This window comes from Colwellia meonggei (genome assembly GCF_057537295.1).
The window spans coordinates 57,672-519,044 of the sequence record NZ_BAAJLZ010000003.1 but is presented as its reverse complement, the minus strand read 5'-3'; the positions used below and the strand labels follow the sequence as shown (position 1 = coordinate 519,044).

416 protein-coding genes, 1 tRNA gene and 1 pseudogene (1 of these 418 cut by a window edge) are annotated in these 461,373 nt (G+C 37.9%); 175 read left to right on the top strand and 243 right to left on the bottom strand.

Annotation, left to right across the window (positions count from 1 at the left end):
- Window positions 1–130: 130 nt before the first annotated feature.
- The 3 genes from AC27E9_RS10830 (at window position 131) to AC27E9_RS10820 (ending at window position 2,870) form a co-directional block, all read left to right on the top strand.
- Window positions 131–859: an ABC transporter permease gene (locus tag AC27E9_RS10830; protein ID WP_487130020.1), complete on the top strand. Its 729-nt coding sequence runs from the start codon at window positions 131–133 to the stop codon at window positions 857–859.
- A gap of 246 nt (window positions 860–1,105) precedes the next feature.
- Complete coding sequence (locus AC27E9_RS10825; protein WP_487130018.1) at window positions 1,106–1,471, top strand: hypothetical protein; 366 nt, start codon at window positions 1,106–1,108, stop codon at window positions 1,469–1,471.
- Window positions 1,472–1,487: 16 nt separating this feature from the next.
- On the top strand, window positions 1,488–2,870 hold the full coding sequence (locus AC27E9_RS10820; RefSeq protein WP_487130016.1) for a class II fumarate hydratase: 1,383 nt from the start codon (window positions 1,488–1,490) through the stop codon (window positions 2,868–2,870).
- 159 nt (window positions 2,871–3,029) lie between these two features.
- On the opposite strand, the gene AC27E9_RS10815 is transcribed toward AC27E9_RS10820, so the two are convergent.
- From AC27E9_RS10815 to AC27E9_RS10775, 9 genes are all read right to left on the bottom strand, one after another.
- Complete coding sequence (locus AC27E9_RS10815) at window positions 3,030–3,416, bottom strand: DUF6746 family protein (RefSeq protein ID WP_487130014.1); 387 nt, start codon at window positions 3,414–3,416, stop codon at window positions 3,030–3,032.
- Window positions 3,417–3,493: 77 nt separating this feature from the next.
- Complete coding sequence (locus AC27E9_RS10810; RefSeq protein ID WP_487130012.1) at window positions 3,494–3,736, bottom strand: hypothetical protein; 243 nt, start codon at window positions 3,734–3,736, stop codon at window positions 3,494–3,496.
- Window positions 3,737–5,410, bottom strand: coding sequence for a PepSY-associated TM helix domain-containing protein (locus AC27E9_RS10805; RefSeq protein ID WP_487130010.1), 1,674 nt, complete (start codon window positions 5,408–5,410; stop codon window positions 3,737–3,739).
- A 4-nt stretch (window positions 5,411–5,414) separates the two neighbouring features.
- Window positions 5,415–5,711 (bottom strand): hypothetical protein, encoded by a 297-nt coding sequence (locus tag AC27E9_RS10800; RefSeq protein WP_487130008.1) that lies wholly within the window; start codon window positions 5,709–5,711, stop codon window positions 5,415–5,417.
- Window positions 5,712–5,842: 131 nt separating this feature from the next.
- On the bottom strand, window positions 5,843–6,394 hold the full coding sequence (locus AC27E9_RS10795) for a hypothetical protein (RefSeq protein WP_487130006.1): 552 nt from the start codon (window positions 6,392–6,394) through the stop codon (window positions 5,843–5,845).
- Between the two features lie 71 nt (window positions 6,395–6,465).
- Window positions 6,466–8,460 (bottom strand): TonB-dependent receptor domain-containing protein, encoded by a 1,995-nt coding sequence (locus AC27E9_RS10790; RefSeq protein WP_487130004.1) that lies wholly within the window; start codon window positions 8,458–8,460, stop codon window positions 6,466–6,468.
- 311 nt (window positions 8,461–8,771) lie between these two features.
- Window positions 8,772–10,109 (bottom strand): histidine kinase sensor domain-containing protein, encoded by a 1,338-nt coding sequence (locus AC27E9_RS10785; RefSeq protein ID WP_487130002.1) that lies wholly within the window; start codon window positions 10,107–10,109, stop codon window positions 8,772–8,774.
- Entirely contained in the window at window positions 10,106–10,795 is a 690-nt protein-coding gene (locus tag AC27E9_RS10780) for a response regulator transcription factor (protein ID WP_487130001.1), read from the bottom strand. Before AC27E9_RS10780 ends, AC27E9_RS10785 begins: the two co-directional genes overlap by 4 nt.
- Before the next feature lie 527 nt (window positions 10,796–11,322).
- Window positions 11,323–12,213, bottom strand: a complete 891-nt coding sequence (locus AC27E9_RS10775; RefSeq protein WP_487129999.1) for a radical SAM protein — start codon at window positions 12,211–12,213, stop codon at window positions 11,323–11,325.
- Window positions 12,214–12,534: 321 nt separating this feature from the next.
- On the opposite strand from AC27E9_RS10775, the gene AC27E9_RS10770 reads away from it, so the two are divergent.
- Together AC27E9_RS10770 and AC27E9_RS10765 are read left to right on the top strand one after the other, a co-directional pair.
- Window positions 12,535–13,563 (top strand): GGDEF domain-containing protein, encoded by a 1,029-nt coding sequence (locus tag AC27E9_RS10770; protein ID WP_487129997.1) that lies wholly within the window; start codon window positions 12,535–12,537, stop codon window positions 13,561–13,563.
- A 2-nt stretch (window positions 13,564–13,565) separates the two neighbouring features.
- Window positions 13,566–14,429, top strand: a complete 864-nt coding sequence (locus AC27E9_RS10765) for a hypothetical protein (RefSeq protein WP_487129995.1) — start codon at window positions 13,566–13,568, stop codon at window positions 14,427–14,429.
- Between the two features lie 265 nt (window positions 14,430–14,694).
- Here AC27E9_RS10765 and AC27E9_RS10760 read toward each other — a convergent pair whose 3' ends face one another.
- From AC27E9_RS10760 to AC27E9_RS10730, 7 genes are all read right to left on the bottom strand, one after another.
- Entirely contained in the window at window positions 14,695–14,853 is a 159-nt protein-coding gene (locus AC27E9_RS10760; protein WP_487129993.1) for a DUF3012 domain-containing protein, read from the bottom strand.
- A 52-nt stretch (window positions 14,854–14,905) separates the two neighbouring features.
- Window positions 14,906–15,232: a TM2 domain-containing protein gene (locus AC27E9_RS10755; protein WP_487129992.1), complete on the bottom strand. Its 327-nt coding sequence runs from the start codon at window positions 15,230–15,232 to the stop codon at window positions 14,906–14,908.
- Between the two features lie 377 nt (window positions 15,233–15,609).
- On the bottom strand, window positions 15,610–15,936 hold the full coding sequence (locus tag AC27E9_RS10750; protein ID WP_487129990.1) for a cupin domain-containing protein: 327 nt from the start codon (window positions 15,934–15,936) through the stop codon (window positions 15,610–15,612).
- Window positions 15,937–15,966: 30 nt separating this feature from the next.
- On the bottom strand, window positions 15,967–16,347 hold the full coding sequence (locus tag AC27E9_RS10745; protein WP_487129988.1) for a hypothetical protein: 381 nt from the start codon (window positions 16,345–16,347) through the stop codon (window positions 15,967–15,969).
- Between the two features lie 83 nt (window positions 16,348–16,430).
- The gene (locus AC27E9_RS10740; RefSeq protein WP_487129986.1) at window positions 16,431–16,985 is read right to left on the bottom strand and encodes a hypothetical protein; all 555 of its coding nucleotides are present in this window, start codon (window positions 16,983–16,985) and stop codon (window positions 16,431–16,433) included.
- Between the two features lie 141 nt (window positions 16,986–17,126).
- Window positions 17,127–17,576, bottom strand: a complete 450-nt coding sequence (locus AC27E9_RS10735) for a GyrI-like domain-containing protein (protein WP_487129984.1) — start codon at window positions 17,574–17,576, stop codon at window positions 17,127–17,129.
- Window positions 17,577–17,746: 170 nt separating this feature from the next.
- A complete protein-coding gene (locus AC27E9_RS10730) occupies window positions 17,747–18,961 on the bottom strand; it encodes a CaiB/BaiF CoA transferase family protein (RefSeq protein WP_487129982.1) in 1,215 nt (404 codons plus the stop codon).
- A gap of 184 nt (window positions 18,962–19,145) precedes the next feature.
- On the opposite strand from AC27E9_RS10730, the gene AC27E9_RS10725 reads away from it, so the two are divergent.
- Window positions 19,146–20,603 carry an NAD-dependent succinate-semialdehyde dehydrogenase gene (locus AC27E9_RS10725; RefSeq protein WP_487129980.1) on the top strand — a complete coding sequence of 486 codons (1,458 nt, stop codon included), beginning with the start codon at window positions 19,146–19,148 and terminating at the stop codon, window positions 20,601–20,603.
- 72 nt (window positions 20,604–20,675) lie between these two features.
- On the opposite strand, the gene AC27E9_RS10720 is transcribed toward AC27E9_RS10725, so the two are convergent.
- Window positions 20,676–21,911 carry a bifunctional alpha/beta hydrolase/OsmC family protein gene (locus AC27E9_RS10720; RefSeq protein ID WP_487129978.1) on the bottom strand — a complete coding sequence of 412 codons (1,236 nt, stop codon included), beginning with the start codon at window positions 21,909–21,911 and terminating at the stop codon, window positions 20,676–20,678.
- 181 nt (window positions 21,912–22,092) lie between these two features.
- Here AC27E9_RS10720 and AC27E9_RS10715 point away from each other — a divergent pair, with 181 nt between their 5' ends.
- The 4 genes from AC27E9_RS10715 (at window position 22,093) to AC27E9_RS10700 (ending at window position 24,807) form a co-directional block, all read left to right on the top strand.
- On the top strand, window positions 22,093–23,313 hold the full coding sequence (locus tag AC27E9_RS10715) for a M24 family metallopeptidase (RefSeq protein ID WP_487129976.1): 1,221 nt from the start codon (window positions 22,093–22,095) through the stop codon (window positions 23,311–23,313).
- Between the two features lie 164 nt (window positions 23,314–23,477).
- Window positions 23,478–24,029, top strand: a complete 552-nt coding sequence (locus tag AC27E9_RS10710; protein WP_487129974.1) for a septation protein A — start codon at window positions 23,478–23,480, stop codon at window positions 24,027–24,029.
- A 50-nt stretch (window positions 24,030–24,079) separates the two neighbouring features.
- Window positions 24,080–24,382, top strand: coding sequence for a YciI family protein (locus AC27E9_RS10705; protein ID WP_487129972.1), 303 nt, complete (start codon window positions 24,080–24,082; stop codon window positions 24,380–24,382).
- A gap of 20 nt (window positions 24,383–24,402) precedes the next feature.
- Window positions 24,403–24,807, top strand: a complete 405-nt coding sequence (locus AC27E9_RS10700) for a lysozyme inhibitor LprI family protein (protein ID WP_487129970.1) — start codon at window positions 24,403–24,405, stop codon at window positions 24,805–24,807.
- A gap of 9 nt (window positions 24,808–24,816) precedes the next feature.
- Here AC27E9_RS10700 and AC27E9_RS10695 read toward each other — a convergent pair whose 3' ends face one another.
- Both AC27E9_RS10695 and AC27E9_RS10690 read right to left on the bottom strand, forming a co-directional pair.
- Window positions 24,817–25,590 (bottom strand): lipoprotein intramolecular transacylase Lit, encoded by a 774-nt coding sequence (locus tag AC27E9_RS10695; RefSeq protein WP_487129968.1) that lies wholly within the window; start codon window positions 25,588–25,590, stop codon window positions 24,817–24,819.
- Between the two features lie 261 nt (window positions 25,591–25,851).
- Window positions 25,852–26,043, bottom strand: coding sequence for a hypothetical protein (locus AC27E9_RS10690; RefSeq protein ID WP_487129966.1), 192 nt, complete (start codon window positions 26,041–26,043; stop codon window positions 25,852–25,854).
- A 136-nt stretch (window positions 26,044–26,179) separates the two neighbouring features.
- Here AC27E9_RS10690 and AC27E9_RS10685 point away from each other — a divergent pair, with 136 nt between their 5' ends.
- Both AC27E9_RS10685 and AC27E9_RS10680 read left to right on the top strand, forming a co-directional pair.
- Entirely contained in the window at window positions 26,180–26,650 is a 471-nt protein-coding gene (locus tag AC27E9_RS10685; RefSeq protein ID WP_487129964.1) for a hypothetical protein, read from the top strand.
- 136 nt (window positions 26,651–26,786) lie between these two features.
- The gene (locus tag AC27E9_RS10680) at window positions 26,787–27,275 is read left to right on the top strand and encodes a YchJ family protein (RefSeq protein ID WP_487129962.1); all 489 of its coding nucleotides are present in this window, start codon (window positions 26,787–26,789) and stop codon (window positions 27,273–27,275) included.
- On the opposite strand, the gene AC27E9_RS10675 is transcribed toward AC27E9_RS10680, so the two are convergent.
- The 3 genes from AC27E9_RS10675 to AC27E9_RS10665 form a co-directional block, all read right to left on the bottom strand.
- Window positions 27,272–27,814, bottom strand: a complete 543-nt coding sequence (locus tag AC27E9_RS10675) for a VC2046/SO_2500 family protein (protein WP_487129960.1) — start codon at window positions 27,812–27,814, stop codon at window positions 27,272–27,274. The genes AC27E9_RS10680 and AC27E9_RS10675 overlap by 4 nt on opposite strands.
- 123 nt (window positions 27,815–27,937) lie before the next feature.
- Entirely contained in the window at window positions 27,938–29,230 is a 1,293-nt protein-coding gene (locus AC27E9_RS10670) for an ATP-binding protein (protein WP_487129958.1), read from the bottom strand.
- Between the two features lie 76 nt (window positions 29,231–29,306).
- Window positions 29,307–30,023 carry a response regulator gene (locus AC27E9_RS10665; protein ID WP_487129956.1) on the bottom strand — a complete coding sequence of 239 codons (717 nt, stop codon included), beginning with the start codon at window positions 30,021–30,023 and terminating at the stop codon, window positions 29,307–29,309.
- Window positions 30,024–30,400: 377 nt separating this feature from the next.
- Between AC27E9_RS10665 and AC27E9_RS10660 the strand changes: the two genes are divergently transcribed.
- Window positions 30,401–31,660 (top strand): MFS transporter, encoded by a 1,260-nt coding sequence (locus tag AC27E9_RS10660; protein ID WP_487129954.1) that lies wholly within the window; start codon window positions 30,401–30,403, stop codon window positions 31,658–31,660.
- Window positions 31,661–31,697: 37 nt separating this feature from the next.
- Here the strand turns inward: AC27E9_RS10660 and AC27E9_RS10655 are convergent, their stop codons facing one another.
- The 8 genes from AC27E9_RS10655 to AC27E9_RS10620 all read right to left on the bottom strand — a co-directional run bounded on the left by AC27E9_RS10655 (window position 31,698) and on the right by AC27E9_RS10620 (window position 44,164).
- Complete coding sequence (locus tag AC27E9_RS10655; protein WP_487129952.1) at window positions 31,698–33,923, bottom strand: hypothetical protein; 2,226 nt, start codon at window positions 33,921–33,923, stop codon at window positions 31,698–31,700.
- Window positions 33,920–36,520, bottom strand: a complete 2,601-nt coding sequence (locus AC27E9_RS10650; RefSeq protein ID WP_487129950.1) for a hypothetical protein — start codon at window positions 36,518–36,520, stop codon at window positions 33,920–33,922. Before AC27E9_RS10650 ends, AC27E9_RS10655 begins: the two co-directional genes overlap by 4 nt.
- On the bottom strand, window positions 36,521–38,239 hold the full coding sequence (locus AC27E9_RS10645; protein WP_487129948.1) for a BatA domain-containing protein: 1,719 nt from the start codon (window positions 38,237–38,239) through the stop codon (window positions 36,521–36,523).
- Complete coding sequence (locus tag AC27E9_RS10640) at window positions 38,239–39,201, bottom strand: DUF58 domain-containing protein (protein ID WP_487129946.1); 963 nt, start codon at window positions 39,199–39,201, stop codon at window positions 38,239–38,241. Before AC27E9_RS10640 ends, AC27E9_RS10645 begins: the two co-directional genes overlap by 1 nt.
- A gap of 19 nt (window positions 39,202–39,220) precedes the next feature.
- Entirely contained in the window at window positions 39,221–40,249 is a 1,029-nt protein-coding gene (locus tag AC27E9_RS10635; protein ID WP_487129944.1) for an AAA family ATPase, read from the bottom strand.
- 36 nt (window positions 40,250–40,285) lie between these two features.
- On the bottom strand, window positions 40,286–40,954 hold the full coding sequence (locus AC27E9_RS10630) for a DUF4159 domain-containing protein (protein ID WP_487130066.1): 669 nt from the start codon (window positions 40,952–40,954) through the stop codon (window positions 40,286–40,288).
- A 163-nt stretch (window positions 40,955–41,117) separates the two neighbouring features.
- A complete protein-coding gene (locus tag AC27E9_RS10625) occupies window positions 41,118–42,485 on the bottom strand; it encodes a TldD/PmbA family protein (protein ID WP_487129942.1) in 1,368 nt (455 codons plus the stop codon).
- Between the two features lie 50 nt (window positions 42,486–42,535).
- Window positions 42,536–44,164, bottom strand: a complete 1,629-nt coding sequence (locus AC27E9_RS10620) for a TldD/PmbA family protein (RefSeq protein WP_487129940.1) — start codon at window positions 44,162–44,164, stop codon at window positions 42,536–42,538.
- 320 nt (window positions 44,165–44,484) lie between these two features.
- On the opposite strand from AC27E9_RS10620, the gene xthA reads away from it, so the two are divergent.
- Both xthA and rlmA read left to right on the top strand, forming a co-directional pair.
- Window positions 44,485–45,294: an exodeoxyribonuclease III gene (gene xthA, locus AC27E9_RS10615; protein ID WP_487129938.1), complete on the top strand. Its 810-nt coding sequence runs from the start codon at window positions 44,485–44,487 to the stop codon at window positions 45,292–45,294.
- 75 nt (window positions 45,295–45,369) lie between these two features.
- On the top strand, window positions 45,370–46,188 hold the full coding sequence (rlmA, locus tag AC27E9_RS10610; RefSeq protein WP_487129936.1) for a 23S rRNA (guanine(745)-N(1))-methyltransferase: 819 nt from the start codon (window positions 45,370–45,372) through the stop codon (window positions 46,186–46,188).
- Between the two features lie 121 nt (window positions 46,189–46,309).
- On the opposite strand, the gene yfbV is transcribed toward rlmA, so the two are convergent.
- Window positions 46,310–46,741, bottom strand: coding sequence for a terminus macrodomain insulation protein YfbV (gene yfbV, locus AC27E9_RS10605; protein WP_487129934.1), 432 nt, complete (start codon window positions 46,739–46,741; stop codon window positions 46,310–46,312).
- A gap of 170 nt (window positions 46,742–46,911) precedes the next feature.
- Here yfbV and AC27E9_RS10600 point away from each other — a divergent pair, with 170 nt between their 5' ends.
- The 6 genes from AC27E9_RS10600 (at window position 46,912) to AC27E9_RS10575 (ending at window position 53,294) form a co-directional block, all read left to right on the top strand.
- Window positions 46,912–48,114: an acetate/propionate family kinase gene (locus tag AC27E9_RS10600; protein ID WP_487129932.1), complete on the top strand. Its 1,203-nt coding sequence runs from the start codon at window positions 46,912–46,914 to the stop codon at window positions 48,112–48,114.
- Between the two features lie 2 nt (window positions 48,115–48,116).
- A complete protein-coding gene (gene pta, locus AC27E9_RS10595; protein WP_487129930.1) occupies window positions 48,117–50,225 on the top strand; it encodes a phosphate acetyltransferase in 2,109 nt (702 codons plus the stop codon).
- 465 nt (window positions 50,226–50,690) lie between these two features.
- Entirely contained in the window at window positions 50,691–51,071 is a 381-nt protein-coding gene (locus AC27E9_RS10590) for an ACT domain-containing protein (RefSeq protein ID WP_487129929.1), read from the top strand.
- A gap of 13 nt (window positions 51,072–51,084) precedes the next feature.
- The gene (locus tag AC27E9_RS10585; RefSeq protein WP_487129927.1) at window positions 51,085–51,429 is read left to right on the top strand and encodes an arsenate reductase; all 345 of its coding nucleotides are present in this window, start codon (window positions 51,085–51,087) and stop codon (window positions 51,427–51,429) included.
- Between the two features lie 33 nt (window positions 51,430–51,462).
- Window positions 51,463–52,611, top strand: coding sequence for a succinyl-diaminopimelate desuccinylase (gene dapE, locus AC27E9_RS10580; RefSeq protein ID WP_487129925.1), 1,149 nt, complete (start codon window positions 51,463–51,465; stop codon window positions 52,609–52,611).
- Window positions 52,611–53,294, top strand: coding sequence for a M15 family metallopeptidase (locus tag AC27E9_RS10575; RefSeq protein ID WP_487129923.1), 684 nt, complete (start codon window positions 52,611–52,613; stop codon window positions 53,292–53,294). The genes dapE and AC27E9_RS10575 overlap by 1 nt, the downstream gene beginning before the upstream one ends.
- 358 nt (window positions 53,295–53,652) lie before the next feature.
- On the opposite strand, the gene bamC is transcribed toward AC27E9_RS10575, so the two are convergent.
- Complete coding sequence (gene bamC / locus AC27E9_RS10570) at window positions 53,653–54,738, bottom strand: NlpB/DapX family lipoprotein (protein WP_487129922.1); 1,086 nt, start codon at window positions 54,736–54,738, stop codon at window positions 53,653–53,655.
- 347 nt (window positions 54,739–55,085) lie between these two features.
- On the opposite strand from bamC, the gene AC27E9_RS10565 reads away from it, so the two are divergent.
- Together AC27E9_RS10565 and bcp are read left to right on the top strand one after the other, a co-directional pair.
- Window positions 55,086–55,613, top strand: a complete 528-nt coding sequence (locus AC27E9_RS10565; RefSeq protein WP_487129921.1) for a glycine cleavage system transcriptional repressor — start codon at window positions 55,086–55,088, stop codon at window positions 55,611–55,613.
- A gap of 9 nt (window positions 55,614–55,622) precedes the next feature.
- Window positions 55,623–56,099 carry a thioredoxin-dependent thiol peroxidase gene (gene bcp, locus AC27E9_RS10560; protein WP_487129919.1) on the top strand — a complete coding sequence of 159 codons (477 nt, stop codon included), beginning with the start codon at window positions 55,623–55,625 and terminating at the stop codon, window positions 56,097–56,099.
- A gap of 107 nt (window positions 56,100–56,206) precedes the next feature.
- On the opposite strand, the gene AC27E9_RS10555 is transcribed toward bcp, so the two are convergent.
- The 11 genes from AC27E9_RS10555 to AC27E9_RS10505 all read right to left on the bottom strand — a co-directional run bounded on the left by AC27E9_RS10555 (window position 56,207) and on the right by AC27E9_RS10505 (window position 65,763).
- Window positions 56,207–57,814 carry a cytochrome D1 domain-containing protein gene (locus tag AC27E9_RS10555; protein ID WP_487129917.1) on the bottom strand — a complete coding sequence of 536 codons (1,608 nt, stop codon included), beginning with the start codon at window positions 57,812–57,814 and terminating at the stop codon, window positions 56,207–56,209.
- A gap of 52 nt (window positions 57,815–57,866) precedes the next feature.
- Window positions 57,867–58,754: a uroporphyrinogen-III C-methyltransferase gene (cobA, locus tag AC27E9_RS10550; RefSeq protein ID WP_487129915.1), complete on the bottom strand. Its 888-nt coding sequence runs from the start codon at window positions 58,752–58,754 to the stop codon at window positions 57,867–57,869.
- A 151-nt stretch (window positions 58,755–58,905) separates the two neighbouring features.
- Window positions 58,906–60,102: a heme d1 biosynthesis radical SAM protein NirJ gene (nirJ, locus tag AC27E9_RS10545; protein WP_487129913.1), complete on the bottom strand. Its 1,197-nt coding sequence runs from the start codon at window positions 60,100–60,102 to the stop codon at window positions 58,906–58,908.
- 74 nt (window positions 60,103–60,176) lie between these two features.
- Window positions 60,177–60,719, bottom strand: coding sequence for a siroheme decarboxylase subunit beta (gene ahbB / locus AC27E9_RS10540; protein ID WP_487129911.1), 543 nt, complete (start codon window positions 60,717–60,719; stop codon window positions 60,177–60,179).
- Window positions 60,694–61,179 (bottom strand): Lrp/AsnC family transcriptional regulator, encoded by a 486-nt coding sequence (locus AC27E9_RS10535; protein WP_487129910.1) that lies wholly within the window; start codon window positions 61,177–61,179, stop codon window positions 60,694–60,696. Before AC27E9_RS10535 ends, ahbB (AC27E9_RS10540) begins: the two co-directional genes overlap by 26 nt.
- Window positions 61,172–61,750: a siroheme decarboxylase subunit beta gene (gene ahbB / locus AC27E9_RS10530; RefSeq protein ID WP_487129909.1), complete on the bottom strand. Its 579-nt coding sequence runs from the start codon at window positions 61,748–61,750 to the stop codon at window positions 61,172–61,174. The genes AC27E9_RS10535 and ahbB (AC27E9_RS10530) overlap by 8 nt, the downstream gene beginning before the upstream one ends.
- Window position 61,751: 1 nt before the next feature.
- Window positions 61,752–62,234 carry an Lrp/AsnC family transcriptional regulator gene (locus AC27E9_RS10525; protein WP_487129908.1) on the bottom strand — a complete coding sequence of 161 codons (483 nt, stop codon included), beginning with the start codon at window positions 62,232–62,234 and terminating at the stop codon, window positions 61,752–61,754.
- Window positions 62,235–62,236: 2 nt separating this feature from the next.
- On the bottom strand, window positions 62,237–63,481 hold the full coding sequence (locus AC27E9_RS10520; RefSeq protein WP_487129906.1) for a cytochrome D1 domain-containing protein: 1,245 nt from the start codon (window positions 63,479–63,481) through the stop codon (window positions 62,237–62,239).
- A complete protein-coding gene (locus AC27E9_RS10515) occupies window positions 63,465–63,818 on the bottom strand; it encodes a c-type cytochrome (RefSeq protein WP_487129904.1) in 354 nt (117 codons plus the stop codon). Before AC27E9_RS10515 ends, AC27E9_RS10520 begins: the two co-directional genes overlap by 17 nt.
- A 641-nt stretch (window positions 63,819–64,459) precedes the next feature.
- On the bottom strand, window positions 64,460–65,533 hold the full coding sequence (locus AC27E9_RS10510) for an AI-2E family transporter (RefSeq protein ID WP_487129902.1): 1,074 nt from the start codon (window positions 65,531–65,533) through the stop codon (window positions 64,460–64,462).
- Between the two features lie 5 nt (window positions 65,534–65,538).
- Window positions 65,539–65,763 carry a sulfurtransferase TusA family protein gene (locus AC27E9_RS10505; RefSeq protein WP_487129901.1) on the bottom strand — a complete coding sequence of 75 codons (225 nt, stop codon included), beginning with the start codon at window positions 65,761–65,763 and terminating at the stop codon, window positions 65,539–65,541.
- 124 nt (window positions 65,764–65,887) lie between these two features.
- Between AC27E9_RS10505 and AC27E9_RS10500 the strand changes: the two genes are divergently transcribed.
- From AC27E9_RS10500 to AC27E9_RS10480, 5 genes are all read left to right on the top strand, one after another.
- Entirely contained in the window at window positions 65,888–66,496 is a 609-nt protein-coding gene (locus AC27E9_RS10500) for a hypothetical protein (RefSeq protein ID WP_487129899.1), read from the top strand.
- 28 nt (window positions 66,497–66,524) lie between these two features.
- Window positions 66,525–67,982 carry a beta-barrel assembly-enhancing protease gene (gene bepA, locus AC27E9_RS10495; protein ID WP_487129897.1) on the top strand — a complete coding sequence of 486 codons (1,458 nt, stop codon included), beginning with the start codon at window positions 66,525–66,527 and terminating at the stop codon, window positions 67,980–67,982.
- Window positions 67,983–68,038: 56 nt separating this feature from the next.
- Entirely contained in the window at window positions 68,039–68,389 is a 351-nt protein-coding gene (gene arsC / locus AC27E9_RS10490) for an arsenate reductase (glutaredoxin) (RefSeq protein ID WP_487129895.1), read from the top strand.
- A gap of 5 nt (window positions 68,390–68,394) precedes the next feature.
- A complete protein-coding gene (locus tag AC27E9_RS10485; RefSeq protein WP_487129893.1) occupies window positions 68,395–68,787 on the top strand; it encodes a DUF2069 domain-containing protein in 393 nt (130 codons plus the stop codon).
- 283 nt (window positions 68,788–69,070) lie between these two features.
- The gene (locus AC27E9_RS10480; RefSeq protein WP_487129891.1) at window positions 69,071–71,011 is read left to right on the top strand and encodes a hypothetical protein; all 1,941 of its coding nucleotides are present in this window, start codon (window positions 69,071–69,073) and stop codon (window positions 71,009–71,011) included.
- 6 nt (window positions 71,012–71,017) lie between these two features.
- Here the strand turns inward: AC27E9_RS10480 and hda are convergent, their stop codons facing one another.
- Together hda and AC27E9_RS10470 are read right to left on the bottom strand one after the other, a co-directional pair.
- Window positions 71,018–71,731 carry a DnaA regulatory inactivator Hda gene (gene hda, locus AC27E9_RS10475; RefSeq protein ID WP_487129889.1) on the bottom strand — a complete coding sequence of 238 codons (714 nt, stop codon included), beginning with the start codon at window positions 71,729–71,731 and terminating at the stop codon, window positions 71,018–71,020.
- On the bottom strand, window positions 71,728–72,822 hold the full coding sequence (locus AC27E9_RS10470; protein ID WP_487129887.1) for a DUF2066 domain-containing protein: 1,095 nt from the start codon (window positions 72,820–72,822) through the stop codon (window positions 71,728–71,730). The genes hda and AC27E9_RS10470 overlap by 4 nt, the downstream gene beginning before the upstream one ends.
- A gap of 169 nt (window positions 72,823–72,991) precedes the next feature.
- Between AC27E9_RS10470 and purM the strand changes: the two genes are divergently transcribed.
- From purM to AC27E9_RS10455, 3 genes are read left to right on the top strand one after another with little or no spacing between them, the layout of a single operon-like run.
- A complete protein-coding gene (gene purM / locus AC27E9_RS10465) occupies window positions 72,992–74,038 on the top strand; it encodes a phosphoribosylformylglycinamidine cyclo-ligase (RefSeq protein ID WP_487129885.1) in 1,047 nt (348 codons plus the stop codon).
- Window positions 74,039–74,044: 6 nt separating this feature from the next.
- Entirely contained in the window at window positions 74,045–74,689 is a 645-nt protein-coding gene (purN, locus tag AC27E9_RS10460; RefSeq protein WP_487129883.1) for a phosphoribosylglycinamide formyltransferase, read from the top strand.
- Between the two features lie 23 nt (window positions 74,690–74,712).
- Window positions 74,713–75,459, top strand: a complete 747-nt coding sequence (locus AC27E9_RS10455) for a DUF3108 domain-containing protein (protein ID WP_487129881.1) — start codon at window positions 74,713–74,715, stop codon at window positions 75,457–75,459.
- 121 nt (window positions 75,460–75,580) lie between these two features.
- Here AC27E9_RS10455 and AC27E9_RS10450 read toward each other — a convergent pair whose 3' ends face one another.
- Window positions 75,581–76,366 (bottom strand): class II glutamine amidotransferase, encoded by a 786-nt coding sequence (locus AC27E9_RS10450; RefSeq protein ID WP_487129879.1) that lies wholly within the window; start codon window positions 76,364–76,366, stop codon window positions 75,581–75,583.
- Between the two features lie 163 nt (window positions 76,367–76,529).
- Here AC27E9_RS10450 and fadE point away from each other — a divergent pair, with 163 nt between their 5' ends.
- The 4 genes from fadE (at window position 76,530) to AC27E9_RS10430 (ending at window position 82,440) form a co-directional block, all read left to right on the top strand.
- Window positions 76,530–78,947, top strand: coding sequence for an acyl-CoA dehydrogenase FadE (gene fadE, locus AC27E9_RS10445; protein WP_487129877.1), 2,418 nt, complete (start codon window positions 76,530–76,532; stop codon window positions 78,945–78,947).
- Between the two features lie 281 nt (window positions 78,948–79,228).
- Window positions 79,229–79,894 carry a TetR/AcrR family transcriptional regulator gene (locus tag AC27E9_RS10440; protein WP_487129875.1) on the top strand — a complete coding sequence of 222 codons (666 nt, stop codon included), beginning with the start codon at window positions 79,229–79,231 and terminating at the stop codon, window positions 79,892–79,894.
- A 75-nt stretch (window positions 79,895–79,969) separates the two neighbouring features.
- On the top strand, window positions 79,970–81,337 hold the full coding sequence (locus AC27E9_RS10435; protein ID WP_487129873.1) for an aldehyde dehydrogenase family protein: 1,368 nt from the start codon (window positions 79,970–79,972) through the stop codon (window positions 81,335–81,337).
- A gap of 50 nt (window positions 81,338–81,387) precedes the next feature.
- Window positions 81,388–82,440, top strand: coding sequence for an aldo/keto reductase (locus AC27E9_RS10430; RefSeq protein WP_487129871.1), 1,053 nt, complete (start codon window positions 81,388–81,390; stop codon window positions 82,438–82,440).
- A gap of 98 nt (window positions 82,441–82,538) precedes the next feature.
- Here the strand turns inward: AC27E9_RS10430 and AC27E9_RS10425 are convergent, their stop codons facing one another.
- From AC27E9_RS10425 to AC27E9_RS10400, 6 genes are all read right to left on the bottom strand, one after another.
- Window positions 82,539–82,886, bottom strand: a complete 348-nt coding sequence (locus AC27E9_RS10425) for a nuclear transport factor 2 family protein (RefSeq protein WP_487129870.1) — start codon at window positions 82,884–82,886, stop codon at window positions 82,539–82,541.
- Between the two features lie 107 nt (window positions 82,887–82,993).
- On the bottom strand, window positions 82,994–84,814 hold the full coding sequence (locus AC27E9_RS10420) for an acyl-CoA dehydrogenase C-terminal domain-containing protein (protein ID WP_487129868.1): 1,821 nt from the start codon (window positions 84,812–84,814) through the stop codon (window positions 82,994–82,996).
- Between the two features lie 345 nt (window positions 84,815–85,159).
- Window positions 85,160–85,612, bottom strand: a complete 453-nt coding sequence (locus tag AC27E9_RS10415; protein WP_487129866.1) for a helix-turn-helix domain-containing protein — start codon at window positions 85,610–85,612, stop codon at window positions 85,160–85,162.
- 132 nt (window positions 85,613–85,744) lie between these two features.
- Window positions 85,745–86,164, bottom strand: coding sequence for a hypothetical protein (locus AC27E9_RS10410; protein WP_487129864.1), 420 nt, complete (start codon window positions 86,162–86,164; stop codon window positions 85,745–85,747).
- Between the two features lie 59 nt (window positions 86,165–86,223).
- Window positions 86,224–86,349, bottom strand: a complete 126-nt coding sequence (locus AC27E9_RS10405; protein ID WP_487129862.1) for a hypothetical protein — start codon at window positions 86,347–86,349, stop codon at window positions 86,224–86,226.
- A gap of 187 nt (window positions 86,350–86,536) precedes the next feature.
- Window positions 86,537–86,968, bottom strand: a complete 432-nt coding sequence (locus AC27E9_RS10400; RefSeq protein WP_487129860.1) for a hypothetical protein — start codon at window positions 86,966–86,968, stop codon at window positions 86,537–86,539.
- Window positions 86,969–87,329: 361 nt separating this feature from the next.
- Here AC27E9_RS10400 and AC27E9_RS10395 point away from each other — a divergent pair, with 361 nt between their 5' ends.
- Entirely contained in the window at window positions 87,330–88,061 is a 732-nt protein-coding gene (locus AC27E9_RS10395; protein ID WP_487129858.1) for a hypothetical protein, read from the top strand.
- 21 nt (window positions 88,062–88,082) lie between these two features.
- Here the strand turns inward: AC27E9_RS10395 and AC27E9_RS10390 are convergent, their stop codons facing one another.
- From AC27E9_RS10390 to AC27E9_RS10350, 9 genes are all read right to left on the bottom strand, one after another.
- Window positions 88,083–88,523, bottom strand: a complete 441-nt coding sequence (locus AC27E9_RS10390; RefSeq protein ID WP_487129856.1) for an SRPBCC family protein — start codon at window positions 88,521–88,523, stop codon at window positions 88,083–88,085.
- 68 nt (window positions 88,524–88,591) lie between these two features.
- A complete protein-coding gene (locus AC27E9_RS10385; protein WP_487129854.1) occupies window positions 88,592–89,575 on the bottom strand; it encodes an MBL fold metallo-hydrolase in 984 nt (327 codons plus the stop codon).
- 27 nt (window positions 89,576–89,602) lie between these two features.
- Complete coding sequence (locus AC27E9_RS10380) at window positions 89,603–90,172, bottom strand: GNAT family N-acetyltransferase (RefSeq protein ID WP_487129852.1); 570 nt, start codon at window positions 90,170–90,172, stop codon at window positions 89,603–89,605.
- Window positions 90,173–90,212: 40 nt separating this feature from the next.
- Window positions 90,213–91,559, bottom strand: a complete 1,347-nt coding sequence (locus AC27E9_RS10375; protein WP_487129850.1) for a M20/M25/M40 family metallo-hydrolase — start codon at window positions 91,557–91,559, stop codon at window positions 90,213–90,215.
- Window positions 91,560–91,720: 161 nt separating this feature from the next.
- The gene (locus tag AC27E9_RS10370) at window positions 91,721–92,158 is read right to left on the bottom strand and encodes a hypothetical protein (protein WP_487129848.1); all 438 of its coding nucleotides are present in this window, start codon (window positions 92,156–92,158) and stop codon (window positions 91,721–91,723) included.
- Entirely contained in the window at window positions 92,159–92,473 is a 315-nt protein-coding gene (locus AC27E9_RS10365) for a hypothetical protein (RefSeq protein WP_487129846.1), read from the bottom strand.
- A 152-nt stretch (window positions 92,474–92,625) separates the two neighbouring features.
- Window positions 92,626–92,802 carry a DUF3545 family protein gene (locus tag AC27E9_RS10360; protein ID WP_487129844.1) on the bottom strand — a complete coding sequence of 59 codons (177 nt, stop codon included), beginning with the start codon at window positions 92,800–92,802 and terminating at the stop codon, window positions 92,626–92,628.
- A 184-nt stretch (window positions 92,803–92,986) separates the two neighbouring features.
- Window positions 92,987–93,880, bottom strand: coding sequence for a cation diffusion facilitator family transporter (locus AC27E9_RS10355; RefSeq protein WP_487129842.1), 894 nt, complete (start codon window positions 93,878–93,880; stop codon window positions 92,987–92,989).
- Window positions 93,881–93,931: 51 nt separating this feature from the next.
- Window positions 93,932–95,236 (bottom strand): inosine/guanosine kinase, encoded by a 1,305-nt coding sequence (locus AC27E9_RS10350; RefSeq protein WP_487129840.1) that lies wholly within the window; start codon window positions 95,234–95,236, stop codon window positions 93,932–93,934.
- Between the two features lie 371 nt (window positions 95,237–95,607).
- Here AC27E9_RS10350 and AC27E9_RS10345 point away from each other — a divergent pair, with 371 nt between their 5' ends.
- On the top strand, window positions 95,608–97,665 hold the full coding sequence (locus AC27E9_RS10345) for a sensor domain-containing protein (RefSeq protein WP_487129838.1): 2,058 nt from the start codon (window positions 95,608–95,610) through the stop codon (window positions 97,663–97,665).
- A gap of 177 nt (window positions 97,666–97,842) precedes the next feature.
- Window positions 97,843–98,430: a DUF5610 domain-containing protein gene (locus AC27E9_RS10340; RefSeq protein WP_487129836.1), complete on the top strand. Its 588-nt coding sequence runs from the start codon at window positions 97,843–97,845 to the stop codon at window positions 98,428–98,430.
- A gap of 157 nt (window positions 98,431–98,587) precedes the next feature.
- On the opposite strand, the gene AC27E9_RS10335 is transcribed toward AC27E9_RS10340, so the two are convergent.
- Window positions 98,588–99,304: an outer membrane beta-barrel protein gene (locus AC27E9_RS10335; RefSeq protein WP_487129835.1), complete on the bottom strand. Its 717-nt coding sequence runs from the start codon at window positions 99,302–99,304 to the stop codon at window positions 98,588–98,590.
- Between the two features lie 293 nt (window positions 99,305–99,597).
- Here AC27E9_RS10335 and AC27E9_RS10330 point away from each other — a divergent pair, with 293 nt between their 5' ends.
- Window positions 99,598–99,978, top strand: a complete 381-nt coding sequence (locus AC27E9_RS10330) for a hypothetical protein (RefSeq protein ID WP_487129833.1) — start codon at window positions 99,598–99,600, stop codon at window positions 99,976–99,978.
- 60 nt (window positions 99,979–100,038) lie between these two features.
- Here AC27E9_RS10330 and AC27E9_RS10325 read toward each other — a convergent pair whose 3' ends face one another.
- Window positions 100,039–101,079, bottom strand: coding sequence for a serine hydrolase domain-containing protein (locus AC27E9_RS10325; protein WP_487129831.1), 1,041 nt, complete (start codon window positions 101,077–101,079; stop codon window positions 100,039–100,041).
- Window positions 101,080–101,225: 146 nt separating this feature from the next.
- Here AC27E9_RS10325 and AC27E9_RS10320 point away from each other — a divergent pair, with 146 nt between their 5' ends.
- Window positions 101,226–102,248 carry a serine hydrolase domain-containing protein gene (locus AC27E9_RS10320; RefSeq protein ID WP_487129829.1) on the top strand — a complete coding sequence of 341 codons (1,023 nt, stop codon included), beginning with the start codon at window positions 101,226–101,228 and terminating at the stop codon, window positions 102,246–102,248.
- 175 nt (window positions 102,249–102,423) lie between these two features.
- Here AC27E9_RS10320 and AC27E9_RS10315 read toward each other — a convergent pair whose 3' ends face one another.
- Window positions 102,424–103,206: a substrate-binding periplasmic protein gene (locus tag AC27E9_RS10315; RefSeq protein WP_487129827.1), complete on the bottom strand. Its 783-nt coding sequence runs from the start codon at window positions 103,204–103,206 to the stop codon at window positions 102,424–102,426.
- Window positions 103,207–103,881: 675 nt separating this feature from the next.
- Between AC27E9_RS10315 and AC27E9_RS10310 the strand changes: the two genes are divergently transcribed.
- Window positions 103,882–105,201, top strand: coding sequence for a S41 family peptidase (locus AC27E9_RS10310; protein WP_487129825.1), 1,320 nt, complete (start codon window positions 103,882–103,884; stop codon window positions 105,199–105,201).
- Between the two features lie 880 nt (window positions 105,202–106,081).
- Entirely contained in the window at window positions 106,082–106,660 is a 579-nt protein-coding gene (locus AC27E9_RS10305) for a hypothetical protein (RefSeq protein ID WP_487129823.1), read from the top strand.
- Window positions 106,661–106,665: 5 nt separating this feature from the next.
- Here the strand turns inward: AC27E9_RS10305 and AC27E9_RS10300 are convergent, their stop codons facing one another.
- The 9 genes from AC27E9_RS10300 to sdhC all read right to left on the bottom strand — a co-directional run bounded on the left by AC27E9_RS10300 (window position 106,666) and on the right by sdhC (window position 117,317).
- A complete protein-coding gene (locus AC27E9_RS10300; protein ID WP_487129821.1) occupies window positions 106,666–107,358 on the bottom strand; it encodes a S1 family serine peptidase in 693 nt (230 codons plus the stop codon).
- Window positions 107,359–107,456: 98 nt separating this feature from the next.
- The gene (gene sucD, locus AC27E9_RS10295; RefSeq protein WP_487081104.1) at window positions 107,457–108,329 is read right to left on the bottom strand and encodes a succinate--CoA ligase subunit alpha; all 873 of its coding nucleotides are present in this window, start codon (window positions 108,327–108,329) and stop codon (window positions 107,457–107,459) included.
- A complete protein-coding gene (gene sucC, locus AC27E9_RS10290) occupies window positions 108,329–109,495 on the bottom strand; it encodes an ADP-forming succinate--CoA ligase subunit beta (protein WP_487129819.1) in 1,167 nt (388 codons plus the stop codon). The genes sucD and sucC overlap by 1 nt, the downstream gene beginning before the upstream one ends.
- A gap of 177 nt (window positions 109,496–109,672) precedes the next feature.
- Window positions 109,673–111,154 carry a 2-oxoglutarate dehydrogenase complex dihydrolipoyllysine-residue succinyltransferase gene (gene odhB, locus AC27E9_RS10285; protein ID WP_487129817.1) on the bottom strand — a complete coding sequence of 494 codons (1,482 nt, stop codon included), beginning with the start codon at window positions 111,152–111,154 and terminating at the stop codon, window positions 109,673–109,675.
- A 51-nt stretch (window positions 111,155–111,205) separates the two neighbouring features.
- A complete protein-coding gene (locus AC27E9_RS10280) occupies window positions 111,206–114,010 on the bottom strand; it encodes a 2-oxoglutarate dehydrogenase E1 component (protein WP_487129815.1) in 2,805 nt (934 codons plus the stop codon).
- 97 nt (window positions 114,011–114,107) lie between these two features.
- Window positions 114,108–114,818 (bottom strand): succinate dehydrogenase iron-sulfur subunit, encoded by a 711-nt coding sequence (locus tag AC27E9_RS10275; protein WP_487129813.1) that lies wholly within the window; start codon window positions 114,816–114,818, stop codon window positions 114,108–114,110.
- Window positions 114,819–114,828: 10 nt separating this feature from the next.
- Window positions 114,829–116,601, bottom strand: a complete 1,773-nt coding sequence (sdhA, locus tag AC27E9_RS10270; protein ID WP_487129811.1) for a succinate dehydrogenase flavoprotein subunit — start codon at window positions 116,599–116,601, stop codon at window positions 114,829–114,831.
- On the bottom strand, window positions 116,602–116,949 hold the full coding sequence (gene sdhD / locus AC27E9_RS10265; protein ID WP_487081098.1) for a succinate dehydrogenase, hydrophobic membrane anchor protein: 348 nt from the start codon (window positions 116,947–116,949) through the stop codon (window positions 116,602–116,604).
- On the bottom strand, window positions 116,943–117,317 hold the full coding sequence (gene sdhC, locus AC27E9_RS10260) for a succinate dehydrogenase, cytochrome b556 subunit (RefSeq protein WP_487115874.1): 375 nt from the start codon (window positions 117,315–117,317) through the stop codon (window positions 116,943–116,945). Before sdhC ends, sdhD begins: the two co-directional genes overlap by 7 nt.
- A 402-nt stretch (window positions 117,318–117,719) precedes the next feature.
- Here sdhC and AC27E9_RS10255 point away from each other — a divergent pair, with 402 nt between their 5' ends.
- Together AC27E9_RS10255 and AC27E9_RS10250 are read left to right on the top strand one after the other, a co-directional pair.
- Window positions 117,720–119,006, top strand: a complete 1,287-nt coding sequence (locus tag AC27E9_RS10255) for a citrate synthase (protein WP_487129809.1) — start codon at window positions 117,720–117,722, stop codon at window positions 119,004–119,006.
- A 159-nt stretch (window positions 119,007–119,165) separates the two neighbouring features.
- A complete protein-coding gene (locus AC27E9_RS10250) occupies window positions 119,166–120,680 on the top strand; it encodes a hybrid sensor histidine kinase/response regulator (protein WP_487129807.1) in 1,515 nt (504 codons plus the stop codon).
- Between the two features lie 33 nt (window positions 120,681–120,713).
- Here AC27E9_RS10250 and AC27E9_RS10245 read toward each other — a convergent pair whose 3' ends face one another.
- Window positions 120,714–121,700 carry a GlxA family transcriptional regulator gene (locus AC27E9_RS10245; RefSeq protein WP_487129805.1) on the bottom strand — a complete coding sequence of 329 codons (987 nt, stop codon included), beginning with the start codon at window positions 121,698–121,700 and terminating at the stop codon, window positions 120,714–120,716.
- Window positions 121,701–122,160: 460 nt separating this feature from the next.
- Between AC27E9_RS10245 and tcdA the strand changes: the two genes are divergently transcribed.
- Window positions 122,161–122,949: a tRNA cyclic N6-threonylcarbamoyladenosine(37) synthase TcdA gene (gene tcdA, locus AC27E9_RS10240; protein WP_487129803.1), complete on the top strand. Its 789-nt coding sequence runs from the start codon at window positions 122,161–122,163 to the stop codon at window positions 122,947–122,949.
- Window positions 122,950–123,021: 72 nt separating this feature from the next.
- Here tcdA and AC27E9_RS10235 read toward each other — a convergent pair whose 3' ends face one another.
- Window positions 123,022–124,722, bottom strand: a complete 1,701-nt coding sequence (locus AC27E9_RS10235; protein ID WP_487129801.1) for a SufS family cysteine desulfurase — start codon at window positions 124,720–124,722, stop codon at window positions 123,022–123,024.
- Window positions 124,723–124,912: 190 nt separating this feature from the next.
- Between AC27E9_RS10235 and AC27E9_RS10230 the strand changes: the two genes are divergently transcribed.
- Window positions 124,913–125,152 carry a hypothetical protein gene (locus AC27E9_RS10230; protein WP_487129799.1) on the top strand — a complete coding sequence of 80 codons (240 nt, stop codon included), beginning with the start codon at window positions 124,913–124,915 and terminating at the stop codon, window positions 125,150–125,152.
- Between the two features lie 85 nt (window positions 125,153–125,237).
- Here AC27E9_RS10230 and AC27E9_RS10225 read toward each other — a convergent pair whose 3' ends face one another.
- The 12 genes from AC27E9_RS10225 to rimP all read right to left on the bottom strand — a co-directional run bounded on the left by AC27E9_RS10225 (window position 125,238) and on the right by rimP (window position 139,093).
- Window positions 125,238–126,599, bottom strand: coding sequence for a tetratricopeptide repeat protein (locus AC27E9_RS10225; protein ID WP_487129797.1), 1,362 nt, complete (start codon window positions 126,597–126,599; stop codon window positions 125,238–125,240).
- A gap of 65 nt (window positions 126,600–126,664) precedes the next feature.
- Window positions 126,665–127,621 (bottom strand): lipoprotein NlpI, encoded by a 957-nt coding sequence (nlpI, locus tag AC27E9_RS10220; protein ID WP_487129795.1) that lies wholly within the window; start codon window positions 127,619–127,621, stop codon window positions 126,665–126,667.
- Between the two features lie 134 nt (window positions 127,622–127,755).
- Window positions 127,756–129,879: a polyribonucleotide nucleotidyltransferase gene (gene pnp, locus AC27E9_RS10215; RefSeq protein WP_487129793.1), complete on the bottom strand. Its 2,124-nt coding sequence runs from the start codon at window positions 129,877–129,879 to the stop codon at window positions 127,756–127,758.
- Window positions 129,880–130,184: 305 nt separating this feature from the next.
- Window positions 130,185–131,501, bottom strand: coding sequence for a hypothetical protein (locus AC27E9_RS10210; RefSeq protein ID WP_487129791.1), 1,317 nt, complete (start codon window positions 131,499–131,501; stop codon window positions 130,185–130,187).
- Window positions 131,498–131,776, bottom strand: coding sequence for a DUF2249 domain-containing protein (locus AC27E9_RS10205; RefSeq protein WP_487129789.1), 279 nt, complete (start codon window positions 131,774–131,776; stop codon window positions 131,498–131,500). The genes AC27E9_RS10210 and AC27E9_RS10205 overlap by 4 nt, the downstream gene beginning before the upstream one ends.
- Window positions 131,777–131,785: 9 nt before the next feature.
- Window positions 131,786–132,238, bottom strand: coding sequence for a hemerythrin domain-containing protein (locus AC27E9_RS10200; protein ID WP_487129787.1), 453 nt, complete (start codon window positions 132,236–132,238; stop codon window positions 131,786–131,788).
- Window positions 132,239–132,467: 229 nt separating this feature from the next.
- On the bottom strand, window positions 132,468–132,737 hold the full coding sequence (gene rpsO / locus AC27E9_RS10195) for a 30S ribosomal protein S15 (protein ID WP_085285070.1): 270 nt from the start codon (window positions 132,735–132,737) through the stop codon (window positions 132,468–132,470).
- Between the two features lie 139 nt (window positions 132,738–132,876).
- Window positions 132,877–133,821: a tRNA pseudouridine(55) synthase TruB gene (gene truB / locus AC27E9_RS10190; protein WP_487129785.1), complete on the bottom strand. Its 945-nt coding sequence runs from the start codon at window positions 133,819–133,821 to the stop codon at window positions 132,877–132,879.
- Window positions 133,822–133,823: 2 nt separating this feature from the next.
- The gene (gene rbfA, locus AC27E9_RS10185; RefSeq protein WP_487129783.1) at window positions 133,824–134,225 is read right to left on the bottom strand and encodes a 30S ribosome-binding factor RbfA; all 402 of its coding nucleotides are present in this window, start codon (window positions 134,223–134,225) and stop codon (window positions 133,824–133,826) included.
- A 171-nt stretch (window positions 134,226–134,396) separates the two neighbouring features.
- Window positions 134,397–137,084 (bottom strand): translation initiation factor IF-2, encoded by a 2,688-nt coding sequence (infB, locus tag AC27E9_RS10180; RefSeq protein WP_487129781.1) that lies wholly within the window; start codon window positions 137,082–137,084, stop codon window positions 134,397–134,399.
- A gap of 21 nt (window positions 137,085–137,105) precedes the next feature.
- A complete protein-coding gene (nusA, locus tag AC27E9_RS10175) occupies window positions 137,106–138,602 on the bottom strand; it encodes a transcription termination factor NusA (protein ID WP_487129779.1) in 1,497 nt (498 codons plus the stop codon).
- 29 nt (window positions 138,603–138,631) lie between these two features.
- Window positions 138,632–139,093, bottom strand: a complete 462-nt coding sequence (rimP, locus tag AC27E9_RS10170; RefSeq protein ID WP_487129777.1) for a ribosome maturation factor RimP — start codon at window positions 139,091–139,093, stop codon at window positions 138,632–138,634.
- A 494-nt stretch (window positions 139,094–139,587) separates the two neighbouring features.
- Between rimP and AC27E9_RS10165 the strand changes: the two genes are divergently transcribed.
- The 8 genes from AC27E9_RS10165 (at window position 139,588) to nth (ending at window position 148,357) form a co-directional block, all read left to right on the top strand.
- The gene (locus AC27E9_RS10165; RefSeq protein WP_487129775.1) at window positions 139,588–141,474 is read left to right on the top strand and encodes an EAL domain-containing protein; all 1,887 of its coding nucleotides are present in this window, start codon (window positions 139,588–139,590) and stop codon (window positions 141,472–141,474) included.
- A 225-nt stretch (window positions 141,475–141,699) separates the two neighbouring features.
- The gene (rsxA, locus tag AC27E9_RS10160; protein WP_487129773.1) at window positions 141,700–142,281 is read left to right on the top strand and encodes an electron transport complex subunit RsxA; all 582 of its coding nucleotides are present in this window, start codon (window positions 141,700–141,702) and stop codon (window positions 142,279–142,281) included.
- A complete protein-coding gene (rsxB, locus tag AC27E9_RS10155) occupies window positions 142,281–142,835 on the top strand; it encodes an electron transport complex subunit RsxB (protein ID WP_487129771.1) in 555 nt (184 codons plus the stop codon). Before rsxA ends, rsxB begins: the two co-directional genes overlap by 1 nt.
- Window positions 142,836–142,845: 10 nt before the next feature.
- Window positions 142,846–145,236, top strand: a complete 2,391-nt coding sequence (gene rsxC / locus AC27E9_RS10150) for an electron transport complex subunit RsxC (RefSeq protein ID WP_487129769.1) — start codon at window positions 142,846–142,848, stop codon at window positions 145,234–145,236.
- A gap of 9 nt (window positions 145,237–145,245) precedes the next feature.
- Window positions 145,246–146,310, top strand: coding sequence for an electron transport complex subunit RsxD (gene rsxD / locus AC27E9_RS10145; protein WP_487129767.1), 1,065 nt, complete (start codon window positions 145,246–145,248; stop codon window positions 146,308–146,310).
- A complete protein-coding gene (rsxG, locus tag AC27E9_RS10140) occupies window positions 146,310–146,948 on the top strand; it encodes an electron transport complex subunit RsxG (protein WP_487129766.1) in 639 nt (212 codons plus the stop codon). Before rsxD ends, rsxG begins: the two co-directional genes overlap by 1 nt.
- A 5-nt stretch (window positions 146,949–146,953) precedes the next feature.
- On the top strand, window positions 146,954–147,652 hold the full coding sequence (locus AC27E9_RS10135) for an electron transport complex subunit E (protein ID WP_487130064.1): 699 nt from the start codon (window positions 146,954–146,956) through the stop codon (window positions 147,650–147,652).
- Between the two features lie 72 nt (window positions 147,653–147,724).
- On the top strand, window positions 147,725–148,357 hold the full coding sequence (nth, locus tag AC27E9_RS10130) for an endonuclease III (RefSeq protein WP_487129764.1): 633 nt from the start codon (window positions 147,725–147,727) through the stop codon (window positions 148,355–148,357).
- A gap of 65 nt (window positions 148,358–148,422) precedes the next feature.
- Here nth and AC27E9_RS10125 read toward each other — a convergent pair whose 3' ends face one another.
- The 3 genes from AC27E9_RS10125 to AC27E9_RS10115 form a co-directional block, all read right to left on the bottom strand.
- Window positions 148,423–148,863 (bottom strand): hypothetical protein, encoded by a 441-nt coding sequence (locus AC27E9_RS10125; RefSeq protein WP_487129762.1) that lies wholly within the window; start codon window positions 148,861–148,863, stop codon window positions 148,423–148,425.
- Window positions 148,864–148,907: 44 nt separating this feature from the next.
- Window positions 148,908–149,636, bottom strand: coding sequence for a methyltransferase family protein (locus tag AC27E9_RS10120; protein ID WP_487129760.1), 729 nt, complete (start codon window positions 149,634–149,636; stop codon window positions 148,908–148,910).
- Window positions 149,637–149,864: 228 nt separating this feature from the next.
- Window positions 149,865–150,725 carry a LysR family transcriptional regulator gene (locus AC27E9_RS10115; RefSeq protein ID WP_487129758.1) on the bottom strand — a complete coding sequence of 287 codons (861 nt, stop codon included), beginning with the start codon at window positions 150,723–150,725 and terminating at the stop codon, window positions 149,865–149,867.
- A 153-nt stretch (window positions 150,726–150,878) separates the two neighbouring features.
- Between AC27E9_RS10115 and AC27E9_RS10110 the strand changes: the two are divergent.
- Together AC27E9_RS10110 and AC27E9_RS10105 are read left to right on the top strand one after the other, a co-directional pair.
- A pseudogene (locus AC27E9_RS10110) lies at window positions 150,879–151,111 on the top strand (hypothetical protein); the annotation flags it as partial.
- A gap of 132 nt (window positions 151,112–151,243) precedes the next feature.
- Window positions 151,244–152,164 carry an alpha/beta fold hydrolase gene (locus AC27E9_RS10105; RefSeq protein WP_487129756.1) on the top strand — a complete coding sequence of 307 codons (921 nt, stop codon included), beginning with the start codon at window positions 151,244–151,246 and terminating at the stop codon, window positions 152,162–152,164.
- A 238-nt stretch (window positions 152,165–152,402) separates the two neighbouring features.
- Here the strand turns inward: AC27E9_RS10105 and AC27E9_RS10100 are convergent, their stop codons facing one another.
- From AC27E9_RS10100 to AC27E9_RS10085, 4 genes are all read right to left on the bottom strand, one after another.
- Window positions 152,403–153,605 carry an alpha/beta hydrolase gene (locus tag AC27E9_RS10100; protein WP_487129754.1) on the bottom strand — a complete coding sequence of 401 codons (1,203 nt, stop codon included), beginning with the start codon at window positions 153,603–153,605 and terminating at the stop codon, window positions 152,403–152,405.
- Between the two features lie 285 nt (window positions 153,606–153,890).
- Complete coding sequence (locus AC27E9_RS10095; protein ID WP_487130062.1) at window positions 153,891–155,252, bottom strand: M20/M25/M40 family metallo-hydrolase; 1,362 nt, start codon at window positions 155,250–155,252, stop codon at window positions 153,891–153,893.
- Between the two features lie 169 nt (window positions 155,253–155,421).
- Entirely contained in the window at window positions 155,422–156,417 is a 996-nt protein-coding gene (locus AC27E9_RS10090; RefSeq protein ID WP_487129753.1) for a YncE family protein, read from the bottom strand.
- A 128-nt stretch (window positions 156,418–156,545) separates the two neighbouring features.
- Window positions 156,546–157,379 (bottom strand): DUF2306 domain-containing protein, encoded by an 834-nt coding sequence (locus AC27E9_RS10085; protein WP_487129752.1) that lies wholly within the window; start codon window positions 157,377–157,379, stop codon window positions 156,546–156,548.
- A 197-nt stretch (window positions 157,380–157,576) separates the two neighbouring features.
- Between AC27E9_RS10085 and AC27E9_RS10080 the strand changes: the two genes are divergently transcribed.
- Both AC27E9_RS10080 and AC27E9_RS10075 read left to right on the top strand, forming a co-directional pair.
- The gene (locus tag AC27E9_RS10080) at window positions 157,577–158,644 is read left to right on the top strand and encodes a helix-turn-helix domain-containing protein (RefSeq protein WP_487129750.1); all 1,068 of its coding nucleotides are present in this window, start codon (window positions 157,577–157,579) and stop codon (window positions 158,642–158,644) included.
- A gap of 93 nt (window positions 158,645–158,737) precedes the next feature.
- Complete coding sequence (locus AC27E9_RS10075) at window positions 158,738–159,157, top strand: lactoylglutathione lyase (protein WP_487129748.1); 420 nt, start codon at window positions 158,738–158,740, stop codon at window positions 159,155–159,157.
- Window positions 159,158–159,286: 129 nt separating this feature from the next.
- Here AC27E9_RS10075 and AC27E9_RS10070 read toward each other — a convergent pair whose 3' ends face one another.
- The 3 genes from AC27E9_RS10070 to AC27E9_RS10060 form a co-directional block, all read right to left on the bottom strand.
- Window positions 159,287–161,326, bottom strand: coding sequence for a fused MFS/spermidine synthase (locus AC27E9_RS10070; protein WP_487129746.1), 2,040 nt, complete (start codon window positions 161,324–161,326; stop codon window positions 159,287–159,289).
- A 94-nt stretch (window positions 161,327–161,420) separates the two neighbouring features.
- Complete coding sequence (locus AC27E9_RS10065) at window positions 161,421–162,101, bottom strand: hypothetical protein (RefSeq protein WP_487129744.1); 681 nt, start codon at window positions 162,099–162,101, stop codon at window positions 161,421–161,423.
- Window positions 162,102–162,432: 331 nt separating this feature from the next.
- Window positions 162,433–163,560 (bottom strand): pyridoxal-phosphate-dependent aminotransferase family protein, encoded by a 1,128-nt coding sequence (locus AC27E9_RS10060; RefSeq protein WP_487129742.1) that lies wholly within the window; start codon window positions 163,558–163,560, stop codon window positions 162,433–162,435.
- 180 nt (window positions 163,561–163,740) lie between these two features.
- On the opposite strand from AC27E9_RS10060, the gene AC27E9_RS10055 reads away from it, so the two are divergent.
- Entirely contained in the window at window positions 163,741–164,274 is a 534-nt protein-coding gene (locus tag AC27E9_RS10055) for a YaeQ family protein (RefSeq protein ID WP_487130060.1), read from the top strand.
- Between the two features lie 99 nt (window positions 164,275–164,373).
- Window positions 164,374–165,732, top strand: coding sequence for a M28 family metallopeptidase (locus AC27E9_RS10050; protein WP_487129740.1), 1,359 nt, complete (start codon window positions 164,374–164,376; stop codon window positions 165,730–165,732).
- A 134-nt stretch (window positions 165,733–165,866) separates the two neighbouring features.
- Here AC27E9_RS10050 and AC27E9_RS10045 read toward each other — a convergent pair whose 3' ends face one another.
- Window positions 165,867–166,322, bottom strand: a complete 456-nt coding sequence (locus AC27E9_RS10045) for a GNAT family N-acetyltransferase (protein WP_487129738.1) — start codon at window positions 166,320–166,322, stop codon at window positions 165,867–165,869.
- A 224-nt stretch (window positions 166,323–166,546) separates the two neighbouring features.
- Between AC27E9_RS10045 and AC27E9_RS10040 the strand changes: the two genes are divergently transcribed.
- A complete protein-coding gene (locus AC27E9_RS10040; RefSeq protein ID WP_487130058.1) occupies window positions 166,547–168,400 on the top strand; it encodes a DUF885 domain-containing protein in 1,854 nt (617 codons plus the stop codon).
- A 94-nt stretch (window positions 168,401–168,494) separates the two neighbouring features.
- Here AC27E9_RS10040 and AC27E9_RS10035 read toward each other — a convergent pair whose 3' ends face one another.
- Complete coding sequence (locus AC27E9_RS10035; protein ID WP_487129736.1) at window positions 168,495–169,376, bottom strand: DMT family transporter; 882 nt, start codon at window positions 169,374–169,376, stop codon at window positions 168,495–168,497.
- Between the two features lie 584 nt (window positions 169,377–169,960).
- Between AC27E9_RS10035 and AC27E9_RS10030 the strand changes: the two genes are divergently transcribed.
- The gene (locus AC27E9_RS10030) at window positions 169,961–171,718 is read left to right on the top strand and encodes an endonuclease (protein WP_487129734.1); all 1,758 of its coding nucleotides are present in this window, start codon (window positions 169,961–169,963) and stop codon (window positions 171,716–171,718) included.
- Window positions 171,719–171,908: 190 nt separating this feature from the next.
- On the top strand, window positions 171,909–172,361 hold the full coding sequence (locus AC27E9_RS10025; protein ID WP_487129732.1) for a methyltransferase family protein: 453 nt from the start codon (window positions 171,909–171,911) through the stop codon (window positions 172,359–172,361).
- An 84-nt stretch (window positions 172,362–172,445) separates the two neighbouring features.
- Here AC27E9_RS10025 and AC27E9_RS10020 read toward each other — a convergent pair whose 3' ends face one another.
- From AC27E9_RS10020 to rpsB, 20 genes are all read right to left on the bottom strand, one after another.
- Entirely contained in the window at window positions 172,446–173,015 is a 570-nt protein-coding gene (locus tag AC27E9_RS10020) for a PhnA domain-containing protein (protein WP_487129730.1), read from the bottom strand.
- 139 nt (window positions 173,016–173,154) lie between these two features.
- Window positions 173,155–174,336, bottom strand: coding sequence for a dicarboxylate/amino acid:cation symporter (locus tag AC27E9_RS10015; protein WP_487129728.1), 1,182 nt, complete (start codon window positions 174,334–174,336; stop codon window positions 173,155–173,157).
- Window positions 174,337–174,416: 80 nt separating this feature from the next.
- Window positions 174,417–175,799 (bottom strand): tRNA lysidine(34) synthetase TilS, encoded by a 1,383-nt coding sequence (gene tilS, locus AC27E9_RS10010; protein WP_487129726.1) that lies wholly within the window; start codon window positions 175,797–175,799, stop codon window positions 174,417–174,419.
- A 72-nt stretch (window positions 175,800–175,871) separates the two neighbouring features.
- Window positions 175,872–176,828 (bottom strand): acetyl-CoA carboxylase carboxyl transferase subunit alpha, encoded by a 957-nt coding sequence (accA, locus tag AC27E9_RS10005; protein WP_487129724.1) that lies wholly within the window; start codon window positions 176,826–176,828, stop codon window positions 175,872–175,874.
- Window positions 176,829–176,880: 52 nt separating this feature from the next.
- Window positions 176,881–180,435, bottom strand: coding sequence for a DNA polymerase III subunit alpha (gene dnaE, locus AC27E9_RS10000; RefSeq protein ID WP_487129722.1), 3,555 nt, complete (start codon window positions 180,433–180,435; stop codon window positions 176,881–176,883).
- Between the two features lie 20 nt (window positions 180,436–180,455).
- On the bottom strand, window positions 180,456–181,094 hold the full coding sequence (rnhB, locus tag AC27E9_RS09995; protein ID WP_487129720.1) for a ribonuclease HII: 639 nt from the start codon (window positions 181,092–181,094) through the stop codon (window positions 180,456–180,458).
- Between the two features lie 18 nt (window positions 181,095–181,112).
- Window positions 181,113–182,306 (bottom strand): lipid-A-disaccharide synthase, encoded by a 1,194-nt coding sequence (gene lpxB / locus AC27E9_RS09990; protein ID WP_487129718.1) that lies wholly within the window; start codon window positions 182,304–182,306, stop codon window positions 181,113–181,115.
- Between the two features lie 3 nt (window positions 182,307–182,309).
- Window positions 182,310–183,080: an acyl-ACP--UDP-N-acetylglucosamine O-acyltransferase gene (gene lpxA, locus AC27E9_RS09985; protein WP_487130056.1), complete on the bottom strand. Its 771-nt coding sequence runs from the start codon at window positions 183,078–183,080 to the stop codon at window positions 182,310–182,312.
- Window positions 183,081–183,093: 13 nt separating this feature from the next.
- Window positions 183,094–183,546 (bottom strand): 3-hydroxyacyl-ACP dehydratase FabZ, encoded by a 453-nt coding sequence (gene fabZ / locus AC27E9_RS09980; protein WP_487129717.1) that lies wholly within the window; start codon window positions 183,544–183,546, stop codon window positions 183,094–183,096.
- A gap of 37 nt (window positions 183,547–183,583) precedes the next feature.
- Window positions 183,584–184,609, bottom strand: a complete 1,026-nt coding sequence (lpxD, locus tag AC27E9_RS09975) for a UDP-3-O-(3-hydroxymyristoyl)glucosamine N-acyltransferase (protein WP_487129715.1) — start codon at window positions 184,607–184,609, stop codon at window positions 183,584–183,586.
- 167 nt (window positions 184,610–184,776) lie between these two features.
- Window positions 184,777–185,295 (bottom strand): OmpH/Skp family outer membrane protein, encoded by a 519-nt coding sequence (locus tag AC27E9_RS09970; protein WP_487129713.1) that lies wholly within the window; start codon window positions 185,293–185,295, stop codon window positions 184,777–184,779.
- A gap of 150 nt (window positions 185,296–185,445) precedes the next feature.
- Window positions 185,446–187,920: an outer membrane protein assembly factor BamA gene (gene bamA / locus AC27E9_RS09965; protein WP_487129711.1), complete on the bottom strand. Its 2,475-nt coding sequence runs from the start codon at window positions 187,918–187,920 to the stop codon at window positions 185,446–185,448.
- Between the two features lie 28 nt (window positions 187,921–187,948).
- The gene (gene rseP / locus AC27E9_RS09960; protein WP_487129710.1) at window positions 187,949–189,304 is read right to left on the bottom strand and encodes a sigma E protease regulator RseP; all 1,356 of its coding nucleotides are present in this window, start codon (window positions 189,302–189,304) and stop codon (window positions 187,949–187,951) included.
- Between the two features lie 9 nt (window positions 189,305–189,313).
- A complete protein-coding gene (ispC, locus tag AC27E9_RS09955; protein WP_487130054.1) occupies window positions 189,314–190,525 on the bottom strand; it encodes a 1-deoxy-D-xylulose-5-phosphate reductoisomerase in 1,212 nt (403 codons plus the stop codon).
- A gap of 11 nt (window positions 190,526–190,536) precedes the next feature.
- On the bottom strand, window positions 190,537–191,403 hold the full coding sequence (locus tag AC27E9_RS09950) for a phosphatidate cytidylyltransferase (protein ID WP_487129708.1): 867 nt from the start codon (window positions 191,401–191,403) through the stop codon (window positions 190,537–190,539).
- A gap of 32 nt (window positions 191,404–191,435) precedes the next feature.
- Window positions 191,436–192,200 carry an undecaprenyl pyrophosphate synthase gene (uppS, locus tag AC27E9_RS09945; RefSeq protein ID WP_487129706.1) on the bottom strand — a complete coding sequence of 255 codons (765 nt, stop codon included), beginning with the start codon at window positions 192,198–192,200 and terminating at the stop codon, window positions 191,436–191,438.
- A 105-nt stretch (window positions 192,201–192,305) separates the two neighbouring features.
- Window positions 192,306–192,863, bottom strand: coding sequence for a ribosome recycling factor (gene frr, locus AC27E9_RS09940; protein WP_487129704.1), 558 nt, complete (start codon window positions 192,861–192,863; stop codon window positions 192,306–192,308).
- A 20-nt stretch (window positions 192,864–192,883) separates the two neighbouring features.
- On the bottom strand, window positions 192,884–193,624 hold the full coding sequence (gene pyrH / locus AC27E9_RS09935; protein ID WP_487129703.1) for a UMP kinase: 741 nt from the start codon (window positions 193,622–193,624) through the stop codon (window positions 192,884–192,886).
- Between the two features lie 271 nt (window positions 193,625–193,895).
- Complete coding sequence (gene tsf, locus AC27E9_RS09930) at window positions 193,896–194,732, bottom strand: translation elongation factor Ts (protein ID WP_487129701.1); 837 nt, start codon at window positions 194,730–194,732, stop codon at window positions 193,896–193,898.
- Window positions 194,733–194,823: 91 nt separating this feature from the next.
- Window positions 194,824–195,552, bottom strand: coding sequence for a 30S ribosomal protein S2 (gene rpsB / locus AC27E9_RS09925; protein WP_487129699.1), 729 nt, complete (start codon window positions 195,550–195,552; stop codon window positions 194,824–194,826).
- A gap of 362 nt (window positions 195,553–195,914) precedes the next feature.
- Here rpsB and AC27E9_RS09920 point away from each other — a divergent pair, with 362 nt between their 5' ends.
- The 5 genes from AC27E9_RS09920 to AC27E9_RS09900 all read left to right on the top strand — a co-directional run bounded on the left by AC27E9_RS09920 (window position 195,915) and on the right by AC27E9_RS09900 (window position 201,912).
- Window positions 195,915–196,541 (top strand): hypothetical protein, encoded by a 627-nt coding sequence (locus AC27E9_RS09920; RefSeq protein WP_487129697.1) that lies wholly within the window; start codon window positions 195,915–195,917, stop codon window positions 196,539–196,541.
- A gap of 338 nt (window positions 196,542–196,879) precedes the next feature.
- Window positions 196,880–197,668, top strand: coding sequence for a type I methionyl aminopeptidase (gene map, locus AC27E9_RS09915; RefSeq protein ID WP_487129695.1), 789 nt, complete (start codon window positions 196,880–196,882; stop codon window positions 197,666–197,668).
- A 94-nt stretch (window positions 197,669–197,762) separates the two neighbouring features.
- Window positions 197,763–200,387, top strand: coding sequence for a [protein-PII] uridylyltransferase (gene glnD, locus AC27E9_RS09910; RefSeq protein WP_487129693.1), 2,625 nt, complete (start codon window positions 197,763–197,765; stop codon window positions 200,385–200,387).
- Window positions 200,388–200,416: 29 nt separating this feature from the next.
- A complete protein-coding gene (dapD, locus tag AC27E9_RS09905) occupies window positions 200,417–201,247 on the top strand; it encodes a 2,3,4,5-tetrahydropyridine-2,6-dicarboxylate N-succinyltransferase (protein WP_487129691.1) in 831 nt (276 codons plus the stop codon).
- Window positions 201,248–201,570: 323 nt separating this feature from the next.
- Window positions 201,571–201,912 (top strand): hypothetical protein, encoded by a 342-nt coding sequence (locus AC27E9_RS09900; RefSeq protein WP_487129689.1) that lies wholly within the window; start codon window positions 201,571–201,573, stop codon window positions 201,910–201,912.
- Window positions 201,913–201,923: 11 nt separating this feature from the next.
- On the opposite strand, the gene truC is transcribed toward AC27E9_RS09900, so the two are convergent.
- Window positions 201,924–202,685 carry a tRNA pseudouridine(65) synthase TruC gene (gene truC, locus AC27E9_RS09895; RefSeq protein WP_487129688.1) on the bottom strand — a complete coding sequence of 254 codons (762 nt, stop codon included), beginning with the start codon at window positions 202,683–202,685 and terminating at the stop codon, window positions 201,924–201,926.
- A 1-nt stretch (window position 202,686) separates the two neighbouring features.
- Window positions 202,687–203,058: a YqcC family protein gene (locus tag AC27E9_RS09890; protein WP_487129686.1), complete on the bottom strand. Its 372-nt coding sequence runs from the start codon at window positions 203,056–203,058 to the stop codon at window positions 202,687–202,689.
- Between the two features lie 109 nt (window positions 203,059–203,167).
- On the opposite strand from AC27E9_RS09890, the gene AC27E9_RS09885 reads away from it, so the two are divergent.
- From AC27E9_RS09885 to AC27E9_RS09855, 7 genes are all read left to right on the top strand, one after another.
- Window positions 203,168–204,208, top strand: a complete 1,041-nt coding sequence (locus AC27E9_RS09885) for a DUF3549 family protein (protein WP_487129684.1) — start codon at window positions 203,168–203,170, stop codon at window positions 204,206–204,208.
- Window positions 204,209–204,216: 8 nt separating this feature from the next.
- On the top strand, window positions 204,217–204,519 hold the full coding sequence (locus AC27E9_RS09880) for a DUF3301 domain-containing protein (protein ID WP_487129682.1): 303 nt from the start codon (window positions 204,217–204,219) through the stop codon (window positions 204,517–204,519).
- A 725-nt stretch (window positions 204,520–205,244) separates the two neighbouring features.
- A complete protein-coding gene (locus AC27E9_RS09875) occupies window positions 205,245–206,375 on the top strand; it encodes a hypothetical protein (RefSeq protein ID WP_487129680.1) in 1,131 nt (376 codons plus the stop codon).
- Window positions 206,376–207,191: 816 nt separating this feature from the next.
- Window positions 207,192–208,295, top strand: coding sequence for an efflux RND transporter periplasmic adaptor subunit (locus tag AC27E9_RS09870; protein ID WP_487129678.1), 1,104 nt, complete (start codon window positions 207,192–207,194; stop codon window positions 208,293–208,295).
- Between the two features lie 20 nt (window positions 208,296–208,315).
- Window positions 208,316–211,393, top strand: a complete 3,078-nt coding sequence (locus AC27E9_RS09865; protein ID WP_487130052.1) for an efflux RND transporter permease subunit — start codon at window positions 208,316–208,318, stop codon at window positions 211,391–211,393.
- Window positions 211,390–212,067 (top strand): response regulator transcription factor, encoded by a 678-nt coding sequence (locus tag AC27E9_RS09860; protein ID WP_487129676.1) that lies wholly within the window; start codon window positions 211,390–211,392, stop codon window positions 212,065–212,067. Before AC27E9_RS09865 ends, AC27E9_RS09860 begins: the two co-directional genes overlap by 4 nt.
- Window positions 212,060–213,436, top strand: coding sequence for a sensor histidine kinase (locus AC27E9_RS09855; protein ID WP_487129674.1), 1,377 nt, complete (start codon window positions 212,060–212,062; stop codon window positions 213,434–213,436). The genes AC27E9_RS09860 and AC27E9_RS09855 overlap by 8 nt, the downstream gene beginning before the upstream one ends.
- A gap of 55 nt (window positions 213,437–213,491) precedes the next feature.
- On the opposite strand, the gene AC27E9_RS09850 is transcribed toward AC27E9_RS09855, so the two are convergent.
- A complete protein-coding gene (locus tag AC27E9_RS09850; RefSeq protein WP_487129672.1) occupies window positions 213,492–214,151 on the bottom strand; it encodes a GNAT family N-acetyltransferase in 660 nt (219 codons plus the stop codon).
- A gap of 213 nt (window positions 214,152–214,364) precedes the next feature.
- Entirely contained in the window at window positions 214,365–215,177 is an 813-nt protein-coding gene (locus tag AC27E9_RS09845; RefSeq protein WP_487129671.1) for a choice-of-anchor H family protein, read from the bottom strand.
- A 228-nt stretch (window positions 215,178–215,405) separates the two neighbouring features.
- Here AC27E9_RS09845 and AC27E9_RS09840 point away from each other — a divergent pair, with 228 nt between their 5' ends.
- From AC27E9_RS09840 to AC27E9_RS09825, 4 genes are all read left to right on the top strand, one after another.
- Entirely contained in the window at window positions 215,406–215,717 is a 312-nt protein-coding gene (locus tag AC27E9_RS09840; protein WP_487129669.1) for a PepSY domain-containing protein, read from the top strand.
- Window positions 215,718–215,720: 3 nt separating this feature from the next.
- A complete protein-coding gene (locus tag AC27E9_RS09835; RefSeq protein ID WP_487129667.1) occupies window positions 215,721–216,401 on the top strand; it encodes a response regulator transcription factor in 681 nt (226 codons plus the stop codon).
- A gap of 104 nt (window positions 216,402–216,505) precedes the next feature.
- The gene (locus AC27E9_RS09830; protein WP_487129665.1) at window positions 216,506–217,804 is read left to right on the top strand and encodes an ATP-binding protein; all 1,299 of its coding nucleotides are present in this window, start codon (window positions 216,506–216,508) and stop codon (window positions 217,802–217,804) included.
- 387 nt (window positions 217,805–218,191) lie between these two features.
- On the top strand, window positions 218,192–219,646 hold the full coding sequence (locus AC27E9_RS09825) for a DUF3300 domain-containing protein (protein WP_487129663.1): 1,455 nt from the start codon (window positions 218,192–218,194) through the stop codon (window positions 219,644–219,646).
- 115 nt (window positions 219,647–219,761) lie between these two features.
- On the opposite strand, the gene AC27E9_RS09820 is transcribed toward AC27E9_RS09825, so the two are convergent.
- Window positions 219,762–220,118 carry a DUF3192 domain-containing protein gene (locus tag AC27E9_RS09820; protein WP_487129661.1) on the bottom strand — a complete coding sequence of 119 codons (357 nt, stop codon included), beginning with the start codon at window positions 220,116–220,118 and terminating at the stop codon, window positions 219,762–219,764.
- A gap of 174 nt (window positions 220,119–220,292) precedes the next feature.
- Here AC27E9_RS09820 and AC27E9_RS09815 point away from each other — a divergent pair, with 174 nt between their 5' ends.
- The gene (locus AC27E9_RS09815) at window positions 220,293–220,607 is read left to right on the top strand and encodes a hypothetical protein (protein ID WP_487129659.1); all 315 of its coding nucleotides are present in this window, start codon (window positions 220,293–220,295) and stop codon (window positions 220,605–220,607) included.
- 82 nt (window positions 220,608–220,689) lie between these two features.
- Here the strand turns inward: AC27E9_RS09815 and syd are convergent, their stop codons facing one another.
- Window positions 220,690–221,268, bottom strand: coding sequence for a SecY-interacting protein (gene syd, locus AC27E9_RS09810; RefSeq protein WP_487129657.1), 579 nt, complete (start codon window positions 221,266–221,268; stop codon window positions 220,690–220,692).
- A 75-nt stretch (window positions 221,269–221,343) separates the two neighbouring features.
- Here syd and queF point away from each other — a divergent pair, with 75 nt between their 5' ends.
- The 7 genes from queF to AC27E9_RS09775 all read left to right on the top strand — a co-directional run bounded on the left by queF (window position 221,344) and on the right by AC27E9_RS09775 (window position 229,131).
- Window positions 221,344–222,195: an NADPH-dependent 7-cyano-7-deazaguanine reductase QueF gene (queF, locus tag AC27E9_RS09805; RefSeq protein ID WP_487129655.1), complete on the top strand. Its 852-nt coding sequence runs from the start codon at window positions 221,344–221,346 to the stop codon at window positions 222,193–222,195.
- A 186-nt stretch (window positions 222,196–222,381) separates the two neighbouring features.
- A complete protein-coding gene (locus AC27E9_RS09800) occupies window positions 222,382–224,016 on the top strand; it encodes a GGDEF domain-containing protein (RefSeq protein ID WP_487129653.1) in 1,635 nt (544 codons plus the stop codon).
- 25 nt (window positions 224,017–224,041) lie between these two features.
- Complete coding sequence (ppnN, locus tag AC27E9_RS09795) at window positions 224,042–225,388, top strand: nucleotide 5'-monophosphate nucleosidase PpnN (RefSeq protein ID WP_487129651.1); 1,347 nt, start codon at window positions 224,042–224,044, stop codon at window positions 225,386–225,388.
- Window positions 225,389–225,392: 4 nt separating this feature from the next.
- On the top strand, window positions 225,393–226,217 hold the full coding sequence (gene xni, locus AC27E9_RS09790; RefSeq protein WP_487129649.1) for a flap endonuclease Xni: 825 nt from the start codon (window positions 225,393–225,395) through the stop codon (window positions 226,215–226,217).
- Between the two features lie 146 nt (window positions 226,218–226,363).
- Complete coding sequence (locus AC27E9_RS09785) at window positions 226,364–226,741, top strand: DUF3192 domain-containing protein (RefSeq protein WP_487129647.1); 378 nt, start codon at window positions 226,364–226,366, stop codon at window positions 226,739–226,741.
- Between the two features lie 326 nt (window positions 226,742–227,067).
- Complete coding sequence (locus AC27E9_RS09780; RefSeq protein ID WP_487129645.1) at window positions 227,068–228,075, top strand: isocitrate dehydrogenase; 1,008 nt, start codon at window positions 227,068–227,070, stop codon at window positions 228,073–228,075.
- Window positions 228,076–228,345: 270 nt separating this feature from the next.
- Window positions 228,346–229,131, top strand: coding sequence for a hypothetical protein (locus tag AC27E9_RS09775; RefSeq protein WP_487129643.1), 786 nt, complete (start codon window positions 228,346–228,348; stop codon window positions 229,129–229,131).
- 61 nt (window positions 229,132–229,192) lie between these two features.
- On the opposite strand, the gene rlmM is transcribed toward AC27E9_RS09775, so the two are convergent.
- The 4 genes from rlmM to AC27E9_RS09755 are packed head-to-tail and all read right to left on the bottom strand — an operon-like array spanning window position 229,193 to window position 232,269.
- A complete protein-coding gene (rlmM, locus tag AC27E9_RS09770) occupies window positions 229,193–230,275 on the bottom strand; it encodes a 23S rRNA (cytidine(2498)-2'-O)-methyltransferase RlmM (protein WP_487129641.1) in 1,083 nt (360 codons plus the stop codon).
- 5 nt (window positions 230,276–230,280) lie between these two features.
- Entirely contained in the window at window positions 230,281–230,682 is a 402-nt protein-coding gene (locus AC27E9_RS09765) for a DUF423 domain-containing protein (RefSeq protein WP_487129639.1), read from the bottom strand.
- Window positions 230,669–231,352, bottom strand: a complete 684-nt coding sequence (locus tag AC27E9_RS09760; RefSeq protein ID WP_487129637.1) for an alpha/beta family hydrolase — start codon at window positions 231,350–231,352, stop codon at window positions 230,669–230,671. Before AC27E9_RS09760 ends, AC27E9_RS09765 begins: the two co-directional genes overlap by 14 nt.
- On the bottom strand, window positions 231,352–232,269 hold the full coding sequence (locus tag AC27E9_RS09755) for a transcriptional regulator GcvA (RefSeq protein ID WP_487129635.1): 918 nt from the start codon (window positions 232,267–232,269) through the stop codon (window positions 231,352–231,354). The genes AC27E9_RS09760 and AC27E9_RS09755 overlap by 1 nt, the downstream gene beginning before the upstream one ends.
- 281 nt (window positions 232,270–232,550) lie before the next feature.
- Between AC27E9_RS09755 and AC27E9_RS09750 the strand changes: the two genes are divergently transcribed.
- Complete coding sequence (locus AC27E9_RS09750) at window positions 232,551–232,817, top strand: hypothetical protein (protein ID WP_487129633.1); 267 nt, start codon at window positions 232,551–232,553, stop codon at window positions 232,815–232,817.
- A 92-nt stretch (window positions 232,818–232,909) separates the two neighbouring features.
- On the opposite strand, the gene AC27E9_RS09745 is transcribed toward AC27E9_RS09750, so the two are convergent.
- The 3 genes from AC27E9_RS09745 to AC27E9_RS09735 all read right to left on the bottom strand — a co-directional run bounded on the left by AC27E9_RS09745 (window position 232,910) and on the right by AC27E9_RS09735 (window position 237,303).
- Window positions 232,910–233,563: a thiopurine S-methyltransferase gene (locus AC27E9_RS09745; protein ID WP_487129631.1), complete on the bottom strand. Its 654-nt coding sequence runs from the start codon at window positions 233,561–233,563 to the stop codon at window positions 232,910–232,912.
- Between the two features lie 56 nt (window positions 233,564–233,619).
- Complete coding sequence (sohB, locus tag AC27E9_RS09740) at window positions 233,620–234,675, bottom strand: protease SohB (protein WP_487129629.1); 1,056 nt, start codon at window positions 234,673–234,675, stop codon at window positions 233,620–233,622.
- Window positions 234,676–234,897: 222 nt separating this feature from the next.
- Window positions 234,898–237,303, bottom strand: coding sequence for a VolA/Pla-1 family phospholipase (locus AC27E9_RS09735; RefSeq protein WP_487129628.1), 2,406 nt, complete (start codon window positions 237,301–237,303; stop codon window positions 234,898–234,900).
- Between the two features lie 281 nt (window positions 237,304–237,584).
- Between AC27E9_RS09735 and AC27E9_RS09730 the strand changes: the two genes are divergently transcribed.
- On the top strand, window positions 237,585–238,322 hold the full coding sequence (locus tag AC27E9_RS09730) for a YciK family oxidoreductase (protein WP_487129626.1): 738 nt from the start codon (window positions 237,585–237,587) through the stop codon (window positions 238,320–238,322).
- Between the two features lie 88 nt (window positions 238,323–238,410).
- Here the strand turns inward: AC27E9_RS09730 and fadD are convergent, their stop codons facing one another.
- The 7 genes from fadD to AC27E9_RS09695 form a co-directional block, all read right to left on the bottom strand.
- The gene (gene fadD / locus AC27E9_RS09725) at window positions 238,411–240,066 is read right to left on the bottom strand and encodes a long-chain-fatty-acid--CoA ligase FadD (protein WP_487129624.1); all 1,656 of its coding nucleotides are present in this window, start codon (window positions 240,064–240,066) and stop codon (window positions 238,411–238,413) included.
- A gap of 161 nt (window positions 240,067–240,227) precedes the next feature.
- On the bottom strand, window positions 240,228–241,085 hold the full coding sequence (locus AC27E9_RS09720; RefSeq protein WP_487129622.1) for an alpha/beta fold hydrolase: 858 nt from the start codon (window positions 241,083–241,085) through the stop codon (window positions 240,228–240,230).
- 34 nt (window positions 241,086–241,119) lie between these two features.
- Window positions 241,120–241,812 (bottom strand): M50 family metallopeptidase, encoded by a 693-nt coding sequence (locus AC27E9_RS09715; RefSeq protein WP_487129620.1) that lies wholly within the window; start codon window positions 241,810–241,812, stop codon window positions 241,120–241,122.
- On the bottom strand, window positions 241,805–242,179 hold the full coding sequence (locus AC27E9_RS09710; RefSeq protein WP_487129618.1) for a hypothetical protein: 375 nt from the start codon (window positions 242,177–242,179) through the stop codon (window positions 241,805–241,807). Before AC27E9_RS09710 ends, AC27E9_RS09715 begins: the two co-directional genes overlap by 8 nt.
- A 77-nt stretch (window positions 242,180–242,256) precedes the next feature.
- Complete coding sequence (gene tsaB, locus AC27E9_RS09705; protein ID WP_487129616.1) at window positions 242,257–242,946, bottom strand: tRNA (adenosine(37)-N6)-threonylcarbamoyltransferase complex dimerization subunit type 1 TsaB; 690 nt, start codon at window positions 242,944–242,946, stop codon at window positions 242,257–242,259.
- A 109-nt stretch (window positions 242,947–243,055) separates the two neighbouring features.
- Window positions 243,056–245,014 carry a DNA repair helicase YoaA gene (yoaA, locus tag AC27E9_RS09700; RefSeq protein ID WP_487129614.1) on the bottom strand — a complete coding sequence of 653 codons (1,959 nt, stop codon included), beginning with the start codon at window positions 245,012–245,014 and terminating at the stop codon, window positions 243,056–243,058.
- Window positions 245,015–245,099: 85 nt separating this feature from the next.
- Complete coding sequence (locus AC27E9_RS09695) at window positions 245,100–245,438, bottom strand: hypothetical protein (RefSeq protein ID WP_487129612.1); 339 nt, start codon at window positions 245,436–245,438, stop codon at window positions 245,100–245,102.
- A 592-nt stretch (window positions 245,439–246,030) separates the two neighbouring features.
- On the opposite strand from AC27E9_RS09695, the gene hisG reads away from it, so the two are divergent.
- The 10 genes from hisG to AC27E9_RS09645 all read left to right on the top strand — a co-directional run bounded on the left by hisG (window position 246,031) and on the right by AC27E9_RS09645 (window position 254,489).
- Window positions 246,031–246,930, top strand: coding sequence for an ATP phosphoribosyltransferase (hisG, locus tag AC27E9_RS09690; RefSeq protein ID WP_487129610.1), 900 nt, complete (start codon window positions 246,031–246,033; stop codon window positions 246,928–246,930).
- An 86-nt stretch (window positions 246,931–247,016) separates the two neighbouring features.
- A complete protein-coding gene (gene hisD / locus AC27E9_RS09685; RefSeq protein ID WP_487129608.1) occupies window positions 247,017–248,360 on the top strand; it encodes a histidinol dehydrogenase in 1,344 nt (447 codons plus the stop codon).
- Window positions 248,357–249,484 (top strand): histidinol-phosphate transaminase, encoded by a 1,128-nt coding sequence (gene hisC, locus AC27E9_RS09680; protein ID WP_487130050.1) that lies wholly within the window; start codon window positions 248,357–248,359, stop codon window positions 249,482–249,484. Before hisD ends, hisC begins: the two co-directional genes overlap by 4 nt.
- Window positions 249,481–250,551, top strand: coding sequence for a bifunctional histidinol-phosphatase/imidazoleglycerol-phosphate dehydratase HisB (gene hisB, locus AC27E9_RS09675; RefSeq protein ID WP_487129606.1), 1,071 nt, complete (start codon window positions 249,481–249,483; stop codon window positions 250,549–250,551). Before hisC ends, hisB begins: the two co-directional genes overlap by 4 nt.
- Window position 250,552: 1 nt before the next feature.
- Entirely contained in the window at window positions 250,553–251,206 is a 654-nt protein-coding gene (hisH, locus tag AC27E9_RS09670; protein WP_487129604.1) for an imidazole glycerol phosphate synthase subunit HisH, read from the top strand.
- Window positions 251,207–251,209: 3 nt separating this feature from the next.
- Window positions 251,210–251,947, top strand: coding sequence for a 1-(5-phosphoribosyl)-5-[(5-phosphoribosylamino)methylideneamino]imidazole-4-carboxamide isomerase (gene hisA, locus AC27E9_RS09665; RefSeq protein ID WP_487129602.1), 738 nt, complete (start codon window positions 251,210–251,212; stop codon window positions 251,945–251,947).
- Window positions 251,929–252,717: an imidazole glycerol phosphate synthase subunit HisF gene (gene hisF, locus AC27E9_RS09660; RefSeq protein WP_487129601.1), complete on the top strand. Its 789-nt coding sequence runs from the start codon at window positions 251,929–251,931 to the stop codon at window positions 252,715–252,717. The genes hisA and hisF overlap by 19 nt, the downstream gene beginning before the upstream one ends.
- Entirely contained in the window at window positions 252,711–253,334 is a 624-nt protein-coding gene (gene hisIE / locus AC27E9_RS09655; RefSeq protein WP_487129599.1) for a bifunctional phosphoribosyl-AMP cyclohydrolase/phosphoribosyl-ATP diphosphatase HisIE, read from the top strand. The genes hisF and hisIE overlap by 7 nt, the downstream gene beginning before the upstream one ends.
- 310 nt (window positions 253,335–253,644) lie before the next feature.
- A complete protein-coding gene (locus tag AC27E9_RS09650; RefSeq protein ID WP_487129598.1) occupies window positions 253,645–253,938 on the top strand; it encodes a DUF6559 family protein in 294 nt (97 codons plus the stop codon).
- Between the two features lie 71 nt (window positions 253,939–254,009).
- Window positions 254,010–254,489 carry a GNAT family N-acetyltransferase gene (locus AC27E9_RS09645; RefSeq protein WP_487129596.1) on the top strand — a complete coding sequence of 160 codons (480 nt, stop codon included), beginning with the start codon at window positions 254,010–254,012 and terminating at the stop codon, window positions 254,487–254,489.
- Window positions 254,490–254,562: 73 nt separating this feature from the next.
- Here AC27E9_RS09645 and AC27E9_RS09640 read toward each other — a convergent pair whose 3' ends face one another.
- The 3 genes from AC27E9_RS09640 to htpG all read right to left on the bottom strand — a co-directional run bounded on the left by AC27E9_RS09640 (window position 254,563) and on the right by htpG (window position 258,101).
- Window positions 254,563–254,958 (bottom strand): MAPEG family protein, encoded by a 396-nt coding sequence (locus tag AC27E9_RS09640; RefSeq protein WP_487129594.1) that lies wholly within the window; start codon window positions 254,956–254,958, stop codon window positions 254,563–254,565.
- Between the two features lie 377 nt (window positions 254,959–255,335).
- Entirely contained in the window at window positions 255,336–255,980 is a 645-nt protein-coding gene (adk, locus tag AC27E9_RS09635; protein ID WP_487129592.1) for an adenylate kinase, read from the bottom strand.
- A gap of 162 nt (window positions 255,981–256,142) precedes the next feature.
- Window positions 256,143–258,101 carry a molecular chaperone HtpG gene (gene htpG / locus AC27E9_RS09630; protein ID WP_487129590.1) on the bottom strand — a complete coding sequence of 653 codons (1,959 nt, stop codon included), beginning with the start codon at window positions 258,099–258,101 and terminating at the stop codon, window positions 256,143–256,145.
- A 287-nt stretch (window positions 258,102–258,388) separates the two neighbouring features.
- Here htpG and AC27E9_RS09625 point away from each other — a divergent pair, with 287 nt between their 5' ends.
- A complete protein-coding gene (locus AC27E9_RS09625; RefSeq protein WP_487129588.1) occupies window positions 258,389–259,579 on the top strand; it encodes a YbfB/YjiJ family MFS transporter in 1,191 nt (396 codons plus the stop codon).
- A gap of 41 nt (window positions 259,580–259,620) precedes the next feature.
- Window positions 259,621–259,980, top strand: a complete 360-nt coding sequence (locus tag AC27E9_RS09620; protein ID WP_487129586.1) for a cupin domain-containing protein — start codon at window positions 259,621–259,623, stop codon at window positions 259,978–259,980.
- A 29-nt stretch (window positions 259,981–260,009) separates the two neighbouring features.
- On the opposite strand, the gene AC27E9_RS09615 is transcribed toward AC27E9_RS09620, so the two are convergent.
- The 3 genes from AC27E9_RS09615 to recR form a co-directional block, all read right to left on the bottom strand.
- Window positions 260,010–261,371 carry a sensor histidine kinase gene (locus AC27E9_RS09615; RefSeq protein ID WP_487129584.1) on the bottom strand — a complete coding sequence of 454 codons (1,362 nt, stop codon included), beginning with the start codon at window positions 261,369–261,371 and terminating at the stop codon, window positions 260,010–260,012.
- A gap of 270 nt (window positions 261,372–261,641) precedes the next feature.
- Window positions 261,642–262,736, bottom strand: a complete 1,095-nt coding sequence (locus AC27E9_RS09610) for an MBL fold metallo-hydrolase (protein ID WP_487129582.1) — start codon at window positions 262,734–262,736, stop codon at window positions 261,642–261,644.
- A gap of 101 nt (window positions 262,737–262,837) precedes the next feature.
- The gene (gene recR, locus AC27E9_RS09605; RefSeq protein WP_487129580.1) at window positions 262,838–263,443 is read right to left on the bottom strand and encodes a recombination mediator RecR; all 606 of its coding nucleotides are present in this window, start codon (window positions 263,441–263,443) and stop codon (window positions 262,838–262,840) included.
- A 269-nt stretch (window positions 263,444–263,712) separates the two neighbouring features.
- Between recR and AC27E9_RS09600 the strand changes: the two genes are divergently transcribed.
- The 9 genes from AC27E9_RS09600 (at window position 263,713) to AC27E9_RS09560 (ending at window position 270,442) form a co-directional block, all read left to right on the top strand.
- Window positions 263,713–264,999, top strand: a complete 1,287-nt coding sequence (locus tag AC27E9_RS09600; protein WP_487129578.1) for an MFS transporter — start codon at window positions 263,713–263,715, stop codon at window positions 264,997–264,999.
- Window positions 264,996–265,529: a peptide deformylase gene (def, locus tag AC27E9_RS09595; protein ID WP_487129576.1), complete on the top strand. Its 534-nt coding sequence runs from the start codon at window positions 264,996–264,998 to the stop codon at window positions 265,527–265,529. Before AC27E9_RS09600 ends, def begins: the two co-directional genes overlap by 4 nt.
- Window positions 265,530–265,714: 185 nt before the next feature.
- A complete protein-coding gene (locus tag AC27E9_RS09590; RefSeq protein WP_487129574.1) occupies window positions 265,715–267,205 on the top strand; it encodes an MFS transporter in 1,491 nt (496 codons plus the stop codon).
- 210 nt (window positions 267,206–267,415) lie between these two features.
- Entirely contained in the window at window positions 267,416–267,937 is a 522-nt protein-coding gene (locus tag AC27E9_RS09585; protein WP_487129572.1) for a type II secretion system protein, read from the top strand.
- 43 nt (window positions 267,938–267,980) lie between these two features.
- Window positions 267,981–268,388 (top strand): GFA family protein, encoded by a 408-nt coding sequence (locus AC27E9_RS09580; RefSeq protein WP_487129570.1) that lies wholly within the window; start codon window positions 267,981–267,983, stop codon window positions 268,386–268,388.
- Window positions 268,389–268,488: 100 nt separating this feature from the next.
- Complete coding sequence (locus tag AC27E9_RS09575; RefSeq protein WP_487129568.1) at window positions 268,489–269,046, top strand: porin family protein; 558 nt, start codon at window positions 268,489–268,491, stop codon at window positions 269,044–269,046.
- Between the two features lie 76 nt (window positions 269,047–269,122).
- Entirely contained in the window at window positions 269,123–269,545 is a 423-nt protein-coding gene (locus AC27E9_RS09570) for a GNAT family N-acetyltransferase (protein WP_487129566.1), read from the top strand.
- 51 nt (window positions 269,546–269,596) lie between these two features.
- On the top strand, window positions 269,597–269,827 hold the full coding sequence (locus AC27E9_RS09565; protein ID WP_487129564.1) for a DUF3565 domain-containing protein: 231 nt from the start codon (window positions 269,597–269,599) through the stop codon (window positions 269,825–269,827).
- 21 nt (window positions 269,828–269,848) lie between these two features.
- Complete coding sequence (locus AC27E9_RS09560) at window positions 269,849–270,442, top strand: LysE family translocator (protein WP_487129562.1); 594 nt, start codon at window positions 269,849–269,851, stop codon at window positions 270,440–270,442.
- Window positions 270,443–270,527: 85 nt separating this feature from the next.
- On the opposite strand, the gene AC27E9_RS09555 is transcribed toward AC27E9_RS09560, so the two are convergent.
- Window positions 270,528–271,550, bottom strand: a complete 1,023-nt coding sequence (locus AC27E9_RS09555) for a LacI family DNA-binding transcriptional regulator (protein ID WP_487129560.1) — start codon at window positions 271,548–271,550, stop codon at window positions 270,528–270,530.
- A 511-nt stretch (window positions 271,551–272,061) separates the two neighbouring features.
- Between AC27E9_RS09555 and AC27E9_RS09550 the strand changes: the two genes are divergently transcribed.
- The 7 genes from AC27E9_RS09550 (at window position 272,062) to AC27E9_RS09520 (ending at window position 286,438) form a co-directional block, all read left to right on the top strand.
- Window positions 272,062–274,575 (top strand): glycogen/starch/alpha-glucan phosphorylase, encoded by a 2,514-nt coding sequence (locus AC27E9_RS09550; RefSeq protein WP_487129558.1) that lies wholly within the window; start codon window positions 272,062–272,064, stop codon window positions 274,573–274,575.
- 60 nt (window positions 274,576–274,635) lie between these two features.
- Entirely contained in the window at window positions 274,636–276,894 is a 2,259-nt protein-coding gene (glgB, locus tag AC27E9_RS09545) for a 1,4-alpha-glucan branching protein GlgB (protein ID WP_487129556.1), read from the top strand.
- 4 nt (window positions 276,895–276,898) lie between these two features.
- Window positions 276,899–279,172 (top strand): glycogen debranching protein GlgX, encoded by a 2,274-nt coding sequence (gene glgX / locus AC27E9_RS09540; protein WP_487129554.1) that lies wholly within the window; start codon window positions 276,899–276,901, stop codon window positions 279,170–279,172.
- Window position 279,173: 1 nt separating this feature from the next.
- Window positions 279,174–281,339, top strand: coding sequence for a 4-alpha-glucanotransferase (gene malQ, locus AC27E9_RS09535; protein ID WP_487129552.1), 2,166 nt, complete (start codon window positions 279,174–279,176; stop codon window positions 281,337–281,339).
- A 23-nt stretch (window positions 281,340–281,362) separates the two neighbouring features.
- Complete coding sequence (locus AC27E9_RS09530; RefSeq protein ID WP_487129550.1) at window positions 281,363–283,195, top strand: alpha-amylase family glycosyl hydrolase; 1,833 nt, start codon at window positions 281,363–281,365, stop codon at window positions 283,193–283,195.
- A gap of 315 nt (window positions 283,196–283,510) precedes the next feature.
- The gene (locus AC27E9_RS09525; protein ID WP_487129548.1) at window positions 283,511–285,784 is read left to right on the top strand and encodes a collagenase; all 2,274 of its coding nucleotides are present in this window, start codon (window positions 283,511–283,513) and stop codon (window positions 285,782–285,784) included.
- 132 nt (window positions 285,785–285,916) lie between these two features.
- On the top strand, window positions 285,917–286,438 hold the full coding sequence (locus tag AC27E9_RS09520; RefSeq protein ID WP_487129546.1) for a GNAT family N-acetyltransferase: 522 nt from the start codon (window positions 285,917–285,919) through the stop codon (window positions 286,436–286,438).
- Between the two features lie 40 nt (window positions 286,439–286,478).
- Here AC27E9_RS09520 and AC27E9_RS09515 read toward each other — a convergent pair whose 3' ends face one another.
- Window positions 286,479–287,165, bottom strand: a complete 687-nt coding sequence (locus tag AC27E9_RS09515) for a glutathione S-transferase (RefSeq protein ID WP_487129545.1) — start codon at window positions 287,163–287,165, stop codon at window positions 286,479–286,481.
- Between the two features lie 116 nt (window positions 287,166–287,281).
- Between AC27E9_RS09515 and AC27E9_RS09510 the strand changes: the two genes are divergently transcribed.
- Window positions 287,282–289,579, top strand: a complete 2,298-nt coding sequence (locus AC27E9_RS09510) for a peptidase U32 family protein (RefSeq protein ID WP_487129543.1) — start codon at window positions 287,282–287,284, stop codon at window positions 289,577–289,579.
- A gap of 89 nt (window positions 289,580–289,668) precedes the next feature.
- On the opposite strand, the gene AC27E9_RS09505 is transcribed toward AC27E9_RS09510, so the two are convergent.
- From AC27E9_RS09505 to AC27E9_RS09445, 13 genes are all read right to left on the bottom strand, one after another.
- Complete coding sequence (locus AC27E9_RS09505; protein WP_487130048.1) at window positions 289,669–290,010, bottom strand: VOC family protein; 342 nt, start codon at window positions 290,008–290,010, stop codon at window positions 289,669–289,671.
- A 113-nt stretch (window positions 290,011–290,123) separates the two neighbouring features.
- A complete protein-coding gene (locus tag AC27E9_RS09500; protein WP_487129541.1) occupies window positions 290,124–290,429 on the bottom strand; it encodes a hypothetical protein in 306 nt (101 codons plus the stop codon).
- A 193-nt stretch (window positions 290,430–290,622) separates the two neighbouring features.
- Window positions 290,623–291,477 carry an alpha/beta hydrolase gene (locus tag AC27E9_RS09495; RefSeq protein ID WP_487129539.1) on the bottom strand — a complete coding sequence of 285 codons (855 nt, stop codon included), beginning with the start codon at window positions 291,475–291,477 and terminating at the stop codon, window positions 290,623–290,625.
- 220 nt (window positions 291,478–291,697) lie between these two features.
- Window positions 291,698–292,330, bottom strand: a complete 633-nt coding sequence (locus tag AC27E9_RS09490; protein WP_487129537.1) for a hypothetical protein — start codon at window positions 292,328–292,330, stop codon at window positions 291,698–291,700.
- A 1-nt stretch (window position 292,331) separates the two neighbouring features.
- Complete coding sequence (locus AC27E9_RS09485) at window positions 292,332–292,544, bottom strand: helix-turn-helix domain-containing protein (RefSeq protein WP_487129535.1); 213 nt, start codon at window positions 292,542–292,544, stop codon at window positions 292,332–292,334.
- Window positions 292,544–293,116, bottom strand: a complete 573-nt coding sequence (locus AC27E9_RS09480) for a DUF2975 domain-containing protein (RefSeq protein WP_487129533.1) — start codon at window positions 293,114–293,116, stop codon at window positions 292,544–292,546. Before AC27E9_RS09480 ends, AC27E9_RS09485 begins: the two co-directional genes overlap by 1 nt.
- A gap of 121 nt (window positions 293,117–293,237) precedes the next feature.
- Window positions 293,238–294,158 (bottom strand): aldo/keto reductase, encoded by a 921-nt coding sequence (locus AC27E9_RS09475; RefSeq protein WP_487129531.1) that lies wholly within the window; start codon window positions 294,156–294,158, stop codon window positions 293,238–293,240.
- Between the two features lie 110 nt (window positions 294,159–294,268).
- Window positions 294,269–295,759, bottom strand: coding sequence for a tryptophan halogenase family protein (locus AC27E9_RS09470; RefSeq protein ID WP_487129529.1), 1,491 nt, complete (start codon window positions 295,757–295,759; stop codon window positions 294,269–294,271).
- 117 nt (window positions 295,760–295,876) lie between these two features.
- Window positions 295,877–298,705, bottom strand: a complete 2,829-nt coding sequence (locus AC27E9_RS09465) for a TonB-dependent receptor (RefSeq protein WP_487129527.1) — start codon at window positions 298,703–298,705, stop codon at window positions 295,877–295,879.
- A gap of 549 nt (window positions 298,706–299,254) precedes the next feature.
- Window positions 299,255–303,532, bottom strand: a complete 4,278-nt coding sequence (pulA, locus tag AC27E9_RS09460; protein WP_487129525.1) for a pullulanase-type alpha-1,6-glucosidase — start codon at window positions 303,530–303,532, stop codon at window positions 299,255–299,257.
- Between the two features lie 25 nt (window positions 303,533–303,557).
- Window positions 303,558–306,470: a TonB-dependent receptor gene (locus AC27E9_RS09455; RefSeq protein ID WP_487129523.1), complete on the bottom strand. Its 2,913-nt coding sequence runs from the start codon at window positions 306,468–306,470 to the stop codon at window positions 303,558–303,560.
- A 320-nt stretch (window positions 306,471–306,790) separates the two neighbouring features.
- The gene (locus AC27E9_RS09450; RefSeq protein WP_487129521.1) at window positions 306,791–307,255 is read right to left on the bottom strand and encodes a hypothetical protein; all 465 of its coding nucleotides are present in this window, start codon (window positions 307,253–307,255) and stop codon (window positions 306,791–306,793) included.
- Between the two features lie 306 nt (window positions 307,256–307,561).
- Window positions 307,562–308,617, bottom strand: a complete 1,056-nt coding sequence (locus AC27E9_RS09445) for a M35 family metalloendopeptidase (RefSeq protein WP_487129519.1) — start codon at window positions 308,615–308,617, stop codon at window positions 307,562–307,564.
- 374 nt (window positions 308,618–308,991) lie between these two features.
- Here AC27E9_RS09445 and AC27E9_RS09440 point away from each other — a divergent pair, with 374 nt between their 5' ends.
- The 5 genes from AC27E9_RS09440 to AC27E9_RS09420 all read left to right on the top strand — a co-directional run bounded on the left by AC27E9_RS09440 (window position 308,992) and on the right by AC27E9_RS09420 (window position 315,475).
- The gene (locus tag AC27E9_RS09440) at window positions 308,992–309,825 is read left to right on the top strand and encodes a substrate-binding periplasmic protein (protein WP_487129518.1); all 834 of its coding nucleotides are present in this window, start codon (window positions 308,992–308,994) and stop codon (window positions 309,823–309,825) included.
- 228 nt (window positions 309,826–310,053) lie between these two features.
- A complete protein-coding gene (locus tag AC27E9_RS09435; RefSeq protein ID WP_487130046.1) occupies window positions 310,054–312,045 on the top strand; it encodes a glycoside hydrolase family 97 protein in 1,992 nt (663 codons plus the stop codon).
- A 369-nt stretch (window positions 312,046–312,414) separates the two neighbouring features.
- Window positions 312,415–313,203, top strand: coding sequence for a prolipoprotein diacylglyceryl transferase (gene lgt / locus AC27E9_RS09430; RefSeq protein WP_487129517.1), 789 nt, complete (start codon window positions 312,415–312,417; stop codon window positions 313,201–313,203).
- Window positions 313,204–313,232: 29 nt separating this feature from the next.
- A complete protein-coding gene (locus tag AC27E9_RS09425) occupies window positions 313,233–314,015 on the top strand; it encodes a ribonuclease H family protein (RefSeq protein ID WP_487129516.1) in 783 nt (260 codons plus the stop codon).
- A 323-nt stretch (window positions 314,016–314,338) separates the two neighbouring features.
- Window positions 314,339–315,475, top strand: coding sequence for an HD domain-containing phosphohydrolase (locus tag AC27E9_RS09420; RefSeq protein WP_487129514.1), 1,137 nt, complete (start codon window positions 314,339–314,341; stop codon window positions 315,473–315,475).
- Window positions 315,476–315,609: 134 nt separating this feature from the next.
- Here AC27E9_RS09420 and AC27E9_RS09415 read toward each other — a convergent pair whose 3' ends face one another.
- Complete coding sequence (locus AC27E9_RS09415; RefSeq protein ID WP_487129512.1) at window positions 315,610–316,359, bottom strand: peroxiredoxin-like family protein; 750 nt, start codon at window positions 316,357–316,359, stop codon at window positions 315,610–315,612.
- Window positions 316,360–316,503: 144 nt separating this feature from the next.
- On the opposite strand from AC27E9_RS09415, the gene yegD reads away from it, so the two are divergent.
- The 4 genes from yegD (at window position 316,504) to AC27E9_RS09395 (ending at window position 320,208) form a co-directional block, all read left to right on the top strand.
- Window positions 316,504–317,862, top strand: a complete 1,359-nt coding sequence (gene yegD, locus AC27E9_RS09410) for a molecular chaperone (protein WP_487129510.1) — start codon at window positions 316,504–316,506, stop codon at window positions 317,860–317,862.
- A 117-nt stretch (window positions 317,863–317,979) separates the two neighbouring features.
- Window positions 317,980–318,492, top strand: a complete 513-nt coding sequence (locus tag AC27E9_RS09405) for a type II secretion system protein (protein WP_487129508.1) — start codon at window positions 317,980–317,982, stop codon at window positions 318,490–318,492.
- Window positions 318,493–318,517: 25 nt separating this feature from the next.
- Entirely contained in the window at window positions 318,518–319,483 is a 966-nt protein-coding gene (locus tag AC27E9_RS09400; protein WP_487129506.1) for a hypothetical protein, read from the top strand.
- Between the two features lie 8 nt (window positions 319,484–319,491).
- Entirely contained in the window at window positions 319,492–320,208 is a 717-nt protein-coding gene (locus tag AC27E9_RS09395) for an NAD(P)H-binding protein (protein WP_487129504.1), read from the top strand.
- Here the strand turns inward: AC27E9_RS09395 and AC27E9_RS09390 are convergent.
- Window positions 320,177–320,668, bottom strand: coding sequence for a GNAT family N-acetyltransferase (locus AC27E9_RS09390; RefSeq protein WP_487129502.1), 492 nt, complete (start codon window positions 320,666–320,668; stop codon window positions 320,177–320,179). The genes AC27E9_RS09395 and AC27E9_RS09390 overlap by 32 nt on opposite strands.
- A gap of 41 nt (window positions 320,669–320,709) precedes the next feature.
- The gene (locus AC27E9_RS09385) at window positions 320,710–321,603 is read right to left on the bottom strand and encodes a LysR family transcriptional regulator ArgP (protein WP_487129500.1); all 894 of its coding nucleotides are present in this window, start codon (window positions 321,601–321,603) and stop codon (window positions 320,710–320,712) included.
- A gap of 149 nt (window positions 321,604–321,752) precedes the next feature.
- Here AC27E9_RS09385 and AC27E9_RS09380 point away from each other — a divergent pair, with 149 nt between their 5' ends.
- Complete coding sequence (locus tag AC27E9_RS09380; protein ID WP_487129498.1) at window positions 321,753–322,367, top strand: LysE/ArgO family amino acid transporter; 615 nt, start codon at window positions 321,753–321,755, stop codon at window positions 322,365–322,367.
- A 37-nt stretch (window positions 322,368–322,404) separates the two neighbouring features.
- On the opposite strand, the gene AC27E9_RS09375 is transcribed toward AC27E9_RS09380, so the two are convergent.
- The 3 genes from AC27E9_RS09375 to AC27E9_RS09365 all read right to left on the bottom strand — a co-directional run bounded on the left by AC27E9_RS09375 (window position 322,405) and on the right by AC27E9_RS09365 (window position 325,078).
- Entirely contained in the window at window positions 322,405–322,776 is a 372-nt protein-coding gene (locus tag AC27E9_RS09375; RefSeq protein ID WP_487129496.1) for a Fis family transcriptional regulator, read from the bottom strand.
- Window positions 322,773–324,569, bottom strand: a complete 1,797-nt coding sequence (locus AC27E9_RS09370; protein ID WP_487129494.1) for a tetratricopeptide repeat-containing diguanylate cyclase — start codon at window positions 324,567–324,569, stop codon at window positions 322,773–322,775. The genes AC27E9_RS09375 and AC27E9_RS09370 overlap by 4 nt, the downstream gene beginning before the upstream one ends.
- A 203-nt stretch (window positions 324,570–324,772) precedes the next feature.
- Window positions 324,773–325,078: a putative signal transducing protein gene (locus tag AC27E9_RS09365; RefSeq protein ID WP_487129492.1), complete on the bottom strand. Its 306-nt coding sequence runs from the start codon at window positions 325,076–325,078 to the stop codon at window positions 324,773–324,775.
- A 286-nt stretch (window positions 325,079–325,364) separates the two neighbouring features.
- Here AC27E9_RS09365 and AC27E9_RS09360 point away from each other — a divergent pair, with 286 nt between their 5' ends.
- On the top strand, window positions 325,365–326,738 hold the full coding sequence (locus AC27E9_RS09360; RefSeq protein WP_487129490.1) for a hypothetical protein: 1,374 nt from the start codon (window positions 325,365–325,367) through the stop codon (window positions 326,736–326,738).
- A 117-nt stretch (window positions 326,739–326,855) separates the two neighbouring features.
- On the opposite strand, the gene AC27E9_RS09355 is transcribed toward AC27E9_RS09360, so the two are convergent.
- Window positions 326,856–327,743 (bottom strand): alpha/beta fold hydrolase, encoded by an 888-nt coding sequence (locus AC27E9_RS09355; RefSeq protein WP_487129488.1) that lies wholly within the window; start codon window positions 327,741–327,743, stop codon window positions 326,856–326,858.
- Window positions 327,744–327,906: 163 nt separating this feature from the next.
- A complete protein-coding gene (locus tag AC27E9_RS09350; protein WP_487129487.1) occupies window positions 327,907–328,743 on the bottom strand; it encodes an MBL fold metallo-hydrolase in 837 nt (278 codons plus the stop codon).
- A gap of 264 nt (window positions 328,744–329,007) precedes the next feature.
- Between AC27E9_RS09350 and AC27E9_RS09345 the strand changes: the two genes are divergently transcribed.
- The 3 genes from AC27E9_RS09345 (at window position 329,008) to AC27E9_RS09335 (ending at window position 331,621) form a co-directional block, all read left to right on the top strand.
- On the top strand, window positions 329,008–329,271 hold the full coding sequence (locus AC27E9_RS09345) for a CBU_0592 family membrane protein (protein ID WP_487129485.1): 264 nt from the start codon (window positions 329,008–329,010) through the stop codon (window positions 329,269–329,271).
- A gap of 207 nt (window positions 329,272–329,478) precedes the next feature.
- Window positions 329,479–330,648, top strand: a complete 1,170-nt coding sequence (locus AC27E9_RS09340) for a hypothetical protein (protein WP_487129484.1) — start codon at window positions 329,479–329,481, stop codon at window positions 330,646–330,648.
- A gap of 277 nt (window positions 330,649–330,925) precedes the next feature.
- The gene (locus AC27E9_RS09335; protein WP_487129482.1) at window positions 330,926–331,621 is read left to right on the top strand and encodes a 2OG-Fe(II) oxygenase family protein; all 696 of its coding nucleotides are present in this window, start codon (window positions 330,926–330,928) and stop codon (window positions 331,619–331,621) included.
- 14 nt (window positions 331,622–331,635) lie between these two features.
- Here AC27E9_RS09335 and AC27E9_RS09330 read toward each other — a convergent pair whose 3' ends face one another.
- Window positions 331,636–331,869: a hypothetical protein gene (locus tag AC27E9_RS09330; RefSeq protein ID WP_487129480.1), complete on the bottom strand. Its 234-nt coding sequence runs from the start codon at window positions 331,867–331,869 to the stop codon at window positions 331,636–331,638.
- Window positions 331,870–332,064: 195 nt separating this feature from the next.
- On the opposite strand from AC27E9_RS09330, the gene AC27E9_RS09325 reads away from it, so the two are divergent.
- Together AC27E9_RS09325 and AC27E9_RS09320 are read left to right on the top strand one after the other, a co-directional pair.
- Window positions 332,065–333,900 (top strand): GNAT family N-acetyltransferase, encoded by a 1,836-nt coding sequence (locus AC27E9_RS09325; RefSeq protein ID WP_487129478.1) that lies wholly within the window; start codon window positions 332,065–332,067, stop codon window positions 333,898–333,900.
- Between the two features lie 49 nt (window positions 333,901–333,949).
- On the top strand, window positions 333,950–334,873 hold the full coding sequence (locus tag AC27E9_RS09320) for a histone deacetylase family protein (protein WP_487129476.1): 924 nt from the start codon (window positions 333,950–333,952) through the stop codon (window positions 334,871–334,873).
- A 204-nt stretch (window positions 334,874–335,077) separates the two neighbouring features.
- Here the strand turns inward: AC27E9_RS09320 and AC27E9_RS09315 are convergent, their stop codons facing one another.
- The 5 genes from AC27E9_RS09315 to AC27E9_RS09295 all read right to left on the bottom strand — a co-directional run bounded on the left by AC27E9_RS09315 (window position 335,078) and on the right by AC27E9_RS09295 (window position 338,419).
- On the bottom strand, window positions 335,078–335,368 hold the full coding sequence (locus AC27E9_RS09315) for a DUF6172 family protein (RefSeq protein WP_487129474.1): 291 nt from the start codon (window positions 335,366–335,368) through the stop codon (window positions 335,078–335,080).
- 234 nt (window positions 335,369–335,602) lie between these two features.
- Complete coding sequence (gene hpf / locus AC27E9_RS09310; RefSeq protein ID WP_487129471.1) at window positions 335,603–335,938, bottom strand: ribosome hibernation-promoting factor, HPF/YfiA family; 336 nt, start codon at window positions 335,936–335,938, stop codon at window positions 335,603–335,605.
- 135 nt (window positions 335,939–336,073) lie between these two features.
- Window positions 336,074–337,024, bottom strand: a complete 951-nt coding sequence (locus tag AC27E9_RS09305) for a DUF808 domain-containing protein (RefSeq protein WP_487129469.1) — start codon at window positions 337,022–337,024, stop codon at window positions 336,074–336,076.
- Window positions 337,025–337,077: 53 nt separating this feature from the next.
- Window positions 337,078–337,422: a YajD family HNH nuclease gene (locus AC27E9_RS09300; protein ID WP_487129467.1), complete on the bottom strand. Its 345-nt coding sequence runs from the start codon at window positions 337,420–337,422 to the stop codon at window positions 337,078–337,080.
- Window positions 337,423–337,510: 88 nt separating this feature from the next.
- Window positions 337,511–338,419 (bottom strand): LysR family transcriptional regulator, encoded by a 909-nt coding sequence (locus tag AC27E9_RS09295; protein ID WP_487129465.1) that lies wholly within the window; start codon window positions 338,417–338,419, stop codon window positions 337,511–337,513.
- A gap of 123 nt (window positions 338,420–338,542) precedes the next feature.
- Between AC27E9_RS09295 and AC27E9_RS09290 the strand changes: the two genes are divergently transcribed.
- Both AC27E9_RS09290 and AC27E9_RS09285 read left to right on the top strand, forming a co-directional pair.
- A complete protein-coding gene (locus AC27E9_RS09290) occupies window positions 338,543–339,262 on the top strand; it encodes an SDR family oxidoreductase (protein ID WP_487129464.1) in 720 nt (239 codons plus the stop codon).
- A gap of 188 nt (window positions 339,263–339,450) precedes the next feature.
- Window positions 339,451–339,978 (top strand): Mpo1 family 2-hydroxy fatty acid dioxygenase, encoded by a 528-nt coding sequence (locus AC27E9_RS09285; protein WP_487129462.1) that lies wholly within the window; start codon window positions 339,451–339,453, stop codon window positions 339,976–339,978.
- An 84-nt stretch (window positions 339,979–340,062) separates the two neighbouring features.
- Here AC27E9_RS09285 and AC27E9_RS09280 read toward each other — a convergent pair whose 3' ends face one another.
- The 5 genes from AC27E9_RS09280 to AC27E9_RS09260 form a co-directional block, all read right to left on the bottom strand.
- Window positions 340,063–342,264: a bifunctional diguanylate cyclase/phosphodiesterase gene (locus AC27E9_RS09280; RefSeq protein ID WP_487129460.1), complete on the bottom strand. Its 2,202-nt coding sequence runs from the start codon at window positions 342,262–342,264 to the stop codon at window positions 340,063–340,065.
- A gap of 83 nt (window positions 342,265–342,347) precedes the next feature.
- Window positions 342,348–344,327, bottom strand: coding sequence for a methyl-accepting chemotaxis protein (locus AC27E9_RS09275; RefSeq protein WP_487129458.1), 1,980 nt, complete (start codon window positions 344,325–344,327; stop codon window positions 342,348–342,350).
- Between the two features lie 372 nt (window positions 344,328–344,699).
- Entirely contained in the window at window positions 344,700–346,148 is a 1,449-nt protein-coding gene (locus AC27E9_RS09270; RefSeq protein ID WP_487129456.1) for an alanine/glycine:cation symporter family protein, read from the bottom strand.
- 318 nt (window positions 346,149–346,466) lie between these two features.
- Window positions 346,467–348,998, bottom strand: a complete 2,532-nt coding sequence (locus AC27E9_RS09265) for a glycoside hydrolase family 31 protein (protein ID WP_487129455.1) — start codon at window positions 348,996–348,998, stop codon at window positions 346,467–346,469.
- Entirely contained in the window at window positions 348,998–350,977 is a 1,980-nt protein-coding gene (locus AC27E9_RS09260) for an alpha-amylase family glycosyl hydrolase (RefSeq protein WP_487129453.1), read from the bottom strand. The genes AC27E9_RS09265 and AC27E9_RS09260 overlap by 1 nt, the downstream gene beginning before the upstream one ends.
- A gap of 306 nt (window positions 350,978–351,283) precedes the next feature.
- On the opposite strand from AC27E9_RS09260, the gene AC27E9_RS09255 reads away from it, so the two are divergent.
- The gene (locus tag AC27E9_RS09255) at window positions 351,284–352,120 is read left to right on the top strand and encodes a DUF417 family protein (RefSeq protein ID WP_487129451.1); all 837 of its coding nucleotides are present in this window, start codon (window positions 351,284–351,286) and stop codon (window positions 352,118–352,120) included.
- 49 nt (window positions 352,121–352,169) lie between these two features.
- Here AC27E9_RS09255 and AC27E9_RS09250 read toward each other — a convergent pair whose 3' ends face one another.
- The 4 genes from AC27E9_RS09250 to AC27E9_RS09235 all read right to left on the bottom strand — a co-directional run bounded on the left by AC27E9_RS09250 (window position 352,170) and on the right by AC27E9_RS09235 (window position 357,117).
- Window positions 352,170–353,318: a lipocalin-like domain-containing protein gene (locus AC27E9_RS09250; RefSeq protein ID WP_487129450.1), complete on the bottom strand. Its 1,149-nt coding sequence runs from the start codon at window positions 353,316–353,318 to the stop codon at window positions 352,170–352,172.
- Window positions 353,315–355,720 carry an FtsX-like permease family protein gene (locus AC27E9_RS09245; protein WP_487129448.1) on the bottom strand — a complete coding sequence of 802 codons (2,406 nt, stop codon included), beginning with the start codon at window positions 355,718–355,720 and terminating at the stop codon, window positions 353,315–353,317. Before AC27E9_RS09245 ends, AC27E9_RS09250 begins: the two co-directional genes overlap by 4 nt.
- Before the next feature lie 43 nt (window positions 355,721–355,763).
- Window positions 355,764–356,435 carry an ABC transporter ATP-binding protein gene (locus AC27E9_RS09240; protein WP_487129446.1) on the bottom strand — a complete coding sequence of 224 codons (672 nt, stop codon included), beginning with the start codon at window positions 356,433–356,435 and terminating at the stop codon, window positions 355,764–355,766.
- Window positions 356,436–356,535: 100 nt separating this feature from the next.
- Complete coding sequence (locus AC27E9_RS09235; RefSeq protein ID WP_487129444.1) at window positions 356,536–357,117, bottom strand: TetR/AcrR family transcriptional regulator; 582 nt, start codon at window positions 357,115–357,117, stop codon at window positions 356,536–356,538.
- A 128-nt stretch (window positions 357,118–357,245) separates the two neighbouring features.
- On the opposite strand from AC27E9_RS09235, the gene AC27E9_RS09230 reads away from it, so the two are divergent.
- Window positions 357,246–358,289 (top strand): alkene reductase, encoded by a 1,044-nt coding sequence (locus tag AC27E9_RS09230; RefSeq protein WP_487130044.1) that lies wholly within the window; start codon window positions 357,246–357,248, stop codon window positions 358,287–358,289.
- A 91-nt stretch (window positions 358,290–358,380) separates the two neighbouring features.
- On the opposite strand, the gene AC27E9_RS09225 is transcribed toward AC27E9_RS09230, so the two are convergent.
- Complete coding sequence (locus tag AC27E9_RS09225) at window positions 358,381–358,530, bottom strand: hypothetical protein (RefSeq protein WP_487129442.1); 150 nt, start codon at window positions 358,528–358,530, stop codon at window positions 358,381–358,383.
- A 275-nt stretch (window positions 358,531–358,805) separates the two neighbouring features.
- On the opposite strand from AC27E9_RS09225, the gene AC27E9_RS09220 reads away from it, so the two are divergent.
- A complete protein-coding gene (locus AC27E9_RS09220; protein ID WP_487129440.1) occupies window positions 358,806–359,321 on the top strand; it encodes an NUDIX hydrolase in 516 nt (171 codons plus the stop codon).
- A 355-nt stretch (window positions 359,322–359,676) separates the two neighbouring features.
- Window positions 359,677–360,408: an EAL domain-containing protein gene (locus tag AC27E9_RS09215; RefSeq protein WP_487129438.1), complete on the top strand. Its 732-nt coding sequence runs from the start codon at window positions 359,677–359,679 to the stop codon at window positions 360,406–360,408.
- A gap of 63 nt (window positions 360,409–360,471) precedes the next feature.
- Here AC27E9_RS09215 and efpL read toward each other — a convergent pair whose 3' ends face one another.
- Window positions 360,472–361,044 (bottom strand): elongation factor P-like protein EfpL, encoded by a 573-nt coding sequence (gene efpL, locus AC27E9_RS09210; protein WP_487129436.1) that lies wholly within the window; start codon window positions 361,042–361,044, stop codon window positions 360,472–360,474.
- A gap of 195 nt (window positions 361,045–361,239) precedes the next feature.
- Here efpL and AC27E9_RS09205 point away from each other — a divergent pair, with 195 nt between their 5' ends.
- Window positions 361,240–361,809, top strand: a complete 570-nt coding sequence (locus AC27E9_RS09205) for a hypothetical protein (RefSeq protein WP_487129435.1) — start codon at window positions 361,240–361,242, stop codon at window positions 361,807–361,809.
- 138 nt (window positions 361,810–361,947) lie between these two features.
- Here AC27E9_RS09205 and AC27E9_RS09200 read toward each other — a convergent pair whose 3' ends face one another.
- Entirely contained in the window at window positions 361,948–362,865 is a 918-nt protein-coding gene (locus tag AC27E9_RS09200) for a M14 family metallopeptidase (protein WP_487129433.1), read from the bottom strand.
- A gap of 321 nt (window positions 362,866–363,186) precedes the next feature.
- Here AC27E9_RS09200 and AC27E9_RS09195 point away from each other — a divergent pair, with 321 nt between their 5' ends.
- Both AC27E9_RS09195 and AC27E9_RS09190 read left to right on the top strand, forming a co-directional pair.
- The gene (locus tag AC27E9_RS09195; RefSeq protein ID WP_487129431.1) at window positions 363,187–364,275 is read left to right on the top strand and encodes an OmpA family protein; all 1,089 of its coding nucleotides are present in this window, start codon (window positions 363,187–363,189) and stop codon (window positions 364,273–364,275) included.
- A 133-nt stretch (window positions 364,276–364,408) separates the two neighbouring features.
- Window positions 364,409–365,008 (top strand): uracil-DNA glycosylase family protein, encoded by a 600-nt coding sequence (locus AC27E9_RS09190; RefSeq protein ID WP_487129429.1) that lies wholly within the window; start codon window positions 364,409–364,411, stop codon window positions 365,006–365,008.
- Window positions 365,009–365,029: 21 nt separating this feature from the next.
- Here the strand turns inward: AC27E9_RS09190 and AC27E9_RS09185 are convergent, their stop codons facing one another.
- Window positions 365,030–365,509 (bottom strand): acyl-CoA thioesterase, encoded by a 480-nt coding sequence (locus AC27E9_RS09185; protein ID WP_487129427.1) that lies wholly within the window; start codon window positions 365,507–365,509, stop codon window positions 365,030–365,032.
- A gap of 204 nt (window positions 365,510–365,713) precedes the next feature.
- Here AC27E9_RS09185 and AC27E9_RS09180 point away from each other — a divergent pair, with 204 nt between their 5' ends.
- From AC27E9_RS09180 to ybaK, 4 genes are read left to right on the top strand one after another with little or no spacing between them, the layout of a single operon-like run.
- The gene (locus tag AC27E9_RS09180; RefSeq protein ID WP_487129425.1) at window positions 365,714–366,898 is read left to right on the top strand and encodes a PqiA/YebS family transporter subunit; all 1,185 of its coding nucleotides are present in this window, start codon (window positions 365,714–365,716) and stop codon (window positions 366,896–366,898) included.
- Window positions 366,888–368,549, top strand: coding sequence for an intermembrane transport protein PqiB (gene pqiB, locus AC27E9_RS09175; protein WP_487129423.1), 1,662 nt, complete (start codon window positions 366,888–366,890; stop codon window positions 368,547–368,549). Before AC27E9_RS09180 ends, pqiB begins: the two co-directional genes overlap by 11 nt.
- Complete coding sequence (locus AC27E9_RS09170; protein ID WP_487129421.1) at window positions 368,546–369,154, top strand: PqiC family protein; 609 nt, start codon at window positions 368,546–368,548, stop codon at window positions 369,152–369,154. The genes pqiB and AC27E9_RS09170 overlap by 4 nt, the downstream gene beginning before the upstream one ends.
- An 8-nt stretch (window positions 369,155–369,162) precedes the next feature.
- Window positions 369,163–369,633 carry a Cys-tRNA(Pro) deacylase gene (ybaK, locus tag AC27E9_RS09165; protein ID WP_487129419.1) on the top strand — a complete coding sequence of 157 codons (471 nt, stop codon included), beginning with the start codon at window positions 369,163–369,165 and terminating at the stop codon, window positions 369,631–369,633.
- A gap of 331 nt (window positions 369,634–369,964) precedes the next feature.
- Here the strand turns inward: ybaK and AC27E9_RS09160 are convergent, their stop codons facing one another.
- Window positions 369,965–371,014, bottom strand: coding sequence for a zinc-binding dehydrogenase (locus AC27E9_RS09160; protein WP_487129417.1), 1,050 nt, complete (start codon window positions 371,012–371,014; stop codon window positions 369,965–369,967).
- Between the two features lie 387 nt (window positions 371,015–371,401).
- On the opposite strand from AC27E9_RS09160, the gene AC27E9_RS09155 reads away from it, so the two are divergent.
- On the top strand, window positions 371,402–371,797 hold the full coding sequence (locus AC27E9_RS09155) for a hypothetical protein (RefSeq protein WP_487129415.1): 396 nt from the start codon (window positions 371,402–371,404) through the stop codon (window positions 371,795–371,797).
- A gap of 86 nt (window positions 371,798–371,883) precedes the next feature.
- On the opposite strand, the gene fdhF is transcribed toward AC27E9_RS09155, so the two are convergent.
- Genes fdhF through fdhD form a run of 3 tightly spaced genes read right to left on the bottom strand, consistent with a single transcriptional unit; the run spans window position 371,884 to window position 377,193 of the window.
- Window positions 371,884–374,628 (bottom strand): formate dehydrogenase subunit alpha, encoded by a 2,745-nt coding sequence (fdhF, locus tag AC27E9_RS09150; RefSeq protein ID WP_487129413.1) that lies wholly within the window; start codon window positions 374,626–374,628, stop codon window positions 371,884–371,886.
- Window positions 374,621–376,288, bottom strand: coding sequence for an NADH-ubiquinone oxidoreductase-F iron-sulfur binding region domain-containing protein (locus AC27E9_RS09145; protein ID WP_487129411.1), 1,668 nt, complete (start codon window positions 376,286–376,288; stop codon window positions 374,621–374,623). Before AC27E9_RS09145 ends, fdhF begins: the two co-directional genes overlap by 8 nt.
- The gene (gene fdhD, locus AC27E9_RS09140; protein ID WP_487129409.1) at window positions 376,273–377,193 is read right to left on the bottom strand and encodes a formate dehydrogenase accessory sulfurtransferase FdhD; all 921 of its coding nucleotides are present in this window, start codon (window positions 377,191–377,193) and stop codon (window positions 376,273–376,275) included. Before fdhD ends, AC27E9_RS09145 begins: the two co-directional genes overlap by 16 nt.
- A gap of 388 nt (window positions 377,194–377,581) precedes the next feature.
- Between fdhD and AC27E9_RS09135 the strand changes: the two genes are divergently transcribed.
- Window positions 377,582–379,246 (top strand): formate--tetrahydrofolate ligase, encoded by a 1,665-nt coding sequence (locus tag AC27E9_RS09135; protein ID WP_487129407.1) that lies wholly within the window; start codon window positions 377,582–377,584, stop codon window positions 379,244–379,246.
- A gap of 74 nt (window positions 379,247–379,320) precedes the next feature.
- Here AC27E9_RS09135 and AC27E9_RS09130 read toward each other — a convergent pair whose 3' ends face one another.
- The gene (locus AC27E9_RS09130) at window positions 379,321–379,944 is read right to left on the bottom strand and encodes a 3'-5' exonuclease (RefSeq protein WP_487129405.1); all 624 of its coding nucleotides are present in this window, start codon (window positions 379,942–379,944) and stop codon (window positions 379,321–379,323) included.
- A 254-nt stretch (window positions 379,945–380,198) separates the two neighbouring features.
- On the opposite strand from AC27E9_RS09130, the gene AC27E9_RS09125 reads away from it, so the two are divergent.
- Window positions 380,199–380,708, top strand: a complete 510-nt coding sequence (locus AC27E9_RS09125) for a DUF922 domain-containing protein (RefSeq protein WP_487130042.1) — start codon at window positions 380,199–380,201, stop codon at window positions 380,706–380,708.
- A 62-nt stretch (window positions 380,709–380,770) separates the two neighbouring features.
- Here AC27E9_RS09125 and AC27E9_RS09120 read toward each other — a convergent pair whose 3' ends face one another.
- The 9 genes from AC27E9_RS09120 to AC27E9_RS09080 form a co-directional block, all read right to left on the bottom strand.
- Window positions 380,771–381,238: an outer membrane lipoprotein gene (locus AC27E9_RS09120; protein ID WP_487130040.1), complete on the bottom strand. Its 468-nt coding sequence runs from the start codon at window positions 381,236–381,238 to the stop codon at window positions 380,771–380,773.
- A gap of 91 nt (window positions 381,239–381,329) precedes the next feature.
- On the bottom strand, window positions 381,330–381,932 hold the full coding sequence (gene lpoB / locus AC27E9_RS09115) for a penicillin-binding protein activator LpoB (protein WP_487129403.1): 603 nt from the start codon (window positions 381,930–381,932) through the stop codon (window positions 381,330–381,332).
- An 18-nt stretch (window positions 381,933–381,950) separates the two neighbouring features.
- Window positions 381,951–382,427, bottom strand: a complete 477-nt coding sequence (locus AC27E9_RS09110; protein WP_487129401.1) for a YcfL family putative periplasmic lipoprotein — start codon at window positions 382,425–382,427, stop codon at window positions 381,951–381,953.
- Window positions 382,428–382,475: 48 nt separating this feature from the next.
- Entirely contained in the window at window positions 382,476–383,897 is a 1,422-nt protein-coding gene (locus AC27E9_RS09105; RefSeq protein WP_487129399.1) for a COG3014 family protein, read from the bottom strand.
- A 243-nt stretch (window positions 383,898–384,140) separates the two neighbouring features.
- Window positions 384,141–384,932 (bottom strand): HvfC/BufC family peptide modification chaperone, encoded by a 792-nt coding sequence (locus tag AC27E9_RS09100; RefSeq protein ID WP_487129397.1) that lies wholly within the window; start codon window positions 384,930–384,932, stop codon window positions 384,141–384,143.
- Between the two features lie 66 nt (window positions 384,933–384,998).
- A complete protein-coding gene (bufB, locus tag AC27E9_RS09095) occupies window positions 384,999–385,835 on the bottom strand; it encodes an MNIO family bufferin maturase (protein WP_487130038.1) in 837 nt (278 codons plus the stop codon).
- Between the two features lie 49 nt (window positions 385,836–385,884).
- On the bottom strand, window positions 385,885–386,355 hold the full coding sequence (bufA2, locus tag AC27E9_RS09090) for a BufA2 family periplasmic bufferin-type metallophore (RefSeq protein WP_487129395.1): 471 nt from the start codon (window positions 386,353–386,355) through the stop codon (window positions 385,885–385,887).
- A gap of 45 nt (window positions 386,356–386,400) precedes the next feature.
- Entirely contained in the window at window positions 386,401–387,003 is a 603-nt protein-coding gene (locus tag AC27E9_RS09085) for an HvfX family Cu-binding RiPP maturation protein (RefSeq protein WP_487129393.1), read from the bottom strand.
- A gap of 575 nt (window positions 387,004–387,578) precedes the next feature.
- Window positions 387,579–387,935 carry a DUF2750 domain-containing protein gene (locus tag AC27E9_RS09080; protein WP_487129391.1) on the bottom strand — a complete coding sequence of 119 codons (357 nt, stop codon included), beginning with the start codon at window positions 387,933–387,935 and terminating at the stop codon, window positions 387,579–387,581.
- A gap of 275 nt (window positions 387,936–388,210) precedes the next feature.
- Between AC27E9_RS09080 and AC27E9_RS09075 the strand changes: the two genes are divergently transcribed.
- From AC27E9_RS09075 to AC27E9_RS09060, 4 genes are all read left to right on the top strand, one after another.
- The gene (locus AC27E9_RS09075) at window positions 388,211–390,859 is read left to right on the top strand and encodes a TonB-dependent receptor (protein WP_487129389.1); all 2,649 of its coding nucleotides are present in this window, start codon (window positions 388,211–388,213) and stop codon (window positions 390,857–390,859) included.
- A 343-nt stretch (window positions 390,860–391,202) separates the two neighbouring features.
- Window positions 391,203–391,862: a PEP-CTERM sorting domain-containing protein gene (locus AC27E9_RS09070; protein WP_487129387.1), complete on the top strand. Its 660-nt coding sequence runs from the start codon at window positions 391,203–391,205 to the stop codon at window positions 391,860–391,862.
- A 194-nt stretch (window positions 391,863–392,056) separates the two neighbouring features.
- Window positions 392,057–393,211: a GNAT family N-acetyltransferase gene (locus tag AC27E9_RS09065; protein ID WP_487129385.1), complete on the top strand. Its 1,155-nt coding sequence runs from the start codon at window positions 392,057–392,059 to the stop codon at window positions 393,209–393,211.
- A gap of 37 nt (window positions 393,212–393,248) precedes the next feature.
- The gene (locus AC27E9_RS09060) at window positions 393,249–393,851 is read left to right on the top strand and encodes a DUF938 domain-containing protein (RefSeq protein WP_487129383.1); all 603 of its coding nucleotides are present in this window, start codon (window positions 393,249–393,251) and stop codon (window positions 393,849–393,851) included.
- Between the two features lie 73 nt (window positions 393,852–393,924).
- On the opposite strand, the gene AC27E9_RS09055 is transcribed toward AC27E9_RS09060, so the two are convergent.
- Together AC27E9_RS09055 and AC27E9_RS09050 are read right to left on the bottom strand one after the other, a co-directional pair.
- Window positions 393,925–394,098, bottom strand: a complete 174-nt coding sequence (locus AC27E9_RS09055) for a hypothetical protein (RefSeq protein WP_487129381.1) — start codon at window positions 394,096–394,098, stop codon at window positions 393,925–393,927.
- A 30-nt stretch (window positions 394,099–394,128) separates the two neighbouring features.
- Window positions 394,129–394,806, bottom strand: coding sequence for an alpha/beta hydrolase (locus AC27E9_RS09050; protein ID WP_487129380.1), 678 nt, complete (start codon window positions 394,804–394,806; stop codon window positions 394,129–394,131).
- 247 nt (window positions 394,807–395,053) lie between these two features.
- On the opposite strand from AC27E9_RS09050, the gene AC27E9_RS09045 reads away from it, so the two are divergent.
- The 4 genes from AC27E9_RS09045 to AC27E9_RS09030 all read left to right on the top strand — a co-directional run bounded on the left by AC27E9_RS09045 (window position 395,054) and on the right by AC27E9_RS09030 (window position 399,370).
- Window positions 395,054–396,172, top strand: coding sequence for a c-type cytochrome (locus AC27E9_RS09045; RefSeq protein WP_487129378.1), 1,119 nt, complete (start codon window positions 395,054–395,056; stop codon window positions 396,170–396,172).
- Window positions 396,173–396,250: 78 nt separating this feature from the next.
- Complete coding sequence (locus AC27E9_RS09040; RefSeq protein WP_487129376.1) at window positions 396,251–398,827, top strand: intermembrane phospholipid transport protein YdbH family protein; 2,577 nt, start codon at window positions 396,251–396,253, stop codon at window positions 398,825–398,827.
- A gap of 9 nt (window positions 398,828–398,836) precedes the next feature.
- A complete protein-coding gene (locus tag AC27E9_RS09035) occupies window positions 398,837–399,019 on the top strand; it encodes a YnbE family lipoprotein (RefSeq protein WP_487129374.1) in 183 nt (60 codons plus the stop codon).
- A gap of 9 nt (window positions 399,020–399,028) precedes the next feature.
- Complete coding sequence (locus AC27E9_RS09030) at window positions 399,029–399,370, top strand: YdbL family probable chaperone protein (RefSeq protein ID WP_487129372.1); 342 nt, start codon at window positions 399,029–399,031, stop codon at window positions 399,368–399,370.
- A gap of 59 nt (window positions 399,371–399,429) precedes the next feature.
- Here AC27E9_RS09030 and sigX read toward each other — a convergent pair whose 3' ends face one another.
- From sigX to AC27E9_RS09015, 3 genes are read right to left on the bottom strand one after another with little or no spacing between them, the layout of a single operon-like run.
- Window positions 399,430–399,966, bottom strand: a complete 537-nt coding sequence (gene sigX, locus AC27E9_RS09025) for an RNA polymerase sigma factor SigX (RefSeq protein WP_487129370.1) — start codon at window positions 399,964–399,966, stop codon at window positions 399,430–399,432.
- Between the two features lie 16 nt (window positions 399,967–399,982).
- The gene (locus AC27E9_RS09020) at window positions 399,983–400,807 is read right to left on the bottom strand and encodes a mechanosensitive ion channel family protein (protein WP_487129368.1); all 825 of its coding nucleotides are present in this window, start codon (window positions 400,805–400,807) and stop codon (window positions 399,983–399,985) included.
- The gene (locus AC27E9_RS09015) at window positions 400,807–401,040 is read right to left on the bottom strand and encodes a hypothetical protein (protein WP_487129366.1); all 234 of its coding nucleotides are present in this window, start codon (window positions 401,038–401,040) and stop codon (window positions 400,807–400,809) included. Before AC27E9_RS09015 ends, AC27E9_RS09020 begins: the two co-directional genes overlap by 1 nt.
- 313 nt (window positions 401,041–401,353) lie before the next feature.
- On the opposite strand from AC27E9_RS09015, the gene AC27E9_RS09010 reads away from it, so the two are divergent.
- Window positions 401,354–402,412 (top strand): OmpA family protein, encoded by a 1,059-nt coding sequence (locus AC27E9_RS09010; protein ID WP_487129364.1) that lies wholly within the window; start codon window positions 401,354–401,356, stop codon window positions 402,410–402,412.
- A gap of 462 nt (window positions 402,413–402,874) precedes the next feature.
- Here AC27E9_RS09010 and AC27E9_RS09005 read toward each other — a convergent pair.
- The 7 genes from AC27E9_RS09005 to rlmE form a co-directional block, all read right to left on the bottom strand.
- Window positions 402,875–402,959: transfer RNA gene (locus AC27E9_RS09005), tRNA-Leu, on the bottom strand.
- 11 nt (window positions 402,960–402,970) lie between these two features.
- On the bottom strand, window positions 402,971–403,366 hold the full coding sequence (gene secG, locus AC27E9_RS09000) for a preprotein translocase subunit SecG (RefSeq protein ID WP_487129362.1): 396 nt from the start codon (window positions 403,364–403,366) through the stop codon (window positions 402,971–402,973).
- Between the two features lie 4 nt (window positions 403,367–403,370).
- Window positions 403,371–404,138, bottom strand: coding sequence for a triose-phosphate isomerase (tpiA, locus tag AC27E9_RS08995; RefSeq protein WP_487129360.1), 768 nt, complete (start codon window positions 404,136–404,138; stop codon window positions 403,371–403,373).
- Between the two features lie 127 nt (window positions 404,139–404,265).
- Complete coding sequence (glmM, locus tag AC27E9_RS08990; protein WP_487129358.1) at window positions 404,266–405,603, bottom strand: phosphoglucosamine mutase; 1,338 nt, start codon at window positions 405,601–405,603, stop codon at window positions 404,266–404,268.
- A 76-nt stretch (window positions 405,604–405,679) separates the two neighbouring features.
- Window positions 405,680–406,459 (bottom strand): dihydropteroate synthase, encoded by a 780-nt coding sequence (folP, locus tag AC27E9_RS08985; RefSeq protein ID WP_487130036.1) that lies wholly within the window; start codon window positions 406,457–406,459, stop codon window positions 405,680–405,682.
- Window positions 406,460–406,677: 218 nt separating this feature from the next.
- The gene (gene ftsH / locus AC27E9_RS08980; RefSeq protein WP_487129356.1) at window positions 406,678–408,624 is read right to left on the bottom strand and encodes an ATP-dependent zinc metalloprotease FtsH; all 1,947 of its coding nucleotides are present in this window, start codon (window positions 408,622–408,624) and stop codon (window positions 406,678–406,680) included.
- Window positions 408,625–408,691: 67 nt separating this feature from the next.
- Complete coding sequence (gene rlmE / locus AC27E9_RS08975; protein WP_487129354.1) at window positions 408,692–409,321, bottom strand: 23S rRNA (uridine(2552)-2'-O)-methyltransferase RlmE; 630 nt, start codon at window positions 409,319–409,321, stop codon at window positions 408,692–408,694.
- Window positions 409,322–409,527: 206 nt separating this feature from the next.
- Here rlmE and yhbY point away from each other — a divergent pair, with 206 nt between their 5' ends.
- Together yhbY and AC27E9_RS08965 are read left to right on the top strand one after the other, a co-directional pair.
- On the top strand, window positions 409,528–409,824 hold the full coding sequence (gene yhbY / locus AC27E9_RS08970) for a ribosome assembly RNA-binding protein YhbY (protein ID WP_487080844.1): 297 nt from the start codon (window positions 409,528–409,530) through the stop codon (window positions 409,822–409,824).
- A gap of 167 nt (window positions 409,825–409,991) precedes the next feature.
- Window positions 409,992–410,336: a rhodanese-like domain-containing protein gene (locus AC27E9_RS08965; RefSeq protein ID WP_487129353.1), complete on the top strand. Its 345-nt coding sequence runs from the start codon at window positions 409,992–409,994 to the stop codon at window positions 410,334–410,336.
- Between the two features lie 96 nt (window positions 410,337–410,432).
- On the opposite strand, the gene greA is transcribed toward AC27E9_RS08965, so the two are convergent.
- The 6 genes from greA to bamJ form a co-directional block, all read right to left on the bottom strand.
- On the bottom strand, window positions 410,433–410,909 hold the full coding sequence (gene greA / locus AC27E9_RS08960) for a transcription elongation factor GreA (RefSeq protein ID WP_487129351.1): 477 nt from the start codon (window positions 410,907–410,909) through the stop codon (window positions 410,433–410,435).
- A 111-nt stretch (window positions 410,910–411,020) separates the two neighbouring features.
- Complete coding sequence (gene carB / locus AC27E9_RS08955) at window positions 411,021–414,236, bottom strand: carbamoyl-phosphate synthase large subunit (protein WP_487129349.1); 3,216 nt, start codon at window positions 414,234–414,236, stop codon at window positions 411,021–411,023.
- Between the two features lie 29 nt (window positions 414,237–414,265).
- Window positions 414,266–415,399: a glutamine-hydrolyzing carbamoyl-phosphate synthase small subunit gene (carA, locus tag AC27E9_RS08950; protein WP_487129347.1), complete on the bottom strand. Its 1,134-nt coding sequence runs from the start codon at window positions 415,397–415,399 to the stop codon at window positions 414,266–414,268.
- Window positions 415,400–415,694: 295 nt separating this feature from the next.
- Entirely contained in the window at window positions 415,695–416,501 is an 807-nt protein-coding gene (gene dapB, locus AC27E9_RS08945; RefSeq protein WP_487129345.1) for a 4-hydroxy-tetrahydrodipicolinate reductase, read from the bottom strand.
- Between the two features lie 8 nt (window positions 416,502–416,509).
- Window positions 416,510–416,956, bottom strand: coding sequence for a hypothetical protein (locus AC27E9_RS08940; protein WP_487129343.1), 447 nt, complete (start codon window positions 416,954–416,956; stop codon window positions 416,510–416,512).
- A gap of 88 nt (window positions 416,957–417,044) precedes the next feature.
- The gene (gene bamJ / locus AC27E9_RS08935) at window positions 417,045–417,668 is read right to left on the bottom strand and encodes a BamJ family beta-barrel-assembly machinery protein (RefSeq protein ID WP_487129342.1); all 624 of its coding nucleotides are present in this window, start codon (window positions 417,666–417,668) and stop codon (window positions 417,045–417,047) included.
- A 228-nt stretch (window positions 417,669–417,896) separates the two neighbouring features.
- Here bamJ and AC27E9_RS08930 point away from each other — a divergent pair, with 228 nt between their 5' ends.
- Window positions 417,897–418,271, top strand: a complete 375-nt coding sequence (locus AC27E9_RS08930; RefSeq protein ID WP_487129340.1) for a hypothetical protein — start codon at window positions 417,897–417,899, stop codon at window positions 418,269–418,271.
- A 122-nt stretch (window positions 418,272–418,393) separates the two neighbouring features.
- Here the strand turns inward: AC27E9_RS08930 and AC27E9_RS08925 are convergent, their stop codons facing one another.
- On the bottom strand, window positions 418,394–419,368 hold the full coding sequence (locus tag AC27E9_RS08925) for a ketopantoate reductase family protein (protein WP_487129338.1): 975 nt from the start codon (window positions 419,366–419,368) through the stop codon (window positions 418,394–418,396).
- 104 nt (window positions 419,369–419,472) lie between these two features.
- The gene (locus AC27E9_RS08920) at window positions 419,473–419,868 is read right to left on the bottom strand and encodes a universal stress protein (RefSeq protein WP_487129336.1); all 396 of its coding nucleotides are present in this window, start codon (window positions 419,866–419,868) and stop codon (window positions 419,473–419,475) included.
- 115 nt (window positions 419,869–419,983) lie between these two features.
- Between AC27E9_RS08920 and AC27E9_RS08915 the strand changes: the two genes are divergently transcribed.
- Window positions 419,984–420,175: a hypothetical protein gene (locus tag AC27E9_RS08915; protein WP_487129334.1), complete on the top strand. Its 192-nt coding sequence runs from the start codon at window positions 419,984–419,986 to the stop codon at window positions 420,173–420,175.
- A 148-nt stretch (window positions 420,176–420,323) separates the two neighbouring features.
- On the opposite strand, the gene AC27E9_RS08910 is transcribed toward AC27E9_RS08915, so the two are convergent.
- A complete protein-coding gene (locus tag AC27E9_RS08910) occupies window positions 420,324–420,974 on the bottom strand; it encodes a DsbA family protein (RefSeq protein WP_487129332.1) in 651 nt (216 codons plus the stop codon).
- A gap of 7 nt (window positions 420,975–420,981) precedes the next feature.
- Window positions 420,982–421,416, bottom strand: coding sequence for a disulfide bond formation protein B (locus tag AC27E9_RS08905; protein ID WP_487129330.1), 435 nt, complete (start codon window positions 421,414–421,416; stop codon window positions 420,982–420,984).
- 340 nt (window positions 421,417–421,756) lie between these two features.
- Here AC27E9_RS08905 and AC27E9_RS08900 point away from each other — a divergent pair, with 340 nt between their 5' ends.
- Window positions 421,757–423,094, top strand: a complete 1,338-nt coding sequence (locus tag AC27E9_RS08900) for a Na+/H+ antiporter NhaC family protein (RefSeq protein ID WP_487129328.1) — start codon at window positions 421,757–421,759, stop codon at window positions 423,092–423,094.
- Window positions 423,095–423,156: 62 nt separating this feature from the next.
- Here AC27E9_RS08900 and AC27E9_RS08895 read toward each other — a convergent pair whose 3' ends face one another.
- The 10 genes from AC27E9_RS08895 to smc form a co-directional block, all read right to left on the bottom strand.
- Window positions 423,157–423,951, bottom strand: a complete 795-nt coding sequence (locus AC27E9_RS08895) for a M48 family metallopeptidase (RefSeq protein WP_487129326.1) — start codon at window positions 423,949–423,951, stop codon at window positions 423,157–423,159.
- A 101-nt stretch (window positions 423,952–424,052) separates the two neighbouring features.
- Window positions 424,053–425,534: a sensor histidine kinase gene (locus AC27E9_RS08890; protein ID WP_487129324.1), complete on the bottom strand. Its 1,482-nt coding sequence runs from the start codon at window positions 425,532–425,534 to the stop codon at window positions 424,053–424,055.
- A complete protein-coding gene (locus AC27E9_RS08885; protein ID WP_487129322.1) occupies window positions 425,531–426,256 on the bottom strand; it encodes a response regulator in 726 nt (241 codons plus the stop codon). Before AC27E9_RS08885 ends, AC27E9_RS08890 begins: the two co-directional genes overlap by 4 nt.
- Before the next feature lie 207 nt (window positions 426,257–426,463).
- Entirely contained in the window at window positions 426,464–427,306 is an 843-nt protein-coding gene (locus AC27E9_RS08880) for a spondin domain-containing protein (protein WP_487129320.1), read from the bottom strand.
- Window positions 427,307–427,323: 17 nt separating this feature from the next.
- The gene (locus tag AC27E9_RS08875; RefSeq protein ID WP_487129318.1) at window positions 427,324–428,154 is read right to left on the bottom strand and encodes a spondin domain-containing protein; all 831 of its coding nucleotides are present in this window, start codon (window positions 428,152–428,154) and stop codon (window positions 427,324–427,326) included.
- 115 nt (window positions 428,155–428,269) lie between these two features.
- A complete protein-coding gene (locus AC27E9_RS08870) occupies window positions 428,270–428,917 on the bottom strand; it encodes a hypothetical protein (protein WP_487129316.1) in 648 nt (215 codons plus the stop codon).
- 672 nt (window positions 428,918–429,589) lie between these two features.
- Entirely contained in the window at window positions 429,590–429,913 is a 324-nt protein-coding gene (locus AC27E9_RS08865) for a DUF3392 domain-containing protein (protein ID WP_487129314.1), read from the bottom strand.
- A 49-nt stretch (window positions 429,914–429,962) separates the two neighbouring features.
- A complete protein-coding gene (ligA, locus tag AC27E9_RS08860) occupies window positions 429,963–432,008 on the bottom strand; it encodes an NAD-dependent DNA ligase LigA (RefSeq protein ID WP_487129312.1) in 2,046 nt (681 codons plus the stop codon).
- A gap of 94 nt (window positions 432,009–432,102) precedes the next feature.
- Window positions 432,103–433,233, bottom strand: coding sequence for a cell division protein ZipA (zipA, locus tag AC27E9_RS08855; RefSeq protein WP_487129310.1), 1,131 nt, complete (start codon window positions 433,231–433,233; stop codon window positions 432,103–432,105).
- Between the two features lie 25 nt (window positions 433,234–433,258).
- Entirely contained in the window at window positions 433,259–436,798 is a 3,540-nt protein-coding gene (gene smc, locus AC27E9_RS08850; protein WP_487129308.1) for a chromosome segregation protein SMC, read from the bottom strand.
- Between the two features lie 217 nt (window positions 436,799–437,015).
- Here smc and cysZ point away from each other — a divergent pair, with 217 nt between their 5' ends.
- Window positions 437,016–437,771, top strand: coding sequence for a sulfate transporter CysZ (cysZ, locus tag AC27E9_RS08845; RefSeq protein WP_487129306.1), 756 nt, complete (start codon window positions 437,016–437,018; stop codon window positions 437,769–437,771).
- Between the two features lie 198 nt (window positions 437,772–437,969).
- The gene (locus AC27E9_RS08840) at window positions 437,970–438,365 is read left to right on the top strand and encodes a hypothetical protein (protein ID WP_487129304.1); all 396 of its coding nucleotides are present in this window, start codon (window positions 437,970–437,972) and stop codon (window positions 438,363–438,365) included.
- 75 nt (window positions 438,366–438,440) lie between these two features.
- Here AC27E9_RS08840 and AC27E9_RS08835 read toward each other — a convergent pair whose 3' ends face one another.
- Together AC27E9_RS08835 and AC27E9_RS08830 are read right to left on the bottom strand one after the other, a co-directional pair.
- Window positions 438,441–440,300: a M1 family metallopeptidase gene (locus AC27E9_RS08835; protein WP_487129302.1), complete on the bottom strand. Its 1,860-nt coding sequence runs from the start codon at window positions 440,298–440,300 to the stop codon at window positions 438,441–438,443.
- A gap of 79 nt (window positions 440,301–440,379) precedes the next feature.
- Window positions 440,380–441,246: an OmpA family protein gene (locus tag AC27E9_RS08830; RefSeq protein ID WP_487129301.1), complete on the bottom strand. Its 867-nt coding sequence runs from the start codon at window positions 441,244–441,246 to the stop codon at window positions 440,380–440,382.
- A gap of 195 nt (window positions 441,247–441,441) precedes the next feature.
- On the opposite strand from AC27E9_RS08830, the gene rnt reads away from it, so the two are divergent.
- Window positions 441,442–442,131: a ribonuclease T gene (rnt, locus tag AC27E9_RS08825; protein ID WP_487129299.1), complete on the top strand. Its 690-nt coding sequence runs from the start codon at window positions 441,442–441,444 to the stop codon at window positions 442,129–442,131.
- Window positions 442,132–442,153: 22 nt separating this feature from the next.
- Here rnt and AC27E9_RS08820 read toward each other — a convergent pair whose 3' ends face one another.
- The 3 genes from AC27E9_RS08820 to AC27E9_RS08810 all read right to left on the bottom strand — a co-directional run bounded on the left by AC27E9_RS08820 (window position 442,154) and on the right by AC27E9_RS08810 (window position 443,794).
- The gene (locus AC27E9_RS08820) at window positions 442,154–442,531 is read right to left on the bottom strand and encodes a hypothetical protein (RefSeq protein WP_487129297.1); all 378 of its coding nucleotides are present in this window, start codon (window positions 442,529–442,531) and stop codon (window positions 442,154–442,156) included.
- A gap of 230 nt (window positions 442,532–442,761) precedes the next feature.
- Window positions 442,762–443,367 carry a peroxiredoxin gene (locus AC27E9_RS08815; RefSeq protein WP_487129295.1) on the bottom strand — a complete coding sequence of 202 codons (606 nt, stop codon included), beginning with the start codon at window positions 443,365–443,367 and terminating at the stop codon, window positions 442,762–442,764.
- Window positions 443,368–443,452: 85 nt separating this feature from the next.
- On the bottom strand, window positions 443,453–443,794 hold the full coding sequence (locus AC27E9_RS08810) for a Grx4 family monothiol glutaredoxin (protein WP_487080812.1): 342 nt from the start codon (window positions 443,792–443,794) through the stop codon (window positions 443,453–443,455).
- A 263-nt stretch (window positions 443,795–444,057) separates the two neighbouring features.
- On the opposite strand from AC27E9_RS08810, the gene sodB reads away from it, so the two are divergent.
- From sodB to AC27E9_RS08790, 4 genes are all read left to right on the top strand, one after another.
- Entirely contained in the window at window positions 444,058–444,639 is a 582-nt protein-coding gene (gene sodB / locus AC27E9_RS08805) for a superoxide dismutase [Fe] (protein ID WP_487129293.1), read from the top strand.
- A gap of 299 nt (window positions 444,640–444,938) precedes the next feature.
- Entirely contained in the window at window positions 444,939–446,873 is a 1,935-nt protein-coding gene (locus AC27E9_RS08800) for a PrkA family serine protein kinase (RefSeq protein ID WP_487129291.1), read from the top strand.
- 41 nt (window positions 446,874–446,914) lie between these two features.
- On the top strand, window positions 446,915–448,192 hold the full coding sequence (locus AC27E9_RS08795) for a YeaH/YhbH family protein (RefSeq protein WP_487129290.1): 1,278 nt from the start codon (window positions 446,915–446,917) through the stop codon (window positions 448,190–448,192).
- A 19-nt stretch (window positions 448,193–448,211) separates the two neighbouring features.
- The gene (locus AC27E9_RS08790; protein WP_487129288.1) at window positions 448,212–449,738 is read left to right on the top strand and encodes a SpoVR family protein; all 1,527 of its coding nucleotides are present in this window, start codon (window positions 448,212–448,214) and stop codon (window positions 449,736–449,738) included.
- Window positions 449,739–449,848: 110 nt separating this feature from the next.
- Here AC27E9_RS08790 and fadR read toward each other — a convergent pair whose 3' ends face one another.
- Window positions 449,849–450,559 carry a fatty acid metabolism transcriptional regulator FadR gene (gene fadR / locus AC27E9_RS08785; protein WP_487129286.1) on the bottom strand — a complete coding sequence of 237 codons (711 nt, stop codon included), beginning with the start codon at window positions 450,557–450,559 and terminating at the stop codon, window positions 449,849–449,851.
- A 357-nt stretch (window positions 450,560–450,916) separates the two neighbouring features.
- Between fadR and nhaB the strand changes: the two genes are divergently transcribed.
- The 3 genes from nhaB (at window position 450,917) to AC27E9_RS08770 (ending at window position 455,103) form a co-directional block, all read left to right on the top strand.
- Window positions 450,917–452,506, top strand: a complete 1,590-nt coding sequence (gene nhaB / locus AC27E9_RS08780) for a sodium/proton antiporter NhaB (protein WP_487129285.1) — start codon at window positions 450,917–450,919, stop codon at window positions 452,504–452,506.
- 118 nt (window positions 452,507–452,624) lie between these two features.
- The gene (gene dsbB, locus AC27E9_RS08775) at window positions 452,625–453,143 is read left to right on the top strand and encodes a disulfide bond formation protein DsbB (RefSeq protein WP_487129283.1); all 519 of its coding nucleotides are present in this window, start codon (window positions 452,625–452,627) and stop codon (window positions 453,141–453,143) included.
- A 244-nt stretch (window positions 453,144–453,387) separates the two neighbouring features.
- The gene (locus tag AC27E9_RS08770; protein ID WP_487129282.1) at window positions 453,388–455,103 is read left to right on the top strand and encodes an MFS transporter; all 1,716 of its coding nucleotides are present in this window, start codon (window positions 453,388–453,390) and stop codon (window positions 455,101–455,103) included.
- 94 nt (window positions 455,104–455,197) lie between these two features.
- On the opposite strand, the gene AC27E9_RS08765 is transcribed toward AC27E9_RS08770, so the two are convergent.
- The 3 genes from AC27E9_RS08765 to psrA form a co-directional block, all read right to left on the bottom strand.
- Window positions 455,198–456,574 (bottom strand): SLC13 family permease, encoded by a 1,377-nt coding sequence (locus AC27E9_RS08765; RefSeq protein ID WP_487129280.1) that lies wholly within the window; start codon window positions 456,572–456,574, stop codon window positions 455,198–455,200.
- A 44-nt stretch (window positions 456,575–456,618) separates the two neighbouring features.
- Entirely contained in the window at window positions 456,619–457,635 is a 1,017-nt protein-coding gene (nagZ, locus tag AC27E9_RS08760; RefSeq protein ID WP_487129278.1) for a beta-N-acetylhexosaminidase, read from the bottom strand.
- A gap of 96 nt (window positions 457,636–457,731) precedes the next feature.
- Window positions 457,732–458,361: a TetR family transcriptional repressor PsrA gene (gene psrA / locus AC27E9_RS08755; protein WP_487129277.1), complete on the bottom strand. Its 630-nt coding sequence runs from the start codon at window positions 458,359–458,361 to the stop codon at window positions 457,732–457,734.
- A 944-nt stretch (window positions 458,362–459,305) separates the two neighbouring features.
- Between psrA and AC27E9_RS08750 the strand changes: the two genes are divergently transcribed.
- Window positions 459,306–461,150 (top strand): M2 family metallopeptidase, encoded by a 1,845-nt coding sequence (locus tag AC27E9_RS08750; RefSeq protein ID WP_487129275.1) that lies wholly within the window; start codon window positions 459,306–459,308, stop codon window positions 461,148–461,150.
- 108 nt (window positions 461,151–461,258) lie between these two features.
- Here AC27E9_RS08750 and AC27E9_RS08745 read toward each other — a convergent pair whose 3' ends face one another.
- On the bottom strand, window positions 461,259–461,373 hold the 3' end of the coding sequence (locus AC27E9_RS08745) for a hypothetical protein (protein WP_487129273.1). Its footprint extends 1,334 nt past the window's final position; the window shows 115 of its 1,449 coding nt (coding positions 1,335–1,449); its start codon lies off the right edge, out of view; it ends in the stop codon at window positions 461,259–461,261.

The window sequence follows — 461,373 nt, the reverse complement described above, 5'->3', positions numbered from 1 at the left end:
AACTAGGATTTAATTGCGTAATTACAAAAAGTTACAAACATGAAACCTGTAATCGCTAATGATTTTGTCTATACCGAATGCAAGAAATGTTTGATAATATTGCTTTATTAACTACCCAAAGTACTAATTTATGAGCAATACCTTACAAATAATAACATTGGCGGATCTCGCAATAGCCTTTGTTCCCGTTATTATTGCCGTTGCTTTTCTATACTTTTGGTCGTTAGAGGTTAAGCAAGCTGGTTATGCACTTGCACGCATGCTAGTTCAGTTATTATTAATAGGTTATGTGCTTAGCTATATTTTCTTTTCAGACAGCCCTTGGTTAATCACAGGCATCCTGCTGATGATGATCAGTATTTCATGCTGGATTGCGCTGCGCACACTCAGTCAATACCGTCGTTTGCTGTTTAAATATGGTTTTATGGCAATATTTTTCGGCGGTGGCTTTACTTTATTACTTATTAGCCAAGGTGCTTTGTCGATAACACCTTGGTACCAACCACAAGTCATTATTCCATTAGCAGGTATGATTTTTGCCAATGCCATGAACAGTATAAGCCTTTGCGCTGAACGCTTATTCTCAGAAATCAACAACAAAACCGCATATAAGTTAGCTCGTAAACAGGCCTTAAATGCCGCTACAATCCCCGTGATTAACTCTTTGTTTGCTGTAGGTTTAGTATCATTACCCGGCATGATGACCGGACAAATATTATCTGGCGTATCTCCACTAATTGCTGCCCGTTATCAAATAATCGTTATGTGTATGATTTTCGCATCAGCAATACTCTCTGCGGCTATGTTTTTATTGTTATCACAGCGCAGCATAAAAAATATCATTATCAGCCAGCAGTAATCCATAAATTAACACAATAATTTATAAGCCACGTTGCCATTCTTGTCGTAAAGGTATTTGTTGTGGTTGAGTGATGGCGGTATTCACTTTGTCTAGCAATTGCTGCATATCTTTACCTAAATAAATTAACCTATAAGCATCACTATCCGTATTTTTTATATAAATTTACTCAAAACCCAATTGCAAATAATTATCATTTGCAATAGCATGGCGTTTAACAAATTTTAAATATCGTTTCAGTTTACTATGCAAACTTCACACTTTTCATACCGTGCTATACCTATAAAACAACTAGAGCAAAAAATTCGTTCAGGTATAGAACCCGACAATTTAATGTTGATTAAATTATGGCTAAATCTTGGTCAAAGCGATGATTTACCAACAATAAACTTACGTGAGCGATATACAGCACAATTTTACTTGTTGTTGGAAACTGTATTAGACGATTTAGTCCCAATACATTGGCGACGCACATGCTTAGACAACATTTATCTTCCTTTAAGTTCACTTAAAAAAGTGGCAAGTGATGATAAATCTGAACAGCATCTACAGCACCTTTTTCATGAACTAGCAGTTTCTACACGTTATGTAGAAAAAAGCTTATCATCTTAATAACTATGGAGTAACAATGGATCAATATCGTATTGAGAAAGACAGTATGGGCGAATTACAAGTTCCTCAAAACGCACTTTATGCGGCGCAAACACAACGTGCAATTAATAACTTCCCCATAAGTGGTCAGAAAATGCCAAAGGCTTTTGTTAAAGCACTATTGCTCGCAAAATATTCAGCAGCAAAAGCAAACAGTGAGCTAGCACAGATTTCAACATCAATGGGGAATGCTATTTGCCAAGCAATTGATACCTTATTAAATAACGACTTTATGCCGCACTTCCCTGTTGATGTATTTCAAACTGGCTCAGGCACCAGTTCAAATATGAATGCCAATGAAGTACTCGCTACTCTAGCGACAGAAAATTTGGGTGAAAAAGTTAGCGCTAATGACCATATTAATTATGGTCAAAGTAGTAATGATATTATTCCAACCACTATTCACATTAGTGCCGCGATAGAAGTAAATAATAAACTGTTACCCGCACTTAGGTACTTAAGGGACGCCATTAATAATAAAGCTGAAGAAGTCAGCCACTTTATAAAAACAGGCCGCACTCATTTAATGGATGCCATGCCAATAAGCATGGCACAATCACTTCATGCATGGGCAGATCAATTACAGCAAAACATTAACTTTATTGAAGGTGTTTTACCTAGCTTAAAAACCTTAGCACAAGGGGGCACAGCAGTAGGAACCGGTATCAATGCACACCCAGAATTTTCGTCAGCTTTTAGTAAAGCATTATCTAAGAAAACAGCTATCGATTTTAACCCTGCCAATAACTTTTTTACTCATATTAGCTCGCAAGATATTGCTGTTACACTCTCAGGACAACTAAAATCGACAGCGGTAACTATAATGAAAATAGCGAATGATTTACGTTGGATGAACTCCGGGCCATTAGCAGGGTTAGGTGAAATAGCATTAGAAGCATTACAACCGGGCTCCTCTATCATGCCAGGCAAAGTAAACCCTGTAATTCCAGAAGCGGCAACTATGGTATCGGCGCAAGTAATTGGCAATGATTCAACGATAACCATAGCTGGCCAATCTGGCAATTTTGAACTGAATGTTATGTTGCCACTTGTAGCAAAAAACTTATTAGAAAGTATCGAATTACTTAGCAATATTAGTCACTTAATAGCTGACAAAGCGATTACCACATTTACCGTAAATGAAAACAAGCTTTCAGAAACACTGGCGCGAAACCCTATTTTAGTTACCGCTTTAAATCCTATTATTGGCTATTTAAAAGCAGCCGAAATAGCTAAAATAGCCTACAAAGAAGGAAGAGCCATCGTAGATGTTGCCACCGAGAACACAGAACTTAGTCGTGAAGAATTAACCATACTGCTAGATCCCGCTAATTTAATAAAAGGCGGAGTTCAAGGTTAACTGTTTAACCATTTTTTATTGCTTTATCTGCATTTCCATCCTGAGATATGTAACATATTTCAGGATGGAACAACTATTAAAATAAACCGACTTGAAAACATCAAATAATTATAAATACTCTATTTTCAATTAAGCTCTACATAACAACCGTATTGCTAGTTATTTACACATGCTTTTAGCTAAAATTAGCTGCGTTGCAGCTAAGTACTTATCTCCAGAGCCTTTAATGACTTTTTGGTCTAAATGCTCTGATGCTTTATGTACTTTCTCAAGATCTACCGCAATAGTTTCGAGGTTTTTTTGCAGTTTAATAACCGCATTTTCGAGTGTATAGGTTAGTTCGTGAACTTTAACCATATCTTCAGGCGATAATTCTTTCTTGTTAACTATCGCTTGTAACTTTTGATTATACGCCGCTAAATTGCAAAGAGCCGCACTCGTCGTTGGCGCTTGTAATGATGGAAAGTGGCTATATTTTTCGTCGGCGTGCGCAACACTAGTAGTAAAAAAAATAAGGCCAGCGATTGTTAATAAATGTGTTTTCATCTTAGTTCCTATAGGAGTTTTCTGTAGCAATGCCAACCTAAAATAAACTTGATTGGCATCAATTCAAGTTATGTTAATTACATTTGTTTATTGTTTTGTAGACGGTATAAAAACAAGGTTAATATCGTACCCAGCACACTAACTAAGCCAATAAAAACAAACACGCCTCGCAAGGTGCCGTATTCAAAGCTAAGTACGATACAAGCCATCACAAACAAAATGAACGACGATATTTTCTTCAACAAATTTTGCGCAAGCACGCCGTTATCTTGCATTAAGTAAACGGCAATTAAAGACAGAACAATGGCAGCAATAATCATTTACACGCCCTCCTGTATAATCGTACCTGTAGCATTTGTCGTTGTAGGATCTAGTTTGGCCTGCCTTAATTGTTCGAATTGCTTTAATACCTTAAATAAATAAAGCCCCATAGCAAAACAAGCTACATCGATACCTAAACTAACTTGCTGACCATAAGTAAAGTTGCTCATCATTTCTCTACCAGAAATCACAAGGTCAATCGGTAAGATCGCCATTAAAATAACAGCGGTAAGCACAGTTAACAGCTTGGCAAAGTGTTTTTCACATCTGGCAATAAACGCCCATAATGTAATGAAAAACCAACTGCCAAAGAAAGGCCACCAAATCGCAGGGCCAACATTATCAACAACTAATATATATTTGAGGAAAACATTGGCAGGAAAAAGTAAGAATGTCGCCACAACAATTCCGCCACAGCCACCAACAATTAAACGGTTAAATCGTTGGTAAGTTTTCATACTGTATTTAGGGTTAGCTGCATTTACGCCGCGCTCTAACCACAGCATTAAACCGGTTAATGGCAGCAATGCCGTACCTAAGCCTAAAACAGCCCAAATAACTTTGACAAAAATGCCGCCAAAATTACCAAAATGAAGTGGGAACATAACGTCTAATATAGCGCCAGAATAACCATCTAAGCGACCAAAGTTTCCATAGATTTCTTTAAACTCACCATCACCATGATAAACGGCAGTTTGCGAAGCCATACTGCTGCCACTGGTTACATTTAAATACATCATAGCACTTTCATCACCATAACCTTTTATCGTCATGGTACTAACTTTTGCACCATCATCAATGGTAAAGGCATGGTCAAAAGCGCTAGCTATTGACGTAGGCTGGGCAATATTTTGAATGATAGGATCAGGTACGGCAGTAAAGGTTTCAATAAGCTTGTCTTGATCACCACCAAAGCTAACAAACGCTGCTGCAGGTACTAAAACCACAATGGCTAACCCTAAAAATGCGCCCGTAAATGCAATTGCTGAATTAAACAATAAGCCCCACACACCTATAGCTTTATGACCGTCATTAAGCATTAAACTGTAACTCTTACGCGGTCTAAAAGTGAAAAGTTGCGCAAGGATTTTTCGATGAATAAATACCCCAGTCACAATAGACAACATCATTGTGAGGCCTAATATACCTGTGGTTAATAAGCCAATGGGACGTCCCATATGCAAATCAGCATGGAAACCAACAATGAATTCCGACATATCGTACTGGCTGTTCGCAAACAGCTCTTCAACCAAGCCAGTTTTTTCATTAACAAGTTCGTAAGTAACAGGGTCGAATTCAAAAATTGTCGCAACCGGTGGGTTATGCTTAGGTTTTTCGCCTTCGACTAATTCAGTGTCTTTTTGAGGCTCACCATGATGAGACTCAAACATAATAAACAGACGTGTTGAAGATCGAACCGCGGGCAAAAATATCAAAACTTCTTCTTTATAATGCTCAGGTACTTTAGTCGCGTAATCGTTAACAAGTTGTTCTATTTTCACTGTATCAATTGGCGCTAAAGCACGTATTTCAGGGTTAGCCCATAGCTTAATTTCTGGACGACCAAATACAGATACTGCACCAGTAAATGCAATAACGAACAACAATATACCGGTAATAATGCCTACCCAACTGTGCAGCGTGTAGAGCTTTTTAATTGTTTTGCTTTTCATGTAACTACCCTGTCAGTGCAATATAAGAAAGAATGCCGTGGCTTAAAGACAATGTGATCATTAGTGCCCATGGCTGCCAAGCCTTTTCAGCTAAATAGCTGTAAACACACAAAGCTGTCCATATAAAAGGAAACAGCAGTATTGGCACAGCAATTTGGTCTGCAGCACTAAAAGGAAGATAAGTTGTCATACCGGGAATTAGCATGACACAGGTAATAAATGCCATTAGCACACCTGCAACATTGCGGCTTTTAATAGCAGTAAAAACACTTACCCTAGTATTTTTATTTATGTCAGTCATCAGACCTACGCTCTTTTTTGATTATTATTTAGTTAATTATTTTCACGTAATAATTATTTATATTTTAAAGACAACCAATACTGATTACAAATAATAACGATTAACATTTGCAATTAGTATTCATAGCTTAGTTAAATAAAGCCAACAAGTAAAACCAAACCACCAGCAGCGATACTCAGCAATGACGCTTTCTTCAACTGTGGCAGCTGTAAGGTGATCACCACGCCACTAATAACACTAAATGCCAAACTTAAGCCGAACATAATTGAAAATACTTTAAAAAATATACCGGCAAAACCTTTGTGAACAATCAATAGTTGCATTAAGAAGTCATGCTCTTTAATGTGAATTTCAACAACGCCTTCGTCGTCGGTGGGCTTAAATAGAACTTCTCTTTCGCGACCATACCAGTCATGCTTCCCTTCCCACAGATAATAGTCCTCTGGTAACTCAACAAACCTGTCGCCTTGTAAATAATCAATAACAATTTTCTTGGCAACGTCTTTATCTTCTGGCCACGCTTGCTTTATGGGAAAAAGATACTCCACTTCAGACTTTACCTCGCCCTTTATGTCAAAAAAATAAAGCATGCCTGTGGTGATATAAACTAACGTTATCGGTAAAAAGAAACAGGCAAAATAGGCGTGTAACTTCATCCACAACATTCTTGTTTTTGCTTTCATGATGAACTCCTAAAAATAACAAAAGCGATTTACATACAAAATGTAAATCGCTTTTAATTTATGCTTACTTATTAGAAGTTATACGAAACCGCTAACCGAATATCACGACCTGCTTCATTTATCCCTGACACCCCGACAAAACCAGGGATGCTGTTATAATCCCCAACACTTGAATGGTCGATATAAGTTTCATCAAGCAAGTTTTGGATGCTTAGGTTAAAGGTTAATGTTTCATTAGGTTGCCATTGCACATAAATATCGTGCACGTTGTAACCATCTTTATCAATTGTTGTAGTGGTTGGAGCCCAGCCAATATCAACCAATCTGTGGAATACTTCAATGTTGTTTAAGTCTTCTACGTAGGCAAAGTTCCAGCCCATTTCAATAGTATCTGAAAATATATAGTTAACATTTAAGCCCCAAGTATCGCCGCGAACATTTGCCAAGCCTATGTATTCGTAACCTTCAACCTTGTTGCCATTTAACTCAGCATCATTATTGCTATAGTTAGCAACAATTTGAACATCATCAAACCAATAACCCACTTTTAGTTCAAAGCCATCAGTTTCTAGCTGACCAACATTCTCGTAGTAGGTGCCTTTACCCAGCTGATCTAAAATAACATTATCAATATCACTTTGATAAACAGAGGCAACAATATTCCAGTTTTCATCATGGTAAGTTAAGCCAATTTCAGTATTTTCGACCTCTTCAGCTTTTAGTTTCGGGTCAACCGATACATCTCCAGCTTCAATCGTAAACGTGTCGCCTACTTCTTTGCCACGCATGGCTTGCGCATAACCTAGGTTTAACTTCCAGTTATCGTTAAAGTCATATTGAATACCAACATTAGGGCTTATGCCGTCACTGTCAGCTTCACCATTGTATGTTACAAGGTCTAACTCATATTCATCGTAACGAACCCCGAAGCTTACTAATAGTTCATCAGTTGCTTGCCAGTGATCTTGCAAGTACACGCCACTTACAGTGCCCTTTTCTTTCGCGCCGCTATCGCCCGGTGCGCCAGCATTAACTTCATCTTTTCGATATTCAATACCGTAAGTCAGGTTGTGATCACCTAAACTACTTGAGTTACGAATATCAAAACCAAAAGACTTCACTTCACCTTTGTAAATGCCCCACTTGTCATAAATATTTTGCTCAACGGTTGCCTCTGTACTGTAAATGCTCGTTTCTAAATTTATTAACGTATTCAAGGAAAGTGTATGGTTAAACACAAGCGTATCGCGTTTAACCGACAAAGGGTAAAGCGGGTTCCAGCTAGATTCAGGCCAGTTAGGGCGTTGCACGAACTCACCATCTTCATCTCGGCTTTCATAACTTAAGCTCAAAGTTTGACCGTCGCCAATATTGCCGCTTATTTTTATAAACGCTAGTTTTTGCTCAGGATCTGTGCCCGAAATTTCATTACCATCGCCATCTTCCATGTTGTCGCGATCAGTATGTACGTATGATGCCAATATCCCCCAGTCATCATTAATACGACCGTAAAGTGTGGCATTAACCTTATAACCCGCATTACTGAAATAGCCAGCTTTTAAGCTACCACCAAAGCGTTGACCGTCATCTAAAATATCGCTTACGTCTTTAGTTTTAAAGCGAATAGCACCACCAATAGCGCCAGCACCAGCTGTTGCTTCACCAGCACCGGCTTGCACTTCAACTTCTTTTAATAAATCAGGGTCAATTGAAAGTCGCCCGATATGATGAAATAGCGTACTTGTTTGTGGAGCGCCATCAACAGTCACGTTAAGTAAAGTGTCTTCCATGCCCCGAATATAAACTTTTTGGGCAATGCCAAGTGAGCCACCAACAGAAACTGAAGGCACTAACCGAAAGATGTCAGCTAAATCATTTGCTTGATATTTTTCTAATTCATCTGGCGTAATAACGGTATTTGTTGTTTTACCAACAACCACAATAGTTTCAAACTCATCTTTATTTTCTGATGTGTTCTCTTCAGCAATTACGTGTTGTCCACTGAGTGCGAAAAGTATTGCTAATGACAAAGGTTTAATACCTTTGTTAAATTGATGTGCTTTCATACGGGGCCTTTACTGTTTTTATAGAAATATGACATTTAAATTTACGAATGCGAATTATTATCATTTATAAGACTTAATAACAGTAAATTTACAAACTTTACATTTGGCACCTACGACAAATAAGTTATATACCCAAGACACTTCAAAATGTAGGATTCAGCTGGAATTAGAAACGCATTTAGGTGAGGCATTGATTGAAGAGAATAGTTACTCCCTTCTCAAGTTCAATAACGAAGCATAAAGCGTTTATAAACCAGCCCTGCGGGGATGCCTGAAACTCGTATTTCGAGGTATTTTGGATATAACCATAACTACAGTTTTGGTATGGTTATGTTCATGGCAAGCCCGCCGCCCTTTCGATTAGTGGCGGTAACTGAACCTCGAATTGCTGCAAGTTGCCTTTTAGCTAGGGCAAGGCCTAAGCCAAAACTATTCCCTGCACGTTCACGTGACTTATCAACACGGAAAAACGGTTTAAATATTGTCGTTAGTAGTGCTTCAGGCACACCTGGTCCATTATCTAAAATGCTAATTTGATAACACTCGTCGTTATCCTGTAAACTAACCTCAACTGACTGTTCAACAGGGGTGTAGCGCAACGCATTACGTAGAATGTTCTCAATTGCCTGCCCTGCTGCTCTATGACTAGAGTTGGCTATAATTGCGCTGTCAGGCAGTTGAGTGACAATATTTCTATCTGGAAATTCATACTTGGCGTCATCAATTAGCACATCAAGTAAGTCAACTAAGTCGACTGACTCTTGCTGTAATTCTGGCTTTTCATTGTCTAACCACGCTAAGGTTAGCGTGTCGTCTACTAGTCTTCTTATGTGCCTAGATTCACGCTCAATGCGTTCTATATTATCAGATTTGTGCTCTTCATTAACTGTGGTTACAGCGATATCTAGCCGGGTTAGCGGCGTTCTCAATTCATGAGAAAGATCTGCAATCAGCTGCCGCTGGCTAATAATTTGTTCGCCGATACGACACGCCATATCATCAAACGTCGCCGCTAAATCTGAAAATTCATCGTTCCTGTTTCCCATCAATTGACGTGCTCTAATATCAAAATTTCCGGCACTGAAGTGCTGGGTAGCAGACTGCAATTGCAACAGTGGTTTCATAATGTAGCGATAAAGCAAATAAGCCAGTAGTGCCAATAAAATAATTGGAATAATAATTTGCATTGCTATGCGTATATAACTCCAATAAGCACCGGGTCGCATTCGATCTGGCAGTTGTATAAGAAAGCTTGCTTTAATATCAGTAAACGACACTTCCATCACAGGATTGTAATCAAGGTATAAATGTATTTTCCAATCAACACTGCGCCCAAAAGTTTGCTCGCCTTTGTATACTAGTGATAAGTCATCACCCGCTTCTTCTTGATAATCAAAACTGATAACAGCTACCCAAGTTTTCTCTTGTACTTTTAACTTGCTAATAAAGCGGTTTAAACCCTCTTTATTTTCAGCTTTATATAGCGTTTCAGCAACCCGTCCCCATTGCGTAATTTCTTGGCGATGCTCCTGCGCCAGCATGCTCATTCCTTCTTCAGTGTTCGAGGTTAATTGATTAATAAAATAAAATAAGCCAACAACACCCGTGGCAAAAATTAGGCACATTTTCCAGAAAAGCTGTCGACTCATACGAAGCAATACCCTTTACCGTGACTGGTTTTTAGTCGTTCGCCTAAACCATTTGCCGCATTAAGTTTTTTACGAACTTTACTCAGGTGCATATCCAAACTACGATCGTATGCGCCAATGCTTCGATTAAGTACTCGCTGGTATAAATAGGCTTTACTTAGCACTTCTCCTTTATGTAAAAAAAGCTGCCAAAGTAACTTAAATTCAATCGGTGTAAAGTCTAACGCTTGGTCTGCAACCATCACTGAATGCGACTTTGAATCAAGTGTCAGGTTATCTATCGACAGCACCTTGATCTTATCATCAAAAATATTTGGTGAACTGCGCCTTAATAGCGCCTCTATTCTTAATAATAACTCTGAGGTATTGAACGGCTTCGCAACATAGTCATCAGCACCTTGGCTAAACCCCTCTATTTTCTCTTGCTCTGCCCCTTTCGCTGTCACCATGATAACCGGCGTTTGTTGAGACTTTCGCAGCATCTTTAATAAAGAAAAGCCATCCCGAATTGGCAACATTACGTCAAGTAAAATAAGCTGATGCTGATTACTACTTGCGCGTACAAAGCCGGTTTCACCATCAAAGCACTGTTCAACTTCATACCCTTTGGCTTGCAAGCACTCGGTTAATTGGTGACTTAACTCTTTATCGTCTTCTACAAGAAGAATTTTGACAATATTTTGCATGTTTATCCAAATGATAGATTAATTTTTCGGCTAGATGTACGGACAGAATAACCAGCCCTGATAATTGTTTTCTGCTGGACCGTAGGTTGATTTTTTGCTTAGCGATATTTTATTTTCTCGACCTTAGAGCTACCTTATGTTGTTAATTAACTATTAAACGTATAAAGTTTTTCGTAGTGCACTCTTTAGTAAAGGTAGCGGAAAAGATCAACAGCACATAAATGATAACGATTTGCATTTGTATTGCAAATAAAATTTTCACATGTTGATATATTTAAAAACGAACGGAAAATATTGACAAATAAATGAATATATTAGTCTGTTTTCTATGACGCCAAGCTAACTTAAAATAAAATCTTATTTATGATAAAAGAAAAATGGGTTGATAGGCTTGTATGTTATCGAAACATTATCGCTATTTTCTTATGGCTAGTTATTCGAAACAGCAGACATTTTTGCTTCGCTACTCAAAAAATAAATGTGCTGAACGCTTGTTCTCAGAAATCAACAACAAAACCGCATATAATTTATAAGCCACGTTGCCATTCTTGTCGTAAAGGTATTTGTTGTGGTTGGGTGATGGCGGTATTCACTTTGTCTAGTAATTGCTGCTTATCCTTACCTAGCACACCTTTGAGTACCAAATAATTTGAAGCATGATCAGAGCGAAATATGGTTTTGTCTAGCTCTAAGGCTTGTAACAAGGTCGACATTTCTTGGAACAACTCTTGTTGATTTAACTGTCGAAATCGACCATTAAAGTTTTTAGCAAAGCGCTCTTCGCCCAATGGAAATGAAACCACTAACGTTGAAAGAAAATCTGGCTGCGCTTCATTCATCAGTTTCGCAGAATTCAATGCATGCTGTTTTGACAACTCTGGGCCACCTAAACCATTAAGGATCATAACTGATGATTTCATGCCTGCTTGCTTTATTTTGGTTAACGCCGTTAATGACGATTGATAGCTTTCACCTTTTTCAATGAGTTCTAACACTTCGTTATCGCCACTTTCGCAACCAATGTACATTAACGTTAAGCCTAACTCTTTCAATTCAGTTAATTGCTCAACTGATTTATTGCCCAAATTTCTTGGTAAACAATAGCTTGAAACACGTGTCACTTGTGGAAGGTGTTTTTTAATTAACAATAATATTGCTTTCAAGCGATTAAATGGCAGCATCATGGCATCGCCATCAGCTAAGAATACCCGACCAACAGGCAGGTTGGATTCAACAATATTCACCAGCTCTTGCTCAATTTGTTCAGGCTTTTTAGGTTTGAATTTTTTACTCTCGCTTGTATACATGTCGCAAAAAGTACATTTATTCCACGAGCAACCATTGGTCACTTGCAAAATGAGACTTTTCCACTCACTTGGTGGCCTAAAAACCGGTTCAACATAACTTAACGGATACATAACGGTTGAATTCCAATAAAAAAAGCTTAATTAAGTGCATTATATTAAGGTAGTCACGCTATGCCAACAATATTGTAAAGGGGCTGTTAATGAGGCATAGAAGTAGAGGTAATAGATAATAGTTCAGATCTTGATAGCTATATGGGTGAAAATTAAGATTTTTCAGCTAAGCTAATTATTGATAGCAGTATTTCTAAATGAAAGGTAAGTTGAATTAAACTCATAAGTAAATCCTTTTTTCAAATTTACATAGAGGAAATTTCGCCCTTTATGATTACTATTTTAAATTGTCTCACTCGATAACATTAATTGGTAGTTAGCTTGATAAAAAAAGCAAAAAAACAAAATCAGATGATACGTTCAAAAGAAGAGTTACCTTTTCTTTTCATGGGGAATAAAAAGCCTCTTTATTATATTGCTTACCTCAGTTCAATCTCTACATTGATATTTTCTCTATATAACATACAACTAGGCAATACCATGTTGTTTTTGGCACTTTTGCTTTTTGCTGTTATGTCCTTTTTTGAAACCATAATATTTCAAAAAAAGGGCTATTTAATCGTTAATGTTTATCTTATAGTGGCGAGCTTGTTGCTGGCATATATAGTGGCAATAATAGAATTAGGTGTTGTTGCTGCCTACTGGATTTTTCCATTTGCAATTGCGCAAACATTCATACTTCCAAGAAAAATTTATCTTTTTTACAATTGCATTTTATTTATTTTTGTCATTAGTTATAGCTTACTAAATGTTGACTTTGCTATTACCGTAAGGCTGTCCTTTTCATTAGGCCTAACAATGTTTTTTAGTTATTTGGTTTCATCTCATATTCAAAAACTTCACAAAGATCTAATATATAAATCTATTAGAGATCCAATGACAGGAGCTTTCAATAGGTCACAGCTAACGTCAAATTTACAAAAAGCCTTAGCTGATAAGAAAAGAAATAATGTAGGGAGTACTATTTTAATGATAGATATCGACAATTTTAAAATGATTAATGATAAACACGGTCATGACATTGGAGATTCAGTTATCAAACGAATAGTAAAAATAATAAAATCTAGCGGAAGAGAAATTGATTTACTGTTTAGAATTGGAGGAGAAGAGTTTATTCTACTAATGCACAACATAGGTATTGAAAACTCAGAAAAATTCGCTGAAACGCTTAGACAAAACATTCAGAGCGAATCAATAATTCTAGATCAGAATGTCACTGTGAGTATAGGTGTATGTGCTGCTATGGCTGAAATTGACTCAAAACTATGGATGAAGTACGCTGATAATGCACTGTACCAAGCAAAAAAAAATGGCCGGAACCAAGTTGTACTTTTCAAATGGTGTAAATAAGTATGCTCAAATACATTTTAATTACTCTACTTTTATCACCCATTAGCATCGCACAAGAGCTTAAAAACATAGAAAAAATTCCCTTTACTTTTTATAGTTTAGGCAGTGCTACTAACTATGCAACTAAAATAGAAAAAAGTACTGAAGATATTATCTTCAAGATGCTTTTTAAGCAATTGCCCGAATACGAGTTATCGTTTAAAAAAACAAATTACGAAACAGCATTTAATAATATTGTAAAGTCGAATAATAGTTGTTTAAGAAATATTATTAAAACCTCCGAACGTGAAAAAACATTTCTGTTCTCAAAACCACAAACGCTATTCATGGGATTACGCTTATATTACAGCCCTCACTTACTTCCATCCAAAATACGAGAAATTAGAGATCTCCCCTTACATAAAGTGTTCGACATCGATAATAAATTAACAATAGGAATAGAAGAAGGCCGAGCATATGGAAAAAATCTAACTAAGCAATTAAACAACCTTCCCCGCACCAATAAATTTATTAGAACAAGCAGTGATGGACAAAATTTAATGATTTACATGCTGCTAAAGGGTCGGTTTGATTTGATGTTTGAATACCCAGAAGTCATGAATTACAAAAGAAAACAAATGTCGTCCAATGAACTATTATATAGCGCCTCACTACCTAATATGGAACCCCTTATTTTTGGACGAATTGCCTGTAGCAAGTCAGAATTATCAAAAAAATTGCTTAGTAAAATAGATCATCTTTTAACGAACATATATAAATCAGAGGCGTATAAAGATGCTCATTTAGAATTGGTTAAGGATAAAAACCAAATAATCTTTAATGAACTTTATACTGATTTTATAAGTGAGCTTGAAAATATCAAGTAATTCAATACTAGATAATACAGGACTATTTTCAAATATTTATATAAAAGATTCGGGCTAAGCAATAATAATTAGCAAAGGGGGTTGAATAACGAGATAAAACATTGCAGTAATTATTAGTGCAACTCCACAACCTCTTTTAGTCTTATTTAAGCCTACAATATCGAGACAATGTATAATTCCAACAACACTGCCAAGATTATCTATTAAACAGACAAAAAACCGACATATTATACAACATATCGGCTTTTCAAAGATGATTTACAATTTAAAAAATACAATGCTTGGTGAAATCTTTGGCTTCAGTTGCTGTCCAATCGCCTTTTGGCTTTTCTTTTAACTGCTCACACCACTCTTCACTGCCAACTTCTGGCGCACACGCCGTTGTTAGTAACATTATTGAAATGATTAATGATAATTTTTTCATTACTTTTCCTTTTTCACAGTTTATATACTGCTTAATTATTGATTTTATTAAATTAAAAAATTGGACTTAGAATATTACCGTTTGCGTCTTCAAAGCGTCCAGCAAGAATGGAAATCAAATCTGCCAACCACCATATGCCAACACCACCTAAAGTGAACAACATGAAAAAGCCGCTGCGCTTGCGACCATATACAAAGCGATGAACTCCAAATACGCCAAGCAATAGGCAATAGATAAAAGCGAAAATACCTTGAGCATTTTTACTTGCCACGCCACCGAAAGCACTAGGTAAGTTTTGCCCAGAGCCACAGTGTTCGCATTCAATTGCACTTTCACTGATATGATCGCCGCAATAACGACAAAAAACCGTTGAATTCATACTTAATCCTTGTTTAAAACACTTTGTTTATATGTATTGCCCAATTGCATATAACGACGACACAAAAAGCAAGAAAGATAAACAAAATAATATAAATTTTGCTCGTTTGCTACTCAACTTAGTAAAATAAGAAAACTGTAAACAAAAACCGCTATACAGTAACAATTCACCTAAGAGTTTAACGACAACAATAGTATTTGCATAAGCAATAGTATATTGAAATTTAAAGATAAACGAAAATGCTAAATACCAAGCAGCTTGATAACTAATAATCGACAAAATGAAAACAGCCAATACTTGTCTGTTATATTTGGCGGCAAAAAATTCAAACGCAAAAAAATATTTATTAAAATATTTCGTCATCAAGCTCTATAGGGTTACTGACATTCATTATTGGTTTCATGAAACCAAATCTCTATTTCATCAGTTTCTTGTTCAAATTTAGCACTATGCGTTACATTCGCCGGCACATGATACCACTGCCCGACACTAATTCGGGTTGTCTTACCTGCCATGGTCAATATTAATTCACCACGTGTAATGACGCCATGGTTATCAGTATCATGACAATGCTCCGAAATTTCGGTACCTGCTGGATATGAGGCAAATAAGACATCACTATTATTTGCCTCTAATTTATAAGCATCAAAGCGACCATCATATAATGGCAGCTGCTTTATTTTATTAGGATATTGGCCGGGCATTTAACGTCCTTATGCATTCTATAATGCCATTTACTCAAATACTTTCGCACAACCACTATATTGGTTAAATTTATCATCCCAACGCCTAACATCATTGGCACGGCGCCAGCGTGAATGAAAAAACTCCATCAAACAAATACCTGAGTCGAGCTCGACTAAAAAGGTATCATGCTCTTTTACTTGGCTATACTTTGGATATTCTCGACTTTGCGACCAAGTTAAACCACCATTATTATCAGTAAAGTCACGCCAAAATTGCTCTGGTGTTAACCATTTATTTTGTTCATTATGCCAAACCTGATCACTACCATTTTTGTTAAAACTACCATGTTCAGGTGCCTGAGCACTTAAGGTAATACCACTTACCAATAATGGCACCATAGCTAAACTGAGCTTAATTATATTTTTCATGAAATTCACTCTCGTTTGTTTTATTGCCAAAGCCTATCTATAAAGCAATCAAGTTACATTAAGGAAGGCTCGCTAATGTTCAACTATTCACTAATGCAATAATCACTAGATTTAGCGAACATTTTTTTACGATAATGCTTTGAGATAAATAAAATAGCACCAATAAGTAAAATAATGAACAGCGCAATTAAATTACTTACTTGCAGCATAAATTGAATAAAACCAGAGCAATCCGCTTTATTATATTGAAATATAAATGCTAGTATCGGTGGAAAAAGCAATATTAACATTTGGCTATAAAAGCGCAATTGACGTCGCCAAAAGGCTTCGCGCTCACTTGCCGCACAATTATTCCACATTGGAACGCCATTAAATTGCTCTTTTAATTCTGTACCGCAGAACAGTGATGCTTGGGCAATACAAGCATTATGATGTGTGATCATTAAACATCCGGCTAACGCAAATAAGGCAACTAGGACCACAACGCCATCAGGTACAACACCTTTGACAATAAAACCAAGTAAAACACCAGATGCGGCGAGATAAAAAGCGATGGTTTGGCTGCGAATACGCAGACGGACATTTATTTCACTGCGTGCAGCTTCATATGATGCTCTAATCAAATCGGTGTTTGACATAGTAGATCCCTCTTAGCTATGGCCAAAATTGGCTAACAATTAATATAGCGTAATATTAAAAAGTAGCATTTGCGTTTGTGAAGTGATAACAGTTGTTTGAGTTTAAGTGAGTACGCTTTAATATATTGTAAGAGCACCGTATTATACTTTCTTAATCGAAATATAGATATCAACCGAGGAATGACTCTTATAGTGTTCAAAATCGGTGGTGTAAATACGCTCATAAGGGGATTCTGTATTACTGAAGTACTCCCAAATATGTCCCCAAAGGTCAATAACTACATGAGGGACTTCACCCTGAGCCGAAAAAACTAAATAATCTCCCGACTTAATAGTCAGTGCCTTTAATGTTTCATCATTATCTAGAGTGTCTGTGGCAGCATAAACATCATATGGACCGCTAAAGTCAGACTCATAATTAGTATATACGCCGTAAACATTAGACGCCTCAGTTAATTTACTACCATGCTGGCTATAAAATTCAGCCCATAAATCACCAATTTTAGCCGTTGACGGTAATAGTTCATTTTGGTTGGAAGTTCGAACAGAGATTCCTGAAAGTGCAATACTTGTTATTTCTTTTAAATCCATTAAATCGTCCTTGTTAAATGCACTTAATATTAGAAGTTTGTTTCGACTGCTGCCTTATTATAATTTTTATTAAAATATACACGTTTCATGTATTCAACACTTGGCGATAGTCTAAAAAATACACCGATTAATATAGCGAGCAACATCACTAACCGCAATAGAAATTTAACCTAGTCAATAATACCTGCTTGCATCAATTTTCTAGTTTTATCTTTGTCGTAATGTAAAAAATTCTCTAACACTTGCTGGCTATGCTCGCCAATGTTTGGCGCCGCATGTTTATATTGCAATGGCGTATCTGAGAGATTAATGGGAGACGCGACAGTGTCGATCATATTACCATCTTGATCTGGAACTTGTTTCAACAGTTGTCGATGTTGAATTTGTGGATGATTAAAAACTTGCTTTAATGTATTAACAGGTCCACATGGAACCGCAATAGCCTCTAAGGTATTAACCCAATAGCTTGTGGTTTTTTTAGCAATAACCTGCGCTAAAATAGGAATTAAATTTGCTCGATTTTTCACTCGCTCGGCATTAGTAGCATAATATGGATCTATGGCCAGCGCTTCACAATTTGCTGCATGGCAAAACTTTTCAAACTGCTGATCATTCCCTATCGCGAGAATTAAACTACCATCGTTGGTCGCAAATGTTTGGTACGGAACAATATTAGGATGACCATTACCTAAACGCGTTGGGTTTTCATTAGTTGCTAAATAGTTCATTCCTTGGTTTGCTAACGTTGCTACTTGTACATCAAGTAAAGCGATATCAATGTGCTGGCCCTGACTTGTGTGCCCTCTAGCAAATAATGCAGCAAGAATTGCGTTGGCACTATATAAGCCAGTCATAATATCCACTACTGCAACGCCTACTTTCATTGGATCCCCTTCTGGCTCACCCGTTAAGCTCATTAAGCCACCTTCTCCTTGGATCATCGCATCGTAGCCCGCCTTATGAGCATATGGACCTTGTTGACCAAAACCTGTAATTGAGCAATAGACCAACTTAGGGTTAATTAGCTGTGCTTCTTGGTAACTTAAACCGTATTTTTTAAGGCCACCAACCTTATAATTTTCAATAAGTACGTCGGCTTTGGCGATCATATCTTTAATCACCTCTTGCCCTTCTACTGTAGTGATATCAATTGCTATCGATTTTTTATTGCGATTAGCACTGTGATAATACGCAGCCTGTGCGGGTTCGTTATTTTTTGCCGATTTAATAAATGGGGGGCCCCAGTGGCGCGTGTCATCGCCTTTTTTAGGTCGTTCTACTTTAATCACTTCAGCTCCCATATCGGCAAGCATTTGTGATGCCCATGGTCCAGCTAAAATACGACTAAGATCAACAACTTTAATACCTGTTAGTGCTTGAGACATTGAAAAACCTTAGATTTTATATTGTATACCATATAGATAAAAATTATGATGGAAGCGCTCGAAATATGATAATTTATCACAAGCCAATATAACAGTGCTTAACGGCTTTATTACTGCCAGCTATCAGTTGTATCGCCATGCATAGCTTTTTAAAATGATCGCTAATTAGACTTAGGAAAAAATTTTGCAAGATATTAAAGACAACAACTTAATTAGAAACGCTTCATATATTGAAGGTAAATGGCTCAGTAGTGATCAAAAGTTTAATGTTACCAATCCTGCTACGGGTGAGGTATTAATAAGAGTTTGTGATGCTAGCATCAAAGAAGCAAATTTAGCAGTTAAAGCGGCGCATAAAGCATTTAAACCATGGGCATCAATACCAGCACAACAAAGAGCGATATTACTGCGTAATTGGTTTAATCTAATGATGGAACATCAGGATGATCTTGCTCGTATTCTCACCCTTGAACAAGGAAAACCACTAGCCGAAGCAAAAGCTGAAATAGCATACGGTGCCGGTTTTATTGAATGGTTTGCCGAAGAAGGGAAACGAATATACGGCGATACCATTCCCAGTTTATCTAGCAATCAAAAGGTTATTGTTGTTAAACAAGCCGTTGGGGTTGTTGCAGCGATTACCCCTTGGAATTTTCCAAACGCGATGATCACGCGAAAAGCAGCAGCAGCATTAGCTGCAGGATGCACTTTTATTGTACGTCCAGCTACACAAACACCACTTTCAGCACTTGCCATTGCTGAGCTTGCGGAGAGAGCGGGCATTCCTGCTGGCGTTTTTAATGTCATTATTGGAGAAGACGCTGTCGGTATCGGCAAAGTACTAACTACCCACCCTGATATTGCCAAGTTTACCTTTACTGGCTCTACAAAGGTTGGAAAACTGTTAATTAAACAATGCGCCTCAACAGTGAAAAAAGTTTCTATGGAACTTGGCGGCAATGCCCCTTTTATTGTTTTTAATGATGCTGATATCAATGAGGCAGTAAAAGGTGCGATCATTTCCAAATACAGAAATGCCGGACAAACCTGTGTTTGTACTAACCGCATTTTTGTGCAAAAAGATGTGCTTGAACGTTTTACAGAGCAGTTCAGCAAAGCCGTTAATGCATTAACTGTCGGAAATGGTATTGAAAATAGCACTGAAATTGGCCCGATGATTTCTAGCGAAGCTGTTGATGGCGTTGCGCAGTTGGTTGATGATTCAGTAAAACAAGGTGCCGTTATTAATACCGGAGGTCATCGTCACTCAGCTGGAAATAACTTCTTTCAACCTACAATTTTGACCAACGTAACACCTGATATGCCAATTGCACATAACGAAATATTTGGCCCCGTATCACCCATTATTGCTTTTGATAATGAAGCCGAAGTTATTGCCATGGCCAACGACACGGATTACGGCTTAGCCGCATATTTTTATGCTCGTGATATTGGTCGAGTTTGGCGGGTATCTGAAGCACTTGATTACGGTATGATAGGCATAAATGAGAGCATTATTTCAAATGTTGCCGCGCCGTTTGGTGGTGTTAAACAGTCAGGTAGTGGCCGTGAAGGCTCAAAATATGGCTTAGATGACTACTTAGAAATTAAGTATTTATGTATGGGTGGTATCAATAATTAACGATTGATAATGTTGATAAAGCTGCCGTAACCGAATATTACTCGGCAGCATTTATTCCTTGTAACTCATTCATTATGATTTAAGCAATTTGCTCACTACAGCAACATTATTGTGTAAGGTTTTATGTACCGGGCATTTATCAGCAATTTCTAAAAAGCGTGCCTCTTGAGTGGCATCTAATACACCGATATAGCTAATGCTACGAACAATTGCTTCAATACCATCATTTTTATTCTCACATTGCTGACAATCTTGTTGATAGTTTCGGCTATGAGTTAATTCAACCTTTATATGCTTAATTGGCAAATTCTTTCGCACCGCATACATTCTGAGTGTCATCGCTGTACACGCCCCTAAACCTGCTAAGAGGTGCTCATAGGGATCAGGCCCCATGTTATTACCACCAACATTTTCAGGCTCATCCGCTAGCCAATAATGGCTATTGGTGCTTACATGTTGAGTAAATTTATGATTTTTCTCTTCAACGACTACGTAACCTTTCTCTGTAGTATTTTTTTCTAGGCTAGCTTGTTGTAGAAACGTTTGCTGGTTTGGGTTATTACCAATGTAGCGCCTTGCCCATGCTGTAATAACATCAGCTGCATATTCAGCGTCAAGTTTATTTGTTAATAAGTGATCAGCATTATCTAAACTAACAAAGCTCTTAGGATGTAATGCCGCTTGATAAATTTTTTCTGCTTCAGTGATATTAACGGTACTATCAATTGGCGAGTGCATCACCAACAGTGCTTTTCTTAACTGGCCAATATGCTCAGTACCATAACGCTTAATATCATCCAAAAACTGCTTTTCAATAGTGAAAACTCGACCCGCTAAATTAACCTCGGCTTTGCCTTGCTGTTCAATATCGTCAATTTGTAGGGCAAAGTTGTGTGCAACATGAGCAGCATCAGATGGAGCGCCAATAGTTACTACAGCCATAGCTTCCTCTACAAACTGTGCAACATTAAGTACAGCTGCTCCACCTAAACTGTGACCTATTAAAAGCCTTGGTGCTTGAAATTCATCTCGAAGAAAATCAGCTGCAGCGATTAAATCTCTAATATTAGAAGAGAAATTACTGTTTGAAAAATCACCATCACTATTGCCTAAGCCAGTAAAGTCAAACCTTAAAACGGCTATACCTTTGGCAACCAGTGCCCTACTTATACGCGATGCTGCAGCTATGTCTTTACCACAAGTAAAGCAATGAGCAAACAGTGCGTAAAACTGTACATCAGAATCTGGTCGCTCAAGTAAACCGCTAAGTTTGTGCTTTCCGCTGATAAACTCGACTTTTTGGCGCATATTAACTCCTGTTATCAATTTAGAAAATGGTGACAATCATAAAAATGACCGTAATGTGTTTAAATAAATTTCTGCTGAGGCAAACTTAAATAATTTACGCTTAGTCAATTTAATACATTACTTCTCTTTATTTTCTGTATAAAATATACAAACTAAAACTGAAATTGATAAAGGTATCATTATGACTATAGGTGTTGGCGGCTCTTCTGCACAGGTTGAACTAGAAAAATTAACAAATATGACCTCCGCAGTTCAGCCAATCACAGAACCTGAATTGAATCAGCGCATTGCTAAAGCCCAAGCTATAATGGCAAAAAACAATATTGCTGCGACCTATATTAATGCCGGTACTAATCTATATTACTTTACCGGTACTCGTTGGTACGCAAGTGAACGTATGGTTGGTGCTATCATTCCGCAGCAAGGTGAAATTAAGTACATTACGCCTTTTTTTGAGGTTAATACTTTAAATCAATACATGACTATTAAAGGCGAAATAAAGGGTTGGCAAGAACATGAAAGCCCATATGAATTATTCAAACAAACCCTAACAGAGTTAAATATAAAAGATGGCCAAATTGCCATTGATGAGTCAACCGCTTTCTTTATTGCTGATGGCATAAAAAAAGTTGCACCTGAATTTACGCTTATTGACGCGAAATGTGTAACTGCCGGTTGTCGTGCGGAAAAGTCAGCACATGAAATTGCCCTACTTCAACAGGCAAAAGATATGACAATGGCGGTACATAAAGCTGTAGCACGTATTTTACATGTGGGTATTACAACACAAGAAGTAACTAATTTTATTGATCAAGCACACCGTAAAGTTGGCGCCACTGCAGGCTCATATTTCTGTATTGTACTTTTTGGTGAAGATTCATCTTACCCTCATGGTGTTAAAACTCCAAAAACACTTGAGGAAAATGATATTGTGCTAATCGATACAGGCTGTCAAGTTGAAGGATATAATTCAGATATTACCCGTACTTATGTATTTGGTGAGCCAAATCAACGTCAGCGAGAGATGTGGCTAGTAGAAAAAATGGCGCAAAAAGCAGCATTTGACGCGGCTAACATTGGTGTTGCTTGTGGCGATGTTGATGTTGCTGCCCGTGATTACTTAGCCAGCCAAAACATGGGGCCTGATTATCAAACACCTGGCTGCCCTCATCGCACCGGACATGGAATCGGCTTAGATATACACGAGTGGCCTTACTTAGTGCGTAGTGATAGAACGCCACTAGCTAAAGGCATGTGTTTCTCAAATGAACCAATGTTAGTACTGCCTGGAGAATTTGGCGTTCGATTAGAAGATCACTTTTATATGACAGATACCGGTGCGAAATGGTTTACTGAACCTTCTTACTCTATTGACGACCCTTTTGGCTATCAAGAAGAATAGTCATCAGCTCCGTCACCTATCTGCAAAAATAGTTAACTGCCAGCGTTTAAATATTATTTAACGCTGGCTTATTAGAAACTATTACACTTTTCATCATTAAATTGTTTGGCGTATTGCCTCGCTTTGGATAGAATCCAACTACTATAATTTTTGACATAAACGCTATGCACGCAATTTTAGAATATATTCCGCTCGTTATTTTTTTCGTTTTTTATAAATTTGGCGATATTTATTGGGCAACAGGTTCATTAATCGTTACATCTGCAATTCAAATTGCCTACTATTTAATACAAAAAAAGCCAGTACCAAAACGTAATTTAATTTTCTTTGGCTTAATTGCTGTATTTGGCGGTTTAACTATTTTCTTGCATGACGACGCTTTCCTAAAATGGAAAGTAACAATAATTAATGGCATTTTTGCTATTGCGTTAATTATTAGCCAAAAGGTATTTAACAAAAATATTATTAAGCAATTTTTAGGTGAAGCACTAACCTTACCTGAAGAGATTTGGAATAAATTGAATTTTTCTTGGGCAATGTTTTTTGCCAGCTGTGGCATTCTCAATTGGTATGTTGCCTTTAACTTTAGCCTTGAAACTTGGGTTAACTTTAAAGTATTTGGTTTAACAGGTTTAACCTTTGTATTCGCCATAGGATCAGTAATGTCTTTATATAAATACATGCCCGACGATCAAGAAGAAGAAAACAAAAAATAACTTTCCCAATTGTATTACAGGCTAAAACTAACAAAATTTTTAGGAATAAAATGCTTTATTTAATATACAGTGAAGATGTTGAAAACAGTTTACCTCTACGTATAAGTGTGCGAGAAAAACACTTAGCAAGATTACGTAGTTTACAAGACCAAGGAAGATTAATTGTTGCGGGCCCGTGTCCAGCAATCGACAGCGAAAACCCTGGTGACGCCGGTTTTACTGGCTCATTAGTAATTGCTCAATTTGATAACTTAGCAGAGGCACAACAATGGGCAGATCAAGACCCTTATATTGCCGCTGGTGTTTATCAAAAAGTTACAGTTAAACCCTATAAAAAAGTATTACCTGCGTAAGTTGGATATAAGCATTCTCCATGATTAAAAATATATCAAAAAAACACCTCATTCTGTGCTCTTTAGTACTTTCCTATTCAACACTTGCAAAAAGCACGGTAGAAACATGTGAAAAGGAAATGACAACAACTCAAGAATTTTCTATGTGCTTGGATGGCGTTAAACAGAAAAAAGAACGTGAATTACAAACTTGGGTTAATAACCAATCATTTACTTTAGATGAATTAGTTGCAGCAACTGGTCGTAAAGCCGCGTTAAATATGTTTAAACGTTCACAACGTAACTTTATTACCTATCGAGAAAACAACTGTCGTTGGCAGTATTTAGCGGTATCTCCAGGCACAGGTGCTGCAGCTGCATATAAAAAGTGTTATATCATCTTAACGCAAGACCGAATAAACGAATTAACCGCGCTGAGCAAGTAACAACAAAGCTTATCTTCGTTGAACACGGCTAACAATGGCATCAAGTCCACCTGCAACTACTATTGCAACCAGTATCAGCTGCGTTGCAATCGCAGCAAAAATATCAGGGGCCTTCATGAGTGTAGCCATTAAAGAATCTTTATAATAAAAGAACCATTGATGATCCTCTGGAAACACAACTGTGTGTAAATAGTAGAAAATATCAGTAAAGCCCCAAACACCAAATGCAACCACAACTACACAAATTAACACCAGCAGTGACAATAGTTTTTGTTTTACATTTGGCAACTTAAGGACTGAAGTATCCGGAAGTTTTTGCTGCTTATACACCAACTGTAAAGTGCCTTTTCTGCCATAAAGAAATATAAAAAGCACTAAAACCACCACATTTGCCCACCAGAATCGACTGACATTATCGAGTAAATTCGCTACATCTTGTAGGTGACGCACTTCACTTTGGGTCAGCAAGGTATTTTTTAAGCCTTGATTGTTAACGTAAGAAATATCACTTAACCCTTCACCATGTTGATGAATTGCGAAAACAATATCAGCGAACTTTTGATGATGTAAGGCAACATCATGCTGAGGAAATTCTCGCTTACCTTGCGTATTTTTCGGCACATTTCTTTTAATTACGTCGTTAATTTCAAGTGTTTGATACCAAACACCATAAAAAAAGTTGGCTGATTTACTCAACTGCCAACTGACACCAAGCGCAAAAATGAGTAATGTTAATGCGAAAGTACACCATAAAAGTTGTCGATAAAGAATAGTTTTAAACATTGTATTTAATTAGCGTAGCTGGTTATTCATAGAAATAACTCGAAGAATGTATTTGCTGCCAATATCTTTACACTTCAACACCATAATGACAAGCACTGGCATTTTAGCAAATCAAAACAATCACTACTTTCAGGAAGATATTCAAAGATTATCGGAAGTAAACAACTTTTCATTTACATTGCTAAAGGACATTTATTACGGTAAATGTACCCACCGCAAAGTTTAGAGTATTAAATTAGATGACTAATTTTGAATATAAAATTAACGAGTAGGATTTTTTATTTGCATAACATTACTTAGCAAATTTACTTCTTCATTAATATCCGCTAGAGCACTGCGTAACTTTCGAAGGGAATCATGAGAGCAAGATTCATTTGCCACAATAAGCTGTAAATCATCTAAAGACATTTTCACTTCATCTACACTTAACCCTATTACTCCCTGCGACTTCATTACGTGATCCTTTTTTTATACGTGATTTTAAAATATAGACCAAGCTAGGTTAATTACAAAATTAATGCAGAAAATGCTTGAAATAACATCAAAATCGATATACTGTACATTCATACAGTATATTGAGGTGACAGCTATGTTGAATATAAACAAACTAAATTTACATATAGATAACAACAACTTAATTGCCATAACTTTAGTTAAACCAACAACAAAACCAACTAAAAACACCCAATGGTGCAATGTTGTTAACGTTTCAAGCACTTACGATATATCTAAGAATTACCAATCAATTTGCCAAAACTACCATGCCGATCACAAGTGGATTTTAATGGTTAATCCTGACGAAAAACCACTAGAGCAGCTTTCTGCCAGCGGAAAAATCAACCCTGAAAGAATTTTAAAAGTGAATGCAAATAAGGTGAATATAAATTTTCTTCATATTAAGAGCACTTTATTAAAAGGCACTTGCTCAGCAATTATTTTGACTAAAGCAGTGTTCACACAGGCAGAGTTAAACGAATTAAGCCAATGTGCAGAGCAAGGAAAAACTCAATGTATATTGCTGCAACATAGTAATACCGAACAGCAAAATAAATTACATTAATCATTGCAGTAGAGCCTGGGGTAATTATTAAAGATAAAATTTCTAAACGTTACTTCTAATGCGACGTAACAGATTTACTAAGCAGTAGTAATCTGTTGTGATAAACTGCCTTTTTTTGTTAGAAAGTAGATTTTTTATGTTATGCCCTTGCGGCTCAGAACGAGCTTTTACCTCCTGCTGTCAGCAATATATTATAGGCGACAGCACGGCAAGAACTCCTGAACAACTTATGCGTTCACGATACTCGGCCTATGCGAGTATGCATGCCAACTATATCTACAACACTTATGCTGCTAGCAGTAGAATTTCACAATCAGTTGCGGATATTGAACAATGGGCTGCAGAAACTAAGTGGTTAAAGTTAGTCATTCATATGTGCAGTGATTTTAGTGCTCAGTTATCTGTTACAGAGCCAGCACAAGTTGAGTTTTCAGCTTACTACTTACATCAAGGACAAATTTGGCAAATGCGAGAATGTTCAAACTTTCTATATGAAGATGGACGTTGGTATTATCTTGACGGTAATGTCTCGGATAGCGACACAATTGATAAGCCAAAACGAAATGACAGCTGTTTTTGTGGCAGTAGTAAAAAGTTTAAACAGTGTTGTGCAAAAAGCTTTTAAGCTTGCATCTTCATTAAGGGTGATTTAACGATAGTGGTTTGTACTGCTGCCAACCACGCTTTGGCATTAAAGTCAGCTCTTTGCTGCAGCGTATTTTCTGAAGATTGAGCAAGTTGGCTATGTTTTTGTTGGCAATACAAACTAGTATTAGCCATAACATCATGAGCAATATGGTTAACATTATCACGAAATGCTAACGGTTTAGGTTGTAATGCATTTGATAAATGTAGTTGCTCAAGTTGTTTTTCTTCAACTAAGCTTGCTTGATTAAATGCCGGTAACTCGTCCATATCAGCAAGCGCCAAAGGTGCTTCATTAGGTAGTTGAAACTCTTTACGTAATTGCGCTGTTGAAGTTATTTTTTCCGGTGCTTCTTCTCGAGGAAGTTTAAACTGGCTATGGGCTCTAACATCATCTGCTAGCATAGCGAGTAATAATGAGAAATCTGAACGACGTGCACTATGAACACTATCATTAAGCTGTTCGCCTAATTGCAGTTCATGGGTCAATATCTCACTTGATAAAGCGTCTACAGCCAAAATTTTCTACTTATTTATTCTCGATAGTATATCTATCGGCACAAGTAGCATTTACTTTAGGAGATTTAGTAAAATAATTTAACTTTCTTCATATTTTACAATGAGCTGGTGAATTAATAGACATTATTCAGATAGTTGTTTTATTGGCCATGATAAAATAAAGCAAGCACCACCATTTTTACCATCTACAACCGATGCACTGCCGCCGTGCCATTCCATAATTCGGCACACTATTGCTAACCCTAATCCAAAGCCGCCAGTTTCACGGTTTCTCGATAAATCACCACGAGAAAAAGCATCGAAAATTGTGCATTTAAAATCATCACACACGCCATCACCATTATCTGTGACACGAATTTGGCAAATTTCATCGTTTTGTTCGACAGCAATATCAATTTCACCTTTACCATATTTTATGGCATTAGAAATATAGTTGTTTAATGCACGGCTAATAAAATGTCGGTCGACATCAACCTTAGTATCTATAAGCTTACTGCTAATATTAAATTTTTGTTCAAACTGCTGATAATTACTAACTTGCTGTTTAACTATGTCGACAATTGATTCTTGAGTAAAATTAAGTTCAGGTTTGTCATTATCAAAGCTCGCATATATCAGCATTTCACTGATCAGTTGCTCAAGTTCACAAATGTCTTGGCTAATAGCCGTGCGATACTTCTCCTGCTTTGCCTTGTCATCAGTGCAGGCTAGCATTTGCAAAGCAAACTTTGACCTTGCTAATGGCGTTCTCAATTCATGGGCAACAGCAGTTGAAAGTTCTTTATGAGCATCTATCAATCGTTTAATTCTCCCCGCCATAGAATTAAACGCTGTGAACATAGGAGCTGTCATCGTTGATCTGGCTTTAGGAACGGCAATGTCGAAACTGCCTTGACCAAACTCAACAGCACTTTTTCTTAATTGATCTAAATCTCTTGATAATGGCCGTAACCAAAAAAATAATAAGCATGCTAAGCTCGCCAGCAATACTACTCTTACTAAAGCTTCAGCTCTTGGTCTAGTTGGCATTTTTGCTGGACCGAGAACAATAACAGAATCTGAGTTCTCAAGACGATGATGAATTTCTACAGCATCATTGTCATAATAAATATGAGTATTTTCTTGGCTTATAAGATCGTGTTCATGGTAGCTTATCTTTTCGACATCTTGCTTGGACAATAATTTTAACGGCATTTGCCATTGTTCAGCCGCACCGGCAATGATCTCCTGCCATTCTTCTTGCGGGTGTTTTTCCAAATAATTAGAAAGTGCAAACAACATGCTTTTATAGCCAGTATAGGACTCTATATCTTGCTCAAGATAAGAACTCCACACTTCATCAAGCATCCAGGAGAATACGATAAAGATGGATATTATCAAAAAATATAAGCTAAAAAAGGAACGACCGAGTTTCATTGAAATGCCTAAGAAAAGAAAATTTTAGCAGGCAAAGATAATATTCCTATTGCCTGCTTGTGTAACAACCTAACAGTTAATTCCAGGCATCTGGAACAAATAAATAGCCTTGTCCCCAAATGGTTTTAATTCTAAATGGCGTTTCATTACTGTCATGTAGCTTTTTGCGTAAACGAGAAATACGAACATCAACACTTCTGTCCATACCATCATATTCCCGACCTACAACAGCTTTGTATATATAGTCTCGATTTTGTACTTCACCAGCACGACTGGCAAGTAGCCACAATAAATCAAACTCTTGGCTGGTTAAGTCAATATTTTCCCCATGCAAAGATACTTGTCTTGAACCACGACTAATATGCAATTGTCCACAGTCAATTTCTGCATTTTCTTTACCATCTGAAGGTAATTGACCTCGACGTAATAGCGCATTTACACGAGCTAATAAAACGCGTGGCTCTACGGGTTTAATAACATAATCGTCCGCACCTATTTCCAAGCCTAATACTTGGTCAAAATCGGTACCCTTCGCCGTCAACATTAGAATAGGACCTTTAAACTCAGGACGTAAATCTTTACAAACAGCAAAGCCATCTTTTCCTGGCAGCATAATGTCAAGAATGATCAAGTCAGGCGCAAATTTTTCTACACGCTTTTCAACCGAATCACCTCTGAACTCTTGCTTGACGTGATACCCTTCACTTTCTAAAAATTCAGAGACTAAATCCGACAATTGGCGGTCATCCTCAACGAGTAAAATCTTCTTAACTGATGATTTACTTTCTGACATAAACTTGCTCCTACTTTATTATGCTGACTTCGCAGCGGTTTCATGGCTTCATTCAACTTGTTATACGATAACAACACGTCGCAAACTAATAGCCATTGAAAGTATGATTACTCTAATGGCATTTAGCTTAAAATGTTTATTGTTAATAAACAATGTCATGTACAAGGTGTTACTTCAATAGTACAACTTATTACGCATCAATTACACTTAATTACATATTAGCTAACAAGCTGAGTTTTATTACATTTTTTGCCCTGTTGGATAATTAATCTCAATCCCGAACCTTTATATAAACTAAAAACTTTACATACCTGTAAAGATGACTGATGATATACGTTATTAAATTTTCGCATATAATAATGTAAATCGAATTATCAATGAGTCACCTTAATATAGAAAATACAACCACAGCACCTATAAACAAAAACCAGCAGAAACAAGCTAAGAAAGCGTTATTTGCGGTGATGCTGGTTGTGTTGTTTAGTAGCGCAGGCATTGCTCTACCTTACCCTGTACTAGCACCCGTATTTCTAAATGAAGTAAATGCCTTAACAACATTTGCTGATATTCCTAGTAAAATTTTGCTTGGCATTATTTTAGCGATATATCCGCTAGGCGTTATTTTGGGCAGCTCGGTAATTGGCGCGGCGTCAGGCTTATATGGTAGAAAAAAAACCTTAATAATTACCCTAATATTAACGGTAGTTAGCTACGTTTTATCGGCGTTTGCAATATTAGCAGAGAACTTTTTACTGTTTGTATTAGCGAGATTTGTTACCGGTATTTTCTCTGGTAATATCAGTATCGCCAAAGCCGTGGCGGTCGATCTTTCTCCGACATTAGATAAAACGTATACTTTCAATTTAGTCAACGCTACGGGTTATTTAGGCTGGTTACTTGGCCCGCTCGCTGGAGGTTTACTGGCAATATATGGCCTTGATAGTATCTTTTACTTTGCCGCCGGTGCCATCGTAATTGCCTTGTTTTGTGTTAGCGTATTATTACCAGCTGATAACAAAGACAAACACGTAAAAAATAGTAAGTTTTCGACATTGTTCTCTAGTCAAAACTCATTTGCATTGTTAGGTAACCCTAATATCAGACGGATCTTCACTATTTATTTACTCGCGACCTTAGGATTGAACGCCTATTACGAGTTTTATCCGGTATGGTTAGTTGAGGAGTTTAATTTTTCTAGTGCCGCTATTGGATATATCACTGTTGTGTTAACACTGTTTATGACCTTCACCAGTGTTTTATTTATCAAACAATTAAAGTTTCTATTTGGCCTAAAATTAGGGGCTATTATTGGCATGATTTTAATGGCTGTTTTGTTTAGTTTGCACCCATTGCTTTCTGCAACAAGTGTTTGGCCAGTATATGCTATTACCGGTATCGCTATAGCGATTTTTAATGGCTTATTGCCGGTTTATATTTCAGAGCAATATTCAGATATAGAGCAAGGACAACTCATGGGTTTGATCACAACCACTTTTAGCTTAGCCAATGTTGTGATTGCCATTATTGGTAGTTTTCTCGCCTTAATTTCCGCACATTGGGCAATCATTTTTGGCGCAGTTTTATTAGTTATTGCCGCAATTGATTTTCATTTAAGTCAAAAAAATTGTAACAAGTGATCGGCACAGCTAGCACGACCATTGAAAAGATAACGTGCTAGCCTGTTAACCATTTTCTTTCCAACCACAAAAAAACTAACGCTATAAATAACACAAGCCATAAGTAAAGCTTATTCACCGCTTGCAGTTGGGCAACAGGATAACTGACTTTGCTTTCTACTGGTTTCAGTTCATTAAAATTAATACTAGTTTGATGTTTCACTGCTTGTTGCCACGCAATATAACTAGTTTTCGGGTAAATATAACGCGATTGTCTCGCTATTAGCTGATTGTTGCTATCGAAAGCATCGACACTTGTCCATCCTGAGCTTTTTCCAATATAAAGCCCACATTGTCGAGAGTTTAATAACGGATATGGCGATAACTGTACTTTATTCGCATAAACTTTTGGTTTATCAGTAACTAAACACCATGACTCTGCACTTCCAGCGTAGTGCAGTTTATCTTCTACTGGCTTTAACCAATAAGTCGATGTTTCTGCCCGACTTGATTGCTCAAGCATATATTGCCAATACTGACTATAAAGCTCATTACCAAACTCTAGTGCCCATGGGTACGTTTGGCTAAGCGTAGAAATCGTTATTTTACCTAACCCCAGTTGATAACTTGAAACCAGCTCTCGTCCACGTACTGATTCAACCAAAACTTGCCCCCCTTTTACGGCAACACTCACCTCTGCAGCGGCGGCAAGAATTGGACTTTCGTTATCCATTTCATCTAGATTTGGCCATAGCGGCATAACTAGTTTTTCACTTAATTCGATACTCTGAAAATTAAAGGCAGATAGAAGATTTCTATGTTCAACTGCTACGCGTTGTTGTGCCGATATTAAAGATTTATCCGCAATAACATATAAACCTAAGCCGTTATAAACTTCAGCTTCTAGCACCTTTAACTCGTTTTCAGTCAAATTTAATAGTGCCCTACTATCGAGTAATAACCAGTCGGTTTCCTCAAGCATTTTAACTGTTAACAGATGGCTGTTTGTTACCGACTTATTTTTTTCATCCGCTGAAAAATTATGATATTGCTGCGACCATTTATCACGGCTAATTTGGCTGAACACCTTAACAGAGTTGCCCGTGTGACTCAGCCATTGCTTTAATTGCCTTGTTTCAAACGATGGGGACGATTGTTTAATCACAACCTTTACTTTATTAGGCTCGAGTATATTAAAACTAACAGGTTCGACTACATGAGCTTCTTTTAATAAAGCTTCAGCGCTTTTTTTCTCATTATTTTTTTGTCTAGCACTTTTTTGTCTAGCACTTTTTTGTCTAGAGTCTTTTTGCCTATAGCCACTAATATTATCATTATGAAAGCTAGTATTGTCAGAAGTGTTTTTATCAATTTGGTGAACCGCCAATTGATAAGTGAACAAACCTGAAACTTTTGGGGTAACTTGCAATTGAAAGTAACCGTTTTCATTAATAATACTGCTTTCAATGAGTTGCTGATGTTGCCACAAGCTCACACGATACTGATGGCTGCCTCGTTCTGGTGTTTGTAATTTTCCTGTTATGGTAACATCAGCCCCTAAAGGCAATTCTTTTTGCCAATTTAGTTTAACAACGCCGAGCTTTTGGCTACTAGGATAAAAAGACAATTTCAAGTCAGTTAAACTCTTGTTATTGAACTTTTGCCATTGCTGGGCATTTAATCCATCACCCACAACGATTAACTGCTGAGGCGGTATCGCTTGAGCAAATGGTAAATGGTTTTCTCGCTCCGTTTTTTGTTGCCATAACTGAGTGAGTTCTTGTGGCGTGCGAATGACAATTAACTTATTTTGATAATGCAGTTTAAGGTGTTCCAGAAATTCTTTGCTGTAATCTTGTTGCTCGTTTTTAACCAACAGCCATAGAAAACGAGCGCTCTGTAACCTTGAAGTGAAACCATCTTCATCATAGCTTTGTAAATTAAGCCGTTTTTCATCTGAGAGGTAATCTGTTCCTGGCGTTATAAGTACATCAAACAAGTCGTTCTCTGTTTTAACTTCAATAGGAAGTAAAAATAAAACTAGAGCAAAAGCCGCAACAACATTACCAAACGTAACCAGTAAAAAACGTAAATGCCTGGGTTGGCGATGGTTATCAGTAATTACATCAAAATTACTTTTCAAGTTATTCACATATAGTGGATAAAAGCGTCGATAAACTAACGCTATAGTTATCAGCAGCCCTAATAAGACCAATACCACAATGCTCCAATGAGTCGCCGAAGTAATGTTGATATAGTAATCATTAATAAACGAAATACTCACGAATTATCCTTTAAGAACTGACCATAATTTTTCAGTAGTGGCTCGGTATCTAAAACCTTTTGCCGTTGCTGACTAGGCACTGCTGTTGCTGCGGGAAGCAATTGCACTAATTTCGCCATTAAGTTTTCTAAGCAATTATCACATTGATTTAACGTTAAGCTTTGCCTTAACAGTATTCGTTCAACCATTGCTAAGGATCTTACTAACGCTGGGCGTTCTACAGCCATTTCTGTTAAGACCTGTTTTACATTTTGCACAACAGTTAACATTTCAGCATTAAGCACAGGGCGTGACGTATTGGCATGACCTTTAGTCTTAGCAAGGCTTAGTTGATACGCTTGTGACATTTTTAAAAAACGCTTAAATGTTAATTGCTTTTGGTCAGAAAGTTGCGCTGGCTGAAATTGCGTTTGCTGAATATGGTTACTAATTATCTCTTTTTGCTCTCCTTGATAACGACGCTTCTCACTAACCGGAGGCGGTTCAAAGCCAAGACGTTTAACATAAATTCTTTCTGCTTTCTTAGCTTGTTTTAACAGTTTTAGCGCCTTTTTTTCGTAAGGTAAGGCCTGTTCGGGTTCAGACAGCATTAAATGTAATTCAGCTTGCCACATATTTTCTAAACTTTTTTTCATTAAAGCTTTTGGGTCTTGGCTGGTCATCACACCAACATCACTGTCTTCATGGTTATGCCCATATTGATTAATTAAGGCCATTTTTCCAGAGATATCGTTATTGTTGCCGTCATCAACTATGCCTCCAGCCCCTGCATGACTATGATCATGCTCTGGTGCTTGCTGAGTAATCACGGCATTACTACCGCCATGGTCGTCGTGTACATGAACCGTCGGCTTTTGATGTTCATCATGGTGTTCGTTGTCATCGGCGAACGACACCCCAACACTATGCTGACCTTCAAATTCATCACCCAAATATTGGCCGTATTTTTCTTTCAATTCACTTTGTGCTACACCTAATAATTCAGATGTTTCTCTATACTTGTCAGCCGTCAAGTCAGGTTTATCTTCAATAAGTTCAATGGTTTCAATAATAATTTGTCGTTGGCTTTTAAAATATTCCGGCATAAAGTCAATCAAAATGCCATCAGCACTTATTGCTTGTTGCCCAGCTTCCAACCAGCGAACAATTTTGGTACTAGATCGTGTTAGTTGCGTTATTGGTGTACGATTATCTTTTGCTAAAACAGTAAAATAAAGTTCATCGCCTGGCTCCATATTAAGCTCAGACAACTGCCAATTTTTGTAATAATGATATTTACCCGCAATCTCTTCTTTATAATCAAATGTAAAACGTTGATCGCGAAACTTAACGCCTTCGCCTGAGCCTTTCGCTATAGAAGCCAAAATTTCCACCTCAGTAATGGCAAAATCATCATAGATTTGCACTTGTGATATTAACTGAGGCACTGCATTTTCTTTAAACTCGGTAACTGTTTGTTTTGGTGTAATAATACGAATTTTAGGAGCCTTATCCGCTATAATTTTTATGCTGTAGACTGCAGAGAATACATCTGACAATATAGATTCATTATCGGCTAGTGATAAATGATACGCAGTACTGGCGGTAAAAGTATGCTGAAAATAATAGCTTCCATCTTCCTTTTGTTTTAACTGATGACGTTCACCATTGGAAAAATTCAGGAAATAATCTTGCTTTGGCTCTGTAAAATTAAAAAGCCAAGTTATCTTGCTACCCGCTAGCGTATTAACATTTAATGAAGAGGATTCTCTCGATTGCTCGATTAATTTTTCTTGCGGCTTATCTATTGATTTATCTACAGGTTTATCTCTTAATGTAGTAATGCTATATGCTGGCGGTTCAACGATTACTTGTTGAGATAAAATGTCGACTAGCGCCATTGGTTGATCAGTTGTTATCGTCACATCATTGCTGTGATTATTGACTTGTACAACACTAAATGCTTTCTCTAACCATTGATATTTAGCCGATACTAGTACTAATAACACTAAACAACTTGAGGCCAACATTACCCGATAAAATATATTTTGAGCAAACTTTGGTGATAAAAATTGCTGGCTCGAATTTAATTGCTGTAAGGTTATTTTATTGACCTGTACGAGTACCTTATTAAACTGCAACCTTTCTAATAGCGATAAATTTTGCCGATCACAGGCAAGTAATTGGGCGCTCTCTTCTAATTCAGGAAAATATCGGTTTAGATGCAATAATAGATGCTGTGGTGTTAATTCTTTGTATTGTTGGCTACGTTTTATAGCTATCACTTGCGCAGCAAATATAGATACTATCACCAAGATAGCAGCTGACATTGCTACTAGTGGGCTTAATACAAAACTCCACAATAAATAAAAAACTACGCTAGAAACAGCAAACAATATTGGTAGAAACAATACCGTTTTTTGAAATAAATATTTTCGACGCCATTGATTTAATATTACTGATAATTGCTGTGAGGTTTGCGCAAACAGCTTTTCTTTATCGTAAATGCTATTGCCGTCGGTGTCATCGCCGCCGTTATCACTGCCAGTTATTTTGTTGTTAGCAGGGTCAATATTTGAGTTAGTTTTCTTCGTATTGGCAAAGGTATTGTCAGTCATTTAATTTACCTTATCTGCCTTTGCCTGTTCAGCTTTTGCCTGCTTGGCGCTGTGAGTTGCTATTTCCTCTCGCTTGCCACGTAATGATATTTCGCTAACTAAGCGTTCAGCAAGCCATAACAAGACTAATAAAATTGCCAATATTTGTTGGCTATCTTTTGCAATGCGCTGTTGTTGCTTAATTACTGTTGCTAAGTTAGGAAGCTTATTTAATGCATGAGTACCTGTTGATTCCATTGTTTCAGTTGATAGTAAGTTATCTACAGTTTTGGCATTACGCTGCGGATCTGTACTGACTTCACTACCATCATCTGCTATAACTTGTGGTAATTGGCTTTGTGTTAAGTCACGGATTTGCGCTTCGGTAAGCGAATACTGCCGCTCAGCCTTATCTTTTTGCCAATGACCCAGCAATAAGTTTTGTAAAAATATTGGTAAATGTTTTGTTGTTAAAAGTGTACTCCACGACGGTGAAAAACGTGAATACAGCTGATAAACGTAACTTCTCTGATTATTAACGCTGGTATTAACTTCTAGGTTCTGCCAATTTATTTCACTACGTATCAACATCGGCAAATTTACTACATTTTGCTCTGTTACATTTTTCTCTGTGAAGTGCCAAAGTACTTTCTCTACTTTTTCTTCGTCACTGATGTTTAGTGATTTAAAGATATTGAGTGGTCTTGCACGTTGGTAAAACATCATACCTTCTGATAACAAGCTTTCGCTATTCGGGCGCACTGTGATAATAGGTAGCGCTGTTAAATTTTCCTCAGTATTTTCCGCATCAATAACGATATTCGCGCCATTTGCTAGCGCAGTAATTAAAAAATTATCAGGCTGTTGTGAGCTTAAATAAAAAATCCAATTTGGTTTTTCCGCTAACGTTTGTTGGTATAAAGTATTAGTTAATAATTGCTGATTTAAAAAGCTTTTTACAGAAAGCTTAGGTGCCGATAGCAGTTGAATAGCTGCCAATGCAGGTTTGAAATATTTAATATCGTCAGCACGGTCTTGATCATAAACGATCACCAGCTTTATACTTTCAAGGTACTGTTGAACAGCAGAGTATGGGCTAGGCTTTATATGCCAATTAATAAGGTGATTTTCCAGCTCTGGAAATGAGACTGATGAAATAAACTGTGTAGCGCTATTAGTTACAAATACATCGACAACCGTTTTAGGGTCAACTTCAGCGAGGAAAGAAGCTAAATTAAGGCGAATATTAACGACACTATTTACATTGCCTGATTGATTATTATCTACTCTTTGCGCAGCGCTTAAGTTTTTTTGCTGCCATTGAGAAATATCATGTTCTGACAACAAGCTAGTTCTGCTTGCCAAAAGGTAAATTGGTGTACCTTTAGCCAATGATAGCAATTGTGATTTTTCGCGTTCATTACTTTCATTTAACCACTGAGAAGTAACTAAAGTCACCTGATTAGAGGTTGGTAATGGCTTCAGAAAGAATACTTTGGCCAACAATAAAATAGCCACTATTAGTAGTAATAAGCGCAGCAATAACAGCCATGGCTCAGTTAATAATAAATGGCGCATTTTTTTCGGTTTAGCCGCTTTAATTAACTTAGTGTTAGCAAATTTAACTAACTGAACTCGGCCTTTACTAATGATATGTATTAGTACCGGTATAACTAATAGCGTTAGTGCCGTTAACATCCATGGGCTTTGTACGCCAAAAGTAGTAAAGTAACTTAACATTACCTACCTCTGCCGCGTTTACGTGCTTGTATGAAATTAACCAGAGATTGATCAAGTGCTTGGTCAATATTGGCAACAAAATAGTCAATATCGTGCTTTCTACATTGAGTGATAAGTTGTTCATTCAGCGTTGATTTTTTACTTAAGTAGTCAGCGCGAATATCCTTCGCATCGACAGTGACAAATTCCTTACTTTCTAAATCTTGAAATTTAATTAAGCCTTGATAAGGAAAGTTAATCTCGTCATCACTGTCTAAATGAAAGGCTATAACATCAGTTTTACTGTTTTTCAGTTGCTTTAAAAGGGATAACGCTTCACCACTGTGCTGGTGAAAATCGCTAATCACCACCACCAAGCCATTTTTTTGTATTGCACTTAAATGCTTTATTATTTGTTGGCTGTTTGGCAAAGCTCCGTTAGCTTTAAGCTTAGTTAATGCAATCAGTATTTTTTGCCAATGCTTACTACCGGGAAGTGCAGGCATTTGCATATTCTTTTGCCCTGATAGGGTTAATAAACCAACTGCATCCCCTTGCTTTTGTGCTAAATAGGCAATTGTTGCTGATAAGTATCGAGCATAATCAAGCTTGTGCCAGCATCCAGTTTGACTTATGTCAGTTTGATTAATTGCTGTTTGTTGCGATGTTTTTGTTAACAACGGCGTAACTACCGATTGCTGCAACATTGACTCACTACAATCCATTACTAGCCAAACATTAACGTCGCTTTCTCGTTCAGCTTCTCGAACAAAATACTTATCTGAGCGAGCAAACAACTTCCAGTCTATTTTACTTAGTTCATCCCCGGGCTCATAAGCTCTAAATTGACTAAATTCAACCCCTACACCCCGTTGCTGACTGGTATGGATACCTTGCAAGAATCCCTGAGCTAAGGTTTTAATTGCCATAGGCAAGTCCTTTACCCGTTGTAAGGTTTTGGCATCAAAAAATGGTTGTTGCACGTGTAATACTCTATTGCACTTAATTGAGTGGACTAACGGGTAGCATCACGTGTTTGACTAGATCGCGAATAACATCGTCGGTAACAATGCCATCAGCTTCCGCTTGAAAATTAAGTAAAATTCTATGTCGTAGTACGGCCGGTGCAACAAATTGAATATCATTCAGGGTAATAGCATAGCGCCCCGCCAGTAATGCTCGCGCTTTTGCACATAAAATAAGTGCTTGACCAGCCCTTGGCCCCGCTCCCCATCGCACATAGTTAACAACACTTTCACATGTGTTAGCTGTATCTGATTGTTCTAGAACATCACTGTTATGCATTGGACGCGTTGCTCTAGCTAAATGGGCAGCATACTTAAGTAGCTCTTCAGATACCGTCACATTTCGAACTAAACTCTGCAGCGTTATTATCTCGTCAGCATTTAGTATTGCCGCTAGTTCAGCACTGTAATTACCTGTTGTTCGATTTAGAATTTCTACTTCGTCTTGCTCAGTTGGATATCCAACACGTATAAACATTAAAAATCGATCCAGTTGGGCTTCAGGTAACGGGTAGGTTCCCGCTTGTTCAACCGGATTTTGTGTTGCTAAGACAAAGAAAGGTTTAGGTAAATTGTAAGTCGTCCCTGCATAACTGACGCTATTTTCTTGCATCGCTTCAAGCAATGCAGCTTGGGTTTTAGGTGGTGTACGGTTTATTTCATCAGCTAATAAAATATTAGTAAACACAGGACCTTGCTGAAACTTAAAAAAACGATCGCCCGTATTGTGATCGGTTTCCAATATTTCAGTACCAACAATATCACTTGGCATTAAATCAGGGGTAAACTGTACGCGATTAAAATTAAGCTCCAAGGTTTTCGCCAATGAGCTAACCATTAAAGTTTTCGCTAACCCTGGCGCACCTTCTAATAAACAGTGTCCGCCAGCGAGAATACTAATAAGAATTTCATCAATAATGGTTTGTTGGCCAACAATAACTTTAGCAATTTCTTTATTTACGTTTGCAAGTTTTGCAAGTAACGCACTTATTTCTTTTTCGTTCATTTTTATTCCAATTTTCATGCTTTAGCTATTGCAGGGCTAGCTATTCATGGCATACATAACAATGTTGACAGCAAAACGGGTATTATCTTCTTTTAACCAACGTTTATTTCTAAAGTCATAGTCCCATTCGCAGCCTAAGTCCTTATTGCTATATAAAACGGCAATTCGGCCATCTATTTCAATAGCCTTTAGATAGTTGTGGACAAGATCATCTCCCCAACCATTTAATTCTATTGAGGTTCTTGGTGGGCCATCAAACTCAAAGAAAGATGAATAAATAGCATGATTATTTGGTATTTTTTTCAATGCTTGTTCACCAAACATATTTTGCATTTCTAATTCGAAACTGCGTGCAAACATGCCATCAATATCATGATTACAATCGTCCACGAAAACAAAACCACCATTTTCAACATAACGTTTAAAGTTTTCCTTTTCATCACTATTAAACTGTACAAGCCTGTGCCCTGCTAAATAGCAGAATGGTACTGACAACATTTGTCGGTCGGATAGCGGAATAATACGCTCGTTGATATCAACTCGTAGGCTGGTATATTCAATTAATGAGTTAAGTACATTAGCAGGCATCCTTTCATCAACTTCCCAATCTCCTGACTCATAACTCAGTCGGGTGAAAAAAAAGTCAAAGTGTTCACGCGCACTTAACGGCCGCCAAGGTGTTGTTAAAATACCTAATGAAGCCAATGAAAGTGCTTGAAGAAAGTTGCGTCTATTCAAAGTCGGATCTAATTTAAATTGTGTTTGTTAAAAATTAAGATATTAATTGCTTAGTAAAATAACCAAGGTAAGCGCTAAATATAATAACGCTTACCTTGGCATAAATTTCACTTATTTTCGTTACGTTACTCTATACCGCATCAGACAAGCTACTGAAGGTAAAATCACGAATTTTCATCGGCGGGATCAAGCTACCATTAATTCGTTGTGGTTTACCAAGCGCTTCGATGTTGTTTAGCATCACAATTGGGCTTTCATTGAATCTAAAGTTTTTAATTGGGTATTTAATTTTCCCATTTTCAATATAGAAAGTACCATCACGTGTTAAACCGGTATAAAGCAATGTTTGTGGGTCAAGTGCTCTAATGTACCAAAGTCTCGTTACGAGAATACCGCGACGGGTATCTTTAATCATATCTTCGATACTATCGTCACCACCGGTCATAATAATTTGTGCTGGGCCGCCGAATAATCCAGAGCCTGTATACGCCGTCGGGTTATAAGCTACGCCAGTTTTATTTGCCCAATAAGGTGAATTGCGCAAATTAACAACTTTTCCGTTTTTCACCCAGTCTGTACGCTCAACTTTATGACCATCACCAGCGAAAGGAGCAGTAGGTACTTCACTATTCATTGGATCCGAATAGATATTGACTCGCTCATCAAACAGTTTTTCGCCTAAACGGTTCGTTGGACCATCCTCTTTACCTTCTTCTGGCTTTTTACTTAAAAAGCTTCGACCTTCATCAGCAGAACGCTGGTTCATATTGCCAAACATATTACTTAATAATTGCACACTAGCCGCAGGCTCAAGAATTACGGTGTACTTGCCTGGTTCCATTTCTTTAGCGTCAACCGAGCCCATTGATTTCTCAATTGCTATTTGAGACGCTTCCTTAGTATTTAAGTGTTTTACATCACTATAATCACGACTAACCCAACCAGAGCCTTTGCCATCTTCAGTACGAATTGTCACGGTAAAATCGACATTAGTAGACTTATTATAAGCAAACAAACCTTTATTGTTCATAATGGCAACAAATGTCGTTACATCTTGTAAAAAGCCTGATGAAACTAATTTATTTGCTTTAGAAGGCTTAATGCTATCCTCTGCAGCTTGTGCCCTATCGTCAGGGGTTACACTCGATGTCGATTCAAATGCGCTTTTAGGCTGGCTATATTTTTGCTTGCCAAACGCTGGCATATTCTCTGGGTTATCTGGGGCTAGTTTTGCTAATTCTTCTGAACGTTGAACCACCTTCATTAAAGAGGCATCGTCAAATTCATTGATCGTGGCAACGCCAGTCTTTTTACCATAAGTTGACTGCACGGCTAATGTTAAATCGCTTTGCTCACCAGCTGTTGATACCGTATTACGGGCGGTACGAATATTGCCGCCAACTTGACCATCTAAATTACACTCACATTCATCTGCTTTAGAAAATGACAGTACTTTTTTTAATAACTTTTTCGCATGTTGTTCTGTTAAAATTGTCATGACGCTTAGCTTCCTTTTATTCTTTATTATGTCGTCAAATTTGAGTGAAATTACACTTTACGGGCGGTATTGATCACGTTGATATTATTAAAACGTGTCGTTGGACAACCATGAGAAACTGCACTAACTTGCGATGGTTGACCTTTGCCGTCGAAAAATGAACCGCCAACTCGATAGTCTGATTTACCCGCTAACTGACTACAGCTATTCCAAAATTGCTGGGTATTTGACTGATAAGCAACGTCTTCAATTTGCTCGGTAATTTTACCGTTTTTAATTTCAAAGAATAACTGACCACCAAACTGAAAATTATAGCGTTGCTGATCAATTGAAAATGAGCCACGACCAGCGATATAAATGCCATTTTCAACATCTTTAATCACATCATCAGCTGATAAGTCTTTCTCATTAGGTTTTAAAGAAACATTTGGCATGCGCTGAAATTGAACATCACGCCAGCTTTGTGAATAACAACAACCGTGAGATTCTTTTTGATCTATCATATGAACCTGATCACGTGTTGCCTGATAGTTCACCAAAGTACCGTCTTTAACAAGATCCCACTCTTTGGTTTTAACCCCTTCATCATCGTAGCCGACATTACCTAATGAATATGGTTGGGTTTTATCAGCAAACAAATTAACAATGTTTGAACCGTAATTAAATTTGCCACTTTTCCATTTATCTAGTGTTGCGAAACTTGTGCCGGCAAAGTTTGCTTCATAACCTAATACTCGGTCTAATTCCAATGGATGACCTACAGATTCATGAATAGTTAGCATTAGATGCGCAGGATCTAAAACTAAGTCATATTTTCCAGGTTCTACTGATTTTGCTTTCAATTTCGCCTGTAGTTGCTTACCTGCCGCTGTTGCATCTTCAAGCATGTCATAAGAATTTTTATATCCGACATTTGCTCCCGAAATACGAATTTTATCTTCTTCTTTACCGTCTAAGTATTCAAATCCCATTCCAACCGGATTACCTAAACCTGTGCGCTGCTTAAAGCCCGACGCACCAACTGCGGTGGCGAAGAACGGTGCCCATAGACGATGCACATCTTGGTCGATGTATGAACCATCGGTAGAAGCGAAATATTTTTGCTCGTTCACTAAAAACAAGATAGAAGTAATATAGTTAGCACCGTTCGACATAGCAGCATCATTTACCGACAGTAATAAATCAACTTTCTCTTTAATAGGGATTTCTAGGGCATTTTTCTTAATAGGTGTATTCCAACTTACTTCCCCAACACCTTTAACTGGCGCTAACTGCACAGGAACCGTTTGAAATTTCGAATTAGCCATAGCCACAGCAACCGCTTTTTCTGCTGTTTTCGCAACGCTGTCAGGGGTCATGTTTGACGTTGAGGCAAAACCCCAGGTGCCATTAGCAATAACACGAATACCAATACCGGCTGATTCTGTATTAACAATATTATCAACACGTTTTTCTTGCGTGGTAACAAATTGATTTAAGTAACGTCCAATACGCGCGTCTGCATAGGTTGCGCCTTTAGCTTTGGCAGCATTTAAAGCGATATCGGCGAGCTTTTTCTTATACGCAACGTCCATCGGTTTATCTAATAATTGATCTGCCGACACGGCTAAGCCAGACATTGGCAACATTAACCCACCCGCACCTACGCCGGTAAGTTTAATAAAATCACGTCTTTGCATTTCCCTTTCCTCAATTTATTTTTATTTTTACATTTTTTAGTTTTATACGGCAAGTTACTGCTTCAACCATTTAACTTATTCAGTTTACATTAAACTAAGACACTGAATAAAAAGCATTAATAATAAAAAAATACTCATTTCACAATATAACCTAAGCCTGCAGTTTATAACAAGGGCGAAAAAACATACTACAAGCAGTTGTTAAAAATACGTAACAAAGTATGTATTAACATAAAGGAAGCTTAATTAGCTTGAAATCTCTTTCGCGCTTATTTGCAACATCTGTTAGCATTAGCAAAAAATTATTACCGAGCTAAGACATGAAAATCATCTCTTTTAATATTAATGGCCTACGCGCCCGCTTACATCAACTGCAAGCTATTATCGATAAGCACCAACCCGATATTATTGGCTTGCAAGAAATTAAGGTACACGACGAAGCATTTCCACTAGCAGATGTTGAAGCAATGGGCTATCACGTTTATTTTCATGGCCAAAAGGCACATTATGGTGTTGCTATGCTATGTAAAAAAGAAGCCAATGTTGTGACTAAGGGTTTTCCAACCGATGATGATGAAGCACAAAAACGCATGATCATGGTGGAGACCACTGATGAGAATGGTGAAAAAGTGACGGTACTTAATGGCTACTTTCCGCAAGGCGATAATATTAGTCATGAAACAAAATATCCATACAAGCGCCAATTTTATAAAGACTTAATGCAATACTTAAACGAAAATCACTGCGCCGATGAAAATGTTGTTGTCATGGGCGATATCAATATTTCACCTACTGATTTAGATATTGGTATTGGTGAACCAAATCGTAAGCGTTGGTTAAAGACTGGTAAATGTAGTTTCCAACCAGAAGAAAGAGAATGGTTAGCAACATTAATGAATTGGGGCTTTAAAGACACCTTCAGAGAGTTACATCCAACACGTGAGGAAAGATACTCTTGGTTTGACTACCGCTCTCGAGGTTTTGATGATAACCGAGGCTTACGCATAGATGTGGTTTTAGCAACAGAAAACTTTGCTAAACGTTGTATTGAATCAGATGTAGATTACGAGCTTCGTGGCATCGAAAAGCCATCTGACCATGCACCTATTTGGTCAACTTTTAAAGCCTAATGCTATTCTAAAGTTGCAAAGATTTTATTCTTTGCAACTTTCACCATTCAATTTAATTAATTTTTAATACTATTTATGACTGCTCTGCACTATACCTGTCCACTTTGTAACTTAGCTCTTGTTAGCCATGAAAAGCGCTATCGTTGTGATAATAATCATAGTTTTGATCTTGCCAAGGAGAACTATTTAAATTTATTACCAGTACAATTTAAGCATTCTAAAAATCCTGGTGATAATAAAGCTATGGTTAACGCCAGACGTGCGTTTCTAGAGAAAGGTTATTACCAACCGTTAGTTGATAAAATAGTTTCACTTTATCAAAAGTCGATTTCCAATAAATCATTACCAAAGACAATTTTAGATGCCGGTTGCGGTGAAGGCTTTTATACTCATCAACATAGCACAGTAGATAATATTGTTTATGGTGTTGATATAGCAAAAGAAGCAATAAAAAAAGCCGGTAAAAAATATCCTGAATGCCATTTTAGCGTTGCAACTTTGTCAAAACTGCCGTTTGCTTCGCTGCAATTTTCTTGGGTATTCTCAATTTATGCTCCAATTTTAGAAGCTGAGTTTACTCGTGTGTTGGCAAGTGGCGGCTACTTATTAACGGTAACACCTGCAAAACAACATTTAATGCAATTAAAGCAACAGATTTACCTCAATGCTCAAGAACATGATGAAGAAAAGCTGCCGATTGAGCATCTAACCTTAGTTCATCAAGAAAACCTTTCTTATCCGATGACTTTGGCAAGCGGCGAAGACACATTAAACCTATTGTCAATGACACCATTTGCCTTCAAAGCAAGTGAAGAAGTAAAAGCAAAATTACAAACTATGAATAACTTTACCTGCCAAGCTGACTTTTTAATACGACTTTACCAAAAAGCTTAAATAATCATAAATACCCTGTTTGTACTTACAAATTACTGCAAGTACAAAAAATTAATCAGCGGTGTAAAAATAATTAAGAATTTAGTATTGGATTAGCGACATTTTATAATGCCGCCAGAATTTACAGAGAGTTTTGTTTATCTTGAAAAGTAAGATTCAATAAGTAAGCTAAATCTAAGTAGCGTGGGCGTTGAGTTGACAACTTAATTTCACCACCACCTTGATTAACTCGTGCAACACTTTCTTTGTACCAACTGGCTAACGCTGGTGGCAAAAACTTATCAGCTTTCAAACCCATAAATATTAAAGCCTGTAATGGAAAGCTTAAGATACAAAAACTATACAATAAGGCTTGAGGTAACAGTGTTGTTGAGCCAAAGTACAATTGCATAATAAAGCAAAATAAGGCTAATCCAGGCATAACCCGACACACAAGGCGACTAACCTTGACCGCATAATAGTCAGCAAAGTACTGCTCAAGTTCGGCGCGCTTAGGCCATAAATCCATGTATTTTCGGCCAAGGGTAATTATTTCAAATACAGATAACTTCATAGGCGACACACTACAACAAGGTTTACTTAAAAGATAGCACAAAGTTGTTAATAACTTACGCTAAAGACCCTGATTGATTACATTTTATTGCACAACATCAACACTTTTAACAATTTATTGCACTATAATGAACGCCATTAAGACATTGTAAAGACGGCATTTTGTGAATTATGGAAAATAATTTTATTTTAGTTTTAAATTGTGGCAGTTCATCGTTAAAGTTTTCATTAATTAACCCTGTTAATGGAGCAACTTTATTATCAGGATTGGCGGAACGTCTATTATCAGAGCAAGCCATCATTAAAATTAAACATGATGGTAACAAGCAGCAGCAACAAATTCCTACGCCGTTTGATCATCAAACTGCCATTCAATCATTAGTTGCTTACTTAACTGCGCACGAGTTAATTAGCTGTATTTCTGCCATAGGACATCGTGTTGTTCATGGTGGTGAAACATATTGCCAACCGACCTTAATTGATAATGATGTTAAAGCAACCATAGAAAAACTCGCGCGATTAGCACCATTACATAATCCTGCTAACTTGACCGGTATAGCTGCGGCAGAGTCAGCTTTTCCTGCTTTACCACAAGTTGCTATTTTTGATACTGCATTTCATCAAACCATGCCAGAGAAAGCCTATATTTACGGTATTCCTTATCAATTGTATAGCGAGCATGGCATTAGGCGTTACGGTTTTCACGGCACAAGTCATTACTTTGTTGCACAACAAGCAGCGTCAATCCTAAGTAAACCACTGGCCCAATGTAGCTTTATTAGTGCGCATTTAGGCAATGGCTGCAGTGTTGCAGCTATTAAGGACGGTAAAAGTGTAGATACCAGCTTAGGCATGACTCCTTTAGAAGGCGTTATGATGGGTACACGCAGTGGTGATGTTGATCCTGGAATTATTTTCCACCTGGTAAACCAACTTAATTACAGCGTTGAAGAAGTAGACAATATGTTAAATAAGCAAAGTGGCTTACTTGGCGTATCACAATTAAGTAACGATTGTAGAACCATTGAAACAGCCTATCTTGAAGATAACAATCGACAAGCGGCATTAGCACTTGATGTTTTTTGTTACCGAATTGCTAAATCTATCGCTTCTTTTACAGCCAGCTTAACCGAATTAGACGGTATTATTTTTACTGGTGGTATTGGCGAAAACTCCGATATTATTCGAGAAAAAATACTATCTCAATTAAGTCTTCTTAATTTTAAAACCGATGTTGATGCAAACATTGCTAACCGCTTTGGTAAATCAGGACGGATCACCACAGAATATTCTCGCTCAGCGTGGGTTATTGCCACTAATGAAGAATGGGTAATTGCAGAACAAACTTTTCAACTATTAAACCAGGAGTCTTAATTATGGCACATCGAATTATGTTAATACCCGCTGGTTTTGGCGTTGGTTTAAGCAGTATTGCGTTAGGTCTAATTCATGCCTGTCAACAAAAAGGGATCAATGTTGGCCATTTTAAACCTATTTCACAACCTGCACGTAATCGTCGCACAAATACAAGAAAGGATGCAGCTAACGACACTTCTGACTCTATAGCGTTATCCTATGTTGAGCAACAAATGGGTGATGGTCATCATGATATTGTTTTAGAACAGATTGTTGAAAACTTTAACACGATAGATAAAGCGCATGATGTGGTTATTATCGAAGGCTTGATCCCAACAACACGTCAACCATATGCTGGACGTATAAATCGTGATGTTGCACAGGCTCTTTCGGCAGAAATTGTTTTAGTCGCGGCGCAAGACAATGATTCAGTAGAAGAGTTTGAAGACCGAATTGAAATGAGCGCTGAAACTTTTGGTGGTATTAAAAACCCCAAATTAATTGGTTGCATTGTTAATAAAATCAATTCCCCCGATAAAGATGAATATGGCTTATTACCGCGGGAAAATGAATTTAATCAAGCGTTAGATTTAACACCACTCATTAATTTATCCATTTTTAAAAACAGACATTTCGACTTACTTGGCACCGTGCCATGGGAAATGGACTTGATCGCACCACGAGTACTAGATATTGCGAATTACCTAAATGCAGATATTATCAATAGTGGCGATATGGAACATCGCCGTATTCGCAGCATTAGCTTTTGTGCGCGAAGTGTCGGTAATTTAATGAGCCACTTACAACCAAGTCGACTTATTGTAACGCCAGGTGATCGCACTGATATAATCATAGCGACATGTTTATCAGCGCTAAACGGAACAAAAGTATCAGCACTGGTATTAACGAATGGGTATGTACCTAATGAGAATATTATAAACCTTTGCCAACAAGCGCTTGATGCTGGCTTGCCTGTATTGTCAGTGCCATGGGACACTTGGCAAACCTCACGTCATTTAATGAATTTCAACCCTGAAATTCCGCAGGATGACGTGCAACGCCAAGACAAGGTAAAAGAATATGTTGCTGATAACTTAGCCAGCGATTGGTTAACACAATTAAGTAATAAGGCCACCATAAGTGATAAAATGTCACCACCGGCATTTAGACACAAGTTAACCGAATTAGCACGCCAAGCAAATAAGTTAATTGTATTACCAGAAGGTACCGATATTCGCACAATTAAAGCTGCAGCAATTTGTGTTGAACGAAATATTGCTCGATGCCAGCTAATTGGCAATAAAGAAACTATTTTACGAATTGCCGAACAACAAGGTATTAACCTACCTTCAGGTCTTTTAATTACTGATCCTGATAATATTCGTGATAACTATGTCGCACCTATGGTTGAGCTGAGAAAAGCAAAAGGCTTAACTGAAGTAGTCGCTAAACAAGAGCTTAAAGATAATGTTGCCTTAGCAACTATGATGCTACAACTTGGACAAGTTGATGGTTTAGTCTCGGGTGCAGTTAACACCACAGCCAACACTATCCGACCTGCTCTGCAATTAATTAAAACCGCCGAGGGCAGTTCACTTGTATCTTCTATTTTCTTTATGTTATTGCCGGATCAAGTATTAATTTATGGTGACTGTGCAATTAACCCTGAGCCAAATGCAGAACAACTTGCTGATATTGCCATTCAATCAGCTGACTCAGCCATTCAATTCGGCATCGAGCCAAAGGTTGCCATGATCAGCTATAGTACTGGTACTTCAGGTTTTGGTGCTGATGTTGAAAAAGTAGCTGCTGCAACTAAGATTGCTCAAGAGAAAAGACCAGACCTGATCATAGACGGGCCACTACAATATGATGCTGCAATTATGGAGAATGTTGCCCGTAAAAAAGCGCCTAATAGCCCTGTCGCTGGTCAAGCAAACGTTTTCGTATTCCCAGATTTAAATACTGGTAATACTACCTATAAAGCTGTGCAACGTTCTGCTGACTTGGTCAGTATCGGTCCAATGTTACAAGGTATGCGTAAGCCAGTTAACGATCTTTCTCGCGGTGCGCTCGTTGACGATATTGTTTACACCATTGCATTGACTGCAATTCAAGCACAAATGTAGCTCAGTACGTTTTAGAAGCAATTAAAAGAAGATCTCTTATATAGATAAAGGGATCTTCTTGCTGTTTCCCTTCTAAGCATACATTTCTACAACTTAACTATTAATTATCCCCATTTTTATAAAGTGATATTTTTTAACCAGTTAAATAAATCCTTATAATACAACAGCATTACTAGTTAAACATTAGTTGCACACAATGATATCCACAGCTTATGTGGATATCATTTAATATACGATTCTTACATTCATCTTGAATTAGTGTGCAGATTAATCACCAGTAAACTTGTTAATACATGACAAAAGCAGCAATTATCCCTCAAACAGTGCATTTATACTGGTTAACCACAACAAATTAACCACTAGCTATTTACTAAACAAATATTTATGACGCTTATAATTGCTAGAGTTCCTAACCTTTAACCGCTATAGTAACAACATCATCTATGAACTAAGCCTCTTTAAGTTATGAGCAATTTAACGCTACGCCATTTAAGTGAAACTTTTGCCATTCATAGCCTTAGGCGTGAAAGCTCAATACCTGATGTAGTTTTTAATGCACCTATATTTTTCTTAGCAAAAACCTATGATGAAATATCGATTGTACTCCCTGAAGGCATTGAAATAGACAGTGAAGAAGTTGAGCGCGACTGGCAAGCATTTGAAGTAGTCGGCCCTCTTGATTTTTCATTAACCGGTATTATGTCGAGTATCTCTACCGTATTAGCTAATGAAAAAATCAGCATTTTCGCCATATCTACTTTCGACACTGACTATGTACTCGTAAAATCAAACAAATTTAACGCGGCAAAAACAGCCCTTATTAACAATAATTATCAAGTAATCTAAATTCGGACACCTTATGACAACGATATACGGCATTCATAACTGCGATACAGTTAAAAAAACACAAAAATGGTTAACCGCCAATGACATTGATTTCACCTTTCATGACTTTAGAAAAGATGGTTTTTCTGAATCATTGTTAGCACAATTTTTTGAATTAATTGATTTCAATGAATTACTTAATAAACGCAGCACCACCTTCAGAAACCTAGATGAAAGCATCAAAAGCAATTTAACAAAAGAAAATGTGTTTCAAGAAATGCTCAAACAACCGACATTAATTAAACGTCCTGTTTTGATCAAAGATGGTAAATTAACAGTTGGCTTTAAAGCTGATAATTACCAGGCAATGTTTAACTAAACTTAACCAGACGAAAAAGATTAGATAACAATAATGACAACTCCTAATGATCAAACAATCGCACTAACCGAAGCACTTATAAATCGTCCGTCTGTCACTCCTGAAGATTGTGGCTGTCAAAAAATGATGTCTGAACGTCTAGCTGCAGTTGGTTTTAATAACGAAACAATGGTGTTTGAAGACACGACTAACTTATGGTCTCGTCGTGGTAATGCTGGTCCGGTATTTTGTTTTGCGGGACATACTGATGTAGTGCCTGCTGGCAATCTCGAACTATGGCAAACACCTCCTTTTCAAGCAACGATCATAGATGGCATGCTATATGGCCGAGGTGCGGCTGATATGAAAGGAAGTTTAGCCGCTATGGTTGTTGCTACAGAGCGTTTTGTAAGCGACTACCCTGATCACAATGGTTCAATTGCTTTTCTAATTACCAGCGATGAAGAAGGTCCATTTATTAATGGCACAACTCGCGTGATTGATACTCTAGAAGCACGTAATGAAAAAATTGACTATTGTATAGTTGGAGAACCTTCAAGCACTAAAAAGCTAGGGGATATTGTTAAAAATGGCCGTCGTGGCTCCATTTCGGGTGAACTTCATATTCATGGTAAACAAGGTCATGTTGCCTATCCAGAGCATGTTAATAACCCCATTCATTTAGCTACGCCAGCATTAACAGAATTGAGCCAATTGCATTGGGACAACGGTAATGAATATTTCCCGCCAACAAGTTTTCAACTTTCTAACATTCAGTCTGGTACAGGCGCGACTAATGTTGTGCCTGGGCATTTAACCGCATGGTTTAATCTACGTTATAGTACTGAATTAACTGCCCAGATGATTGTTGATAAAGTTAATGCCTTATTAACTCAACATAAACTGGATTACGAGATCAATTGGACATTTAATGGCCAGCCTTTTATTACTGAGCCCGGTACATTAGTTGATTCAGTAACTCATGCGATAAAAAAATGTGCAGGCACTAACACCGAATTATCAACCAGTGGCGGTACATCTGACGGCCGGTTTATTGCGCCTACAGGCGCACAGGTTGTTGAATTAGGGCCTTGTAACGCGACCATTCATCAAGTTAACGAAAGTGTATCCGTTAATGACTTGATTACGTTAACTGATGTTTATTACCAAACCTTAGTTAACACGCTAACTGATAAAAAGTAATGCCTGAAATCGAAAAGATCCTAACGGGGAAAACTGACCAACATATTCATTGGCTAACCGAAAATCTCGGCATTCACCAAGAAATGGTAAATGCCTATGAAGACATGCAAACGGCGGCAAAAGCGAAAAATATCGAGCTTAAAATTGCCAGTGGCTTTCGTGATTTTTCACGGCAATTAACGATTTGGAACAATAAATTTAATGGCAAATCAATCATCAAGGATGAAGAAGGTAACATAATAGATTTATCGCTTCTAAGCGATAATGAAAAAATTCATGCCATCATGTTGTTTTCAGCATTGCCTGGTGCAAGCCGTCATCATTGGGGCTGTGATATTGATGTTTATGCACCTAACCTATTAAAAGAAGATCAAGCTTTAAAGCTAGAGCCTTGGGAATACCAGAAAAATGGCCCTTTTTCTCCGCTAACCATTTGGTTAGCAAAAAATTCGGCGAAGTTCGGCTTTTATTTTCCGTACGATAAATTTCGCGGTGGTGTGGCGGCAGAGCCATGGCATCTATCTTATCACCCTATCGCAAGTCAATATCAGCAGTTGCACAATATTAGCCTGTTAGAAAATATCATTACGGAAAGTGATATACTTGGCAAAGAGCAATTATTACAATTGTTGCCTGAGCTTTATCAACGCTATATCAGTAATGTCGCATCCATTCCTGACTAATATATGACTACAGAAACTTTTAGCCTGTAGCTAATATCTTTTAATGTTTCACTGAAAAGTAAAACTGGAGAATTTATTTATGAGCAGTATCTTGAGCGCAAGTTGGGTAGCGCCGGTTATTATTATAATTGCACTAGTGATCTTAATTGGAAATTTTAGCACCTTTCAAAAAAGTGCCAAAACGCCATTACGCAAAAAAGGTTTAAACGATTTAAAAGAAACACTACCTAGAACTAATAAAACTGAATCAAAAAAAGCGACCTTTTCAAAGAGACCACACTAAATTTAGTTATAAAAAAACTCCGATTAACGGAGTTTTCTATTTTAATATCACAATAATATCTTTTTGCTAACGAAGCTAGAACGCATCTTTAAATGATAAGCCAGGCTCCATTACAGCTGCTATAGATTTTAAAATACTTTCCGGTAATGCCTCACCTTGTTCATTGAAGATGGTCACTGTGGATGTTTCATTAATACTTTCAACTTTAAATTGATATTTACCGTTAGGGATCTCTACAACAGGTACATCATCACCCCAAATTGAATCCCATAAACTAGACTCAGGTTGTTTATAATCAACAAAGTAGACTTTATCACTTTCATTTAGATCTTCAATTATAAAGCCATGATCTTCAAAAAATACCGGCAAATTTGACCATAATAAGTCAGCACTAATTTCAACGATATATGCTGCTTCACCAATACTATTTTCACCTAAAGATACAAATTTTTGATTAGCACGTAATAATCTATTTTCTCTTTGTTTTAATCGGTATTGATAATCAACTTGTGAAATAACTTCATTGAGCATATTCATTTCAGCTCGTTGCTGATCAATAATATCAATTAACTTACTACCACCTGTTTCATCAGTTTTCATATACTCAATCAACTTAACCCGCAGAGCGACACTGCGGCCATGTGATTTTTCTTCAAGTGTATAACGATAGCGCTTACTTTCTGAAGAAGAGATTGAAGTAAATGGCCACGTCCCTTTTTCTTTCTCACTATGAAACCAATCTGACTCATAAACTAAGCCATTGTCATCTACCTGCTTTAAAAAAATATTATCAACACTTACCTGTTTTTTAAGTGCTGCTACAATGAAATCTTTTAGATTAATGTTTTCTAATACTTGGTCGAACCATACTCTCGCTTCCGCTGAGTTGTTTTCGGCGCGTGTTGAAGCCGCAACAGGTAAAACAAGAGATGGTGCCCGTACGTCGACATTAATGCCAACCGGACCTTGCGTATTTATTTTATTTGTTATCGCAAATGTATCAGCATGATATGGCTTATCCAGTCCAGCGGGTATTTTTAGTGCTTGTGCTTCCCGTTGATTGGCATATTCAAAATCCCCTACTGCTTTTTTATGATTAATAGTGCCACAACTTGCAACTGCAACACTTAATAATGAAAAATAAAATATCTTGCGATTCATTAACACTCCCGAGGATACAAACCTGAATCTTTTAAATGTAATTTTGCTTTTATAATTTTTACGACTAATTCGGTTTAATTATTATTTTTCATTACTAAAAAATACAAATTTAAACGTCTACGGCGCTTTTGATTACTGAACTTCAGCTTAGTTCCCTAGATTTTAAACTAATGATGAAAAAACCTAGTAATAGCGCTAAATTAATCAGCGCACCATGGTACTTGCCTGAAAAACCAAACACAAGATACTACAGCGTTTTTATCAGAATAAATCAAAAAAATTAGTTAGTTTTTAAATTTTTAATTTGCGTTACAATAACGCTTTTGAAATGGTAACTAGGTTTATTAATGAGCGAGTATTTAGTATTAACAGCGATGGGACCAGATCGTACCGGAAGTGTTAGTGAGTTAACCAAGCTTGCCAGTGAGTGCGGTTGTAACATTATTGACAGCAGAATGGCAATATTCGGTCTAGAGTTCACGCTTATAATGCTACTCAACGGCAACAACAAAGCTATTTACCAATTAGAAAGTAAATTACCTAGTGTTGCACATGAGCTTGAGTTGATCACTATGATGAAAAGAACCTCTGGCTATCATGAACGTGATTTTGTTCATCATTACCAAGCCAACTATGCTGGTATTGATCAACCAGGGATTTTAAAAGCAGTTACAGCATTTTTCGCCACTCGTAATATTGATGTTTCGTCACTCAAATCAGAAATAAATCAAGAGAATAACCATATGAGTGCGGCAATTCTGATCGCATTAAACCAAGATACCAGCATAGAAAAGCTAGAAAGTGACTTTGTTGAGCTATGTGAACAATTTGATGTACAAGGTTGCATCAAAAGCGTTCAATCAAATTTATTTTAAAGGAATACTATGAAAACCATTACAGTTGGTGAACAAGCACCATTATTTTCATTAAAAGATGAGAACGAGCAAGAAATAAACCTCTCTGATTATATTGGTAAAAAACAAGTTCTAGTCTATTTTTACCCTAAAGCAATGACACCAGGGTGTACAGTACAAGCACAAGCCTTACGTGATAATAAAAGTGAGCTTGAAGCACTTAATACAAAAGTATTTGGTATAAGTCCTGATGAACCAAAGCGCTTAGCAAAATTCTGTCAACGTGATGAATTAAACTTCACACTATTATCAGATCCAGACCATAGTGTTGCTGACGCTTTCGGTGTTTGGGGTTTAAAGAAATTCATGGGTCGTGAATATGACGGCATTCACCGCTTGAGCTTCTTAATTGGCCTAGATGGTAAAATCGCTCATGTTTTTAATAAGTTTAAAACCAAAGACCATCACCAAGTAGTATTAGACGTACTAAATAGACGTACTAAATGACCTAAACTAGAATTTAATAGCGCATTCTGTTGATATTAAAAAAGACGAAACAACAATGTTGTTTCGTCTTTTTGCTAATTATAGATGTAGTTTAATTACCTTAAGGATTAATGACTGGTGCCCTTTTCATAATTAATTTTATTAAAAACGTTATATTTACCGGAAGGTTTTTTCATCGGTAAACGTTTAATTTCTTTCAAGGTATTGGCATCGTAAATAATGACTGCGCCGTCTTTGTCCCAAATACTTAACAGCACATATTTACCATCTTTTGTAAATTCAACATGCGCTGCTGTTTTATCTTCGACTGGCGCTAAAGTTTTAACAATTTCCAAGGTGTTTTTATCGATCACATGTACTTTGTTTTTATTCGGGCCAAAGAAAACATCAACCCATGCATAAGGTGAATTGCTGTGGCTACGCATAAAGAACCCAGGACCTAGTGTTTCAATCTCTTTGATCACCTTCCAACTATCCATATCAATAACCGTAACAAGCCCTTCTTTGATATTCGGCGATGCAAAAACCGTTTTACCTTGATAATTCCAAGTAATGCCTGAGCCTAAATGCGGCATGCCCGCCATTGGAATTGTCGCAACTTTCTTTTTAGCATCAAGGTTAATCACTTGACCAGTATGGCTATCACGCGATGCACCAATTAAATTGATATATTCTGGGTCAAAGAAAAAGTCATCTAAAAAGTCAGCAGTACGTATTCTTCGAACTGGAAATTGTTCAGTAACTTTCCAGTTTTCCACTTTTCCTTCGCCACTGTCTTTACGATAATCATGCGCCCAACCTTTAAATACTTCTACACCACCTTTATCACTGTAAGGGATTTCCCAAACTTCTTTAACATCTTTTAATGCGACAATAAAACTATGGCGTGGTGGCGCATTATATACAGCACTCACCCGTGAACTTACTCCTTCACTATCAACTGTATCTATTGATTTAATTGGTGATAAATCCTTAGTATCGAGGATAACAACATTATGAGGAAGATAGTTACCAATGATGGCATATTGACCATCTGATGAAATGGCTATATTTCGAGTATTAATACCCGCGCGCACTTCAGCAACAACTTTCATATTGTAAATATCGTATTTGCTTATCCAGCCATCGCGAGATGCGAAATATACATACCTGCCATCAGGAGAATATTTTGGGCCACCATGTAATGCAAAGCGGGTTTTAAAACGCGTAATTGGTTCAAATGTATCGCCGTTCAACAAAGTCGCTGAATGATCACCTAATTCGACAACGATAAATAAATTCATTAAATCAGCATCGAATTGTGGCTTATTTGGTAATTTACTTTGATCAAAATGCTGAATATTACTTGCTTTAATGTCAGCTATTGACCACTTTAATTGAGTTTTTGGCTTAGTATAAATGTATTCAACTAATTGCTCAGTTTGCTCCAACGTTAACTTTTCGCTAAATGATGGCATTTGCGTTGCCACACGACCATTTTGAATAACCTTTATGGCCTTGTTCTTACGTAACCGTGATAAGTTTTCAGGAAACAAAGCTGGCCCCATAGCCCCCATACGAGCAACACCATGACAGGTTTGACAATGTTCTTTATACAAAGACTCGCCACTCTGTTGATGCTCGTTTGCAGCCAATGGCAGTGCAAACAGCGATGACAAAAACACACTTTTCATCAAAAATGGTAATTGTTGTAATAGCTTTAATCTTTTTTCCATAATAACGTCACACTTCGCAAATATACGATTTCAATTCAACTATTCGAAAATGTTAACCAGCTTTTGCTGATAACTGCATTTGTGTCTGGTAAGCTTCAGCATCTAAAAAGCCTGGTTTCGCTAATGTGCTGTCCGTCAGTTGATTAACCACATCACCAATAACAATTAGTGTTGGCGGCGTAATTTGATGCTTTTCAACTAATTCAGCTAAGTTAGAAATGTTGCCACGGAAGATCTGTTGCTCAGGTTGCGTGCCTTTGCGTATTAGCGCTGCAGGTGTACTAGCTGCACGGCCATGCTTAATTAATTGCTCAGTTATACTAGGTAACGTATTAATGCCCATATAAAAAACTACGGTTTGAGCTTCACTACTTAAACTTTGCCAAGGTAGGTTTAATTGTCCATCATTTTGCATATGACCTGTGATAAAAGTACAACCTTGAGCAACACCACGATGTGTTAACGGAATACCTGCATAGGTAGTACAACCAGATGCAGCTGTAATACCCGGGCATACATGACAGCTAACGCCATTTTGTAATAAAAACTCAGCTTCTTCGCCGCCTCGACCAAAAATAAATGGATCACCGCCTTTTAAGCGCAAAACTTTACGGCCTTGTTTTGCATATTGAACCAATAACTCATTAATTTTGCCTTGCGGTACACAGTGCTTTGCTTGTTCTTTACCAACATAAAAGCGTTCACAGTTATCTGGCAACAAAGCCATAATCTCATCACTAACTAGTCGATCATAGATGGCAACGTCAGCTTGCTCAATAAAACGCAGTGCTCTTATCGTCAGTAGTTCGGCATCACCTGGACCTGAGCCTACCAGTGCTACTTCACCTGTCTGCAAGAAAGACTTCTTAGTTAACTTATTTAATACATCTGTATTCATTTCTTTTTCACTCGATACTTTATCAGTCGATAACTGTGTCATTTTATACATTACCTTGTCGGCTACTGATTTATTATAAAATGTTGGCCACTAAATTTATAAAACTATATTTCAATAACTTAGCACTAATAAAACTAAGTTAAATGTGATTGAGTGCGACTTTAATTAGTATGCGCCCAATACAACTATTTGTTTAAACTTCAACACATGGTATTTCAGCTTTTTCTGGATATTTTGTTCGTACACCAATTTCAGCATCTGTTAGATAACATCCTGGATCTTCTGCCCATGCATCTTTGGATTGCGCGAATGCTCTAGTGCGGGTGTTACCGCCACAAATATTAAGATACTGGCATTTCGCACAGCGTCCCTTTACTGGGCGTGGGCTTTGTCTAAAGCCAAGCATTAAAGGATCTTGTGTATCACGCCAAACATCAGAGAATTTTTCCGTTTTCACATTTCCTATTGGGTGATTCCACCAGTATGTATCAGGGTGAATAGTGCCGGTATTATCAATATTCGCAACATTAATACCACTTGCGTTACCACCCCAGTTAATTAATCGCTGTTTTAAATTAGCAATTCTTTCTGGATATTTATCACCAAACCTTTTTTCAACCCATTGCAATAAGAATGGTCCATCAGCATCGTTATTGCCCGTTACAAAATCAGTATCTATACCTTGAGAAATATGTGACCAAGCGCGCTCATATAACATTTCCATTGCATCTTTAGTCATTTTAAATACTGCGTCGTTTTCAGCATTTCGCTTACCACGACCGGAATAATTAAGGTGAGATAGGTAGAACTTGTCAACTTTGTATTCTTCCATTAAATCAAGCATAGCGGGTAAGTCAGCAAAGTTATCTTGTGTTAAACATAAACGCATACCCACTTTAATGCCTGCTTCTTTGCATAATTTAAGTGCATGCATTGATTGTCTAAAACTGCCTTTTTGTTGACGGAATTCATCATGGAACTCTTCAAGACCGTCAATACTAATACCAACATATTGGTAGTCAGCAGCTTTGATTTGTGCAATGTTTGATTCATCAATCAGCGTACCATTGGTAGACAATGCAACATAAAAACCTTTTGACTTTGCATATGCTGTGATTTCAAAAATATCAGGGCGCATTAATGGCTCGCCACCGGATAGAATAAGCACAGGAACGTGTGCTACTTTTAGGTCATCAATGGTTGCTTTAATTTGCTCTGTGTTTAATTCATCTTTGAAATCCATATCAAGAGACGTTGAGTAGCAATGCTTACAACGTAAGTTACAACGTCGTATCAAATTCCAAATAACAACAGGTCCTGGCATTTTATGGGCTTTATTCGCCGGTAAATCATCATGAAATGTTTTTAATAATTGTGAAATTCTAAACATCTGCTTTGATCCTTATAGGTTAATGCTGTTCTTGTTTTACAGCGAAAACCAAAATGTAAACTTTTTAAGTATAGCTAGCGTTTTAATCGCAAGCCTGTTTTCTTCAATATCTCTGTGCTGGTTAACATATCATTAGTTTTAAATTTACATGCTTGATCTGCATCATCATTTCTCAGCTCGAAAACATTTTCCAATAAATCTTTGATTTGGGTTCGGTATTGCTGAACTTCTTGTTCAGTTTTACCATGTACCATGGCAAATAAATTGTAGTTCCAACGTGGTAAATGGCGCGGTCGCAAATAACAATGACTAACAAATGGCAGCCGCCCTACCGCTTTTCCGAATTCACTGACATATTTATCTTGTACGTCCCAAACGGTCATACCATTGTAGCGATAACCTAACTTATAATGGTTAGGCACTGCAGCTATTCTGCGGATAATACCGCGCTCTTTTAGATCGGCTGTCATGGCTAGTACTTCGGCCACAGAAACTTCTAATTTTTCGGCTACTTGCTGATACGGCTTAGCAACAATTGGTAATCCCGACTGCGTTAGTAAAATGTATTGACGCTCAAGTGCCGTCAATTCTTTAGGCTGGGAGATATAGTTGGACATAAAATTCTTCTAGTTTAGGAGTATTAAGCACTGGTAGAGAGGTTTTTTCCTCAATATCACTAATAATTTGGTTCACTTCATCTTCTGATTCTGCACCAACTACAAACCACATATTATAATCATGGGTCCGGCGGTAATTGTGTGCAACTTCATCAAAGCTATTCACTTGCTCGGTGACTTCTTCAAACCTATCCTCAGGAACCGCTAAAGCAGCCAATGTAAAAGCGCCGCCTAAACATACTGCATCAAACATTGGGCCAAAGCGTGTTAACACTTTATTGACCATTAAGTGGTTTAAACGTGCAAGAACCTGCTCTTCACTACTGTTTAACTGTTCGGCTATTTCCAAAAATGGCCGCTCAGAAATAGGTAAACCACGTTGCAACAAATTAATCAGTTGTTTATCTAATGCGGTTAACTCAGCGAGCGTCGTCGTTGAATGACGCGATGATTTATCCATTATTAACACCTTTTCTACCGTAACGAGCCCCTTGTTGCTTATAGGCTTTAAAACTAAATAAAATATCTTTTTCTACACTCGCTAGAGAGAACTTTTCTACCATGGCATCAATTTGCGCTACCACAATGTCGCGATCAGTGCCGTGAATCATACAAAATAAGTTATATGGCCAATGTGGCAAACGACGTGGACGTCGGTAACATAAAGACACTTCTGGATAACTAGAAAACATCGCAGCGACTTTATCTACTTGTTCATCGGCAATATTCCAAACCACCATAGCATTGGCTTTGTAGCCTAATTGACGATGCTTCACCACTAAGCCAAAACGCTTAACTAAACCATCTGTTTGCCAGTGTTCAATCTGAGATAGCACTTGTGCTTCTGTTGCTGATATTTGCTTTGCAATATGTAAATAAGGTTTAGCTACAATAGGTAAACCGCGTTCTAAAATGCCACGTAAGAGCTGTTTTTTCTCTTCGGATAAATCTTCATTCATCAAACAACTTAATTTATGTTCAACAACATTGTTTTCTTGGATTTGGCTAAAGTCGCTAACTAATTGTTTCATATTAATGACTTCCTAGTTGCTGCTGAGAAAAGTTTATATTAAACGCCAAATCAATGTGATAAGACGCTTCCATTGGCAAAACTAATACTTGATAACCGGTTAATTGCTCAATTTCTGTTATCACTTGTAAAAGAGTGTCATCGTCACTCGCAGTCACTACAAACCACAAGTTATAGCTGTGTTCACGACCATAATTATGATTAACTTGCTCAAACTGATTAACAATTTCAGCAATTTCATCTAACTTATTATCAGGTACAGCAAGTGCTGCCAAGGTGCTTGAACCTGCTTTTTTGTGATTAAAAACCGGGCCAATTCGCGATAAAATTCCCGCTTCATCTAAAGCTACCATTGCTGAGATCACCGCTTGCTCTGAACTATTAAGCGTTTCAGCCATTTTTTGGTAAGGCTGCGAACAAAGCGGGAAACCTTTTTGGAAACGGTTAATAATATCTTGCTGCAACTGAGTAAGAACAACGGACATGATTAAAGTCCTATTTGGTGAGCGCGATTGGTAAAAAAGATACCGCTCGGACTTTCAGATGGAATAGTATTTAATAAGGTTTGCGTTTTTGTGTCGTAAACTTGCACTTCGTTAGCATCACGAACCGACATCCAAACTTTATCGCCTCTTGGAGTAAATTCCATGTGAAGTACCGCGGGACCTGGCGTTAAAGTATTCACCTTCTCTAAGGTTTCAGTGTTAAACACTTGAATGGTGTTGTTGTCAGGAAAGGCAAAGTTGACCCAAATTTGACGATTATCTGGTTGTGCCATTACAAAAATAGGTTGGCTATGCGCCTCTATTTCAGCTACTTGTTGCCAAGTATTAGTGTCGATAACGAGCACTTTATGTTGGCCAACGGCAGGAACAAAGGCACGGTTGCCAGCAATAGCCCAACCTTCTAGGTGTGGCATTTTATAAACAGGTAGCTTTTTATCACCTTTTCCGTAATCACTTAAAATGCGTTTCACCCCGTTTTCTGGGTGCCATAAATCAAGTAATGCCATGCCATCTTCACCAAAAAGACCTGCAATATAATAGCGGCCGTCAGGGCTGATTAAGGCATCGTAAGGAAATAAACCTATATCTTTATATTTGGTAATTGCAACCTCTGCACCTGAGAAATCGGCTACCCAAGTTTCATGGCTATCAAATAAACTAAAAACAAATTTGTTATCTGGGGCATCAACTAAACCAACCACTTTAGAGCGATATGGCTGACCATCTTTTGTTAAGCCTTTACTTGGAACAATTGTCGCTTCAATATTGGCGACTAATTCTAAGGTTTCGCTGTTAAATACTTTGACTCCACCAGGAGTATAATTTGATACGGCAACCAATTTTCCATCTTGACTGATGGCACCTCCAATGCTGTTACCCGACTGTATAATACGGCGATCTATTTTGTCTTTTAGTAAGTCAACTTTTGTTAAGCCACCATCACGACCGAATATGTAAGCAAAGCGTTCATCTCGAGAATAAACAATAGAGGCATGTGATAAGTCACCTAAACCGTCAATTTCTGCTAATTGTGTCGCATGAGTATGGTTAACAATTTGAACTTGGCCTGTAGCACGTTCAATAATGACACCTAAATCTCCAGTAGCACGTAAAGATGATTCAACATTAACTTCATTTTGGTTTACGCTTTTAAGCGTTGATTGAGAACATGCACTCACTAAAACCGACAACACTGTCGCCGCTAGTAATTTACTTGGATTGATCATGAGTTTCGATACCTTGTTGTAATTGTTGACTGATCCACGATGCTTCTTGCACCGTTAAAAGTGATTCCCACGGAGGCATTGCCGTACCGGGACGACCAAATAAAATAGTATTTTTGATAACAACTTGAGGTAATCTCTGCATTGTTTCGGGTAATAATGTTGGCCCTAAACCGCCCTTTAATGTCATGCCATGACAAGAACCACAGTCTTGCTTAACCATATGAATAAGTTCAGCTTTACGTTTAGGAGTTAATTCTTCGGCCTGTGCTGAAATACCGTTACTAAAAACTAATAAGGTCGTCAATGCAGCCATTAAAGAGTGTTTTCTCATTGTCATGCGTTTACCTTTATCAACATCATTTTTACAGCCTTATGTTGGCATAAGTGTGATAATTTGCTTTGATTTAAATCACACAATATAAAAATTTGTAATAGACATATGAATAGAAGGAGAAGAGTTATTTGCCCAAACTTTTGAGAGTAATAGTGTTAAAAAGGTTTACATTGCTTGGTCAATATTTATACCTGTTATATTTACTAGCTGCCGCCCTTTCAGCTATTGGAATACAAAAGATTAAAAATGATACCTAGAATTAAAATAAGCTACTTATCCGACATCGCCATAAGCAAGTGAATAACCTATCGCCCATTGATTTATTAGGAATAATGACATCCGTTGGCGAACCAAAAACTGCTAAATAACTGGCATTTAAAATGCTGTATAATTAAGCAAAAATTGCAATTACTACAGAAAATTTAATTTAAATTTAGGTCACATGCATAACCGTATGCTATTAATATCGCTATGCAAGCCCAGTTAAGAAACAAACTTAATAGTAATTAATTTCGACGTGTCAACTAAGCACAGAAGTGTTGATAATGACAAATATCAATAATTGGAATCGAGATAGAAAAGATTTAGATAAACTAAAACATTATGTAGGCTGTCAATTTAAGCCTACATAATATGGCTGAAAACTAGCTACTTTGTAATGGTTCGTTCTGTGTAGTGGTTGACCATGCATTTAGCACAGCTTTCACTAAGGTTGCTAATGGAATAGCAAAGAATACCCCCCAAAAGCCCCACAAGCCACCAAATAAGATTACCGCAATAATGATTGTTACCGGATGCAAATTTACCGCTTCAGAAAACAATAAAGGTACCAATAAGTTACCATCTAATGCCTGAATAATACCGTACGCTAACATCACGTAACCAAATTCGGCGGTTGTACCAAATTGAAATAATGCTACTAACATTACCGGAAAAGTGACAATTGTCGCGCCAACATATGGCACCAAAACCGACAAACCAACCAGTACACCAAGCAGCACAGGATAATTTAGCCCAAGCGCAATAAAGGCAATTGTTGATGCTGCGCCGATAATCGTGATCTCAATTAATTTACCACGGATATAATTCATGATCTGTTGGTTCATTTCATTACCCACTTGCTTAGCCATGCGGCGATCATTAGGTAAGAATTGACGTACACTATCAAACAGCACTTCTTTATCTTTTAAAAAGAAAAACACCATCAGCGGGACCAAAATCAAATAAATCAGTAAGGCAACGACATCTGAAATAGAATTAAGTGATGCTTGTAACGCTACTTGTCCCCATTCAATGAACTTATCATTCACTAAAGTAATAAGTTCACCAATTTGCTCAGCACTCACTATAGTTGGATATTTTTCAGGTAAGGCTAATAAATAAGTATGACCTTGACCGACCATTTGCGGCACTTCTTGAAATAAATTACTGCTTTGTTGCCAAATAACTGGCATTAAACCTAAAATTCCCAACAGTGAAAAACCAACAAATGCTGAAACCACTACTACAACAGATAACGAACGAGATAGCCCAAACTGATTTAGTTTATTAACGGGTAAATCCAGTAAGAACGCTATGGCAACAGCAACAAACACCGGCATTAATAAGTTACTAAAAAAATATACAAATAAAAAAGCACAAATTAAAATAACCAGAAGGGTTACCGCATTTGGATCTGAAAAATGCCTTTTGTACCAATCGCTAAACAATGTAACCATAATTTCTATTTTTCCAGTTTTATCAATAATTCGATAATGTCTTCACTAACTTTGCGTTGTTCAAAATAAAAGCCTTGTTTCACTAACAATCTAGGAATGTCTTTTTTAGAACCGGTATCGCAAATACGTATCAAACAACTATCAAGGGGGGTTAGTTTTCTTAACAACAAGCGTAAATTTACCAGCGGCACTGGACATTTATCTTGTGTGGCATCGTATTCGTATAACATAAATAAAAATATGCGCAGTACTTTAGTTTAATTATCTAATTTGCGACAATTGATTACAATGGCATAGTGAAATTCTTTTATACTAATTGCTGTAAATATAAAGATAAAACAAAAAAGAGGTTGAATGAGCGAACTTTCAGATAGTCCAAGTCTTAAAGAAATTAACGCCTATAAAAAGAAATTAACTTGGGGCGACGTGCCAGCGGTATATCATTTAGCGGCAACGACCATTAGCGACATTGATGGTATTCTCACTCACGGTTTTGATAGTGCATTCAAGCAATTACTTGATCAAAGTAATTGGAATCGCAACCTTACAACGTCACAAACGAGTATTTTTGATAAAGCAGTAATCGCCGATAAACCGCAAATATCACTTTTTCATAATATTAATGAGCAAAATTATGAATTGCATTGTTACCCTATGGTTAATGGCGAACGACTTACCGAAGCACAAATAAACAATCCTGCGTGCCCATTTATCAAGTGGACACCAGAAACAATGCAAATGCTGTTTAGATTGAACTCATTCACTCCTTTTATTGTCTACACCTTTCAAAAAGGTGATCAAGCAGATTACGCTTTAGTGCGTTATGCCAATACTCGAGTTGATGAATTAATTTCTTTACTTGAACAATCATTTGAAATTGTTGATATTAAAGGCTATTCAATTGCGGAGTTTTGCAAAGAAATTTACCGTAAACATTCAAGTTCACAACCATCAGACACCTAAGTAAACCTGACAATATGGAATTTTAATCTTGTTCAATTTGAAACCCTTAGTAGTGGCAAGCGCATTTTCAACATTAATGGCTAGCAACGTACTCGCAGTTGGTGCAGAAAGCGATAAAAATAAATTACCTGAAATCGGCTCTGCTGGCTTCAGTGTTTTATCTATTGAGAAAGAAAGGCAGATCGGTGGTGAAATGATGCGCCAAATACGCGCTTCACAGCCGGTATTAAACGACCCAGTTTTAACTGAGTACATTAACGACTTAGGCAATCGTATGGTGCGCAATGCCAAAGATGTTAATTACAGTTTCGAATTTTTTGTAATTAAAAATAAAGAACTCAATGCTTTTGCCTTTTTTGGTGGCCATATTGCTATTCATAGTGGCCTGATCACGGCTGCAAAAACGGAAAGTGAACTAGCCTCTGTTGTTGCCCATGAAATATCTCACGTTACTCAACGACATCTAGCTAGGCGATTGGAAGCACAAAGCAAATCGCAACCGCTTACAATGGCCGGGATGATTTCAAGTGTTTTAATTACTTTAATCAACCCTAGTGCCGGTATTGCTGCATTAAGTACAACAATGGCAGCGTCTCAACAAGCTAGCATCAATTATACTCGAGGGAATGAAAAAGAAGCTGACAGAGTTGGTATAATGCTATTGGCTAATAGTGGCTTTAACCCGCAAGGTGCCCCTGATTTTTTCTCAACAATGGCAGAAAAATTTCGCTACAAGTCAAAGCCACCTGCGATGTTATTAACCCACCCATTGCCAGAATCACGAATTTCTGACGCTAGGTTAAGGGCGCAAAGCTTATCTCCCCGCCCGTTAGCACCAAGTTTGCAGTTTGAACTTGCTAAAGCCCGCATTAAAGCACGCTATGAAAGCGATGCGTTGACCAATATAGCTTACTTTAATGACAGCATAAAAAAGCAACGTTATGCCATTGCACAAGCAGCTGAATATGGGTTAGCTCTTGCTCATTACGAGAATAAAGATTACCAAAAATCCGTCAAGCAACTAGAAAACCTATTAGCACAAGACAATAAAAACCTATTTTATGTCGATGCATTAACCGACGCCTATATTTCAGTAAAAGCATTTGATAAAGCCATTAGTATGCTAGCAGAATTAAACTTATTAATGCCGAATAACCAAGTAGTTAGCCTAAATTATGCCAACGCGTTACAAGAAGCAAAAAAGTTAACCCAAGCAGAAGTAGTGTTGCAAGATTTTATCACTTTAAATCCAAGTAATTTTATCGCCCACGATTTATTAACCGATATATACCGAAAACAAGGTAAAACAGCCTTAATGCATGCCACAAAAGCAGAAGTTTATGCATTGTTAGGCGCTTACCCTAAGGCAATTGATGAGTTACAAACTGGCTATAACTTTGTTGAAGAAAATCCACTATTGAAAAAACGAATGAAAGGCCGCATATTGCAGTTACAAGCACAACAAGAAAAACTAAAGCGCTTATAACGCAAAACAAAACCTATAAAAACTAACTACATATATTCATTATTTAAGAGATTCACATGTTAACCATTTACCATAACCCTCGTTGTTCAAAAAGCCGTCAAACCTTAGCGTTAATTGAAGAAAACAATCAAGATGTCACTATTGTTGAATATTTAAAAACACCTTTACATATTGACGCTATTAAAAATTTAGCAAAACTTTTAAATGTTTCTCCAAGGGAAATGATGCGAGTAAAAGAAGCAGAATATAAAGAACAAAACTTAGCAACCGCTGATGATGCAGCATTATTTTTAGCAATGGCCTCAACGCCTAAGCTTATTGAGCGCCCGATTGTTACTAATGAAAATAATGCGATTATTGGCCGCCCTCCTGAAAGTGTTCTATCGCTTTTTGCAACTAAGTCTTAATATAAATGAAAAAAGCACAACGATTTTCAACACAACAGCTAAAAAAAATAGCCTTATTCGGTTATTTTTCATTACTGATATTTATGCCTATTTGGCTAATTTTTATCACTGATGACAGAGCTTTGTCTATTCCACTAACTTTAGTTATGTTTACTTTGCCACTACTGTTTCCATTAAAAGGTTTAGTGCAAGGTAATCCTTATACCTATGCTTGGTCTAATTTTGTCGTAATGATCTACTTTTTACATAGCTTAACGACATTATGGGTGTCAGCGAATGAAAAACACTGGGCATTACTTGAGCTAACTTTCGCCACAATTATGTTTATTGCCGGAAGTTATTATGCAAAATATCGAGGCCAAGAATTAGGTTTAAGTATTCGCAAAAAGAAAAACTAATAAGCCCCTAGCATTCGCCTTACCTAACAATAGCAATTAGTTTTATTATCGAAATAAACAATAAAACTAATTGCTAGTTATTATTATTTCCAATAAAAAACAACCAATAAACTCTTTTCCTAAAATCAATATTAAACCGCTGTTACTCTTTACTCGTTTAAAAAAATTAGTTACAAAGAAGTCTCTATTATCACCTAACATCCATATTTTGACTTTTTATGAACTTTATCAAGCATTGTCAGGTCTGTTTATAGAATGGAATTTCTCAACGTAAGGGGCGTAAATGAAAAATATACAACTGACTAATAAGATTTTTTCTTTATCCGCATTATTTTTGCTACAAGCCTGTGGTGGGAGTAGCAGTGACAGCAGTCTTGATGTTAACCCCGGTGATTTTACCCCTGATGTTGCGCAAACTGGCATTATTGCCTTTGATAATGGCATCAAAACCTCACAAGCTGTCGATTTATTTCTCTACTTTCCAAATGACAATCTCAGCAATATTAGCTGGCAACAAACCGCTGGGATCCCTGTTATTTTTTATGCTGACAATTCAAAAGGCATCGCATTCACTCCCTCAACTGCAGGTGAATATAGCTTTCAAGTATCTTTCACCCGTAATGGTAGTAATGAACAACTTAGTCATACTATCAACGTAGAGAATAGTAATAGCCAAATATCGGCCCGACTTGGCCATGCAGTGCTTGAGGGTAATGATGTTTCTCTTCGCGCCTCGATAGAAAGCGATACAATTTCCACCAATAGTATTCAGTGGCAACAAACGTCAGGACCAACAATCACCTTTAGTGATGGTACTGCAGGCCAAGAAGCGATTTTCTTTACTGCCCCACAGGTTAGCGCCGATAGTTTATTAGAGTTTACTGTTAGCGCTTCTGATGGCAGTACAGCGTATCAAGATACTGTTGCTGTGCTAGTTGAAAATGCGCCAACTATTAGCACAAATTCCAATAACGCTTACGATGACCGCTTAGCAAGGGTATTTCCTTACAATGACAACTCACCCTATGCTGATGTGCTTGTCGACTGTGTTTATAGTAATACTATTGATTTTAGCAATACTTGTCGCTTAAACGAACTCCCTTTAATAGCACATGACAGTACTTCCCCAACGGTTAACGATATTATGAATCGAGTGGTTGTTTCGCATAAATGGATGGGACAGCGATTTAAAGAATTTTTAGAGAATTCAGATCAATTTGGAGATTTTAAAAATTTACTACGTGCTACCACTGCCATTGTTATTTCCTATGATGTTCGCCCATCTTACTATTGGGCAGTAACCGGTGCTATTCACCTTGATCCCAATAACCTTTGGTTAACACCAGACGAACGAGACACTATAAACCAAGCACCTGATTTTCGTGCATCATTCGGTGATTCACTCAACTTTGTTATGCCATGGCGATATGTAAAAGATAATAATTATGCCAGCTTTTATTATCCTGAGAATGTCCGAGTAACTCGTGATGCAGCAGACGGTGTTAACGTATTGGCAGCACTTATGTACCACGAACTTGCACATGCCAATGACTATTTCCCGCAAAGTGAATGGGCTAACATGAACCGAAATGACCGTATTCTTGATAATGCACAGCAACGGCAAGATAGTACTGGTATTGCATCTGATATGTTAGCCACTGCGTTACCACTTAATGGTGATGAAATGTACCGTTTAGCACGAGTAAGATATCATGGAGAAACGGCGACCGATACCGAGCAAAACTATAGCCCAAGTGACGTTACAGGCTTTTTCAACCCAGAACAGTCACCACATTTTTACAATTATTCAAGTAAACGTGAAGATTATGCGATGTTGTTTGACGAGCTAATGATGAAGGTACGATACAATGTCGACCGGGATATAGCCGTAACAAACCAACCACAAAGTGATGATGAAGAGTTTATTGTTACGTGGGGACAACGGGGCCGCATTGGTGAAAACAATATAAGGCCACGTGCGGAGTACGTTACCCGAAAAATATTACCAGAATTTTCAAATGTAGCTGAAGCCATCAATAATTTAGCGCAGCCAATTGGAATGTCATCAGGTAAAACGTGGGCAGAAAACCTAGCTATTAGCCCACAAACCAATCGAGTAGTGAACAAAGATGCCATCGAGTCGCCATTAAATCGTGGGGTTTATTATCGACGCAACGCCAATGGCACTGCTTATTACGAAAAGCCTTTACCAACAAATCACTAGCTACGTTTAATTGAAAAGAATGTCTTTAACAAAGGGAATAGTGATGCGCCGCTGTTCCCTTATTGAAGCTTGATCGAGTTGCTCTAAAGCTGCTAATAAACTAGTCATATCGCGCGATAAGCGGTTAATTAAAAAACTGGCAACATCATCACTAATAAATAAACCGCGTTGCTGCGCTCGATATTGTAGAGCGAAAGACTTTTCTTTATCACTTAATGGTTTAAGTTGCTCCGTTAAGCCCCAACTCAAGCGAGAGACTAAATCAGGTAAGCTGATGTTAAGTTGCGCAACACTTTGATCACCAGTAATGATTAGACACTTATTTTGCTCAACCATACGGTTGTATAAATCAAATACCGCTTGTTGCCACTCAGTATTGCCAGCAATAAGCTGAATGTCATCTAAACAAACCAGATCAATATTTTCTAGCCCTGCTAGTACGTCAACTGACAATTGTGTTAATTCAGAAAATGACAAACACAAGCTCGTTACGCCAAGGGTATCAGCATATGCACAACTTGCATGTAATAAGTGGCTTTTACCAACACCGGTCAAACCAAACAAATATAAGCTATGAACCTTTTTATGGGACTCTGAAATTTGCTGTAAATAGTGTTTTAGCTGTTGCACAACTTGTTGATTACTTTCACTTTGAAAACTCGAAAATGTTTCATCATCAGGCAATTGTACAGACAAAGTTAACTGAGAGACTTTTTTCACTCATCCCCCCAAAAGAAAACAGCAATATCATTCTTTTGCGCTGGACCAGCAAGTGGGTCAATATACTGATTAAGTTCTTCACTTAACTTCAAAGATGCCAATAGTGCTTGTTGTGAACCAATAAGTGATAACTTAAAGCGACGATTACTGCCTTGGGCACTAACGAGCTGAACCGATTCAACTGCAGATAACTCACCAAGAAACTCCGATACCGCAATTAGCTCAGGTAACGAGCTAATATTAGCCACATCAATTAATAATTCATTACTATTCGATGTCGACAACGCATATTGCTGATAAATAACATCAGTGATATCCGACAATGCTCTATTTAACATTTCTAAAGCATCTTCTCCTTGATATTGCTCGCTAAATACTTGCGAATGTTCATTCTGTGCATCAGCCATCAAACTCCAATCTAACACTAGCGGTTGTGTTTGACACAAAGGTTGACAATTATCTGTTTCTTCTTGCATCACTAAACTATTATTGGAAATTCTTACCACGACAATTGATTCAGCAAAATAACGTTTAGACGCCTGTGCTACAGGTTGAGAAAAACGGCCCCAAATATCAGTAACAGTTAAAGCGCTTAAATCAGTTAAATCCATAATTGGCATTATTAACGGCAATCCACGTAACTGAGAAAAAGCATCAATAGCTACTGGAATGGCGGAATTAGACGTTGCCGAAAGTAAGTTACGTGCTAAACCATTTTCCTCAACTACCCACACCATTACTTGTGGACGCAAACGTCCCCATATAGCCAAGTCACTTGCTTTAAACAAATTGTTGATTTTCTCTTCATTAAAAGAAACATCGAGGTAAGTCAGTTTACTACTACGCGTATACTGATATTGATTAACATACTGGTTATAATTTTTTATCGCCTGAGAAACTAAGGGATGTTCAATTTTCTTGCCGCCTACTTTTAAAATAACGACAGCGAGCGCTTTTTTCAGTGCCTGATTACGATCAGCTGCTGATTGTGAGCCCACAACAACTTTCGCACTGTACAAGTTTTCTACTTCGATAGCGCTAATTTTTAACGGCAGTACAAAAAATAGGAAAATCAGACAATTTCTGAACATATATAGCTTTAACAAGTGTTTCATAATAAAGATCTTATCATAATGTTGCTGATTTTTATCACTTAAAAAAAATAATTTATTTTAAAGATTTTCAGCAGGTCTTTGCGCTGGTAGAATGTGCGCCATTATTATATACCCAAGTCACTTAACTACATAATTGAGGTTCCCCGTGAGCGAAGAAAAACAGTCTTTAAGTTATAAAGATGCTGGCGTTGATATAGATGCAGGTAATGCCCTAGTTGAAAATATTAAAGGTGCAGTAAAGCGCACTACTCGTCCAGAAGTTATGGGGGGGCTAGGTGGTTTTGGCTCAATCTGCCAACTTCCAACGGGTTATAAAGAACCGGTTTTAGTTGCTGGCACCGATGGTGTAGGTACAAAATTACGTTTAGCGATTGATCTGAAAAAGCATGACACTGTTGGTGTTGATTTAGTCGCAATGTGTGTTAACGACCTAATTGTACAAGGCGCTGAACCTTTATTCTTCCTTGATTACTACGCAACAGACAAATTAGACGTTGATGTTGCTTCTGCAGTTGTATCAGGAATTGCTGATGGCTGTGTTTTATCAGGTTGTGCTTTAGTTGGTGGTGAAACGGCCGAAATGCCGGGTATGTATCACAAAGGTGATTATGATATCGCTGGATTCTGTGTTGGTGTTGCTGAAAAATCACGTGTGATTGACGGAACCAAAGTTGCAGCTGGTGATCAACTTATCGCTTTAGCTTCTTCAGGTGCGCACTCAAATGGTTTCTCTTTAATTCGTAAAGTATTAGAAGTTAATAATACTGATACAAACGAGTTGCTAAATGGCAAGTCAATTGGTGACCATTTAATCGAGCCAACTAAAATATACGTTAAATCAGTATTAGAGCTACTTAAGCACGTTGATGTTCATGCGTTATCTCACATTACTGGCGGTGGTTTCTGGGAGAATATCCCACGTGTGTTACCAGAAAGTGCACAAGCTATTGTTGATGGCAACAGCTGGGAGTGGCCGGCAATATTTAACTGGTTACAAGAAAACGGCAACATTACCGAGCATGAAATGTACCGCACTTTTAACTGTGGTGTTGGCATGATTATCGTTGTTCCAGCCGATGCAGTTGAACAAAGCCTTGAGATTTTAACAGCACAAGGTGAAAACGCTTGGCATATTGGCGCAATTGCTGACATGCAAGCAGGCCAAGAGCAAGTTATTATTAACAAAGGTTAATCAACAATGCGAAGCCGAATTGTAGTACTCATTTCTGGCGGCGGCACAAACTTACAGGCGATTATTGACGCCTGTAAGTTAGAAAATTATGGCGGCGAAGTCGTCGCTGTAGTTTCAAATAAAGCTGACGCATATGGACTCATCCGAGCACAAGAAGCCAATATTGCCACTACGGTGCTTTCTCATAAAGACTTTGATAGTCGAGAAGACTATGACAGCGCACTTATCGGCGAAATTAATAATTATCAACCTGATTTAGTAGTTCTTGCCGGCTTTATGCGTATTTTAACGCCAAAATTTGTGCAAACTTATCAAGGTCGTTTAATCAATATTCATCCTTCTTTATTGCCTAAATATCAAGGCCTGAACACTCACCAACGTGCAATTGACGCTGGCGATTTAGAACATGGTGTCAGTGTGCATTATGTTACTGAGGAACTTGATGGCGGTCCTGTGGTCTTACAAGCTAAAGTGCCTGTATTCCCAGAAGATACTGCAACAGAACTTGCACAGCGAGTACACCAACAAGAACATAGAATTTACCCGTTAGTGGTGAATTGGTGTTGTAGCAAACGTGTCACCATGGAAGGAGATAACGCGCTATTTGATGGTGTTATCCTACCAACTTCAGGGTATGCTAGCGAAGAATAAACTTAGTTTTTAGAGAATTTTATATGTTGAAATCATTACCTTGTGCCACTTTGTTATTGTCTACCTTAACATTGTTTAGTTCCACATCTTCTGCCGAGACAGTAGATAATGAAAATAAGGTAATGGTGCCAGCATTTAAAGCTAACTATACAATTTTACGAAGTGGTAAAGCTGTAGGTAAAGCATCACGAGAATTAAATTATTTAGCTAATAATATGGCGCAGTATAGTTACCATACTGATATAGAATGGTTAATATTTTCTGATACACGAGAAGAAACTTCAACAGTAAAACTTAACGGTAATAAAGTTACGCCAACAAACTATGTTTACAAGCGTGAAGGTACTGGTCGAGATAAGTATTATGAGTGGAGCTATGATACTGCTAACAATACCGCAACAAACAAGAAGAAAAAACGTACCAAAAAAATAGACTTCCCTGAGAATATTCAAGACTCATTAAGTTATCATTTACAACATCGACTGAATTTAATTAGCAAACCAGAACAAAAGCAATTTGTTTACCCTGTAATTAAATCTTCCGGCTCTTTGAAAAACTATGTTTATCAATATGATGGTGAAGAAGAGCTAATGTTGCCATATGGCTTGGTAAAAACAGTTAAATTTAAACGTGAAGTTGTAGAAAAAAAACGGATAACCTATGCATGGTTTGCTCCAGAGCTCGATTATTTGCTAGTAAAACTTTACCAAATCAAAGGTGATGTTGAGCAATTTGAAGCACAATTAGAATCTGTTGACATTATCGAGTAAACCTTATTTATCAGAAAACAGTAATAAAAAAATTATATTAAAGTGGCGAATACTGTCGCCACTTTACTTACGCTTTATTTATTGACGTTTTAACCTTAGCTAACCCAAGAATATATTTAAACTAATCAACTTTGCTTTGGCAAATTAACTGCCCTTTCCTAAATAATAAGCCTTCTTGCGGTTGCATTTTTTGCCATGTTTCATCATCAGTTAGTGGCTGAGTTGCAATTACGGTAACAATATCATTTTCTGTAGTTTCTTGTTCAAAGTTCACCACCATTTCAGCATCAATAAGGCTAGCTTTTCCAAATGGTGCTTTACGTGTTAACCAATGCAGCTTATTAGCACAATAAACAAATAAATTATCGCCGTCAGTTAGCAACAAATTAAAAACACCAAGTTTATTAATTTGACGACATTGCTCAACGATAAAATCAAACAATACGGTTGCTTCAGGCTCGTCGCCATCAAACTTATGCAAAAGTTGATCAAGTAACCAACAAAAAGCATGCTCACTGTCAGTTTCGCCAACCGGTAAATGATATTTAATCATCAATTCGCTTTTAAAGTTGTCAAGCTGGCCATTATGAGCATAGGTCCAATTTTTCCCCCACATAGGGCGAATAAACGGGTGCGTGTTAACCAGTGAAATTTCGCCTGAATTAGCTTGGCGAATATGGCAGACAACTGTCTCACTTTTTATCGGATAATCGGTAACGAGTTTCGCGATTGGAGACTCTGCGCTCGGTAAAGGGTCTTTAAAACTACGACAGCCCTTACCTTCATAAAAGGTAATGCCCCAACCGTCTTTATGTGGCCCAGTATTGCCACCGCGCTGCATCAGGCCACTAAAACTAAAACAAATATCTGTTGGTACATTGGCAGACATCGCCAGTAATTCACACACTTTTTTAAACTCCGTAAAATCTAGTCTTATATTTTATATAAGCTAAATGTTAAATAATTTGAATTTACTCGCTATTGCAATTAAGCTTAAAGAATCAATCTGGTCAGACCTCAAGGTTTTGACTAAATTAGACAACATTATGTATCAACATTAAGGAACACATGTGGATTATTTAACTTGGGCATTACTTGCCATCGCACTCAGCGGGTTTATGGCCTATTCTAGGGCATCGCTCACTTCATTTACCATAGCATTTACCGCACTGATGATTATAGGAACCTTCTTCAATGTCATCTCGTTTTTCTCATGGATACTATTTACGGTAATCGCTATACCACTTAATGTTGACGATATTCGCAAACAATACATAACCAAACCGTTGTTGGCTATGTTCAAAGGTATTATGCCAGAAATGTCAAAGACCGAACAAGAAGCAATTGACGCAGGTACCACTTGGTTCGAGGCGGAGTTATTTCGAGGAACTCCAGATTGGAAAAAATTACACAACTACCCTAAACCTCGCCTTAGTGCTGAAGAGCAGGCGTTTTTAGATGGTCCTGTTGAAGAAGTTTGTCGTATGACCGATGACTGGCAAACCACTCATGAACTTGCTGATTTATCACCTGAGGTTTGGCAATATTTAAAAGATAATAAGTTCTTCGCCATGATCATTAAAAAACAATATGGTGGCTTAGAATTTTGTGCTTACGCTCAGTCTCGTGTATTACAAAAATTATCAAGTGTTAGTACTGTACTATCGTCTACCGTTGGTGTGCCTAACTCATTAGGCCCAGGCGAATTGTTGCAACATTACGGCACCAAAGAACAACAAGATTACTATTTACCTCGCCTAGTTAAAGGTGAAGAAATTCCATGTTTTGCATTAACTAGCCCGGAAGCAGGTTCCGACGCTGGTGCGATTCCAGACTTTGGTGTGGTTTGCCGTGGTGAGTATAATGGCGAAGAAGTTCTCGGTATGAAACTTACTTGGAACAAACGTTATATTACCCTAGCGCCAATTGCGACTGTGTTAGGCTTAGCTTTTAAATTACAAGATCCCGATCATCTCCTTGGCGAACAGGAAGATTTAGGCATTACATGTGCTTTAATTCCAACCGATGTCGAAGGTGTGATAACCGGTCGTCGCCACTTTCCTTTAAATGTGCCATTTCAAAATGGTCCAACCCAAGGTAATGAAGTTTTTGTGCCATTAGACTTTATCATTGGTGGCCCCGAAATGGCGGGCCAAGGCTGGCGTATGCTAGTTGAGTGTTTATCAGTTGGCCGTGCAATTACCCTGCCTTCAAACAGTGCTGGCGGCATTAAGTCTTTAGCGTTAGCAACTGGGGCTTATAGCCGCATTCGTCGCCAATTTAAAATCTCTATTGGTAAAATGGAAGGTGTTGAAGAAGCTTTAGCGCGTATTGGTGGTAATGCTTACTTGATGGATGCCGTAACAACTATGTCAACTGGTGCTATCGACATGGGCGAAAAACCCAGTGTTATTTCAGCCATCTCAAAGTACCACTTAACGGAAAAAATGCGTAACTGTGTTGCCGACGCTATGGATATTCACGGTGGTAAAGGCATTTGTATGGGGCCTGGTAATTACCTTGCCCGTGGTTATCAAGGTGCCCCTGTTGCCATAACAGTTGAAGGTGCCAATATTCTTACTCGTAGTATGATTATTTATGGTCAAGGTGCTATTCGTTGTCACCCTTATGTTTTAGCTGAGCTTTCAGCTGCAGGAAACGAAGATCAACAACAAGCATTAAATGATTTTGATCATGCACTGTTTGGACATATCGGCTTTGCAATCAGTAACATTTGCCGAAGTGTTTGGTTCTCATTCACCGGAAGTTATGCTCTAAGCTCACCATACAACGATGAAACCCGTCGCTATTATCAGCTTATGACACGTTTTAGCTCTAATTTAGCCATGTTATCAGACGTTGCTATGTTGACCTTAGGTGGCGATTTAAAACGCCGTGAGCGTATATCAGCACGCCTTGGTGATATTTTAAGTTACCTATATTTAGCATCAGCTACCCTAAAGCGTTACAACGACGAAGGACGCCAAAGTGCTGATTTACCATTAGTACAATGGGCACTGGAAGACAGCCTGTATAATATTCAACAAGCTATTAGTGAACTTATTAGTAACTTTCCGAATAAGCTAGTTGCAAATGCACTAAAAGTAATTATTTTACCGTTAGGCTGTAATTTGAAAAAACCTTCTGATGTTACTGACCATAAAGTGGCTAAATTGATGCAAACACCAAACGAAAGTCGCAGCCGCTTAGGAGAAGGACAGTACATAACTCGTGAACCAGAAAATGTACTTGGTCAATTAGAGCAAACACTAGATGACATCATCGCTTGTGAGCCTATTTTTGACAAAATCTGTCGTGAATTAGGTGAAAAGCTTCCATTCTACAACCTTGATATTGTTGCAGAAAAAGGTTTAGCGGCCAATATCATCAATCGAGACGAAGCAGACCTGTTAACAGCTACTGAAATCGCTCGTAAAGCGGCGATTAACGTTGATGACTTTGAGTCAGACTATTTAAAAGCAGGTTAGTTTTAGCCTTTAAAAAGTTACGGATAAGTAATCCCCCAAGTTTATTTGAATAAACTTGGGGGATTTTTTTATCTCTATATTATTATTCGGCCAGTAATAAACACACAATATTACAATCGGAATGGCTTTGACCTCTTATGCTTGCTGGAAAGATTTGCTAACATTGTTTCAGAATTGTAACAAAGCCATTACTAGAGAGCATTGTAACTGGCTCTGAAACATTATAAATTACCCTCATTACAAGTTTTTAACAAACGTAACTCCACGAGTATAAAAGATCCATGTTAGTAACCGATGAACAAATTGTAAAAAAGAGACGCAGTAAAGGCGAAAGAACAAAACACCTAATATTAGAATCTGCAATTGCGGTCCTCGCTGCCCAAGGCATTAAGGGGGCAACTCACCGAGCTATTGCTTCTCACGCCAACATACAATTGTCATTAACGACATATTACTTTAAAGATATTCAAGAGTTAGTAAGACAAGCATTTGAATTAAACGCTGCCAATATAATCCACAATATTGCTGAGCAATGGCAACCTATTATTGATCTAGTTGACGGCCTTAGCAAAGCTGACTTACGCCGAGTAAGTGTTCGTGTTGAGTTGAGAGAAAAATTAACACCACTAATAAGCAACATGATTACCGCCAACATAAGTAGCAACCCTCAGCAACTTATTGTCGAGAAACAATTATTTAGCGAAATGCATGTAACTCCTGAACTTGTTTTCATTTCGCAGCAACTTCACCTTGCGCAATTACAACCTTGCTTACAACTTTGCCAATACTTTGCGCAAGATGACATTGAAATTAACGCCGAAATTCTTCTTAGCCAAATTCAAGATACAGGTTATCGTCAATTACAAGTGACTACACCAATAAATGATAATGATATTTTGAAAACTATCCATCAAATATTAGCGATTATAATTAGAATAAAGCCATAAAAATTAAAGCTTTGTACTCGCTTCATAAATGGGTTAAATTAAGTCATCCGACCATTTAGTAAGCAAGGAACAATTGTGGATTTTAATGAGCAGTTAACCAAGCACCAGCAGTTTTTTTTCAACAATAACACCCGAGATTTAAACTGGCGTAAGCAGCAACTTCAACAAATTAAACGTTTAGTAAATGACAACGAAGATGCTTTTCTTACGGCTCTTGCTGAAGACTTAGGTAAACCTGCGCAAGAGGCTTGGATTACAGAGCTTTCCTATGTAACCGGTGATGTAGATCATGTTTGTAAAAAACTTAACAGTTGGGCAAATAAACGCCGTGTAGCTACTCCAATTGTTGCTCAGCCAGGTCGTTCATATATTCAGCCTGAGCCCCAAGGTACTGTTCTTATTATTGGTGCTTGGAATTATCCTTTACAACTTATACTTGCACCACTTGTAGCCGTTATTGCTGCCGGTAATTGTGCAATTGTTAAACCATCTGAATTGGCGCCAGCAACATCAAGTTTACTTGCCAAACTTATACCGAAATACTTAGAGCCACAAGCCGTTTCAGTTGTTGAAGGCGCTGTTGAAGAAACAACCGCCCTACTTTCATTACCCTTTGATCATATTATGTATACAGGAAATGGCCAAGTTGCTCGTATTGTTATGGCTGCAGCGGCAAAACATTTAACTCCCGTAACGCTTGAGTTAGGCGGTAAAAGCCCTGTATACGTAGATGAAAGTACGGATTTAACCATTACGGCACAACGCATAGCTTGGGGAAAATGGATGAATGCCGGGCAAACCTGTATTGCCCCTGATTATATTCTTACGTCAACTAATATGGTTAAACCCCTTGTTGAAGCTTTAAAAACACAAATAGAAAAAATGTTTGGTAAAGATCCACAACAAAGCACTAGTTACGGAAAAATAGTCAACGAGCGCCATGCTGAGCGTATTAGCCAGTATTTATCAGGACTAACTGCTGATGTTGGCGGCAATTTTAATATTGCAGAACGCTATATTGAGCCAACAATTATTGTTGATCCCCCTCTAGATTCCTCATTAATGTCTGATGAAATTTTCGGTGCAATACTGCCTATTATCAGTATTAACAGTTTTGACGCAGCAAAACAGTTTGTCAAAGAGCGCGATAAGCCATTATCTTCTTATATTTTCAGTAAAGATAAAGAGCAATGCCAAACTTGGGTAAATGAAATTAGTTCAGGTAGTCAATGTATAAACGACGTTATTATGTTTAATGCAGTGCCAGAACTGCCTTTTGGTGGTGTCGGACCAAGCGGTATGGGCCAGTATAGTGGAAAAGCAGGATTTGATAACTTTAGCCACTTAAAATCAGTATTAGCAAGGCCATTTATTAAAGATTTACCCGTCAGATTTGCTCCTTATGGAAAAATGAAATTTAAACTCCTAAGATGGATCCGTTAGAGCATATATTTAAGTCATGTTTTAGAGTTTTTACCTAGCAAGGTGGTTATATGAAGTACGAACGATTAGGAAGTAGTTCACTGCAAGTATCTCGTATTTGTTTAGGCAGTATGACTTGGGGTCTACAGAACAGCCAAGCCGATGCTAATCAACAAATTGATTATGCGCAAATGCATGGAATTAACTTCATTGATACGGCGGAAATGTATGCCGTACCACCCTCTGCTGATACCTATGGAAAAACTGAAACAATAATCGGAAATTGGTTAAGTGCCAACCCGTCTCGACGCAAAAATATTGTTTTAGCTTCCAAAATTGCTGGCCCAGGTTTTTCTTACATTCGTGATGGCAGTAAAATTTCGGCCAAAACAGTCATAAGCGCTGTAGAGGGTTCCCTAAAGCGGCTTCAGACTGATTATATCGATCTATATCAATTACATTGGCCTAATCGTCAATCACCTCATTTTGGTAACCATTGGCCAAACGCTAACAATTACACATCAGTTAATGCCGAACAACAAACTGAAGAAATGTTAGATATTTTGCACGGCCTCGACAATTGCGTTAAAGCCGGTAAAATTCGCTATTGTGGTTTATCTGACGATACTCCGTGGGGTATCAACCAGTATTTGCAATTAAGCAAAGAACACAACTTGCCTCGCATGGTATCGTTACAAAATGAATTTAATTTGCTACATACCAAAGATTGGCCTTATTTAATTGAAAATTGTGTTCATGAAGATATTGCCTATTTACCTTGGTCTCCGCTAGCAACTGGCTTACTAACAGGGAAATATATTAATGGTTTACGCCCAAGTGGCAGCCGTTTTACCTTGATGCAAAGACATGGGCTATTTCGTGATACTGAAAATGCCAATGCGGCCGTGAAAGCGTATGTAGAGATCGCAAAACAACACCAACTATCACCAGCACAGTTGGCATTGAAATGGTGTGATCAGGTAGATGGCGTAACTTCCACTATTATTGGCGCGACAAGCCTAGCACAATTAACTGAAAACATTGATGCATTTAACGAACCTTTGCCTAAAGCAGCGGTTGATGATATCAAGCAAGTGTTAAAGCAATTTCCATCACCATTTTAATGCACAACATTGCTCACTTATTTTCAATCAAAAATGATAATTGACGGTTTTTGAAAACGATTCTGATGCCAAAAGATAGTGCCCTATAACTAGGATTTCTATATGCTTAATTTCCGGTCAGGGTGAATATCACCAATATGGTAATAGGCAATTACTTTTTCAATTAAATCCCCGTTTATATAATGCCATTCACTGACATCAAGACGAAACTCGTTTTGAATAGCCGTGTAACGAACACACACTTTATCACCCGCCGTTACCATGTCATGAATAATGAATTGATAACCTAAAAACTTATCTTTATTAGACTCTACCAAAGCTAGATAGGCTTGTTTACCGGTTATTGTGCCGAATGGACTTTGATGCCGAAAATTATCACTGATGGGTAAGTCTTTAAAATTTCCGGTTTGCCATAACTGAAACCACGTTTGTATCATTGCTTTCATGCCACACACCTTAATTTTTATCTCAAAACAAATAAGAACCCCATAAAAAAACCATACTCTGAATAGAGTATGGTTAATCGTAAGTTTAGCTAGTTTTTAATTACTTTTTAAAGAAATGAAAGTAATTCTTCATCAAGCTGCATTAATGTTTTTGGATCAGCCATCATAGTAGTTGCTAATGACTTAGTACGCGGCAATAAACGTTCAAAATAAAACTCAGCAGTTTTAATTTTTGCACGATAAAAATCACGATTTTCAACATCTGTCGCTAATTTTTCGTAGGCAGCTTGTGCCATTTGAGCCCAGAAGTACGCCATAACGACATACCCAGAATACATTAAGAAATCAACAGACGCAGAGCCTACCACATCACGATCTTTCTTCGCTTTAAGTCCTAAACGAATGGTGTATTGTTGCCATTTCGCAACCGTTTTACTTAGTGGCCAAATAAATTTATTCATTTGGCGCTTATGTGGATTGCTTGATAGCATGCTCTTATCTTTACAATAAATAAGAATCTCTTTGGCAAAAGCATTCAATGATTTACCGCGGGTCATCAATATTTTACGACCGAGTAAATCTAACGCTTGAATACCAGTGGTGCCCTCGTAAAGTGTCGAAATACGCGTATCACGAACAATTTGTTCCATACCCCATTCTTTAATAAAACCATGACCACCAAATATTTGTAAACCATGATTAGCACTTTCTGAGCCTAACTCAGTTAAAAATGCTTTTAAAATAGGTGTAATAAAACCTAAGCTAAAGTCAGCTTTCTTGCGATCTTCTTCAGACTTCGCATTTTCAATTTCATCTACCAATTTCGCCGTGTAATAAATCATTGCACGACCACCTTCACTGATAGCTTTTTGCGTCATCAGCATTTTACGAACATCAGGATGACATATAATCGGATCTGCCACTTTATCTGGATGTTTAGTACCTGATAAAGAGCGCATAGATAAACGCTCTTTGGCGTAAATCAATGAGTTTTGATAAGCCAGTTCAGCGGCACAAACTCCTTGTAGTGCAGTACCAACGCGCGCTGTATTCATAAAGGTGAACATACACTCTAAACCTTTATTTTCAGGGCCAATCAATACACCTTTAGCGTTATCAAAGTTAAGCACAGCTGTTACTGACGCTTTGATACCCATTTTGTGTTCAATTGAACCACACGAAACATTGTTAAACTCACCAATATTTCCTTGTTCGTCGGTTTGCATTTTAGGAACAATAAATAGTGAGATACCTTTTGTACCTTCAGGCGCTCCTGGCAGTCGGGCCAAAACAATATGTACAATGTTATCTGTTAAGTCATGTTCACCTGCTGAGATGAAAATTTTAGTACCCGTAATGTTATAAGTACCGTCTCCGTTTGGCTCAGCTTTAGTTTTAACTTGACCTAAATCTGTGCCACATTGTGGCTCAGTTAAACACATAGTACCAGTCCATGAGCCTTCGATTAAACGGGTAAGGTATAGCTCTTTTTGCTCGTCCGTACCATGAGTGTGAATGGTGTTCATGGCGCCATGGCTTAGGCCTGGATACATAGCCCATGACCAGTTTGCAGTGCCCATAAGTTCAGAAACCACCATACCTAGTGAAGATGGTAAGCCTTGTCCACCATGTTCAACTGGATGAGATAAGCTTGGCCAGCCGCCTTCAACAAATTGTTGATATGCGCCTTTAAAACCTTTAGGTGTAGTTACTGTGCCATTATCAAAGGTACAACCTTCTTCATCGCCGCTTTGATTAAGTGGTAGTAATTCATTTTCACTGAATTTGGCACACTCTTCGATAATAGCGTCAACTAAATCAGGCGTGGCCTCTTCAAATTCAGGATGCTTTTTGTAATGCCCGTAATAGTCAAACACATCTTCAAATAAGAATTTAATATCTGCAACCGGTGCTTTATAACTCAGCATGTATAACTCCTAACACTTCTAATAATAATTTTTTGCATTACTGCATAAGTGCTAACGAGTATACACACACATCCGACCAGTGGTCAAACCAGTAATGTGATTTCTCATTAAAATAATTCAATCAAAATAAAAAAAGCTTAATAATCAGTAATAAAGTTTAAAAATTCAATTGTTAAAGATAATTGCTGGCGCAACTTTTCAGCGATAGATAGACTATTTATTACGATTTTTCATATTAGAAGTGAATGAAAATTTGGCAGGAATTAGGCCAAAAAGTAAAATATATCTTCTTAGCCTAATAAGTTTCATACGAAGGTGACTGCTCAAAGACACATTTTAATAGGCCTATGCTTCATCATACCAAATACCATATTTATCACCTTGATATTTTAGTAATAAGAATAAATAAGCAATTGATAGCATCATTAAGCCTCCCACCAATGCAACCTCACTTACCAGTCCTACACAACAAAATATAAAACCACTAATATGGGTAATCACTTCAATTCTAACAGCCGATTTACGTGTAGGCCGAGTTTGTAGAAAGTTAAATACAAACCAAATTTTTAGTAACCATGGTAATTTTTGCCAGTTACCTGAACGTTTATCCACGTTAAATTTCTCCTGATTTAAAGTCGCTATATCAACATTAAGCGCAGAAGCTAAACATTTTAAAGATTCTACACTAGCATTTTTGCCACTTTCTATACGCTGTATTGTTCTAACATTTAGCCCAGACATTTGTGCTAATTGCTCTTGCGATAGATGACGACTCAAACGAAGTTGTTTTAAAATCATTGCTTATACCTTTGCACTTTCAAATCAAAATTATTTGTCACTTTATAACCTGACGGTTACGAAATCACGCCGACTTTCACCCGACACTTACACTAATCATTTAAAAAACAAACAAAATGCTCATTTTGATTTTTAAAGAGAAAACCAACTTTGTTTTAATCCCCAGATATGTACCAAAGCAATCACTAAACAAATACTCGAACTCCATAACCAAAAATCAGGTGTTCGCCCTAACGGGTTAAAAATAAGAAAAAAACCGGCAATACCTCGTAACAAGTAAACTGCCGAAATTAAAATCAGCATCATTCGAGTAAAAGGTAAGGCTACAATTGCACCAGCTGCAGAAAAAGCATATAAAGCCCAAACAATTAACACAGTGACAATACCAGAGGTAATTATTGTTGGCTGTAAACTACCTTGCTCTGCCATAAGTGCCATTTGTTCACCGGCACCAAAAAATCGATACCAACTTGCACCAAAATAAATACAACCTATATGCAACAACGCAGCTGAGCTACTTAATAAACCAGCAGAAATTAACCAGACATTCATTAATCATGATCCTTCATTTTTTAAATCTAACAAGTATTAACTAAGGTTACGTATGACAGTTAAGTATCAGTGATAGTTTCAGCTTCACTGACGCCTAACCTATCATCGTTACCAATAAGTTGATATTTAACGCATTCTCCAGCGGGAATTGTTTTATTTAATACTCCTTGAGAATTTTCTGCCACTTCATGATTGGTGATACAAGCAATATTAGCTAATGTTTCAGTAGAAAGAACGACGTCAAAATCACTCTATATGCTGTAATACTTCATCAAACCTTAATGAATATTTACGCATTTAATTACCTTCCTAAATGGCTCTATTGAAGTGTTACTCTATTAATGAAAGAAACCAAAAACTTGATAATTATTGCTAATCTTCATGTAACCAATCTTGATAGCAACGAAAGAAATATTGCCAATACCCTACAGCAGATGAAATATCAGTTAATTGCTGTTGTAAATTAGCCAACTTAACGTCATCGACAACGGTTTTATCATCAGGGAAAAACTGTGCTTGAGATTGTTCACCATGACTTTGTAATAAATGCATGCAATCAACAAAACCCGTTAACGTGCTACTTACTTGCTCGCACTCCCAACCTGATTCACCTAAAAATGCAGTGTAGACTGGTAGCTCATGATCATTTGTATCAACAAAATATGGGTCGCCTAATTCAGTATCTCTTGCGATAACTTGCCAAGATGACTGCCAATCACCAGCGCTTGAACCAAATAAATCAAGGCCATCTTCATCTCGCCCAAATCCTAGTTGCGCCTGCTCAAACGTTGATTCTGACGTCATAAGAAGAAAGCCTTGCGGTCCAAAAAATACCGCATCATATTTGAGAGAGCTTAAAATATTGATCAATTTGTTTTCCACTACGATTACCTGCTCTAATTTATTAGAAATTGAATAATGATGCAGAGCTTTTTGAACTATCTTTTTGCAAAATATTATTCAAGAAAATTTGTTTTATGGGGCATTCAAAAGCGCACTCTGCCAATGTATGTATTATGTCATAATAAATATTGCCACTAAATATCACTCTCGTGCATAAATAGCATTACCAACAAATAGTACCTTGCAAAATATTCAATTTAAAAAACTCTATTGGCCTATATTTTGTATATAAATATGCATGTCAATTTTTTGAATTATGCAAATGGTTAATAACATAAACACTTACGGTGCAATTTTAAATACCAGCTTAAATACCACATCGTCATCAACAAACACTTCCGAAGTTGACAACATTATTGAAAAGCATAAAGCACAAAGTGCTGATAAGTTAGTGGAAAATAGTAAAAGCCAAAGTAACTTATACCTTTCCAATCGAGCACAAAAAATTAACGCTATCAGCAGTGAGTTTTTCAATGGCGCGACACTAAACTTTAACGATGTCGAGTCACTGAAGGAACGTGCGTACCAATTAGGGCTGATCTCACAAAATGAATACGCAAAATTAACAAACACAACGACAAAAACAGAGAGTATTGCAACTGAAATTGAAAATCCAACAATGAGCCTGACAGACTTTATTGGTGATTTACTTAAACGCTTGCAGTCAGATGATGATGACAGTCAAGATACTGACAACGGTTCCGAGCAACAAAGTGAAGCTCTAAATGCTCTAATTAAAGCGCTAGAAGGAGCAAAAGAAATAATTACTAATGTTGAAGAAGCCAAACAAGAAAGCGATTTCAAAGATAAACTGCAAAACACCTTAGGCTTATTGAAAGAAACTATTGAAGCACCAACTTTTGAAAAAATACCACTAGATGATAAGGTTGGATTAAGTAAAGTGTATCAAGCTTTAGAGATTGTTGACCAACTTACTCCACAACGTTTAACTAATGAAAAACTTAATAAATATTTAGATTTGTCATTTAGCTAACCGTTTACCTGTTAAACTTAATCACGAATGGTCGATATGAATATCATTAGGAAAGGCCCTACCTTTCCCTGTTTCTAATGCATCTTTAAGACTCAATAAAAATACCCCCCACTTTGTGCAGCAATGCGCCATAAATTCAGACGATTCTTGCCAGTTTGTATGGCTAAAATTCACAAAAGTCTGCTCTATGTGTGGCTGAATTTCGAAGCATACTTCTGTATTTGTCCAAGCTTGTGGCATATCACCGCTATGCTGCCAGCGAACTAAATTATTTGTTTTTAACTCGATAACTTTAAAGTCAGGTCCACCACCATTAAATCGAAATTTAATAAGAGATCCTATATCTCCAGCACCAATAACATCATTCGTCCACCAAGTCATTAGCCCTTCATTGGTGGTAAGTGCTTTATAAATAGCCTCAGCAGAAGCATTGATACCAACACGATGAGTAATTGCATACATAATTTATTCCTTTATTACGTTATTACGTTACTAATACATTTAAAGAATTTACTATCATTACCCTAACATTACTGGCTAATTAGTCGTCCAAAATTACTGAGTGATTGTTGCAGCCCATTCATAGGTACAATAATGATATTATCGAAAATTAATTTCGTCGGTTCAGGGTATTTTGCTAGCTGCTGAGCTAGCAACTGCAATAACTCGACATTCAAGGGCAATGCAGCCTCGTTGGGCTGAAAAGTACTGCCAATATCATAAAACTCTCCGGCAGTTGCTTTCATTTCAATATGAGCGCCTAAAACCGCGCTGATCTTATTTTTCTCGCTAAACTCACTGAGTGTTTGCAAACTCGTTCTATAATCTTGCCAGTGCTTCACATAAACTAAACCAGGATAAAAACTATCTCCGGTTAATAACCACTGTGTTTGCGAATCATATAGGGTAATAGCTTCTTCTTGATGCCCAGGCGTTGCTATAACGGTAATTTTTCGTTCACCCAAATCAATTGAAACTTCTTTGGAGTCATGGCTTTGATTGCTGTTAAGAAATGTTTTCAAGGCAATTTCTGTTGGCAACACAACAGCAGTATTTTCTTGATTTAAAAATTGGCTATCGCCAGCATAATGATCACTATGGCCATGTGAATGTAAAACCAGCAACTCAAGCTCAGTGATGCCCGTTTGTAATTGGTATTGGTCCATTAATTGTTGAACAGTTTCAGCTAAAGGAAATGAATCCGCATTTTCGACAGCGCCTGTATCAAGTAGCAACGCCCTTTCATTGCCCAAGAACAAATAAATAAATGGCGCTTCAAAATGCTGACACTTATTTTGTCGTAAAATATAACTCGATGCTTGGTAACGAAAAACTTCTATTGCAGGCTCCTTATTCTTGTTGCAGTTTTTACTGCCGTGCTGCCACTTGTGTCCTGACAGCATTTTACTTTCACTATCCGCGCTAATATCGACATTAACTCGAACTGTACTAACACTTTGACTACTACAAGCTGCCAACATGAACACAAAAAACAACGCTAAGTAAATTTTCATATAGGTCCTATTAATCAATTAAAATGGCTATCCCTCAATAACTCTCAAACCACCTTCGGTTTGCTTAGATAGCGCCTGAGCAGAAGGCCAGCTATAAATATATTCTTTGGTATGATTATCACACGGCGTATGCCAAATACCTGAAGCCACGTTTTTACCGCCTAATGATGTATAAAAACCAATTGCATTGGTATTACAAGCAAGCACCTCAAGGTAAACAGCATCATTTTTATAGTGCTGGTCTGCCCATTTAGCGGCTAAATTTAACAACCTTGTTCCTAGCCCATACCCTTTAAAATCAGAAGCAACATGAAGGTTATCAATAATGGTTCCATACTCTTGATGGTTAGCTCCAAATATAGAAATAAAACCAGCAAAGTTACCATTAACGAGTGCAATAATGACATGTTGGTTGTTTTTGGGTTCGGCTAGCCGCTTGCTCCATATAAGGGTTCGCTCATTAAAAACTTTATCCTGTAGGTAGTCGGCTGATAACACTTGATGATAATTTTCTTGCCAGCTTTTAGCATGCAGCCTAGCAATGTTGTCAAGGTTTTCTAGTGTTGCACCCTTAAATTCAAAGGCCTTCGTGTCCATTTGATTTCCTTTTGGCATGCCAATCTCGGTAATATTATGGTTAATGAACTGCTATTGCTTTGTTTGCTAAACGGTAGATTAATAGTGCCGTTTTTTCGATATTTTTAGGTAAACTCGTTAAATCTGCTATTTCATCCTTTGTGTGAGCACCACTGCCCATCAAACCTAAACCATCTAACGACATTACAACATGATCAGCAGCAAATGAAATATCTGCAGCACCGGCGTTTCTGGGGTTTGCGACGGTTATTTTGTTATAACCTAAATCCTGACTTATTTGACTGTATAGAGACAATAACCGTTTATTACTTTCAGTTAATGCCATTGGGGGATAACCTTCTTCGAATATTAAGGTCGCGGTGGTATGGTTTAAGTTATTCGACACAATATCTTGCATCACTTGTTGTGCGTGAGTCGCTTGCGAATTAGACAGTGCTCGTAAATCGCCTTTTACCGTAACATGTTGGGCGATAACATTACTTTTACCAAACGCCTGCGCCGAAGACTTTGTCTTATCGACATCAATTTTAGTACCACCGACAATAAGTCCTGGATTAAAGGTTAAATCTTTTTCATTTGCTAATTCAGTGCGAAACGCTTCAAGAATTCGAGCTGTTTCATAAATGGCGCCAAAACCAACGTTATCGCTGAATATTCGTGATGAATGTGCCGGTTTTCCTAAAACATTTAGTGTCCAACCGACATAACCTCTGCGCGCAGCCATACCTGTTTCAATATTGTTATCACCATTTTCAAAACCTAATGCAATATCAGCCCATTTCGCACCTTCAACAATTGCCTTCTTAGATAAGCTTAATGGTCTACCGCTACTTTCTTCATCACCGGTTAAAATCACTTGAATACTGACATTGTCGAGCAAATTAAGTGTTTTTAATGTCCTTAATGCTGAAATGATAATGGTATTGCCACCTTTCATATCTGCAACACCTGGGCCAGACGCTTGTGTTTCGCTAATTCGTTTAAATTTTTGAAAGTCATCATGCTTTGCAAACACGGTATCTAGATGACCGATCATTAAAATCTTAATGGCATCGGCTTTTTTACTTTTATGCCATGCAACAACATGCCCTGCTCGATTAAAAGCACTTCCATCGAGCCATTGCACATCGAAACCCAGTGCCGACAACTGCTGCTCAGCTAGTTCTCCTACTTGCTTTACGCCCGCTAAATTCATTGAACCACTATTAATATTTACTGCTTGTTCTATTTCCTGCAATGCTAATGGCAGCTCAGTTTGTACTTGCTGCACTATTTTTTCTTCGTTGGCATCAAGCGCATTCACTGGCAATGCAAAGGTATGATTTGAAGCACTCGATAAAGTAAGGAATAATGAAAATGATGCGTACGATAAATTTTTAAGTAACATTACAGTTTTTTTAAGTGGCGAAAAGGCTCACTTAATATCGCGTAAACTATAGATAATTACAAACAACAGATGTTAGAAAATATATCTTAAGCGCTATGAGAACAGACTTTTGATAAAAACAAAAAATCAAATTAAAAAGCCAATGACGATATAAAATTCTCTTAATCTATCGTTATTTCATCTAGGTTTGATGCTAACGCCTTAACTTGTTTTTGCTCTTGCGCCGTTAGCTCACCATACAAGCGAGGGTATGACCAACCATATCCCCAACGAAATGTAGTGGGTAAATATGGTGTGCCACCAACTCGAACGCCTGCCAACATAAGCGCTGCAATTTCTGGCTCGCCCACTAAAGCAACACAAGTTTGTAAGTTTTGATCTGAAATTAAACGCTGTTGATAAGTACCACCCTGCCAATAATCATAATCGTGTTGAATACAACATGACAGCCAAAGTTCTTTTTGTTCAAAGGTTCCATCAGGAAAGGCACTACAGCCATCGCTAGTAAAAGGTTTCAATGTGTCGGCGTTTGACGAGTGATGGTTAAATATTAACACAGACACAAAAGCTATAATTATTAAGGTAATAAACTTATTCATTTAGTGTTTACCTAAACTATATTTCAGCCAGAGCTTATAATAAACAGCATTGCAGGTCGTGTTATTATCCATTTTGCCGTCTCGATCACAATCCGAGCCAGTTAGCGTTTTTACAACACCTTGGCCATATTCATCAACATCACTCTGTTCAGCGGCAACAATAATTGTTACTTTTGGCGCATGATCAATAAATTCACCAACATCTTTATATCGCAGGAACTCTTCTTTACTCATAATATTAGTGATATCTGTCGCAGCAGATGACATAGGTAAGAGTAAGGAAAATATGAAAAAATGTCGTAACGGAAAAGTCATAAGCTTATTAAAAGTAACTCGTTAATAAGCTTATATTACCCAAATGCTTTTATAGATAATAGAGTTATTCATTTATAGATGTATCGAAGCTTACTTAAACACCAACAACAAATAACACTTAAATTAGTTTGATTTTGTTATGGTTGACGAGCTTACATCATGGAATAACAATCATAAGAGGCAAGCTCTCTTTGCTCACGTTTTCGGTCTTTATAAGCCTCAATTTCCCGCCATTTACGTTTATTTTGCTTGATTGCCTTTTTTTTCTGAGTTTCAATTTGATCTTCAAACTCGTCGAATTCTTCAATTTGCCAATATTTATTTTTCATTGTAAGGACTCATTTAAGGTGTTTTCCTTAAATTAATCAAACTATGTGACAATATTTTGAAGAAAGCATGACAAACAGATGAATATCAGATTTTCATGGGTGATACTGTTTAAAGAAGGCAAATAATAAACGCACTAACGGTTAAGTTAAGTGCGTTTAAATTTCGAGAAATAAAATCGCGAATTTATTCGGGGTGCTTACAACCGCCGGTTTCAATTTGTAAGACACTTTCTTCAATTGAAAATTGTTCTTTTAATACTTTTTCAACTTGAAAACGACAGATTTCATCATGCTTTTCTAATGTACATTTATGTTTTAACACAATATGGGCACCAACAATGACCGAGCCGTTATCGCTAGTCACGATTAAATTATGAACATTATCAATATGTTCAACTTTTGCCAATGCAGCTTCAATTTTTCTCAATGCTGGTAGTCGTACACCATTAAAAAACAACCCTTTTATACATTTATAAAGTAGCTTTGAGCCTGTAATAAGTACAAAGATAGAAATAAGAATACTTGATAAAGAATCAACAATCGTCCAACCGGTAGCGTGAATAACGATACTGGTGACAAAGGTAACTATGGTCGACAGTAAATCAAAGAAGGTGTGCAGAAAAACCGCATAAACATTAACACTGTCTTTTCGGCCTTTATAAAGTACAAATGCAGAAGCGGCATGAAATAGAAAGCCTAATGAGGCAACCGATGACATCACGAAAGTATTAATTTCGTGTTCGTCGTGATGTTCATGCCCGAGTAATCGCTCTGCCCCTTGCAACAAAATCCAACAACTAATTAATAAATATAGTACGCCATTAATTAAGCCGCCTGACAGCTCTAATCGGCGATAACCATCACTAAAAGTTTGGCCAAATTTTATCGCTAATGTTGACGCTATAAGAGCAATAAACAAAGAGCTGTTATGAACAAATAAATGTCCAGCGTCGGCATAAACTGCAAGCGAATTAGCATAAAAAGCACCAACAAGCTGAATCAACATAAAAACACTGGTTATAGCAAGTGCAATAAGTAATCGTCTTTGTGATGATTTATGTGTTGTTAGTGTTGTCATGTAAAGCCAATTTATTCCGCAATCGGATATGAAAAATGTTATTGAAGCAGATTATTGCGCCCAATAAGCTTGATCTAAGCTATCTTCTCGCTCAGGTAAACCACGAGATAAACGGGGCGAATGTTGAACAAGAACTTCATAGCTTGCCCTATTGGCATATTTACTCATTTGCGATAATGACGAATAAGTTAATGCAGGCTGATTATGTTTACTCGAATTTGCCATGGTGTTTTTATGGTAAACATTAGCACTTAAATCGTGCAATATAGCTGCAAGTGCAGCATCACCAGCACCGTTTGTGTTCTTAATGCTTTCTGGCCCCCCCATATATGGTGCAGAATGTGTATAAATACGCATTGGATTATTACATTCTTTTAGCAACATAGGTCGAGAATATTCGTAACGATTAAAGTCGCTAATATAGCCAGAAATTAATGGATATTCGCTTTCACGCTTAAATTCTTCGTCAACATACCCCGCCATATACAAGCCTTCTTTACCAGCCGTACATATCACCATATCAACCCAGTCTAAGCACTTATCTGCAGCTTGTAACGGATCTGTAATCTCTGTTATAGCTAAAGCTTCTTCTTCATTCATAGTTAAAATGTTGACGTGCTTTTTGACGAAATCACGCCAAAACTGTGGCTCTTCTTCAATTAAGAATTTAGTACCCAATGTCAATACAACAGGAACGCCAGCAGCATTAGCACATTCAACAGCTTTAATTGCTGCTTCAGTCATAGTATCACCTTCTTGCGTTCGCATAAGGTAAGAACTAATGACTAAGGCTGAAGCACCAGCAATAAGTGATTCATCTATTGAATCAGGGTGTAGGCGATTAATTAAGCCAGCATTGATACCAAAAGTACGCTCACCGGTATCATCAATTAAGGTAAAACAACGACCAATAGGACCATCAACCGGTTGTAAATAATTTAAATCAACGCGAGAAGAAGTATTACTAATAAAACGATAAGCATAGTCACCGACGTGAATATCTTTTGACATAACCCCTAATAATACTGAGCGATCATCTGCCAATACAGAATAGTTGTGCACGGTATTACCTATTGTGCCACCGGCAAATTCATAATTAACCAGCGACTCATCTTTTAAACGCTGATATAGACGCTCGGTCACATCATCAGAAATCACTTGTGACATACCACGTTGTAAATCAAATTCATCTAAAAAAGCTTGATCAACTTTTGCTTCAATATCCACCAATACTTGGTCAATACCAACTATATAGTTTTTTACTGCTTGTGGGCCACGGTTTACTTGATTAGTTAACGGGTTTTTATTATCTACAGGGAAATAATGTTTATGCTGACGGCGTCCGGGGAACTTCATGAAGTATTACACGGTTATTTTCAAAAGAGCGATTATAGCGCAATGGGATTTGGTTTGACCAGACATCATGTAGAGAAATTCGCCTCGGCAACCAAATTCTGCATTTGCTGAATAAATCCTAATCACTTTACGACAAGTTTTTCTTCAACAACTAACAGACGCTAGCTTTTGACATTAGCTGACAGCTATAGCGGCAAAACTTTATGCTTGAGAATATAGCCAGTAAACGTGCGTTACTGATGAATAGATCTATAATAATTAAATAGGTACAAGTTACCCTTAATTTTTACCTAACAAAAAAATCACGTAGAAAAATAGAATAAGTAAATTTTTAGTTGAATTGTTATTGGGCACGCCAACAAGGAAATCTATTGGATACCAGCACTAGTAATAATGCTTTAGAGCTAAACGTAAAAAAAATATTTAACGCCACTCCTGTTGCTATGGTGTTGTCTAGAACTGATGGCAGTTTCGAATATGTTAACCAAGCTTTGCTAGATTTGCTGGGATATTCAGAACAAGAAATTTACCAAAAAGACATTATTATCTCTCACCCTGAAGAAAGTGAAGTTAACGCTAAAATTCGTCATAAACTCCAAGCTGATCCATTTACCCCTATTACTATTGAAAAACGCTACTGCCATAAATCTGGTCGGGTTATTTCAGGCATGCTGACCATGGTCGCTCAACCGGATGAAATAGGTGGTGTGAAACGTTTTATTGCACAAATTGTCGACTTAACAGAGCGAAAAAAAATAGAAAATGCACGAAAGTTATTTAGAACATTAATTGATCACTCAAGTGATAGTATTTTTGTAATCGATCCAGACACAGCTAAATTTCTCGATGTAAATAACACCGCCTGTATTAACTTAGGTTACAGTTACGACGAAATACGTCAGCTCGGCGTTATTGATATCGAGGCTGTTTTACCAAATAATTTTTCGTGGCAACGGCATGTTATAGCTGTTCGTGAGTCAGGGGGAATAGTAATCGAAGGAGAGCATAAGCGAAAAGATGGCTCTACCTATCCTGCAGAAGTATGCGTGAACTATGTAAGTCAAAATGGCAATAATTACATGGTTGCGGTAGTACGAGATATAACGGAACGAAAAACAGACCAACAGCTAATTTGGCGACAGGCTAATTTTGATGCCCTTACAGGCCTTGCCAACCGATGTATGCTAAATAATAGACTAACCGAATGCTTACAGAAATCATTGCGAACCCAACGAAGTGTCGCTGTATTATGTTTAGACCTTGATCACTTTAAAGATGTTAATGACAAATTCGGACACGCCTCTGGTGATAAAATTCTGATAGAAGTCGCAAATCGCATTAAAAGCTGTGTGCGAAATACAGATATTGTTGCACGTATGGGCGGTGATGAATTTACCATAGTGATGGAAGATATAGATAATCATAAGGATACGACTCGTATTGCAACACAAATTATTGAGCAGTTATCAAAACCATTTACCTCTGGCCTCATAAAAAGCTACCTTTCCGCCAGTGTTGGTATTGCATTTCATCCAAAAGATGCAAACACAACTGAGTTGCTATTGAAATATGCAGACCAAGCCATGTATATTGCTAAAAGCTTAGGTCGTAAACGTTACCATCTGTTTAATCAGTCTATTCAAGCAAGTATTAATGCCCGTAGTTGGATGAACAGCGAATTGCGTGCATCAATAGATAGACAAGACTTTCATTTAACATTTCAACCCATTATTGATTTAACAACGGGGCGCTGCCGCAGTGCTGAAGCACTTATTCGTTGGACTCACCCTGAAAAAGGCATCATAGATACAAGTCAGTTTATCGCTGCAGCAGAAGAAAATGGCATGATATGTGACATCGGTGATTGGGTATTCCACCAAGTGAGTCAACAACTAAAAATATGGCGAGGATTATTTGGTGACGATTTTCAAATATCCATTAATACATCACCAATTCAATTACGAAATTTTAATAGCAACTTAAAAGGCTGGTGCCAGCAGTTAGAGAAATTAAATGTATCGGGTAACGGAATCATTATTGAGCTCACTGAAGGGACCATAATGGACTTAAATAAAGGTGCTAATGAAGTGCTAGCTTTGTTTAGAAGCAAAGGAATGGAAATAGCCATTGATGATTTTGGTACCGGCTACTCTTCATTAGCTTATTTAAAGAAACTCAATGTTGACTATGTAAAAATTGACCGTTCTTTTGTTAATAACTTATCAGAAAATTCCGATGATATTGCGCTTTGTGAGGCTATCGTTGTTCTAGCACACAAACTCAACTTAAAAGTCATTGCCGAAGGTATTGAGACATTAGCTCAGGCAGAAAAATTAGCTAATATAGGTTGTGATTATGGCCAAGGCTACTATTTTTCTAAAGGAATTGGTGCAAGTAACTTCGAACAGTACTTAACTAATAAACGTTAATGAAAATAATATAAATACATATGAACCTTAGGAGCTATTGATCTTTCGAGATTGCTTTGCAGCGATTCGGGCGTATTCAAACAAGGCAGAGCCTTTATCATGTATTTGTTCCACATAAAAAGGTGATAACGCTATAATAAATTAACGCATACAGCAATTTACTTACTAGGCATGTTTATGGATATTCAATTTAAAAATCAAACAAACACCTCAGTTACCTCATCTCAAACGGCATCAACTGAACCACCTAAGTTGGGTATTGCGCAACAAGCAAAAAAAATGCAAAACATTGCAATAATGGAAGCAGCAGTAAGTAATAGTGCTGCAAATAACCCTATGCAACTATTGTATAAAACGGCAATTGAAGAAATAAATAAGCAATTGGCCAGCGAAGGTAACGCAAATATCATTCAAACAACCTACGAATCTGAAATAGATGTGTCACCTGAGGCCACTGCACAGCGTATTGTTAAAAGTTCGACGGCTTTTTATCAAGCATTTAAAGAGCAAAATAGCGAGCTTAGTGATGAAGAATCATTAAACGAGTTTTTATCTGTGATCAATTCAGGCATTAATACCGGTTTTGATGATGCCAAAGATATTTTAGAAAGTTTATCAGTACTAGAAGGTAATATTGAAAGTAATATAGAACTAACCTATGACTTTGTTCAACAAGGCCTCAATAGTTTTAAAGAGCAAATTATGGCTGACTTACTTGAAAGAAGCAAAAGCACTGGTAACACTGGTAATGGTATTGATAATTGAGAAGTTGAAGCTTAACTCTTCAAAACACAGCAATATAAAGTCATCAGTCAGCATATTAAAGATTAGGCTGATAATAAGAAAGGCACAGTTTTCACTGTGCCTTTTTCGTGTGGAGCACTTTAACTAGCGCTTATCGATTATCAATTTACTTGAAATACTAGAATCGGTAGGCTGCATATACACCGGCAACACGATCAAAGCTATCTTCAAGTTGATAACCATTCTCTAGGGCATCAAAATTTGAATATCCAGCAAAAACACCAACATCAGTACTTTTACTATAGGCGTAATTTATGCCAACATTAGCTTCATGTGCTTCATTTTGGGTAAAGTCTTTTAAATCACGATACGTGTAACCAACACTAGCTGTCCAATCTCGTGCTAGATTAGTTTGTAATCCAATTGAATATCGAAATTCATCTTTATTTTTCAATTTCTCTTCATCCCATTTTACATAACCAAGCGAAAAGGTCATTGCCAAGTCTTTATCAAAAACGTATTTACCATTTAAATCAGCGCCGTAGCCAATTGCATCGCCATTTAATCGAGAATCATGGTAACCCCTTACGCCCAAACCAACAGCTAATTCCAGCCCTTTTTGATTATTTTTACGAGCTAATACACGATAATCTAAACCACCTAAGCTAAGTGTTAAATCATCAGTTAACCCGTATGCTGCATTTAAATTAATCGCACCGCGACTATCATTATTTTCTTTCCCCCACATCAAGGCTCCACCTAAGGCAACGGTACTATCAGTTAATGTTAAGGGCCTTAGCACTGGGTTCTCGGGGTATTTTGTTTCAGCGACCACTGTTGACGATGACAAAAGTAATGTTGTGATAAATAGTGATTTTTTCAAAATAATATTCATAAGATAATACTTCCTGTAGTGATAATTTTGTTTACAGGTGTATGGTAGTGCGACGCAGTGTTTGAATCTTGTTGCACTTTGTCTCTGAAATGTATGTCGAGCGTGAGAAATTGTAAGAAAATAAATAGAAAGCACAAACTGTGCCCTACAAATATTTGAAACTCAAATTTTCATGTAATACTCGCTAATGTTACGGCATTGCCAGCTGTACACAAAACAAACAATTTTAAACAGATAAATACTAATGTTTGACCTATACTTTGCCCTATATTAATGCAATTCGGGACAAAAAAATGAATACCATTGGTTCAAGCATGCCTGATTATTTAGGCTTTACTCAAAAGCTTGTTAAAAGAAATACTGCGATTGAAATTATAGACGCTAAGCAAGCCGGCGAGCCAATAGATAAGCAAGCAATACAGGAATCTAATCAAGAAATTAGAGAAAACTCCGTTGATGCAAGTCTAGCTATTTACCAAGCAAGCATAAAGAAAAATACCCTAGATACTTATATTCAAGCTTCAAATAACGCTGATTATTCAAACACAACAGACCAACAAGACTCAAATGAAATTAACTCATTTGACGCAAGTGCAGTAAATGACGCACGTTCGACAGCGCAGAAAAGAGCGATTGGCATTTCAGTATATGAAAAAATACAAGCAATAGAGTAGCCAATATTTAGGCTATTAATACAATGAAGTCCTATCTAACCAAAAATTGCGCTTGAATTCTTAAGCACCAAGTAGTTTTAATATTTTCTGATACGTTGAATTGGCAGTATTTTCTGAACCGTTACCCGTGGTATTAATAAATTGAATCACCACTGCATCAATATCGCTATGATAATTAGCTATGCTTTGATAACCGGGTAGCCAACCTGAATGATTAAACCAGTAAATCGAACTATATATGGCCCTCTCTTCGTTACTGAGTAACGAGCCAGTATTTAAAGCACGGATAAAAATAGCAATATCTTTTACGGTGGAGATCATTGAACCACCAGGAATAACATAATCTTGCGCGGATCTTTCAATATTCTCCCAATAACCTTTTGCTAGCAATGAAGGTTCAATATCACTTAGCTCTAGATAAGTGTCGTGCATCGCAAGTGGAGTCAAAATATTTTCAGCTATAAAGGTTTGGTGACTATAGCCAAGCGCTTTATCCAGTACTTTAGCTAGTAATAAATAATTGGTATTTGAATATTCATATTTACTGTCTGGAGCAAAATCTGATGGTTTATCAAGCGCAAAAGCTAATGTCGCATCAATATCCGTATGAGCATTTTGCCAGCTAAACCCTACTTGGCTATCAAAGTCGGCAATACCGCTACGATGTTGAATTAATTGCTTAATGGTTATGGTGTTTGAGTTTTCAATTCTGTCAGCCCACTCAGGTAACCAGCTTGATAAGGTATCATTTAACGACAACTGCTCTTGCACTACTAACTTTGTCGCACTTACTGCAATAAATAATTTGCTAACACTGGCAATTTTAAATAATGTTGTCGCTTCAGCTGGCACATTCGAGGTTTTATCTTGTAAACCAGCAGCATAACTTTCATCGAATTTAGAGGTTTGATCAACATAAACAAAAATGCCGTCGATGTTATTACTAATAGCACTGTTGAGTATGCCTTGTATAGTTGTCGATGCGGGTGTGTTTGGTACTGGAACAACAGCAGTATTTTTTTCACTACTGCTCCCTCCACCGCAACTGGCAAGTAGAATAAGAACAAAAGCCCAAAACACCGAAACCCGAAAATTAACCACATTCACCACCAATACAACTTCATTTATCTTAAAATAACACTAACTAATAGCGCAGCAAAATTTTAAATTGCATGATAAGCCAGTCGCTGATTTAAACCTTTTTACGTTCCATAGTCACTAACCTGATAAAAATACTTAGGTTTACTATGAAATATGTATTACTAACTTGGCTAGTCAGTTGTTACAGCCATAGCGTAGAGATGGAAAACATTTCAAAAGTCATAAAGCAATACGCAAAAAGTGTAAGTGAAGGTCAAGAAGAAGGTGTTACCAGCTTTTTAGTATATAAAAATAATCAACGTCTAATTGAAAGTTACGCACCATTTTATAGTAAAAATCACACCCATGACCTTCGTTCTGTCACAAAATCGCTAACCGCTATATTAGTTGGAATAGCCATAGAGCAAAATTTATTTCCTAGCCCCTCAGAAAAAGTAACACCTTATATTAAGAACATAAGTGCTAGTAGTTCTAGCTTTAAAGAAATTACATTTAACGATTTACTTACCATGCGAACTGGCCTTGCTTGTGATGATTGGGTACCAGCATCACTCGGCAATGAAGACAAAATGTATTTAAGCCCTAATTGGGCAGAGTTTTTCATTGAACTACCGTTAAGCCATGAAACCGGACAGCACTTTTCTTATTGTACTGGTAGTGCCGTTTTAGTTGGACACTTGCTTAGTGAAACACTTAACAGTGAATTTGAAATCTGGTCAAAACAATACTTTTTTTCCAAGCTCGATATCAAAAACTATAATTGGAGCAAAACACCCTACGGAGTCGTTGATACTGGTGGTCATATATTTATGACAGCACGTGACTTAGCCAAAGTAGGCCAACTTATTTTAAATAAAGGAACCTATAACGGAGAAAAAGTACTATCAAGCCATTGGCTTACTGAAATGACATCATCACATACCAAAGTTTATGAACGCCCATATGAATATGGCTATTGGTGGTGGTTATCACCTTCTAAAGTCATAAAAAATAATGTAACAAAGGAGCCTGAGTTTATCTTTGCATGGGGAAATGGTGGTCAATATTTGTTTGTTTCTCCAAAACATCAGCTAATTTTTGTGTTCACTGGGACAAACTTCAATTCAAGGAAAATGCTATTACCTCAGTTAAAGATAAAAGAGTTTTTAGCATTACTAGCCGAACATTAGCTTACACTACTGCTATATAAAACTATTGCTAACGAAGATTATAGAATGCTTACTAAAACCATCTAAGGCAAAGCATTTTTTAAACGGAGGATTAATAGAGAATCATATTAATTATCAAAAACTTAAAAACCGAACTTTGTGCTCACAGGTGAAAAGAGCAGATTAGCTTATTAAATTAAAAGCGCGTTTGAGGTAATTCAAAGCGTTTAGAAATTTCTTCATATTCACCACTTTCGTGTAAGTCTCTCAACGCAATATCAAAAATTCCTACCTGCTTTGATGAAACTCTTTCCTTACAAAACATCAGTTTACTTCCTGCTTCCTCGTCGGTCGCGATACGAAAAAGAGGAACAATATTTTCACTAAATTCAGCTTGGGATAACAAATAATGTTTGCCTTCAATTTCTGATTCAATGTAACCATCAGCCCTGCCTTTAAGTACGAAACTGGCCATATCCTGATCATTACTAATATAAGTAATTCTTCTGGCAAACTTTTGATTTTGCAACAACTTTGGGTAGGATTCATAAAAAATAGCGCCTCGCAAAGCAGCTATAACCACATTAACTTCAGCTAAATCAGCTAATACACTTACCGAATCAAATAAGCTTAATTTATCTTTATGAACAAAAAGCATGTGATGGCTATAACGAAAATTATTCTTCGTAAACAATGCATACTTCTCTCTCTCAGGTAAGACAGTTGCAGCTAAGGTCATATCAATAGTCCCTGCCTTGAGCTCTTTTATTACTCTTGCCCATGGCATAGAAACTATTCGATATTTATAAGGCGTACGACGAAATACCGCTTTAATTAGCGCTATATCTTTTCCAGCCCATTTACCTTGCTCATCTTTATAACGATAAATATCCCGCTCATTTATCCCAATAATAAACTCATGGCTAAATAGTTTAAAAGGAGCCAACAACAAGCTGATTATTACAACGATTTTAATCATCTACGAGTCCTCAATTAAATTTACGCCCGCTAGATCCATAATTGTATTGCTTAGAAACTCTATACCAGTAAATATTCCATTTAAAAACTAACTCTATTGGCAAAAGCTGAAATTCACATTAATTTTACGTTTTCTTTACTCTTTATTGTCGTACGTGGAATGAAATTAATCTAGGGATACTTGCAAACTAGTCAGAATTAGAATGAATGTCCATGTGGAATTTATTAAGTAAGCACAGAGGCACTCTATACCTCCTTAGGCATAGGGTGCGCAATACATGTAAAAGCCACTCGACTATAATGGCGCACATATTGTGCCCTTATTCCCCACTCGAGTCCTATTAAGCTCAAACCAAAATGTTATTTTTACAGTTATTGATATCTAACAAGGTTTGTCCCTATGTAACACCACATTTAAGTATTATCGTACTAAGAAATACTACTCATGCGAAGATAAAAATGTCTATTAGTGACCACCAATGTCATAGATAAACTGCGATATTTTACTAAGGTCTTAAAGCTTAAAACAGTAATTCGAAAAACAGTTACCAGAGAAATTTATAACAATATTTAGGATTTAAAATGGTATTGATATTCATGTACGAAAGATATAGTATTAAATTAAATCGAATTCATTAACAATAAAAATTATAAAAATCAATAGATAAGGAATATCATGTTAAGAACAAGTTTAATTACGCTTATTTCGACCTCCACGCTATTACTTTCTGCTTGCGGCGACTCTTCCGATAATGAAGGAACAACTATAACCACCGATCCCAGTGTTTGCGCAACTCAAAGTGCACAAAACAATGCATTATGGGAATACTTACAAGAAGATTATCTTTGGAATAACCAATTAGATTTATCAACAGATCCAGCACAATTTTCATCATTAAGTGATTTAATTGCTGATGTTCGTAAACAAGTTGAATTAGATAAATTTAGTTACTCAATTTCTGAACAAGACTATCAAGATCACTATATTAATGCGGTATTTTATGGCTATGGCGTAAAGTCTACATTAAACACAGATAAAAATGGTTTAAAAGTACAATACGTGTACGATGCTGGTAATGCTGCAGCAGTCGGAATAACGCGTGGCGCATTAATTACCTCATTAAACGGTAAAACTATTGCAGAAGCAGTAGAAGACGGAACATATCAATCGCGAGAAATATGGGGCCCCAATGAAGACGGCTATATTTCTAGTGTTACATGGACAGACGTAAATGGCGAACAACATACAGAAAATATGTCTCGCTCTTCCATTGAAACTAATACTGTTATGGCAAATGAAGTTATACCAACAAATATAGGCAATGTTGGCTATTTAGTATTCGATAGTTTTATAAAGCGCAGTGCTAATGACCTTAACATTGCTTTTGACAACTTTAAAAAATCAGAAATTACCGAACTCGTTTTAGACTTAAGGTACAACAGTGGTGGTTTTTTAAGTATTGCTAACCAACTTGCAAGCCAAATTGGTGGTGATAATGTTATAGGTAAAAGAATGTTTAGTTATGTATATAACAATAATCAATCAACTAAACACCTCTCATTTCAACTTAATAATGGAAGTAGTCAGTTAAACCTTTCTCGTGTTGTAATATTAACTACCGAAGCAACTGCCTCTTCATCTGAAGTGGTAATAAACGCCTTATCACCTTATATCGATGTTAAAGTTATCGGAAGTCGAACGAGAGGAAAGCCAGTAGGAATGGATATTAATAAGCTTTGTGAGCATCGAGTTTTTGCTATTAATTTTCAAATGGTGAACTCAAACGGCTTTGGTGATTATTTTGATGGCTTACCCGTTGACTGTGCAGCTGAAGACACAGTAGAAACAGATTGGGGTGATCAAAAAGACCCTCTGTTAAATGAAGCTTTATATTTACTAAATAATAATAGCTGCTCCTCTGTCGAAACAAACTTAGTAGCACCTAAAAAACGTAAAGCTCCAAATTACGATAATATAATAGATGCAAGAATATAGTTGTTAAATGCTACATTACTTAATAGAAAGCCCGCTAATTAGCGGGCTTTCTTTTTAAAGATGCAATGCTGAGAAAGACTCCTCATCTCCTGTTTCTTACTTGACCGCACTTAAATAATAATTTTTGCCGTTATAGATTCCTGACGAATGCTCATCCCTGCACTGTTATTTGATTTTGGGGAGTACAGCAACATGCACTGGACATTTACTTATCTGTCTGGCGTCGCGGTGGCGACTACACCCAGAGGGGCGTTGCACGCCAAACGCCCCTCTGGACTCCCCATGGCGCCCTACTCAGCAAAACACTCCAATTGAATTTAGGCGCAATGTTCATTCCTGCCGAAAATCGTCCCTTCACACGGCAGTCTGCGCCATCCATGGCTCCGATAAACATCACACTAATCTAAATTCAGTTTCCGCTGCTGATATGGGATCTAGTGATCGTTGAAGTAGCCGGTAGAAATATACTTTAAGGAGGATTACGTGCGATGAAACAAACACCAAGTCTGCTTCATTAAACGCCGGAATAATGGCTAATATTCTCGTATCACTGGCATGGATGCCAGTGAAAGCGCTGTTGGCACACGGATGTGCCATCAGCGCTGGTACGTCGAGAATATTGGACATTATGGAGGAAATACGTTTAATGTTGCAGCGCCGGGTGAGTCCAGAGAGGGGGCGGCGTTTAACCCTCTTTGGGTGTAGTCGGCACCCCGACGCCAAACTAGTAAACAAACTCCAAGCCGATCAATTTACCGTAGATGTAAGTCTAGTTTTTCAAATTTTATCTTATACTAGCTCATTGAATCCGATGGACTTACCCCAATTAAAATATATGTATAAAAGTTAACTAGTAATTCGTAGTTCAATTAGGAATCAAATGAAATTTTACATACCTAAAACAATTAGCCCAGATATAAGAATAAAGTTAGGCTCAGTTAAGGTTCAAAAGATCAAAGTCATAGTACATCCAAATTCAATTAAGGATGAATGCTTAGAAAATGTTCGTGCCTATTTAGACAATCATCAAGGAGAAATCCAATTCGGATGGAAATTTAGTTTATTAGGAAATGTAATACTTCGCTTGATTGCTCATGCAGTTGTAAAAAAAGAAAATAAAGACTTAATTTGTATATCACCAAATAAGAATAACTTAAAAGAAATAAACTTTTTACCGGACAATTCCATAAAAAATATGATTATTGGTAAATACCTGCCAGGGAAGCACTTGTCTTTAATAAAGAATCAAAATGTCCAAGAGTATGCTCTATTATTAGATAAAGTTGAAAAACTAAAATGTGAATTCTTACCAGAAAATATTCAAGTTGAGCTTGATAAAATTAATACCATAGCCACTTTATACTTGCCTGCAGTTTACAATGAAGCCATGATAAAAACGAAGATGAATGAATGCTGTTATTGTGGCTCTGGTATTCTAAGAGCCTTTTGCCACCAATAGATAATTTATATTAGTTTATCAATCAAATCTTTAATTTTATTTGCAGGACAAGCATACGTAATTCCAGTGTTTTCTTTATAAATTGCATCAAGTTCGTTTTGAAAATATTCATCTGCCATCTCAACAACCTTTAACTCTTCTTTATAGCCACTAATAATTCCACAGAGAAAGTGTTGCCCGTTTTTATAAAAAACTACTGGGCCACCAGAGAAGCCGACATTATTTATACCATCTAATATCAGTTTGCTTGATGTAATCATAGAAACAATAGCACCTCTTTGAAAAGGCATTGGTTTTTGGTCTAAATGTTCGAGTTCTATATATTCTTCCATCATCAAAGGAAAGCCCAAAAAGTGGACGTGTTGACCTATATGTAGCCCTGAATCATCCAAAAGAAAAGTATTCTTTTCAGTGTTATTCAAATATGGGAAATCAAAAACCGCTACATCTAACTTTTCATCTCTAGCAATTAGTTTGAGTCCGTGCCAAATATACCAACCTTCTTTATTTTTTAGATAAAGTTCATTATTGAATGGCTCAGTAATAAGATGATTAGCAGTAATTAAATATGATCTTTGCTTATACTCTACAACTACCGCTGTTCCACATTGCCTATTACGAATGAAAAATGTCCGGCCTAATACTAATGTCGTAGGTGGTATTATTTGAAATACAGGACTTCCAGAGATAGATTCCATTTAAATTTCCATTAATTCATATCATGTGAAATATAGTATATAAAAAAACCCGCTAGAAGCGGGTTTTTATCAAGGATTACAAGCTGTAAGCTACTCGCCTACCAGCCCGTTTTCTCTTTAAGTGCAGAGCCAATCTCAGCTAAAGAACGAACAGTTTTAACACCAGCCGCTTCTAATGCTGCAAATTTCTCATCAGCTGTACCTTTACCACCAGCGATAATCGCGCCAGCGTGACCCATACGCTTACCTTCTGGTGCAGTAACACCAGCAATGTAAGATACTACAGGCTTAGTAACGTTAGCTTTAATGTATTCCGCAGCTTCTTCTTCAGCTGTACCACCAATTTCACCAATCATTACGATTGCTTCAGTTTGTGGATCGTTTTGGAACATTTCCAATACGTCGATGAAGTTAGTACCTGGGATAGGGTCACCACCAATACCTACACAAGTAGATTGGCCGAAACCGGCATCAGTTGTTTGTTTAACGGCTTCGTACGTAAGCGTACCAGAACGTGAAACAATACCAACTTTACCTGGTAAGTGGATGTGACCTGGCATGATACCGATCTTAGTTTCGCCCGGAGTGATAACACCTGGACAGTTAGGACCAATCATACGAACGCCAGTTTGCTCAAGCTTAACTTTAACGTCAACCATATCTAAAGTTGGGATACCTTCAGTGATAGTTACGATAAGCTCGATGCCAGCATCGATAGCTTCTAAGATAGCGTCTTTACAGAACGGAGCTGGAACGTAGATAACTGTAGCTGTTGCGCCAGTTGCTTCTACAGCTTCACGTACTGTGTTAAATACTGGTAAACCAAGGTGAGTTTGACCACCTTTGCCTGGTGATACACCACCAACCATTTGCGTACCGTATTCAAGTGCTTGTTCTGAGTGGAATGTACCTTGACCACCAGTGAAACCTTGACAGATAACTTTAGTATCTTTGTTAATTAATACAGACATTATTTGCCCTCCGCAGCTGCAACAACTTTAAGTGCTGCGTCAGTTAATGATTCAGCAGCGATGATGTTAACATCAGAGCTTGCTAATACTTCACGACCAGCTTCAGCGTTAGTACCTTCTAAACGTACAACTACTGGAACTTCAACGCCTACTTCTTTAACAGCAGCGATAATACCTTCAGCGATCATGTCACAACGAACAATACCACCGAAAATGTTAACTAATACTGCAGATACGTTGTCATCAGAAAGGATAATTTTGAATGCTTCTGCAACACGTTCTTTAGTAGCACCGCCACCAACATCTAAGAAGTTAGCTGGCTTGCCGCCATGTAAGTTAACGATATCCATGGTACCCATTGCAAGGCCAGCACCGTTAACCATACAACCAACGTTTCCGTCTAATGCAACATAGTTAAGTTCCCACTGTGCTGCATGAGCTTCACGTTCATCTTCTTGAGATGGATCGTGCATTTCACGGATTTTAGGTTGACGGTATAAAGCGTTACCATCAACACCAATTTTTCCGTCTAAACAGTGTAAGTTACCAGCGTCAGTTACAACTAACGGGTTGATTTCTAATAATGCGAAATCAAAATCGTTGAACATTTTTGCAAGACCCATGAAGATCTTAACAAATTGCTTCATTTGTACTGGGTTTAAACCCAATTTGAAGCCAAGTTCACGTGCTTGGTACGCTTGAGGGCCTACAAGTGGATCGATTTCAGCTTTGTGAATTAACTCAGGAGTTTCTTCAGCAACTTTCTCGATTTCAACACCACCTTCAGTAGATGCCATGAATACAACTTTACGTGTACCACGGTCAACAACAGCGCCAAGGTATAATTCGTTAGCGATGTCTGTACAGCTTTCTACTAAGATTTTAGAAACTGGTTGTCCGTTCTCATCTGTTTGATAAGTAACTAGGTTTTTACCTAACCAGTTTTGTGCAAATTCTTTGATTTCTTCTTTCGTTTTAACTAGCTTAACACCGCCAGCCTTACCGCGGCCACCAGCGTGAACTTGAGTTTTAACAACCCACATATCACCGCCGATTTTATCAGCAGCTTCTGCAGCTTCTTGAGGGGTATCGCAAGCGAAACCTTCAGAAACTGGTAAACCATATTCAGCGAATAATTGTTTCGCTTGATACTCATGCAAATTCATGGTGTTTTTCCATTTATCTGTAGATGAAAATGGTAATAATTTTGAAGTAAATTACTACCATCGAAAAAAGTCGATCGATTATAGTACAAAAGCTCTAAGGAACCTAGTCCTTAGAGCCTAATACTATAGTCTAAATCAAACAAAAGGTTTTAATTAATAAAGCCTATTAGATGTTAACTATATGTTTAGTAGTAAACGTGTTGGATCTTCTAACAATTCTTTGATTGTTACTAAGAAGCCTACTGATTCTTTACCATCGATTAAACGATGATCATAAGAAAGTGCTAAGTACATCATAGGTAAAATTTCAACTTTTCCGTCAACTGCCATTGGGCGGTCTTGGATTTTGTGCATACCTAATATACCGGCTTGAGGTAAATTAAGAATTGGTGTTGAAATTAATGAACCAAAAACGCCGCCGTTAGTGATAGTAAAGTTACCACCTTGCATTTCGTCCATGGTTAATTTGCCGTCACGACCTTTAATTGCTAGGTCACGAATGCCATTTTCAATACCTGCCATGCTTAATTGGTCAGCATCACGTAATACTGGTGTTACTAAGCCACGTGGCGTTGATACCGCAATCGATACGTCAAAGAAGTTGTGATATACAATATCATCACCGTCGATTGAAGCATTTACTGCTGGGTAACGTTTAAGTGCTTCAGTTACCGCTTTCACGTAGAAAGACATAAAGCCTAAACGTGTATCATGTGTTTTCTCGAATACGTCTTTGTATTGCTTACGAAGATCCATAATTGGCTTCATGTTCACTTCGTTAAACGTAGTTAACATGGCTGTTGAGTTCTTCGCTTCAAGTAAACGTGTAGCAATTGTTTTACGTAAACGTGTCATAGGAACACGTTTTTGTGTACGCTCACCTAATGCAGCAGACGCTTGTGCTGTTGGAGCAGGCGCGGCGGCTGGTGTAGGAGCAGCTTTTGGCTTATTCGCCGCAGCTTCTACATCTTCCTTAGAAATGCGACCACCTTTACCTGTTCCGGTAACATCAGCAGCAGTTAAGCCTTTTTCTGTCATTAAACGACGAACTGACGGGCTTGCAAGCTCATCTGAACTTATAGCTTCTTCAGCAGAAGCAGCAGGCGCTGCCGCGGCAGAGGCACCAGCACTTAATTCGCCAATTTTTTGTTCGCCTAAAACGGTATCGCCTTCAGCATGGATAATTTTACCAATTACACCATTGTCTTGAGCAACAACTTCTAAAACAACTTTATCTGTTTCGATGTCAACCAAATTCTGGTCAACTGAAACAGTGTCACCTTCAGCAACATGCCAAGTAGCAACTGTTGCATCAGCTACAGACTCAGGTAATACTGGAACAACGATATCAATTACTTTACCAGCGCTACTTGCAGCAGCTGGAGCACTTGCTGCTGGTGCAGGCACTGAGGCTTCTGCATCACCTTCAGCTAAAATAGCGATAACTTGTTCACCTAATACTGTCGCGCCTTCAGCTTGACTAATTTCAGTGATAACACCGTCTGATGTTGCTGGCACTTCAAGTACCACTTTGTCAGTTTCGATATCAACTAATACTTGGTCGCGAGATACTTTATCGCCTACTTGTACATGCCAAGTTGCTACTGTTGCATCTGCAACTGATTCAGGTAAAACGGGAACCTTAATTTCGGTTGTCATTTATATTATTCCTTACACACTCTTAATTAATCTCTTTATAAAAAAGAGGGTCTATTCTACATTAAGCGCGTCATGAACTAGCGCCTGTTGCTCTTTAACATGTACTGACATATAACCTACAGCAGGTGCTGCTGAAGCCTTACGGCCGGCGTATGTCAAATAAGTCCCTTCAGGGATTGCCGCTCTAAAGTGATGCTGTGAACAGTACCAAGCACCTTGGTTTTGCGGTTCTTCCTGACACCAAACGAATTGCTTAACATGGCTGTATTTTTCAATCTCAGCTTTTAGCTCTTCTTCTGGGAATGGGTATAATTGTTCGATACGAATGATAGCGACATTGGTTTGCTCATTCTTACGACGTTGCTCAAGTAGTTCGTAGTAAACCTTACCACTACAGAAAACTACACGCTCAACACCTTTCGCATCGATATCATCAACTTCACCAATAACGTTATGGAATACACCAGTTGACATTTCTTCTAGTGAAGATACTGCTAACGGGTGACGTAATAACGATTTAGGCGACATCACCACTAATGGACGGCGCATAGGACGTACCACTTGGCGACGTAACATATTAAATACTTGTGCTGGTGTTGATGGCACACATACTTGCATATTGTGATCGGCACAAAGTTGTAGGAAGCGTTCAAGACGAGCAGATGAATGTTCTGGACCTTGTCCTTCGTAACCATGTGGTAATAGCATAGTTAAACCACATAGGCGGCCCCACTTTTGCTCACCAGAACTTACGAATTGGTCAAACACGACTTGTGCACAGTTAGCAAAATCACCAAATTGTGCTTCCCAAATAGTTAAACCTGATGGTTCAGCCGTGGTATAACCATATTCAAATGCTAATACTGATACTTCAGAAAGTACTGAATCATGAACGTCAAATGGACCCTGACCTTCACGAATATTTTGTAGTGGTAAATAACGACTTGCGTCGTCTTGACCATGCAATACCGCATGACGGTGGAAGAAAGTACCACGGCCAGCATCTTGACCGGTAATACGAACTCGTTTACCTAAATCAACAATCGATGCATAAGCAATATTTTCCGCCATACCCCAGTCGAGTAACTTCTCGCCGTTAGCCATTTTCACACGATCATCATAAATTTTCTTTACGCGATTATGTACTTGGTGGTCTGCCGGAATTTCAGCGACTTTAGCAGCAAGCTCTTTTAACTTATCGACAGAGATTTCTTTCTCGTAGTCATCGTCCCAGTCATGGCCTAAATATGGAGACCAGTCGACAGAGTGTTCTGTCATAGGGCGCCACTGCTCAACCGTACACTGACCTTCATCAAGTAACTTACGATAGTATGCGGTTAATTCATCCGTTTTTGCTTTGGTTAAAGAGCCTTCAGCATTCAACTTGTCAGCATAAAGTTGACGAGGTGTTGGATGTTTTTTAACTTTTTTATACATAAGTGGCTGTGTAGCACTTGGCTCATCAGCTTCGTTATGTCCGTGACGTCGGTAACAAACTAGATCGATAACAACATCACGCTTAAATTCATTTCGGTAATCTAGAGCAATTTGCGTTGCCAAAATAACCGCTTCAGGATCATCACCATTAACATGAAGAATTGGCGCTGAAACCATTTTTGCGATTTCAGTACAGTACTCACCACTGCGAGTATCTTCTGGGTTAGAAGTAGTAAAACCTACTTGGTTATTTACCACGATGCGAATTGTACCACCCACTTTAAATGCGCGAGCTTGTGACATGTTAAAAGTTTCTTGTACCACACCTTGACCAGCAATTGCTGAATCACCATGAATGGTAATAGGTAAGACTAAGTCACCTTGATTACAATCACGACGATCTAAACGCGCTCGCACAGAGCCGATAACGACTGGGTTAACAATTTCTAAATGCGACGGGTTAAATGCTAACGCTAAATGTACGTTACCACCTGGGGTGACAAAGTCAGACGAATAACCTTGGTGATATTTAACATCACCAGACGATAATACTTCATCATGCTTACCACCAAACTCATCAAAAAGTTTCGATGGATTTTTACCCATAACGTTGACCAGTACATTTAAACGCCCACGATGAGCCATGCCCATCACAACTTCTTTAGCGCCTTGCGAACCAGCACGACTAATCAGTTGTTTCAGCATAGGCACTAAGGCATCGCCACCTTCCAAAGAAAAGCGTTTTGCACCAGGGAACTTAGCACCTAAGTACTTTTCAAGGCCATCTGCCGCAACTAAGCCTTTAAAGATTTCTTCTTTTTCTTCAACGCTAAGTACCGCTTGCGATTGCACTGACTCAAGTCGTTGTTGTAACCAACGTTTTTCATCAGTCGACGTAATATGCATATACTCAGCGCCAATAGAACCACAGTAAGTAGTTTTCAACGTTTTGTATAGCTCACCAAGCTTCATAGTATCTTGGCCAATAGCCAAAGAACCTACTTTAAATTCACGATCGAAATCATTTTCCGATAGATCATGGTGAGATAATTGTAAATCACGCACTTTATCACGTTGCCATAACCCTAAAGGGTCAAGGTTTGCATTTTGATGTCCGCGAAAACGAAAAGCGTTAATAAGTTGTAAAACTTTAACTTGCTTAGCGTCACTACCACCTGAAACAATAACTGTTTTCTGGGTTTGTTGGGCTAGCTCTTTAAATTCGTTACGGATTTCAGAATGCCGATATTCAACGTCAGCACCTTCAATTTTAGGAAGTTGTTGGAAAATATCTCGCCACTCTGCAGATACAGATTGTGAGTTATCCAGATAAGATTCGTATAATTCTTCAATATAAGCAGCGTTTGCACCACTTAAATGGGAAGACTCTATCCAAGCCTTCATAGCACCTTCGGGCATTGCCTGTTCCTTTATGGGATAAAAGCAATAAAAACAAATTGTCTAATAAAAATAGCAGAGTATTTGTGTAGCAACATAAATACCCTGCTGTCTTATATTAAACCGCTCTTGTTAGCAACATTGACTTAATATGGCCAATGGCTTTGGTTGGGTTTAATCCTTTCGGACAAACGTCAACACAGTTCATGATACCGTGACAACGGAATACGCTGTAGGCATCTTGTAAATCATCTAAACGTTCTTCTGTGGCAGTATCACGGCTATCGATAAGGAATCGATACGCATGTAATAAACCAGCTGGACCGATAAATTTATCAGGATTCCACCAGAAAGACGGACAAGATGTTGAACAACACGCACATAAAATACACTCATAAAGACCGTCAAGTTTTTCACGTTCTTCAATTGATTGTAGGTGTTCACGTGCAGGTTGTTCTTTACCATCATTAATTAGGTATGGACGAATTTTTTCATATTGATTATAGAACTGAGTCATATCAATAATTAAATCACGCACTACCGGTAAACCTGGTAATGGGCGTAATACTATTTTATTTGCTTTTACAGCAGATAATGGCGTAATACATGCCAAACCATTTTTACCGTTCATGTTTAAACCGTCAGAGCCACATACGCCCTCACGACATGAACGACGAAAAGACAATGTTGAATCTTGTTCTTTCAACAAAATCAACGCGTCAAGTACCATCATATCTGAGCCTTCAGGAACTTCAAGCTCATATTCTTTCATATATGGTTTGTTATCAACATCAGGGTTGTAACGGTAAATAGAGAAAATTTGTTTCATTACAACGCTCCTAGTAAGTTCGTGCTTTCGGTGGGAAAGCTTCACGGTGAACAGGTGCCATATTTACATCACGCTTAGACATTTCTTCAGTGTCTGGTGAGTAAATTGAGTGGCATAACCAGTTCTCATCATCACGATCTTGGAAGTCTTGACGAGCATGCGCGCCACGTGACTCAGTTCGGAAGTTTGCCGCTTTAGCAGAACAGAACGCTGTTTCCATTAAGTTATCTAATTCTAAACATTCAATACGTTGGGTATTAAACTCAGTAGACTTATCATCTAACTTAGCGTTTTGTAAACGTTCACGGATTTCTGTTAATTCTTTCATACCCTCAGCCATTGCTTCACCTTCACGGAATACCGAGAAGTTAAGTTGCATACATTGCTGTAAGTCTTTACGAATTTGAACAGGATCTTCACCCGTTGTTGATGATTCCCAACGATTAAAGCGAGCTAATGCTGCATCTAAATCTGAGTCAGAGGCATCAGCAGCTGATTGAGTTTCGTTTAAGTAAGTTCCTAAGAAGTTACCTGCTGCACGGCCAAACACGACTAAATCTAGTAGTGAGTTGCCACCTAAACGGTTAGCACCATGTACAGAAACGTTAGCAATTTCACCTACAGCAAATAAACCTTCAATAATAGTGTCTTGACCTGTCTCTGGGTTAAAGCTAATTGCTTGACCATTAACATTACAAGGTACACCACCCATTTGGTAATGACATGTAGGGATAACCGGAATAGGCTCTTCCGCAGGATGTACATGAGCAAATGTTTCTGACAAGTCACAAACGCCAGGTAAACGCTGCATAAGTGTTTCACGACCTAAGTGATCAAGCTTAAGTTTGATATGAGGACCGTATTGAGGGTGATCACAACCACGACCTTCACGAATTTCGGTCATCATTGAACGAGCAACTACATCACGTCCCGCTAAATCTTTAGCATTTGGTGCATAACGTTCCATGAAACGCTCGCCGTCTTTATTGAGAAGGTAACCACCTTCACCACGACAACCTTCAGTAACTAGTACACCAGCGCCGGCGATACCGGTTGGGTGGAACTGCCACATTTCCATATCTTGCATTTGTACGCCAGCACGAAGCGACATACCAACACCGTCTCCGGTATTAATGTGGGCATTAGTTGTTGATGCGAAAATACGACCAGCACCACCAGTTGCAAGAACAGTTGCACGTGCTTTAAAGTAAACCACTTCACCTGTTTCGATACAAATAGCCGTTGTACCAACAACCGTACCGTCATTGTTTTTAACTAAATCTAATGCATACCATTCAGAATAAACGTTAGTTTTGTTTTTAACGTTTTGTTGGTATAGACAATGAAGCAAAGCATGGCCTGTACGGTCAGCTGCTGCTGCAGTACGTGCAGCTTGTTCACCACCAAAATTCTTTGATTGACCACCAAACGGACGTTGGTAAATTTTACCTTGTTCGGTACGAGAGAAAGGTAACCCCATTTTCTCAAGTTCGATAATTGATTCAGGGCCAGTTTTACACATGTATTCGATAGCATCTTGGTCACCGATATAATCAGAACCTTTTACCGTATCGTACATATGTTGTTCCCAATGATCTTCATGGGCATTACCCAAAGCGACTGTAATGCCACCTTGCGCAGAAACCGTATGAGAACGAGTAGGGAAAACTTTTGAGATCAAAGCACATGATTTGCCTGACTCAGAAATAGCTAGAGCGGCGCGCATACCTGCACCACCGGCGCCAATTACAATGGCGTCAAACTCACGAATAGGAACGCTCACTTACACACCCCACACAGTTAATAAGCCTGTTGCGAAATATACAAGCAACAAAACAGAAAAGAAAAATTGTAAACCACCGCGTAAAAACGCTGGTTTAATGTAATCAGAAAGTACTTGCCAAACACCAATCCATGCATGAATCAGTAAAGCTATAATAGCTAATATGGTAAATATTTTAGTGCAAATACCTGCGAAGAATGCGCGCCAGATTTCAAAAGTTACATCAGGAGTTGTAACGAAAAAACCAACTAAAAATAAGGTATATAATGCTAAAATAATAGCACTTGCACGAAGAAGAATAAAATCATGTACGCCACTACGGCCTACTGTTGCTGCGTTGTTTACCATAATCGAACTCCTACTACTACAGTAAGCACCAACCAAAGTGCGATAATAAGTTTTGCCGTAGCATTACCCGAAGCTAGCTCTTCAAAATGGCCTAAATCCATAAATAAATGACGAATACCGCCAAGTAAGTGATAGATAAGCGCAGAAAGCGTACCAAGAATAATAATTTTGAAAAATACACCACTAAGTAGTGATTCTACTTGGGCGAAACCTTCAGCAGAAGATAGAGATAAAGAAAGCGTCCACAATAAAATACCAATAGCAAATACCATAATCACACCAGAGATACGGTGCAATATCGAAGCATTAGCTGCTGCATGCATTTTAATTGTTGACAAATCTAGGTTTACAGGACGTTGTTTTTTCACGATTGTTGCCTAAGGAGCTCTTGGAGCCTTCAACTTATTTTTTTACGTTATCTATACTAATTATGCTAGATAACCCCCCTCCGATTTGAATTATATTTTTACACTTAACATACGAATGCAAAAACAGAATTCAGATCGGCTTGATTATATAGGTGAAAATCATTAATTACAATTTTCTTCACTGACAAGTTTCAGCCTAGTTTCAAGGCTTTCGACTAATTATTAACCATACTCAACAAAAAACATTAGCAACATTTGACTTTAGTCTAAGTAACTCACAAACGAATTGACTTTTGGGGGGTGATCTGAAGTAGAATACGTGCAGTTTAATATTCACAAAAATTGACTAAACATTTGGTTTTGACAATTTCAAGATAAATAAATTTAATGGGGATGAAACATATGGCTGACTCAAAAGCCTCTCTTAGTATCGACGGTAATGTAGTTGCCGACTTGCCAATTTTAAAAGGTAGTGCCGGTAACGACGTAATAGATATACGTACACTAGGCGGCGCAGGCTACTTCACATATGACCCAGGTTTTTTAGCAACAGCCTCTTGTGAGTCTGAAATTACCTTCATCGATGGCGGCAAAGGTGTACTTCAACACCGTGGTTACCCTATTGATAGCCTTGCTAAGCAAGCTGACTACTTAGAAGTTTGTTATATTTTATTAAATGGCACTGCACCAACTAAAACACAATATGACGAATTCACTAGCATCATCACTAACCACACTATGGTTCATGAAAAGCTAGTACATTTTTTCCAAGGTTTCTTACCTGATGCGCATCCAATGGCGATGTTATGTGGTGTTGTTGGTGCATTGTCATCATTTTACCACAGTGACTTAGACATCAACGAAGCTGACCAACGTATGCGTAGCGCACACCGCTTAATTGCGAAAATGCCAACTATTGCAGCAATGGCCTATAAATACAGCATCGGGCAACCTTTTGTTTACCCACGTAACGACCTAACTTACGCTGAAAACTTCCTACATATGATGTTCTCTGTACCAGCAGAAGAATACGTTGTTAGCCCAACAGTTGCTCGTGCTATGGACCGTATTTTCACATTGCATGCTGACCATGAACAAAACGCATCAACGTCAACAGTACGTTTAGCGGGTTCATCTGGTGCCAACCCTTACGCATGTATCGCGGCTGGCGTTGCTTCATTATGGGGCCCGGCTCACGGCGGTGCTAACGAAGCATGTTTAACTATGCTAGAAGAAATTGGTTCATTAGATCGGGTTGATGAATTCGTTGCTAAAGCAAAAGATAAGTCTGACCCATTCCGTTTAATGGGCTTTGGTCATCGTGTATACAAAAACTTCGACCCACGTGCTACGGTAATGCGTGAAACCTGTCATGAAGTATTAACTGAACTAGGTATCAAAGATCCACTACTTGACGTAGCTATGGCGCTTGAAAAAGTAGCGCTTGAAGACCCTTACTTCATCGAGAAGAAACTATACCCTAACGTTGATTTTTACTCAGGTATTATCTTAAAAGCTATTGGTATTCCAACAAACATGTTTACGGTAATTTTCGCCATGTCACGTACCGTTGGTTGGATTGCTCACTGGGATGAAATGCTAGGTCAACCAGGTCAGAAAATTGGTCGTCCTCGTCAAAAATACACTGGCGAAATCGACCGCGAGTTTACACCGTTAAAAGACAGATAATTCAGATAATTTAATGTTCATGATTTAAAGGCAACCTATAGGTTGCCTTTTTGTTATCTAATTCTTTTTTATGATAAATAAATCACTGTACATTGTTGTTACAAACACTATATTCTTAGTAATAAAGTAATTTATTATATTTTTAGCGGTATTCTATTTGTGTTTGATCCGATTTTAATTATCGACGAAAGTCGCTTAGTACGTGAAGCAATAGCTAATATTATACTGTCCTGTGGGGTGAGTAAGACGAATGTTGCTTGCGTTGAAAGCTTAGACGATGCGCAGGAATTTTGTGAGTTATCACCAATTAGTTTATTAATATGTACCGATAACCATAATGACCAAACACCGCTTTTCATTCACACAGAGCTAGTTAACCTGACAGCGCAACCAATTTTACCTCTACTGGTTTTATCACATCAAAATGAAAATGTTGATTGTTCACTAAAAACAACTGAAGTTAAGCATATTACTTTACGTAGACCGTTTAAACGTCAGCACGTCATTGACGCCTTATTTCGTTTAACCACAAATGAGATATTTGCACAAAATACTCAAGTGAAAGAGCCAACTAGCAAGCATTTAGCGATTCAGCTAAGCCAACCATTAAAGCCCGTAAAACCTAGCATACTAGTGGTTGATGATGAGAGCAGTAATATTGACGTCGCGGCAGGTAACCTGCGTGAATATTATCGTGTTATTGCCGCTAAATCTGGTGAACATGCATTAAAAATAGTTAATAGTAAAAAACATAATATTGAATTAGTTCTACTCGATATTATGATGCCAGAAATGGATGGTTATCAAGTTTGCGCTAAGTTAAAAAGCAATGCTGAAACTGCCAATATTCCAGTGATATTCCTTAGTGCGAAATCAGAGATTTCCGATATAAAGTATGGCTTTGATTTAGGTGCAGTTGATTATATAACTAAACCATTAAATGGTGATTTATTGCGAGCACGTGTTGCCACACACATTCGCTTAAAGCAGCAAAATACAGCGCTTGAACAGCAAGTAACCACCCTAAAAGAGAATGCTAAGCTTCGTGAAGATATTGAAAAAATCACCCATCATGATCTTAAGGGGCCGCTCAATAACATACTATTTGAAACGGTGCGTTTGCAAGATAAATCTGCGGCAAACTCAATTAACAAAGCGGTTAATAATGTTGTTGATATGATCAACAATTCATTGAATTTATATAAAATTGAACAAGGTATTTACCAGTTGTCATCACAACGTGTAAACCTAAACCAAATGATAAAAGACGCAGCTAATGCCATGTCAGTGATATCACAAGAAAAGTCACTGAATTTTAACTTTATAGGTTTTGAAAAAACACAAATGATCACCGGTGAACCCTTATTGTGTTTATCAATTTTTAATAATCTCGTTAAAAATGCCGTAGAGGCATCACAAAACAATGATGAAATAACACTTTCATTAACGGATGAAATGAGTCATGTAAGCTTTCAAATAACCAATCAAGGCGTTATTCCAAAAGATTTACGTGCGACGTTATTTGAGAAATATAGTAGCTCGAACCACAACAGTGGTACGGGCTTAGGCACATATTCTGCTAAACTGATGACCGAAGTACAACACGGTGAAATATATTTTGAAATTATCGATGAACAGCAAACTATATTTATCGTTAAACTACCATCTATATAAAATAATTATCACAGTTAAATATTGATAGTAATATTAAGCGAATTTCTCACGATAATCCTTTGGCGTAACCCCAGTAAAGCGCTTAAATAACTGCCGAAAACTACTGATATCTTCATAACCAATTGACCAAATTATTTGATTTATTGGTTCGGTGGTTTTTTCTAAACGTTGTTTGGCATGTTCTACTCTTATTCGCTGCAAATAACTAAGTGGTGTTTCTGCCGTTGCTTGTTTAAAGCGCCGCTTAAAAGTTCGGGCACCTAAGCCTACTCGCTCAGCAAGTTCGTCAATAAAAACATCATTATTAAAGTGAGATTCAATCCACTCTTGTGCTTTTAATATAGCTTGGTCGTTATGTTCTTTTTGTGCTTGAAACGAAGCGTAGGGTGATTGCTTTTGCCGTACGGGATCGAAAACAATTAACTTCGCACAATCAGAAGCAATATCTTTTCCGACATATTTGTCAACCAAATATAATGCTAAATCAATATAAGACATTGAGCCGGCTGAACAAATAACTTTACCATTGTCTATTAGCATACGGTCACAGTCTAAACGAACTGACGGAAATAATCGCCTAAACAGGTCCGCACTACGCCAATGCGTGGTCGCGGTTTTCCCGTTTAACAAACCGCATGAAGCAAGCACAAAACTCCCTGTACAATAACTAGCAATCGTTGTCCCTTGCTGATGACATTGCACTAACCATTGCTTAACTTCCGGTAAGTTATCGACCATAACATCGTCTGCACAGCAATCAATAACCGCTCTTACCGAAGAAGAAACTATAATAATATCAGGCATTTCATTGGTAATAATGTCAGAGGTTGGCGCTATTGCTATACCGTTGTAACCTTTGACCGGCTTGTTATTTATGGTAACGATTTGACATGATATTACACTTTGCTCTTGCGCTGTATAGCGATGCTGCCGGCAATGCTCTGCAGCAAAAAACACATCAACTAAACCATAAACACCCGATAAAACACATTGATTAGATGCTAAAACCGCAATTTTCATCCTACTTAACCTTAAACAAATGTCACAAACACCATCAATAATGTCAAATATGCCACCTCAAAACTATCACTACAAGCGCTAAAATGAGTTCTCTACTGAAAAAAGCAAAATAAACGGGAATTTATTTTATGAAAACTTTGATCAAATCGATAAAAATCATACATTTTTTACTGCTGTTTTTCTTAATGTTAACCTTAGCTCTACTGCCTTTGCTGACAGATGCTGGATTAATCGTCAATTTTGTATATTTACCGCTCTGCTTTGTATTATTAGGCATCATAAGCATTAATATTGAAAATAAACTAAATAAATGTGAGCAATTAATAAATCAACAACAGTCGTTGCTCAACCTAAAAAAATGTCGAATTTATCAGGGATTATGCTGCTTGCACTCTTAATATTTAGACACTGCCCCTGCTATAATAGCCAGCGTATTTATAGTTAACGGTTTTATTAGGTTATGTCTGATTATCAATTAAGGTTTGGCGGTATTACTCGCTTATATGGCGATAAAGGAGCAAATGCTCTGCAACAAGGTCATTTCTGTGTCATAGGAATTGGCGGTGTTGGCTCTTGGGTTGCCGAGGCACTTGCTCGTAATGGTGTTGGGCAACTGACATTAATTGACTTAGACGACTTATGTATAACGAATATTAACCGCCAAATACATGCGCTAACAGATACTGTTGGCGAAAGTAAAGTTGATGTTATGGCAGCGAGGATCAAGCAAATCAATCCTGACTGTCAGGTTAACATAATAGAAGATTTCGTCACTTTGGAGAATGTTAGAGAGCTACTAACAGATTCAATTGATTATGTTGTTGACGCCATTGACTCTGTTAATGTGAAAAGTGCCATTATTGCGCACTGTAAAAGGAATAAGTTGCCAATAATTACCATTGGTGGTGCCGGTGGGCAAATAGATCCAAGTAAAATTTCCATTGCAGATTTAAGCCAAACCTTTCAAGATCCTTTATTAGCAAAGGTACGTAATCAATTACGTCGTGAATATAATTTTTCTCGTAATGTGAAACGAAAGTTTTCAATTGACGCAATATTTTCGAGTGAACAACTACGATATCCAGATAATGAAGGTAATGTTTGCCACGCAAAACAAGCAAATGAAGGAGCTATGCGCCTTGATTGTAGCGGCGGTTTTGGCGCAGCGACACATGTTACTGCTTGCTTTGCATTCTTTGCGGTAGGAAAAGCAATTGATAAATATTTAAAGCGAGTTTTAAACACTTAAGCATTTGCTTTATCAATTCAATGCTTACTCGCAGTTAATCAGCCTTTTCAATGCGCTATAGTACCCAGTGACTTAAGCGCCAACTATTTGATAAATTTTATTAACAATCGAATTTAAACCATTTCCGCGAGATGGACTCAAGTGTTGTAATAAGCCAAGTTCGTCAAAATATGCCTGCATATCAAATGCTAAAATTTGTTCAGCACTCTTATTATTTACTGCCGCTAAAACAATGGCAATAAGTCCGCGAATTACCTTGGCATCGCTATCACCACTAAAGTAATAATTACCCGATGGCTGTCTCTGGCAATATAGCCACGCTGAGCTTTCACAACCTGAAATAAGCGATTGTTGGGTTTTCAATGACTGCTCTAACCGCGCTTGATTTTTCCCTAACATCATTATTTCACGGTGCTTACTGTCCCAGCTTTTCGCATGTTGAAACAATGACAATATATCTTCAACAGCCAATGCGTTTATGTTTTTTTCAACATTGCTTGCATTATTTTGCTCATTTGCCGTTTCATGAGTCATCGTTGGGACTTTTACAGCTATAGTCGTCTCAGTTATTTTTCTTAATGCTTCGATTACATAATCAATTTCTTCAATACTGTTATAGGCCGCCAAAGATAAACGAATGCAACCATCGATATTTAAATACTGCATTAAAGGCATTGCACAATGATGGCCAGAACGTACTGCAATGCCTAAACTATCAAGCTCAGCAGCAACGTCATGGTTATGCTGCCCGTTAAGCGTAAATGAAAATACCGGAATGTCTGGCTGCCCTTTCACAATAAATTTCAAACCTGAAATTTGCGAAAGTTGCGTAAAGCAGTACTGTGTTAAATACTGTTCATACTCCATCAACTCAACACTTTGCTGATTTTCTAAAAATCGTAAAGTGGCTCCAAATGCAACAATTCCGGCAATATTAGGTGTTCCCGCTTCAAACTTATGCGGTAAATCATTGAAGGTTGTCTGTTCGAAGCTGACAGATTTAATCATCTCGCCGCCGGCCTGATAGGGTGACATATCGTTGAGCACTTGCTGTTTCCCGTAAAGCACACCAACACCTGTTGGTCCGTACATTTTATGGGCAGAAAAGAGATAGAAGTCGCAGTCTAATGCTTGTACATCAACAGGCAAGTGCGCGATAGCTTGAGCGCCATCAATAAGTGTCAGAGCCTGATATTTTTTTGCATATTTTATGGTTTCTTCAATTGGATTAACACGCCCCAGAACATTGGAAATATGGGCGCAGCAAACAATACGAGTTTTTTCACCAATAACACCGGAAATTTTGGTAATATCTATCCGACCTTGATCATTTAATGGCAGTAGTTTTATTTTTGCCCCTGTTTGCTGAGCAACGATTTGCCACGGTACAATATTGGCGTGGTGTTCGGCATAACTTAACACTATTTCATCATTAGCTTTTAAAAAATCTCGCCCCCACGATTGTGCAACTAAGTTAATGCTTTCAGTACTGCCTTTTGTCCATATAATTTCCTTAGTACTTTTAGCATTAATAAAAGTTTTTATCTGCTCACGAGACTCTTCATAAGCCTTGGTTGCTTTTGCACTTAACGCATGGGAGGCTCGGTGAACATTGGCATTGCTAGTATTATAATAATCTTGATAACAGTCGGTAACGGATGTCGGTTTTTGAGTACTTGCGGCGTTATCTAAATAGACTAATGGTTTGCCATTAATCATTTCTCGTAATATTGGGAACTGTTTTCGAAAGTCAGCGGCAGAAAAAGCGGTCATACATTCTATCATTTCAAATTAATGCAATAAGGAAGTCATTTAATTGTCATTATTATATCTTAACTTGTCAGTTAAGTTCTCTAAATCACCTAAAAATGCTAACAGTTTTGTAAAAATAGTCATGCTAAAAGCAGCAAGAATAGCAAAACTGAGCTATAACTTAATAAGAGTAATTCAAGGAGCCAGCTGTATGTCATTATTTTCATGGTTTATTCGCCCGACAAGAGTAAAATCTCCTAAAAATAATAAAATGTCACTTGAGCAAGAATTAACAACTTTTAATAACAATACCATGTGGCCTATTGCCAAAGTAAGAAAGAATACCGTCGTTCAGCAGCAAGAATATATAAGCTCAGCAACACATTTAAAACACTACAAAGATACTACAACATTTAAAGAACATACCAGCACACCGTTTGAACAGCACTAAGCTTATTGTCGCTAACTTAATATCAAATGCTACAATGATGTTAAGTTAGCTATATTCTTTAGCTATTAAATAACTTGAGCCATAATTAATCAAATAAAGCAGTGCGTAGAACTTCCATTGCTCGCTGATATTTACCCTGCTTAGCGAGATCGCGGCTAACATTATAATGATAGCTTGGCATTAAAAACTGATTAGTTTTTAATGTTAGAATATCAATATATGCTGTTGGTAGCGCAAGCTCAAAATACTCAAGCTGCGTGCGAGCATAATAAGGTTTAAATGCCTGAACATTAGCATTTCTCTCACAAGTTTTAGCAGGAAATACACCTAATTCATTTTGAAATTCTGCAGGTGTTGTTAATTGCCAGCCAGAATTCATTTTCGTTAATATTGGTGTTGTCGGTTTAATTAATGTTCCCCAGGGAAGTTGAGACAATATAGATTCTCTGATGCTCAGCCTATCACCACGGTAATGCTTTGCGAGCGTAACTATATTATGCGAGAAAGTCTGTTGCTGGAGTTGCTGGCACTTTTGATGTCGTGCTGGTAATGGGTACTCATCAATAAAGCCGACAAAGTGCGCTAGTTCATGTGCCAGAACGTTAGCATCATCTTGTTGGTCGAGGTACATAATACCATTATCAACATTTGCCCCTCCGCGCTCAACAATAACACCTAAATAACGACTAGAGATATCTTGGCGCCCTTCCCATACACTGGCCTTACAGGAAATTTTTTCGTGTGATGAGTGCAAACAATTTAGCGCTGTTTTCGGAATATATTTAGGCGTATATAAACACATAAACCGAGAGAGTTGGTGGTGTTGGAATTGGTTGATTAACTGCTGAGCGTGGCGTAGCCCCTCTAAATTAGTCGCAAACAATTGCACGTCAATATCACATTGTTTGCTCGGAGCTATGTTGTTGGCATCAAAGACCGAGAATGACTTTAACTCTTGATAAAAACCGACTTGCTCAATATTGGCAAATTGTTCCTGATATTGAAAAATAAGATCAATATTTCCCAATTGAAGTGCCACTTTATAAAGTAAAATCAAAGCGTCATCATGATCTTTTACTGGTAATAATAACGGCACAATATCGGAATAACGCTGGTTAATATAATAGTAATTGGCTAAGGCAATATGGGCAGCAACATGCTGCTGACGAATAGCGGTTTGGTACCATAGTACTGCAGCATTCGTTTGTTTTTCTATAAGATAGTACTGCGCTAATTGATAGGCAATATCGGCACTTTCTTTTGCGTACAATTTTGCTAAATGCAACCAAGCAACGGTATTTTTTTCTGCTGACAATTGCTCCAAACGTATCGTAGCTGTAGAAAAAGGTTCAATGGCATCGAGAAACGCTAATTGCGCGGGTTGAATTGTTGCCTGCTCAATTTTATGACGACAAAACTCAGCATAAAAAAATAAGCTTAGCAGCATTGTGACTACTAAACTTATTAATAAACGAGGTTTAAAAGCTGTCATTCTACAAGAAAAAAATAGGTTTATTGTACCGGTTTATTCTGTTGTATTGATTGACGCATAAGGTCCAACTCTAATTTCGCATACCTATGTTCAACAAATTCATAAACATTCGTACTTAATGCCAATTTAAAAAAGTTAATTGCTGAATTCACATCCCCTTTCATTTGGCTATATTTACCTAAATAAAAGTAAGCTTCACATAAACGCTCAGTTAAAGCTTTATTTGAGCTAACTTTGTCAGCTAAGTGATCTATAAATGCCGCTTGTGACATTTTTCCAAGATATAAATTGATCACATTCTTTGCCCAAACGCTTTCATCAATTAACTGTGCGTAAACAGATAAATCTGCTACAGCTTTTTGTTGATCAGTTTCAATATCTGCTAAGTACTGCCATAACACACGGTAAGGGTCATTTTGTTGATACTGCCTAAATACTTTAAAATCATCTGCGGCGAGACTTGGACGACCACCATAATACAGCGCAATACCTCGGTTTAAATATGCATATTCATGATCAGGGGCTAACTCAATTGCCGAGTCAAATGCGTCATAAGCCTGATTAAACTCTTGTAGTTGTGTAAAGTGAATGCCCAAAAAGTTATAGGCATCAACCATGTCTGGTTTTAAGTTAATCGCTTGATTAAAATCAAAGCGTGCTAATGCTCGTAAGCCGACTTTGTCATATTCAACACCACGTTGATAAAACAATTCAGCTCGTTGCCCATCGCTAATTTCAGCACGTTGTAACACTTGGCTTAATCGCGCTAGTGCAATTTCACTTTTATAACTAATTGCAATTGGCTCAGCAATAATAAGTTGGCCAATCACTGATGGCGTAGCTTGATTAGTTGTGGTGCTACAACCTTGCGCTAATACCAAGCCAGAAATTAATAATACTTTGGAAAAAATAGCTTTTGAAAAAGTAACTTTTGAAAATTGTTTTCTGGAAAATAATTTATTATTAAGTAAACGCACGAAATACATAACCTTTAGTCAATTTTTTTAACTTATCGAGTATATAAAAAAGGGAGCTAATAAGCTCCCTTTTTATCAACACTAAAACGTTATAATTTGTTGCTCAATAACGTTAAGTTTGTTTTACTATTATATTACTCTGCAGCATCTGCTTCTGGAGCCGCTTCAGCTGATTTTTCAGCAGCTTCTTTCATGCTCAAACGCACACGCCCCTGACGGTCAACCTCAAGTACTTTAACAGTAACTTCCTGACCTTCTTTTAAAACATCGCTAACAGCGTTAACACGTTCTTCAGAAATTTGAGAAATATGTACTAAACCGTCTTTACCTGGTAATACGTTTACAAACGCACCAAAGTCTACGATACGTACAACTTTACCTGTGTAAATTGTACCTACTTCAATTTCTGCCGTTAATGCAGTAATACGCGCGATAGCATCTTTCGCTTGCTCGCCGTCAGTAGCTGCAATTTTAACTGTACCGTCATCTTCAATTTCAATGGTAGTGCCAGTTTCTTCAGTTAACTGACGAATTGTTGCACCACCTTTACCAATGATGTCACGGATCTTATCTTGTGAAACTTTCATAGTATGGATACGCGGAGCAAATTCAGAAATATCTTCACGGTGCCCTTCAATCGCTTCATCCATCACACTTAAAATGTGAGTACGAGCTGCTTTTGCTTGGTTTAAAGCAATTTGCATGATTTCTTGTGTGATACCTTCAATCTTAATATCCATTTGAAGTGCAGTAATACCACCAGTAGTACCAGCTACTTTAAAGTCCATATCACCTAAGTGATCTTCATCACCCAAGATATCTGAAAGAACAACAAAGTTTTCGCCTTCTTTAACTAGACCCATGGCAATACCAGCAACCGATGCTTTAATTGGTACACCAGCATCCATAAGTGCTAATGAAGTACCACATACAGAAGCCATTGAAGAAGAACCATTTGATTCAGTAATTTCAGATACAACACGAACTGCATATGGGAATTCTTCAGCTGAAGGCATAACAGCTAACATACCACGTTTCGCTAAACGGCCATGACCAATTTCACGACGCTTAGGAGAACCAACAAAACCAGTTTCACCTACACAGTATGGAGGGAAGTTGTAATGCAACATGAAGTTATCAGTTTTTTCACCCATGATAGTATCAAGGCGTTGTGCATCACGTTGTGTACCAAGCGTTGCTGTTACTAGAGCTTGAGTTTCACCACGTGTAAATACTGCAGAGCCGTGAGTACGTGGCAATACACCTGTCATCACGTCTAATGCACGAATCATTTCAGGATCACGACCATCAATACGTGGAGAGCCTTGAGTGATTCGACCACGAACAACTGTTTTTTCTAAGTCGTGGAATAAGTCTTTTGCTTCTTGCACGTTAAGTTCTGCATCAGCTTCAAGTAATTGCTCAATAACTGCATTGCGGATTTCAGCAACTTTTTCATAACGTGCTGCTTTTTCAGTAATTTGGTATGCTTCGTTAACTTGTGCTTCAGAAAGCTCAGCAATTTTAGCAATTAACTCAGCGTTCTTAACAGGTGCTTCCCATTCCCATTTAGGGTTATTTACTTCAGCAGCCATTTCGTTAATTGCTTTGATAGCCGTTTGCATTTGCTCGTGACCATAGACAACAGCACCTAACATCACTTCCTCAGAAAGTACGTCAGCTTCTGACTCAACCATTAATACGGCAGAATCAGTACCAGATACAACTAAATCAAGTTGTGAAGTAGCTAATTCAGATTGTAATGGGTTAAGAATATATTTACCGTCAGTGTAACCAACGCGCGCTGCACCAACAGGGCCACTAAATGGCATACCTGAAATAGCTAACGCTGCAGAAGTACCTAATAAAGAAATAATATCAGGGGCTATTTCAGGGTTAGCTGAAACAACAGTGATAATAACTTGAACTTCGTTAGTAAACCCTTCAGGGAATAATGGACGAATTGGACGGTCAATTAAACGTGCGATTAATGTTTCTTCTTCTGAAGGACGACCTTCACGCTTAAAGAAACCACCTGGAATTTTACCTGCAGCGTAAGTACGCTCTTGGTAGTTAACCGTTAATGGAAAGAAGTCTTGACCTTCTTTCGCTTCTTTTTTACCAACAACAGAAACAAGTACTGAAGTATCGTCCATGCTTGCCATTACAGCACATGACGCTTGACGTGCAATAACACCCGTTTCAAGTGTTACTGTGTGTTGACCAAACTCAAAGGTTTTAGTAACTGGTTTGAACATATAATAAGTTCCTTAAATATTTTAGATTTAATCAATCTGTACAATTATTTATTCACTTAGTTACATGCTTAAATATTTATCTAAATATTAAGGCGTTAACATGAGTAACGCACTAAGTAGAACAAAAAATTATACAGTTTGATTGATTAGTTTTTTGCAATTATAAATTTTGCACGCACATTATACTTAACGAATAGGTTTTTACTAGCGTCAAAGCATAATTGTTAAACGTTAGCATTAAAATAGAACAAACATTTAGGTAAACTCAAGACAGCAATATACTCAGTAGGAATAATTAACCTTACTTATACGGCACTATTTGCTTCTATTTTATTTAAGCATTGCTTATACAAATACAAACTACGCAACATTAATGCTAATAAGCCGGTAAACTCAATTAACATTGCCATTCCAAATAGCCAGTAAAAAGCACTATCAGCTAAGGTTATACCAAGAGCAATACACGACAATAGATGCACATAAAATAGCCAGCGACCATGTTTTTTCAACAATAGTTCATGCATATGAGGTAAATGCGCCATCGCCGAAAAATTAGTCATACATAAATTTTGTAAATGGGTATAAGGTAAAAATGAGGTAATTTTTAGCAACATGGCTTCTATAATGCTAACCAGATAAAAGTGGACGAAAACAGCACCAAATAACAGCGATTTCTTACCCGAAAATACCGAATCAAAAACAGTGTCAGGCAGAAAATATAAACAAACTAAAAGAAAAAAACTACTTGCCGCAAATTGCCAAAATTGCACGCTAGTATCTGTAACTTTACGTTTTCTTTGCCTAAAAAGTTTAAGTATCACTAAATTATAAAATGTGAGCAGAGCAAGTACCATCCCTACGAGTATACTGCCAACAACGCTATTTGGCGTAATAACAAATAATAGCAATAGCAGTACTATGTCAACTGCAGGTAACCACCTTGCCAATAACTTAGGAAAGTTTGGCGTAACATGAAACATCGGGATAACTTGTAAACTAACGGCAAAAATCAATAAACCACCCCAACCAAAGCCGCCAAATAAAGCATGAATGTCAGTATAGTTTTTGTCGGCAAGAAAGTTTAGCATTGAAAAGCCATTGCCGCTGTTTTGAATAAGAATTAGCAACCCTAAAACCACAACAAGTAGCAAAGATAAAAGTGCTATCCTTATGCCAACAATAGTGTCTCCTTGGCTAAGTTTTTTAATTAAAACGCGAGCAACTGAATAAATATAATACGAGAACCCTAGTCCCAATGTTGATATAGCAATCATCAACAATAAGGTTGTTGGCATAATAAAATTTAGCACTAATGCCAAGGTACCTAAGGTATGTAAACCATGCGAAACATTAGCAACCCTGTTTGCGTTCGCGATACCAACGCCACCGATAACTGGTAAGAATTGATATAGTGCCCCCATCATTACCATAGACATAAAGCCTAAGGTAAATAGATGAGTAATAGCTAACATTCCTGGCTGCCAGCGACTTGTCCAAACCTCTTCGCCGAGAAATAAAATCAGTAATGACGTGGCAATCAGCATTAACGCCGCGGTTATAAAGTAACGAAACGGTATACTTATCGCTGGTAAGGCACTAAAAGACAGGCTTGTAACATTCATCTTTGGACTGACGTTGATGTGCGCTGGACAATAAAATCAGTAAATTGTTGGCTATTGCGCTGGTGGGCAATATGGATCACCACCTGATCGTCTGCTATTTTTTCACTGTAATATACCCAACCACTAGCTATAAGGCGTTCATACAAAGGAAATGGTTCGCGTCGATGCAAAACCTTTAGCATACCGTTATCAGGCAGCGTGGATAACGTTAATAAAATAACTTGCATTGGCTCAGGTGGCGCCAGCGCGCTAACATCTACTTCGGTCGTTTTCATTTATACTGACTAGCTATTTTCAGCTGTTTTACAGTGTTCAACAACATGGTTTAACAGCGCATCAGGCTCAGGAACACGCTGTTGTGTCATAGGGTAAAGCATCATCTCTTCTTTCATATTATGCTGTTGCATTAATACCATTAGTGTTTCCGATGCGCCAATATAACTATCTTTGTCTTCATTCGTTAATGACTGTGCTAGTTCTGCAACTAAAGCGCGCATTTGTTGGTGTTCACCACGCATTACTTGCGTAGGGCCCTGAGTAATACCAGTTGCCTGCTCAAACTCAGGAAATAAAATATTCTCCTCAGCTTCTAAATGTAATGTAAGTTCTTGCGAAAATTGACTAAAGGTTTGCGCGGCAAGTGACCAATTATTATCAGCCACTGCATTTTCTGCTGCGATAAAAAATTCATCACATTCGCGATGTTTAGTCGTCATAAATTCTGGGATAGATGTCATAAGAAATTCCTCATCAATAGATAATGAGATTTTAGCGCAAGCGCGTTAATTTTCTTTGACTTAGCATAATAATAACGCCAACTCCGCTCAAGATTATTTATCTCTAGAACTAAATTAAATAAAAGACAGGGCTTTATTGACCAGCGATTAACGTTTTTACAGGCATAAAAAAAGGAGCTATAAAGCTCCTTTGATAATTCTTTGCTTACTTTGGTAAGTAAAGTGTGTCTTAGCGACGTAAACCTAATTTACCGATTAAAGCAGTGTAACGTTCAACGTTTTTGCCTTTTAAGTAATCAAGTAATTTACGACGTTGGCTTACCATGCGTAATAAACCACGACGAGAGTGGTGATCATGGATGTGCTCTTTGAAGTGACCTTGTAAGTGGTTGATTTGTGTAGATAACAAAGCAACTTGTACTTCTGGAGAACCAGTGTCACCTTCAGATTGTGCGTATTCAGCAACGATTGCTGCTTTTTCTGCTGCATTTAAAGACATAATATTTACCTTTATTTTAGTGTTTTAAAAATCGCGTCGAGCCGAACACTAAATCAGCAAGACGTTCTAAAGAGCGCGTATTCTAGCAACAACGACCATAATTGCAAGCCATTCATTAACAATGCCTGCCTTGTAGGCACTAGGCAACAACCGTAATGCGTTTAGGTGCAACTAAACCGTCATCATCTATTTGGCCGACGCCAATAAACTCACCAGTTTCAACATCATCACCAATAAATACTTGTACTAAGCCTTCACTTGGCGCATTAGTACATTGCACAGGGTTACCATGACGTAAAAAATTCGCTGACATATCATCAACAAATACCGCTGGAATTCCGTCACATGCCGTTGTCATCGGTAGCAGTAATGGGTCTAAATAAACCGCTGGTGCAACCTCTTCCGCTTGCGCTTGTTCAAGTAAAGCTTCTAGTTGAGTCATGGTTACCATGCGGTCCGTTGGGTAATTCCCTACGGCGCTGCGATGTAGATGCGCAACATGAGCACCACACCCTAACAATTCGCCTAAATCATCAATAATGGTGCGAATATAGGTACCTTTAGAGACATGAATATCTAAATCTACTTCATCACCTTCAAAGCGCAATAACTCTAAATTATAGACAGTAATGTCACGAGACTCACGAGGAACTTCAATACCTTCACGCGCATATTTATATAGCGGTTGCCCTTGATGTTTTAGGGCAGAATACATTGATGGTACTTGCTTTGTGGTACCACGAAAACTGTCTAATGCGTTTGCCAATTGCTCGGCAGAAACATCAACAGGTTTCTCACAAACGACTTCACCGTCAATGTCACTGGTGGTGGTACGTACGCCAAGTTTGGCAGTTACCTGATACGTTTTATCGGTATCTAGTAAGAACTGTGAAAACTTAGTCCCCTCACCTAAACATATTGGCAGCATACCTGTTGCTAATGGGTCTAACGCACCGGTATGCCCCGCTTTTTGCGCAAAATAAATTCGCTTAACTTTTTGTAAAGCGCTATTTGATGACATGTCATAAGGCTTGTCTAACAACAAAACACCATTTATAGCACGGCCTTTTCTTTTCTTTGCCATTATTACTCGCTCTCAGAAGCTTCTTCGTTGTCACCTTGATGATTTTTAACATCTTCAGCAACAGCTTTATCAACCAAGTTCCCCATACGTACACCTTCAACCATTGATTTGTCATAAACAAACCTTAGTTCAGGCATAATACGGGCTTTAATACGTTTAGCTAATAAAGTACGAATGTAGCTCGCCGCTTCATTTAGCACTTCTAATGAATGATCAATATTTTGACCTTCTAAGGTAAAAAATGTTACGAACACTTTCGCGTACGCTAAATCACGAGTAATTTCTACTGCATTAACCGTAACCATACCTAAACGTGGGTCTTTAACTTCGCGCTGAATGATCATCGCGATTTCTTTTTGAATTTCTTGTGCTACTCGATCGGTTCGAGCAAATTCTCTAGCCATCTTAAACTCCTAACAAAAACGGAGGCTAAGCCTCCATTTCTAAATATTTTCTAATTTCTGTCGCTTTAAATTGAAGCTAGTGACTTTTAGAACAAAGAGGAAGCACGCAGTTGACGCATGTCAATGAGTACTTCCAATGCCGTTATCAAAGTTTCTAGCAAAAATATAAAGTTACAGTGAGCGTTTAACTTCTACCGTCTCAAACACTTCAATTTGGTCACCAACGCGTACATCGTTGTAGTTCTTAACACCGATACCACACTCAGTACCGTTACGAACTTCTTGTACGTCATCTTTAAAGCGACGTAAAGATTCTAGTTCACCTTCGTAAATTACAACGTTTTCACGTAGTACACGAATTGGAGCTGAACGCTTAATGATACCTTCTGTAACCATACAACCAGCAATCGCACCAATTTTCGGCGACTTAAATACGTCACGAACTTGTGCCAAACCAATAATTTCTTGTTTGAATTCTGGCGCAAGCATACCGCTCATTGCTTGTTTCACTTCGTCAATTAAGGCGTAGATAACGCTGTAGTAACGTAAATCAATTTTCTCTGATTCAATTACTTTACGTGCAGCGGCATCAGCACGAACGTTGAAACCAACAACAATCGCATTTGACGCAGCAGCAAGTGTTGCATCAGTTTCTGTAATACCACCAACACCTGAGCCAATAATCTTAACTTTAACTTCATCAGTTGAAAGTTTAACAAGTGAGTCTGAAATTGCTTCTAGTGAACCTTGAACATCTGACTTAAGTACAACATTTACTTCAGAAATATCACCTTCAGCCATGTTAGAGAACATGTTTTCAAGTTTTGATTTTTGCTGACGAGCAAGTTTCACATCACGGAATTTACCTTGACGATATAAAGCAACTTCACGTGCTTTCTTCTCATCTTTAACAACCGTTGCTTCATCACCTGACTGTGGTACGCCACTTAGGCCTAGAATTTCAACTGGAATTGAAGGGCCTGCTGACTTAATTGCACGACCATTTTCATCACGCATCGCACGAACACGGCCGTATTCTAAACCACAAAGAACGATATCACCTTGGTTTAAAGTACCTTCTTGAACTAGTACCGTTGCCACAGGGCCACGACCTTTATCCAATTTAGACTCAACCACAACACCGTTAGCCATTTTATCAACAACAGCTGTTAGTTCTAAAACTTCCGATTGTAATAAAATTGAGTCAAGTAGTTCGTCAATACCTAAGCCAGTTTTAGCTGAAACGTGACAGAATTGAACATCACCACCCCAATCTTCTGGGATGACGTCATGTTGAGACAACTCAGTTTTAACACGATCTGGGTCAGCCGTTTCTTTATCCATCTTGTTAACAGCAATAATAATTGGCGCTTCTGATGCTTTCGCATGTTGAATCGCTTCAATTGTTTGTGGCATAACACCATCATCTGCTGCAACAACGATAATAACGATATCGGTTGCTTTCGCACCACGTGAACGCATGGCAGTGAACGCCGCGTGACCTGGAGTATCAAGGAAAGTGATCATGCCATGACCCGTTTCAACATGATAAGCACCAATATGCTGGGTAATACCACCAGCTTCACCATCGGCTACTTTTGCTTCGCGAATGTGGTCAAGTAAAGATGTTTTACCATGGTCAACATGACCCATAATAGTCACTACTGGCGCACGAGTAATTGCGTCACCTGCATCACCACGGTCAGAAAGTACTGCTTCTTCTAAAGCATTTTCTTTTACTAACACCACTTCACGACCCATTTCTTCAGCAACTAATGCAGCTGTTTCTTGGTCAATAACTTGGTTGATAGTCGCCATTGCGCCCATCTTAAACATTACTTTAACAACTTCAGCACCTTTAACTGACATTTTATTTGCCAATTCAGCAACAGAAATTGTTTCACCAATGCGAACTTCTGACATTTTAGCTTCAACAGGCTTTTGGAAACCATGTTTTAAGCTTTGTGGTGCCGATAAACTTAATTTACCTTTACCTTTGCCGTTTCTGCCACCTCGGTTTCTATCTTGACCCGCAGGTTTCTTCTTACGACGACGGCGTCCACCTTCATCAGCAGAATCGCTTTTATCTTCAGCTTCTTGTGCATACTTAGAAGAAGTTAAGTGAACAACTTCTTTTTCTTTTGCTTTACGTTCAGCTTCTTGTTCTTTCCAACGTGCTTCATTTTCTTCAGCTAGTTTACGCGCTTTTTCAGCTGATAAACGTGCTTCTTCTTCAGCTTTAGCAGCTAATTCAGCTTCTTGTTGTAAACGTAATTTCTTAGCTTCTTCTGTTTCAGCAGGAGCTGGCGCAGGTTTAGTTGCTGACTCTTCAATGCTTTTCGCTTTAGCAACTGCTGCTTGCTTGGCTTTTGCTTCAGCTTCCGCTTTTGCTTTAGCAGCGGCTTCAGCTTCTGCTTCTGCTTTAGCAGCGGCTGCAGCTCGAGCATTCTCAGCTTCTTTCGCATCGGCTTCAGCTTTCGCTTTTGCATCTGCTTCAGCTTGAATGCGCGCTTCTTCAGCTGCTTTTGCTTCAGCTTCTGCTTGTTGTTGCTCTTCTAAATCACTTCGTTTTACATAAGTACGTTTTTTACGAACTTCAACTTGCACTGATTTTGCTTTACTACCATGACCTAGCACTAAGGTTGATTTTTTCTTACGGCTAAGCGTCATTTTGCTTGGGCTAGCTGTTGAATCATCACCGTGTTGCTTTTTCAAATGTTCAAGCAGGGTTTCTTTCTCTTCTTGCGAAACAGAATCAGTTGCCGATTTTTTCACGCCTGAATCAGCCAATTGGCTCACTAAGCGATCCACCGGTGTACCGATTTCTTTGGCAAGTTCTTCTACCGTTACGTTTGCCATCTATATAATTCTCCCGGTGAGTTATTCTTCGTTAAACCAACAAATATTACGTGCAGCCATAATTAGCTCGCCCGCTTTGGTTTCATCTAATTCTTCAATGTCTGATATTTCATCAACGCCTTGCTCGGCAAGATCTTCTAATGTTGTAATACCACGACTCGCTAATACAAATGCTAAGTGACGCTCTAAGCCTTCAAGGGCTAATAAGTCTTCTGCTGGCTCAGCACCTTCAAGTGTTTCTTCGCTTGCTAGTGCTTGCGTTGTAATTGCCGCTTTTGCACGATCACGTAACTCTTCAACAATCTCTTCGTCCATGCCATCAATATCAAGCATTTCCGCAACAGGTACGTAAGCGATTTCTTCTAATGAAGTAAAACCTTCTTCAACTAGCATTAATGCAAAATCTTCATCGAGATCTAATTTCTCGGTAAATAATGTTAATACTTTATCGTTTTCAGCTTGGTGCTTTTCATTCATGTCAGCAACAGTCATTACGTTAAGTTCCCAGCCTGTTAACTGGCTAGCTAAACGTACGTTTTGACCACTGCGGCCAATAGCCATAGCTAAGTTGCCTTCTTCAACAGCAATATCCATGGTGTTTTTATCTTCATCAACGATGATAGAAGCAACTTCAGCTGGCGCCATTGCGTTAATAACATATTGTGCTGGATTGTCATCGTATAAAACGATATCAACACGTTCGCCACCAAGTTCACCTGAAACTGCTTGTACACGTGAACCACGCATACCAACACAAGCACCAACTGGGTCAATGCGTTTGTCGTTACTTTTTACCGAAATTTTCGCACGAGAGCCAGGATCACGAGCAGCTCCTTTGATCTCAAGCATCTCTTCGCCAATTTCTGGCACTTCAACACGGAATAATTCAATTAACATGTCAGGCTTAGTACGACTAACAAATAACTGTGCACCACGTGCTTCAGGTTTAATTTCATAAAGTAAACCACGAATACGATCGCCCGGACGGAAGCTTTCACGCGGTAACATATCATCACGGTAAACAATTGCTTCAGCATTGTTACCTAAGTCTAAAATGACGCTATCACGACTAGCTTTCTTAACCACACCAGTAATAATTTCGCCGACTTGCTCTTGGTATGCATCAACAATTAAACCACGTTCAGCTTCACGAATTTTTTGAACAATAACTTGCTTCGCTGTTTGTGTTGTTACGCGGTCAAATTTAACTGACTCAATTTGCTCTTCAACAAAATCACCAACGTTTAATTCAGGATCATCATATTGTGCAGCTGCTAAACTAATTTCAGCATATGGATTTTCCATTGGTGTTTCGTTTTCATCAACGATTAACCAACGACGGAAAGTATCAAATTCACCACTTGCACGGTCAATACATACACGAACTAAAATTTCGCCTTCGTATTTCTTTTTTGTCGCTGTTTCTAAAGCGGTTTCCATTGCTTCAAAAATGCTCTCTCGCGGTAATGCCTTTTCATTAGAAACAGCATCTACGACCAGTAATATTTCCTTACTCATGCTAGTTAGCCTTTCTCATTATTTTAAATTTATTTACTATGGTTATAAACAAGGTGTGCCTTGTCTATGTTACTGATAACGAGCTCATACTCTTCGTTATCTACCACTACAATTAAGCTGTCGTTTTCAATAGCAACTAACTTGCCTTTAAATTTACGACGGCCATTCAATGGCATTGAAATTTTTACTTCTATTGTTTCATCAATAACAGCTGCAAAATGCGCTTTATCAAAAAGAGGACGATCAAGTCCTGGCGATGAAACTTCTAAGTTGTATTCACTACTAATTGGGTCTTCTACATCGAGAATAGCCCCTACTTGATGACTTACTTCTGCACAGTCATCAACATCTATGCCATTTTCATGGTCGATAAATATTCTTAATACTGAATGATTACCTGCGCTGATAAATTCAACGCCAAGTAATTCCTTACCCGTTTCTTCAACGGCAGGACGTAACATATCAGTTAATTTGTGTTCAAATTTAGCCAATCAATTTTCTCCAAATTGGAAGAGTTCAGAAACAAAAAAAGGGCATAAAGCCCAGCGATATACTTGCTGATATTGCACCTTTTTAATGTTCTTAAGATACAAAAAAGCCCCATTACGCGGGGCTTATTTCACTGAACCCACGATGTAAGCCAAGAAAACTTGGCTTTTTACAACAATATTTTAGATATTTACGCCTAATTGGTTAAATTATCTACTCAGTGAAATATTGCTATATTCAAGCGTGGCAAATTATATAGCGTTGTTGTAGCCATAGCAAGTTAATTTTCCTTGCCATTTAGATAAAACAACAGCGCTAATCGTTGAATTATTTAAAAAGTAAAATATAAATTTACATAACATTACTATAATAATTATTGCGGCATAATCAGATAGTTAGTAAATTAGTGCGAATGATAAAAAAATATTACATATTTTAACTCAACAACCATTAAGTAGTTCAACTTTTACGCCATGCTTCGGCACTTTGGAATGTTATGTATACGTATACACAGTTACTGTTAAGAAATTTTCTTTTTGCCTTAGGTTTTAGCGCCGTGGTTGGTATTGCAAGTGCAGTTTTATTAGCAATGCAGACCAGTGAAAACCAGCACCAATACCAACAAGTTTTACATGCCTTTGATAGCGAAAATGATGTCATAAACAATAGTGATTTAGCGCAACTTATTTCAACAGCAAATACCTATCACTTTATCAATATCGGTAATAATGATGGGGCTATTCTCGTTAATCAACAAAAAAACAGTGCACCATTGGCTGATTTTATTTTATCCCCTATTAGCCAAGTAAAATTAAACAAAAGTGGCTTAAATGTTCGATATCAATTATCTGTCACCAATAATTTTTCTTTGCTACTCAATATTGTTTTAGCAGTATTTGTTTTATCAATTCTATTTATCGTTATTGCGGCCTCATTTAGCATTAAACGCTATAGACGTTTGGCGGGGAAGATTAACCAACAAATTAAAGGTGATCTCGCCAATATTATTACGGGCAATGAGGCTGTCGATAAAAATCAAGATGATGAAATTGACTTACCTGAAATTCAACAACACTTAACTGAGATAAAAAACTTAATTGCCGATAAAATTTCTGCAACCACCCTATTAGAGCAAGATGCTTATATTGAACCGGTAACAAAATTAGAAAACCGCAATCGCTTTATTCAGTTTTTTGAAAATGCCGACAGTCGCTCTGATTTTGGTGTACTTTCAATTACCCGTTGCTCTGAATTGCAAACCATTAACCAAATTCACGGCTATCACGAAGGCGATACCTATATTCGTGATGTTGCCGAAATAATGAAACATGCCATTAGCCGCTATAAAGGTGCACAAGTTTTCCGACTAAACAGCTCAGACTTTGCAACCCTTATTCCAAATGTCACTTTAAAAAGCGCTGAAAACTTTGCTAACGACTTAACAGGCAAGTTTAACGAATATCAACAAGCATCTGATCTAGACTCTGTCGGCTATACTGGCTTAGTGTATTTTGATGATGATAAGCCTTTAGGTGAACTACTTGCTCTTGCCGATACCGGTATTAGTGTTGCGCAAACACAGCAAGTTAACGCATGGTTTGCTCAAACTGATAATAGTATTTTAGAAAATAGTAGTGCAAGTTACGGCAATCAAAACTGGCGACAAGAAATTGATAGCGTTATTGAAAATCAACGTATTAACTTATTAGTTCAGCCCATTAAACCAAGTAGCCCAAATAATCGTGTATACGGTGAAGTACTAGCTCGTTTTTTAAATAGCAGTGATGATATTTTACCAACAGCGTCTTTTTTCGCTATGGCTGAGAAACTAGATAAAATTGTTGCCGTTGACCGCATGATTATCGAAGCGGCCATTAAAGAAATTACCGATAAGAACATGCAAGACCACTTTTTTGGTATTAACGTTAGTGCGCGTTCAATTAACGATGGCCATTTTTTAATTTGGTTAGAGCGTCGTCTTTTACGTGATTCTGCAATTGCATCAAAATTAGTATTTGAAATCACTGAATATGGCCTACAGCAAAATATCAAAACCAGTAAAAACTTTATTGATATGATACATCGCGTTGGCGCTCGCATAACAGTAGAACGTTTTGGTGTTGGTTTAACCTCATTTAAATTTTTTAGAGACTTAAAACCAGACTTTATCAAAATGGACAGCACTTACACCCGTGATATTGACGAAGATAAGAACAATCAATATTTTCTGCGCTTAATGGTCGATTTAGCCCACAGATTGAGCATTAGTGTTTTAGCGGAAAGTGTTGAAAGCCAAGAGGAGAAGTTTATGTTGGAAAAACTCTTTATTGATGGCTGCCAAGGTTTTTATATCGGCAAACCTAAAAATCTATCTGCGCTTTAATTTGTCTTTATTAAATCGGCCAAACACAACGTTTTGGCCGAAAATGCTCACTACACAACCTCAACACTTCTGCTTCAACTCAAGTAAACATTCATTTTATGTACATTTTTCAATCTCGAATAATTCTAGCGCAATAAAAATGTAATAACCTTACGCTTCATATGTTGTTTATTCATTGATAAACACGGATAATAGCCTGAATTTTTACTGTAAAATATATTTATAATGACTGATTACCTACTGCTGTTAGTTGGCACAGTATTAGTAAATAACTTTGTTCTGGTTAAGTTTCTCGGCTTATGCCCATTTATGGGCGTGTCGTCAAAGACTGAAACTGCCATTGGCATGTCGTTCGCCACTACCTTTGTGATGACTATCGCGTCGTTATTAAGTTATATCGTTAATACCTATATTCTTGCGCCGCTAGGTTTAGAATACCTAACCACGATAACCTTTATCTTAGTTATTGCCGTTGTAGTGCAGTTTACGGAAATGGTGGTACACAAAACTAGCGCTAATCTTTATCGCCTGTTAGGTATCTTTTTACCCTTAATAACCACCAACTGTGCCGTTTTAGGTGTTGCTCTGTTAAACGTTAATGAACAGCATAACTTCTTTGAATCTATCATTTATGGTTTTGGCGCTGCGGTTGGTTTCTCATTAGTACTTATTATGTTCTCTGCTATGCGTGAAAAATTGGCCAATGCCGATATTCCATCGCCGTTCAAAGGTTCAGCAATAGCCATGATTACCGCAGGTTTAATGTCATTAGCTTTCATGGGCTTTACAGGTTTGGTGAAATTTTAATGGAAACAATTATTGCTATTTTAGTCGTTGGCGTAATTGCAGCATTATTTGGTGCCCTGCTTGGCTTTGCTTCGGTCCGATTTAAAGTTGAAGGTGACCCACTTGCCGAGCAACTCGACGCTTTATTACCGCAAACTCAATGTGGCCAATGCGGTTACCCTGGATGTAAACCATACGCAGATGCGGTCGCTAACGGTGAAGCCATTAATAAATGTGCTCCTGGTGGTGAAGATACCATCAAGAAAATAGCCGACTTAATGGGGGTTGAAGTACAGCCGCTTGATGAAAACCACGAAACTGATACTACGCCAAAAGTTGCGTTTATCATCGAAGAAGATTGTATTGGTTGTACTAAGTGTATTCAAGCCTGCCCTGTTGATGCCATTATCGGTACCACTAAGCAAATGCACACCATTATTGCCGACGAATGTACAGGCTGTGACTTATGTGTTGCTCCTTGCCCCGTTGATTGTATAGAAATGATCCCCGTCGCGACAACCACACAAAATTGGCAGTGGGATTTAACATCGATTCCTGTCGTACAAATAGATTAATGAGGTTCGGGTGGAATCACTAATAGAGCGTATTAAAAAAGGTCACTTTTCTCAATTTCATGGCGGAATTCATCCACCTGAGCAAAAGTTTCTTACTTCTACTAAACCAATCGCAAGCGCGCGTATTCCAACGCAGCTAACTATTCCTGTACGCCAGCATATCGGCCAGCCCGGTAACATTGTGGTTACTGTTGGCGATAAGGTCCTGAAAGGTCAAGCGTTAAGCACTAGCGATAGCCCGATGCAATTGCCCGTTCACGCACCAACAAGTGGTACCATAATCGCTATCAAACCATCAGTCATTCCGCACCCTTCAGGTTTAAGTGAAACCTGTATTATGCTTAAGCCTGACGGTGACGATACTTGGTGCGAGCGCACTATTTGTCCTGACTATCAATTACTAAGCAAAGAGCAAATTTTAGAAAAAATAGCCAATGCAGGTATTGCCGGTATGGGTGGTGCTGGTTTTCCGACGCAAGTTAAGGTTGGCACCTTAGCTAAAATCAATTATTTAATTATAAATGCGGCTGAATGTGAGCCTTATATCACCGCCGACGATCTTTTAATTCAAGAACACAGTCCAACGGTAATCGATGGCATTAAAATACTTGATCATTTACTGGCACCAAAAAACATTTTAATTGGTATTGAAGACAACAAACCTAAAGCCATCGCAACATTACAAAAAGCCACTGCTGATATTGACCATATTCACGTCTGTGTCATTCCAACTAAGTACCCAAGTGGCGGTGAAAAACAACTGATTAAAATATTAACCGACCAAGAAGTACCAAGCGGTGTGCTACCAAGCACACTGGGCATTGTTATGCAAAATATCGCCACTTGCTTTGCAATTGCTGATGCTGTGATAAACGATACGCCGTTGATAAAGCGTGTTGTGACAATAAGTGGTCAAGCATTAGAAAAGCCGCAAAACACTTGGGCGTTAATAGGTACGCCAGTAGGTTTTCTCACGGATAATTGCGGCTACGATAATCAACAGCATAAACACCTTATTATGGGTGGCCCTATGATGGGCTTTAGCCTTTCCAATGATCAAATACCCGTTATTAAATCAACGAATTGTATTTTAGCGCCTAGTGAGGCTGAGATAGCTTCTCCATATTCTACCGGCAGCAAAGAAGTTGAATGTATTCGCTGTGGACAATGTGCCGATGTTTGCCCTGCACAGTTACTACCACAAGAGTTACAATGGAGTGCAAAAGCAAAAGATCAGCAACAACTGACTAAACTAAATCTATTTGATTGTATTGAATGCGGCGCGTGTGCTTATGTTTGTCCAAGTCAAATTCCTTTAGTACATTATTATCGTGTTGCAAAAGCGGAAATACGCCAGCAAAAATTACTTGATATCAAAGCTGAAAAAGCAAAGGTTCGATTTGAAGCGCGTAAAGAACGTCTTGAACGGGAAAAAATTGCCCGTGCAGAAAAGCACAAAAAAGCTGCTGAGGCACGAAAGGCCAGAATGAATTCTGGTACTACAGAAGCGAAAACAGAAAAATCGGCGGTTGCTGCTGCACTTGCGCGTGTTAAAGCGAAAAAAGCACAAGTTAATAAGCAAGATGATGCTCCATCGCAAAGTGTTACCAATAGCGAGCAAGTTAGTGACCAAAAAAGTCAGGTTGCTAATGCGATTGCGCGTGCTAAGGCGAAAAAGCTCGCTAAACAAGCTAAAGAAGCCTCGACAGATACTACAAAACCAGTGCAAGCCGACGACACTGTTAGTCAAGAACCAACACCAACGGTGAACGATAAAAAAGCAAAAGTTGCAGCAGCGATTGCAAAAGCTAAAGCCAAGAAAAAACAAAAAGAAGGTGCTGCTCAGAATATAACTGAAGAAATAAGTGTTACTGAAAAAACGAGTACTACTGAAGTTGAAAAGTCTGACAGCAATAGTAACAGTAAAGACTTAGGCCATTCTACGCCATCATCAGAAAAAAGCAGCGATGATGCAATCGACAAAAAAGCTAAGGTTGCCAGCGCAGTTGCAAAGGCTAAAGCCAAGGCAAAAGCAAAGCGTGATGCAAAAAGCACATCAGATACTACAGCAGAAAAAAATGATGATGTAACGGTTGACTCGGATATAGAGGCTACAACTGACAATAGTCATGCAGTAAAAGTCGAAATAGAAAAACCAGCGCTAGTAGAAAAAGAAGCAGAAAAGCCAAATGCTGAAAGTAGCAAAAAAGCTAAAATAGCGGCGGCAGTAGCAAAGGCAAAAGCGAAAAAGCTTGCTGCATCATCAAGCGAGCAAACAGCAGAACCGACAACAACAGCAACAGCTAACGATGACAAAAAAGCTCGTATAGCAGCAGCAGTTGCGAAGGCAAAAGCGAAAAAGCTTGCTGCCCAAACAAATAAATCACAAACTTCAGAGTAATTGATAACCATGGCATTTTGGATAGCAAGTTCACCACATAACCATCAACAAAGTGAAACATCGAGCCTGATGCGACTGGTTATTTACGCAACAATTCCAGGTATATTTGCTCAGTGGTATTTTTTCGGCTGGGGAAATTTAATTCATATTTCTATGGCCGTTGTTACGGCTTTAGTGGCTGAATTTGCCATTTTGTCAATTAGAGAGAAAAAAATACGTCCACAATTATTTGATGGTAGTGCCATATTAACTGCAGTATTACTTGGTATCAGTTTACCAGCCCTCGCCCCATGGTGGATCACCATTATTGGCAGCTTATTTGCGATTATCGTAGTTAAACAGTTATATGGCGGGCTAGGTCATAACCCATTTAACCCGGCAATGGCCGCCTATGTGATGCTACTTATTTCTTTTCCAGTACAAATGACACAATGGCAACCACCATTACCATTATTAGCGATTGATTTACAATTTAGCGACACCTTACAATTAATTTTCTCAGGGTTTACCACCGAAGGGTATTCTGTGGAACAAGTACGTAGTCAAGTTGATGGTGTTACCATGGCAACACCGCTTGATACCGTAAAAACGAATATCACTTTAGGACTAACTGTAGTTGAAAGTATGCAATCACCGGTTATAGGTGAGCACTTTGGTATTGGTTGGGAGTGGATGAATGCAGGCTTCTTATTAGGCGGTTTGTTTTTATTAGCGAAAAAAGCCATTCATTGGACAACACCATTGAGTTTCTTATCAAGCTTATTTATTTGTAGTTTTATCGCCTTTATTATTAGCCCAGATAGCAGCGCATCAACCATGTTTCATTGGTTTACTGGCGCAACCATGCTTGGGGCATTTTTTATCTTAACCGACCCAGTATCTGGAGCTACAAGTGTTAAAGGACGCCTTATTTTTGGTGCTCTTGCTGGTTTACTTGTATATGTGATCAGAAAGTTTGGTGGTTATCCCGATGCTGTCGCTTTTGCAGTATTACTATGTAATATGGCGGCACCGTTAATAGATCAGTATACCCGCCCTCGCACCTATGGCCACAACGTTGGAGTAAAGAAATAATGTCAGCATTAGCTCCTGCCATTAGTAAAAACGCGAAAGTACTAACACTTTTCGCTATTGCCTGTACGGCAAGTGTTGGCTTAGTACACTTATTAACGAAAGACAGAATTGAGCTACAAGCACAGCAGCAACTTATTAGACAGTTAAATGAAACCATTGACGAAAACAATCATGATAACGAAATGTTTCGCGATTGCATTATTGCACCTGCCGATCCTCGTAGCGATCTCACCGTTGATGTTATATACCGCGCAAGAATGAATAATGCGCCAATTGCCGCAGCAATAAAAACCGTAGCTCCTGATGGTTATAACGGGAATATTGAACTACTTATTGCCATTAATAATGACGGCAGTGTTAGCGGCGTCCGTACTTTATCACACAAAGAAACTCCAGGCTTAGGTGATAAAATTGAATTGAAAAAAAGTGACTGGATCACTAAGTTTTCTGGTAAAAAAGTGCTGGAAGAAAATGATAGCCGTTGGGGTGTCGTTAAAGACGGTGGCATGTTTGATCAATTTACCGGCGCAACTATTACACCACGTGCAGTCGTGAGAACAGTGAAGAAAACGCTAGATTACTTTTCTAATAATAAAGAAGTAATATTTACCACAGCAAGTAACTGTGAGACTAAATAATGAAAATGAATGCTGAATACAAAGAACTTGCTAGGCAAGGCTTATGGAAAAATAACCCTGGTCTTGTACAATTGCTTGGCCTTTGCCCGCTACTCGCCGTAACTTCAACAGTTGTTAACGCATTAGGTTTAGGTATTGCCACCTTATTCGTATTAATTTGTTCTAACGCGACAGTTTCTGCTATTCGCCAATGGGTGCCAAAAGAAATTCGTATCCCTATTTTTGTTTTGATCATCGCCGCCTTTGTTACTTGTGTGCAGCTTCTAATGAACGCATATACTTACGATTTATATCAGTCGTTAGGTATTTTCTTGCCCTTGATTGTAACGAACTGTGCCATTATTGGGCGCGCAGAAGCTTATGCTTCTAAAAACCCAGTCAAACAAGCTAGTTTTGACGGTCTAATGATGGGGCTTGGCTTCTTAGCAGTGTTGGTGGTGCTAGGTGGTATAAGAGAAATTCTTGGCCAAGGTACTTTATTTGATGGCGCTAATTTACTATTAGGTGCTTGGGCAACTGACTTAAAATTGGAAGTGTATCAACTCGATAGCCAATTTTTGTTGGCCATATTACCTCCGGGTGCTTTCATCGCAATGGGCTTTTTAATTGCGGGTAAAAATGCCATTGATAATAAAATAGCACAAGCGAAACCTAAAAAATTAGAACAAGCCATTGAGCGTGTTCGTGTTAACTTTGAAAGTTAACACTATAATATTCAGGCACTCGTATACATTCGGTTTTAATACATAATAATAACCATAAGTCAGTAAAATCAGATGAATAAAGAAAAGAGATTAGAAATATTAACCCGACTTCGGGACAATAATCCTACCCCGACAACAGAGCTGAACTTTTCCAGCCCTTTTGAGTTATTAATAGCGGTTTTATTATCAGCGCAAGCAACAGATGTGGGTGTCAATAAAGCAACTGATAAACTTTATCCTGTTGCTAATACCCCACAAGCCATTTTAGATTTGGGCTTAGACGGTTTAAAGTCTTATATAAAAACCATTGGCTTATTTAACACCAAAGCCGTAAACACTATAAAGACCTGCCAAATGTTGGTTGACTTACATGGCGGTGAAGTCCCTGAAAGTAGAGAAGCATTAGAAGCATTGCCAGGTGTTGGCAGGAAAACGGCCAACGTAGTGCTTAACACTGCATTTGGCTGGCCGACAATAGCTGTGGACACTCACATCGACCGCGTATCAAACCGCACCAAGTTTGCTATGGGTAAAAACGTGGTAGAAGTTGAACAAAAGCTTCTTAAAGTGGTTCCAGCCGAATTTAAAGTGGATGTTCATCACTGGCTGATCCTTCATGGTCGCTATACCTGTGTTGCCCGCAAGCCACGCTGTGGTGCCTGTATTATTGAAGACTTGTGTGAATTTAAGGATAAAACAGAGTAACGTTTTTGTGTCAGATAACCCACTTAAGTACCATACTACTTTTACCATTCGGCTAAAAATATCTTTCAAGCATTGTGATAAGTATTAACTATGACCGAGGACCAAATAAATCCTAGCGCTAATAATAAAAGCAATAACGATGTAAGTTCAGGCATATCTATCTGGTCATCAGGGCGCTGCGCAACACCATAAAAGCTAGCTCCTTCACCACCATCATTAAAATATGCTGTCAATTCACTTAGATTAAAATTAACATTCAATGCTGAAGCAAGCTCACTTCCTCCTGGCATAGCATCAATTAACAAATCGTATGAATCACCAATATCTAGCTTATCGGGCTCAAAATATAAATGCACTCCTGTGGGATCTAAACCGAGCAAATTAATTTCCGGAATAACAGCATTATCGAGCTGAAAAATTAATGCGGCATAGGAATGAGAACTAATCACCATTAAACAACACAAAGTGACCACTCTATACATTGCTTTTAGATTAAGCTTTATCACGCCTATGACTCCATTTATCAACATTTACTGACTAATTAATTATCTTAATGAGTTGGCCAAAACGGGATCACAGCCGGTACTCTTTTCTTATAATCAAGGTAGGTATCACCAAAATGCGAGATAAGCGATTTTTCTTCGAAATACAAGCCAACAACGATATAGAAAGTTAAACCAATCGACAATATGAACTGGGTCATACTCATGTAAGCCGTTGACCAAACGCCCATTAATACACCTGTTTGAATGGGATGCCTAACTATGCTGTATAAAAAACTCTCTTTTAATGTTTTTCCTTCTGCAACATCCGTGGTTAAGCTTTGCTTTAAGCCCATCAGATGAAAATGGTCAATTTCAAAGGTAGCTGCAACCATGGCAAGCCAACCGACAATATGAACAATTTTGAGTAAAATTGTGATAACTACATTGTCTATATTCCAAACTACACCGCCTACTGGTTGCCAATAAAAGCACAAAATGTACATAAAAATGCCTGAGACAAGCACATAAGTACTACGTTCTAATTCTGCGGGAATATACCGAGTTAACTTTTCTTTAAACGAGGCTCTTGCCGCAATACTATGGTGCAAGGCAAATAGCGTTAAAATTAACATATTAATCATAACGGCCTGCGTCGCACTACCCGTTGCAGCGTTAGAGTTAATGTGAATAGGTAGAAAGTTCCAACCTCCCATGAAAAGGATAAAGGCGGTAAGTCCAGATAAACCTATGAGATACGAAAAAATTCCGTAAAGAGAAATAACAAGCTTTTTCATTTTATCGACTCCATTTTTAAAATCATTCAATACACTCGTAATTAACAACACTGGTACTTCACATTTGATTTAATGCATCCATTGTCGAACAGCGTATCGATGAACATATCAGCAGTAAAATTAATAATTTTAATCTGGGTATTAATTAAACTTTAAAGCTATAAAAACAATAAAATAGGAGCTTTCAATTAATATTTTTTGTTGAAAAAATTTTAAACGGAGTAGTTTTTATAAATAGGTCGGAACATTTTTCTTCAAATGTTCAATAATTTGTTTTTGCAAAGTAGAAAGGTATCTATTTTTAACATAACAAAGTACAACTGGGCTTTGGAACTGCTGCTCATGTGGAACCACTTCTAAACAGTCATCTTCTTTTATTATATGCTTGGAAATAATCGCTTCACCAAACCCTAATCTTACTCCGTCCAAAATGCCATAAACATCATCATAAAAGTTACGATCAAATTCAAAATCCGAACGTTCTTGCGCCGAGAAAAAATTAAAAGTTGTCATATCATGCACGTCATGATCCAGAAAACAGGGGGGCGTAACTTGATGCCAAAGTGTTTTATTGCGAATATGTACTAATGTTTCAGCACCAAGAATAATAGATTCAATGAGCGGATCTTCCAACACTTCGTCTGTCACAATAAAATCAACCTCTCCAGACATCAGCAGTGGTAATAATTCTCTCAACTCCTTAGAATAAAACTCAGCTTTTAGTTGGTGCGGTGAATTTATCAGAGGAATAAGCGACGGCATGATCACCGAACGCATCACAGAGCTAAAAGCACCAATACGTACAATGCCATTAGCAATAGCACTGCGGCCTGAAATACTGTTTAAAACATCTTGCTCTCTAGCCTGTTGTTCACTGGCATACTCGAACAGTAGTTTGCCTTGCTCTGTTAAACCAATGCCATCATTACCACGAATCAGAAGTTTACTGCCTACTTCCTGTTCTATTTTAAGCACACGTTGAGATAGCGCAGATTGAGTAATACAGAGCGTATCTGCCGCCTTACAAAAACTTTTATCAAGTGCAACTTGATAAAAAGCATTCAACCTATCGGTATTAAGTTTCATCATTTACTGTCTCACTTGTGTTTCAATTTGGCACCACACTAGACAACGTACGCACCTCTTTATTAAACATAGTTTACTATAATAAAAAAAGGCTTTGATTATATTTAATTAAGTCTGATCAACAGCTAACTTCATTATCGTAGAGCTAGCCCATATAGTGCTGATATCCACATAGACCGCGTATCTAGCCGTACTAAATTAGCTATGGGTAAAAACGTGGTAGAAGTTGAACAAAAACTGTTAACACTGCTCGTATGCCATCCTTGGCCTCCCAGTATAAGTATCTCCCTATACAAAAAGTTGTACCTGCTGAATTTAAAGTTGATGTTCATCACTGGCTTATTCTGCATGGCAGTTATACTTATGTTGCGCGAATAGCAGACACTTAGCTAAACTAATTAGTTTGTCAAGTTAGAGTTAATAAAGAGTTTTTTTATATTCAGTATAGTGAGATGAGTTGCATTTTTAATCCACTCAAATGTACTCTTGAAAAGGAAAGTCACCAATTAGCAGATAAAAAAATGAGAAAACTCGTTGTTGTCACAGTATTAATATCAATGATATTGGTAATTTATGAACAAATATCCAGAGCCTATTATGAGAGCACTATAGTGCCGAGTGGGGAATTAGTTGATGTAGGTGGCTACAATTTGCACTATTTAAAGATGGGTAAAGGTAGTCCAACTGTTATTTTTGAAAGCGGTGTTGACTCAAGGTCTCATGTTCAATGGTCCAATTTACAACAAAAGTTATCACAATTTTCAACTACAATCTCCTATGATAGAGCTGGCTATTTATTTAGTGATTCTTCAAATAAAGAAAAAAATATAGTTAACATTTCAAATGATCTTGAGATCATGTTAGAAAAAATTGATGCTCCTAAGCCTTATATTCTGGTTGGGCACTCAATAGCAGGTGCTACTCTAAGACCGTTCATTGAAAATAATATTGATGATATTAAAGGAGTTGTTTTCCTAGATGCTGCTCATCCAGATTACTTTGTAAAACTTCCATCAGAATTAAGTTTTCTAGCAGAGGAAAGCTCAAACCTACCAGTTAAACTAGCATCAATTTTAGGATTGTCTAGACTAACAAAGGGAAGTGATACACCTGAGTTAGCTCTATATCATCATTCGCTTAATGCTTGGGCTGATGAATATGAACATACTGAAAGTATGTTAAAAGACGCTAAGAACTTTTCAAATTTCAAAGATGTCCACCTATCTATTATTGCAGGAAACCCAGAGTTAATGTGTGAGTTCATAAGTGATAAAGGCACTCTATTTAGAAAATGCGTAACTCATGCTGATTTACTTCAGAACGATTTAACAAAACTTTCTTCAAAGTCTAGCTTAATTAAGGCCGTTAAAAGTCGTCACTACGTGCACTTTGACCAACCCGAGTTAGTAATCAATGAAATAAACCGAATGATTAATTTTTAACTTTTTGGATTAAACTGCACTGTGCTGACGGTAAAACCTTTAGATAAGTTGACGGTCCCTAGATACTTTAGTCAGGAAGTTAATTTATTATTTTTCTACACTAAAATACACGACACTAGACATAAATGAACACTCACTGTTTCTTGTATATAGGATTAATAACTCAAATGCTACTAGTTTGTTAATTCAAAACGTTTACAAATTTCAATCATTAGAGAATTTCCTAACCTAAGTTACATTACTTTTGAATTGTCTTGGTATTTAGTGACCAAGTTAAAGCATTAGGAAAACGTTTTGACCAATCGATCTCACAATGCCTACCTAAATCATCTTTTATCAATTTTACATTATCGACACTTGTTACTTTTTGCAACAACATCTTGTGCAGGTTATTTATAGCGTCATAATTTCCGTATTCCATCCTTCCCATATCTAAATATATTTTAGTCGGTATTTTAGACTTGAATGAAGTTAAAGCACTTTCTATAACACTTTCATTCTCGCTATTTTTTACTCCTAATGATGGAGAAAATGCAGCGACAAACCCGAAAGTATCCGAATGTTCCATTGCAACATAAATTGACATTAGCCCACCTAATGAGCTACCAGAAAAACCCGTAGAAGATGTTCCTACTTTGGTTCTGTAAGTTGTATCTATAAATGGTTTAAGTGTATTTTTTATAAAGGAAACTGTAACCTTTCCTAAGCCTTTTTCTTTTTTTCCATTAGCGCCAATGAAATCCCATGCATTGTATTCGTTCCAACGTTTAAGGCCATTGTCGATACCAACTACAATTATTTCAGGTAATTTTTTAGTTGTAGTTAGCTGTTCTAATATTTCATCAATTTTCCATTCATCGCTATATGCCGTACTCGCATCAAATAAATTTTGACCATCTAACATATAAAGTACAGGATAATTCTTAGTTAGATTATTTTGATAAGACGAAGGTAAATAAACTGAAATGTTTGTTTTTCTATCAAGTAAAGGCATATCAATATCTTGGTGATAGCGGATGTCACCAGAGGCAGTAGAGTTAAGTTTCTTGTGCGTTTCTCCACTTTTCCAGTTGGCTATATGAATATTTAATGGGGCCGTATCTTTCTCGGGATCGTACATGTATGTACATACACTTTTCCCAGCCAGAGTCGCAGGAAGCTGCTCCCAATTCATATTCTTAACAACAGTGAAAAATAATAGTTCGCCTTTAAGCGGCAAATCAGTGACTAGTTTTCCTGATTTAAACTTTAAAAGGGATGTTTGAGGCTCATCAAATGACCAGTTATTAAAGTTTCCCACTATATGGTAAGTATTTAAATTCGTATCTTCATTTAATGGAGGGGTAATCAATACTTTGAGCGATGAAGACCCTGACCGTTGTACTTCTGCATAACACGTATTTATAGAAAATATAAAGCAAAGCACTAATGTTCGTAGCATGATTTATCCAGATTATAAGCTTGAATTACTTATAATCTAACGACAATGAATGTTATTTACTTGGCAAGCTTCGGTGAATACGTATGCAAGGTCTTTGCAGTATATATTTTGCAGATCTATCACTATCAAGTTAAGTTGCGCCCCCTGAAAACTAAAATCAGTTCAATAAAATATTGATATTAATGAACTTACTGTTGTCATTAATGTACTCAAATATATAACTTAAATGATATTAAAAAGGAGGCAAAATAGCCTCCTTTTTAATATTTCAGTATTTGCAACAGTCTAAGGTTTCGCTTTTAAATCCACATTCGAATCAGCAAATAGGAAAATTGTTGCTGCATATGCCGCGACATTTTGTGCTAATTCATCAGGGTTGATCTTATCTAATGTATCGTCTGGTGTGTGATGTAAGTCGAAATAGTCAGTACCTTCTTGATTTAAGCGAATAGTAGGGACTCCTTTATTGGCAATAGGAATAATATCAGGTCCACCGCCTTTAACATCTGAGCCACCACGAACAATGCCTAAAGGAGCGATGATTTTAGCAATTTCATCTACTAACTTTGTCGCTTGTGGGTTAACGTTAGAAGCAAGACGCCAGATATTTCGCGCACCAAAGTCAGACTCTGTAGCAAGCACATGGTTATGAAGGTTTTTTTCGTGCTGCTTAGCATAAGCAAAAGCCCCTAATAGCCCTACTTCCTCAGCACCAAACATAACAACACGAATAGTACGTTTTGGACGTTTAGGTAAGTTAGCAATTAACTTTGCCGCAGCTGTTGTTATCGCAATACCAGCGCCATCATCAACCGCTCCTGTGCCTAAATCCCAACTATCTAAGTGACCACCGATAAGAACAATTTCTTCAGGCTTTTCACTGCCGATGATATCTAGCACAACATTACCGCTAGTAACTTCACCTTTCCAATCAGAGCCTGAATGTAGCGAAATAGATAGAGGCTTTTCCAAATTATGTAAGCGACGTAAGTGGTCAGCATCTGGATTTGAGATAGCAATTACCGGGATATTTGCCCACTTATCGCCGTTTTTACTCATCATGCCGGTGTGTGGGAAACGGTGAGAGTCTGATCCTACAGAACGAATTATTAGTGCACTTGCGCCGCCACGTTCAGCATGTTTCCAGCCAATTCTGCGCTTTTGGTTTGATGGGCCATAACCCGCACCCGTTTGACTTTTAACCATAGGTTCGCCATCAACAAAGGCAACTTTGCCTTTTAGCGTGCCATCTTCAATAGATGTTAGCGCGTGAATATCTCTAAAATAAACAATCGGTGCATTAATTTCTTTTTCGCTTGGCGCGCCACCACCTAGCGCTGAACCATATAATTCTTGATTATAAGGTGACGTTAAAGCGATATGTAAGTGACCTCTATCCCAAAATGGCATAGTAAACTCTTCAATTGTGGCTTTATCAAAGCCTAATTCTTTGCCTAAATTTACCCCCCAGTCACGTGCGCGCTTTTCTGCTTCTGAGCCGCCAAGACGAGGACCAATTTCCGTGGTCAATGATTCTACAATACTGAAACCAAGTTCACTTTTAAGTGCAGTTTCCATTAACTGTTGAGCTGTTTCTTTTTGATGTTTTGTTATTATTGGCTCTTCCGCAACTAACGGCATACTCATTACACACAACAACGCACTGAGCGTCACATTTTTCAATAATTTCATTTTTGCTCCATGATGAAACTTTAATCGATGAGTTACTTTTAAGATAAAGACGAGGAATTCTAAATCTTTCGTGTCGTTTACGCCAACTTTTTAAATAAAGAACATCACAAATTATTCAACAATTTTAAGGTAATACCAATGATGAATAACCTATTCCATCTGGGCCACTTCCTGTAGGCAGCTCAAATAATGTTTCACCTGAGATTATATCAATAACAAAAACCTTATCTTTACCGTAAGCTGACATAAATAAAGTTCGATCATCTGGATGATAAACCACACCTTTAGGCCCTGTTCCTCTATCAAATCTTACTTGATGTAGTTTTTTCTTATTTCTCGCATCAATAATGTCGAGCGTATTACTCTTGTAGTCTGGGATCACAGCGTATTGTTCATCGTTGGTCAGTAATATTCGATATGGAAAACTAAAGCCACTCCATTGCTTAATTACACCATCATTATTTAAATTAAATACAGTGAGCAAACCGTCATCATTGCTCCCCACCCATAACTCTGAGCCAGCTTTATTTACCGTGATCGCCTCGGGTATTTTTGGTGTTGAAATTTTTCGAAGTAAAGTACCCGACTGCACATCTAATTCAGATACCGTATTTGAGCCCATATTAGTGGTATATACTCGTTCGCTAGATTCAGGCAATGCCACCATATGAGAGCCTTTTTGTTTGGTGCCAATTGCCTTATCAATCAGGCCTGAAATGATATCAACGATGACTACACTATCCGATGCTTCAGAAGATACCGCAACTCTTCGCTGATCTTTTAAAAACAATACCCCATGAGGCCTAGGATAATTAGATAAATCAATGGTTTTAATCTTCTTTGCTTGCTGAACGTCAAAAACAGTTAAACTATTACCATCAATATAATCTGTGACTACCGCCAAACGTCCGTCCGCGCTTATCGCTAATTCATGCGGCCCCTTACCCGTTGCAAGCGTGTATTTGATTTTACGGCTCTTAAGGTCAATGAAGTTAACCGTATCAGCTTTTTTGTTTACCACGACTAACGTACCTGACATGCTCTTATCATTTGTTATCGCCGAAGTACTGATAGAACATACTAATAAGAATAAATAAACTAAATAATTACTCATTTTCATTCTGGCTCCTTTTTAAATTAATAGTCTAAATATTCTCTATTAGAAAAACAAAAATAGTATGTAAAAAGTGATCATAACAAGCGGCTAGAAAATATACTGGCCGCCTAGTAATAATTATTCAGTATTACCTATAAAAAGCCTGTAAATGCTTGCTTAATTCTCGGTAGCCACATCATAGTACCTGCAGCAATTACACCTATGGTGGTTATTATCGCTCCCATTGCAGCAAAAGCCGTAGCGACCCATTTAATATTATTGCTTTTATTTCGTTGCGCCCAAAAAATTATTTCAGCAATTGCCATAGGTAGTAAATAACATGCAAAAGACAGCGCTATATCTGCAGGCCCATCAATGCTACTTGTATTACCGTTCGACCCTTGATTAATGACAAACCAACCCATTAAATACAACCTAAATGACCAAACGCCATTAATCAAAATAAAACTATGAATAGCAAAACGTTGATGGATTGCGAATTTCTTTTCAATTGCCGCTTTCCAAGCAAAATAGATGGCGATAGGAATTAAAATGCCATTGAAAGTCACTCCTAAACTACCTAAATCACTAAACCTAAACCCCGCGCCCCAAGTTAAATATAAGCCTGTAAGCGCTCCCGACAAACCTAATACCATAAACACCCTACCGTTATATCGGTGAAATTTAGGATATTTCTTTCGTATTATCGGGAATAGCTGAAATAAGCCGCTCATTGCCATTAAAGCAGCTGGGAGAACATGAGCAAAAAATATAAATACTGCTGTACTATTTTCGGCCTTTGCTGCTTGCCCAGGAGATAGCGAATAGGTTAATTCAGTAGCCCCAAATAACGTTGGAACAGCATAAATACTTAAAATATATGCGGCAAAAAACCACTGTCCGAGCAGTGCAATACTAACCCAAAACTTAACAATATGACTTAACGCCTTCTCTGCTGATACTAGTGGTTGTCCAATTTTATCCATCAAAATCTGCATACTTAACCTTTATATGTTTACTTAGTGATTAAGCTAAATTTTGCATGTGAAAAGAAGGTAAATCGCACCGAATTTAAAATTCGGTATAGGTTTTTTAGAAATATTTACTAATAAATTCTGTGTTGAACAAGAAACACTCGATTGGTAAAATTTTTCCAACTTATTACTTTACTGGTAAATTTATTATGGAACTAACAAATATATACTCGGCTTTGCTTGTTATCAGTTTAGTATTTTTAATTGCTCAGCTTTTAGTGCGTGATAAGCAATTAGCTCACATTATGTTTGCTTTATTTTGTGGCTCTATTGCCTTAATGGCGACAAAAAAAATTTCCGGAGATAGTATTGGGGCCTACCAATACTTAATAGGGATGGGAGCTTGTGCTACTTGCAATGGCTACTGGTTACTTTCGCGTAGCTTGTTTAGAGAAAAAAACGCTATTTCACTGCCCCATATTACTATTGCTATCGCGATAGCGCTGTTAATTATGATAAATCAAGGCTACTTATTTATTAATAACAGTACATTTTTCACCATCGAAAATAGCAGCTTCATTCCATATATCATTAGTGAGTTAACAGTTTTATTATCATCGACTGTAATTATGCTTTCCTTCTGGGAAGGATGCCGTGGTTACAATACCGCTAATAAAAAAGGCAAAGCCCAACGTTTATTATTTTTAACTACTTTTGGCTTTGCGGTCGCATTTAGTAAATTATCGCAAGGGTTGTTTATTGAAAACCCAGCAGCAAAAGAATTAATAACTGCAGTCATTATTTTCTTTGTATTAATAAATACACAAATATTGATGTTTTGGCGCTTTAAAACAACAAAAAGCCAAGCCGAAAGAGTTGCATGCCAACACAGCGAACAAAGTGCTGTTGAATCAACTGAAACATCAGAGTTTGAACAAGTACTCGCAGAAAAAGTAGAAGCGTTATTGCGCAGACAATCTTTATATTTAAAAGCAAACTTAAAAGTAGCGGATATTGCCCGTGAACTTGAAGTGTCAGAATATAAAATTAGTAAAGTGCTAAAAAATAATTTAAACGCTCGTAACTTCAACCATTACGTTAATGAATTACGCATAACACACGCTAAAAGGCTACTTTGTGATCCAGAGAAACAAAAATGGCCGGTACTTGTGGTTGGCTTAGAGAGTGGCTTTGCATCGATAGGACCATTTACCCGCACTTTTAAATTACAAACGGGCTTTACGCCTAACCAGTACCGGCAAAATGAATTAGCCTAGATTTAAGTCATTTACTTATAGCTAGTGGCTTCTCTATAAGCTATGTAACGGTTAAACTTAGATAAATTTAAAAACTATTTGGATCCTGAACAAATGAAATTTTTACACACTATGGTTCGCGTAAAGAACGTAGAACAATCATTAGACTTTTACATAGACAAACTAGGCTTAGTTGAAACACGCCGCGTTGATGTACCAGAAGGGAAATTCACTTTAGTATTTTTAGCAACCGAAGTTGGTGCTGCGGAAATTGAACTAACACATAATTGGGGCTCAGAAGAAGATTACAGCTCAGGACGTAACTTTGGTCATCTAGCTTTTGAAGTTGATAATATTTATCAAACCTGTGAAAAGCTAATGTCTGCTGGGGTTTCTATTAATCGTCCTCCACGTTGTGGTCATATGGCATTTGTTAAATCACCAGACAACGTTTCGATAGAACTATTGCAAAAAGGTAAACGCTTAGCCCCTCAAGAACCTTGGGCAAGCATGGAAAATACCGGTAGTTGGTAATTTGATAAATAAGTAGTCGTTAAACACCAATAATGCCTGCAACGAAAACACAAATACGCTAGTACAAATTTAAGTGTTATTAATTTAATAACACTTAAATTTATTTTTCCCTACTCGAATAACTTCATATTATTTTAGTATTGAGAAAAGATTACTATGATCATCCGTCCAAATAACTTTCTCTTGATATTTAATACTATTTTTAAGCTTGTCTGTGGCATAAAGACTATAGAGGCTATTGCTGAAAGCGATTTCATCATTAGCCAATAGTAGCCACTGAGCATTATTTTGGTGGTTTTGCTTCGCAGCACTAAAGAAATAGCGTGATGATTTGCCTAGCTGCTCAGCACTGTTACTTACCAAACGGGCTAAATCTAAGTGACTATTTGAAACATGTACAGCTAAAATTCCATTAGGCTTTAAGCGCTTAAAGTATAATTCATAGGCCTCAAGCGTTAGTAAATGTTGCGGAACAGCGTCACCAGCAAAGGCATCAATAACTAATAAATCAAATTGTTCGCTACCTTGCACTTGTAGTTGCTCGTTCAGAGTTACTCGCCCATCTCCTTGATAAATGCTTAATTTAGCCTTTGAATTAGTAAGATATGTAAAGTAATTATTTGCTGCATCAATTACGGCAGGGTTAAGTTCATAAAAATGAAAATTATCATTAGTTCTTCCATAAGCTGCAAGTGTGCCTGCGCCTAAGCCAACTACCGCTACATTAATTCCTCTTTTAGCATGTTGTTTTTGTAGTGCTTTAATCGCAATACCAACGCCAGTATCTTTTCGGTAATAACTTAACGGTGTTAAGGACTCGCCAGTTTCCAAGCTTTGCGTTCCATGTGATGTTGTGCCGTCGATAAGTCTACGCTCTACTTTTCCGTCAATCTCAACATCTTTAACACTAATAATGCCGTAAAAATTTCGTTCACTATAAACATTCGTTTTAACAAACGCACTGTTAAGCTGCCAAAAGCCTAGCGATAGCAAAACAGCAATAGCTAAGTTACTCCCCATTAATAACTTACTACGCTTACTCTCAAGATAAACACTTGCGGTCATTAAAATGAAAACAGCGATAATACTTAGCGGATATTCACTAAACTGTTGAAAAGCTTGTTGGGCAACAAAAATTACAAATGCACTACCAACAAAACCACCCAGTGCGACCATTAAATAATAAAAGGTCAGTTTTTCAACATTTGGCTGCTGCTTTGCAAGTTCACCATGACAAATCATACAACCACTAAACATAATTGCGCTATAGATAAAAATTTGCGACACAATACTAAATTGTGAACCGATAAAGTACATCAACAAGCCAACCATCGCGGCAATGGCAAAAATTAAAAAGCAATACCAGCGCACATACCAATGCGGACTATGAAAGCAAATAATAAAGCTGAGCAAATAAAGGCACAGCGGCATAATCCATAAAAATGGAACTGGTGGCAGATTTTGGGTCATGGCATTCGTGGTAGCCACTAACAACACAACACCAACTGCTGCTAATAGCAGCCAAAGTATAGGCGGCATAATGCGGCCCTTAGCACTATCATGGCGTTCAATATTTTCATTGGACATAGTTATTTTTTGCTTCGCCACGTTAATACATAGTAGCAATAGCAAAATGCTTAAAAGTCCAAATAATATTGACCAATAATTTGCCTGCTGTTTTACCGTTAATAAAGGTTCAAATAAAAATGGAAAGCTAAGTAACGCTAACAAAGAGCCGGTATTTGACAGAGAGTAGAGTTTATAAGGTAGTTTTTTCAGCTCAATAACACTCAGCCAGCGCTGCATTAAAGGACCCGTTGTTGCTAGTAAAAAATAGGGTAATCCAACAGACGAGACTAGCAGCAGCATAATACCAAATAACGGTGAATATGACTCAATTTCAGTCACACTTTTCATGGTTATCGGAAGGAATAAAGCGCACAGAAGAACTACGGCTAAATGCGTATAAGCTTGAGCTTTTAGTGACTGTATTTTAGTGAGCAGGTGTGCATATAAATATCCTAAAAATAGCAAGCCTTGGAAAAATAACATGCATGTTGTCCAAACTGCTGCGCCACCACCAAATTGTGGCAATATTTGTTTAGCGATTAAAGGTTGAACTTGAAAGAGCAGGAACGCGCTTAAAAAGGTAATAATTAAAAAATTCATAAATGGAAATACAAAGCTAGTCACATTGCCTAATAATAATTAATAGGCAATGTTAACTAAAATCATGAAATTTTTATAGAAAAACTATTGCAATTTACTTCATGGATAAGTCAGGTCGGTATCGATAAATGGTGTAATCAGTTGACTTAAAATTTCCACTCCACTGTTTAAAAATCTCTTTAGCCTTATCTTCGCTTTTTAAATGTTTAACAATCGCTTGATAAAAGCTTTCTTCCGGTGGTGCCATATCAGCGTAGTTATTATATGGAATGACTAAACTTAAATTCTCTTTACCACCGATTTGATCGCTCCACGACCAGTAATAAGGCCATTTCATTGCTTTGGCATAATCACTTAAGATTTTCTTACCTTCTGCAATGCTGCCCCGTTTGCCCATTTTTACCCGATACTGGGTAACAGCAAAATACTTCATGCCGTCATTTGACTCAGGCCAATGGCTATTGGCAAAATCAAGTTCGTTAAAGTAATGCTCGTAACTGCTTACCAATGGCGCAACATTTTTATTCCAATGCTCAAGTACTTTAGCTTTATCAGACCATTGTTGATAGCTGTCTAAATCTCCCCAACTTAAGCAACAACTGCGTACAACGTAAAAACTGATATCGCGACCAACAACGGGTATATAAGTATTCCAAACACGTGGATCTTGCTGTTTTTGCCGATACTTTAAATGTGATTTAAATGCTGTTTCAAATTTCGCTGACTGACCATCTTTTGGCACCATGATCCAAACATCAGCTAGGTTTAATTTCATTTCAGCGCTTAAAGAAAAATTACTGAAAACCAACAAAAAAGAAATGAATATACTATTGAATATTTTACTAAAATTAATTTTGTACATTATGACTCCTCATCGTGAATATTATGCCGAGCAAATTCACCTGAAAAACTCATAAACTACAACACCAGATTTTTATTCTGGTCAATTATTGACTGCTATTTTCTAATACTGGTTAACAACATAACTCGCATAAGAACGGCTAAAGCCTAGCAAAAATTTGTTCATTTGCAAGCTAGCCGCCCTATCCACTGCGGTTTAAATAAGCAAGTTATTCAATTTAAAAATATGGGTTAAACAAAAGGCTTTATCTAAAACGAGTTAATGCATCAGCAAGTGCACTAAGACACAGTGCTACATTTTCGCTTTTCGCAGCATAGCCCATTAAGCCAATTCGCCATGCCTTACCAGCAAATTGCCCAAGGCCAGCACCAATTTCAAGGTTATATTCGCTAAGTAAATATTGGCGTACCTTAACATCGTCAATACCTTGTGGAATATAAACGGAGTTTAACTGCGGTAATCGTTCATCAGCCGGTACGATGAAGTCTAATCCTAAATCAGTCAGCCCGCTTGCAAGCTTGCTATGTTGCAATTTATGGCGAGCCCAAGAGTTTTCAATGCCCTCTTGCTGCAACATCAATAAAGATTCATGCAAAGCATAAAGCGAATTTACCGGCGCCGTATGATGGTATGCACGCTTACCAGCCCCTGACCAATATCCCATCACCAAAGATTGATCTAAAAACCAGCTTGGCACTGGCGTTGTTCTATTGGCAATAACCTCACTCGCTTGTTCGCTAAAGCTAACAGGCGAAATACCTGGCACACAAGATAAACACTTTTGACTGCCAGAATAAATAGCATCAATGCCCCATTCATCAACGTTAAGTTCAATACCGCCTAGCGAGGTTACCGCATCAACTATCGTTAAACACTGATAGCGTTTAGCAATTTCACATAGTGTTTTTGCATCAGAACAAGCACCAGTTGATGTTTCCGCATGAACAAAAGCGACAAAGTTTGCTTGTGGATGGCTTTTTAAAGCATCTTCCAATTGCTGTGGTTCAACCGCTCTACCCCAAGGTGAATCAACGACCACAACATTAGCACCAATGCGGGTAACATTTTCAATCATTCTTGCACCAAACACGCCATTGCGACAAACAACAACAGTATCATCAGGGGTTACTAAATTAACAAAACAAGCTTCCATACCAGCAGAACCAGGAGCAGAAATAGCCATGGTATTGCTGTTATTAGTTTTAAATGCATATTGCAATAACTGCTTTAGTTCATCCATCATGTTAATAAACGTCGGATCTAAATGACCAACCGTTGGCCGAGCTAATGCAGACAAAACACGTTGACTAACATCAGACGGACCAGGTCCCATTAATGTACGCTGAGGAGGGATAAACGATTGAATAGCCATAATTGCAGTTCCATATGAAGAGTGAAGCGCTAGTTTAACACCTAAGCTTACCGCACTTAAATCAATACAGATTATGCTAGGTATTCATTTTAAATATAAACAAATTTAACAACTTGCTATCACACACTGTTAATAAACGTTACTATGCCCACAATTATTTACCCTATTTCATTAAATTTTATGGCTCTTAAATCAACAATTAATAAAGCAACTATCCACTTGTCAGACATGGATAGAAATTATTATGACACATTGCAATTAACCGTGGCTCAACACCCTTCTGAAACGAATCGTCGTATGATGATTCGCCTGATTGCTTTTGTGCTTAATGCCAATGAAAACCTGCAATTTGGCAAAGGGGTAAGTGACGAAGACGAAGCTGCTATTTGGCAAATTAATTACAGCGAAGAAATAGAACTTTGGATAGAGCTTGGGCAATTAGATGAAAAACGCCTTAAAAAAGCCTGTAACCGCGCACAACAAGTGAAACTATATTGCTACGGCAGCAGCGTAAATACTTGGTGGCAGCAGGCACAAAGTAAACTTAATCAATTTGATAAATTATCTATTGAAAGTTTCAGCGAAGATACCGCAGAAGCTTTAGCAGAACTTGCTGAGCGTTCCATGGAATTTCAAATAAGCATTCAAGATGGGCAATTATGGCTCAGCAGCGGCGAACAAACGCTTTTAGTCGAATTAACTAGACTGAAATGATCAGAGTTAATAGCTCTTATATTAATTTTATTGATTAATCATTCAAAATTTTCAATAGTAGATACAAATAATAAAACTACATAATAAATATTAGGCCTCATGAAAAATACTAAAAATAACAGAAAGCCTGCAAAGGTTAGTTTTCAGCTTAAATCATTGGTTGCCGCATTAGCTGTTACTTGTGCATTTTCCAGTTTCGCGGAAATTATTCCTAAACAACAAGTAATTAAAGATATTACCTATTTAGCCAGCGATATGCTTAATGGTCGCGCAAGCTTTAGCCCGGAAATTGATCAAGCTGCCAATTATATTGCCAAACGGTTTGCTGAAATTGGCTTAGTCCCCTTAAATAGCAATAAAAAGCAAAGTAACAACAGCTTTTTACAGAGTTTCTCCGTTAGCCAAATTCAGCCACAATCACTAACCGTATCATTAAATGGTCATAATATTTCCAGTGATAACCTAGCCATGGCAACCACTATGGAAAGTTTTAAATGGCAGCCTAATAGTGCAAAAACTCACGTTATTGGCAAAGATGACGACATGAGAAAAGTGTTGAGCAAGTTAAATCAAGTTGGTGGTCAACACCTTGTCATTATCAATACAAGTCACGCCAAGTTATTTAAAGGTTATCAAGGCTACTTTAGTCGAGGCTTAACCAAACTTTCGCTTGAACATCGTGGCGCAATTGTCATGGTTTTGAGCGACGAAACAAGCATAGAACAGTATCAGGTAGATGCGACAGCAAAAATTAGCCAACAAACATTAACCAATGTAGTTGGTGTTTTACCCGGCGTAAAAAATGCTGATGAAATAGTGCTTTATTCTGCGCATTATGATCATTTAGGAACCACTCCTGACGGCAAGAAAATATACAATGGTGCTGACGACGACGCCTCTGGTACCACAGCAGTCATTAACTTGGCGCAATATTATGCACAAAAAGGTAATAACAAGCGCACCTTAATGTTTAGCGCGTTCACAGCAGAAGAAATTGGAGGTTTTGGCTCTAAATATTTTTCACAACAACTTAACCCTGATGATGTAGTTGCCATGATTAATATTGAAATGATCGGTAAGCCCTCAAAGTTTGGTGCTGGTACGGTGTGGATGACAGGTATGGAACGATCTAACCTTGGCGCATTACTTAATGAAAAGTTAAAAGTATTAAATACTGAAATTTATCAAGATCCTTACCCAGAACAAGGGCTATTTTACCGTTCAGATAACGCGACATTGGCACGTTTAGGGGTTCCTGCTCACAGTTTTAGTAGCACACAACTTGATAAAGACCAGCATTATCATCAAACATCCGATGACATTAGCAGTCTCGATCTAAACTCAATGCACAAAGTAATCGAATCATTAGCAACCTCAACTCAATCATTAGTCGATGGCGAAGTGACACCAACCCGTGTTGATAAAGCGGCCGTTAGAGCATCAGGTAAAATTTATTAATAAGTGCCTTCGATGCTTATTTGAATAAATTTTTAGCTAGGTTACGACTACCTAATCCAGCATCATGACTAGAACGTCATTGATGCTGGATTTTTAATTTCATCAACAACAAAGTTGATAGTAAAAATTCAGTTTTATATAGGTCGTTGCCAACGCATTTGATATTCAAGTTCATTGACGCCACTTACGATGAAATCGTGACGTAAATATAATTGTTTTGCAGGATTATCAAGTAAGACATTTAACGTTATTGAAACTTGCTTTTCTATTGCCTTACGTTTAACCATAGTTAAAATTAAACTGCCAATCCCTAAACCATGAAAGTTAGGCAATATTTGAAATTGTCTAATATGAATACGATCGGAAAACAAGCCTAGCTTTAATAGGCCAATTGGTTCGTTATCGCGAAGAATCAAATGTGAATCGCTAAAAAATTCATCAATTCGTTGCAAATGTTGTTGGTCGTTTAAAACAATGCCAGCCTCTATTAAATGGTCATTCATCGACGCTTTGCGTAAAGATAACAGAAAGCCCCTATCGCTTTCATTAGCTTGCCTAAATGAAATTTTTGAATTTTTATCTTTTTCCATTACTAAAAAAATACTCGCATTTGAACCATAACCGAAAAGGTGTCGCTGTAAAAACTATACCCGATCATAAGCAATATATGACCTAGTGCTAAATAATAATCCATGTCGGAAAAACTTACGACTGGTGATTGTCGCAATAATTGGGCAACTGGGCGTTGATAGCTTGATAAAAATATAAAAAAAACGGCACAATGCATTATTGACCCATTTAGGAAACCGTTATGATCTTTAAGAAATCTATCCTCCTTGTTGCTATAACAGCGGCATTATCAATTAGTTGTGCTCAGCAAGAACAAGCCAATGTATCAACATCAGGTAAGGCAACTGCAACATTAGCTGAAAATGTCACAACGAACACAATGGCGGCATCAAAAGCTGCTAACGAGTTGTTTGACACTATTTTTATGGAAGGAGTTAATCGTAACCCTGTACGTCAAACCTATTTAGGTATTAAAACTGACTATGATAAATGGCAAAACCTATCAGAAGAAAATAGTGCCAAAGAACTTGCTTTCGCAAAAGAAGCATTAGAGAGAATTAAAGTTATCGATATCAATAAAGTCGATAAGCAAACAAAGTTAAGTTACCAGTTATTAGCGCAAAAGCTAGAGCAACAAATTGCTGATTATCAATGGCGCCACCATAACTACCCAGTTAACCAAATGTTTGGTGTACATTCACAAATTCCGTCATTGTTAATCAACCAACACAGTATTAAGAATGAAAAACAAGCACAAGATTATATTTCTCGTGTAAAAAATGCCAAGTTATTATTAGAGCAGTTGGTTCAGCAACTTAAAATTAGAGAAGATAAAGGCATTATTGCGCCAAAATTTGTTTTTGAACATGTTATTCGAGATTCAAACAACTTACTTGTTGGTGCTCCATTTGATAATGGCGATGATAGTACTCTATATGCTGATTTTGTTAGTAAAATTGCCAAATTAGATATAACTGAAGAGCAGAAAAACAAACTAACTAAATCACTAATATCAGCGTTAACAAATGAGTTTAAATCAGGTTATCAACAATTAGTTAGTTACCTAACTGCGCTAGAAAAAAAGGCAGATAATACTGATGGTGCATGGAAATTCCCACGAGGTAACGAGTTTTACAATAACGCCTTAAGCCGCACTACAACTACGGATTTAACTGCCGATGAGATTCACCAAATCGGTTTAAATGAAGTAAAACGTATTCATAATGAAATGCGCTCTATCATGAAAAAAGTAGGCTTTAAGGGCACTTTAAATGAATTCTTTAACTTTATGCGTCACGACAAGCAGTTCTATTATGCTGGTGATGAAGCTGGTCGCCAACGTTATTTAAACGAGGCAACAGCGCTAATCAATACCATGAAAGGTGAATTAGATCAGCTATTTATCACTAAACCTAAAGCGGATTTAAAAGTAAAAAAAGTCGAAGCGTTTAGAGAAAAATCAGCAGGTAAAGCTTTTTATCAACAACCCGCACCAGACGGCTCACGTCCAGGTATTTATTACGCCAACCTGTACGATATGGAAGCTATGCCAACATATCAAATGGAAGCATTAGCCTACCACGAAGGTATTCCTGGCCATCATATGCAAATTGCCTTAAAGCAAGAATTAGAAGGTATTCCTAAGTTTAGAAAATTTGGTGGTTACACGGCATATAGTGAAGGTTGGGGTTTATATTCTGAAATGATCCCAAAAGAAATTGGTTTTTATCAAGACCCATATGCAGACTTTGGTCGCCTAGCCATGGAACTGTGGCGCGCTTGTCGTTTAGTTGTCGATACTGGTATTCATAATAAAAAATGGAACCGAGCGCAAGGTATTGAATACTACGTAAGCAATACACCGAACGCAAAATCTGACGCTGTAAAAATGGTAGAGCGTCACGTTGTTATGCCTTCACAAGCTACGGCTTATAAAATTGGTATGTTGAAAATTGTTGAACTACGTGAAATGGCAAAACAGAAAATGGGCGATAAATTTGATATTCGTCAATTTCATGATGTGGTACTAACCAATGGCGCAGTACCGCTTAATGTTCTTGAAACTATGGTTAACGAATATATAGAAAAGAATAGCTAAAGTCGTAACAAATTTACGCAATGAATCAACGCCAACAAAATATTTTGTTGGCGTTTTTTTATATTAGTCTAAACAAAAACTAAACTCAGACTGGTTAGCTATTTTTCAGCTTAACCTTTGGGCCCCATTGATATAGTGCCAATCCACACATCACCAATAATGCACCAAACACTAAATTCATGCTAACAACCTCGTTATTTAAAACAGCACCTAAGTAAAGTGCAAATATCGGCGTCATCATGGTAATCAAAGCCACGGTACTGGCTCTTAGCTTTTGTAAAATAAAAAAGTAAGCTAAAAAACCAACTAACGAGCCAAAAATACCTAAATATAGAATTGCCCAAATTGAGCGAGCCTGCCAAGTTTGGTACGGTATAGTGCCATCAAGCAGCAACCATGCTACTGCAAATAATGGCACGCTGAACAACAAGGCTCCTACTGTGGTTGCTAGTGGGTGTATTTCAATAACAACACTTTTCACTAAAACACCGCTTAAGCTAAAGAAAAACACGCCTAGCAAGATAAAAACAATACCGACAAAACTCTGCTGACTCAAAGATATGCTGTCAAAGCAGACGACAAATAAACCAAGTAAAGCGACCGTTAACGCCAATTTTTTTGTCCGGCTAAATTTAGATTCAGACAAAAGCTTTTGCCCTAACAAGCCTGACAATATTGGCGATAAGCCAAATACCAGTGACATTAAACCCGATGATAAGTACTGAGCAGCAAAGTAAGAAAAAGTCATACCGCCAAAAATACCAATGCATGAATACGCATATACCTTTCTAGCTTGAAATGACCAAGGTAAGTGAATATTTGCCAGTTTTATCAGTAGTAAGCCAGGAATAATCGCAATCAACATACGCAAAAAAACAGCTAAAGTTGGGCTAACACTTTCACTACTCCAGACAATCCCTAGCGGTGTTGTTGACCAAATAATAACGACGGCTAAATACGCCACTGAAACGGGCATTACCTCTCTCCTTTTTAATGATTAAAGTGCAATTTTTATTAAACCTGCACGTTTTTATGCTTGAAAATTACCGAGAAAAGAGACTGAGCTTTGAAATGAAAAATTAAAACCGCAGTCTGATAATCTGCGGTTTGAAGTAGAATATAAACGTTACTTATTACCCGACAGAATTACAACTAGCAGCCAGCGATTGACATTAATAGCCTGCTGATTTGTTAGTTTATTCATCATATTTCGGATTTGGATAAGCATTAATTGATTCTATTACAAGTGTTTATAAAATTCATTTTCACAATGCCGAGAATCAAAACGAATGTCAATCTCTATATCGATTTAAAACCATACACCTGGAAATATTTAAATCATTTAATTTTGCGCTAAGTATCAGGTTCTTTACCAACCACCACACCTAATTAACATATTATTAACTTATTTTAATGAAAGTGTAACAAAACTTTGCTAAGATTTTGTTGACCAATTAGACAGAAACCGCTCAGGGAATAGGCAGGATGAAAATTCATGCCTATTTTTTTGTCTGCTATTTGGGTAATTGAATAAAAAATAATAAAAAGAGAGAAATAGAAATGAAATCTGCAATATTAACGCGGACATACCGATACACAATTGGTTTGTCTGTCTACCTTACAACTATGGCCAACATAGCCTATGCTGCTGAACCTCAAAACTATTACGATACAGTTGATACAGCCAATGCAACTGTACTTAAGCAAAGTTTACATGAAATTATAGATGATCATCAACGTTTCCCATATACCTCTTCAGCAACCGATACATGGGATATTTTGGAAGCCGCTGATCAAGACCCAAACAATAGCAACAACGTTATTAGCATATATAAAAACATATCATATGCAAAAGTTGGCGGTGGTAATAACAACTATAATCGAGAACATAGTTGGCCAAAATCTTATGGCTTTCCAAAGGATGGTACGAGTAATTATCCTTATACTGACGCGCATCATTTATTTATTGCCGACAGCAGCTACAACTCGAGTCGAAGTAATAAGCCTTATGCAAATTGTACCAGTGACTGTGCAGAGAAAACCACTGACTTCACTAATAGCCGCGGGGGTGGTGCAGGTGAACATAACCTGACCAAAGGTTCAGGTCATACAGGAACTTGGCAAACTTGGATTGGCCGTAAAGGTGATGTAGCCCGTGCTTTAATGTATTTAGCCGTTAGATATGAGGGCGGCGTACATGGCGTCACTGGCGTAAATGAACCAGACTTAATTTTAACAGATGATCGCAATTTAATTGCCGGCTCAAAAACAGGTGCAAATGTTAGTGTTGCTTATATGGGGCTAAAATCGGTACTCATTCAATGGCATAAAGATGATCCTGTCGACGATTTTGAAAGAAGACATAACGATGCAGTATATGCGCAGCAAGGTAATCGAAATCCGTTCGTAGACCGCCCTGAGTATGCTGTTTGTATTTTTGAAGATGTTTGTAATAGCACAGGAGTTACGCCACCAACAGGCAGTAACAATTATATATGGATAAATGAAATTCACTACGACAACAACAGCAGCGATGTAAATGAAGCTGTTGAACTAGCAGGAACAGCAGGTATTAATCTTAATGGTTGGCAACTGATCGCTTATAACGGAACTAATGGTGCAGCTTATAAAACGATAAGTCTTCAAGGCACTATTCCCAATCAATCAAACGGCTTTGGTACGTTAAATTTTGCATTTTCTGGCTTACAAAATGGCAGTGCTGATGGCATTGCATTAATTGATGATAGTAATCAAGTGCGTCAATTTTTAAGCTATGAGGGACAACTTATTGCTACCGACGGTCCAGCAAATGGCGTAACTTCGACTAATATCGGCGTTTCAGAAACATCCAATACGCAAGCGGGTTTCTCATTACAATTATCCGGTACAGGCAAGCAATACAGTGACTTCAATTGGCAATCTCCAGCAGCAAACACAGCAGGAAGTAAAAATAATAACCAAATATTTAGTGCTGGTGAAGAGAAAAGCATATTTGAAAATAACACCATTACTGCCATCCCCGATAATGGCAATGTTGTAAGTAATATTGATGTTCAACGATCAGGTAATGCAGGCTCGATTAAAGTTTCGGTCAATATAACTCATACATATCGTGGTGATATCAGTTTAAATTTAATTGCCCCTGATGGCAGCTCGTATACTTTGAAAACGTTATCGGGAAGTGACAGTGCTGATAATGTTATTGAAACCTATACTGTAAATGCTTCAGGGCTTGCACAAGGTCAATGGAAACTATCAATTGCGGACAATTATCAACAAGATATTGGCAACCTAACCCAGTGGAAAATTACTTTCTAATAAACCAAAGCTAAGTAAACCATAGCTGACACAAAATCATTTAACACGCAATAAAGGCTAGCTTTCACTATTAACCGCTAGCCTTTTTACATTATCGAAAAACATAACCTTCAATCACAGCAATCAAGCATTTAATTGTTATCAATAGCCTGATAAATTAGCAAGCCTACTTTCTACGTGAGGACATATAATGGAGTTAAAGATTATCCCTGTTGTGCAAGTAATCATTGCTATGATTTTAATGACCATGATTCAGACAACAATGCCAAGTTTTGCATATACCATGTTATTTAGCACTCACCTTGCCAGCAGTTTAACTTTAATTGGTGTTACTATTGGTATTCTTGCCATCTATTGCTTTCGCAAACATCAAACAACGGTTAACCCAACTAAGCCAGAGTCATCTTCTAAAGTCGTTAATAGTGGCATTTACCATTATTCACGTAATCCAATGTACTTGGCGATGTTGCTTGCATTAACTGCCTATGGTTTTTACCTTGAGAATTTGCTGACTTTTTTAGTTTGTGTTGTATTTATTTGGTATATAAGCAAATATCAAATCACCCCTGAAGAGCGCATACTTAATGAAATGTTTGGTCAAGAATATCAAAGCTACTGTAAACAAGTGCGCCGTTGGATTTAATGATATTCGAAAAGGAAATAGCGAAAAAGCACTGACTATTGTTTTACCATCAACAGTGCTTTTACAAAAGTAGACTAATAAGGGTTATGCTTTCTTTAAATAGGCTGCAACTAATACAATACGAGTGCCATTTACTTTACCTTCAATATGCTCAGGATTATCCGTTAAGCTAATACCGCGTACCATAGTGCCCTGCTTGGCTGTAAAGTTAGCACCTTTAACTTTCAAGTCTTTAATTAATGTTACATTATCACCGTCTTGCAATTCCGCGCCATTACTATCTCGTGTTGGCCCTTCTCGCTCAGCTGCGGCAATTCCTTGCTCAGCCCAGGTTTTAACATCGTCTTCTAAATAAATCATATCTAAGGCATCTTGCGCCCAGCTTTCTGCAGAAAGCTTATGCAACATACGATAAGCCATTACTTGTACTGCTGGCTCTTGATTCCACATGGCATCATTTAGGCAACGAAGATGATTGATATCTAGTTCAATACTGCCCTCAACTTGCCCTAAACAGTTATCACAAAGATAAATACTTTGCTGCGCACTTAAGTCACTTGTTGGTGGTACCGGATAAACACTTAAGCTATCGGTCGACGCACAAAATTCACAGCTAGAATTGCTGCGCTGCTTTAATGCTTGTTCTGTAACCATAATAAAATACCCACAAAAAATTTGTCGCTATTATGCCTAGGTTGATGCTGCGATGATAGACAAATTCGCAATTAACAATATCTGAGATCAAAAAAGGTGGCATTGCCACCTTTTTATCTAATAGAAACCTTAAGGTAACTTACTCTTTTGCCTGCTCATTAGTCGCTAAGGCTGAGTCTTCACCGGCAAACTTATCCACCCAAATTGCAATTGCACCATCACCTGTTACGTTACAAGCGGTACCAAAACTATCTTGCGCTAAATATAAAGCAATCATTAGTGCTAAAGCTGCGTCAGTAAAGCCAAGCATACTAGCTAATAAACCAAGAGCCGACATTACCGCACCACCCGGAGCACCAGGTGCAGCAATCATAGTAACGCCTAACATTAAAATAAAGCCCATCATGCCACCTAAACCTGGTAAAGCTAATTCAGGTGTCAATAACATTACGGCGGTTGCACAAGTTACTATGGTAATAGTCGAGCCACTTAAATGAATTGACGCACAAAGCGGTACGGTAAAGTTAGCTACACCATCACTAACATCATTAGCTTTAGTCGCACGTAAAGATACAGGAATAGTTGCAGCACTCGACATAGTTCCTAACGCAGTAAAGTAAGCAGGTAACATGTTTTTAAGTAACACTGCTGGCGACTTTTTCATTGCGACTGCTGTCGCAACGTACAAAATGGTGATCCATAGCCAATGCATCGCCAATGCCAGCACTAATACTAAACCAAATGTTTGTAGCGTTGAGAAAACGGTACCATCCACTGTCATTTCGGCAAATACACCCGCAATATAAAATGGTAATGCAGGAATAATGACCTTACTAAGTAGCATTTCAATAACATCGCGAGCTTCATTTAACGTGGTACGTAAACCAGTCGCATTTATAGCACTGATGCCTATGCCGAAAATAAATGCGAGTGCTAGTGCAGTCATCACATCAAACAGTGGCGGAATACTAATGTTTAGGAAACCTTTAAGTTTTTCACCTTCTGTTGCAGCTTCTAATGCATTTCCAGAAATTAACCCTGGTAATACTGTACTTGCAACAACAAAAGCAATAATACCAGCGACAATTGTTGATCCATAAGCTAAACCAACGGTTTTACCAAGCAATGCTCCGGAGCCCTGTGGCAATGACGCAATACCACTGGCAATATAAAATAAAATAATCAGTGGGATAGTAAACTTAATTAGCTGCCCTACCAACATTTGAATAGTAAACGTTAATTGTACGATAAAGTCAGGGGCGTAAAGGCCAATAATGATGCCTGATACTATGCCAGCAATAAGCTTTAGCACTAAATTCATATGAACTCCGATTGTTATAATAATATTGAGATTATTGTTCTTTTATTTTCAAACCTTGTTGAAATGCCATTCTAACCTGATTATTTATTATCAAGCCAGATAAGCTGTAATTTACTACTATCTTGCTGTGGCAGATGACTTTTACAAACAAACAAACCAAGCGCTGCTACTAATGTTTCATCATAATAAAGAAAGGGGATACGCTGTCGTTGCCACGTTGGTATCTTAGCTTCTTGTAATATCTTTTTAAGCGCTCGTGATTTATTGCGATAATCAGGCAAGCATGTCGGATTATTATGACTAAATCGAATACTTACCTGTTGCCCCTCTTTAGGCGCTTGAATTCTAATATTTGTCATCAAAGCTTCGTCAGTAACCTGCGGGGTTACTAGCTCAGTGTTATTCGCTAATAACGTGATATGAAGCTGCCCTAAATTATCCGGCAATGTAATGTTATCAGTAGCTTTCGTCAACTGAACCTGATGTTGCCACTGTTTTATCTCAACAAAATTATCTGTTAAATGTAACTGCTGTTGATAGCGACGAAAACTATAATCATTAATTTTTATTGCTGGGTTTTTATCGTTACTTGCCCGCATTTGTTGTTCAATTTGTTGCAACTGCGCACTACTGGGCATTACCTTATCATGCTTAGCTAAAAAATAACGTATCACATTGTTAAATCGTAATGTACTTAAGTTAAGTAGCTCTGCAATTGATAGCACCTTATTTGTGATGCTAACTTTGATTAGGTCTTCTTCGGCTAATTCATCTAACAACGATTGGGCATCTTGGCAGTGGCCAACACTACGACTTAAGGTATCATTAAAACTTGGCCATCGTGCAGAAAGCTTAGGCATAACAGTATGACGAAGAAAGTTTCGGTCAAATACTTGATCGTAATTAGACTCATCTTCAATCCAGGTCAGGTTTTGCTGCTGTGCATAGTGAACAATTTCAGCGCGCGAAACAGCTAACAGCGGTCGCACTAATGTATGTTGAGCCAATTGAATTTGCTCAGACATTGCCGAAAGCCCTTTTAAACCAGCACCACGTTTTAATGACAGAAAAAAAGTTTCTGCCTGATCATCTAAATGATGGCCAGTAACAATCAACGCAGGCTCTTTGCTTGACTCAACTAAACACTGATACCGAGCATCACGCGCCATCGCTTCTAAACTTTGTTGAGGTTGTTTTTTAAGTGATAACTGGTGAGTTATAAGGAGAAATGAAAATTGCTGACATTGCTTCGCTGCAAATTCTTGCCATGATGAGGCATGTTTACTTAAACCGTGATTAACGTGGCAAACGGCTATCGTATTCGTTAACTTCTTTTGTTGCTTTAACTGATATAGTGCCGCTAACAAAACTTGCGAATCTACCCCGCCGCTATATGCAACCACAATTGGTTTATTGGCTGTTTTGCTAAAAAACGCTAGTAGCGTTGCTTCGATAATATTCACAAATGAGATCAGAGCGTTAACTTGTAGGTAAAAGAAAAAAGCGACCATATATTTGGTCGCTTTTTATCTCGCTTAGCAGTAACCGAACGACATTAATTTGTCGTAACGTTTTTCAATGAGCTCATCTTTAGATAACTCATCAAGTTTAGCTAAATCAGTTTTTAATGCTTGCTTTAAAAGTGCAGCCATTTGATCCATATCGCGATGCGCGCCACCTAATGGCTCATCAACAATATTATCAATTAACTCTAATTCTTTGATACGTTTAGCGGTAATACCCATTGCTTCTGCAGCTGTAGGTGCTTTTTCAGCAGTTTTCCAGAGAATTGACGCGCAACCTTCAGGAGATATAACTGAATAAGTTGAGTATTCCAGCATATTAACTTTATCACCAACACCAATCGCTAATGCACCGCCTGAACCACCTTCACCAATAACCGTGCATATAATTGGTACAGTTAAACGAGCCATTTCTTTTAAGTTAGTGGCAATGGCTTCACTTTGGCCACGTTCTTCTGCACCAATTCCAGGGTATGCACCTGGCGTATCAATAAAGGTAATTATTGGCATTTTAAATCTTTCTGCCATTTTCATTAGGCGTAACGCCTTACGGTAGCCTTCAGGGCGTGGCATACCAAAATTACGTTTCACTTTCTCAGTAGTTGAACGTCCTTTTTGATGACCAATAACCATTACTGGGCGACCATCTAAACGTGCTGTACCACCAACAATAGCACTATCATCAGCATATGCACGATCACCTGCTAATTCATCAAATTCAGTAAAAATACGTGGCAAGTAATCTAAAGTGTAAGGGCGTTGTGGGTGACGCGCTACACGTGCTGTTTGCCATGGGTCTAAACCTGAGAATATTTTCTTTGTTAGTTCAGTGTTTTTTTCACGTAGTTGGGTGATTTGTTCTTCTAAGTCAAGATCGAGTTCTTGACCATTATTGACCAACTGTAATTCTTCAATTTTTGCTTCAAGTTCTGCAATTGGCAGCTCAAAATCTAAAAAATTTAATGACATATGATTATTCTTACCTATGTTGTATCTGAGTACCGCTCTTTTTGAGCACTACTTATTTAAACTTTAACTCGACTTGCTCATCACCCAGCAGGGTTTTCAAGTCGTATAATAGCATGTCGCTTGGCGATACCCGCCATTGTACTCCCAATTCTAACATACCTTGTGCCTCATCTCTTTGATAAAACACGCGAACTGGGCAAATACCTTCTTTGTACGGGGTTAATACTCCCGAAAACTGTTCAATAAAATTACTTGATAGTTTATTTTTGTCAATCTGCAAATCTAACGAGGCGACATAATTTTCTCGTGCGTCTGCAATTGTCATAATATCCCGGGCGGTCATTGTAATACCACCGGAGTAATCATCAAAGCTGACCTGTCCACTACAGACTAAAATTGCATCAGAAACAAGTAATTCTGCAAACCTATCGTAGTCATCTGGAAATAAACGAATATCCATACGGGCACTTTTATCATCAAGAGTAACTAGTGCCCAACGGCGGCCACGCTTATTCACCAACACCCGAACACCGAGTACTAAACCAACCGCTACCGTAGTTTTATCTTTATTTGTTGGCTGTAAACTCACCAACCTACCAGTGGCATAACGTTTGATTTCACTTAAATAGCGGTTTATCGGATGCCCTGTTAGATATAAACCTAAGGTTTCTTTTTCACCATCTAGCCATTGTTCTTCTGGCCATTTAGCCACGTCTTTAAAGGCTTGACGGTTATCTTCTGGCTCTTCATTAATTAAACCAAATAAGTCATCTTGGCCTAATGCCTCTGCTTTAGCATGTTGCTCAGCCGCTTTGATAGCTTCAGGTAAAGATTCAAACAAGGCCGCGCGGTGTGGACCTGAGTCATCTCTCGGGCCAAGTGCATCCATTGCCCCTGACTTCACGAGTTTCTCTAAAACACGCTTATTAGTTTTCTTTAAATCAACCCGTGCACAAAAATCAAATAAGTCGGCAAATTCACCATCACTTTCACGGGCAGCAATAATAGCTTCAATAGGCCCTTCACCGACACCTTTAACTGCACCAATACCATATATAATTTGATTATCGTCATTAACGGTAAATTTATATTGGCCACTGTTAACATCAGGTGGTAATAAGTCTATGCCCATGTTTTCGCACTCATCAACTAAAGTAACAATCTTTTCAGTATTGTCCATATCAGCAGACATAACCGCCGCCATAAATGGCGCTGGAAAGTGAGTTTTCATCCACAAGGTTTGATAAGAGACTAATGCATAGGCTGCAGAATGGGACTTGTTAAATCCGTAACCGGCAAATTTCTCTACCAAGTCAAAAATTTTCATCGCCAATTCGCCGTCAACGCCACGTTTTACAGCACCGGCTTCAAAGCCAGCTCGCTGTTTGGCCATTTCCTCAGGTTTCTTCTTACCCATAGCACGACGCAACATATCCGCACCACCAAGCGAATAGCCAGCAAGTACCTGAGCGATTTGCATAACTTGCTCTTGATATAAAATAATGCCGTAGGTCGGTTCAAGAATAGGTTTTAAATCAATATGCTGCCATGTTTCATCTGGATAACTAATAGCTTCACGGCCATGCTTACGCTCAATAAAATTATCTACCATGCCTGATTGCAATGGTCCTGGTCTAAATAAGGCAACCAATGCGATAATATCTTCAAAGCAATCCGGTTTAAGTTTTGCTATTAACGACTTCATACCGCTGGACTCAAGCTGGAAAACAGCCGTCGTTTCTGACTTGAGTAATACTTTAAAACTGGCTTTGTCTTCTAAGTCAATTGCGGCAATATCTATTCGCTCTTTGCCTTCTTTAATCAACTTTTCGTCGGCCATTTCTATAGCCCACTGCAAGATAGTTAAAGTACGTAAACCAAGAAAATCAAACTTGACGAGACCGGCATCTTCAACATCGTTCTTATCAAATTGCGTAACTGGATTATTGCCTTCTTCATCACAATAGAGCGGTGCAAAATCAGTAATGGTTGTTGGTGAAATAACCACACCACCCGCATGTTTACCAGCATTACGAGTTGTACCTTCTAATATACGGCACATATCGATGAGATCTTTTACTTCACTGTCTTGTGCGTAAACCTCAGGCAACTTTGGCTCTTCTTCAAAGGCTTTAGCTAGCGTCATTCCTGGCGTTGGCGGAATTAATTTTGAAATACGGTCAACAAAACCATAAGGGTGACCTAATACGCGACCAACATCTCGAATAACAGCTTTCGCTGCCATAGTACCAAAGGTAATGATTTGTGATACTGCGTCGCGGCCATACAATTCAGCTGTATGGTCAATAACTTCGTCTCGTCGATCCATGCAGAAATCAACATCGAAATCAGGCATTGAGACACGCTCTGGGTTTAAGAAGCGCTCAAAAAGTAAATCATATTCTAGCGGATCTAAATCGGTAATTTTCTGGGCATACGCCACTAATGAACCAGCGCCTGAACCACGACCTGGGCCTACTGGAATATTGTTATCTTTACTCCACTGGATAAATTCCATTACGATAAGGAAATAGCCAGGGAACCCCATGTTATTAATAACTTCCAGCTCAATAGCTAAACGTTCGTCATAAGGTTTACGTTTTTCAGCAAAGTCAGGGGCATCTTTATCAAATAAAAACTCTAAGCGTTCTTGCAATCCCTCTTCAGAAACTTTTACCAGATAGTCTTCTATTGTTAAGCCTTCTGTAGGGAAGTCAGGTAAAACATACTCTCCCAAAGTAACCGTAACATTACAGCGTTTAGCAATTTCAACAGAATTTTCTAATGCCTCAGGGATATCAGCAAAGAGTTCCAACATTTCATCTTCGCTACGCAGGTACTGCTCTTTACTATATTTTTTAGGACGACGTTTATCATCCAAAGTAAAACCATCATGAATGGCAACTCGAATTTCGTGAGCATCAAAGTCTACTGGGCTTAAGAACATGACCTCGTTAGTGGCAACGACCGGTAAGTTATAGCGAGCAGCGGCGTTAACAGCAAGGTGCAAGTAATTTTCTTCGTCGTTGCGCCCTGTTCGGATCAACTCTAAATAATAGCAATTAGGAAAATACTGTTGATAGAAGCCAAGCATTTGCTCAACAAATTCAGCATTCCCCTTTAATAGGGCCTTGCCGACATCACCTTCGCGACCGCCTGAAAGTAAAATAAGACCTTGGGCGTATTCAACTAGCCATGCTTTATCTATTACCGCTCGACCTTGAATATGACCGCGCAAATACGCTTTTGAAATCAACTCGGTAAGATTTTTATAGCCAACATTATCAGTTGCTAGAATAACTAAGCGAAATAGTTCATCTTCTAACTCATCACTTTTAACCCAAAAATCGCAACCTATTATCGGCTTAATTCCAGCGCCGTGTGTTGCATGATAATATTTTACAAGGCCGCATAAATTGGTTTGATCGGTAAGCGCCAAAGCAGGCATATTTAAGTCAGCGGCTTTTGCAACTATCGGCTTAACTTTATTCAGGCCGTCACACATTGAGAAATCACTATGAATCCTCAAGTGGATAAATTTTGGGGCGCCTGTAGAACTCTCATCTTTAGATTCAAGCTCTACATTTGCTGGTAAAGTATCAGACATTAATCGCTCTAATTGTTTTTCTAATTGACGGCTGAATTAGCAATGACATTCGCTACTGGTTTAAAACTACGACGGTAATTATCAAGTACACCGTGCTCTATTATTTTCTCTAAATGAGCTTTGGTTGGGTAACCTTTATGTTTAGCAAAACCATACTCGGGATATAACTTATCTAAGGCAATCATTTCATCATCACGGGCGACTTTTGCCAAAATTGACGCAGCACTAATTTCTGCCACTCTGGCATCACCTTTGACAACACTTTGACAAGCAATATTACCAGCATCACTGACGAAGGTTGGGCAACGGTTGCCGTCAACTAGCACATAATCAGGCTCAACAGTTAATCCTAATACAGCACGTTGCATAGCTAACATAGTGGCGTGGAGAATATTTAAGGTGTCTATTTCTTCTGGGCTAGCTCTACCAATTGACCAAGCAATTGCATGTTGCTTAATTTCACTAGAGAGCGCTTGTCTTTTTTTATCAGACAGCTTCTTCGAGTCCATCAACCCCTCGATAGGATTTTCAGGATCTAAAATAACAGCTGCAGTAACAACATCACCAACTAAAGGCCCGCGTCCTACTTCATCGACACCAGCGATACAATAGGCAACCGGATATTCAAAAGGCTCGAATGTTTTCTTAGCAACTGACATAGTTTTTCATTACCAATATCATAATAAATCGATTACAGCATTTGCCGCTTGCTTACTGGCATCTTGTTTAAGTATTTGATGGATATTGGTAAAAGCCTCGTTTAATTCAGACTGTTCCTGATACAAACGCTCCTCCACCAATGGCAATATGTTATCAACAGTAACATTTGCTTGTAACAACTCAGGTACAAGTGATTTATTGGCAAGTAAATTTGGTAACGAAAACCACTTTAATTTAACAAAGCCTTTAAACATATGATAAGTCAATGGATTAAATTTATAACAAATTACCATTGGGCGTTTAATTAATGCGGCCTCAAGCGTAACAGTGCCTGATGCAGTTAATAAACAATCACTGGCAGCCATAACTTGCTGTGTTTTGCCAATAATAATTTTTAATGGTAATTCAGGGGCAATTTTTTTGTGTAACTCTGTAAATTGTTCAGCCCTTTTTTCACTGATCATAGGTACTACAAAAACTAAATTACCATCTTTCGCTAATAACTGTTTGGCTGCTAATAAGAAAGGTTCAACAAGACGAGATAATTCACCACCTCGGCTACCCGGCATAAGTGCTAGAACTTTGGCACATTCAGCTAGGTTTAGCTCATTTCGAGCCAATGTTTTATCTGAAACCATTGGGATATCGTCAGCTAATGAGTGACCAACAAATGTACACGGAATTTGATGTTTATCATAAAAGGCTTTTTCAAATGGTAGCAACGACAATACCATGTTAGTTGCCTTGGCTATTTTAAAAACCCGCTTTTCACGCCAAGCCCAAACGGAGGGGCTTACATAGTGCACAGTTTTAATTGCCTGAACTTTTAATCGCTGTTCAAGAGTTATATTAAAATCAGGGGCATCTATACCTATAAAAACATTAGGTTTATTATCGGTAAAATATTGTGTTAATGATTTTCGAATATACAGTAAACGGCGCAGTCGTCCTAATACCTCAAACACTCCCATAACCGATAGTTCATCCATTTCGAATAAGCTATCAAAGCCGAGTGCTTGCATTTTAGGACCGCCAATCCCCACGAACTTTGCCTTAGGGTAACTAAGCAGTAATTGCTGTATTAAACCAGCACCTAAAGTGTCACCAGAGTGTTCTCCAACAACAATACCAAAAACAGGATTATCCACGACTTTATTTACTGTCAAACTTTCATCATCTATAACAAAATTGGAAGTTAATTCTTGAGTCATAGTTTAACGAATAATACCGCGGCTAGAATTTTTAACAAAGTCAGTGAATAAGTCTAACTCAGGCATATTGTGTTCTGCTTGAGAGATTTTGTTCATAGCTTCATCAACGGTCAAACCCTGACGGTAAACAGACTTATATGCTCTTTTTATGTTTAAAATAACGTCTTTGTCAAAACCACGACGCTTTAAACCTTCACTGTTAAGACCAAAAGGCTTTGCTGGCTGACCAGAAGCCATTACATAAGGGGGTATATCCTTTAGTACTAATGAATTCGCTGCCACGAAACAATGATCACCTATATGACAAAACTGATGAACGCCCGACATACCGCCAAGTATTGCATGATTGCCAACATGAACATGACCAGCGATTGAAGCGCCGTTTGCCATAATACAGTTATCGCCTACCATGCAATCATGAGCAATATGGGTATAAGCCATAAATAAATTATTGCTACCAATTTGTGTCAGGCTATTATCTTGAATTGTGCCACGATGAACAGTGCAGTTTTCACGAAAAGTATTATTATCACCGATCACCAACTCTGTTGGCTCACCTGCATATTTAAGATCTTGGCAATCTTCACCAATAGATGCAAATTGGAATATTTTATTGCCTTTGCCTATTTTCGTTGGACCATTTATAACAACATGAGAGTTAATTTCACAGTCATCTCCAATTACAACATTTGCGGCAACAAAGGTCCATGGGCCAATTTTGACATTTTTACCTATAACGGCACCGTCTTCAATTATTGCTTGTGGGTGTATCAATGAGTTTGTCATATTATAGTGCTCGCCTTGCACACATTAAGTCAGCAGAGCATACCACTTTACCGTCAACCCGTGCTTCACCGTAAAATTTCCACATACCACGACGCTCTTTAACAAAATCAAGGTGTAAATGCATAGTATCGCCTGGGTGAACAGGTTTTTTAAACTTCGCATTATCAATCGAGGCAAATAAGAATAATTCCCCATCATTCTTATCTTCAACTGATTTAAAGCCCAAAATACCACTGGCTTGTGCCAATGCTTCTAGAATTAAAACGCCTGGGAAAATTGAATAACCTGGAAAGTGCCCCATAAATGCAGGTTCATTAACCGTAACATTTTTAATAGCATGTATAGATTTACCAGGGGTGTAATCAAGTACACGATCCACTAAAAGAAATGGGTAACGATGTGGAATTAATGACTTTATTTCTTCAACATCTATAATATTTTTTTGCGCTTCCAAGATTTATTCCTCAATTTTCATGACAATAAAGTAAAATTTAACCCTTATTGTTTGTAATCTCTTTCTCAACGTTAGCTACACGCTTCGTTAATGATTCAAGCTTTCTAATACGAGCGTTATTTTTATGCCACTCTTTATTTGGCTGACATGGCATACCAGACGAATATACACCAGGAGTATCTATAGATTTTGTTACCATAGTCATGCCAGTAAAAACGCAGCCATCACCTACTTTGATATGTCCATTAATACCAACAAGACCAGCAATAACACAATTTTTACCGATAGTAGTACTGCCTGCAATAACGCTACATGCTGCAATAGCCGTATTTTCGCCGATTTCGACGTTATGGGCAATCTGTATTTGATTGTCTAAAATAACACCGTCTTTAATTATGGTATTTTCTAGTGCTCCTCGATCAATGGTTGTGCTAGCACCAATTTCAACATTATTACCAATAATTACCGTTCCTAGCTGAGGGATTTTGATCCATTTACCTTTATCATTGGCATAACCAAAACCATCGGCACCAACGACAGTGTTTGCATGCACAGCACTACCAGAGCCGATTTCAACTTTATGATAAATACTTACGTTTGACCAAATTACCGAGTTTTCACCAATTTTTGCCGCGATACCAATAAAGCAGCCGGCACCAATACTTACGTTGTCAGCAATAACCACATGATCTTCTATCACTACATTTGCAGCTATCGTAACATTTTTGCCTAATACGGCACTTTCAGCAATGACCGCCGATGAGTGAATTAATGTAGCAGGTTTTGGCGTAGTATCTAATAACTGTGCAACAAGTGCATAACCCATATACGGGTTATCCATCACTATGGCATTCGTATGGCAGCTATCAAGTTCTTTTTCTGAAATAATAACCGCACTTGCCTGCGTTGTTTCTAACTGGGAGCCATATTTGCTATTGGCTAAGAAAGCTATTTGTCCTGGTTTGGCAGTATTTAGAGTTGCAATGCTATCAATTTTACATTGGTCATCGCCGTGTACAACTCCACCTACTTTAATTGCAATATCCGAAAGGTTATAGCTCATATAAATTTACTTCTTTTTTGGCATACTTTACAGCATAGATTGAAAGGTTAGCGTTTACCATCTGATGGGTAAACGCAATATTCCGAATCAGAATGATTCGGAATATTGAAATAATATGCATTTGAGATAAGAAAGGCTTCTATACCTCAAACTAAAACAGCTAAAAACTATTTAAGTTTACTAACTTGTTCTACAACTTTGTCAGTAATAGTGCTATCTGGCTTAGAATAAACCACAGCACTTTGTTCAAGTACTAAATCATAATCACCTTTAGCTGCAATGTTATCAATAGCTTGACGAACTAACGCAATAATTTTATTAGTTTCTTCATTTTTGCGAACACCAGTTTTTTGTTGAAACTCCTTACCTTTAGTTTGATATTCTTGAAAAAGCGTACCAATTTTAGCATCTAAGTCTTCAATTTCTTTTGCGCTCATTAACGAACCGTCACGCTTCTTTTTTTCTTGATTATATTTAATATCTTGTTCAAGCTGCGCCAATACCGCTTTGGCATCTTTGAACTCTTCTTCCAAGCTTTTCATTACTGCAGCTGTTTGAGGAATTTTTCCCATGATTTCTTGAAAATTTACTACTGCTATTTTTTGATCTGCCGCCATCGCAGAACTTGCTAATAATAAGCTTGATGCTGCCGTTGTCATTGCGATAGATTTAATCAATTTTTTCAATTTTTACTCCTAAAATATTTTCTAATATTTTTACTTTTATTTTGTTATGCGGTAGTTATACCGTCTCATGTAGTTTGGTTCAAGCGTAAAACGAAAAAGCCTAGCTTTTTCGTTATCAATCAGGCGTTGATTAACTATAAATCAATAAATCTAAAAGGTTTGACCAATGTTAAAACTGAAGAACTCAGTATCGTCACCTTCTTCTTCTTTCAATGTTTTCGCAAAACTAAAAATCATAGGTCCCATGGGAGATAGCCATTGCACAGATAAACCCGCAGACGCTCGATAACGGCCGACATCGGAATAATCGGCAATTTTTTCAAATTCAGCCGCTGCTAAATCCTCATAATCACTTAAATGGAATTCGGTATCCCAAACATTACCTGCATCAATAAAAATACTTGAACGAACACTATTACTATAGCCTTCATCTAAAAATGGTGTCGGCACAATTAGCTCTATGCCTGCTAACGCTATAGCATTACCACCGACTGAGCGAGTTGAGGTTTGAATAAAGTCATGATCTGGCCCTAAGCAACACCCTGCACCTGAACCTACTGGATCTGGAGAGCCAGGGATAGGCGTAGGATAGCGATAAATAGCTCTTGGGCCTACTATATTCGACTCAAAGCCTCGTAATGTGCCTGAACCACCTGCCCTAAAGTTCTCCCAAAATGGCAAAACTTGGTCATTACCATCTACTGTGCCATAACCATTACCATAACCTAATTGGAATTTAGTTAAGACCGTCCAACGCTGGTCGCGAGTCAAAGGAAAATACCATTTAGTATCTAAATTAATTTTAAAATAATTAACATCAGAATTAGGCGTGGTCATTTTGTACGATAAGCTCTGCTGCGAGCCATCAGTCGGGAATGTACCTCTATTCAATGTTGTTCGCGAAATACTTGCACTTAAATCAAAACTCTTAAAGTCTAAACTCCCATCTGGGTCGTTAGGATCTGAATATAACTCATAAAATTTTTGTATTTGCTCGTAACTCTGTAATCGTGTAATACCGTTACTTTTATAACCGACACCAAAGTTCAAGCGCACGTATTCATTAATAGGAAAACCTAACGATAACCCAACACCATAAGTTTTATTATTGTATTCAACTAAGTTTGCGTTACCAGCATCAAACTCTTGATAAAAAATATTTCCACCTAATGAAACACCATCAACAGTAAAATAAGGGTCTGTGTATGAAACATTAGCGCTTTTCGAATAACTCGATGTATTAATGCTAAAACCTAAGCGATTACCTGTACCTAAAAAGTTATTTTGCTGAACACCAGCATTTAAACTTAACTGAGTAGTTGAACCATAACCAATACCAGCAGTAAATGAACCTGACGGTTGCTCTTTAACTTCAAAATCAATATCAACTAAATCATCTTCACCCGGTAACTGATTAGTTTCAAATTCAACAGTTTCCATATAGGGTAATCGTTGAACCCAAGCTTTTGAGCCTTCAACTAGTGTATTTGATAGCCAAGCGCCTTCCATTTGTCGCATCTCACGACGTAATACATGTTCAGCTGTAACATGATTACCTTTAAAATTAATACGGTTAACATAAACTCGCTTGCCAGGATCGACCGATAGCACTAATTTAACCGTTTTGTCTTCTTCGTTAATTTCTGGAATAGTAACTACTTTTGGATAAGCGTAGCCATATCGACCTAAAAACTTACTAATGAGCTCTTCAGAGTATGTAACTAATGCACCGTTATATAACTCTTCAGTCTTAATTGGGGTTATTCTGCGTATGGTTTCTTCAAACCCTGCCATATTACCAACAAAATCGACCTCACTAACGGTATAAACTTCCCCTTCAGTCACATTTAAAGAAATATAAACCGCTTTTTTATCAGGAGTCATTGACACTTGTGTAGAGTCAACCTTGTATTTTAAGTAGCCGCGATCAAGGTAATAACTTTTAATCGTTTCCATATCACCCTGCAAAGTTTGCTTTTGATAACGATCTTGCGCCATAAAATCCCACCAAGGTGAGTCATAGGTTAGCTCAATACGCTCAAGTAACTCTGCGTCAGAGAATTTTTCATTGCCGACGATATTAATTTGCTCTATAGCGGCTGCATCACCTTCATTAAAGGTAAAGTTGATATTCACTCGATTTCGCGGTAAATGTGTTACTTCAGCTTTTACATCAGCATTATATTTACCGACACTGTGGTAAAAATCTTCTAAACCTGTTTCGATACCTGAAATAACTGTCATATCCAATGTTTCACCAACACGAATATCACTACCGTCCAAGCTTTCGGTTAACTGTTCTTCTTTTAAGTCTTTATTGCCATCGAAAGTAATCGCACTAATCGTTTCTCTTTCTCGAACACGATATATAACAGTATTTCCATCACGAGAAACTGCAACATCACTAAAGTGACCCGATTTATACAGAGCCTTTATCGATTGAGAAACGCGAAATTCGTTTAACTGGTCACCAACATTGAAAGGAATATGTGTCAATGCAGCGCCTAAAGCAACCCGTTGTAAACCTTTAACTTCAATATCTTCAACTTGAAAATCTTCAGCTGCTTGAACGGTTGTTCCCAAACTACCTAATAATACCGCCAGGGCAATTTTTTTAATAATCATAAATATTAACTTTGTATACTTCTTCTAGTTATAATCGCGATAAGTCGTTAAATATGGCGATACTCATCAAGCTTAGTAGCGCTATAGTACCAAATTTAAAACCTATTTCTTGTATTTTTTCAGGTACGGGCTTTCCAGTAAAAAGCTCTATAAAATAATAAAATAAGTGCCCACCATCAAGTACAGGTAGAGGCAAAAGGTTAATAATGCCGAGGTTGATACTAATTAAAGCTAGAAAGCCCAAGAAGTAGACAAAACCATACCCTGCACTATTACCTGCTCCTTGAGCGATAGATATAGGCCCGCTTAAATTTTTAACTGATACATCGCCAGTAATAAGTTTGCCGATCATATCGAAACTTAATACCACCAAATTCCATGTCTTGTTTACACTTTCACCAATCGCCGACACTGGGCCATATGATTGTTCAAATAAATATTTTTTCGGATAAGGTTCAGATGCCGGCTGAATACCTAAAAAACCGACTTGCTTGTCTTTAACTTCTCTTGCTTCTGGCTTAACCACAAGCTCCAGTAACTTTCCTGCCCTCAACACCGTAACTGTAACATTTTGCTCTGGGTAGTTTTTTACTTGCTGAGAAAATGTTTGCCAATTGCCATTGATACTTTGTCCCGCAATTGTAATAAGCTCATCATCAACCTTTAAACCACCTTTTTCAGCTGGAGTACCAGTACCAACTACAGCAATTTTTGCATGAACTTGTGCTCGAAAAGGTTTTATCCCTAAGCTTGCAATTGCTGACTCTTTATCAGGTGAAAAGTGCCATGCTTTAGTATCGAGATAATAATCCTTAGTAGAGACACTATTCTCAGGTCTAACAGTTAAAAGTATTTCTTCATCACCAATAGCACTAACCAAAGCTAAATTCACATCTTGCCAGTCTTTAGTCGGTTGTTGTGCAATAGCGATTATTTCACTATTAAGTGGCAGAGATGTTTTTTCAGCAATTGAATTTACCTCAACCTGACCAATAATGGGTTTAACACTAGGAACACCAATAAGAAACATGAGATAAAAAGCAAAAATAGCAAAAGCAAAATTAGCAAATGGGCCAGCGGCAATAATCGCAATACGTTGATAAACAGACTTACTATTAAACGTTCGGTCAGCCTTATCTTCGGCAACGTCATCAACTCGACTATCAAGCATTTTAACGTAGCCCCCTAATGGAATCGCGGCTATTACAAACTCGGTACCATATTTATCATATTTTCGCCAAAGCACTTTACCAAAGCCGACCGAAAAACGCTCAACTTCAACACCGTTTTTGCGAGCTACCCAAAAGTGTCCGTACTCATGAACGGTAATTAACACCCCAAGAGCAACAATAAATGATGCTAAATTCCATAAAACGTCTAACATACTGCCACTTTATTCAAGCCCTAAGGTTTCGTTATTTTCTAGTAAAGCTTGCGCAAATGCTCTGACCTTACCATCTAATGTAATAACATCTTCAATTGTTATCACCTCTTCTGAGACAAATTTATTCACAGAAGTTTCATTTATTTTTGCAATATCAGTGAATTTAATTTTTTCGCTTAAAAATGCGTCAACAGCAATTTCATTCGCAGCGTTCAATGCTGTGCAGGCACCTTGGCCTTGTTTACATGCTTTAATGGCTAATTTCAGGTTGGGGTACTTTATAAAGTCAACATCTTGAAATTCAAATGATTTAATTGAAAAGAAATCTAACGGTGCAACACCAGATTCTATGCGCTCAGGAAAACTTAAAGCATGGGCTATTGGTGTACGCATATCAGGATTACCCATTTGCGCTAAAACTGAGCCATCTTTATATTGTACCATTGAGTGAATGGTACTTTGTGGATGCAATACCACTTGAATATCTTCTGGCTCAACATTAAACAACCACTTAGCTTCAATAAACTCCAAACCTTTATTCATCATAGTGGCAGAATCAACAGAGATTTTTCTGCCCATATCCCAATTAGGATGAGCACAGGCCTGTGCAGGTGTTACATTGACTAATTTGTCATTATCCCAGGTTCTAAAAGGGCCGCCTGAGCCCGTTAATAGAATTTTACTAATACCGTCGTTATTTAAGTCACAATATCCGGGCTGTTGTTGAGCACTAATAGGTAAGCACTGAAATATTGCATTATGTTCACTGTCTATTGGTAAGAGCTGAGCACCAGACTGTTTAACCGCTTCGATAAAAATCGCACCTGAGGTCACCAGCGCCTCTTTATTGGCCAAAAGTACCTTTTTCCCAGCATCAACTGCCGCTAAGGTCGGTAACAAACCAGAGGCGCCAACAATTGCCGCCATAACGGTGTTTGTAGCTGCGGAGCTTGCAATATTTTCAAGTGCGGCATGGCCTGATAAAACTTTAATATGCTCAAGCTTGTGTTCTGCTAATTTAGCAGAAAGTTCTCTAGCGTGCTTTGCAGATACCATTACCACAACTTCAGGGTGAAACTCTACACACTGCTCAAACATTAACCCAACGCTCGCATTGGCTGATAAGCTAACAACATCAAATTTTTCAGGATGTAATCTCACAACCTCGAGTGTACTTTTACCAATTGAACCGGTAGAGCCCAAAATACACAGTTTTTGTATTTGCATTTATATTACCAACCTAAATACGCGTAACACAATGCATAAATTGGCGCTGTCGCTGTCAAGCTGTCAATACGATCCAGCACACCGCCGTGGCCTGGCAATATTGAGCCACTATCTTTAACTCCAGCTTGGCGTTTAAACATGCTTTCGTTTAAATCCCCCAACACTGAAATAGTGGTAATTAAAATCGTCACAGGAATAACAACACTAAATTGTTCCATGTTCCAACCAATAAAATACCCTGCTAACAACACCATTATACAGGCAAATAAAACGCCACCGAGAAAGCCTTCAAGAGTTTTTCCTGGGCTAACATTCGGCATTAACTTTCGTTTACCAATTGATTTACCAACGAAATATGCGCCTATATCAGCACTCCATACCATTAAAAATAAAAACATTAATAATTGCGCACCGTGATAACTGTCGATCGCGTAATCACTACTTCTTAGCACCATAAACGCCAACCAAGTAGGCACTAAAGTTAACCAACCAAAAACACCTCTAACCGAGCGATGACTGGACCAAAACTTACTACATCTAGGATATAAAAATGTAAGCCCTGCCGATAATAACCACCAAGCAACAGCAAGCCATAAAACAATGTTAACTTGGCTTAGTAATAACTTAGGAGCCTGCCATAATTGCTCTATTGGTAGCATGTACCATAAAGCTCCAATGAGTGAAACTGAAACGCCAACAAACGCTAAGCGACGACGCTTATTCGCAAAACCCATTAACGGGCCCCATTCCCATGCACCTATTGCCATAACCACTAAAATAACAGCGGCAAAATTAGTTAGCGATAAATAGAAAATTGCCCAAATTGCTGCGGGGGCAAGTAATAAAGCGGTAATTATACGTTGTATTAACAAACGGAAATCCTTAAATAACAGTAGTTTTTATTTTAATTATTAGTTACTTGTTCGCCAGTTTGACCAAAACGTCGCTCTCGAGAATCAAAGAGTGATATTGCTTTAGTAAACTCTTCTTCATTAAAATCTGGCCATAACACTTCGGTGAAATAAAATTCTGCGTATGCGGCTTGCCATAAAAGAAAATTACTTATACGAAAATCGCCGCCGGTTCGAATTAACAAGTCAAGCTCAGGTAGTCCCGCCAAACTAGTATGTTCATTCAAAGATTCTTCAGTAATATCTTCGCTACTCATTTCATCTCGAGCAACTTTTTCGGCTAATTGTTTCGCGGCATGGGCAATATCCCAACGCCCACCATAATTAGCGGCAATAGATAATACCATGCCAGCATTATTAGCCGTTAAGTCTTCAGAGTTTTTAATCATCTTCTGTAGCTTGTCAGAAAATTTACTCACATCACCTATAACCTGAAACTTTATATCATTTTTATGCAAGCGTTTGACCTCTCGGGTTAATACAAACATAAAAAGATCCATCAACACACTGACTTCAGTTTCAGGCCTTTGCCAATTTTCACTACTAAACGCAAATAAAGTTAATGCTTTGACACCATGCTTGGCGGCTGTTGAAACACTAGCTCTCACAGACTCAACACCCGACTTATGGCCTACAACACGTTTTTTACCACGCAATTGCGCCCAACGACCGTTACCATCCATAATAATCGCAACATGCTGAGGAATTTTCACCACTTCTTCTAACGTTGTCTTTGTTTGTAAATCGGCTGTACTCACATGTTCTCCGCTGTGTACTTTTTTATTTAAACGTTATTTTTAATCTTTATATGCAAAAACGCCGTAGTCATTATCTACGGCGTCGTTGATTAAGCAATGAAAATTTTAGATTTCCATTAATTCCTTTTCTTTACCGCTTAAAACTTCATCAACTTGCTTAATAAATGAATCAGTAATTTTTTGCACTTCATCTTCTGCTTGGTGCATTTCATCATCGCTGATTTCTTTTTCTTTATTTAATGATTTAATATCAGAGTTTGCATCACGGCGAATATTACGGATAGCAACTTTGCCACCTTCTGCTTCACCACGAACCACTTTTACAAGATCTTTACGTCGCTCTTCTGTCAATGCCGGTAAAGGTATACGAATTAACGTACCTTGTGAAGATGGATTTAAGCCTAGATCAGACTTTAAAATAGCTTTTTCTACTGCGCCGATCATACCTTTATCAAACACGGTAATTGCTAACGTACGTGCATCAGGTACGGTGATATTACCAACTTGATTCAATGGTGTGTCCATACCGTAATACTCAACAACAATGTTGTCTAAAAGAGAACGATGAGCACGGCCAGTGCGAACTTTGTTTAAACTAATTTTTAATGACTCAATGCTTTTCGCCATTCTTTCTTGAGCGTCTTGCTTTATTTCGTTTATCACTTTTTTTATTCCTGCAATAATTAATCTAAATTTTCAGCGTGATCGATAGTTGTACCTTCATCGCCACCCATAATAACTGATTTCAACGCACCAGGCTTATTCATATTAAATACACGCAGTGGCATGCTATGATCACGAGCCAAAGTAAATGCAGCTAAATCCATTACTTGTAATTCTTTTTCTAAAACTTCTTGGTATGTTAAATGGCTGTATAGCGTAGCTTCTGGGTTTGCGACTGGGTCTTCAGAATAAATTCCATCAACTTTAGTTGCTTTTAATACTACATCCGCTTCAATTTCAATACCACGTAAACAGGCTGCAGAATCAGTGGTAAAAAACGGGTTACCAGTACCAGCACTAAAAATAACTACACGGCCAGATTTTAGCAAGCTGATTGCTTCTGCCCAGTTATAACGGTCACATACACCGGCTAAGTCGATAGCAGACATTAAACGAGTATTCACAAAAGCACGGTGCAAAGCATCACGCATCGCTAAGCCGTTCATTACAGTAGCTAGCATACCCATTTGGTCACCAACAACTCGGTTCATGCCGGCGTCAGCTAGGCCCTTACCTCGAAATAAGTTACCGCCGCCAATCACAAGGCCAACTTGAATACCCATTTCGATTAATTCTTTAATTTCTTGCGCCATACGATCCAAAATTTTTGGATCTATGCCAAAGCCTTCTTCGCCCATCAGGGCTTCACCACTTAATTTTAAAAGGATTCGACGATAAGTTGGTTTGGGATTGATGCTCATGTAATAAACATTCCTTCAGAATTTTTTAGTTAAAATAGCCAAGGCCTGATCGACCGTAGCTATTTTAATACGTTTAGCGCTTTATCGAAAGCCTAATATGAAAAAAGTCTATGATAGATTGCTCTTATCCTAATGACAGTGATGTAGTTAATGGTCAAATTGCTACTAACAACGCTATTAGTATCACCAAATCATTTTCAGCTTATAAAAAAAGCGCCAAGTGGCGCTTTTTTTTAAGAAAGTTGCTTAAAGCAATAATTCAAAAGATGAATTAGCTTTTAGCTGCAGCAATTTGTGCTTCTACTTCAGCAGCAAAATCTTCTTCTTTCTTCTCGATACCTTCACCAACTTCTAAACGTACGAAGTTAGTAACTGAGATACCTTTCTCAGCTAATACAGCACCAACTGTTTTCTTAGGTTCCATGATGAACGCTTGACCAGTTAAAGAAACTTCACCAGTAAATTTCTTCATACGACCAGTAACCATCTTCTCAGCGATTTCTTCAGGCTTGCCTTCGTTCATCGCCATTTCGATTTGGATGCGCTTTTCATTAGCAACAACATCAGCTGGAACATCTTCTGGAGTTAAGAATTCTGGCTTGCTTGCAGCAACGTGCATTGCAATGTGCTTAAGTGCTTCTGCATCACCTTCACCGGCAACAACAACACCGATAGTAGCACCGTGCTTGTATGAAGCTAACGTAGTACCTTCAACATAAGCTACACGACGAACATTGATGTTTTCACCGATTTTAGTTACTAGTGCAATACGCTCTTCTTCAAACTTAGCTTGTAAATCTTCGATAGAAAGCTTTTCAGCTGCAGCAACATCAGCAACTTTGTTAGCAAATGCTAAGAAGTTGTCATCTTTTGCTACGAAGTCAGTTTGACAGTTAACTTCAACTAACGCGCCATCTTTAATGATGATTTGACCTTCAGCAGCGATGTTACCCGCTTTTTTAGCAGCTTTAGCTTGGCCGTTCTTACGCATGTTTTCAATTGCAAGATCCATATCACCATTAGCTTCTTGTAAAGCTTTTTTACAGTCCATCATGCCCGCAGCTGTGCGTTCACGTAATTCTTTAACTTGTGCAGCAGTAATTGCCATGAGTTATTCCTCAATATATAAAAATGTCAGTAATTGCCACAAACCAATTGGATTGTGGCAATAGCAAAATAAAACGTATTAAAAACTGAAATTATTCAGCTTCAACAAAACCGTCTTTTTCAGCTTGTACTGCGATGTTTTGCTCACGACCTTCAACAACAGCATTTGCAGCTGAGTCTAAGTATAAAGTCACAGCGCGAATCGCATCATCGTTACCTGGAACGATGTAGTCAACGCCATCTGGGTTTGAGTTTGTATCAACTACAGAAATTACTGGAATGCCTAAGTTGTTAGCTTCTTTAATAGAAATGTGCTCGTGATCAGCGTCAATGATGAATAAAACGTCAGGTAAACCACCCATGTTTTTAATACCACCAAGGCTTTTCTCAAGTTTTTCCATTTCACGAGTACGCATTAACGCTTCTTTTTTAGTAAGCGCTTCAAAAGTACCGTCAGAGCTTTGAGCTTCAAGATCTTTAAGACGTTTGATTGATTGACGAACTGTTTTCCAGTTAGTCAACATACCACCTAACCAACGGTGATTTACGTAGAATTGATCACATTTAATTGCTGCTTCTTTTACAGCATCGCTTGCAGCGCGTTTAGTACCTACAAATAAAACTTTACCTTTCTTCGAAGAAACGTTGCTTAATACAGCAAGAGCTTCGTTGAACATAGGTACAGTTTGTTCAAGGTTAATGATATGAACTTTATCGCGAGCGCCAAAAATGTATGATTTCATTTTTGGGTTCCAGTAACGGGTTTTGTGACCGAAGTGAACACCGGCTTTAAGCATATCGCGCATAGAAACGTTTGGCATGTTTTTTCCTTTATGGGGTTAAGCGTTCATACATCCAATATACACGACCCTTATTGCGATTCGCTAAACGCTATATCGCTGAGCACCCCGGGTATACCTTTGCTAGATGTATGTGAGTTTAGTTTTAATGTATTGAATTAATACAATTTAATTCAATACCGGTTAAGGCTAAAAAAGTTTGAAAAAGCAGTTAACACATTAAACAAATAATTTAGCGGCGCACTTTATACCATAATGGGAGTTATTTGACCAGTTTTTTACCTAGCTCACTCCCTTTAAAAAGAAAATATCTATTCAGGGGTAGGATATTTACATGGGGCGCGTTAAAATTAGCACAATATTTATTTTAAAATAGTTATCACATGTCTTCAAATACCCCTAACGCTGAACTTTTCTTTATCTATGACAGCCATTGTCCCTGGAGTTATGCTTCTACAGTGCTTATCGAAAAAGTGTTGAGCGCATACCCTTCTATGACTTTTCGAGCAATGCATATCGGTTACTATGATGGTGACAACAAAGTATCACCAACCACTATTACCGCCGTAGGTGAATTTAGTTCGGTGAAATTTGGGGCTAACTATAAAGAAACACTTAACTACTCAAAAGATTCTACCTTAGTCGCGAATCTAATGGCTTGGGTTCAAAATAAATCTGCTAAATCAGCATTTGAATTAATGACAAAATTACAACACGCGCACTTTGTGTTAGGAAATGAACTAACAGACAGAGACAGCGTAATTGATATCATCGATGAACTTAAGTTGTCACCACCAGCAAAATGTTTACAAGCGAACAAGCTAACTAAAGATGCGGAATTTGCTATACATGATATTATCGAAATTCAAGAACTTATTGGCACACAAGCTATTCCAGCTATGTTACTTGCCTATAATGAAAACTTAGTACTGCTTAATCATAACCTTTATTTGGAAAAGCCAAGTGCAATCATTGATGCAGTTAAACTTGAACTAGAAAACTTATCGTAATGCTATCAAGGTAAATTAGCCTGTAACCTTGGCAAGAACTCAAGTTGCTTGCTTTGAGTATCTAAAATTTACCGATAACTACTACCAAGCAATTTTGGACTTTATTACTGTGTAGAGTCCAAAAGCTCCCCCCAATTATTAACCACATAAATTTCTAATACTTATTTCACTATTTAATTGCCCTATATTGCGCTTTAAATTTGGGAAAAAATCAAAAAACATGTAAAATCGTGAACAATAATTATTTACGCTAGTAGTTAACATATATTGACCCCTTTAAGGCTCTGATGTGTTTCTTTGCACTGGCGACGTTGAAAATATAAGTTCATTGAGGTTTTATGACGATTACGATTAAAGATCCGCAAGAAATTGAGAAAATGAGAGTTGCAGGTAAGCTCGCCGCAGAAGTGTTAGAAATGATTGCTCCTCATGTAAAAGCAGGTGTAACCACAGACGAGTTAAATACCCTTTGTGCCGAATATACTGAGAACGTTCAAAACGCAATTTCTGCACCACTTAATTATCATGGATTTCCAAAATCTATCTGTACCTCAGTGAATCACGTTGTTTGTCATGGTATTCCAAATGATATTCCATTAGTTGACGGTGACATCATCAACATTGACATTACCGTAATTAAAGACGGTTATCACGGCGACACCAGTAAAATGTTTTTCATTGGCGAAACATCAGCTGAAGACAACCGTTTGTGTCGTATCACTCAAGAAGCATTATATTTAGGCCTTAAGAAAGTTAAGCCAGGTAATACTTTTGGTGAAATTGGCACAGCAATTCAAAAATTCATCAAAAAATCAGGTCGCTATTCAATAGTGAAAGAATATTGTGGACACGGTATTGGCAAAGAGTTTCACGAAGAGCCACAAATTGTTCATTATAAAAATAATGATAAAGAAAAAATGCAAGAAGGCATGTGCTTTACTGTCGAGCCGATGATCAACCTAGGTCGTGCAAATACCCTGCTTGATAAAGAAGATAACTGGACGGTTTATACCTTAGATGGTAAAAAATCTGCACAGTGGGAGCATACCGTTGTTGTCACTAGAACCGGCTGTGAAGTACTAACATTGCGTAAAGACGACACTATTCCTAGAATGCTACACAATTAACATTCATCGTTATCTTTCAGTAAATATGTAAACAATGTGGGTTTATTTCCAAAAGGTTTAAACCCTTCAAATGAAATAATAAGAGAGTTTATTTTTGAATAGCGCCCACATTATTCCCGAAAACTTCAGCCTTCCTTTAGCTGTCAGTGCACCATTGTTATCTAGCCAAGAAATTTGCCAGCTAAGCCAAGAGTTTTTACAATGGCAAAAAAGTGAATTTCCCATTAATGAAATCACTTCCCTTGTTGCAGCCAGAGCCTGCTATGTTGATCTAATTTTAACTAAGCTTTGGTGCCAGCACCATTTAGATGAATATCAAATTAGTTTAGTTGCGGTTGGCGGCTATGGCCGACGAGAACTGCACCCTTATTCCGATGTGGATATCTTACTGCTCACTCAAGATATCGTTGAAGATGAGCTGGCCGAGAGCATATCAGCATTTATCACACAATTATGGGACGTAAAACTTGATATTGGTCACAGTGTTCGCAGTATTAAAGAATGTTTAAAGCAAGCGGTTGATGACGTTACCATAGCAACAAATTTAATGGAAATGCGTCAGATATGCGGTAATGAATCTCTGGTATCGCATTTACAACCTCTGTTAAGCGAAGATGTTTTCTGGACCTCAGAGAAGTTCTTTCTAGCAAAACAAAATGAGCAGCTTCAACGTCATAAACAATATCATGGTGCGTCCTATACTTTAGAACCGAACTTAAAAGCAAATCCCGGCGGCCTACGTGATATTCAAACTATTGGCTGGGTAGCAAAACGTCACTTTATGGCAGATACCTTAGAACAACTCGTTGACCATAAATATCTAACTGAAAATGAATTCTTCGAACTTATAGAGTGTCAAGATTACCTCTGGCGTATGCGTTGCGCATTGCACTTTATTGCTGGCCGTAATGAAAATAGATTACTATTTGATTATCAAGCTGATGTTGCCGAACTTATGGGCTTTGGCGATGGTGGTAAGCTAGCCATTGAGCGTATGATGAAACGATTTTTTCGAATTATTTCTCGTATTTCAGAACTTAATAGAATGCTGTTGCAGCATTTTGAATATGCCATTTTAAACAAGAATAAAGAAAACACTGAAATCGCATTAAATGACGATTTCGTCATTATCGACGGGCAAATTAAAGCCCGTAATAAACGTGTATTTACGCGTTCGACGATGATAATGGAATTATTTTTATTAATCGCGCACCACGATGAAATTACCGACTTACATCCAGAAACCTTACGCTTGATGCGAAATGCGCGTCGACGTTTAGTATCAGGTATGATTGACTATGCTCGTTGTCGAGAAATATTTGTTGAACTTGTCAAGCACCCAAAAGGCCTTGGTTTAGCATTTACCTTAATGCATCGTCATTCCATTATTGGTGCATATTTACCACAATGGCGTAATATCGTAGGGCAAATGCAATTCGATTTATTTCATGCCTATTCAGTTGATGAACATAGCTTTCGATTGCTAAAAAACCTCTATCGATTTAGCCAAGCTGAGCACAACGAAGAATACCCATTATGTAGTAAAATAGTGCAACGTGTGCGCAAACCTGAATTACTCTATTTTGCTGGCATATTTCACGATATTGCCAAAGGGCGTGGTGGCGACCATGCAAAATTAGGCGCCATTGATGCGTTAGATTTCGCTAAAGTGCATAAGCTTAACGATCATGATGGTCGTATGATTTCATGGCTGGTTGAACAGCATTTATTAATGTCTGTAACCGCACAGCGTCGTGATATATCTGACCCTGAAGTGATTAAAGCGTTTGCAGAAATAGTTCGCGATGAAGCCCACCTCGACTATTTATATTGCTTAACTGTAGCCGACATGCGGGCAACCAACGAAAGCTTATGGAATAGTTGGAAAGCAAATTTATTGGAAGATTTATATTTTAGTACCAAGCGTGCCTTTAGGCGTGGCTTAGAAAAACCGGTTGATTTAAGGGCAAAAATACGAGAAAACCAGCAATTAGCTCTAGACATTTTACAAGAGCAAGATATCGATCATGCACAGTTACAACAACTGTGGAAAGAATTTAAAGCCGATTACTTTTTACGTTATGCGCCTGAACAAATTGCTTGGCATTTTCAGCATATTGTTCCACATGATAAAACTAAGCCGCTTGTACTGATCAGCCCGAAACCCTATCGTGGTGGTACCGAGGTTTTCGTGTATACCAAAGACAAGCCGCACATATTCTTTAATATGGTGTCACTATTAGGTGCGAAAAAACTCTCAATACATGACGCTAAAGTAACTACTAGCAAAACCGGCTACACCGCCAATACATTTGTGGTTCTGGATAACCATAATCGTGCAATCAATGACAGTGCGCGAGCTGGTGCCTTAGCACGTTCTTTAGGAGCCAATTTAGCATCTGAAAAAAGTCGTATTAAAGCTAAACCATTGGCAAAACGCTTTAAACAATTTAAAGTAAAAACCCAAGTTAGCTTTATTGAAAGTACCACGAAAAATAGTACTATGGTGGAAATTGTTACACTTGACCATCCTGGCCTGCTCGCCAATATAGCCGCTGTTTTTCAAAAAAGTAAGTTACAACTACATTCCGCTAAAATCACCACTTTCGGTGAGAAGGCGGAAGATGTTTTTACCGTATCAAATAGTGACAATCAAGCACTTACCGAAGCGCAAGAGCGAGCATTGGAAGTCATGCTTTACGCAGATAGTCACCAATAAATTAGCCTTGAACCATTAGGAAAATCCAAATGTCAGATTTACAAACAGTTATTGAACAAGCGTTTGAACAGCGTATGAATATTACGCCAGCAAGCGTTACACCAGAAGTTAAGCAAGCAGTACTTGATGCGCTTGCGGCATTAAATAATGGTAGTGCGCGTGTTGCAGAAAAAATTGCTGGTGAGTGGGTTGTACATCAATGGCTTAAAAAAGCAGTATTGCTCTCATTTCGTATTTGGGACAACGAAGTTATCGACGGTGCAGAAAGCAAGTTTTTCGATAAAGTACCAATGAAGTATAGCGACTATAGCCAAGCTGATTTTGAAGCTGATGGTGTTAGAGTTGTTCCTGGTGCTTCAGTTCGAACTGGCACTTATATAGGGAAAAATGTCGTTGTAATGCCAAGTTTTGTCAACATCGGCGCATATGTTGATGAAGGTTGTATGGTTGATGGCTGGGCAACCGTTGGCTCATGTGCACAAATTGGTAAAAATGTGCATTTATCAGGCGGTGTTGGCATAGGTGGCGTACTTGAGCCATTACAAGCAGGTCCAACTATTATTGAAGACAATTGCTTTATTGGTGCCCGTTCAGAGATTGTTGAAGGCGTGGTTATTGAAGAAGGTGCAGTTATTTCAATGGGCGTATACATTGGCCAAAGCACACGTATATTCGACCGTGAAACAGGTGAAACTCATTACGGACGAGTTCCAGCTGGCTCTGTAGTTGTACCAGGCAACTTACCATCAAAATGTGGCAACTACAGCTTATATGCCGCTATTATTGTTAAAAAAGTTGATGCAAAAACTCGCGCTAAAGTAGGTATTAACGCCCTACTTCGTTCAGTTTCTGAAGAATAGCATTTGCCTGTAATAACTTAAGAGTAAATTACCGGTGTAATATTTTAATATCTACATCGGTAAATTTATGAAAAAAGAGTCAACGTTGATTTTTTGACGCTTTATTCCGCAAATAGTATTAACATGTTCTCGCTAAAAAAATTATACTTCTGTAACGAAAACCGCACCAATTAAGTAATTTTTTTCTAGCTAAATTTCTCTTTATAATTAAAAACATAATCAATATTGGTCTATTTCATTAGTCCAAATTAAGGTGTCAAATTTTTAGTTGGCACACCCCTTGCGATAGTGCTTATTAAGTTACTTTAGACACTATTAGCATTATGAAAAAACTACCTTTGATCCTTGTTGTTATTTTAATTACTTTCTTATCAGCCTGTAGCTCTACCTCAAAGGTTGCTGTCGAGAAAAAACCATTAACCTCTGATCATCAATTAATGCTTAGCTTGCTTAACCGCCCTATCACCCAGGACCAACAAATGATGCTAGCATTTGCCAAACAAAGTGATATTTATCAAAATCCATATTTCGTTAATGCTGTTTTAATTAAGGGCGAAAAGAGTACTGATGAAAACAGTGAGACAAACAACACCAGAGTCAAACACAGCTTTAGTCAATTAATTGCGCAAGACTTTAATTCAGTGCGTATAAGTGGCCCAAAATAGCAATATAACAACTAAACACCATCCCAGCCTAATTCACGAAAAGCCTGCTGCCATTGGCTGTCAAATTCAGTACTAATGACAATATTTTGCTCAGTTACGGGATGAGTGAATTTTATTGCTTTTGCAATAAGCATTAATCGTTTAAAACCAAAATGCTGACCAAAAAACGGGTTTTGCTTATTATCACCATAATTAATATCACCAATAATAGGATGACGTAAGTGCGCTAAATGGCGGCGAATTTGATGACGACGACCAGTATGTGGCAGGCATTTAATTAAAGAATAACGAACACTAGGGAATTTCCCTAACGGTATTGGCAAAACAGCTGTTTTTATTGATTGGTAATAGGTTTGAGCACTTTGCGGCTCTTTATCTCGACTGACATTTTTATCACCTAAATCATCTAGCTTTTCTTTTAATGGGTGATCAACTATTCCACTATTTAATAAATGGCCCCGTGTTAACGCATAGTAGGTTTTTTCAATCTTACGATCAGTAAATGCTTGCCCCATAAGACGAGCAACCTCTTGTGTTAACGCAAACAATAATACGCCAGAAGTTGGCCTATCAAGTCGATGTAACGGATAAACATATTGGCCAATTTGATCACGAACTAATTGCAGCGCAAAATAAACTTCATCTTTATCCATAAAACTACGATGAACAAACAAGCCCGCAGGTTTATCAACAGCAACTATGTACTGGTCTTGATATAATATTCTTAGAACTGGCTTTTCAACAATTACCTCACCGGCATTTACTATCGTCATATTAACTCGCACTATTTACGTTTTTTACGTGCCATGTACGGCTAATTTTCGTGTCACTGAGTAATTCATCAATATCAGCAATAGTATCAATTACAACATGTTGTTTTGGGTCGCTAAAGACTTCTTCTGCCATAGGGCTAACTAAAATATTTTGGGGTAATGCTTGTTTTTGTTTTGCCATGGGCGATAAACGAGTAATAAAGATAAACTGCAGCCATTGCTCGAATGTCAAAGTATCGCAGCAAAACGGTTGTGAACTTTGCAGCTGAGAGGCGCTTGGCACTTGCTCACTCCAAAGTTGTGCAACTTTAAGTTCAAATGAAAGCTTTTCGAGTAGTGAAATTAATTGAAAATATGGATTATCGTCAGTCATGGTGTGCTTCCAATTACACGGGATTAGCGGTGGAGTTAAAGCGCTATTATCTCTATAATGGCGCGCTATAACAACTTGTCTAAACCATTTATAGCGATTGCATTACACTATGAGCACAACTCCTGACACCATTTCATCAATTTCTGAGTTACTTAGTTTATCTAATTCTCAATATCGCATTTACGATATTGGCCGCCGAGTTGATAAAATTTCAAGGGATCAATTTGAAAAAATAGAGTCTGCACAATTGCCCTACCCATATCCATCGCAAGGACATGCTTTTTTAGCTATCGCATTTTGGCAAAAAAATTCGATTACGCCGTATTTATGGTTTGTTAAGTTACCTTTAGATGAGCGCGGTTTATTAAACCAAGGGGCACGAAATCACTTTATTGCCATTATTGTTGAAGCGTTAGGAGGTGATTTGTCAGTAAACCCAACTGAGCAGCAAGAGGCGTTATTAAAGAAAAACCCTTATCACTTTACACCGGCGCAATATAAGTTAGCGGCAATAAACAGTATTGTATCTGTGGCATTAAAGCAGCCAGCAAGTAAGTTTTATCAACCGGCATTAAATTACTTATCAGGCAATAATGGCTGGCAGGCATGGCAGGAAATAGGCGTACAAGGTTTATCGGATATTGCAGCGCGATTAAATGATGGTAACAACGTAGAGCTGCTAACAAATGCCATTGAACATTTACCAGAACAAGTGTTAACACCATTATGTACGGCTCTGGAGAACACACAGTTACCGGCAGAACTAATCGCTAAAATTATCGCTTTATATCAAAAAGCACTTAAGGAAAACGAACCAACAATTGCTTTGTCTTTGTTACGAGCACTTGCATCAAGCAGCCAGCACCCTTTTAGTGAAAAGTTTATCAATGGTTTACTCGATAGCGAAGCACTTAATGAAGATACCTTAATTATCATTGCTGGGCGTTTGTGGTCAGCATTAATAAATGAGAGCATTCTTTTTAGCTATTTAGAGCACTTAATAAAAGATGAAGATCATGAATTATTCATGGCAATTTTTAAAGATTTAGTTGCAATACCAACTACCCGCCCATTACTATTGCAAGCATTACGTTCACCGAATCGCAGTGATGCCTTAGCGCAAGCTATTGGTCAACTGTTTAAACATTAAGGGTTAATGTGGAAAATATTTATTATCTATTATTTGTTGCATTATTATTTTGGTATTTCATTTATTTACGCCGTGTATCAGAATATGCTCGCACACATGCCAACAAATACTGTAAACAGGAAAACTTGCAGTTTTTAGCCATTGCTCGCTTATCAAGCAAATTTAGATTTTCCAAACGTTATGGCCCACATTGGGTCAGTCAATTCGATCTGGAATTTAGTGGTGATGGCGAATCAAAATACCATGGTAAAATGACATTACGCGGCTATAAATTAGATAATATTGACACGCCAGCATACCGCGTTAACTAACGGCAACTTTAAAATACAATAATACGGCTATTTACTACTCTACTGCCACTAAACAATATTAAAAATATAGGCAAAGAAAAAGCGACATTACGTCGCTTTTTCTTTTTGAACATTTAATTTGCGCTTGATTTGCTTTTCCTTAGCAAACATTCCATCTAGCTTACTCCATCAGCTTATATTCGCATCCTGCGTATATCCTTATTAAGCAAAATTAAACCTTACAACTTCCTTATTTTTTATGCACTTCCTTATACATCAAGTTAATATGCGTTCCTCGCTATAACTTACTATTAAGAAGTTTCCTTACCTCTTGTCCTCCTGACATGATTAAGTTTACTAAAGTGAGTAATACAAACTAGCCTAATAAAAATATTTTTTCTATACTTATCCTTTTAAAATTCAAGGAGCACAAAAAAACACTTGTATATCAATAAAATAAAAGCAAAACAAATAAAAGACCAGTGTACTTCATCAAGTTCAACGGACAAAGGTTGCAGATATATCTCACAAAAACCAAGCTCATTTACGAAATGTAACGCTTTAACAACAAATAAAAACATCGCAAAATTAAAAAAACAACTCTTTAAAGTAAACAATTCTTCTAGACGCACTGACATTGCCTGCAAAATTAGTTAATCTTCGCATGTGCTGATTTAGCATCTTTTCCTAGCTAGTTTTAACGGTTAACGCCTAATAAATTTATGCTGGCTTTTACCGGAGGTTTTGTGCAACTTTTAAAGTCATTACTTTGCCTGCGCGGTTATGATAACCGAGCACGCTTTATCATCATTATTTTTTCATGCTTGGTCAGTTTTGTGATCTTAAACGAAGTATTTTTAGATATGGCTCTAGCGGCTGTAATAGGACTATTACTTTGCGTGTCAATTTCCTTCATAGCGACGCAACGTCGACTCAATGATGCACAACTGCACCGGAATTGGATATTAGCGCCAGCAGGCAGCTTTTTAATATCAGGTTTGATTATTACTTTTCTTGGCCACGGTAGTATTTATTGGTTATTACTCATACCACTATTACTGTCATTACTATTGCTGACTTATCCTAGTAAACGACAACGCACTTTTATTCTGGGCTATTGTGGACCGGTTGATTTGTCCGAGTATTTAACAAAATCTAATAATGCTGCACGGTCTAACCAACGTATAGAGCCAACCATGAATAAAACTCAAACTAATGACACATTAGTTGAGGCTCATGTTGCTAATTCATCTTTGCATCAATCAGCAACAACGGCTGTTGATTTCCCTAACCCAGCAAGCACTTTAACAGGCGAACCGGTAAATGATATTGGCGAATCTATTCGACATGCGCTTTTTAGCCACAAAAATGCTCGAATAACCATTTCAGTAGTGAGTTTCTTAATTATTTTAGCAATCATTATTTCATTGATATTTAGCGGTGAAAAAACAGTAACTGACGCTACTCCTAATACTGTCAAGAATGTAGAGACAGAAAGTAGTTCCGATCAACTGCAGCATCATATTACTTTACCTGATAAGTTTTCTTTAATGGTGACAACATACGAAGGCATAGTCATTAATTGGCAAGCCGACAGCACTGACAATAATGAGTATTGGAATATTGCGAATGCTCAAGGAGACAAAAGTTGTCAAAGCATTGAATTTAATCAGGCAGGTAAAATCAGAAGTATTAAAGTTGATGTACAAAACAACGACCAATACTATGCGTATTTCTCGCCACTAGATACCAAAGCTCTAGTTAAAAACATTGCCTTTAAAGGCAGTTTCTCTTTATGTGGATATAAGTTTTCGTTAAAAGGAAGCCAAGCAGCATTAGGAAAGAATGAATATTATGCAAATCTAATAGAATATTAATTGTTTTGCTAAATTTCAGACAAAAAAATGCGGTTCAATGAACCGCATTTCTTAAACTAGCTTTTGTGCATCCTGCACAATAAATAATGATCCCGCTTCATCCATAAAGAGCTGTCCTTAGCCTTTCCTAGCAAATCATTTGCTGTCCTCGTTATCCTTCACAGTAACTATCCTAGTTACAACTGTTGTCTATGTTCCATCATCCTGACGACTTTTTCCGTGACAACATTTCCTTCTATCCTTGCGAGATATCCTATCTCTTCGCTATACTAAGCGTCCTTCTGGTAGCTAACTACCGTTTGGGTAAACCCCGTGTCGTCCTGACAGTTGTAATATTAGAACATTCACTTATTTTTCAAAGTTACTTTTTCAAAATAAAATCACTGTAATCAAAATGAAACAATACGTTATTTTATGTAAAACCTTAATTAACAGCAACTTAAAGGAATTCTAAGATAAATCAATAGCGTAAATAAACCATATATCCTACACCAATGTAAGACATATCCTACATCACTACTTCACTTTCAGGCGAACACAAATTCGTCACTTTAAATAGTATTTATGGTGAACTAAATACTTACTAAAAGAGTCTAGATTTAGTGACTCATTTCAATCAGCAATGCTAAAGCTGATCGCGAATCGAGCATTTGTCATCTTTGTCCTATAATTTAACGCAATTAGTCAAAAATAAATTTCAATTACGATAATAGGTTAACCTAGCGTTAACCCCATCTAGCGTAAACTTTATAAAATAGACTGAAATCTAATATTGCAACTAAGTAAATCAATTGTGAAAAATGTAGGGGAATAAAAATGCGTACAGCCTTTATCGCTATTGCAGTAAGTGTTATTGCACTTGGATGTAGTGAACCAAAAGCCAAGTTTGAAGAAACCATTAGACCAATTGCATGGCAGGCGGTTACACAAACATCGCTAGATCAAGTTCGCCGCCTATCTGGCACGGTTTATCCTATTGAAGCAACAGATTTAAGTTTTGAAGTTAATGGTAAAGTTGATTGGGTTAAAGTTAAATTGGGGGACTCGGTGCAACGAGGTGATGCTTTAGCACAGCTTGACCAACGAAACTTCACTTTAAGTGTTCAGTCGTCACAAGCCAATCTACAACAAGCAAAAGCTTCACTAGTTGAAGCTGAAAATGAATATAAACGTTATACTGAGCTACTCGAACAGGGGTTAGTATCTCGCTCTGGTTTTGATAACGCAAAAGCAACCTTTGAATCGACATCAAGTGCCGTCAGTATTGCCAAAACCCAACTCGATATTTCACAAAAAAATTTAGACGACACCCTACTAGTCGCCCCCTATAACGGTATGATCACGAAGCGTATGATTGAACCTTCTATGCAAATAGCATCAGGACAAAGTACATTTGAAATTGCCGGTGAAGATGGCTTGGAAATTCAGGTGATGGTGCCAGAAAACCTCATTGACAACCTGAGCAAGGGCAAGGATATTAGTATTGATTTCCCTGCAATTATTGGCGTAAAAGCTTTGGGCAGTGTTACTGAAATTGGTTCTCGCGCAGAAGCTGCCAATGCATTCCCAGTTACTGTAGTGATTAATACTGACATTGCTGGTTTACGCGCGGGTATGACCGCCGAAGTAGATTTTACCTTTGAAGGTGTTGGCAGAACGGGTTACACCGGTAAAATTTTTAGAGTACCTGTGTCTGCACTTTCTGCACAAAAATTACAAAAAGCAGCAGTCTTTGTTTATAACCCCACTACAAAATTATTAGAAAAAAGATTAGTGCAAACTGAAAGCATTATAGGTAACCAAGTGCTTATTTCTTCTGGCTTAACTGAAGGAGAAATAATTGCCACAGCAGGTGTGTCCTTTTTACGCGATGGTCAAAACGTACGTTTATTAGATAAAAATATTCGTCGCTTTAATTAACTCCCTAGGACAAACATATGATGAACTTCACTGAAATTGCATTTAAATATCGTAAATCGGTATTGATGGTCTTAGCGTTACTGTTAATTAATGGCGCTTTTGCCTATTTTACCTTACCGGCGCAAGAAGACCCAACAATCACCATTAGAGATGCCATTGTAACTACGTCTTTTCCTGGTATGGCACCAGAGCGAGTTGAACAACTTATTACCCGTGCTTTAGAAAAAGAAATCAGAAAAATTCCCGAGGTTGAACAAATTCGTTCAACCTCTGTTACTGGTCGCTCAGTGATCCATGTTGAAATTTATGATCGCTACTTTAACCTTGATAACATTTGGCAAGATTTACGCAATAAAGTAAAACAAGCGGAAGTTAACTTACCCAGTGGCACCCATACACCTTTTATCAATGATTCATTTGGCGACGTTTCTGTTGTTACATTAGCGCTAACTGCTGACGGCTTTTCCTTAGGTGAAATGTACGATATTGCCAAACATATACGCGATAATATTTATACGGTCGATGGTACTAAAAAAGTTGAAATTATTGGTGCACAAGAGGAAAGAATATTCCTTGAAATAGCCAATGCAAAGTTATCTCAATTAGGTATTTCACCTATCACCATTATTGATGAACTACGAAATCAAAATATTATTAGCCCAGGAGGTGAAATAGACACCGGTGCCCTGTCAATGGTGGTTGAGCCAACTGGAAATTTCACTTCTGTCGACGAAGTTGCGAATACTCAAATTAGCATCCCTGGTACCGATGAGAGCTTTGCATTAAAAGACCTTGTATCCATTCGTCGTGGCTATATTGACCCGCCAGATCAACCCGCATACTTTAATGGTAAACAAGCCATTATGTTCGCAGTTTCTATGCTACCAGAATACAATTTATTAGAGTACGCGCCACGTGTGCAAGCATTGATGACTGACATTACCGAAACTTTGCCAATTGGCTATAACGTTGATTATGCAACCTTTCAGGCTGATCAAGTACAACAAAGTATTCAAGGGGTTTCTAGCAGTGTCGTGCAAACACTTGCGATTGTTCTTGTTGTAGTAATCTTATTTTTAGGTATGCGAACTGGATTAATTGTTGGCTCAATTGTACCGTTTGTCATGTTAACTACACTAGCCATTATGAAGTTTAGCGGCATGGTGTTAGAAAAAATGAGCTTAGCAACACTCATAATCGCTTTAGGGTTACTCGTTGATAATGGTATTGTTATCGCCGAAGACTTTAAACGCAGAATAGAAGCCGGCGTTGATAGATTTCAAGCCATGTGCCAAGGCGGTAAAGAACTCGCTTTACCTTTACTAAGCTCTTCAATTACAACCATTTTATTCTTTTTACCTTTAATGCTTGCCGATAATATAGCCGGCGAGTTTACACGTTCCGTTTCTCTAGTCATTTTAATTACCTTGATGACGAGCTGGGTGCTTGCCTTAACCGTTACCCCAACCTTGTGCTACTTTTTTATTAAAGTTGATAAGGGTGAAAGTAATTTAAGCAATAGTGAAAACGATTCATCTATAACTTCAAAAACCACATCGTCCGCTTTTTATCGACGATATGAACAGTTTCTGCATTGGATAATGGCGCATAAAGTTATATTTTTAGCGGCCATGTTCGCGTTACTTGTTTTCTCAATGTCTGGTTTTAAATACGTTGCCCAACAATTTTTCCCTGACTCTGATCGTATGCAGATTATGGTTTATGTTGATTTACCTAATGGTACATCGACAAGAGAAACCAATCGCCAAATGAAAGAAGTGTTTGCCTGGTTAGATCAAGAAGAAACCTTACCTGAAGTAATAAGTTATGCCGGTTACACAGGCTTTAACGGCCCACGCTTTGTTTTATCACTGAATCCCGAGGACCCTGCTGATAACAAAGGTTTCATTATTTTAAACATTAAACCTGATACTGATTTAGACACTATGGTTAATCATATCCATAATCAAATGTTAGAAAATTTCCCCAACGTGTCAGCACGCGTCAAGCGTATGTTTGCCGGCCCGTCAGATTCAAGCACAATTAGTATTCAAGTAAAAGGACCTGACAAAACGGTAATTTACGACAAAGCTCAAGAAATCATGTCTGTATTAGAGGAAATTCCTTACACTAAAAATGTGCGCAGCGATTGGGAAAACCGTATTGTAAAAGTGCAAGTTAAAGTTGACCAACACCGCGCTCGACGTGCTGGCGTTACATCAGAAGATATAGCTGTTGCACTGCAAAGTTTCTTTAGTGGCGCAACTGTTACTGAATATCGAGATGGCGATGATATTATCCCTATTATTTTACGGGCTAACGAAGCCGAACGTTCAAACCTAGATAGATTGCGCACGGTATCTGTCATGTCAACGAATAGCGCAACGGCAATTCCATTATTGCAAGTGGCTGACTTTTTACCTGTTAACCAATTTGCAAAAATTCAACGTGAAGATATGTTCACCACTATAACCGTAGAAGCTAGCAATACCGAGATGACCGCACAAGATTTACAGCTAAAAATTGATGATAAAATTCAAGCATTAGCAAAAGACTTACCGGTTAATCACCATATCGAATACGATGGTGTAATTGTAAAATCAGCAGAAGCTCAACAAGCCTTAAGTGCTAATATGCCATTTGTTTTAGGTTTAGTGGTAATATTACTAGTGATGCAATTTAATTCTTTCCGTCGCGCTTGGATCATTATTTTAACCATACCATTAACATTAATTGGCACAGTAAGCGGCCTATTAATCATGAATGCGCCATTTGGTTTTATGGTTACTTTAGGTATTTATAGCCTTGCTGGTATCATTATCAATAACGGTATTGTATTGATTGACCGCATAGACATTGAACGCTCACAAGGCCAAAACGCCTATCAAGCGATTATCAATTCTTGCTTAACTCGCCTGCGCCCTATCGCTATGACCACAGTAACGACAATTATGGGCTTATTTCCTTTAATGATGGATACTGGCTCTATGTTCTATGGCATGGCTGTTGTGCTTGCCTTCGGTTTAGGAATAGGAACAATTTTAACTTTAGGTGTTGTTCCGGTACTTTATGGTCTTTTCTTTAAGGTTACTCGATGAATTACAACATATTACTCGTTGAAGATGATGTTGATTTAGCAAGTACAATTATTGATTACCTCGCGCTAGAAAAAATTTATTGCGATCATGCCAGTAATGGCATGCTCGCAATAGAGCTGCTACAGCAGCACCAATTTGATGTCGTTATTCTTGATATCAATATGCCATTAATGGACGGTATTAGCGTTTGTAAAAGGATGCGAGAAATAGGTTTAACAACACCAGTACTCATGCTTACCGCAAGAGACACCTTAGAAGACAAACTTGCCGGTTTTAAAGCCGGCACCGACGACTATTTAATAAAACCTTTTGCAATGCTCGAACTTATTGCCCGAATTCAAGTCTTAGCTAATCGTATTAGTGGTCAAGTAAAACAATTATCTATGTTCGGCGTTGAATTAAACTTAACGGCAAAGCTTGCTTATCGCAATGGTGAGAAACTCGCTTTAACACCGACGGGTTGGAATATTTTAGAATTATTAATGCGCAAAGCGAATAGTGTTATTTCCAGACAACAACTAATACAAAACATTTGGGGCGATGATAGCCCCGAAAGCAACAGTTTAAAAGTGCACTTATTTAAACTACGCCAACAGCTTAACAAACATAATTCCGCCGAGCTCATTCATACCATACCTGGGCAAGGGTTTATTTTTAAAGATAATAATGATTAATAATAAAATAATTAAAAACCAAAAAACATTTCCTTTAAAACGCTTTATTTTACGTACGCAAACTTTGGTGGCAATCGTATTTATTCTCGCCTATACCATCATTGTAAACCTTTACTTTATAGCGGGCTTAGATGAGTCAAATTACCAAGACTTACAGTTAGAAGCACATCACTTCGCCATGCAATACAAGAAAAACCCACAGCTATTGCCACCAAGTTCCATTCACTTTACCGGCTTCATTAACTGGCAGAATGTGCCAAAGAACAAAAAAGTACATTTCCCTGCTCTTGAAAACATGACAAAAGCGAGTAGTAGCAATATTGTGTTAACTCATGAAAATCAGTGGTCTTGGTCGCCAAAAGAAGTTATTTATGTTGTGACACTGCCATTAGATGACAATAATATACTGTATTTATTTCGCCATATTAATAACGAGAAATATGCCATTTCGAATAACAGCCAAATATCTCTATTAACGAGTTTGACTTTACCGATAGCGGCTTTGTTTTTCATTTTATTACGAATAACCGTTAAATTAACCTTACGATACAATCTTAAACGAATAAATCACTTAGATCGCTGGGTTGGCGAACTTAACTTAGATAATGTAGAAGCCCCCGTACCAAACTTTAACTTTAATGAACTTAATCGCATCGCCAATAAGCAACGCAATACCTTATTAAAAATAAAAAGTTTACTCGAAAATGAACAAAATTTTTTACGCCATGCTAGCCATGAGCTTAGAACGCCGATTGCCGTTGTTAGAAGTAATAGTGAGTTACTTGAACGTATGTGGCATCAAACCTCAAACGAGACTGCAGAAAATCAGCCGCCAGCTGCAAACTTAACAGCACTTAACCGTATTGCACGCGCGGCAAATAATATGCAACAACTAACAGAAACGCTTTTATGGTTAAGCCGTGAAGAAAGTAACGACATTGTCTGCGAAAAAGTAAGCATAAAAAATTTAATAACAGAGTTAATAGAAGACAACAATTATTTACTTAAAGGCAAATCAGTTGAAGTATTTACAACACTTGCTGAAGATCAGTTAACCCTTGCATATACGCCATGTCGTTTGGTGTTAAGTAATATCATCCGCAACGCTTTTCAATATACTCAAAACGGCGCCATTAATATTACTTATAACAACAAAAAGGTTCGTATCGACAATGTAAATAACCTTTCGGGTGAGATGGCTCATATAAATCACGAACGGCCAAGTACTATAAATAATGACTATGGCTTTGGTTTAGGATTGCGATTAGTAGAGAAAGTTATTGCAAAACTGGCATGGCATTATCAAAACATTGCCATTTTGGATGGCCGCTCTGTCGAAATAGACTTTTCAACTAACAATCAAGATTAATAATTCGTTAAAAATAAAAAAGGGAGCATTGGCTCCCTTTTTTATTATATCTGCGTTATTCATTATCATTGTTGTCGCTATCACGATAATAAACCATCAAAGAGCCGGAAACGTTACCAACATCAACCTCTTTAATAAACTGATAATTTACATCATTAAAAAAGGCTTTGTATTTCTTGCTAGTCGCATAAACCGCTACCCCTTCACTGTCTTTATGCTCGGTTAAAATAGTATTTACAGCCGCCATTAAGTAATGACCAAAACCGTGATGCTGATGCAGCGGGTGTATAGCAATAAATGACAACATATGAAACTTTTTCAAAGGTACCGACGCCAATACGACCTTTTCTTTTTCTATCATTTGCTTAGTACTAAAATAACCAGCACCAAGTAACATTTTTAAACGCCAATGCCAAAAACGTTCAGAACTAACCCCTTCTTCAGGGTTATTTAAACAGGCAACACCAACCATAGTTTCACCTAAGTAAAGCCCAATCATTGGTTGTTTTGCATGCCAAAACGCATTTAACTCTTCACGAATTGATGCCCGCAATCTTTGTTCGTAGTCGCTTTTTTCAGCAGAGAAAATCTCTAAAAAAACCGGATCATCATGGTAAGCTTGGTATAATAAAGACGCTGCTAGGCGCAAGTCTTCTGCGGATAAATAGGCTGCTTTTATATCGACATTCGTTTCGTCAATGACTGCTGATGACATCTAAATTCCCTCATAAATGATTTCGATTTATTATTATTTTTATCGCTTCACCATATCAGTATTTTAGAAATCAGGTCAAATTATTCTCTATACAAGCGCTAAGCTACCAAATTATTCTATACATTTTTTATGGATAACCGCCCAATAGAAAGTGGCTGTTGCAACAGCAACAGCCACGTTAAACGAGAAGAGTCAGTAATCACTGAAGCTAGGTTAAGCAGTAAATGACCTTCGACGACCGATAAAGACAAATAACAGCAAAACGATCCCCCACGCTACGCTACCACCATGTTCATCATAATGAATAACTTCAACATATTCAGGATCATAATCAGCACTTTCTAACGGTAAGGCATATAAGGCATTGGTATCATCAGAGCTATAACTTGTAACAACATCGCTATAACCAACCTCATATAAATCTATCAGCACATCGTAATGGTCCGGAGCATAACCTGAATCTAATCGTGTGATAACTTCAAACTCATCATCGGTACGCTCTCCGGTAATAATAAAATCATCAGTTGAAAAATACAGTACCCACGGGCCACCATTTTTACTCAAATATAAGTCAGCATAAACTCTTGCTTGTTCGCCAATAATCGGGGAAAGCACGTCGGCATCAAAGCTAACACTAAAAGTTTGGTAGTAACCATCAGCATCGATATCAGTCAGTAGCTCACTATAGCCCTGATAGATAGCAAAACTATGGTGTAAGCTAACCGCACTGTTAGTCTCTGCCGGACCAGCTTGCGCCGTACGACTTTTCTTGGCTGCAATGGCACGGGTGGTTTTAACTGCATCTCGCTGCATGCCTTGATATTTTGCCGTTCTAACGGTTAAGTCTGAGTCAGGCAATTTTTCCAGCACGGATAAAGTGTCATTAGTTAGCTCATGCTTATAGCCAGCAAGAGAATGATTTTCTTTTGTTGGAAGTTCATCAGTTCCATTCGAAGTATATGCCAAACTTGAATAACTAACGGCAAACATCATTATCACAACACTAATTTTTATTTTATTAAACATATCTGCATTCTCACATTAGGAAGAAGTTAAAGAATGAAGTTATTTAATCGTAAAGTGCATGAACCTTTGCTGAACAAAATGAAATAAGTTAGCAATAATTTTCGTAGTGACATCAATTAACTTATGTTCAGTATCTGTTCAGCTTAACTAATTTAAATTAGCCCTGACTTGGATTACCTCAGCCAATATTTTACACTGGGTAACAATACAGTTTGATCAGGTGTAACAATGAAAAAACAATTACTTATTATCAGTATTATTAGTTTACTCACGGCAGCGCCAACGTTCGCTTCGCTTGAGGCAACTAGTGATACCTTAAGAATTGTCCCTAGTAAATATGCTAAGTCTCAGCAATCAAAAGCAATTAGCGCTCAACAAGCAGCCCGTATTGTAAAAAGTAAATATGGCGGCAAAGTGTTAAAGGTAAATAGTAGTGGTTCAAAAAACAAACCAAGTTACCGAGTGAAATTACTGAAAAAAAATGGTCATGTAATTTCTGTAAATGTAGACGCCAAATCTGGCCGAGTATCAGGACATTAGTACATGCGGATATTATTGATTGAAGACGACGAGAACCTACAAAGTCAAATAAAAAACCATTTAACAACTGCAAAATACAGTGTTGATGTTGCCAGTGACGGTGAATCTGGTTTATTTCAAGGTCAAGAATGTCCGTACGACGCCGCAATTATTGATTTAGGCTTACCAAAGCTTGACGGTGTAAGCATTATTAAAACTTTGCGAGAACAAGGCTTTAATTTCCCAATATTAATTCTTACTGCGCGCGGTAGTTGGCAAGACAAGGTATCTGGCCTTGATGCAGGCGCAGACGATTACCTAACGAAACCATTTCATATTGAAGAGCTACTTGCAAGGCTCAATGCTTTGATCAGACGTAGCGCCGGAAAAGCCAGCCCAATTATTGAAAATGGTCCGTTTTCTATCAACACTACCAGTATGCAAGTACATGTTAACAGTAATTTAGTTTCTCTGAGCAGTTATGAATACAAGCTGTTTGAGTACCTAATGCACCACTTAGGAGAAGTTAAATCAAAAGCAGTGTTAACTGAGCATATTTATGATCAAGACTTTGACTTAGACTCTAACGTTATAGAAGTATTTATTCGTCGTCTTCGTAAGAAACTAGACCCTGACAACAAATTTAAGTTTATTGAAACGCTACGTGGCCAAGGTTATTTATTAAAAAAATTTGATAAAGAATAGTCTAATAATTTTATCCTGTACTAATTGAGTAACAGCCATTGCTAACAAAACTTAAAAACGCTTTTAATTCCTTAAAAAACCGCGTGTTGTTTAGCGCGTTGCTGATGATATTTGTGCTATTGCCATTGGTTGGTTTAATCATCAGTAATGCCTACGAAAAACATATGGTCGCAGGTATCAACAATGAGCTTTCTGCTTATTCTTATTCTATTCTTGCCATTGTCGAAGTTGAAGACAATCAACTGATCATGCCAGAACAATTACTCGAAACTCAATTTAATGTTAGCCAATCGGGCTTATATGCGGCCATTACTTCTGCTAGAAATAGCAAAGACTCTGAAGCCAAAACAGAAAAACTATGGAGTTCTCAGTCACTACTTTCTGATTGGCAAGGTGATAACTTTCAGCAACCAGCTTTAGGACAAAGTAAATTTTACCAGGCAACAATAGATGAAAAACAACATTTTGTTTACAGCTTAAGTGTCAGTTATGGCAGTGAAGCACATCCCTTCCCGATAACGCTGCACATAATTAAACAACAAACTGATTTAGCTATAATGATGACAGAATTTCATCATCAACTGTTATTAGGTTTAGCTGGTCTAATGCTAATTTTATTGCTGTTTCAATACTTATGGTCACTTTGGACACTAAAACCATTAAAGGTGTTAAGAGCAGAATTGAAAAGTGTTGAACAAGGCAATGCCGAACGCTTAAAAGCACTTTACCCAACTGAACTGACACAAGTAACCGAGCAATTAAACTTATTACTAAGCGCAGAACAAAAACAACGCCAACGTTATCGCAATGCTCTATCCGACTTAGCTCACAGTTTAAAAACACCATTGGCTGTTATTCAAAGCCAACATCAGCTTTCTCAACTTACCATTGAGCAATTAGGTATTATAAATGCCATGGTTGAGCACCAATTACGAAAGGCACAAAGTGCGGGTCAGTCGTCTTGGCATTTAGGAACTCAAGTTGCGCCAATTACAGATAAATTATTTAGTAGTCTCAGCAAGATATATCAAGAAAAACAATTAACATTTACCAATAATATTCCCCAAGACTGCAATTTTAAGGGTGACGAATCAGATTTATTAGAAATGTTAGGAAATTTACTCGATAACGCCTGTAAAGCTGCCAAAAATAAAGTTGCCCTTAATGTATTTTCCGAAAACAATGCCATTATATTTATTGTAGAAGATGATGGTTGCGGTATCGAAAAGTCATTACGCGATGATATTTTACAGCGTGGTACACGTGCCGACACCTATCAACATGGCCATGGTATTGGCTTAGCAATTGTTAGAGATTTAGTTGATAGTTACCATGGGACTATTTCGATAGAGAGCTCTACGGCATTAGCTGGAGCAAAATTTACCTTAAACTTTCCGCAGTAGCGTTTTATAGCAAACATTATAAAAAACACTTATTAGCTTCATCTCATACAATGTCGAACTGTCGAAGTAACCATTGTTATATTGATTTTAATTATCTAAATCCTATTGCCAACTAAGCCAAATCAACACACAAAATATCAACTGTATAACAAACTTCGCTATCTTCAGTTCCTTATCAATACCAAACGTTAGTTGATAAAGCCCATAATTCCTAACGACAAACCGAAATAGAAATAAAAACTCACCGCAATCTAACTGTTCAGCGACCATTCAGTTTACAAAGCGTATTATTATGTCCATCACTTGAAAAGTAATAATAAACGCCAGCTAAATTCACTGTCGTTACAAGGTTTACTATTCAAATCGGTCGTAATAAGGAGAGCGTAAATGCAAACCCCAAAATTAAAAAATACGATGACTAACATTATAGTTTCACTGACTGGCGCATTAGCACTGTCGTTAACCGCTACCCAAAGTTTAGCAATTGAAAGTGCCACTATAACCACAACAACTGATAGCCAGCTCACTGAATTACAAAGCTCAACAAGTATTAGCCAATTTACTGAAGCTGAGTTAGCACAGATGCTAGCCCCGATTGCACTATACCCTGACGCACTACTTAGTCACATTCTAATTGCGGCCACATACCCAATTGAAGTTGTAGATGCTGAACGCTGGCTCGCCAAAAATGAACACTTTTCCGACCAAGAGCGAGCTGATGCTGCGGAGAAAAAAGAATGGGATGCCAGCGTAAAAGCGCTTCTACCCTTTCCAAACATCCTCAAAAAACTCAGTAACGATTTGCATTGGATGCGTAATTTAGGTGATGCTTTTTTACAAGACCAAGCGCAAGTTTTAGCTAGTGTACAATCTTTACGACAACAGGCCGATCGAGCTGGAAACCTCGACAATATGAATAATGTTAAAGTTGTTCGCGAAACAAAAACCATAATTATAGAGCCTACACGACCCGAAGTAATTTATGTGCCGTATTACGATACTCGTGTAGTTTACGGACATTGGCGTTGGACACATTACCCACCAGTGTATTGGCATTTTCCGCGCCATTATGCCTATCATCATGGGCCTTATTATTGGCATAACCCAGTTCATCTAACATTAGGGTTATTTTTTGGCAGTGTTCACTGGCACGACCGTCATGTTGTCGTACACCGTCATAAATCTCGCTATTACAAACACCACAGTAAGAAGCGAATTTCGACCAGCTATCAAGGAAAAAAGTGGCAACATAACCCTCGCCATAGAAAAGGCGTTGCATATCGCACAAGTCATATGCAAAAAAAATATCATAGCCATACGCCTAGTGTACAACGACAAAAAATAGCAAGATCAGAAAAGCTGCATATCGCTAAAAGAAACAAACATAAAGTTAAGCACTCTAGCGCACTGCATCGTAAGGTAAGTCATAAATTAAAAGTTAATCAAGCGGTTAAAGTTAACAAACATACTCGACATAAAAATGCGCTAAATAAAACCCAACCTTATCAAGATTCAAAATGGCGTGGGCAAAAAGCACAAAAAGCACACAACTACCGCCACAGCGCAAACAACAAGGTTAAGCGCAGTGAAAAAGTACAGAAACATTATTCAAATGCGAGCAACCAAAAAAATAAGGTGGTAAAACAGTTTAATACTCAAAAAAGACCATCAACTCACAAGGTTTATAAAAATAAGCAGTCAACTAAGCATTATGTAAAAGCAAACAAAACGGTTAAAAGAAATTATAAAAGCACCAGCAAAAGAACTGTCGCGAAAGTGAGTCATAAAACAAGAAATAGCAGCGCACGCTCACACCGTGGTCAGCAAAAAAAGCGCCATTAATATTCATATGGTTAAGAGACAGAAGTTGGGTAAGTGAAAGTTCAGGGGAGGTAAAAGGGGCAATATCGAAAGCCGATATTGCCCCTTTTTTTAACTAGAATATGTTAAATGTAAATTAACGACCTTGCTCAATGGCGGTTAAAATATCATTTGTAAAAACCAATTTGGTACATTCATCTTTAGTTGTTAATCCATCTTTGTGTAAACGATGGGTACGGTAATAAACAACATTAATAGTTTTATCATCATCCATATAAGTTTCATTGAAGTCAGCAACTCCCATTTCACGCGAAACAGCAGAAAAAGCACTGTTTAATTGAATACGTGCTATTTTTTTTCTATTTTCGTACTCTCGATCTTCAAAATTTGAATTAAATGAATGGCCGTCTTCTCCGCCAACAGCAATAACACAGCCAGTTAAACCAAATGTTAACGGCGCCACAACGATTAAAGCTAATAGTGATTTTTTCATTTTATTGTTCTCTCAGTATAGAAGTATTGTTTTGAATATTAGATAGCAAATGCCAAACCAAGTTTTCAAGCTATTGAATTAATTACAAATAATAGAAATACTAAGAAAACAATACAAGACACCGTTAGTATTTTTCGCTAAAATGTTGTTACTTTAACATTTGAGTTAACCTTTATGACGATATCTGACGAAATTTCCATCATTGCCAATAAACTAGCTAACCAAGGAAAAACACCGAGTGTAGCCTTAATAAAAAGTAAATTAAGTCAACCAACGCAGTTGCCTCAAATTATTGCCATATTAAAAACATGGCAGCACGAGCCAGACTTTATCGCGCCGCCGCAGGCAGAGCCCTCAGTATCAGAGCCAGTAGATACAAACTATAATCATGACGAATTAACAAAAATGATTGCTCACGCAGTAGCGCCATTAGAAACTGAATTACGGGAAATAAAGACCTTGTTACAACAGTTGATTGCAGAGAAATAGTAGCAGTTGCTTAGATTTGTTTAAAACAAGCTAAGCAACTAAAATTTCATCACAACTCACTTAGAATATTTATAAAGCGCGTTTATCCATTAACCTCGCTTGGTGGGATTTTAGGGCTAAGCTGCGCAATAAACTCGGCAATATTATTTGCTAATTTTTTATGTGGCTCACAACCTACTTTTTCCACCCAAACCTCACCGCTATCATTATCAAGAGAAATAATATGATCTTCGTTATCCGTAACAGCAAAGAAAACAGTCAGTTTCTGCTTTAATTTCGTTTTCATTAAAATATGACCGATAATATTTTCTTGCAAACGCGAAAAATCATCTTGATTCCATGCGAATAACAACGATAAATCTCCTTCGGTACAACTTGCATCCAACGAATCACAAAAAATACTGGTAAAATATTCTTTTATATCGTTATGTAATGTCAGCTCTAACGCCGATTCGACGTTATCAAAGGTTAATGCTTCAGTTATTTTAATAGGCTGCCATAACGAATAAAGCTCCTGATGCACGCCTTGCTCACAAGGTGAAGGCCAATTTTTATCTTGCTCAGTAATAGGTAAATGTTGGAATTTTTGCTGATATGCTTGCAAATAATTTTGCGAAAAAAGCCAAATTGCTTCAGCCAAAGAGACATTTGATATTTTCATCTAACCATGAATTCCTATAAAATAAAGAAAATATAGATTTACACTGCCACAACCAAAGAAGATAAAACCCAAAAAATGAGCACTTATCAAAACGCGAAAGAATTAAGTAACTTAACGCTCGGAAAAACAACAGATTATATTAGTCAATATAACGCAAATTTACTTCAAGGTGTACCTAGAAGCTTAAATAGAGACAGCTTATCGCTAACAGCTGATAATTTACCCTTTCATGGTGAAGACGTGTGGTATGGCTACGAATTGTCTTGGTTAAACAGCAAAGGGAAACCTATAGTTGCCGTTGCTGAATTTCGCTTCCCATGTACTAGCAGTCACATTATTGAATCAAAGTCCTTCAAACTGTATTTAAACAGCTTTAATCAAAGTAAATTTGCATCATGGCAAAATGTGCAAGAAACGTTAACGAAAGACTTATCAGCGATTGCTGGAGCCGATGCAAAAGTATCGCTTTATGCTGTCGACGACTGTCCTGCACTTGCAATTGAAAATAGTTCAGCAATCTGTATTGATGACTTAGATATTAGTATTGAAAGTTTTAACCTTGAGCCAGAAGTACTAAAATCAGCAACTAACCAGAATGAAGAAACTGTTTCTGAACAGTTAGTTTGTCATCTACTTAAGTCAAACTGCTTAATCACCAATCAGCCCGATTGGGCCAGTGTTTACATTAATTACTCCGGTAAAAAAATATCTCATGAAAGTTTACTTAGGTATTTAATTTCGTTTCGACAACATAATGAGTTTCATGAGCAATGTGTTGAACGAATTTACTGTGATATTCAAAAATTTTGCCAAGTTAATGAGCTAACAATATTTGCACGATATACTAGGCGTGGCGGCTTAGATATCAATCCATTTCGTTCTTCACACGCAACAACAGCACCAAATTTGCGCACAATTCGCCAATAGACGAAAATAACTGCACAGAATTTCAGCAACCAGCACAAGTTTCGTGACTTCTGCTGGCTTTTTATGCGGTTATGTTTATTATTAGCGTATAGGTAACTAGGTTTTAAAATTTTACGCTAAAACCTTATTTTGATTTAAAAAATTAACGCGTTTCAATTGAACACCTTTTGTAGGGAAGAGTTTTTTATGGGCGAAAGTACTATTGCGGAAAAAAAAATCAGCCACTTGAAATCAAAGCTTGATACCGCTATTAACGCTCGCAGTGAATTAGAAGAAGAATTTAGTGCTCAATCGGCATTGTTAACAACGTTTATTGGTAAACTATCACAAGCCTGTAAAGGTATTGATAAGTTACTCGATAACAAGCTTGCGAACTTGCGCACATCATTAAAAAAATCAACAAGCTTTGCTGATCTAGAGAAAGAAATTAAAACAATTTCCGCCTTGTTACAGCAACATTCCGTACAGAATGACAAAAACCTCATTAAGATGCATGAACAGTTGCAATCTTCAGGTGCCAGTTTACAAAAAAATAGCAGCTTAGCTAAACAAGAAAAACAACAGTTAAAAAAGCTCATTAGCAATTCACAAGAAAGTAAAGATTCATTGGTTCAATATGTGCCTTTAATGAGCGAATTCATTACTTTTTACGACGCTGCTTTAAAAGCAAAAGATAAAGGCCCGAGTGTTGGTTTATTGAACCAAAACAACGCGGTGTCGCTTGAAAAAATTAACAAAGTTAATACTGAAACAGAAGAAGCTAAAACAAACGTTGGTGATCAACAAGCCTCAAAAGAAATATTAGAGCGGTTTAACGCTATTTTAAATTCGTTACTTGTTTCAGAAAAACATAAAACCGATATAAAGAAAATAAAATCCAGTTTAAACGATAAAATTTCAAATCAGCTATTAATGACTAAATGCTTATCTGTATTTGATCTCATTATTGAAGATGTTAAAAATGAGCGTAGCAACGCCAAAATATTTTTATCTACTCTTAGCGAAACACTAGCAACAGTGCAAGCTTCAGTTAGCTCGACTATAGAATCTAATGCGGCATCAAATACTAAGCACGATAAAATTAATAAAGAGCTTCATGAAAAAATAAGCGAAATGAGCGAAGGTATTAAAGACGCAAACTCGTTAACAGATATGAAGGTTGATGTTAACGATAAACTATTAAATATTGCCAAGACTTTAGAAAAGAAAACAAAATTAGAAGAACAGCAAAGACAAACGCTAGAGAAAAAACTAACTCGTATGTCTGCACAAGTTGAACAACTAGAGCTACAAAGCCAAAGCTTTGAAAAACGTATTCAAGAGCAACAAGCAAAGAGCTTACAAGACGCCTTAACAAAACTTGGTAACCGAGCTGCATTTGACGAACATTTTGCTAAAGAAATTGTTCGCTTTCACCATAAGAAATTTAACTTGGCAATTGCCGTTATCGACTTAGATGACTTTAAACGCATTAATGACACCTATGGCCATACTGCGGGTGATAAAACTCTACAGGTAATTGCTAACACCTTAAAGAAAGTTATTAATAAAGATGCTTTTATTGGTCGTTATGGTGGAGAGGAGTTTGTATTAGTATTTAGTGATATGGATAAAGTCACAGTGGTTAATAAGCTCAATGTCTTACGTAAAAAAGTGGCAAGCTTACCTTTTACCTTCAAAAACAATCGAGTCAGTATCACCTTATCTATTGGCGTTTCATTAGTGAATAAAGACGACAATGTCCATTCAGCATTTGAGCGCGCCGACGACGCCTTATATCAAGCGAAAAAAGACGGAAAAAATAGAGTTATTTACGGATAAAAATAATTATCGAGGAGATCGAGCTATGCATACCCAAATAAACCCTGTTGGTAATATGAATTTATTATCTCAAGCTGAAGTCGATCATTTGCAGCAGTCTGCCACAAGTAAGCTATATAATCTTTACCGCAATTGTTCCTTGGCAGTTTTAAACGCTGGTAGCCATACCGACAATGCAGAAGATATTTACCAACAATTTCTCGACTTTCAAATACAAGTATTGCGTCGCGAACGAGGCGTAAAACTTGCTTTAAATAACCCACCTGAACATGCCTTTGTTGACGGTGATATTATTAAAGGTATTCAAGAACACCTTTCAGCAGTATTACGCGATATTTTATTTATTAGTAACCGCTATGATGACAATATCGAATGTAGCGATAGTGCAACAGATATTACTTTTGATATATTACGTAATGCCAATGCCATTATTCCTGATAGCTCCCCTAACTTAATTACCTGTTGGGGTGGGCATTCAATCAACAATACCGAATATAAATATACTAAAGAAGTAGGCTATCAATTAGGTTTACGTGGTTTTAATATTTGCACTGGTTGTGGTCCTGGCGCTATGAAAGGCCCAATGAAAGGTGCAACCTTTGGTCACGCTAAGCAGAGAAACATCTCAGGCCGCTATATTGGGCTAACAGAGCCAAGTATTATTGCCGCAGAACCACCAAACCCAATTGTTAACGAACTGGTTATCATGCCAGATATTGAAAAGCGCTTAGAAGCTTTTGTAAGAATGTCACATGGTATTATTATTTTTCCTGGTGGCGCTGGTACTGCAGAAGAGTTGCTATACATTTTAGGCATCATGCTAAATCCGCAAAACCAATCACAAAAGTTACCCATTATTTTAACGGGACCTAGTGAAAGTGCGGAGTATTTTACACAAATAGATAAGTTTATCGCCGCAACCTTAGGTGAAACTGCCCAGCAACTTTATACAATCATTATTGATGACCCGGAACGTGTAGCAAAAACCTTTAAAGCGACCACCGAAGAAGTTGTTGCCCACCGTAAACATACTGGCGACTCATATCATTTTAATTGGTCATTGGTTATTGAGCCTGACTTCCAACAACCATTTGAGCCTAACCATGACAACATGGCGTCATTAAATTTACATTACCAACAAGACATTGCCTCTTTAGCAGCAAACTTACGCCGTGCTTTTTCTGGTATTGTCGCCGGTAATGTTAAAGCGAACGGCATAAAAGCCATTCGTGAGCATGGCCCATTTGAAATAAGTGGTGACAAAGAAATGATGGCATTAATGGATACCTTACTAAGTTCCTTTGTTAAACAGCAGCGCATGAAACTTCCAGGTAGCGCCTACATTCCTTGTTATAAGGTTATTGAAGGTTAAGTATATGGCAGCAGTCCATTTGGTATTAGTTGATGCATTAAACTTGATCAGAAGAATATATGCAGTTCAAGAACGTCCATTTTTAATGAACAATGAATTAGCGGAAAATACCAAGAAACAAGTGCTATACAACACCGCGGTAGCTTGTGAGCAAGCGCTAAAAAAAATTATTGAACAATTACAGCCTAGCCATGCCCTAGCAGTTTTCGACTCACAAGCTCCTTGTTGGCGTTACGAGGTTTACCCTGACTATAAAAAGGGTAGAAAAAAAATGCCGGAGCACTTAGCAAATAAACTAGCTGATATTCAAGATTCATTTATGAATCACTTTGTTGACTCGCTAGTATCTGAAGAGGATGAAGCTGACGATCTTATCGCAACTTTAGCGGTAAAAGTGGCACTGCGTGGACAAAATGTCACGGTTGTGTCTACAGATAAATGCTTTCTGTCATTGCTGAGTCCAAATATAAAGGTTTATGACTACTTCAATCGCCGTTACTTAAACGATGAATATGTGCTGAATAAATTTAATGTAAAGCCTGACAAATTAATGGATTTATGGACATTAACTGGCGACAGCACCAATAAAATTCCTGGGGTTGCTGGTATTGGGCAAGTAACAGCATCACAGCTGCTTAATCAGTACGGTTCAATCAAAAGTATTTTGAGTGCTGATGATTTAAAGAACAGTGTTAAAGAAAAGCTAGATAACCATAAAGAACAAATTACTTTAAGCCGTAAATTGCTCACTCTAAAGCTCGATATACCGCTTGGCTTTAATTTAAAGGATATTAGGTTACCCATCGAAAATGCACTTGCCAGCGAATAACAATCTGGTAACATTTAGCTTAATTGTGCTTGATTACGATTAAGCCCCAAGAATATACGATAGAATTATGCCTAAGCAGCTCAATTTAAATTATAGTTAAATAATAATTGTGATTTAAATTCGCTAAACAGGCTAAAGGAAGAAATGTGAATAAGAAAGTCATCGCCAGAATATTAATTGCCTTAGCGGCATATGGCGTGTTTGTTGGCTTAGTTGTCAATTTTTATGATGACAGCCCAGCCAAAATGCAGTGGGAAGATCGCGAAGCATATAACCGCCAGTTTATCGCTAAACTCACTTTAGAAAAATTCAACTTTGATACTGCCATTGAACAGCTAGGCAGCCCTGATATTACTGAAGCAAAAATTGTCGACAACATTCGTTATCAAGTCAGCTTTTACCGAACTCAACATGTAAAATCAGACGGTATCACGACACAAGACGAGTGCACGGCATTACTATTCTCAAACGGAATTTTAACGGCAATCGGAAAAACAGCTTACCAGCAATTTCAAAAATTATAGTATTCGGTACCATTTCATTATAAAACAGCCTTTTTATAGGTTGTTTTATAACTTACATTCAACGCCTTCTATCCTCTTTTGATAGTTAAACTTTATTTTAATTATTTTCAACAACTTAAGCTGTAAATAAGCTAACTTATAACAATTAGACTAAAGTTTAAGGCTAATTTCCCCTAACTGATCCGATTAGTTGCTATAATTGCCAACACTAAAGCGGTGAAAACAGGCTTAGATCAAATATATTTAATCAAATTTGCAGTATATTTATCCTATAAGCGAAGATTTTCTCAATTCAAGAAAAGCAATATTCAAAAGGTAATTAAACAATGGCTAAACAAACCATCACAGTGATCCCTGGAGACGGCATAGGTCCAGACATTATAGACGCAACAATTAAAGTACTTGATAAAGCGGGCTGTAATTTTGAATATGAATATGCTGACGCTGGCTTAACAGCATTGGAAAATCACGGTGACTTAGTACCAGAGTCAACATTAGAGCTAATTAAGAAAAACAAAATCACCTTAAAAGGCCCATTAACGACACCGGTTGGTGAAGGTTTTACTTCAATTAACGTAACCTTACGTAAACAATTTCAACTTTATGCAAATGTTCGCCCTGTACTTTCATTTAAAGGTACCAAAGCACGTTACGAAGATATTGATATTATTACTATTCGTGAAAATACTGAAGGCATGTACTCAGGCTTAGGACAAACGGTATCAGAAGATGGCCAACAAGCTGAAGCAATGAGTTTAATCACTCGCGAAGGTGCTGAGCGCATTGTTACTTTCGCTTACGAAACGGCAATTAAAGAAGGTCGTAAAAAAGTTACTGCTGTGCACAAAGCCAATATCCTTAAATCAACATCAGGGCTATTTTTAAAAGTTGCTCGTGAAGTTGCCGCTCGTTACCCACAAATTGAGTCAACAGAAATGATTGTTGATAACTGCTGTATGCAACTTGTGATGAACCCTGAACAATTTGATGTCATCGTAACAACTAACTTATTTGGCGATATTCTTTCTGACCTTTGTGCTGGTTTAGTTGGTGGCTTAGGTATGGCGCCAGGTGCAAATATAGGCAGCGATTGTGCAATTTTTGAAGCAGTACATGGTAGTGCTCCAGATATTGCAGGTAAAAACTTAGCGAACCCAACCTCAGTGATATTAGCCGCAATTCAAATGTTGGAATATTTAGGTATGTCGGATAAAGCAAATAATATTCGCACCGCGATTACGGACGTTATTGAGTCAGGCGATCGCACAACACGTGATTTAGGTGGTACACATGGTACAACTGATTTTACTGATGCGGTATTAGAGCGCTTATAGCGTTTAAAAATTATGCGTATAAAAGCCAAGCATATAGCTTGGCTTTTTTAGGCCTTTAAAATAGTCCATCCTGCACAGCGATTTAGTAGCAAATATTAAAAGTGAGGCTATACTTGCCTTAGTTTTATTAATGCAGCATTTAAATTTAACAAAGCTAAACCGTGTTATAGCGCAACGCCAAGGAATAAGGTGTCGTATTAATTTGTTGTTAACTACCTTGCATTACCAAACAGATTTCTTGGAGGAGTACACTCAATAAAAGGACTTTTTATGAAATACATAATTCTTAAAAGCTTAACTGCCATCGCTATTTATATCACAGCAAATATTGCATCAGCATCTTTAATGACTTTGGACCTATTATCCCCATCATCATCGCCTTTAGTTAATTATCATAACCCTTACAAAAATGCATTTTCTAATAATAACGATGGCTTTCAAATTTATAACAGGGCTGCAAACAGCAACATCGCCACTAACTTACTTGATAACAGTTTGACTATAACTTCTGACGACTTAGGCATCATCAACAGTACTAATCAAGGTAATTTTTTTGGCATTGTGGATACGGTTAACCCAGATAATCTAGCTGAGTATGCGTCAGCTAGTTGGCAAATCGATATTAGTAATTTAAATTCATTATTGTTTTTAATTGATATGGCTGCCATGGGAGACTTTGAAAATAGTGATCACTTTTCGTGGCAATATAATATTGATGGAGGTTCATTTGTAAGTATATTTGAAAGTTCAGTTGAAGAAGATAACGCTCAAAATTACCTGTTAGAGAGTAAAAACCTTGTTACGCTTAATGATCCACTATCAATAAACTCTCAATTTCTAAACAATAGCTTCCAGCATTTTTCATCACCTTTAATTGGCAATGGTAAAGCTCTAACACTGATACTAAATGCCAAATTAAACGGTACTAATGAAGTATTAGCTTTTCAAAATATCCGTCTAAATGCACAGACTAATTCAGTTAAGGTATATGAACCTAGCTCGTTAATACTGTATGCAATCGCCCTTTGTTTACTAATAACAAGGTTGATGCGCTAAAATCTAAAATGCCATAAAACATGATATTGATTTTATGGCATTTTCAATTTTATTCTAGCTACTACACTAACGGAGGTGGTGATAACAAACGAGCGTGAACAGTCACTTCTTCACGATCATAATATAAATGCTTAGCAAACATTTCATATTGAACCTTATGCTCAGAAAATGCATCTTTAATACTTTGCAAGTCTTCAATAACTTGTTGGTAGCGCCCTTTCATTGGCAATTTCAGATTAAAAATGGCTTCTTGGCATTGCCCTTTTAATAACCATTCACTCATTAATTTAGCAACACGCTGGGGTTTCTCTATCATGTCACATACTAACCAGTAAACATTTTGTTTCTGTGGCACATATTTAAAGCCATCCATAGTACGATGTTTAACTTGTCCAGTTTCCATTAAAGACTCAGCCATAGGCCCATTATCAATTGACGTTACCATCATGCCACGGCGAACTAATTGATATGTCCAGCCACCTGGTGCCGCACCTAAATCAACCGCATTCATGCCTGAAGTTAAGCGAGTGTCCCATTCATCTCTTGGAATGAAATGTAAAAACGCTTCATCTAATTTCAATGTCGAACGACTTGGTGAAGCATTTGGGAATTTCAAACGCGGGATCCCCATAACATGTTGAGAAGTGTTGTGCGCTAATGAGAAGCCAAAAATAGCTTCTTTGCCAGATAGAAATAGCGCATGAAGAATGGCACCCTCTTTATTGCCCTTCTCGGTCAAAACTTTATTTTTTCTTAACGCTTGGCGTAACGGTACAGCAAGTTTTCGACAAAACTTTGATAACTCTTTACCGTCATTAGTATCGGGAGTTTCCATACGTAAGTCTGCATATTGCCACTCAGTCCCTAAGGCTTCAACAATAGCTTCAACACGATTATAGTCAGGTAAGGCTATTTTATCGGTTACTGTCATAAACCACTGTCTAGCAAATATAAGACGACGAAGTGGCATCTTATTCATTAATGCTTCACCTTCTTCTGGATTATTTAAGTGGAAATAAACCACGCCTTGGTTTTTTGATAACTGCAAATAACCATAAACTTCGTTCCAAGCCGCCTTTTCTTGAATTTCTGCACCGCATTCTTTTTCGAATCCAGGGCGACAATATAAAACTATTGCAGTCATTTTATTTACTTACCTAACTTATGTTGAAACATTTTTGAACCGGCAAAGCCTAATAACAGCCAAGCTAATGCAAATGAAAGCCCACCAAAGGGCGCTAATTTTCCAATTATGGCAATATCGAAAAACGTTTTAATATATAAACTACCACTAAAAAGCACTATGCCGAGCGTATAAGAAATCGCCGATAAAGCTAACACAAGATTACGGTTTAGCTTAAACAAAACAATCGTTAATAGTAACGCAAGTGTATGAATAAATTGGTATTGGAGTGCTGTCGACAACCTTTCTTGTAGCGCAATAGGTAGCAATTGTCCGCCATGCGCTACCCAAGCGCCGAATAATACCGAAAAACAGCCACTGATACCAACAAATAAAATCAGAAGTCGCATCATTTTATCTGTGTGCATTAACAAACCCCTGTATTTTTAATACGGCAGAATGCTTGTGCTCTGCAAGCGTATATCCAGACTTTACTCTAGGCTTTAAATCGTGATCACCATCAATAAAAAAGTGCAGCTGGCATTTTGAGGATAGCTGGTATGTGCTAATTTCACTCTCGTTTCCTAATGCATCCCGTTGACCTTGTAAAATTAATACCTGCAGCTGTGTTTCTTGCAAAGGCGTTAAACGCAGTTTTTCTGGCTTTTTTGCGGGGTGAAATGGATAACCTAAGCATATTACACCTTCAACTTGGTGCTTAGTCATAAGTTCTTTATCACTTGCTATTGTTGCCGCAACGCGGCCCCCCATAGACTTACCCGCAATATAAATAGGTAAAGGGCTATCAATACTTGCTAAAATTGACTTATAGCAAACAATAAGTTTTGGCATTCGATCCGGTGGACGCCTTTTACCATCTATCTTTCGTTTATCCATATAAGGAAAATTAAATCGAAGGACACTAAGCTGCTGAGCATTCATTAGGTTAACTAAATCTGCCATATATTCATGCTCCATATCAGCCCCGGCACCATGGGCTAAGATAACTAATGCTTTAGCATTTTCAACATGATCATATTTATGACTAGCTAATGTGATTCTCTCTTCTTTTTCTGCTATTTCACTTTTGCTGACCATTATACTATTTGTCCTTCCTCTAAAAGCGATTGCTCGTCAGCAACCGTATTTAGTACCCATTCACGAAATGCAGATATTTTACCCAGTTCTAATTGCTGTTCTCGACAAACAATATAATAAGAGTTTTTACTGACCAGCACTTCGTTAAACGGACATACTAGCCGACCAGCATCTATATCTGGCTTTGCTAGTACACTATGCGCAAGAGCGACTCCTTGACCATGAATTGCAGCTTGAACTACCATAGCAGAATGGCTAAATATAGGGCCGTGATTTACGTTCGCTCCTCGCACATCAACATGTTTAAACCACCTTTTCCAGTCTCGTCGAGAGGTGTCATGTAAAAGAGTATGCTTTTCAAGATCTTCAATTTTATTTAATGGCTTTTTCCCTGTCATCAATATAGGAGAACATACAGGTATTAAATATTCAGTATGTAATTGGTCTGCGTGAATACCACTCCAGCGCCCTCGCCCATAATAAATGGCAATATCAACATCTTCTGTTAGTGAGTTTTCCGGTTGATCAACCGCTTTAATTCGCACATCAATATCAGGATGCAGTAAATTAAAGGTATTAAGTCGTGGCACTAACCACTGAATGGCGAAACTTGGCTGCAAGCTCACTGTTATCGCCCCTTTCGCACCACGAGCTAATAACCGCTCTGTTGCTTCATGCAAAGAATTGAAAACATCTTTAATATCTAAATAATATGACTGCCCTTCTTCAGTTAGCAACAAGGCACGGTTTTTACGCATAAATAACTTTATGCCTAAATTATCTTCCAATGCTTTTATTTGATGGCTAATCGCCGCCTGAGTGACGAATAATTCTTCTGCTGCCCGAGTAAAGCTCAATTGTCTTGCCGATGCTTCAAATGCTCTCAAAGCGTTTAATGGTGGGAGTCTGTTAGCCAAGTTACACCTATAAATTTACAATATTGATAAACTAGCCATGCATAATTCATCATAATAACGACATAAGTAGTCGGATTAGTTTTTCTAATGAATAACATTATAATTTGTCATTTTAAAAGTTACCAGCATTACCGTAATATACTCGCCATAGATGAAGGACTTCATCTTTGCCCCGTAATAAACGGGTAGAAAACAAATAAGCTCCCAACCCTTATTTGTATGTGAAAAGAAAGGTCCCAAAACATCTATAAGGACTATTGACGTTTTATTACAGGTGACTTATGAACAACATTTTAAAAATAGCAGCAATTGCTGCATTAGCTTTCGTAGCAAACAACAGCCAAGCAACAGAATTAGTAAAAGCACAACCACAAAACACGGTTGAATTAGTAGCAGTGGCTAAAATGAATTTAGCACAGTCTATCAAATTAAATACAGTAACAGTAAACACTATCGAAAAACTGGCTCGTACACAATTAGCCATGGTTGATACTAAAACTGATAAGCGCGACGATGCAAGCGTTAAAACAACATCACTCGCTGAATAAGCTATTTTCAGCGTAAAATTAATTTCTCTAGAATTAATGCTCGCAACAAAAAAGGTGCCTAAGGCACCTTTTTTGTTTTGAAGCCAACCCTTTTATTGCGGCAACGTGATGATATAAAGTTTCTCACGTAAATAATCAACATCAAACTGTCGCTGCGCAAATTGTTTATCTTCAAGTTCATTTGTCGCCACAGAGCGAATATCAAAACCAGTAAACAATGTTTCAACCCTACAGGCTGTGATCGGGAAAGGAGGCCCTATTAACTGTTCTTCAGGAAACTCTAAGGTCACTAAAAACAAGCGTGTATGAGGTGAAAAAAAATGTTTCAAGTGTTCAACATATTGCTTCTGCATTGACTCAGGTAAGGCTATTAATGCGGCGCGATCGTAAATCCAGTCAGGGTTATTAATTATTTCTTTATTAAGTTGAAAGAAATCCCCTTGGAATAATGAAAGATGTGAACAGTGATATTGCTGAAAGCACGCTACTTTGTGCTTTTGATAGTCAATATTGTTCTCAATAAAAAAATCTCGACAAGCAATATCACTCAACTCACTGCCAGTGACTTGGATGAATTGTGCTAAATATGCCATATCAAGCGTTTTACCGCATAAAGGCACAAAAACATGCTTATCACTTGGCAAGCACCGAGCTTTAAAATGTTCTGTTAGAAATGGGTGAACGTGCTGTTGATGAAAGCCTAAGCTATTGCGTTCCCAGCATTTATGCCAAAATTCATTATCCAAGCGAAAACCTATATGTCAGCAGCTTAGCAATTTCTAAGCTGCTGAATGGAGAAATATTATCCTGGGAATATACGATTATTCTGCCAAACCTTGCTGACTATCGCATCGAATGATAATGAAGCAGCTTTTGAGAATTTCTCTGCTAAGCCTTTTTTCGTTGCATACTTTATTTGCACTAATTTATGAGACTGACAACGCGCTTGTAAATAATCATCACTCGTTTGTAATTCATCAACAAGACCAAGTTCTTTGGCTTGGGTACCAAACCAATGCTCACCTGTTGCAACTTTTGATATATCTAGTTCTGGGCGATGTTCATTAACAAAGTTCTTAAATAGCACATGTGTTTCTTCAAGCTCTTCAACAAACTTTTCACGACCTTTATCGGTATTTTCGCCAAACATAGTTATTGTTCGCTTAAATTCGCCGGCAGTAAATTGTTCAAAGTCAACGTCATTTTTCTTCAACAACTTATTGAAGTTAGGAACTTGCGCAATAACACCGATCGAACCAATAATAGCAAATGGCGCTGAAACAATTTTGTTGGCGACACAAGCCATCATATAGCCACCACTTGCCGCCACTTTATCAACAGAGGCAGTTAAAGGGATATTACGCTGGCGAATGCGATCTAGCTGTGAAGACGCAAGGCCATAACCATGCACCATACCGCCACCACTTTCTAAACGAACGAATACTTCATCAGTAGGTTTAGCAACCGTTAATATTGCGGTAATTTCTTCACGTAAAGAGCTAACTTCTTTAGCGTCAATACTGCCATTAAAGTCGATCACAAATAATCTTGGCTCAACTTCCTTTTCCTCATTATTGTTGCCATCTTTTGCAGCTTTCTTTTCTTCTTTAGCCTTTTCTTTCTCGGCTTTCTTATCGCTCTTTTCTTTTTCTTTTAATTCGTCTTTTGATAATAAATGGTGAGTGATATCTTCCTCAACCTCTTTATATTGTTCAGATAAATCAGTTATCTCTAACTCACCTTTTTTTCCTCCTTGTTTCATTGCTGACGAAGCGATAGCAACAATAATTGCTATTACCGCAACAACAAAGGTGATCGCCTTAGCTAAAAACAAACCGTATTCGTACAAAAATTCCAATGGTTTTCTCCTAAGAAAAACTTCTAATATATATACCATCAAGATTACACACTCAAAATCCTGATGTTTTAACTTAAATTTATGATAACAATATGGGGATTAAACCCGCAAATAAAAGAGTGATTTTCGAAATAATATCAACAGGCCATAGCGTTAACTATTTCATTAGCAATAAAAAAGCCCTCATAATGAGGGCTTTAACTCTATGATTTAAGTATACGATTACTGTTTAACAACAGCCGCATCAGTTACTTTTATCAGCTGTCCCATTGAAGCAAAAAAAGTTGCCACTTGAGTTTGCATTTCTTGCGTTGCTCGGCCACTTAATTCCGGATCTGGAGAAGCTGCGTTAGGACGAGGGTCAAGAATTGAACTATGATGCCCATTAACAAATCTAACCGCACCCGAGCCATTGGTATCTTCACTGACAGCTTGTAAGCCTAACAATGCAATTGCTGGCTCTGTGCCGCCCATTGGCGTAAATGGCGCAGTATTAGTTACAGTTTGGTCAGACAAGTTATCAACGCCGTTACCAACTACTTCGATTAAGTGCGTAGGCGTATTCGTAGCAGCTAATGTTTGAACATAAGCAACAGGGTCACCTGAATCGGTTACCGTTTGCGCAGCAAAAGTAAATTGAGCAAAACCTGCATCTAATTCAGCTTTTTGGCTGGCATCTAACGCGTCATAAAAAGCAAAGTAGAAATCACTTAATTGTTGCTGAGTATAATCAGCAGGTAAATTTGCTTCAACTGCGGCTTTAAAAGCAGGTGATAATTCTAATGTTAAATTAGATTTCGCCAAGCCTTCAAATGCCGGTGATTCGATACCGAAGTTTGCTAGCATTAAGCCTGGCATAGCTAACGAGGTACTAGTAATGTTAAATAAACCATCTATTTGTGGATCTAATGGCGTATTTGCTAAACCAACTGCGTTCATACCATAAATACCACCTAATGAATGACCTAATAAATGAACTTTCGAGCTATCAACTTTAATTGGCATACCGTCGCCGTCAACACCACCTAAAAAGTTAATACCTAAACGTAGCCCTAGTAAATCAGCGGTACTTTGACGGGTATTATCACGCATAGTTAACATGCTAGCTAAATTTACATAATGTAAGGTTGATACGGTACTGGTATTGATATCATCAATGCCATCACCATTTAGATCAAAGCCACGACTACCATGTAATGGCTGATCGATAGCAATTGTTGCAATACCAAATGCAGACAAAATCCCTGTGATGGGTAACATTTGCTCTTTAGTCGAAGTTATGCCATGCACTAACATAGCTACTGGCCAGCCATTTTCTGGTGTTTCTAGTGCCGGTAAGCCCATGCTTGCACGAACCGGGTTAGCCCATGCCAAATCTGGCGTCGTCATTTGTACATCAATTGGCAACATAGCTGCCGTAGCAGGAATTGGGTTAAATTTAGTTAAGTTTCGTTCTGTATCAATAGCAGCCACAGAACTTAAATCACGTAAACCAAAGTTCATACAAAAACCATCATTTTCATCTAATGGCCCTGCTGGAATTGCAGCGGGATTTGTCGCTGCTAGGCCTGCTAAAGTAGCCCCTGAATCACAACGAGCTTTCCACCATGCATTAGCTGGAGCTAATGGATTTTCAGCAGAAGGAACGCCAGAATAATACGGTAAAGTGATTGAACCGCGGAAATAATTTGCAGAAGAGTAAAGTGGCGCTAATTCAGCAGGAATTAAGCCATCTAAAACATTAGCTACTGATAAACCTGTATCTTGAACACCAATAGCAGGAATACCTTGTTGAGCATTTGCTAGCATTTGCGGTACGCCAGCCGCCATTAAAGATTTAATGGTACTTAACACACGCGTTGTTGATTGCGTGGTCATTGCAGCACTATAAATAATGCTATCACTATCAACACCTGCCGCTACTAAAGCTGCTTCGTAACTATTAATAGTCCCCTGTAATGCTAATTGTGAAGCATTACCTAACGGTAAAGTATTAATATCTTGGCGAGCTAATTCATAAGTACTTGAGCCAGCAACCGCTTTACCGTTATTATCGCGAAGACTATTCGTCATCACCATGATATACGATGTTTCAGCTTTTAGTGGCTTCGTTGGAATAACACTAACACTATTACCCGACGCTTGCGTAACAAAGTCTTGGCCAAATGCAAGCTCACCAACAATTTTACATGCTAAGCCACGTGTAACGGCAGTACAATCACTATCATTAGCGTCTCCACCCATAATAGCTTCAAATATTCGCACAGCAGAAGGGTCAACACTAGTTGCATCTAACGAAGTGCCTGTAGGGAATTCGATAGCAAGAGAGAATGGTTGTGAAATCGACCAGCCATCAAGCGCACTGATAGCAACAAATGGATCAGAGCCATCAGTTGGGTCTGCAACGGGTATTTCTAATGTACCGTCTTGGGTACCAGAGAAAATCAAATCATTTGGAATAGAAAGCCCGGCAGCACCAGCACTCGGGTCAAATTTAACTCGAGCAGTTGGTGTAACGGCAGTACCATTATCAACAACCTCTTTTTCAACATCTTTTATGGTTTCATCATCACAAGCACTTAAACCTAATGTGCTGGCAATTGCGAGACCGAGTACTAGCTTATTCATTTTATCTCCCCACGGACTAATCTTTTATTTTTATAAACTTAACTATTTTTTAAGAATATGTTTTTATTTTTCTATAGTTTTGTTGACTTTGAAAGCTACCCTAGCATTAATTTCAACTTGTTAGACCAGTTAAACTTAACTCAAGAACAGATCAAGTGCTAGTGATTTTTTGAATTATTGTTAGTTTTTGTTAATGAATTGTAGTTTAAGGTCAAAAACACTCGTCAGCATAGGAGGGAAAGAGTAGAATTATGACCAAATTTTATTAGCCATTAATTCAAATGTTTGACTATACAATTACCCCACAAGTTTTAGCAAATAAAACCATTCTTATAACTGGTGCTGGTGCCGGTATCGGCCGTCAAGCTGCATTAACATATGCAGAACTAGGTGCTACAGTTATCTTATTAGGAAAAACAGTTGCTAAGCTAGAAGCTGTTTACGATGAAATATTGGCTAATGGTCATCCCGAGCCAGCAATTGTTCCTCTCGATATGAAAGGAGCAACTAAACAAAACTATATTGACTTAGCAGCAACCATTGAAAACCAGTTTGGTAAATTAGACGGCGCCTTACTTAATGCTTCTATGTTAGGTGAGTTAACTCCATTCAACCAAATACATGAACAAATCTGGCAAGATGTTATGAAGGTAAATGTTAATGCTCAATTCTTACTTTCTCAGGCATTGCTCCCTACATTACTAAAAGCAGAAAACGCTTCATTAGTTTTTACCTCCTCTGGTGTAGGCAATAAAGGTAAAGCATACTGGGGTGCTTATAGTGTTTCAAAATTTGCTACAGAAGGCATGATGCAGGTTATTGCAGATGAATACGAAAACACATCATTAAGAACCAATGCAATTAACCCTGGCGCTACAAACACAGGTATGCGCAATAGCGCCTACCCTGCTGAAGATAAAGACAGCATTGCCACACCGGAAAGTATTATGCCGCTGTATGTCTACCTAATGTCAGATGAAAGTAAGGCTGTTAACGGGCAACGCCTAAACGCACAGTAATTTAACATTACTCAATAACTAAAAAGGCCAGCATATGCTGGCCTTTTTGATTTCTTACTGCACTCGCTAACTACTGAAGCTTACATAATTATCGCAATTCTCGACGCAATATTTTACCAACATTTGTTTTTGGTAATTCGTCACGAAACTCAACAATTTTCGGCACTTTATAATTTGTCAGGTTTGCGCGGCAATGCTTAATAAGCTCTTCTTCTGTTAAGCTTGGGTCTTTTCGCACTACGAATATTTTCACCACTTCACCACATACATCATGTGGAATTCCAATTGCTGCCGCTTCGAGTACGCCATCATTACTCGCAACAACTTCTTCAATTTCGTTTGGAAACACGTTAAAACCAGACACAATGATCATATCTTTTTTACGATCAACAATTTTAAAGAAACCATTCTCGTCCATACAAGCAACATCGCCTGTTGCCAACCAACCGTCTTTTAATATTTCATCAGTTGCTTCTTGACGATTATAATAACCTTTCATCACTTGCGGGCCTTTTACCCACATTTCTCCTGCCTCATCAATACCAGCATCGCTGCCGTCGTCCAAAACAATCCGAATGTCGGTCGATGATGCTGGTAAACCAATACTGCCACTATAATGTGTTTGGTTATATGGACAAAGTGTCACTAATGGAGCACATTCAGTTAAACCATAACCTTCAAGTAATCGTGTTTTTGTAACACTTTCCCATTTTTCAGCTACTGGACGTTGTACTGCCATGCCACCGCCGAGTGAAAGCTTTAAATTTTTAAAATTCAGTTCACTAAAGCCTGGCGTATTTAATAAACCATTAAATAAGGTATTAACACCAGTAATCGCCGTAAATGGGTACTTAGATAACTCTTTAACAAAACCCGGCATATCACGTGGGTTAGTAATTAATAAGTTAGTACCGCCTAAAGTAATAAAGGTAAGGCAATTCGCCGTTAAAGCAAAAATATGGTAAAGCGGCAATGCCGTAACCACAAGTTCAGCACCTTCATCTAGCTGCGGCTTAATAGCGGCTTTTGCTTGCTCTAAATTTGAAACCATATTCCGATGCGTTAACATCGCACCTTTAGAAACACCAGTTGTACCGCCGGTATACTGTAAAAATGCTAAGTCATCACCTTTAAGAGCAACCGCCTTGAGCGACAACTTATAGCCTTTTGCTAATGCTTTATTAAAACTTTCAGTATTTGCTAAAGTAAATGCTGGCACCATTTTCTTAACGTATTTAACTACACCATTAACAATAGCGCCTTTTACCGAGCCTAAGCGATCACCTAAAGAAGTAAGGATTACTTTTTCTACTGGCGTTTTATCAATCACTTTCTCTAAAATGCTAGCAAAGTTCTGAATAATCAAAATAGCTTTAGTATTGGAGTCTTTTAATTGATGCTCCAACTCACGTGCTGTGTATAAAGGGTTCACATTAACAACCGTTAACCCTGCTAACAACGCACCAAACAAAGCAATAGGATATTGCAAGCAATTAGGTACCATAATGGCAAACTTGTCGCCTTTTACTAGTCCTAAATCATTTTGTAGATAGGCAGCAAATGCAGTGGCTTGTTGAGCAAGTTCACGATAGTTTATCTCCGAACCCATATTGATAAATGCAGTTCTATCAGCATATATTTCAGTATATTTATGAAACATATCAACGATAGATGCATATTTATCAGGGTCAATTTCATATGGAACGCCGGGTGGATAACTCTTTTCAAGCCAAATTTTTTCCACAGTGCCTTACCTCTTTTAATTCTTATTCTTAATTTTAATGATACGTTTTATCAAATTTTCACTGGTCGATCCAGTAAATTTAAACACTTGTTTAAATTTAACTCACAATGACTTCATTTAGTATAGATTACCTGCTTTAAAAATTGTTTTATCTTTTGCTGCTATGATGACTTAATAAACTGACTAATTAATTTTGCAGCTAGTTCTGGTTGCTCCATATGCACATGATGTCCACCATTTAGCTCATGAGTTTCTAACGACTGAAATAAAGGCGTAAATGCCTCAAGGCCCAATACCACCATTTCCATACCTTTATTACCGTATAGTAATTGCGTTGGCGCACTAATATCACCAACTAGTTGCTTAGCTTGTTTTAAGGTTAATCGATATGGAGAAGTCGCACGTAAGCGACTATCTGAACGCCATTGAAAGCCTTTCGTTGTTTCTTTAATACCACGTTTTACAATTAATTCAGCATCTTTCGATTGTAAATCAGACACCAATGTTCGAGCTGTCACGGCAGAAGCAAGTGTACTGTGATAGCGCTTTTTGTCATTACCACGCGCTAACCGACTGAGTAAGCCTTGGCGTAACTGGCTTGTCGTTTTTTCTGCTGGTAGAGAAAGAAAACCGATTGAATCTATTAAGCTAAGAGATTTAACATGCTCAGGAAATGCAGCAGCAAATGCCGATGCCACCATACCGCCCATAGAGTGCGCAACAATATCAATCTTTTGCCATTGCTGTGAATGAAATAAACTCAGTAAATCAGAAACCCAATCAAGAAAATGATAATGTGCGTCAACACTACGATGGCTTGAAAAACCATGCCCTGGCCAATCAATAGCGATAACATTAAATTTTGTTAAATAGGGCAATAACGGTTGAAAACTAGCTGCATTGTCTAACCAGCCATGCAAACACAGTAATATGGGGGCGTCTACATTGGCATTAGTTAATGCGGCAATTTTCTGCGTTCCTAAATTAAACTCTATTTCTTTTATTTCACTAGTTAGCAAGATATTTCCCTTCGTCATCAATATTCATAATGAGTTAGCCGGAAAATTTAATTTTACTAAGTCTATAGGTCATAAATAATGCTGAAACAAACCAAATACCAACCCAAATAATTTCCGGTATCAAAGTGATGTTAGCCAATGCAGCACCATCCCCTCTCGCCTGGCCGTCAAGTAAATATAATGGACTCATTAAACTATTTATCAACACTAACAGGCCAGCTATTTTTAGCATTTGCTGCACGACTTTATGTCGAGAATACCTTAGTTGGGCAACAACCAATATTAGCAAGACTAAAACAATAAAAAGGGATAACAAATCTCTCACCCATAGCAAGATACTGCCCGCTAGCAAACAAAGTAATAGTACAGAAAAAGTGCGGGCAATATTGCGATTAATAGATGCCATAGAAAACAATAAACAACCCCAAATTATCGCTCCACCATAACCCATTAAGCTAATCAAAAATGACCAACCACCACGTGTTGTGCACAAACCAGCTCCATTTGGAAATAATTGAATTTGAACAATTGAGCCGCCAGTAAATATCGCGGCTAACCCGTGACTAATTTCATGAAAGTAACTTTCAAGCCATTTAAATGGAATAGAAATTACTGGAATTTGTATAATGATAATGGCAAAAAGAAATAACAACCAAAATTGATATTTTTCACTAAAACTCAATTTTTTTGTTTTTAATGCTGAAGATTTATTTAAAGAATCAGGCAAACAAGTCAACGCCAAATACTTGTTGGATATTGTCACGTTGTGCTATTGAATCAACGGATTGATACGCTGCCACCGCAGTTTGATTTTGACTCGATGGTGCATCATAACCACTATTGTTGACGTTATTATTTTGAGATTGTTGTTCACGATTATTGAAAGGCTGTAATTGTTCTTGTTCAATCAACGCAATAGCTTGTTCATCAACATCAAAACGCTGCTGCGCATTTGTATCAGCTTGAGATCTTTGCGCTTGATTTTCTTCACGCGCAACCGCTCTAGTACGCTGCTCTTGAGTTTGTACTGAGTTAGTTGTGCGAACAGCTAAATTTGCACCGTTTGTAATATTTGAAGAATTATTCACTTGCATAACAGTTAATCTAACAAATTTTCCTTAAACTGAAAATAGATTTATTTAACCCCAATTCATAGAGTTCAACAAAAAAGCTATTCTCGCCCAGGCAGTTTCTTCCAAGATACAGTGTCTCTGACATATTTAGGTTGCGCATGTTCAGCGCCAACACTGTTAGCAAGGAAATCAACTTGCCCTATTGCCAACATAGCTAATGCTGTTGGAAATAGTATCTCAGGTGAACCCGAGTTTGATTTTAATGCTTCGAGTTCAGCGTAAGCATCCCAACCTGTGCCAACACCGTATGCGGGTATAGATAAATGTTGGTAATACGTTGCGACAAGTTCTGGTTTTAATACCGCTTCTTCCGTTTTCGGTTGCATAATGCCCTGTTGGTCAACTTCAAAATAACAAGTATAAACTTCTGACATACGCGCATCTATAGCGGCAATAACACGTGTTTCACCTTTATCATTATATGCTTGTTGAGCCATTGCTTGTAATGTTGAAACACCACGTGCGGCAAGCTCCGCTGAAAAAGCTAAGCCTTGTGTTACGCCAATACCGATACGTACACCAGTAAAACTGCCAGGCCCCTGACCAAAGATAATGCCATCAAGTTCTGCTAATTTGCACTCAGCTTGCTTTAATACGCTGTCAACCATAGGTAATAAACGTAAACTATGAGATTGCGGACATAACTCGTATTCACTAAACGTTTTGCTGTTAAATGTTATTGCCACTGAACAAGCTTCAGTAGAGGCGTCGATAGCCAAAAAATTCACGTCAAAAAAACCTTATTATATTGTCATAATTTTGCTGAGCGAGAGTTTATCACTAAATCTTCGCCAGTATGACAATCTTTGCTATTTAAAAGAATTAATTACTCAAATGTTAATACGTCCAATCAGTCGCTAACTGCGCTAAAAATGTTGCTGCCTGAGCTACATCACGGCTACGTTTCATTTCAGGTAAGCTTTTTAAAAAGACTTCACCATAAGGACGATTTACTAATCGATCATCACAAATCACCAAAACACCGTTATCACTAACATCACGTATTAAACGCCCAACACCTTGTTTTAATGCTATCACGGCTTGCGGTAGTTGAATGTGCGCAAAAGGGTCTTTACCTTGGCGCCTAACATCTTCACTACGTGCTTGTAGTAAAGGGTCGTCAGGTGAAGCAAATGGAAGTTTATCGATAATCACACAAGTAAGTTTATCACCTCGTACATCTACTCCTTCCCAGAAACTCGCCGTCGCAAGTAACACTGCTTGCTCTTGCTCAACAAACTCAGCTAATAACTTTCGTTTACCCATTTGGCCTTGCACTAACAGCGGATTATCAATCGCATCAGCTAACAACTCAGCAACCTGATGCATTACCCGATAACTAGTGAACAACATGAAACAAGCACCATTACTGGCTTTAATTAACGGCTGAGCTAAATCACTCAAGGCCTTTGCTCTATTTCTGTCATTAGCAGCAGGCAAATATCGAGGGATCACTAATTGCGACTGTTTAGCATAATCAAATGGACTATCAAGTAGCAAACTGGCGGCATCGTCAACACCCAAATGACGAGAAAAGTGCTTAAATGCACCATCAACAGCTAATGTTGCAGATGTAAAAATCCAACCTGCCCCAGATTCTTTAACATAACTGCCAAATTTATCTGCGATTGATAACGGCGTTTTGTGCAAAACCACATGACGAGGTGTTGTTTCATACCAAAAGCTCATGCCCATAGCGTCGACATCAGCCATTATTTCATACTGGCTAAGCAAATTAACTGCACGATCAAAGCAATTATCGATTGCTTCATTGCGTGAAACGCACAATTTAATCACCTGATATAAAAAGTCTAAATCTGTTTTCAATAAAGCAAAAGCATTGGCAAAGCGTTGTTGCTGATGTTTCTCACGCCAATTACCGCGCTCGGGATCATAATTAAACAATAGCCGAAATTCTTGACTAGTTTTTAATAATTTTTCAGCGGCTTTGCACAATTGCTTTACGTCGGTAAGTTCACTGCGATAAACCTGTATAACATCGCTGCATAAATCGAGTAATTGTCGTGTCGAGAATGCTTCGCCAAAATATTCGCTTGCGATATCCGCAATTTGGTGTGCTTCATCAAATATCATCACATCGGCTTTTGGTATTAACTCACCAAAGCCCGTATCTTTTAACGCCATATCAGCAAAAAACAAATGATGATTAACAACGACTAAATCGGCATCGATGGCTTTTTCTCTCGCTTTAATAAGATAACAGTCTTCAATATTTGGGCAGTCTTTTGCCAAACAATTATCTACAGTACTGGTCACAAATGGAAATACCGGTGAGCCTTCCATGACATTAACAACTTCGCCAATATCACCACTATGGGTACTCGTTGCCCAGCTGCGTACTTTAACAAAATCAGCCAGGGTCTGAGCATCAAGCTGACCCCGTGATTGTTGGTATTGCTCTAACCGATAAATACAAAGGTAATTGGCTCGCCCTTTTAATAGCGCTACTTGGGCGTTACTGGCTAAGGCTTTACGAATTAAGGGTAAATCTTTATGGAATAGTTGCTCTTGCAGGTTTTTTGTTCCAGTTGAAACAATGATTTTTTTCTGCCCTTGATCATTCTCCGCATCGGCTTTATTCGCTAATAAAGCAGGAATTAAATAAGCAAAGGTTTTCCCTGTTCCAGTACCGGCTTCTACTACTAATGAACTTTTAAATTCAATAGCCTTGGCGACCTCTAGTGCCATATCTAGTTGGGCTTGGCGGGGAGAAAAGCCGTTAATAGCTTTAGCTAAAGCCCCTTGATTTGAAAACGCGTGTTCTACGGCACTCATTAAGACATTAAGAAAGGATATTAGAAATATTTGCGCTCATTATACCCAAGCCACTTTAAGAAGCGAGCCTATATTTTATGACAAATTAAACAAAAATATCGAGTTTAGGTTTATTATTTTTGTCGTCTTTATTTTCTGTACTACTATCGTTTTCACTATCATCGAATAAATCTATGTTTTGGCCAGTATTATCTGAGGGAACAGGACTAGGGGTTACAACTTCTTCCATGTGCAGCTCATCTTGCTGCTGTTCAGCCTTTCCTTTTGGTGATTTTTTATAATACAACTCGTGATCTTCTAATCCCTGAACATCATCAGAAACACCTGATGCTGCGGCTTCTTTTGCAAGTGCTTTAACTTTTAGGTTCGCACGCTTAATTGGCACAGGCACAACGCGTGTTAATACGGTAGTAAAAATATCCATTCGTGCCTCCTTTATCTTTAAAAATCAAACAGCATTTATTGAACTCGAGCATTAGCAAAATATAAAATTAAGCGATAATTGCTATCTACTTATCGGCTATACCTCAAGTTTCTTTAATCACGCGTCCATACCCTTACTTAGATTAAAAGCATACTAGCTTAGTTCAAATTATCATATCGACTTAAAATTAAACACTTGCTCTGAGTAGAAAATCAACGTAATGTAAAATCATAAATTAAAGTAACTACTTTAATTTATGATTACGCATTAAGTAATGCGAATAGTAACTTACACCTAATTAACGAAATATAGAGTAACGAACAAATGATATTAAACTTGAACGCCATCCATCTTCATCACCATCATACGGATTAGCTGCTCAGGTTTATTCGCTGAGGGGCTATGAACCTTTCAGCGGTGTAAGATAGATAAAATTTATATTTAAACCCCCGAAAGAGTTCACCTCTCTCGGGGGTTTTCGCATTTTTATGGCCTTAGAATTGTATATACATGATGATTTTTTTCTACAGTTTTAACAAATTTAAACGCGAGTTAATAAACAAAGATTTTAAAAATTTAATAGGAAAATAACATGACAACTGAACCTCGTTTACGCATTGCAATGCAAAAGTCAGGGCGCTTAAGCGACGACACCCAAGCTTTACTAAAGCGCTGTGGCTTAAAACTTAATGTTTCTGATCGCCGTTTACTCGCTCACGTAACCAATATGCCTATCGATATTATGCGGGTGCGTAGTAGCGATATACCAGGCCTTGTGATGGATGGCGTATGCGATCTCGGCATTGTTGGTGACAACACCTTAGAAGAAACGGCTTTAGAGCGTGAGTTAATGGGTCAAAAATCACGATACATTCGTACCTCTGGATTAAATTTTGGCGGCTGTCGGTTGTCAATTGCTATGCCTGAAGGTTTCGATTATCAAGGCGTGCAAAGCCTAAATGGCCTAAGGTTTGCCACCACTTACCCACAATTATTAAATCGCTATGCAAAAGAAAACGGTATCAATGTTGAATTTTGTTTACTTAAAGGATCTGTTGAAGTAGCGCCAAGAGTTGGCTTATCTGACGGGATATGTGACCTAGTGTCAACTGGCGCAACACTAGAAGCCAACGGCTTAGTCGAAGTTGAAGAAATATTTCGCTCGAAGGCTTCTCTTATTCAAACTGCTGAACCATTGGCGCCAGAAAAGCAGAGCATTCTCGACACTCTACTACCACGTATACAAGGCGTAATGAAAGCGAAGGAAAGCAAGTACATTATGCTACACGCGCCAAAGGATAAAATAGCCCAAGTTAGTGCTTTAATGCCGGGGAAAGAAACGCCGACCATTCTACCGTTGGCCGGTCGTGAAGATATAGTTGCTGTGCATGTAGTCGCTACTGAAACCTTCTTTTGGGAAACCATGGAGCAGCTAAATGCTTTAGGGTGTAACTCTATTTTAGTAATGCCAATTGAGAAAATGATGGGCTAAAGAGCATTCAATGTAAATATGCTCAACAAATAGCTTACATAGATATTAATAACTCAACTAAAGAAAATTATTAGAAGTTGAATGACATGAAAAACGAAATAATCACTTGGCAACAATTAACAGATGCACAGCGTACACTCGCTCTATCTCGTCCGGCAATTGCGCAAAGCAACTTATTGTCTCAACAAGTAGAAAATATACTTACCAACGTAAAAAAGAATGGCGATGCTGCACTCATTGATTTAACTCAAAAATTCGATGGCGTAAAACTTAGCACTTTACAAGTGAGTCAAGAGCAAATTAACGCAGCAAAAGCACGATTAACTAGCAAACGACTTAGCGCCATTGAAAGTGCTTATGCAAACATCAAACGTTTTCACCAAGCACAAATTACTGACGATATTCGTATTGAAACTACCCCTGGTGTGGTTTGTACATTAAAAACAGAAGCTATTGCTAGTGTTGGTTTATACATTCCGGCTGGCAGCGCCCCACTTCCTTCGACAGTGTTAATGTTAGGAATTCCTGCACAATTGGCAAAATGTCCGCGCGTTGTATTAGTCTGTCCTCCTGACAAAAGTGGTCAATTGGCTGACGAAATTTTAGTAGCTGCATCACTTTGCCAAATAAATGAAATCTATAGTGTTGGCGGCGCTCAAGCATGTGCGGCTTTAGCGTTTGGTACAAAAACCATTAAAGCAGTTAATAAAATATTTGGCCCCGGAAATAAATATGTAACGGAAGCAAAAAAACAACTTTCACAGCAAGTTAATGGCTTTGCTATTGATATGCCCGCCGGCCCTTCGGAAGTGCTTGTCATTGCAGACGAAAATGCCAACGCCGGTTATGTTGCCGCTGATTTGCTTTCACAAGCTGAGCACGGACCTGATAGCCAAGTAATATTGCTCTCTAATAGTGAAACCCTGATTAATAAAGTGCAATTAGCATTAACCACTCAACTAGCCAAGCTTTCACGAGCCGACATTGCCAAACAAGCACTAAAACAAAGTCGCTTAATTTTGACTAAAGATTTAGCGCAAGCGGTAGAGGTTTCAAATGAATACGGCCCTGAGCATTTAATTATTCAAACCGACAATACGCAAGCGTTATTACCGCAGTTACGTAATGCAGGCTCTATTTTTGTTGGTGCTTATACGCCAGAATCTGCTGGTGATTATGCCAGTGGCACCAACCACGTATTACCTACGTACGGTTATTCAAAAGTGATCAGTAGCTTGTCTCTTGCAGATTTTTCAAGGCGCTTTACCGTACAAGAAATTACTCGCCAAGGCTTAACTAACTTAGCTGAATGCATTTGTGAACTGACCGACGCTGAAGGTTTAGACGGACACAAACGTGCGGTAACTATTCGCTTAGATGAGCAAACTGTTAGTGAGAAACAAACGACTAATGCAACAGGAGCGCCATAATGACTATTGCAAATAAACTTGCCCGTGAAGAATTAATCGACATGGTACCATATCAGTCGGCACGTCGTTTACATTCAAGTAATGGTGATATGACCAACAAAATTTGGTTAAACGCTAATGAAGCGCCTGGCAATGGTAACTATGAAATAAATAGCGACAATATTAATCGCTACCCTGATTTTCAACCGGAAAACCTGATCAGTGCATATCGTCAATATTGTGGCTTAAGCGCTGACAATATTGATGCCGAAAACATTTTAGCAACACGTGGCGCAGATGAAGGCATTGAATTACTGATCAGAACTTTTTGTACTGCATACCAAGACAAGGTACTCATTTGCCCACCAACGTACGGCATGTATGCCATAAGTGCAGAAAATCATGGCGTAGACACCTTAAAAGTGCCTCTAACCGAAGAGCTAGCACTCGATTTAGACAGTTTAAAAACACAGGTTGGAAACGTTAAAATAGTGTTTTTGTGCTCACCCGGAAACCCGACGGGCAATTTACTATCACCAGAAGAAATTCAGACGACACTCGAGTTATTTGCCGACTCTGCCATAGTGGTGGTTGATGAGGCATATATCGAATTCAGCCCAGAGCAATCAGTTGTTAATTGGTTAAAAAGCTACCCACATTTAGTGGTATTAAGAACACTATCAAAAGCCTTTGCTTTAGCAGGTTTACGTTGTGGTTTTACCTTAGCCAACGAAGACGTTATTACTATGCTCAGCAAGGTTATTGCCCCTTACCCTATTTCAGCACCCGTGGCCGAAATTGCCAGTACCGCTTTAGTTGCAACTGGTTTAGCACAAATGCGCAGTCGTGTAGCAGCAATTAATACTTTACGTAACCAGCTTGCACTATGGCTAAAAGAACAGCATTGGTGCGAACAAGTATTTGCAAGCGATGCTAACTTTGTTCTATTTCGCTGTACAAACGAAACCACGAAAGACTTTATTTTTAATACGCTTGCTGAACAAGGTATTTTAATTCGCGACCAATCTAAACAATTAAGCTTAGCCAATTGCTTACGAATAAGTATTGGCAGCGAGAGCGAATTGTCACAATTAAAGCAAATCATTATCAACGCAATAACAGCAGATAAAAGAGAATTAGTATGAATCAACAAAATATTTTATTTATCGACCGAGACGGCACGCTAATCGAAGAGCCCGTAACCGATAAACAAGTCGATACACTAGAAAAATTAGTATTCGAGCCTAACGTTATTCCGGTGTTAATCGCCTTACAAAAGAAAGGCTTTCGCTTGGTAATGGTATCTAATCAAGACGGCTTAGGCACGATAAGCTACCCACAAGCTGATTTTGACTTACCGCACGATAAAATGATGGCAATGTTTTCATCACAAGGCATTAGTTTTGATGAAGTGCTACTTTGCCCACATTTCGATGAAGACAACTGTAGCTGTCGTAAGCCCAAATTAGGGCTAGTTAGCGACTACCTGCAACAAGGTAAAGTCAATTTTGCTAATTCTTTTGTTATTGGTGACAGAGAAACCGATATTCAGCTTGCTGCTAACATGGGCATTAAGGGCATAAAATATAATCGTCAATCTCTAAACTGGAATGATATCGCCGAACAATTACTGACAAAGCCTCGCGTTGCCAATGTCACAAGAACGACCAAAGAAACTGACATAAATGTCGCAATAAACTTAGATAAAGTTGGCGATATCAACATCAAAACTGGTCTAGGCTTTTTTGACCACATGCTAGAACAAATTGCTGCCCACGGCGGCTTTAGCATGCAAGTTAACGTTGACGGAGATTACCACATTGATGAACACCACAGTGTTGAAGACACCGCATTAGCATTAGGCCAAGCGTTAAAACAAGCATTAGGTGACAAACGCGGCATTGGTCGTTTTGGTTTTGTACTACCAATGGATGAATGCCGAGCAGAATGTGCTATCGATTTATCCGGTCGCCCTTGGTTAGAGTTTGACGCCACGTTTACTGACAATAACGTTGGTCAAATGTCGACTCAAATGGTCTCGCACTTTTTCCGCTCGCTAGCCGACGCCATGGCAATTACCTTGCACCTTTCAACCACCGAAGGAAATTGTCACCATCAAGTAGAAAGCTTGTTCAAAGTATTTGGCAGAGCATTACGCCAAGCCATTGCCGTATTAGGTGACGAACTACCCAGTACAAAAGGATGCTTATAGCGTGACAATAAAACAAAAAAACCAGTTTGTTATTGTTGATACAGGCTGTGCCAATCTGTCGTCAGTAAAGTTTGCCGTTGAACGTCTTGGCTTTACCATTGTGATTTCTGATGATATTGATGTTATAAAAAATGCTAAGAAAGTTATTTTACCTGGCGTAGGTACTGCCCGTCATGCCATGGAGAATATTAAAGAAAAAGGCTTAGTTGAAACACTGCAACAACTAACCCAGCCGGTATTAGGGTTTTGTTTAGGCATGCAATTGATGGCAAATTCTTCGGTAGAAGGCGTCCCCAAAAAAAGAGATGCAATTGACAATAATAATTCAGGCACTGAAGTCATTGAATGTTTGGGGTTGATCCCTACCGACATTAGCCCACTTGATGCACAAACCTTACGCATGCCGCACATGGGTTGGAACACCTTAACGCAAGTTGAGAATCACCCTGTGTTTAATGACATCAGTGCCGATGATTATTTCTACTTTGTGCATAGCTTTGCAGCGCCGATTTCAGAATATACCGTGGCACGATGCCAATACGGTAGTGAATTTTCCGCGGCCATTGCCAAAGACAATTTTATTGGTTGTCAATTCCACCCTGAGCGCTCCAGCAATCTAGGTAGCAAAATAATTAAAAATTTCTTGGAGATGTAAGCCATGATGATCCCTGCAATCGATTTAATCAACGGCGAAGTTGTTCGTTTATTTCAAGGCGACTATCAACAAAAAACCAATTATCAAACCACCGCCAAAGAACGCCAAAACTCGTACGCTAACTCAGGTGCAACCGTGATGCACTTTGTAGATTTAGATGGCGCAAAAGACAGTAACAAACGCCAATTAGCATTACTAAAAACCTTGGTTAATCATGACAGCATGATTATTCAAGTTGGCGGAGGTGTGCGTTGTAAAGAAGATGTTCAACAATTACTCGATTTAGGAGCTAACCGCGTCGTTATCGGTTCACTTGCCATTAAAGAACCAGATTTAGTACGCACATGGCTAACAGAGTTTGGTGGTGAATGTATTGTGCTAGCACTTGATGTCAAAATTGATGCTGTCGGCAATAAAACATTACCAACACACGGCTGGATAAAAGACAGCGGCGTAAATTTAGAGTCATTATTAGATGATTACATTGCCGCAGGCTTAATTCATGTACTTTGTACTGACATCAGCAAAGACGGTACGTTAACGGGCAGCAACGTAGGTATGTATCAAGAACTTTGTCAGCAATATCCACAAATAAAATGGCAAGCTTCTGGCGGTATAGGTTCCTTAGAAGATATCAAAGCATTAATTCCAACTGGCGTCGATGGCGTAATATTAGGTCGTTCATTGTTAGAAGGAAAGTTTACACTTGAGGAGGCAATCGCATGCTGGCCAAACGCATAATCCCCTGCCTTGACGTTCGAGATGGAAAAGTTGTTAAAGGCGTCCAGTTTCGTAACCACGAAATTATTGGCGACATAGTACCACTTGCGCAAAAGTACGCAGAAGCAGGTGCTGATGAACTGGTTTTTTATGATATTACCGCAAGTTCAGACGACCGTGTAGTTGATAAAAGCTGGGTAAGTCGTATTGCCCAAGTTATCGATATTCCCTTTTGCGTTGCAGGCGGTATAAAGTCAGAAGAAGATGTTAAACAAATTCTAATGATGGGCGCTGACAAAATATCAATCAACTCCCCAGCGTTGCGTGACCCTGAACTAATTTCACGACTAGCTGATGTGTTTGGACAACAATGTATCGTGGTTGGTATCGACAGTTTCTTTAATCAAGACGCCAACAACGGTAAAGGCGAATACCAAGTTTATCAATTTACCGGTGATGAAACCCGCACACAGAAAACTAAATGGCGCACATTAGATTGGATACAAGAAGTACAAAAATTAGGTGCTGGTGAAATAGTACTTAACTGTATGAATCAAGATGGTGTTCGAAAAGGATACGATATTGAGCAACTTAGCCAAGTTCGCGCACAATGCAATGTACCGCTTATCGCATCCGGTGGTGCCGGTGAGATATCACACTTTGTTGACGTTTTTAAACAAGCCGATGTTGATGGCGCACTAGCAGCAAGTGTTTTCCACAAAGGTATCATCGCCATGAATGAATTAAAGCAATCCCTAAAAAATGAAAAAGTTGAGATACGATTATGCTAGTAACACAAAGTAATATTAGCCAATTGGCATGGGATAAAATGGACGGCATGATCCCAGCAATTATTCAGCACCAAGATACCGGCGCAGTACTAATGCAAGGTTATATGAATGCCGAAGCCTTGCAACAAACATTAACCTCTAGTTTAGCCACTTTTTATAGCCGCTCTAAACAAGCACTTTGGTGTAAAGGGGAAACCAGCGGCAATTATTTGAAAGTCAGCCAAGTGATTTCAGATTGTGACCAAGACAGTTTGCTTATTGCCTGTCGACCGGTTGGGCCTACTTGCCACCTTGGCACAGAGTCATGCTTCCCAGAACAAAAACTAACGCAGCAAAACTTTTTAAGTCAGCTTGAACAAGTTATTGCCAGCAGGAAAAATGATGCTCCGGAAGACAGCTACACCGCACACCTTTTTTCTCGTGGCACGACTAAAATAGCGCAAAAAGTAGGAGAAGAAGGTGTTGAAGTGGCGCTAGCAGCTGTTGCTGAAACCAAAGAAGACTTACTAGGGGAATGTGCCGACTTGTTTTACCATACATTGGTACTACTACAAGACCAAAATATCGAACTCAACGAAGTTATGGCAGTACTACAAAATAGACATATGAAGCAATAACCTACATTTTATTGAGGCACTGCTAGCAACAGTAATACACAACTTGCTAGCAGTGATTTAGACAATTCTATTTAAGCAAATTTAACATGACACTTTAATGATGAGTTTCTGTACACAGATCCAAAAACGGTTTTAAACAAGTAGCCATAGGTAATAATACATGTAAGACATTCGCTTATAAAACTGTATGACTTTTCTTTACAGCCCAATAAAAACAAGGGATTGAGCAAATTCAAGTTGACGAACGAAAGTCCGCAGTATTATAATGTGCGCCTTCTCTTAGGATCTAAACAACGCTAAGGATTAGCACATGTTTAAATATTACTCGATTAAAAAGTACGGCAAAAAACTATTGCCAGCACTAGAAAAACGCTACGGTTGCAAAGAGCATTATTCTGCTTCAGAAGTTAGGGCAACCGTTTATCAAAATAACTTCAACCCTAAATATTTACCATTAGCTTATTTGCTTTTTCTCGACCAAAACGCATTAAAAAACGTACTTTATCTTGAGTATCCTGAACTTAATATCTGCCAATATAAGCAGGATATTGTTGAATATTTAAGTCGTAAGCAATACAACGGCTATTTAAAAAAACTCGCCTAATTTCTAGGTTACTATACAAAACCATATAAGCATGAAAAAATAGCCGTAACTATTTTTTCATGTGGATAATTATGGCTAATAATTCTCAAACTAGCGAAGTTACTTGGTATTGCAAAAGCTTTTCTTCACTTAACACCACAGAACTTTATGATTTCCTAAAATTGCGTATTGATGTTTTTGTTGTTGAACAAACTTGCTATTACCCCGATTTAGATGATCACGACCGTCATGCCGACACCTTACATTTATTTTGTTATCAAAATGAGGTTATGACAGCATACCTTAGAATTTTACCAACAGGTTTAACTTACCAAGAACATATTAGCATTGGTCGGGTTGTAATTGCGCCAGAAGCGCGAGGTACCGGTTTAGGGCATGAATTAATGACAGTGGCTTTAGCTGAATGCAAAAAAGCATTTCCAACTGATTCACTAAAAATATCAGCACAAGAACATTTAGAAAAATATTATAATAAACATGGATTTGAGCGTGTTAGCAACATGTATCTAGAAGATAACATACCTCATATTGCAATGATAAAAGTACGGTAACCTATTAATTTAATTATTAAAAAACGCAAATACATCACTATATTTGCGTTTTTGATTACTATTATCAACAAGTTTATCCAAGCAAAAACAACCGAATATTTTCTATCGCTAATGCTAAGATCACAAAAAATGTTGAAAGCATACCGACTTGTCTTTGCATAGAAATACCAATCGTTTTACTTAAGCCAATAACATGCAACGCACGCCCAGCAACTAACATCGCACCTAATGCATGCAAAACAATTACCGAGGCGCCATTTAGTTCATAACAGGCTAATAATAGTAATGCTACGGGGACATATTCCGCAAAGTTGCCGTGCACCCGGACCGCTTTTGCCAAATCTTTATTGCCACCGTCATTAATGCCAACCTTAAATTTTTTCCGCAAGCGAATAACATTAATTGCCAAACCAATGTACAACAACGCAAGTAAGCTCGCATAAAACCCCGTAAGTGACAAAGTTGCCATGATGTTTTCCTTATAACTACATTTTAAAATTATTATTTTTCTTGTACTTAGAAATAATACCTACTCATGGTAATTATTGACAGAGGCATTTAGGTAAAAAGAAAGTGCAGATGAGTCACCACAGCTTATTGCTTGTGTAATGTTAACCCTAACATTCTGCAAGAATCTAGCATGGCATGTTAAAAACAAGAAAAATCATATCTCAGAGAAAGGCCCAAACATAACTACTCTTTCACATCAACATACATGGAAGTATTAATGTCGCGCAGCCAAGAACGGCTATGAGTGACCATGTGATCACAGAATACCGTTCTTCCTGAACATAAAAAAAGCTCGCAAAAGCGAGCTTTAATTCACAACTGTGATAACGAATTAACTTATGCTAATTTTTCGTTAAGTAATGAGCTAACTTGCTCAACAGGCTGTGTACCATCAATGGTTAGGTATGCACAAGCACCATTACCGGCTTCTGCTTGGTAATATTCAACCAATGGTTTAGTTTGTTCGTGATAAATACCTAAACGCTTACGTACTGTCGCTTCTTCATCGTCTGGACGAATTGATAATTCTTCACCAGTTTCATCATCTTTACCCTCAACCTTAGGCGGGTTGTAAACAATATGATAAACACGACCAGAACCAGCATGAACACGACGTCCACCCATGCGTTCAACAATCACTTCATCTGGAACATCAAATTCAATAACATGGTCAACTGAAACACCATTCTCTTTCATAGCATCCGCTTGCGGAATAGTACGTGGAAAACCATCAAGTAAAAAACCTGCTTTACAGTCGTCTTGGGCAATACGCTCTTTAACTAAACCAATAATTAATTCATCAGAAACGAGTTGACCTGCGTCCATTACTTCTTTGGCTTTTTTACCAAGTTCAGTTCCTGCTTTAATTGCAGCACGTAGCATGTCACCAGTAGATATTTGTGGAATGCCAAATTTAGCCATTAAAAATTGTGCCTGAGTACCCTTACCAGCGCCCGGTGCACCTAATAAAATAATGCGCATTTAGTATAACCCTATTTAATTAATGAATTGGTTTTGCGTAAAAGCTGACACTATACATATTCAAAGGGTTTCAAACAAGTAGCTAGCTGTGCAAAAAAACAAAAAAGAGGCTAAAAAGCCCCTTTTTTTGACTAAAGTCTAACGACAATATGACCTAAGTCACTATTTCGTTAAGCTCATCATTAGTTTGTTTAATCGAGCAACAAAAGTTGCTGGATCTTTCAAGCTACCGCGCTCAGCTAGCATGGCTTGTTCGAACAATACTTCTGACCATTGTTTAAACTGTTCATCATCTTGTTCGTCAGCAACATGCTTAATCAAGTCATGCTCAGCATTGATCTCAAAAATTGGTAATGAGTCAGGTACTTCTTGACCAACAGACTGCATTAACTTCATCATTTGGCTGCTCATGTCATGCTCGTCGGCAACAATACATGCTGGAGAATCAGTTAAACGTTGTGAAATTTTGACGTCTTTTGCTTTGCCTTCAAGGGCAGCTTTAATACGAGTAACTACTGAATCGAATTCTTGCTCAAGTTTTTCTTGTGCTTCCTTCGTTTCTGCATCATCCATATCACCAAGATCTAAACCACCACGAGTCACTGATTGTAATTGCTTACCATCAAACTCAGTTAAATGACTTACTAACCACTCATCAATGCGATCAGACATTAACAATACTTCGATGCCTTTCTTACGGAATACTTCTAAATGCGGGCTATTTTTAGCTGCTTCGAAGCTGTCTGCAACAACGTAGTAAATTTTGTCTTGACCTTCTTTCATGCGCTCAATGTATTGGGCTAAAGAAGTATTTTGAATACTATTATCTTCGTTTGTAGAAGCAAAGCGTAATAGCTTAGCAACGGCATCTTTGTTTGCCGCATCTTCAGCTGGGCCTTCTTTCAATACTTGACCAAATTCATTCCAGAACACCTGATATTGCTCAGCATCTTTCTTACTTAACTTCTCAAGCATTTTTAATACACGCTTAGTACAACCTTTACGGATTGCTTGTGTAATTTTGCTATCTTGTAAAATCTCGCGTGAAACATTTAATGGTAAGTCATTCGAATCAAGTAAACCTTTAACGAAACGTAAGTACGTCGGCATAAACTGCTCAGCGTCATCCATAATAAATACACGTTGCACGTATAATTTAAGGCCATGCTGTTTTTCGCGGTTGTACATATCAAATGGTGCTTTAGATGGGATGTAAAGTAGCGAGGTATATTCTGTTTTACCTTCAACTTTATTATGTTCCCAAAGCATAGGATCAGCAAAGTCATGAGATACATGCTTGTAGAATTCTTTATATTCTTCTTCTGAAACGTCTGCTTTTTCTCGCGTCCAAAGTGCAGTCGCTTTGTTTACTGCATCCCATTGTGCTGGAACAGCATCGCGTGCTTCAACTGCTGGAGTCGTTACATTGCCTTCGTCATCTTTAACTTCTGCAACCGCTTCAACCGCTGGTACTTCAGGTGTTAACATTTCAACAGATACAGAAATGTGATCAGAGTACTTAGTCACAATTGACTTTAAGCGCCAGTCATCAGCAAATTCAGTTTCATCTTCTTTTAAATGTAGGATGATGTCGGTACCGCGACCTGTTTTCTCAATTTTAGCGGTAGTAAATTCACCCTCACCTTCTGATGTCCATTCAACACCTTCTGTAGCAGCAACACCAGCAGCGCGTGAACGAACAGTTACTTTATCTGCAACAATAAATGCTGAGTAGAAACCAACACCGAATTGACCAATTAATTGTGAATCAGCCGCTTGATCGCCAGAAAGCTGTGAGAAAAACTCCGCAGTACCTGATTTGGCAATCGTTCCTAAGTGCTCAACGATTTGGTCATGTGTCATACCAATACCGTTATCAGAAATAGTTACTGTGTTCGCTTCTTTATCTGCGCTCACACGTACACGTAATTCACCGTCACCTTCAAAAAGCTCAGCATTTGATAATGCTTTAAAACGTAATTTGTCTGACGCATCAGCCGCGTTAGAAACCAACTCACGCAAGAAAATTTCTTTATTTGAATATAGTGAGTGGATCATCAACTGTAATAGTTGCTTTACTTCGGTTTGAAAACCATGAACTTCTTTTTGTGTCTCAGACATCTGAAAAACTTCCTACTTTAACGAACATAAAATATTTGGTTATTGTGAGTTATAAATGCGATTACTCACTCGATAGTTAACATGTGGGGATAGTGAAAATATTTTCAAGAAAAAATGCGAAATAACTTTAAATTTTACCGCCTATTTAAATTTTCCAGCGCTCGTATCATAAATAACTCATTTATATCGATTGCTAGATATCATATATAACCGTTAATGATTTGCTATCACTTTGCATGGCTCGTAAAGTAGCGCAGGATTAACATTTCTAATCAACAAGGATGACAATGCTACTCGATAGAAACAACAATGCCGCAATTTTGCTTGCTGGAATTTGTGCATTAATTGTTGGGGTAGGCGTGGCTCGATTCGCCTTTACGTCTCTATTGCCAGCTATGCTTAGTGATTATCTCAATATTTCTTTTGCTGGCTTATTAGCATCTGTTAATTACCTCGGTTACTTATCTGGTTCTATATTTTCTATTTTTATTAAGAATATTCATGCCAAAGTAAAATTCTTTCGATTAGGCCTAATTTTATGTGTTGTCACCTCAATAATCCTCGGCGTCGTTGAAAATAATACCCTATGGTTTATTGCGCGATTCTTAGCTGGTTTTGGTGCTGCCATGGCATTGGTTGTTGGCTCTGCTATTGTTATGTCAAAGTTAAAAAACACCAATAAAACTAAAGCCATGGGTATACATTTTAGTGGCCTAGGTTTTTCTATATTAGTGTCAGATTTATTGATGCGATTAGTATTTCAACACTCAGGAAATTGGCAAATCGCTTGGCTTGTTCTTGCTACTGTTGGTGCCTTACTGTCTTGCTATTGTTGGTATATTTTAGCCTTTGATAAACGCCCTAATGAACAGCCTCTCCAACACAAATTGGGTCGCTCTTTGTTTAATCCACTAATCATTGTTTTAGCCATTGCCTACTTTACTGAAGGCGTAGGTATGGTTGTACAAGCTACCTTTTTGCCCGACATTGTAAATTCTTTGCCAGGTTTATCAGGTTATGGAGGCTATGCATGGTTGGCTGTTGGTATCGCGGGGATTCCATCTTGTGTTATTTGGATGCGCTTAGCACATAAATTTAACAGTATTGATATTATGATAATAGCGATGGCACTACAAGTTATCGCTATTATCATTCCAATATTTTCAGCCAATATATATTTAAATTTACTCAGTGGCATTTTATACGGCGGTACTTTTATTGGTTTAGTCGCTTTATTTATGAATTTTGGTGGTCAGCTAGCAGGTAAAAACCCCGTTTTCGCCATGGGAGTTATTACCGCTGCTTACGGTGTTGGACAAGTATTAGCGCCACTATATTGTGTTGCTTTGATCGAATATTTTGGTAATTATAACGCCGCTCTTTATTTAACCGCTTTTATTGTTTGTTGTGGAATTTTACTTTTAAAGTATGCAAAAAAGAATTTAAGCAATCATAATCAAATAGCTACATCTTTGTAGCAATTAAACTTACCAAAAATGCTACAAAATAAGGCACAGGTATGAGAAAAATAACATTAATATTGCTTACATTTATTGTTGCTTTAATGCTAGCTCAAAATACTTTAGCAACAGAAATTAAGCCTAAAAGAGAAATCGTATTAGAAAATGAGCAAGTGCAAGTTGTACGCTTAACGTACCCTGCAGGCACCGAATCAGGAATGCATACTCATGCCTTTGCTCATCGAGTAGTGTATTTTGTTAAAGGTGGTTCATTAACCTTAATTCCTCACGACACCACAAAGAAAAGTGTAAAGCTTCAAGCTAACGACGGACAAACATTGTTTTTACCTGCTACAACTCATAACGTGAGAAACACTGGTAATAGTGAAGTTATCATCGTAGAGACTGAACTAAAATAGCTCATTTTATTTTTATAGCTCAAGAATATTCAACCAACTTTTAGTGTTGCTTGCTCACTATGTGGCAAAGGTATAGTAATGCTAAATGTTGTGCCATTTTCGTTTGACGAAACAACCCGAATGTCACCGTTATATTCCTCTTTAATGATTTTATAACAAATAAAAAGCCCTAATCCTGTGCCCTGCCCAACTGACTTCGTGGTATAAAATGGGGTAAATATATCTTTTAAATTCTCAGCAGCTATTCCACTACCACTATCGCTAATCTCTATAACTACTTCAGAGTTATTACTGTAACTTTTAATTTTAACAACACTTTCATCTGGACTTGCCTGAATTGCGTTGTGCAACACGTTCATGATTACCTGAATAATTTTGCCACTAACACCGTAAAGCAAAGGCATAGCTTCCAACTGTAAATCTAATTGGCAGTGACCCTTTATTTCTCCACGCAGTAAATTAGCGCTAGCTCGAACCGCTTCATTGACATCAAAATAGTCATGTTGTTTTTCTTCAGTGCGAACATAACCACACAAATCTGCAACAATATTTTTAATGCGTATTAGTCCATCAGTCGTTTCTAGAACAATACACCTCATATCCTCCAGCATCACTTGATATTCGTTAGAACTAATATGACTTTTACTATTTTCTTCCATGACTTTGCATGACATTAAGCGATTATTTACGCTTTTGATTTCTCGCACATAATCCGCCATTACTGACATATTACTTAAGGAAAATCCTAAAGGGTTATTAATTTCATGAGCAATACCTGCAGCGAGCAAACCTACTGATGCCATTTTTTCTGAGTGAACAAGAGTTTCTTGATTTTGCTTTAATTGACTAATCGTAAATTCAAGTTGCATGTTCGATTCTTTCAATTGCTTTTTCGCTTGATGCAATTGAGAAAAGGTAATTGCAGAAACAATACGCGGTGACGCAATTTTCGCGATAACCTGCAATAACCGCATATCTTCTTCTGTATAGTAATCTAACGTAGCCGACTCAGTATCGATAATAGCGATAGTTTCCCCTTCATATAGCACAGGAACCGTTAGCTCTGATTGCCCAGAGAACTCATCCCAAATGTAACGTTTGTCATTTTGCGTATTTGGAATTATCTCAGCGATACCTGTTTGTGCAACGTAGCCTACAATTCCCTCACCTAAATTTATCTCAATTTCATTTAAGAGCTGGCGGCATTCGGGATTTTTCACGCCAAAAGCAGCCTTTTGTTGAAGTGTATTCCCCTCTTTTAAGTAAATAACACAATCATCAAACGCTAAAGTTTCACCTATGGTTTTTGCAATTGACCATAGTAAATCATCAATGGTTGCCGCTTTTATCATGGCAGACGCAAAATTATCTATTTTATCCAGATCTGACATAGTTTCCTCACTTGCAAATTGAAACGCATTTTGCAAAAACTAGTTTGAATCGTTGCAAATATCCCTATTAAGCTCAGTTAATTTCAAGTTTTTGTTGTTTATTAAGAGAGAATCAAGTTGTATGCCAGAAGAGCAGTACGGTTTAAGAAGGTATTAATGCCACGCTTTACTCATGTAGATAAAAAGATTTACTAAAGAAACTAAACTCAATCGGTATAACAGTGCAAGCAGTGGTTTTTATTGCCTTTTGAGTTTAACTTTGGTCTGCTATTAAAAGCTCACTTCCTCGCCTTCATTAAGAATGTGCAAAGGAACTATCGAGTTCAGTTGTTTATGCATTTTTAATAATCGAAGTAATGGTGAATGCGAGCTGCGGTCACCCATTTTCCAACTGTTATTACCGTAGCCCCAGGGAACCATAACTTTACAATTTAAATCTTCGGCAGCAAGAAGTGCATCTTCAGGGGTCGTATGAACATAGCGATACCATTCGCCGTCTTCAGGATGAAAGTATGAGGCTATTGGCAATAGGCACACGTCCATATCGCCATAGCGTTGTTGAATATCTTTAAAATGATCCGAATAACCGGTATCACCAGCAAAGAATATTTTTTGCCCTTTATGCTCTATCACCCAACCGCCCCATAGTGTGGCGTCATTATCTTCATATAAAAAAGGCACCCAGATACGGTTACTAAAATGGTGTGCTGGTACAAAGTTTATTTCAAAACCTGCTAATGATTTTTTCGAATACCATGACATTTCATTAATACGATAACCATCATCAGGAAAGTGCTCTCCAAACCCTAATGGCGTGAAATATTCTGCATTATTGCCTATGGTTTCAATATCGCTTTTGCTGAAATGATCATAATGAATATGAGAATAAAGAACTGCATCTACATCTGCTATTTCTTCATTCTTTAACCAACGCGGCTCATTGCGATAAAAGCCAACAGCCAATTTAAATGCTAAATCAACCGGCCAATCAAATTGTTTACTGACTGGGTCAAGTAACAGCCGAGTACCGTCTAAGCTTTCGATATAAAAACTGGCATGACCAAGCCAACGAATGGTGAGTTCAGTATTTAACTTAATTGGTAAATTTTCACCAATATAGCGACAATTTTCTGCGGGAGATTCACATTCAACCAGCGGTGAAGGCTGATAACAATTTTCTTCACAAGTAACAGGGTAATCATATTTCTTGGGGTAAAGGTTTGAAAAACGTAAGGATTCAGCTGAATTCTTCTTGTAATTAATAATTGAACTTGGTTGCTCAACATGAGTAATCTGGTTTTTTGTACTACAGCCAACAACTAGAAAAAAACTCATTAATACGCTAATTTTTTGCCAATTAATCATTGAAACTGATATTTCCTTATTTATACAAATTAAAAGCCATAATCAAAATGACAATAAAAAACCAGACGACCTAGTAATAAAACTTCTGATTTTTTCTCAAATTAGAAGTTGTAATTTTTACGTCCAGACAGTGCATGTGACAAGGTATTACCGTCAACATATTCCAGTTCACCGCCAACTGGAACACCATGCGCAATACGCGAAATATTGACACTATAAGCTTGGCTTAATTCAGCAATAAAGTGTGCTGTAGCCTCACCCTCTACCGTAGGATTAGTCGCTAGAATCACTTCATTAAATTGCCCTGTTGCTAATTGCTGTTCTAACACATCTAAGCCAAGATCATCTGGGCCAATACCATCAAGTGGTGATAAATGGCCCATTAAAACAAAATAGCGTCCTTGAAATTCTCCAGTTTGTTCAATAGCAATCACATCAGCAGGTGTTTCAACAATACATAACTGCGTGGCAACTTTTCGCTTTGAACTCTGGCAAATATCGCATAAAGCCTCTTCGGTAAAATTTCGACACTGTTGGCAATGACCAATATTTTCCATAGCACGCCCTAAGGTTTTCGAAAGCTTACTTCCACCTTTGCGATTTCTTTCTAGTAAGTGAAATGCCATACGTTGTGCTGACTTTGCACCAACACCCGGTAAACATTTGAGTGAATCAATAAGCTCTTGAACTAACGGACTAAATTTCATTGTGACTCTTTAAACTTGCAATAAATACAACACATACTGGTGAAGCCAATAACTTTTAAGACAAATAAACGCCTTACTGAGCCAACAAACAGTATGAAAAAAGCAAGTTTAGCATTGGCTATAAAATTTTATAATCATTAATTAAAAAGATTTTCTTTACCATTCGGGTCTCTAATTTCACCTAAACCAGCAAAAATTCAGTATCATGGTTAGCAATTAAAGTGTTGATTTATCACGTATCAATATATCTTTCTTACTAAGGACATTTAATGCTATTAAACATCTTTATCACTCTAGTGTTATTGTTCTGCACATTTATTGCTTTACAACGAATGTTTAAACTACCAAAAAACATTTGGTTATTGTTTTTAATTCAGCCACTTGTCATGGCAGCCTCACCCGTTATTGTTTTTATTGGTGGCATCTTATCAACCAGTATGGGCGCTGATCCTGCTTTGGTAACGTTACCGGTAACTGTGATGATCCTTGGTGTTGCAAGTGCAGCAATTCCCGCGGCTCTTTTAGCGAAGGCCAAAGGTCGACGTTTTGCCACATATACCGGGTTTAGTATTGGCTTACTAGGCACGCTACTGGCGATGTTTTCAGCATTAAAAGCAAGTTTTGAAATTTTTGTTTTTGCCAGTTTACTCTTTGGTGCAAGTACTGCATTTATCCAACAATTACGTTTTGCCGCTATTGAAAGTGTTAGCAACAGCAAAGATGTACCAACTGTGCTATCAATATTAATGCTAAGCGGTATATTTTCTGCCTTTCTTGGCCCTGAGATAGCAGTAACCGCGAAAGACTGGCTAAGTTCACCACATGGTTATGCGGGCTCTTTTCTGTTTCTTGCCGGCTTGTTCATACTTGCTATGTTGCTTATGGTTAACTTTAAGAACCCTGAAATTCATCGCAACGAAAATCAAGGTGAAGCTAGGCCTTTAGCTGAAATTATTAAGCAACCTATCTTCGTTATCGCTATTCTTTCCGCTGCGATAGGTTTTGCTTTAATGAGCTATTTAATGACCGCAACACCGCTCAGTATGCACCATATTCACGGTCATAGTTTAAGTGATACCAAGTGGGTAATACAAAGTCATATTGCGGCGATGTTCATTCCATCATTATTTACTGCGTGGCTGGTAAAGCGTGTCGGATTAAAGACTCTATTACTACTAGGCACAGTTATTTATGCATTAGTCACACTAGTAGCATTTTCTGGCGAACAAGTTGTACATTACTGGTGGGCGCTCATTCTACTTGGTATCGGTTGGAATTTTTTGTTTTTAACTGGCACGTCTTTACTGCCACAAAGCTACCGCCCTTCCGAGCGACATAAAGTTCAAGCTATTAATGACTTTATCATTTTTGGCTTTCAAGCGACGGCATCGTTACTCGCTGGCTGGGTGCTTTTCAAAGCCGGTTGGCACTTTGTTGTTATTACCAGTTTACCGTTTATTGTTATTTTATTTGTTGTGAGTTGGTTTTATTACCGAAAAAATACCAAGCTTATAAATACCAACGCGGATAAGTCCTTAAAGGAATTAAATTCTTGAGTATATTGCCCATAATTCAGCGCGGAGCGCCAGTACTAAGCCAGATAGCACTCGCAGTTGAAAACATACACGCGAAAGATATAAAGCAGCTAATTAACGATCTTACCGTCACGATGAATAATGCAAGTGGTGTTGGTATTGCCGCGCCACAAGTTGGCAAGAGCTTACGTGTGTTTTTAATGTGCTCGGCACCAAGTGAACGTTACCCTAATGCCCCCTTGTTACCGTTAACTGTGGTAATTAACCCTGAAATCATCTCAACAAATAACCAACAAGCATTGGGCTGGGAAGGTTGTTTAAGTGTAAAAAACAAACGTGCACTTGTACCAAGGTACACTGTTATTAAAGTAAGTTACTTTGATGAAACAGGACAAAAGCACCTACAAACCCTAAGCGACTTTATTGCTCGAATATTTCAACATGAACTTGATCACCTCGATGGTATAACGTTTGTCGACCGACTCAACAACGAATCTGACGCGATAACCGAACAACAGTGGCTTGATCAAACCGCTAATGAACAAGTATAAAGCGTCACATTTCAAATCGAACAAGCAATCGACATCATGGTGAATACGTATGCAACTGATGTTGCATAGTTAAGACTATTGCTAAGATGCTAAGTAATTTACGTTGCGATAGTTCGGTAATTCGATAAAAACATATCAGGTAACACCGTAATTAACGCAGAAATTACAACAATAAGAGTGTATTTATGAGCACAAAACCACAGCTAAGTTTCTGGCAAATTTGGACATTAAGTTTTGGCTTTTTGGGGGTGCAATTTGGTTTTGCATTACAAAACGCTAACGTTAGTAGAATTTTATCTGATTTAGGTGCAGACCTACATTCCTTGTCGCTATTTTGGTTAGTTGCACCTGTTATGGGTCTAATCATTCAGCCTATAGTAGGCTCAGCTTCAGACCGCACTTGGAATCGTTTTGGTCGACGCAGCCCATATATTTTAGCTGGTGCAATTGTTGCAGCTTTTGGTATGTCATTAATGCCCAATGCTCCGCTATTTGTCGAACTAATTACGCCAATGCTATTTGGTGGCTTAATGCTAGCCTTGATGGATGCGGCATTTAATGTGGCATTTCAACCATTTCGCGCCATTGTTTCAGACATGGTTCCTGCGAACCAGCGAAATCTTGGTTACTCAATACAAGCATTTTTAATTAATGTCGGTGCCGTTATCGGTTCTATTTTACCCTTCGTACTGACTAACGTTATTGGCCTTGAAAATACCGCTGAAGCTGGCAAAGTGGCGCCATCAGTTACATGGGCATTTTATATTGGTGCATCAGTATTAATGATTTGTGTACTTTGGACGGTTTTTAGAACTAAAGAGCACCCACCTGAACAGTACTACGCATACAAGGGCATGGATGCAGACGCTGTTGCCAAAGAACAAGCGCAAGTAAAAACACTAACGGAAAAGCTATCAGCATTTTGGCAGCTATTGACCACTATGCCTGAAACAATGAAAAAACTTGCGGTTGTACAATTTTTCTCTTGGTTCACATTATTTATTATGTGGGTTTATACCATGCCAGCCATTGCGCAAAATGTTTGGGGCATAGATGCTAAATGGTTCGATCCTGACTTTATTGACAGTGTTGGAGGTATTCCAGAGCACATAGCCGCTGCTAAAGGCGCTGCAGGTGACTGGGTTGGTATATTGTTTGCTGGCTATTCTTTATTTGCGGCTATTTTTTCGCTGTTTTTAACTAAACTTGCTAACAAATTTGGTCGTAAACTTATCTACTCTATTTCTTTATTGGCTGGTGGCTTCGGCTATTTAAGCTTTTATTTTATTACCAACTCAGAGCCAACTGTGGTCAATTTGCTTATTACTTCTGTTGAAGTACCACAAGGCGCTGTTGACCTATTTATACCTATGATAGGTATTGGTATGGCCTGGGCAGCAATATTAGCAATGCCCTATGCAATATTAGCGGGCTCATTGCCGGCAAGTAAAACCGGTGTTTATATGGGCATTTTTAACTTTACAATTGCCGCGCCACAAATTGTTTCAGGTCTATTTGCAGGCTGGATATTAAGTGCCATTTTCGAAAACCAAGCGATTTATATAATTATGTTAGCTGGCGCTTCAATGCTGCTAGGCGCATTGTCGGTGTATTTTGTAAAAGACAGTGAGTCTGATAACGAACTAGAAGCCAACAACGCCATAACCGAGGTATAACACTTACCTAACCTGTTAATTTCAAAAGTTAAAATACAACATCCATTAAAACTATAAAGCCTGCATCATGCAGGCTTTTTTATTGCAATAGTGAATAAAGTAACGACGCCTGTTCTAACCTTTTTCTTTTTTAACATTCTCTAATATGGGATAGTAGCAGTTTAAAAGTCATAAACTTTACTGCGAATACTTATAATTTTAAGGAAAAAAATGAAAAAGTATCAAGGTTTTACCTTAATAGAATTGGTTGTTGTTATTGTAATATTGGGTATTCTTGCTGCAGTTGCTGCCCCCAAATTTATTGACCTAAGAAAAGATGCAAAAATCGCAACACTTGAAGGTATGCAGGGAGCGATGAGAAGCGGTGCAGAAATGATTTACGCCAAAGCAATTGTTAATAACCAAACATCTGGCGCGAGTTCTTTAACAGTCGAAGGGGTTAATATTAGCTTATTCGCGGGCTACCCTATTGGTAACTGGACAAGAGGGTTTCGTTATATCGTTAGCTTAGATGCTGTTAGCTTTTCTAGCGCTTCTGCAATATGTGATGTGGATTGGTGTGGTAGAGGTAATCAACGCAGTATTCCAAGTGGTGTTTCTACAACTCGACCAGGCCGAATAGGCAAAGTATACCCAAATGGCTATAGCTTTAATGATCAATGTGGCGTTTATTACGTTAATCATGAAGATGGTCGCCCTGCCGAAATTGGCTTAGAAACTGCCGACAGCTAACTTTAAAAAATTATATAAACCTATATTTAATTGAGGATGAATTATGAAAGGTAGCTGTTTATGTGGGCAAGTAACCTACGAAGTTCAAGCACCAATTAAAGTATTTCAATATTGCCATTGCTCACGTTGTAGAAAGTTTACAGGTAGCGCACATGCAGCAAATTTTTTCGTTCTACCTGAGCAGTTTCAATGGCTCAGTGGTGCCGAGTTAATCGGTCGTTTTGAACTTCCCGATACGCAATATTTTGCAACTTGTTTCTGTAAAAGCTGTGGTTCTTCGCTACCATGGGCAACACAAGGCGGTGGTAACATTGTTGTTCCTGCCGGTACATTAGACGACGATATTAATATAAAACCACAACGGAATATTTTTTGGCAATCACGTGCTCCTTGGTACGAAGAAACTTGTCAAATGATTAAGCATGATGAAAGGCCAACAAAAACAAAATAAATGCGAAGTCTGTGTTTATAAAATAAACAAGAAATACAAAGTCATAGCATCTACACAAAGTTTAAGTTAACATTTAATTAACTTTATATAAGGATGTATTATGACTCGATTTTTTAAACTCTCATTACTCGCTCTTTCTCTATCTTCATCGACACTTTTGGCTCAAGAATCACCACATGTTATTGGTGTTCAAGTTGATTTTAGCGGCATAGACACAGAAAATAATGATAATACCCGTGAATTAAATGATATCACCACTGCCCACTATACTTTGTCATATCAATATCATATCAATGAAAACTTTGCTGTTGGTGCAGGCTATTTAAATGGCGACAGTAATTCATTTACCAGTATTGTTGATATATTTACTGACTCGAAACTAGATTACGATGCCTTAATGATCAGTGCAAAAGCGCAGTACTTAATATCAAAACGTAACAGTTTTTATATTCAACTCAACGCCTTACAGTATGATTTTGATATTATTGATGATAATAAAACCGTTTATAGTGATGACGGCACAGATTTTGGTTACTCTATAGGTTGGAAGCACCAATACGATATGGGCATAGGTTTGAAAATTGGTTATGACGTTCTCAACTTAGGCAGTGATATCAAAATTAATGGTGTAAGTGTAGAAGCTAGCTATCGATTTTAGTGTTGTTCACCTTTACTCATTACTTTTTCACGATTCAATAAGCGTGTAATTTATGAGTAAAGACTTTAGCTAATTAATGGAAAACAATACCACCATGAATGTTTTGGAAAATGTAGCGCCACTTGAAGACTTTCTGCGCTTGCGAGTAATTTCAGGTTTAACTCCTCGGCCAAAAGCAGCAGCAAAAAAAGGCTTACCTAATAGCCTTTATGGTGTTCATATCATAGTAGATAATACAGTTGTTGCTATGGGCCGAGTAGTTGGCGATGGAGCATTGAATTTTGAAGTCGTTGATGTTGCTGTTGACCCACAATATCAAGGTCAAGGTTTAGGACGACTAATTATGAAACACATTATGCGTTATCTTAAAGTCAGTGCCCCAGAAGGTGCCTATATTACCCTGCTTGCTGATGTACCTGCGTTGTATAAGAAATTTGGTTTTATACTGAGCAGACCTGAATGCGAAGGTATGCATTGGGAGCCGGGGGGGGTAGCTTAGTCATTCTATTTCAAAATTTAAGCTAACCTACGCCTTGAATATTAAGAGTTTATGATTCAAATAATTATTGGTTTTCATACCGATGAAGAGCATCATTGGGTTGCAAAGCTGCAATGTGGCCATTTCCAACATGTCCGTCATCAACCGCCTTTTATTAATCGCCCTTGGGTACTAAAAAAAGCAACAAGAGATAAAATGCTTGGTGAATCTTTAAACTGCAAAAAATGTGATAATAAAGCCGCTGTTGATTTCGATGTTTCAACATATAGCTATCAAAAATAACAACAAACTTAAGCATTAAAAATGACAGAAGCATTAATTACTTTACTAACTACAACTGCCCTTTTGCTTGGCTCGCCAGGCCCTGCTCCACTTGCCCTTGCAGCGACAAGTGCCACCTTCGGTACACGTCGGGGGGTACCGTTTTTAATGGGAATATTGTCAGGGTTAACTGTGGCGATAATTTGTGCAAGCATAGGTTTAGCCAGTTTGTTTACAACCTTCCCCACGATGAAACTTATCTGCCAATTTATTGGGGCTGCTTACATACTTTATATTGCCTATAAAATAGCAACGGCGCCAGTAGGCTTAACAAACGCGCCATTAAACCCACCAAATTTTAAAGACGGTTTCATTTTAAATCTACTTAACCCTAAAGCCTACGCAGCATTTTTAGCAATTTTCTCACAGTTTCTTTTGCCCTTAGATACAAATACTTTGAGCTATATTGCAACTGGAATTGCATGTTTATTGGTTGCCACGATTGTCGATATTTTATGGTTGCTTTTAGGCGGTATATTACGACCACTATTTGCTAAACCTAGACAAGCACGTGCAATCAGGGTTATTTTTGCGTTAGCCATGATACTCGCTGTCTCCTCGGCATTACTATCATAGTTAATGGCAATAAAAAGGCGATTAATCATTTGATTAATCGCCTTTTTAAAATATAGAACCACCTCTATTTAGCACTTACATCACATCAACTTCCGCACGATTTACGTACCACTAATGTCGTTGGCATAAGCTGAGTATGAGCCTCTTCACCATCAACTAATTGCAATAATTTATCAACCAAAAGCTCTCCAGCCAGCACAGTATCTTGTTTTGCCGTTGTCATCGGAGGAAAGGTAAAGCTTGCCGTTGCAATATCATCAAAACCAACTACAGCGATATCTTCTGGTACTTTATAACCTGCCTCTTGTACTGCTCTCATTGCCCCTATAGCAATTAAATCGCTGGCTGCACAAATTGCGTCAAAGTTAATACCTGTCGCAAGCAGCTGTTGAGCTGCTTGATAACCCGACTCATCAGTAGAGACAGCATCAATTTGTAAATGCTCATCAACATTAAGCTGGTTATCTTTTAATGCCTGACAATGGCCGTTGTACCTATCTAAAAATTCAGGAGAACCAGTCGTAACGCCACCTAGAAAAGCAAAGTTCTTACGTCCTTGCTTAATAACATGTTCAGTTACTTGATAACCACCATGAAAATTGTCACAACCTACCGAGACCACAGATAGGTCTTTAACATCCGCCCCCCATCGAACAAAATGTGTTTCTTGTTTGATCAGTTGCACCAATTTTTCTTCGTAATCTGTGTAATCGCCATAGCCCAATAGAATAATACCGTCTGCTTTACGAGTATCTTCAAAATCGGCATGCCAGTCATTGCTCATTTGTTGAAATGACACCAATAAGTCATAGCCTTTTTTCGCACTAGCACGGGTTATACTTCCCAGCATAGATAAAAAGAATGGGTTAATTAACGAGTCGTCATTGGTAGGATCTTCAAACAATAACAAAGCAATAGTACCACTTTGCTGAGTTCGTAAACTGCTGGCATTTTTATCAACTTTGTAATTTAACTCTTTAGCAATTTCCTGTACACGCTTACGTGTTTCTTCATTAACTAAAGGACTATTTCGCAATGCCCTAGATACTGTCGATTGAGAAACGCCAGCACGATAAGCAATATCAAATGATGTTTGTTTTGATTTCACAGCATACCCATAAGTGAAAATTCTTCTTTCATCTTAACTGAGCATTTCAGCTAAGTACATAATTTAATTGGCGATGAACTCGTACAAGAATACAGCAAAACCGCTACAAGTAAGCATTTAAAACATTATAACTACAGTAGAATTTAGCCAATTACATTAATAGACCTGTGCCAACAATTTTAACTTCATCTTTTGCATAAAAATACATACGTATGCATGCACTATATCAAAATTATCTGCTGTGCATACGTATGTAGTTCATTGCTCTACTGCCAGACATCGGCATAATTAATTCATCAATTAAATTAACCGTTCTCTTATCAAACGACACGTAAAGTGAATCACTAGATAAGAAAACAAAAATATATTTATAACGTGATGGTAGCTCCATCAATTACATGTTGTCTCAATAAGGGATTAAGAACAAACATGCCGTATCTTCACTTTATCTTTAATAATAAAGGGAAGGTTTACCGACATACCACTGTCCGATAGAAGAGTTTGTAGTTATATGGTTACCAAAACAAAAGCACCGGCTAAAGCAAAATCAACAACAAAAAATCAGTCAATTAGTGTTACTGACATTAGCCAACGTATTGAACATCACTTGCAGTTCACCCTTAGTGAACAAAGTCATGCTAACCAAAAACCAGCTTACTGGCGGGCAACCTCGCTCGCTCTTAACGATTTAATCGTTGAAAAATTACAAAGCACTAAACAACGCCAACATCAAAGTGAAGCTAAATCGGTTAACTATTTGTCGCTTGAATATTTGATGGGTCGTTTACTTTCAAACAATTTACATAATTTAGGTTTGTACACTAACACCGAAAAAGCCTTAAAAAAATTAGGCTTTGAATTAGCTGATTTATGTGAAGAAGGTGCCGACCTTGCACTAGGTAATGGCGGTTTAGGTCGTTTAGCAGCCTGTTTTCTAGACTCATTAGCAACATTAGATTACAACGCCATGGGCTACGGTGTACATTATCAGCACGGTTTATTTAAGCAGAGCTTTGTTGAGGGTCATCAAATAGAAACGCCTGATATGTGGCGTGAATTTGGTAGTCCATGGGAAATTTGCCGTCTTGAGTCAAGCCAAACTATCCCATTGTATGGCCATGTTGAGGAAATAGCACAAGCTGACGGTACAACTAAAGCAGTTTGGCATGCAGGAAAAATGCTTAAAGGTGTACCTTGGGACGTGCCAATCGTTGGTTACAACTCTCAAACCGTCAATGCTCTGCGTTTATGGGAATGTCGTGCCGACAGTGCTTTTGGTTGGGAACAATTCAACAATGGCGACTATTTAAATGCTCACCAGCAACAAGTAGCGGCTGAAACCGTTTCAAAAGTGCTTTACCCAAATGATGAACATGACGCTGGCAAAGAGTTGCGCTTTGTACAGCAATACTTCTTCTGTGCATGTTCAGTACAAGACATTATCGCCCGCTTTGAAAATCAATATGGTTTAATTAGCGACAGTAAAAACTGGTCGACATTTTGTGAAAAAGTTGCCATTCAATTAAACGACACCCACCCAACAATCGCTATTCTAGAACTAATGCGTACATTAATTGATGTGCACAATATCGACTGGGATAACGCATGGGGCATTTGTCAAAAAGTATTTGCTTATACCAACCATACGCTTTTACCTGAAGCTTTAGAAAAATGGTCTGTATCGCTATTTGAGCGTGTATTACCTCGTCATTTAACCATTCTTTACCGTATTAATGAAGAGTTTTTAAACCAGCAAGTTAATGCGCTTTGGCCGAACAATGATGATATGCGTGCCCGTTTATCACTAATTGAAGAAGGTCATGACCGAAAAGTACGTATGGCACACCTTTGTGTTGTGGCTTCGCACAAGGTAAATGGTGTTGCTCAAATTCATTCAGATTTAGTTAAAAAAGACTTATTCCCAGAGTTTAACCAACTTTGGCCAACAAAATTAACAAATGTTACCAATGGTATAACGCCACGTCGTTGGTTAAAAGCATGTAATCCTTTATTAGCTGAGTTGCTTGATAAAACAATTGATGGTGACTGGGCAAAAGACCTCAATAGCCTAAATGAACTAGAAAAATTTGCTGATAACGCAGCATTTCAGAAAAAGTTTATGGCCATTAAGCACCAAAATAAAATTGCTTTAACCAAAGAAATTAAAACACTTACGGGTGTAACTGTTAGCCCAGATGCCATTTTTGATGTGCAAATTAAACGTTTACACGAGTACAAACGTCAACATTTGAACTTATTACACATTATTGCACTATACCGTAGATTACTAGCAAATCCAGAGCTTGATATGCAGCCACGGGTATTCATTTTTGGTGCTAAAGCCGCTCCTGGTTACCAGTTGGCGAAAGAGATCATCTACGCGACCAATAAAATTGCTGAAAAGATTAATAATGACGTCCGCATTCAAGACAAGTTAAAAGTAGTATTTTTACCAAATTACCGCGTTAGTTTGGCAGAAAAAATTATACCTGCAGCCGACGTTTCCGAACAAATATCAACTGCAGGTAAAGAAGCTTCTGGTACGGGTAATATGAAGCTAGCGCTAAATGGTGCCGTAACCATAGGTACGCTTGACGGCGCCAATATTGAAATTGCCGAGGAAGTTGGTGACGACAATATCTTTATTTTCGGCTTAACAGTTGATGAAGTTAAAGCGTTAGACGCAAAGGGTTATAACTCTTACCAATACTATGAAAATAATGCCGAAATTCGCGCTTGTTTAGATTGGTTAGATAGTGACTACTTCACACCGGGTAAACCTGGTGAATTATCAGCTGTTAAACACTGTTTCCTAGACGGTGGCGATCCGTACAAAGTACTAGCTGATTTTCAAACCTATTCGAATGCACACCAAGCACTCGATGCTGCATACAAGAACCAAAAGCAATGGGCAAAAATGGCGATTTTAAATACCGCATTAATGGGTAAATTTAATTCGGATCGCTCGATTGAAGATTATGTACGGAACATTTGGCATTTAACAAAAACCGTCGCTACAAAATAATTAATGGCACCTAAAACGGTTAAATATTGATATTAGGCAAAGGTAATTTAAGGATAGAAAATGGCAATAACAACTCGTGATACAACTAGCCTATTGCACGCTAGTCATCCAGCGCCACATGATATTTTGGGTTTACACCCTGATATTAAAACTGGCTACTTGGTGATCACGGTTGTTAAGCCTAATTTATCAACAGCTAACAATAGTTGCTCGATTGAAATTCTCGATTACAAAACGCAGAAATCACTCGGTAAATTAAAATCGCTGTCAGACCATGGTTTATATTCACTAAAGTTACGTAGAAAAAAGCACTTTGATTATCAATTACGTGTAACTGTCAATAACAGTGGCGAACGGAAAAGCGTTATTTACGATGACGCTTTTGCGTTTGCATCAACACTAGTGCTAGGTGAGTTAGACTTACACTTATTACGTGAAGGTAATCATCAAAGTGCTTATAAAAAACTGGGAGCCCACTTAACGCAGCTACCAACAAATTCAGCCCGCCAAGTGAGTGGTTGTAGCTTTGCCGTTTGGGCACCTAACGCAAGCCATGTCAGTGTTATTGGCGACTTTAATCACTGGGACGGTCGCTGCCATCCAATGCAAAATGCTTCTATTCATGGTGAAAAAAGCGGTTATTGGACTATTTTTATCCCTAATACTAAAGCAGGTGCTTTATATAAATTTGAAATCAAAGATAGTGCCGGTAATTTACAACCAGCCAAAGCAGATCCTTTTGGTATTCAAGCGCAGTATCGGCCAGATACGGCTTCTGTTGTTGCAAACGAAAATAAATACCCTTGGCACGATAAACAGTGGCTTGCAGAGCGAGAACAACGTAATGCGCGCAACGCCGCTATTTCAATATATGAAGTACATCTTGGCTCATGGCAACGTGACGAGAATAATCAATATTTAAACTATCGCACAATTGCCGACCAACTAATTCCCTACACATTAGAAATGGGCTTTACTCATATTCAATTAATGCCAGTCAGTGAGTTTCCATTTGATGGTTCATGGGGATATCAACCGGTTGGACTATTTTCGCCAAGTTCGCGCTTTGGCAGTCAAGCTGACTTCCAATATTTTGTCGACCAATGCCATCAAGCCAAATTAGGTTTATTGATTGATTGGGTACCGGGACATTTTCCTAGTGATCCTCATGGTTTAGCTCAATTCGATGGTAGTCATTTATATGAACACGCCGATCCTCGCCAAGGCTACCACCCTGATTGGAATACACTGATTTATAATTACGGTCGTGTTGAAGTGGCAAACTTTTTACGGGCAAGTGCCCTGCACTGGCTTGATACATACCATGTTGATGGCATTCGCGTTGATGCAGTTGCTTCTATGTTGTACTTAGATTACAGCCGTAAAGAAGGTGAATGGATCCCGAACAAAGATGGTGGTCGTGAAAACTTAGAAGCAGTAGATTTTTTACAACGTTTTAATGAAGAATTGTATGCGCTTTACCCTGGTACTTTCTCAGTCGCGGAAGAATCAACGTCTTGGCCAGGAGTTTCTCGTCCAACCGATAATGGTGGCTTAGGTTTTGGCTATAAATGGAATATGGGCTGGATGAACGACAGCTTAGAGTACATGAAGCGTGACCCTATTCATCGTCAACACCATCACAATGAATTAAGTTTCGGTCTAGTTTACGCCTTTGATGAAAACTTTGTTTTACCACTAAGTCACGACGAAGTTGTACACGGCAAAGGCTCACTTATTGCACGTATGCCAGGTGATGCTTGGCAACAATTTGCAAACCTGCGCGCATATTATGGTTTTATGTGGGCGCATCCGGGTAAAAAATTATTATTTATGGGCTGTGAATTCGCTCAAGGACGAGAGTGGAATCATGACCAAGCACTTGATTGGCATCAACTTGATATACATTGGCATAGCGGTGTACAGCGCTTAGTTAAAGATTTAAATAACGTTTATACCAATACCCCAGCGCTTTACCAAAAAGATTGCCAAGCCGAAGGTTTTGCTTGGTTAGACCATGAAAACGCTGCGCAATCAATTTATAGCTTTGTTCGCTTCGGTGATAAGCCAGAGCAAGCAGTTATCGTAGTGTGTAATTTTACCAGCGAAGTACATCATAATTTTAATGTTGGTGTACCAAATGCCGGTCGCTATCAAGAGTTAATAAACACCGACTTAGCCATTTACTCTGGCTCTAACCAAGGTAATTTCACTGATATCACTAGTGAAAATTTACCGTGGCAGGGTCAACCACATCGCATAACGGTTACGATTCCACCAATGGCGACAGTAATGTTTAACTTACAAGGAGCTTGTTAACCTTGTGAGTCAATTTACCATTTCATCAGGCCGCTGCTTTCCTCTAGGTGCTACATTTGTTAGCAGTACTAATGCAAGTGAAACAACCGGAACTAACTTTGCGCTATTTTCTGCTCATGCAGAAAAAGTCGAGTTATGCTTGTTTGATGAAAGTGGTGAAAATGAAATTCAGCGCATTATACTGCCGGAATATACTGATGACGTATTCCATGGCTTTGTCGAAAATTTACCTGTGGGTAGTTTATATGGTTACCGCGTTTATGGTCCTTTTGAACCACACAAAGGACATCGCTTTAATCCTGCAAAACTATTGCTCGACCCATATGCTAAAGCCTTGCAAGGTGAAGTAAAAAACTCGCCTTTACACTATTCGTACCAACAAAATACCGAACAGCAAAGCGAGCAGCAGCATAAATCTCTACAGCAAGACTTAACATTAGACCTGCGAGACAATGCTAAGGATATGGCGAAATGTGTCGTAATAGACACAACCTTACCAACGCCATGTACAAGCCACCCTAGAGTCCGCCAACGTGATAGCATTATTTATGAAATGCACGTAAAAGGCTTTACCGCTCAGCAGCCTAACATACCTATAGAGCTAAAAGGCACATTTGCCGGTTTAACACAAAAAAGCACTATTGATTATCTCGTTGAATTAGGTATTACCAGCATAGAATTAATGCCCGTTCATCAGTTTTTAAATGAAGCATTTGTTGAACAAAAAAAGCTCAGTAACTATTGGGGCTACAACAGCGTTTCATTTTTTGTTGCTCATTCGAATTATTGTGCTAAAGACGGTATAACAGAATTTCGTACCATGGTGGAAACTTTCCATCAACATGGCATAGAGATCATTCTTGATGTTGTATACAACCATACCGCTGAAGGCGATGAGCTTGGGCCAACATTAAGTTATAAAGGCATAGACAACGCTAGCTATTATCGCTTACAACCTCAAGACCAACGTTTTTACGAAAACTATTCTGGTTGTGGTAATACTCTAAATATTGCCCATCCACGCGTATTGCAGTTAGTTACCGACAGTTTACGCTATTGGGTTGAAATAATGGGCGTTGACGGGTTTCGTTTCGACTTAGCAACAATACTAGGTAGAGAAGCGCCACACTTTAATAGCAAAAATGCCTTTTTTACCGCTATAAAACAAGACCCCGTTTTAGCACAAACAAAATTGATCGCCGAGCCTTGGGATATTGGTCATGATGGTTATCAACTAGGTCGCTTTGATAAGAGTTGTTTAGAATGGAATGACAGGTTCCGCGATACGTGTCGCCGCTTTTGGCGTGGTGATGAAGGTATAGTGCCAGAATTTGCCGCTCGTTTACATGGTTCAAGCGACATCTTCGAACAGGCCGGAAGACGACCAAGTGCCAGTGTTAATTTTATAACTTCTCACGATGGCTTCACGTTACAAGACTTAGTCAGTTATCAAACACCTAATAATTTAGCCAATGGAGAAAATAACCGTGATGGTCACGGCAGCAATTTCAGCTGTAATTTTGGCCATGAAGGTACTTCAGACAATGCCACTATTAACCGTTTAAGGGCTCGTCAAAAGCGTAATCTACTAACCACGCTTTTTATCGCTCAAGGTACACCTATGTTGCTCGCCGGAGACGAGATAGGTAACAGTCAATCAGGTAATAATAATGCTTACTGCCAAGATAACGAAACGTCCTGGTTAGACTGGTCAGTATTAACTGCTCATAACTCTATCGAAAATGCTCAATTAACCTTTGTTCAACAATTAATTAAGCTGAGAAAGCAGCATCCGTTATTAAATCGAAGTCACTATCATCATGGCCAGCAAATTTCCAAGAAAACGGGCTTAAAGGATATCGACTGGTTGAACTGTCGTGGTGAGTATATGCGAGCCAGCGACTGGCATGACCAAGAGATAAAGTGCTTTGCCATGTTGTTAGCACAAACAGATGATCTAGATACTGAATTATCAGCGCAAGCAGAACAAGACGACGCTCTGCTCATTATATTTAACGCGCACCCCTGCGAAATTAATTACCAATTACCTGCACTGCAAGGTTATTGGCAACAACTTATCAGTACCGCTGAAGAAGACAGTATTGAACAAAAAAACATCACTGAATCGACTATCAACGTTTCGGCACATAGTTGCCTTGTATTGAGTTTTTTTGCTCCCGAACAATTACCAAATATTGACCCTGAGTCGATAGCAACCAATTTTAAAAATAGTAGTGCTAGCGCAAATTTGCGTAGCAATAAGCAAAGAGAAACATAGAATGAATTTAATTGAGAAACTTGCAGAACTCGTAGGCTTTCACGCAACATATACCAATTCCTTTGGCGAGCAGGTGCATGCAAAAGATGAAGCGAGACATTCATTACTTAACGCTATGGGCTATGATCTTTCGTCAAATGAAACGATCAACAACAGCATTACCGAATTAGAACAAAAGCCTTGGTTAAGCATATTACCACCTGCGCACATTGCTAAGCTTGAAGCAGATCAACATCAAATTATAATCAGCCTTGCTAGTTCTTTGCAAAATGATATTAGCTGGCATATCACCCTTGAATCAGGTGAGACTATCAGTAACGAGGTGTCAATTAGCTCATTAGCTAAAGTTGACTCTGCAACATTTGATCAGCAAACCTACACGAAATATGAACTAACATTACCGACATTGGCGCAAGGTTATCACCAACTGACCGTAAATTACGGTAATACTAGCGCACAATGTCCACTTATATACGCACCTCAAACTTGTTATAGTCCACAAGAAGCGTCAAGTGAAAAAATGTGGGGCTATGCCGCGCAGTTATACTCACTTAAAAGTGATAATAACTTAGGCATGGGCGATTTTGGCGACCTAGCGAAATTGGTAGAGAAATCAGCACAGCAACAAGCCTCTGTCATTGGCTTGAATCCGTTACACCCTTTATATCAAAATAATCCAGCGCATCGCAGTCCTTATTCACCAACAAGTCGCTGCTTTTTAAACACTTTGTATATCGACATAACACAGACGCCTAATTTTAGTAGCTGTGAAGCAGCTCAAACACGTTTTAACAGCGAAGAAGTGCAGAATAAAATTAGCTATGCTCGGCAAACAAAATTAATTGACTACCCTGCTGTTGCCGATATTAAGTTCGATATTTTAGAAATTCTATTTAGCGATTTTATCAAAACAGCGCCAATTGAAATGGCTGAATTTAACGACTTTAAGCAACACCAAGGTAATGATTTATTACAGTTGGCGACCTTTGAAGCCCTATATGAACACTTTAGAAAAACAGATTTTAATGCCTATGGCTGGCCAAATTGGCCAACAGCTTTCCAATCTCCAAGCAGTGATGAAGTTAAAGTATTTCAACAGCAACATGCTGAACGTATTGATTATTTTTGCTTCGTACAGTGGTTAGCTCACCGCCAATTAAAATCAATTGCTGAGCAAGCAACAAACCTTGGCATGCCGGTCGGTCTATATTTAGATTTAGCAGTAGGTTGCGATGGCTCAGGAGTTGATGTTTGGTCTGATAAAGACGTCTATGTTGCCGGTGCTGCTGTTGGCGCGCCACCAGATGCCATGAATACTTTAGGTCAAGACTGGGGCTTAACACCTATCAACCCAGTGGCTCTTCAAAAACAAGGTTACCAGCCGCTAGTAAAAGCCCTGCGTAGTAATATGCAATATGCCGGTGCCTTGCGTATTGACCACATTCTCGGTTTAATGCGCCAATACTGGGTTGCTCCAGGTATGAAAGCCGATGAAGGTGTTTATATAACTTTCCCATTAGAAGATATATTACGCATTATCGCCTTAGAATCTCGTCGTAATAACTGTGTCGTTATCGGTGAAGATTTGGGTACGGTTCCAGATGGCTTTGGCGAAATAATGGCACGTGCTGGCTTGCTGTCATACAAAGTACTATTTTTTGAACGTTGGGACTCTGGCTTTTTCATGCGCCCAGACTTATATCCTGCACAATCTATGGTTACTGTTTCAACCCATGATTTACCGACCCTTAGCGGTTGGTGGACGGGTAAAGATTTAGAATGGCGTCAAGAGCTAAATTTGTATCCTAATGAGGAAATGGGCCAAAACGAACGCAATAGTCGTATTGAAGATAGACAATTACTCGTCGCTGCCCTAGATGATCTGAATGTGATGAATATGAGTAATGCTCCCGCGCAAGCACCAGCGCAAATGAACCGAGAGCTAACACTCGCAGTACAAAAATATATGGCGCAAGCACCAAGTCATATACAACTTATTCCACTTGAAGATGCTTTAGAGGTAGTCGAGCAGGTTAATATTCCCGGCACCATTGACGAACATCCAAATTGGTTACAAAAATTACCGGTGAGTATCGAAAACTTCGATCAAACCGACTCAGTTTCTGAATTGGCCGCAGCGATGAGAGTTGCTCGTCCTAAAACTTAATACTTAAATACTGGATAAAAAATATGTTTAAAAAGAATAAAATATCCGCATTAATCTTATCTACTGCTGCATTAGCATTGGTTGCTTGTAACGACGAAAGTAATGTCAGCCAAGAAGTTGAAACAGCAACTGCAGTAGAAGCGACAAAAGTAGAAACAAAACAAGCATATAAAACTGCAGCCGATTTGCCGCATTATTTAGAACGTGATGTGCAAGATGAAGTGTTTTACTTTGTTATGCCAGATCGCTTCCATAATGGTAATACTGATAATGACTTGGGCTCAAAAACTCAGCCCATTTCAGCTGGTGGTTTAGATAAAACCAATAAAGGCATGTACCATGGTGGTGACATTCAAGGTTTAAAAGAAAAACTGCCATATTTAAAAGATCTTGGCATTTCCGCTATTTGGCTAACGCCAATTTTACGAAACCAAGCCATGCAAGCTGACAGTTCAGGTTATCATGGTTACTGGGTGTTAGACTTTACTGAAATTGACCCGCATTTAGGCAGCAATAATGACTTAAAAGATCTCATTGCTAGTGCTCATAATGAAAACATAAAAATCTACTTTGACATTATTACTAATCACACTGCTGATGTTATCAAATACACTGAATGTCATGGCGACGATGGATTACAATGGCTAGTAGCAACCGATAAAGGCTGTCCATTTAAATCAGTAGAACAATTAGCTAATGGCGATAAGTACACAACCGTTATTCCAAAAGGCCAAGAACAACTTAAAATTCCTACTTGGTTAAACGATACTAAATATTATCACAACCAAGGTGATTCATTTTGGCAAGGTGAAAGCTCAAAACGTGGTGACTTTGCAGGCCTTGATGATATTAACACCAACGATCCAGAGGTGGTTAAAGGTATGATTGATATCTTTAAGAACCTGATCACAGAGTTTAAACCTGATGGCTTTCGTATTGATACAGTTAAACACGTCAATACCGAGTTTTGGGCAGATTTCGCACCTGCGTTAGTTACACATGCGCAAGTAGAAGGTATTAAAAACTTTTTTATGTTTGGCGAAGTGTATAGCTTCACCAGTAAAGAACTCAGTGAATATACAACCGCCGGTAATATGCAATCCGTATTAGATTTTGCATTTCAAAGTGCAATGACTCAAGCATTAGTCGAACAAAAAGGTACCAAAGCACTAGCGGATCTTTTTGCAAATGATGTTGACTACCTTGATCACGACAGTGACGCAAACCAGTTAATGAACTTTACCGGTAATCATGACATGGGGCGTTTTGCCTACAAGTTAAAGTCTAGCGAATTTAACTACAACGAAGAGCAAATGATCAAACGCAATTTACTTGCTCACGCCATGACATACTTTATGCGCGGCGTTCCGATTATTTATTATGGGGATGAGCAAGGCTTTGTTGGTGATGGCGGTGACCAAGCATCCCGTCAAGATATGATGCCATCGCTAGTTGCTAGCTATAACGATGATGACTTATTAGCGACCGATGCAACCACAGCTGATGACAATTTTGATACATCACACCCTATTTATCAAAGTTTTGCACAATATGCTGATATTTTTTATCAATATCCAGCTTTGCGTCGTGGTGAGCAAAAAACAGTATTCCAAGCTGATGACAACGGTATTTTTGCCGTAACTCGCACAATAAACGGAGATCAAGACGCAGTCAGCAATGAAAAAATGTTAGTGGTTTTCAATACCAGCGACAAAAAGGCCAGTGCTGATATAAATTTACACGGGCAAAACTACCGATTAATCGCTGGCGAAAGCGAACCTATTCAAACGGGTAACGGTGAAATTAGCATTGTAATGCCAGCACTTAGCTTTGCTATTTATCAACAAGTTATCTAACATTTCATAGGCTTATCTCTCTAGCTATAATGCTCATACTTAGTTATTAAGTATGAGCTTTTTTTATCTCTAAATTTCTATAACTAGTCACTTTTTCACTTTTACCAGTCTCCCTTCACCTTTAACACGTAATTCTATTAATTTTTATATTATCTTAAAATAATATATTGCATACAATTTACAATATATTTAAATTTATGTTACATATAACCAAGCTATAAATAACAGCAATACCTAGCTGCCATATTTAATTGCCAATAAGAAAAACTGAGAAAAAAACATAACAATAAAAATTTATAATTTGAGGGAAAGAAAATGTCTTTTAGAAAATTAACACTCACCAGTGCAGTGCTAATTGCACTAGCTGGCTGTGGTGGAAGCGATTCAAAAACTGAAGTAGTAGAAGTACCACCGACACCAGTGGTTACACCAGAGCCTGAGGTAGATTTCACCAGCGTAGATGTTGAAGCGTTGAAACTTGGTGTAGTAAAAACGCATATTAATACCACTGAAGGTCAAGGTGTTTCATACTATGTTGATGTTGAAGAAGATGCCGAAACACTTGTTGTTAGCCTTTTTAGTGGCGTAGAAAATAAAGATTTAGGCGATCCTGATGTTTATGTAAAATTTGAAGAAGCCGCCAGCCCTGGTGAACACGGTGTGTTTGACTGTGTGTCATACAACGGCTCAAACTACAATGAATCTTGTATTATTGATAAGCCAAAAGCGGGCCGCTATCACATATATATTGACGCATATGAAGGTGGCGATGCAGTAGATGCTTCAATGTTTGCTACCACCGCATTATTTAGCGGTAATATGCTATGTGACGAGCCGGTAAGAATTCGCGCTCAAAATATGAGCAACGAACAACTTGAAGAAGCCTGTGCGGTGGTCAGCAAAACAAAGCGTATTTTCGATCAAGTATTAAGCTCTGACATTACACCTGAATTTCAGCAACCTGTAGAAAATGATCTTAACGAAATAACAAATATCCATATATTTGAGAGCTTATCTAACCACGCTTCATGGGCTGAGCATTTATATGATACCAGCAATACCAGCGGCATTTACTTTGAAACTAGTCCGACAAATTGGTGGCATAGTTCAGATATTTGGACATTTGATGCCTTAGAATGGAGTGAAGGCCGCTCTGTTATTCGCTCACTCAATCATGAATATGTGCATGCGTTAGATGGTAGATACAATAAAGAAGGTGGCTACAAAAGCAACTTAGGTTGGTGGAGCGAAGGCCTTGCCGAGTATTTAAGTACCTTTTACCTTCAGCCCTACCCGCGAGTTACAACTGCACAAAGTGAAGACCCATATACTTTGGCAGAAATTTTTGCAGGAGAAGCTAACTTTTACTCATGGGGGCAATTGGCTGTCGCCTTCTTAATTGAAAGTCATCCTGAATTGGTTAATCAAATGCTAATTCATATGCGTGCTGGTGAATGGACAGAATATGATGCCTTGCTTGCCAATATTGCAACTGACACTCAAAGCGAGTTTGAATTCTGGTCAACAACGACGTTAACAGAACAATATCATAATAGCGCAGAGATTTTACCTTTAGGCGACTACAAACATATTAATGGCCGTGGTGGCTGGTTATTTTCTGTCGATGTACCTGCGGGGTTAGAGTCAGTATCATTTTCAACTAATGGTGGTTCAGGAAACGTTGATTTATGGGTTAAAAAAGGTGCTGCAGTGCACCCTGATATTGATAGTGAATTCATCTGTCAAGCCGTAACTGAAGACACAAATGAGGAAACTTGTACGATAACAACGCCAGAGTCAGGCAAATACTATATTGCCGTTTCATCTGATTTTATCGGCTCAGATATCATCGATTTATACTTTAGTGCCTGTGCTGGAACTGATTGTGCCGTAACATTACCAGAACAACTCCCCTTAGTTGAAGCAACGGAACCGTATCTACCGCATTGGCCAGAAAAAGGGACTATTGGCACCTGTAGCTTAGCAGAAACTTACTACGATTCAGCTAAGCCAGCACTTGAATTATCCATTACCAACCCAACCGACAAACTAGTAAAAGTTTACTGGTTAAGTCGCAGCTCTGGTGATAAATCAGGTAATTCATATGCAACCTTAGCTAAAGATGAAAGCTACACTGCTGATGATTGGGATATAGGTCATCGCATTATGCTAACTGATGGCGCTGAAAATTGTTTAGGTGTTGCATTATTAAACGATGAAAACAACACCTTTACCGTTACGGAGGCGATGGTAGAAAATGCGATGGACGAAGCGCCACCTGTTGAAATTCCAGAGCCAACAGCTGAAATTGATAGTTGTGATTTGGCAGTGCCATATACACGTGAATCAGGTAATGCACCAGACTTACAGGTAGCCAATACTCTCACCACACCCGTGAAATTATATTGGATCAACAATAATACCGGAGAGCCATTACTGACTAACGTTTACGCAACACTTGCAGAAGGTGAAATATACACAGAGACCTTCTGGGCCATTGGTGATCGTATGATGGTAACTGACGAAAGTGATACGTGTATCGGTGTACTTGACCTTAACGCCACTAGCAATATTTTTGTAGTCCAGTAATATCAGAAATAATATTGGCACTAGTACTTAAACATAGCTGGCTAAGGTGTTGAATGCATCTTGGTCAGCTATTTGTATTGTTCATAAAAATACTAAGAAGCTATCACAGCAGTAATAAACAGAGGGAATTAAGTGAAACAAATTTGCCAAACACCAAGATTAACTATCAAACAGTTTAGCCTTGACGATGCCGAGTTTATCGTCCGATTACTTAATGAAAAATCATTCATTGAGAATATTGCCGACAAGCAAGTAAGAACAATTATCGATGCAGAAAACTACCTAACAAATGGACCAATGGCAAACTATAAAGAATATGGTTTTGGTTTATATGCCGTATTGTTAAAGACTAGCGATACAGTTACCCATGAAACACTTATTGGTATGTGTGGATTACTGAAAAGGCCTGAACTTGATTACCCAGATTTAGGCTACGCCTTTTTACCAGAGTTTTGTGGTCAAGGTTATGCCGTTGAAGCCGCTGACGCGGTATTAAAAAATGAAGTTAAAAAACACTCCCTAAATACTATTATGGCAGTTACCTCTCTCACTAACCAGAGCTCACATAATTTACTGAAAAAAATAAATTTTAGCTTTATTGGCACCATGCAATTATATGGCGAACAAAGTAATGCTTATGAGTACCGTAGCTAATTTACCTGAATGACACTCTTTTTTGAGAACCAGCTCACTTTTAGTTTCCAACAAAAACTACTTCTTCGCCCGTATCTATCCAAAGTGGATGCTTCGCCATAACTTTGGTGAACATTGGGCTTTGTAAGTATCGGTTTAACCATTTTTGCAAACAAGGATAAGGTGACTGCAAGTACCACTGCCTTTCAACTCGAGCGAATTGACGAATAAAAGGTAGCAACGCAATATCAGCAAAACTTTCACGTGCTGAAAATAAAAACTCATGTTCAGTTAAGCGGACTTCTAATAATTGAATATATTCTTCACAGGCTTTTCGACAATCAATTAATGTAGTTTCATGATAACGCTTGGCACATTTATAGGCTTCTAAGCGCACTTTAAACTCGCTATCAAACTTATTAACTAGCGCTAGCATTTCAGTCAAATGCTCAGGCTGGTTTTTATGTAGTAAATCATTGGGATCAGCGTTATTAAGTGCCCAGAGCATAATGTCGAAACTTTCATCAATGACTTGAATTTGTTGCCCGTCTTCATTTTCCTTTAACCTATCCTCGTCTAACACCAAAACCGGCACCGTTGCTTTTGGAGAAGCTAAAATCATTTCATTGGGCTTATTACTGAGTACAATACCTCGCAGAGCAATAGGTTGTTGCGATTTATAAATCGCGATACGTGCACGCATGGCATATGGACAATTTCTTAATGAATACAAAATAGGTAATGACATGATTTTATTATTTTTGCACGATAACTGGGAGTAATAGCTCATTTTAACGGTATTCATTGTGCAAATATACGGGTAAAATCTCTGCTCTTAAATTTAGCGAATAAAAAGTTGTATAAATGGATCATAAAATTGAATTATTAGCCCCTGGCGGCGATGTCGATGCAATTAAAGCGGCAATTATTGCAGGAGCTGACGCGGTATATTGTGGCTTAGATACCTTAAATGCCCGAAATCGCGCTTCCAATATCTCATTTGAACAACTCATTGGCATTATTCGTTTAGCCCATCAATACGATTGCCAAATATTCTTAACGCTAAATGTTATTATTTTAGAGCGTGAATTTAAATCGATTGCCAAATTATTAAGCAAATTAGTAAACACCACATTAGATGGTGTAATCGTGCAAGATATCGGCATGTTTAACATCATAAAGAAACATTTCCCAACGTTAGATATTCATGCTTCCACCCAATTAACAACGCATAATATTGGCCAAATTCCATTTTTGAAAAAGCTTGGTGCATCTCGCGTTAATTTATCACGCGAGTTAAACCTACGTGAAATTACCGCAATAAATAAAGTATGTGTAGAGCAAGACGTACTCACCGAAGTATTTGTACATGGTTCATTATGTGTGGCCTTTTCGGGCTTATGTTATTCAACGTCTGCCAGTGTCGGTAATTCCGGTAACCGCGGTCGCTGTAGTCAAGCATGTCGAGAAGAATACGAAACTACGCCGTCTGGTAATAATTTCCCACTTAATATTAAAGACAATTCTGCCTTTTTTGACTTACCTGCGCTTATCGACGCAGGTGTACACTCCTTTAAAATAGAAGGCCGTATTAAAGGTGCTAACTACGTTCACACAGTAGTTGATAGTTTTCGTAAACAAATTGACGGTTTCCTCACTACTGGTGAACTAACTGAAGACGGCGAACGTTTATACAAAGTATTTAATCGCGATTTTTCTAATGCCTTTTTGCGTGGTGACTTAAATCAGTCAATGTTTATTGATAACCCTCGAGATAACTCAAAAATTCACGCGGTAAATAAATTCAAAGCTGATGAAAGCCAAGCTATTTCAGTTGTACAAATTCAAGATGTTGAGCAGAACCTCCAAGTCGATAAAAATACTATTGAAGCAGAAGTTGTGGAGAAAATTAAACACTTAAGCATCGAAAAAGTGCCATTAACCTTAGCTTTTTCAGGTCAAATTGAACAACCGCTCTCAGTAACGGTTACTACCGAGGGTTTTTCTATCGAGCAAAATAGTTTTACCCTACAATCGACTAGCTTATTGAGAAGTAGTGACAAAGCCTATATTGATTTAGCCACTATCAATAAGCGCTTTAAAAGCTTTAACAATGCTGAATTTTTACTTAAAGAAATTGACTGCGATAAATTAGCGCAAGGTTTAAGCATTCCATTTAAAGAATTAACAGCCCTCAAAAATAACATTGCTAAACAATTAAATAATAAAGTTAGCGTACTACCAGAAGTAACCTTGCCGCCGTTAATTAATCACCCAAAAGTTGCGCTTAAAAAAGGCAGTAAAGCGAAATTATCAATACTAATATGTGACGATACTGATGTTGAGCTAGCCAATGTTACTGACGCCGATATTTACTTCAAATTACCTGATGCCTACAAGCGAGGCTGCACAAAATATGTTGACTTTCTAAAGGCGAACCCGCGTTTAATTCCGTGGTTCCCAGCGGTATTAATTGGTAAAGATTACGACGTAGCAGTAAATATTTTAGAGCAAGTAAGGCCTGAGCTTATTGTAACTAACAATACCGGTATTGCCTTTCGTGCCAATGAATTAGGATTGAAATGGATCGCAGGACCGTTTTTAAATACCACTAACTCATATGCGCTTATGGCACTGAAAGAAGACTTTGACTGTAATGGCGCCTTTATTTCTAACGAAATTAACGCATCACAAATAAAAAATATTGCCCGCCCAGAAAACTTTAAATTGTTCTATAGCATTTATCACCCTATTTTATTGATGACCAGCCGACAATGTTTCTTCCAGCAGAGTGTTGGTTGTGAAAAGCCACGGATCGACAACGGTTGTATGCTTTCATGTGATAAATCGACAAGTATTACAAACCTTAAGGGGGCGTCGTTTGCTATTGATAAACAAAAAGCCGGCTACCCGAGCATTTATAACCAAGATCAGTTTTTGAATATGGAAATTATTGAAGACTTATCACACTTATTTGATGGCTTTATGATTGATTTAACCAACATTGGCGCAGGCGATAGAGTATCACCAGATAAAAAGATACTAATTGCACAATTTGAAGACTTATTATCAAACCAAGAGTCAAACAGTCAACCTGCCGTTAACCAGCTAAATAACTTAGTACCGGAATCAACCAATATTCAATATCACAACGGCTTGTGATGTAACTATTAGCACGCTTAGCGAAAAATTAAAACGCTGTTACTTGCACAAGTAACAGCGTTTTTTCTGTTGCAATTAATCAGTAGTGCCTAGTCAGTAGTAAGTGACCAAACAGCAAATTCATTGCCGCTAGGTTCAATAAAATGAAAACGACGACCACCGGGAAACGAGAAAATAGCAGTAGATATTTCGCCACCAGCCGATTCAACTATTGCTTGAGTCCCCTCTAAGTTATCACTTTTTAGTACCAATAAAGCCGAACCTTGTGCTGCTAGTGCTGTTAACTCTGAGTGATAAAATCCGCCATCTATTCCTTGATCAGAAAAAGCCGTGTATTCAGGACCGTAATCTTGAAACGTCCAATTAAATGCTCGTTCAAAAAAGTCTTTCGTTGCGGGAATGTCTCGAGCGGGGAATTCAACATAATTTATGTTTTAAGTTAGATGACATTATTTCAAAGTTCCTTGCTATTAGGTGTCTACAGTCGGCTTACCAGCCATACACCTTTCAGGCTATTTTAAATGGTTAAACGGACAATTAATTACTATGCAAACTTAAAGTAGCCGATGCCTACAACTAACACCAACACTATATAAGATAAAAATTGAATGCCTGCTTGTCGATGCTTTTTAGCATGCATGCAAACTGTTTCATTAACAATGTTTTTCAATAACTTTGAAGCTGTAGGCGAAACAAAAACCATAGGGATTTTCAAAAATGTCGGTGAGCCAAGCTGTTGCCAAATTGCAGGCTCGTGTACTTTTACTGATTGATAATACTGGTACTCTGCAATGCCTGAACGCAACATTAAAATTGCCCAAATTGCAGTAAGTAAAACTAAAACTAACATCACCACTCCTTATAATTAAAAGTGACTAACAAATATCACTTTTTAACGGCCAAAATATTTTCTAAAACAATCTCTACGATAGACTCAAAAGCTAACGATAATATATTGTTTGTAATGCATAAACTTATTTCACTTTAGCATCGGCAATACACAAACAGCAAGTACGGTGGAACACGACTATATTTATTGCAGTCTATAAACTTGCTAAAAACTCTTTATACACCCGTATTGCTTGCCTTTCTGCCAACATATTTCCGTGAGTTGCATCGTCAACCACATGTAAGGTTTTGTTCTCTGACTGACTAGCGTCAAATAAACGTTGTGACAAAATAGCGGGAGCTTGTTGGTCATTTTCACCCGCTATAATCAGAAGCGGTTTAGAATAGTCATTAGCTAATACGGCTTTGTTATCAACTTGATAAAATGCCTGCTCAACATCAATAGTCACAAATATTTTACTGTACCATGGCATACGAGCATCAATCCATTCATCAACATTAGTGGCAGAGCCCTGTAAAACTAATCCATCAATCTTTTTATTTTTTGCGACTTGCCCCGCAATAAAGCTACCCAATGAAAAGCCATGAATGATAATTTTATTCGGTGAGTAGCTTTGTTCAATAAAATCAAACTGAGCGTTAGCGTCTGAAATTAAGTTATTAATTGTCGCTCGACCACTACTGGCTCCGGTTCCTCTGCGATCAAAAATAACAATATCTTTATCTAGCTTTATCAACGATGCCATCACTGACTTCATCGAACTTTCAACCGTCATACCATTGCCTTGTATAAAATAAATTAGCTCATCTGAACTAGGTTGATCGATAAAAATACCATGGAGCTTTACAATTTCTCCACTTGGCTCTGCTACAGTGACTGTTATAGGTTTTAATTTTTGTGTTTCATACTTTAACTGCCAATCATGCCACTGCTGTGAACTATATGGCAATTGCTTACTGTCTTGCACGATAAAGCCGCTTTCGGTTAGTTTTGCACTACAAGCAGCGAGATTAAATAACAACACAAACAGTAGTAATTTATTCTTCATTTTTATTCCCTTAATTATGGTAATTTTTAGACTATATTTGGTGCTTGCATTAGCGCATGACATAGAAATAAAGCGGCTCTATGTACAAGCAACCTTTATGGCTAATAATAGTGATTAGTAACTAATAAAAAATGGCTAACTTTAATGCATACGAAAACTAAGCTAAGCCATTAAGCGGGCTTTCGCAGCGTTATTTTTTTGAAGCTTTTTCTTGATGAAGTTAAATATCTTTATCGTCAGTAAACCCAATGCCGAATGAAATACTATTGCCCTCTCTAATATTAAATTCCAACCCCGTTGATAGTTGATAACCTAGCTTCCATTGACGATGATTTTGTGATTCAAATGGTGAGTCAAACCGGCTTCTAGCGTTAATTAAATTAACACTTGCTTCAAGGTAAGGTGCAACATTTTCAAAAACATTCAGCTTTTTTAACTTCGCACGACCAATTACAGCTAACTCCTGATGCTTGCCATCAGCATAGATAAATTCGTTAGCATCGTTAGTGGCCTCAGTAAAACTGCCGGAAAATGTAGAACTTGCATAGTTTAGTTCAATACTTTGACTAAACAGCCAACCGTTATCTAAAGTAGAAGGTTTTATTAAGCCAATACCAAAGTCGGTAGCTATGCTTTGGTTGGTAAAATAAAAGTCATTAATATCAATGTCTTTATTTTGGGTGATACCAATCGTCATATACGGCTGATATTCAACTAAACTTACAGTGGAATTCTCACTTTCATCGGCCTGTAAGTTACCGGAAAATAACACGGAAATCGCTATTAACGCTCTACTAAGCAACTGATTTTTAATTTTAATATTATTAAAAAACTGCCAATATTGTAATTCCATTTTATGACTCCTTATCTTGATAAATTAATATATCGCCCGGTAAGCATTCTAAAGCCTGACAAATAGCATCTAAGGTTGAAAAACGTATTGCTTTTGCACGACCACTTTTTAAAACAGATAAGTTTTGCGGTGTAATTCCAATAGCTTGGGCAAGATCATTCGACTTCATTTTTCTTTTCGCCAGCATCACATCTAATTCAATAATGATAGCCATTAGATCACCAATTCTTGTTGTTCTTTAATTAAGACACCTTCATGCATTATCCAAGCAATAACATAGATAATACCGCCAATCATTAGGTATTTAAGTTCAGTAGAGCCAAAGTTAAGAATAATAGGTAAGCTGTCGCTCAAGCCGGTAAAACGAATAAACAGGGTAACAATCACGGGATAGCAAATGTTCAGTACAACCCAGAAAAGTAATGTTTTCCCTAGCATTTTTAAACAGTGGATAGTCTTGGTTGTAAAAATCTCACCACGCTGGTAGCAAGTAAATAAGCGTAAGAGGAAAAAATATATTAGCAGATATGGTAGTAGCTCTATTGAGCCTAAAATAAGCGTGGTATTAAAGTTCTCTTTTTTTAACGCTTGGGCAATATCTTGCCATGATTGGCTAAACTCAATATGAAAATTACTATTAAACAAGCCAAAATCAACAATAACTTGCTGTCCCAACTCGGTATTTACTCCATTTGTAACAATTAAAATAAATGCCAGTAACTGCAAGGAAGCAAGGAATAAGATCAAGTATCGAATATACTTACTTAAGCGAGATATTTTTACCATGAAAATGTTAGCTCTATATAAATTTTATACTAAGCTAACATATACAAAAACAACTTAACAATAATTTTTTACCGCTTATCGATAAAAAATTATTCCTAAGCATTCGATAAGTACTTAAATTTTATGGCACCGCTTGGCCATTTCGCGCTTCAAGTAACCGATACCAATCTTCGCGAGAGTAAGTTAGCTCTGAAGCTTTTTTAGCAGCAACAATTCGCTCTGGCGTTGTTGAACCAACAATTGGACAAATGCCCGCAGGGTGTTTTAGCAACCAAGCAAGAATAACTTGCCATGGCGCACAATCATATTTCTCACTTTGCTTAGCTAACTCATTTTCAATTCGTTGTTCATCTGCAACAGAAAATGTATTACCCCATGCTGAATACGCTACACCACCTAAAGGACACCATGCTATAGGCGTAATACTATGCTGCTGACATTGATCTAACGTACCATCAATTAAGGTATCAATATTGTGAATGTTAATTTCCACTTGATTCACCAATAGCGGCATAGACAATGCAGGCCTTAGTAATTCAACCTGAGAAGGCTTAAAGTTACTTACGCCAAAATGTTTTACTTTGCCACTAGCTTTTAATAAAGCAAAGGTTTCCGCCACTTCACGTACATCAAATAAATAATCAGGACGATGTAATAAAAACATATCCAAATAATCAGTATTTAAGCGCTGCAATGAGCCTTCAACACTTTTTAGGATATATTCACGACTAAAGTCATATCGTGTTGGTGCATATGGGTCAATATCGGCATTTCTAGGGCGAATTCCCGCCTTAGATGTCAGAATGATTTGCTCACGTAATTCAGGCTTTTCTGTCAATATTTCACCGAAAAGACTTTCACACGCCCCACCACCATATATATCAGCATGATCAAAATGGTTATAGCCTGCGTCAAACGCAGTCATAATTGCTTGTTTGCCTTTTTGTCTATCATTTTCAGAATTATCACCAGCTATTCGCATACAGCCGTATATAAAGCGAGAAGACTCTATACCTGAATTACCTATTAATTTTTTTTGCATTGTAATTCCTCTTTCAAACTAGATAGTGGCTGAAAGTTCAAAAAAATAGCAACCACAAATAACTTTTCATACTTAATTTACACTAATCATAACTTAAGGTTGTTATACAATTACAAGCGGCAAAAATTACGTAAGTATTCATCATGACTAGGTAACTTAGACAAAGGTTCAAGCTTAATCTTTCTAATCTTTTCCAACATTAAATTAAGTTGCTCCAGAGGCATTTCATTTGCCATTGGATGATAATCTTCTGGTTCAATACCTTGCCCTAACATAACTTGTAACCACGAACCTTCATTAAACAAATCGTTTTGTTCACGAAAAATTTTGCCACTCTCTTTAAATAGTTTAATTTTATTTTTCAATGACTCTGGGATTTCCATTGCCCTTAAGTCACGCCACAACTGGCTATCACCTCTTTGATTCACATGATAATGTAAAATAATAAAATCTCGAATTTGTTCAAATTCTACTTTTGATTGTCTGTTGTATTCATCAACTTGTGCCTCACTGATACCATTTTGTGGGAACATATGAATAAGGCGAACAATTGCAGACTGAATTAAGTGAATACTCGTAGATTCCAATGGTTCTAAAAAACCACTCGATAAGCCAATGGCAATAACATTTTTATGCCACTGCTTACGCCGGCGTCCCGTAGTGAATTTAATTACTTTAGGCTCAGCTAAAGGTTCTGATTCAATATTAGCTAATAATAAGGCTTTAGCTTGCTCATCAGAATAATGATTACTGCTATAAACTAAGCCATTACCATTTCGGTGTTGTAAAGGTATTCGCCACTGCCAGCCGCCTGGATGAGCAATTGATCGTGTATATGGCAATGTTTCATCAAACCTTTTCGAAGGAACGGCAACCGCTCGATCACAAGGTAACCAGTGCCCCCAGTTCTCATAACCAGTATTAAGTGTTTGCTGAATAAGTAAGCCACGAAAACCTGAGCAATCAATAAATAAATCGCCAGTAATTTCTTCACCATTTTCAAGAACTAGCTTTATTACATCACCTGAGCTATCGCATTGCTTCACACTAGCAACTATACCCTCAGTACGTGTTACACCAATTCTTTCACTAAATCGCCTTAAAAATTGTGCATATAAGCCAGCATCAAAATGAAATGCATACGGGATATCAATAATAGGCTCTTTAGATTTAATTTGTGCAAACTTACCTTGTGAAGCACATAAGTAATTCAGGTCATAATCCCATAAATGATTTTCTAAACCAGCATCTTGTGCACGTTTTAAATAATGATGAAAATGACAAAATGGTGAACTTTTACCTGCTGCGCCAAAGGTATGAAAATAACTTTCTTTGGTATTCTTCCAATGTTCAAATTTTATACCGAGCTTAATCGTTGCCTTAGTTTCTCGCAAAAACTCTGCTTCATTAATTCCCAGAGCACTGTTGAATAGGCGAATTGGTGGGATTGTCGCTTCGCCGACCCCTATACTGGCAATATCGTCAGATTCGACTAATTCAACTTCAATACTTGTTCCCATTAATTTTTTAACTAATGCAGCCGACATCCAACCTGCCGTACCACCTCCTAAAACAACAACTTTTTTAATGCTACTAGTCATTTGTAATACTCTTTCTTCAGATCTGGATGGAAGTTTAATAACTGTATAAATAATAAAACCTGCTAGAAGCCTAGCAGGTTTTAAAGTTACAAACTTCTAATTAAACTCTTTCGATGATTAAAACTTGTAGTTAATCCCTAAAGAGTAGTTAGCACCGAATGATTGGTACGACTTAATTTGACGCGAATCCGCCGCTTCAGCTTGCAACGTATCTTCATCCGTTATGTTTTGCGCTTGCAAAGTAATACGTAAGCCTTCTAGTGACGCTATACCTGACTCTTTAAAGTCATAGCTAATTTGTGCATCCCAAATTTCTGAACCAAGATCTTCAGTTTCATCCAACGCAAGGCTTAGACCACGAGTTTCTGTTAAGAATTCATCACGTTTAGTACCTGCAATACGGAACTCAAAGCCCTTATATTCATAATAGGCGGTTAATGAATAGCTTTCCTCTGAAAGACCAGGTACTCGACCACCATCTTCTAGCTCACCATCAAGAAAAGTCGCACTAACGGCAATACCAAAACCATCTAAATTTTCGTGTACTAACCTAAATGGCATACTAGCTTGAAATTCATACCCTCTAACGAAACCTTCTAAACCATCATCAGTTGAGTCGACGAAACCATTGAAACTTGCAGGGGCTAAATGTTCGCCACCGTTAGCACAACTAGCATCATTATCAACTAGATTATCAGGTGAAATTACACCATTGGTGTAACAACCTTGTGACTGGTGATAACCATCAATATACACATTTGAAAAGTCGGCGATAGCATTGCCACTTCTATGCCAGTTTTTCAAATCTTTATAGAAGAAGGTAGCTGCAAAATAGCCATCATCAGCGAAATAATTCTCGTAGGATAAATCGAATTGATTTGCTTCTAGAGGCTTAAGTGTCGGATTCCCTGCATTTCCTGACCATGGGCTATTTTCAATATCTGAACTACCTATTTGTTGATCATTAAAGGCAAAAGTTACGCGATTATTCGGCTTCATATCATCCATACGTGGACGACTTAATACCTTGCCCATTGACGTACGAATAAACTGATTTTCTGCAACTTCGAAACTTAAATTTAATGTTGGAAGAATATCAGTGTAAGAATCGCCACCAGTAACAGCTGTGGCATCAACACGACCACTAGCGTTATCGACCACCGAGTAGCCTGATGATTTTTGATCGATATTGACAGCTTGTAAGCCAATATTACCACTCATCAATACATCACCAAATTCAGCTTCTAAATTTACTTTTACATATGCAGATAATTGCTCTTCTTCAACGGTATAGGTATCACCTAAACGATCAGTTTGTACTAATGATGCAGCTGTTGCAGTATAGTAGCCGCTGTTGTATAAGCCAATACTATCGTAAGCTAAAACGCCATTGATGCCGATAAAATCTAGATTGGCAACACCTAGCACATTAGGTATTGGCCCATCATTAGGGTATTCTGGCGCGGTTAAATAATCACCTTCATTAATTTTTTCTTTAGTACGATCTGAGTATAAAACACCTGCTTCAATACCTGAAACAATACCATACTCTAGTAAACCTTCTACTTGTAAACGAACGCTATCTAAGTCTTCTTCAAATTCTGGACGGTTTATGAAGCCATCTTGTGCATCACTACCAATAATAGGTGCACCCCATGCTTGCGGACCAGCTAAGCGCATTAAACTTTCATCAGTATAGTCAACACCAGGTAATGTCGGGTGAGCGCTATACATAACCCCCGTTGAAGTCATCTGCCAAGCACGAGCTGCAGCAGGACGGCCATCCACACCAGCACGACCAACACCAGAATAGCTTTCCACATCAATAATAGATTTTTCCACTGACCCAGTAGAAACATCTAACTCAACAGTCCAATCATCACTTAACGCATATTCTACATTTAAACCAAAGGTTGTTAATTCAGAATCTTGCGTACGAGCATCATTACGTACGACAGAGTGAAAGCCATCCCAATAACCAGAAGTTACTAAACCATCTTCAACATTAGTTTCGGTATAATTAGCACCACCCCACACAGGGCCACCTTCTTCAAGTCCTCGACGTACATCGTTTTCATTAAAATCGATATATAAGGCATCAAATTGAATTTTTAACGCATCAGTTGGCGCATATTCAACAATCGCTGCAATTGAATCACGCTCAAGTAATGCGGAACGAACAAACGAATCGTGTCCACCTAGAATCTTATTACCGCTAGCGCTATCTGCGTATCCCCACGCTCGAAAGTTTTCTTCTTGACGTGGTGTTTCTAACGATGAAAACACTAAAGCAAGACCTAATGTGTCATCCATGAATTTATCAACATAGTTGAATGAAAAACGATGACCATCGTTATCGTAATCAGGGTTTGCAGAATCCTTCTCATTCTGCTCAAAGTTAACATTAAATGCCATCACTGGATCTGAATTCAAAGGACTCACAGTTTGTAAGTCAACAGTGCCACCGATACCTTGTGAAACTAAACCTGCTTCTGGCGTTTTATATACCACAACATTAGAAACAATTTCCGTTGGGTATAAGTCATATTCAACACCACGGTTGTCACCCATACCTAATAATTCACGACCGTTAAGAGAAGTACCGACATAGTTTTCATTAAAACCACGCACTGACAAACCGCTAGTTCGGCCATTTCGTCTTTCACCCGTAACACCTGGTAGGCGGGATAATGATTCTGCAATACTTGTATCAGGAAGCTTACCAATATCTTCTGCCGACAGTACTTCAACAATCGAATTAGAGCTCATTTTAATAGCTTGAGCACGCTGCAAACTACCACGTATACCGGTAACTGTTATAACTTCAACTTCTTTTTCTTTCGCTTTTGTATCTGCTGCTTCTTCAGCTAGAGCGGGTATACTTAGTGCCATAAAGCCGCTTGATAGCAAAGCCAAGGTAACTCGACTTGGTTTAAAACTTAACATTGGTGAACTCCCCTATACATCCTTGCTTTTAATTATTTTTCAGCGTTCCTACGCTGATGTAACTAATTTGTATTTTCTGCAATATTTGCAGTCATTCCTAATATAGTGTGAGCAAGAAACAATGAATACCACTTGCATACGTATTCATCATGCACTTCGGTACTGAGCTGGATAGCTGTCTATCTCAACGATAGCTATTCACCTATATAAAGTAATAGCTAATCTTGTTTTAATATAACCAAAATCACAACAAAAATTATCGCTGATAAATAATTTATTCCTTTAAATACAATAAATAAGAAACCAATTTATTTACTATATAAAACTTACTTTGCTCAAATTACAATTATTTACACATGGTTACTCATTTCTATAAATCTAAAACTATTAAGGTTCATTTCAGAACACTGAATACGTATGTAAACTAAATTGGTAACGTGCTATTTCGAACGTTATGCTATTAGGCAGTAATAAAAAAACGCCCTAGCAAGCTAGAGCGTTCTTAAGAGAATAATAATTATAGCAAAATCATTCCTATTTATTATTCATTTACTTCTTCGATATAGTAATCCTTGGTGCACTCGGATCAGGTCCAGTAACCATAAAGATATAAGTAGCAGCTTCATCAGCAGTAAAAGTTAAATTGTCATTTGAGCCCTGCGATAAAGTTAGTGGTTGATTTAAATTTGCCACATTCCCATCATCACCAGCCCCCAAATTGAAGGTAGACCAATCACCAGAGGCAACCTTAAACCCGTAACTCTCTGCATCTAAATCGATCTCAACAGAGTAACTCGCGTTTCCTTGATAAATGACTTCATCAACTTCTCCCCAATTATTCATCTCACCACGTATAAATACACTTGTATCAGCAAACATTTCGGATTTAAAAACGGATAATGTTGGCGCTTCCAAATCTGAAGCATCAAAAATAAAGGTATATTCTTGCTCAGTATCAAATGTCATCATTAAATTATCATTACTACCTGACAACAATAATTGCTCTTCTGTTAACAACACTTCAGTATCGTTAGCTGGAGCTCCCATATTAACAGTTGACCAATCAGCTGAGGCTACTTTAAAGCTAAATGTATTGGCCTCTACGGCAAAGGTTGCCGAGTACTTACCACCACCAATGTATGTTAGCGGGTTTGTTTCACCCCAACTATTCATATCACCACGAATATAAACCGTTGTACCAACAAAAGGCTCTTCATTTTTAACCGTAAGAACAGGAGCATCGATATTTGATGCATCAAGTGTAAACATGTAGGTAGAAGCATTAATGATAGATAGCGCTAAATTGCCACCATCTTTGGATAATGTGAAATCTACACCTTCTTCTACAATATTACTTGATTCAGGTGCGCCTAGGTTAACTGTCGACCAGTCACCTGACGCTACTTTAAATTCATAGTCGTTCGCTTCAAGCTCAATAGCAACTTGGTAGATTCCATCACCAAGATAAGTAAAGCTATCTACCTCTCCCCAACCGTTCATGCCGCCACGAACATAAACAGCTGTGTCTCCATAAGGCACAACATCAGGCGCTCCCGCCGTGGCAATAGCTGATAAACCGCTACCTTGTTGTTCTCCTTGTGTTTTAACAAATACTGCCGTTGTTAAGGCAGGTACAGTAAATGTGCCCTCACCTTCACCTTGACTAAAACTGGCACCTGAAACAATGCTATCAACAGAGCCAGCTTGTACACTATGCAAGTTAAAGCCTTCAGCAGTAGGAATAGTATGCGAAAGTTCATTATTTGAACCATTAACGGCAACAACAATAGCATCATTAGCAGGATCTAAGTCTTCTAAATCACTGCCATCATCAATACTCATCACAATTAAGCCTTGAGTTTGACCTTTGCCAATATTATGGAAGCCAACACGATCAATAATATCTTGTGCTGTTGTTAAGCTAAATAACGGGCTGGTAGTACGAATTTTCAAAAACTCATTAAAAACACTTGAAGCAAATGAAATATCACTGGCTCCAACGTTGCTGTCAGCATTTAGTGCGAAGCGCAATAAGTCTTCATCACTTTTACCTCCTTTATCAAGCGGCAAACCTTTATTCCAATTATTATTGTCAAAGGTAAAATCAACAAAGTTATACCAATCACCGGCATCATAGGTATTGCGATCTAACGACTTAGAGCGTAAAAAGTCACCGCCCATTTGTAAAAATGGAATACCTTGAGAAAGTAAAACTATTGAATGCGAAACATTCTGAGTTCGAACTCGTGATTGCATATCCATTGACGGGGAAAGTACAAACTGTAGTTGATCCCATAAGGTTTCATTATCATGTTTTGAAATATAATTGACGACATCAGCAGGATCTTTAGCATACATATTTGGTGAAAAGGCACTACCTAGGCTGCTGGTGCCATTGGCACTTTTCAACACGTAATCTGCAAGTGAACCAGCTAGGCCAAGTTTAATAATATCTTGTTGCTTAAATGCATCGTTATCATTGGCATCATTACTAAAGAACTTCCCTTTTCTAATGCCATCTCGCAACCGGTCATTAAAGGTACCAATTTCACTACCCGCCATATTAAATTGATTCGCTTGTTCAAAACCACGATCATCACGGGTCCAACCTTCACCATAAAAATGCGTATCACTGTCAATCTCTTGAATTGTATCTCTAGCAGCAAGCATCTGTTCTTTCGAACCATGACTCATAATATCAAAGCGGAAACCGTCAAAGTTATAATGTTGGGTCCAAACTTTTAGAGAGTCCACCATCACTTTATCCATCATACGGTGTTCAAGTGCGGTATCATTACAACAAGTTGATTGAATAATAGCACCAGTTACCGTATTTCTGCTGTGGTAATAACCAGGTACTACCATGTCTAAAACCGAATTTTCCGACATTCCTGCAGAGCTGGTGTGGTTGTATACTACATCTAACACAACACGTAAGCCTAAATCATGCAATGCTTTAATCATAGCTCGCATTTCAGTAATGCGAGCTACACCATCTGCATTCGAAGCGTAAATGCCATCAGGAACATTAAAATGTTGAGGATCATAGCCCCAGTTAAAGCTATCCACTTCACGTAATACATTCATTAATTCAGCAGCGTCATTAGAATAACTATTGTAGCTTTCAAATACTGAGCGTAATGAACTATCCGCACTTTCAACGCCACAAACGGGTGCGTCACTTTTAAGTGCACAAAGCTCAGCAACTGTATTATCTAAATCAACAATAGACTCAGGATCTTCGTTAATAGAAGCAATATCATTTGCTGGTAGTATATGAAAGTAACTTAAACCATTATCTGCCAGTTTTTGTAAATGTTGCACAGGTAGAGAATTAGTTTCTGTAAAGGCTAAGTATTTTCCTCTTTTTGCTGCGTCAGTGCTTTCATCAAGCGCACTAAAATCGCGAATATGACCTTCATAGATAACCGCATCTTCATAATTTCCAGCAGCGACAACATTTTGTTCTAGCCAGCCATCTGGCATCAAATCATCATCAGTTAAATTTACAAACTGGGAATAATCGCCATTCGTAGAAAGCCCAACAGAATATGGATCAGAAGTAAGTAGCGTTTCTTGTTGCTTACTTTGATAATGATAAACTGATAATTCGAACTGATAAAACTGACGATCTAAGCTAGCATTACCTTGATACGACCAAACACCAGTGTTGGTGTCTTCAGTCATGGCATGACTAGCAGTTTCTTTTTTATCGGCATCATATACTTTTAGCGCAATACTTTGCGCTGTTGGTGCCCAAACAGCTACACTTATATTTTCAGCATCATACATTACACCCAGTGTAGCTTCATCAGCATCGGTATCACCTTTAGTGTATATATCATCAAGTGCTTTTGCAGTTTGCACATAGGTAGCTGCAACTGCTTTACCTTCACTATTGTAACCAACCAGAACTTGTTGATTTTTTAATATCACTTTAGCGTCTGCAACCGACCAATCGCCTGAGAAAGCACGCCATAAATTGACTTGTGGTGCATTAGCTTTTTGCTCATCAGTTAGATCTATTTCAGACAAAGTTAGAGCGGTACCACCAACATTATCATTCTCATCAGCTTCAATTCCTGCGTTCGTCGAATGATGAAGTCGAACCTCTGTAACCTCATCACCAACATTCCATACGAGGGTATTCGCTTCAATCCAATGACCAGCATAATCTGCAATTTGTAATGGCTGTTCACCCAATGAAACAATAGGATATTCAAAAATAGATGCGACGCCTGAAAAGGTAAAATTCATTCGCTGGTAGGTATCGTCTTCTTGTTTAAGTGGCATTTTCCAATCACCACCGCCAAACTCCTTGCCAGCATCATCAGTACCTTTATGAATGATAAAATTGCCACATTCATTAAAGTCGTCGACTAAATTAACAACCCAGTAAGCACCATAGTTAGGGTCAACGGCGGTATGCACCAAGCCATTATCCCAACTTGGCGCTAAAGAATCATCTGCGTAAGCATTACAAGTCACATCATTCCAGTTGTGTAGCTTGTATTCATCATATTCGCCATCAGCACGATTATAGTAAAGTACAGCTTGGGTTTCGTTTGGAAAAAATTCTGGGGCGGGCGCATCTGGATCAACACCAACAACACAGCTTTCATTCAGCGCATCTGGCACTGTTGGCACAGGACATTGAATTGGCTCTGGTGCAACACACGTTGTCCCCGCTGCGTCTGGCACCATAGGCACATCACAGGTTAGTAACGTTGTACCTGCTTTTGTTGTATCTGAACCACCACAGGCAGACAGAATAAGAGATATAAATGTTATAGCAATTAGCCGTAACATTGAGTTTTTATTAAACATAAATTTTACTCCAATAGTTAGGCACTTATAACGAATAAGTCATACCCAAAAAGAACTGACGACCAAAATATTGAATAGTTCCGGTTTGTGCTTTCACACCAAAATAACTTTTAGTTGGTTCATCAGTGAGGTTATTGATTTGAAATACAGCATTTAAATTGTCATTAATTTGGTAAGAAGCTTGATAATCTATAATAGTTTCGCCATCGTAATTTACAGTTTGTGCTTCTACGGCAACTTGCTCAGACACAAATTCATCGCGATAACGAATACTAGCGCGGGTTTCAAAACCTTCATACTCCCAAAACAAAGTGGTTTGAAATACATTTTCTGATAAACCCGGTAGTGATATAGGTAAGTCTTGCTGACCTAATTTAGATATTTGCTGAATTTCACTTTCAGTGTATGAATAACTCGCCTGTAGCCCTAAACCAGACCAAAAATCAGGTAAGAATGAAAATATTTGTGTATAAGTAAACTCAATACCACGAATATAACCGCCTTTATCATCATTAAATGCGGTTTCAAATGAGCCATTTCTAATCTCTAAAGGTACGCCACTAATCGGGTCTACCATTCTATCAGGCACGGCTAAGCCATTGGCGGCAAAGTCATACTCACTAATCGTTTGTGTAACAATACCGGTTGACTCAATATCTTTGTAGAAAATCGCAGCTATAAGTGAGCCATCTCCTTCTTCAAAGTACTTTTCATAAGATAAATCATATTGATTGGCATAAAACGGCTTCAAATGTGGGCTATTTTTAGCTTGCCCACTAATTTCAAAGTAGGTTTCAGTTTCAGTCGAAATTCGCGTCAAATTTGTACTACTATTTGATGCTAATCGATCAATATTTGGCCGGCTCATAACTTTAGCGGCAGCAAAACGAATTTGGTCGCTATCCGTTAATTTAAAGTTCAAGTTCATTTGTGGTAAGTAATCGGTATAACTATTACTTATTTTCGTTGGAAAGTACCTATCATTCACTAAGCCTACTTCATCAGTAATGTACTGCGCGCCTAATCCAATATCACCACCAACGTCTTGTAACGATGTTGCCGCTTGCTTAGTATCAATAACTCGAACACCAATATTACCAGTGACTGGTATACCTGCTATTTCGGTATCAATATTCGCCATAATATAAGCTGCAACTATATCTTCAAAGACAGTACCACTTTCTTTTAAAGTCCAATCATAATTATTTAGATATGGATTTTCACCATTGACAGCTTCGCCAGAAAAGCCCCACGTTTGCACGGGTTGAGGAACTCCATTTGGGAACCATGCATTAAGTACGGCGTCTTGATCTAATGCTAAATAGCTAGGAAAATATGAAAAATCTCCTGTCCAATTCACCACAGTTGCCATATCAGACGTTATATTTAAAGGTGCCTCTGGAGAGTTAAAGCTGCTATCGCTACCATATTCGAATACTGAACGTTTATTTTCATATTCACGTTCAGAATAACGGGCACCAAATTCGATAGAAGCTATATATTCATTATCAAGCTCATAGGTAAAATCAAATCGAACTGCACTCACTTCATCTTTATTCTCATACGGATAAATTCCGTATTTAGTCACCATAACTCTATTTAGGTCTGTTAACGCATCAGCTTGGTTAAAGCCAACATTTGGTAAGTTCAAGCCATTTAACCCATAACTTATAGAAACGTTATTATCGAATTCTGGTGTTTCTGCATTTGCATCAGTGGAAACCAATGACCAAATTAAACCGTTTCTAAAGTTACTTTCTGCCGACGAGTAAGAAAGATCAATATTAAGACTCAAACGTTCAGTGATATTCCAATCAGCATTTAATCCTAAACTCTTCACTCTATCATGATCGGTATTATCGTCATTGACGACTTCAATACGAGTTGCACTGTTAGATGTCCTATTGAAAGTACCGCCAATAATTGAATTTTCGTGGTAAATAGGGTTACTAATAGCCGCTTGGCTACCATCAAACTTAACTCGATACCCTCTCGCAAACTCTTCGGAATCAAACTTTGAATAAAAGCCATCGAACTTTAAGTTGAAATTATCTGTTGGTTGCCATTCGATAGTTGTCACATAACCATTACGAGTTTCCTCACCACCTTTATGCTGTAATTCAAAACCTTCACTTATAAATTCACATTCTGGACAAGCAACTGTGCCACCAGTATCACCTTCGATATTATCTACATCTCTTGATTTATCATACGCTAGACCGATAAACTGTTGCGTAGCACTAGGCTGAAATAAGCGAGCATAACCTAAAGCTACACCGACAGTATCATCCATAAATTTACCTTGGTATGAAACACTAAAGCGATGACCACTTGAAGTCGCATCTGGAATATCACTAGCTAGATCGTTATACATACCACGGGCATTTACCGTAAACTTGTGCGCGTCATCATTTTTTAGCGGATTTGCAGTAGCCATTTCAACCGAACCTGCAACCCCCCCCTCTATCATTGATACCTTTGGCGACTTATAAACGGCTGCATTTGAAATAAGTTCAGACGGATACTGATCAAATTCAACACTACGCTGCCCACTGGTCGATACTTGTTCTCGACCATTCAAAGTGGTTGAAATAAATCCACCCGACATACCGCGGATATTTATTTCAGCGGCTTGACCGCCAGTTCGAACAGCAGAAATACCTGGCAGACGAGTTAATGCATCAGCCATTGAAACATCAGGCAATGCTCCTAAGTCATCAGCAGTAATTTGTTCTGATACGGTATCGGCGAAACGCTTTTGATTGATAGAATCAATCAGTGAACGGCGAAAGCCTGTTACTTCTATTACTTCAATTTCTTTATCAGCTTCACTTTTTTCTTTTTCATCAACTTGTTGAGCATAACTAGCCCCTGACAATGTTAATAATCCACAAGAAAGCATTGCCAATGTGAGCTTATTGGGCTTGGATTTAAACATAATTGGTTTCCCTCTATATCATCCTTGAATTTTATTTTTTGCTTTTATTAATTCATGACTATAAGTTTCATAGCTGATTAAATATAGAAGGCTAGTTTTTGTAAGCACAGAGTGTGCATACGTATTCAAATATCGCTTCTTTTTGGGAAAAAGTGACACAATATATTTGCTTTAACTTTATTTTTTTTATTCACCTAGAGTGTGCAAGGCCTAGACGGAAATTGGAAAAACATTCCCAAAAGAAAACCTGTACATTTGATTACAATAATTAACCAATTGAATACGTATGCAGAAATTTAACAAAAATAAATTGTAAATTTTTACTGAACACTAAAATTTAAGGTATCAGTTTGACATTGATAAACACTAACAGGCATATCGTTTTCAATTACTTGAAAGGTTTTTTTATTTAATTGCAGTTTATAGTCACCAGGAATCAAGCTATACACTAAACTCAAGTCAAGCATAGTTGCCACATTCCCTTTTGCTCTAATTAACTGATAATCTAAAGACGTTGGCTTAGCACGCTTAACCATCGGGCCCTGATAAGAAATTTTTTCGCCACTCGGGTCAGTTATCACAAACAAATCTGATAAAAAGCCTTCTAAAGGCGTGTACCAAGTTAAAACAGACAGATCACTACTACTCTGATTTAATAGTATAAAATCAATAAATATACCATCAACGATATTTTGCTCAGCGCGAATATTAAGTTTACAGCTTAATGAAGGTTGTTCTAATTCTGTAATAATGTGATTAGATTCGGTCGGCATAAATCCTTCCATAGCTCTGTGCTCCTTGCTACAGCTAACTAACAACATAATCAATACGCCTACAAAAAAGTTAGAGTGTTTTGGATAACTCAATTCTTTCTACACCTTAATTAACTATTTTCCGTGGGTAATGACTACTCGTAAATTCCTTTTACCACTTAAGTAAAGCACTCTTTTTCGAAAACATCACATGAATTTTTCATTTTTTAAATTAAATTTTTATCTATAAGGTAAGTAATAAAAAAGCCAAACTCAAATTACTTGGTTCGGCTTTTTACTTTTTAACAGATTTTAATTTCTTGTATAGCAAGCACTGGGTTAATTCTGATTAGGTGTGTTCTCAGCAAAATATTCATGGCTATCAGCATTGTTTAATGCTTGATCTGGGTCTGAATTTGCTAAGCTTTGCGCGCCTGACTGGCCATAAACCACATCATCGGTACCTGCAATAGCGTTAAAATGACTTAGTTCATGTACTATTGTGCCAGCGCGAGAGTCCGTACCAAATTCACTAGCATTCCAGAATGCTCTGCAAAGGTAAACTTTGTATGGTTGTGTTGGGTAAACATAAGCAAAGTAAGACTTTTTGCAGCTACAATCAAACTCTAGTGGTTTATTGTCAATGGCGTCATCAATTGCGTTAAAATTAGCTACGGCCGTGTTATAGCGTGAAGACGTTGCTGCTCCAAACCAAGTATCATAGCGAGCAGAAGTATTATTAGCTGAATGCGAATTTAAGTATGCAACAGAGTTATTTGTGATTTGGTCTGCAGCATCTAATGCACTTATAATTTCGGTTTTTTGACTATTAGAACAGCGACCAGTAAAACAAGTACCATCAATACAATCAGCTGAGCCACCACTGCCTGGCTTACCTTTATTTGCTGTACCTTTAGCAGCGATACCATCAATCCAAAGTGTCACTGGTGCTGACATTAAGCGCTGAGCTTTTTTCTGCTGACCTTTATTACTATATAAGTGCAATGACTTAACATCGTAACTAATTTCGTAGCTACCCGCTTCGCTCATGTCGTATAAACCACTTAATTCATACGTTTTCGTTAATGACTCTCCAGACTTCAATTTAATGAAATCTTTTTCAACCGGTGCATGACGCTTATAATGAGGTCCATAAAATGCCACTTCTACGCCATCACGCTTGACCTCAAAAATGTGTTCTTCATCTAAGTCTGTATACCAACCTAGAAGCTTTTGTTGGCCATTGCCATTGTTAGTAATAGTTAAAGTTGCATTGACATCACCACTACCACTATTGTTAACGGTTAAATCAACATCGAGTTGCGGTTTAGCCGCTGTTGCTTGCATTGAGGTTATCGCCGCTATTGCAATTATTGCTTTTAAAAATGATTTCATAAATTTCACCCTAGCTGCCAATATTTCAGGCATTAAATGTGTGATTATTGTTATTATCTTTACGATACTTGTCGGTATTACCGTTCATCAAGCCATCGCAACCAGTTAGCAGATATTGCTATTTACTGTTATCTACACAATGAAATACTGAGTTATTTTTACTAGTAAATTTCCGCCTTAAATTAGAAGAGGTGCGACAATCAATTGATTGATAAAGAAAAGAAGCAATAATTTCCAATAAAACTTGCATTAGCTATGGATTTTTAACAATATTTATTACTCAATATTGTCATGTAAATTGAAGGTTTTCATTTATCCAAGTTTTCTTCTACAACATTGCTATCGCTTTACTACTGCTTACTATTAGCATTTGTATGTATTCAGTACATGCTGAAGAAAATGCTGAAGAAAATGCTAGCACTCAAGTAGTGACATATGTCGGCAAAGAAAGGAATGATTACCCAATAAAATTACTTAGGTTGGCATTAAGTTATGATACAAAGGCCGAGATAAAACTAGCTCCATTTGGCCAAGATATGCCTAAAATGCGGGCATTTAATGAACTTAACAATAACAATGGTATAGACGTACTTATTGGTGGAGCAACCATTGAAAGAGAAAAATTAGCTCGCCCTATTCGTTTCCCTATCATGAAAGGCTTATACGGATGGCGCATTGCACTTGTTAATAAAGATAATGAGTCCCTTTTAAAAAATATTAAACATTTATACCAGCTTAAAGCCCTTTCTGCGTTGCAGTTTCACACCTGGTCAGACAGTGAAATTTTAAGCTATAACAACATCAACTTGATTAAAGGCTCCGATGTAGAAGGCTTATATCAAATGCTAGATAAGAAGCGCGCCGACTACTTTCCTCGCTCAGTATTAGAAATTGACGCTGATCTTGAGCGACACCAACACCTTAATATTGTCAAAGATAAATATGCATTAATTTGGTATCCGAAAGCAGTTTATTTTTATGTTGCTAAGCATAAAGTTGCTTTAGCAGAAAAAATTAAAACTGGTTTGGAGCTAGCATTAAAGGACGGTCGCTTTGACCAGTTATTTAATGAACACTTTGGCAGTACGGTAAAAGCGTTACAAAGCCAACAACGGCATATATTTAAACTAAACAATCCTCTTATCTCCGCAAAAACACCGTTAACGCGCCGGGAGTTATGGTTAGATTTATCAGCTAATGAACAGTAGCAAAGCGGAGCATAACAAGCTATTTAGCTTTAAAAATTAAAAACATTTATCTCTTTGCTAAGTATTAAAAGAAACAAATGGTTAACCAGTCACGTGAATACGTATGCAACTTAATGTATTTTCGTTATCAGCACTTTATGCTTGAACAACAACTATTCGGCAACAAGAGCAATAATGAAAAAAATCATACTCCCTTTGTCTACACTATTTATCAGCCTATTTTCACACATGGAAATAATGGCAAAAACAGTTACGGTTAGCTCTCCTGATAATAAAATATCCATCAGCGTTAATGATGACAACCAGCCCAATTACCAAGTTATGTTTGATAGCGAACCGGTGATTTTATCGTCAGCATTAGGTATGTTATTTAAAAACGCTCATGGTTTTAGTGAAGGTTTTAAAATAACTTCAATCAATAAAGCTAAAGTAGACTCTACTTGGCAACTGCCATGGGGAGAACGTAAAAATGTCGTCGATAATCACAATGAGTTGCTGCTAACTTTTACCGCAGACAGAGATAGTGCTAATCAATATAAAGTGCGGTTTCGCGCATTCAACGACGGCATAGGGTTTCGCTATGAAGTGCCTGAACAAAAAGGCTTAGCACAAGTAGAAATTACTAATGAGTTAACTGAGTTCTCATTAGCTAATGCTAAGGAATCAACAGCTTGGTGGATCCCTGCTCGTGGTTGGAATCGTTATGAATACATCTATAACACCACCAATGTTGAAAGTGTTGATAGAGCGCATACGCCGTTTACCTTTAAACTACCATCGGGCACTCATGTCAGTATCCATGAAGCAGCGCTCGTAGATTATGCAGCTATGACCATTAATCAAAAACGTCCAGGTACACTAAAAGCTGATTTAACACCTTGGTCAGATGGTAGCTTAGTAAAAACTGAAACTAACTTTAAATCACCTTGGCGAACCATCCAAATCAGTAAAGACGCTGTCGGCTTATTAAACTCAGACTTAATACTCAATTTAAATGAACCAAACAAGTTAGGTGATGTTTCATGGGTTGAACCAGGCAAATACGTCGGTATTTGGTGGGGAATGCATATTAATGAAAACACTTGGGGCAGTGGCGAAAAGCACGGTGCAACAACAAATGAAACTATGCGTTATATGGATTTTGCCGCTGAACATGGCTTTTCAGGTGTTTTAGTCGAAGGTTGGAATATTGGTTGGGATGGCGAATGGTTCAACAATGGCGATGTATTTAATTTCGCTAAACCTTATGATGATTTTGACATCGCCAAAGTAAGTCAATATGGCGCTAAAAAAGGCGTCCGCTTAGTTGGTCACCATGAAACGTCCGGCAGTGTTACCAATTACCGCAACCAAATGTCTGAAGCCTACGCTCTTTATCAAAAGCATGGAGTAAGCCAAGTAAAAACAGGCTATGTTGCTGACGGTGGTAATATAAAGCGCATCGACGAAAACGGTATTGTTAAAAAAGAATGGCATGACGGCCAATTTATGGTTAACGAATATCTGCACAGTATCACTGAGGCAGCCAAACATAAAATTAGCATCAATACCCATGAACCAATAAAAGCGACAGGACTGCGTAGAACTTACCCAAATTGGATTGCTCGAGAAGGTGCTCGTGGCCAAGAATTTAATGCGTGGGGCACACCACCAAACCCGCCAGAACATACGGCAATATTACCTTTTACTCGCATGCTTGCAGGTCCAATGGACTTTACACCAGGTATTTTCAATATGAGTTTTAATGGCTTAGGTAGCGACAGTAACCGCCCGCAAACAACGCTGGCCAAACAACTCGCACTTTATGTTGTGCTCTATAGCCCTATTCAAATGGCAGCAGATTTACCGAAGAACTATCAAGCAAACTTACCCGCATTTCAATTTATAAAAGATGTTCCTACCGATTGGCATGAAAGTATTGCCATTGCTGGCGAAGTTGGTGACTATGTTGCATTTGCTCGTCAGGAACGCGATGGTAACGATTGGTTTGTTGGTGCGTTAACCGATGAAAGCGCTCGCGAAATCACGTTAAAACTAGACTTCCTTGAGCAAGGTAAACAATATCAAGCGCAAATTTATCGTGATGGTGAAAATGCGGAATGGGTTAATAACCCCTATGATTTAACTATCGAAAATAAAATGGTTACATCATCCGATAAACTTACCCTCGCACTAGCAACCAGTGGTGGTGCAGCAATTCGGTTTAAAGCTCTTAATTAGTTAACATTTTAAGTTAAAAATATTAAAGCCACGCTATTACAGGTGGCTTATTTTATTAACAATGAATAATTTAATAAGTGACTTCGTTTACAATCATTCCCTTTTATCCCCATCTCTTTCATAAAACTATTCTCGATATCGGCTTATTTTGAAGAAGCTTTCTGATACACAGATAAATATAGAGTAATAACCGATAAGCACGTTGAACTATATTGGCAGGTTCTACTCAAACTCGAGCAACTTATTGCATTCATTAATGTCTTGGCACAAATTAATTCACCACAGCAACAAGTTGCTTGATAGAATGTTCACGCTTTCGCAACAATTTAAATCGATAATAATTAATACACGCAAGATAAGGGCTATGCTTTGCAACATTTAGTTTGGGATTTGGATCCCGTATTTTTCTCAATTGGACCGCTAACAATTCACTGGTACGGCGTTTTATTTGCAACGGCAATTCTGTCCGGCTTGCAAGTAATGAAGTGGATATTTCAAACTGAAAAACAAGATTTAGTCGCACTAGACAATCTACTTATTTATATCGTTATCGGTGTTGTAGTTGGTGCTCGTTTAGGTCATTGCTTCTTCTATGATCCGAGTTACTATTTTGCTAATCCGATGAAAATCCTTGCTATTTGGGAAGGCGGCCTTGCCAGTCATGGCGGTGGTTTAGGTGCAATTATTGCTGCAGGTATTTACAGTAGAAAAAATAATATGAATTTTATGTGGCTACTTGACCGCTTAGCCATATGTACAGCCCTTTTTGGCTTCTTTGTTCGTAGTGCTAATTTTGTCAACTCAGAGATTTTAGGCACCGCCAGCGATGTACCGTGGGCTGTTGTATTTTCCCGTATCGACAACATTGCTCGCCACCCTTCACAATTATATGAAGCTTTTGCTTATTTAACGATATTTATTGTTTTAGTTATATTTTATAAACAGAAAAAAGAAAGAACGCCACAAGGTTCAATTCTGGGTGTTTTCTTAATCCTAATTTTTACCGCTCGTTATTTAATTGAAATGTTGAAAGAGAAACAAGCGGCTTACACTGCTGATATCGCACTAACTGCAGGGCAAATGCTTAGCATCCCATTTTTTATCGCCGGTATTGTTTTAGTGATTTGGTCAATAAAAAATAATAAGCAAACAAAATAGCAACAAAACAGGGTTACGATTAGAAAGTTATGAGTAAAAAATATTACGTGGTATGGAAAGGCGCAAAAACGGGTGTTTTTGACAATTGGAATGATGTTAAGTGCCATACTCAGGGTCGAGCTGATGCACAGTTTATGGGTTTCCCTTCCAAAGCTGAAGCGGAGCTTGCATTTCAATCAACATACACCAAAGCGCTAACTAAGCGTTCAATGAGCAAAAGTGGCGGTGCTAAACCAACCGCATCTGCGGCATACGTAAAAGCTGCCAACGCACCTTCAGCAGTTAAGCAAGATGCTGATATTAATATTTATTGTGACGGTGCATGTTCACCAAATCCCGGTAAATCCGGAACTGGGATGGCGATATACCAAAAACAAAAGTTAATAGAACTTTGGTACGGCTTGTATCTTCCCATGGGGACTAATAATACCGCTGAACTCAATGGTATGTTGGCTGCCTTTAGATATGCGCAAGTGCACATTAAACAAGGAAAGACAGTACAAGTATTATCAGACTCAAAATACTCAATCGATTGTATTACCAAGTGGGCAAAAGGCTGGCAAGCGAAGGGCTGGACTCGCGGCAAAGGTGAAGAGATTAAAAACCTTGAAATCATTAAGCAATGTTTTGCACTTTACCAAAGCTTAAAGAGCAATTTAATTATTAGTCATGTAAAAGGCCACGCCAACATTGAAGGTAACGAGCTTTCAGACCGCATGGCTGTATTGGCGCGCATGAAGTGTGAAAAAACCTTGGTGCAATACCAAGAGAGTATTGATATTAAAACCATTCTTGCTATGCCTTCCGGCTAACTTTCTATGGCTGTGTAAACCTGCTAAATACTAGGAAAATAATTAACGATTAATTTTCCTAGTATTTGTAAACTAGAAACAACAACCCCTGCGAGATAACAGTAACACTCAATTTACAAATGTAGCACTTTGGTACAATTTGCCAGTTAAGAACATTGATCTAGATCAAGTTTTTGACTGCCCTTCCCTATACAGATAAACCCACAATAATATAATGGAAATAGCTTAATGTTAGTTAAGTTAAATCTTTTTTATGACTTATCGATATGTAACCGTTTATCCATAGTAAACGCCCAGTGCATATTGAATTTAGAGGAATCGTCTTGAATATTGCACAAGACTTCACATTTTTAAGTAAACGTATCGCTATTGCCGATAAGATTAAACATATTCGTCAACAACTTAATCTGAAATATCAAGTCATCGACCGTATCTCGGTTGTTATCTATCATGAAGAACGTAACACCTTACAAACCTATGTATTAGATGAAGATCATGACAGCCAATTTTCAAATTACGAAGTTAGTTTTTCAAAGTGCCAATCTTTATTTCAAATAGCACAAAATAAAACCGCTCGTATTGTCAATGATATGTCGGTTTTCTCAAACAATAAAAAAGCTCATACTCAACAAGTAGAAATGGCGGGCTATCTTTCTAGTTTTACCATGCCGCTATTTTACGATAATAAGCTACTTGGATTTTTCTTTGTGAATTCTCATAAAAAAAATGCTTTATGTGACGAGTTAACGGAAAACTTAGGTTACATTGCGGTTATGGTGGCATTAGTGTTACAGCAAGATTTAAGTGATATAAATATTCTGAAATCAACCATAGAATCAATGAAGTTAATCAGCCAATACCGTGATCCGGAAACCGGCGAACACTTAAAGCGTATGGCCTACTATTCATTACTCATCGCTAGGAAAATTGCGACAAAATATCAATTATCTGACGAGTTTATCGAACACCTATTTTTATATGCGCCTTTACATGATTTGGGTAAATTGATGATTCCTGACGCTATATTATTAAAATCAAGTAAGCTAAGTATTGATGAGTTTAAACACATGAAACTGCACACCACAAAAGGCAGTGAGTTAGTTGAAAAACTGGTTAACATTTATCAATTACATAACATGCCTTTTATTGAGGTGTTAAAAAATATCGTTTGCTATCATCACGAGCAAATTGATGGTGGTGGTTACCCGCATGGCTTAACCGGTAAAGAAATTCCAATTGAAGCAAAAATTGTCGCTGTAGCTGATATTTTCGATGCCTTGACCAGTAATCGCCCCTATAAAAAAGCATGGAGTAATAACCAAGCTTTCGAAGAATTATATCGAATGTCGGCAAATAAAATTGAATTTGAATTTGTTCATGCGTTAGATCATAGCCGCGGTGATATTGAGGAAATACAGCAGTTATTTCAAGATGAAATTCATGATTGGACCCAAGCCTAGCATTTTTCATGGCGACATCTTTTAATGTCGCCATAGCTACATCTAACGCAAGCATTAGGCAAGAGACTTGATATCAATAACCTTTAATAATAACAAGTCATTCATTTCCTAAAATAGCCTTGTCGGCAACAAAACTACAACTGCGCTAATGCTTTTATAATATCTTCTGGTGCCATACGTGACTTATAATCAACCTCAGCTTGCATGGTACGAATTACGCCTGCTTTATCAATAATAAAAGCGCCTGGTGTTGGTAAGCCATTACGCCCTTCACCGTTAAATTCTTCTATATCTAAACCGTGTTCTTTGTAAACCCTCATTAAATCACTCGGTAATTCAAAATAGAGCTTATAATCTTTCATTACTGTGGCATTGCTATCACTGAGTACTTGAAATGGAAAACCATCCTTCTTCACTTGCTCAGCGGACTTATCTGGCGACTGCGGCGAAATTGCAATAACTTGTGCGCCAAACTTTTCAAACTCTGGTAAAGCTTTTTTCAACGCATGTAAATGTACATTGCAATACGGACACCAAGCACCACGATAAAACACTAAAACCACAGGTCCTTTCTCAAGTTCTTGGCTAAGCTCGATATTATTGCCAAATGCATTTTTCAAACTAAAGTTTGGTGCTTTGTTACCTGCTTTTAGACCTGGATTTGGAAGTTCATTAGCTAGTTTATCACTTGCTGCCTTCATTATTGCTCTATCTTCTTCAGTCCAGGTCGTTCTTTTTTTCTGCATTTTTTCCATATTTTTCTTAGTCTTTTCAGCATAACTTGCAATGGATTCTGCTGCGGTAACGTTCGCACTTATAAAAGGCATTGAAAGTAATAGCCATATACTAGCAAGTGAAGTGAGTTTTTTTTGCGAAAAGCGCATTGTTTGTTCCTTAAGTTATTTAATTTCTGTTTTTATTTTTGTCGTTGCAGATTGTTCAGTAAATCAAGTAAGTCGCCTAAAAGGTCTTGCGTAGCGCTCGATAACTCAGTATTCTACGCGGCCTTTTTTAGCTTGGACTCTACCATGATCGGATTTGATTACGGCACTTCAAACTGTGCTGTTGGTGTAATGCAAAACAATAACCCTAAACTTTTATCGTTAGGCGATCATGGCCGATATATCTCTTCTACCTTGTATGCACCAAGCAGAGATATCATCACAAGTTGGTTGCACAAACACTTGACCTTAGATGAGCAAAAAAACTTTCAGCAACAGCGTCAATTACAGTTACAAAAAGGACAAAATGCTTTAAGGGAACTCACTTTAGATGGCTATCCAACTGAGCTATCTTTCGGACAGCAAGCTTTAAACAATTACTTAGAAGAACCTGAGGAAGGCTATTACATTAAATCGCCGAAATCATTTCTTGGTGCAAGTGGCTTATTACCGCAACAAATAGACTTATTTGAAGACATTGTTGCCGCAATGATGAGTAATGTAAAAACGTTAACCGAAAAAGCACTCGGGCGAAGTGTCAGCCAAACGGTGATAGGTAGGCCGATAAATTTTCAAGGGCTGAAAGGCGAAGAAAGCAATCAGCAAGCTATTAGCGTTTTAACAAAAGCAGCAAAACGCGTGGGCTTTAAAGATGTTGAATTTCAATTTGAGCCTGTCGCTGCAGGTTTTGAATATGAAGCTTCACTTGTGCAAGAAACTAAAGTGTTGGTTGTTGATATTGGTGGCGGTACAACCGATTGCTCAATGCTATTAATGGGTCCAGAGCAAGCAAAACATACAAACCGTCAACAAGATTTATTGAGTCATAGCGGTGAACGCGTTGGTGGAAATGATTTCGACATTGCTGCCGCACTCAAAGGCATAATGCCAAGCTTTGGTTTAAATTCACGCCTGAAAACTGGCAAGCCTATGCCGTCAAATAGTTACTGGCAAGCAGTAGCAATTAACAATATTAATGAACAAACTGAGTTTTACAGTGCGGAAAATGGCCGTTTTCTCGAGCAATTACTACGTGATGCTGAACAGCCAGAGCTCGTCAAGCGTCTCTTAACGGTGCAACAACAAAAACTAAGCTACGGCATTGTTAATGCTGCTGAGCAAAGTAAAATTTCACTATCAGAGCAGCATAAGCACACAATTGAACTACCTGATATTGACGATAGCTTAGAAATAGCAATTGATAGAACTGACTTTGCTAGCGCCTGCCAGCGTGAATTAAAAGCCATATCAAAGTTAATGACCGATGCAATAGCACAGGCTGGCGTACAACCCGATGTAGTTTTTGTAACTGGTGGAACAGCAAAGTCTCCTGTTATTAATCAATTTTTACAGCAACAATTTGAACATACCTCCATTGTTGTCGGTGATCACTTTGGTAGTGTTACCGCGGGGCTAACTCGCTGGGCGAACAAAGTATATCGTTAATATTGCAGCTATATTCGTTTAAATGGCGACAATTCACTGTTATTTATGACTATTTTAATTGTTATCATATTTACCATGTTATACAGTATTTACAAATTTTAAATTACTAAAATTAATATGAAAAAAGCACAGGGATTCACGTTAATTGAGTTAGTAGTGGTTATTGTCATTTTGGGAATATTAGCGGCAACAGCATTACCAAAATTTATTAATTTAACAGACGATGCTCTACAGGCTAAAGTGTCTGCGAATGCGGGTGCGCTTCGCTCTGGTGTTAATTTAGCAAATTTAAAATGGCGAGCAAAGGGTTCACCAAATGCATTTAGCCAACGCGATAATATACAGTTATATGGCAGTGACGCGTCTGGGCAAATAGATATTAATCCACAAGGATTCCCAGCACAAAGTTATGCTGGTAGCGATGTTGTGATATCGACAGATAATGACGACGACTGTTTATCGCTATGGCAAGCACTAATCGAAAATGGCGACAGTAATGCGGCAGTTGATGATAGTGCTGACTTTACAGTAAATTATGAAGGTAGTGGCACCTGCTCTTATAAACTTACCGAAAAGGTACTCTTTGGTTTTACATACGATTCAGAAACTGGCCAAGTTGCTTTACTTTAAATAGTAAACTTTATAGATCTTATTAATGGCTAAACAGCAGCAAAAATTATTCTTAGTATCAGCAATATTGCTTGCTATTTTTATAATTATTTTTTTCATAAATCATCATTTTTTCACGATAAACAAAGCCGTAACTAATGACTCATTAAACAAAACTAAGCTTTCAACGCCTGATACTATAAATAGCTCTAATTCGGCAACACACGAACACCAAATCCCCGCGACTAACAAGCAAACAGTTGAGAACTTTAACGTACAAAATTTAAGCCCATCGTTTAAACAACATCCCGACTGGCGTATTACAGGAAAATTAAAAGATAAATTCGACGATTTAATACAGCGATTTGATAACGGAGATCTTATTGCGGGTTATATTTTGTCAATGAACCTTAAATATTGCTGGAATTCACCGTCATCTGAAGTGCTCTATAATCATAAACTACAATTGGCATTAGATAGTAATGAATCATCACAATATATAGCGCATTTAACTGAAAAATATAATAAATGCCAAGGTATTAGTGACGCTCAGCGACAACAGTTTTATCATTATTTAAACGCATCTGCTGAGCAAGGGCTAGTTGTAGCACAAGAGCAGTTCTCGCAAATTAACGCTGAATTTTATATGAACTCACAATACAGCGCTGAATTATCACGCACAGACTATGTTGCGACTCGTGACAGTTTTATAGATAAAAAACTATTCTTTTTAACACAAGCTGCCAATCAAGGTAGCCTAAAAGCAATGGCTACGTTATCTAATATGTACCATTCTCAAAACTATGGTGCAAAAGGTTGGATAAAAGCCTATGCATATAACCAAGCTATTTTAAACTTTACCGATAACAATGAGCTTTACCGTCGCTATCAATGGTATATTGAAAAATCATCTCAGCAGCTTTCATCTGAAGAGCTTATTTTAGCCGAAGAAATAGCCAGTAAACTTATTAAATCGGTCAATAATAATGGAACACTTTATCGAGTAAAATAACTCAAATTATGCCTAAAAATATAACGTCAAATACCATTTCGAAAATGGGCCCAAACGATAAACTACATGCTGTAATTGTTGGTGCTAGTGGCTTAATTGGTGAGCACTTGTTACAAATGCTGCTTGCATCATCAAAATATACAAGCGTTACAGCTTTAACGCGAAGACCGCTAAATATAACGCATAGAAAGCTTGTACAAGTGGTTATCGACTTTAACCAACTTAGTGACGAATTGGCTAAGCACTGCAATAACAATACACACCAACCATTCGCTGAGCATATATTTTGCACATTAGGCAGTACAATAAATAAGGCTGGTTCAAAGCAAGCGTTTTACCAAATCGATCATGATTACCCATTGGCCATTGCGAAATATTTCCATCAACAAGGAGCAAGCTTATTCACTTTCGTTTCTGCTATTGGTGCAAATGAAAACTCACCTTATTTTTATAATCAAGTAAAAGGCGAGATTGAAAACAGCTTAAAGGTGATAGCTTACCCACATTTGGGCATATTTCGCCCTTCAATGTTAACGGGAAAAAGGCGAGAATTTAGATTAGCCGAGCAGTTAGGTACGGTGTTAATGAAAGCATTAGCGATAGTCATTCCAAAAAAATATCGCGTAATATCTGCCGATAAAGTTGCAACAGCTATGCTCAAATTCGCTAATCAGCCAAAGCAAGGCACTATGATTATTGAGTCAGATCAGCTGCAAAATCACTAAGCGTTTTTCCACTCATTCGATAACTTACCCACTCTTCTTGCGCTACTGCCCCTATCGAGTGATAAAATTCTCGCGACGGCGTGTTCCAGTCAAGGCAACTCCACTCAAAGCGTGCACAGTCCTTTTCTTCTGCAATTTGTGCTAAAGCTTTTAATAATTTAACACCAGCGCCTTTACCTCGATGCTCGGGCATAACATACAAGTCTTCTAAATAGAGTCCTGATTTGGCAAGCCAAGTAGAGTAATTAAAAAAGTAAATCGCTGAGCCAATCGCGATGCCGTCTAACTCACAAATCAGTGCAAATGCGTGGCTGTCGGTTGCAAATAGGCTTTGCTTAATCATCGACTCGGTTGCGAGCACTTCATGCTCCGCTTTTTCATAAATAGCTAAGTCTTTAATAAATCTAAATAAAATTCCAGCATCTTGGGCAACAGCTTTTCTAATAACTAAAGCACTCATTATATCTCCTTAATTTTTCTAATATTCATCAATCAATTATTTTATTGATGCTCAAGAGCATACTGGGCACGCGCAATAATTGCCGTAGAAAACTCTTTAAACACGCCTTTTAATAATACCCAATGATGCCAGTAAAGTGTTCTCGTTATTGGCTTTTCTGGCATTAAATTAATAAGTTCTCCAGCATCAAGTTCAGCCTGTATTTGCAATTTAGGGATCAAACAGTATGCTAACCCCTGTTTCGCAAAACCAACAAAAGCTTCTGAAGAACGAACGGTATGGCATGGGTATGAGCCACCTTTCAAATTAAATGTGTGCTCGATATATTTAATATGCATATCATCTTTTTGATCGTAAGCCACAGCAGGCGCACGCTCTAATGCTTGTTCATGAATACCGTCAGGAAAATAAGTATGAACAAAGCTTGGCGCTGCAACCAAAACATAATGCATATCACCAAGCTTACTTAAAGTGCAACCTGGCAACGCATGTGCATGAGTACTTATAGCACCAAAAACCTCACCATCTTTTAAATAATTTATTGTTCTATTTTCATCAGCTAAGCGAAAATTTACCGACAAATTATATTGGTGGCACACATCTCCTACAGCTGAAATAAGCCAAGTTGCTAAACTATCGGCATTACTGGCAATGTTGGCGCGTATAGTATCTTGTCGACTATTTGCAGATATATCCGGTAAAATATCTTGTTCAAGCAATTTAACTTGTTGGTAATGTGCCAGTAATTTTTTGCCAATGACCGTGGCTACTAAAGGTTGTGCACGTACCAACACTGGTTGACCTATAGCTTGCTCCAACGCTTTTATCCGCTGTGATACTGCAGATTGCGTAATCGCCAACGCGGAAGCCGCTCTATCAAAATTTTGCTCATCAACAACCACACTAAAAGCATGCAGTAATTTATAATCCAGCAAGTGACCCCCCTTTCATACTCCAGTAACCTGTTTTTATTAACACAACATTAGCAAAACTAATCGGTGATAAAAATCATTAATTATATTTATATATTATTTTTCGCTAAATTAAGCTTGCAAGTTCAAGACAATAACCAATTGGAGCAAGAATGTTTTCGCCACTTTTTCAAGGACTATTTTTGGGTGCCAGTATGATCATCCCATTAGGTGCACAAAACTCCCATGTTTTAAACCATGGTATTAAAAAGAATCATCATTTTCTTGCTGCAACCATTTGTATGTTTTGTGATGTCGTCCTCATTGCGCTTGGTGTTTTTGGCGGTGCAAAATTAATTGCAACGTCGCCGAGTTTAGTTACGGTTATTTCCTGGGGCGGCATCATATTTTTAACAGCGTACGCCGGCATGTCATTTTATCAAGCATGGCGAAATAACTATCAACATCAATTACATTCTGCAGAAAGAGCCAATAAACGGCCATGGATAGTTATCGCCTCAACCCTTGCTGTTACCTTACTAAATCCACATGTTTATTTAGATACTGTGGTAATTTTAGGTAGCGTTGGCGGCCAATTTCAAGGTAACGAGAAACTTGCTTTTGCTATTGGTACCATGCTGGCATCACTAATTTGGTTTTATAGCTTAGCAGGCGCAGCAGCTAAAATGTCACCATGGCTGGGGCAATCTAAAGTAAAACGAGGAATTGATATACTGGTTGGCTTGATTATGTGTGCAATTGCGTTGTCGTTATTTAGCGCCCTTTAGTATGATTAAACGGCGATATGACTCAGTTATAGTTTGACTAGGATAATCTTTTACGCCAATTTCCTTGTTGGTATTCAGCGCAGCTTTCTTCGCTATCGAGAATAATTTGTTTGGCTTTATTTTTAAGCTTAATACCTATGCTGGCGAGTTTGCTTTCAATCAGCGTCACTAATTGGTTTTTCTGCGATGAAGTTAAGTAGTTTGCTAAATTGCTATTTGTGTCAAAAACGCAAGTAATGCACAAGCTTTCCGACAATGATTGAAAATTTACTGTATGGGTGAGCCAAACAAAACCTTCAATGTCTTCTAGTGCTAATTGGCATACCTCTGTTAAGACCGTACGAATATTATTTTCTATTTTTTTATCTGATTTACGCATATTATTAATATTAAAAATTAAGGCGGTCACTCAACTGATAACTCATTAAAGTTATCTCCTAGCCAGTTATTTTTTCCTGATTTCTTTGTCGCGAATAAAAACTCATCCGCAGACTTAATTAAACCATCAAAGTTAAAATGTTCGGCTTTATTGTGTAAAGCATAACCGACCGATACTGTCACAGTAAGTATAATATCATCATAATGTATCTGCATGTCGCTAATACTGGTTGTTATGCGCTTTGCTAACTCTCGTATTTGCTGTTGGTTTATTGATTCACAAACAATAACAAATTCGTCTCCACCCCAGCGTAATAATAAATCATGTTCGCGAATTTGACTCGACAATGTACTAACAATTTCCTTAAGCGCCTTATCACCACCAGCATGTCCAAATGTATCATTAATAAACTTAAAATCATCACAATCAATAATTAATGCGCCAATAGAGAGATCATTACTAGAATTACGTTCAAACCGTGACTTTACCGCCGGTAAATAGCCTTTTAGATAACTACGGCAATAAGCTCCTGTTAATTCGTCTTTCATTGATAAAGAAATTTGCGCCTTTAACATCCGGTGATGAACAAGAAAAACAATAATAATAAAGCCAAATATCAGTACTAAACCTACGATAGTAAAAATAAAAACTTGTTGTTCATTTTCACTTTCTTTAACTGCCACTTTATTTGCTAGCAATGAATTTTCCAATTCAGCTAATTTTTGCTTACGCTTAATGTTTTCAATGCGCTTATCCATAGTTGTAAGCAAGCTCACCGTATTTTTATCACTTGCTGAGTGCTGAAAGTCTGCGTAAGAGCGTAAATATTTCAACGAACTGGCTTCATCACCTAATTGTTGATAAACCTCACTCAATAAATAATGCAATGCTGCCTGGCCATTTAGGTGTTGCATTTGATTATTGTAATTTAAGCTAGCCGTTGCATAATCAAGCGCTAACCAAGGCTGATTATTTTCTAAATAAAACTCCGACAAACTTTGACTAACCATTTGTAGTAAGCGAACATCATGTTTTAAAGTAGCTCTTTCTTCGGCAATTTTAAGCCAGCGCTCTGCAGCATCAAAGTTCCCTATTTGCTGATGTACTACGCCCTTTAGTCTCGGTAAATAACCATCATCTATATTAAACTTGGAGGAGATTCTTTCAGCAACTAAAGTCAGTACTAAAGTCTCTTCTGGATCAAAACCATTTAGCTTCACTCGGGCATTGATTAAATAAAGTGTTGCTAAAAACTCACTATCATAATTATTGGTTTTTCGTGCTAGCTCTAAAGCTAATTCCAATGGCTCAATTGCCAATTCAAATAGCTCTAATTCCAAATAACTCAATGACAAGCGATTTAGTGCTGCAATTTGCCCTCGTTGATTTTCTGTTTCATAGGCAAGGTCAGCCATTTTTTGCACATAGAAAATAGCATCACTGTAATTACCTCTAATAAAAAATATCCAGCTAATACTCTCTAACGATTCAATCAGTAATTCATCATCGGTGGTTTTGGCTAAGGATGAGATGGCTAAATCAAGGTAATTTTTGCCTTCAAGCCAATTACCATCATTCGTTTTTAGTTTCGCAATATTGGCGTAAATAGGGGCTCGCAACAACTGGTAGCTATCTTGAGATATTTTTACCAGTAATTGATTTATGAAATTCCGGTTTATGTCAGTATTTAAGTGCTGTAAATCTTTCAGCTTATTGTAATTTTCCAGCGCTTCATCAGCGTAGCTTCTTGTTGGAGCCAATAATGCTAACAGCAAAAATACGACTATACGGTGGTGGGACATTCCTTTGATAAAATACATCATTATCCTTAATCCAATATAGTACAAACGTTCCTTCGTCTTATCTACAGTTTACCTAATTTATGAGCAAATGTAATGGTTCTTTATTATACAAAAGTATTTCAAAGGCAAATAAACTTTATCATTCATAAAGCCAATTTAATTAAACGGTGGTAAATTAAAAATCCATTATGCTTATACATGATTCAAGTACTTAATAGGAGGAATTAGTCAGCCTCTGTTTGACATTGCCAACAAAGCTCAAACGAAGCATCGTTTTCCTCATAACAATGGTTACATATCCAATTATCCATGCTGGCAACGCTTTCAGATGAAGCAATAATCGCTTTTGCTTGTTCAAAGTCATTGTCGTCAACAACCCAAACTTCGGGCCAAGAATCAAAGGCAGAAATTTCCCCAACAGCGCCTTGAGCAAACTCGTTTTTTAAAAATGTTGCAATACCGCTACATTCAACGATATTTTTAGCATTATTAGCTAAGAAGTGATTTTCACAGGTATAAACCATTTTCATGTTAATATTCCCTTTATACAACGAAATTGTGTCTGCAATATTATCAATGGTGCATTATTGCTACTTTTGGCTAAGCAAAAAATAATGCTAGGGGCTGTTGCTCTTTGTTTATTAATTCAGCTGAGAAATAAAAACAAATTTCAACAACCCTTAATAATCAAGACCAGCAAATAGCAAATTAAATTCCTTGATGAATTCGCATAATTAAACTAATTGTAGCGTATAATAAAGGAAGTAAAGCTTAATATTCATCGATTTATACCATACCAAGGAGTAAAATTTATAAGTGAATAATATAAAACTCATTCAAGATGAAAACCTGTCGATAAAAATTAGTTATCAGTTAATCCCTAGCGATAACCAAAGACTCGATTTATATTTCTCGTTACCCGTTGAAATGGGCATTAGCCCGAAAACGTTATCCGAAGAACAATACTTCCATAGTAGCATTAAAAGCCATAGTGCCTATTACTCAGACCAACTACATTTGCCGTTAGTTCGCAGCCGGTTCATTAGCCAGCAAAAAGGTCAACAAAGTGATTACCGCTTAAATTTAAATTTATTTTCTTATCAAATTCGTATTGCCTTAGATACCGATATCAAACAAACCATTAAACTTAAAGAAAGCGAAAGATTCTACCCACAAGCTGTGTTGCTGGCAGAGCAAATAACGTTACTATTAAAAAAACTACGTCGTTATACCCCATCTGATACAAAATTAAGTTCATTTTTTGAAAATGCCGATAATTACCTTAGCTGGCATGTCGAACAATCATTTTTAAAAATCTTGTCACATGGGCCAAAAAGTAGTGACTTTACGGCCGAGCGAAACTTTTTGTTGGACTTATGTCGAAGTGAAAATGACTACCGTGAAGCAAATCAATATAACTCACAAATTACCATTGGCGACCCAAACCGTATAACCAATAAAATGCGCCTATTAGAGCGTTTAATTGAATATGGCGTAGTGCTAAAAAAAGACGTAAAAAACCTAAATACAAATTTAAAACGCTTGGTAAGAGGCACAGTTACCGCCGTTATTATGGCATTTGTTATGGTGCTAGTATTAAATGCGAGAGCAAATTTTACTGAGGTAACCATTGCCTTGGTCGGGATGTTGGGTGTTATTTACGGACTAAGGGAGATATTTAAAGATGATATCACCCGTATAATTTGGCGAAGAATCCAACGCGGCCTACCAAAATGGAAAAATATTTACAGTAATAGTGTCAACAAAAGTCGAATTACTAGCCAAACTATTTGGTTGGAGTACATCCGCAATAAAGACTTACCGAAACAAGTAGACACTCTGTTTCAAACCCGTCGGCAACAAAATAAGCAAGCAGCGAAATTACTGCATTTTCGTAGTGATAGTAAAGTTTACGCGAAAACATTTTTACCCGGTTACGATGAAATACAGCAACGCATTTATTTCAACTTAACGCCATTTATTCGCTTTTTAAAAAAAGGTGAAGGCAAACTTTATTCACTTGAAAGTAATAAAATCACCAAACAAGCCGTTGAGAGACGATATCAGATTAACCTGGTTGTTATGCAAACCGACAAACAACAGCATCAGCAAGTACAGCGCTTTAAAATTACATTAAACCGCTCGACTATTATTAATATTGAAGCAATGGAAACTTGTGATGATATTTAATTACCTAGCCTTAAAGTGAATCTACTGAGTAGAAACTAAAACATAGTTAAGTGCAATGGCGACCATCACAATATTAAATAATGTCGTCGCAATGCATTAATCATCGACTTAAATGGTTTAATGATGGCTAGCTAACCAGTCAGCCAATGTTATGAAATGATCGTTAACGGCTAGCCGGCTAGTCAAAATATTAATATGATCATAATCAAGTTGGTTACCAGCACTCTTTGACAATAATGAAAATTTTGCCTGACTATTAGCACATTCATTCATGAATAATTTAACATCTTGTTGATGGCCTAAAGCATGGTCTTTAATACCTGTTAAATGCCATGTTGGCGGCCAAGCAACTTGCTGCGCGGCCTGATAATAATCAAAGCCATCAATTGTGTCATGCCATACTCCAGGTGTAACCCATGCCAAGCTGTCAGCCAAAGATTGTTTAGTTTCATTGTCTGATCCAATACCTAATTTCTTGGCATTTAAATAACCGCGCTTTTTAGCAAACAATGGTGCAAAGTAACGCCACAATACTTTCAGTTTTATAAAAGCTTCAAATGTTTTGGCTGTCACCACCCTTTTTGTCCCAAAGCAAACTTGACTGTGTACTTTCTCTAGCCACTGAGGATAGCGAGCCAAGAAACTCGACAGCAATACTCCGCCCCATGAATGAGCAACAAGGTGAAGTTTTTGTGGGTTTAGCGTATAAATTTTTTCTAAAAATAGAGGAATATCACGCGTAATGGCTTCATATTGACCAAATGCCGAGTCTGCGTTTATTTTTGGGGTGCTATAACCACGCCCACGTAAATCAGCAACATAAACATCAAAACCTTGCTCAGCTAAAAAGCAAGCTAAGCCTTTACCTTTTTTAGTGTAAAAAATAAGGCCGTTTTCAATTGAGCCATGCAACATAAATATAGGCACTCCGCCACTATTTTTCCAAATATGGCGTAAGTGGAGCTGGTGTTCACCATCACTAATATAAATTGACTCTTGTTGCATCTCTATCTTCCTGAAATTAATAAGAAAACCAATAATCTGACCACATATGATTCAGTTAAAACATCCATACTGGTCTGACCAAAAAGATTACTGAGATTTTTACTATAAAACAAGCACTAAAATACTAACTCGTCATTGCAACGAAGAACGGTATTGCTTTAAATTAATGTTGATGGAGCTGCACTTCTTGACCGGGTGTTGAGAAAAACAACTCTTTAGATTCAATTAAACGTTTCGGGATTTCAACTGGCACATGCACGCCAATGTGCTGCTTAGCGTTAATAATATCAGTTAAAATATCACGACCTTCAGCAGAATAAAAAAACCAATATGGAGGAAAAGCGGTATCTGTCACTTGTTTTTGCCAGTGATTTTTATGAGGTAAATAGTGGTCATCGTTTGGATCAGCATCTCCCATATGCATGACTGTGGTGCCATTAGCTAACGTGACACGAAACACGATGTTTTCAACTTCAGCACGACTTGGCCAGCCTGCATGAGGAATGCGCACGGCAGATACTTGAACATTATTAATGGTTTTCGACCAAGCCATATCGCCATAACTAAGTGTGACAGCATGTAACCTAGGTAAAACATGCTTTGCCGTTTGTTTAAAGTCACTTAACATAGTCAGCTTGTCTATTGCTTGTTGCGGCGCAATAACCTGTACTTTTTGATGTAAGTTTACATATTTTAATAAATCGCTTGCCGAAAAATGATCATCATGAGCATGGCTAATAAAAACAAAATTTACATCATTATAAGGAGTGATACCTTGAAAAATTGCTTGTCGGATTTCTTTTGGTACTAATTGGTAAATACTAAAATCTTTATGAAAAAACGGATCGAATAATAGCTTACTGTTGTGTTCACTTATCAAAATTCCAGCATTACCCAAGTAACGGGCACTGGTCATATTTGTGTCGTGCGATAATGCCCTTTGGCTATATATTATCGTTGATACCAATATCAAAATCTTCACTATTAAAATACGCTTCATCACCTGTCCTTTGTTATTTGAAATTTTTAATTATTTTTATTATCGTCTACATTTAGTCAAACCAGCTTAAATAGCGCCTTAACTTTAACTCTTTACCTTTTGAAAAAGCCTGCTTACAATAGCAGCGAATTTACCTAAATAAGAACTGTTTATTGTTACTGTTGTTATTTACGGTCAGCGACAAGCTGTTTCACGGAAAGAAAACGATCCTACCCATGGAAAGGGCCAGCATTTTGGATCACCCTCTTAAGCTTGGAGTTTATCATGATCGATATTTTATTCGACGTCATTGGCATGTCGGGAACTTTTTTAGTGGTTGGAGCATTTTTTTTGCTACAACTGGAAAAACTAACCCCACAAAGTTTAGCGTATAACCTAATCAACCTTAGCGGCGCCATTTTGCTATTGATTAGTTTGTGCTACAACTTTAACTTGGCCAGTTTTGTTATCGAGTTATTTTGGATAGCAGCGTCAGTTATTGGTTTAGTGAAATATTTTTCTAAACCTAAACAAACAGTCACACCTTAATAGAAAACCATCTCAATTTAATGCTCAAAACCTTTACCTAAAATTCATTTAGCAGAGGTTTTGAACATTAAGCCAGCAAAAACAGTTTCATAAATCAGCAGTTAAAATTTTCTCCACTAAATTACACTTTATCACTTGCGTTAGACGATTTTACACGTATTATGCCGCCCTATTTTTATGTTTTTATCGTCGGAAAACTCCAGTTTCATGAGAAAATTACTTACCTCACCTAATGCCATGGCACTTAGTACTGCTGAACAAACCATTTACCAAAATGCATTATCATTCGTTGCGGATATCAGCCTAAATTTAATGGCAGTAAAAGTAGAAAATCATCCTGAGGATTTCCTAAACTGGTGTCGTGAATTACACCGTATTTGTATGCACGACGTTAATCGAGATTTATTAGAGCCAAGCCAAGAAAAGCCATTAAAGAAATTGCAAGATACGTTGTCAAATGGTGTTAGTGCTTGCCAATTAAAAATGGCACGTGTTATTACATGGCCTATTTTTACTAGCTTTATTCAAGATAACGCTAGCTTACATGCCTTACCAGAGCGTTTAAAATTACTCGACTATGTCGAGAATATTAGTCAAAAAAGCTTAGCTGAAATGATTGAAGAAGACCGCCTTACTTTTGCTGGTAAACACACCGCACAACACGACATCAGTGTTTACATGTTTGATGTTGAATGGTTTGCCGGAACACGCGGCGCAAAAAATTTCCATCAGTTACTAAAATCAACACCTGAAGCGTTTGACCAAGCTTTAGCCTTCATTCCTTTAGAAGGTGAAGTGAACGTAAAACACTACCAAGATTTTGTAAATGCCTATAAAGCAATATTTTCTCAACATACAGATGGAGAGAAAGCCCCGCTTACCGCGGCAACAAGACTATTAGCCATGCGTCGACCTGACCAATTTGTTGCTCTAACTAGCAGTAAATTAGACATTCTTTCGCAAGGTTTAGGTTTAGTTAAGTTAAACAACCAAAGTTTTGATGATTACTGGCATGAAATGATCAACAGTATTCGCGGCACACAATGGTGGCGTAGTGAGATGCCTGAAGATGAAGTAGAGCAGCAATTGTGGAAAAACCGCGCAATCTTGATTGATATATTTTTATTTGCTGATAATTCATTGGCGGAAAATTCAAACTATATACGCATGCGTGATAAGCCAAAGAAAATTAAAATTGGTGTCGCCAAAGCAGTAAAGCGTAGTAAAGAATCAGCTGAAGCAATTGTTGATAAAGCGTTTGAAGCAGACGATATTCCAGAATATATTTTAAATATGCGCAGCACTATCGTAAACAGTGTTAAAGATGGTAAAACAGTAGATCAGGCTATAACCCTTATGCGTAATATTTTTGGTTAACATCTCACGTATACGATACAGCCAAATTACAGACGCAGCTATTAGTTCAATTTTTGGTGCCATCAAATAAAGTTTAATGGCACCATATCACTAGTCCTTGATTTAACTTGGCGCATTTAATCATTTTTATCTAACATTTCATATTTTTAACACTTAATTATTTATGATTACCGATAAATAATTAAGTGTTAAATTTCTGCTTGATTGCTTTGGACAAAAATTGCAAACTACGGCAACCCTCACAAAGGTATAAGATCAGTCTAAGGCAATTATTTATATGCAATTTTCAATTTCTCCTGCTCTGAATGCTAAGAGTATTCATCATGAATTCATACAAGATGGCCGTGTACGTGTAAATAACATAATGCCGACAGGGCAAGTTGAAAGTATCTACAAAGTACTTCATGAAAATATAACTTTTGATCAAGCGTTTACGTTAAATAATCAGGCACAGCTTTTGCCGAGAAAAGAAATAGCAAACCTTGGACAACGCGGCATCAACGATTTAATGCGCCAAGTTTATCAAAATGCCTCACAGGGTATAGGTTTCTGGTATGGCAGAGCACCTGATTCAGAAAGACGTAACCCGGTACTAGCCGCATTTGAACAATGGATAAAAAGTAACGACGTCATTAACTTTATAAAAACAGCAACCGGAAAAAATGACATCTGCAATGCCGTAATTCAATACACAAAATATACACCTGGCGAGTTTCTTACCCGCCATAAAGACGAAGGGGCTGAAGGCCAGCGCCGTATCGCTTTTGTATTACACCTATCGCCGCAATGGCACCCAGATTGGGGTGGGCTTTTACAATTTTATCAACAAGATGGTCAACCAAGAGACGCTTGGGCACCAAAATTTGGTTGCTTACATTTATTCGATACTAAGCATATTCACGCTGTAACGACAGTAAGTCCTTTCGCTGCGGCCGCTCGCTATACCATTAGCGGTTGGTTTACGACAAAATAGCTTATTCTTCTCGGCTACTCTCGGGCTTTAGCTTGCTCACGCTTTACCAACAAAAAAGTTAAATACATTTTAGTAGGTAAAGAAAAAATCAACCCGAATGCAATGCAAACAGCACAGATAATAATCCCCTTTACCCCCATGGTTGTAGGTAGATCAGCATAAGAGATCAAATAATGCCCTAAGGCAAATAATGAAATGCCAATCACGATGAAAATTTTCATTAATCTTATTTGCGCAACCTCTGACATATCCCCTCCTTTTTAGCACAACAAACTGATGCATCCGTAGCTAAACAAGCTATACTAACATGCGAAAAAACAATTTGTTTTTCAAGCGATTAAACTACACCTTTAGTCTAATAAGACATTAAATTTGACCCGGATCAAAAAATAACTTATTGATTAATTCATACTCAGACTCATTCAGCAAAAACAGAGAGCGTTATGCCGATAAAAAAGAAAGAAAAATCAGCTATCGACTGGTCAAAATATCTTAAGTCAGGGAATCGAATTTTCATCGGCTCAAACGCCGCAGTACCCAATGCCCTTATTGATGATTTAATCGCTAATAGCGCTGGGCTACACGATATTGAAGCCGTACACATTCTCACATTGTCAGACAATGTTTGGGCTGATACTGAACATCGTGATTTATTTAAAGTTAACGCATTTTTTATTGGTGGCGAGAAAATTCGCAAAGCAATACGTGAAGGGCGCGCTGATTACACTCCATCATTCTTGTCCGAAATCCCAAAACTATTTAATGAGAATATTCTACCTTTAGATGTTGCGCTTATTATGGTTAGTCCGCCAGATGAATACGGATACTGTTCTTTAGGTGTTAGCGTCGACATTGTTTCAGCAGCGATTAAAAAAGCTAAATACGTTGTTGCGCAAATCAACCCCAAAATGCCACGTACCAATGGCCATGGTTTTGTACATATTAATCAAATTGATGCGCATATGACTATGAAACAGTACTTGCCAGAAGTGCCAGAGCCAGAAGTTGACCAAGCAACAGAGCAAATCGGTCAGTACGTTGCTATGTTAGTTGAAAATGGTGCGACCATCCAAATAGGCATAGGTAATATACCTTCAGCCGTTTTACAGTATTTAGCAAACCACAAAGACTTAGGTGTCCATAGTGAAATGATTTCAGACGGTATTATTGATTTAATGCTATCGGGCGTTATCAATAACCGTAAAAAAACCTTTCATAAAGGTAAAACCGTGGTAAGTTTTTGTGTCGGCACTAGGCGACTTTATAAGTTTGTGGATGGCAATCCACACGTTGAGTTTTACCCAAGCGAACATATTAACTCACCTGTAAACATTGCCCGTAACGAAAAAATGGTTTCGATAAATAGCGCCATTGAAGTTGATTTAACTGGGCAGGTAGTATCAGACTCTATTGGTTATCATTTTTATAGTGGAATTGGCGGCCAAGTTGACTTTATTCGTGGCTCAGCCCTAAGCAAAGGTGGTAAACCTATAATTGCCTTACCTTCCACTACGAAAGACGGAAAAATATCACGCATTGTGCCGCATATTACTGAAGGTGGTGGTGTAGTAACTTCTCGCGGTCATGTCTCTTATGTGGTTACTGAATACGGTATTGCCTCACTTCAAGGGAAAAGTATTCGTGAACGCTCTCTTGAACTTATTCGTATTGCCCACCCTAAGTTTCGCGCACAACTATTAAAAGATGTTCGTAAACATTATTGGGTACCGGAATATCAAGAAAACACCCCTACTTCAGTCCCTGAATTAGGAAAAATAGAAATTAAACGCTTTACCTTTGGTGACAGTGAATATTTTCTCCGGCCGTTAGCTCCTGCTGATGAACGTAAATTACAAGAGTTCTTTTACTCACACAATAAAGAGACTCTTATGATGCGATACAACCATCATGCAACACAAATGACCCGAGAGAAGTCATGTAATTTGGTCAGCGTGAATCAGCATGTTGATTTAGCTTTATGTTTAACCGAGCGTGACCATTTAGGCGAATCTATTCAAGCTGTTGCGCGCTATTACTTTTTAGCAGCGAATAATAGCGCAGAAGTCGCTTTTGTTATCAAAGAAAGTAAACGTGGCAAAGGTATGGCTAAGGCATTACTTTCTGAATTAATCGCGATTGCTAAAATTCGCGGCTTAACACAGTTAGTTGCTTGTGTAAGACGCGACAATGCTCCTATGCTAAAAGTATTTGAAAATGCCGGTTTTTTACGAAAACCATCTGACGATTATGATGAAGTTAGTTTGGCATTTACGCTGTAAATTTAACATTAACCGAACTTGAATTAGGTAACATTTAAAGGAAATTATTATGACTGTTGGCGTAATAAGTCATCATCAATGTTTAACGCACCATATGGGCGACCATCACCCAGAAGCCCCTGAGCGGATGGCTGCCATTCAAGACCAGCTTATTCGAAGTGGCCTAGACTATGTAGTAAGACAATTTAATGCCAAGCCTATCGATAAAGAGTTACTGTATCTGGCCCATGACAAAGCATACATAGATTCAATTTTTGCCAACGCGCCAACTGAGGGTACATATCGAGTCGACGATGACACTGTGATGAACCCAAATACCCTTAACGCTGCGTTATTATCAGCCGGTGCAGCGAAGGATGCTGTTGATTTGGTAATGTCAAAAGAGCTCAATTCAGCCTTTTGTGCTACAAGACCTCCAGGACATCATGCTGAATACGATAAAGGTATGGGCTTTTGCTTTTTTAATAATGTTGCTGTAGCAGCCGCTTATGCAAAGCAGCAATATAAAATGAAGCGTATCGCTATTGTTGATTTTGACGTTCATCACGGCAATGGCACGGAAGATATTGTTAAAAACAAAAAAGGCTACTTATTTTGCTCAACCTACCAATATCCATTTTACCCATTTGAAATTGAAGAAAGTAATAAACCACCTATTATCAATACGCCGCTGGATGCGACGGCAAAAAGCAGTGATTTTCGCCAAGCAATAATCGATACTTGGCTACCAGCATTAAATAAATTTAAACCACAAATTATATTTATTTCTGCAGGTTTTGATGCCCACATTGAAGATGATATGTCACAGGTAAGTTTAGTTGATGAAGATTATCGCTGGGTAACCGATCAGCTAAAAGATATCGCCGACAAACATGCACAAGGACGCATTGTTTCAGTGCTAGAAGGTGGCTATGCGCTAAATGCCTTAGGTCGCAGTGCGGTTGCTCACATTAATGGCTTAATAGGCTATTAAAGTAAATGATTTAGGGAGTTTATTGCGCAATTAACGGTTCAGATTATTTTTACCAATACCGAAGAATTTAAGTCTCTAAAGCTTTTTCAAAGTTAACTAAGTATCAAACTTAACCGCATTAAAAAGTCGGTACAAACTAACCTTCATACTTGCCCGACTAGGAATCATATTTATCCTAGTCGGCAGGTAAAATGTCTAGCTAAACTATCTTTCTTCAAATTGGCGGATTGCTGGCTTAACCAAAATTTCTAAATAAAATGAAGAAGCGCCATTAGCTTCCATAACATCAATTTCTTTATTGATTGTAGAAACATGAATAACATCAGCGGTTTGCTGTGATGAACCAATTTTACAATCGAAATCCCAGTAATCAGCACCTTCTGGTAAAGTTTTATTACGCTCGCGTTTTAAATACTTTTTAACTTCGTGCTTCACCGCTTCAACCATTCTGGCTACTTTAATTTTTGGGTGTGTTAACTCGAACGTTTTTTTCATGGGATTCCTTGGACTATTAAAAATAACATTTATACGGCCTATTCTTCATATTAAGCCATTGATGTATTTTACGAGAACATGCATCTAATAGCCATTAATACCTAACAAGGTTCGATATTAAGATACATTTAAGCAACTGGTTGCTAGTCGGAAAGAGAATTATTAATCTCTAAAGTTTAAATGTAAAAAAGGCCGTAAACGGCCTCTTTTCTTTATAACTTAAGGAGTGAACTTTTAAGCGCTTTCAAATGCGTTTGACTGTTCAACTTCATACTTTTTCTTTTGCTTAGCAGACAGTACGCCTTTTCGGTGTGATAAGGCAGATTCTAATTTACTCGCAGCACTTGCGATTGCAGCATATAATTCTTTGTCAGCAGCATTAACTGATACGGTCGCACCCTCATAAGTAGTGGAAACTTCAAGTTTTTGTTCGTTTGGTTCAACGGTAATAATAACATCTAATGTCATTAGGCTTGGGAAATGTTTAGCAACTTTGGCAAATTTACTTTCTACTGATTGGCTAATGCCTTCGGTGATTTCAACGTGATGTCCGGAAATGATTATTTTCATATTGATACCTTTTTTGTTGTCTTCAATTATATACTCAGGGCGAAGACAACAAAAAACAATAGCTAATATGCGAAAATTTGTAATTAATTCGCTAGTTGATTGAAAACATTGTTTTAAATCAACTTATAAATAATTTTACGAATGTTCAACTTGTTCGTTTTTTAAACGTGACAACAAGCTAACAAGCAACAAAACAACACCACCAGCAATGACACCAGTAATTCCATCTAACAAAATAGGCAATACAGTGTCCGCTAAACCAGCAATATAACTACTTGCCCAAGATTCAAATTGACGAAACTTATCAGCAAGCCAACTAAAGCTATGTACGATAATACCGCCGCCAACCAAAAACATGGCAAGAGTGCCGACAATGGTTAATAGTTTCATTAACATTGGCGCAAAAATAAGTAAGCTACGACCTACTGTCCGCTGCAGCGCATTAAAACGACCTGAAACCGACTTACGCAAGCAATAGAGTCCTAAATCATCAAGTTTAACAATGGCAGCTACTAATCCATAAACACCTATGGTAATGGCTATAGCTAAGGAAGAAACAACCATGACTTGCGTTTCAAATGCAGCTTCTTTAACGGAACCAAGTACAATGACAATAATCTCAGCTGACAATATGAAGTCAGTACGAATTGCACCTTTAATTTTTTGTTTTTCCAAGGCAACAATATCAACATTTTCATCTGCCAACGCCTGACGTAATTTTTCATGCTCTTGTGCAATAGCTTCTTTTTCATGTAGCAATTTATGAAAAACTTTCTCAAAGCCTTCAAAGCAAAGAAATAAACCACCAATAACCATTAAAATGGTAATCAACGGCGGCGCAAATGCGCTGATCAACAACGCAGCAGGCACAAGAATTAACTTATTAAGAAATGAACCTTTAGCTACCGCCCAAACAACCGGCAACTCTCTATCAGCCTTGACGCCAGAAACCTGCTCGGCATTTAACGCTAAATCATCTCCCAGCACACCCGCGGTTTTTTTAGCTGCTACTTTTGATAAAATAGCAACATCATCTAATATTGCTGCGATATCATCAATTAAAGTTAATAAACTTGAACCTGCCACACTTAACTCCTTTACTGTGCTTGATAAAATTTTTAAAGGTATGGTTTTAGATACTACTTTTTCAACATCGATTTTAAATCAGCAAACGGGTTGTAAGTTGCTGTATCTTGGTTCGTATCACCAGCCTTTACTTCTGTTTGATAATTGGCGTGATCCGTATATTTAGCATGTTCGTTGTCGTGACAATAAATACATAACAATTCCCAGTTACTACCATCATTTGGGTTGTTAGTATGGTCGTGGTCAATATGATGAACAGTTAACTCTTTAATGTTTGAGTATTCGAATGCACGAGCACAACGTCCACAAACCCAAGGAAATAACTTTAACGCACGGTCACGATAACCTTGCTCTTGACGTTTATAATTGGCACTTGTACCAAATCTATCAGATGACATAGCTGCAACTTTTTCAATGAGTAATCGCGCTATTGTATGGGCTAGGATAACCAACTGCAATATCTATACAGTTAATATGCTTTTCCATTTATTTATCAATATAATGTGTAAAGTTAGTGGTAATAAACTCTATTATCGACTTTAACCGGGCCGGTTGAAATTTGTCTTTAGCATAAACCAAATATAGTGGCGTTGAACTCACTCGCCAATCATCAAAAACATTAACTAATGTCCCAGCCTTAAGATCCTCGCGACAATACAAGTTGGGTACTCGGATAATGCCGTTGCCTGCTAATGCACTCGCCATCATAGTACGACCATTTTTACATTGAATTTGGCCCGTAACCATTACATCAAGTTGTTCATTCGAGTGCTGTTTATGATGAAATTGCCATTGCTTGACGGAGCCAGTAATACAAGCATGCTGATGTAAATCTTGTGGGTGAGACAAAGCGCCATGACGACTTATATAGTCAGGGCTAGCGACAGTGCTTACTGCTATGTCAGTTAATTTACGAGCAACTAAGTTTGAATCTGCTAAATGTCCCATACGGAACACTAAGTCAAATTCACCTGAGATCAAGTCAACACGTTGACTACTAAAATCTAAGGTAATATTAATCTTAGGATGCTGGCTAATAAAGTCGTTAACTAATGTCGTCACAATATTTTCGCCAATAACCCCACCAACACAGTTAATCTTTATTGTTCCTTGAATACTGTCACTACTATCAAGTACTTTTTCAACCGCAGCGTCAATTTCATCTAATGCTCTAAAGCTCTTTTCAAAAAATAACTTTCCTTGTTCAGTTAAGCGCTGGCTTCTCGTTGTACGAATGATCAGTTTAACACCCAGTGCTTGCTCAAGACTAAGCAACTGTTTTGAAATATGAGAGCGAGAGCACGATAATTGCTCTGCCGCTAAGGTAAAACTCTTTGCCTTCGCAATAACAACAAATGCACGAACATCAGCTAAGTTAATTTGATTATTTGTCATCAATCCTCCACTCAATTAGAAGCCACAAGGAAACAATGATATTACATTAAGCACATATATCAACAAACAATCTTTCTTTAATATACACCTCAATTAAACACTGCGACAAAAGAGAATATTATTATGAAGAAATTAATTGTAGTTACAGGTGCAAGTTCAGGTATCGGTAAAGCCATTGCCCAGCACTTTAGCACCTTAGGCCACCCATTATTATTAGTTGCACGACGCGTCGAAAATCTGACAGCGATGAATTTACCTAATTGCTTATGTGAAAAAGTAGATATTACTGATAAAGCCGGTTTTGATTCAGCGATTGCAAAAGCTGAAGCACAATTTGGCCCCGTAGATTGTTTAGTTAATAACGCTGGCGTTATGCTACTTGGACAGGTTGACAACCAAGCAGCCAGCGAATTTAAAACCATGTTCGATGTTAACGTACTTGGCTTACTAAATGGCATGCAAGCGGTATTAGCACCAATGAAAGCAAGAAATAGCGGTACTGTTATTAATATTAGCTCTATTGCTGGCCGTAAAACTTTTGGCGATCATGCCGCATATTGCGGCACTAAATTCGCTGTACATGCCATTACAGAAAATGTTCGTGAAGAAGTTGCCGACAGCAATGTTCGCGTGATCACTATCGCCCCTGGCGCGGTTGAAACTGAACTGCTCTCTCATACTATGTCTGACGACATAAAAGCCGGTTATGAATCATGGAAAGATAGTATGGGAGGTGTGATCAGCGCTGATGATATCGCCAACACTATTACCTTCGCCTATAACCAACCACAAAATGTTTGTATTCGTGAGATTGTTATTGCCGCTACACGCCAACAACCTTAATACAAACTTATTTTTCAAATAATACAATTGATATTTGCCTTAGCAAATATCAATTGTTTAACTACTTAACCCACGCCAACAAACATTAGTTCAAGCTAAGCATTCCACACCTCTTCATCTGGTCTGCTCTCTTTACATCAATAAAATAAGTTGCCATTATAATATGATAATTATAATGAGGAACTGTCATGAAAACAGTCGAAGTTCAATTATCAAACTACAAAAGTGTTCATTTTAATAAAAGTAATTTAAAGACTCATTTTATTGGCATCCCATTGATTGTTTGGGCAATTACTGTTTTATTAAGTTTGCATAGCTTTTCTATAACCATTACCAATAACTTAATTACTATTACACCGGCTATGGTGGTATTTACCCTTGCCTTGCTTTACTACTTTAAGCTACATACTAAGCTTGCACTTGGCATGCTGATATATGTTGCCGCCAATATTTACTTAGCAAGCTTAATCTCGCATATGCCCAACGCCTTATGGATAGCTATTGCGACTTTTGTTATTGGTTGGGTAATTCAATTTATTGGCCACATTTATGAGAAAGCAAAACCCGCTTTTTTTGATGATATTATGGGGCTGGTGATAGGACCATTGTTTTTAATGGCAGAAGTTTATTTTGCCTGTGGTTTAGAGAAAAAACTCAATAACGACATTACCCCTATGGCAATTGAAAAGCGTCGTTTGATTGAACGTGCTAAGTAAATACAGCAATAAGTTGTTAACGGAGCTCTAATTGGGTTAGTACAAATGCATTGTCTAACCCGCGACTTTCTCTTGGATAAGTTATCAATTCGCCGCAGCAATATAAAGTTCTAAGTCTTTAGCTGTCAAAGGCTTTGAATATAAATACCCTTGTATTTTATTACAGCCTAAGTTGGCTAAAGTTTCAGCTTCTTCATCAGTTTCTACCCCTTCTGCGAGCACTGACAAATTAAGATTATTTGCCATAGCAATGATGGTTTTTACTAAGATTGCACTTTTTTCTTTTTTATCTAAATCAACAATAAATGTTCGATCAATTTTCAATTTGTGTAATGGCATTGAATTTAAATACTCAAGAGATGAATAACCGGTACCAAAATCATCAATAGCAATAGAAAAGCCTTGCTGGCTCAACTTGTATAGTAATGCAATTGTTTCTTTTGGATTATCTAATAAACAAGTTTCAGTAATTTCTAACTCAACTTGTAATGGCGAAATATTAAAATGCTCAATATTTATTAGTAAATTATTATAAAACCCAGTGGCTAAGAGCTGCTGAGGTGAAATATTGATACTAACTAAGGGCAATTTTAAATGCTGCTGGTTCCAAATAGCTATTTGTCGAAAAACTTGCCGAATAATAACATCGCCTAACAAAATCATTAGCCCATTACTTTCAGCAACCGGAATAAACTCGGCTGGAGATACCATACGATTAAGAGACTGAGAGTGCCAACGTACCAGTGCTTCAACAGCAAAAACTTTGCCTGTAGCAGCATCAACTTGAGGTTGATAAACCATATTAAATTCAGGCGTGGAAGCACTCAAGCCCTTTTTCATGGCATTATGTACCTGCTGGGCGTCGCTAAACTCTTCGTTAAGCTTTACGGTAAAAATACTGTAAGTATTACTATGTTTACGGCTGACGCTACCTAAAGCAGAGAAAGCATTATCTATTAACGTTTCAATATTTTGACCATGCTCAGGGAAGTTACTAGCACCGACACGGAAATTACAGTAAATTTCGCCACCTGCAATTTCATATGGCTCAGCTAGCGCAAGCGTTAACTGTTTTAGCATCTCACTATTATTTTGGTCATCCAACTGATAATAGGCAATATAGCGACTTTCAGAAAAATTCCCTAATAACGACCGCTCTGTTAATTGATTTTGTATTCGATCTTTTATTTTATTTTGCAACAAGCTCACGTAAGCTGCAGGATAGGACGCTGTTATACGGTTAAAGTTTTCCATATTTATAATTAACAGATGGCCTTCATTTTCCGCTACTAGAAATTGCTGCTCAACCTGCTGTTTAAAATGCTTTTTGCTAGGTAATAATGTCACGCTATCTAGCTCAAGGTAGTCAAAAAGTGGTGCAAGTAAATGTCGGTTAGAGAAGTACAATGCAATCATCACCAAAATAAAAATGACTAGAAACTTTGCTAATAGGGTTAAAGTGCCTTGGTAAATCTCTTTAGCTATAACTTTATTAGGTATAGCAAAAACAATATGATTATTAAGCCTAGCGATTGCTTTAGTGGCGTAAAAAGTATAGGGCGAAGAATCAAGCTTAGGTAAAATGCCTTCAACATTATTTTCACGAAATAAAGCTTGCATTTGTTGCGGCCAAATATTCTTACCGAGTTGTAAATCAGACAAAATAATGTTGCCTTGATGATCAACTAAAAATGCTTTACCCGCCATATCCATGTCAATACTGCGTAATACCGACAGTAAATAGTCAAACGTCACATGAGCAGATGCTAAACCAACAAACTTACCTTGTGCTCTTATCGGTGAGGTAATCGCCATCCAGGCTTTTTCTTTATTTTCAATTCCAATATAAGGCTTACCAAATATGGTTTTATTAGCTGCTTTCCCCTCTTGATACCAGCTTCGCATTCTTGCATCATAATCGGTTGGAACTTGCCAATTATCTACACTGTAATAACCATTACTATCAACAACATAACCTAGATACTGCAATCCTTTTTCATAAGGGTGCCACTGAAGAAACTCTTCAAAGGTATGATGCTGTTCGATATTTAATTGATGCTCTTCAAGGTACCTGGTAAAACTATCCACTTGCTTAGCAATATTGCCAGTCCAATGACTCACTTCCGCAACAACAAAGTTAGCCTTCAACTTGATTTCAGTTTGAATAGCTAATTCAATACGACTTTTTACATGCAGATAAGCAACAAATGTTGATGCGAGCAGCCCCATTAGTAATAAAGCGAGAAAGCTCATAACTAATTTATTTTTATTGCTTGTACACAGCATTGAACTCTTTTTCCATAACGCTAACGCAGTAATAAATTATTGCTACGCACGGACTTCCATAGTCTATGCGCATATTTCATAAACTAAACTTGAAAACGACTCGCTAAATCTTGCATTGAAACCGCTAGCTGCGCCTGTTCCTTTGCCGTAGTAGCAATTTGACTTGCTCCAGTAGTCGTTTCTTCAGATTTTTGTTCAATAGTAACAATATTTTGCGCGACATCTTGTGTTACCACTGATTGCTCTTCGATAGCGGCCGCAACTTGCTCTGACATAGAGAAAATTTGCTTAACAGCCTCGGTGATGCCTTCTAATGAATGCTCAACATTTTTTGAATTCTCAACGGCAACACCGGCTTTGTTTTGGCTATCCTCAATAACTTGATGGGCTGCATTTGCATCAGCTTGTAGTGAGCCAATAAAAGATTCAATTTCCGACGTTGACTCTTGAGTTCTTTGCGCAAGAGTTCTAACTTCATCTGCAACCACAGCAAAACCGCGCCCTTGCTCACCTGCTCTCGCCGCTTCAATAGCAGCATTTAAAGCAAGCAAATTTGTTTGCTCTGCAACCGATTTAATCACATCGACAACTTTAGTAATATTACTACTGCTTTCATGCAAGCTATTAATTTGTTTCGCTAAACTATCAATCTCTTGTGATAACACCTCAATTGAATGATAAGACAACTGCACAACAGCAAGGCCATTATTTGCTTGTTCATTAGCTTCTTTCGCCGAATCAGCAGTAAGTTGCGTATTGCCCGCTACTTCTTTAACTGTCGCCGAAAGCTCTTCAACTGCTGCCGCAATAGTTACAATGCCTTGCTGTTGCTCTGACATAGTTGAAGCATTGTATTCACAGGTGGTTGACGTTTCCTCTGCAGCAGCAGATAACATTAAGCTTGAATTAGATATTTCATTAATAGTTTGTGAAAACTTCTCTAATGTTAAATTTAATGCATGTGATATTTGCCCAAGTTCACTTTTTCCTTGTAATTTTGTCCGTACTGTTAAATCGTTGTCGTCTCTAACCTTCTCCATAACAAAGGTTAATTCACTTACTCGCGCTGTTAAATCTTTAATTGAAATCGCGCTAATAACAATTACAGCGACTAATAATATGACAGTAAGAATTAAATCGAGAAGCAAAATATGAGCAGCGCCATCAGCTTCATTTTTCGCTAATAACAACAAGTGTTCAGCCACCTGATTCTCAACTTTTTTCAATTGTCCAATACGCAGTGTCGCCTGTTGAAACCAATGCACGGCATCAACACCAAAACCTGACATGTTACTTTCAGCAATCGTTCGCATTTTCGATACTTCTTTTATCGCAGGATGGGCAATTTGCTCCTGGTAATATGAAGCATTATCTGCTGTCGCTAGAGTAAGAAAATTATCGAGATACGTAGCCTGCTGGGTGACTAAGGCAACAAACTTAACAAAACTTCCTTCAGAAAATTTATCTGCGGCAAAGGTATTACTCATTACTGCCCTTTCAATACCTGCTCGCTCTTTCCCTTGTAAAAAGTTGTAATAAGCTATGGTTTGCTTAGTGATACTTGCATTAGTACTTAAATCGGCGATTAGACTAGAGACAGAGAGTAACTTACCATTAAGGCTGGTATAGAACCCAATAGCTTGCTTGGCAGGAATAGTTAAATTGTTTACTTGCACACGTATGTCGTTTAAACGAGCAAGGTCATTCGCGATATCTTGATTTAATCGCGCAATAGACTGTTGCTGAAAATCACTCTCCGCTAAAAACTCATTTCTCTCTTGTATTTTAGTATCGATGTTTAAGCGCTGCTGTTTTAATTCATTGGTAAATTTAGCACCTTTTGAGCCTAAAAAGCCCGCAGTTGCACCTCGTTCTTTTTGTAACTCATGCACGAGTTCACTGTAAGTAATCGATAGTTGGGTTAACTGAGATAGTTTTTCAATGTCTGTACTTACTAAATAGTTTTGCTTTAGTGTTAGTATGCTTAACCATAAAAAACCAGCGATTGGTAAGGCCAGTATTATAAATATTTTATTTTTAAATGAGATGTCAGAAAACGTCACTACATATCCTTTTCATAAAAGTAATTTAAGCTTGCTTCAAAATTGCGCGTAAAGAAACAAATCAACAACAGGTGGGTAATATGGTTTTGTTGCTCGGGAATTGACGGCACTGTACCACGTCCACCATGGTTTGATTTTTGACACAAATCAATTATGTTAAGAAAAGCTAAAATGTTAATAGTTATCATTATTATAGAAGGTTTCTTTTGCCTTTCTATAAGCAATTAGTCTAGTCGTTATTTGTAAAAATACACAATTAAGGTAAATAAAAATCGTGACAGGTTTAAGGTGACAAAAAATGGAAGCAATGCCGTAAAAATTCATAGAACATTGCTTTAATCAAGATTTAGTTAAGATTTAATTGAGGTTTAATTATTGAGAAGACTTACGCCAAATTCCTCTTTCAAGTCGCCCCTGAAATTGAATATCGTCAGAATTAAACGCCATATCTTCATTGCTAACATTTTGACCTTTGCGCTTGGCGTTATAATCCTGCGTTAATGCTACAATTGTTGGAGTAAGTTGCACGATTGCAATAACGTTAACTAAGGTCATCAAACCCAGAGCAACATCAGCCATACTCCAAACTTGCGTTAAAGTTGCACCTGAGCCCCAAAAAACCATAGCTAAATACATTACCGTATAGAGTGTGCGCCCAAACTTATTATCAAGTTTAAAAAAGTGTAAATTACTTTCTGCATAAGCGTAATTGGCAACAACTGAGGTAAAGGCGAACAAACTAATAGCTGCAGAAACAAAGTAAACACCGCTTTCACCTAGATGATGAGTAATAGCATTTTGTGTTAGGCGAATACCTTCCATTTCACCAGTAAAGTTAATGTCTGCCAATAGAATTATCACAGCGGTACAAGTACATAGCACCATAGTATCTAAAAACACCCCAAGCATTTGCACATAACCTTGCGTTACTGGGTGATTCGGTACTGGTCTTGCACTAGCCGCCGCATGTGGCACACTACCTGCGCCCGCTTCATTAGAATATAAACCACGTTGAATGCCATTTTTAATTGCAGCACCTAACATGCCAGCCCCTGCTTCTTGCAAGCCAAAGGCTGAGGTTATTATGTCGTATAACATTGCTGGTACAGCACTAATATTAATTAAGGTTATGGCTACTGCTACTAAAATAAAGGCGATGCCCATAAAGGGGACAATTAATTCTGCAAAACGAGCAATTCGCTTTAAACCACCTAAAACGATAGCGCCGGCAAGTAAGGTAACAATTGCTCCGGTGTAAGTGCTTGGAATATTAAAAGCATGATTTAATGAATCGGCAATGGTATTGGCTTGCATGGCACTGAAACTAAAGCCATAACCTAAAAATAAACACAATGAAAATAAAATAGCTAACCAACGCTGGTTAAGGCCCTTTTGAATATAATAAGCAGGACCACCACGGTATTCTTTATGATCATCACTGACTTTATACAGTTGCCCTAAAATGCTTTCCGCAAAGCCAGTGGCCATACCAAGTAAAGCAATAACCCACATCCAAAATATCGCACCACTGCCACCTAATGAAATAGCGACGGCAACGCCAGCTAAATTACCGGTACCCACCCGTGCTGATAAACCAATAAACAAAGCTTGCAATGAACTAATACCAGAATTTCCATGGGCGTTATCATCGCCTTTAGCGCTATTTTTCATCACAGAAAACATATGGCGAAAATTGATGATTTGCACAAACTTCAATTTATAAGTAAACCAAAAGCCGGCAAATAACAAAATATAAATGAGAACTTGTCCTTCTCCCCACAACACATTGTTGATACTGGAAATTATTTGTTCAAAGCTCATTCTTAACGATCCTTTTATTTGCCATAATTGGGGAAATAGAATGATAACGACTTTATCATGTGCAATAGAATAAGATAGAGAGAAATTGTAGTTTAGACAAAAAATTAATAAGAGTTAACGGATAGAATAAGATAGAGAGAAATTGTAGTTTAGACAAAAACTAATAAGAGTTAACGGATAGAATAAGGGGTTAGCGATATAGCTTAACGCCCTTATTTTATTGCTTATATTCAGTATTGATTTGATACTTATATTAAAGCTTTTATAGCTAAATAAACATTAAGCCACTACGAGTAAATGAATAAAAATACTCAGAGGTTAACGCAACTTAATTTCCAGCTCTGCATTTTGATGCCAAGTAAACTTCACTTTTAATTGTTTGGTATTTTCGTCATACCAGGCGGCTTGTTTACTCGTATTGAATAACTGCTCATTAGCAGCTAATTCAATAGTTCGCCCTTTAAGCATTACTTGTTTAATCACTGTTTGATTATGAATAACTGCCATTACATTACGTTGCTTTGGCATAGCTTCGAACTGGCCACTACGTGTTAATGTTAGCAACAATTGCTTTTGGCTTTGCTCAGCAGCAAAACTTAAGGTTTCAAAGGTCGATTTTTTAATAGACTCAGGATCGCTGCCATCATCGTTATACATTTTCGAGCTAGAAGATGTTACCGATGAGTCAGCATAATAATGTAAAATTAAATTTTCAGTACTGTAATCTTTGGTCGATTGTACTGCTTCAACCATAGGAATAAACGCGCCGGCGCGCACCAATACAGGGGTTTGCTTTAATGGGGCATCAATTGAGGTTTTCTTGCTTCCTTGATAACGCTTATTATTCCAAAAATTGAACCAAGTACCTGACGGTAAATTAACATCCACTGAGCGTGCACCTTGCTCAGTTACTGGTGTAACTAGCAATGAATCGCCGTAGAAGTAACTGTTTTTCTCATCAATTAAACTTAAGTTATTTTCATCTTCAAAAAACATCGGACGCATAATTGGCATACCCGTTAAGCTATTCTCTATGCTTAATGAGTAGATATAAGGCATTAAACGATAACGTAACTTAACGTATTCACGTAAGATGTCTTTGGTTTTCGTACTATGAAATATTGGCTCAGGCTTAGCATTTTCTTGTGCATGTGGGCGAAATACTGGTTGAAAAACACCATATTGCAACCAGCGAATATATAGTTCTTCATCAATTGGGCCGTCACCTGCAAAGCCGCCTAAATCAGAATGAATATAGCTTAAGCCCATTAAGCTCATTTGTAATGCTAGTTCAACTTGTGGCTTAAAGCCGCCCCAACTGCGACTAACATCGCCAGTCCAAGGCACCATGCCATAACGTTGAGAGCCAACAAAACCTGAGCGCATTAAAATAAATGGTCGTGTATTAGGCTGAAATTTACGTAAACGTTGATAAAGCATTTCTGCCCACTGATGGCCATACGCGTTATGCACTTCATCGCCAGTAACATTTACACCATTAAAATTATGTAAACCATCGGCTGGATGCACTTCAGGCTCACCTAAGTCCCCCCACCAACCAGCAACACCTTGGTTTGCAAGTTGTTGGTAGTATTGCCAAAACCAGTCTTGTGCCTGGTTATCAAATACATCAACTAAACCTGTATTACCAAAGTAAAAGTCAAACGTTTCTGGTGCGCCTGATGTATTTTTCATTAAGGCACTGTTTTCAACTGCACTTTGCCATTGACTCGATGAAGTTAAAATAAACGGCTCGGTTATCATCACCGTATTAACCCCATCACTTTTAAAGTCTTTAATCATTTCAACAGGGTTTGTAAATGCTTTTTTGTCCCAATTCAAGTTCCCCATATGGCCTTGAATATCTGCGCCAAACCAATATAGATCAAAAACAATGGCATCTAACGGAAAGTCTTCATCAAGATATTTTTGTACCACAGAGCGCGCTTCTTGCTCACTATGGTACCCAAAACGACTCGCAATATTACCTAAGCTCCAACGCGGTGGTAATGGCTGTTTACCACTAACGGCGACTAAGTTTTCAATTAACTTAGGGTAGCTCTTGCCTGTCATGATTAAATATGAACTTCGACCTGCAACAGCGCTAAATTGTAGAATATCTTTCTCAGTAGCGGCAATATCAAGCTCGCCGTTGGCAGAATTGTCAAAAACTATAATGTATTTATTGCTCGACATGATTGCTGGCAAACCGTAATACATTTGGCTTGATTGGGTTTCATAGCCATAATGCGCACGGTTATATAACGGCATTTTTTGACCACGACGATCCATGCCTAATACCCGTTGTCCACCACCTAAAATTTTCTCCTGCGGCTGTAACTTAAAGCGAAAGCCAAGGTTAAAGGTCGTTTCTTGCGCCTCTTTACTTTGCTCTTCATTAGCTTTTGTTAGTGTTTTAGAGGAAAAGCCTTGTTCTTCAGCGGCAATTAACTCACCAGAGGGCTTGTGATAACTAATTCTCAAAGGTGACTTATCAATGCGCGCAACAAGCTCAGTTGTAGAGAATGTTAATTGTTTATCTGACTCTTTAATCGTTAGTGATTTTTTTAACGCATTCGCTAATACCGTGCTTTGAGATTGCTTATCAATGGCAAACGATGGCAATTGCTTGGCACCGGTTAACTGATAATGCACTTCAAATGCTGCTGGATTAAGTGCGTTAATTTCAACGGCGCCATCATTAGTTGTAATGACTAACTTTGCGCCCTGCATTTGATGGCTGACATAATCGCTCGCAACTGACTGAGCACTATACAGGCTAACCAATAGCGCGGTAAAAACACTGAATATTGTTGATGAAATTAGTTGAATTCTCATTCTATTTAGCATTATTTAACCGCCTTTAGTTGATAAACAAATGACTCAAGCGGTGCTAATTTCACCCTGATACTAGCGGTTTTATCGCCACGAACGGTTAAGGTATTAGTCGAGCCATAAAGTAAATCTTTTAACTGATATTCCCCAACAGATAGCTGCCATTGACGAATTAACTGCGTGGGTACTTCAAGTTGATATTGAATACTATTTTCACTATCAAAATTACTGACAACCACGAGTTTTTCATCGCTTGACCAGCGCGTAAAAGCAAACTGTAAATGATTATAAGCTGTTAATGCTTTGCGGTTAGCCTCGTGTAAGCTGGCATATTGCCCTTGCATTGCAATGTTTTGAGCAGAAATACTCAATAAACGTTGATAGAAATCACGTAAATTTTTCTCATAAGACGATAATTGGCCGCCATCAAACTTACCTTCATTCATCCAACGTTGGTGTGCAGGCACACCTGCATAATCGAAAATCGTGGTACGAGTTGGGTCGCCAAAACCGGTTTCTTCACTGCCATCTTCACCCACTTCTTGGCCAAAATAAATCATGGTAGGTGAGCGACTGATCAAAGTTGAAACTACCATGGCAGGTTTAGCTTTTTCGGCATTACCGGCAAAACCATCACTGGCAATACGTTGCTCATCATGGTTTTCTAGAAAGTGCAATAAATGTTGCTCAATGTCGCTATAGCGTTGTTGAATATTCGCTAAATCACCGGTATTGCCATGACCTTGCATAATATCTTTGGTTCGGTCATAAAAATCGACTTTGTCATACAAGTAATCCATTTTTCCTAACTGAATATAATTTCGATATTGTTTAGGGTTATAAATTTCGGCTAATAAAAAAGCATCTTCATTGGTCATTTTTATCGCCGAGTTTAGGTAACTCCAAAATTCAACTGGCACCATTTCAGCCATATCATAGCGGAAACCATCAACGCCTTTGGCTAACCAATATTGGGTGATGTCGCGGAATTTTTTCCATGAACTCGGTACGTCTTTATCAGCCCAAAATGCCGCATGCTCTTGATAACCTTTAAAACGATAAGATTCAGGTAAACGAGTAAAAGCATAGCTACCATCAGGTTTTACACCGTAATTAACTTTTACCGTTTCATACCAGTCATTAAAGTGCGGTTGTGCAGCGCGCGAACCATTTCCGGTCCATTTTGCTGGTGATTCACTAAATTCCCCATCAGCTAAGTCATTATTTTCACCACCAAGTGGCGCATATTTATGCATGGCTTTAGGCACTGTAAAGTTTCGACCAACAACGTAGTAAAAGTCATTATCACGATGGAATTCAACATTTTTGTTGTCATCTGCTCCGAAGTCTCTGACGCCTTGAGGTTTATCAATTGAATGATATGCGCGAGCAACATGGTTAGGCACAATATCGATAATCACTTTCATATCGTGTTTATGAGTACGCTTAATAAGCGCTTCAAACTCTTCAACACGTTTAGCTGGATTATCGGCTAAATCAGGGTTAACACTGTAGTAATCTTTGACTGAATAAGGCGAGCCTGCGCGCCCTTTTACAACATCAGGGTCATCATTTGCTATACCATAATCAGTATAATCGCCAATCAACGCATGATGCGGTACGCCGGTATACCATACATGAGTAACACCTAGCTCTTTAATGCCTGTTAGTGCGGCGTCGTTAAAATCATTAAACTTACCAACACCATTATCTGCAATTGTGCCCCACGGCTTATTGGTTGTATTTTTGTTACCAAACAACCTCGTAAACACCTGATATACCACGGGCTTACCTTCAACTACAGAATCAGAGCTAACGACTGCTCTTTCTTCAATTTCATATTGAATTTCAGCGTTATTCGACGGTGCTTTTATAGCAATAATACAACCAGTTAATGTACTACCTAGAACAAAAAAAGCCATGGTGCTTTTAATGCCACTAATTTTTGATAGCGTAGGTTTTGATAAGTTAAATTTTGAAAGGTAACGACGCATTTAAGAACCCTATAAAAATAAATGCCCGCTTGTTTTATAACAACACCGGCAACAGGAACAACAGAAATAGTATTTCGAGAGTACACATTTAATGTTCAGCATGCCAACTGCATACGAATTCATAAAAAATTTATCTGAATTTGTTTAATAACAATCAAGTTATTGCCGAAATCCGACAATTAAATAATTCAGTGAAATATTATTTCTACTCGTTGGGTCTTTTGCAGCAGTATTTATAAGGTGACAGCAAAGCTCCATTTTGGCTTTAATTCATCGTTCTAACATTTTGACTTAAAAGACACTTAAATGAAAAAATTACATTTCACTGGATTATTAACATTACTTGCTATCTCAATGGGGTTGCTCGGCATTAGTATTTTACTAATGGGCCATCATAAGCACATTTCCTTAACAACCAACTTTTATGGCATTAGTGAGTTTTTACCTAAATTGGTCTTTAATAGCATAGCTGGAACTAGTTTAGTTATTGCTGCTTTATGGTCTATTGTTGCAATAAAACACATAGAATTACGCGCTAAGTTAGGATTATTTATTAGTGCAATAAGTGTTGTTGCTTTGCTGCCATTGCTTGGCACCAGCATGTGGATTGATTCATTAGGTGGTTTTCCAGCCATTGGCTCAGGACAAGGAGTTATAAAGTACTTCGCACTATTAGCCATTGGACTATTCTTAGCTAGGCCTTATTTATCGTCACAAAAAGCAATCTGGTTAAATGCCTTTCCTGTGATATTAGTTTTGCTTTGGATTGGCGGTATGAAATTTACCTTACTTGAAGCCAAGGGAATTGAAGATTTAGTCAGTAGTTCGCCATTTATGTCATGGATGTACAACGTTTGGGATCTTCAAACTACCTCAAACTTAATTGGCATTTACGATATTATCGCCTTAACCCTAGTAATTTTAGCGGTTTTCAAAAAACAATTGCTTGTGCCAGCTTTACTTATGTCTGGAGCGGTATTTGTGGTTACCCAAACCTTTTTCTTAAGTTGGCCAGCAGCACTATCAGGTGAAACATTGCTTTCTACAGGCGGGCATTTTCTGATCAAAGATCTTTGGTTCATTGCTAATTTACTCATCTTTGCCAGTTTAGTAAGTAATAATAAGCAGCAACAGCTTACATAAGCAGTTCCAATTCGACCTGATGCAAAACATTAAAGTATCAGGTCATTATTTACTTTTCATAACCGGTCATTTCTAAAAAGCCTTGACCTTGGTGGCTACCTTGAAAAGACACCATGCCTTCGAAATATTCAATACCAAAGCGCATAATTTGCTTTTTGTTTATTACATTCACATCAATATCAATGCTCTCTTGAGCAATTTTAATCGTAAATGAATCAGGGTATCGCCCACCTGAAGCTATTGAGCTGTTATTTTGCAAAACAATATCGCTGCTTGATAAAGTTTTTATTGAGCCGTCTCTGCGCATAACACTGCCATATAGATAATCTTTTTCATTCGACCGAATACGATAAACCATTAAAGCAGTATATTCATTTAGTCTTAATGAAAACCAATCCCAACCTTCTTGGTCATCCGCGAGCATTTGTGAGCCCCACTCTCTATCAAACCATGCCTTTCCGCTGACTTTTTGCCATTTACTCTGCCAATAAACCTCACCACTCACATTAATAAATGGCTGAGAATAATAATGACTGGAAATATCTAATTTATGATGTTTTTGGCTAAAACCTTGCTGTCCTTGTAAAAAGTATCCTCTACTACTTGTTGCATCCAGTTCAGCCGTTAAATTTAGTTTTACTTGCCACTTTGATGTTTGTTCTTGGCCTTCAAAATCATCTAGACCAATAAAATCACCATAACGTAAAGTTGCTGGCAAGAGTGCTTTTGATGATTGCCATTGCCAATCATCTATTGTCGCAGTGAAAGGCTCGGTGTTAATAACCAAATTACCTAGCTCTTCTCTCGCGCTGCGAAATGCTGATTGATGTTCATTAGCATCTGCCAACGCGGCATGGGCAAAATACCAATGTTTATCTTCAACACTACGACGAAATAATGTCCATTGTGTAGCTAATTCATCACCATCTTCAGTGGTTAAGTTCGCCGTAAGATACCACCACTCTTGTTGAAACGATTTTTTAGGGGCATGGGCATCAGGAAAATCAATAACATTATTTTTTGAAGGCTTTTCATAGTTGCCGGCTGTGTCGCCAAGGCTCTTTAGCGGTGAGCGTTTATCTTCAATGTTGTCATTACAACCACTAACAAGGCTCCATATGACTAATAACAATGAAAATTTATTGCACTTACCAGTGCTGCTAAGAAAACTAATTTGATTAATGGCTAGATAACTCATGTCAAACTCGCTCTGATATTGAGCTTATATAAGGGTATAGCAAGCGCTGGTATCAATAACAATATGCCAATAAAGCTACTAACTGAAAAAGCCATGACATCTAATTGTAATGGCATTGACCAGCCAAACGAAGCAGGTAAAATTAAGCTAACTAATGCATCAGCAAGCGTTATTGCCATTGGCCAGCTCAGTAAAACTGTCGCTAGTGCTAATAAAATCCATTGTGATAGCATATGTATAAATAACTCAATTCTACTATAGCCCAAGCTACTTAAAATATGTAAATCGGCTTTTCGGGCTAGCTCTAAACTGTTTGCCGATAAAAACAAACCAAAACACGCAATAGACAGCAACACAAAAGCTATGGCTTGCGTCAATAAAAAGGTTTGTTTGAAAATAGCTAAGGCAAGTGTTTTAATTTCTTCTGGCTGATAAATCTGTTCATGAGTCAGGTTCAACTCATCATCCAACAATAAGTTATCGATAACGGTTTGCGCAACTAACTGGGTGTCGTCAACTAAAAATACACCAAAGCCCGTTTCTCGCCAACCTGTTAATTCCGTTATTTTCTGACTAGACGGTATTTTTATAGCAAATCCTTGGTTGCCATAATCATAATAAATCCCCTGCACCCGACAAGATAAAGAACTTTGGTTTTGAGTAATATTAATTGTTTGCTGAAGTGAAATATCATGCTTATAAGCCAATTGTTCATTAATATAACAAAGCTCCTTCGCTATGCTAAATGCTACAAAACTCCCCGACTTTAGCACTAAGCTTTGCTGCTGACGATTTGATGCCAACCGATAAACTTCAACCGTATCTTGCTGATGTTTAGCAAGTGTACTTTCAAATAGAACATACTCGTCAATATGAGTAGTCTGCTCTAGCCGTTGAGCTAACCTTGGTTTTTGCTGTTCATTAAAACGAACAAACAAATCTGCGCTTAATAACTGGTTTAAGTACGATTCAAACGAAGTTTGAAAGCTATGCACCATTAAGGCAGCCGCAATGCTCGCCGTCAATGCTAAATAAAAAGCCGCTATTGGTAAGAATCGCCTGGCTATTTGCTGACGAGCATCAGCTAAAATAAACTTTATTCGAAAGGTTTTCAGCGGGTAAGCAATTAACGAGAACAAAATACTCAGCATCATCGGCAGCATCGCAACGCTTGCAAGTAATAACACGCCATATTTCAGCATTAGTTGTAACCAGTTATCACTGGGCCAACATAAGTGCACAACAACTAAAATCATTGCCATAACAGCATTTTTTTTGAAGCCAAACTCAGTTGCTGAGGCGCGAGCAGTATGCGCTATGTTGTCGGCGCTAATAACAAAAAATTGTTTTATTAGTGCGGCAATTACGGCAACAGACGATATTAAAAAAGCCCATACACTATACTCACTGCGCCACTGAAATTGCCCGCTGGTTTGCAACCGGTATAGTTGCTCTAAAGTTACCCCCAACATAGGCAGTAAAAATGACACCAAGGCGATAGCGAGAACAGCGCCAAGTACACTAGCTAATAAAGTTAAAAAGAGTGCTTCACAAAACATGGCAGCCTGAATGTTATTTAGACTTACACCTAGTAATCTTAATTGTACTGCCAGCTCACCTCGTTTCGTCCAAGCCTGATTGGCCGCTTGAAATGCAATAAACAAACTAACTATAAAACCTAACATAGCCAATGCAGATAAATTAAGGTGCAAAGCATCCGCAAAGCCTTCACGTTCTTCAATAGACCAAACTTGCTCAATAACTAAATGTTCAGGTAAAACCGAAGTGAGTTGTGCTAACTTGCTGTCACTCATCTGCCCAACTATTAAATGGCTAAAACCCTTAATATCAGGAAATAATTGCCATGCCAAAGTAATGTCGATAAGGGCAGCAGCCCCCCAATCATTAATTTGATTTACGTTTATCGCCATACGTTGTTGATTTAAAGTTATTAATTTTGGCGAGTGTCCTGACAATAGATCAATATCGAGTTTACTTGCATAGCTTTGGTTGATATTAATCACCTCACTGGTAAAACTTTCCGGCGACATTAAGACCAAAGGCAAAATATCTAAGGCGCGAAAATTAATTTTTTTACCATTTGCTATGGTTTTTTTAAAAAGGTGAACTGCGTTAATTTGGGAAAAACCTAATGCTCGTAACGCCGTAAAATCAGCAACTGATATCGATTTACCTGAACGTGGAACGATATTAAAAGCAATTGGTGATTTTAAACGCGTATTAGCGGCTTGGTATTGTTGTTTACTGGCATCATTTAAAACTAAAATGCTCAATAAGGTGCTTGTTGCTATTGCTAAACTAAAAATAAAACCAATATTCAATAATGGCTTTTTAGTGTATTCAGCAAGACAAACTTTCGCGACTAATAAAAACTCTGACACATTATTTATAATGCTCTTATTGATAGGTAAATAGCTCATGATATCAGCGAGTAAGCAAGGTTAATCGCCCATGTGCTACACGATAAACTTTATCCATACGGCGCGCTACTTCACTACTATGTGTCACCATAAGCAAAGCGGTATTATTTGATTTAGCGAGTTTTACGAGTTGTTCAACAACATGCTCACTGTTGGTATTGTCTAAATTTCCTGTTGGCTCGTCCGCTAATAATAACTGTGGTTGAGCATTAAGTGCTCTAGCTATTGCCACTCTTTGCATTTCACCGCCTGAAAGCGTTGCCGGAAACTTGTTCAGCAAAGAGTCTATGCCAAGTTCTTTCGCCAATTCACTGCCATACTCCGCTTTAAAATGACCTGACAACTTAGCGCTAAATTCAATATTGTCTTTTACCGACAAGCCACTTAGCAAATTAAATTGCTGAAAGATTATCCCTAAATATTGTTTACGTAATTGACTTAATTGCTTATCTGAAGCATCCACTAATGAATTGCCGGCAACTTTAATATCTCCGGATTGAATAGGTTCAAGGCCAGCAATGAGGTTTAACAGTGTTGTTTTACCACTGCCACTATCGCCCATCAACGCAATGCACTCACCTTGTTGAATCGATAAAGAAAGCTCAGACAATAAATTACGAGTATGATCACCATCAGCTATCTGATGGCTAAGTGAACGGATCTCTAATGACAACACTATTCCTCTTAGCTTAAGTTTTTCAACTGGCAATTTTTTAGTGAATATCATACTACAGTAGGCAAGTTATCCTTAAAGGTCAATCATTTACTAGCCGATGTTATCGAGATAAATCAGTAAACAATTGCGCTGCTAATTCGCGCATCACGTCTGGCTCAGGATGGGTTTGAGCATAAGTTCTTAAGCCATAAATACCCATAATAAAAAATTGGGATAATTGCTTAGCACTGCGCTTGCTCTTTAACTCTTTATTTTCAATTGCCGTAACAAACACGGTTTCAATTGAACTCTGCCAGTCGGCCAAATTTTCAATTAATATATCCTGAACTTCAGTGTCTTGCTCTGCTAATTCATTGAGCGCTTTAGTTAACAAACATGCTTGCGCTGCTTCACAACTTATACACTCTTGAACAATATGATCTAAATAAGCCTGCAATTGCGTTAATTTATCACCTGTTGCAGAGAAAAAATCTTGAAATTCTTTTGCTCTGTCAGCACGATACTGGCCCAATGCTGCTAACAATAACCCACGCTTATTTTCAAAAGCACAATAAATAGAGCCTGGATGCAAACCTGTTGCGGCCTTTAAATCTTGCATACTAGTTTTGGCATAACCTTTATCCATAAAGGCTATCATTGCCGCTCTTAGTACAGATTCTTTATCAAATTCAGCATTTCTCATGAATTTCAGTTTTGATTTCCAACGAATAGTCTTAGTGTACCTTTATTTGAATGCTTGTTCAAAATAATACTTGAACGAACATTCAAATAAGAGTATCTTGAATGAACATTCAAGAAAGAGATATTGTCATGACCGAAAATTTATTCGAACCCTATGCACTAAACAATGCAATTACCCTGAATAATCGTATATTAATGGCGCCATTAACTCGCTGTATGGCTGACGAAAATTTAGTACCAACAAAAGCTATGGCAGAATATTATGGCCGACGTGCTGATGCTGGCTTGATCATTTCTGAAGCTGTGATCATTCGCCCTGATGGTCAAGGTTATCCAAATACACCGGGGTTATTTTCTCAAGCACAAATTGATGGCTGGAAAGAAGTGACTAGTAGAGTTCATGGCAATGGCGGGAAAATATTTGCTCAACTTTGGCATACTGGCCGAGTAGCGCATCCACACTTTTTTGAGCAAGGCGATGTTCTTGCACCATCAGCAATTGCTGTTGAAGGCAGTGTGCCAAGAATGCGAGAGTTAACTTACCAGGTACCGAAAGCGGTTACGCAAACTGATATCGTAAGCTTAATTAATGATTATGCCCAAGCCGCTGAAAATGCTATTACAGCTGGTTTTGATGGTGTTGAAATTCATGGTGCAAATGGCTATTTAATCGACCAATTTTTGCACTTTGACAGTAACAAGCGACAAGATGAATATGGCCAAACACCAGAGAATATGGCGCGTTTTCCATTAGCTGTTGTAGATGCCATTATCGAGCGTATTGGTAGTGACAGAACCGCGCTGCGAATAACACCGGGAGCCTACTTTAATATGGCAACCGACGCTAAAGACAGAGAGGTTTTTGATTTTTTACTGCCTGAACTAGAAAAACGTCACTTAGCATTTTTGCATATTGGTATTTTTGATGACGCTATGGAGTTTGACTATTTAGGCGGCACGGCATCAAGCTATGTACGAGCTAATTATAACCATACCTTAGTTGGTGTTGGCAGCTACACCGCAGAAATGGCAAGTAAAGCAATAGCTAATGATAACTTTAATTTGATTGCTATTGGTCGCCCTTTCATCGCCAACCCTGACTATGTTGAAAAAATTCGCAACGGCGAAAAAATTACCGCTTATAGCGAAGAAATGCTAACAAGTCTTGTATAGCAACATGATATCACCAAGTTAACACTCACCAAAAAGAAAAAGGCCAAGATGATAATTTCATCTTAGCCTTTTTAAGTAATATTTTTATATTTTATTCGTAAGAGCGCTCTAACCAAGCAATTTGCATTTTCAAATCTGCAATTTCGTCATTGGCATCAACTAATTGCTGTTCTATCGTTTTAGACATGTCCATAGCATTCTCGCTAGGTTCAATTGCATTTACAGTTTCTTCATGTGACATAGTGCTCTCCTAATTCACGTTACAACAACTGTATTATTACACATTAACTTTCATTTTACTCAATAAATTTTAAATTAAATTTCAAAACGAAACTTTATACGCAATAAAAAGAAAGAAACGAAACATAAAATTAACAATATACTGGGGTTAACTAGCAATAAAGTATCGAAATAAAAACTTTCAGTCACTTGTTCAGCATACAAATCTATCATTCCTATTGAATTAACTTACGCTTGTCCCCACCTATGAAAAACACTTTATAATAACAACCTACTATGCGTTTAATAAAATCAACAAAAGTACCAGACTTACACGCAAATATTGATAATAAATTTACCCGTAAAGCAACACGAGCCATTGTATTAAAAGGTGACGAGATCCTTTTGCTTTATACTAAACGCTACCATGATTACAGTTTGCCGGGCGGCGGAATTGACGAAGGTGAAGATAATGTATCAGGCCTTATTCGCGAATTACGTGAAGAAACCGGCGCTCATAATGTTACAAATATTAAAGCATACGGCTGTTATGAAGAATATCGTAACTGGTATAAAAACAATTTCGATGTCGTGCATATGCTTTCTTATTGTTATACCTGTGATATTGACGCAGAATTACTGGCTCCTAAATTAGAGTCTCATGAAATACAAAATGGTATGACACCGGTCTGGAAAAATATCCATCAAGCAATTCAGCACAACGAAGAAGTTATTCGTAATAGTGACAAAAAAGGCTTATCAATCGAAAGGGAAACATTTCTACTGAAACTAATTACAGAAGAGTTATTGTAGCTTTAAATTAGCTGTGACTAGCTTATTTAGAATTGGACAGTTTAGCCATATTTTTCAGAATAATATCTGTTAAAGTTGCTAGAAAATAGATATGCAAACCTGAAAGTTCACTAGAAGAACATATAAATATTAGCTATTAAACTTATTTTTAAATCATAATAATGAACATTGGATAATACTATTATTATCTCATGTTCAAACACGGTTTACCTTAAACACTAGAACACCCTGTACCATAAACTAGAGGATTACATTACACTTATACCGACTAATTAATGTATATAGTAATCACTCTCATTTGGATTTTTTTTCAAATATATAAGGAAGTACACAAATAATTTATTTGTGATAAAAAATGAATAATAGAAAAATTTCCCCTCTAGATCTAATAGATCTAATTGAAGCCCAGCGTTATGGTGTTGAATATCAACCAATTATTGATTTAAAATCTAAAGATATTTTTGCTTACGAATGTTTAGCAAGATTTACTGATCGAAATAATAGTAATATTCCTCCTGATATTATTTATGCAGCTTTACATGATAGTCCACTAACTCTCTTTCAAGTTGAGTATCAACAAAAACTTCTACAATTAAAGAATGCCCCACCCAATAGTAATATATTCGTAAATTTAGATCAGGATTCTTATTTTGCTGCAAATCAAAATAATAAAGAGAATCCATTTTTAGCGCTTTTTAAAGGTTATCAAAACGCTAATATTGTCGTTGAGTTAATTGAAAACTCTGAAATTAACGATGCAATCAAAAGCCTCAATATGATAGATACACTAGCAAGTAACAATATAAATACTGCTATAGATGATGTTTGCAATCCATTCTCGATGATTTCAACTTCCGTTATTCAACTGGTCGATTACATCAAACTAGATAAATATGTTGTTGCACAAAAGCATAATAAAGAATTCATGTTGCTAGTAAGAGCACTTATTAGTTTTGCTCATAGTGCTGGTAAAAAAGTTATTTTAGAAGGGATAGAAACAGACAGTGACATTATATTTGCGAGAAATATTAATGTTGATTATGTTCAAGGTTTCTTATTTAAAAAGTGGTTTGTTAATTTCAATTAATCACTGACATAAAAAAGCCAACGTTATTTCGTTGGCTTAAATTTATAACAATAAAAGGCTATGCTATTTGTCAGCGCGCCCCATAAATTTGCGCTCTTCAGTATTCACCTTAATTTTATCGCCAGTAGAAATATGTTCAGGCACTTGTACCGTTAAACCCGTCGATAAAATAGCTGGCTTTGTACGTGCTGTTGCTGAGCCACCTTTTATAGATGGGTCAGTTTCTGTGATCACTAACTCAACACTTGATGGTAAATCAACACCAACAGGTACACCATCAACAATAATAATCTGTAAGCCTTGAGTATCTTCATTGATAAACAAGATTTCATCAGCAATAGAAGAAGTATTTAAGTTATATGGCGTATAATCTTCATTATCCATGAAAACATATTCATCACCATCGATGTATGAAAACATTGACGGTCTCCGTGTTAAATCAGCAAAATTTAACATCTCTTCTGCTTTAAATGTTTCGTCAACCTTACCGCCAGTTACTACATCGTACATACGCATTCTATAAAGGCTACCGCCAGCACGACCTTGTGGCACAGAGCGTTCAATATCACGTACTATCATCACTTTGCCGTTATATTCTATTGCGGCATTCTTCTTTATATCACTTGCTTTGGGCATGGAAAATCATCCTAAATTAATTTATGCAGGAAAAATAACATGTATTGCTAATTATGCAAGAAAAGATCGACTGAATAGCCAGTTATACTGAGCTAGCGCATAAACCAAAAAAGTATCGTAATATTTGAATTAGAAAATAAACTTTATTACCTGTCACAGCGACCTTACTATTAAACCCCTAATGTAAGATCAAACATGCACACATTTAAAACATTATTAATTACAACCGTATTAGTTCTTTCCGTCCTATTTTTAGATAGCACAGTACTTGCTAAAAATCATACAGAAACCGAACGTTACAGTATAAAATTGATAGAAGATTGTCAGGTTATCAAAGAGATTCCTCTAAATTCCAAGCAAACACTAGCATATTTAGCATTAAAGAAAGAAGAAGATGTTATGAAGAAGTTAGAAACTCCTATTCATGCTATTGAAAAGCAACTTAGTAAATATACCGCACAAATAGAAAAATTAAGTCTGCAAGCGTTTGAAAATACTGAGCATTCATATCAGATAAATAAAGCAGCCTTGGCTAAGCAAAAATTAATTGTTGAAAAGCTGAACAAGTTCATGGACTTACATCAGGCAGATTTTGATGCAGTAGGCGCACAAGGAAAGCGTATAGAAGTTATTGCCGATAAATTTTCTAAACTTATAACTCCTACTGTTAACAATATAGAACACAACCAAATCACCATTAGCCGCCAAGGTGAAGTATTCTTATCTAATTATTGTCATAGTGAAAACGATATTGTGATCTTTTAATGTAAACTAAATTCGATACTAGAACACAAGAGTATAATTATTTCATGGCTATAAAAAGCTCTGTTAAGCCTAATTTTTCAGAGCTTTATATTTAAGTTAACAACAGCATCACTTTCAAACTAAGGGAATAGGAATGCTTTAAATTGCCAGCAAATAATTAAGTGCTCCTGTAATAACTGCTACTTGCGCAATAATACAATTTTCATCATCAACCAATGGACTATCAGGATATACTTCAGTGGTTGTTACATAAGGCGCATCAGTTAACCCCATGCATAATCCTAATTCTCGAGCCGCATAATTAATAACGCCAAATTGAGATAAAGGTACGCCAATAAGTTTGTTTTCATCATCTGCTGGTGCGATATGAGTCACCTTTTCAACCGACTCAATAATTGCCCGTTGAAAGTCATTTTGTGGCTTAGTGCTGTCACCGACTAAATAAAAGCCGTCTGGAATGTTCCAGTTCTTTTGCTCTATCGCATCAAGTGCTGCCAAAGCTGGTCTAAATTCACTATTGTCGGTGTCTGTGGTTTCATGTAAATCAATATGACACAGAAACTCAACAGCTAATGACTCAACATATTGCAACGCTGCTGCTGACTCGGCAGCGGGACTGTTTTGATAAAAGGAACGATTTGGGTCAATTGCTAACGGATTCCAACGATTTATCGTTTCAAAACCCCAAGGGCTAATACAAGGTAAAACCACAAAGTTAAAATCATTAGCAAATGCTTGAGCTGCAGTTTCCAAAAAGCGAATAGCTCCTTGGACACCACTGGTTTCATAACCATGAACACCACCTGTAACTAAAACGGTAGGCTTATCGTTTTGCCAACTTTTCGATTTAAGCGAAAATAATGGATAGTTTTTATCTTGGTAATCAAGCTGACCATATTGCTCAACATGATATGAAGCCTCTAATGCCTCAATTTTTGTTATCACTTGTTGCAAATAACTACGCTTAATTTGTTGTTGACTGAGCCATTGTACTTTTTCATTATCAGACCACTTCTGGCCTTTTGTGCCAATTGAATAGCTTGCTTTATTTTCCATCACTTTACCTAATTACTTGCGAATTAAATTAACCGGTTACGGCTATAACTTCCCGATTATAACGTTAGCCGATTAAATCAAATACTAGTTATTTGGTTATTTTTCATTTTTATAGGCTGAATCAATTAACGAATAAACAGTTAACATAGTCATTGGAAATTATTCTGGGGAGTAGTTTTGCCACATTCGACAATAATTCAGTAATTTTATAAAAAATAACACTATTTTTTAGATAAATGCTGCAAAAAAAGAACAATTGCAATAAAATGGTTACAATAACAACAATTTTTTAACATTTCTCATATCAAAAGGAATTTTATTGTGCGCCACTCAAAAATATCAACATTATTAATTTCAAGTTTACTATGTGCATTCGGTGCGAATGCACAAGAACAACCTAAAGCGGAAGAGCTGGTTGGAAAGAGCTATATTGGTATTCATGGCATGAGAATGAACACCGATGATGACAGATTAACATGGAATGATAAGGACTTTGTCGAGCATGCCAATGGTATAGGTGCAGAATATGGCTATCGTTTTTCTGAGCATTCAGAATTAAGACTATCGTACACTCGCCTTAATTTGACCTTAACTGACTGGGTTCCTGATACCCCGTCTGGCAAAAACTATGCTGCCAATTATTTGTACTTTCCAAGTAAGCAAAACTTTTATGTGATGGGTGGCGCAAGTGTTATTGACGTGATTGATTCAGACTTATCTGCTAACGTTGGTGCAGGTTACCGTCATTACCTTAGTGAGCGCAGTGCTGTTTACTTTGAAGGTAACGGGCATTATCAGTTTGATAACAAGTTTACTGATTTAAGTGCACAAATTGGTTTTATATACTTTTTCGGCGATAGCGCTAAGAAAATTGTTCGTTCAGAGCCAACTAAGCCAGCAGCTAAACCTGCTGCCGTTGCACCAATAGTGTCTAAACTACTTGATAGTGATAATGACGGAGTTATAGACAGCAAAGATCAATGTAAAGCAACCCCTAGCACTGATAAAGTTGATAGCAAAGGCTGTACAATCTTTACTGAAGAAAATGACGAGTTAAACCTACAAGTTAATTTTGATAACTCAAAAGCGGTAGTTAAACCAGAGTACTTTGACAACATTAAAATTGCTGCAGATTTCTTAAAGAAATATCCACACACTTCATTAGCAATTAATGGCCATACATCAAGCCAAGGTGCTGCTGCATTCAATAAAAAGCTTTCACAACAACGTGCTGATGCGATTGTAGATGTGTTAACAAGTGAATTTGGCATTGATGCATCTCGCTTAACTGCACAAGGCTTTGGTGAAGAGCAGTTGTTAAACCCTGCTAACAATGCCGCAGCACACGCTGAGAATAGACGTATTGAAGCAAAAGTAAGTGTTAAAAATAAAGTTGCTGTTAAACGTTAATAAATAATACTTAACGTTAGCTCTAACATCTTAAAACGCTGTTACTATAGAGTATCAGCGTTTTTTTTCGTCTAAAGTATCATGAGCCATTACCTTAAAATACTTGTCAATTAAACTAGAGAAATAATTAAATATGCCTGAAACACTGACCCAGATAGTTAAAGACGTAAAGCAATGTACTTTATGCTATCAACACTTACCGCATGGTGTGAACCCTGTTATACAGGTTTCATCGACAGCAAAAATACTGATTGCAGGTCAAGCTCCTGGGTTAAAAGTACATCAGTCAGGCATTCCCTTTGATGATAAAAGTGGTGACCGACTGCGCGAATGGCTAGGTGTTGATAAATCAACTTTTTATAATGACAAAGTTTTTGCCATTTTACCCATGGCATTTTGCTATCCAGGTAAAGGAAAATCAGGAGATTTACCGCCTCGACCTGAATGTGCAGAAAAGTGGCGAAATAAATTACTTCAACAGCTTACTAATATTGAACTTATTGTTGCAGTTGGTGGTTATGCACAGAGTTGGCACCTAGCAACAAAATCACAACAAACATTAACCGAAACGGTAAAGCAGTGGCGTAGCTACTTTGACACAAGTACCCCTGCAGTAATGCCTATTCCTCACCCAAGCCCACGCAATAATATTTGGTTAAAGAAGAACCCTTGGTTTGAGCTAGAAGTTGTTCATGAATTACGCCAGCATACCCGTAAAATAATTTCGCTATAATGCGCTGGCTTCTGCCAGCTATCATTTCCAGCCGAGCTTTTCAACAAAGTCATTATCTAGCGCTTTGGCAAATTGTTTTGCTTCAATCGCCACTTCTTCTAATAGTTTTTCTTCCTCTTTTTCAGGGGTAAATGATGGAACCTTAATAGCAAAACCTGATTCATCAATTGCCATAAAAGTTATAAAGCAACGATTAGTCACTACAGAGTCTTCTTCTTTCGGATCACCAGCTCGCACAGCAACATAAATATGCATGCTTGTTTTTCCGGTATGAACAATTTGTGCCTTAACGCTCACCATTTGCCCAACTAAAATAGGACGAATAAAGCGAATGCCATTAGCTGAAACGGTTACACAATAGCGTTTACTCCACTTAGCTGCGCAGGCATAGGATGCTTGGTCAATCCACTTCATTACCATACCACCATGAACTTTACCGCCAAAGTTAACATCGGTAGGCTCAGCTAGAAAACAAAACTCAATAGAATTATTGTTATCCATAAAAATCGACCTCGTTAAATTACTGAATTGCTTTCATTAATATAGCCTTAAATCCATTTTTTCCCAGTATCGCCAGCTAAGTTATTTAAATTAGCCGCCCTTAAACAACTTAACCTGCCTCTTAAACAAAAATTGAATTAAATCAGCGTAAAAATATGCTAATTTATCTATATATTCGAAAAATATCTGATTTTTAGAGATTTTATGCAAGCCCCCAGTACTGCAACACAATTAGGTGAAGTTCAATGTCATGAATGCGCTTTAATCGTTGCAATGCCAAATTTAGCAGAAAATCAAAAAGCACAGTGTCCACGCTGCGGCTTCACTTTAAGTATTGTGCATCGAAATGCTAATGAGCGCATTGTTGCATTTGCCATTACTGCCTTAATATTTTTATTAGCATCGTTACCCTTTGAGTTTTTGTCATTCAGCACAAACGGTTTAGAGAACAACTTTAATCTAGTTTCGAGTTTTTTTGGTCTAATTGATAACAACTACCAAGTATTAGCATTTATTGAGTTACTGACTATTTTTGCAATTCCCACAGTGGTATTGCTTTCTGTAATCTATTTACTCATTCCAATGAATAAAGGCTTACACCCTAAGTATGGTAGGAAAATTCTCAACATGGTGTTTAAGCTGTTACCTTGGTGTATGGCTGAAATATTTCTTATTGGCGCCTTAGTCAGTTTAATTAAAATTATTTCAATGGCAGATATTGAGTTAGGATTATCATTTTATGCATTCACATTATTTTCTTTATGCATGACCTTAGTTGTACTACATATAGATCAAAGCCAACTTTATCAGCTTCTGAGCAAAACAGAGAAAGCTCATAAAATTGAAATCCAAGAAAGTAAACATAAAATTGCCCACGAAGACCCTATTACTCATACATTAAGCGTGCAAAAAACTTGGGCTTATTTAATAACAGCAGTTATTTTATACATTCCAGCCAATACATTGCCGATAATGACCACCAGCTTATTTGGTCAGGATGACCCCAGTACAATTATCGGTGGAGTAATTTTGTTATGGAGCTTAGGTTCATATCCTATTGCTGCGATTATTTTTATTGCCAGTGTTATCGTACCTGTTGCAAAAATATTAGTTTTAGCCTGGTTAAATTATAGTGTGCAAAAACAAAGTGATACGTTAAGCTTAGAAAGAATAAAATGGTATCGTATGGCAGAGTTTGTTGGTCGTTGGTCGATGATAGATGTTTTTGTTGTTATTGTTTTAGCAAGTTTAATTCAGCTAGGGCCAACAATGAGCATAACGCCAGGAGCTGCAACACTTGCGTTTTCAGGAGTAGTTATAATAACCATGCTAGCTGCAATGAGTTTTGAGCCAACATTAATATGGAATAATAAAAATAATGAACAATGAAACGTCAACACCTGACGCAACCGTAAAACCGATTAAAACTATTTCTACGGTTTGGTTTATTCCACTTATTGCGGTATTTATTGGCTGCTGGATGATTTACTACCAATGGCAAAATGAAGGTACCGAGATAAATATTCATTTTGCTACAGCAGAAGGTATGGAGGCAGGAAAAACAAAAATTAAGTCCCGCAATGTTGATATTGGTGAAGTGAGCCAAATCGAGCTTAATGACAATGGTGCTGGCGTTATTGTTACTGCAAAAATAAAGAAATCGGCAGAAAAATTTCTGGTTGACGATAGTATGTTTTGGGTGGTTTCTCCGCAAATATCTCACACGGGCGTATCAGGTCTTAGTACATTAATTTCAGGGGTTTATATTGAAATATCACCAGGAAAAAGTGCCGATGAACGTTTCGAATATGAGGCGCTAGAATCTCCACCAGTAACGCCTGTTGGCACACCTGGTTTGCATATTACGCTCAATAGTAATGATCAATTTGCTTATGCCAAAGGTGATCCCATCATATATAAAGGCCTAACCGTTGGGCAGTTTGAAGATATTTATTTTAACTTCGAAGAGCGGGTAGTTTATTACAATGCATTTATTAAAGCCCCATACCACCAACTTATTACCAGTAATACAAAATTTTGGGATGTTAGTGGCCTTCGACTTGATTTAAATGCTGATGGTATATCGGTTAAAACCGGCAATTTTGAAACCATGCTGACTAATGGTGTTACCTTTGGTATTCCTGAAGGCATGGAAATCGGTGAAAAAATTGGTGAACGATCATATTATGATATTTACGCTAATTATGAAGCCGCTGACGACGAGAGATACCGTCGTTCAATTGAATTTGTTGTACTTGTTAGTGACTCTATTCGGGGGCTTTCTGTAGGTGCACCTGTTGAATACCGCGGCGTACAAATTGGTAAAGTACGTTCGACAAATTTAATTCTATCTCGCCCACAAGATAAACTAATAAAAGAAGACTTTAAAATACCAGTGTTAATCAGCTTACAACCTGGCCGTGTCGGTTTGCCTGACAACGAGGAAGGCGAGAGCTTAATGGCAGAACAAAATATTTATTGGATTGAAAATGGTCTAAAAGCAGTTTTACGTACAGGTAACATATTAACGGGCAGTTTGTTTGTTGATTTACAACATCGTCAAGATCAGCCGCTCAGCGAAATTGCAAAATATGATAACTACCCTGTGATTCCAACTAGTACCGATGATTTTTCACAAATTACCGCTAAAGCGGAACAATTTATGGATAACTTAAATAATATTCCGCTTAATCATTTAGGTGATAATGCTAATCAACTCATGATGGAATTTACCCAAACGGCCAAAGAACTACAAACCGTTAGTCAAAGCTTAGCCAGCGTCATCGGCCAGGTTGAACAAGAGCAACTTAGCAATAAATTAAGTAAAACTCTGCAAGGTATTGATGCGTTTACAAAAGACTTATCATCTGGTTCAAAAGGCTATGAAGATTTACGTGTTACGCTAAAAACACTCACTTCAACCATGAATGAATTAAAACCACTATTAAATCAACTGAAACACAAACCAAACAGTTTAATATTTAATAGCGGCGAAACTACTGAGCCAGTTCCGACTAAAAATAATGGAGTAAATCAATGAAAGTAGCTAATTCAGTATGTCTAATGGCGATCTTATTTTTGTCGGCATGCAGCTCAAATAATACTCCGAAAACTCAGTATTACTTATTAAATAGCCCGACAATAATGACTTCAGTTGTAACGGAAAACGGTATTAATTCAAATAAGGATAGCACCGAAATAGTGTCTGTTAAGTTAAGTACCCTACCCGAATACCTTAGTCAACCAAACTTAGTTATGCACCTTTCTGAGCATCAATTACATTATTCAAATTTTCATATGTGGGCTGAGCCACTAGACCAAGGGATAGCTAAAGCTTTAGCTGAAGAATTGAATAATCAACATCGCACCTTCACCTTCTCGGTATTGAGAGAGATTGATGCTAATGAAAACTCAGATATCATCATTAATATAGATGCATTTCAGGCAACACATCAGTCTCAAATATTGTTAAAAGGCAGCTATCAAATAAATAATGACACTCTATTTAAGCACGCTGAAACATTGACTCACTTTGATATACGTGTTGATTTAGACCAAGACGGTTACGCCCATTCAGTTGCAAAAATGCGAGCATCAATTGCAAACTTGGCAAAAAACATCACCAACAAACTAAGTGTTAAATAGCTCGTAATATGACACCAGCAATCATTCAATTAGATAAGCTAGCGATACCGTATCAGTTACACCAATATCAGCATGATGCTAACAATAAAGCTTTTGGATTAGAGGCGGTAACTAAGCTCAACCTTGATCCAAGTATTGTTTTTAAAACCTTAGTGGTTGAAGTAAACAATGACTACCTTGCGGTTGCAATTTTACCTGTAGCTGAAAAGTTAAATTTAAAAAAGTTAGCCAAAGTGCTGAAAGCAAAAAAAGTTGTGATGGCACCCGCGAATAAAGTTCAAACCTCAACAGGTTATGTTCTAGGTGGCGTCAGCCCTTTAGGGCAAAAAAAACACTTAACCACAGTAATAGCCTTGCAAGCTGAAACACTAGCAACCATGTATATCAGCGGCGGCAAGCGCGGTTTAGAAATAGTGCTCTCTCCTATCGAACTGAAAAAAGCACTCTCGGCAACAGTAGCAGATATTTGTTACCAGTAGTGCTTAACGCACTTAAACACGCTGACTATTTAATCAAGCAAAGCCTTCTATTTTAACTAGGGCGTGTTGATATTTATGGTATAAATTTTATTCAAATTAAAAGTGATTTAATCAAGGCGTAGCGATTGAAGTATAGTTACTCTATATAAATGAGCTACAACAATGAGTAAATCACTTTTTAACGAACCTTAAGGGTAGCGTTTATTGATTATTTCTACTTTGTTATCAATTTTTTATGTGGAACAGCCACGTGTAAAAACTCTATCTTGTTTAAATACTCACTAAACTACTGCAAAAACATACACCAAAGATCAACACGCCCTAATGCTAGCTATTCGTTATTATTTAAATTTGGCATTAAAATTACTTTACCAGTACTTTTGTTTTGCGCGTAATAATCAAGTGCTTGAGCAAAGTCATCAAAACCAACACTGGCGTAAATATCGGTTTTAAATATGCCTTGGGCAAACAGTTTTTGAACTTTCGAACTTAATGATAGGACTTTTAATGGCGAAGCATCGCCAATAAATTTCGCCAGCCAAAAGCCCTCAATGCGGATGTCTCGAAATATTACATCAGCAACACTAAATAAACCGCCGAGTGGATCAAAAGTTTCCGTTAAACGTCCGTAAACAATTGCTGTTGAACCATTCGGCATAGCTTTTAAGCTTTTTGGTGTATCTTCTGCTGCTACCGAATCTAACAAAACTGTAGCATTCAATGCTCTCGCTGCTTGCTTTAATTGTTCATCGAAATCTTGCTGAATCGTTAATACAACAATATCAGCGCCTAACGCTTTAAGTAATTCAACATTGCTTTGGCTACGCACTGTCGCTATGGTTTTAATTCCTTTTAATTTTGCATAACGGATTACACCTTTACCGACTTGGCTCGCGGCAGCATTAATAACAATTGCTTTTGCGCCAAGTTCGATTGCCCGCTCCACTAAACATACCGAAGTGCAAGGATTGACAATAATAGTAGCAGCTTGTGTGTCTGTTAATTCTTTACGTACTGGTAAACAATAATTTGCTTTAGTAATGGCATATTCTGCCCAAACGCCATCTTTGCCTGGTTGAGCAGAAAGCGCAACCCGCTTACCTTTGAGCCACTTACCATAGAGCCCAGCGTTTTCCTCGACAACAACTCCACAGCCCTCAAAACCAACAAATGCGCCGTTATTTGGTGCTACGCCATACTTACCAAGTAAATAAACTAAATCAGATGGATTTACTGGTGTAGCTAGCATTTTGACCAGCACTTGCCCTTTATTAAGGGCAGGCAGTGTTTTTTCAGATAATGAAATACGCTGAGAAGAAGTGAGTTCACTGTCTTCACTGAATTTTAAGCTAAAACCTTTAACCATTTTAGGTGCTGACATAACCAAAACTAATCCCTATTTTTAATAATTAAATCAATAAGTAAACAGAGTATCGAATAAAGTCAGATTATGAAACTATTTATGTGAAGACGGGCTACTTAAATGGACTATTGCAACATGTACGGTAACTTCATAAGTAACAGTAATATTATTACTATTCTAAGCGGTTATAAAACTGCCACATGTTCATAACTACCCAGATAAAACATCAAGAAACAAATCACCAACAAATCTTTAACTTTTTAAATTGTTGTTTATCCGTATTAATATAATAATTAGAGAAGATATACAATATGCCCTATATTTAAAAGACAACTTAAAAACTCCATCAACAAATAATATTTTTAGCTCAGGATCACAATAACAATTTCAGGAAAGAGTATTACAATGAATATCACCACTCGCTTCGCTCAAATAAAGTTAATTGCCCCCAATATTGCGGAATTAATCATTAATCAAGATATCGTGGTTACTCTAGAGTTAATGGAAGAATATGACGCCTTAATGAGTAGGCACTTCAACGAATCATATGGAGTATTGGTTAATCGCCTTAACAACTATAGTTACACTTTTGAAGCGCTACTTTGTATAGGCTCTGCAAAAAGCTTAAAAGCAGCGGCTGTAATAAACTATGGCCATGCTAACGAAGAACAAATCAAAGGGTTAGCCGCCGTCAGACAAATGGACGACTTAAATATTAAAGAGTTTTCAGGGCTAGAATTAGGTCGCGATAATGCAATTAGTTGGTTAGAAGAGCAATTGAATAATGTTGTAAGCGCATAACGAACCACTTAATTAAATTGGCGATTTAATGAGAACATTAAATCGCCAAATATACTATTCACTATAACTGTTCATAGGTTAACTAATTAAATCGCTTCTATACCAACAGAAACAACTTTATATTCAGGGCATTTAGTGTGCTTATCCGTAACATCACCGGTAACTCGATTGATCATCAGCTCTGGAAAATGGAAAGTGGTAAATAAAATACCTTTATTCACTTTATTGCTTAACTGTGCTTTTAGGACAATTTCACCACGTGCTGAAAACAACCTTACTCGACTATTGTTAGTTATATTCTTATCAAGCGCATCCTGATTATTAATCAGCAATACGTCTTCGCTAACTATTTCTCCATTACCTGTGCGTCGCGTCATAGTGCCACAATTATAATGTTCTAAATTACGGCTGGTAGTAAGGATAAATGGAAACGCTTTACCATTTTTTTCAATTTCCACACTTTCTTCAAATGGATAAAAATGAAAACGCCCTAAGCCACGCTTAAATGACTCTAAATGTAAAATTTGCGTATCTTTACCCCCCTTTTCAACAGGCCACTGCAAGCCATCTTCACCTAAGTTATCCCAAGTAATACCAGCAAAAAATGGTACAACTTGAGCAATCTCTTCAAGCATAGAATCTGCACTATAATCAGCTTGCGTATAACCGAGAGCATTCATCATTTCAACAATAATTTGGCCGTCAGTTTTACAACCCGCTTTTGGTGTAACAGCTGCATTGACTTTTTGAACACGACGTTCGCCATTAGTAAATGTACCGCTTTTCTCTAAGAACGAGGTGCCTGGCAAGACAACGTCAGCCATTTTTGCCGTTTCTGACATGAAAATTTCTTGCACAATCAACAAGTCTAAATTGGCAAGGCTAGCAACAACATGTTGTTGATTTGGATCTGTTTGAACAACATCTTCACCTAAAATCCAAAGTGCTTTTAAATCTCCTGCCAATGCGGCATTAAACATTTCAGGGATTTTATAGCCGATGTCTTTTGGCATGTCAGCATTATAATGTTCTTGATAATATTGATGGTTTTCATCACTATCAACAGGGAAATACCCTGCGCCTTGATGTGGCTGACAGCCCATATCGGCAGCACCTTGAACATTATTTTGCCCGCGCAGCGGATTCATCCCCACACCACGCCGACCGATATTACCGGTAAGCATAGTTAAATCGGCGATACACATAATTGCTCGGCTTCCTTGTGAGTGTTCAGTAACACCCAAGCCATGAAAGCTCATGGCATTATTTGCTTTTGCATAAGCAATCGCGGCGTCACGAACTAATGATTTATCAACACCAGCAATACCCGCTAGCTCATCAATATCAAGCGACATAATGGCATCATGATAACTTTGATACTCTTCAGTGCGGTTATCAACAAAACTTGTATCAACTAAACCAGCCTCAATAATAAAATACGCCATCATATTTAGCACAGCGACATTTGTACCTGGACGCAATTGAATATGCCATTGGGCAAAGCGTGCTAATTCTGTTTTCACTGGATCAAGCACGATCAGTGGTGTGCCCTTCATCACTTTTTGTTTGATTTTTGCGCCCGTCACCGGATGTGCCGCCGTTGGATTAGCACCAATAAGCATAATAAATTCAGTATCTTGAATATCATCAATCGAGTTAGTCGCCGCACCTGTCCCAAAGCTTTTTTGCATACCGTAGGCTGTTGGTGAATGGCATACCCGTGCACAGCAATCAATATTATTGGTACCGAGAACCACTCGGATCATTTTTTGTAATAGATAATTCTCTTCATTGGTACAACGCGCTGAAGAAATACCAGCAATTGCATCATTACCATGGTTATTTTTAATTGTTAACAAGCGCTTAGCTAAATACTCAAATGCATACTGCCAAGTAACAGGTGTTAGCTCGCCATCAATTCTAACAAGTGGTGTGGTTAATCGGTCTGGATGATTATAAAATCGCCACGCATAACGACCTTTCAAGCAAGTATGTCCAGCATTTACAGCTGCATCTTTCGGTGCTTCGATAGATAAAATCTCATTATCTTTAACCGATACTTCCAAATTACAACCAACACCACAATACGAACAAATTGTGCGAATTTTCTCGGCATCTGGCACCCTATTGGCACGAAAGACATCACTAATGGCTCCAGTTGGACACGTTTGTGCGCAAGCGCCACAGGAAACACAGTCAGAATCACTAAAGCTAACATCTTGGCCTTTAATAATTCGGCTATCAAAGCCTCGTCCTACCGCAGATAAAACCTGTTCACCTTGAATTTCATCACAAGCTCGCACACAACGATTGCAGTCAATACACAAGGATAAATCCATACGCATATACGGATGTTCGGAATCTTTACTAACATCTGGCAGGCTATCACGGCTTTGTTTTCCTCGACTTTCCTCATTGCCAAAACGTATCTCTCTAACGCCAGTAGCAACGGCAACATCTTGTAATTCACAATAATTGTTGGATGGACATTCTTCACAATTATCAGGGTGATCACTTAACACCAGTTCGACAATATTTTTACGTAACTTTTCAACTCGAGCTGAGTTAGTAAAAATATGCATGCCATCGCTGATTGGAGTATGACACGATGCCATAACTTTTTTCGGGCCATCGGCCGACAGCGCAATATCAACCGAACAAACCCGACAATTACCATAGGCGTCGAGTCGGGTATCATCACATAAAGTTGGAATTTTTCGTTGCTCGCTCTGTTCTAGCCTTCGACTAAATTCCAGTACAGTTTCCTGTGCAACAATCTCATGCGCAACACCGTTTAAAAACGCTACCTTAGTTTCAATATGATTAGACATGAGTCGACTCCTCACTTGAATTACTTACCTTGATAAAAGGATGAATTTCATCAGAAAAATACTGCAAAATGTTTTGAATAGGCAGCGGCACACCACCACCAAGCGCACATAATGAGCCTAATTGCATGGTTTCGAGTAAATCATCAAGGAGTTCACTATCAATTAATTGTTTTCCGGATATAGCATCTTGCAACATTTCTTGCCCACGAACCGAGCCCAATTTACACGGGTAACACTTCCCGCACGACTCAGCTGCTGTGAACTCAAATAAATGCTCGATATAGTCAATCATAGAAACCGATTCTGGTAAGCCGATAACACTGGCATGCCCTAATAAAAAGCCATTTTCAGCAAATGATTCAAAGTCTATAGTTAAATTATCAATCGCAGAAACTGGCACTACACCACCAAGAGGTCCGCCAATATGTAAGGCTTTAAGCGGTTTTGAAAAACCTCCCGCAACAGTAAATAATTCAGCGAGTGGCATGCCCATAGTTACTTCATAAATACCGGGCTTATTAAAACTACCATCAAGTGAAACAAGTTTACTGCCCGTTGATTTACCATTACCTAACGCTAAGTACTTATCTGCACCTGCAGATAATATAAAGTTAATTGAAGCAAAGGTTTCAACATTATTTAATATTGTCGGGCAACCAAACAAGCCACTTTGGGTTGGAAATGGCGGACGTACTGAAACTAAAGGACGTTGCCCCTCAATTGACCGTAATAGTGCTGTTTCTTCACCACATATATAAGCGCCAGCGCCTCTAATAATTTTAAAATTAAAGTTAAATTCACTTGTCTCTAGTAAATTTAATGCTTCAAATTCATTAATCGCCTGCTCTGTTGCGCGAATCGCCTGTGGGTATTCATCACGAATATAAAGAACAGCGGTTTTAGCACCCGCTAAGTAACCAGCCATTAACATGCCAAATAGCACTGAATGCGGCCTTTGCTCTAACAAGTAACGATCACTAAAGGCGCCGGCATCACCTTCATCGGCATTACAAACAATATATTTTTCATCGCCAACAACGTCACGACACGAGCGCCACTTAAACCCGGTAGGAAAACCTGCACCACCTCTGCCCCGCAGGCCAGAATCAGTAACTTGTTGTAATAGTTCATCAACTGAATATTGTTGAATAACGTCAGTAAACACTTGGTAATATGCCGCTACATCATTAATTTCAGCAGTTAAAATTGCTGGTTCGATACAAGATTCAACATGATAAAATTCTGCCGATTCAATATTTTTAGCGCTTACAATATCATCAAGTTTTTCAATGTCTTCACCAGAGTAGTTTTCTTTATTAATTTGAAAAGCACCATTTTCAGCACAACGCCCTAAACACGTAACGTGACCAATTTCATCCGCCTGATAATACCTTTGTAATTGCGTTATTACCTCAGTTTGAGTTTCAGCACACATGCATGACGAACCGTTACAAACATAGGCCTTTTTATTTGCGTTATCACCATCAATAAAGTCATAAAAACTGGCGGTGCCGTGTACAATAGCTTCACCAATAAGAAGCTCTTTTGCTTTGGCTTTACGTTGCGCTTTTGACTTTGTATCCTCGCCAATCACTAGCTCTTGAAATAGCGTATTATCGATTCCTTGACGTTGAGCTAAGGCAGTTAAATTTTTTGACATTTTTCCTCCAATGGCAACATTCGCCAATCACCATGGTATAAATTAAATCCGCTTTTTGTGGTAAAGCCAATTAAAGTTAAATTAAAACGCTTTGCCGCTAATATGGCCAACTCAGACGGTGCGCCAACAGCAACCAAAACAGCAATACCTGCCATCACGGTTTTTTGCACTATTTCAAAACTAATACGACCGCTAACTAACACACATTGTTGTGACGAGCTAATTTTACCCTGCTGCAACCTTGCACCAAGTAATTTATCAAGTGCATTATGACGGCCAATATCTTCTTTAATATCGACAAGCTGACCATATTCATTGAATAACGCCGAGGCATGCGAGCCACCCGTTTGTACAAATTGAGCTTGCTCTATACGCATAAGTTCTGGCATTTGGCTAACAGTAGAAAACGCCAGCCAATGTTTTTTTGGGCTTAACGCAGGTGGGTTCTTCATCTCTAACGACTTAAGCGATGTTGTACCGCATAAACCGCAACTACTATAAGTTACTTGAAATCGCTCAAGCGACTTAATATCAGGAACAACCCCAGTACTTAATGTCACTTGCCATTGGTTTTCATTTATCGTCTTTGAGGCGGCGTCTTCATCATCAACTTCTGGCGCAATACTGTGGATATGTGAATAGTTTTGTATGACACCTTCTGAAAGCATCAGGCCAATAATTAACGCTTCATCATCACCGGGTGTACGCATTGTGATAGAAAATACTTGCGCTTGATATGCTTGATTAGCTGTTTGTTGCCACAGCAAACGAATTTGCAATGGTTGTTCAATAAGCACGTTATCAACTTGCAATACTCGGCTCCCCGCTTGATAACGAAACTTACTCAGCTCTGTTGTTGAAGGGGCTAATGGTTGAACAGCTTGTACTGCAGTCTTATTACTCATATCTGATTAAACATAACTAACTAAAAAATAAATCCTAATTGATAGTACCTTGTAACTTTCATAGTGGAAAGTAGACGCTACTATTGTGCCGCTTTATAAACTAAGAAATCGTATAGCTTTTGTTGCAAATCAACTAATGCTTAGTAAATTAAGTATAGATTAGCTTAACTGAGGTCTGTTGAACTTTGCAGAAGAAAACGCTGTTAACACTAAAACTGACCATCAAATGCTTAATGTTATTTAAGAACTTACTCTAAATTCGATATCACATTACCAGGACTGAAAAGTAAGTTAAGGCATAAGCAAAAATAAAATGAAATGAAAATCAACAGCACATAATGACATAACTAAAACAACTAATAACACTAACCACTGCGTAGGAATAGATATGGCTACCGATGTAGAAATTGCACAACAGTTTACCCCAAAACCAATTACAGAAATCAGCGATGCACTAAATATATCACCTGATGATTTAAATCCGTATGGCCGTGACATTGCAAAAGTTGACGTTAACGCTTTAACTAAGCCTCAAGGAAAAAAAGGTCGGTTAATATTAGTTTCAGCGACAACGCCAACACCATCAGGTGAAGGTAAAACCACAACAACGATTGGATTAGGCCAAGCATTTACTCAATTAAATGAATCGGTATGCTTAGCATTACGTGAACCTTCATTAGGGCCATGTTTAGGTATGAAAGGCGGTGCAACGGGTGGCGGTTACAGCCAAATAATGCCAGGTGATCGCATTAACCTTCATTTTACCGGTGACTTTCATGCCATCACCAGCGCAAATAACTTATTATCTGCTGGTATAGATAATCATATATACCAAGGCAATGACTTACACATAGACCCCCGACAAATTGTTTGGCGCCGCGTGATGGACATGAACGATCGCAGTTTGCGAAAAATAGTATTAGGTTTAGGCGGAAAAATGCAAGGGATCCCGCGTGAAGGTGGTTTTGATATTACTGCTGCATCAGAGGTGATGGCCATGCTTTGCCTAGCCAACGACGCAAAAGATTTAAAAGAAAGGTTAGACCGAACCTTAGTCGGTTATACCTATGAAGGTGAGCCGGTAGTCGCTAAACAACTCAAAATTACCGGCGCTATGATGGCGTTATTACGTGATGCCTTGCAACCAAATCTAGTGCAAAGCTTTGAAGGAACACCTGCTTTTGTACATGGCGGGCCATTTGCCAATATCGCCCACGGTTGTAATAGTGTTATCGCCACTAAAATGGCAATGCACCATGCCGACTGGGCAATCACTGAAGCAGGTTTTGGCTTTGATTTAGGTGCAGAGAAATTCTTTGATATAAAATGTCGTATTGCTGAGCTTGATCCAGATGTTGTGGTACTGGTTACTACCGTACGCGCGTTAAAAATGCACGGCGGAAAAGACAAGAAAAACCTAGTAGAAGAAGATATTACAGCGGTTCAGCAAGGTTTAGAGAACTTAGAAAAACATATTGAAAGTGTAGCACTATTTAATAAACACCCAGTCGTTGCACTGAACCGTTTCGCCACCGATAGTGAAGATGAAATAGGCATCATCCGAAATCGCTGTATTGAATTAGGTGTATCGTTTGCAGAAAGTAACCACCATGCAGAAGGTGGCAAAGGTGCCATTGATTTAGCGAAAATGGTGATGTCTGCCGTTGAGAAGAGCAAGCCCTTTATTCCTCTATACCAACTCGACGAACCTGTGTTGGAAAAAGTAAGAATTGTTAGTCAAGCCATGTATGGCGCTGACGATGTCGCTTTTTCAAAGCAAGCAGAAAAAGACCTTAAACATGTTGAACAACTCGGTTTAACGCACCTACCCATTTGTATCGCAAAAGCACCAAGCTCCTTATCCGATGATCCATTGTTGCATGGCAGACCTCGCGATTTTGAAGTAACAGTGAGTTCAATTCAAATCAATGCGGGCGCCGGCTTCTTAGTTGTACTTACGGGTAATATTATGCGTATGCCTGGCCTACCTAAACATCCAGCGGCAAATGATGTGGAATTACTCGATAATGGTGTTATTACCGGTGTTGAGTAGATAAAAACTGAATTTTGAAATCGTAATTCTTATGCTGAACTGAGGGTATTGTAATAACAATACCCTTTTTAGTATTAACTAATTTTCGCTTGATAATTCATTAACAATTTGCCAACTTGTGCTTTTGGCGCTTTAGCAATACGCTGAATTAAACTAAAAGGAATTTCTTCGATATCATAACGTTCCCTAATATCATCAAGCATGGTTAGCCAAAGTTTAGCGGTCATTTGAGCATCGAATAATGCTCGGTGAAAACTGCCATCAGCAGCTATATTTTTATAATCAATTAATGTCCCTAATTTATGATTAGGTGCTTCTTGGTAAATGCGGCGTGAAACTAATAACGAACAGCTAAATTCACCGATAACGTCACGGTTAATACGAGAGAACTCGGCCGCTAGAAAGCGTCCATCAAAAGAAGCATTATGAGCAAGTAAGTTACTATCACCGATAAAATCAGCAAAATCTGCCATAACCTTTTCACAAGATGGTGCAGGTGCCAACATACGATTTGTTATGCCAGTATAATTCTCAATAAAACTATTGATGCGTCGTCCAGGATTCATCAATGCCTGAAACTTATCAACCTCAATACCATTTTCTAATCTAACCGCACCAATTTCAATGGCGCGATCTCCTTGGTCGGGCGATAAACCTGTGGTTTCAAAATCCAGCACCACAATAGAACTTGCTAACACGTAAACACCTTTAACAATACTTAATAAAAAATGATTATCACACGATTTGCTATTTTTCAAAATCAAGTTTTAGCAAAGAGTATAAATAATGTGATTTTTATCAGTCGTTAAAACTATGTCATAGTAAAGTAAACTACAGTCTTTTTAAAAAGCACTCTCAGTCAAACGTTCAACATACATTCTCAAAGAGGTTATTTTGCGACTTATTGCACTAGTGATATTACTTTTTCAATTGCCAATTACAGGCACTAGAAATTACCAATCAAACTACTTTTTATGACATATATCCAGAATCTAGCCAAGATATTAAGACTGAAATTATCAAAAACACCCCGATAATTAATAACTCTTCAAAATTTCATGCTAAAACAACTTGGCAGATAAAGTGGGAATTAAATTGGAAAAGTAAAAATGAAATTTGCTACTTATATTCGAATACCACAGCACTAAGTGTGCACTTTAAAATGCCAAGGCTTTCACCAACGCTAAATGCAAACAGAGGTGTTATGACAACATTCGACCAATACTACCAAGCACTTTTACGTCATGAACACGGCCATATGGAAAATGGTAAAAATGCACTTATTGAGGTCAATGAGTTACTCAGTATTTTTAATTCCTATTCTAAATGTGACGAACTGAATAATGCCGTGACAGCCTCAATTGATAAAATTATTAGCAAATATAAACAGCCCGATAGAATCTATGATGAAAAAACTGCGCACGGAAAATCACAAGGCGTCTCACTAAAAAGTGCTATTTAGTACATAAAAAAAGACCTAGTATCATACTAGGTCTTTTCAATAACATCTTGCGACAGCATACATTACATTTGTTTATCAATACGTACTGTGCCGTTCGCCAAGTAGATCATACGAACCTCATCATTGGCTCGAAAGCGCATTTGACGATCTAAGTCTTGAACCACCATATATTCATCGCCATTTTCCACTTTTATCATTAGTTCAACTAAGTGTAAGGTTTCTTCACGATACTCAGGATTGCGATTATGAGCCACAGAGCCACCGATAATTGCACCTAATATCGTTGCGACATCTCGACCACTGCCGCTGCCAAATTGATTGCCGATAGCACCACCAATCAATGCACCACCAAAAGTTTTCCAACCCTGGTTTTTATCTCGAATCAATTCTTGTTCGGTAATGTTACGCACCGACAATACTTGTCCAAATAGTACTTGCTCTACTGGCACCGCTTTGTTTCTATCATAATCAGCATGTGCGAAGGGCATAAATGCCAGCCAACAAATGAAAGATAAATAAATTGCTTTCATCATTGTCTCCTTATTTTAATGTGTAGTGTCTAAGTGTTTTTGCTATTTGAAAAAGCCTACAAACACTTAGACCAACATCTAACGCAATGGTTTACCAACCAACCGATTCTTTCGCTTTTGTTTTACGAATTTCAGTTTCGTCAGCCCATTCAACTAAGCCACTTTCAAGGTCCATTAGGCGTAAGGTAAATTTATAGTAAACATCAGATTTATCTTGATTACTTTTTACAATGCTCGATAGATTGCCGTACAGCATATACTGCGCACCAATTTGACGGCCAAATTGTAGTGCTTTACTAGGGTCGACCATGCCACCTTCATGTTGAAACTGCAGTTGTTTACGCGCTGCCTCTACACGTCCCATATCAACAAAGCGGAATTTACCCGAGCGTAATAACTTGGTTGAAATAGAATCGGTGATTGATTCTGTATCAATATGCTCACTGGTTTTATTTTTCAAACGCTCAACAAACATTACTGGACGTTTGTTTTGCGTTAAAGTGCCAACGACAGGCGACAATAACAAAGAGTCTGTCATTTCAGCAGCAACTTTTTGCAAGTCTGTTGAGCCAAAATTAATATCTGTTGTTTCTACTGCGGTTGCGTCACCGTAGCGCACAACCGATTTATTAGCACAACCCGCCGCAAATACAAGGGTTAAGCCGAGTGTTGTTATCAGTGCTAATTTATTCATAATTCTATTCCTTACCGTTTAATATTCGTATGCTTTTTCTGGAATTTCGCGAACATAAACATTAAATGTACTAACATTTATATTAGGCGCTAAACCCCGTAAAGTAGTGGATTGTTGACCATGTAATTCCAGTGGTTTCCATGGTGTTTTTCGAGATTCAATAACAAAACCATCAGCGTCAAACCAATTGAAGTGATATTGTAATTTTTGAGACTTTTCATAACGGCTGGTTAACTCTAAGTTAACTTCTAGTAAGCCATTAGTTTTTCGTGATTTAACGTCACTGATAAATAATCTTTCGGCGAGTTCTACATTATGCACTTCTAGGTGTTTACTAAAATCATCACCTTGCGTCATGGCACTGGTGCCTGTACCGGATGTCACCGGAGGTTTATTATTAGCGCAACCAGAAATAACAATGGCACTCAGTACGACCATACTTAGGCTCGCTACAAACTTTTTCTTTGCGTCTAACATATTATTGCTATAAAACATTTTACCTCCTAATTTATCGTTTAATGGCATTGATAATTACTTCGCCGTTTATAAGTTTATTGCTTGGTAACCCGTATAGTTACCAATTGTAGAAAAATTGATGAATGTCATTCTGCCAGCCTGAACATCAATTTCGATATTCTGCTGTTGGCCATTATGCTGCACCTGCAACACTTGCTTACCCGTAGGTAAATTCATTCTAACGATATCAATTTCGTCAGGTAATGTTGCCCAACTTCGCGTATCAGCCCTTTCGGAGGCTACGTTATAAATACTTGCCAAAATATTACCAACATCACCTGCTTCTTTACTAAGCTTTTGCCGCATTTGCTCTTTAGCAACCACTCTTACAACTTGTCGTGTAAGTAAGGCAGGCAATTGATCTTGTAAATCTTTCGCGGCGAGTGACTGAATACGAACAATTTCACTCGACGGATACCTATCGCCATTATTACTCACGGTTAATTGATTGTTTTGCAGTAATGCGCCGCGGTATACCGGTAAAGCAAAACTAAAAAACTTTAGCCCCCGATTACTACGACCAACCGGTAAGTTTAAACCAACATCTTGCTTACTATTAACAATTTCTTGCTCTATTAACAGCACCACTTGACCTTGTTGGTCTATATCTTGTGCTTGGTATTTTCCAAAGCGCTGCTGAAAGTTGTCTAAATCATCTTGCATACCTAATTGAGCAGCCAAACGCAGAACATCTTGCTGTAAATAGTGATTTTCAGGATAAATTTCTATCGCTCGTTTGTAATCAATATAAGCGTCGTTTAACTCACCACTGGCTTCATACAAAATGCCCGATAAGTAAAAGGTAAACGCATTTTGAAAACCATTTTTAACATCACCAATACTTTCCGCCATGCTGGGATAAGCATTGTCGATACTATCAATGCTCATGCCTGAATTGCTCAGCTTATTTTGCGCCTGAAAAACTTCATCTTCATAAGCTTTTAACGCGTTTTCTTGCACTAAGTTCGCGCGACGTACTTCAACTAACGCTCCTTCTAAATCGTGCTGAAACAAATAATTCATTGCTTGGTAGCTATGCAACATACCCTGCTCGTAATACGGTACTTGATATGAAATCGCATTATCGTTACTAACTACAGCACCAAGCTTTTCTATACCTTTGCTTACCTGAATTTTTGCTTTATTTCGTTGTATTTCAATTTGTTTATAAGCTTGTGCAAACGTCGCTTGGCTTGTTTGCCAGTCAGACGCTAAAAATTGTAAGCGCCCTCTTTCCAATAAATTCAAGACATAGCTATTATTACTAGCCGCCCTTTCTCCTAATATATTTTGTGCTTTTGCAAATTCGCCTCGGCGCTGTGCCGCCTTTACTGGCTTCATTTGGCTACTATATCCTTGAAAAAGATCAGCTAACTGCAATGAAGCACAACCAGATAAAACTGATATAGAAAGAGCAACAACAATATGTTTAAAAGAATACTTGCTCATAGACTAAAAATAATTTTCCGTTAGGTGTTAGTAGTACTTTAATTAATGTCCACATGATAAAACATTTACCGTAATCTACTGTCATGATACGTAAGTTAATGTAAATTTTTATTCACTGCAGTTGGTTATAAAGTATAGCTATTGTAGACGAGTGGCAATAAATACTTTGTAGGGAAAATGTAAGAAAAACGTAAGAAAACCTAGAGGTGTGCAATAAATCAACACATATTAAGTTTAGTTGTTTTATCGACTCGCTAAAATGCCATCATCTAGCCAAGATAATAAATAATTGAGCGCTAATTGACTAACATCTTGCTCAGGCGCCTGTGACAGTAGGTAATCGCACAGCTCGGCAAAATTGCTGCCGCTAAGTATCATAGAAATTAAACTATACTCTTGCGCTGTTATTGACCTAAATTGTGTTAACCGTTGTTGGTTTCGCCATAACAACCAAGTGCTGCTTTTTTGGCTTGCTGGCTCCGGCGCTTGTTGTTGCTTTAATGCTTGCCATGTTTCCACCGTATTAAATTTAAAGTGGCTAAGTTGCACGCTTGGGTGAAAACGAAACACAAGTGCTGGCCATTGTTCATGTGGCGTACTTAGTAAGTCCTCACGACGAAAACGCTCACTATCTGCAGCGTCAAAAGCAACCATAAGTAACCTTTCAAAATGTGCTAATTCTGCAATTAATGGATAGTCTTTAAATGGTGCATGTCTGGCTAGAAATTTTGGCAATAAATCGGCAAAATTTCGTAAAGAAGTATTATTTGATGGGTACGCTTTAATATAGCCGCTAACCATTTGATCAAACAAATCGTCACCTAAATATAAACCTAATAACTCATGGTCGTTATCAATGGTTTCTTTTAAGCGCATTTGATAAGCATTTTTATAAATATGTAAACGCGCTTCACGACTTATACCGCCATGATTTTCAACGTTCTTCGCTATGCTAGGTTCATGTTCAACTAATGTATCATCAGTTAAGTAATTCATCATTTGCTGCTGTAGCGTATGCAGTGAAAGTTTAGTCACGTAGTTTTTTTCTCTATTAATAATATAGCTTTACGGCGATTTTTAATTTTTTGTCTTAGGGTTTCGCTATGAAATAACCCCTAAGGTTTTATTTGCTATTGAACGTGCGGTGTCCACTTCAGCTAAAAGTTCTGCTAACGGCGGGATATTATCATCTCGCTCAATCATAGTGCTGATCCAACCAAATCGTTGCAGTGCTTGTTGATAAAGCTGCCAAACAGGGTCAGCCACCGGGTGATCATGAGTATCAATAACATAATCGCCATAATCACTATGTCCAGCCAAATGAAACTGCTTCACTTTATCTTTGGCAATACCGTCAAGATAATCTTGTGGGTTAAAGTCGTGGTTACGGGCACTTACATATATATTATTAATATCGAGAAGAATTTCACAACCCGAGCGACGCGCAACTTCATTAAAGAACTGCCACTCAGTCATTTCGGAGTTTTTATAGGTTAGGTAGCTGGAAACATTTTCCAGCAATATTGGTCGCCCTAAAAACTCTTGCACTTGTTCTATGCGCTGGCAAACATGCGCTAATGCTTCATCATTATATGGCAGCGGGAGTAAGTCATGACTATTTTTTTCGTGGGCTCCTGTCCAGCATAGATGATCCGAAATCCACTCTGGTTGTAGCTCGTTGGTTAACACTTTTAGTTTGCGTAAATAATCAAAATTTAATGGGTCAGTTGAGCCAATAGACAAAGATACGCCATGCATTACCATAGGATAAAGTTCGCGAATACTATGTAAATAATGCTTAGGTTTACCACCGTCAACCATAAAGTTTTCTGATACCACTTCAAACCAATCAATTGCTGGTTTGTTGTCGAGCACATCTTGAAAATGTTCAGTTCTAAGGCCTAAACCAAAGCCTAAAAAATGTTCGGGGACTGGCATTTGAGAAAAGGAGAGCGAATGCTCTCCTTCCGTGCTGCTAACAGTTTGCTTATTCGCCAACTGTACCTCCAACATCGTCACAAGTTTGCGCTGAAAGAGCAACAAAACCATGACCTTTACATGATGCTTGACCTTTACAAGCGTTTTCTGCCGTTTTACAGTCGTTATGACCTTTACAGACATTAACACCGTAACAATGCGTTAGTTCTGCAGTGTTAACTTCACCACGCCAGTCATCTTTTACTGTACCGCCAATATCACCACAAGTTTTAGTCGACATAGCAACAAAGCCATGGCCTTTACATGATGCTTGACCTTTACAGGCATTTTCAGCAGTTTTACAGTCATTATGGCCATTACATTTATTTACGCCATAACAATGTGCCATTTCAGCAGTATTTGAATTCGACGCCGCCGTTTTACTTGAAGATTCAGCTGTTACGGCAGAACATCCCATTAAACCTGCTACTGCTAATGCAACTGCGGCACCTTGAAATTTAGTTTTAGTATTTTGACTCATTACATTCTCCGATAGTTCTAGTATATGATTTTGTTATTAATGAATTTATGCATCCGGCATTACTTTGCGCTTAAACCAATAATCTAAGCTGACATAACGACCTCCGCCGATAAAGAATAGTGCCAGTAACATAATGAAATACGTCGCAGCAAACTCAATACCATTGTTTAAAATGGTGACACTGCCGCTACTTGTAAGCCATTCGTAATTACCATGCTCTTGCAAAATAGAGATAATAATTTCTTTTTTCTCTACCGATGCCTCAACCCGCTCATTTGCAAATGGAGCACCAGCATCAGCTATTGCTTGCCAGCCGTATTGCCCATGAACTGACGTCATTGCAATCACCATAGTAAACATCATAGGAACTGCCATTAAACGAACCCCAAAACCCAGTAATAAAGCAATAGCACCGATAACTTCAGCGCCAATGGCTAAAATGGCTAAAACAAATGGGAAAGGTAAACCTAAGCCCCAATCATCATTACCAAACCACTGTACAATATTGTCAAAGCCTTCAATTTTATTCGTACCTGCCATCCAAAAAATAGGTACTAAATATAACCGTAATAATAGCGGCGCTAAAAAATCCAACTTTTTAGTCGAGTTTAATAAGCCATAACCTTTTTTCAATATTGCTTTCACCATGTTCATTCCTGTTGTTCTTGTGCGTAAAGTTTAACTTTAGTTCAAATTAATCAATGTCTAAATAATTAATTTAATTCAAATGTTTTGCTAACTGCCTAATTTGACCCGACAAGTAGTAGAGTCATTTCACTAAATTTCGTTAAGAAAATAGCGATGAGGCTAGTAAAAAATTATTTGAAATATAAATGTAAAAATACCGTTCGTGACTATTTTTCAATCAAAGAAACACGGGTGGCGCCGACATAAAACTTATAACAAAGGTCATTTATCGTTATAAAAAACAATAACTTTATGAAAACTACTTTAATAACAAGGTTAATTAAATAACTCGTTATTGTGACTTTTTAGAAACGCTAATTTAGCGAAAAATAAGGAAATAAAAAAATTAATTTTTTATAAAAATAATGCCAATAAGCACTTAATTATGAAGAGCTATAGAAGAAGTAAAACTTATAATAGAATGTAAAAAGGAGAATTTAAAAAATTCAGCAGAATGAACCGGCAAGCTTAATCGCTACTACTAACTGCTACAACCAACATTACCGGTTTATTTAATCGTCACTAAAAAGAATCAACTATAATGATTCAACTTCAGCCAATGCTTGGGTAAATTCAGCTAACTCTACTTCTGCGCAGTCATCACTTTCTTGCCAATCAAGGCCAATAATGATGCCATCTGCGAGCAAGTCTTCTACCCAAAATTCCATCCAATCAGCAACACTAATAGCAGCAGGAGCATAATTAGCCCACTCTTCAACACAGTGTTTTTTTGCTAAAACATCCGTTGACCACAACGGCATAACTTCTGTATTTTCATAGTTAACCGAGTCAAGTACCACCCAATCTTCACTTGCTTGATCTTGTAATGCCCAAATAACTTGGCTGTCTTTAACCTGCTTTGTGAATGTGCTTAATATGTTTGCTGCTGACATAACGCTAATTTACCTAAAAAATTTTGCCGTTATTATACGGCGACAAAAACATTTACTCAATGAAGCTCACCACGCTTATAACCTAATCGAGAGCTTAGCTTGTCAAACGACTATTGCAGTAAATTCAAGCAAAGCGATATAAAACTTATCTCAAATCAAGAAACGATTATTTTTCTTATAAATCAAAGGTAAGTGCGACATTATGTCGCAGTAGCAAAGTGAACTTTTCCGATATAGTGGCGACAATTTTTAGATGTTACCGAAGAGTTCCCTTTATGTTATTAAATAAATCTTATCTCAGCATTTGCTGCGCTCTTGCTATTCTTCCAACTTCCCAAGCAATTGCAGAAAATTTAAATACGCAAACAACCGAAAGAATTGAAATTACCGGCTCACGTATAAAACAAGTCGATCTAGAGTCAGCTAGCCCAGTAACCGTTATTGATGCTCAACAAATAGCGTTTTCCGGCATATCTAGCGTTGAAGAGTTATTACAAGAGATGACCGCTGCAGCTGGCCCAGCAGGGAACGCAACCAATGCTTATTGGACAAGTAACGGTTATGCAACCGCGCAAATTAACTTACGTGGCTTAGGCATAAAACGCACCTTAGTGTTATTAAATGGTCGTCGTATTGTTGCTGGCGGCACTGGTGCCAACGACAGCCCTGATTTAAATATGATCCCAGTAAACTTAATTAAACGCATCGAAGTATTAAAAGATGGTGCCTCTGCAATTTACGGCGCTGATGCTATTGCTGGTGTTGTTAATATTATCACTAAAGACGATTTTTCTGGTGCGCAGCTTACCATGAAAGCTGGTGCTAGTGACCGAGGTGATGCCGAAAACCAAGAAATAAATTTAACCTTAGGAGGTGATTTTAGTCGTGGTAATATGGTGGTCAATATTAATTATGTTAATACTGAAAGTGCCTTACAATCAGAACGTAACCCGTGTCCATTAGAAGAAGTTGATGGCAAACTTGCGTGTTTCTATTCTGGTTCAACCATTGGTGGTCGTGCAACATTAGCTGATGGTAGCGAAGTGCAATTTAACCAAGCCCCAAATGGCGATGGTAATAGCTACTCTACTTACAGAAATAGTGAACACGGTTATAACTGGTTTCAATCGCTTAACTCTTATAGCCCAATGAAACGTTTTAATATTGCCACGTTAGTTAATTACGATATTAATGACAGCACCCAATTATCGACTGAGTTAATTTATGCCAATCGCCGTTCAAGCCAAATCGTGACACCACGTGGTTTTTCGCGAGTAGAAGTTGCTAGTGACTTTATTTACAACCCTACAGGGCAAGATTTAATACTAAAAAACCGTCGTAATATTGAAGTCGACAACCCTGAGTTTTATCAAGACACTAATACCCTGCAAACTAACTTTATGCTTAATGGCGAACTTAGTAATGATTGGCAGTGGCAACTAAGCTATAGCTATGGACGCAACACTGGCACAGACGGTTGGAGTTACGACTTCAACGATGAACGCGTTGCGCAAACGCTTGATAGTTCAGTATGCAGTACAGATGCCGACGCAGCAATACCGTGTGGTGACTACTTTGGTGTTGGTGAACTTTCTCAAGAAGTTATCGATTATGTCACTTACCAACGCGAAGGAACCGGCGGTAACGAACTACGTGCATGGACTGGACAATTAACCGGCGATATTATCGAGCTTGACTCAGGTACATTAGCTTTCGCAACAGGCATTGAGCAGCGCGATGAAAAAGGTTGGCGTAAACCCGACACCATTGCCCAACAAAATGGTGACGAAGACGCCATCTCAGGTAGCTACCAAGTAAAAGAAGCTTATATAGAGTTTGCTGTACCGTTAGCACAAAATCAATTTTGGGCGGATAATTTGGCTGCCGATATAGCATTACGCTACTCGGATTATTCAACGTTTGGCTCTGACACCACATTTAAACTTGGTTTAACTTGGCGCATAAATGACGCCTTAATGCTTCGTGGCGTGCGCTCCTCTGCATTTAGAACGCCAACCATAACAGAGCAATTTGGTGGTACTAATACCGAAAACCTTATTACAGTGGATCCATGCGATGGCGCCACTGGAGTAATCAAGGAAAATTGTCTAGCCGCAGGTGTACCCGTTGACTTTGTTCAAGATGGACAAACAGTAAAAACAAGTGTCGGTGGTAACCCAGATGTTGGCCCTGAGCGCGCCAATACATTAACATTAGGCGCGGTATGGCAAAGCCCTTATGCTGATGATTTAATATTAACACTAGATTATTTTGATATTGAAATAGATGACGCCATTAATGCAGTTGCCGGTTCAAATATGTTAAGACTGTGCTATTCCGATCCAAGTGCATATGCCGAGTATTGCAACAATATTGTTCGAGATGAAAACACTCATCAAGTGATAGAAATTGAAAAACGTCCAATGAATGCCGCCAATGAACACGTGGCAGGCCTCGATGTTAACTTAAAATACAAAACCGAACACAATGGCTACCAGTTTTCATTTAACTGGGATGTTACGCGCTTATTAACACACGAGAATACCGCATTTTCTGGTGCGGAAACAGAAGTGTTATTAGGTAAAATAACCGCCGATCGCGGTAGCTTTGCCAAATGGAAAAGTAATATTCATGCCACAATTGCAACACAAGCTTGGAAGCTTAATTATAGTATTCGCTACATAGGAAAAGCGGATGATGAAAATGATGGCGGTGAAATAGGTAGCGCAGTACCTAGTATTTTCTATCACGATCTACAGGCAAGTTATGCAATATCTGATGACTTAATCATCTCAGCAGGTATTGATAATTTATTTGATAAGCAGCCACCTTTTTTAACGTCTTGGAATGACGCAAACACAGACGTATTTACTTATGATACCGTCGGCCGCCGAGGTTATATAAAAGCTAATTACTTTTTCTAATTCCTAATTTATACATATAGAGAATGGAACAATTAAGCCGTAAGAAATATTACGGCTTTATCTTATTCTTACTTTTTGCATATTTCTATTGCATAAATCATGACTATATTGCAAATCGCAAAACCGTTTTGCAATTTGCAAATGAATAGAACAAAACTTTCGCATAATGCGATACATGAAAATTGCGAATAACTTCCAATTGAAAAACAATGCCACCATAAAACCTTAAAATAACAGCAACTTAAAAAATTAAAATCAAATTCATGCGCTTTGTTCACCATAACAAGTTCATTTGGTACACAACCTGCAATTTACAGGTAACTGCTAAAGTGAGGATATTAGTATGAATTATTTTATTAAAACCACAGCACTGTTAATGCTAGCTTTAACAAATACAGCAAGCGCAACACTACTTTCATTAAACGATAGTACACCTGTTCAACCATTAATGTTGGATGAAAGTTTTACTGACTTTTACGACTACAACACCATGTGTCACAAATGGTCGTCAAACACCGGTTACGAACTAAATGATAGTATTGTGATGTTTTTCGCTCAACATGATGATGATTTAGCCTTAATTACTTTGGTTGATAAACCTGGTGAAGGTGACGGTGGCCGCGCGAAAATGCGCATAAATAACATGAACACTTTTGGCGATATTTTATTTATGGATGATCCTGGCGATAAACAAGTGACTAATGGTGTTAACTGGCGCTGGAATGCAGGGAAAAATGACGGCATGATATTTCAATTATTTGATATGAATAATTTCGATATTGATATTAGTTTTAGTAATTTATCTGGTCTAACAAATGGCATTACCTTTTTATCGTTTGACCAGTCTTTAGCACCAAGCATATTGTCGAAAGACAGTGGTGCACCAAATGCTATAAACATGCGTACTTCATTTTCTGCACAAAGCCAAGTGCCAGAGCCAACCTCAGTTGCCTTGTTTGGTTTAGCGTTAGTGGGATTAGCACTAAGAAGTAAAGCAGCTTAATATTATTGTAATATCAAACTTGTGGCCTTCTACTTTAGTTGAAGGCTATTTTTCCAGTATTTACTTAAAGCTAATTTTTATTCACTGTAACAATATAGCAATACTTAAAAGTAACACTAAGAAATAATCGCTACCTCAATAATGAGAGCTTCTGTTAAGCTGATAGCACAAATCTCCAGTAACCTGATTTATCTTTGAAAATTAACGTCATAAATAGCATTAATGAAATTTCAGAAAGTGACTGGCAAAATTTAAACCGTCAAACATCACTATTTTCAAATTATCGTTTTTTTCATACCCTTGAAAATAGTGGCTCAGTATCAAGCAAGCAAGGTTGGCAGCCTCATCATCTAAAACTAACCTCAACAAATAATACACATGGCAAGCATGATATTGACGCTATTTTGCCTATGTATAGTAAATCTCACTCTTGGGGTGAGTATGTTTTTGATTGGGCATGGGCTGACGCCTATCAACAACATAATATTCCCTATTACCCAAAACTCGTTGCTACGATTCCTTTTACACCAGTTACCAGCAATAAACTATTATCAAATAAATTTAATATCAATCAGTTATATCCTGCATTAATCGAGCATTGCCATGCCTCAAACTTTAATAGTTGGCATATACTGTATTGCCAAAATGACGCCGAGTTAAATCAAGCTCATTCTACGCAACTTTTAGCCAATGTTTACCAACGTAATACCGTACAATTCCATTGGTTAAATTACGGCTATCAAAGTTTTGATGATTTTTTAGCACGCTTTAACGCGCGAAAAAGAAAAAACACCAAAAAAGAGCGAAAAACAATAACAGAACAAGGCATTGAGATCAGACGGCTTATTGGTAAAAACATTAACCAAAAGGAGTTAGAGTTTTTCTATTTAACCTACCAGCTAACGTACTTAAGACGAGGCCATACACCTCACCTAAACTACGAATTTTTTCAACGTATTATTCAGCAGTTTCCTGATAATGTTTTACTAATTATTGCTAGTCATGGTAGTGAAGATATTGCGTGTTCTTGGTTCTTTTTTGATGATGAAAATTTATATGGGCGTTACTGGGGTTGTACTAAAACCTATAACAATTTACATTTTGAATTGTGTTATTACCAAGGAATTGAATTTTGTATTGAAAATAACTTGGCCTTATTTCACCCTGGCACACAAGGTGAGCATAAAATTCAACGAGGCTTTGAACCAAAATTAACCACTTCATATCATTGGATCAAACACCCAGCATTTAGGCCTGCAATTAAAGCCTATTGCTTACAAGAACAGCAACAAATGCAGCACTATTTGCAGCATTGCCAACAACGGCTGCCTTTTAAGTTGAATGATTAAAATCAAAAATTTAGCTAACTGCACAGAGTAAATTACGATGACTAAACCATTTTCCCAAGCATGTGAGAATAACAAAACCTTTATTTTTCCTATCCTAAAAAAAACACTACAAAATAGTAAGAAATTACTAGAAGTTGGCTCGGGTACTGGTCAACATGCAATATACTTTGCTAAGCAGTTGCCTTGGCTAACATGGCAAACCAGTGATCTGCTTGCTAATCATCAAGGGATTGAGCAATGGCTTAACGAGTATCCAGCAAAAAACTTACACTCTCCCATTGAACTCGACCTAAATAATAAATGGTCTGTGACGGACATTGACGCTATTTATAGCGCCAATACTTTACACATTATTAGCTGGTCATTAGTGCAAGCATTCTTTGCTGGTGTGTCAAAGCACTTAAGTAACAACGGTAAATTATGTATTTACGGACCATTTAACTATCAAGGCAAATTTACTAGCGAAAGTAATGAAAATTTTGATTTATGGCTGAAATCACGCGATAGCAATAGCGGCATCCGAGATATTGAAGCGATAAATAAACTGGCAGAAAAAGCAGGATTACAATTAGATTATGACCATGAAATGCCAGCAAACAACCGTTTACTGGTATTTACCAAGCTTAGCAAAAGTAGATAAAAAAATGCGCTTAATGCGCATTCTTATAATTTACTCAATTAAGGTGGTTACTAAAAAACATAACTATTTTTCGCTATTGTTCAGCAACCTTTACTGAAACTTCAATCGACTTTGCGCTACCAGCAACCCATTTTTGTAAATAAACACTACCTAGCACTTCAGCCTTGCCCGGCTCAGGTACTTCTTTAAAGCGTACGCTATTTTTATTTTCTTTTTCAAAAACTAATTTTACTTTCACTTCAGACATTTACATACCTCTTATGCTAGATCATTAAGCTTAGGCAATTTTTAATTGTTTTTTTAACCAAGCAGCAATATCTTGAACTTGTTGTGGATGAACATTATGCGCCATAGGATAAGTTTGCCATTGGGTAGCGTAGTCATTCTCTTTAAGCAGTTTATTGGCCATTTTCCCCGCACTTAGTGGCACGACATCATCATTGTCGCCATGTTGCTGTAAAATTGCTGTTTGCTTATTCGCTTCATGTAGTTGCTCAGGTAACTTATCAGCACTAGGTAAATAACATGATAACGCCATAATACCTGCTAATTTTTCTGAGTATCGTAAGCCGGTAAATAAACTGACAACGCCACCTTGGCTAAAGCCTGCTAAAACAATATTATTGGCCGAAATTCCGCCGTCAATTTGTTCTTGAATTAAGTCTTTAACTTTTGCTTCCGATTCAAGCACACCTGTCATATCAGCGCGACTATGTAAGTCCATACTTTTTATGTCGTACCATGAACGCATAACATAGCCCTGATTAATCGTTACAGGTTGCTGAGGCGCGTGCGGAAAAATAAACCTAACAGGATGATTATTTGGCAATCTAAGTTCAGGCACTATTGGCGCAAAACCATCACCGGAATCACCTAGTCCATGCAGCCAAATAACACAGGCCGTTGCAGGTACTTTAGGTTCTACGGTAATACGATCTAATGGTGCGGTTGACATGCTTTCCTCTTATTTGATGAGATTATAAAATTGTCGCTATCATAACGTTTCTGTTAGGTGCGATACAACCAAGTTCATAGCTAGTATAAATATAATTACCTAATACACACTGCAGTAAGCAGCTAGAAAATTCACGATTCAAAATAGTTAATTGTTACTAGAGTTTTCAAACACCTATTAAACATTGACGCTAGTCAATAAGCCCAATAAGGTGTAGCCATTACGGGTAAAATGTCAAGGAAGCACCATGAATAAGAAACCATCTTTTTTGTTCCAAAAATCTACACTGCTAAGTTTTGTGCTCATTTTGCTAATGCCCTCATTGGCCAACACAAAAAGCCAAGAACGAAGTACCATTTCACCTCCAAGAAAACTGACCAGCGAACAGTCAAAAGTCGCAGCAGCCAACTATCAAAAATACTGCTCCCTTTGCCATGGAGAAGACCGTGAAGGCCATGCTAACGATCATGCACCGTCTTTGAGTAGTAAAAGCTTAATGGAGTCAGGTGTTGCCCACCAAATATTGCGACCTATGTCATATGGCAGAAAAGGCACAGCAATGGGCGGTTACCTCGATGAAGTCGGCGGACCAATGACACTAGCGGAAACTTGGAACTTAACCTATTGGTTATTTGAAATGTCTGGTGTTGAACGTTTAAAGTTTTCGACCAAACCTGTGATTGGAGATAGTGAAAAAGGCGCTGGCACATATCAGCAACATTGTAGTTCATGCCACGGTGATAAAGGCCAGGGGGTAACTGCACCTGCATTAACAAACCAATCTGCGTTAGCCCACAATACCGATGAATTTATTCGACATGCTATCGAAAATGGCCGACAAGACACACCAATGCAAGCTTTCAAAGATATTTTATCACCAGATGAAATTAACAATATTACCGCCTTTCTGCGCAGTAAAGCATTGGGCTGGAAAGATGAAAGAACCATACTAAAAGCACTACCAACACCTGAGCAATACGTTATTAACAAAAATGGCGATGATCCTAATTTCAAATTACAAGATGGCATGTACGTGTCATCAGCACATTTATTCCAGGCACTTAAAGAAAACAAAAAAATGGTGTTACTCGATACCCGCGTGCCTTCAGTTTGGCAAACCGCACATATTGAGGGTTCAATCCCCTTCCCTTATTATGCCGACTTAGATGAAACGGTTGCAGGTATTCCAAAAGATGTTCAAATAATTGCCTATTGCTCATGCCCACGTGCGGCAGCTGACCATACTATAAAAAAATTAAGAAGGCGCGGTTATACTCGAACGGCAGTTTTGTGGGAAGGTATATTCGGTTGGATGAATTTAGGTTACCCTGTTATGCGAGGAAATATTGAAGACGTTTCCAATTAACAATAATAAATGCATGAGAACTAAAGTTAAAAATATTATTACAATCCTATCAAGCCATACTTTACAACGGAGAACTAAGTGCGACTTTTTAAAGTTACTTTAGCAAGTCTTTGTGTTTTTTTCGCAATCATACTTATTGTTTATAGTGCTCGTATTAGTATCATTAATAATATTGCTGATGAACAGTTAAATAGATATCAATTAAAAGTCGACTGTTTACAAGTAGGCATTACCAGCAAATTTGCATTAGTAATCGACAAATTATGCATACAAAGCCCTAAGGCTGATATCGATATTAATAACTTAACCCTGAAGTGGCGTTATAATTCATCAGTAGAAATCACTGATATTGATATAGATGAAGTAAAAATTGTAGGCTCGGAACATTTATTTTCACAAGTAAAAACACCACTTATTAACAATAAGCAAGCAAATAACGAGTCATTAGTAAAACAAGCTTCCGCAGCAGTACAAACAACACTCAAGCAAATACAGCAACTCCGGGCGCCCATAGTAAATATAAATGCACTTTCCTATATTCCTTTCAAGACCCCTAATACTAGATACTATGGAGAATTTTCATTAACGAACAACAAGGCTTTGTTATCATTGCGTAATGTCGCTAATCACAACATTGCGCATATTGAATTAAAGAAGCTACAGCAAGATACATCCCTTGCTATTACGAGTAATATCAAATTACTTAAAGATTTCATTACATCACATCAATTACCGACAACAGCCGAATTAGAAAATATAATCAAAAACATTCAGACATCAGGCACGCTTGGTTTAAAAGTAGAACATCATAAAGACACGCTGACATTAGCCTCTAAAATAACTAAATTATCGATAACGTCAGATGATGGCATTGCCAATAGTGGTGCCTTCCAATTAGCTGGAGCGTTTGATTTTACTGGGAAACTATCTTTAGGTAGTGACGATAATCAGTTCAGTAATTTAGAAGAAAATAACAATAAATCGAATTTACAACTAACATTTACAAACCATAATAATCTCTCACTAACTTATGCCACAAATAGCCTACTAGCATTATTAGAAAAAAATCAGCTGTCACCAGCGATACTAACATTACTGAAAAATAATCCTGTTGATGAAATAAAACTAACCATCCCAAATAACAGCTTACTTACCTTAAATGACAAAAAAATAAATCTTAGTCGTATTGAACTAAGCGCAAATGGCGAACAGCAATTTCATCATGTGAACCTCAGTAATATAAACGCTGATTTAGCAAACAATGACACTAACTTGCCTAACAACGTAGTTATTGAAAACTTTACCATTGACAGCCCTTTGAATATTGCAGAGGTTAACAACTTTACCACTAACCCTATTACACTGCATTTGACTGGTTCACTAAACAAATCAGCAAATGATACCAGCATTAATTTAGCAGATACGTCATCAATCATTGCTCACAGCATATTACTCAAAGAAGTTAATAAATCAGACAATAGCAAAATACTCATGGATGTAGATAGTTTGAATGCGTCCTTGGCAGGAAGCATTCAACTACTTGCTGATAAAAAAACTAACTTGAGTTTAAAGATAGAAAGCCGTGCAACAAGTTTAGTTGTGCCTAATACCATAAAAATTAAAACGTTTGACATTGCAAGTGACGTTAATGGCAATATGGAAGATATCAACATAAATACATCGGTAAGTGCAGACGAAGTTGCTCTTGGTAACATGATTATTTCTGGCCCAGTATTATCACCAAAACTTCAAATAGCAGCGCAAGCATTGCAATTAACCGACCTGCTTTCGTTAAACATACAATTGCCAACAAAAATAGAGCTAATTGATGGTTTGCTTGATTACAATATATCAGGCCAAATAACAAACTTTAATCAGCTAAGTAACACGCCTGTTGATGTTTCAGTTGCTGTCACCTCAGCCAGTGGTGATATCGATGGCATATGGTTGCAAGAATTAAATTGGCAGCAACATTTCACCTTATTGGCAGGAAAAATAACAACTTCACCAAGTCCAAAAGAGAATTTAACAGTTGAGTTAATTGAAACACCAACCCCGATCTCTAAGCTTTCCATTAATACAAACTGGACCTTTAATAAAAGCTTTAACTTTTCAGCTAACAAGCTAAAAGCTGATGTACTGGGAGGCAGTTTTTCGATCCCCAAAATACAATGGCCTTTTGAGCATGGCCATTCAGTTGATGTTCAGCTTCACAGTATAGACTTAGAGCAAGTATTGGCTTTAGATAAAAAACAAGGCATTGTAGTAACAGGTGATATTTCCGGCCAACTTCCAATTAAATATGACGGCGAAAAATACACCATAGAAAACGGTGAACTGCACAATATTAGTAATGGTTTGATACAAGTAATAGATAACCCAGCAGTTACTGAGTTAAAAGCTAATAATAGCCAGCTGCAATTGGCATTTGACGCTTTGCAAAACTTACATTATCACCAACTATCCTCTGCAGTTTCTATGGCAGATGATGGCTATATGCTTTTAGAAACGGTAATAAAAGGTCGAAACCCTGACATTGATAATGACGTTAATCTCAACTTGAATTTAAGTTACGACTTACTAGGCTTACTTGAATCTTTGTCAATAACGCAGCGCTTTGAAGAAGGTCTTATTAAAGGTTTACAAAAAAATTAAGGAGAAACTATGCGTAAAATACTAACCACAGTGTTAGCTATTTTTATAATAACCGGCTGTACACATAAGGTAGAAGTGAGTGCCAAAGAGCCAATCACGATTAATTTAAATTTAAAAATTGATCATGAAATAAAAGTAAAAGTAGACAAAGAACTCGATGACATATTTAGTGACGAAAGCGACGTATTTTAGGGAGAAGTAATGAATATTATAACCAACAAACTAATTAAAAAATTAACCTGCGCCCTATTAGTTTCTACTATGGCGTTTTCAGCTTGGGCCATTTCACTAAGTGATGCTAAAAAACAAGGCTTAGTAGGAGAGATGCCTAATGGTTATTTAGGTGTTGTTGTCGACAGCGCAGAAGCCAAAAGCTTAGTAGCAAGCGTTAATAAAAAACGTAAAAGTATTTATATGAATTTAGCGCGTAAAAACAAAATAACTATGCTACAAGTTACAGCATTAGCAGGCGAAAAAGCGCTAGCAAAAACACAGTCTGGCCACTTTATTAAAAATGCCGCTGGACAATGGGTGAAAAAATAACCTTTGGTAATAATAAAAGGAGATTATTTGATCTCCTTTTATTTTAAATTAAGCTTAAATTACTCCGAATCCATTTGCTCTGTCAAAAACTCGATAACTCTTTTGTGGCGCATTTTAACCGCTGATATTTTCATCTCGCTAATATCAGCAATGTCTTGAAAATCCAGCCCTGTTCTATATCTAAGCAACATAATATTACGATCAACAAACGATAATTTTTCAAGTAATGAAGACATGAGTAATACGATATCTTCTTCGTTAGGCAGTTCTGCTTCAAGCGAATCTAGGTATTCTTCATCATTTTCATACAACTCCCAACGGCGTTCTCGAATTTTATTAATGCATTCATTATGCGCAATTTTAAATAGCCAAACCTTGAAAGAAACGATCCACTTAAAACCCTTCAAATTTGTCAGGGCCTTTATAATTGTTTCTTGCACCACATCTTCAGCATCAGATTGATTATTGAGTACTTTCGTACAATACCCTTTTAGTTTGGGTAAATACGGTGTAATCAATTGCTGAAAAAATTTTGTGTCGTAGGGCAAGCTCTCTTGCACTAAGGCAACGAGCTGCCGCTCATTTAAAACACTCAAGTGAAAAGCAACCTACCTATTGCTTAGTCACTTTATTTTCTAATAAGAAAGTATTTGGCACAGTTACAATACTTTCGTCCTCAGCCATCACTTTACTCGCAACACTACCAATAGAGACCAAAGTTCCTTTGACTTCTTTAACTGCAATACTGTCTCCAACTTGATACATTTCCCGAAGATAAACGCCAGCAACAATTTCTTGCGCCATAGACTTAGTACCTATTCCTAAAGAAATGGCTGCAGCTAACCCAACACTCGCTATAACGACCGAAAGAATGTTATTTAATAAGGAAACATCAATATCGAGCTGAGTTATTGAAAGTGAGACCGTAATAACAATAATGATGCCGCGGCATACTTCCGCAACAGATCGACCATAGTCGACCCCAGTGTTTTTTGCCGCGATCTTAACGCCATTGAAAACAATTTGAGCTACAAAAAATCCACATAACAGAACAGCCAACGCGGCCAACAACTTAGGTAAAAATAGAGCTAATGTATCAATTAAACCTGATAGCATTTTTAAGCCAACAATATCTAACGCCGCAAGCAAAAAAATCAGTAAAATAAACGTTGAAATAATACTAGCAACAACTTGGCTACCTTGAACATTAATGTCCATTTTTTTAAGAAGCTGCTCTAGGCCAAGTTTATCTAAAAAGGTATTAAAACCAATTTTGATTAATGACTTATTAAGAAAACGCTTAATTAACGAAGAAATAATCCAGCCAACAAGTAAAAATACCAGAGCAACAATCAAGTCAGGCATAAATGTTACGACTTTGTGCCAAACAGCCATCAAGCCGTTATAAGTTTTTTCCGTAATATTTTCAGTTTCCATTATTTACTCCTATTTTGTGCCATATTTTTAAATATTGGCTTTAATATCTTCATAAATATGCTGGCAAACACCACCCAAATAGAGGCCATACCTAGCGCGATTAAATCTTTACTGCCCTGTTGCACATTGACAGTAGTTACAGCTCGTTTAAATAATTCATCGTCAGAAGTTGCAAAAGTAACATCATCATCACCTTCAAAACCTTTCGTTAAATCTTGTTCAATATTTTTCATCTTTTCCCCTAGCAATTTTTCAGTTGCTCTAACTAATAACGGTATCAAACCGCAAAAGTCACAATAATCTTTAACTAAAACCTAAATGTTATTGATAAATAAGTGCTGGCGAATTTTACGCTAGTTCCCAGCTAACTTTCCATAATTTACAGCACTTAAATACTGAACAGATTTAGTTATATGAAAGTGAGTTTCATCTGCAATATTTTAAAATCTGTAAAAAAGATAAATAAATTTGTGACTTTTCTAAATCCTTCGCGTTATAGCTACTAGAAACTAATAAAAATTATTTAGATATAAGTAAGGAATAACAATGAAAGCATTTAAAATCTCTCTTCTAGCAGCCTTAATCAGTTCCCCACTTGCGGCAGAAAACATTGATAAAACATGGGAGGTTGGCATGTTTGGCGACTATATAAAGTCAAGCACAAATAAAGAGTCAAATCTTGCTTGGGATCAGATTGAAGCGGGTAAATCAATTGGTATCGATTTACAAAAGATTATTGATGACTATTGGAATATTCGAATTGAGTTAGCAAAAACTCGCTACGACGTTCAAAACGGTCATGACAAAGATTACGGTAGCCGTGCAGGTGTTGACGCTATATACAAACTGGACGATAGCGATTTATACGTATTTGCCGGTGTTAAACGCTTCAACAATGTAAAAAGCTACAATGCTGTAAATGTTGGTGCTGGATATAACTTTCAAGTTAATGATCGTTTCTCATTGTATAGTGAGGCAGCAATATACAAAGATGTAGATTATGGTTTTGTTGACCAAGGTATCAAGCTTGGTTTGAAATATGCTTTTGGTGAAACTCAGCAAGCACCAGTTATCACTAAACCTAAAGCAACCGTAAAACCAGCTGTTGAAAAAGTTACGACAAAAGTAAAGGTTTTAGATAGTGACAATGACGGCGTGAGTGACGCCACTGACCGCTGTGAGAATACACCTGCAACAGTAAAAGTTGATTCAAAGGGCTGTACGCTTTATTCAGAAAGCGAAGTTGAAATTAGCCTAAATGTCGCCTTTGCCAACAACAGTTCTATTGTGCAGCCTGCAGTAGTTGATGATATTCAACGTTTAGCTGACTTTATGAAGGAATATAAAAATACATCAGTAGAAATTGAAGGCCACAGCTCAGCAACTGGTAGTGCAAAATATAACTTAATGCTTTCACAAAAACGTGCTGATGCCGTTAAAACCATTCTTATTGAAAAATTCAATGTTGAAAGTAGCCGTTTATCAGCAAAAGGGTACGGACAACAGCAATTACTTTCAAAAGAAAACACCGTCGCAGCGCATAAATTAAATAGGCGTGTGGTTGCAAAAATAGAAACTACAACCAAAAAAGCTATGAGTAAATAACTAAATATTTAGCCTTTAAAAGCGAAGTAATAATCATACTTCGCTCTATTAATTTATGCCTAAATATCTACGCGAATATTTTAGGAGTCAGCATGAAAAAAACTAACAAATCTTCGTTAAAGTTCATCGATAGAAACATCAAAAACAATGCTCAATCATTGTCTTATCCTATTAGGAAGCTTCAAGATTTCAAAGAAGTTGAAAAGCAAAATACAAAACAAGCTGAGCTGTCAAACTCCGTACCCACTAAGTAAACATTAAACTCGTTCAGCAATACTGAATTAAAGAAGGTAAACTTTCACTCATTACTCACTGAAATTTGAGCAACACTCTTTTAATTTAACATCTAGAATATAACTTATTATAAAAGCCTTCTTAAAAGCACTTAGTTCACACAAGGTAAAAGTTTACATAGATAGAAATCAAAAAAGGCTTACATTACCGTAAGCCTTTTTTATAATTTGGTGCAGATGGAGAGACTCGAACTCTCACGCCCTAAGGCACCACCCCCTCAAGGTGGCGCGTCTACCAATTCCGCCACATCTGCAAATATTGAAATTAGTTTGGTACGTCGCTGTCTTTTTCTATTGGTGCGTCGCTAGCAGGAACATCAGCGTTGTCAGCTTTTGGCTCAATGCTTTCACTTGGGATAGCATCTGTTGCTGGAGCAACTTGACCTGCAGGTACAGCTAAATCATCAAAATCAGCGCCTGCTTTAACACGGTTCGCCGTTAAGTTACCTAGTACTAAGCTGATAACAAAAAATGCAATCGCTAAATAGGTAGTTGATTTAGTTAAGAAGTTACCTGAACCACTTGAACCAAAAATAGTAGCTGATGAACCAGCGCCGAATGATGCGCCCATATCCGCACCTTTACCTTGTTGAATTAGTACTAAACCAATTAAACATAAAGCAACGATCAAATACACTACAATTAACACTTGATACAACATTTTATTATCCCTTTGCTGCCGAACAAATTATTTTAAATTCTTCGGCTTTTAAACTAGCACCGCCAATCAATCCACCATCGATATCAGCTTGTGCAAATAATTCTTCACAGTTTGTCGCGTTGACACTGCCACCATACAACAATGGTACTTTAACTGCGACGTTTTCATCAACTTTTGCGATAAAATCGCGAATAAATTGATGAGTTGCTTGTGCCATTTCTGGCGATGCTGTTTTTCCAGTACCTATTGCCCAAACTGGCTCATACGCAACAACAACATCAGCAAATTTTTCAATACCAATTTCGTCAATAACTGGCTGTAATTGCGAAGCTAGAACGATTTCGGTTTGCTCTGCAACACGCTCATCTTCACTTTCACCTACACATAATATAGGTTGAAGACCAGCTTCTAAAGCGGCTTTTACTTTATGTGCTACTAATGTGCTTGATTCTTTATATATACTACGGCGTTCTGAGTGCCCTACTATTACATAATTAACACCAACTTCTTGCAGCATTGATGTTGAAACTTCACCAGTAAAAGCACCTTTAGCATGCTCATTTAAGTTTTGAGCACCTAAACTAAATGCTTTAGCTAACTCTGCATTAGCGCTTGCTATGCAATATGCCGCTAAGTAAGGAAAACTTGGACAAACAACGACTTCAACGTTTTCATTTAAACTTACGTTTGTTAACTCTGAAACCATTGAGTTGACTAATGCTAAACTGCCATTCATTTTCCAGTTTGCTGCAACAATTGCGCGTCTATTCATTTTTCATTCCTAAATCAAAGCGGCGAGATATTAACTAACCTGTCGACAAGTTACAAGTTTTTCAAGCAATATCACGTTCATTTGCTTAATATTCGTTCGACAAGATAAATTCAAACAATTTTTACCACTAACAAGCTAGTTTTACTGCGTCAGCAATTTCATTTGCTAATGCCGTAACTTCTTCTAATTCAGGGCCTTCAACCATTACGCGAATAAGTGGCTCAGTGCCTGATTTTCTTAATAAAACACGACCTCGACCGGTTAACTTCTCGTTCACCTGATGTACCGCAGCGACTACAGCCTGATTTACTAGCGGATCACTGTCGCCAGAGAACCTTACATTAACTAAAACTTGTGGTAATTTTTTCATACCTTGGCGCAATTCAAATAAAGTTTTACCTGAATTACATACCGCGGTTAACACGTTAAGAGCAGCGATAATGCCGTCACCTGTAGAGGTATGTTTTAAGTTAATGACATGACCAGAGTTTTCAGCACCTAATTGCCAGCCCTTTTGTTTTAACATTTCCATGACGTAGCGGTCACCAACTTTACTGCGCGCAAATGGTACGCCCATATCTGCAAGTGCAAGCTCTAAGCCCATATTACTCATTAATGTGCCAACCACACCTCCGCGAATGCTACCGCTTTGTAAGTCATTACAAGCGATAATATAAACACTTTCATCGCCGTCGATAACGTAGCCAGTATGATCAACCATCATTAAACGGTCACCGTCGCCATCTAAGGCAATACCTAAATCAGCTTGATGTTCAACAACAGCCGCACTAATAGCATCCATTGAGGTTGCGCCACACTCGTGGTTTATATTTGTGCCATTTGGTGAGGTTCCAATTTCAATAACTTCTGCGCCTAATTCACGAAAAACGTTAGGTGCAATGTGATAAGTTGCGCCGTGTGCACAATCTACCACCATTTTCAGGCCATTTAATGAATATTGACTTGGAAAGTTACTTTTACAGAATTCAATATATCGCCCAGCAGCATCATCAATTCGATTCGCTTTACCTAAATCAGCTGACTCAACACAGCCCATTTCTTTATCAAGCTCTGCCTCAATGGCTAATTCAACTGCATCTGGTAATTTTTGTCCGTCTTGTGAAAAGAATTTAATGCCATTATCGTAAAACGGGTTATGTGATGCACTAATAACAATACCGGCTTCAGCACGGAATGTTTTAGTCAAATAGGCAATACCAGGTGTTGGCATTGGACCTAACAAGCCAATATCAATACCAGCAGCCGAAAAACCAGCCTCAAGTGCAGATTCCAACATATAGCCAGAAATTCGCGTATCTTTACCAATTAATACCTTTTTAGTGCCCTGTGCTGCTAACACACGACCGGCGGCATAACCGAGTTTCATTACAAATTGAGGGGTAATTGGGTATTGCCCAACTAAGCCACGAACTCCGTCGGTACCAAAATATCTTCTTTCTGACATTATTTTCTCCATTACGCTAAGCGCTTTGCCATCGGCATTTTAATGCGTATAAATATATTCATAATCGCAGCTTAGATTAGCGATTATCAGTTACTGTTTCTAATATTTTTAATGCATCCACTGTTTCTACAACATCGTGAACACGAATAATATGTGCGCCTTGTTGCGCGGCAATAATAGCAGCACTAATACTACCTGCTAATCGTTGCTCTACATCTCGATTCAATAAATTACCTATCATTGACTTGCGTGAGATCCCCACTAATAGTGGTAAATCAAGCGCTGAAAATTCGGATAAGTTAGCAAGTAAATGGAAGTTTTGCTCTAAAGTTTTTCCAAAGCCAAATCCTGGATCGAGAATTAGTCGTTCACGGGCAATACCAGCCTCAACACATTCAGTAATACGTTGCTGAAAAAAAGATTTAATATCATTAATAACATGCTCATAGCTTGGCTTATCTTGCATGGTTCGTGGCAGCCCTTGCATATGCATTAAACAAATAGGAATATCACTCTTAGCCAGCACATCAACACAGCCTTGATTTTGCAATGCACGTACATCGTTAATAATGTCAGCACCATTTTCAATAGCGGCTTGCATTACTGACGCTTTGCTAGTGTCGATTGAGACTAAAACATCAAAGCGCTGCTTAATTGCTTTTAATACAGGGATAACACGTGCTAATTCATCGCCATCACTAACCTCAGCTGCACCCGGGCGAGTAGACTCGCCACCTATATCGATAATGGTTGCACCTGCGGTGATCATTTGCTGCACTTGTTCCAATGCTTGCTCAGCATGAAAAAACTTACCACCGTCAGAAAATGAATCTGGTGTAACGTTTAAAATTCCCATTACATGCGGAGCTGATAAGTCTAATTTAGAATTTGGACAATTAAGTTGCTTTAACACAGTACTCTCATTATCTCGCTAGTTTCTCGTCACTAGCATTTTATTGTTTTAGCGTTTAACTACTTAACAACAAATAGTTAAACATTAAAATAATATAAAGCCCCAATAGAATTTAAATCAATTGATTTAAGCTATTGAGGCTTTATGGTTCCAGCTAAAATTTATTTAGCAGGAATATCTGAAGTATCATTTGAGCTTGTTGGCTCAGAAGATTCTTTTTTCTCGCTTTCCGCTTTCGCAGACGGCTTACTTGAGTCAGTATTATCTGAATCATCAGAGCCCATTGCACCAAAATCAGCTGGTGGACGAACCTTAGTACGATTCATTAAGTCATCAATTTGTAACGCATCAATGGTTTCATATTGCATTAACGCATCTTTCATTGCATGAAGAATATCTTCATTGTCTTTTAAGATTTGTTCAGCACGTTGGTAATTACGATTAACAAACTCTTTAATTTCTGCATCAATAGCTTGTGCGGTGTCGTCAGACATATTTAAAGATTTTGATGATGTTCTGCCTAAGAATACTTCACCTTCTTCTTCAGCAAACAGCATAGGGCCCATTTTTTCTGAGAAACCCCATTGCGTAACCATTTTACGCGCAAGTTGCGTTGCACGTTCAATATCGTTTGAAGCGCCAGTTGAAACCTTTTCGAAACCATAAATCATTTCTTCAGCAATACGACCACCGTACAATGATGAAATATTGCTTTCTAAATGCTGTTTACTATGGCTAAAGCGGTCTTGCTCAGGCAAATACATAGTCACACCTAACGCACGACCACGAGGAATAATACTCACTTTATATACTGGATCATGATCTGGTACTAAACGACCAACAATAGCGTGACCTGCTTCATGGTAAGCAGTCATTTCTTTTTCAGCTTCGTCCATCACCATAGAACGACGCTCAGAGCCCATCATGATTTTATCTTTAGCTTTTTCAAACTCAGCCATACCAACAACACGACGTGCTGAACGAGCGGCAAATAAAGCAGCTTCGTTAACTAAGTTAGCTAAATCAGCACCAGAAAAACCTGGGGTACCACGAGCAATTACCGATGCTTTAACATCATCACCTAATGGTACTTTGCGCATATGGACCTTAAGAATTTGTTCACGTCCACGAATATCTGGTAAACCAACAGTTACTTGACGGTCAAAACGGCCAGGACGTAATAAGGCAGGATCGAGTACGTCAGGACGGTTAGTTGCGGCAATAACAATTACCCCTTCATTACCTTCAAAGCCGTCCATTTCAACAAGCATTTGGTTAAGTGTTTGTTCACGTTCATCGTGACCACCACCCATACCAGCGCCACGTTGGCGGCCTACGGCATCGATTTCATCAATGAAGATGATACAAGGAGCTGATTTTTTCGCTTGCTCGAACATATCTCGCACACGTGATGCACCAACACCAACAAACATTTCAACAAAGTCAGAGCCTGAAATAGTAAAGAAAGGTACTTTAGCTTCACCAGCAATGGCTTTTGCTAATAGTGTTTTACCTGTACCCGGTTGACCAACCATCAATACGCCCGATGGAATACGACCACCGAGCTTTTGGAAACGAGATGGGTCTTTTAAGTAGTCAACCAATTCAGAAACTTCTTCTTTTGCTTCATCACAACCAGCAACATCAGCAAAAGTCGTTTTGATTTGATCTTCACTAAGTAAACGCGCTTTTGATTTGCCAAAGCTCATTGCGCCTTTACCGCCACCACCTTGCATTTGACGCATGAAGAAAATCCATACACCAATAAGCAGTAACATTGGGAACCAAGAAATAAAAATAGATGTAAGAATACTTGGTTCTTCAGGTAGTTCACCTGAAGCGTTAACGCCTTGTTTAACTAAGTCGTTAATTAAGTCACGGTCATAGCCACCAGGGATAACTGTAACAAAGTTTTCGCCACTGCGTTTAATACCGTTGATAACACCGTTTCTGTCTACGTCAACTTCACGAATTTGCCCTTGACGTACGTCTTGGATGAATCGAGTGTAATCTACTTGTTGTTCATTGCCGCTCCCCGGAGTAAAACTCTGGAAAACAGACATTAATACAACTGCAATAACTAACCATAAAATAAGATTTTTTGCCATATCGCTCAACTTAATGACCTCTTGCTAATGTTCAAAATGGTGCGATGAAATAATTCCATCTAATTTACTACAATTTAAAGCCGGTAGCTACAAGATAAACTTCACGTGAACGAGCACGGGAAGATTCTGGCTTGCGGGTTTTAACGGTTTTAAATGCGGCTCGAGCATCTTTCATGAATTGCTCGAAGCCTTCTCCCTGGAACACTTTCACAACAAAAGCGCCATTTTTCTTTAATACTTGGTTGCACATATCGAGTGCTAATTCTACCAAATACATACTACGCGCCGCGTCTGCAGCATCATTACCGGTAAAGTTTGCTGCCATGTCAGACATCACAACATCAATATTTTTACCATTAATTCGGGTTAATAAGGCGTCTAAAACTTCTTCTTCACGAAAGTCACCTTGTAAAAAGTCAACACCGGCAATTGGATCCATAGCTAATATATCGCAAGCAACAACTTGCCCTTTGTCTCCAACAACCTTAGTAGCATATTCTGACCAACCACCAGGGGCTGCGCCTAAATCAACAACCTTCATGCCTGGTTTGATTAACTTGTCTTTCTTATTAATTTCTTCAAGTTTAAAAACAGCGCGCGAACGAAGTCCTAATTTTTGCGCTTTTTTTACATATTCATCATCAAAATGTTCTTGTAGCCAACGAGCACTACTAACACTGACCTTTTTCTTACTCATTCAATCCACTTATTTGTTTATGCTGTTTAAAGCGCGGAATATTTTATCGGTATTTATCAATATTACTCATTGCATAGTAAAAATATCATCATGCAACATCAAAAAATCACCTTAAAAAGCTGCCACTTTGTAAACAATATTAGTATTACAAACTAGATGGAGGTAAAATAGCGATAATTCAAGCTAACTTGTAACGAAAATTGTTAATGAACTTAAATAAAAAGCAAATTCAATATTTAAAAGGCTTAGCACACAGCCTTAAACCCGTTGTTTTACTTGGTAACAACGGCCTTACTGAAGCAGTAGTTGCTGAAATAGACTTCGCTTTAAATCACCATGAATTAATTAAAGTTAAAATTCCAACTGACGATCGCGAAACCAAAGCTTTGATTGTTGAAGCTATTTGCCGTGAAACTAATGCAATAAAAGTGCAAGTGATCGGTAAAACTTTAATTATCTTCCGTGAATCTGAAGAAAAGAAAATTCGTATTCCTAAGTTATAATTAATTATTCAAAGTTAATTTATTTAAAAAAGGGCATAAGCCCTTTTTTTTGTGTCACAGAAACAGCCAACTAAAACAACACCATTACATTAGAAAAAACTAATATACATTATTTTATCCTTGTCTTAGAATGCACCAACAATAATAAACTATTTGAAAGGATCATTATGATTTTATCGATACCTGAGTTGGTTGCACTGGCAAAGAAAAATGTTACTTGTATTAGCGCAAAAGAAGCATTTGAAGATAAAGATGCAACTTTTATTGATGTTCGAGAGCCTGCTGAATTTAATGCTTCATCTGTGGCAAATTCAATTCAAATCCCCCGTGGTGTTCTAGAAATGAATATCGCTAAACATTGCAGTAATGCTGAAGCTAGTATCTATTTACATTGCGCTTCTGGTGGGCGTGCCGCCTTAGCCGCAGAACAACTTCAACGCATAGGTTATCAGCAAGTTAAAGCAATCAGTTGTAAACATGATGACGTTTGCCAGGCACAAAAAAACCAGTAAATATTGCTAGAGTTAACTTTAACAAAAAAATTACTGGTTTAAATGAGTGAGTGTTCAAATTAAATTATTGAACACTCATTATCATATTATTACCGCTTAAATATGATCAACTGCGATAATTTCATATTCAACAATACCGCCTGGGGTGTTAATTTCAATTTCAGAATCGACTTCTTTACCAATTAAACCACGAGCAATAGGTGAATTTACTGAAATACGATTTTGTTTAATATCTGCTTCGTCATCACCAACAATTTGATACTTCACTTCTTCTTCGGTATCAATGTTTAATACAGTTACCGTTACGCCGAAAATAACTTTACCGTGATTAGGTATTTTAGTGACATCAATAACCTGCGCGTTACCTAGTTTGCCTTCAATATCTTGAATACGACCTTCACAAAAGCCTTGTTGCTCACGTGCCGCATGGTATTCAGCATTTTCTTTTAGATCGCCATGTTCACGAGCTTCAGCAATTGAATTGACAATCTCTGGGCGTTTAACTGTTTTTAAATAATTTAATTCTTCACGTAACGCATCAGCGCCGTGCACAGTCATTGGGTATTGACTCATATTAATCCTTAGTTCTTCTAACAACAAAGGCGGTAGCACTATTAGTGACCACCACCTTTATAATAATTCATTAGGGGCGTTTATCAAAAATGAATAAGCGCCACCTTATTATTAACAGCTTTTATGTAACTCTTGAATTGATGTTACTGTATTTCTATCATCAGCAGCGTGTGCCTGACAAGCGGCAAATGCTGCATTTAGAGTTGTAGTATAAGCAACTTTGTAGCGTAAAGCACCACCACGTAACACTTTTGAATCTTCAATCGCTTTGCGACCTTCAGTTGTGTTAATAATATAGTTATACTCGCCATTTTTAATTCTATCAAGAATATGTGGACGACCTTCATGTACCTTGTTAACTAAACGACATGGAATGTTCGCTTCACCAAGGATAACCGCAGTACCGTGAGTTGCATCCAATTCATAACCTAAAGCAACCATTTGCTTAGCTAACTCAACCACACGCTCTTTATCACTATTTCTTACTGAAATTAATGCGCGACCATCTTTTGGTACTGAAACACCTGCGCCTAAGTTAGCTTTTGCATACGCTTCTTCAAACGTTTTACCAACGCCCATTACTTCACCAGTAGAACGCATTTCTGGGCCAACTAATGGGTCACTGCCATGGAACTTGTTAAATGGGATCACCACTTCTTTCACTGAAAAGTAAGAAGGGATAACTTCTTTAACAATGCCTTGCTCTTTAAGAGATTTACCAGCCATAACACGAGCACCAACTTTTGCCAGCGGCACTGAAGTTGCTTTTGAAACAAACGGTACCGTACGAGCTGCACGCGGGTTTACTTCAATTAAGTAAACTTTGCCGTCTTTAACTGCCATTTGGGTGTTCATCAAGCCATTTACACCCAACTCAAATGCAAGGTCAGTAACTTGCTTGCGCATAACATCTTGAACTTCTTGGCTTAAGCTATAAGCAGGTAATGAACATGCTGAATCACCTGAGTGAACACCGGCTTGTTCAATATGCTGCATGATACCGCCAACAACTACATCGGTGCCGTCACAAACAACATCAATATCAACTTCAATGGCATCATCTAAGAAATGGTCAAGTAATACAGGCGAATCATTTGAAACACTTACCGCTTCAGTCATATAGCGACGTAAATCATCTAAGTCATAAACGATTTCCATTGCACGACCACCAAGCACATAAGATGGACGAACGACCAATGGGAAACCAATAGCTTCTGCTTTAGCCATTGCTTCATCAAGTGATGTTACAGTTGCATTTTCTGGCTGTAATAAACCTAAACGGTCAACAGCTTGTTGGAAGCGTTCACGGTCTTCAGCTCGGTCAATAGCGTCCGGTGAAGTACCAATAATTGGCACACCCGCCGCTTCTAAAGCACGAGCAAGTTTAAGTGGTGTTTGGCCACCGTATTGTACGATTACACCTTTAGGCTTTTCAACACGTACAATTTCAAGTACGTCTTCAAAAGTGATTGACTCAAAGTATAAACGGTCAGATGTATCATAATCAGTTGAAACGGTTTCAGGGTTACAGTTAACCATGATTGTTTCATAACCATCTTCACGAAGTGCTAATGCAGCGTGAACACAACAGTAATCAAACTCAATACCTTGACCGATACGGTTAGGGCCACCGCCTAAGATCATGATTTTATCATTGCTAGTTGGGTTTGCTTCACACTCTTCATCATATGTTGAATACATGTATGCTGTATCAGAGCTAAATTCAGCCGCACAAGTATCAACACGCTTGTAAACTGGGAAGATATCTGCATTATGACGTTTTTTGCGAATTTCAGCTTCAGCAACACCAATTAAGTCAGCAAGGCGTGAGTCAGCAAAACCTTTACGTTTAAGTTGACGTAAATATTCAGGAGTTAATACTTTTAAGCCCCCTTCTGCAACTTTTGCTTCTTCTAAAATAATATCTTCAATTTGAACTAAGAACCAGCGGTCAATTTTCGTTAAACGGAAAATATCATCAACACTTAGGCCTAAACGGAAAGCATCGGCTACATACCAAATGCGATCAGCACCAGCTTCTTGAAGCTCATGCATAATTTTAGTTTTAGCGCCCGGTTGAGTTACATCAACTTTAGGGTCAAAACCGTTGGCACCTACTTCTAAACCACGTAAGGCTTTTTGTAATGACTCTTGTTGGTTACGACCTATAGACATAACTTCACCAACAGACTTCATCTGTGTGGTTAATCGGTCTTCAGAACCAGCAAATTTTTCAAAGTTAAAGCGTGGAATTTTTGTTACAACGTAATCGATAGTTGGTTCAAATGATGCTGGGGTAGCACCGCCAGTAATATCATTAGTTAATTCATCAAGCGTGTAACCTACAGCTAACTTCGCGGCTATTTTCGCAATTGGGAAACCCGTTGCTTTTGAAGCAAGTGCTGAAGAGCGAGATACGCGAGGGTTCATCTCAATAATGACCATACGGCCAGTATCAGGACAAATACCAAACTGTACGTTTGAACCACCTGTTTCAACACCAATTTCACGTAATACCGCAATCGATGCGTTACGCATGATTTGGTACTCTTTATCAGTAAGTGTTTGTGCAGGTGCTACTGTGATTGAGTCACCAGTATGAATACCCATAGGGTCAAAGTTTTCGATTGAACAAATAATGATACAGTTATCATTTTTGTCGCGAACCACTTCCATTTCATACTCTTTCCAGCCAATTAATGATTCATCAATTAATAGCTCTGAAGTAGGAGAAAGGTCTAAACCACGAGTACAAATTTCATCAAATTCTTCGCGGTTATAAGCGATACCACCGCCCGTTCCACCCATAGTAAACGACGGACGAATAATACAAGGGAAACCGATACGTGTTGACGTATCATGGGCTTCAGCAATCGTGTGAACAATTTCAGCACGCGGTGTTTCTAAGCCAATTGCTTTCATCGCTTTGTCGAAACGACTACGGTCTTCCGCTTTATCAATAGCGTCAGCCGTTGCGCCAATCATTTCAACATTAAATTCTTCTAATACACCTTTAGCTTCAAGCTCAAGTGCACAGTTTAATGCCGTTTGACCACCCATAGTAGGTAGTACAGCACAAGGACGTTCTTTTTCAATAATTTTACGAACAACTTCCCAATGAATAGGCTCAATGTAAGTTGCATCAGCCATTTCAGGATCAGTCATTATAGTTGCAGGGTTAGAGTTAACTAAGATAACTCGGTAACCTTCTTCGCGTAATGCTTTACATGCTTGTGCGCCAGAGTAATCAAACTCACATGCTTGACCAATAACAATTGGGCCTGCGCCTAAGATCAAGATACTTTTTAAATCAGTACGTTTTGCCATTATATAATCTCTCTTCTCTTGTCTAGGAACTAAGCTTTTTTAGCTGCAACGATTAGGTCAATAAAATGATCGAACAATGGTGCTGCATCTGCAGGGCCAGGGCTCGCTTCAGGATGGCCTTGAAAGCTAAATGCTGGTTTATCTGTACGATGAATACCTTGAATTGAACCATCAAATAATGACTTATGCGTCACTGTTAAGTTTTCAGGCATATTATTTTCATCAACTGCAAAACCATGATTTTGCGCCGTGATCATCACAACATTACGATCAAAGTCTTTTACTGGGTGGTTACCGCCGTGGTGACCAAATTTCATTTTGATGGTTTTTGCACCACTTGCTAAACCAAGCAACTGATGACCTAAACAAATGCCAAATACAGGAATATCTGTAGTTAAGAATTTTTTGATAGCGGTAATAGCGTAGTCACATGGTTCAGGGTCACCAGGGCCATTTGATAAGAAAATACCGTCAGGGTTTAATGCTAAAACTTCTTCTGCTGATGTTTGCGCTGGTACTACCGTTAACTTACAACCACGGTCGACTAACATGCGTAAAATATTACGTTTTGCACCGAAATCATATGCAACCACATGAAACTCAGAGTTTTCAGGCGTAACATGCCCTTTACCAAGCTCCCAACTTCCTTCTGTCCACTGGTACTGTTCTTTAGTTGAAACAACTTTAGCTAAATCCATGCCTTTTAAGCCTGGGAATTCTTTTGCCTTCAATAACGCTGTAGCTTCATCAATATTCTCACCAGCAAGTATGCAACCGTTTTGTGCACCTTTTTCACGTAAAATTCGTGTAAGTTTACGGGTATCAATGTCAGCGATACCTAAAATATTTTTCGCTTTTAGATAGTCACTTAAACTTTGTTCATTTCGAAAATTACTCGCTAATAGCGGTAAGTCACGAATAACTAAACCTTTTGCCCAAATAGTACTAGATTCTTCATCTTCACTATTAGTACCTGTGTTACCTATATGTGGGTATGTTAGAGTAACAATTTGCTCTGCATAGGAAGGGTCTGTAAGAATTTCTTGGTAGCCTGTCATTGAAGTATTGAATACAACTTCACCAACAGCCGCCCCTTCTGCACCGATAGCGGTGCCCTTAAATATAGTGCCGTCTTCAAGCACTAAAATGGCAGATTTAGTCAATTTAACCTCCGTTAAGAAGAAAGAATATTAATAGCGAAACAACTAATAACTTCACCATTAATTACAAAAGCGATACGCACAAAAAATGCCAAAAATTAAACCAAGTTCATCATGAACAGTAAATTTTTGACAAAATCCACTTATTTTACGCCTGAATGCTTCTTTCGTCTAGTAGTAATTGTAAAAAACTCTCTGTTTTTAACGTTTTTACTACAAAGACGCCAAAAACAATACTTATCTATTAAAAACACCAACAAAACCTAACTATTTAGTCAGGTTTTTAACATTTTATTGGTTAGTCTTTCAAACCTAATACATCTTGCATATCATAATAACCAGCAGGTGCTTCACTTAACCAAAATGCTGCTCGCATTGCACCAAGCGCAAAGGTCATGCGCGAACTTGCTTTATGGGTTAATTCAATGCGCTCGCCAATATCTGCAAAAAATGCCGTATGCTCACCAACAATATCGCCAGCACGTACAGTCGCAAAGCCTATCGTTTCAGGCTTTCTTTCATCAGTAATGCCTTCGCGGCCATAAACGGCAACTTTATTTAGGTCTCGCCCTAAAGTGTCAGCAATCACTTGCCCCATTTTCACAGCAGTACCTGACGGTGCATCTTTTTTAAATCTGTGGTGTGCTTCAAAAATTTCTATATCAGTATAGTCGCCAATTGCTTTTGCTGTTACTTCAAGCAGTTTAAATAATAAATTCACACCAACACTAGTATTTGGCGCTAAGATTACCGGAATTTCATCACCTGCATTCTTTACCACTTCTACTTGTTGGTCAGAAAAACCCGTAGTCCCTATAACTAGCGCTTTATTATGTTGTTTACACCATTGAATATGTTCTAGAGTCGATTCTATTGAAGTAAAGTCAATGAGTACATCGGCCGCTAACAATGTTTGGTAATCTGTCGTTGTCTTTTGACCAATTTCGCCAATACCAGCAAGCTCGCCAAGATCAAAATTTTCAAATGACGACCCTTTGCGTACGCTACCACCAACTAGCTCAATTGATTTATGCTCAATTGCCGCTTCGATTAAATTGCGTCCCATTCGCCCACTACAGCCTAAAATGGCAACTTTAACTATCATGACTTTTCCTATTCGGTTATCTTATTTTCAGTATTGTTAGAAATATCAAAAGGGGTACTTAGCGCCACTGACTGGCTAAGCTCTTGTGATACTACATTGACAATTTTCCATTGTTTATCAACTAAAGCAATATGATAAAAAGCTGAAAAATCGGTAAACAGCTCGCCATCTTGAGAAAAAAACTGCCAATCAATACAGGCTAAAATTAAATCTGCATTAACTTCACTAAAACTCGCTTTTGCGCTATTGAATGTTTTTATACCTGCCTGTGATAAAACATTGAAAATATCTGAAAATTCACGTTTAAAATCATCTACATCACAAATTAACACGGCTTTATCTGGCGTATGTAAAGTACAGGGTAATTGATAGCAAGATAATGTTTTTGCTATATCTTGTTGTTCAAATGCCGTAACGTACTGCTCAAATAGCGCTTCAATAATCAAAGTATTCATTTAGTGAGTTTAGCTCTTAGCTAGTTAGTTTTAGTAAACAAAGCCTATAAAAAAGCCCTCAAATGAGGGCTTTTAAAAAATAGTATAATTAGCTAACGATGGCTAATAACTCAACCTCAAAAACTAAAGTTGCATAAGGAGGAATGGCACCTTGAGAACCACGCTCACCGTACGCTAAGTTATAAGGTACATATAAACGCCATTTTGAACCTTCAGTCATTAATTGTAATGCTTCAGTCCAACCAGCGATAACGCCACCTACTGGAAATTCAGCAGGTTGGCCACGATCAACAGAACTATCAAAGATATCACCGTTGATGAAAGTACCGTGGTAATGTGTACGTACAGTGCTTTCAGCAGAAGGTTTCTCGCCTTCACCTGTAGCTAATACTTCATACTGTAAACCAGAGTCAGTTACTGTTACTTCATCACGCTTTGCATTTTCTGCAAGGAACGCTTCGCCTTCAGCTGACTTTTCTTTTGCTTCAGCTTGCTCTAACTCTTGCATCTTTTTAGATACAACAGCAAAAGCTTCATTTAGGTCTTCATCAGATACTTGGCTTGCAACATTTGCAATCGCATCAGCTAAACCAGCTTGTACAGCAGATACGTCAAAATCTTTAAAAGGATTGTTACGTAATTGGTCACCTAATTGACGACCTACACCATAACTTACGCGTTGTTCGATAGTTTCGATTTTATTTTCAGACATTATTTAATCTTCACATTAATTGATACGATAAAAATTCGCGCAAGAATAGCATAAACTTGACTCAGTCTGTAGTGCTAGCAACAGCATTTTAGTTATTTATTATAATTTATTGAAACCACTGTAAATGATAATGATTACTGTTATTGACAATATATTATCAAATTGTTAATTTTATTGAGTCAACATTGATAGTTGACTATCTTAAATGGAAAATATAAGGAATATATTGTGAATAAAACATTAAAGGCTTTAGCACTTATTGGTACAACTTTTTTTGCTGGTTCAGCTCTAGCAACTGAACTTGTATGTGATGTATACCCAAAAAGTGGTGGAAACTCTATTGGCAACGGAACACAGGATTGTGAAGGTTTCGACTTTTCATTTGGTAATTCTACGAATGGTAAGTTTTATCTTAAAAACATTTCAAAACCAATAAGTACTGTCATTTGGAGTGGCAAAGCAAAATGTACTGGTGGTACTTCATGTAATGTAACTGTACGTGCTTATAATCCTGGTTATAGTGCAGGTGCGACAGTTCTTTATCAAGACGGAACGTATGAAGTTCTAAATACTGCTCATATGTTTTACGAAACAGGTCACTAGCTAATTATTATACAGCCTACTTTAGGTAGGCTGATTTAAATCACGTATTAACTCTGTAGCAACTACCAAACATCTTACAGCTTAACACTTTATTTTACATGACTTTTATTGTGAATTTTAATTCAACGCTTCTCACTCATAATTTCAATCAACTTTTGGTAACATTGGGTTAGCACTGGCGCAGATATATTCAACTCTTTCACATGTATCATAGGATACGCAACCAAAATATCAAATTCCGATTGTTGCCCTGTGGCAATGTCTCGTTGCATAGATGTCTCACTACTATCTGGTAGTCGAGAAAGAAAGGTCATTGTTTCCTTAATGTGCTTATCACTAAGTTGAACACCTATTTTTCGAGCTATTTCCGCATATTCAATAACAATACGCTCTAGTAAAAACTCAATATGACTTTGCGAACGAATCTCACCCAAATTAAACTTTCTCGCTGAAGCCAATGCCCCCCATGCCGCAACAAAAATAAACTTACGCCACAAAGCTAAATGAATATCACTGGTTACTCCAACGCTTATACCTGCCAACTTTAGACGCTTTGCAATTTCGCTTAATTGCTTAGCTTCAACTGCTTTTAAATCATCATTCTCAATTTTTGTATCATTACAAGCAAAGGCGCCTAACGTAATGTGAGGTTTGGCACCACTATGAATTATGATCCCATCAGTATTTTTCACCGCGATAATTTTTGCTAAACCGCCAAAAATATTTTCAAGTAAAATACCATGCTCTTTCATAACCTCTGCTACGTTAACACCGTTTAATAATGGTATTACCCGTGTTTGCTCTGAGATTAATGACTTAATTTGCACGATAGCATCAGCTAACTGGTATGATTTTACACAAAGAAAAATAACATCTGCAGGTGCGCTTAAACTATCACTGTTTAAGTTTTCCGCATTTACCACATCAATTGAAGGTAAGTGCACATCACCTTCAATGCTTTCTATGTTTAAGCCTGATTCTTGCAGTGCTTTAAGTTGCTGCCCACGCGCGATAAAAGTAACTTTTTCGCCATGTTGCGCTAAACGGCCACCAAAATATCCACCAACAGCACCACAACCAACAATAACAAAATGCATTCCACGTCCTTTATTACTCGAATTTGCTAACTAAACTAAGCCGAAGTTTATCATGCAAAAAAGTAAAATACTTAGCGGATTGAAATCAAATTAAGCCCTATAGGCTACACTTTAACTAGCGAAACGTCGCATTGCGCGTAATTCGCAACCGCGTTAGCCGTTGAGCCAATCAATGCATTGATGCCTTTTTTCGAATGCGTACCTAAAATTATCAAGTCTGCATTTTTAGCTTCAGCAAGTAAGCATATTTGTTCATATGCTTTACCAAATTTAACCTTTACGTTTTTAATCGATATACCAAAAGTAGCAACTTTTGCTTCGATAGCAGGTAATGCACTTTCCTTTAATTCTTTCTGGTAATCATTAGGGAGTAGCGTATAGGGAATGACATGAGTCACTATCAGCTTGGCTTGAGTAAGTTGTGCGAGCTGGTTCGCCTTAGACAAAACCAGTTCACCTTCATCGCTATTTTCTATTGCACAAATAATCGTTTTATACATGGAATATCCTTAACATTTATTAGAAGTAAAAACCTTATGTTCCCCGTACTAGGTAAATAAAACGTCTCAACATTCACTTCCTAGTTTGAAGTCATCATTTTAATAAAACATCGACATGGCGAATTTACAGCAAGCTCTAGAAATTTGGTTCGCTCAAAAGCACTACAATAAGCACTACAATAAGCACTATTTAAATTTATCAGATAAAGGCCAAAACTCAATCTGTTCAATTGATGTACATCAAGAACAATTCGACTTTATTTTTTTTGAAGTAAAAACAAAGGATAATATTGAAAAAGATCGATAAAAATATCGTTTAAATAAGGATATTTAGAGTGGGTAATGACAAAGAAGTAGCAATTGAACTAGCGCTTTCGTTTTATAAAGCGATGATATAGTAAAAGTGTGAAATATATCACCGTCAGGTAGATTAGAACTGTTGTTAAATAAGTAACCTAGTATGCAACGGCTATGGCTTCTTCAACCATGTTAACTAACTCTCGATAACCGAAACGAGTTAATGGTTTGCCATTGACAAAGAACTGCGGTGTTGCGCGAACATTAAGTGTTTCTGCATCACTAACATCTTGAGCAATAACTTTTAATACTTTTTCACTCATCATGTCAGTTTCTAACTGCTGCTGATTTATTGCTAAAGTTGCTAAAAATTGCAATGCAAGCTCTGGTTGCGCTGTATGATGGCGTGTCCAGCCCTGTTGATTAGCAAAAAGTAACTTTAATGCTGACCAAAACTCACCTTGCAAATGAGCAGCTTCAAGCATAGCCACAACTTTATCAGCTCCTTTGTGAAATGGTGTATAACGCATTTCTACTTTTACTTTTCCTGGATATTTTTTAATGATGTTATTCACTAATGGGTAGAACTGAGCGCAGGTTTCACAGGCAGGGTCAAAAAACTCAATGATGGTAACCTTAGCATCTGCCGCACCTTTACTGGGTGAGCCTGAACGGCTTACCGCATCTATATGACTACTCGCTAACTCATTTTCTTTAGTTTCTTGTTGTGATTGAAATATTGATGTCGCAGCGAAAAAAGCTAAAAATAATATAATCACTGTGCTAATAAATAGAATTTTTTTATTCAAGGTAACCTCATTTAGTTTTAGTATCAGCGAAAAATAAAAGTATGCCGATTACGACAAATGTTAGTAAAGACATCATTGGCATATTGAGCCAGCCAAAAATATTTAAGTGCGTTTCTGAACAAGGAATATCGGCAATACAAGGCTGAGCACTTTCAGGAATAGCGCCAGCAACGAGTAATACATGAAATAATGCAACTAAACCACCAAATAGTGTCAATATGCCTGCATATCGAATTATTTTATCGTCAAAAGGAAATAATGCCAAAGGTAGCATTAATACCAAAGGATACATGGCAATACGTTGATACCAACATAAAACACATACTGGTAACTTCACAATTTCACTAAAAAACAAACTCGCTAGTGTCGCGATTGTGGCAATTAGCCAACAGCTAAAAACTAACAACCAAGCTGAAGAAGTGTTTGCATTTGTCTCTTTCATATAACCTCAGTTTATATTACGACATCTTATACAGCAGCATCGTAAATTATTGAGCAATTATAATATAAAGAACATCGTTATTAAAAGGTTGTCTTCCACATATTAATAAGCATCAAGAAATATAATAAATAAACTGAGTATTACCCAATTAGTAGCACCTGACGCTAATCTCCTTTAGGTAAATAACTGAGCTTAATCTTTCACACAACCAGATAAACCTCTAGACGTCTAGATTGACAAATATTTTTTTATTCCTATAATGCAATCCAACATAGACATTCTAGCAAAAGTCGTTATTGTTTGATTTATAAAAATAATAATAACGATAAAGACTTTATTCATGACATCAGAAAACACACAGCAAACAGTTTCAGCTCCCCCACCAAATCACAGCCTGAAAAGCCTACTACCATTTGGGGTATTTCTAGGGCTATTTCTTGGCACAGGTATCGTTTTAACGCTACAAGGTGTCGACTTCGCGTTTTATCAATTGCCTGCCAGTATTGCCATCATTCCGGCAATACTATTAGCAATTGCTATGGGACGTGAAACCACTAATGAAAAAATAGCTCAATTTATTCGAGGTGCAGGCCACCAGAATATTATAACTATGTGTGTTATCTACTTATTGGCTGGCGCATTTGCGACAGTGGCAAAAGCAACCGGAAGTGTTGATGCCAGTGTGCAATTAGGTTTGTCGATATTCCCTGACTACCTATTATTACCAGGGCTATTTTTAGTTGCCGCATTTTTAGCAACGGCAATGGGGACTTCAATGGGCACCATTGCCGCTATTGCTCCTATTGCTTTAGGGTTTATCGAATCTTCCGATATAGACCCGAGCATTATTGCTGGTTGTATCATTTCGGGCGCAATTTTCGGTGATAACTTATCTATTATCTCTGATACCACTATTGCATCTACCCGCAGCCAAGGCGCGCACATGAAGGATAAGTTTAGAGTTAATTTTAAGTTTGCAGTACCTGCGGCGTTAGTTTGCTTAGCAATTTTTGCAACCCAAGGCATTACTCTTGATCATCAGGCCAGCCAAGATCTCGATATTATTGGTTTTTTACCTTACATTGTGATCTTGGCGCTAGCGCTATCAGGCATGAATGTGTTTATGGTGTTGATTATCGGAATAATTCTCGCCGCAGCGATTGGCATGTTAAATAATGGCTACCAATTAGCAAGTTGGGTAAGCGACATAAATAAAGGTTTTGCAGGTATGCAAGATATCTTTATTTTATCTTTATTTATTGGTGGTTTAAGTGAGCTTATTAAGCATCAAGGTGGCTTAAGTGCACTTACTGCGAGTATTGAAAGATTAACTCGAAAACTAAGCCCAAATAACCCAAAACGTGCCTCGGGTATTGGCATCGCTTCATTAGCATTTAGTTGTAACTTTTTTACTGCTAATAATACCGTTTCAATTATTGTTACCGGTGAAACGGCAAAAGATTTAGCGCAAGACGGTGAATTAAGCCCTGCGCATTCCGCAAGCTTATTAGACATATTTGCCTGTATAAACCAAGGCTTATTACCTTATGGGGCACAAGCATTACTTCTTGGTGCGACATTAAAAATATCCCCCCTAGAAGTAGTCTCTAATGCTTATTACCCAATGATATTGTTAGTTGTCGCCAGCTTTGCTTTTTGGCGAATAACCAAAAAATAACCGTTGAATTTACATAACGCTAAAGCATTTTTAAGGCTTTAGCGTATCTCATACTTCTTAAACTACATGTTTGGTTTAGCACATTTCGGTCGCGTTGATTGCGTATAAAATGGCGTAGAGTTTGGTAAATGCTCAGTTAATTGCTTAATTCGCGTTGCGTTCGATGGGTGAGTAGACATAAATTCTGGTGGCGCACCTTTTGACTGTTTCGCCATATTTTGCCATAACGCAATACTCGCCTTTGGATCAAAGCCTGATTTTGCCATGAGATCTTGGCCGACTATATCGGCTTCACTTTCATGACTGCGGCCATACGGCATTAGCACACCATACTGCATACCTAAGCCTAAACCAGCCATAACAGTATTACGGCTTTCAATATTTTGGCTTTCTAAAAGCACATTAATTACTGATAACCCCATTTGACTCGCTTGGTTTGAGGATAATCGTTCGTTCGAGTGACGTTCAATAACATGACCCACTTCATGACCGATAATGGCGCCTAATTGATCTTGATTTTCAGCAACGTTTAAAATGCCGGTATATACGCCAATTTTTCCACCAGGTAATGCAAAAGCATTCACTTGCGGGGAGTCAAATACCACAACTTCCCAGCTGCCGTCATGTGCAGACTTAGGTACATTAACCGTAATAGCATCGGCAACACATTGCACATAACGGTTAATTGCAGGAGATTGACTAATTTTTTCTTTAGTTTTCATATCTTCAAACGACGCAATCCCCATTTTATTGAGCTCATCATCTGGCATCATCATTAATTGCGAACGACCAGTAGATGATTTCGTACAGCCTGTTAGCACAATTGCAGCAAGACATATTGCTAGTTTAAATTTCATTGAAGTTCCTAAAATAATCCTTTGTATGTTTATTTTAGGTAATGGCAAAATAAATATCTATTATTTCTTTTATCGTTATGTCAGCTATCTACCTAAAAGTGTTAGTGATTTACACGTCTTAAGTTAAATGAAAATGATGTACCTGTACCTAAAGTGCTTTGCACTTTGATATCAGATTTAAGTAGCTCTAATAGCTTTTTAGTAATGGCTAATCCAAGCCCTGTATGCTTATTCTTGTCTTGTATGGCATTACTGGCACGATAGCGAGTATCAAAAATATATGACAGTTCTTCAGCTTTTATACCTGTGCCATTATCCGTTATGGTAAGCTGGCACTGATTGTCATCTAGCTCCTTAATTGCAAAAACAATTTTGCCATTTTCACTGGTATGGCGAATGGCATTTTCTAATAAATTACTAATAACCCGCTCTAACTTGGCAATGTCACTATGTACTTGCGTATAAGAACTGCTTGGCTCAACGCTGATATCAATATGCTTAGCATTTGCTTCTAGGCTGAATTTCGCTATTACATCATACAATAACTCAGCTAAATTAAAGCCTTCAAAGTTTAAAGACACTTGACCACCTTCAAGATGAGCAAGTTCAAAAATTTGATCAATAAGGAGCTTTAACTGCAAGGTATTTTTTAATACGGTATTGGTATATTTCTCTCGCTCATTGGCACTTAGCTTATCCCCTTTATGGGCTATCATTTCAATAAAGCCCTGCAAAGACGACAACGGTGTTCGTAAGTCATGAGAAATATCTGCCAATAATTCTCGGCGTTGCACATCACTTTGCTGAAGTAAGGTTAATTGACTGTTGATTTGTTCAACCATTTGTTCAAATGCAACCCCTAATTGGTGTACTTCATTATTACTATTGGCCATCCATGGCGTTAAACTGACTTTTGCTTTATTAAATCCAACTTCTTTGAGCAATTGAATGTCTTTATTTAATCGGCGTAATGGCCGAGTAAAGTAATAAAATATTCCCAACATAACAATAAAGAGAAACAGTAAGGCGCCAACCAGCATTACCATAGAAAGCTCTGCTTGATTATCCGAATCAATTTTACTGTAAGCTGATTCATAACGCTCTCCTGCAACAATTACGTACAGGTAACCTCTTAATTCGCTACCATTAAAAACAGGGGCTGCTGAAAAAATTTTTTGTCGACGTTGATGTTGTGGATCATCCCCATAAATGGGCAAACTAACTTGATTTTGCGTTAATTGAATTAGCGGCGTAATATCAATTCGGTCGCGCTTTATCAAAGAAGGAGCTATTGAATGAGTTAAAATAACACCACTTGGATCGACGAAATAGAATTCAAATGCCGGGCCAAGCACCATTAAGGTATGGAAAAGATTTTTCAGCGCTTGATGATCGTATGCGCCTTCTTGAAGTAATGGGTTATCTCGGGCAAGGCTAGCAGCAAGTGATAGATGTAAGTGCTGTGTTGATTCATATCGTGTCGTTTGTTCTAAATGTTCTGCCCAAATAAAAAACACGCTAATAATGACAATAAATACCACTAACAATGATAAGGATAGTCTGTGGTAAAGAGATAATTTCACGCGGCAACACCATGGCGACATAGTTTATAGCCTACTCCCCAAACAGTTTGCACTATTTCAGGTTTGGTGGCATTACGTTCAACTTTATTTCTTAAGCGATTAATATGTGAATTCACCGTATGTTCATAACCACTGTGATGGTAACCCCATACAGAACTTAATAATTGTTCACGAGAAAAAACCTGATCTGGGTGTGACGCTAAATAAAATAACAAATCGAATTCGGTAGAAGTAAGCTCTACATTCTTGCCATTTAACGTTGCTCGATGAGAAACATTATCAATTTGCAACGCGCCTAACGTTAAATATTGCTCAGGCAATTGCTTCTCTAATTGTTGCTGACTTAATCTTGATAATAGGTGTACTCGGCGCAACTGCCCCCGCACTCGAGCTTGTAATTCTCGTACACTAAATGGTTTTGTCATATAGTCATCAGCACCAAGCTCTAAGCCTAGTACACGATCTATTTCACTATTTCTTGACGTTACCATTAAAATCACCTGTTCGGGCTTTTGCTCTCGAAGTTGCCGACAAACATCTAAACCAGACATACCCGGAAGCATGACATCAAGCATGATTAAGTCATAGCTCTGGTTTGATAATTTATCGAGTGCCGCTTCACCTGATAAACAGTGTTCAACACTTAAACCTACTTCCTCTAAACTCAACTTTACTAAGTCGGCAATATCTTGATCGTCTTCCACAACCAGTATGGTATCCATGCTCTGCTCCGTCATTATTATCTTATTTATAAGAACGTCGACAAAAAAATAACAATTATCACCTCGAAACATTTCAAGGTTCATTCGTTATTTTTCTCTATGTCTGCAGCATAAGAACTTACTAGTGCAAAAATACTTTCGAATTATTGAGGAAAAGAAAATAATGGCGCCTATCGATACCATCTTGATTTAAGGCGCCATTTTACTTTAGCGTGTGCGTGTTACTACGATTCGAGCAGTGGGGTTATCCCAACGATCCGCTTCTGTTAAAACGGAAGTTGTTAAACCTTCTTTACTTGCATCAGTTGCATTGGCATTAGTAACAACACCCTGATGAAAGTGAACTCGGTCAAAAAGATCGTCTCGTGCTGCGTCAAAACCGGCACTTGCACCACCACCACCAGCTGCACCTGCTGCAGGACCTGGCATTGTACTTGCGGTTTCAGTATTAGCTTCAGTACCTGAATCCCAAGTTGGTGCCATAAAGCTTACCGACTGACCTACCGTCATATTGCTGATATCAGCAGCATTAAGACCAGTAAAGGCGTCATTGGTATCAACCAACATAGTGGTGAATGTCAGCCTTAAATCATCAACATCAAGTAAAGGTACTAATAAAGTTGATGTTGCTCCGATTGAACGTGGCGGTGTTGCCCCATCAGTCGCAATAGCATCAAGATACTGCGTTGCAGCCAATGCTTCAGCGATTAACTCTGCTGGGTTACCACCTTCAGCTAACTGCTCTAAACCAAGGCTTGCCGCTTCACCATCAATAAATGCGTTATATCCGGGCTCATGCAAAATGATCGCAGCAGGAGAAAATGGTTGGCTATAGGTTAAGTTAGTTAACTGCACAGTATAAACAGCAAGGTTGCCGTTAGTACCATTTGTGCCATTAGTACCGTCTGCACCATTTGTGCCGTCAGTGCCATTTGTGCCGTCTATACCTGGTGCACCATCAACACCATTGCGACCATCATCACCACCACAACCGGTTGCTAGTACTGCAACAAGAGGCAGTAAAGCTAAACTTATTTTGTTAATTTTCATGATCTGTTCTCCCTTAATTAAGGTGCTGGGATAGTAATAGTTACTCGAGCAACAGGGTTCAACCAACGATGTTCAGTAGACTGTAGATCACTTGCGCCATCAGTAAGACTTGTATCGCCTAAAACATTTCGATGAATATGAACTGGACCATCGGTACCATCAACAACTTCGTTGGCACCAATGGCTGTGCCATCTTCAGCAAAACCAACTTTAACAGCAACACCCGTACCACCAACACCTAACGGTACCGGAGATGCACCAACACCTGCCACACCAGGAGCACCGTAACCACCTAGCGGTGTACCACCTTGCTCAACGATATCAGTACGAGTGCTGTTTAATTCATCATTTAACTCAGTACCAGCATCATAGGCATGTAGCATATAAGTATATGTACCTGGAGTAGTTGGAATTTTAATGCTATCTAAACCAACGAAGGCATCATTGGTTGGAATAAGCATAGATAAAATAGAAAGATATGGTTTATCCATCGTATCGAATGGATAACTTACTGACATTGAAGGCGGTACTAAACCACCAAAACGGTGCCAAGTGTTAGATGTATTATCAGTATCTGTTGGGCCTAAAAGTGCTTCAAAGTTTTGACCTGAAGAAGCTGCATTCTGTGCATCATCAATAACACCTGCTTCAGCAAGCCATGCTAATGCTGACGATGCATCTACACCCGGTTCAAAGGCATCGACAGTATTGTCATGTGCGATAACTAAACGTGGTGTAAAATGTTGTGCGTGAGTTAAGTTAGTAATTTCGATATCAATGGTTTGTGCCATTAATGCTGAGCTTGAACAAGCTAATGCAATAGCTGATGCTGCTTTAAAAAGTTTCATAAGTTTCCCTTGATGACTAAATGATTTCGCATTCAGTATGCAAAGCAAACATTGCTAAACTTTCACAAAGTTATCACAATTTTATCACAAGAGTTTAAATTAAAAGTAATGAAATTTATTTGCTAATTAGCGTGTCTCGCCCTTTACTAACACCATAAACATCATCAGGATAAAAGCCTAACGTCACATGGAAGTCTTTGTTCTTTAATAATAATTTTTGACGAATAAATTGACCATCTGGCGATGATGCAACAACAAAATAACTTTCTTTATCGCCTTTTGCCACCTTACCTATGCCATGTAATGTTACTCGAAACTTTTGTGATAAATTAAATTTTTCTTTATTTATTGTTTGATATTCGTATGGGTTAACTAAAGTGACATGAAAAGATTGATGATCACGCGCTGCTTGATGCTGACGATAAATGGCATACTTTTCTTTTCCCAATTTATTTTTAAGCTGCTTTAAATATCGGCTAAGCTCTACCTCTGAAACTTTCCCGCCTAAATAGACTAAGCCGCTGTTATCTTGCAGTTCACTAATTTCAAGTGTTAAGGTTTTTTCAATGAATTGGGTATCTTGTTCTGCTTCTGTTGAAGACTGTGCCATAGCTCGAGCAAGTGGGCTCGCTTTTTTAGCATCACGGGTTGAATTTAACGACGATATTACCTGAGAAGATACCGCTTGAGCATGCCCTTCCATTACCGCAAGTTTTTCATTTTTTTCCAACAAATATTCTGCAAGTGTTGTTGCGGTTGCCATATTTACACTCGATAATGCCAATAAAGCAATTATAGTTCGGGAATAAGCAAGGCTCTTAAATGATTTTAGATTCATATTGCTCTCAATATTTTTTCACATTACTAAAGTGGGTTGCCACAAATTATATTACAGCAACGTTTGCTAAAAACGTTACTTCTTCATACGTTAGTTAAATTTAACGTAAACTAACAATTATCATTTTCGGCTCCAACAATTAGACGATATACTAATGATATAATTCAATAAAATTGATATGAACATAATTGTAAAATGAAACCACCCATTACCCCAGAGCTTTTTAATTATATAGCGATATCGATATCACGTTTTAAATGGCATCTGTTGGCGTGGAGTTTATTTTTATTTTGCTTATTTGTTTTACTTCAGACACAAATTCAATTCAACACACCAAATTTTTTAGTATGGTTAGCGATATTTATATTATTTACTGCTATTGAAAGTTTAGTGATTGCTGCCTTTATTTTTTTCTTTCAAATACTGCCATCCACTAAAGAAAACAATATTCATTGGCAGAAATTTTATCGTGTAATTGAATGGTGTGAAGCTATTTTATTCACTCTCTTAATTCCATTACCTGCATTATTGTTTATATACGCTTTCATACGTTTATCAGCAGTATAAGTCACTATTTACCCTGTTGTTTATTGCATTTTAGATCTGTCGATGCTTTTGAGCATATGCTCCTAGCAGTAAAAATATACCTATAATCAAGGGTAAAATATAAACACTTGGCACTTGCGATAGTTGTTGCGATAGCAATTTAGTTAGCCAGATGGTAAGTAAACCATAGCCAAATGCGCATACAACAACAAAAGTTAAACTACGGACAAGAAAATGTTGTTTGCGAACTAGGCTTCGTACAGCGTTGTTAATATCACTACCGAATATAACCAATACAGTTGCAACAATAGCCATTGCCATTTGATACTGATAACCACGAAACCACTGACCAATATCAGCTAATAGCTCAAACATAATATAAATGACCTAGCTTTATAGTTTAATAAACAATACATCACGTAACTTAAGCATCAAGCAATGCTATCATTTCTTCTTCCGTGAGAACTTTCACACCTAAATCTTGGGCTTTAGTTAGTTTTGAACCAGCTTTTTCACCAGCAACCAAGCAATTTGTTTTCGCTGAAACACTACCAGAAACTTTAGCCCCTAACGCTTGTAGTGCAGCCTTAGCTTCATTACGCCCCATTTGGCTTAATGTGCCAGTAAGTACAAACGTTTGATCTTTAAGTGGTAGTTCATCGTCACTTTTCACTTCAATATTTGGCCAAGACATAATTGAAACTAACTCTTCAACCACCTCAAGATTATGACTTTGCGCGAAGAAGTTAACAATATTTTTTGCGACAATAACGCCAACATCTGGCACTTGCTGCAACTGCTCTTCACTTGCTGATTTAATCGCAGTAAAAGTCAAAAAATGCTGCGCTAAGTTTGCTGCCGTGGTCTCGCCTACCTCTCGAATACCAAGTGAGTAAACAAACTTGCTAAGTGTGGTACTTTTAGCTATTTCTAGCCCTTTAATTAAATTATACGCTGATTTTTTTCCCATACGCTCCATGGTGCTAACATCTAGTTCAGTTAATTTAAATAAGTCGGCAGGCGTTTTTATTAAGCCTTCATCAACTAATTGCTCAACTAATTTATCGCCGAGTCCATCAACATCAAGTGCTTTTCTAGAGGCAAAATGTTTAATAGCTTCTTTTCGTTGCGCCTGACAATATAAACCGCCAGTACAGCGTAATACTGCTTCCCCTTCAGCTTTCGTTACCGCAGATTCACAGACTGGACATTGTTTTGGAAACTCAATATTTTCAGCATTATTTGGGCGACGTTCTAGCACTACACTAACGATTTGTGGGATAACATCACCCGCGCGGCGAATAATCACCGTATCGTTAATTTGAATACCTAAACGGTCAATCTCATCTTGGTTATGTAACGTGGCATTACTAACGGTGACACCGCCAACAAACACAGGCTTTAAGCGGGCAACAGGTGTAATAGCGCCGGTACGGCCTACTTGAAAATCAACCGCATCAAGGGTGGTTAATTCTTCTTGAGCTGGAAATTTATATGCTGTAGCCCAGCGTGGCGCACGTGCAACAAAACCTAATTTCTGCTGTAAATCAATATCATCAACTTTGAATACCGTACCGTCTATTTCATAACTTAGTGCGTCACGCTGTTGCAAAATATCTTGATAAAAATCTTCTACATGCTCAGCGTTTTCAAGTAACTTAACTTCAGGACACATCGGCAAGCCTAAGGCTTTTATTTGGCATAAACGTTGGTAATGCGAGTTTGCTAGCCAAGTTTCATCAATACCTTCATCATCATTAGTTTCACTTGCGCCAACAAAGCCTAAACCATAGGCATAAAAGGCAAGATTACGTTTAGCCGTTATTTTCGAATCAAGTTGACGCAAGCTACCGGCCGCAGCATTGCGAGGGTTTGCAAAACTTTTCTCTCCCTTTTTAACCGCCTGCTGATTTAAACGTTCAAAGCTGGCTTTCGGCATAAAAACCTCACCACGTACTTCCAGGATATCTGGGTAGCTTTGTCCTTGAAGGCGCAGGGGGATGGATTTGATAGTACGAATGTTTTCAGTTATATTCTCACCAACACTGCCATCACCACGCGTTGCTGCCTGTACGAAAATACCATTTTCATAACGTAAACTAACCGCCAAGCCATCAAGTTTAGGCTCAGCACAAATGGAAAATTCTTTCTCCGACTTTAAACGATCTTTTATCCGTTTAACAAATGCCTGCCATTCTTGTTCAGAGAAAACATTATCTAGCGATAACATTGGCAACTGGTGCGTTACTTGACTAAATGCCTTTAGTGCCTCACCACCAACCTTTTGACTCGGAGAGTCTAACGTTTTAAGTGTTGGGTTTTCAGTCTCAAGCGTTATCAACTCACGCATTAATCTATCATACTCGGCATCAGGAACACTGGGCTCATCTAACACATAATATTGATGATTATAATGGTGAATTAGCTGACAAATTTCAGCGATACGGTTACTAGCAACTTGCTCAGACATAATGATTTAACTTTGGATAGTGGGATTGGTGGTGGCTACTGAGGCTAATTTATTTGGAAAATTAGCCCAGTAATTCGTGTCATGCTTTAGGGTACTAGAATGAGCCAATGCGACTTTTACGCTCAAACTCTCGAATAATACCAATGTAATGTTGCTCTGTTTGCTTGGTCATTACACTACGCTTGTCATCAAGTAGTTGTGCTTTAAATTCCAAAGCCAGTTGTTTGGCAGCATTTAACATTTGTTCAAACACTTCAAATGCGTCCCCCGTATTTGGCAAGGTCATGAATAGCGTAATACCTTGGGTGCTAAAATTTTCAATATCGTCTAAATCAAACGTGCCTGGGTTCATCATATTTGCCAAACTAAATGTTACCTTACCATTTCCGGCATTGTCTTGATGACGATGGAAGATATTCATTTCACCGTACTTTAATCCTAAAGTCAGTAATGTTGGCAATAATGCCGCACCTGACATTGCTTGCCCTTCAGGCATAACAACCGAAAGTACAATAACTTGTGGTTCTATTTCTGGTACTTTTTCAGCGGTTTCTGTTGCAGACATACTTGGCATGTCTTCTACTGCTTCATCACCAAAATTAATTTCCATTTGGTTACGTTTAACGGCGGGTTTTCGTACGTTTTTCTTGCGAGGTACAGATTTTTCCACAGCAGGTTTAGGCTTAGCACGAGATACTGGTTGTTGGTAAACCGGTTCTAGTTCTGGTTCAGCTTTTACTGGCGCTTCGCTAGCAATTTCTTCCGTTGCTGATTCAGGGAAAAAGTCTTGTTCGTAGCTATTTTCAACGGCATAGTCAGGTGCATCTGACAAAGCTTGTTGTTTTAAATGTTCTGGCACTTCTTCTGTTTCATTTAGTAAAGCACCAAAGTTAAGACCTTGTTCCTTTTCTTCAAATGCAGCAGGTGGCACCGCATCAGGCATAGGCTTGTCTGAGTGAAACTCTTCACCATCTTCAACAAGATGTGATTTAACTGACGGCTCATCATGCAACGGATTATTACCAATCACTTTCGGTTTACTAACTCCATCTTGATCAAAGCCAGAACCATCAAACCCGCGTGACTCTGGCACAACAGGTTCATCTTTAGTTTTTAACTTATAAGGATTTTTTTGTTTCCTAATGGTCCAGTAACCATGAATGAAAATGGCTGCTATCACAATAGCACTAATTATTATTAATGTGTTTCTGAAACTATCTTCCATTACCTAGCCTATTCTTTACTGCTTCTTATACTTCTGACATAGCGATGGCTTCATCAATATCAACGGCAACCATGCGTGAAACTCCAGGTTCAAACATAGTTACGCCAGTTAAATGTGATGCCATCTCCATTGCTATTTTATTATGACTAATATAAATAAATTGTACTGTTTTCGACATTTCCTGAACCAAATTACAAAAGCGACTGACATTAGCATCATCTAATGGTGCATCAACTTCATCAAGTAAACAAAATGGAGCAGGGTTAAGCCTAAAAATTGCAAATACTAATGATAATGCGGTCAGCGCTTTTTCTCCACCAGATAATAAATGTATTGTGCTATTTTTTTTACCCGGTGGCCGCGCCATGATCGTTACACCAGTATCGAGCAAGTCTTCACCTGTTAGCGCTAAATATGCCTGACCACCACCAAATACCTTAGGAAATAACGACTGTAAATCATTATTAACTTGGTCGAAGGTTAATTTAAATTTATGTCGACTTTCTTTATCTATTTTTGCAATTGCTGACTCTAAAGTCGCTATTGCCTTATTAAGGTCTTGATCTTGCTGATCTAAATAATTTTTCCGCTCAAATTGTGTTTCATATTCTTCTATCGCAGCTAAATTTATTGCCCCCAACAGTTGAATATCTTTAGCCAATTTAATTAATTGCGCTTGCCAAAGCGACTCTTTTGCATTTTCTGGCATTGCCGAAACTACACTATCAATATTTTGTTGTAGTTCTGTCAATACTTCCATGGCATTTTCTGCCCGCAATTTAAAACCTTCACTGTCTAATGTTAAACGTGCATGTTGCTCATTTAACGTGCTGACTTTATTTTGACTGGTTTTCAGCGCCAGTTCTAATGCCGATAATTGACTTTGGCTGTCATTTAATATTTTTTGATTAAACTGTAACTTTTCATTAATCGCCGACAAATTATCAAGCCATTGCGGCAGGTTTTGCTCTAACTCTTGTAATGATGTGCTGCCATCATCTACCGTTTGGCTATTCGATGTTAACCTTTGTGTCAGTACGTTAATACTTTCCTGGTTGCCTCTGATGGTTTGCTCTCGTTGCGCCTGCTGACTTTTAAGTTGTTCAACCAATAAGCTTAATTGGTGACGTTGCGCATGTAATTCTTGGCTACCTTGCTGAATATTCTCAATAACTGACTGTAATTCAGCTTGTTGTTGGCCATGTTCATTCGAGTCATCATCATTATTATTAGATAAGGAAGCTAGTTGTTGTGTTAATAACAACAATGCTTGTTCAGCAGTACCACTGTTTTTCTGCTCTTGAGTAATTTGTGCCAGTAAATTATCACGCTCTCGTTGTTGATGTATTTGTTCTTGTTGCGTTAACGAGTATGCTTGTTCAAGACTATAGAGCTTGTCTTGTTGCTGCTCTAATTCTGCGCTTAGTGCTACTTTTTGCTGTTGTAAGTTCTCGATATTTTCTGTGCTTTCTACTTGTTGCTTTCTTAATACCTGATGTTGTTCAAAAGTGCTAGTTAACAGGGCTTGTTCAAGCTCATACTGGCTTTGTAAGCTAATGTAATCGTAGCCTTGTTCTAGCTTACCTTTTCTTAAAACTTGTTGACTAAGCCAAGTACCGTCAGGGCAAATAAAGCTTTGGTGATTTGCCAATGTATTAAGTTGTTCTGCCGCGCTGGCATAGTCTGTAGCAAGAAAAATATTGCTTAGCCAAGGAGTAAGTTCATCAACTCCTGAAACTTTACTGGCTAAACTTTCACTTATTTTTTCGCCGATTTTGCCACTTGTTTTCGCTGTATCAGTTGCAGGCACCTCGCTTTGTTGCGCTTCTTCCGCGGTATTACTTTTAAAAACTAAGCATAAGGTTTCTGCCGATAAACCTTTGTTTTTATCAGCTTCAGGCAAATTATCAACTAAGTGCCCTGCCATAAGATGAGATAGCACTACTTCCGCTGCTAACTCCCAACCAGAGCTTACTTGTAATTTATTTTTTATCGCCGTATAGGCGGCATTATTTTGTCTATTTAGCCATTGCTCTTGTTGCTCACTCCACAATGCTTGATCAGCAAGTTTAGCTTTAAGATCTGCAACCAGTTGCTTTTTAACCATTTGTTGCGCCGATAACACAGAAAGCTCTTGCTGTAATTGCTGCTGTTCGCTAAGCGCTTGTTCTTGAGCCAATGCCAGCTTGCTCGTTTGCTGCTGCAATTGTTCTTTAGTAGCTAAAATTACACTTTTTTCTTGGTGGTATTCTGTTGTAGCACTATCGTTTTTCGGAGGTAATTTCGCAATTTGTTGCTGACTTTTTTCGATCCGTAACTTAGCTTGTTCAACAATGGTTTGTTGCTGGCTAATTTCAGCATGAACTTTTAACGACTGCTGTTGAAGCGCCTCACGTGCTTGTTGTTGTTGCTGCCAAAGTGAGTTTAATTTTTTCTGCTTTTGTTGTTGCTCAGCTAATTCTTCTTGGTTTGTAGCTAGCGCCAGCTCTATTGCTTGTAATTGCGGTTGTTTATCGGCTAATTGTTTTAAACAAAGTTGCAGCTGTTCTTGCTCTGTTAATACCAACTGCTGAGCATTTAATAACTGTTGTTGTGTTAAAACATTGTCAGACTGAGACTTTTCTGCCTGCTCTTTTAAATACTTAATATTTTGCTCAGCACGAGTAATATCTTGACTTAAGGTTAACTTTTGCTGCTGCAAAGTTTGATTGCTATCATTGCAGTGTAATACTGAATCTTTTAGTTTAATCACCTCAAGTTCATACTGACTAATTTGACTATTTTGTCCGGCTATTTTGTTATCAATTTCAACAATGCGTTTGTGGTGCTGCTCTCTTTGTTGTTCAAACTTTTGCCAACGTAAAACCGCTAGTTCAGCTTTATACTTGCGCTCTTGTTGTTTTAACGTTCGAAAACGTTTAGCGGCTTGTGCCTGCTGGTGTAATTTGTCAATTTGCACATCAAGTTCGACTCGAATGTCGCTTAAACGGGCAAGGTTTTCTCGAGTGTGACGAATTCGGTTCTCAGTTTCTTTGCGGCGCTCTTTATATTTTGAGATACCTGCCGCCTCTTCAATAAATACCCGCAACTCTTGCGGTTTTGATTCAATTAAGCGAGAAATAGTGCCTTGTTCAATAATGGCATAACTGCGAGGACCTAAACCTGTACCTAGGAAAATATCGGTAATATCGCGACGACGACATTTAGTGCCATTGAGAAAGTAACTATTAGTTCCTTCCCGATTGACGACTCGTCGAACAGAAACTTGGTTTCTATCAGCCATATTACCTTGTATACGGCCTTGCATATTATCAAAAACAAGCTCAACACTGGCTTGTCCAATAGGCTTTCTACTCGCTGCACCATTAAAGATAACGTCGGTCATGGCATCACCGCGTAAGTTTTTAGCAGAGCTTTCACCGAGTACCCAACGAACAGCATCAATAATATTTGATTTTCCGCAACCATTAGGCCCAACAATGGCGGTCATTTGTTGTTCAAATGGCACTTTAGTTGGATCGACAAATGATTTAAAACCTGCCAATTTTATATGCTTGAGTCGCATTAAACCGAATAACCTAATCGTTGACGTTAATTGTTATAATTTCGGCAATACTTTTGCAAAATTTAGACAATTTAAAAGAAATAAATAAAAACCTGAGTCATTGCGCCCACTGTATCAGAGATTGATGTACTTTGTAACATCACAGTGCTGTTCATAATGAAGTAAGGAGCCTATAATCGGACTATGAATATCAACTAGTTAGGTTAATAAATCAGCAATGAGTTACAACAATAATCCTCCTTTAGCGAACGGTGGTGCCGGTTATTTTTTTAAAGGATTTGAATTAATTCGCACACCGGGCATTCGCCGCTTTGTTTTTATTCCATTAACCGTTAATTTAGTTTTATTCGCCAGTGCTTTCTATTATATGTTTTTACAGCTTGAAAGTTATATGGCAACGATTGAAGACTGGCTTGGCGAATCATTTGCATGGCTAAGTAACTTTATTTGGCCGTTAGCAATATTTTTTGCTTTGATAATTTTTTCGTTTATTTTTAGTTCCGTTGCTAACTGGATTGCAGCCCCCTTTAATGGACTCTTATCTGAGAAGGTTGAAGCGCTATTAACCAATAAACCGTTAAAAAATGGTGGCGCGTTCGATATTGTTAAAGATATTCCAAGAACCTTAGGCCGTGAAGTAAGTAAATTAGCTTACTATTTACCACGAGCCATTGGCTTCTTTTTGCTCTATTGGATATTACCAGTGGTTGGGCAAGTGCTGTGGTTTTTATTCTTAGCTTGGATGATGGCAGTACAATATAAAGATTATCCGTTTGACAACCATAAGGTTGCCTTCCCTGCTATGCGACAAGCGCTAAAACAGCGACAAGGATTAAGTTACAGTTTTGGTATTACTACGGCTGTATTTTCAATGATCCCTTTTATAAATTTAGTGGTAATGCCGGTAGCTATTTGCGGTGCAACAGCGCTTTGGGTCGACCATTATCGAGAAGATTTTGTTGACCGTTCATAAAATCAAATAATAATCAGTAAGTTAACAACATTTAGACGATACGAATAATTAACAAGCGCAAAACGGGGAATATTTATACCTGAGCTCAAAAAGCACACCAGCTTAGTTACTAGGTTTTTGGGTAAAATTTGACAGTAAAAACATCAAGGTGCACACTCAATAGTGCGTATTACATTGAATATTAATAAGGATCTACGGATGCAATCACTGCGTTTTACAGCTAAAACAACAATGTTAGCGGGCTTATTGGGGTTAACGACTTTAAGTACTGGCGTCGTAGCCATGGCAGCGGACGAAAATTTGGAAGGTAACACGGCCAAAAAGATTGATATTCCTGTTGTTGCAGGTGCTCGCATATTTGCACAGTTTGATGATAAAACACCAGCGGTGATTAATTACTTTACCTCAGCCACCGAACAAGCCGTGATTAACTTTTATCAAGAAAACTATGGTGAAGCTATTGCACAAGAGCGAAAGCGCGGCCGCTTAACGTTAAATTATTCAACGATACAGCAACAAATTAGAGTGGTGATTTCTCAGCAAAATAATCTTCGTCAGGTTGATGTTATTGTTGATAATAAAACTGATCTATAGAACATAAAAACATTCACGATAAGCATAAAAAAACACCGCTAAAAGCGGTGTTTTTATTTATCTAATAAGCAATTATTAGTTCAGTAAAATAGCATCTACCGTACCTTGCGCTAATGGGTGATAACCAGGGCGTGCTTTTTCATAAACTTCCTGTGCCCACTCTTTGCCTTTTGCAGACTGTGCAAGCTCTTTATATAACGGCACAATTAGCTTACGACGACCTATTGACTCTAAGTATGTCGCCATAGCAGGATAAACTACATCATAACCTGAGCGAAGAGATAACAAATACCACGCATGTGCTACTTCCGCATTTGTGCTATTCGTAAGGTTATACGCTTTATCTAAACTCGCCATACGGTCAGATGAAATATCTAAAGGTAAGTTATTGATAAAATGTAACCACTCATGCAATGTCCACGCTTTCGTTGGCAATTGTGCAAGTTCAAGCTGCCCACTTGTCCATTTTGCAATATAGTCATCAATTTTAACAAAAGCATCTGATTTAGGCTTAGGGGTGAAGCTTGGTAAACCTTGTTCGTAAATCCACTCATTCACTTCTTCATCGCTAACAATACCTGCATACTTATGAGTTAGGTTTGCTTTTAAGTATTTAACAAAGTTTTTAGTACCTAAACTTTCAAATGCATGATCATCAAAGTATTGCATGATAAACGTATCAAATTTTTCACGACCAAATTTTTCTTCTAAGTAAAGTAGGAACAACTGCCCTTTTGTATATGGAACACCTGAAAAAGCGTCATCAGGATCACGACCTGCTAAATCGATAAATAACTGCGTATCACCTGGTGGTAATTCAGCAATTTCATAACCTAAGTTCTGTGCATCCAACGCACGCTCCATTACGGCACGATCTACTCCAAATACCGCTTCCATAATACGGTTTTCAACATAACTGGTAAAACCTTCGTTTAACCATAGGTCATGCCAACTTTCGTTAGTCACTAAGTTACCAGACCAAGAATGCGCTAGTTCGTGTGCAATTAAGTTAACTAGGCTTTTATCGCCCGCAACAACGGTTGGAGTGATAAATGATAAACGGGGGTTTTCCATACCACCAAAAGGGAAGCTTGGTGGTAAAATAAGTAAGTCATAACGACCCCAACGATAAGCACCAAATAATTTCTCAGTTTCATCGATCATCGCTTGCGTATCGTCAAATTCAGCAACTGCACGATCTAAAATATATTGTTCAGCGTAAATACCCGTTTGTTCGCTCATTGCTTTAAATTGCAAATCACCAACACCGATTGCAATTAAGTAAGCAGGAATGGCTTGTGGCATTGAAAATGAGTAGTCACCATCACGCGCGGTATCAGGTGCATTATCAGCACTCATTACAGCAAGTAAGTCATCTGATGTTGTAATACGTGCATTGTAGGTCATACGTACACTTGGTGTATCTTGAATTGGGATCCATGAACGGGCATGTATTGCTTGGCTTTGGCTAAACATAAATGGCTTATCTTTACCTGCGGTTTGCTCAGGAGATAACCACTGTAAGCCAGATGCTTGTGGTAATGAGTTATAGTAAATTCTCAGCTTTGGCGTTTTAAATGAGGTTTTTACGGTAAGTTTTGCGCCCATAACATCGTCACGTTTTGCTAAATCAAAAGCAACATTTTGCCATTGGCCATTGGCAGCTTTTGCCATCACACGGTGAATTTCTAAATCACGAGTATCTAAATAAACATTAGCGACATCACCACTAAGCCAATTTAAACTTAACTCAGCAAAACCTTTTAGTGATTTCTCGTCAAAATCAACCGCAAGATCTAAATATAAATGGTTTACTTTTACTTGATCATAATTTGCATACGTTAATGCATCATTAACTTGCGCTATAGCTATTTGTGACCAAGCTAGCTGAGTGAGACAGCAAAATGTGGCAACAAAACGAATAATAGTTTTCATAAATTGTATCCAAAACAAAAGAGGCCTGTAGATTACAGCGAATCTACAGGCCTCTTCAAGTGCTATTTAACAGTTTATACTATGGTTGTTCCATACGGATAACGACGCGACGGTTTTTACTACGCCCTATAATAGTGGCGTTTGATGCAACGTGGCGTTTTTCACCGTAGCCTTCAGCATCAATGCGGCTAGCATCAATACCACTGCTGACAATTAAGTCTTTCACATTGTTGGCCCGGCGTTGTGACATTTTCAAGTTAGTATTGCGGCCACCATAACTATCAGAATAACCATCTATTAAGACGAGTTCTAACTCTGGATCTAATGATAAATACTCTACGATCATATTCATGCGCTTTTGCGATGCTTTAGTTAATTTGTCTGAGCCAAACTGATAATTAAGTACAGTATAAGAAATATCTTCAAAACTAAAATTAAGTAAATTACCAACACAGCTTACAAAGTCTTGATAAGCCTTTTGAAAGCGAGCCGTTGATAAGCCAACACTGATTTTTTCATTATCACTGTACCAATCGTTATAGTAAAACGTCGGGCTCATGCCCTGATCCAACTCATTAAGCATATTCCAGGCAATTTTTTTCGGCAAACTTGGCGAAAACTGTTTGTGTAGTTTCATATCAGCAATGGTTCTTCCAGAAATACCTGGACGCCAATTAGGCGCTTCTGAACGTACTTCAGCTAAAGAGTAGCTATCAGGTAAACGCATCATGTCGAGTTCGAATTCCATATTCATTTTGCGATTTGCTGAACTATAAAACTTGGCTTCACCATAACGAGGGATTTGATGGGATAATGTACATTGCAAACGAGAATTGTTAGTGAGTTGCCAATTAGAGTTTTCAATATCGGCACGATATTGTCTGATGCCAGCATTTGCTTGGACAACAGTTAGCAATAATGTAACTAAGGTAAGAATTTTTTTCATAACAATACTATTCATGCCAATTAATCTAATTTTAAATTTCGACAATCACTCTATCGACATAATCATTAATAACTTTAACAGTAAATTAGCATTTACAACAATTAAATTGCCTGCATTTAACTTTCAATGATGCCATCTGCTCTAATTTCTGAGATAATCTAGTGAATTTACTATCTATTCCTGTTTTTCTATTCTATGTCTGACAATTCAAGCTCTACTAATACATCTTCTGATAAATCATTATTTGCTCAACGTTTTCGCGGTTATTTCCCTGTTGTTATTGATGTTGAAACTGCTGGTTTTAATGCTCAAACAGATGCCCTGTTAGAGATTGCAGCAACAACATTGTCCTTAGATGAAAATACAGGCCAATTTAGTTTAGATGAAACAATACATTTTAATGTTGATCCTTTTGAAGGAGCTAATTTAGAGCCTGCGGCGTTAGAATTTACCGGCATTGATCCAACTAATCCATTACGTGGTGCGGTAGACGAGAAAAAAGCGCTTACAGAAATATTTAAACTCGTTCGCAAAAAAATGAAAGCGGCAGGTTGTCAGCGTGCGATTATGGTGGCACATAATGCCGCATTTGATTTAGGCTTCGTTAATGCAGCAACCGATCGGAGTTCAATAAAACGTTCACCATTTCATCCTTTTGTTAGTTTTGATACCACAACCCTTTCAGGTTTAGCACTTGGACAAACTGTATTGGCAAAAGCCTGTGCAACTGCAGAAATAGATTTTAACAATAACGAAGCGCATTCTGCGCTTTACGACACCGAAAAAACCGCAGAGTTGTTTTGCTACATAGTAAACAAATGGCAACAATTAGGTGGCTGGCCTCTGGCAAACGTTGGCGAGGAAACTGAAAACTCAGCAAGTTAGTTTTTAGCAGCTAAAACAAACTTTAAAATAATGACTTAGCTTTTCGGCGATTATTTATTCTGAAAATCAAGTTTCTTAATGCCACAATCATCAAGCAAAAAGCCAGAAATTGTAATGCTTGATGATTTGTTTTCAGCACAAGCATCATCGCAACGGCAAAATAAGCAAACGGTAAATATTCGTATATCACTTCGGGTAAGGCTTGTTTATTACTCTTATTATTTTTAAAACGATCAACGCGCCGGTAACCAGAACGTTTTACTAAGGTAATGCTGCCGACAAGATAAAATAACCCTGCCGAAAAATAAACTATCCACGAAGAATAAAACGCGAGTAAGTATGCGCAAATAAAAAAATACAGGTAAGGTAAATTTTCGTAAATAAATTTAGGATAAAACACCTATACTCCTTGATTGCCATTTTTTGTGCTTATTTAGTTACTTCTATTAATTAAGTAATAAAGTCCTTACCTTTGTTTTAGCACAGTTATTTAAGATTTGTATAAAAATAAATTTCAATATCTTTATCCCTACAGATAGGCTGAAATTATTGAAAGTTAATATTGAGACACAAAAAAGCCGCAATAATGCGGCTTTTTACTGAATATATTTAACGCTAAATTGCGATAAATTAAAGCGTATCAGCGTTGTCAGTAAGGTAAGAAGCTACGCCTTCTGGAGAAGCTGTCATGCCTTTATCACCTTTGTTCCAACCAGCTGGACATACTTCACCGTGCTCTTGGTGGAATTGTAATGCGTCAACCATACGGATCATTTCGTCTACGTTACGACCTAGTGGTAAATCGTTAACTACCTGATGACGAACATTGCCTTCTTCATCAATTAAGAATGAACCACGGAAAGCTACACCTGCTTCTGGATGTTCAACGTCATATGCTTGACAAATTTCATGTTTAACATCAGCAACTAAAGTGTATTGTACTGGACCAATACCGCCATCGTTTACTGGCGTGTTGCGCCATGCGTTGTGAGAGAATTGTGAATCGATAGAAACACCAATAACTTCAACACCACGGCTTTTGAACTCTTCCATACGGTGATCAAAAGCTAAAAGCTCAGATGGACATACGAAAGTGAAATCAAGTGGGTAGAAAAATACTACCGCTTTTTTACCTTTAATAGCTTCTGCTAAGTTAAAGCTATCAACAATTTCACCTGAACCTAAAACTGCTGCCGCTGTAAAATCTGGTGCTGGACGACCGACTAATACACTCATTATATTCTCCAATATTTAAAATAATTATTAGTTATTTAACATTAACTTCACCTAGTTATGGTGTCGTTAAATCATAATTCAATAGCTATTCTGCACTTTCTTCTGAACTGTGCTTCGCTGCTGTTTCTTTAATCAAGGTTTGTAATTCACCTTGCTGATACATTTCCATAATAATGTCACAACCGCCAACAAGCTCACCTTCAACCCATAGTTGTGGAAACGTTGGCCAATCAGCATATTTTGGTAATTCAGCGCGGATATCAGGATTTTGTAAAATATCAACATAAGCGAACTTTTCACCACAAGCCATAATTGCTTGCGACGCTTGTGAAGAGAAACCACAGCTTGGTAATTTCGGAGAGCCCTTCATATATAAAAGGATTGTGTTTTCACTGATTTGTTCTTTAATACGTTCGATAGTATCCATAATAACCTCAAAAATTAATACTCATTGCGCCTAATACTTAATGTAAAAATGATTAAATACACAGAACAATAAATACTAAAGCAAAAAATTTATATATTAAAACATAATAGCCTTGATAAAACCTATGGTAATACCTATATATTTGGGTAAACTATGTAAGCTTTAATAATACCCGAGTAGTTTACTAGGTTTTAGAAAAAAACAAACTACTTCTTTACGTTTGCATAAGAATAAATTTTTATAATCATATCCTGGAGAATATAATGGCTATCGAATTACCTGCACTACCATATGCAATGGATGCCCTAGCACCACACATTTCACAAGAAACACTAGAGTTTCACTATGGTAAGCATCACAACACTTACGTTGTAAAATTAAACGGTCTTATTGAAGGCACTGATTTTGAAGGTAAATCTTTAGAAGATATCGTTAAGTCATCTTCTGCTGGTGTTTTCAACAATGCAGCGCAAATTTGGAACCACACATTTTACTGGAACAGCTTAAGCCCAAATGGCGGCGGCGAACCAACAGGTGCCTTAGCAGATGCAATTAATGCTACATTTGGCTCTTTTGCTGAATTTAAAGCTAAATTTACCGACAGTGCAATTAACAACTTCGGTTCAAGCTGGACTTGGTTAGTTAAAAATGCTGACGGTAGCCTAGCAATTGTTAACACATCAAATGCTGCTACACCACTAACAGATGAAGGCGTTACTCCACTTTTAACAGTTGATTTATGGGAACACGCATACTACATCGATTACCGTAACCTTCGTCCAAGTTACATGGAAGGTTTCTGGGCATTAGCTAACTGGGAATTTGCTTCAGCAAACTTCGCTTAATAGAAGCTAACAAAAATTATATAAAACAAAAAGCCAGAATTAATTCTGGCTTTTTTAATACCCCAAAGTTTCTCAGCACATCTCAAAGTTAATTGTTTATTCAACAACATAGCTGCCTATATTTTATTCTATCGTTACAATTTATTTTCGTTATTTCTTAACGGCTTTACAAAATTACAACTACGCTTATAAATAGAAATTGTGAAAAACGCGGTCTAATTAATTATGTAGAGTTTGATAGTAACGCATACGGTCGAATTATCAGCTCTGTCTGAACGTTTTATCTTCTGGAGGCGGTTATGAGTATATTTCAGCATTACCAATCACGTTACGACGAAGCACAGGAAGAGTGCTATTCAGTTCAAGATTTCCTAGGCTTATGCCAAAAAGACCCTATGGCGTACGCCAGCGCCGCACAACGTTTACTCAAAGCCATTGGTGAACCAGAAATGATAGACACTTCTACTGTGCCTGAATTAAGTCGTATTTTTTCTAATCGTGTTATTGCTCGCTACCCTGCTTTTAAAGAGTTTTATGGTATGGAAGAAGCCATAGAACAAATTGTTGCTTACCTTACACACGCATCTCAAGGGCTAGAAGAACAGAAACAAATATTATATTTACTTGGTCCCGTTGGTGGCGGTAAATCTTCATTAGCAGAAAAGTTAAAAGCATTAATGCAACAAGAGCCTGTTTATGTACTAAGTGCCAACGGTGAACGCAGCCCGGTAAACGATCATCCATTTTGTTTATTTGACGCAAACTCTGACGGTAAAATACTACAGCAAGAATACAATATTCCTGAGCGTTACTTAAGTACCATAATGTCACCTTGGGTAGCAAAACGATTACATGAATTTAAAGGTGACATCGCAAAATTTGAAGTTGTTAAAATTTATCCTTCAATTCTTGATCAAGTTGCGATCGCGAAAACTGAACCTGGTGATGACAATAACCAAGACATTTCAGCATTGGTTGGTAAAGTTGATATTCGTCAACTAGAACATTTTGCCCAAAACGATCCTGACGCATACAGCTATTCTGGTGCGTTATGCCGTGCCAACCAAGGCGTAATGGAATTTGTTGAAATGTTTAAAGCACCAATAAAAGTACTACATCCGTTATTAACCGCAACACAGGAAGGTAATTATAATCCAACTGAAGGTCTTTCCGCCTTACCATTTAATGGTATTTTACTTGCGCACTCAAACGAATCAGAATGGCAAACCTTTAGAAACAACAAAAATAATGAAGCATTTTTAGACCGTGTCTATATAGTGAAAGTGCCTTACTGTATGCGAGTTTCTGAAGAAGTTAGAATTTATAAAAAACTTCTCGAAAACAGTGAACTGAGTAACGCTCAATGCGCGCCAGATACTTTAGAAACTTTAGCGCAATTTTCAGTGCTTTCTCGCTTGAAAGACCCTGAAAACTCAAGCATTTATTCAAAAATGCGCGTATATGACGGTGAGAGTTTAAAAGACACAGATCCAAAAGCAAAATCTTATCAAGAGTATCGCGACTATGCCGGTATAGACGAAGGAATGTCAGGCCTTTCAACTCGCTTTGCTTTTAAAATCCTTTCGCGAGTGTTTAATTTTGATCACTTAGAGGTAGCTGCAAACCCTGTTCACTTATTCTATGTACTTGAACAACAAATAGAACGAGAGCAGTTACCACAAGAAACCGCAGAGCGCTATTTAGAGTTCATTAAAGGTTACTTATCACGTCAATATATTGAGTTTATTGGTAAAGAAATTCAAACGGCCTATTTAGAGTCTTATTCTGAATACGGTCAAAATATTTTTGACCGCTACGTTACTTATGCTGACTTTTGGATCCAAGATCAAGAATATCGTGATGCTGAAACCGGGCAGTTATTTGACCGAGAAGCATTGAACAATGAATTAGAGAAAATAGAAAAGCCTGCCGGTATCAGTAATCCAAAAGACTTTCGCAATGAAATTGTCAATTTTGTGCTACGTGCCAAAGCCAATAATAATGGTAAAAACCCTCTATGGACTAGTTACGAAAAGTTGCGCACAGTTATTGAGAAGAAAATGTTCTCAAATACTGAAGACTTACTACCTGTTATTTCATTTAACACTAAAACCTCGAACGACGACCAACAAAAACATGATGACTTTGTTGAGCGAATGATGGCAAAAGGATATACCAAAAAACAAGTTAGATTGCTCTCTGAATGGTATTTGCGCGTAAGAAAATCCTCTTAAGCTGTACTTAGTTGCAAAATGAAACTAAGTAAGGAGCATTTATGGCAAATTTTATTGATAGACGACTAAATAGCAAAAATAAAAGCACTGTCAATCGGCAGCGCTTTATCAGACGCTATAAAAGTCAAATAAAGAAGTCTGTTTCTGACGCCGTTAATCATCGTAGTGTCACTGATGTTGATAGTGGTGAAAATGTAACCATTACCAAAAAAGACTTAAGCGAACCGGTTTTCCATCAAGGTAAAGGCGGTATAAAAGATCGCGTGCATCCCGGTAATGACCAATTTACTACTGGTGACAGAATCGCTCGTCCTCCGCAACAACAGGGACAAGGTAGCGGCTCTGGTGACGCTAGTGATTCAGGAGAAGGTAGCGATGACTTTGTCTTTTCGATATCTAAAGACGAATATCTGAATTTACTATTTGAAGACTTGGAGTTACCAAATTTAGAAAAAAATCAATTAGATAAACTGATTGACTATAAAACTGTTCGCGCTGGTTACTGTGCAGAAGGAGTGCCATCAAATATCGACATTGTTAAGTCATTGCAGGGCTCAATCGCCCGAAGAATAGCAATGACTTCTGACAAACGCAGAAAGTTAAAAGAACTAAAGGCAAAACTAGCCTTACTTGAACAAGATCCACATGACAATGTACAAGCAAAAAACCAATTAACTACTGAAATTAACGAACTGCAAAGCAAAATTAACAAAGTGCCGTTTATTGATTCTTTTGATTTGCGTTATCGCAACTATGCAAAGCAACCTGTGCCAACATCTAAAGCAGTGATGTTTTGCTTAATGGATGTTTCTGGCTCTATGGACCAAGCAACAAAGGATATTGCTAAGCGTTTTTATATTTTGCTTTATTTATTCTTAACCCGTACCTATAAAACTATTGATGTGGTTTATATTCGTCATCATACCCAGGCTAAGGAAGTTGATGAACACGAGTTTTTTTATTCACAAGAAACCGGTGGAACAATTGCATCAAGTGCCTTGGAGCTTATGATTGAGATCATCAATGATAGATACAACGAAAATGAATGGAATATTTATGGTGCGCAAGCATCTGATGGTGATAACTGGGCAGACGACTCCCCACATTGCCAAGCGCTAATGCGTAATAAAATTTTGCCAAAAACTCGCTATTTTAGCTACATTGAAATAACCCAACGAGCCCATCAAAGCTTATGGCAACAATATGCACAGCTTGCAGAGTCTGATTCATCTTTTTCAATTGAACATATTAAAACAGTAGCTGATATCTATCCGGTATTTCGTTCATTATTTAAAAAGAAAAATGAACAAGCAGCCTAATAATAAGTAAGGGGGTTTTATGACAAAACGTAAACCACTTGACGATAATAGTGATTGGACATTTGCCAAGCTTGAGCAGTATCAAACTGAAATTGCGCGTGTAGCTGAACATTACCGTTTAGATACATATACCAATCAGATAGAAGTAATAACAGCAGAGCAAATGATGGATGCCTATGCCAGTGTTGGCATGCCAATAGGCTACAATCATTGGACTTTCGGTAAAAAGTTCATTCAAACCGAGCAAACTTATAAGCGCGGTCAAATGGGTTTAGCTTATGAAATTGTTATTAATTCTGATCCATGTATTTCATATTTAATGGAAGAGAATTCCATGACCATGCAAGCCCTTGTTATGGCACATGCTTGTTACGGCCATAATTCGTTCTTTAAAGGCAATTACTTATTTAAGTCATGGACCGACGCTAGCTCTATTATTGACTACCTACTATTTGCCAAAAATTATATTGCCGATTGCGAGCACAAGTACGGTATTGACGACGTCGAAGCTTGCCTTGATGCTTGTCATGCATTAATGAATCACGGAGTCGACCGTTATAAACGACCACAAAAAATATCAATGGAAGAAGAAATAAAGCGCCAAAAAGAACGAGAATCTTACCTACAATCGCAAGTTAATATGCTTTGGCGCACTGTGCCTGATAACGATAAGGAACAAGACAAAGCAAAAATGACTTTCCCAGCAGAGCCACAAGAAAACATTCTTTATTTTATCGAGAAAAACGCGCCATTACTTAAACCTTGGCAACGTGAACTAGTGCGTATTGTTCGCAAAGTATCACAATATTTTTATCCTCAGAAACAAACACAAGTTATGAATGAAGGTTGGGCATGCTTTTGGCACTACTCAATTTTAAATCACTTATATGATGAGGGCTTGGTCACCGATAAATTCATGATTGAATTCTTACACAACCATACCAATGTCGTTGCACAACCAGAGTATAATAGCCCTTACTATTCGGGTATAAACCCTTATGCATTAGGGTTTAATATGTTTATCGATATTCGAAGAATTTGCGAGCACCCTACCGAGGAAGATAAAGAGTGGTTTCCTGAAATTGCTGGCAGCAATTGGCTAGATACCTTACATTTCGCCATGGAGAACTTCAAAGATGAAAGCTTTATAAGCCAGTTTTTATCCCCTAAATTAATGCGTGATTTTAAACTATTTCATTTACATGACGACAATGACAAAAATTACATTGAAGTTGGCGCAATTCATAATAAAAGTGGCTATCAGAAAATTCGCGCAATGTTATCAAATCAATATAATTTGAGTAATTTAGAAGCGAATATTCAAATAACGAATGCCGATATTACCGGCGACCGTTCATTAACATTACGCTATATTCCACACCAAGGTGTGAATTTAGCTGATTCAAAAGATGAAGTACTAAAGCACCTATATTATCTATGGCAATTTGACGTTAAATTATTACAAGAAAATAGCCATGGTATAGATGAAGTTATTGCTCAATGTCCAAAAGCAAAAACTGAGCTAGAAAAAAAGGCAACAGCATGATCATAAAATAATGATACGTCTATTGCCCTATTGTACTACTTGCCATTAGCTTAAAAATAAATCTCAATTGATAAAGTGAGCAAGCTTATAACATGTAGCTGAATAATAGCTTATTCAGCTAGCTCTTTTAGTACTTCGTCTTTAAGTTCAAGCCAAAGTTTACCTGACTCAACGCCATATTTTCGAACCGCGAAAACTGACTCGTCAAACTGTCCTGCTTTAGCAAGTTCAATAAGCTTCTTATAGTACGCGCGAGAAATTTCTCGGCCACTTGGATGAGAAAAATACAAACTACCTAAACGTGAATATAAGCCCCTAAAGCCATTCAATATAAGTAAGTAAATTGAATTTCCTGAAGCTACAACCAACTCTTTGTTTAACTGATAATCAAACTCGGCAAATGCCTCACCATTATCTTCAACTTCTTCAAATGCAGATAACAATTCAATGGCTTTTTCTGGATTATTTTTAATCGCACCACGAACATAAATCGCACTAATGTTGGTACGCGCCGACATTAAATTATCAACTAAATCAGGAATACCTTCTTGGTCAAGTTGTGCCAATGTTTCAAGAATATTAAGGCTTGATGTTTCCCAAAAGTTATTCACTTTCGTTGGCTTACCATGTTTAATCGTTAACCAACCATCACGAGCTAAACGTTGTAAAACCTCACGTAACGTTGTGCGAGTAACGCCAATAAGCTCTGATAACTCACGTTCAGCGGGTAAGATCGTGCCAGGAGGAAAGCCTCCATTCCAAATAGATTCAACTATATACTGCTCGGCAAATCCTGCTGGACTGTGCGCTTTTATAACCATGGGGCTCCACATCACTTAGAGTTGACTGTAATTGAAACTGATTGTACCAGAACAGACATTTGACACAAGCGCTATAAAAGCAGGTAAATATTTTTAAACTACAATTAGAAATCGTAAGGTCCCAATAATTACGAGTGTATTAAAAATAAATTAGAGATTTTTTATTAAATTGATCTAGATTATTGAAATTATATTTACCGCTAAAATGGTAAAAATCAATAACCATGGGCAGAATGTGACATATTTACAATATCGTGAATTACGCTTAAACTGCTGAGAGTCATAAATTTATATAAAAATAATTAATTACAATAAAGCAAACACTAACCCTAGCTCTTAATTTTTAAAAGGTTCATTATGCAGCAATCATTTATGAGTGCGTTTTATAAAAACTTTCTAGGCAATTCGCCTGAATGGTACAAACTCGCAATAATATCGTTTTTAGTTATCAACCCTATCTTATTTTTTGTTGTCGACCCCTATATCGCGGGTTGGGCCTTAGTTATTGAATTTATTTTTACTTTAGCCATGGCACTAAAGTGTTATCCATTACAGCCCGGTGGTTTATTAGCCATTGAAGCAGTTGCCATCGGCATGACCTCGCCTGAGCAAATCAAGCTTGAACTGGTACACAACTTTGAAGTTATTTTATTATTAATATTCATGGTTGCTGGTATTTACTTTATGAAGAGTTTGTTACTATTTTTATTTACAAAAATAGTAACAAAAATTCGCTCTAAAATGATGGTTTCGTTGCTTTTTTGTTTTTCAGGTGCGATTTTATCGGCATTCTTAGATGCACTAACAGTAATAGCTGTAATTATTAGTGTTGCCATTGGTTTCTATTCTGTATATCACAAGGTAGCCTCTGGAAAAGACAATCATCACAACCATGACCACACCAGTGATCATGAGTTACCTGAGTATTCACGCACTGACTTAGAGCAATTTCGCGGCTATTTAAGAAACTTATTAATGCATGCGGGTGTGGGTACTGCATTAGGTGGCGTATGTACCATTGTTGGTGAGCCACAGAACTTAGTTATTGGTCACCAAGCCGGTTGGGATTTTATTGAATTTGCTATTCGCATGTCACCGGTAACCATTCCTGTGTTTTTCGCCGGTATGTTGACATGTTTATTTTTAGAAAAAGTAAAATGGTTTGGCTATGGCGTTGCCCTACCAGAAAACGTTTATACAATTCTTAATGACTTTGATGTTGAAGAAAGCAAGAATCGTAATCGTCGTGATAATGTTAAATTAATCATGCAAGGCGTTATCGCTATTTGGTTAGTTGTTGGTTTAGCACTACATTTAGCGCCAGTGGGTATGATAGGTTTATCTGTTATCATTTTAGCCACAGCATTTACTGGTGTAACTGAAGAACACCAAATCGGTCATGCCTTCGAAGAAGCGCTACCATTTACCGCCTTATTGGCAGTATTCTTCGCGGTAGTTGCCGTAATCGTTGATCAACAGTTATTCACACCAGTTATTACTTGGGTATTAACCTATGAAGGTAATATGCAGCTAGTGATGTTCTACCTAGCAAATGGCTTTTTGTCTATGGTTAGTGACAATGTATTTGTTGGTACGGTTTACATTACTGAAATTTCTAAAGCCTTGGCTGCTGGCCAAATAACACGTGATCAGTTTGACTTACTAGCTGTTGCTATTAACACAGGTACTAACTTACCAAGTGTTGCTACACCAAATGGTCAAGCCGCATTCTTATTCTTATTAACGTCGGCATTAGCACCGTTAATTCGTTTATCATACGGCCGTATGGTTGTTATGGCATTACCATATACGATTGTACTAACCATTGTTGGCTTAATCGCTATTTCGTCAGGCCATTTAGTTGATGCAACGCAGTCTTACTATGACTCGAATTTGATTCAACATCATAGTACTAAGCCAGCAACAGAAGTACCTGGTGGCCATTAAGTCATAAAGTTGTAAGCAGATATAAAAACTAACAAAAGCGCCCTTGTGGCGCTTTTTGATTATTGATAGCATGCATTTCAAAGTTTAATAATAAAAATCCAGCCATAGGTAACATTTAGTGAATTTCTTAAGCCAATTATCCCTTAACCAACGTGCGTGGCAGTTGCTCGCTGTAAGTGCCTTATGCTTCGAATTATGCGCACTTTATTTTCAATATGTTATGGGACTTGAACCCTGCATTATGTGTATTTACCAACGTACAGCTATTTGGGGTGTATTTTTGGCTGGCGTTATTGGCGCTCTTGGTTGTCAGTTTGTATTAGTGCGTATTATCGCTTATGGCTTATGGGCAACTGGCGCTATCTGGGGTCTAATCATTGCCTTAGAGCATGTTGAAATGCAATCAGCAACGATGTCATTTTTATTTAGTTGTGAATTTATTCCTAACTTCCCATCATGGGCACCACTGCATGAATGGCTACCGGCGCTATTTGAAGCTACTGGAGATTGTGGTGACATTAAGTGGCAATTTTTTGGCTTTACCATGCCGCAAGTTATGGTTGCTATATTTGCAGTATATAGTGCAGCTTTTGCCATAGTATTGCTTGCACGGTTACAAAAAGAAAAAATGTTTTAACTTTATTTTGGTCCCGATTCTACCCAGATTTAGTCGCTAAACATCAAATTCGTTACGCCTGTGATGGGCAAAGGCTAAGTAAAAAACGCAAAATAAGCAACTTAATAATAATTGAGTTGCTTATTTTTTTGCCTTAGCATAAATTGTATACAGTATACTCAAAATAATAAAAACTATGAACAATAGCCCCCATAACAAACAAAACCGAACCCCGTTTAACTCTACGTTTTACATCGCAAATACCATGGAGATTTTTGAACGCCTTGCCTGGTATGGTTTTTTCACTTTATCCTCATTGTATATGACTAGCCCTAGCGCACAAGGAGGTTTAGGGTTTAGCGATCAAGAACGTGGTTTTTTACAAGGAATGATCCCCTTCCTTCTATACTTATTTCCCGTTTTTACTGGTGCACTTGCTGATAGATATGGTTATAAGCGCATGTTTATATTGTCATTCATTATTATGACACCAGCATACTTCTTACTTGGGCAAGTCACAGAATTTTGGTCATTTTGTGCGGTATTTCTCGCTGTCGCCATAGGGGCAGCCTGTTTTAAACCTGTTGTTGTAGGTACTGTCGGCAGAGTAACCGATGATACAAATCGTGGCTTAGGGTTTGGTGTTTTTTACACTATGGTCAATATTGGTGGATTTTTAGGGCCGTTAGTTGCTGGTTACGTCAGGGTTATCGGCTGGGATATGGTTTTTATCATGTCGTCGCTGTGGATTGCCATTAACTTTATTCCTGCCATATTTTTCTATAAAGAGCCAACCACAACAGAGAGTTCAAAGCCGATTAAAAAAGTGTTTTCAGAAGTTCAAGAAGTTCTGGGAAATGGTCGTTTAGCTTTGTTAATTGTTCCACTCATAATGCTATTAATGATAAGCGCAAAAGGCGTATTTAGCTTTACGACTTGTGTAATGATTATTGCTATATGGTTAGCCATTAACTTAATTTGGGACAAACTAATACAGCGAACACTCTCAATAACTACTAGCGACAACAAACATACTTATTGGTATCGTTCCCCCATTAAATTAGGTAATAAACCGTTTATCGTTTACTTACTTATTTTAACGGGCTTTTGGGCGATGTATTTACAGCTTTTTATTACTACTCCATTATACATTCGTGATTTTATCAACACGCAAGACTTAGTGTTATTTATTGGTGATAACATCCCTTCGTGGCTTCCTTTCCTCGCTGCAGTGAACCTTGAGCAACTAACTGAGTTTATCAATACAAAAGCTATGCTTAACAATCTAACTCAGAGTAACCTTCAGCAACTGTATTTTGAATTAGTAAATTATAAAGTAATGGTGCCTGTCGACGAAATTCAGCGAGCACTAGTGCTAATTCAGCAAAATAAAGCAAGTGCTTTAGATATAGCACAACAGTGGGCTAATAGTTATCGCCAAATAAACCCCGAATATATTATTAATTTAGATTTCGGTATTATCGTTTTCTGCCAACTATTTATTAGTAACCTATGTGCAAAGTATAAAGCGTTACCTATTATCGTGGTTGGTACTGTAGTAGTTGCTTTAGGTTTAGTTTTAGGTGGGCTTGCTCACGGGCTTTTACTTGGCGGTACCGTAATGGTAACCGCGGTAATTGTTTTTGCTTTTGGTGAAATGATAGCTTCGCCAAAAAGCCAAGAATACGTGGCAGCTATTGCGCCGAAAGAAAATACTGCCATGTATATGGGCTACTACTTTGTATCTATGGCGTTAGGTAACTTGTTTGCCGGCCTATTATCTGGTTGGGGTTACGGTTATTTAGCCAAAGAGTTAAACAGCCCACTGTTGATGTGGTCAATGTTTGCCAGTATTGGCATTATTAGTGCCATTACTTTGGTAATATTCAAAAATAAATGGCTACCCGCTTGGCAACAACAACGTTTTTATTCACCTAAACAAAGCCTGTCAATTAGTAGTGATAACATAGTTAATACCTAGTTAAATTTCTGCGCCTTCACATTACTTACATAAAATAAAAGCGACATTCTGTGTCGCTTTTATTTTGAAGGTATTTATTATCGAATAATTAACGTTAAATAAGTAATAAATAACAAACAATACCAACAACACAGGCAACAATAAAACTTAGAATAGCGCCTTCCCTAACCATTTCTTTAATTTCAATTTCGCCAGTACCATAGGCAATTGCATTTGGCGCTGTTGCAACTGGTAACATGAATGCACAACTTGCACATATCGCTGCAGGAATCATTAGCACTTTCGGATCATAACCTGATGCTATTGCCGCCGCAGCTAAAATAGGCATAAGTAAAGTTGCTGTTGCAGTGTTACTGGTAATCTCGGTTAAATAAGTCACTACTAAACAGATTGTTATTATCATTAAAATTACTGGTAAATTTGAGAACGACGCAAGCCAGTCTCCTAATAGCCCACTTAAACCAGACGCGACAAAACCTTTAGCTAAGGCGATACCTCCAGCAAATAGCAGTAACATTCCCCAAGGTATTGTTTTCGCACTCTCCCAGTCTAACAGTCGTGAGCCTTTACCATTAGGTACAATAAACATTATAACGACCGCGAATAAGGCAACGGTACTGTCGCCAGCTATATTAATATCTAATGCGCCACTCCAGCCACCAAACGGCTCTTTACGAGTGATCCAAGCTAGTGCTGTTAAGCCAAAAACCCATAATGTACGTTTTTCTTCTTTACGCCATGCGCCAAGTGTTGGTAGTTGAATGTCATGCTCAAGTTTCACATTGCGAGTTAACCAAAATGCGATTAGTGGAATAGCCAGTAATACAATTGGCACACCAATTTTCATCCATTCTAAGAAGGAATACTCTGTGCCCGTTTGTTCTTCGTATATCCCCATAAAAATAACATTTGGAGGTGTACCTATTGGAGTACCTACGCCACCAACACTCGCTGCATATGCAATGCCTAAAATTAATGCCACTTTTAAGTTTTGATTATCAATATGTTTTAATATGGCCAAAGCTATCGGTAGCATAATTAAGGTTGTAGCGGTGTTTGAAATCCACATACTTAAAAATGCACTGGCTAACATAAAGCCAAACACCATACGTCGACCACTTGTTACTCCAACCATTTTTACCATGTAAACCGCTAGGCGCTCATGTGCACCACTTTTCTCAATGGCTTTAGAGAGCATGAATGCCCCCATTAGTAACAATATTACGTGGCTACCCAATGCAGAAGCGACTGTTTTATGATCGACAACATTAAAAAGAGGTAATAATGCAAATGGTACCAATGACGTAGCTGGGATAGGAATAGCTTCGGTTACCCACCAAATAACCGTAAGTAATGTTATTGCGGCAGCAATAGCTGCTTTATTCTCTAGCCCTACGGCTTGTAAAAAGAAGTAAAACACTATCGCTAATACGGGGCCAAGCACCATAAAAAGTGATTTAGAAAATTTCATAAATTCGTCCGATATTATTATTTTTGTATAACGTTTACAGCAATTTAACTATAACTGTTCAATAATTTACTGGCACTTTGCCAGTTTTGGTTATTTTTCAAAGTTGACCAATTGTTACCATTGTTAGGTTTTAATAACTTGCTCAATCGAGTTTGGCTCGCTTTAGCTTTAACAATATTTGCACCGTCTAATACTTCTATGCAACCTGCACGGTTATTGCAAAGTAGCAACATATCGCAACCAGCATTTTGTGCAGCTTCAGCACGTTCAATATAGCCACCAGCACTAGCAGCACCTTGCATAGATAAGTCATCACTAAAAATAACGCCATTAAACCCAAGTTGCTCTCGCAAAATATTCTGTAACCAATAACGAGAAAAGCCAACGGCTTGGCTGTCAACATTAGGAAAAATAACATGTGCAGGCATTAAAGCATCAACTTTGTCATTTTTTATCAGTTGTTTAAATGGAAGTAAGTCCTGCTGAAATATCGCTTCTTTTAAACGATTATCAATTGGTAAATCAATATGGGAATCTGCTTTCACACTACCGTGACCTGGGAAGTGCTTTCCAGTTGCTTTCATACCGACTTGGTGTAATCCACCAATAAAGGCTTCAGCCAAAACGGTGACATGTTCAGGTTCATGGTGAAAACTTCGATCGCCAATAACATCGCTAATATTATTAATATCAAGCACGGGAGCAAAGCTAATATCTATACCAACGGCTTGTACTTCAAGTGCCATCAACATACCACAATGCTCTGCTAGCATTTTGGCGGAAGTTAAATTCTCATCTGACATTTGCCAAATTTTGCCCATTGCTGGGATCAATGAAAAACCATTACGAAATCGTTGAACACGACCTCCTTCATGATCAACAGCAAGCAAAATTGGCTTTTTAGCAGCAGCTCTTATTTGTGCGCTTAAATCCGATACTTGTTCTGGAGAATAATAATTACGAGTAAAAAAGATTAAACCGCCAACTAAGGGGTGTTGAAGTATTTCTTTATCTTCTGGAGAAAGAGATGTGCCTTGCACATCCATCATGACTGGGCCCATAACAGCACTATCTTAATTCAAAGTGCTGCTACTCTACCGAATTAACGCTAACAAACAAAGTGTAAGTTATTTAAATAAAACTTTATTTGTACTTGATTAAGCTTTAGATGGCATAGGGGCACCAACACCGGCGGCAACATATGGGATAACATTGCGAATAACATCTGAAATTTGTAAGTCGCGTTCAAAATCACTTTTCGCAATATCGATTAAAGCATCGCTTGACGACATGGTAAATACGACAGTCCCCATGGTAAAGTGCAATCGCCAAAACATCTCTTCAGCACTTAACTCTGGGTAAGCCTTTTGTACGGCAAGTACAAAGTTATCAATGACTCCAGGATACTGAGTGGTAAGAAACCAACGTAAGAAGCCTTGACTATCAGTGTAGCCTCGGCCTAGCAACTGTAAAAAGTTACTGGTGCCATTGTCTTTAAAATCATTCAGCGACAGTAATGGTTCGATAAATGCTGAAAACACATCAACCAATGTTGGTTTATCGCCTTCGCAAACCTGTATTAACGCACTTTCTAAACGTGGCGATAATTCATTCATATAACGAGACATTACCGCTTTAATCAGTTCTTTCTTTGAGCCAAAATGATAATTAACCGCTGCTAAATTTACTTCTGCCTGGCTAGTAATTTCACGTAAAGACGTGCCATTAAAACCTTTATCCGCAAACAAGCTCTCTGCCGCATCTAATATTTTATTCTTTGTGCTCATAAGTCTATAGCGCCATATATCGAGTTTTTAGAAATTAATACGCTCAGTTTAAACAAGCGTTTAAAATAACGCAACCAAACCTTTCTAGATTTATCTATTACAAACTTTTACTAAATAAGCACAGTAAAAAACAGCCTTAGTCGCTATTATTATCTCAACTTTTGAACACACATGTTTGAATAGTGATTTTGTTATACTCTCCCTAGTATATTTTTATGGCTCAACTACTTAGTTGAGCTTTTTTTTGCCTGTAATTTATCGGTTATCACTGCACATAATATTTCAGCGCTATGCATTACAATTTATTACGCTATCAGCACAGTAAAAAACAGCATTTATCACTATTATTATCCTAACTTTTCAACGGTAGAAGTTTGAAATAGTAATTTTGTTATACTCTCCCTAGTATATTTTTGTGGCTCAACTGCTTAGTTGAGCTTTTTTTTGTTTGTAATTTATCGGTTATGATTGCTCATGATATTTCAACGCTAAGCATTACAATTTATTACGCAATCAGCACAGTAAAAAACAGCCTTAATCGCTATTATTACTTCAACTTTTAAACACCATGTTTGAATAGTGATTTTGTTATACTCTCCCTAGTATATTTTTATGGCTCAACTACTTAGTTGAGCTTTTTTTTGATTAAAAATTAGCACCTCGATTACAAACTGTTACAGAAACAACACAGTAAAAAACAGCCATGACCGATATGATTAACTTGCTTTTCAAACAATATGTTTGATGAGTTGATTTCATACTTTCCCTAGTATATTTTATATAACGGCTCAGCCCCCCTTTCGCTGAGCTTTTTTTTTACCCAAAAAACCACCAACGAGCTTAAATTATTGCCATTGAACGCAATATTGTTGCTAACCATCTTGTCGCACTCTAATATAGCCAAGAGCTAATTCTTACGTTAACTAAAACAATAACGGACAATTATGAAACCGACATTTAAATTAACCACAGCAGCTATTTTAGTTGCGGCAAGCTTATCCGCTTGTAGTGGTGATAACAAAACCACAACAGACAACGTAGCAGCAAAAACGGTAAGTCAAAAACTCACGGCAAAAGATGCTGAAAAGTTCTTAAAGGATACAGAAAAGGAACTTGTACAACTCAACTTAGAAGGCAGTCGTGCAGCCTGGATCAACGCCAACTTCATTACCGAAGACACTTCTGCGTTAGCTGCAGAAGCAGATCAAAAGTCTACTGAAGCAGGTGTTCGTTTTGCCATGGCGGCGGCAAAGTTCGATGATGTAGAAGTAAATTCCGATCAACGTCGAAAATTAAACATATTAAAGCAAAGCTTAGTCATGCCAGCTCCACAAGATTCAGCTAAGTCTGCTGAACTAGCCAAAATTGGTGCAGAGCTTGGTAGCATGTACGGTAAAGGTAAATATACGACTAAAGCAGGTGAGACATTAAGCCTAGGTCAAATGACGGCAAAAATGGCAAACTCGCGCGATTACGATGAGTTGCTTGAAATGTGGCAAGGCTGGAGAACTATTAGTCCAGATATGAAGCCTTTATATACCCGCCAAGCAGAGCTTGGAAATGAAGGTGCGCAAGGTTTAGGTTACCCTGATTTAGGCGCTATGTGGCGTTCAAATTACGATATGCCTGCAGACGAATTTGCAAAAGAACTTGACCGTTTGTGGGGACAAGTTAAGCCACTATATGACGACTTACATTGTTACGTACGTTCAGAGCTAGGTGAAACTTACGGTGAGGATAAAGTACCGCAAGACAAGCCAATTCCAGCGCACTTACTTGGTAACATGTGGGCACAGTCTTGGGGCAATATTTACGACTTAGTAGCACCCGAGAATGCAGATCCTGGCTATGATGTTACAGAACAGTTGGCAGCAAATAACTACGACGAAATTAAGATGGTAAAAGGTGCCGAAACCTTCTTTACTTCGCTAGGTTTTGAAGCTTTACCAGAAACGTTTTGGCAGCGTTCTTTATTCACTAAACCAGCAGATCGCGATGTGGTTTGTCATGCTTCAGCATGGGATTTAGACGCCAAAGATGATATTCGCATTAAAATGTGTATTCAAAAAACAGGTGAGGAGTTTTCAGTTATTCATCACGAGTTAGGCCACAACTTTTATCAACGTGCCTACCAAAACCAACCTGTTTACTACCAAAACAGTGCCAATGATGGTTTCCACGAAGCCATTGGTGACACAATTGCTCTTTCTGTTACACCTAAGTACTTAAAAGAAATTGGCTTAATTGACTCTATTCCTGATGAGTCGAAAGACATTGGCTTATTAATGAAAATGGCACTTGAGAAAATTGCGTTTATTCCATTTGGTTTAATGGTTGATCAATGGCGTTGGAAAGTATATTCAGGTGAAGTAACACCTGAGAACTACAATACAGCTTGGTGGGAATTACGTGAGAAATATCAAGGTGTAACAGCACCTGTAGAGCGTGATGTAAATGCTTTTGATCCAGGAGCAAAATACCATGTTCCCGGTGGTGTGCCTTACTCACGTTATTTCTTAGCGCATATTCAACAGTTTGAATTCCACAAAGCATTGTGTGAAATTTCAGGTAATACTGACCCAATTCACCGTTGTTCTATTTATAACAACAAAGATGCCGGTAAAGCTTTAAGTACCGTACTCGAAATGGGTTCAAGCAAGCCATGGCAGGAAGCATACAAAGTGCTAACAGGTAGTGAACAAATGGACGCTACAGCGATTCTAGATTATTTTTCTCCGTTACATACTTGGTTAAAACAGAAAAACCAAGGTAAACAATGTGGCTTTTAAGCATTAGCTAGCAATATGCTTAACATAAAAAAGCCCTTAAATTTAATTGTTTAAGGGCTTTTTTGTATCTATTTACTCAACATTAAAGTTTCGACCAATGCCGAGTGATTAAGGCATAATCCTTTGTTCGCTGTCAATTGTGCTAACTGTAGTATTTTGTAGCTCATTTTTAAGACTAAACTTAGGTTTTAGAACTCGATTCAACTGCAATTTATTTGCTAGC

Excerpts from the sequence above, each read along its gene's own strand:
- AC27E9_RS10400 (WP_487129860.1), bottom strand. The coding sequence starts at position 86,968 with ATGACGTCAGAATCAACGTTTGAGCAGGCGCAACTAGGATTTGGGCGA.
- bufB (WP_487130038.1), bottom strand. The coding sequence starts at position 385,835 with ATGCCAGTCCCCGAACATTTTTTAGGCTTTGGTTTAGGCCTTAGAACT.
- AC27E9_RS09135 (WP_487129407.1), top strand. The coding sequence starts at position 377,582 with ATGGCTACCGATGTAGAAATTGCACAACAGTTTACCCCAAAACCAATT.
- AC27E9_RS10820 (WP_487130016.1), top strand. The coding sequence starts at position 1,488 with ATGGATCAATATCGTATTGAGAAAGACAGTATGGGCGAATTACAAGTT.
- sucC (WP_487129819.1), bottom strand. The coding sequence starts at position 109,495 with ATGAATTTGCATGAGTATCAAGCGAAACAATTATTCGCTGAATATGGT.
- syd (WP_487129657.1), bottom strand. The coding sequence starts at position 221,268 with ATGAAAATATCAAATGTCTCTTTGGCTGAAGCAATTTGGCTTTTTTCG.
- AC27E9_RS09550 (WP_487129558.1), top strand. The coding sequence starts at position 272,062 with ATGGTTACCAAAACAAAAGCACCGGCTAAAGCAAAATCAACAACAAAA.
- AC27E9_RS09155 (WP_487129415.1), top strand. The coding sequence starts at position 371,402 with ATGAATATCACCACTCGCTTCGCTCAAATAAAGTTAATTGCCCCCAAT.
- AC27E9_RS09255 (WP_487129451.1), top strand. The coding sequence starts at position 351,284 with ATGAAAAAATTACATTTCACTGGATTATTAACATTACTTGCTATCTCA.
- AC27E9_RS10815 (WP_487130014.1), bottom strand. The coding sequence starts at position 3,416 with ATGAAAACACATTTATTAACAATCGCTGGCCTTATTTTTTTTACTACT.
- AC27E9_RS10645 (WP_487129948.1), bottom strand. The coding sequence starts at position 38,239 with ATGTTAAGTTACTTTACTACTTTTGGCGTACAAAGCCCATGGATGTTA.
- rnhB (WP_487129720.1), bottom strand. The coding sequence starts at position 181,094 with ATGTCAGTTGCTAAGAAAACATTCGAGCCTTTTGAATATCCGGTTGCC.
- nth (WP_487129764.1), top strand. The coding sequence starts at position 147,725 with ATGAATAAAGAAAAGAGATTAGAAATATTAACCCGACTTCGGGACAAT.
- AC27E9_RS09585 (WP_487129572.1), top strand. The coding sequence starts at position 267,416 with ATGAAAAAGTATCAAGGTTTTACCTTAATAGAATTGGTTGTTGTTATT.
- AC27E9_RS09735 (WP_487129628.1), bottom strand. The coding sequence starts at position 237,303 with ATGAATAAGCTAGTACTCGGTCTCGCAATTGCCAGCACATTAGGTTTA.
- AC27E9_RS09800 (WP_487129653.1), top strand. The coding sequence starts at position 222,382 with ATGGGCGAAAGTACTATTGCGGAAAAAAAAATCAGCCACTTGAAATCA.
- AC27E9_RS08835 (WP_487129302.1), bottom strand. The coding sequence starts at position 440,300 with ATGAAAACTATTATTCGTTTTGTTGCCACATTTTGCTGTCTCACTCAG.
- AC27E9_RS10335 (WP_487129835.1), bottom strand. The coding sequence starts at position 99,304 with ATGAATATTATTTTGAAAAAATCACTATTTATCACAACATTACTTTTG.
- AC27E9_RS09470 (WP_487129529.1), bottom strand. The coding sequence starts at position 295,759 with ATGACTAGTAGCATTAAAAAAGTTGTTGTTTTAGGAGGTGGTACGGCA.
- AC27E9_RS09010 (WP_487129364.1), top strand. The coding sequence starts at position 401,354 with ATGAAAGCATTTAAAATCTCTCTTCTAGCAGCCTTAATCAGTTCCCCA.
- zipA (WP_487129310.1), bottom strand. The coding sequence starts at position 433,233 with ATGGAAGATAGTTTCAGAAACACATTAATAATAATTAGTGCTATTGTG.
- AC27E9_RS10210 (WP_487129791.1), bottom strand. The coding sequence starts at position 131,501 with ATGAATGTTACAAGCCTGTCTTTTAGTGCCTTACCAGCGATAAGTATA.
- hpf (WP_487129471.1), bottom strand. The coding sequence starts at position 335,938 with ATGAAAATAATCATTTCCGGACATCACGTTGAAATCACCGAAGGCATT.
- AC27E9_RS10095 (WP_487130062.1), bottom strand. The coding sequence starts at position 155,252 with ATGAGTATGCCGTTAGTTGCGGAAGAGCCAATAATAACAAAACATCAA.
- AC27E9_RS09560 (WP_487129562.1), top strand. The coding sequence starts at position 269,849 with ATGACAGAAGCATTAATTACTTTACTAACTACAACTGCCCTTTTGCTT.
- AC27E9_RS10200 (WP_487129787.1), bottom strand. The coding sequence starts at position 132,238 with ATGACATCTATCCCAGAATTTATGACGACTAAACATCGCGAATGTGAT.
- AC27E9_RS09615 (WP_487129584.1), bottom strand. The coding sequence starts at position 261,371 with ATGTCAGATCTGGATAAAATAGATAATTTTGCGTCTGCCATGATAAAA.
- AC27E9_RS09235 (WP_487129444.1), bottom strand. The coding sequence starts at position 357,117 with ATGAGAAATGCTGAATTTGATAAAGAATCTGTACTAAGAGCGGCAATG.
- sodB (WP_487129293.1), top strand. The coding sequence starts at position 444,058 with ATGGCTATCGAATTACCTGCACTACCATATGCAATGGATGCCCTAGCA.
- AC27E9_RS10635 (WP_487129944.1), bottom strand. The coding sequence starts at position 40,249 with ATGAACGAAAAAGAAATAAGTGCGTTACTTGCAAAACTTGCAAACGTA.
- AC27E9_RS10690 (WP_487129966.1), bottom strand. The coding sequence starts at position 26,043 with ATGAAGTCGCAGGGAGTAATAGGGTTAAGTGTAGATGAAGTGAAAATG.
- AC27E9_RS08905 (WP_487129330.1), bottom strand. The coding sequence starts at position 421,416 with ATGAAAGAGACAAATGCAAACACTTCTTCAGCTTGGTTGTTAGTTTTT.
- fadR (WP_487129286.1), bottom strand. The coding sequence starts at position 450,559 with ATGGTTATAAAAGCGCACAGTCCAGCAGGATTTGCCGAGCAGTATATA.
- AC27E9_RS09780 (WP_487129645.1), top strand. The coding sequence starts at position 227,068 with ATGGCTAAACAAACCATCACAGTGATCCCTGGAGACGGCATAGGTCCA.
- hisD (WP_487129608.1), top strand. The coding sequence starts at position 247,017 with ATGAAAAACGAAATAATCACTTGGCAACAATTAACAGATGCACAGCGT.
- AC27E9_RS08895 (WP_487129326.1), bottom strand. The coding sequence starts at position 423,951 with ATGAAATTTAAACTAGCAATATGTCTTGCTGCAATTGTGCTAACAGGC.
- AC27E9_RS09440 (WP_487129518.1), top strand. The coding sequence starts at position 308,992 with ATGTATTCAGTACATGCTGAAGAAAATGCTGAAGAAAATGCTAGCACT.
- AC27E9_RS10745 (WP_487129988.1), bottom strand. The coding sequence starts at position 16,347 with ATGAAAAATATAATTAAGCTCAGTTTAGCTATGGTGCCATTATTGGTA.
- AC27E9_RS10330 (WP_487129833.1), top strand. The coding sequence starts at position 99,598 with ATGAATACCATTGGTTCAAGCATGCCTGATTATTTAGGCTTTACTCAA.
- lpxD (WP_487129715.1), bottom strand. The coding sequence starts at position 184,609 with ATGAGCTATAACCTTTCGGATATTGCAATTAAAGTAGGTGGAGTTGTA.
- AC27E9_RS09890 (WP_487129686.1), bottom strand. The coding sequence starts at position 203,058 with ATGACTGACGATAATCCATATTTTCAATTAATTTCACTACTCGAAAAG.
- glmM (WP_487129358.1), bottom strand. The coding sequence starts at position 405,603 with ATGTCAGAAAGAAGATATTTTGGTACCGACGGAGTTCGTGGCTTAGTT.
- AC27E9_RS10255 (WP_487129809.1), top strand. The coding sequence starts at position 117,720 with ATGGCTGACTCAAAAGCCTCTCTTAGTATCGACGGTAATGTAGTTGCC.
- odhB (WP_487129817.1), bottom strand. The coding sequence starts at position 111,154 with ATGACAACCGAAATTAAGGTTCCCGTTTTACCTGAATCAGTTGCAGAT.
- AC27E9_RS09920 (WP_487129697.1), top strand. The coding sequence starts at position 195,915 with ATGTCTTCAAATACCCCTAACGCTGAACTTTTCTTTATCTATGACAGC.
- nusA (WP_487129779.1), bottom strand. The coding sequence starts at position 138,602 with ATGAGTAAGGAAATATTACTGGTCGTAGATGCTGTTTCTAATGAAAAG.
- AC27E9_RS09840 (WP_487129669.1), top strand. The coding sequence starts at position 215,406 with ATGAAAAAACAATTACTTATTATCAGTATTATTAGTTTACTCACGGCA.
- AC27E9_RS09845 (WP_487129671.1), bottom strand. The coding sequence starts at position 215,177 with ATGTTTAATAAAATAAAAATTAGTGTTGTGATAATGATGTTTGCCGTT.
- AC27E9_RS09380 (WP_487129498.1), top strand. The coding sequence starts at position 321,753 with ATGTTTTCGCCACTTTTTCAAGGACTATTTTTGGGTGCCAGTATGATC.
- AC27E9_RS10740 (WP_487129986.1), bottom strand. The coding sequence starts at position 16,985 with ATGTCAAACACCGATTTGATTAGAGCATCATATGAAGCTGCACGCAGT.
- AC27E9_RS10735 (WP_487129984.1), bottom strand. The coding sequence starts at position 17,576 with ATGGATTTAAAAGAAATAACAAGTATTGCACTTTCAGGAATCTCTGTT.
- AC27E9_RS09775 (WP_487129643.1), top strand. The coding sequence starts at position 228,346 with ATGAAATACATAATTCTTAAAAGCTTAACTGCCATCGCTATTTATATC.
- cobA (WP_487129915.1), bottom strand. The coding sequence starts at position 58,754 with ATGACACAGTTATCGACTGATAAAGTATCGAGTGAAAAAGAAATGAAT.
- hisG (WP_487129610.1), top strand. The coding sequence starts at position 246,031 with ATGACAACTGAACCTCGTTTACGCATTGCAATGCAAAAGTCAGGGCGC.
- AC27E9_RS10300 (WP_487129821.1), bottom strand. The coding sequence starts at position 107,358 with ATGGAATCTATCTCTGGAAGTCCTGTATTTCAAATAATACCACCTACG.
- AC27E9_RS10275 (WP_487129813.1), bottom strand. The coding sequence starts at position 114,818 with ATGAAACAAATTTTCTCTATTTACCGTTACAACCCTGATGTTGATAAC.
- AC27E9_RS08920 (WP_487129336.1), bottom strand. The coding sequence starts at position 419,868 with ATGTATAAAACGATTATTTGTGCAATAGAAAATAGCGATGAAGGTGAA.
- AC27E9_RS09395 (WP_487129504.1), top strand. The coding sequence starts at position 319,492 with ATGCCTAAAAATATAACGTCAAATACCATTTCGAAAATGGGCCCAAAC.
- AC27E9_RS09500 (WP_487129541.1), bottom strand. The coding sequence starts at position 290,429 with ATGTTAGTTTTAGTTTTACTTACTGCAATTTGGGCAATTTTAATGTTG.
- AC27E9_RS10575 (WP_487129923.1), top strand. The coding sequence starts at position 52,611 with ATGCCTGAAATCGAAAAGATCCTAACGGGGAAAACTGACCAACATATT.
- AC27E9_RS09710 (WP_487129618.1), bottom strand. The coding sequence starts at position 242,179 with ATGCAAGTGAATAATTCTTCAAATATTACAAACGGTGCAAATTTAGCT.
- AC27E9_RS09820 (WP_487129661.1), bottom strand. The coding sequence starts at position 220,118 with ATGAAAAAATCACTATTAGCTTTAATCGTTGTGGCGCCGTTAACATTT.
- AC27E9_RS09645 (WP_487129596.1), top strand. The coding sequence starts at position 254,010 with ATGGCTAATAATTCTCAAACTAGCGAAGTTACTTGGTATTGCAAAAGC.
- bcp (WP_487129919.1), top strand. The coding sequence starts at position 55,623 with ATGAAAACCATTACAGTTGGTGAACAAGCACCATTATTTTCATTAAAA.
- AC27E9_RS10775 (WP_487129999.1), bottom strand. The coding sequence starts at position 12,213 with ATGTATCCGTTAAGTTATGTTGAACCGGTTTTTAGGCCACCAAGTGAG.
- AC27E9_RS09825 (WP_487129663.1), top strand. The coding sequence starts at position 218,192 with ATGCAAACCCCAAAATTAAAAAATACGATGACTAACATTATAGTTTCA.
- AC27E9_RS10395 (WP_487129858.1), top strand. The coding sequence starts at position 87,330 with ATGGTTAATAACATAAACACTTACGGTGCAATTTTAAATACCAGCTTA.
- AC27E9_RS10165 (WP_487129775.1), top strand. The coding sequence starts at position 139,588 with ATGTATACGTATACACAGTTACTGTTAAGAAATTTTCTTTTTGCCTTA.
- AC27E9_RS09405 (WP_487129508.1), top strand. The coding sequence starts at position 317,980 with ATGAAAAAAGCACAGGGATTCACGTTAATTGAGTTAGTAGTGGTTATT.
- AC27E9_RS09530 (WP_487129550.1), top strand. The coding sequence starts at position 281,363 with ATGTTTAAAAAGAATAAAATATCCGCATTAATCTTATCTACTGCTGCA.
- yfbV (WP_487129934.1), bottom strand. The coding sequence starts at position 46,741 with ATGAAGTTATCTGTATTTGAAATAATTACCCTTGGCCGAAAATACATG.
- AC27E9_RS10050 (WP_487129740.1), top strand. The coding sequence starts at position 164,374 with ATGAAAAATACTAAAAATAACAGAAAGCCTGCAAAGGTTAGTTTTCAG.
- AC27E9_RS10515 (WP_487129904.1), bottom strand. The coding sequence starts at position 63,818 with ATGACAATGAGAAAACACTCTTTAATGGCTGCATTGACGACCTTATTA.
- AC27E9_RS10755 (WP_487129992.1), bottom strand. The coding sequence starts at position 15,232 with ATGAATTCAACGGTTTTTTGTCGTTATTGCGGCGATCATATCAGTGAA.
- AC27E9_RS09640 (WP_487129594.1), bottom strand. The coding sequence starts at position 254,958 with ATGGCAACTTTGTCACTTACGGGGTTTTATGCGAGCTTACTTGCGTTG.
- AC27E9_RS09200 (WP_487129433.1), bottom strand. The coding sequence starts at position 362,865 with ATGGAAAATAAAGCAAGCTATTCAATTGGCACAAAAGGCCAGAAGTGG.
- AC27E9_RS10785 (WP_487130002.1), bottom strand. The coding sequence starts at position 10,109 with ATGAGTCGACAGCTTTTCTGGAAAATGTGCCTAATTTTTGCCACGGGT.
- AC27E9_RS09030 (WP_487129372.1), top strand. The coding sequence starts at position 399,029 with ATGAATATTATAACCAACAAACTAATTAAAAAATTAACCTGCGCCCTA.
- AC27E9_RS10650 (WP_487129950.1), bottom strand. The coding sequence starts at position 36,520 with ATGACTGACAATACCTTTGCCAATACGAAGAAAACTAACTCAAATATT.
- AC27E9_RS10750 (WP_487129990.1), bottom strand. The coding sequence starts at position 15,936 with ATGCCCGGCCAATATCCTAATAAAATAAAGCAGCTGCCATTATATGAT.
- AC27E9_RS10470 (WP_487129887.1), bottom strand. The coding sequence starts at position 72,822 with ATGTTCAGAAATTGTCTGATTTTCCTATTTTTTGTACTGCCGTTAAAA.
- AC27E9_RS09475 (WP_487129531.1), bottom strand. The coding sequence starts at position 294,158 with ATGCAAAAAAAATTAATAGGTAATTCAGGTATAGAGTCTTCTCGCTTT.
- AC27E9_RS10030 (WP_487129734.1), top strand. The coding sequence starts at position 169,961 with ATGAAATCTGCAATATTAACGCGGACATACCGATACACAATTGGTTTG.
- tsf (WP_487129701.1), bottom strand. The coding sequence starts at position 194,732 with ATGGCAATTACTGCTGCACAAGTTAAAGAATTACGTGAACGCACAGCT.
- AC27E9_RS10055 (WP_487130060.1), top strand. The coding sequence starts at position 163,741 with ATGGCTCTTAAATCAACAATTAATAAAGCAACTATCCACTTGTCAGAC.
- AC27E9_RS10390 (WP_487129856.1), bottom strand. The coding sequence starts at position 88,523 with ATGTATGCAATTACTCATCGTGTTGGTATCAATGCTTCTGCTGAGGCT.
- AC27E9_RS10245 (WP_487129805.1), bottom strand. The coding sequence starts at position 121,700 with ATGAAAATTGCGGTTTTAGCATCTAATCAATGTGTTTTATCGGGTGTT.
- AC27E9_RS09350 (WP_487129487.1), bottom strand. The coding sequence starts at position 328,743 with ATGAAGCGTATTTTAATAGTGAAGATTTTGATATTGGTATCAACGATA.
- AC27E9_RS09465 (WP_487129527.1), bottom strand. The coding sequence starts at position 298,705 with ATGTTAAGTTTTAAACCAAGTCGAGTTACCTTGGCTTTGCTATCAAGC.
- rsxD (WP_487129767.1), top strand. The coding sequence starts at position 145,246 with ATGGCATTTTGGATAGCAAGTTCACCACATAACCATCAACAAAGTGAA.
- AC27E9_RS09515 (WP_487129545.1), bottom strand. The coding sequence starts at position 287,165 with ATGTCATTACCTATTTTGTATTCATTAAGAAATTGTCCATATGCCATG.
- nhaB (WP_487129285.1), top strand. The coding sequence starts at position 450,917 with ATGCAGCAATCATTTATGAGTGCGTTTTATAAAAACTTTCTAGGCAAT.
- AC27E9_RS10440 (WP_487129875.1), top strand. The coding sequence starts at position 79,229 with ATGTTAGTAACCGATGAACAAATTGTAAAAAAGAGACGCAGTAAAGGC.
- AC27E9_RS09110 (WP_487129401.1), bottom strand. The coding sequence starts at position 382,427 with ATGTTTTATAGCAATAATATGTTAGACGCAAAGAAAAAGTTTGTAGCG.
- AC27E9_RS09565 (WP_487129564.1), top strand. The coding sequence starts at position 269,597 with ATGATTCAAATAATTATTGGTTTTCATACCGATGAAGAGCATCATTGG.
- AC27E9_RS09590 (WP_487129574.1), top strand. The coding sequence starts at position 265,715 with ATGAGCACAAAACCACAGCTAAGTTTCTGGCAAATTTGGACATTAAGT.
- tpiA (WP_487129360.1), bottom strand. The coding sequence starts at position 404,138 with ATGAATAGACGCGCAATTGTTGCAGCAAACTGGAAAATGAATGGCAGT.
- AC27E9_RS10760 (WP_487129993.1), bottom strand. The coding sequence starts at position 14,853 with ATGAAAAAATTATCATTAATCATTTCAATAATGTTACTAACAACGGCG.
- AC27E9_RS09215 (WP_487129438.1), top strand. The coding sequence starts at position 359,677 with ATGAATAATAGAAAAATTTCCCCTCTAGATCTAATAGATCTAATTGAA.
- AC27E9_RS09105 (WP_487129399.1), bottom strand. The coding sequence starts at position 383,897 with ATGAGCAAGTATTCTTTTAAACATATTGTTGTTGCTCTTTCTATATCA.
- AC27E9_RS09860 (WP_487129676.1), top strand. The coding sequence starts at position 211,390 with ATGAATTACAACATATTACTCGTTGAAGATGATGTTGATTTAGCAAGT.
- AC27E9_RS08840 (WP_487129304.1), top strand. The coding sequence starts at position 437,970 with ATGCAATCACTGCGTTTTACAGCTAAAACAACAATGTTAGCGGGCTTA.
- AC27E9_RS09620 (WP_487129586.1), top strand. The coding sequence starts at position 259,621 with ATGAGAAAAATAACATTAATATTGCTTACATTTATTGTTGCTTTAATG.
- AC27E9_RS09855 (WP_487129674.1), top strand. The coding sequence starts at position 212,060 with ATGATTAATAATAAAATAATTAAAAACCAAAAAACATTTCCTTTAAAA.
- AC27E9_RS08940 (WP_487129343.1), bottom strand. The coding sequence starts at position 416,956 with ATGAATACTTTGATTATTGAAGCGCTATTTGAGCAGTACGTTACGGCA.
- AC27E9_RS09285 (WP_487129462.1), top strand. The coding sequence starts at position 339,451 with ATGAAAACAGTCGAAGTTCAATTATCAAACTACAAAAGTGTTCATTTT.
- AC27E9_RS10350 (WP_487129840.1), bottom strand. The coding sequence starts at position 95,236 with ATGAAGTTCCCCGGACGCCGTCAGCATAAACATTATTTCCCTGTAGAT.
- map (WP_487129695.1), top strand. The coding sequence starts at position 196,880 with ATGACGATTACGATTAAAGATCCGCAAGAAATTGAGAAAATGAGAGTT.
- recR (WP_487129580.1), bottom strand. The coding sequence starts at position 263,443 with ATGAAATTTAGTCCGTTAGTTCAAGAGCTTATTGATTCACTCAAATGT.
- AC27E9_RS10805 (WP_487130010.1), bottom strand. The coding sequence starts at position 5,410 with ATGAAAAGCAAAACAATTAAAAAGCTCTACACGCTGCACAGTTGGGTA.
- AC27E9_RS08870 (WP_487129316.1), bottom strand. The coding sequence starts at position 428,917 with ATGGCAACCGCAACAACACTTGCAGAATATTTGTTGGAAAAAAATGAA.
- AC27E9_RS10280 (WP_487129815.1), bottom strand. The coding sequence starts at position 114,010 with ATGCCCGAAGGTGCTATGAAGGCTTGGATAGAGTCTTCCCATTTAAGT.
- AC27E9_RS09080 (WP_487129391.1), bottom strand. The coding sequence starts at position 387,935 with ATGTCAGCAGCAAACATATTAAGCACATTCACAAAGCAGGTTAAAGAC.
- AC27E9_RS09045 (WP_487129378.1), top strand. The coding sequence starts at position 395,054 with ATGAATAAGAAACCATCTTTTTTGTTCCAAAAATCTACACTGCTAAGT.
- AC27E9_RS10415 (WP_487129866.1), bottom strand. The coding sequence starts at position 85,612 with ATGATTTTAAAACAACTTCGTTTGAGTCGTCATCTATCGCAAGAGCAA.
- AC27E9_RS10085 (WP_487129752.1), bottom strand. The coding sequence starts at position 157,379 with ATGGATAAAATTGGACAACCACTAGTATCAGCAGAGAAGGCGTTAAGT.
- AC27E9_RS10105 (WP_487129756.1), top strand. The coding sequence starts at position 151,244 with ATGAGAAAACTCGTTGTTGTCACAGTATTAATATCAATGATATTGGTA.
- AC27E9_RS10730 (WP_487129982.1), bottom strand. The coding sequence starts at position 18,961 with ATGTCTCAAGCACTAACAGGTATTAAAGTTGTTGATCTTAGTCGTATT.
- AC27E9_RS09730 (WP_487129626.1), top strand. The coding sequence starts at position 237,585 with ATGTTTGACTATACAATTACCCCACAAGTTTTAGCAAATAAAACCATT.
- nagZ (WP_487129278.1), bottom strand. The coding sequence starts at position 457,635 with ATGGGCCCAGTCATGATGGATGTGCAAGGCACATCTCTTTCTCCAGAA.
- AC27E9_RS09230 (WP_487130044.1), top strand. The coding sequence starts at position 357,246 with ATGACCGAAAATTTATTCGAACCCTATGCACTAAACAATGCAATTACC.
- AC27E9_RS10320 (WP_487129829.1), top strand. The coding sequence starts at position 101,226 with ATGAAATATGTATTACTAACTTGGCTAGTCAGTTGTTACAGCCATAGC.
- AC27E9_RS09835 (WP_487129667.1), top strand. The coding sequence starts at position 215,721 with ATGCGGATATTATTGATTGAAGACGACGAGAACCTACAAAGTCAAATA.
- AC27E9_RS10225 (WP_487129797.1), bottom strand. The coding sequence starts at position 126,599 with ATGCTGCTAAGCTTATTTTTTTATGCTGAGTTTTGTCGTCATAAAATT.
- AC27E9_RS09760 (WP_487129637.1), bottom strand. The coding sequence starts at position 231,352 with ATGGTCAGCAAAAGTGAAATAGCAGAAAAAGAAGAGAGAATCACATTA.
- AC27E9_RS10425 (WP_487129870.1), bottom strand. The coding sequence starts at position 82,886 with ATGAAAGCAATGATACAAACGTGGTTTCAGTTATGGCAAACCGGAAAT.
- AC27E9_RS08750 (WP_487129275.1), top strand. The coding sequence starts at position 459,306 with ATGAAACCGACATTTAAATTAACCACAGCAGCTATTTTAGTTGCGGCA.
- AC27E9_RS08815 (WP_487129295.1), bottom strand. The coding sequence starts at position 443,367 with ATGAGTGTATTAGTCGGTCGTCCAGCACCAGATTTTACAGCGGCAGCA.
- folP (WP_487130036.1), bottom strand. The coding sequence starts at position 406,459 with ATGGGAATTTTAAACGTTACACCAGATTCATTTTCTGACGGTGGTAAG.
- AC27E9_RS10375 (WP_487129850.1), bottom strand. The coding sequence starts at position 91,559 with ATGTTACTTAAAAATTTATCGTACGCATCATTTTCATTATTCCTTACT.
- AC27E9_RS09190 (WP_487129429.1), top strand. The coding sequence starts at position 364,409 with ATGCCTGAAACACTGACCCAGATAGTTAAAGACGTAAAGCAATGTACT.
- AC27E9_RS10045 (WP_487129738.1), bottom strand. The coding sequence starts at position 166,322 with ATGGAAAAAGATAAAAATTCAAAAATTTCATTTAGGCAAGCTAATGAA.
- AC27E9_RS09325 (WP_487129478.1), top strand. The coding sequence starts at position 332,065 with ATGCCGATAAAAAAGAAAGAAAAATCAGCTATCGACTGGTCAAAATAT.
- hisB (WP_487129606.1), top strand. The coding sequence starts at position 249,481 with ATGAATCAACAAAATATTTTATTTATCGACCGAGACGGCACGCTAATC.
- AC27E9_RS09015 (WP_487129366.1), bottom strand. The coding sequence starts at position 401,040 with ATGAAAAATATTGAACAAGATTTAACGAAAGGTTTTGAAGGTGATGAT.
- AC27E9_RS09390 (WP_487129502.1), bottom strand. The coding sequence starts at position 320,668 with ATGAGTGCTTTAGTTATTAGAAAAGCTGTTGCCCAAGATGCTGGAATT.
- pqiB (WP_487129423.1), top strand. The coding sequence starts at position 366,888 with ATGAACAATGAAACGTCAACACCTGACGCAACCGTAAAACCGATTAAA.
- lpxB (WP_487129718.1), bottom strand. The coding sequence starts at position 182,306 with ATGACTCAAGAATTAACTTCCAATTTTGTTATAGATGATGAAAGTTTG.
- AC27E9_RS09815 (WP_487129659.1), top strand. The coding sequence starts at position 220,293 with ATGACGATATCTGACGAAATTTCCATCATTGCCAATAAACTAGCTAAC.
- AC27E9_RS09335 (WP_487129482.1), top strand. The coding sequence starts at position 330,926 with ATGCAATTTTCAATTTCTCCTGCTCTGAATGCTAAGAGTATTCATCAT.
- rseP (WP_487129710.1), bottom strand. The coding sequence starts at position 189,304 with ATGTTAGACGTTTTATGGAATTTAGCATCATTTATTGTTGCTCTTGGG.
- AC27E9_RS08830 (WP_487129301.1), bottom strand. The coding sequence starts at position 441,246 with ATGAAAAAAATTCTTACCTTAGTTACATTATTGCTAACTGTTGTCCAA.
- pulA (WP_487129525.1), bottom strand. The coding sequence starts at position 303,532 with ATGTTTAATAAAAACTCAATGTTACGGCTAATTGCTATAACATTTATA.
- rpsO (WP_085285070.1), bottom strand. The coding sequence starts at position 132,737 with ATGTCTTTAAATGCAGCAGAAAAAGCAGCAATCGTTGCTGAATACGCA.
- AC27E9_RS10680 (WP_487129962.1), top strand. The coding sequence starts at position 26,787 with ATGTTATGCCCTTGCGGCTCAGAACGAGCTTTTACCTCCTGCTGTCAG.
- AC27E9_RS09180 (WP_487129425.1), top strand. The coding sequence starts at position 365,714 with ATGCAAGCCCCCAGTACTGCAACACAATTAGGTGAAGTTCAATGTCAT.
- AC27E9_RS09085 (WP_487129393.1), bottom strand. The coding sequence starts at position 387,003 with ATGGTGAAAGCAATATTGAAAAAAGGTTATGGCTTATTAAACTCGACT.
- AC27E9_RS10585 (WP_487129927.1), top strand. The coding sequence starts at position 51,085 with ATGACAACGATATACGGCATTCATAACTGCGATACAGTTAAAAAAACA.
- AC27E9_RS10135 (WP_487130064.1), top strand. The coding sequence starts at position 146,954 with ATGAATGCTGAATACAAAGAACTTGCTAGGCAAGGCTTATGGAAAAAT.
- AC27E9_RS10065 (WP_487129744.1), bottom strand. The coding sequence starts at position 162,101 with ATGAAATTAAACCTAGCTGATGTTTGGATCATGGTGCCAAAAGATGGT.
- AC27E9_RS09055 (WP_487129381.1), bottom strand. The coding sequence starts at position 394,098 with ATGTCTGAAGTGAAAGTAAAATTAGTTTTTGAAAAAGAAAATAAAAAT.
- AC27E9_RS09610 (WP_487129582.1), bottom strand. The coding sequence starts at position 262,736 with ATGATTAATTGGCAAAAAATTAGCGTATTAATGAGTTTTTTTCTAGTT.
- AC27E9_RS09450 (WP_487129521.1), bottom strand. The coding sequence starts at position 307,255 with ATGGAAGGATTTATGCCGACCGAATCTAATCACATTATTACAGAATTA.
- AC27E9_RS09020 (WP_487129368.1), bottom strand. The coding sequence starts at position 400,807 with ATGGAAACTGAAAATATTACGGAAAAAACTTATAACGGCTTGATGGCT.
- AC27E9_RS10825 (WP_487130018.1), top strand. The coding sequence starts at position 1,106 with ATGCAAACTTCACACTTTTCATACCGTGCTATACCTATAAAACAACTA.
- AC27E9_RS09495 (WP_487129539.1), bottom strand. The coding sequence starts at position 291,477 with ATGAAGAATAAATTACTACTGTTTGTGTTGTTATTTAATCTCGCTGCT.
- fdhF (WP_487129413.1), bottom strand. The coding sequence starts at position 374,628 with ATGTCTAATCATATTGAAACTAAGGTAGCGTTTTTAAACGGTGTTGCG.
- queF (WP_487129655.1), top strand. The coding sequence starts at position 221,344 with ATGAGCACTTATCAAAACGCGAAAGAATTAAGTAACTTAACGCTCGGA.
- hisA (WP_487129602.1), top strand. The coding sequence starts at position 251,210 with ATGATGATCCCTGCAATCGATTTAATCAACGGCGAAGTTGTTCGTTTA.
- rpsB (WP_487129699.1), bottom strand. The coding sequence starts at position 195,552 with ATGCCAAACGTTTCTATGCGCGATATGCTTAAAGCCGGTGTTCACTTC.
- AC27E9_RS08865 (WP_487129314.1), bottom strand. The coding sequence starts at position 429,913 with ATGTTTGAGCTATTAGCTGATATTGGTCAGTGGTTTCGTGGTTATCAG.
- AC27E9_RS09250 (WP_487129450.1), bottom strand. The coding sequence starts at position 353,318 with ATGAGTTATCTAGCCATTAATCAAATTAGTTTTCTTAGCAGCACTGGT.
- ligA (WP_487129312.1), bottom strand. The coding sequence starts at position 432,008 with ATGTCTGAGCAAGTTGCTAGTAACCGTATCGCTGAAATTTGTCAGCTA.
- AC27E9_RS10790 (WP_487130004.1), bottom strand. The coding sequence starts at position 8,460 with ATGAAAGCACATCAATTTAACAAAGGTATTAAACCTTTGTCATTAGCA.
- AC27E9_RS10525 (WP_487129908.1), bottom strand. The coding sequence starts at position 62,234 with ATGTCCGTTGTTCTTACTCAGTTGCAGCAAGATATTATTAACCGTTTC.
- glgB (WP_487129556.1), top strand. The coding sequence starts at position 274,636 with ATGGCAATAACAACTCGTGATACAACTAGCCTATTGCACGCTAGTCAT.
- AC27E9_RS10535 (WP_487129910.1), bottom strand. The coding sequence starts at position 61,179 with ATGGATAAATCATCGCGTCATTCAACGACGACGCTCGCTGAGTTAACC.
- AC27E9_RS09315 (WP_487129474.1), bottom strand. The coding sequence starts at position 335,368 with ATGAAAAAAACGTTCGAGTTAACACACCCAAAAATTAAAGTAGCCAGA.
- AC27E9_RS09400 (WP_487129506.1), top strand. The coding sequence starts at position 318,518 with ATGGCTAAACAGCAGCAAAAATTATTCTTAGTATCAGCAATATTGCTT.
- AC27E9_RS10670 (WP_487129958.1), bottom strand. The coding sequence starts at position 29,230 with ATGAAACTCGGTCGTTCCTTTTTTAGCTTATATTTTTTGATAATATCC.
- rlmA (WP_487129936.1), top strand. The coding sequence starts at position 45,370 with ATGACTGCTCTGCACTATACCTGTCCACTTTGTAACTTAGCTCTTGTT.
- bufA2 (WP_487129395.1), bottom strand. The coding sequence starts at position 386,355 with ATGAGTCAAAATACTAAAACTAAATTTCAAGGTGCCGCAGTTGCATTA.
- nirJ (WP_487129913.1), bottom strand. The coding sequence starts at position 60,102 with ATGTTTAGAATTTCACAATTATTAAAAACATTTCATGATGATTTACCG.
- AC27E9_RS10120 (WP_487129760.1), bottom strand. The coding sequence starts at position 149,636 with ATGAAAAAGCTTGTTATTTCTCTTTACGGAATTTTTTCGTATCTCATA.
- AC27E9_RS09600 (WP_487129578.1), top strand. The coding sequence starts at position 263,713 with ATGCTATTAAACATCTTTATCACTCTAGTGTTATTGTTCTGCACATTT.
- AC27E9_RS10060 (WP_487129742.1), bottom strand. The coding sequence starts at position 163,560 with ATGGCTATTCAATCGTTTATCCCTCCTCAGCGTACATTAATGGGACCT.
- AC27E9_RS09260 (WP_487129453.1), bottom strand. The coding sequence starts at position 350,977 with ATGCGTCGTTACCTTTCAAAATTTAACTTATCAAAACCTACGCTATCA.
- carB (WP_487129349.1), bottom strand. The coding sequence starts at position 414,236 with ATGGCAAAACGTACTGATTTAAAAAGTATCTTGATCTTAGGCGCAGGC.
- rbfA (WP_487129783.1), bottom strand. The coding sequence starts at position 134,225 with ATGGCTAGAGAATTTGCTCGAACCGATCGAGTAGCACAAGAAATTCAA.
- AC27E9_RS08790 (WP_487129288.1), top strand. The coding sequence starts at position 448,212 with ATGACAAAACGTAAACCACTTGACGATAATAGTGATTGGACATTTGCC.
- pnp (WP_487129793.1), bottom strand. The coding sequence starts at position 129,879 with ATGTTCAAACCAGTTACTAAAACCTTTGAGTTTGGTCAACACACAGTA.
- AC27E9_RS09455 (WP_487129523.1), bottom strand. The coding sequence starts at position 306,470 with ATGTTTAAATCCAAGCCCAATAAGCTCACATTGGCAATGCTTTCTTGT.
- AC27E9_RS10365 (WP_487129846.1), bottom strand. The coding sequence starts at position 92,473 with ATGACTTTTCCGTTACGACATTTTTTCATATTTTCCTTACTCTTACCT.
- rlmM (WP_487129641.1), bottom strand. The coding sequence starts at position 230,275 with ATGACTGCAATAGTTTTATATTGTCGCCCTGGATTCGAAAAAGAATGC.
- adk (WP_487129592.1), bottom strand. The coding sequence starts at position 255,980 with ATGCGCATTATTTTATTAGGTGCACCGGGCGCTGGTAAGGGTACTCAG.
- arsC (WP_487129895.1), top strand. The coding sequence starts at position 68,039 with ATGTTAACCATTTACCATAACCCTCGTTGTTCAAAAAGCCGTCAAACC.
- lpoB (WP_487129403.1), bottom strand. The coding sequence starts at position 381,932 with ATGAATAAATTAGCACTGATAACAACACTCGGCTTAACCCTTGTATTT.
- AC27E9_RS10305 (WP_487129823.1), top strand. The coding sequence starts at position 106,082 with ATGAAATTTTACATACCTAAAACAATTAGCCCAGATATAAGAATAAAG.
- AC27E9_RS08915 (WP_487129334.1), top strand. The coding sequence starts at position 419,984 with ATGGCGAATTTACAGCAAGCTCTAGAAATTTGGTTCGCTCAAAAGCAC.
- ahbB (WP_487129909.1), bottom strand. The coding sequence starts at position 61,750 with ATGAAACAATTAGTTAGCGACTTTAGCCAAATCCAAGAAAACAATGTT.
- hisF (WP_487129601.1), top strand. The coding sequence starts at position 251,929 with ATGCTGGCCAAACGCATAATCCCCTGCCTTGACGTTCGAGATGGAAAA.
- AC27E9_RS09480 (WP_487129533.1), bottom strand. The coding sequence starts at position 293,116 with ATGGTAAAAATATCTCGCTTAAGTAAGTATATTCGATACTTGATCTTA.
- AC27E9_RS09270 (WP_487129456.1), bottom strand. The coding sequence starts at position 346,148 with ATGAGCTTTGAACAAATAATTTCCAGTATCAACAATGTGTTGTGGGGA.
- AC27E9_RS10205 (WP_487129789.1), bottom strand. The coding sequence starts at position 131,776 with ATGAAAACGACCGAAGTAGATGTTAGCGCGCTGGCGCCACCTGAGCCA.
- AC27E9_RS10340 (WP_487129836.1), top strand. The coding sequence starts at position 97,843 with ATGGATATTCAATTTAAAAATCAAACAAACACCTCAGTTACCTCATCT.
- AC27E9_RS08885 (WP_487129322.1), bottom strand. The coding sequence starts at position 426,256 with ATGGATACCATACTGGTTGTGGAAGACGATCAAGATATTGCCGACTTA.
- AC27E9_RS08810 (WP_487080812.1), bottom strand. The coding sequence starts at position 443,794 with ATGGATACTATCGAACGTATTAAAGAACAAATCAGTGAAAACACAATC.
- rsxB (WP_487129771.1), top strand. The coding sequence starts at position 142,281 with ATGGAAACAATTATTGCTATTTTAGTCGTTGGCGTAATTGCAGCATTA.
- AC27E9_RS10355 (WP_487129842.1), bottom strand. The coding sequence starts at position 93,880 with ATGACAACACTAACAACACATAAATCATCACAAAGACGATTACTTATT.
- AC27E9_RS10555 (WP_487129917.1), bottom strand. The coding sequence starts at position 57,814 with ATGGAAAAAAGATTAAAGCTATTACAACAATTACCATTTTTGATGAAA.
- cysZ (WP_487129306.1), top strand. The coding sequence starts at position 437,016 with ATGAGTTACAACAATAATCCTCCTTTAGCGAACGGTGGTGCCGGTTAT.
- AC27E9_RS10315 (WP_487129827.1), bottom strand. The coding sequence starts at position 103,206 with ATGATTAAAATCGTTGTAATAATCAGCTTGTTGTTGGCTCCTTTTAAA.
- rsxG (WP_487129766.1), top strand. The coding sequence starts at position 146,310 with ATGTCAGCATTAGCTCCTGCCATTAGTAAAAACGCGAAAGTACTAACA.
- AC27E9_RS10430 (WP_487129871.1), top strand. The coding sequence starts at position 81,388 with ATGAAGTACGAACGATTAGGAAGTAGTTCACTGCAAGTATCTCGTATT.
- AC27E9_RS09205 (WP_487129435.1), top strand. The coding sequence starts at position 361,240 with ATGCACACATTTAAAACATTATTAATTACAACCGTATTAGTTCTTTCC.
- AC27E9_RS09345 (WP_487129485.1), top strand. The coding sequence starts at position 329,008 with ATGATCGATATTTTATTCGACGTCATTGGCATGTCGGGAACTTTTTTA.
- AC27E9_RS10075 (WP_487129748.1), top strand. The coding sequence starts at position 158,738 with ATGAAATTTTTACACACTATGGTTCGCGTAAAGAACGTAGAACAATCA.
- AC27E9_RS10115 (WP_487129758.1), bottom strand. The coding sequence starts at position 150,725 with ATGATGAAACTTAATACCGATAGGTTGAATGCTTTTTATCAAGTTGCA.
- htpG (WP_487129590.1), bottom strand. The coding sequence starts at position 258,101 with ATGTCTGAGACACAAAAAGAAGTTCATGGTTTTCAAACCGAAGTAAAG.
- sdhD (WP_487081098.1), bottom strand. The coding sequence starts at position 116,949 with ATGGTAAACAACGCAGCAACAGTAGGCCGTAGTGGCGTACATGATTTT.
- rsxA (WP_487129773.1), top strand. The coding sequence starts at position 141,700 with ATGACTGATTACCTACTGCTGTTAGTTGGCACAGTATTAGTAAATAAC.
- dapD (WP_487129691.1), top strand. The coding sequence starts at position 200,417 with ATGTCAGATTTACAAACAGTTATTGAACAAGCGTTTGAACAGCGTATG.
- AC27E9_RS08800 (WP_487129291.1), top strand. The coding sequence starts at position 444,939 with ATGAGTATATTTCAGCATTACCAATCACGTTACGACGAAGCACAGGAA.
- AC27E9_RS10715 (WP_487129976.1), top strand. The coding sequence starts at position 22,093 with ATGACTATAGGTGTTGGCGGCTCTTCTGCACAGGTTGAACTAGAAAAA.
- AC27E9_RS10485 (WP_487129893.1), top strand. The coding sequence starts at position 68,395 with ATGAAAAAAGCACAACGATTTTCAACACAACAGCTAAAAAAAATAGCC.
- rlmE (WP_487129354.1), bottom strand. The coding sequence starts at position 409,321 with ATGAGTAAGAAAAAGGTCAGTGTTAGTAGTGCTCGTTGGCTACAAGAA.
- AC27E9_RS09120 (WP_487130040.1), bottom strand. The coding sequence starts at position 381,238 with ATGAAAGCAATTTATTTATCTTTCATTTGTTGGCTGGCATTTATGCCC.
- AC27E9_RS08770 (WP_487129282.1), top strand. The coding sequence starts at position 453,388 with ATGGAGATTTTTGAACGCCTTGCCTGGTATGGTTTTTTCACTTTATCC.
- AC27E9_RS10500 (WP_487129899.1), top strand. The coding sequence starts at position 65,888 with ATGAGCGAACTTTCAGATAGTCCAAGTCTTAAAGAAATTAACGCCTAT.
- AC27E9_RS08795 (WP_487129290.1), top strand. The coding sequence starts at position 446,915 with ATGGCAAATTTTATTGATAGACGACTAAATAGCAAAAATAAAAGCACT.
- AC27E9_RS09295 (WP_487129465.1), bottom strand. The coding sequence starts at position 338,419 with ATGACAAATAATCAAATTAACTTAGCTGATGTTCGTGCATTTGTTGTT.
- AC27E9_RS10015 (WP_487129728.1), bottom strand. The coding sequence starts at position 174,336 with ATGAATTTAGTGCTAAAGCTTATTGCTGGCATAGTATCAGGCATCATT.
- AC27E9_RS10590 (WP_487129929.1), top strand. The coding sequence starts at position 50,691 with ATGAGCAATTTAACGCTACGCCATTTAAGTGAAACTTTTGCCATTCAT.
- AC27E9_RS09485 (WP_487129535.1), bottom strand. The coding sequence starts at position 292,544 with ATGGCTATCATTATTGAATTAGATGTGATGCTGGCGAAAAGAAAAATG.
- truB (WP_487129785.1), bottom strand. The coding sequence starts at position 133,821 with ATGGCAAAGAAAAGAAAAGGCCGTGCTATAAATGGTGTTTTGTTGTTA.
- yhbY (WP_487080844.1), top strand. The coding sequence starts at position 409,528 with ATGAACTTAAATAAAAAGCAAATTCAATATTTAAAAGGCTTAGCACAC.
- AC27E9_RS10070 (WP_487129746.1), bottom strand. The coding sequence starts at position 161,326 with ATGAATTTTTTAATTATTACCTTTTTAAGCGCGTTCCTGCTCTTTCAA.
- AC27E9_RS10370 (WP_487129848.1), bottom strand. The coding sequence starts at position 92,158 with ATGAATAAGTTTATTACCTTAATAATTATAGCTTTTGTGTCTGTGTTA.
- AC27E9_RS09330 (WP_487129480.1), bottom strand. The coding sequence starts at position 331,869 with ATGTCAGAGGTTGCGCAAATAAGATTAATGAAAATTTTCATCGTGATT.
- AC27E9_RS10620 (WP_487129940.1), bottom strand. The coding sequence starts at position 44,164 with ATGCAAAGACGTGATTTTATTAAACTTACCGGCGTAGGTGCGGGTGGG.
- dapB (WP_487129345.1), bottom strand. The coding sequence starts at position 416,501 with ATGATAGTTAAAGTTGCCATTTTAGGCTGTAGTGGGCGAATGGGACGC.
- AC27E9_RS09575 (WP_487129568.1), top strand. The coding sequence starts at position 268,489 with ATGACTCGATTTTTTAAACTCTCATTACTCGCTCTTTCTCTATCTTCA.
- AC27E9_RS10830 (WP_487130020.1), top strand. The coding sequence starts at position 131 with ATGAGCAATACCTTACAAATAATAACATTGGCGGATCTCGCAATAGCC.
- AC27E9_RS10660 (WP_487129954.1), top strand. The coding sequence starts at position 30,401 with ATGAGTCACCTTAATATAGAAAATACAACCACAGCACCTATAAACAAA.
- xni (WP_487129649.1), top strand. The coding sequence starts at position 225,393 with ATGGCAGCAGTCCATTTGGTATTAGTTGATGCATTAAACTTGATCAGA.
- AC27E9_RS10480 (WP_487129891.1), top strand. The coding sequence starts at position 69,071 with ATGAAAAATATACAACTGACTAATAAGATTTTTTCTTTATCCGCATTA.
- AC27E9_RS10565 (WP_487129921.1), top strand. The coding sequence starts at position 55,086 with ATGAGCGAGTATTTAGTATTAACAGCGATGGGACCAGATCGTACCGGA.
- AC27E9_RS10420 (WP_487129868.1), bottom strand. The coding sequence starts at position 84,814 with ATGCTGAGTTATAAAGCACCGGTTGCAGATATTAAATTCTTATTTGAA.
- AC27E9_RS10235 (WP_487129801.1), bottom strand. The coding sequence starts at position 124,722 with ATGACCGCTTTTTCTGCCGCTGACTTTCGAAAACAGTTCCCAATATTA.
- AC27E9_RS09050 (WP_487129380.1), bottom strand. The coding sequence starts at position 394,806 with ATGTCAACCGCACCATTAGATCGTATTACCGTAGAACCTAAAGTACCT.
- AC27E9_RS09830 (WP_487129665.1), top strand. The coding sequence starts at position 216,506 with ATGATATTTGTGCTATTGCCATTGGTTGGTTTAATCATCAGTAATGCC.
- AC27E9_RS10360 (WP_487129844.1), bottom strand. The coding sequence starts at position 92,802 with ATGAAAAATAAATATTGGCAAATTGAAGAATTCGACGAGTTTGAAGAT.
- AC27E9_RS09865 (WP_487130052.1), top strand. The coding sequence starts at position 208,316 with ATGAACTTCACTGAAATTGCATTTAAATATCGTAAATCGGTATTGATG.
- secG (WP_487129362.1), bottom strand. The coding sequence starts at position 403,366 with ATGTTGTATCAAGTGTTAATTGTAGTGTATTTGATCGTTGCTTTATGT.
- AC27E9_RS09035 (WP_487129374.1), top strand. The coding sequence starts at position 398,837 with ATGCGTAAAATACTAACCACAGTGTTAGCTATTTTTATAATAACCGGC.
- AC27E9_RS09425 (WP_487129516.1), top strand. The coding sequence starts at position 313,233 with ATGAGTAAAAAATATTACGTGGTATGGAAAGGCGCAAAAACGGGTGTT.
- AC27E9_RS10665 (WP_487129956.1), bottom strand. The coding sequence starts at position 30,023 with ATGTCAGAAAGTAAATCATCAGTTAAGAAGATTTTACTCGTTGAGGAT.
- AC27E9_RS09765 (WP_487129639.1), bottom strand. The coding sequence starts at position 230,682 with ATGCACACAGATAAAATGATGCGACTTCTGATTTTATTTGTTGGTATC.
- AC27E9_RS09060 (WP_487129383.1), top strand. The coding sequence starts at position 393,249 with ATGACTAAACCATTTTCCCAAGCATGTGAGAATAACAAAACCTTTATT.
- tcdA (WP_487129803.1), top strand. The coding sequence starts at position 122,161 with ATGTCTGATTATCAATTAAGGTTTGGCGGTATTACTCGCTTATATGGC.
- infB (WP_487129781.1), bottom strand. The coding sequence starts at position 137,084 with ATGGCAAACGTAACGGTAGAAGAACTTGCCAAAGAAATCGGTACACCG.
- AC27E9_RS09695 (WP_487129612.1), bottom strand. The coding sequence starts at position 245,438 with ATGGATATTTTTACTACCGTATTAACACGCGTTGTGCCTGTGCCAATT.
- AC27E9_RS09885 (WP_487129684.1), top strand. The coding sequence starts at position 203,168 with ATGAGCACAACTCCTGACACCATTTCATCAATTTCTGAGTTACTTAGT.
- AC27E9_RS09415 (WP_487129512.1), bottom strand. The coding sequence starts at position 316,359 with ATGCGCTTTTCGCAAAAAAAACTCACTTCACTTGCTAGTATATGGCTA.
- pyrH (WP_487129703.1), bottom strand. The coding sequence starts at position 193,624 with ATGAGCATCAATCCCAAACCAACTTATCGTCGAATCCTTTTAAAATTA.
- AC27E9_RS09870 (WP_487129678.1), top strand. The coding sequence starts at position 207,192 with ATGCGTACAGCCTTTATCGCTATTGCAGTAAGTGTTATTGCACTTGGA.
- AC27E9_RS09625 (WP_487129588.1), top strand. The coding sequence starts at position 258,389 with ATGCTACTCGATAGAAACAACAATGCCGCAATTTTGCTTGCTGGAATT.
- AC27E9_RS10795 (WP_487130006.1), bottom strand. The coding sequence starts at position 6,394 with ATGAAAGCAAAAACAAGAATGTTGTGGATGAAGTTACACGCCTATTTT.
- AC27E9_RS09850 (WP_487129672.1), bottom strand. The coding sequence starts at position 214,151 with ATGTCATCAGCAGTCATTGACGAAACGAATGTCGATATAAAAGCAGCC.
- AC27E9_RS09320 (WP_487129476.1), top strand. The coding sequence starts at position 333,950 with ATGACTGTTGGCGTAATAAGTCATCATCAATGTTTAACGCACCATATG.
- AC27E9_RS09300 (WP_487129467.1), bottom strand. The coding sequence starts at position 337,422 with ATGTCATCTGATAGATTTGGTACAAGTGCCAATTATAAACGTCAAGAG.
- AC27E9_RS09185 (WP_487129427.1), bottom strand. The coding sequence starts at position 365,509 with ATGGATAACAATAATTCTATTGAGTTTTGTTTTCTAGCTGAGCCTACC.
- greA (WP_487129351.1), bottom strand. The coding sequence starts at position 410,909 with ATGAGTCAATACCCAATGACTGTGCACGGCGCTGATGCGTTACGTGAA.
- AC27E9_RS10510 (WP_487129902.1), bottom strand. The coding sequence starts at position 65,533 with ATGGTTACATTGTTTAGCGATTGGTACAAAAGGCATTTTTCAGATCCA.
- AC27E9_RS10705 (WP_487129972.1), top strand. The coding sequence starts at position 24,080 with ATGCTTTATTTAATATACAGTGAAGATGTTGAAAACAGTTTACCTCTA.
- AC27E9_RS09225 (WP_487129442.1), bottom strand. The coding sequence starts at position 358,530 with ATGTCACATGAAGAAACTGTAAATGCAATTGAACCTAGCGAGAATGCT.
- AC27E9_RS09170 (WP_487129421.1), top strand. The coding sequence starts at position 368,546 with ATGAAAGTAGCTAATTCAGTATGTCTAATGGCGATCTTATTTTTGTCG.
- AC27E9_RS09075 (WP_487129389.1), top strand. The coding sequence starts at position 388,211 with ATGTTATTAAATAAATCTTATCTCAGCATTTGCTGCGCTCTTGCTATT.
- fdhD (WP_487129409.1), bottom strand. The coding sequence starts at position 377,193 with ATGAGTAATAAGACTGCAGTACAAGCTGTTCAACCATTAGCCCCTTCA.
- AC27E9_RS09280 (WP_487129460.1), bottom strand. The coding sequence starts at position 342,264 with ATGCTGTGTACAAGCAATAAAAATAAATTAGTTATGAGCTTTCTCGCT.
- ybaK (WP_487129419.1), top strand. The coding sequence starts at position 369,163 with ATGACACCAGCAATCATTCAATTAGATAAGCTAGCGATACCGTATCAG.
- AC27E9_RS09580 (WP_487129570.1), top strand. The coding sequence starts at position 267,981 with ATGAAAGGTAGCTGTTTATGTGGGCAAGTAACCTACGAAGTTCAAGCA.
- ftsH (WP_487129356.1), bottom strand. The coding sequence starts at position 408,624 with ATGGCAAAAAATCTTATTTTATGGTTAGTTATTGCAGTTGTATTAATG.
- efpL (WP_487129436.1), bottom strand. The coding sequence starts at position 361,044 with ATGCCCAAAGCAAGTGATATAAAGAAGAATGCCGCAATAGAATATAAC.
- AC27E9_RS09510 (WP_487129543.1), top strand. The coding sequence starts at position 287,282 with ATGGATCATAAAATTGAATTATTAGCCCCTGGCGGCGATGTCGATGCA.
- AC27E9_RS10685 (WP_487129964.1), top strand. The coding sequence starts at position 26,180 with ATGTTGAATATAAACAAACTAAATTTACATATAGATAACAACAACTTA.
- dapE (WP_487129925.1), top strand. The coding sequence starts at position 51,463 with ATGACAACTCCTAATGATCAAACAATCGCACTAACCGAAGCACTTATA.
- AC27E9_RS08875 (WP_487129318.1), bottom strand. The coding sequence starts at position 428,154 with ATGAAACTTTTTAAAGCAGCATCAGCTATTGCATTAGCTTGTTCAAGC.
- AC27E9_RS10080 (WP_487129750.1), top strand. The coding sequence starts at position 157,577 with ATGGAACTAACAAATATATACTCGGCTTTGCTTGTTATCAGTTTAGTA.
- AC27E9_RS08900 (WP_487129328.1), top strand. The coding sequence starts at position 421,757 with ATGACATCAGAAAACACACAGCAAACAGTTTCAGCTCCCCCACCAAAT.
- AC27E9_RS09160 (WP_487129417.1), bottom strand. The coding sequence starts at position 371,014 with ATGTCAGCACCTAAAATGGTTAAAGGTTTTAGCTTAAAATTCAGTGAA.
- AC27E9_RS10505 (WP_487129901.1), bottom strand. The coding sequence starts at position 65,763 with ATGTTATACGAATACGATGCCACACAAGATAAATGTCCAGTGCCGCTG.
- AC27E9_RS09445 (WP_487129519.1), bottom strand. The coding sequence starts at position 308,617 with ATGAAATCATTTTTAAAAGCAATAATTGCAATAGCGGCGATAACCTCA.
- psrA (WP_487129277.1), bottom strand. The coding sequence starts at position 458,361 with ATGAGCACAAAGAATAAAATATTAGATGCGGCAGAGAGCTTGTTTGCG.
- AC27E9_RS09490 (WP_487129537.1), bottom strand. The coding sequence starts at position 292,330 with ATGGAATTACAATATTGGCAGTTTTTTAATAATATTAAAATTAAAAAT.
- AC27E9_RS08880 (WP_487129320.1), bottom strand. The coding sequence starts at position 427,306 with ATGAAAATTAACAAAATAAGTTTAGCTTTACTGCCTCTTGTTGCAGTA.
- AC27E9_RS09435 (WP_487130046.1), top strand. The coding sequence starts at position 310,054 with ATGGAAATAATGGCAAAAACAGTTACGGTTAGCTCTCCTGATAATAAA.
- AC27E9_RS09365 (WP_487129492.1), bottom strand. The coding sequence starts at position 325,078 with ATGAAAATGGTTTATACCTGTGAAAATCACTTCTTAGCTAATAATGCT.
- malQ (WP_487129552.1), top strand. The coding sequence starts at position 279,174 with ATGAATTTAATTGAGAAACTTGCAGAACTCGTAGGCTTTCACGCAACA.
- AC27E9_RS10090 (WP_487129753.1), bottom strand. The coding sequence starts at position 156,417 with ATGAAAATGAGTAATTATTTAGTTTATTTATTCTTATTAGTATGTTCT.
- AC27E9_RS09525 (WP_487129548.1), top strand. The coding sequence starts at position 283,511 with ATGTCTTTTAGAAAATTAACACTCACCAGTGCAGTGCTAATTGCACTA.
- AC27E9_RS09370 (WP_487129494.1), bottom strand. The coding sequence starts at position 324,569 with ATGATGTATTTTATCAAAGGAATGTCCCACCACCGTATAGTCGTATTT.
- AC27E9_RS10810 (WP_487130012.1), bottom strand. The coding sequence starts at position 3,736 with ATGATTATTGCTGCCATTGTTCTGTCTTTAATTGCCGTTTACTTAATG.
- truC (WP_487129688.1), bottom strand. The coding sequence starts at position 202,685 with ATGACGATAGTAAATGCCGGTGAGGTAATTGTTGAAAAGCCAGTTCTA.
- dnaE (WP_487129722.1), bottom strand. The coding sequence starts at position 180,435 with ATGTCTGATACTTTACCAGCAAATGTAGAGCTTGAATCTAAAGATGAG.
- AC27E9_RS10765 (WP_487129995.1), top strand. The coding sequence starts at position 13,566 with ATGCTCAAATACATTTTAATTACTCTACTTTTATCACCCATTAGCATC.
- purN (WP_487129883.1), top strand. The coding sequence starts at position 74,045 with ATGCGAAGCCGAATTGTAGTACTCATTTCTGGCGGCGGCACAAACTTA.
- AC27E9_RS10025 (WP_487129732.1), top strand. The coding sequence starts at position 171,909 with ATGGAGTTAAAGATTATCCCTGTTGTGCAAGTAATCATTGCTATGATT.
- yegD (WP_487129510.1), top strand. The coding sequence starts at position 316,504 with ATGATCGGATTTGATTACGGCACTTCAAACTGTGCTGTTGGTGTAATG.
- AC27E9_RS10455 (WP_487129881.1), top strand. The coding sequence starts at position 74,713 with ATGTTGAAATCATTACCTTGTGCCACTTTGTTATTGTCTACCTTAACA.
- AC27E9_RS10020 (WP_487129730.1), bottom strand. The coding sequence starts at position 173,015 with ATGGTTACAGAACAAGCATTAAAGCAGCGCAGCAATTCTAGCTGTGAA.
- rnt (WP_487129299.1), top strand. The coding sequence starts at position 441,442 with ATGTCTGACAATTCAAGCTCTACTAATACATCTTCTGATAAATCATTA.
- AC27E9_RS09900 (WP_487129689.1), top strand. The coding sequence starts at position 201,571 with ATGAAAAAACTACCTTTGATCCTTGTTGTTATTTTAATTACTTTCTTA.
- accA (WP_487129724.1), bottom strand. The coding sequence starts at position 176,828 with ATGTCATTAAATTTTTTAGATTTTGAGCTGCCAATTGCAGAACTTGAA.
- AC27E9_RS10520 (WP_487129906.1), bottom strand. The coding sequence starts at position 63,481 with ATGATCAATCCAAGTAAATTACTAGCGGCGACAGTGTTGTCGGTTTTA.
- AC27E9_RS09290 (WP_487129464.1), top strand. The coding sequence starts at position 338,543 with ATGAAGAAATTAATTGTAGTTACAGGTGCAAGTTCAGGTATCGGTAAA.
- yoaA (WP_487129614.1), bottom strand. The coding sequence starts at position 245,014 with ATGAGTGCCGTAGAACACGCGTTTTCAAATCAAGGGGCTTTAGCTAAA.
- AC27E9_RS10780 (WP_487130001.1), bottom strand. The coding sequence starts at position 10,795 with ATGCAAAATATTGTCAAAATTCTTCTTGTAGAAGACGATAAAGAGTTA.
- ppnN (WP_487129651.1), top strand. The coding sequence starts at position 224,042 with ATGCATACCCAAATAAACCCTGTTGGTAATATGAATTTATTATCTCAA.
- AC27E9_RS09570 (WP_487129566.1), top strand. The coding sequence starts at position 269,123 with ATGGAAAACAATACCACCATGAATGTTTTGGAAAATGTAGCGCCACTT.
- AC27E9_RS09340 (WP_487129484.1), top strand. The coding sequence starts at position 329,479 with ATGAGAAAATTACTTACCTCACCTAATGCCATGGCACTTAGTACTGCT.
- AC27E9_RS10380 (WP_487129852.1), bottom strand. The coding sequence starts at position 90,172 with ATGGACACGAAGGCCTTTGAATTTAAGGGTGCAACACTAGAAAACCTT.
- sucD (WP_487081104.1), bottom strand. The coding sequence starts at position 108,329 with ATGTCTGTATTAATTAACAAAGATACTAAAGTTATCTGTCAAGGTTTC.
- AC27E9_RS10100 (WP_487129754.1), bottom strand. The coding sequence starts at position 153,605 with ATGCTACGAACATTAGTGCTTTGCTTTATATTTTCTATAAATACGTGT.
- ahbB (WP_487129911.1), bottom strand. The coding sequence starts at position 60,719 with ATGTCCAACTATATCTCCCAGCCTAAAGAATTGACGGCACTTGAGCGT.
- AC27E9_RS08765 (WP_487129280.1), bottom strand. The coding sequence starts at position 456,574 with ATGAAATTTTCTAAATCACTTTTTATGGTGCTTGGCCCCGTATTAGCG.
- AC27E9_RS10625 (WP_487129942.1), bottom strand. The coding sequence starts at position 42,485 with ATGACAATTTTAACAGAACAACATGCGAAAAAGTTATTAAAAAAAGTA.
- AC27E9_RS09220 (WP_487129440.1), top strand. The coding sequence starts at position 358,806 with ATGCGTTTAATAAAATCAACAAAAGTACCAGACTTACACGCAAATATT.
- AC27E9_RS08925 (WP_487129338.1), bottom strand. The coding sequence starts at position 419,368 with ATGCATTTTGTTATTGTTGGTTGTGGTGCTGTTGGTGGATATTTTGGT.
- bamJ (WP_487129342.1), bottom strand. The coding sequence starts at position 417,668 with ATGTCTGAAAATAAAATCGAAACTATCGAACAACGCGTAAGTTATGGT.
- hisIE (WP_487129599.1), top strand. The coding sequence starts at position 252,711 with ATGCTAGTAACACAAAGTAATATTAGCCAATTGGCATGGGATAAAATG.
- bamA (WP_487129711.1), bottom strand. The coding sequence starts at position 187,920 with ATGATTATTAAAAAAATTGCCCTGGCGGTATTATTAGGTAGTTTGGGA.
- AC27E9_RS09750 (WP_487129633.1), top strand. The coding sequence starts at position 232,551 with ATGAACAACATTTTAAAAATAGCAGCAATTGCTGCATTAGCTTTCGTA.
- AC27E9_RS09145 (WP_487129411.1), bottom strand. The coding sequence starts at position 376,288 with ATGTCAAAAAATTTAACTGCCTTAGCTCAACGTCAAGGAATCGATAAT.
- AC27E9_RS09355 (WP_487129488.1), bottom strand. The coding sequence starts at position 327,743 with ATGCAACAAGAGTCAATTTATATTAGTGATGGTGAACACCAGCTCCAC.
- AC27E9_RS10310 (WP_487129825.1), top strand. The coding sequence starts at position 103,882 with ATGTTAAGAACAAGTTTAATTACGCTTATTTCGACCTCCACGCTATTA.
- AC27E9_RS10230 (WP_487129799.1), top strand. The coding sequence starts at position 124,913 with ATGTCATTATTTTCATGGTTTATTCGCCCGACAAGAGTAAAATCTCCT.
- AC27E9_RS09070 (WP_487129387.1), top strand. The coding sequence starts at position 391,203 with ATGAATTATTTTATTAAAACCACAGCACTGTTAATGCTAGCTTTAACA.
- pta (WP_487129930.1), top strand. The coding sequence starts at position 48,117 with ATGGCACATCGAATTATGTTAATACCCGCTGGTTTTGGCGTTGGTTTA.
- AC27E9_RS10385 (WP_487129854.1), bottom strand. The coding sequence starts at position 89,575 with ATGAAAATTTACTTAGCGTTGTTTTTTGTGTTCATGTTGGCAGCTTGT.
- AC27E9_RS10410 (WP_487129864.1), bottom strand. The coding sequence starts at position 86,164 with ATGAATGTCTGGTTAATTTCTGCTGGTTTATTAAGTAGCTCAGCTGCG.
- AC27E9_RS09265 (WP_487129455.1), bottom strand. The coding sequence starts at position 348,998 with ATGCTAAATAGAATGAGAATTCAACTAATTTCATCAACAATATTCAGT.
- AC27E9_RS09650 (WP_487129598.1), top strand. The coding sequence starts at position 253,645 with ATGTTTAAATATTACTCGATTAAAAAGTACGGCAAAAAACTATTGCCA.
- smc (WP_487129308.1), bottom strand. The coding sequence starts at position 436,798 with ATGCGACTCAAGCATATAAAATTGGCAGGTTTTAAATCATTTGTCGAT.
- AC27E9_RS10035 (WP_487129736.1), bottom strand. The coding sequence starts at position 169,376 with ATGCCCGTTTCAGTGGCGTATTTAGCCGTCGTTATTATTTGGTCAACA.
- AC27E9_RS08965 (WP_487129353.1), top strand. The coding sequence starts at position 409,992 with ATGATTTTATCGATACCTGAGTTGGTTGCACTGGCAAAGAAAAATGTT.
- AC27E9_RS10800 (WP_487130008.1), bottom strand. The coding sequence starts at position 5,711 with ATGACTGACATAAATAAAAATACTAGGGTAAGTGTTTTTACTGCTATT.
- xthA (WP_487129938.1), top strand. The coding sequence starts at position 44,485 with ATGAAAATCATCTCTTTTAATATTAATGGCCTACGCGCCCGCTTACAT.
- AC27E9_RS10695 (WP_487129968.1), bottom strand. The coding sequence starts at position 25,590 with ATGTTTAAAACTATTCTTTATCGACAACTTTTATGGTGTACTTTCGCA.
- AC27E9_RS10600 (WP_487129932.1), top strand. The coding sequence starts at position 46,912 with ATGGAAAATAATTTTATTTTAGTTTTAAATTGTGGCAGTTCATCGTTA.
- AC27E9_RS10700 (WP_487129970.1), top strand. The coding sequence starts at position 24,403 with ATGATTAAAAATATATCAAAAAAACACCTCATTCTGTGCTCTTTAGTA.
- bamC (WP_487129922.1), bottom strand. The coding sequence starts at position 54,738 with ATGAATCGCAAGATATTTTATTTTTCATTATTAAGTGTTGCAGTTGCA.
- AC27E9_RS10720 (WP_487129978.1), bottom strand. The coding sequence starts at position 21,911 with ATGCGCCAAAAAGTCGAGTTTATCAGCGGAAAGCACAAACTTAGCGGT.
- AC27E9_RS10710 (WP_487129974.1), top strand. The coding sequence starts at position 23,478 with ATGCACGCAATTTTAGAATATATTCCGCTCGTTATTTTTTTCGTTTTT.